Here is a 461,373-nt window from a genome sequence, read left to right on the forward strand (position 1 = left end):
TTGCCGAGAGGCACCCGACGCGGACCTGCGCTAATGGCAGGCCCGCTGGGATAGATGCCCCGCCTGTGCCGTCAAGGCCGGCATCTCGAACCCTGAGGTTCAAGGTGGTCGCGTTCCGAAGAGCATCGGGTTCGTCTGCAAGAGACAATCACTCCAGCTCTGCACTCCCGCAACCAATATGCCAAAAAGACATAGGTTCAGAGAATGTATGGCCTAGTCACGAACACGGCAGGGACAAACTGAAAAATCTTGAATGCTGCTTATGAACGTTAGAGCAGTTTTTCCTGACCCGACAAGGCGTCATCGAGTACTGCGTTCATGTCCTCAATTCTACGCTTGAAGTCGCCGACCGCCAAACCGCCCAGCGGACCATCGGGCGCTTTCATTGCAAGCAGCTCGCCAGCGACCTGCAATGCGGCCATCACGGCGATGCGTTCATTGCTGGAAACCTTGCCCGTGCCCTGGATGCGCAGCATGAGCTGATCGACATGACGCACGGCTGCCAGCAACGTGGGCTTTTCTTCGGCGGAGCATGCAAGCGAGTACTCGCGGCCGAGGATCGATACGTCTACACGTTCCATTAGTGTTGCTCTCCGGACGGCGCACCCGGCAAGCGGGCCAGGACGGCGTCGATGCGCTCGCGGGCCGACGCGGCGGCCACGCGCAAGCGCTGTAGTTCTGTGTCGCGCGATTGCAGGCTACCCTGCAGTTCGCTTTCGCGTGCGGCGAACCGCGACTCGAGCGCGTGGCGCTCGGCGGTCTCGCGCGCGAGTTGTTCGCGCAGCGCGGCTTCCGCCCGCTTGGCTTCTTCGAGCATGGCCGAGACGGCGCCGTCGTTATCTTGAAGCTTGCTTTGCAGCGTGACGACTTCGGCTTCGCGGTCAGCGGCGCGCTGCTTGAGCACGCGCTGCTCGGCTTCGAATTCGTTCACGCGTAGACGCAACGCGTCACGCTCGGCGTGGAGTTGGCGGGTGCGTTGCACCAGTTGCCCGATTCGGGCGGCGAGTTGGTCTAGATCTTGCAGCATGGGCGCTATCGTAAACCATCCTGGGATGGACCGGGCCTCTTCACGCAAGGTGAGAAACCCGGCAATATTCAGTAGGAAATACGGTTGGGTTTTGGCGCGCGAAGGTTACCGGCTCTTGCCTGCCATGAAAAGTCCCATCCGTCGAAATTGCCGCATCCGGCCGATCCGGCTTTCGCGATTCTTTCTATAAACTTTCACTTAGCTTTCAAAAAGCCCTCAAACTTTCGACCGCGTTACAAACGGGGATCGGGAGTTCCCCAATTCTAGGGAAAACCCCAGGCTTTCACCGACCTTACAGGGTTTGCAGCGTGGCAGGCGTCCATTACCATTCGGCCTTTCAAGAAACCACGTCGTCGCTTTCAGAATAATTAATGGCACCCCGAAGTGCCTTTTTTGTGCCTGTCACTCGCCTTTCGGCGGGTGTCCCATCCGGCTACAAACCTCTTTTATCTACATGCTGTAAACAGGAGCCAACCAATCATGCAGCTACGCAATCGACAGGACTTCTGGTCGGGGGTGATGTTCATCGCCCTTGGGCTAGGATTCGCCTGGCAGGCCAGCAGCTACCAAATGGGTACTGCTGCCCGAATGGGACCCGGATACTTTCCTTTCTGGCTGGGCATTGTTCTCGCACTGCTCGGCGCCATCGTGCTGCTTGGCTCGCTGTCCAAGAAAGCCCATGAAACGCATGTCGACAAGTTCGACTGGCGCATCGTCTTCCTGGTGGTGGGCTCGGTCGTTCTATATGGCCTGATCCTCAAACTTCTGGGCGTCTACATCTCGGTGTTCGTGCTGGTGGTCGTCAGCAGCCTTGCCAGCCATGAATTCAACCTGAAGGTCGCCGTGGCCAACGGCATCTTCCTGGTGCTGTTCACCTACCTGGCATTCATCAAGGGGCTGGGGCTGATTTTCCCGCTGTGGCCGTCGTTTCTGGGCATGAACTGAGGAGCAATCGGCCATGGAATTGTTTGACAACCTCATGATGGGTTTCTCGGTGGCGTTCACGCCCGAGAACCTCCTGTACGCACTGCTGGGCTGCATCCTGGGTACGCTGATCGGCGTGCTTCCGGGCATCGGCCCCGTTCCGACCATCGCCATGCTGCTGCCGATCACGTACGTGCTGCCCCCGGTGGCCGGCCTGATCATGCTGGCGGGTATTTACTACGGCGCCCAGTACGGCGGATCCACGACGGCCATTCTTGTGGCGCTGCCAGGGGAAACGTCTGCGGTGGTGACCGTGCTGGACGGTCACCAGATGGCCCGTAACGGCCGGGCGGGCGCTGCGCTGGCAATTGCCGCACTGGGCTCGTTCTTTGCCGGTTGCGTTGCCACGCTGCTGCTGGCTGCCTTTGCGCCCCCGCTGGCTGAAGTCGCGTTCAAGTTCGGCCCCGCCGAGTACTTCTCGCTGATGTGCCTGGGCCTGGTCGGCGCCGTGGTGCTGGCTTCGGGTTCGCTGCCCAAGGCCATCGCGATGATCATCCTGGGCCTGCTGCTCGGCATGGTCGGCACCGACGTCAACTCGGGCGTTGCCCGCTTCGACTTCGGCGTGCCGGAACTGCAGGACGGCATCGACTTCGCCATCGTTGCCATGGGCGTGTTCGGCTTTGCCGAAATCATGACCAACCTCGAGCAGAAGGAAAACCGCGTCGACATCACCGACAAGATCGGCACGCTGTATCCGAACAAGCAGGAATTCAAGGAAGCCGCCCCGGCCGTGCTGCGCGGCACGGCGCTGGGTTCGGCCCTGGGCATCCTGCCGGGCGGTGGCGCGGTGCTGTCGTCGTTCGCGTCGTACACGCTGGAAAAGAAGATCTCGAAGAATCCGGAACGCTTCGGCAAGGGCCACCCGGCCGGCCTGGCGGGCCCGGAATCGGCGAACAACGCCGCAGCCCAGACTTCGTTCATCCCGCTGCTGACGCTTGGTATCCCCGGCAACGCCGTGATGGCGCTGATGGTGGGCGCCATGACCATCCACAACATCCAGCCCGGCCCGCAAGTCATGTCGAGCCACCCGGAGCTGTTCTGGGGCCTGATCGCCTCGATGTGGATCGGCAACCTGATGCTGGTGGTGCTGAACCTGCCGCTGATCGGCCTGTGGGTCAAGCTGCTGAAGGTGCCCTACCGCATTCTGTTCCCGGCGATTCTGGTGTTCTGCACGATCGGTGTGTACTCGCTTAACTACAACCCGTTCGACATCTTCACCACAGCCATGTTCGGCATCATCGGGTATGTGTGGTCGAAGCTGAAGTGCGAAGGCGCCCCGCTGCTGCTGGGCCTGGTGCTGGGCCCCATGATGGAAGAGAACTTCCGCCGTGCCCTGCTGCTGTCGCGCGGCGACTTCTCCACCTTCGTGACGCGTCCGCTGTCCGCTACCCTGCTGGCCGTCGCCGTGTTCCTGGTGATCCTGGTGGCCCTGCCGGCCATCCGCAAGAAGCGCGAAGAGACCTTCGTCGAAGAAGACTAAGGCCCAGCGCGCCGCCCTTGATGCGGCGCCCCAGCCTTCAAAACCCCCGGGCTTGTCCGGGGGTTTTTCTTTGGGCACTCCCCGCAGTGAAGGCTACAAATACTTACGCCAAGCAACCAATCGTACAGGGGCGGATTCATCTACGTTAAGCTACGGGTTTACCCCACGCGATGATTCGGACATGAATTTCGACTGGAAGAATCCCTACACGACCACCCGCACGCCTGTCTTCGCCCGCAATGTCGTCGCCACGTCCCACCCCTTGGCCGCTCAGGCAGGGTTGCGGATCCTGGCGCAAGGCGGCAACGCGGTGGACGCGGCCATCGCGGCGGCCTCTACGCTCGCATTGACCGAGCCGGTCAGCAACGGGCTGGGCTCGGACTGCTTTGCGATCGTCTGGGATGGGGCGAAGCTGCATGGCCTGAACGCTTCCGGACCAGCGCCGGCGGCCTGGAACGTGGACTACTTCCGGCGCAAGCATCAAGGCGCGATCCCCGCGCGCGGCTGGGACAGCGTGACCGTGCCGGGCTGCGTGGCCGGCTGGGGCGCGTTGCATGAGAAGCTGGGCCGCCTGTCTTTCGCCGATATCCTGGCGCCCGCCATCGAATACGCCGAACGCGGTTTCGCGATCACGCCCATGGTGCACCAGAAGTGGGCCGCGCAAGCCGACGTGCTGCAGCCGCAGCCGGGCTTTGCCGATCATTTCCTGCCGCGCGGGCGCGCGCCGCACATTGGCGAACACTTCGTGCTGCAAGGCGCGGCAGCCACACTCAAGCGCATCGCCGCGACCAGCGGACGCGATTTCTACGAAGGCGAGACCGCCCACAAGCTGGTGGCGCACGCGCAGGCGCACGATGCAGCCCTGACGCTAAAGGATCTGCGCGAATTCGCGCCCGAATGGGTGACCCCGATCAGCCAGTCATACCGCGGCCATACGCTGCACCAGATTCCGCCCAATGGCCAAGGCATCGCCGCGCTGATCGCGCTGGGGATCCTGCAGAATTTCGATCTGGCTGCTCGCCCGATCGATCATCCCGAGACGCAGCACTTGCTGATCGAGGCGATGAAGCTCGCCTTTGCCGATGTCTATGCGCACGTGGCCGATGCACGCCACATGCAGGTCGCGCCCGAGCAGATGCTGCGCGCGGACTACCTGGCCGAACGGGCGCGCCTGATCGATCCGCGGTCGGCGCAAACCTTCGCCACCGGCCACGCGCCGCAAGGCGGCACGGTCTACCTGACCGCCGCCGACCGCAACGGGATGATGGTCAGCTTCATCCAGTCGAACTACATGGGGTTTGGATCCGGCGTCGTGGCGCCAGGCACCGGCGTCAGCCTGCAGAACCGCGGATACGGCTTCAGCACCGATCCCGATCATGCGAATGTGGTCGCGGGCGGGAAGCGGCCGTTTCACACGATCATTCCGGGTTTCCTGATGCGTGACGGCGCCCCGGTGATGAGCTTTGGCGTCATGGGCGGCAACATGCAGCCGCAGGGCCAGATGCAGGCGCTGGTGCGCATGCTGGACTACGGCCAGCAGCCGCAGGCCGCGTGCGACGCGCCGCGCTGGAAGTGGAACCGCGGCCTTGAGGTGGACCTGGAGGCGACGGTCTCGCCCGCTGTTGTCCAGGGGCTGCGCGAGCGCGGCCATGTGCTGCAGGGCATGGAAGATCCCTACATGGACTTCGGATCGGGCCAGTTCATCTGGCGGCTGGGCGATCCGGCCGTCGATGGCTACGTCAGCGCCAGCGACAGCCGCCGAGATGGACTCGCCGCCGGCTTTTGATTGCGTTAAGGTTAGTGTCCTGAAACAGACCTACCCTTATTCAGCGGAGTCCACTGCATGGCAACGATCGGTACCAAGAGCTACGACGCAGCCGTAGCCCAGAAAGTCGCTTTCCTCGGATTGGGCGTGATGGGCTTGCCCATGGCCGGTCACCTGGCCCGCGCCGGGCACGACGTCACCGTCTACAACCGCACGCCCGCCAAGGCGCAGGCCTGGGTTGCCGAGTTTGGCGGCCACAGCGCCGCCACGCCGCGCGAAGCCGTTGCCGGCGCACAGATCGTCTTTGCCTGCGTGGGCAACGATGACGACCTGCGCAGCGTCGTGCTGGGTCCGGACGGCGCGTTTGCGGGCATGGCGCCCGGCGCCGTGTTCGTCGACCATACGACGGCTTCCGCCGACGTGGCGCGTGAGCTCCATGCGCACGCCAAGGAACTGGGCCTGAACTTCATCGACGCCCCCGTGTCGGGCGGCCAGGCGGGCGCCGTCAACGGCGTGCTGACGGTCATGTGCGGCGGCGAGCAGGCGGTGTTCGACGCGGTCAAGCCGGTGGCCCAGTGCTTTGGCCGCGCGGTCACGCTGGTGGGCCCCCCGGGCGCCGGCCAACTTGCCAAGATGGTCAACCAGATCTGCATCGCCGGCATCGTGCAGGGCCTGTCGGAGGCGATCGCGTTCGGCCAGGCGGCAGACCTGGACATGAAGCAGGTGCTGGACGTGATCAGCAAGGGCGCGGCGCAGAGCTGGCAGATGGAGAACCGCGGCGGGACCATGGTCGACGACAAGTTCGACTTCGGCTTTGCGGTGGACTGGATGCGCAAGGACCTAGGCCTGGTGCTGGCAGAAGCGCGCAACAACGGCGCGCGCCTGCCCTTGACCGCGCTGGTGGACCAGTTCTACGGCGACGTCCAGAAGCTGGGCGGCGGCCGCTGGGACACGTCCAGCCTCATCAAGCGGCTGCGCGACTAAAGATCTGGTTTTTCGCGCCTACGAAAAAGGCGAGCCTCGCGGCTCGCCTTTTTTCATGCCGGGTGCGCGCGGTCAGGCGGCAAGCGAGGCTTGGCCGGCGGCCGGCAGCAGCGCATCGATGCGTTGCTTGGCCAGGGCCAGCCCTTCCAGCGCGGCCACTTCGCCCATCGCCATGCCTTCGGCGGCAATGAAGGTCACGTCAGTCATGCCCAGGAAGGCGAGCATCTGGCGCAGGTACGGCGTCATCGTGTCCGAAGGCGTGCCCTCGGCCTTGCCGCCACGCGCGGTCAGCACGACCACCTGCTTATCCTTGACGAGCCCCTCGGGCACGCCTTCCGGCGTATAACGGAACGTGACCCCGGCGCGCGCCAGGTGGTCCAGATAGGACTTGAATTGCGCCGGCAGGTTGAAGTTGTACACGGGCACGGCGAACACGATGCGATCGGCGTCCATCAGTTCAGCGATGAGCGAGTCGCTCAGCTCGACCAGCCGCTGCTGCTCGACGGTGCGGGCCTCGGCGGGCGTAAACAGGGCGCCGGCGGTGTTGCCATCGAAGTAAGGAATGGGTTGCGCGCCGATGTCGCGGACCTTGATGGCCGAGGCCGGGTTGGCAGCCTTGACACGGGCAATCAGGTGATCGGCCAATTGCTTGCTGTTGGAACGTTCGCCGAGAATCGAGGAAAGGATGACCAGGGTCTTCATTGCAGTATCTCCAGTGGGTTCCCCCGGGCGGGGGTCTGGATCTGTCAGCGCCGCACCCGTCAGGATGATCGGGCGGGGCCTTGCCGCTTGGGCGGCGTTGGCAGATCCGTTGTGCATGCCGTCACTGTAGATGGACCGATTGAACACATAAATACGGGTATGATGAACTGTTCGTTCCAAACATAGAACAATCATGCAAGATCTCAATGACCTCTACTACTTTTCGCAAGTCGTCGAGCAAGGAGGCTTCAGCGCGGCGGCACGCGCGCTGGACATCCCGAAATCCCGTCTCTCCCGCCGAATTTCACACCTGGAAGAAAGCCTGGGCGTGCGCCTCTTGCAGCGCACCACCCGCCGGCTGCGGCTGACGTCCGCCGGCGAACGCTATCTGCATTACTGTCGCGAGATGGCCGCCTCGGCTCGGGCTGCGGACGACGCCATGCGGCAGTTGCAGGCCGAGCCCACCGGTCCGGTCATCGTGAGTTGCCCGGTGTCGATCGCGCAGGACGTGCTGGCGCCGCTGCTGCCGGAATTCCTGGACGCGTGGCCGGCGATCTCGGTGCAATTGCTGGTCACCAACCGGCGCGTGGACCTGATCCGCGAGGGCGTGGACCTGGCGCTGCGGGTCCGCACGAAGCTGGACACGGACGCGGAACTGGTCGTGCGGCATCTGGGCACGGCGCGCGGCACGCTGGTGGCCAGCCCCGGCTATCTGCAACGCCACGGCGCGCCCGACACGCCGCAGGATCTGGCGTCCCACGTCACGTTGAGCTTCAGCGATCCGCAAAATGAAGTGCGCTGGCCCCTGCGCAACGACAAGGGCGAAGAGGTGCACATCGAACTGAAGCCGCAACTGTCATGCAACGATTTCATCGTGCTGACGGAGGCGGCCGTGCGCGGACGCGGCATTGCCCTGCTGCCGTCGATTGCCACGCAGGAGGAACTGCGCCGCGGGCAGCTAGTGCCGGTGCTGCCGCAATGGCAATCGCCCGAGGGCATCGTGCACTGCATCTATCCGTCACGGCGGGGCATGATGCCCGCCGTGCGAACGCTGCTGGATTTCCTGTCGCAGCGCCTGCCCTCGATGTACGAGCGTCTGGATAAAGCCGCGTCTCCCGCGCCTCAGTAGCCGCGCGAGCGCTCGACCACGCCGGTGATGGCTTCGCCGCGCTTCAGTTGCGCGACCTTGCCCGCGATCTGCGCGATGCTTTCGTCGCGCAGCGTGCGCGCCGCGATATGCGGCGTGACGTGGACCCGCGGGTCGTGCCAGAACGGGTGATCCTTGGGCAGCGGCTCGGTGTGAAAGACGTCGAGCGTGGCGCCCGCGATCTCGCCCTCTTCAAGCATCTGCACCAGATCGTCCTCGACCAGATGCTCGCCGCGTCCGACGTTGACCAGATGCGCGCCGGGCAGCAGCCGCGACAGGGTCTCGCGATTCAGGATGCCCTGCGTGTCGGGCGTGAGCGGCAGCACATTGACCAGAAAGCGCGTGCGGCCAAGGAATTCGGGCAAGGCGGCTTCGCCTGCGAAGGATTCCACACCGGGAATCTGGCGCGGCGACCGCGACCAGCCCGCGACGGGGTAGCCGAACTCGGCCAGCGTCTGCGCCACGCGCGCGCCGACCTGTCCCAGCCCCAGAACCCCCACGGGCCAGTCGGCTTGCCGGGTGCCTTCGCGGGTGTCCCAATGCTGCCGTGCCTGCGCCTGGTCGAAGGCTTCGAAATCGCGCGAGACGCGCAGCAATGCATACAGCGCGTATTCGGCCATCTGCACCGCCATGCCGGCGTCTTCGAGGCGAACGATGCGCACGTGATCGGGAATCTCGGGCATCTTCAACAAGGCATCGACGCCCGCGCCCAGATTGAAGAGCGTCTTCAAACCGGTTTCGTGCTGGAAGAGCTGGACGGGCGGACGCCAGACCAACGCGACTTCGGCGCCGGAGGGCGGACCGTCCGGGTTCCAGACCGAAATACGGCAGCCGGGCATCGCGGCCTCGAGGCGAGGCACCCAGGCGTCGGGATCGTGATGGGGACAAGCAAAGAGAATGTGCATGGTGGCAGCGGGCAGGCGATGAAAACCCCAAGCATGAGGGATGCCGCCGCACAAATCAAACGGCCCGGGCGCAAGCCGGGCCTGCACAAGTAAAACGGCCCGGCGTGAGCCGGGCCTGCACAAGTAGAACGGCCCGGCCTAAGCCGGGCCGCGTGTGCCGGATGCCGGGGCCGGGGATCAGGCCGTCTGCGGCACTTCGGGCTTGTTCTTGTGCTTGTTGCGGCGCAGGAAGGCCCAGACCTGCATCGTGATCAGCAATGCGCTCGCGCCGATGAACCATGCGCTGATCGGACGTTCGACGAACACGGCCAGGTCACCGCGCGAGAGCAGCAGCGCGCGGCGGAAGTTCTCTTCGACCATGGGGCCGAGCACGAAGCCCAGCAGGATGGGCGCGACCGAGAATTCCAGCGTCATGAGCACCGCGCCAATCACGCCGAAGGCCAGCACTTCCCAGATCTGGAAGAGACTGTTCTGCGTGCTGTACACGCCCACTGCGATGAAGAACAGCGCCGACGGGAAGAGGTAGCGGTAAGGCACCTGCAGCAGCTTGACCCACACGCCGATGAGCGGCACGTTCAGCACCATGAGCAGCACGTTGCCCACCCAGAAGCTGGCGATCAGGCCCCAGAAGATGTCCGGATGCTCGGTGATGAGCTGCGGGCCGGGCTGGATGCCCTGGATCAGCAGCGCGCCCAGAATCAGCGCCATCACCGCGTCGCCGGGAATGCCCAGGCTCATCGTCGGGATGAAGTCGACCTGCGTCTTCGAGTGCGACGACGCTTCTGGCGAGGCCACGCCGGCGATCATGCCGGTGCCGAACTTCTCGGGCGTCTTGGAGATCTTGCGTTCCAGCGCGTAAGCAACGAACGTGGTGATCGTCGGGCCGGTACCGGGCATGGCGCCGAACAGCGTGCCGACGGCCGTGCCGCGCACCATGGGCCAGAAGGCGGTCTTCAGTTCCTGCTTGCTGGGCCGCATGTCGCGCAGGCGCAGCTTGGCGCCGCTGCCGATGATGGTCATGCGGTTCACGCTCATCAGGAAGTCGGCAACGCCGAACAGACCCATCGAGATCGCGACCAGTTCCAGGCCGTCGGACAGGTCGAGCAAGCCGAACGAAAACCGGATGGTGCCCGTGTTCACGTCGGTGCCCACCACGCCGCACATCAGGCCGAACAGCGTCATCGCCACGCCCTTGAGCGGCGAGCCGCGCGACATGGTGGCGCCTGCCAGGAGGCCCAGCAGCATGATCGAGAAGATCTCGGTCGGGCCGAACTTGAACGCGACTTCAACCAGCAGCGGCGAGGCAAAGATCATGACGATGATGCCGACCGATGCCGCGAAGAACGAGCAGATCATCGTGATGCCGAGCGCTGTCCCGCCCTTGCCCTGTTTGGTCAGTGGATAACCGTCCAGGCAGGTAACCGCGTGCGGCGGATGCGAAGGCAGGTTGAGCAGGATCGCGCCGATGGCGCCGCCGTATTGCGAGCCATAGAAAATGCCGGCCAGCATCAGGATGGCGGGCACGGGCTGCATGACGTAGGTGAGCGGCAAGAGGATCGAGATCGCGGACAGCGCGCCCATGCCGGGCAGCACGCCGATGAGGTTGCCCACCAGCACGCCGAAGAACGACCACATCAGGTTGTGCCATTGGAACGCGACGCCGAAGCCGTACCAAAGGTCTACCAAAGCTTGAGAAATCATGGCGCTTCAACCCCAACGGAACAGCGGAAGCTGCAGTTGCAGCGCCCACCAGAAAACGACGACCGCGATCGCGGACATGGCGATGGACAGCAGGACGGCCTGCTTGATCGTGTTGGTGCGGTCGCCCAGCGCGGAGATGAAGACGATGGCGAATGTGGCGGGCAACAGGCCGCCGTAATGGCCCAGCAGCAGGAAGGCCAGGATGCCGAGCAGGATGCAGACACTGCCGCGGATGTCCGGCATGCCGGTGGGATGGCCTTCAGCGGGCGCGGGAGCCGAAGGTTCGGCCGAGCGCGCCGACATCGCGATCAGCAGGCCGGTGAGCGCCAGCAGGCCGCCCAGCGCCGCGGGAAAGAATCCCGGACCCATGTGGCTGAGCGAGCCGATGTGATAGTCCGTGCCACCGTAAATCGCGGCCAGACCGATCAGGACCATCAGCGCACCGCCGTAATAGTCCTTTCTGTTGATTGTCTTTTTCACTTCCGTCCTCCTTCCTTGTGCCGGACAGCGCCGGCCTTTCATGCGCTGCTCGAAGCGGGCAGCGCCCGGCCCCTGACGACAGGCCGGATCGCAGATTACGGAAGGAAGCTGCTAATCCGCTTTCTATGCGCTGTCGCATTCCTGAATCCGGGGGTTATCCCTGATCGGCAGGCGCGCCAGGCGCAAGAAAGTAGCGGACAGTGAAGAAACGGGCGCTATTGATCGCCCTTGAGCTGGACCTCTGCGGGTCTCGGATACTGCGATACGGTGGGCGCCAGCGGCAGCCACAGCACCGACGCAAGACCAACGCCGCCCTGGTCGTTGGGCTCGCCGTCGCGCAGTTCGATATCGCCTTCGTTGCGGCGTGCGTAGGCGCGCGCAATGCCCAACCCCAAGCCCGAACCGGAGGAAGTCATGGGCTTGTCGGTGCCCACGCGCTCGAACCGCGTGAAGGCGCGCGTGCGCATGACCGGATCCAGGCCGGGGCCGTTGTCGGACACGGCAACTTCGACGCGGTTGTCGGCGCGGCACACGGACACCGTGATGCGCGCGCCCGCCGGGGCGTAATGGATGGCGTTGTGCACAAGGTTGGACAGCGCTTCGTGCAGCTCGGCTTCGTTGCCCGACACCGGCACCGGCGTGTCCTGACCGTCTTCGGCATCGGCCTGCACCCAACCCAGGTCCTGCTGTTTTTCGTGCGCGAGCGGCAGGTACTGCAACACGACTTCGCGCGACACCGCGTTCATGTCGAGCAACTGACGCGGGGTCTGACCGGCCTGGTTGGCGTGCGCCAGCGACAGCAACTGCTCGGTCAGGCGGCGCGTGCGGCCCAACTGGTCGACGATGGCGCGCAGCCCTTCGCGCACGCGTGCCGGGTCGCGTTCGCGCAGCGTGTATTGGGCCTGCGTCAGCATAATGGCAAGCGGCGTGCGCAACTGGTGCGAGGCGTCGGCAAGGAAGCTGGATTGCTCGTCCAGCACCCGCCGGTAACGGGCGATGTGGTGATTGACGGCCTCCACCAGTGGAGCGACCTCACTGGGCACGCGCGAGGCGTCCAGCGGCGTCAGATCGTCGGGGCGGCGGCTGCGGATGTCGGCCTGCAGCCGGCGCAGCGGCTTCAATGCCCAGGACACGCCCCACCACACCAGCAGCACGACCAGCGCCAGCATCCGCGAATCGCGCAGGATCTCCTGGCGCCGCGCGCTGTTCTCGGCCTCTATGCGCTTGCCAGTGCTTTCGGCCACGACCACCAGCACCTGGCGGTGCTGGCCCTGGTAATAGAGATCGCGCACGACGGACACGACCCGCACGGGGTCGTTGCGATACACGCCGTCGTAGAAGATGGGTTGGCCGTTCGAGCGGGGCCAGGAAGGCGGACGCGGCATTTCCGGCATGCCGAGCAGCGTCTTGCCCTGTGTCTGGGGCACGGGCGCCCCATCCGGCAAGGGCGGATCGATTTCCTCGATGCGGAAATACTTGCGCAGGCCCGCCCGGGATTCGAGCATGACCTGCGCATACAGCGGCGTGGCCACCTGCAGGTTGCCGTCGGGCGTGAATTCCAGGCTGCTTTCAAGCACCCGCGCCGGCTCCACCAAGGCGCTGTCGTAGGCCTCGTTGGTGATTTCGGAGAGGGTGCGGTAGTCGTTCAGGCTGTCGATGACCAGCAGCACCACCACGCCGGGCAAGAGCAGGATGATGAGAAGCGCGCGGATGCCGACGCGCGGCAAACCGGGAATCCGCAGGCTCACTTAGGGTTCCGCGGACTCGCTGGCCACGCTTTCGAGCATGTAGCCCAGCCCGCGCACGGTCACGATGCGCACGTCGCTGCCGGCCAGCTTCTTGCGCAGGCGGTGCAGCACGACTTCGATGGCGTCCGGATTGGCTTCGCTGTCGTGGGTGAAAACCTTGCCGAACAATTGCGACTTGTCCACCGGGTAGCCGCTGCGCGTCAGGAGCGCCGCCAGGGCGGCGTGTTCACGCGGCGTCAGGAACAGCAGCGATCCGTCCAGCGTGAACGCACGGCTTTCGCTGTCGTAGGACAGCGAACCGCACTGCAGGCGCGGGTGCTGGCGGCCACGGCTGCGGCGCACGAGCGCCGTCAGGCGGGCTTCCAGTTCTTCCAGTGCGAAGGGCTTGGTCAGGAAGTCGTCCGCGCCCAGGTTCAGGCCGCGGACGCGATCCTGCAGCGCGCCCTGCGCGGTCAGCAGGAGGACGGGGGTGCGGTCGTCGCGGTTGCGCATTTCGCGCAGGACGACGAGCCCGTGCTTGTCGGGCAGGCGCAAGTCCATGACGATGGCATCGTATTCCGTGCCCGCCATGAAGGCTTCGGCCGTGCGCGCATCCGCCGCGTGATCGGGTACGAACCCGCTTTGGGCGAGCGCGCGCATCAGCCAGGACGCCATGTCCCGTTCGTCTTCAACCAACAATATGCGCATGACCGTCCGTTCCTTCGGGCAAATTCTCTGCTGCCCGCTGACCATGCACACGCTGGCGCAGGTAGCGGGTTTCGTGATGGCGCCGAAAGAGGATAGCCGACAACTCGTTCAACGCCTGGGTATAGACGTCTCGCTTGAACTCGATGACGGCATCCAGCGGAACCCAGTACTGGCTCCAGCGCCAGGCGTCGAATTCCGGATGCTGCGTCGCGCGCAAGCAAACATCACTGTCACGTCCCACCAGGCGCAACAAGAACCAAATCTGTTTTTGTCCTTTATAGTGGCCGCGCCACTCACGCCGGACAAAGTGATCGGGCACGTTATAACGTAACCAATCGCGTGTACGCCCCAAAATACGGACATGCTCGGGCTTCAGGCCCACCTCTTCATGGAGTTCGCGATACATGGCCTGCACCGGGCTTTCGCCATACTTGATGCCGCCCTGAGGGAACTGCCATGCATGTTCCCTGATACGCTTGCCCCAAAAGACCTCGTTTCTAGTGTTGACGAGAATGATGCCGACATTGGGGCGGTAGCCTTCGCGGTCAAGCATGGGCCACCCCCACCGAATTCAATACAATTACGGTCGATTATACGTATCTGCTGCCACCTTTAAACATGCGCGCATCCAACTACCATATCAACACCCTCAAAGAAGCCCCTTCCGAAGCGGAAGTCGCCAGCCACCAGCTGATGACCCGCGCCGGGATGATCCGCAAGCTCGCGGGCGGCATCTACACCTACATGCCGCTGGGCCTGAAGGTCATCCGCAAGGTCGAGGCGATCATCCGCGAAGAAATGAACGCGGCGGGCGCCATCGAGTTGCTGATGCCCGTGGTGCAGCCGGCCGAGCTCTGGCAGGAATCCGGCCGCTGGGAGCAGTACGGCGCGGAACTGCTGCGCATCAAGGACCGGCACCAGCGCGATTTCGTGCTGCAGCCGACGTCCGAGGAAGTCATCACGGACATCGCCCGCAATGAAATCCACAGCTACCGCCAGCTGCCGCTGAACTTCTATCACATTCAGACCAAGTTCCGGGACGAGCGCCGTCCCCGCTTCGGCCTGATGCGCGGCCGCGAATTCACGATGAAGGACGCCTACTCCTTCGACCGCGACGAAGCCGGCGCCCAGCGCAGCTACGACACCATGTTTGCCGCCTACATGCGCATCTTTGGCCGCCTGGGCCTGGAATTCCGCGCGGTGGCGGCCGACACGGGCTCCATCGGCGGCACGCGCAGCCATGAATTCCAGGTGATCGCCGACACGGGCGAAGACCTGCTGGTCTACAACGCGGAATCGGACTACGCGGCCAACATCGAACTGGCGGAAGCGCCCAGCCTGTATGCCACCCGTGCCGCCGCCGCCCAGGCGATGGCGGACGTCGCAACGCCCGGCGCCGCCAAATGCGAGGACGTGGCCAAGCTGCTGGGCATTCCCCTGGAGCGCACGATCAAGTCGATCGTCCTGGCCACCGACGGCGAAAAGGGCAAGGTCGACGTCTGGCTGCTGCTCCTGCGCGGCGACCACGAACTGAACGAGATCAAGGCGGGCAAGCTGCCGGGCCTGGCGGGCTTCCGGTTCGCCACCGAAGCCGAGATCGTCGAGTACTTCGGCTGCAAGCCCGGCTACCTTGGCCCGGTCAAGACGGCCAAGCCGGTCCACGTGATTGCCGACCGCACCGTCGCCAACATGGCCGATTTCGTCTGCGGCGCCAACCGCGAAGACTTCCACATCCAGGGCGTGAACTGGGGCCGCGACTTGCCCGAGCCTGAACTGGTGGCCGACCTGCGCAACGTCGTGGCGGGCGACCCCTCGCCGGATGGCAAGGGCACGCTATCGATCCAGCGCGGCATCGAAGTGGGCCACGTCTTCTATCTGGGCAAGAAGTACTCCGAAGCCCTGAAGGCCACCTTCCTGGACGAAACCGGCAAGCCGGCCGTTCTGGAAATGGGCTGCTACGGCATCGGCGTGACCCGCATCGTGGGCGCCGCCATCGAGCAGAACCACGACGCCCGCGGCATCATTTGGCCCCGCGCGCTCGCCCCCTTCGAAGTGGTCATCTGCCCCGTGGGCTGGGGCAAAAGTGAAACGGTGCGTGACACCGCGCAAAAGCTCTATGAATCCTTGCTCGCGCGCGGCGTGGACGTCATGCTGGACGACCGCGATGCGCGCCCCGGCGTCATGTTTGCCGAGTGGGAACTGATCGGTGCGCCGCTGCGTGTAACAGTTGGAGAACGCGGTCTGAACGACGGTGTGGTGGAATTGCAGGCCCGTCGGGAAACCGAAGCGGCCAAGATTCCGGTAGAGTCCGCGCTGGAAGCGGTGCTGACGAAGCTCGACACGCTTTAACCCTGTAGCTGCTACGGACTTGCCGCGTCCCGACCCGCACCATCATTTCCTGAGTATCGTGACCGATCAGAAGTCCGCCGAATCCACCCTGCAAGTCCGCGTCTACTACGAAGACACGGATGCCGGCGGGGTGGTCTTCTATGCTAACTACTTGAAATTCCTGGAGCGGGCACGCACCGAATGGCTGCGCGATCTGGGCGTCAACCAATCCGGGTTGGCCGCCAGCGAGCAACGGCTGTTCGTTGTCCGCGCCCTGGACATGTCCTACCGCAAACCGGCCAGACTGGACGATTTGCTTACCATACGCAGCCGAGTCACCAAACTGGGCCGCGCTTCGATACACTTCGCGCAGCGCGCGGAGCGCAACGGGGAACTGCTTGCCGAAGGCAACATCCAAGTCTGTTGCGTCGATGCCGTTCACATGCGGCCGGCAGAATTGCCGGCCGACATTCGCGAAAAACTGGAATTCATTCAGGAATAACCATGCAAGTCACCAACGACATGTCGTTGCTTTCGCTGATTTCGCACGCCAGCGTGCCGGTCCAGCTGATCATGCTGATGCTGTTGGGCATCTCGATCATGTCCTGGACCTACATCTTCGCCAAGCGCATGGCCATCAAGCGGGCCCATGACCAGACGCGCCGCTTCGAAGACGACTTCTGGTCGGGCGGCGACCTGTCGATGCTGCAGCAGGCCGTTGCCTCGCGCCGCGACGAGCAAGGCGCCCTCGCCCGCATCTTCGATGCCGGCATGACCGAATTCCTGAAGGCCCGCCGCGGCAATGCCAGCGGCGACGCCACGGCAGTGCTGGACGGCCCGCGCCGCGCCATGCGCGCCGCCTACCAGCGCGAAATGGACGCGCTGGAATCGCACCTGAACTTCCTGGCCTCCGCCGGTTCGGTGTCCCCGTACATCGGCCTCCTGGGCACGGTCTGGGGCATCATGCACGCCTTCATCGGCCTGTCGAACATGCAGCAGGCCACGCTGGCCTCGGTGGCTCCCGGCATTGCCGAGGCGCTGATCGCCACCGCCATCGGCCTGTTCGCCGCCATTCCCGCCGTGGTTGCCTACAACCGTTTCACGAATGATATCGACCGCATCTCGATCCGCTTTGACAGCTTCGTCGATGAATTCCTGAACATTCTGCAACGGCAGGTGCGCTAATGCCCTCGGTAAGCTCGCGCGGCAGGTCCGGCCGCCGCATGAAGGCCGACATCAACGTGGTGCCGTACATCGACGTGATGCTGGTGCTGCTGGTCATCTTCATGGTGACCGCGCCCCTCATCACGCCCGGGCTGATCCAACTGCCGTCGGTGGGCGCCGCCTCCGACGTGCCCGTCAAGCCGCTGGAAGTCCAGATTTCGGAAGACGGCAAGATCGCGCTGCGCATGCGCGAAGCCGGCGCCACCATGCAGGACATCGCGCGCACCGAACTGGTGGCGCAAGTGCGTTCGCGCATTACCGCGGAAACGCCGGTGGTCATCGCCGCCGACGGCAAGGTGCCCTACGAGACGGTTGTGAAGGTCATGGACGAGCTGCGCACCAACGGCATCACCCGCCTGGGTCTGCTGGTGGACCAGTCCGCCGCAGGCGCCCAACAGCCCGCACCCGCCAAGAAACGCTAACGCGCCGCCATCCGCCGGCCCGGCCGGCATGCACCGCACATGACGCCACCCATAATTCGACACCGCAGCGGCCCGCCGGCCACCCCGCCCAACAACGACAACCGGAATTCGCTGATTCTGGCTGTGGCGGTGCACCTGCTGCTGCTGGTTGCCCTGATCTTTGGCGTGAACTGGCATACCGAGAACCCTGGCCCCGTCCAGGTGGAACTCTGGGCAGACGGCAATTCGCCCGTCTCGCCGCCGCCCACGCCGCAGCCTGAACCGCCCAAACCCCAACCCAAGCCGCAGCCCGAGCCGGAGCCTGAAAAGACGCCGGAGCCGCCGCCTCCGCCCCCTCCTCCTCCGCCGCCGCCTGAGCCCCAACCGCAGGTCCAGGCCAAGACCGAGGAAGTCGATCCCGAGATCGCCATCCAGGAGGCGAAGAAAAAGCGCGAGCAGGAAGAGAAGGCCCGCGAAGCCGCCGAGGCCGCCAAGGAAAAGGCGCGCCTGGAAGAAGAGCGCAAGCAGGCCGAGCTGAAGGAAAAGAAGCGCCTGGAGCAGGAACGCCAGGCCGCCGAGAAGGCCGCTGCTGAAAAGGCCGCTGCCGAGAAGGCTGCCGCCCAGAAGGCCGCGGCGGAGAAGGCTGCCGCCGAAAAGGCTGCTGCTGAAAAGGCCGCTGAAAAGGCTGCCGCCGAAAAGGCCGCCGCCGAGAAGAAGGCCAAGGAAGAAGCCGCCAAGAAGGCAGCAGCTGAAAAGGCTGCCGCCGAGAAAGCCGCTGCCGAGAAGGCTGCGGCCGAGAAGGCGGCTGCGGAAAAGGCTGCCGCCGAGAAGGCCGCCGCTGCCAAGAAGGCCGCCGCCGACAAGGCGTTGAAGGACGCGTTCCGCAACGACGCCCTGGGCGCCGCCGGCATTCCCGGCGGCACCGCTGACCGCAACCAGGCGGGCGGCGGACGCGACAGCGGCTATGGCGCCAAGGTCCGGGCCTGCGTGCAGCCCGGCGTGGCGTATCCGCCTCCGCCCCGCAGCGGCTCGGGAAATCCGACCGCGCAATACCGGGTACAGTTAGGTTCTGACGGGAAGGTGAATGGCGTCACGTTGACCAGTTCTTCTGGCAACCCGGGCTTTGACCGCGCGGTCGAAACCGGCATCCGCCGTTGCAACCCGTTCCCGAAGCCCTCGACGGGCCGCTACGAACCCATTATTGACGTTGTCTACAGAATGTATGACTGACAGGAGATTGACGAACATGACTCCCGCTTATAGTCGACGAGTACCCACTCTCGCGCTCTGGAGAGCGTATGGAATCGGATTGCTGATGGTGGCGCTTGCCTGCCTGATGGCCATGAAGCCCGCCCACGCGCAGCTGCGTGTCGACATCTCCGGCACCGGCGCCACGCAATACCCCGTGGCCATCGCCGACTTCGCGGTCGATGACACCCACGGCCGCGCACTGGCCGAAGTCATTCGCGCCGACCTGACCCGCACCGGCCAGTTCCGCCTGATCAACGCCGCGGGCTCCGGCCTGAACGTGGATTCCCCGATCGCCCACGACGACTGGCGCGGCAAGGGTGCGGACTTCATCGCCTACGGCAGCATCACGCGGGGCGCCGATGGCCGCTACGACGTGCGCTACCGCCTGGCCGACACGGTCAAGAAGTCGCAGCTGGACGGCGTGGCCTTCTCGGGCACCGAGCAGGAACTGCGCCGCGTGGCCCACCAGATCGCCGATCGCATCTACGAAAAGATCACCGGCGTTCGCGGCGTGTTCTCGACGCGTATCGCGTACGTGCTGAAGAAGGGTTCCACCTACGAACTGCAGGTGGCTGACGCCGACGGCCAGAATCCCCAGGTCGCCCTGCGCTCGCGCGAGCCGATCATTTCGCCGTCCTGGTCGCCCGATGGCAGCAAGCTTGCTTACGTGAGCTTCGAGTCCGGCAAGCCCGTCGTCTACGTGCACACCCTGGCCACCAGCGCGCGTGCACCGGTCGCCAACTTCAAGGGCAACAACAGCGCCCCCGGTTGGTCGCCTGACGGCAGCAAGCTCGCGGTCGCTCTGACGCGTGACGGTTTGTCGCAAATTTACGTCGTTAATGCGGCCGATGGCTCGAATCCGACCCGAGTTACGCGTTCTCCCGGGATTGACACCGAGCCGAGCTTTACGCCTGACGGTGCTTCCATTATCTTTACGAGTGACCGCAGCGGCGGGCCGCAAATCTATCAGACCGGCTCGACAGGCGGCGAAGCCCGCCGTCTCACGTTTAATGGTGGTTACAACATATCACCCCGAATTTCCCCCGACGGATCGACGCTGCTGTACGTTGCAAGACGAGACGGCGCGTTTCGAATCGCATCCTTGAACCTGTCCACTGGCGCCGAAGCCTTGCTGACTGATGGTCGTGACGATCAGTCGCCCAGCTTTGCGCCAAACGGCATGCAAGTGCTCTACGCAGCCATCCAGAATGGCCGTAGCGTGCTTGCAGGTGTCTCGAGCGATGGACGCGTACGACAGACGCTTTCGGTACTGAACGGGGAAATACGTGAACCGACTTGGGGCCCATTTACCCGATAACACGTGTGACTCTCTTTGCAAAGGAACTATCATGAAGTCGCGCATTGCCAAAAGCCTAACCATCGCCGCTCTGGCTGCCGCCCTGGCAGCTTGCAGCTCCGTCCCTCTCGACGATAAAGCGGGTCAGGGTGGAGGCGCTGGCCAAGGATCTTCGGCCTCTGGCCAAATCCTTGATCCTTTCAACCCCCAAAGCATCCTGGCGCAACAGCGCTCGGTGTACTTTGATTTCGACAGCTACACCGTGTCGGACCAATACCGTGGCCTGGTCGAAACCCATGCCAAGTACCTGGCCTCGCACCAACAGCAAAAGGTCAAGATCGAAGGCAATACCGACGAACGCGGCGGTGCTGAGTACAACCTGGCCCTCGGCCAGCGTCGTGCCGACGCCGTGCGTCGCATGATGACCCTGCTGGGCGTCAGCGACAACCAGATCGAAACCATCAGCTTCGGCAAAGAAAAGCCGCGCTCGACGGGTACGACTGAAGCCGACTTTGCCGAAAACCGCCGCGCCGATATCAATTATCTGCGTTAAGCTTTTCGCTTAGTCTGGAGCCCTACCTCGCGTCGGGACGGCCAGCCGGCCGTCCCGACGTTTGTTTTTATCCCCGGGAATATTCATGCGCGATCAAGTTCTGTCCCTGCGTCCCCTGATTGTGGCCACTGGCCTGGCGCTAGCCGCCCTCACGGCCCCCGCTCACGCTTTTTCCGACGATGAAGCCCGCAAGGCCATCCTGGATTTGCGCCAGCAGGTGCAGCAGCAGAACGAGCAAAGCCAGCGCGCCAAGCTGCAACTGGCCGACCAGATTCAATCCCTGCAGCAGGAAATTGCCCAGCTGCGCGACCAGCTCGAACTGGTATCGCGCCAGCAACCGAGCGCCAAGCCGGGCGGCGCCGCGCCGGGTAGCGCAAATCCCCCGGGCGCCTCTGCAGGCGATCCCCAGGAACAGACCGCCTATGACGGCGCGATGGACCTGTTCCGCAAGGGCCAATACAAGGAAGCCGCCGAATCGCTGGCCGCCTTCACCGCGCTCTACCCCAACAGCCAGCTCGCGCCCAGCGCCCAGTTCTACCAGGGCAGCAGCCGCTATGCGCTCAAGGACTTCAAGGGCACCATCGAGCAGCTGAACGCCATGGTGCAGAAGTCGCCGGACAACGCCCGCGCGCCGGATGCCCTGCTGATCATCGCGGGCAGCCAGATCGAACTGAACAACCGCGCCGGCGCCAAGGCCACCTTGCAACGCATCGTGCGCGACTACCCCACCACGCCGGCCGCCACCACGGCCAAGAGCCGGCTGCAACTGCTGCAGTAATGCCGCACGCCGCCAGCGCGGCAGGCGCTTACCGCCAGATTCTTCGCCGCCGGGCGGGGCTGATTGCCCTGCTGCTGGCGGCGATTCTGTTTGCGCTGCTGATCGACTTCACCGTGGGCCCATCCGGCCTGCCCTGGCGCGCGCTCTGGCAAACGCTTGCCGCGCCCGCCGATGCTGATCCGACCTATCGCGTGATTGTCTGGGACATCCGCCTGCCGTCAGCCCTGATGGCGGCGCTGGTAGGCATGGCGCTCGGCTTGGCGGGCGCCGAGATGCAGACCATCCTGAACAATCCCCTTGCCAGCCCGTTCACCCTGGGCGTGTCGTCGGCGGCGGCCTTTGGCGCCTCGCTGGCGATCGTGCTCCAGTTCGGGCTGCCGGGCGTTCCCGCCGGCTGGCTGATTGCCGCCAACGCCTTTCTGTTCGCCCTGCTGGCGGCGCTGCTGCTGGATGCGGTGGCCCGGTGGGGCGGCATGAACACATCGGGCGTCGTGCTGTTCGGCATCGCGATGGTGTTCACCTTCAATGCGCTGGTGTCGCTGGTGCAATTTACCGCCAGCGCCGAAGCCTTGCAGAACCTGGTGTTCTGGACGATGGGCAGCCTGGCGCGTTCCAGCTGGACGACCGTGGGCGTGCTGGCGCTGGCGTTCGCGGTGGCCTTGCCGCTGGCCATGCGGCAATCATGGAAGCTGACCGCGCTGCGGCTGGGCGAGGACCGCGCCGCCAGCTTTGGCGTGGATGTGCGCCGCGTGCGCGTTGCGGCGCTGGCGCGCGTTAGCCTGCTGTCCGCGCTGGCGGTCGCCTTTGTCGGGACGATCGGGTTCATCGGACTGGTGGCGCCGCACATTGCGCGCCGGCTCTTCGGCGAAGACCACCGCTTCTATCTGCCGGGCAGCGCCCTGGTGGGCGCGGTGATCCTGTCGCTGGCGTCGATCGCATCCAAGAATCTCATGCCGGGCGTGGTGGTGCCCGTGGGCATCGTGACCGCGCTGGTGGGCATTCCCTTCTTCGTTTCCGTCGTGCTGCGCAGGCAATTGCCATGACAAGGCCCACTCCCGCTCCACACCCCGCCGGCCTGGCGGTCCAGGCGCTTTCGGCCGGTTACGGGCGCGAAGACGTGCTGCACGACCTGACGATCCCCGCGCTTGCCGCGGGCGAAGTGACGGCGCTGCTGGGTCCGAACGGCAGCGGCAAGTCCACGTTGCTCAAGGCGCTGGCCGGCTTGGTGCGGCCCCGCGCGGGCGGCGCGGTGCTGGACGGGCTGGACCTCACGCGCCTTGACCACGCCGAGCGTGCCCGCCACGTCGTGTACCTGCCTCAAAGCCTGCCCGCGGCCGTGCACCTGCGCGTATTCGAGTCCGTGCTGGTCGCGGCCCGCGCCAGCGGCGTGGCGGCGCGCCCCGTGGACCTTCAAGCCATCGACCAGCTGCTGGCGCGGCTGGGCATCGCGCATCTGGCCCTTCACTATCTGGACGCGCTATCTGGCGGGCAAAAACAATTGGTGGGGCTGGCGCAGGCGCTGATCCGCCACCCGCGCGTGCTGCTGCTGGACGAGCCGCTATCGGCCCTGGATCTGAACTACCAATTCCACGTCATGCGCCTGCTGCAGCAGGAAACGCGCGAGCATGGCCTGATCAGCCTCATCGTGCTGCACGACCTGAACGTGGCGCTTCAGCATGCGGACCAGGCCGTGATGATCCATGAAGGGCGGCTGCACGCCGCAGGCAGCCCGGCAGACGTCATCACGCCCGACGCGCTGGCTGCCGTCTATGGCGTGCAGGCGCGCGTGGAGGCGTGCTCGAAAGGCCGCCGGCAGGTGCTGATCGACGGGTTGCAGGCGCACCCGGGCTGAACCGCGCAGCCCGGCACGGGCAAGCTCAGGCGCGCTGCGCCACGTCCGCGACGGGCGCGCCCGTCATGTCCGCCAGCTGGGCCGGCGTCAGGTTGAACACGGTGTGCGGATGGCCGGCGGCGGCCCACAGGCTTTCGTAATTGAAGAGGTCCGCGTCCAGCAGCATGACCGGCTTGACGGCGTGGCCGATGGGGCAGACGCCACCGATGGCATAACCTGTCATGTCGCGCACGAAGCGCGCATCGGCCTTGGCCAGTTCGCCGACCTGCGCCGCGACCTTGGCTTCATCCACACGGTTGGCGCCGCTGGCGATGACGAGCACCGGCGCGTTGTCGGTGGCGCGCCGGAAGATGATGGACTTGGCGATCTGGGCGACTTCGCAGCCCAGCCCCGCGGCCGCCTCGGCCGAGGTCTTGCCCGTCTGGGGCAGCACCACCACGGGCTTGTCATGCCCCAATTCCACGAGCAGACGCGCAACGCGCTGAGCGGATTCCGGCAAGGCGGCGATGGATTCTGGCGACATCGTTGAAAACTCCGTTCAAGAAAACTGGCCCGCGCGCGGACGGCGCAGGCGGGCCGCAGACGAGTGTATCAGCGTCCGGCCGGGCCGCCGCGCCCTGATGCCGGGCTAGAATGCGGACCTGGCTACACGTCCCGATCCCCATGCGTTCCGAACCCGTTTTGCCCTTGCAGACCGCGCCCATCGGCGGTTATGCCATGTCCTACACCGAGTACGGCAGCGGCACGCCGCTGGTGCTGGTGCACGGCTCCCTGTCCGACAGCCGCTACTGGAAGTCGCAGATGGCGCCGCTGGGGCGTTCGTTCCGGGTGCTGGCCGTGTGCCTGCGCCGCTATTGGCCCGAGACCTGGGACGGCGAAGGCGGCGGCTTTTCGGTCGAGCAGCACGCCAGCGATGTGCTGGAATTCATCGACACGGTGGCAGGCGGCCCGGCCCATCTGGTGGGCCATTCCCGCGGCGGGCGTGTCGCATTGGAAGCCGCGCTGCGTCAGCCGCAATCGCTGCGCAGTCTTACGCTGGCGGATCCCGGCCTGCAGTTGCCCGGTTGCGTCGATGAACGCGGGGGCTTTCGCCAACGCGCCCTGACGCTGATCCGGCAAGGCGACATCGAGGAAGGGTTGGCGCTGTTCGTGGACACGGTGACCGGCCCCAACACCTGGCAGCGCATGGTGCCGTGGTTCAAGGAGATGGTCCGCGACAACGTGGGCACGCTCTTCGGACAGGTGGACGAACGGCCGGACACCCTGACGCCCGAGCAGATCGGCGGCGTGACGATGCCGGTGCTGCTGATCGGCGGCGCGCTGAGCCCGGCGCCCTATCCCGCGGTGCTCGATGCGCTGGCGCAATGGCTGCCGCAATCCCGCCGCATCGACATCGTGGGCTCTTCGCACGGCATGAACCTGGGCAATCCCCGCGCCTTCAATGGCGCCATCCAGGAATTCATCGGCGGTTGATCCGCGCGGTCAGGGCTCGACCGACGGCGTGTGCTTCAGGCGCCGCAGTACAAACGTGGAACGGCTGTGCCGCACGCCGCGTAGCTTGTACAGCCGCTTGCGCAGGAATTCCTCGTAGCCTTCCGTGCCCGCCACGGCAACCTTGATCAGGTAGTCGTATTCGCCCGTGACCAGAAATGCCTCGACCACTTCGGGCAGGCGGCTGATTTCCTCGCCAAAGCGCGCCAGCGTGTCGTCGTCGTGGTGCTCAAGCGTGACTTCGATCATTACCGTGTCCGGCAGCCCCAGCGCCTTCTGGTTCAGCAAGGCCGCATAACCTTCGATCACCCCCGCCTCTTCCAGCGCCTTGACGCGGTTCCAGCAGGGCGTGGGCGACAGGCCGACCGTTTCGGCCAGCTTCAGGTTCGTCAGGCGGCCATCCGCGCGCAGAGCACGCAGGATCTTGCGGTCGGTATCATCGAGTTTGGGCAATGTGGGCATGGTTGACGGACTATTGAAGGAAGAATCCCTATAGCAGCGGATTCTACAGAAATTAGATTCTTCAAAGCGTCGCAAACCGGCGTGAATCAAGAAACCTATTTTGCGCATGACGCCGTAGACTTTCCTCAAGGCGCGCACCTATCCCGCGCGTCCCGATTCGGCGCTCACGCTGCGGCACAACCCGGCAGGTGCGCCGGCAGTTTTCACGCAGCAAGCCCGCGCGCCGATCCGCGCGGCTGGAAATCATGCCTCACGCAGCAGCACCCGCGAAATCCGGTCTCGGCCTATCCGGCGCCGTCATGCTTTTCGTCGCCCCCGCGCTCTTCGCCTCAAACATGGTTGCGGCCCGCTGGGCGCACGACGCCAACCTTCCCCCCGTCTTTCTCGCCTTCGGCCGCTGGCTGATTGCCCTGCTGATCCTGTTGCCGTTTGCCGCCCCCGCCTTGCGCGCCCATCGCCGGGCCTTGTGGCGCGGCCTGCCGGCGCTGTTGCCGCTGGCCGTGCTGGGCATGGGCGTGGCGGTGGCGCCGCAGTACATCGGTGCGCAGACCACCAGCGCCACCAACATTGCGCTGATCTTTTCGTGCAGCCCGCTGCTGGTGACGCTGCTGGAAGCGGTGATCTGGCGCAAGCCGCTGTCAGCGCCTCGCGCGGCCGGCCTGGCGCTGGCGTTGACCGGCGTGCTGGTGGTGCTGACGCGCGGCGACGCCCACGCGCTGGTGCGGCTGGCGTTCGGACAAGGAGATCTGTGGGTGCTGCTGGCCGCCACCGGCTGGGCGTTGTACACGGTGCTGCAAAAGCGCCTGACGCTGCCTGCGGTGCCCGACAGTGCGCGGCTCGCGACGATGATGCTGGGCGGCGCGGTGGCGCTGGCGCCCTTTGCCGGCATTGAAGCGGCAGCCGGCATGGCGCCTGCGTGGACGGACCCGCGCCTGGCGGCGGTGCTGCTGTTCCTGGCGGTGGTGCCGAGCCTGGGCGCCTATTACGTCTATGGCCGGCTTATCAGCGTGGCCGGTCCCGCAACCGCGGGCCTGTCGATGTTTCTGGTGCCGGTCTACGCGGCGCTGCTGGCCTGGCCGCTGCTGGGCGAGGCGCCGCAGCTCTTTCATGCTTACGGCTTTGCCATGATCCTGCTGGGCGTGAAGCTGGCCTCGTCGCGGCTGCGCCCGGCGGCGGCCGCAGCCGCCGCCTGAGGGCGCGGCACGAAAGTCAGCGGCCCGCGCCCTGCGCCGCCATGACTTCCTGCGCCACCTGGCGGGGCGCTTCGGCGTAGTGCTTGAACTCCATCGTGTAGGTCGCGCGGCCCTGTGTCAGCGAGCGCAGCGACGTGGAGTAGCCAAACATCTCGGCCAAGGGCACCTCGGCGCGCACGACCTTGCCGCCGCCGCCCGCGATGTCTTCCATGCCCTGCACCATGCCGCGGCGCGACGACAGATCGCCCATGACATTGCCGGTGAAGTCTTCGGGCGTCTCGACCTCGACCTGCATCATGGGTTCCAGCAGCACGGGATCGGCGCGCCGCATGCCTTCCTTGAACGCCATCGAGCCGGCCATCTTGAACGCGTTTTCGTTCGAGTCGACGTCGTGGTACGACCCGAAGAACAGCGTCACTTTCACGTCCACAACCGGATACCCGGCCAGCACGCCGGCGTTAAGGGCCTCGCGAATGCCCTTGTCCACCGCGGGGATGAACTCGCGCGGCACCACGCCGCCCTTGATCGCGTCGACGAATTCGTAGCCCTTGCCCGCCTCTTGCGGCTCAAGCTTGAGCACCACGTGGCCGTACTGGCCGCGGCCCCCCGACTGCTTGACGAACTTGCCTTCGACCTCGTTGCAGGTCTTGCGGATGGTCTCGCGGTACGCCACCTGCGGCTTGCCCACCGTGGCTTCCACGTTGAATTCGCGTTTCATGCGATCGACCAGGATTTCCAGGTGCAGCTCGCCCATGCCGGAAATGATGGTCTGCCCGGATTCTTCGTCGGTGCGCACGCGGAACGACGGATCTTCCTGCGCCAGGCGGCCCAGCGCGATGCCCATCTTTTCCTGGTCGGCCTTGGTCTTGGGTTCCACGGCCTGCGAAATGACGGGCTCGGGGAACACCATACGTTCTAGGATGATGATGTGCGACGGATCGGTCAGCGTGTCGCCGGTGGTGACGTCCTTGATGCCGACAGCCGCGGCGATGTCGCCCGCATAGACTTCGGTGATCTCGCGCCGTTCGTTGGCGTGCATCTGCAGAATGCGGCCCAGGCGCTCTTTCTTTTCCTTGATGGGGTTGTAGACCGAGTCGCCCGACTTCACCACGCCCGAATACACGCGGAAGAACACGAGCTGCCCGACGAAGGGATCGGTCATGATCTTGAAGGCAAGCGCGGAGAACGGCTCGTTGTCGGTCGGATGACGCTCGATTTCGTGGTCACGCTGGTCATGGCCCTTGATGGCGGGCACATCCACCGGCGAGGGCATGTAGTCGATGACCGCATCCAGCATCGCCTGCACGCCCTTGTTCTTGAAGGCGCTGCCGCACAGCATCGGCACGATCTCGTTGGCGATCGTGCGGGCGCGCAGCCCTTCCTTGATTTCCGCTTCGGTCAGCGGCTCGCCGGACAGGTATTTTTCGAGCAGGGTTTCGTTGGCCTCGGCGGCCTTTTCCACCATCTTCTCGTGCCATTCCTGCGCCTGGTCCTGCATCGCCGCGGGGATGTCCACGTACTGGAACTTCACACCCTGGCTGGCGTCGTCCCAGATGATGGCCTTCATCTTGACCAGATCGATCACGCCCTCGAAGTGGTCTTCGGCGCCCACCGGCAACTGGATGGGCACGGCGTCGCCCTTCAGGCGCTCGGCGATCTGGCGCTGCACGCGCAGGAAGTCCGCGCCGACTCGATCCATCTTATTGACGAAGGCAAGCCGCGGCACCTTGTATTTGTTGGCCTGGCGCCAGACGGTCTCGGACTGCGGCTGCACGCCGCCCACGGCGTCATAGACCATGACGGCGCCGTCCAGCACGCGCATGGAGCGTTCGACCTCGATGGTGAAGTCGACGTGGCCCGGCGTGTCGATGATGTTGATGCGGTGCTCGGGATAGTTGCCCGCCATGCCCTTCCAGAAGGCGGTGGTGGCGGCCGACGTGATGGTGATGCCGCGTTCCTGCTCCTGCTCCATCCAGTCCATCACCGCCGCGCCGTCATGGACCTCACCGATCTTGTGGGTGATGCCGGTGTAGAAGAGGATGCGCTCGGTGGTCGTCGTTTTGCCTGCGTCAATATGGGCGCTGATGCCAATATTGCGATAAAGCTCGATGCGCGTCTTGCGGGTCATGGCCTCTTCCTACGGTTGGATGAAGATGCGTAAATATTACGCGCCGTGCGGCAAGATACAAGCCTGAATCGGCCTGCTGACGCGAGTTTGGCGGGTCCATGAGTTTGGCCCCGCCATACCAACGTATAAGCGCATGCGCCGGGCATGAAAAAGCCCCTCTGGCAGAGGGGCCTTGGCGCATGCGGTGGCGCGCTACGCGCACCAAGTTGGCGCGCAATTACTTCTTGTCTTCCTTGACGCGATAGACCAGCACGGCAGTGGTGGCCAGCGAGAGCACCTTGGCGGTGACGCTGCCCAGCAGCAGGCGCGACAGGCCGCTGCGGCCGTGGCTGCCGATGAAGATCAGATCGCAGCCCGCATCGGTGGCGGCCTGGACGATGCCGTCAGCCACGTTGAAGTTGGACACGGCGCGCGCTTCGACCTTGACGCCAGCGGTGTCGGCGCGGTCGCTGATCTGCTTGAGGTACTTGTCGGCTTGCTCGGCGGAGGCCTTTTCGTAGTCTTCGTCGGTGATGGCATAGGCCGCGGCCATGCCGTCAAAACCGATGGTGGCCGCGAAGGGCTGCGTCACGTAGAGGGCGACGACTTCGGCGCCGACTTCGCGCGCGAAGCAGATACCTGCGTTGGCGGCTTGGGCCGAGAGCGGGGAACCGTCGGTGGGAATCAGGATCTTCTTGAACATCTTGCCTGCTCCTGTGTTGGAGGAATCTTTATGCTACCGGAAAGCCGCCGGGCCGACATCAGCCGAACTGGCGGCCTTGACGAGGGTCAAGGCGGGGTTTATCCCAACTGCTGGGCAGCCGCAAACAGGTTGGTGCAGCGGGTGCCGGTGCGGCAGTATGCCAGGACCGGGCCCGGCAGGGTGCGCAGCAGTTCCGCAAAGCGGGCGACGTCGGCGGCCGTCATGGCGCTGCCCACGACGGGCTGATATTCGATCTGCAGGCCGGCTTGCTGCGCGGCGCGCGACACGTCGGCGGCGGTGGGCTGGTCCGGACCGCCTTCAAAATCGGGGCGGTTGATGATGACGCTCTTGTACCCGGCGGCGGCCACGTCGGCCATGTCGTCGGGGCCCAGTTGCGGGGCGACGGCAAAGTTCTGGGTAAGGGGCTTGATGGGTGCGGACATGACGGTTCCTTCGGTGACTGGGCGATCTGGCTCGGAATTATTGATTGTAGGACCCGTTTTGCGCGAAAAGTTTTTCCAGTTCGGCCCAGATGCCCCGGTGGTCGGCAATCGATACCGAAAAGCGCAGCATGGTCGATGGCGCCTGCGTCGGCGAGAACAGCGTCCCCGGCGCGAGCAGCATGCCGCGGTCCGCGGCCTCGCGCGCCAGCACCTCGGAATCCCGGCCGCAATCGGCCCAGACGAACATGCCAGCGTGCGCCTCGTGCGGGATGGTCAGGCCCAGTTTCAGCAAGCCCTTCATGCAGCGCTGGCGCGCGTCGTCGACCCGCTGTCGCACGCGTTCGATATGGCGCCGGTACTGCCCTTCCATGAGGACGCGGTGCACGACGCGCTCACCCAATTCGGGTGAAGTCAGACCCGCCAGCATCTTCAGGTCGGCCAGCTTCTGCAGCAGGTCGGCATTGGCCGCCACATAGCCCACGCGCAGGCTGGCAGCCAGCATCTTGGAGTATCCCCCCACGAAGATGACGCGGTTCAGCCGGTCCAGGGCCGCGAGCTTGATGGCGCCGCCCGGATGCAGCTCGCCGTAGGTGTCGTCTTCGACAACCATGAAATCGTGGCGTTCGGCGATGCGCAGGATGCCGTAGGCGGCCCCGGCGGACAGCGTGTGGCCGGTGGGGTTGTGAACCGATCCGTTGATGATGAAAAGCTTGGGCTTGTGCTGCGCGGCCAGTTGCTCAAGCAGGTCGAGGTCCGGGCCGTTGGGGCCGCGCGGCACGCCGATCAGGCGGGCGCCAAAGGCGGCAAGGCGGCCGAAGATCACGAACCAGGCCGGGTCCTCGACCAGGACGGTATCGCCCGCCTTGACCAGGTGGCGCGCGATGAGATCCAGCCCGTGGGTGACACCGTTGGTCGTGAGCAGGTTGAGCTCTGGATGGGCCGGCACGCCCTCGTTCTGCAGCACCGCGGCGATCTGCTGGCGCAGGGGCGCAAAACCCTGGGGGCTGCCGTAGCTGACGAGGTTGGCGCGCACTGAACGACCCACCGCGCGCACGGCGCCAGCCACCATGTCGGGATCCAGCCAATCGGCCGGCAGGAGGCCCGCCCCGCCCGGCATGCCCGGCGCGTTGGATTCCCGGAACATGCTGCGCAACAGCCAGGCGATGTCCACCCGCGCGGGCGGCGCGAGCGTGCTGGGCGCGGCGGCGGCCACCGCCGTCAGCGGGCCGCTGCGGGCCTTTACGAAAAACCCCGCGCCCCGGCGCGATTGCACCAGCCCGCGGGCCACGAGGCGGTCGTAGGCCTCGACCACGGTGAAACGGCTGACGCCCGACTGTTCGGCCATCTTGCGGATGGACGGCAGGCGCGTGCCGGGCCGCAAGCCTTGCTCGTCGATGCGGCGGGCCAGGCCATCGGCCAGTTGCGCCACCAGGGTGGCATCGGCCTGGCGCACGGGCTGCCAGGGCATGGAAGGAGAGGACGGAGCAACTGTCATGGAGATTTGACCAGGCCAGTGATTAAAGTGACACGCCATTGTGTACCGGTACTGTACTGATGGCTGTGCGTAGAGTGACAGCAATGCCGAAAGCCTGCAACCGCAGGCGCGGCCATTGAGACATTTTTCCGGTGCTGTCATGACCCGTCCCGCGCTCTTCCCCTCGCCTTCGGCCGTTCCCGCCCCCTCGTCTTCCCTCTGGGAGGGATACGGCTACGGTTTCCTGGGCGTGCTGGTGTTTTCGCTAACGTTGCCCATGACTCGCGTGGCGGTGGCCGAACTGGCGCCGCTGCTGGTGGGACTGGGCCGCGCGCTGATCGCCGCGCTGCCCGCGGTCGCCCTGTTGTGGCTGACGCGCAGCCGCCGGCCCAATCGCGCGGAGTGGCCGGGCGTGATCCTGGCGGCGCTGGGCATCGTCGTGGGCTGGCCGCTGGCCTCGTCGATCGCGATGCAGACGGTGCCTTCGTCGCAAGGCGCGGTATTCAACGGCCTGCTGCCGCTGTCCACCGCCGCCTTTGCCGCGCTGCGCAGCGGTGAAAGGCCTTCGGCCGCCTTCTGGGGCTGGGCCGTCGCGGGCGCCGCGCTGGTTACCGCTTATGCGCTGCGCCAGGGCGAAGGCACGCTGACTGCGGGCTACCTGTGGCTGCTGGTGGCCGTGGTGCTGGGCGGCATGGGCTACGCCGAGGGCGCGCGCGCCTCGCGCACGCTGGGCGGTTGGCGCACAATATGTTGGGCGCTTGCCATCAGCGCACCCGTGGTGGCCCTGCCGGTCGGCTGGATGGCGGCGCAGCAGCCCCACTGGCCCAGCCCGGACGTCATCGCTGCCTGCGCCTACCTGGCCTTCGGCTCGATGTTCCTGGGATTTTTCGCCTGGTACCGCGGCCTGGCCGCCGGCGGAATTGCCCGGGTCGGACAAGTGCAATTGCTGCAACCCTTCCTTACCGTCGTGGCCGCTGCTTTGCTGTTTGGCGAAACCGTGGAGGCGACGACGTTCGTGTTTGCCGCCGCCGTGATCGCCGTTATTGCCGGCGGACGCCGCGCCATCGTGAGGACCCCGAAATGAACCTGCTTCCCGCCAATTGGGCCGACGTCCCGCTGGCCTCGCTTTCCCTGCTGGGCCCGCTGGCGTTGTTTGCGCTGGTCAGCTCGATCACGCCCGGCCCCAATAACGTCATGCTGGCCTCGTCGGGGCTGAACTTCGGGTTCCGGCGCAGCGTGCCGCATCTGCTGGGCGTGAACCTGGGCTTCACGCTGATGATCTTTCTGGTGGGCGTCGGCCTGGGTTCGGTCTTTCAGCAGACGCCCGCCCTCTACACCGTCCTGAAGTACGCCGGCGCAGCCTATCTGCTGTATCTGGCGTGGAAGATCGCCAACTCCGGCCCGCTGGACGAGGGCGAGGCGCGCGGCAAGCCGTTCACGTTCCTGCAGGCCGCCGCGTTCCAGTGGGTCAATCCCAAGGCCTGGGTGATGGCGGTGGGCGTGGTGGCGACCTACACGCCGCAGAACGGCTTCTTCGCCAACCTGGTGATCGCGACGCTGGTCAGCGGCATCGTCAACCTGCCCAGCATCGGCATCTGGGTGACCTTCGGCACGGCCCTGCGCCGCGTGCTGCACCGGCCTGCCGCCATCCGCGCCTTCAATGTGGGCATGGCCCTGCTGCTGGTGGCCTCGCTGTATCCCGTCGCGCTGGAACTGCTCCACTGACCCGCCGTTCAGGCCAGCAGCCCCACCACCACGGCCGGCGTGACCAGCACGTTGAACAGGCCCGCCATCACCATCACCAGGCCCGCGACTGCGCCCTCTTCGGCGGCCAGCTCGCGGGCCTTGGCCGTGCCCGCCCCGTGCGCCCCCATGCCGAATAACGCGCCGCGCGCCAATGCCGAGCGCAGCGGCAGCCACCTGCACATGAGCTGGCCGATGGCCGCGCCAAACACGCCCGTCACGATGACGAAAACGGCCGTCAGGTCGGGCACGCCGCCCACGTGGGACGACACCGCCACGGCAAACGGCGTGGCGACCGAACGCGGCAACAAGCTGAGCCGCAGGTCCGGCGGCAAATCCAGCAGGCTGCCCAGCAGCCATGCGCTGGCGCCCGCGATGCCACTGCCCACCGCCACCCCGGCGGCCAGCACCGGCCAGTAGCGCCGGATCAGCGCGCGCTGCTGATACAGCGGCAAGGCGAACGCGACGATGACCGGGCCCAGCATGGCCATCAGCCAGTGCGAGCCGGACATGTATTCGCGATAGCCGGTATGCAGCAGGATGGCCAGCGTCAGCAGGAGCGCGGGCGCAACGACCAGCGTGGACGTCCACCAGTAGGCGTAGCGGCGGTAGAACAGACGCGCGCAGACGTAGGCGGCGACCGTCGCGGCCGGCCAGAAAAGCAGGTTGAATTCAGGCCGCATGGCGGTTCATCCAGCGGTAGCAAAGATCGATGGTCAGCGCCGTCCCTGCCATGACGAGCGCCGTGCCCAGCAGGATGACCGCCAGCAGCTTGACGCCCAGCAGCCCCAGGAATTCACGGTGGTCCAGCAGCGACATGACCGCTGGCACGAAGAAGAGCAGCATTTCGCCCAGCAGCCAGCTTGCGCCGCGCTGCACATTGCGCACGCGCAACCGGCGCGTCGCCAGCAGCAGGAGCACCAGCGCCATCCCGATGACGCCGCCGGGCACCGGCAGGCCCGAGGCCTGCGCCACCGCCTGCCCCGCCAGGGAAAAAAGAACGATCAACGCGATCTGGAGCAGACGGCTGCGGCGCAGCGCGCTGCGCAAAAGGATGGAATGGCGAAAGCGGGTCATGAGACGAACTCCAGCGGCAAGGTTCCGTTGTACGCCTGCGGCGGGCATAGATAAAATGAATTCGATGAATCCCTTCTATTCCAATCAGGCATAGCCATGGAACTGCGTACGTTGCGCGCCCTGGTCGAAGTCGTCCGGCAAGGCGGTTTTTCCCAGGCGGCGAAGGTCATCCATGCCACCCAACCCACGGTCAGCAAGGCCGTGCGGCAACTGGAGGATGAACTGGGCATGCCGCTTCTGGACCGGCAGGCGCAGCCGTTAAGGCTGACGGCGGCTGGCGAGATCGTGTACCGGCGCGCCATCGCCATGTTGGCCGAACGCGACGATCTGCGGGCCGAGCTGGACGATCTGAAGGGCTTGAAGCGCGGCGTGCTGCGCCTGGGTCTGCCACCGCTGGGCAGCAGTTCTTTGTTCGCGCCGATGTTCGCGCGCTTTCGCAGCCGCTATCCCCGCATCGAGATCAGTCTGGTGGAACATGGCAGCCGCCGCCTCGAAGAGATGGTGATGGCCGGCGAAATCGAGCTGGCCGGGTCGCTCAAGCCGGTGCCCGACCATTTCGAATGGCAGCCGGTGGCGCGTGAACCGCTGGTCGCCCTGATGCCCGCCGACCATCCGCAGGCGCATGCGGCCTCCGTGGGGCTGCACGACCTGCGCGACTCGCCCTTCATCCTGTTCGAGAGCGGCTTCGCCTTGAATCGCATCATCCACGACGCGTGTCAGCGGGCGGGCTTCGTGCCGGCCATCGCCGCGCGCAGCGGCCAGATCGATTTCATCGTGGCGCTGGTGGCCGCGGGGCTGGGCGTCGCCTTCCTGCCGCGCATCACGGCAGACGTGGCGCTGCACGCAGGCGTGGCGCGCGCGCCCTTGCGCGATACGGGGACGGACTGGGAAATGGTGCTGGTGTGGCGCCGCGGCGGCTACCTGTCCTACGCCGCGCAGGCATGGCTGGCGTTGACGCGCGAGGTGCATCCCGGCACCCCGTGACGGCGCCGGGCCGGCCGCGCCGGAGTATGCTGATGCCGGAACCCAACCCGACTTGCCGGGTCAGACCCTTCATGCCCGCCTTGCCCCGCTTCTCTGCCCGCCGACTGTTTGCCGCCGCCGTGCTCACCGCCGCCGGCGTGGTCGGTTGCACGCAACTGGATTCCTGGCAACGCCAGACCATTTTTTCGCCGCAATCCGAGCCGCAATCGTGGTGGCGGGATCCCGCCGCCGGGACGCAGGTCTACGACCTGACGCTGGAAAACGGCGACAAGGTGCGCGCCTGGTATCTGGCAAGCCCCAAGCCGGGCGCCCCCACGGTCCTGTATCTGCATGGCGCGCGCTGGAACCTGAATGGCAGCGCGTTCCGTATCGACGGCTGGAGCCGCATGGGATATTCCATGCTGGCGATCGACTATCGCGGTTTTGGCGCGTCCACGCCGCGTCTGCCGTCCGAGGAAAGCGCGCTGCAGGACGCCATGGCGGGCCTGAAGGAACTGGCGCGGCTGCAGCCCGATCCGGCGCGCCGCTTCGTCTACGGGCATAGCCTGGGCGGCGCAATCGCCATCGACCTGGCCTCGCGTCCCGAGCAGCCGGACTTTGCCGGCCTGATCGTGGAATCCAGCTTCACCAGCATCGGCGCGATGCTGGCCACCCTGCGCTGGGGCAACGTGCCCGGCGCCAGTCTGCTGGTCACGCAGCCGTTTGCCTCCGTGGACAAGCTGGCCCAGCTGCACACGCCGATGCTGTTCATGCACGGCACCGCGGACCGCGTGGTGCCGCACACCATGAGCGACGAGCTCTTTGCGGCCGCCCGAAACGTAGCGCCGGATTTGAAGCGACTGGTCAAGATTGAAGGCGCCTCGCATTCGGGCGCCTTCCGCAGCGGCACTCAGTACGAAACCGCCGTCAAGACCTTCATGCAGGACGCCCGCCAGGCCTACCAGCGCAAGAAGGGTTGAGCCTCTATGCCCCGGCGGCGGCAGCGCCGCGGCGCGACAGCCAGGCGATCACGCGGGGACGCGCGCGGTCGTAGGCCAGGTTGTAGAAGAAGGCATAGGGCAGATAGAACAGCACCAGTGCGATATCCAGCACGAAGGCTTCCCACAAGCTGATGCTGAGCCACCAGGCCGCCAGCGGGATCACGATGAGGATCAGGCCAAACTCAAAGCCGAATGCATGCGCCACCCGCACCCGAAAAGTGCGCGTCCAGCCAAAACGGTTTTCGATGCGGTCAAAGCCCGCGTTGTAGATCATGTTCCACACCAGCGCGATCCAGGCGATCACCGCGGTCAGCACGCCCATTTCAAACAGGGATTTGCCCATGGCCCAGGCCGCCACGGGGGCACACAGCCCGATCGCGATGATTTCGAACAGGAAGGCGTGGAGGAATCGTTCTTTGAGGGTTTTCTTGGCTTGCGTCATGACCCACCTGCGGTCGGTTTGCTTCGGAGTGACGGCATTTTCCACGCCTATTCCGTTACGATAAAGATCATATCCATCGGAAAATCCGATACTCCGACCGATCACCGCCATGCGTCATTCCCTTGAATCCCTGGCTGCCTTCGCCCAGGTAGCCGCCGAAGGCTCTTTCTCGGCCGCGGCCCGCAAGCTGGGCAAAAGCCAATCCACCATCAGCGAAACCATCGCCAACCTGGAGGTGGATCTGAACGTCACGCTGTTCGACCGCAGCCAGCGCCAGCCCGCGCTGACCGCCGCGGGCAAGGTGCTGCTGGGACAGGCCATGCAGGTGCTGGCCGCCAACGACCGGCTGAACCGCAGCGCCAGCCAGTTGTCCGAAGGCCTGGAACCCCGGCTTACGGTCGTGCTGTCCGACACCTTCCAGTCGCGCACGTTCGAAACCATGCTGAGCCAGATCGACAAGCGCTACCCGGCCCTGCGCTTCGAATGCCTGATCGCGGAATACGAGGACGTGGTGGCGCTGGTGCAGCAGGGCCGTGCCCACGTCGGCCTGATGGCCGCGCAGGAAACCTACCCGCCGGACGTGGCGCATGCGTGCCTGGCCGAGGGCTCGGAAATCGTCCTGTGCGTGGGGCGTTCGCATCCGCTGGCCAGCCTGCCGTCGGTCACGTCCGACCACCTGAAAACCGAACGCGAACTGCGCCTGAGCACGTACGAGCTGGATGACAAGGACGCCACGCCCGCGCATGCGACGTGGTCGGCGCCCGGCTACCTGATGCTGCTGGAAATGGCCAGTCTGGGATTCGGCTGGACTGAACTGCCGCGCTGGATGATCCAGCGCTTCGGCGGCGATCAGCTCGTGGAACTGAAGGTGCCGGGATGGCCGCGCCGGATCCATGTCGACGCGGTCTGGTCGACCCGGCGCGCGCTGGGGCCGGCGGGCGCATGGCTGCTGGAAAGCCTCACGCGGGGATAGCGCGTCCCACTACCGGCAATTCGTGATCGGCGCGTGTCAACGCCAGGCGCGTGATGCGCACGCCGTTGGCGTCCAGCCAGTCACCCAGCTTGGGGCTGGCCAGCACGTCGAATTCGGCACGGCGCTGGCGCGCCATCGCGCTGTCCTGCTCGTTGCTTCTAGCAAATCCCAATGCCGGATGACACATGACGAGATCGCCCTCGCGCGCATTGAACAGCCAGGTCTGCAAGAGCTGCGCGTAGCGGCGCTGGCCGCCGTCGAACGCATACACACCCAACAGGCGCCGGTTGGTCCGCAAGCCGCTTGAACGGGCCTCGCGCGCAAGCGCCGCCGCCCCCAACGCGCCGATCACATGCGCCTTGAACGATTCCTTAAGCGGAATGCCGCATTGCATGCCGGGCGCCGTCTGGCGCAACCAGGGCCTTTGCGTCCCGTAACGCTGCGCGAGCCGCGCCAGGACGCGCTTGCGGATGCCGGGCAATTGATGCACGTGCTGATGCCCGTCGACATAGTCCGGCGCGCGGCCGAACGCGGCTTCGAAAGCGTCGAACTGTTCATCAAGCCGCGCATCGATCCAGGCGGCATCGAGCCGGCCCGCATAGGCCTTCAGGATCAACGCGCCGAGCGAAGGCAGCGGTTCGGCGTCCGCGCCCAGCGTTTCCGAGAAGTTCAGATGCAGGCCGATGTCCACATCCTGCGCCGCCAGCCTGGGGGCATTGGCGGCGAACGTGGGGCCCAAGGAGAGACAGCTGACCGCGCTGACCCGCCGCATGCCGGCCAGCGCAATCATGCCCTCATCGACGTCCGCATTCATGCCAAAATCATCACCGCACACCACGACGCGCTTGCTCATCAACGTCTCTCCATTCAGCTCTTCGACACATTCCCCATGCGCACCCTCATCCGGCAGATCAGTCTTTTCGTCGCCGTCGGCTGCGCTGCCGCCGCAACGCATTGGGCCGTTGCCGTGGGCTGCGTCGAAGCGTTCGGCGCACCGCCGCTGGCGGCCAACCTGATCGGCTGGCTGAGCGCCTTCGTGGTGTCCTTCAGCGGCCATTACCGGCTCACGTTTCGACATTCGCCCATACCCTGGACCGTAGCGGCCCGTCGTTTCTTTTTTATTTCAGCGATCGGCTTTGCGATCAACGAATCTGCCTATGCCTGGTTGCTGCACGCCACCGACGTACCCTACGACACGTTGCTGGCGCTGATCCTCATCGGCCTGGCGTTCGGCACCTTCATCGCTAGCCGGCTGTGGGCGTTCCGGCACAAACCCGCTGCCTGAGCGCCGCGCCCGCGTCCACGCGCCACATCGCATGCCGGGCGCTCGTCACGACGGGCGCCAGCCCTTGCAGCGGCAGGTAGATGGCGCCATCGCCATGACCGCCCCACACCCAGAACCGCGCCCCGTCCGCCGCCGCGCACAGCGTGGCGTTGAACTGCTCGGCGCTGATCAGCACCTGTTTGCCGGTGACCGGATCGAACTTCGCGGCGTCGTACAGCTCCTTGCGCCAGTTGTCGCGCACCGGCACCTCGGGATTGAGCCAGTCATCCACGACCCAGGTGGGCCGCGGGGCGCGCGCGTAAAGCGCCAGGTCGAAGGGATAGGCGTGCAGCGACACGAAGGTATCGTCCGGCCGCGCTTCCTGCCGCACGACCTGGGCCAGCGGTGCGGCGCTGCCCTTCGCATTGAATGCGGCGATGCCCACGGCGATGACGCAGATCCCGGCGCCGACCGCGGCGCTGATGCGCACCAGCCGCGGCGTCGTCAAACCGTTCTCGCTGCGCCACGCTGCCAGGATGACCTCCGCCAGCAGAAACGCGAGCGGCGCCAGCGCAGGCAGCACATAGCCAATCAGCTTGGAATGCGGCAACGAAAAGAACACCACCACCACGGCGAACCACACCGCGGCCAGGCGCCGCAGGCTGCGCGCCGGACCCGCGATCCAGAACGCGCGGCGCAGGATGCCGCCGCCCCATAGCGACCACGGCAGGCTCAATCCGGCCAGCACGGGCAGGTAGAACCAGAACGGCTGGGCATTGTTGAAACCGGCGGCCGCGAAGCGCTGGAAATGCTGGTAGACGAAGAAGTAGTCGTAAAAGCCCGGAAACCGCACCTGCATCAGCACGAACCACGGCGCCGCCACCGCCAGGAACACCAGCAGCGCCGGCGGCCAGACCAGCGCCCCAAGCCCGCGCCAGCGCCGCTCCCAGACCAGCCACAGCAACAGGATGGCGCCGGGCAGCACCAGGCCGATCAGCCCCTTGGCCAGCACCGCCAGCGCGGCCAGCGCCCCGGCCGCCACGGACATCGCGCGCCACCGATCGCCACGCTCGACGCGCAACACGGTTTCCGCGGCGGCCAGCACGCACAGCGTAATGAGGCCCGCGACCAGCATGTCCAGGTTGGCAAACTGCGCGCCGCCGTAGAAGAACGGCACGGTGCAAAGCACCAGCACCGTCAGCGAGGCGGCCGCCGCGTCGCGATGCCGGCGCACGAATACGTACAACCCGGCGGCCGCGCTCCACGCGGCCAGCCACGACGGCACGCGCGCCGCCCACGGATGCACGCCGAATACCGAAAACGATAGTTCGGTCAGCCAGTAATACAGCGGCGGCTTGTGAAAGTACGGCATGCCGTCCAGCAGCGGCACGGCGTGCGAGCCGCTGCGCAGCATGTCCCAGGCGACGCCGGCGTAACGCCCTTCGTCGGGCAGCGTCAGCGGACGCATCCACGCCAACCAGGCCAGCCAGATTCCCGCGGCCAGCAGCAGCCATCCTGCCGGCGGGGTCCATTCGGAGCGCGCCGGCTTGTTAAGGTTGGCCATCATCAGCCCTGCGCCTTGCCGGCGGGACCGCCTCGGGTGCGTCGCACGACAAACAGCGGTCGGCCCTTCACTTCGTCGAAGATGCGGGCGACATATTCGCCCACGACGCCCAGCGAGATCAGGTTGACGCCCGCAAAGAACAGCACCGCCGTGACGATGGTCGTCCACCCGGATACGGCGTTGCCGGACATCAGGTAGTCCACCACCAGGAATCCCGCATAGGCCAACGCCAGGACGGCAAACGCCACGCCCACCAGGCTGACCATGCGCAGCGGCCAGGTCGTAAAGGCAGTCAGTCCGTCCAGCGCCAGACGGAACAGGCGCAGACCGCTATAGGTGCTGGTGCCGTGCATGCGCTCGTCGGGCGTGTACGGCAGGGCCTCGCCCTTGAACCCGACCCAGGCATACAGGCCTTTCATGAAGCGGGTGCGCTCGGGCAGCGCGATCAGCGCGTCGACCACGCTGCGGTCCATCAGCCGGAAGTCGCCGGCGTGCGCGGGCACCTGCACGCCCCGCGCATTGCTGAGCAACTGATAGAACCAGCGCGCGCCCGAGCGCTTGAGCCAAGACTCGTCGGCGCGGTCGCGCCGCACGGCGTACACCATTTCAGCGCCGGCAGACCAGCGCGCGAGCATCAGCTCGATCAGCGCGGGCGGATGCTGCAGATCGGCGTCGAGGCAGATCACCACGTTGCCGGTGGAGGCCTCCAGGCCCGCGCTCAGCGCGGCTTCCTTGCCGAAATTGCGCGACAGCTGCACATGGCGAAAGCCCTCGTGCTCGGTCCATTCCGACATCAGCGCTTCGGTGCCGTCGGTACTGCCGTCGTCGGCTACGATGATTTCCCAGCTGGTGCACAACGCCGACAGCCGGTTGCGCAGAAGCGGCAGCAGCACGCGCAGGTTCTCGCACTCGTTCAAGCACGGAATGACGCAGGTAACACGGGTGTCATACGGCACGTCGGCCGTCTGCGGCGGCCACACGGAACGCAGGGGCAGAGGCTTACCCAACACCTGCGGCGCTGGGGGGTCGGACCGGAACTGGATGTGCATGGGACTTTGAGTGGACGGAATGCGGGGCACGATGCGGTGCAGTATGCGCAGGGGCTCGTCGAATTTTCATGAAATGCCGGCGCGCCCCCGATCGTTACAATGGCGGGCAGTTTTCAGGCTTCGACACGTCATGCAATACCAAGTCCGTCCCATGCTGGCCAGCGATGTGGACGCCATCCTCCAGGCCCAGGCCCTCGCCTATCCGCAGTTCCTGCTGGAAGGCGCCGGCTTTTTCCTGAACCGCCTCGCGCTCGCTCCCCAATATTGCTGGGTTGCCCAGCCGGATGCGCCACGCAGATCCGGCGCGGTGCTGGGCTATCTGATTTCCTACCCCTGGGACGCGGGCCTGCCGCCCGCCCTGGATGTGCCGCTTTCCGCGCTGCCGCCGCGGGCCGATCACTGGTTCCTGCATGACTGCGCGGTCGTGCCGGCGGCGCAGGGCTTGGGCGTGGGCCAGGCGCTGGTGGGCGCCGCCGCCGCGCGCGCCGTGGACAACGGCCTGACGCGCGCCAGCCTGGTGTCCCTGGCGTCGGCGGCCGGCTACTGGCTGCGGCATGGGTATGCGCCGCTTGCCCCGCAGCCCGCCGGCCTGGCCGAGAAACTCGCCGGCTATGGCGCAGGCGCCAGTTACATGTCGCGCGCCTTTCCCTCCCCGGCCTCAACCCCCTCACGCGCCTGACCGAGCCGTCTTTCAAAACGTGTACAGCCACGCTTTGCCGGACGTAAGATAGGTCCGCAGTCCGCCAACGATGCGGCGGCAAAACGGTCTGAAAACGCGGTTTGATTACGGCTTGAAATCGGTTTGAACAGTCTGGCTTGCTGCGCCCCGGCGGGGCGCGAAGGTTCATATGATCTCCCTTTCGCCCGTCCAATCCCTTCTCGCCTGCTGCCTCGTGCTCGTCATCGGACGCGTCATGACCACGCGCATCGGCGTCCTGGCGCGCTACAGCATTCCGGACCCCATCGTGGGCGGGCTGCTGTTCGCCGTGCTGGCCTACCTGCTGTCCACCTGGGGCGGCGTCGCCGTTTCGCTGGAAACCAGCATCAAGCCCACGCTGCTCCTGCTGTTCTTCGGCTGCATCGGGCTCACCGCCAACCTGAAGCTGCTGGCCCGCGGCGGCCCCCGCCTCATTGCCTTCCTGCTGGCGCTGATCCCGTTTCTCGTCTTGCAGAATGCCGTCGGCCTGGGCATGGCCTGGCTGCTGGACATGCACCCGCTCATGGGACTGCTGGGCGGCACGATCACGCTCGTGGGCGGACATGGCACCGGCGCGGCCTACGCGACACGCTTTGCCGACTTCAACAACATCCAGGACGTCATGCCGCTGGCCATGACGGCTGCGACGCTGGGCCTGGTGCTGGGCGGCGTCGTGGGCGGGCCCGTGGCGGAATGGATCATGCGCCGCCACAAGGTGTCGGGCAGCCTTGACCATACCGCGGCTCAAGGCGACCAGCCCGCCGACCTGAATGAAGATAATCAGCCGCCCACGGCCGGGACGTTCATCCTGTCCATGACCGCGGCGTTCGTCTGCCTGGTGGTCGGCGGCGTCCTGGCGGCGCTGGTTGAAGACGCTCCCGTCAGCCTGCCCAACTTCCTGTGGTGCCTGGCCACCGGCGTGCTCATCCGCAACGCCGGTCCGCTGGTCGGCATCCGGCTCGACGACCGGGCCACCGACATCATCGGCACGATCTCGCTGTCGCTGTTCCTGGGCATGACGATGATGACGCTGGACCTGTCCAGCGTCGCGCGCCTTGCCGGCCCGCTGGCGCTGATGCTGGCGGTGCAGACGCTGGTGTGCGCGATGTACGCCGGCTGGGTGGTGTTCCGGCTGCTCAAGCGGGACTACGAGGCGGCGATCATGTCCGCCGCGTTCTGCGGCTTCGCGCTGGGTGCGACGGCCACCGCCATCGCCAACATGCAGGCCCTCACGCGCCGCCACGGCCCGGCGCCGGAAGCGTTCATCGTGGTCCCCGTCACCGGGGCCTTCCTGGTGGACATCCTGAACGTGATCGTCCTGAGCTCGCTGATCTCCTTGCCATTCGTGGGAGGGATGTAGTCATGTTCAAGAAACTACTGATGGTCCTGCTGTGCGCGATGCTGGCCGCCTGCGGCCGCGCGCCCGACGTGGACGCCCTGCGCGCCGACGTCACGCGCAGCCTGGAGGCCACCTATGGACAGGACCTGTTTCGCATAAGCGATCTCAGGCGCATGGGCTCGGCCACGGACAGCACCGCCCCGGCCGGCGAAACCCGCCGCGTCGTGTATTACGACGTCGACCTGGAACTGACCCGCGACATTTCACTGGGCGCATGGGACCAGCCCGGCGCGGCGTCGCTGGTGACGCTGCTGGGCGCGGGCCCGCGCAGCATCAGCGGCGTGAAGTCCGGCGGCAACAAGGCCGGCGATCGCATCGTCGCCCATGCCAGCGCCATCTACCGCGAAGAAGGCGGGACGTGGAAGCTGGTGACGCCGGCAGGCTTCAAGGCGGCCGAAGCGCCGTCGCTGGACACCGGCGCGCCGCCCCCGGTCACGCGCCAGTTGCTGGACACGCTGGACCAGATCACGCATTCGGTGACCTACAGCGCGTCCAGCACGGCCCAGCACGTCGTGCAGCAGGAACTGGAACGCTCGGTGGCGCGCATCAACGGCCGCCTGTCCCGGCTGCAGCAGGGTTACCCGCTGGCTGGCGGCCCGGACCGCGGCGAGTACCTGGCGTTTGCGCGCGCCCTGAGCGACGTCGCCCGAAAACGCCAGATCCGGGTGTCGCCGCTCATCACCGGCGGCGGCGCCGACAACATCGCGCTCCTGCGCAGCGGCGACGCCGTGGTCGGTTTGGCTCAGGCCGACACGGCGCGGCTGGCCTACGAGGGCGCGGGCCCCTTCGCGGGGCAAGGCCCCTTCCCCGGCCTGCGTGCCCTGGGCAGCCTGTACCCGGAACTGGTCCATATCGTCGTGCGTGACGACCCCGCGCTGCGCGGCGTGCGGGATCTCAAGGGCAAGACGATCGCGCTGGGGCCGGAAGGATCGGCCGTACGCGAGACGCTGCAAACCGTGCTGGCGGCGCATGGCCTGCAGGCGGGCCGCGATTACAAGGTGTCCGACTCGCCTTTCGTCGCCGCCCTGCCGCTCCTGCATGCTGGCACGGTCGACGCCGCGGCCCAGGTGATCGGCGTGCCGGCCACGCCGCTGCGCGATGCGCTGATTCCGGCGCAGCTCAAGCTGCTGCCGCTGGACCCGGACGCCATCAAGACCCTCACGTCCGGGGACAGCGTGCTGATGCCGCTGGACATCGCGGCCGGCACCTACCCCAATCAGGCACAGCGCATTCCGACGGTGGGGGTGGCGGCGCTGATGCTGACCACCACCGACCTCACGCGCGACGAAGCGCTTGTCGTGGTGCGCGCCGTCTACCAGGCCGGGCAGGACCTGCTGGCGGCCGGTTCGGCACAGGGCTCGCAGGTGTCTGCGGCTACCGCCCGGCTTGGCCTGAGCGTGCCGCTGCACGACGGCGCCGAGGAAGGCATCGCCCAACTGGAGCATGCCAAACCGCGCTGAGCCGGGTTGCGTCTATGATGGCGCTCCCTATCAGGAAATCCGATGAACAAATTCGACCTCCAAAAGAACCAGGCCCTGAAGCTGGCCGGCCAACTCAAGCAATCGGCCACGCCGGACCGCTTCGGCGCCGCTTCCCAGATGCCCGACCGCCGCGAACAGCGCAAGCTGGATCAGGCCGCCGGCCTGGTCCCCTTCCCCCTGAAACTGTCGCAGGCGCAGGCCGACAAGCTGCGCGCCGCCGCCGCCGAACGCGGCGTGTCGACCAATGACCTCGTGGCCGAGGCGCTTGAGAAAGCGCTGGGCGCGTAAGCGCGATGCACATCTGGGTCGACGCGGACGCCTGTCCCGCCGTCATCAAGGACATCCTCTTTCGCGCCGCGCAGCGCTGGCAGATGCCGCTGACGCTGGTGGCCAACCAGGCGCTCTACACCCCGCCATCGCCGCTGATCCGTGCCGTGCAGGTGCCGCGCGGCTTTGACGTGGCTGACGCGCACATCGTGGAGCGGGCGGAAACGGGCGATCTCGTCATCACCGGCGACATTCCGCTGGCCGCGCAGGTGCTTGAGAAAGGCGCCATGGCGATCAATCCCCGCGGCGAACGCTATTCGACGGAGACCATCCGCGAACGGCTGGCGCTGCGGGACATGATGGAGGAACTGCGCGCCAGCGGCGTGGACACGGGCGGGCCGTCGTCCTTCAGCCAGTCCGACCGCAAGGCGTTTGCAAACCAGCTGGACACGCTGCTTGCGCGCGTGGCCCGGCAGCAGGCGCAAAAAAGCTGAAGCCGCCGGCGGCGGGGTCAAGAAAAGGTGATGTAGGCCTTGTAGATAATCGCGCCGATGGCGGTGACCAGGCCAAGGCCCATCAGGGTCATGCCAAGATTGCGGTCACGAAACCCGAAGCCGATCAACATGAGCGCCACGCCCGTGCAAATGATGATGAGCATGGTATTGGTGTGCGGACTCATGGCCTTCTCCTGTTTGCTTGGCAGTCAATCGCCGATTTATTGATGATAGACAGGCGTGGAACAGGCTTGGCGCAACCGGGGTACTGCCGGGTTGCGCCAGATCAGAGAAAGAGTAATGAATCAAAAACAAAAAAGCCAACCGATGAAGGTTGGCTTTTTGTTTGCTGCCCGACGAACAAGACCGGCATCGCGAAAAACCTGCTGCGAACTGGCCGTTGTCTTTTGGGGCACTTCAAAGGCTTAAGCGCCTTGGAAGGTCTTTGGTGGGTAGTACTGGGTTCGAACCAGTGACCCCTGCCGTGTGAAGGCAGTGCTCTACCACTGAGCTAACCACCCCGAAAGAGGCGAAATAATAGCACGAATTTTTAAACGTGCGCAAGTCGCCTCTGATAACTTCTTATGCGGCTGCCGCGACGGGCGCATCGACCTTGCGCCACACGCACTCGCCACCCACGCTCTTGTCCAGCGCGGCTAGGTAAGCCTCGTGTTCGGCAAGTTCTTCGGCGCTGGCCGTGATGACCGGCAGACCCGAGGCGTCGAACCGCGCAAGCACCATGCCGCCGCCGCTGGCGCCGGCGCTGTCGTCCACATCGATCAGCAGCGCATCCTGGCCACGCGTCATCGCCAGCCAGACTTCAGCCAGAAGCTGCGAGTCCAGCAAGGCGCCGTGCAGCGTGCGGTGCGCGTTGGAGATGCCGAAGCGGTCGCACAGCGCATCCAGCGAATTGCGCTTGCCCGGGAACAGCGACCGGGCGTGCAGCAGCGAGTCGGTGACGGTCTCGCAGAATTCGGTGATGGGACCGCGGCCGATCTTTGCGAGTTCGGCGTTGAAGAACTTCACGTCGAACGCGGCGTTGTGCGCGATCAGTTCGGCGCCCTGGATGAACTTGACGAATTCGTCCGCGACTTCGGCAAAGCGCGGCTTGTCCGACAGGAACTCGGTGGTCAGCCCGTGCACCGCCAGCGCCTCGGGATCGCTGTCGCGGTCCGGGTTCAGGTAGATGTGCAGGTTGTTGCCGGTCGGCGTGCGGTTGACGATTTCCACGCAGCCGATTTCGACGATGCGATGACCCTGTGCAGGGTCCAATCCGGTGGTTTCCGTGTCAAAGATGATCTGGCGCATAACTATTCCGACGCTTGGGGCTGCGAGGCGGGCGGCGTGGGCGCGGAATGCGCCTGGCTGCCGGAGGTGCCTGGCTTCTTGCGTGCGGTGGCAATCAGCGTGTAGGCCACCGGCACGACGAACAAGGTCAGTAGTGTACCCAGCAACAGCCCGCCAACCAGAACCCAGCCGATCTGCTGGCGCGATTCCGCCCCCGCGCCCGTGGACAGCGCCAGGGGAACGGTACCCAGCACCATGGCGCCGGTCGTCATCAGAATGGGGCGCAGCCGCAGCACGCTGGCTTCGACCACGGCCTCGAACAGTTCCCTGCCCTCGTCGCGCAGCTGGTTCGTGAACTCCACGATCAGGATGCCGTGCTTGGTGATCAGGCCGACCAGCGTGATGAGCCCGATCTGGCTGTAGATGGACAGCGTGCCGCCCGTCAGCCACAGGGCAAGCAAGGCGCCCGTCATGGACAGCGGCACCGACAGCATGATGATGAACGGGTTGCGCCAGCTTTCGAACTGCGCGGCGAGCACCAGGTAGATGAAGGCCAGCGCCATCGCAAAGACCAGGTAGATGCTGCCCGACGAATCGCGGAATTCGCGCGACTGGCCGTCCAGGTCCGTGATGATCGTGTTGGGCAGGACCTCTCGCGCCACCTGGTGCATGTGGTCCAGCACCTCGCCCAGCGCATAGCCGGGCGCCACCGCCGCGTCGATCTTCACTGCCCGCAGGCGGTTGAAGTGGTTCAGCGACTGCGGCGACACGCCTTCGTGCACGCCCAGCAGGTTGTCCAGCTGAACCATGCTGCCGTCGCGCGCCCGCACGTAGATGCCCGAGATGTCGGTGGGATTGGCGCGGTCGCGCGGCGTCACCTGCACGATCACGTCGTACTGCTCGCCCTCGTCCTTGTAGCGCGTGACCTGGCGGCCGCCCAGCATCGACTCGAGCGTGCGGCCCACCACGTCCACGTTGGCGCCCACGTCGGCCATCTTGTCGCGGTCCACGCGAACGCGCAGCTCCGGCGTGTTCAGGCGCAGGTCGGTGTCCAGATTCAGCAGGCCCGGATACTTGCGCAGCTCCGCCAGGAAGATCTCGGTCAGCCGCGACAGCTCCTGGTACGAGGCCTGGCTCATGATGATGAATTCCACCGGTTTGGATCGGGCCGACTGGCCCAGCGACGGCGGATTGGTCGGGAAGGCGCGCACGCCCGGCAGCGACGCGAACTGCGGCTGCAACTGCTGGGTGATGGCCTGCTGCTTGCGCTCGCGTTCTTCCCAGGGCTTCAAGCGCAGGATCGCGGTGCCGTCCGTGACCGTGGGAAAGCCCACCGTGACCTGGCTGCCGCTGGCTTCCGGGATGTCGGCATAGAACTTTTCAATGCCCAGCATGCTGTCCAGGGTGTAATTCAGCGTGGCGCCTTCGGGCGAGCTGACAAGGCCAAAGACCACGCCGCGGTCCTCGACCGGCGCCAGTTCGCTCTTGACCACCTTGAACAGCACGCCGCTGCCTGCCGCCACGGCCAGCCCGATCACCACGACGATCCAGCGATGCCGCAGCGAGGCGCCCAGCATGCGGCGATAGCCGTTGCTCAGGCCGTTCAGCCAGCCTTCGATCAGGTTGTACCAGCGGTTGTGGCGGGTCTGGTGGCGCAGCAGCACCGAACACATCATGGGCGTGAGGGTCAGCGCCACGAAGCCCGACACCAGCACCGCCCCCGCCAGCGCCAGCGCGAACTCGATGAACAGGCGCCCCGTGCGCCCGGTGGCGAACGCCAGCGGCGCATACACGGTGACCAGCGTCATGGTCATGGCGACCACCGCGAAGCCGATCTCCCTGGAGCCGCGCAGCGCGGCTTCCTTGCGCGGCATGCCGTCCTCGATGTGCCGGTAGATGTTCTCCAGGACCACGATGGCGTCGTCCACCACAAGCCCGATCGCCAGCACCATGGCAAGCAACGTCAGCGTGTTGATCGAAAAGCCGAACAGATACATCAGCGCGCAGGCGCCCACCAGCGACACCGGGATGGTGACGATGGGAATGATGCTGGCGCGCAGGTTGCGCAGGAAAAAGAAGATCACCAGCACCACCAGAACGATGGCTTCAATGATGGTGTGGAACACGGAATCGATGGAGCGTTCGATGAACACCGACGAGTCGTACGCGATGTTCAGCTTCATGCCGGCCGGCAGGGTCTCGTTCAGCCGCTCGACCTCCTGGCGGGCGGCCTTGGAAAGCTCCAGGGGATTGGCGGTGGATTGGCGCGTGATGCCGATGTTGATGGCGGGCTTGCCGTTGAAGCGGGAAAGGATCCGGTCGTTGGCGGCCGCGATCTCGACCTTGGCGACGTCGCGCATCCGCACCGGATAGCCCTTCACGTTGGCAACGATCACGTCCTCGAACTGGGCGGGCGTCTGCAGGTCGGTGGCCGACACCACCGAAAATTCCCGTGCCCGCGACTCGATCCGGCCCGCCGGAATTTCGACGTTCTGGCTGCGCAGCGCGGCCTCCACGTCCTGTACCGTCAATCCGTACGCCGCCAGCTTGTCGCGGTCGACGTAGATGCGCATGGACGGCAGGCGCTCGCCAAAGACGCGCACTTCGGCCGCGCCGGGCAGCACCGACAGGCGGGTCTTGATGTAGCGGTTGATGTAGTCGGAGGTCTGGATCGCCGAGAACGATCCCGACTCCACGGCGATGTAGATGATGGGCTGGGAATCGGCCTCGACCTTGCCAATGATCGGCTCGTCGATCTCGTCGGGCAGGAAACGCCGCGCGCGCGAAACCTTGTCGCGCACTTCGGCCGCCGCCGCGTCGGGGTCGCGCGAGAGGTTGAACTTGATGTTGATGAGACTGCGCTCGGAGCGGCTGCGCGAGGTCATCACGTTGACCCCTTCGATGCCGGCCAGCTGGTCTTCCAACGGCTTGGTCACCTGCGACTCGATCACCTCCGGCGAGGCGCCCTTGTACGTGGTGTCCACCGACACGATCGGCTCGTCGATCTTCGGGTACTCGCGCACCGTCAGGCGCGAATACGAGATCAGGCCGATCAGCACGATGATCAGCGACAGGACCGACGCAAACACCGGGCGCTTGATACAGGTTTCCGAGATACGCATGGCGCTATCGCTGAAAAGGTGAAGGGCCGGCTATGGGCCGTTGCCCACGATGGTCACGCGCGCGCCATCGGTCACGCGCTGCAGGCCCGAGACCACCAGCATGTCGTTCAGGGCGACGCCGGTCAGGATTTCGACGCGGCCCTCGCGGCGTTCGCCGATGGTCACTTCGCGCCGATGCGCCACGCCGTTCTCGACCCGGTAAACGTACTGCGTTTCGCCCGACGGCGATAGCGCGGCCTCGGGCGCGACCAGCGCTTTGTCCTCGTTAAAGAGCAGTTGCACCCGGGCGAACATGCCGGGGCGCTGCACGCCGTCCTGGTTGGCAACCGTGGCGCGCAGCAGGATGGACCGGCCGCCCGCGTCGACCAGCGGGCTGACCGCGTAGACCAGTCCGCGCCGCTCCTGGCCGGGCAGCGCATCCAGGCGCAGCGTCAGTTGCTGTCCGACGCGCACCTTGCTCAGGTACATCTCGGGCACGCGGAAATCCACCTTGAGCGGATCGATGGCCTCAAGGGGCGCCAGGTCCTGCCCCTGGTTGACGTAATCGCCCACGGACACGCTGCGCAGGCCGACGATGCCGGCAAAGGGCGCGGTAATGGTCATCTTGTCCAGGCGGGCCTGCGCCAGCGCCACGGCGGCTTCCTGCACCTTCAGCGTGCTGGCCGACTCGTCGCGCGCCTGCTGGCTGACGAAGCCCTTGCCCTGCAGTTCGACGGCGCGGCGGTAATGGCTTTGCGCCAGCGTCAGGTTGGCGCGCGCCTGCGCCAATTCAGCGCGCGGCACGGAGTCGTCCAGGCGGATGAGAAGCTGGCCCTGCTTGACGGGCTGGCCTTCCTTGAAATCTATGGCTTGGATGCGTCCGGCCACTTCGGGGCGCAGGACGACGGACTCATCGGAGCGCAGGCTGCCCACGGCCGACAGACCGCGCGCGAACGGCACTTCCTGGACGGCGGCCACGGCGACACGGGCCGGCGCGGCGGGAGCGGATTGAGGTTTGGCGGAAGCCTGGGCAGGGGTTGCGGCCGGCGCCAGCCAGCGCGGCACAAATACGCCGAGCGCGGCCCCCGCGGCCAACCCTGCCGCGACGGCGGCCAGCAGTACAGCTTTTTTCATGCGCGAAAGTGGCGGTGTTGCGGCGCGGACCGGGCATGCCCCACTCGGACGTCGCCGCAGGAACTGGAGGGAAGGGTTGGCACTTTAGCACCCGGATTTACATACTGGAACAATCCTGAAGCGCGATGAAAGAACTAATCTGCCCTGGACGGCGAATTCGAGGGTATATCCGGATGCCGCGCGGGACGCTGAGCCACCTTAGGGCCGATTTGTTGAGTGCCCGTTGTGACAGTGCCCGCCCGACGCCGCCCGCGAGCCAGACGGCCAGGCCAGGCGCTTTCACGCGCGGCGCGCGACGTCCACGCCCATGTTGGCCAGTTGGTCGGCGCGCTCGTTGCCGGGGTCGCCCGCGTGCCCGCGGACCCAGCGCCAGGACACCGTGTGGCGCTGCACCTGTTCATCCAGCGCCTGCCAGAGCTCGGCGTTCTTGACCGGCTTTTTCTCGGCGGTGATCCAGCCGCGCCGTTTCCAGTTGGCCAGCCACTCGGTCATGCCCTTCATGACATATTGCGAGTCGGTGTGGATCGTGACGACGCAGGGGCGCTTGAGCGCGCGCAGGCCTTCGATGACCGCCAGCAATTCCATCCGGTTGTTCGTGGTCTGGAGCTCGCCGCCATGCAGCGTCTTTTCGTGCGTGCCGGCGCGCATCAGCACGCCCCAGCCGCCGGGCCCCGGATTGCCCTTGCAGGCGCCGTCGGTCCACATTTCCACTTTCTGGTCGTTCGTTTTGTTGTCCTGCATGGTGCTGCGTGCGTGTCCTTGTGCTTGCAATGTGAGGCGGGCCCGGCGGCTCAGGAGGGGTCAAAGCCATCGTCCGCCTGGCGGTTGACCACCACCGAGGCCGCGCGGGCGCGCTTGGGTTTGGTCTTCCAGGCAGGCCCGATGATACGCATGCCGGTCACGCGCTTGACCGCCGAGACCATGTACACCGCGCCGCCCAGGCTCCACCAGCGGGCGCCGGCCGATTCCAGGAAGCTCCAGCGCTCAAGCCATTTTTCGCTGCGGCAGGCCGGCGCGTAGCAACCGAACTGGCTTTCATCGACCTCCAGCGACAGCAGCTTGAACCAGTCCTTGAGCCGCGCCAGCGACACCTGCGACGACGGCGGCTGCGGCAGCCAGGGCTCCATGCCCGGCATGCGGGTGCGGGCGCCCCACATGCTCCAGGGGTTGAACCCCGAAATGACGACGCGGCCCTCGGGGACGAGGACGCGCTCGACCTCGCGCAGCACGTTGTGGGGTTCGGGCGTGAGTTCAAAGGTGTGCGGCAGGATCAGGAGGTCCACGCTCTGGGATTCGAACGGCAGGGCCTCCGGCTGCGCGACGACCACGCGCGACTGCCAGCCCGGCAGGCTTTCCGGCGCCGGGGTCTCGGTGCCCACGTAGCCCTTGAACGGCATCCGGTTGGCCCCCAAGAGGTTCAGGTCGGCAAGGCCGACCTGCCAGGCGTAATATCCGAAGACATCCGCGACGGCCGCGTCGAACTGGGCGCGCTCCCAGGCCAGCACGTACTGGCCCGGCGGCGTCTGGAACCATTCGGCCAGTTCTACAATCGGCGGAGTTTCTTCTGCCACGTTTTTTCCTTCGAATCCCATGCAAGCCTTGACCGCCCCCGCAGGCGGCCGCGATCGCAACGCCGCGGTCTTGCCTTTGCCAGCCTTTTCCGACAACTACATCTGGGCAATCGTCCGCGACGGCCAGGTGGCGGTCGTGGACCCCGGCGAAGCCGGGCCCGTCTTGCGGTTTCTGGATCAGCAAGGCTTGAAGCTGCGCGCCATTCTACTCACGCACCACCACGGCGACCATGTGGGAGGCGTGCTGGAATTGTCCCGCATCGAGGGCATCACCGTATATGGTCCTGCGCGCGAAAAGCTGCCGCGCTGCGATGTCCGGCTGGCCGAAGGCGACCGCGTGACGCTGCCGGAACTGGATCTGGACCTGTCGGTGCTGGACGTTCCGGGCCACACGGCGGGCCACATCGCCTACGCGGGCCGCGCGGCCGGCGTCGACCACGCGCTTTTCTGTGGCGACACGCTTTTCGCGGGGGGCTGTGGCCGGCTTTTCGAGGGCACGCCCGCGCAAATGTTTGATTCCTTGGAAAAATTTTCCGCTTTACCGCCAGATACAAAAGTTTTTTGCGCACACGAGTACACTCTAGCGAACCTTCGCTGGGCATTGGCCGTCGAACCGGCCAACCGCGACCTGCAAACGTGGCATCTGCGGGCCCAGCAATTACGCGCGGAAGGACTCCCCACGCTTCCTTCGACCATCGGTCAGGAACGCGCGACCAATCCGTTCTTGCGCACACAGCAGCCCGACGTCGTCCAGGCCGCAGCAAGTTGGGCCGGACGCAGCCAGACTACGCCGGTAGAGGTCTTTGCCTCCCTTCGTGAATGGAAGAACGATTTCAAGTGACCACCTGATGAATCTATCCCGACTCCTTCTGCCGCTCATGCTGGCAGTCCTCGCCGGTTGCGCAGGAACCAAAGCCCCCGATAGCAAGAACCTCACCACCAATTCCCAAGGCCGATACATCGCCCGGGACACCTCCCGCACGATCGACCTGACCAACCCGCCGGCTGACGCGTGGGACCGCATCCGCCGCGGTTTCGCCATCCCCAACCTGAACACCGACCTCTCCAAGCAGTGGACCGACTACTACGCGTCCCACCCCGAGGCGGTGCAGCGCATGGCCGAGCGCGCCGGCAAATATCTGTACTTCATCGTTGACGAGATCAACCGCCGCGGCCTGCCGACCGAGCTGGCGCTGCTGCCCTTCGTGGAAAGCGCGTACAACCCGACCGCACTGTCGCGCGCGCAGGCCTCGGGCCTATGGCAGTTCGTGCCGGCCACGGGCCAGCACTTCAACCTGAAGCAGGACTGGTGGCGCGACGAGCGCCGCGATCCCATCGCCTCGACCAACGCGGCGCTGGACTACCTGGAAAAGCTGTTTGAAATGCAGGGCGACTGGTACCTCGCCCTGGCCTCGTACAACTGGGGCGAAGGCTCGGTGCAGCGCGCCATGGCCAAGAACGAGGCCGCCGGCCAGAACACCGACTACCTGTCGCTGAACATGCCGGACGAGACCCGCAACTACGTGCCCAAGCTGCAGGCCATCAAGAACATCATTGCCGATCCGCAGCGCTATGCGGTGGCGCTGCCGCCCGTCGGCAACACGCCGTACTTCGTGACGGTGCAGAAGAACAGCGACATCGACCTGGAAATCGCCGCCAAGCTGGCTGAAATGCCGCTGGACGAGTTCAAGGCCCTGAACCCCTCGTTCAACCGCCCGGTCATCCGCGGCGATCACGGCCCCACGCTGCTGCTGCCGGCCGACCGCGTCGAGATCTTCAACGCGAACCTCACCAACTACAAGGGCGACCTGTCCGCCTGGAAGGTCTACCACTCGCGCCGCGGTGAATCCTACGCGTCCATCGCCAAGCGGTTTGGCGTGTCCGAAGCCACCCTGCGCGAAACCAACGACATCAGCCGCCGCCAGAAGGCCGCTGACGGCCAGGCGCTGCTGGTGCCGGGCGACCCCGGCACGGGCGGCGTGCAGATCGCGTCGCTGGCGCCCCCGGTGGGCGCGCTGGACTCGGCCCCGCAAGACAACAAGGCCGCCGCACCGCGTGGCCGCGCCGCGCAGGCGCCCGCCGTGCGCGTCTCCAGCGCCCGCCCCAACGTGCGCAGCCACAAGGTCCGCCAGGGCGACACCCTGTTCTCGCTGGCCAAACAGTACGGCACCACCGTCGACGCGCTGCGCGCGCTCAACAACATCAAGGGCAGCGCCCTGAAGATCGGCACGCAGCTGCGCGTGCCCGGCACGAACGCGCGCGGCTGACAGCCGCCACGCACGGCGCGGCGCCCCGGCACGGGAGCCGCGCCGCTCGCCCGCTGGTCCGCCAAATTCCCTAAAATAGGCGGTCTCCAGAAGGGAAAAAATCAAAGGACACATCTATGGGCTTTCTTGCCGGCAAACGCATCCTGGTCACCGGGGTGCTTTCCAACCGTTCCATCGCCTACGGCATCGCGCGCGCCTGTCATCAGCAAGGCGCCGAACTGGCGTTCACTTACGTCGGCGACCGCTTCAAGGACCGCGTGAGCGAGTTTGCCGCCGAATTCAACAGCAACATCGTGCTGCCCTGCGACGTGGCCGAAGACAGCCAGATCGACGGCGCCTTTGCTGAACTGGCCCAGCACTGGGACGGCCTGGACGGCCTGGTTCATTCGATCGGCTTTGCGCCGCGCGAAGCCATCGCCGGCAATTTCCTGGATGGGCTGTCGCGCGAAGGCTTTCGCATCGCCCATGACATCTCGGCCTACAGCTTCGCCGCCATGGCCAAGGCCGCCCTGCCCCTGATGGAAGGCCGCAACGGCTCGGTGCTGACACTGACCTACCTGGGCGCCGAGCGCGTGGTCCCGAACTACAACACGATGGGTCTGGCCAAGGCGTCGCTCGAAGCCAGCGTGCGCTACCTGGCCTCGGCGCTGGGCCCGCGCGGCATCCGCGCCAACGGCATCTCCGCCGGCCCGATCAAGACCCTGGCCGCCAGCGGCATCAAGGACTTCTCGGCCATCCTGAAGTTCGTCGAAAACCAGGCTCCGCTGCGCCGCAATATCACCATCGAAGACGTCGGCAATGTCGCGGCCTTCATGCTGTCGGATCTGGCTGCCGGCGTGACCGGCGAAATCACCCACGTGGACGGCGGTTTCTCGACCGTCGTCCCGGGCATGGAAGAGTAAGAATTCCCTGGGCGGGGCGCGGCGCCCCGCCTTGCACAGGCGGCCCCGCCGCCTGTGCCGCTATTCCTCAGTCCGGCCGCACGATCAGCGTGGACACCTGCACGTCCACCGCCGTCATCAGCTTGTGGATCGGGCACTTCTCGACCACCGCCAGCAATTCGTCGATCTGCGCATCAGACAGCTCGCCGTGCAGCGTCAGCTTGGCGGTCAGCCGATAGATGCCGCGGCGTTCCTCGCTGGCATCGCGCACCACTTCCACCCCCACCGATTCCAGCGGCAGCCCCTTGCGCTGCGCGTAGACCATCAGGGTCATCGCCTTGCAGCCGCCCAGCGCCGTATCGAAGTAATCATGCGGATCCGGGCCCTCCCCCTGCGGCTTGGGCATGTCCAGCGGCAGGTCGTGGCCTTCGGCCGTCGCGGTGAACTGCAGGGACTGGGGCGCATTCTGGCGCACGCGGATGCTCATGGGTCGATTCTCCTGGTTGGGATTGCCGGGGACTGCCGAATGGCCGGCTTCAGGACGGTTTTAGCACTTGCTGAACGCTTGCGGGGCCGGATGGCGCGACTGACGGAAAGCTGAACTTCCTGCCGCGGCCATGGTCCGATATCCCTGACCGTCAGATTCACAGGAGGCCGCATGAGCGCCCGGCAATTACTCGATCAACTGTTGCAGTCCGGACAAGGGCTGCTTTCCGACACCACGAACCGCGTGCAGAACGCCACCGGCGGCAAGGGCTCGTCCCTGCTTTCTGGCCTTGGCGGCGGCGCCCTGGGGGCAGGCGCCCTCGGCCTCTTGATGGGCAGCAAGAAGGCCCGCAAGATCGGCGGCAAGGTCGCCATGTACGGCGGCATGGCCGCGCTGGGCGCGCTGGCCTATCGCGCCTACGGCGACTGGCAGCGCAAGCAGGCTGGCGCGCCCACCGCGCCGCCCCAGACGCTGGACCGCCTGCCGGCCCCGGAAGCCGAACAGCACAGCAATGCGGTCCTCACCGCCATGATCGGCGCGGCCAAGGCCGACGGCCACATCGGCCCCGAGGAAAAATCCCTGCTGGAAACGGAACTGGCCAAGCTGTCGTCCGACGCCCAGGACCGCCGCTGGCTGGAGGCCGAACTGTCGCGCCCCCTGGATCCCAGCGTGATCGCCCAGTCGGCCAAGACGCCCGAAATGGCGGCCGAGATGTATCTGGCCAGCCTGCTCGTCGTGGACGAGGAAAGCTTCATGGAGCGTGCCTACCTGGACGAATTGGCGCGCCAGCTCAAGCTGGAACCGGGCCTGAAGGAACAGCTGGAGCAGCACGCCAAGGCGGCCGTCTGACCGCCGCGCCGGCGTTGCAGCTCAATCCGCGCGTAGCCCGATCGCCTCGGTCAGCGCCGTGTAGCGGTCGATATCCGCGCCGATCATTCGCTGGAATTCTTCCGGCGTGCTGCTGGCAGGCGTGAAACCCTGCTCGCGCAGCGCGGCCTGCACGTCCGGCCGCCGCACGATCTTCGCCACCGCGGCATTCAGCTTGTCGACCACGGCGGGCGGCGTGGCCGCCGGGGTCAAGAGGCCATGCCACTGATCCAGCGCGTAGCCGGACACGCCCTGCTCGGCCACGGTCGGCACCGTGGGCATCAGCGGCGAACGCGCCGGCGACGTCACGGCCAGCGCGCGCAGCTTGCCGGCCGCAATGAGCGGCGCAGCGCTGGATGCCGTCACCACGCCGAAGCCCACCTGATCCGCCGTCACGTCCGTGAGCGCCGGGCCGCAGCCCTTGTACGGCACCTGCTGCATCACCGCGCCCGTCTTGCGAGAGAGCAGCTCGCCCGCCAGATGTTGCGGCGTGCCGTTGCCGCAGGTGGCAAAGGGCAGCGGCTTGTCCGGCACGGCGGCAGCGATCACGTCGTCCAGGTTGCGCAGGGGCGAGGCGGCCGGCACGACGAACACCGAAGGCACGAAGGCCACGTTGATGACTGCCGCAAAATCCCGCTTCGGCGAGAAGCCCAGGTTGCGGTAGACACCGGGGTTGATCGCAAACGAACTATTCACCATCAGCAGCGTGTAGCCGTCGGGCGGCGCTTCGGCCACGATGCGCGCGCCAATGTTGCCGCTTGCGCCCGGCCGGTTTTCCACCACGACCGGCTGCCCCAACGACTCCTGCAGGCTGGCGCCGAGGCGGCGCGCAAGCAGGTCGGTGCCGCCGCCCGGCGGAAACGTCACGACAATCGTGATCGGATGCGATGGGTATGATGCGTCTGCCGGCGCTTCGCCCGACGGCGGATTGCCGCAGGCAGTCAGGGTCAGGGTCAGCAGCGAGATCGACGAAAGCAGCAGGCGTTTCATTTTGCGGGCCGATAAAAGTTCAGGCGTCCAGACCGATGTCGAGCACCTTGGCGCTGTGCGTCAGCCAGCCCACGGCGATCTGGTCCACGCCGGTGGCGGCCACGGCCGCCGCGGTGTCGGGCGTGATGCGGCCCGAGGCCTCGGTGATGGCACGGCCCCGCGCCATGGCGACGGCGCGGCGCAGGTCGTCCAGGCTCATGTTGTCCAGCAGCACCACGTCCACGCCCAGCGCCAGCGCAACCTCAAGCTGCTCCAGCGTGTCGACCTCCAGTTCGATCTTGACCATGTGGCCGACGCCGGCGCGTGCGCGCTCGACGGCCGTCGCCACGCTGCCGGCCAGCGCGATGTGGTTGTCCTTGATCAGCACCGCATCATCCAGCCCGTGACGGTGATTGCTGCCGCCCCCCACGCGCACGGCGTACTTCTGGACCGCCCGCAGTCCCGGCATAGTCTTGCGCGTGCACGTGACGCGCGCGCCGTAACCCGCAATCGCACGCGCAATCGACGCCGTGGCGGTCGCCACGCCGCTCAGGTGGCACAGGAAATTGAGCGCGACCCGCTCCGCGCTGAGCATCGCGCGGGCATTGCCCTGAATGCGTGCGATCTCCATCCCCGGCGCCAGATCAGTGCCGTCGCGGTGAGACACCGTGAATGCAAGACTGGGATCCATCAGCCGGAACGCCAGGCGGGCCAGATCCAGCCCCGCCAGCACGCCCTCCTGCCGCGCCACCAGCCGCGTTTCGGCGGTGGCGTCGGCCGGCACGATGGCGTCGGTGGTCAGGTCGCCAGCGCGGCCCAGGTCTTCCAGCAGCGCCGCGCGCACAAGCGGCTCCAGCATGACGTCCGGCAAGGGAGGAACGGGCAGGCGATCAGCGGCGGCGGGCACAGCGGCTTTAATGCTCATTTTGAGTATTTGTAGCGTAAAAAAAGGCGCGCGAGATTTGCGCAACACTTATGCTAAATATGAGTATAAGCCTTGTCAAGCGTCAAACGACACGCGAGACCGGCAGCTTGCTGCCTGCAATGGCGCGCTCCAGCAGGACATCCCGGCGGAACCGGAAAAGCTTGGCAGGCCGTCCGGCCGTCCCGGTCGCCATCGCGCCGGTCTCTTCCACCAAGTCCTGCTGCTCGATGAAGCGGCGAAAGTTCTGCTTGTGCAGACCCCGCCCCGCCAGCGCCTCGACCGCCATCTGCAACTGCAACAGCGTGAATTCGTCCGGCATCAGTTCGAACACCACTGGCCGGTACTTGATCTTGGCGCGCAAGCGCGCGATGCCAGTGGCCAGGATGCGCCGGTGGTCGTGACGCATCGGCTGCCCCGGCGCTGCGGCCTGGCCCCCGGTGCGCCGCGCCGCCTCGGGCACCAGCCCGGCTTCGAACAGCAGTTCGTAGCGTTGCAGCACCATGTCTTCGTTCCACGCGGCGCCGTCCAGGCCGAACGTAATGGCTGCGCGTTGATGGCGGCGCGCGCGGACCGAGGCGTCCGCACTGTCCTCGCACCAGGCCGACAGGCGCGGCACGATCACCTCATCCACCAGCGCGGGAGTGCCGGCGCGCCGGTCCTCCCACGGAAAATAGCGATACCAGTCCTGCCATCCGACCTGCGCAACGCCCGTTTCGCCCGCCTCGCGCGTCAGGCCCAGATAGCTGACCGAAATGACGCGCCCGCCCGACTCATCGGAGCGGTCGCCGTCCGCGAACGTATAAAGCTGCTCGACATAGCCCAGCGGATGGTGCGTCTGCGCTTCCACCCAGTCTCGCAAACCTGCCTGCAGCGAGCGATGCGACAGCTCGAACGGTCCGGCCGGCAACGCGCGCGCATCGTCCGTGGTCAGCACGCGCGGCTCGCCGTTGGTGACGGCCACCAGCACGGCAACGAGTTCAGCATGAACGGAGCGTTCGACGGATTCGGTCAAGGCAGGCGAGGAAAAGGAAGTGTGGGTGTCGGCGCGCGCAAGGCGGGCGGGAAGGTGAGGATTATAAGGATGCAGTGTGGCAAGTTTGGGGGCCGTTGTCCTGCAACAGCCCCTTGCAATCGTGACATCCAGAACGCAGCCTGCCCGCGGCGGCGGTTCTAAGATAGATCCATGTCCAGGCGCATCGCCATCCTGGCATGCGCGCAGTCGGAGCAATCGCCATGTTGAAAACCTCTCCCGATCCGAACGCCGCGTCCAAGGCCGCTGACGAACAAAAACCTCACACCGACCCGCGCAAGGGCACCGAAACCCTGCCCATGCCCGATGAAAGCAAGGTCGTGGCCGGCATGCCGCGGCGCGGACGCGCCATTGCCGAACCCGGCGAGCCCGGCGTCATCACGCCAGAAGACGACGTGCTGGATACGTCGTACGACACGCCCAAGCCTTGACGCGCAGCCGTCACCCGACCACCGCCGGCATCCAGCCGGCGGTTTTACTTACGGTGAGAGCAAATTCGTGATCTTGGAAGCCGGGCTTTCGATGAATCCCCATGGGAGAGCCTAAGCGCGGCATGCTTGCCGCGCCCAGCTTCCAGCCCTCAATCCAGCTTGACTTTCGCGCCCTCGATCACAGGCTTCCACTTCTGGTAATCCTGCTTGATGGTCGCGGCGAACTGCTCCGGCGTCGTGGGCATGGCCTGCGCGCCCTGAGCGGCCAAGGCCTCCTGCATCGCCGGCAACGCCAGCACCTTGTTCAGTTCCGTGTTCAGCGTCTGGATGATGGGCTTGGGCGTCTTGGCCGGCGCCAGCAAGCCATACCAGACCCGCACGTCGAAGTTCGGATACCCCAGTTCCGCCACCGTCGGCACGTCGGGCAGCACCGGGCTGCGCTGCGGCGAGGTCACGGCCAGCGCGACGGCGCTGCCGGCCTTGAGCTGCGGCGCTGCCGACGGGATCGACGTGAAGATCACCGGCACCTGTCCGCCCAGCAGGTCGGCCATGGCCGGCCCCGACCCCTTGTACGGCACATGCAACAGCTTGATGTCCGCCCGCTGCTGAAGCAGTTCGGCAGCCAGGTGCGTGATGGTGCCGGCGCCGGGCGACCCGTAGTTGACCGCGCCGGGCGCCTTGCGGGCCGCTTCGATCAGCGCCTGCAAGGTCTGATAGGGACTGGATTTTCCGGCCACGATGACCAGCGGCGCTTCGCCCACGATGCCGATCGGCGCAAAGTCCTTGACCGGGTCGTACGAAAGCTTGCTGTAGATGGAAGGCGCAACCGCCAGGTTGTCGACCTGCCCCATGACGATCTCGTAGCCGTCCGGCTTGGCGCGCGCGGCCGCGCCGATGCCGATGGTGCCGCCCGCGCCCGGCCGGTTCTCGGCCACCACGTTCCATTTGGTGGTCTCGCCCAGTTTGGCGGCCACTGTGCGGGACAGGAAGTCCGTGCCGCCGCCCGGCGTGAACGGAACGATGATGCGGATGGGCTGATTCGGGTAGGACTCCTGGGCGTGGGCGCCTGCCGCGACGCCCAGCACGCAAGCTGAAAGCAGAAGATTGCGTAGCATGTGATGTGTCTCCGTCGTTATTGCTTTATAGGCAGGCGGTGTCGCCTTGGTGGTCCTGCCGCGGCGCGTTCAGATGACGCCGCGTTCCTGCAATCCAAGAATGTCGTCCTGCGCAAAACCCAACTGCAGCAGCACATCGCGTGTATCGGCGCCCAGCGCGGGCGCCGGTTGCACGGGCCGGGCTTCGGCCTGCGCAAACTTGATCGGGAAACCCAGCATACGCACGTCGCCGTGGCCGCCGTGCGGCACGTCGATGGCCATGCGCTGGTCCTGCACCTGGGGATCCTCGAACACTTCCTGCAGGTTCAGCACCTGGCCGCATGGCACGCCGAACCGGTTCAGCCGTTCGATCCAGTGGGCGCTGGTGTGCTGACGCGTGCGCGTCTGGATGGCCTCGGTGATCGCGCCACGGTTGCGCATGCGATCCGCGTTCGTCGCATAGCGCGGGTCGGCGCGCAGCTCGGACAGCTCCAGCGCGTCCAGCAGCTTGTGATAAACGACGTCGTTGCTGGGCGCGATGGCGACCTGCCCGTCGGCCGTCTCGAACAGCCCGTAGGGCGACGCGATGCCGTGATCGTTGCCCGTGCGCGCCGGCAGCCGGCCGTCGGCAAAATAGTTCGACGCCTGAAAGCTCAAGAGGCCGATCATGCTGCCCAGGAGGCTCACGCTGACGCTGTCGCCCTGGCCGGTGCGCTCGCGGCGCAGCAGCGCCGCCACGATGCCAAGCGCGCCATTCATGCCGGCCACCAGATCGCTGATGGGCGGACCCGCGCGCATGGGCGGCTGGTTTTCCGCGCCATTCAGGCTCATGAACCCGCTCATCGCCTGCGCGATGAAATCGAAGGCCGGCCGGTCGCGATAAGGCCCCGTCGTGCCAAAGCCGTTGATGCTGCAATGGATGATGTCGGGCTTGAGCGCCTTGAGCGCCTCGTCGCCCAGGCCCATCTTCTGCATGACGCCCGGGCGGTAGTTCTCGACGATCACATCGCATTCGGCGATCAGGCGCCGCAGCACTGCCTTGCCCTCCTCGCTGTACAGGTCGAGCGTGACGGATTTCTTGTTGCGGTTGTAGTTGGCGAAGTACCAGCTCAGGCCGTCGCGTATCACGCCCTGGGCGCGCACCGGGTCGCCTTCGCCCGGCGTCTCGATCTTGATGACCTCTGCGCCCATGTCGGCAAGCAGAGACGTGCAGAACGGGCCCGAGATGATGCGGGTCAGGTCCAGAATGCGGAATCCGGATAAAGGCATGGGTTATTTTGAATCTAGGATTTCTGAAATCAGCCGACGGCGGCCACGGCGCCGTCGTAATCGTGCAAGGCAAGACGCGGCCCGGCCTTCATCACCTGGCCGGACAACGGGCGCTTCATCACCGCTTCAAGATGCCGCGACGCCTGGATCAGCGCCGCCAGGTCAATGCCCGTCTCGATGTCCATCTCGTGCAGCAGATTGACCGTATCTTCGGTACAGACATTTCCCGTCGCCCCCGGCGCAAACGGGCAGCCGCCCAAGCCGCCCAGCGACGATTCAAAGGACGTGATGCCCGCGTGCAGGCCCTCGACCACATTCACCAGCCCGAGGCCGCGCGTGTTGTGAAAGTGCAGGGAAAAATCCATGGCCGGAAACGCGGCGCGCAGCGCGTCGACCGTCTCGCGCACGAGCCGCGGCGTCGCCATGCCCGTCGTGTCGCCCAGCGTGACTGCGTCGAAATCCAGGCGGGCAAACTCGGCCACGATGGTCTTTAACGTGGCGATATCGATATCGCCTTCGAATGGACAACCGAAGGCCACCGCGATGGCGCCCTTGCGCCGCATCGGTTGGCCCTTTAACAGCGCCGCCACGTCCTCGATGTCGCGCAGCGATTGCTCCACGGACCGGTTCAGGTTCTTTCTGTTGTGGCTTTCGCTGGCCGACAGGAACACCACGACTTCATCGGCACGCGATGCCAGCGCGCGTTCAACGCCGCGCGGGTTCGGCGCCAGCGCGCTCAACACCACGCCAGGCCGCTTGTCCGCCAGCGCCAGCAGTTCCGCGGCGTCGCGCATCTGCGGCACGGCACGGGGCGACACGAACGAGGTCGCCTCGATGTGCCGCACGCCGGCGGCAATCAATTCGTTCAGGATGGCAGCCTTGGTGTCGGTGGGCACGAACTCGGGCTCGCTTTGCAGCCCGTCCCGCAGGCCCACCTCCACGATCTGCACTCGGCTTGGAAGGCTCACTTCTGTCTCCTCGCGCCCGCGCGGCGGGCGGTCCATGGGCTTGAGGCGTCATCTTCCGAGGTCATCCGCCACGGCACAAATCGCGAATCTTCAGCGGGGCATCGCCATTGGCGATGGCTGCTCGCGGCGGCGCCTGCGTTGGCCGTCCGGATTTTGCTGCGCAACATCCGGGTCCTAATCCGCAAAGACCTGCCTCAATTGCCGGAGGCGGCGGCCTCTTGCAGCAGGTGTTCCACCAGCAGCCGGGCGGCGCCGGACAGGGGTTCATTGCTGCGCACGCACAATTTGAGCTGGCGACGCGCCCACACGTCCGTCAAAGGGATAATCCTAAGATCGCCGCAATCGAAGAGGGACAGGGCCTCCACGGGCACGATGCCGATGCCCAGTTCCCGGCGCACCATCGACACCAGCGCATCGTACGAGGTGACCTGGAACCGCAGCCGCACCGTCCGATTGATGGCCGCCGCCTCGCGCGTGAACAGGTAGTTCGCGGCGCTGCCCCGGTGCATGCCAACATGGTCGTATTCCAACGTGTCGGCAAACGCCACGCGCTCGCGCGCGGCAAGCGGATGAGACCGGTTGACCACCAGCGTCATCACATCGCGCCGGTACGGAAAACTCTGCAGCCCGCTGTCGTCGTCGGTCTGGGTGTAGATGCCGATGTCGCTCACGTTCTCCTGCACCGCGCGCGTCACCGCCGAACTGACGTTTTCCTCAAGATCGATCTGCACGCCGGGATGCAGAGCCAGAAAGCGCTGCAGATCTTCCGGCAGAAACTGCGTGATGGAAGACAGGTTGGCCGCAATGCGCACGTGCCCGCGCACGCCCGACGAAAAATCCCGGATCTCGTCCGTGAGGCCGCGTGCCTGATGCAGCAGCGCCCGCGCATGCCGCGCCAACGCGTGCCCCGCGCCCGTCGCTTCCACCCCGCGAGCATGCCGAGTGATCAGCGCCACATCCAGGATGCGTTCCAATTCAGATAACCGCTTGCTCAGCGCCGAAGGCGCAATGTGCTCACGCGTGGCGGCCGCCGCAATGCTGCCTTCTTCGACCACGGCCACAAAGACCTGCAGGCTGTAGAGATCCAGGCGAGGCGCGGATGATCGAATCGGCGAGTCGAAAGTCATGGCAGGAGCGTACCGTAACGATTCCCGGAAATGCAAAAAGCCCCGATTTCTGGGAAATCGGGGCTTTTATTGGCTGGCCGGTGAGGCCTTGCCGGTATTCGCAGAGGGGCATTCCTATTGTTGCTGGAAAGCAGCAAAAAGCCTGGCTCTCCTCACTTGCGCCAACGAGGAATACCCCCAATAACTACCCCCAACAGCCTTAGCTTCCGCTGGATGAGGCTGGACGGTGATCCCACATTTTTAACGATTTCCAGAAGTAGGAACGCTGCGCGGCCATGGACAGCCGCTGTTTGGAGGTAAATTTACCCAGGACGGTATTCGAGCGCCCATAATTTAAGACCGTACCCAATGCGTAGCGACACGTTTAACGTGATACAGGCAATCCTAATGATACTAGGTCATTACTGAATTATCGTGCTGCGCCGGATTCTTCGGAATAGATGTTTACGATGGTAAGTCGTTCAGGGGATACATCTGGCACCACCCAGATTCCTTCAGCGACGACCTCCTCATCTTCACGAATATCGATTCCTAGAACTATAGCCTCCCCTTTTCTTCCTCCCACGGAGGACGCTTCTGCAGTCGTGTTTGTAAGATGCACCATGCGCCGCTCCATCGGTTTTAATCCGTTCTTTACGATCAAGTCTAAAGCTGACCAAGTGGACCCGTGGAACAGCGCAGAAGGCGTTCCGATGTGAATGCCATCGTCGACAACCACATCCAGAGAGTGCCCGTAAAGGGCTCGGATATTGCCCTCACGAATTTCGAATCTCGGTTCGCCGGGATGTTCCGCAACTGCCAATATTTGGCTAGAATCAGCATTTAGCCCAAGTGCCAGAGCTTCGATAGTTGCAAATCCTGCTTTATCAATGGTAATGCCATGTGAGGGACCTTTATGGCGTAGCAAATACGCCATTGACTTGCTCAGGCGTCGATGGTCGTGACTGGGACCGTATGTCGTAGCATCCGGCTGCTCAATCCTAGACAGTGCAAAGAGGAGTTCCTTGGCAGCTGTTTTAAATTGCAAGTTGCCTACCTCCACTAACAAAGCACACAAATCGCGGGCATGACGGCGCAATTGCTTGCTTGCTTCTCTCTCCGTTCCTAGGCGAAGCGCCCGAGTGAGAGCAAACCACTGATACGCTGCACTTGCGTCAATAGTGCTAATGTCGACCGACATCAGACTTAGATATCGCTCGAAAACCGCCATTCGTGTGAACCAACCGTCAGTGTTGGCAGTAATTAGAGCGTTGTCCTCTATCAGCTGAGCGACATCAAATCCAATTGGGACGAATTCACTGGACTCAAGATCGATAGCTACGATTCGTCCTGCAGGATCAACTAGCCAATTTGACGCGTGACCGTCTCTCTTCCGTACAAGCGGGAGGTTGGCTGGAAAGAGTTGTCGCAATGAATTTAGAAAATCAATTGAACGCTCTGGTTCGAATAATGTTTTTAACCAAAGCTTAAGATGCTCTTTAATTGTTTTCCAAGCTGACTTACCCGCAGGAGGCGTGCCGGCAACACGATGAAAGACGGCAAGCAACTCCACAATTGGCTTCAGAAATTGGGACGCCTCTTCCTCCGACAATTCGCTAACTAGTCTTCCCGCAGCTCTTTGGGAAACATGAACCCACTGTCGTTCGTCTCCCGAAGCAACTTCAACGATTGCTAGTGATCTCGGCACCTCGAATTTGCTACCGCAGTCGAGTTGAGAAATTTCTTCTCTCAGCAGCCTGAGCATCGCCGCCTCATGCTCTGCTTTGGCTCTGGTAGTTCGTTTAAAGACGAACGTCTCCGAAAGAAAACCCTTTGCATCCGCTACAGCGAACACCTCATTCCGGCCTCCCAAATTCGACCTGCCATAAGCGGACGTTTTCAAGGCGAGCGTTGCAGCCTCACGCCAGCTATCCGTACTCGGAGAAACCGCGCTATTTGGAAGTGAGGCAAGGTAGTCATTAACTCGCGCAATGCCGATGCGAGGAAGCGGCCAGGCCGAGTGATCAACTGCAAGGGCATGAAATTTTTTCTGGGCTAAGAGTGCCAACTCTAAGTTTCCAGTTCGTTTTGCTGCTGATAGCGCTGAAGCACCTGCTTCCCATTGGGAATGTCTATTCCATGTTGATCGCTCGGATAGCCAATGAGTAACGTCCACATACAAAGATATATCTTCTTGGCGAAGCAGTTCAGCAGGCCCATTAACCATTTGGCGCAGCAACCGGGCGCTAAGTACAGCTGATGGCGCAGTGTGTCGCGTCGCCCGAAGCCTCTCGAGATCGCCAACGGCTGTTCTAATATAGCGCCATAGGTCTACGGATGGCTCTTTAGCCATCAGAATCAGTAACCCTCTAGGTATTGCGGCCGATCTAGCAGGAACAATATACGGCCCTTGCTCACTTAGTGTAATTAAGGTCGAAAGAGCCTGCTGCCGAGTCTCCTCAGCGGAGCTTCTGAAATTTATCTCCGCAAGCTTTCTTTTTGCGCTATTAAAATAACGTCTAGCTACTCTTGTCCCCGGATCAGCTAGCAATGCTAGCCGAAAACGAGCCTCTGCTTCAGCTAGTTCTGACCCTTTAGCGATATTTTTGTGAGCCGCTACCAAACCAAGCGCTTCCATCAGCAAATCAGAATTTCCTGTCTGATCGAACTGTAAAACCAGCAACTCCATTCGATAGTTGAAGGTTTCAGGCTCCAGATTGCCAAGCCCCATTGATTCATGTGAATAGGTTAACGCTCTTGTGATAGCCTCAGGCGCTACGCTAACCCATCGACCAATCATTGCAACCGCTGTTGCGTACATGCCTGTTGCTATACGCCTTGTACTATCGGAAATTTGCTTGCTTTCGATAGAAAATCTAAATTCAGAAAGAGCAGACCTGAATCTCGAAATTGCCACGTCGATTTCATCGTCTGCGTAGCTATACCTCGCATCTTTATGCAATGATTCAGCTGCTCGAAACGCAATATTGGCAAGCGATTTTGAGAATGTTAGTTTGAAGCGCAGCAACGACTCGGCAGCAACACAGGGGTGTTTTCTTAGGTGCTCTAGCATGAGAAGCAGGCAAGGGGCTGGGGCGACGACTTTTCTGTCAAGCACCTGTTTCCAAAGATGAGCTACCACTTTATGCCCGTCAGCGAAAAAAAGTTTCTCAAAGTCTACTTTTTCGGCAGAGTTAGCTAGCCACTTCGTTGCGGATTCGGAGCCAAGATATGCCAGAGAACTGAGCGACTCTGCTAGTGATGGCGACCATTCTTGCAATGCTTTGGTTAAGTCATCCGAATAAATCATTTTTTTCTGCGCTTGTAGAAAGGGCCACCAATTGAGAGGCCACCTCATTATCGATAAATAAACATTGCCGCCAACTAGTCAATCACCGGTTTAGACCCGAATGCGATAAGCACGACATCTATCATCTTTTGCTTATTTTGCAGCCCCATTCTTAACGATTGCCAGAAGTAGGACCGCTACGCGCGGCCATTGACAGCCGCTGTTTTGGAATAAATCCACCCAGGGCCATATTCAGGCGCTCATGATTGCAGGACCACATCCACTGCGTAGCGACACCTGAACGTGATCCAGATCGTTCCAATGATGCCGGGACAGCATTCGTAGCGAACGGTCCTGTTGAACCGCTCGACGCAAGCATTCTGCTGCGGCTTGCCGGGCTGGATCTATTCGAGCCTGATGCCCCAGGCCACAGTCCACAGTCCACTCGACGATAGCCGTGCTCAGATACTCCCGACCTATATCGCACCGATGGGTAAAAGCCTGCCCCCGCCATCCGACACCCTGCTCCAACATAGGTTTATATCACCACCTCTAGCCAAGATTCACTTATAGTTACACTCATCTTGCTGAGGAGAAATCGTGGCATCAAAACCGTTCATACAGCAGACAGTACTTTTGTCGCGCTTGCACCTTGACTCGCACAACCCTCGGCACGACGTGACTGAAGACGAACCCTTGATCATCGAGCAACTTGTAAGAGGCGAACAAATCCTGCCGCTTGCAACCGATATCTGCGAACGAGGCTTGAGCCCGCTAGAGCGCCTAGCTGCGATCCGTCACCCCGTCCTAGATGGCCATTTCGTGATGGTTGAGGGCAATCGCCGCCTATGCTCCCTGAAACTGCTCCGGGATCCAGCGAAAGCCCCTACGACTGACCGGAAAGCTTTTAAGAAGCTTGCTGACCGTAAGCCCACGTTACCTCGAAGCCTCGAGGTAGCTGTCTTCCCCAGCCGTGACCTCGCCAACCAGTGGATTGCTCTCAAGCACGGTGGCCAACAAAACGGCATTGGCACAAAAAGCTGGAACTCATCTCAGTCCAGTCGATTTAAGAACAGTCTTACCAACATCGCCAGACCCAACTCATTAGCGCTGGCTGTTCTGGACTACTCGGTAGACACGGGAATCATCACCAACGAACAGCGAGCCAGCATCGCGCTAACAACCGTTACTCGATACCTTACTAACCCGGTCGTTAGAAGTGCCCTTGGCTTGACCAGTCCGAGCGAATTTCTTGTTAACGTAGAGAAATCCGAGTTCGATCTCGCTCTATCCCGCTTCCTGGAGGATGTTCTGTCTGGCGAAGTACATTCACGCTCGAAAGCCCCTGAACGCGCGGATTACGGGCGAAGCCTCATTGCCTCGGGCCACTCACCAGCCAGTAAGCTGCCTGACGCTTACTCCCCATCGGACAAGATCGCCTCACCCGCGAAAACGACGCCAGACTCAAACGCGGCGACTGACGGCAACCCCACGCCTAGACGGAACAACAGAAGCCCTGATCTAGGCACGCGGGTCGTTCGTACTGGTTATGCAGTCCACGTCAGCGATCATACGACCAAGCGAGTCTTCGACGAGCTGCGTGACATAGACGCTTCGAAGTACACATTCGCGGCTGCTGCCCTCTTGCGTCTGCTCATGGAGCGTGTGTGCAGGGCGTATGCAAAGAAGCACGGCCTTGGTGACATCGGAGATCTGGCTCCCGTTATCGGACGCTGTGCGACTCACATGGAACAGAAGGCGGGTGCTTCAAAAAGCGTCTTCCAGATTTGGCGTACCCTATCGAGCAACGCTCAGCACTACTTATCACCAGGCACGCTCGGCACCTACATCCATGGTGGCACGACACCTGTTCTAACCGAATTGCGCAGAGGCTGGACGGATCTGGAAGAAGGTTTCACACTGATGCTGGACGCCATCCGCTGACAAGCTGGCCAAGCGCGTACGTTTTGGCTAAAGTCTCTGCCTCTCACAGATCCTGTTCATATGCCTGTCAACCATACCCCTCTCCGCTACCCGGGAGGCAAGTCCCAGCTTGCACCGTTCGTGATCGAGCTCATGCGGGCCAACGATCTGTTGGGAGGCACTTATGTGGAGCCCTTTGCTGGTGGGGCTGGTGTCGCCTGGAAGCTGCTATTTGATGGATATGCGTCAGAAGTGTGGATCAACGACATCGACCCGGCGATCCACGCCTTCTGGCATTGCGTATTGAACCGCACGGACGAGTTGTGCGACAAAATTGTGACCACTGACGTCACGATTGACGAGTGGCATAGGCAGCGCAGCTTACAGACATCTGCGAGTGAAAAATCTCTCAAATTAGGATTCTCCACATTCTTTCTGAACCGCACCAACCGCTCGGGCATTTTGAAAGCGGGTGTAATCGGTGGACTAGCGCAGGCTGGCGACTGGAAGCTCGACTGCCGTTTCAAGAAACAGGATTTGATAGACAAGATTCGCCGTATCGCGCTCTACAAAGACCAGATTACTTTGACTCGAGAGGATGCCAATAGCTACCTTTCCTCGACTGTTAAAACGTTACCCAAGCGATCGCTCATCAACATCGATCCGCCATACTACCAAAAGGGCCCAGAACTGTACTGCAGCTTTTATCAACATGAAGATCACAAGTGTCTTGCGCAGACGATTCGCAAGCTCCGGCGGCCTTGGATGTTGACGTATGACAACGCACCAGAGATAAGAGCCCTTTACGCTGGGCTCCCGACGACAACGAAACGTTTAACCTACTACGCCCAAGTTAAACGAACTGGCGTAGAGTTGCTGGTACTTAAACCAAGCCTGTTTGCCCCAGAAGCAGCCGATGTTCTGGCAGCTTGACCAAGAGTCTGATTACATGCGCGAACCGCGACTGTAAATCAAGGCACAATTCGACGGGCTGTCATCGTCACCGCGGCCTCGAAAGCAGCGATGAATGCGGCTGTCTCGTCAGAGTGACAGATGGCCCACTCACGTAATACCCCCATTTTTTGAGCTTGTTCCAATGGGCATCCCACCACCCTTTGTTTGGGTAATCCCCCCCATTTTTAGCGATTGCCAGAAATAGGAAGGCTACGCGGCCATGGCTAACCGCTGTTTTGGGGTAAATCCACCCAGAGCCATATTTGGGCGTTCGTGATTGTAGGACCACATCCACTGCGTGGCGATGCGCTGTACGTGGTCCAGATCCTCCCAGTGATATTGGGACAGCCATTCGTAGCGCACGGTCCTGTTGAACCGTTCGACGTAGGCATTCTGTTGTGGCTTGCCCGGCTGGATATATTCGAGCTTTATGCCCCATGCCCTGGCCCACTCGACAATTGCCGCGCTCAGGTATTCGGGTCCGTTATCGCACCGAATGGCTAAGGGCTTTCCCCGCCAGCCGATGATCTGCTTGAGCGTGCGGATCACGCGCTCGGACGGCAGCGAGAAGTCCACCTCAATGCCCAGTGCCTCGCGGTTGAAGTCGTCGATCACGTTGAATACGCGAATGCTGCGCCCATCGGCAAGCTGGTCATGCATGAAGTCCATCGACCAGACCTGGTTCACGTTGGTCGGCACGGTCAGTGGCTCAGGCGTCTGCCGAACGAGCCGTTTGCGCGGCTTGATCCGCAGGTTCAGTTCGAGCTCTCGATAGATCCGGTACACACGCTTATGGTTCCAGCCGAAGCCTCGAACATTGCGCAGATACAGGAAGCACAGACCAAAGCCCCAGTTGCGGTGGTTGTCGGTCAGACGTAGTAGCCAGTTGGCGATCTCCTCGTTCTCGGCGTCCTTCTTGGCGACGTACCGATAACAAGTCTGGCTGACACTAAACGCCTCGCAGGCCATCCGAATCGATACGCCGCGATCCTGCACGGCACGTTGGGCCATCTCGCGGCGGCGAGATGGCCTCACCACTTTTTTTCTAGCGCCTCCGTCACGATCTCGGCCTTGAGCTTCTCCTCGACGTACATCTTGCGCAGCCGAGCGTTCTCGGCCTCCAGTTCCTTCATGCGCGCCATCAGCGATACGTCCATGCCGCCGTACTTGGAACGCCATTTGTAGAACGTGGCCGAGCTGATGCCCAGATCCCGGCACAACTCAGGAACGGCAAGACCAGCCTCCACGCGCTTGATGGCTTCGATGATCTGGCTATCCGTAAATCTCGACTTCTTCATGCGGTAGATCTCCTCAACGAGAAAATTCTACTTCTGACCTCATCGCTTTTTCGGGGGGATTACCGCTTGGCGATCAGCCCGCCCGTGGTTGGGCGAATTTCCATTGGCCGTATTGTCGAGAAGAACGGCAAGCGGCTTCCCGAGAAAGACGATCAATTCACCATCACCACCCAAGTGCAGACCCGCGACGGCTGGCTGCTCCACCCGCAAGACGAAGCCCAGCGCAAGCAACATGGCGGCGACAAGCTTCGTTCCATTGACATCCTGCTCCCCTTCAACGACCCCGACCTGAACCTGCGCGCCGAGTACTCGTACTTCGACCGGGGAGACGGTCGCCCGATCTGCATTGGCGACGGCGAAACCTGCCGGCGAGACACCGACGAAGGAATGCAGACCATGCCCTGCTACACGCCGGACAACTGCGGCTTTCACAACCGGGAGTGCAAACCCTACGGGCGTTTGTACGTCGTCATTGGCGATCAGGACGAACTGGGCACCTTCGTACTCAGAACGACTTCGTACAACTCGATCAGGACACTAGCAGCCCGCATGCGCTATTTCCACGCTGTCTCGGGCGGCCTGCTGGCCTGCATGCCCCTCGAACTGCGCCTGCGCGGTAAGTCCACCACCCAGAGCCTTCGCACTGCCATCTATTACGTTGATCTGGTCATCGGCTATGGCATGACGTTGGCAGAAGCTATCCGGGACGCACAGCGGCTTGACGCCCAGCGGCGGGAAGCTGGTTTCGATCAGGACGCACTGGACAAGAAGGCAGCTCGGCTCGGGTTGCGTGGCTTGTCTGTGGGCTTTTCCTTGCGGATCTGGAGGTCGGTGAGCGGAATTGGGGGTACCTGGATCTGAGGCTTCGGGCTATACCCCCAAACCTACCCCCATTTCGCCTGGATGGCAATGGACCCCGCTGGACCCGCCCGGAAAGAAAAAACCCCGTAGACGCTTGATTCTACGGGGTTTCTGGACTTTCCTGGACTTGCTCGGAAGTATTCCTGGCGGACAGAGGGGGATTCGAACCCCCGATACGCTTTTGACGTATACACGCTTTCCAGGCGTGCGCCTTCAACCGCTCGGCCACCTGTCCTACTGCATCTTCAGGGGCCTTTTGGTGCTGCTAAAAGACGCTGCTGAAAATGCGAATCCGCGATTCTAGCAGAATGCGCGGCCACACAGCAAGCGGCCATATAAAAAGGGACGCACTACGCGCGTCCCTTCCCCTGCCAACGGCTTTACTTCGACGCCGGTGGGTCCTGCTCCCGGTAGGAGCTGATCGTGCCGTCCGGTTCGGTCTCTTCCAGCCGGACGCGGAATCCCCACAGGCGGGCCAGGTGCTTCATGACCTGTTCGGCGTCTTCGCCCGCCAGCGGTCGGCCGCGGCTTTTCAGGTGGCGCAGCACCAGCGAGCGGTCGGTGTCGCGGTTGAAGCGGATGACCTGGATGTCGGGCACCTGGTTGTCGCGGTTGTGCTGCGCGGCAAGCAGGCGGCGAATGTCGCGGTAGCCTTCGTCGTCGTGGATCGCGGCCACTTCCAGCTTGGGGTTGGCCTGATGGTCCGAGATGGCGAAGAAGCGGAACTCGCGGATCAGACGCGGCGACAGGTACTGCGAGATGAAGGATTCGTCCTTGAAGTTGCGCATGGCGAAGTCCAGCGTCTTCAGCCAGTCGCCGCCCGCAATGTCCGGGAACCAGCGGCGATCCTCGGGCGTGGGCGCTTCGCAGATGCGGCGGATGTCCGACATCATCGCAAAGCCCAGCGCATAGGGGTTGATGCCGCCATAGCCGCGCTCGTCAAAGCCGCGCTGGCTGACGACGTTGGTGTGGCTTTGCAGGAACTCCATCATGAAGCCATCGTTCACCAACCCCTTGTCATGCAGGCGGTTCAGGATGGTGTAGTGCCAGAACGTGGCCCAGCCTTCGTTCATGACCTTGGTCTGGGTCTGCGGATAGAAGTACTGCGCGACCTTGCGCACGATGCGCACCAATTCCTTCTGCCACGGCGCCAGCTTGGGCGAGTACTTCTCGATGAAGTACAGCAGGTTTTCCTCGGGCTCGGGCGGAAACACGGTTGCCGCAACGCGGGTGTCCTTGTCCGCCTCGATCCGCGGCAGCGTGCGCCACAGGTCGTTGTATTGCAGGCGCGCGTGTTCTTCGCGCTCGGCCTGGCGGGTCGCCTCTTCCTTGTACGAGACCGGCGCCGGCCGCTTGTAGCGGTCCACCCCGTGGTGCGACAGCGCATGGCAGGAGTCCAGCAAAGACTCCACGGCGTCGATGCCGTAGCGGTCTTCGCAGTCCATCACGTACTTGCGCGCGAAGACCAGGTAGTCCAGCACACCATCGGCGTCCGTCCATTGCCGGAACAGGTAGTTGCCCTTGAAGAAGGAATTGTGCCCGTAGCAGGCGTGCGCAATCACGAGCGCCTGCATCGGCATGGAATTCTCTTCCATCAGATAGGAGATGCACGGGTTGGAATTGATGACGATTTCGTACGCCAGCCCTTGCATGCCGCGGCGATAGAACTGCTCGTTGCGGATGAACTCCTTGCCGTAGGACCAGTGGGGATAGCCGATGGGCAAGCCCGCCGATGCGTAGGCATCCAGCATCTGTTCCGAGGTGATGACCTCGATCTGGTTCGGATAGGTGTCCAGGCCGTATTCGCGGGCGATCTGCGAGATCGCGTCGTCATAGGTCTGGATCAGTTCGAACGTCCATTCGGAACCCTGCGAGATCGGCACGGTGGCACCGCCCGACCCCGGCTCCGCGAGAGCACCCATGTTGGCGTTCATGCGGTCTCCTTCTTGAACAGGTCGTGGAACACGGGAAAGATCTCGCCGCGGTCGCAGATGCGCCGCATGACGAAATGCGGTTCCAGTTTCTGTTCGTACTCGGCCCACAGGCTGCTCTTGCGAGCCTCTTGCGAGTCGGGAATTTCAATGTAGGCGAAGTAGCGCGTCGAGGGCAGCAGATGCTCGGCCAGGAATCGCGCGCTCTTGCCCGCGTCGGCGCCAAACGAGTCGCCGTCGCTGGCCTGCGCCGCATAGACGTTCCATGCGGCCGGCGGATAGCGCTTTTCCAGGATCTCGCGCATCAGCTCCAGCGCCGACAGCACGATCGTGCCGCCGCTCTTGGGGTCGTAGAAGAAGGTGTGTTCGTCGACTTCCTCGGCGTTGTCGGTATGACGGATGAAAACCAGGTCGACGTGTTCGTACTTGCGCGACAGGAAGAGATAAAGCAGCGTGAAGAAACGCTTGGCGAGATCCTTCTTGCCCTCGTCCATGGAGCCGGACACGTCCATCAGGCAGAACATGACCGCGCGCGCCATGGGGATGGCGACCGACACGCGATTGCGATAGCGCAGGTCCAGGTCGTCCAGGAACGGTACACGCGCCAGGCGCTCACGGCAGTCCTCGACGTCCTGTTCCAGTTCGCGCAGGCGCGCCGCGGGCGCGCCCGCCGCCTTGGCCTCTTCCAGCGCCTTTTCCGCGTCTTCGAGGTCGGCGCGCGCCTTCACGCCGAGCGACACGCGCCGCGCCAGCGACGACTTCAGCGTGCGGCTGATGCTGAGCGTGCTGGGCGAGCCCGTGGTCGTGTAGCCGGCGCGCTGCCACTTCTTCTGGCTGACCTCGCCAAGCTGGTTGCGCGCCAGGTGCGGCAATTCCAGATCCTCGAAAAAGAGGTTCAGGAATTCGGCGCGCGACAGGCTGAAGGTGAACTGGTCCACCGACTCGCCTTCACCCGGCTCGGACCCGCCCTCGCCCTGCCCGCCCTGCGGCCGGTCGAAGGTGTCGCCCTTGGCGAATTCGCGATTGCCCGGATGCACCATCTCGCGGTCGCCGCCCGCGCCGTGCCGGAACGTCGGCTCGGAGATATCGCGAGCGGGCAGGTTGATCTCACCGCCTTGATCCATATCCTGGATCGAGCGGTCACGGATCATCCCGTGCACCGCCTTGCGGATCTGATCCTTGTAACGCCGAAGAAAGCGCTCCCGGTTAACGGCGCTCTTGTTGCGACCGTTAAGACGGCGATCGATCAGTGAATTCATGATTCACCTCGCTCAGGAAGACTTCCTCACACGGAGATACCACTCGCACAGCAGCCTGACCTGCTTTTCCGTGTAGCCCTTCTCCACCATCCGGTCGACGAAGCTCTGGTGTTTCGACTTGTCCTCGGCCGAGGCCTTGGCGTTGAACGAAATCACCGGCAGCAGGTCTTCCGTGTTCGAGAACATCTTCTTCTCGATCACTTCGCGCAGCTTTTCATAGCTGGTCCAGTTCGGATTGCGGCCGCTGTTGTTGGCGCGCGCCCGCAGCACGAAGTTAACGATCTCGTTACGGAAGTCCTTCGGATTGGCGATGCCCGCCGGCTTCTCGATCTTTTCCAGCTCATCGTTCAGCGCGCTGCGGTCGAAGCTTTCGCCGGTTTCAGGATCGCGGAATTCCTCGTCCTGGATCCAGCAGTCGGCAAACGTCACGTAGCGGTCGAAGATGTTCTGGCCGTACTCGGAGTAGGACTCCAGGTAGGCGGTCTGGATCTCCTTGCCGATGAACTCCGCGTAGCGCGGCGCGAGGAAGCCCTTGATGAACTCCAGGTAGCGCCGGCGGATCTCGTCGGGATAGTCTTCGCGGCCGATGCGTTGCTCCAGCACGTACATCAGATGCACCGGATTGGCGGCCACTTCGGTCTGGTCGTAATTGAAGACGCTGGACAGGATCTTGTACGCGAAACGCGTTGAGACCCCGGTCATGCCTTCGTCTGTGCCCGCATAGTCCTTGTATTCCTGCAGCGCCTTGGCCTTGGGATCGACATCCTTCAGGCTTTCGCCGTCGTAGACCCGCAGCTTGGAATAGATGCTGGAATTCTCGGGCTCCTTCAGGCGCGTCAGCACCGAGAACTGCGCCATCATGTCCAGCGTTCCGGGCGCGCACGGCGCTTCGGACAGCGAGCTGTGATGCAGCAGCTTCTCGTAGATGCGGACCTCTTCGGAAACCTGCAGGCAGTAAGGCACCTTGACGATATAGATACGGTCAAGGAACGCCTCGTTGTGCTTGTTGTTGCGGAAGGTCTGCCACTCGGATTCGTTCGAGTGCGCCAGGATCGTGCCGTTGAACGGGATGGCCGAGAAGCCTTCCGTGCCCTTGAAGTTGCCTTCCTGGGTGGCCGTCAACAGCGGATGCAGCATCTTGATCGGCGCCTTGAACATTTCCACGAACTCGAGCAGCCCCTGGTTCGCCAGGCACAACCCGCCCGAGTAACTGTAGGCGTCGGGGTCGTCCTGCGAATGGCGATCGAGCTTGCGGATATCCACCTTGCCCACCAGCGACGAAATGTCCTGGTTGTTCTCGTCGCCCGGCTCGGTCTTGGCGATGGCGATCTGGCGCAGCACCGAAGGGTTCAGGCGCACGACGCGAAACTTCGAGATGTCGCCGTCGAATTCCTTCAGGCGCTTGACTGCCCACGGCGACATGATGCCGGTCAGGTAGCGCTTCGGAATGCCGTATTCCTTTTCGAGCATGTCGCCGAACCGTTCGGGATGAAACAACCCGAGCGGCGATTCGTTGACCGGCGATCCCTTCAGGGCGTAGATCGGAAAACTTTCCATCAACGCCTTGAGCCGTTCCGCGATGGACGACTTGCCGCCGCCCACCGGCCCGAGCAGATAGAGGATTTGCTTGCGCTCCTCCAGTCCCTGCGCGGCATGCTTGAAGAACGCGACGATCTGTCCGATCACGTCCTCCATGCCGTAGAACTCCTGGAACGCCGGATAGCGTCGGATGGTCCGGTTGGAAAACAAACGGGAAAGACGTGGGTCGTTGCGCGTATCCACGATCTCAGGTTCGCCGATCGCGGCCAACATGCGCTCAGCGGGGCTGGCGTAGGCCATGGGATCGCGCTTGGCGAGGTTCAGATACTCCTCGAGCGAGAGCTCCGATTCCTGCTCTCTTGCATACTGCGACTTGAAGCCTTCGACGATGTTTTGCACGGAAACCTCCTACAACACGCGAAAAATTCAATACGTCCCTACATGCCCATTGTGCATCAGCGCCTGCGAATTACTAAACAACTTCGCTGTCGGCGTTTTCGGCAGGTCGTTATGTTGCTTTCGCCACACATCAACCATAAGCACGATCGGACCCTTTCTGTTTAGGCTGCACCCCTCGGATACAAGTTCCGTCAGGGATTGCAACGTTGGTGAGCAAGTTCGCTCAGTCGTTTTCAGCATAGAGCCGCATATAGCGTGCCCGACGCAGCCGCACATGAAATGCTCGGCAATGAAATGACGGAATGAGCGATATCCAATGGATTCTTATGAGCCGGGGATAAACCCGAAGCGTCCGCCATGCGATCGCAGCGAACGTGCTGAACGGCGCTTTGCGTCTTCGTTCAGTGTCGTGCCGGTCGGTGTTGAACTGCGCCGATTCGCGGCACGGGAATCCGTGGTGACGAGGGCGCGCGGCGGCTGTGCGGGGGGTCCGTGAGCGCGTAGCGCCAAGTCATGCGTCTTATGCTAAGCCTGTGACCGTCTCGTGGCAATTCATTTTGTGCGAATTGCGCGTGAGCGTAATCACGCGAAACACGATTGACGCCGCGCATGTCGATGCCGGTCATGCAATACGGCACTTCACATCGGCAGCGCCGCGCCGCCGAGACGCAGGCAGCGCGCGGCTCTACGAGGATTGGCAGCCGAACGCCCGGAGTGCTAGCAGCGGTTTTGCTACGACAGCGCGGGCAGCGCCACGCTTTCCATCAATTGGCGCCACGTGCCGGCGACACGCGCGCGAACGCGTAGATCCGCACCCACGCGCACGGCATCGGTGAATTCATAACGCCGCGCGGCGTCCAGATGTTCCAGCATCGGCAGGCGCACCATGCCGGCCGCGTCGCCCAGCAGCACCGGCGCCAGATACAGCAGCAGTTCGTCGACGCAGCCGGCGGAAACCAGCGCGCCGCTCAGGCCCGCGCCAGCCTCGACGTGGACCTCGTTGAACTGCTCGGCAGCCATCCAGCGCATCATCGCGGGCAGATCGACGCGGCCCGGTTCCGTCCCGGGCAAGCACACGACACGCGCGTTCTTGTCCGCCAGGCGCGCGGCCTTTGCGGCGTCCTCGCGCGCGGTGAACACGATGACTTGCGCACCGTCGAAAAGCCGCGCGGTTTCGGGGATCTCGAAACGGCCGTCCACGACGGCCTTGCGCGGCTGGCGCGGCGTCTGGACGTCGCGCACGTTCAGTTGCGGATCGTCCTTCTGCACCGTGCCCATGCCCGTCAGGACGACACAACTGCGCGCGCGCCAGCGGTGCCCGTCGGCGCGCGCCTCAGGACCCGTGATCCATTGCGACATGCCGTTATGCAGCGCGCTGCGGCCGTCCAGCGACGCCGCCATCTTCATCCACACCCACGGCAGGCTGCGGCTCATGCGCGAGATGAAGCCGGCGTTCACCGCCAGCGCCTCTTCGCGGCATACGCCCGTCGTCACCGCGATGCCGGCGTCGCGCAGGCGCGCCAGCCCCTGGCCGTTCACCAGCGGATTCGGATCGCCCATTGCGACCACCACGCGCGCCGGCCGCGCCGCCAGTACCGCATCCACGCAAGGCGGCGTGCGGCCGAAATGGCTGCAGGGCTCCAGCGTGACGTACAACGTGGAACCTGCCACCGACTCGCCACGCGACTGCGCATCGCGCAGCGCGCAGATTTCGGCATGCGGGCCGCCTGGCGGCTGCGTCGCGCCCTCGCCCAGCACGCGGCCGTCACGCACGATGACGCAGCCGACCCGGGGGTTGGGCGCGGTGGTCGTCATGACGGTCTGCGCCAGCGCCAGCGCGCGTCGCATCCAGAAGAGGTCGTCGGAGTCGCGGGAAATGTCCATGCCGGCGATTGTATGTCCGCCGGCGCCGTCCCGCCCGGCTTTGCCCCCGTGCCGCCGCGCCAAGAAGCGGATGTCCGTTTTGGGCCGTACGTAGTCTCGGATCGCGCTCGCCGCCGAGCCGGTTCGGAGTAAAAATAGCGCCGTACCCCTTGAATCCTTGGCCAGGAGGCCCGGAAATGAAACAGGCACTTATCGTTATCGACGTACAAGACTCTTTCCGCCAACGTCCGTTTTGGGACGAATCGGAGTATCCGGCGTTCATTTCGCAGATTCAGGCCCTGATCGACGGCGCCCAGGCCCAGGACATTCCAGTGCTGCAGGTGTTTCACACCAGCCCGTCCGATGATCCCGCGAACCCCTTTTCGCTCGCCTCCGGACACGTCAAGACGTTGAAGGAACTGCGTATTGCTCCGACCGCGGTGTTCCACAAGACGGTCCATTCGTCGCTCTACGCGAAGGATGAAACCGGCGCCACGTTGCACGACTGGCTGCTCAAGCACGGCATCGAAGGCATCATCGTGGCTGGTATCCGCACCGAACAATGCTGCGAAACCACGTCGCGCCATGCCAGCGATGCCGGCTTCAAGGTGGTCTTTCCGACTGACGCCACGCTGACCTTCGCGATGCAAAGCCCGTCGGGCAGGACCTACACGCCGGCCGAGATCCGCGATCGGACCGAGCTGGTGCTGCAAGGCCGTTTTGCCCGCATCGTCCGCGCCGCCGACGCGCTGGCCGTGTAACGCGCAGGCGGGAGGCGCAGATGGTTCCGGTGTACTTCGTGGTGCCGCGCGGCATCGTCCTCCTGGACCTCGCCGGTCCGGCGGAGGCCTTCCGCGTGGCCAACAAGCTGTGCCCGGGCACATTCACCCAGCATTTCTGCAGCCCCTCCCGCGACGTCGAAAGCGGCATTCCCGGCCTGCACCTGGCGCGCTTGCAGCCCCTGCCGGCCGTGCTGCCGGCAAACGCGCTGGTCATCGTCTCGGGCGTGGTGGGCAAGCACACGCGCCTGGACGATGAGGACGCGCGCGCCATCGTGGCGTGGCTGGCTGCCCGGCATCCGGCCGACGGCTTCACCTTGATGACGGTCTGCGCGGGCGCGCTGTTCGCGGCCGCGGCGGGGCTGACGCGGCAGCGCGAATGCACCACCCACCACACCTGCCTGGAAGAGCTCGCCGCCCTTGATCCCACCGCGCGCCTGCTGGACAACCGCATCTTCGTCGAAGACGGAAACCTCGTCAGCAGCGCTGGCATCACGGCGGGGATCGATCTGGCGCTGCACATGGTGGCGCGCCATTGCGGCCCGCGCGTGGCCAGCGAGGCGGCGCGCGACATGGTTGTCTACCAGCGCCGCGCCGGCTCGGACTCGGCCTTGTCGCCGTGGCTGGACCATCGCAGCCATATGCATCCGGGCGTACACCGGGTGCAGGATGCCGTCATCCGCGATCCCGCCGCCCCCTGGTCGGCCCAGTCGCTGGCGGACCAGGCGCACACCAGTGCCCGGCACCTGACGCGCCTGTTTCGCGAGCACGCGGGGTGCACGCCGATGGATTACCTGTATCAGATCCGCGTGGCGCTGGCTCGCGACCTGCTGCGCGACACCCGGCTGGACCTGGAACGCGTGGCGGAGAAGTCGGGATTTGGATCGGCGCAGCACATGCGCCGCGTGTGGCGCAAATTCCAGCCGCTGACGCCCAGCCTGATGCGCGGGGCGCCTGGCTAGTCCTTGCGCAACTTGCCCGGCAGCAGCGGGCCCTGCATCTCGCGGATGGCTTCGACGAATTCACCGATGTCCTCGAAGCTTTTGTAGACCGAGGCGAAACGCACGTAGGCCACCTTGTCCAGCTTGCGCAGCTCGTTCATGACGAGCTCGCCGATGTGTTCGGACGGCACCTCGCGCTGGCCGCTGGCCAGCAATTGCTCTTCGATCCGGGCGACGGCGGCATCCACGTCCTCCGTGCTGACGGGGCGTTTGCGCAGCGCAAGGCTCAGGCTTGCGCGCAGCTTGACGGGATCGTATTCGCTGCGGCTGCCATTGCGCTTGACGATCGACGGCATGGCAAGCTCCACCCGTTCGTAGGTGGTGAACCGCTTGTCACAGGACAGGCAGCGGCGGCGACGGCGGATGGCGTCGCCCTCTTCGGAGACCCGGCTGTCGACAACCTGCGTTTCGGCATTGCCGCAAAATGGACACCGCATGTGTGATCCCTAAAGGCGCTGGTGGCAATAATTGAGCATATTGTAACGACGGGCATGATGCAAAGCGTCAATTCGGACGACTGCCCTGCCGCGGCCGCTTGGCCGATTGCCAGGCAGGACGCCGCCTGCATGCCCAAAAAGAACAAGGGACGGCGTCTTGCGAAACCGTCCCTTTGCCCGATTCCCGTTCGCGGCGTGGCCGCGCCCGGGTCGCCCGCTTACTTCTTGCCGTAAACCGGCAGGCGCGAGGTCAGTTCATTGACCTTGGCGCGCACGGCGGCGATGTTGGCTTCGTCGCGCGGGTTGTCCAGCACGTCGGCGATCAGGTTGGCCGTCAGCTCGGCGTCGGCTTCGGTGAAGCCGCGGGTCGTCATGGCCGGCGTGCCCAGGCGGATGCCGCTGGTCACGAAGGGCTTTTCCGGATCGTTCGGGATGGCGTTCTTGTTGACCGTGATGTGGGCCTGGCCCAGCACCGCTTCGGCTTCCTTGCCCGTGATGCCCTTGGAACGCAGGTCCACCAGCATGACGTGGCTCTCGGTACGGCCCGAGACGATACGCAGGCCGCGCTTGACCAGCGTGTCGGCCAGCACCTTGGCGTTCTTGACGACTTGCTGCGCGTAGTCCTTGAACCCGGGTTCCAGCGCTTCCTTGAAGGCCACGGCCTTGCCGGCGATGACATGCATCAGCGGACCGCCCTGGATGCCGGGGAAAATCGCCGAGTTGATGATCTTCTCGTGCTCGGCCTTCATCATGATGACGCCGCCGCGCGGGCCGCGCAGCGACTTGTGCGTGGTCGAGGTGACGAAGTCGGCGTGCGGGACCGGGTTGGGGTAGGCGCCGCCAGCAACCAGGCCGGCGTAGTGGGCGATGTCGACCATGAACAGCGCGCCGTTTTCACGGGCGATGCGGGCCATGCGCTCGAAATCGATGTGCAGGGCGTAGGCCGACGCGCCAGCCACGATCAGCTTGGGCTTGTGTTCCTTGGCCAGCTGCTCGACCTGGTCGTAGTTCAGGACTTCGTTTTCGTCCAGGCCATAGGAGATGAAGTTGTACAGCTTGCCCGAGGCGTTGACCGACGCGCCGTGCGTCAGGTGGCCGCCTTCGGCCAGGCTCATGCCCAGCACGGTGTCGCCCGGCTTGAGGACCGCCATGTACACGCCCTGGTTTGCCTGCGAACCCGAGTTGGGCTGCACGTTGGCGGCTTCGGCGCCAAAGATCTGCTTCAGGCGGTCGATGGCCAGCTGTTCGACCACGTCCACGTATTCGCAACCACCGTAGTAGCGCTTGCCCGGGTAGCCTTCGGCGTACTTGTTCGTGAGCTGCGTGCCCTGCGCTTCCATGACGGCGGGGCTGGCGTAGTTCTCCGAAGCGATCAGCTCGATGTGCTGCTCTTGGCGCTGGTCTTCCTTCTGGATGGCGGCCCAAACGTCCGGGTCAGCCTTGGACAAGGTGAGGTTGCGGTCAAACATGACGGGGGTTTCCTGAGGCGGTAATGGAAAAGAAACGGCAGATAAGAAAACGGCGTCGGGCGGGTAAACCCGGAGAATGCTGAGTAGTTTACCCCGTCGCGCGGGATCATTTGCGCTTAAAACCACCGGAACCGCGCCAAATTCCGGCGCACGGGCGCGAAAACCACGGCTTGCCCACGCGGCCGGAAACGGCACTCATGCCGACTTGAGAAAGTTTCATGCAAGGGTGTTCACGCCACGGCCAACGGTGTGACCGGCCGCGCCGCGGCCTGCCGCCATGAAAAAGGGCCGCACTGGGCGGCCCTGCGTACATCTGGCTGAGCGTCAGGCCGACGTGGCCCCGATTTGCTTGGGCGCGAGCCGGGGGTTCAGCGTATAGGTCCCGGTCAGCGACGCCTTCGCCAGCACGTGCTTCTGGATCGCCCGCAGCGCGTCTTCGCCCGTGAACGAGCCCTGCAGGTTCAGGCTGGGCACGTCCAATGCATACAGGGTGAAGATGTAGCGATGCACCAGGGCATCGTTCCAGGGCGGGCACGGACCGTCGTAGCCGAAGTACTCGCCGCTCATGTCGTGGTCATTGGCGAACCACGACGAGTAGGAGTTGATGCCCTGGCGCGCGTCCATGGGCGCCAGCGGGCCACCCTTGCCGCGCGGCGTGATGCCGTTGGAGAACGCGCCTTCGTCGATCTCGCGTAGGTCGGCCGGCAGGTCCACCAGCACCCAGTGGAAGAAATCCACGCGGGCCAGGTCGGCGGGCACTTCGCGGCCTTCCTGGTTGACGTCGTCTGGGCGCGAGGGCACATCCGGATCGTGGCAGATCAGTGCAAACGACTGTGTGCCCGCGGGGACGTCGTCCCAGGAAAACTGCGGGTTGAAGTTATCTGCCAGCGCGACGTGCGATTGCGCATCGATCTTGCCGAATGCGTAGCGCTCGGGAATCGACTCGTGATCGGAAAATGACAAACTCGAAAGTTCCATGTCGTGCTCCTGTAAATGCCGCAAAGGCGCTCTGCCCCTGTCTGTACCCTGAGCGTATCAAAACTTCGCAATTACGGGTTCAAGTTAACACGGGCAAACTTTCGCTTGCCCACCTGAACGACGTAAGTCCCGGCCGGCAATTGCAACGATTTGTCTTCCACGCGATCGCCATTGACGCGCACCCCGCCCTGCTCGACGTTGCGCTGCGCTTCCGACCCGGAGGCGACCAGACCCGCTTCGCGCAACAGCTTCAGGATGCCCACCGGCGCGCCGCCGATATTGACCTCGGGCATGTCGTCGGGAATCGCGCCGTCGCGGAAACGCGCCTCAAACGAGGCCAGCGCATCGTCGGCGGCCTTGGCGGAATGAAAGCGCGCGATGATTTCCTGCGCCAGCATCACCTTGGCATCGCGCGGATTGCGCCCGCCATCGATCTCTTGCTTGAGCGCCGCGATCTCCTCCAGCGAGCGGAATGACAGCAGTTCGAAGTAGCGCCACATCAGCGTGTCGGAGATCGACATCAGCTTGCCGAACATGGAATCGGGCGACTCCGAAATGCCGATGTAGTTGCCCTTGGACTTGGACATCTTCTCTACGCCGTCCGTCCCGACCAGCAGCGGCATCGTCAGGATGCACTGCGGCTCCTGTCCATACTCTTTTTGCAGTTCGCGCCCGACCAGCAGGTTGAACTTCTGATCGGTGCCCCCCAGCTCCAGATCTGACTTCAGCGCGACCGAGTCGTAGCCCTGCATCAGCGGATACAGGAATTCATGGACCGAGATCGGGATACCGCCCTTGAAGCGCTTGGTGAAGTCTTCGCGCTCCATCATGCGCGCCACCGTGTAACGCGACGCGAGCTGGATCATGCCGCGCGCGCCGAGCGGGTCGCACCATTCGGAGTTGTAGCGGATCTCGGTGCGGGCCGGATCCAGCACCAGGCTGGCCTGCGCGTAATAGGTCTTGGCGTTGGCCTCGATCTGTTCGCGCGTGAGCGGCGGGCGGGTGCTGTTGCGGCCGCTGGGGTCGCCGATGGTGGAGGTGAAGTCGCCGATCAGGAAGATGACGTTGTGCCCCAGGTCCTGGAGCTGGCGCATCTTGTTCAGCACCACCGTGTGGCCCAGGTGGATGTCCGGTGCGGTCGGATCCAGGCCAAGCTTGATGCGCAGCGGCACGCCGGTGGCGCGGCTCTTGGCCAGCTTGCGGGCGAATTCGGATTCGACCAGCAGCTCATCGCAGCCGCGCTTGGCTATACGCAGATCGGCTTCGACTTCAGGTGTAATGGGGGCTTCGGTGGGTGACATGACAGGGGGGCCAATGCGGCTTCAGCCGACAAAAAGGTGTAAAAAGTGACGAAAACTATCGTAAATTCTAGCCGAATCAGCTAGGATACCGGCCTAATCATACGCAACTGCCATATGTACGCAGTTGCGTTCGCTCTACATCCCTTGTTCACAAGATGCGCCCCCGCGCCAGCCCTTGCCCCGGAAACGGTGCGCGCGAGGGCCGTTCGTGTACCGCACCCTGCGAGTTCAAGCCACCTGAGAGGGTATTTTCACGATGAATCGTGGCCTCCACGAACTGGCGAGTGGCCTCAAGCGCAAAGTCGCTGCCGTATTTGCGCCCGTTGAGCCCAAGCCCCATCGCTCGGGACTTTTCCGCCGCACGCTTCTCGTCACCGCAATTGGTCTGTTCGCAGGCGCCGCCGCTCTCGGCATGGTGCAGCAACCCGACCGCACCGAACTCCCCCCCTCGCGCGTCATCCAGAGCATTCTGCCGCTGACCGCCGAGCAAGTCGAAGTCAGCACGCCCAGCGCCGCCCCCTACATCAGCGAAACCCGGATCCGTCCGGGCGACACGCTGTCGGCGGTGCTGCAGCGCCTGGAACTCGACGCCCCCAATCTCCAGTCGTTCCTGACCCACGACGCCAGCGCCCGCAGCATCTACAAGCTGTACCCGGGCCGCTCGGTGCAAGCCGCCACGGACGAAGCGGGCAATCTGGTGTGGCTGCGCTACATCCACACGCCCGGCAACGAGACCGACGGCCAGGTCGTGACGCGCATGCTGCACGTGGCCCCGTCCGGCGACGGCTACAAGGCCGAGGAAGTCACCGAAAGCACGGAACGCCAGACCCGCGTCGCGGTCGGCACCATCAAGTCCTCGCTCTTCGGCGCCACGGACTCGGCCGGCATTCCCGACTCGGTCACCATGCAGATGGCCGACATCCTCAGCGCCAAGATCGACTTCCTGCGCGACCTGCGCCAGGGCGATCAATTCCGCGTGGTCTACGAAGTGCGCTCGCACGACGGCCGCTACGCCGGCGCCGGCCGCGTGCTGGCCCTGGAATTCATCAACGGCGGCAAGACCTACAACGCCGTCTGGTTCAGCCCCGACGAAAAGACCGGCTCCTATTACGACTTTGACGGCACCAGCCTGCGCGGCGCCTTCCTGCGCACCGCCCTGAAGTTCAGCCGAATCAGCTCGACCTTCGGCATGCGCATGCACCCCATCCACAAGACCTGGACGGGACACAAGGGCGTGGACTACGCCGCGCCGTCGGGCACGCCGATCCACTCCACCGCGGACGGCACGGTCGAATTCTCGGGCTGGCAGAATGGCTATGGCAACGTGGTCATCGTCAAGCACCACGGCAAGTACTCGACCCTCTACGCGCACCAGAGCCGCATCGCCGAAGGCGTCACCAAGGGCTCGAAGGTGTCGCAGGGCCAACTGCTGGGCTACGTCGGTTCCACCGGCTGGGCCACCGGTCCGCACCTGCACTACGAGTTCCGCGTCGACAACCAGCCCATCGATCCGCTGTCGGTGGACCTGCCCGTGGCCCGCGCCCTCGAACCCGCGGAAGTGCGCGCGTTCAACCAGGCGGTTGGCCCCTACAAGCAGCAGATCCAATTGCTGACGCAGTTCCAGCAGACGCTGCCCGACGCGCTGACCAACGTGGCCAGCCGCTAAGGCAGGTCCGAAAAAACAGGCCCGCGCGCAGCGGGTGCGGCGGCGGGGCATCAAGCCCCAGCCGCCTTTTTCTTTGGAGGCGCCAGTGAATGCCACCCAGCCCATCCAGCAGGACCGCCGCACGCTCTACATTGGCCTGATGTCCGGCACCAGCGTCGACGGCGTCGACGGCGTGCTGACCCGCCTGGACGACGGCCAGGCGCCTCAGGTGCTGGCCAACGCCAGCCTCCCCATGCCAGAAAATCTGCGGCACGAGCTGCTGGCGCTGAACGAATCGGGCGGCGACGAACTTGCCCGCGCGGCGCTCGCGGCCAACGCGTTGGCGCGTGTCTATGCCCAAGCCGTGTCGGCATTGCTAGCGGATGCCGGCGTGGCCGCCAGCGACGTCAGCGCCATCGGCGCGCACGGCCAGACCGTGCGTCACCGCCCGGACCTTGGGTACACCCTGCAACTGAACGCACCCGCCCTGCTGGCGGAACTGACGGGCATTGCCGTCGTGGCCGACTTCCGTTCGCGCGACGTTGCCGCTGGCGGCCAGGGCGCACCGCTGGTGCCGCCGTTTCACGCCGCCATCTTCGGCGCCAGCCACGGGCGCGCCGTGCTGAACCTGGGCGGCATCGCCAACGTGACGCTGCTTGTGCCCGGGCAGCCGGCGCGCGGCTTTGACACCGGCCCGGCCAACGTGCTTCTGGACGGTTGGTGCCAACGGCACCTGGGCCGCCCTTACGACGCCGGGGGCCGCTGGGCGGCCTCGGGACAGGTGCTGGCGCCCTTGCTTGAACAACTCATCGGCAGCGAGCCGTGGTTCGGCCTGCCGCCGCCCAAATCCACGGGCCGCGATCTTTTCAACATGCAGTGGCTCGACGCCCGCCTGGCGGAATTCGACGGCGCCGCGCCCGCGCCGGAGGATGTTCAGGCCACGCTGCAGCGGCTGACGGCCAGAACCGTGGCGGACGCCATCGACCGGGCGGCCGCGGGCACGCAAGAAGTCTTTGTCTGCGGCGGCGGCGCCCACAACGCCGGCCTGATGCAGGAACTGGCGTATTGCCTGCAACGCCCCGTCCGCGCGACCGACGCCCTGGGCGTGCCTGCGCAACAGGTGGAGGCCCTGGCTTTCGCCTGGCTGGCGCACGCGTTCATGACCGGCAAGCCGGCCGGCCTGCCCAGCGTGACGGGCGCGCGCGGCGCGAGGATTCTTGGGGCGCTATATCCGGCCTGAGCGCGATCCATCACGCGCCCATGCAAAAAGCCCTTCGGCAAACCGAAGGGCTTTTTATCTTTCCTGCCTGGGTGATTACACCGAGAACGAGGAGCCGCAGCCGCAGGTGGTGCTGGCGTTGGGATTGCGGATGACGAACTGCGCGCCTTCCAGGTCTTCCTTGTAGTCGATCTCGGCGCCGACCAGATACTGGAAGCTCATCGGATCGACGAGCAATTGCACGCCGGCCTTGTCCAGCACGGTGTCGTCTTCGTTGACGACTTCATCAAACGTGAAACCGTACTGGAAGCCGGAACAGCCGCCGCCCTGCACGAAAACGCGCAGCTTCAGTTCGGGGTTGCCTTCTTCGGCCAACAGGTCTTTCACTTTGGCGGCAGCCGAGTCGGTGAAAACCAGGGGAACAGGCGGGGGGGCCTGAAGGTCGACGGTTTCGGTCACTGCATTCATGGTTCACTCCTGGCCGGTACGGCCAAAATTCAGTGAGCGGCGTCGCCGCTCGTATGGTGTCACTATAGCGCAGGGCTTGACCAGACTCAAAGTTCAAGCTTGACACTGCGCGAAGCGCGGACGGTTTCCCCCTCGAGCACGCTGACGGTCACGCTTTCGGGGACAAATCCGTCAGGCACGGCCAGGATGCCCTGACTGCGCTGATACTGGTCGAACTGCAGGGCGAGCGACGCGGCGGTCAGGTTTTCTCCGGTGGCCGTGACGGGACCGGTCTCGGCCTTGAGCTGCATGGGTGCCAGATCCACCGTGACGGTTTCGCCCTTGAGCACGCCGGTGGCCTGAAAGCGCAGCGCGCCCGCAAATGGCGTGCCGCCATTGCGGCCACTGCGCATCAGCAGGACCTTGTACCGCAAGCCGCCGCCCTCGCGGTCGATCTGCATGCTGCGAATGTCCACGGAGCCCTCAGGGCCGGGCGGCAGCAGCTGTTCATAGAAGGCAAGCTGGTCACGCACGCGGCCGAGTTCGGCTTGGGCGGCGTGAAGCTGGGTTTCGAGTTCTTGGCGGGCCGATCGCTCGATGACGAGTTCGCCATCGGCCTTATCGAGCTGGCCGCGAATGTAGCGCAGTTGCGTGGCCTGCTGACGCATGGCCTCGTCCTGCGCCTCGGCCTGCTGGACGCTGATGACCACGGCGTCCTGCGGACGATAGAGCTGGCGCGCGTGGAAGAACCCGGCAATCCCGCCCACCAGCACGCCCAGCAGCAGCATCGCGCACAGGCGCACGACTGCGCCGTGACTTCGCGATGGGGAACGGGCGGCGGGATCTGCGGGCATAAAGAGCAATATTGGCGGCCCGACAAACGGGCCGCCGTGGCGTTACGGCAGGATGGCGACCTGGTCCAGGCCCATCGTTTCGGGGATGCCGAACATGAGGTTCATGTTCTGCACGGCCTGACCGGCGGCGCCCTTGACCAGATTGTCCTGCACCACCATGACGATCAGCAGGTCGCCGTTGCCCGGGCGGCTGAGCGCGATGCGCAGGTTGTTGGACCCGCGCACCGAGCGCGTTTCGGGATGGCTGCCGGCAGGCATGACGTCGACGAAGGGTTCATCGGCGTAGCGCGCTTCGAACAGGGCTTGGAAGTCGGTGTCGCGCGCCTCGGGTTGGATGCGGGCGTAAATGGTGGAGAACATGCCGCGGATCATCGGCACCAGATGCGGCACGAACGTCAGGCCCACCTTGCCGCCGGCCAGCTTTTCCAGCTGGGCGGTGATTTCGGGGTGGTGGCGATGGCCGGCCACGCCGTAGGCCTTGAAGTTGTCGGACGCTTCCGAGAACAGCGAGCCCACCTCTGCCTTGCGGCCGGCGCCGGACACACCCGACTTGCAGTCGGCGATCAGCGTTTGCGTATCGACCAGCGCCTTGCCGCCTTCAAGCAGCGGCGCCAGGCCCAGCAGCACCGTGGTGGGGTAGCAGCCGGGGTTGCCGATGACGCGCGCCTTGGAGATGGCTTCGCGGTTCAGTTCAACCAGGCCGTATTGCGACTCGGCCAGGATGTCCGGGCAGGTGTGGGGAATCTTGTACCAGCGTTCGAACGTGGGGATGTCCTGCAGGCGGAAATCGGCGGCCAGGTCGATGACGCGGGTGCCGGCGGCGATGAGCTCTTGCGCCTGCGCCATGGCCACGCCGTGGGGCGTGGCGAAGAAGACGACGTCGCAGTCAGTCAGCGAAGCCTTTTCCGGGGCCGAGAATGCAAGCTTCACACGGCCGCGCAGGTTCGGGTACATGTCGGCGACGGGCAGGCCGTCTTCCTTGCGGGACGTGATGGCAGTCAATTCCACGTTCGGATGCTGCGAAAGCAAGCGCAGCAGTTCGACACCGGTGTATCCGGTGCCGCCGACGATACCAACCTTGATGCGGGTGTTCGATGCTTGGGCCATGATAAATGCTCTTCGGAGAACGAATAACGATTGTATCGCTCGGGAATACCGGTAATGCGGCAGGCGTGCTGGAATTGCCACTGCAAACCTTTTTCCGACCGAACGCGTGGCGCGGAGTTCCGCGCGCGGGGCCAGCGATGACATTGCATTGCCGGCCCAAAAACAAAAAGCCCGCCGAAGCGGGCTTTTTGCAGGGCATTAACGCTTGCTGAACTGCTTGCGACGACGCGCCTTGCGGAAGCCGACCTTCTTACGTTCGACTTCACGGGCATCGCGGGTCACGAAGCCAGCTTGCGACAGCGAGGGCTTCAGCGTGGCGTCGTAATCGATCAGGGCACGCGTGATGCCGTGACGGATGGCGCCGGCTTGGCCGGTTTCGCCGCCGCCGTGCACGTTGACCTTGATGTCAAACGATTCCAGGTGGCCGGTCAGTTCCAGCGGCTGGCGCACGACCATGCGGCCGGTTTCACGAGCGAAGAACTCGTCGACGGGCTTGCCGTTGACGACGATCTTGCCAGTGCCCTTCTTGATGAAAACGCGAGCCACCGAAGTTTTGCGACGGCCGGTTCCGTAATTCCAGTTACCGATCATGGCGTTTCCTTAGATATCCAGCGTCTTGGGCTGCTGGGCGGTGTGCGGGTGCTCGGCACCAGCATAGACCTTCAGCTTCTTGATCATGGCGTAGCCCAGAGGACCCTTGGGCAGCATGCCCTTGACGGCCTTCTGAATGGCACGGCCGGGAAAACGCTCTTGCATTTTCTCGAAGTTCGTTTCACGGATACCGCCCGGGTACGTAGTGTGGCGGAAGTACTTCTTGTCTTTCGCCTTGGCGCCGGTAACAACGATATCGGACGCGTTGATGATGACGATGTAGTCACCGGTATCAACGTGAGGCGTGAATTCAGGTTTGTGCTTGCCACGCAGACGACGTGCGACTTCGCTGGCCACACGACCGAGGACTTTGCCCTTGGCGTCGATCACAAACCAGTCACGTTGGACTTCATGCGGCTTGGCCACAAAGGTCTTCATGATGGTTCCTAAGAATAAAAAATTTGCTCTGACCGGAACATCCAGCCAGTGTTCTTTCCCAGACTAGGCCAAAATTTGCAGCCCTTCGGGTTGCAGCCCTTCGGGTTGCAGCCATTCAGGTCCAAATTCCAGCCCTTATCGCCCCCCGCCTAAGCGTTATGAATCCGCCCGTGCAAAGGTCAAAATGAGGGAAAGCCTGAAATTCTAACACGGCTGCTCAAAAAATGGGCAAGCGGACAGAATTCGGGCGATTCGCAGCGGCCATCCCAGGACGGCCGCCGCAAAATTCATCAGGGGACGCATGCCGCCCCCTGCCCGTCAGGCACCCAGGTAGGCTTCCAGGACGCGCGGGTGGCCGAGCAGTTCGCGGCCCGTGCCCGTCAGCGCCATGGCGCCGTTTTCAAGCACGTAGCCTTGCTGGGCAATCTTGAGCGCCTGGCGCACGTTCTGTTCGACCAGGAACAGCGTGAGGCCGTCGGCATTGATGGCGCGCAGCGACCGGAAGATTTCCTGCACGACGATCGGCGCCAAGCCCATCGAGGGCTCGTCCAGCAGCAGCAGGCGCGGCTTGGCCATCAGGGCGCGGCCGATGGCCAGCATCTGCTGCTCGCCGCCGGACAGGTTGCCAGCCATGCCGCTGATCCGCTCTTTCAGGCGCGGAAACAGGTTGAACACGTATTCCAGATCGGACGCGACGTTCTTCAGGCCGCGGCGATAGGCGCCGAGTTCCAGGTTTTCCAGCACCGTCATGGTGGTCAGGATGGCCCGGCCTTCGGGCACCTGCACGATGCCGCGCGCGACCAGCTGGTTCGGCGCAAGGTTGGTGACGTCTTCGCCCTCGAAGAGGATGCGGCCGCGCGCCTTGGGCAACAGGCCCGACAGCGCAAGCAGCGTCGTCGACTTGCCGGCGCCGTTGGCGCCGACCAGGGCGGTGATTTCGTTGGCGTTCAGGTCCAGGTCGATGCCGCGCACGGCTTCGATGTGGCCGTAGTTGACCTCGAGCCCGCGGACTTCCAGCATGGCGCTCATTGTGTAGCCTCCGCGCGTCGCGCTGCGGTATTCGTCTTGGGAGCGGCCCGGCGACTCATCGGGCGGCCTCCGCTTGTTCGGTGTCTTCGTCGTCTTCGCGGCCCAGGTAGGCCTCGATGACCTGTTCGTTGTTGCGGATGTCCTCGGGACCGCCGCACGCGATGATCTTGCCGAAGTTCAGCACCGCGATGCGTTCGCACAGGCCCATGACGAAGCGCATGTCGTGCTCGATCATGAGGATGGTGTAGCCGCGGTCGCGAATGGCCAGGATCTCGCGCATCAGTTCGGCGCGTTCGCCGGTGTTCATGCCGGCGACGGGCTCGTCCAGGAGCAGCAGCTTGGGCTCGGTGGCCAGCGCGCGCGCCAGCTCCAGGCGGCGCTGCTCGCCGTAGGACAGGTTGTCGGCCAGATCGTTGGCCTTGTGGTCCAGGCGCATCCACGTCAGCAGCTCGTGCGCGCGTTCGCGGGCGCGCTGCTCGTGTTCGCGGTAACCCGGCAGACCCAGCAGCAGGCTGGGGAAACCGTAGTTCATGTGGCGGTAGGCGCCCACGACGACGTTTTCCAGCAGCGTCATCTCCTTGAAGAGACGGATGTTCTGAAACGTGCGGGCGATGCCCATGCGCGTGATGCTGTGCGGCTTCTTGCGCAGCACGCTCTCGCCCTGGAAGGTGATGGAGCCGCCGCTCGGCGGGAGCAGTCCGGTGATCAGGTTGAACACCGTGGTCTTGCCGGCGCCGTTCGGGCCGATCAGGCCGAAGATGGCGCCTTCGGGCACCGACAGGCTGACGTCATGCAGCACATGCAGGCCGCCAAAGCTCTTGGAGACGGAGGAGAGCTCAAGCATGGCGCTTTCCTCCCTGGCGGCTTTGACGCATCCAGCGCTTGAAGCGCGCCGGATCCCAGATGCCTTGCGGCAGGAACAACACAATCACCACCAGGATCACTCCATTCGCGATCAGGCGCAGATCCGCAAATCCGCGCAGCAATTCGGGCAGCGTCGTAATGATGAAGCTGCCCAGCACGGGGCCGGCCAGGCCGCCGATGCCGCCCAGGATCGCCATCGTCAGGATTTCGACGCCGCGGTCGAAGCCGTATTCGTTGGGACCGATGAAGAACGTCAGGTGCGCGTTCAGCGCGCCGGCAAGACCGGCGATCACCGCGCCGGCCACGAAGGCCAGCATCTTGTTGGCGCGCACGTCGATGCCCATCATGCCGGCCGCGGTCTCGTCGCCACGAATGGCGTCGAAGGAACGGCCGATCTTGGAGGCCCGCACGCGCCACAGCACGAACAGCACGATGATCACGGCCAGCAGCACATGCCACCACTGCGTGAGCTGGGGAATGCCGTTCAGGCCCAGCGCGCCGCCGGTGATGGACTCGGTGTTCAGGACGGTCACGCGGACCACTTCACCGAAGCCCAGCGTGGCCATCGCCAGATAGACCCCCGACAACCGCAGCGTCGGCAGGCCGATCAGGGCCGCGACCAGCGCCGGGGCGGCCATGCCGCCCGCCAGTGCGACCGCGAAGGGCGCGTCGTAATTCATGGTGAGCAGCGCGGCCGTGTAGGCCCCGATGCCCATGAAGGCGGCGTTGGCCATGGCAAGCATGCCGCAGGCCAGCGTCAGCCAGATGGAGAGGGCCAGGAGTGCATTGGTGCCAAGCGTCAGCACCAGGTTGCCGTAGATGGCCCAGAAATTTTCGAATCCGCTCATACCTTAAGCCTTGCGTTGAACCACTTTGCCGAACAGACCTTGCGGGCGGACCAGCAGGATCAGGAACAGCAGGCCGAAAGCCACCGCGTCGCGCATGGTGGAGCCGATGTAAGCGACGGACAGCACCTCGGCGAAGCCCAGGAAGAGACCGCCCAGCATGGCGCCGCGGATGTCGCCCATGCCGCCCAGGATGATGACCGCGATGCCCTTGTGCAGCATCGGCTGGCCCATCAGCGGGAACAGCGCGTTCGAGTACAGGCCGATCAGCACGCCGGCCACGCCGCCCAGGGCGGCCGCGGCGAACGAGGTGGTGATGAACAGCTTTTCGACGTTGATGCCCAGCAGCCAGGCGGCCTTGGGCGATTCGGCGATGGCGCGCAGCGCGCGGCCGAACTGCGTGCGGCGCATCACGAACATCAGCACGGCCATCAGCGCGAACGACAGGAAGATGATCCCCAGTTCGATGACGGTCAGGTGCAGGCCGGCGACTTCGATGACTTCCTCGGGCACGGTGCCGTGCGGGAAGCGCAGATTGCTGGCGCCAAAGATGCTTTGGGCGCCGTTGTTCAGGATGATGCCGACACCGATGGTGGCGATCATGGGAATCAGGTGGGGTGCGTTGCGCTTGCGCAGCGGCTTGAGCACCAGGTAGTCGATGATGACCCCGGTAAAGCCGGCGACGAAGAACGCAACCATCAGCGCGGCCCACAAGGGCAGGCTGAATTGCTCGACCACGACCAATGCTGCGTAGGCGCCAACCATGAAGACGGCGCCATGCGCCAGGTTGATCACCCCGAGCACGCCGAAGATCAGCGTGAAGCCCAGCGCGAACAGTGCATACACACAGCCCAGCGACAAGGCATTGACGAATTGTTGTTCGAACATGATGGGACTTTCCAAATCTGATAGGGCCGCCTCGCCGTGCCCACAGCGAGGTCTGGTGTGCTTCCGGGGAAGCTTTCTACTTGGTGAGGCCCTGCGATAAAAAGCGCCTTGCGGACGGCCGGGAGGCCATCCGCAAGGCGCATCCCCCCGCGCGGGGATGCGTACTGCTTACTTCTCGATGACGTACTTGCCGTCCTTGGTCACGCTGACGATCGGTGCCTGGTCGGCGTCGTAACCGGCCGGCTTGCCGGCGCGATCGTTGGCCTGACGGAACTTGAACGGGCCGGTGGCGCCGGTCCAGGTCACGGACGGCAGGGCATCGCGCAGGGCAGCGCGATCCTTGGGCAGTTCGCCGGTGAGCTTGGTGTTCTTCAGGGCCTGGGCGACGATGTACATGGCGTCATACGACTGGGCCGCGAACTGGTCGGGGGCATTCGTGAACTTGGCCTTGTAGGCGTCGATGAACTTGGTGTTCTCGGGGGACTTGTTTTCGATCGACCACGGGCTGCCGATCCACAGGTTGTTCGACGCGCCGCCGGGGGCCAGGTCGAAAATCTTGACCGAGTTCATGCCGTTGCCGCCGATGACGGGCACGTTCAGGCCGAGCTGGCGGGCCTGGACCATGATCGGGGCGCCTTCGGCCAGCAGTGCGGACAGCACGATGGCGTCGGGGTTGGTGCCCTTGATCTTGGTGAGCTGGGCCTTGAAGTCCACGTCGCCCTTGGCGAACGTTTCGGTCGTCGTGACCGGGATCTTCTGGTCTTCCAGGGCCTTCTTGAAGTTGTCGTAGCCGCTCTTGGTGAAGACGTCGTCGTTGCCGTAGAGCACCGCCACGTTCTTCAGGCCGGTCTTGGCCTTGACGGTGGAGATGGTGGCGGGCAGCACGTCGGCTTCGGTGACCGAGTTGCGGAACACGTAGTTGCCGATGGAGGTGATGCCGTCGGCGGTGTTGGAGGTGCCGAAGACGACCGTCTTGGCGGCCTGGGCGACCGGGTCGGCGGCCTGGGCGGAATTCGACAGGGTGGGACCGAAGACCATCAGGACGTTGTCCTTGAAGATCAGCTTCTTGAAGACGTTGATGGCTTCTTCTTTCTTGCCTTGCTCGTCTTCGATCACCAGCACGATCTTGTTGCCGTTGATGCCACCGGCCGCGTTGATTTGGTCAGCCGCGAGCTGGAAACCGTTGCGGATCGACACGCCGTACTGGGCGGCGCCGCCGGACAGGGCTTCAGCCACGCCCAGCTTGATGTCGGCTGCGTGGGCGGCCGGGACGATACCGGCGGCGATCAGCGCGGCCAGCAGCTTTTTGGTCTTGGATTGCATGGTTGTTACCACCTTAAAGTCTGTCTCGGAATATTGGTAATCCGGGCTGATGTAATCCTGCCGGATTGACGTCGATGCCGCCTAAAGGCCGCATGTATGCGCGTCAAGACCCGGGATATTACTCCTTTGTATCAGGCCGAAACTCGAATGCCGTTCAACAAAAGCCTCAAAACCGCCCATTTTTTTGTAAAAAACGTGTGGTTACTAGCACAAACCCTGAAACTCGCCGAATGCCATTCGGCACCGGCTTCCCTCCTAACTCCTGCCCGACAGCGCCACGCCCAGATACTGGCCGAACGCGCCCTCGGTCAGGCGAAACCACGGCATCTCGCTGTCGCGAAAGCCCATGTAACTATCGTGCAATGCCTTGAATCTGGGGTCTTTGGCGCTTAAGTCCTTGTAGACCTGTTGCGAGGCCTCGAACGCGGCGTCCATGATGGACCGGGGAAAAGCCCGCACTTGCGCTCCGTTGGCCGTCAGTTGAGCCAGCGCCTGCGGATTGAGCGCGTCATAACGCGCCGTCGCGGCGGTGTGCGCGGCCAGCGCCGCGGACTGCACCACCGATTGATAATGCTTGGGCAGCTGGTTCCAGGCTTCGTCGTTGATGTAGAGCGAGAGCTGTTCGCCGCCCGCCCACCAGCCGGGTGCGTAGTAATACTTAGCTACTTTATTCAATCCGAGCTTGGCGTCCTCGTAGGCGCCCGCCCCGGCCACCGCCTGCAGCCCCTCTTTTTCAAAGGCCTGCGCCAAGGCGGCGAGCTCAACCTGCTGGGGCGCCACGCCAAGCCTGGACAGCACCTCCCCCGCCAGGCCGTCCACCCGCATCTTCAGGTCTTTCAGGTCGCCTTCGCGCTTGATTTCCTTGATATACCAGCCGCCCATCTGGGCGCCGGTATTGCCCAAGGGAAAGTTGATGATCTTTTCGGGCTTGAAGAGTTCGCGCGTCAGGCGCAGGCCCTCGCCCTCGCTCATCCAGGCATTCATCTGGCGCGCGTTCAGGCCGAACGGCACGGCCGCATCGAAGCTGAACGCGGGATTCCTGGCGTGGTAGCGGCGCGAGGACACGTGGCCGCATTCCACCTTTTTGGTGGAGACCGCTTCCATCAGGTCGGCGGCGGCAACGACTTCGCCGTCCGGGAAGTGGCGGATGTTGAACTTGCCCGCGGTGGATTCGGCGACGAACTTGCAGAAGCTCTCGGCCGCGCCAACGCGCAGGTCCAGCGCGCTGGGAAAGCCCGAGGACAGGCGCCAGCTGATCGAGGGCATGTCCTGGGCGAACGCGGGCGAGCTGACGGCGGCGCCGGCGACGGCGCCCAGACTGGCGCGCTTCAGGAATGAACGTCGTTGCATCACTTTGCTCCTATACAGCAACACCCGGGACTTCGAGCAATACCCGCCGGATATTACACGCTGGCGAACACAGGAACGGCTAGAGGAAATCCCGGAAAGGCAAGGGATTGCAAAGCGGGCAAAACAGGAGCCGGCGGCGCACGGCGCGCCGCCGGCGGGCGCGATCAGGTGCCGGCAATGGCCATCTGCTCGATGAGGATGGAGCCGGTGGTCTTGGTGCCGCGCGAGATCGTGTCGGCGCCCACCGCGACGATCTGCTGGAACATGTCGGCCAGGTTGCCGGCGATGGTGACTTCCTGAACCGCGTGCTGGATCTGGCCGTTTTCGACCCAATAGCCGAAAGCGCCGCGCGAGTAATCGCCCGTCACGTAGTTGACGCCCTGCCCGATCAGCTCGGTGACGAGAAAGCCCGTGCCCAGCTTTTTGAGCATGGCTTCGAAATCGTCGCCGCGCTGGGTCTGCGTGGAGCTGAAGACCAGGTTGTGCGAACCGCCGGCGTTGCCGGTGGTGGTCATGCCCAGCTTGCGCGCGGTGTAGGACGACAGGAAATAGCCTTCCAGCACGCCGGCCGAGACCACGTTGCGGCGGCGCGTGCGCACGCCTTCGTCGTCGAACGGCGAGCTGCCCATGGCGCCGCGGATGTGCGGATCCTCGACCAGGTTGATGTGCTTGGGAAAGAGCGGCTTGCCCAGCGAGTCGACCAGGAAGCTCGCCTTGCGGTACAGCGCCCCGCCGTTGACGGCCTGCGTCAGCGCGCCGACCAGTCCCAGCGCCAGCGGCGCCTCGAACAGGACCGGGAATTTGCCGGTGCGCACGCGGCGGGCCGACAGGCGCGACAGCGTGCGTTCGGCGGCATAGCGGCCGATGGCCTCGGGCGAGGCCAGCTTGGCCGGGTCGCGTTCGGACGAATACCAGTAGTCGCGCTGCATGCCATTGCCGCGACCCGCGATGGGCGCCACGGACAGGCTGTGGCGCGAATACGGGTAGCCGCCCAGAAAGCCGCGCGTGTTGCCCATCACGAACTGGCCTTCATACGTGCCGACGGTGGCGCCGTCGGTATTGGTGATGCGCGAATCGACCTCGCGGGCGGCGCGCTCGGCGCGCAGCGCCAGTTCGGCCGCTTCCTCGGTGGAAACGGTCCAGGCGCGATGCAGGTCCAGGTCGGGGAATTCGGTGGCCAGCTGGTCGGCGTCGGGCAGGCCAGCGGCCGGGTCGGCGGCGGTGTGGCGAGCAATGTGCCAGGCGGCTTCGACCGTCTGGCGCAGCGCGGCCTCGGAGAAGTCGGACGTCGAGGCCGAACCGCGGCTCTGGCCGGCGTAGACCGTCAGGTCCAGCGCCCGGTCGCGGGTTTGCTCAACGGTTTCGATGTCGTTCTTGCGTACCGAGACGGACAGTCCCAGGCTTTCCGAGACTTCCGCGGCGGCGTCGGAAGCGCCGATTTGGCGCGCGTAGGCCAGGGTTTGCTCGACAAGTTCGGAAAAACGCGCGTGATTCGCCGCCAGCGGCAAGGATGAGGAGGTTTTAACCATTGCAGTCCAATTTGCAGAGACGGTTATCATAGCCAAGTCTGTCATTGCGCAGTTTTCCATGAATTCCCATCCCCAAGAAGATTCCGTCGACGACGGTTACGACGAGAACGGCTACGACCGTCCCAGCAAGTCCCAGGTCAAGCGTGAAATGCACGCCCTGCTGGACCTGGGCAAGCAATTGATTGCGCTGTCGCCCGAACGTCTGAAGCAGCTGCCGCTCGAAGAGCGCCTGTACGAAGCCATCCGCATGGCGCAACGCACCACCGGCCGCGAAGGCCTGCGGCGCCAGGTCCACTTCGTCGGCAAGCTGATGCGCGACGCGCCGGCCGACGTCATTCGCAAGCAACTCGACGTCTGGGAGAACGGCTCCCGCGAGGAAACGGCCGCCATGCACCGGCTGGAAACGCTGCGCGACCGGCTGCTCGAGGACGATGACGCCTTCACGCGCCTGCTGAACAACAATCCGCAGGCCGACGTGCAGCAACTGCGCACGCTGATCCGGGCCGCCCGCAAGGAAAAGCTGGCCAACGCCTCGCTGTTGCAGGGCCAGGAGCCGCAAAAGAAGCATTACCGCGCGCTGTTCCAGGCCCTCAAGACGCTCACCCTCTAATTGCCTACTGCCCATCCATGACCGCAACCGACCTGCTCGACTGCATCGAGATCGAAACCGCCCCCAACCCCACGCACGCCGTGATCTGGCTGCACGGACTGGGCGCCGACGGCAACGATTTCGCGCCCATCGTGCCGGAGCTGCAGTTGCCCGCCGGACTCGGCGTGCGCTTCGTGTTCCCGAACGCGCCCGTGCAGCGCGTGACGATCAACAACGGCATGGCGATGCGGTCCTGGTACGACATTCTGGTGATGGACCTGGTGCGGGTGGAAGACGGCCGCGGCATCCGCGCCTCGGAAGCGGCCATCCACAAGCTGATCGCGCGCGAAAACGCGCGTGGCATTCCCACGTCCAACATCGTGCTGGCGGGTTTTTCACAGGGCAGCGCCATGACCCTGCACACCGGCCTGCGGCTGAAAGAAAAGCTGGCGGGCATGATGGCGTTGTCGGGTTATCTGCCGCTGGTGGACAGCGCCGAGGCCGAGCGCCAGCCCGCCAACGACGCCACGCCCATCTTCATGGCCCACGGCCAGTACGACCCGGTCGTGTCGCTGGCGCGCGCCGAAGCGTCGTTGGCCGAACTCAAGCGGCTGGGTTACGACGTGCGCTGGCATACGTATCCGATGCCGCACTCGGTCTGCGCCGAGGAAGTGGCCGATATTTCGGCCTTCCTGAACGAAGTCCTGGTGTGATGCGACGGGCAGCCTAGGGACGATGGCGGGCGGCGCCGCGCGCGGCCCGTGTCCCTGGCCGATGGGCGCCAAGCGCGTCCCCGCCTACGATGGAATGAGCCCGCCTCAGCGGCTCAAAATCTTATTCTGTATACCAACTGGTATTCCAGCCCCGAATTTTCGGGCCAGCGACAGCGCACGTCCATAGAGAAAAACGCCAATCGCAAAACGCTTGTCGCCTGCTTGTCTTGAATATAGTATTCGATCCAAGCCTCACCGGCCCGGGCGTGCACTGTTCGGGCTTCCCTGTTGTTGTAGTCGATCCATCCCATTGGCCGTGCTGCGCCGATTGTCGGCGTGGCATTCAAGACGCAGGAGAAAGTCCCGTGAAGACCTCGCCCTTGCCCCGCCTGGCAGGCGCGGCGCTGCTCGCGCTGCTTGCCCCTTTGGCCGCTCAGGCCGAAGCCCTGAATCCCCCCGTGAAGGTGCGATACGAAGAGGTGGTGCGATCCATCCTGTACGTGCCCAAATACGTCGCGCTGTCGCAGGGCTACTTCAAGGACGCCGGCCTGGACGTGTCCATGAAGACGTCGCAAGGCACCGACAAGGGCATGACCGCCCTGTTGTCGGGCAGCGCGGACATCGTGCTGATCGGGCCCGAGGCCTCCATCTATGTGCAGAACAGCGAATCGCCGGTCAAACCGAAGATCTTCGCCGGCCTGACCGCCACCGACGGCTTCTTCCTGCTGGCGCGCAAGCCGGTCGACAAGTTCGACTGGTCCATGCTCAAGGGCAAGGAGGTCATCGGCTTTCGCCCCGGATCGAATCCCATCGTGTTCCTGGAAACCGCGCTGCGCAAGCACGGCCTGGATCCGCAGAAGGACGTGAAGCTGCTCAACAACATCGGCATCCCCGCGCGCGCCGGCGCCTGGATGGCGGGCCAGGGCGAATACGGCATCTTCCTGGAGCCCGAGGCCGGAGAGCTGGTGCGCAACGGCAAGGGGCACATCGTCGCGTCCGTGGGACATGAGGTGGGCCAGGTGGACTACACGGTGTTCACCGCCACCGACAAATACATCCGCGACAACCCCAAGGTCATCCAGGCCTGGACCGACGTGGTGGCGCGCGCCGAGAAGTACGTGAAGGACACGCCCGCGGCCACGCTGGCCCCGCAGATCATGACCTTCTTTCCCGGCATGGATCAGGCCGCGGTGACCGAGGCGATCGAGCGCTACAAGCAATATCAGATCTGGAAGACCACGCCGCTCGTGACGGCGCAGGCGATGACGCAGCTTCAGGACATGCTGATCGCCAGCGCGGTCATGAAGGACAGCGCCCGCGTGAAGTACGAGGACGTGGTGATCGCCGACTTTGCCAAGAAGGCCCAATGATGGGAGCCGCCATCCACAACCTCAAGCCGGCGCCCGCCACGGCCAAGATCGAACTGCGCGACGTCTGTCTGTCGTACTTCACGCCGGAAGGCGAGACCGAAGCGCTGTCCAACGTGTCGTTCAGCCTGGCGCCGGGCGAGTTCGTCAGCCTGATCGGCCAAAGCGGCTGTGGCAAGAGCACGCTGCTGTCGTTGATCGCGGGCCTGATTCCCCCGACCTCGGGCGCGGTGCTGGTCGACGGGCAGGCGGTGTCCAAACCGAACGCCCGCATCGGCTACATGCTGCAGCAGGACTACCTGTTCGAGTGGCGCACCATCCTGGACAACGTGATGCTGGGCGCCGAGATTCAGGGGCGGCGCGATGCGCGCAGCGAGGCGCGCGCCGTGCACCTGCTTGAAAAATGCGGCCTGGGCGCGTTCCTGTCGCACACGCCGCGGCAGCTCTCGGGCGGGATGTGCCAGCGCGCGGCGCTGGCGCGCACGCTGGTTACCGAGCCCGACGTGATCCTCTTGGACGAACCGTTCTCGGCGCTGGACTCGCAGACCCGTCTGGCCATCTCCGACGAAGTCGTGGACATCCTGCGCCGCGAGGGCAAGACGGTGGTGCTGGTGACGCACGACATCGGCGAAGCCATCGCCATGACCGATCGGGTGATCGTGCTGTCGCGCCGGCCCGGGCGGCTCAAGAGCCAGTACCGCATCCACTACGGCGACGGCCAGGTCCGCCCCACCCCGTTCCAGGCGCGCTCGCGGCCGGAATTCAACACCTACTTCAAACAGCTCTGGGACGAGCTGGACGTCCATGTGGAGGGCTGAGCCATGAACGCGCCGATTGCCAATACCGTCCCGCTGCGCGCCGTGCCCGGCCCCAGCGAAAAGTACCTGAACTACCTGCGCCGCGACCGCGCGCGCCGCCGAAACATCCGTGTGGCCCAGGCGCTGCTCCTGCTCGTTTTCTTATGCGCATGGGAAATCCTGCCGCGCATGCACATCGTCAATCCGCTGCTCACCAGCTATCCCAGCGCGCTGTGGCCCACCTTCATCGAACTATGGAATCATGGCAGCCTGGGCAAGCACATCATGACGACGCTGTCGGCCACGCTGGTGGGCTTTGTGCTGAGCATGGTCATCGGGATCGTGGTGGCGGCCGCGCTGTGGTGGTCCGAGTTTCTCTACAAGGTGCTCGACCCCTTCCTGGTGGTGGCCAACGCCATGCCCAAGATCGCGTTCGTGCCCATCTTCTACCTGTGGCTGGGGTCAGACTATGCGGTGTACGGCATGGCGGTCGCCATTGCGGTGTTCGTGACCATCATGGTGGTGTATGCGGGGTTCCGCGGCATCGACCTGAACAAGGTCAAGCTTGCCCACACCTTTGGCGCCAGCCGCTGGCAGGTGCTGACCAAGGTCGTGCTGCCAGGCAGCGTGCCGACGCTGATCGCGGCGGTGAAGATGAACATCGGTCTTGCGCTGGTGGGTGTCATCGTGGGCGAATTCCAGTCGGCGGATTCGGGGCTGGGCTTTCTCATCATGAACGGCAGCCAGGTGTTCAAGCTGAACATCGTCATGACCGCCATCGTGATGCTGGCGCTGATCTCCAGCGTCATGTACCTCATCATCTACCGCGTCGAGTCCGCCGTGGCGCGGCGCTACGGCTAAGGAGGCAGCATGCAATTCCCCCAATGGGTGAAGGATCGCGTCGTGGCCCGCCAGGGCTGCCTGCATCCGTATGACGAGCTGCCGGCCGCGCGCACGGCGGTGGTCGTGATCGACATGCAGCAGTACTTCCTGCTGCCCGGCTACCAGGGCGAATGCGCCCCGGCGCGGGAAATCATCGGCCCCATCAACCGCCTTTGCAGCGCGGTGCGCGACGCGGGTGGCGCGGTGGTGTGGGTGCAGACGGCCTCCGACAACGCGGATGTGTTCTGGTCGCATCATCACGGCGTGATGCTGACGCCCGAGCGCAGCGCCCGCCGCCTGGAGACGCTGCGCCGCGACTCGCCCGGCTTTGCGCTGCATCCGGACCTGCATGCGCAGGCCAGCGACCTGCGGGTCGTCAAGCGCTTCTATAGTGCGATGGCCCCTGGCTCGTCGGAGCTGGAGCCGCTGCTGCGCGGCCTGGGCGTGGACACGCTGCTGATCGCCGGCACGGTCACCAACGTCTGCTGCGAATCCACCGCGCGCGACGCGATGATGCGAGACTTCCGGACCATCATGGTGGACGACGCGCTGGCCGCCGTGACGCCGGCCGAGCACGAGAACGCCCTGCACGGGTGGATGCTGTTCTTTGGCGACGTGCTGTCGGTGGACGAGGCGGCCGCGCGGTTGACGCCCGCGCAGCCGTCCCGCAAGACCGCCTGAACCGTTCCTGCGGCCCCGGGCCTTAAGCCAGGTTCAGCCAGACCCGGCGCATGGTCGGGTCTTCGGGGTCGGGATCGTTGGTAAAGCCCAGGCTGGTCATCAGCGCCAGCATGGGCCGGTTCGTCGACAGCACCAGGCCGTCGATGTATTCCAGCCCCTGCTCGCGCGCGGCGTCGATCAGCGCCGTCATGAGCTGACGCCCCAATCCGCGCCGCTGCCAGTCGTCGCCGATCACCAGCGCATATTCCGCGCCCCGGCCGTCGGGATTGCGCAGGTAATGCGCAAAGCCCACCAGCACCTCGCGCGGATGGCCGCGATTGGCGGGATTGGGCACCTGCGTGGCCGCCACCAGCGCGAGTTCGCGGTGGTAGTCCACCTGGGTGTAGCGCGACACCATGCGCGGCGTCAGTTCACGCATCATCGACACGAACCGCATGTAGCGCGAGCGCTCCGACAGGCCGCGGATGAATTCCTGCAACGCCTCGCCGTCTTCGGGGCGAATCGGGCGCAGCACCCACGGAATGCCGTCAGCAAAACGGCGCACCTGCACCAGCCGGGCCGGATACGGGTGGATCGCCATGTGCGGATAGCCGGTGGTCTGCGGCGAGGCGCAGCCGGGCGTCTCGGTCAGCGTCATGCGCAGGCCGCCCGCGCGCAGGTGGGTTTCGCCTGCGTAGAGGGGATCGATGTCGAGCGTTTCGATATCGGGAAGTTCGGACACCAGCTCGGACACCAGCACCAGCGCCTGCTGCAGCGCCTCGGCAGCCATGTGGCCGACCCGCGGCGCCAGCACGCGGCGCCACAGCCGGCTGCGCTCGATGAGCTGGCGCGCCAGGTAACCGTTGAGCGGCGGCAGGTCCATGCCGCGATCGGCCAGCGATAGCACCGCGTCCGGCCCGCCCGCGCCAAACCGGATGACGGGGCCGAACTTCGGATCGCGCCGCACCCGGATCGCCATGGGGCGGGATTCCGCTTCGCCGCGCGCCGCATCGGCAGAGAATTCGCTGAGCGGCACGTAGAACAGCGCCAGCAGTGTGCGGATCTCAGACGTGTTCAGCTCGCGCCGGCATTCGGCGCGCACACGCGCAAGGATCTCGCGGGCGGCCGTCAGGTCGGGCACGTGGCTCGCGGGTTCGGGCGGCTGCGTCTGCAGCAGCAGCTGCTGGTTGTAGTGGTGCGAGGCCAGCACGCCGAAGGCATCGGCGGCCGATTCGGGCGTACGGAATGCCGACGTGCCGGCGTCGTCCAGCATGCGCCGCAAGGGCCGCATGCCCGCATCGCCCATGAAACAGGTCACCACCGGCTTCTTGGCCGACGGGGCAATCTGCGCCAGCTCGCGCGCGACGGCGGGCATGTCGGCCAGGGCGTCGGGCGCCAGCAGCACCAGCACGCCGTCCACGCCCGTGTCGTCCAGGACAACGTCGAGCATGGCGCGAATGCGCTCGGGCGTCATGGGCAGGTAGGTGATGACGGGGTTGGCGATGGCGGCGTCGGGCTCCAGCATGTCGGCCAGCGCGCGCTGCGTGGCGGGCGCGAGGTCCGCGCGCAGCACGGCGGCGTCCGGGCCGATCAGGTCCATGGCGAGCTGCGGAGGCCCGCTGCCGTTGGAGATCAGTGCAACGCGGCGGCCCTTGGGGCGGCGCGTGTAGCCCAGCACCTTCACGGCCGAGAACAGCTGCACGAAGTAGCGCACGCGCACGGCGCCGGCCCGGCGCAGGGCCGCGTCGAAGATGGCATCGCTGCTGTCGGCGTCCGAGCGCCCTGCCTTGAGCACGATGACCGGCTTGATGCTGGCCGCGGCCCGCAGCGTGCTCATGAATTCGCGCGCGGGTCCGACGTCTTCAAGGTAGAGAACGATGCTGTCGGTGCGCGGATCGCTGGCCAGGTAGTCCAGCAGCTTGGGCAGGCCCACCACGGCCTCGTCGCCCAGCGACACGGCGGTGGAAAAACCGATGTGCACGTCCTCGGCCCAATCCATGACGGCGGCCATGATCGAGCGCGACTGCGCCACCAGCGCCACGCGGCCGGCGCGCGCCAGCACCGGGTGCTGGCTGAAATTCAGGCCCGCGTGCGGCCGCTGCGCGCCGAAGGACCGCGGCCCGAGGAGTTCGCAGTGGTTTTCCTCGGCCCAGGCGCGGCACAGCGCCAGCGTGCCGCGCGGGTACGGGTCGGGCAGTTCGTGGGGCAGCAGGATGACCGCGCGGGGCGACAGCGGCGCCAGCCGGCGCAGGGTTTCCGGCAGCACGGCGGGCGAGACGCAAACCAGGGCCAGATCAGGACGGTCGCCCGCAGCCAGGCCTTCCAGCCTGTCCGGCAGGTCGGGCGCCGCGCCGGGTTCGACCGTGACGACCGTGGTCTTCGCCTTCAGGACGGGAGACAGGGAACTTGCCGCGGGCAGCGGCCGGTCGGCCACGATCACCAGCGAGCCGGGTTCGAACATGGGCGCAAGAGCGTGTCTCAACATGGGGAGGTCGGGCCAGGGCCTGTTCACACTAATCTAAAATAGCGTTCATCGTATCAAGACAAGCCCGCTGTCCGCTTGATGAGGACACTGCCCGACGCCGCTTTGTGGCGCCGCAGCCGCTAACACTGCCACCTATGACTTCCAACGCCTCTACTCCCATTCGCACCCGCTTCGCGCCTTCGCCCACCGGTTTCCTGCATTTGGGCGGCGCGCGCACCGCGCTGTTCTCCTGGGCCTTCGCGCGCCATCACAAGGGCACGTTCGTGCTGCGCATCGAGGACACGGACGTCGAGCGGTCCACGCCGGAAGCCGTGCAGGCCATCCTGGACAGCATGGAATGGCTGGGCATGCAGCCGGACGAGGGCCCGTTCTACCAGATGCAGCGCATGGACCGGTACCGCGAAGTCGTGGCCCAGATGCTGGCCGCCGGCACTGCCTACCACTGCTACAGCTCGCCCGAGGAAGTCGAAGCCATGCGCGAGGCCGCGCGCGCCCGCGGCGACAAGCCGCGCTATGACGGCACCTGGCGCCCGGAACCCGGCAAGACGCTGCCCGCCATCCCCGAAGGCCGCAAGCCGGTGGTGCGCTTCAAGAACCCCCAGGACGGCGCCACGTCCTGGAACGACATGGTCAAGGGCACGATCAGCTTCGACAACACCGAGCTCGACGACCTGATCATCGCGCGCCCCGACGGCACGCCCACCTACAATTTCTGCGTCGTGGTCGACGACTGGGACATGGGCATCACGCACGTGCTGCGCGGCGATGACCACGTCAACAACACGCCCCGCCAGATCAACATCCTGCGCGCGCTGGGCGCCACGCTGCCCGAATACGGCCACGTGCCGATGATCCTGGGCCCGGACGGCGAAAAGCTGTCCAAGCGCCACGGCGCGGTCAACGTCATGGAGTACGACAACGAGGGCTACCTGCCCGAGGCCATGATCAACTACCTGGCCCGCCTGGGCTGGAGCCACGGCGACGACGAACTCTTCTCGCGCGACCAGCTGGTGTCCTGGTTCGACACCAAGCACCTGTCCAAGTCCGCGTCGCAGTGGGATCCCAAGAAGCTGAACTGGGTCAACGCCCACTACATCAAGCAGATGGACAACGCCGAACTGGCCGAGCGCGTGGCCACGCGCGTCGCGGCCCGCGGCGGCTACCCCGAAAAGATCGACCTGCCGGGCGTCATGGGTCTCTTGAAGGACCGCGCCGAAACGCTGGAGCAGCTGGCCGACGGCGCCATGCTGTTCTGCGGCGAATTCAAGGGCGCGCCGGCCGACCTGGCCGAGCAGCACCTGACCGCCCCCGCCCGCGAAGCGCTGGCCGACTTCGTGCAGCGCGCCAAGGATGCGGATTGGACGCGCGAAGCGCTGTCCGCGCTCATCAAGGGCGTGCTGGCCGACCGCGGCCTGAAGATGCCGCAACTGGCCATCCCGCTGCGCGTGGCCGTCACCGGCCAGACGCAGACGCCTGCGGTGGATGCGGTGCTGGCGCTGCTGGGCAAGGAAACGGTGCTCAAGCGGCTGTCGGCGATTTAAACCCGGGTGTCTGACACCTGCATAAGAAGGGCCTTTTCCTCCAATGATGAAAAGGCCCTTGTGTTTTCAATCCGGCATGACGCCAACGCCGTTCACGCCCGCTGCATCGCGGCCCTCGCCTTCAGCGCCCGGGCAAAGAACGCCCCCAGCAACGGCAGCAGCACGGCCGAACCGCCGAACAGCGCGGCCGCGCCGATCTCGTCCACCACGGCCCCCGCCAGCGCCACGCCCGCCGCCTGTCCCATGAAGAGGCACGAGGCAAACCACGCCACCGCCGTACCGCGCGCGGACGGCACCATCTGCGTGGCGTTCGTCTGCAGCGTCGCGTGCAGGAGGTAATAGCCGAAGCCCGCCAGCACACTGGCCGCCAGGCTCCATATCCAGACCGGTCCCAGCCAGTACGACAGGAACGCCACGCCCAGCACCAGCCCGCCCGCGACGGCCAGGCCGCGCTCGCCGAGCCGTTTCAGGATGCGGCCCGCGACAACCGTATAGATCAGTCCGCCCACCGCGTACACGGCGACCAGCGCGCCTGCGGCCGTCAGCGAGATATCGAATCGCTCATGCAGGTACGAGGGAGCAAAGGCCAGCGCGCCGAACACCAGCAGGCCTTCGATGAACACTGTCGCCAGCACCACGCGCGCCCACGACGCGCCCAGCACCAGCCGCGCCTGCGCGATGAAGCCTTGCCGAGGCGCGCTGGGATCGACCTGCGCAAAGCCGGCCGCCCGCTGACGCCGCACTTCCAGATGCAGCAGCACCCCCACGATCAGATATCCCGCCACGAGCGCGGCAAAGGCCCAGCGCCAGCCGACGGTATCGGCAAAAAGCCCGCCCGCAAGCTGGCCGGCCGACATGCCGAGGATGGTGCCGGTCAGAAAGCGCGCCAGCGTCGCCTGCCGGCGTTCATAGGGAACGTTGTCGCCGATCCATGCCATGGACAGGGGCACGATGCCCGCGCCGGCCGCGCCGGACAAGGCGCGGCAAAAGACCAGCATGTCGAGCGATCCGGCCATGACGGCGCCAGCGCTGCCCAGCGCGCACGCCACGGTCGCCACGCTGACGACACGGTATTTGCCGTAGCGGTCGCCCACCGGACCGAAGAACATCTGCAGCACGCCATAGGCCACGGCAAAGGCCGTGACGGCGCGCGCGGCCTGGCCGGTGGTGGTGCCGAATTCCGCCGCCAGTTGCGGCAGCATGGGATCACAGATTCGGAAGGCGCTGGCGCTGACGAAGGCGGCCAACGCGAGCAGCGCGATCGCGCGTGCTTCGGAGGACAGGGCGGGCATGGGAAACCGGCTGCGGGGCGAAAGTCGAAGCCCGCACCTTACCGCAGCCTGGCCCGCTTGGCTTGACCGCCGGGCGAAATGTCCGCCCGGCGCAACGGTCAGTAGGCCAGCCGGTAGCCCGCGGGCATGCGGCGCGCGGTCAGCAGCATGCCGCCCGACTTCAGTTCGCGCAGCGACAGCTTGGACTGCTCGACCTTCTCGACGCGGTAGCGGTTCAGATAGATCGGATCGGTGGGATCCACCGGCTCGCCCGCCGACTTCGTGGTGCGCATCGTGTAGACGCCGTCCGCCACGCTCCAGCAGCCCGTCTCGCGCAGCGCGGGGCGAGTCTTGCGGCCGATCTTGAGCAGGGATTCGTAGGACATGGTGCCGTCGGCGGACAGCACGATCAGCGACTGCATGTCGCCCGCGACATCGCGCGGACGCGAATTGGACAACCAGGTGCCGATCATCGGGTCGCCGGTCTTGGCGGGCGTGCAGGCCACCGGCTTGGGCGGTTCAGCGGGTTGGGCCTCGGTGATGGCGGCTGGCTTCCTGGCGGCGCAACCGGCCAGGATCACGATGGCGCAGGCAATGCCTGCCGTACGCAAAAACACACTGCTCATGACTTCCTCAAGACGTCCGCCGACGCGCCGCGCCGATCACACCGGCCCGTCCCAGGCGCAGCGGACTTCACGCACTCTAAATAGGCGTCAGGGAAGAATCAACGACGATCCGCGCCGTGTGCAAATGCGCAACAGTGCGGGTGCGGACGCGCCCGGAATCCGCGCGGAAACCGCAAAAATGCGTTGGTTTCTAGCGACAGCGGCTCACCCGCGACGCGCTTTCTCGCGCAGCATTTCCTCCATGCGCGCGGCGGCCGGAGACAGGCTTCTGCCGGCCAGACGGGCAATGCCCAGCTCGCGTTCGATGCGCGGCCGCGACAAGGGCACAAACGCCAGTCCCGGCGAATCCGGCGGCACGCCCAGGCGGGCCAGCACCGTCACGCCCACGCCGCGCTCCAGCATGGCCAGCAGCGACATCATGTTGGAGACGAACACCTGCCGGTCCAGCATGAACGCCGCTTGCGGATGACCGGCAAGCTGGCGGTGCGCAATGGTGCCCACCAAAGGCAGGTCGGCGATCTCGCGCCACGTCACGGACTTGCGGCCAGCCAGCGGATGGCCGCGATGGCAGACCAGGCCGAAGGCGTCGCGCATCAGCGGTTCGAACGACAGGCGGCGGTCGCGCGACACGGTGCTGCACACGCCCAGTTCGACCTCGCCCGCCAGCACCATGCGCTCGACCCCCTCGGAGTTGTCGTCGAACAGGCGCAGCGACACCGCGGGATACTGCGCCCGGTAGGCGGCCACCAGTTCGGGCAGCCAGTGCGTGGCGGCGGACGCAACGGACGCCATCGTCAAGCTGCCGGCGCCATTGTTGGCAAGCCCCGACAAGGCGCCCGCGACCCGGTCGTGGTGGTCAACCAGTTCACGCGCCAGCGGCAGGCAGTCTTGCCCGAAGCGCGTCAGCGTGCCGCGGTTGCCGGGCTCGAACAGCGGCTGTCCCAGGCGTTGTTCCATTTCCCGGATCGACAGGGACAACGCGGGTTGGGATCGGAAAGCCCGGACGGCTGCGGCGCGAAAGCTGCCCAGCTCGGCGACCAGCAAAAAATGCCGGTAATGGGAAATGGAGAGATCGGGAAGCGGGCGCATGGGGCGGCGGATTAGTAGAACTTATCAATCCATATGAAAAATAAAGTTTTCTCATCATAGGCGGCCTCTTAAGATGGCCGCAATATGCCTACCGCCAACCTTATCTCTCCCTCCGCCACGGACCCGCTGGACTTTGGCGTGGCCGATCGGCTGCCCGTGCGCGATGCGGGGCATGGCCGCCTGCGCATCGGCGCCGTCCCGCAAGACGGCCGGCCCGGCCTGTTGTTCGTGCCGGGCGCCTACCACGGCGCCTGGTGCTACGCGCACTATCTGGATTACTTCGCAGCCGCCGGTCTGGCGTGCGCGGCGCTGGACATGCGCGGCCACGGCGACCTGCCGCAAGACGCCAGATTTCCGAACGTCACCATTGAGGACCTGGGCCAGGACGTCGTCAGCGCACTGGATGCGCTGGATGCGCCGACCGTTGTCGTGGGCCACAGCATGGGCGCGTTGCCGGCGCTGCTGGCCGCCAGCCGGCGGCCCGTGGCTGGCGTCGTGCTGCTGGCGCCCTCGCCGCCAGGCGATCTGCCCGGTGCGCTGGCCTTGCCTGCCGTGCCCGAGGACGTGCCGCGCACCGCCCCCGGCGAGGCGGAAATCCGCTCACGTTTCCTGGCGACCACGCCGGACCGGGACGTTCGCGCGGTGGCGCGGCGGCTGTGCGCGGAAAGCCCCCAGGTCCTGAACGACCGATACCTGCTGCGCGTGGCCATCGGCGCGGCATCGATCCGCGCGCCCGGCCTCTGCCTGGAGGCGGGCCTGGACACGCATGACCGGCATCCACCGGGGCAGGACGAAGCCATTGCGCGCCGCTACGGCTTTTCGCATGCCCTGCTTGCCGGACAACCGCACTGCATGATGTACGCAGACCATTGGCAGATCAGCGCCGGCGCCATCCTGGACTGGCATCGCAAGCAATTTGGCTGAGCCCCCGCAAGACAACGACGACCACAACGATAACGACGCGCCCAGGCGCACTCAGGAGACAGAGACATGACCATTTCCCGCTTGCTGCGTCCGGCGCTCGCCGGCGCCTGCCTGCTGTGGGCCGCGGCCTCGCACGCCGCCGGCTGGCCCGATAAGCCCGTGACGATCATCGTGCCCTCCGCGGCGGGCGGCGCGGCCGACCTGACCGCCCGCACCTTCGCCCAGTACTTGGGCGAGAAGACCGGGCAGACAGTGATCGTGGAGGATCGCCCCGGCGCCGGCGGCATCGTGGGCACCAACGCCAGCAAAAGCGCCGCGCCCGACGGCTACACATTCCTCTTGTCCACGAACTCCACGCATTCGGCCAACCAGTTCCTGTACAAGACGCTGCCGTACGACGCGCAAAAGGACTTCGAGCAGGTCGGCATGCTGGGCACGTTCGGCACGGTGGGCGTCGTCTCGCCGGACAGCCCGTACCGGACCGTGCCCGAACTGGTCGAATACGCCAAGAAACATCCGGGCGACGTCTTCTTCGGCTATTACAGTTCGTCCTCCCAGGTGCCGTCCGAACTCTTCAAGCAGCGGGCCGGCATCAACATCACCGGGGCGGCGTACAAGAACATCACGCAGATCATCACCGACCTGCGCGGCAAGCAGATCGGCTTCGCGTTCGTGGATTACCTGACCGCCATGGGCCAAATCGACGGCAAGGGCCTCGTCCCCATCGCCGTGACGGGCGCCCGCCAGCATGATGCCTGGCCCAGCGTGCCGACCATGGCCACCTACTATCCCGACTTCGTCGTGGCGGGTTGGCTGGGCCTGTCGGCGCCCGCCCGCACGCCGCCGGAGATCGTCGCCAAAATGAACGCCTACCTGCAGGCCGCGGTGCAGGACGACGCCACGGCGCGCAAGCTGCGCGCCTTGGGATTGACGCCGGAAGCGATGGACGTGGCGCGCTTTGACGCATTCGTGAAGGAAGACACGGCCCGCTGGAAGGAATGGATACGGATCGCCGGCATCCAGCCCCAATAAACCTGGCCCTTGCGCACGGCGGCGCGCCCTTTCTCTCTATCTATATAGAGAAGGCGCGCCTTTCTACAGCGGCAGCCGCTGCTCGTGCTTGATTTCACGCAGCGCCACAATGGTGCGCGTCTGCCGGATGCCCGGCATGTTGAACAGGAACCGGTGCAGGAAGCGGTCGTAGGCTTCCGGACTTTCCACCAGGATCTTCAACAGGAAGTCCGAATCGCCGGTCACGGCATAACACTCCAGGATTTCCGGGGCGTCGCGCACCGACCGCTCGAAGTTCTCGACCGTGTTGGCCGAATGCCGCTCCAGGCTGATCTGCGCAAACATGCAGCCCAGCCCCACCTTGCTGCGGTCGACCTGGGCGCTGTAGCCCTGGATCACCCCGCTCGCCTCCATCGCCTTCACGCGCCGCCATACCGGCGCGGCGGACAGCCCCACCTTCTCGGAAAGCTGCTGCGCAGAGGCCCGGCCATCTTCCTGCAGCGCCTTGAGGATGCCGATATCGGTCTTGTCCATTCGTTTGTCTCCTGGTTTTCTTGGACTACGAAATGTTCATTGCGAATTATAGGGATAGCACGATCCAAAAACGCAATAAACCTGATCCCTCGCGAACCTATCATGGTGCCAAATACCAGGAGCATTGACTATGGACGGTACCCCCGCCGCCGCACCCGAGCTGGACCTTGATTACCAGCTTGCCGACAACCTGACCCGCGAGTCCGGACGCATCTTCCTGACCGGGACGCAGGCCCTGGTGCGCCTGATGCTCACGCAGCGCCGGGTGGACCGTGAACGCGGCCTGAACACCGCCGGCTTCGTATCGGGGTACCGCGGATCGCCGCTGGGCGGCGTGGACATGGCCATGTGGAAGGCGCAGAAGGCGCTGGACGCCAACCAGATCACCTTCCTGCCGGGCATCAACGAAGACATGGCCGCCACGGCGGTCATGGGCACGCAGCAGGCCGGCGTGCGCGCTGACCGCAATGTCGATGGCGTGTTCGCCATGTGGTACGGCAAGGGTCCCGGCGTGGACCGCGCCGGCGACGCGCTGCATCACGGCAATGCCGCGGGCGCCTCGCGCCACGGCGGCGTGCTGGTGGTGGTGGGCGACGACCACACCGCGGTGTCGTCCTCGATCCCGCACGCCAGCGAAGCGTCGCTGATCGGCTGGCAGATGCCCATCGTGCATCCGACGTCCATCGACGAATACGAGACCTTCGCGCTCTGGGGCTGGGCGCTCTCGCGTTATGCGGGCACGTGGGTCGCCTTCAAGGCCGTGTCCGAAACCATCGAAAGCGGCCATTCGTTCACGCCAGCCGCCATCCAGACCTACGACATGCCCGATGATCCGGACATGCCGGCCGGATCGCTGGAATACTCCGCGCGCGAATTCCTGTCGCTGGCGGTGGAGACGCGCATGAACCAGCGCATGAAGGCCGTCGCCGCCTTCGCGCGCCGGCACAGCATCGACAAGCTGACCTGTCCGGCGCCCAAGGCGACGGTGGGCATCGTCACCGTCGGCAAGGCGCACCTGGACACCATGGAAGCGTTGGCGCGCCTGGGCGTGGACACGGTCACGGCGAATGCGCCGGTGCGGATCTACAAGCCCGGCCTGACCTGGCCGATGGACGAAGGCCGGTTGCTCGACTTCGCGCGCGGCCTGTCGCACATTTTCGTCATCGAGGAAAAAGGCGCAGTGGTCGAAAGCCAGATCAAGGACATGCTGTTCAACCTGCCCGAGCGGCCGACGGTCGTGGGCAAGAAGGGACTGGACGGCGAGCCGATGGTGCCGTCGGCCGGCCAGCTACGCCCGTCGCTACTGGCCGCGCCGCTGGCCGGTTGGCTGTCGCGCGCCGCGGGGCTGCCCGTGAACCGCGACCTGTCGGCCTTCGAATGCCAGGCGCCGCTATCCAACGACGCGGACGGCATGCGCCGCCGCCCTTACTTCTGTTCGGGCTGTCCGCATAGCACGTCGACCAAGGTGCCCGAGGGCAGCCAGGCGCTGTCCGGCGTGGGCTGCCACTACATGGCCGCGTGGATGGACCGCGACACCGGCGGCCTCACGCAGATGGGCGGCGAAGGCGTCGACTGGATCGGCCTGTCCCGCTATACGAAGATGCCGCATATCTTCCAGAACATGGGAGAAGGCACGTATTACCACTCGGGCTACCTGGCCATCCGCCAGGCCGTCGCGGCGCGCGCCAACATCACCTACAAGATCCTGTTCAACGACGCCGTCGCCATGACCGGCGGGCAACCGGTGGACGGCCCGATCTCGGTGCCCCAGATCTGCCAGCAACTGCGCGGCGAAAACGTGGCGCGCATCGTCGTCACGACCGACGAGCCCGAGAAATACCAGGGCGTGGACCTGGGCCCCGGCATCAAGGTCCACCACCGCCGCGAGCTGGACGCGCTGCAGCGCGAGCTGCGCGAGATTCCGGGCGTGACGGTCCTGATCCATGACCAGACCTGCGCGGCCGAAAAGCGCCGCCGCCGCAAGAAGAACCAGTTCCCGGACCCGGCGCGCCGCATGCTGATCAATAGCGCCGTGTGCGAAGGCTGCGGCGACTGCGGCGTGAAGTCCAACTGCCTGTCGGTCGTTCCGCTGGAAACGCCGTACGGCCGCAAGCGCGCGATCGACCAGTCCAGCTGCAACAAGGACTACTCGTGCGCGGAAGGCTTCTGCCCGAGCTTCGTGTCCGTCATGGGCGGCAAGCCCAGAAAGAGCGCGGCGCCCAAGGCCGACCAGGAACGCCTGCAGGGCATGATCGCCGGCCTGCCGCAGCCGGCCCTTCCTGCCTTGGACCATCCCTATCGTCTGCTGGTCGCCGGCATGGGCGGCACCGGCGTCATCACCATCGGCGCCATCGTGTCGATGGCCGCGCACCTGGAAGGCCTGTCGGCCGCGGTGCTGGACCTGACCGGGCTGGCGCAGAAAGGCGGCACCGTCGTGAGCCACATTCGCCTTGCCCCGGCGGGCTCGGCCGCTGGCCCCGTGCGACTGGACTGGCAGCAAGCCGACGCGGCCATCCTGTGCGATCCGGTTGCCGCGGTCGCGCCGGACTCGCTGGGCGCCTTGCGCCACGGCCACACTCAGGTCACGGTGAACACGTACGTGGCGCCCGTGTCCGAATTCACGCGCAATCCCGACGCCGCGATGCGCCCCGAGGCGCTGCTGGCCAAGATCCGTCACGCGGCGGGCGACGCGCACACGGCCGCGATCGACGCGCATGAAGCGGCGCTGGCGCTGTTTGGCGACAGCATCCTGTCGAACATGTTCATGCTGGGCTACGCCTGGCAGCGCGGCGGCGTGCCGCTTTCGCAGGCCGCCATCTACCGCGCGATCGAACTGAACGGCGTGGCGGTGGCGGCCAACCGCGCCGCCTTCGATAGCGGCCGGCTTGCCGCGCATCGCCCCGACGCCCTGGAAGGCGCGCTGCGCCCGCGGGCCCAGGTCATGCAGCTGCATATCCCCGAAACCTTCGAGCGCGCCGTGGCGCGCCGTGTCGAAGACCTGACGGCCTATCAGGATGCGGCCTACGCGCAGGCGTATCGGGACGTCGTCGACGCCGTCGCGGCCCGCGAACGAGCCCTGGCGCCCGATGCCAAGACGCCCCGCCTGGCGATGGCCGTGGCGCGCGGCCTGTACCAGCTCATGGCGTACAAGGACGAATACGAAGTGGCGCGCCTCTATACCGGCGACACCTTCAAGGCGCAGCTGGAAGGCCAGTTCGAGGGCGACTACAGCCTGCGCTTTCACATGGCCCCGCCCATCTTCGCCCGCAAGGATCCGCGCACCGGCGTTCCGCGCAAGATGACGCTGGGTCCGCGCACGATGTCGGCACTGAAATTGCTGACGCGGCTCAAGGGCCTGCGCGGCACCTGGTTCGATCCCTTCGGCCATACCGCCGAGCGCAAGATGGAACGGGCGCTGGTCACGGAGTACCGCCAGACCATCGATCAACTGCTTGCAGGGCTGACTGCGGACAACCTCGCGCAAGCGGCTACAATCGCCGCCCTGGCTGAAAACATTCGCGGCTTTGGCCACGTGAAGGCCGCCAATGTCGAGAAGTACCGGACCGATTTGGCCCGGCTCATGCAGAGCTATACAGCACCGGCCCCGCACGCCAGCGCCTTGCGGAAAACCGCATAAACAGCCGGTCTGAGTGGTCACTGACCTGGGCGCGCCTTGCGGGGCGCGCCTAGTGCATTTGGTTACAATCTTTTGTGGGATTCGTCTTATCTTCTTCTTGTCCCTGTAAACCTCGATCACTAGAATTAGTGGCCAACGAGGGGTGCTACACTACATCTTGTGGTCGCCTAAGCGCTGATTCCCGCCGGCCACGCCTTACGGACTAGCCTGTCCGGACGTTGCGACCCCCATTACAAGATCCAATTTTGACCAGACATGACGTCGTCATGTCTTCATCTACGCGCTTTTTCGCACAGGAGCTTCCATGCAGACTACGATCGCCTCTGTGACCCGGCCTTCGGCCGTGCCGCCCTCCCAAACCGATTCCCCCGCCGACGCCAACAGCGGCAAATGGGCCAGCTACAACATCATCCGCCGCAATGGCTCGGTGGTTGGTTTTGAGCCCAGCAAGATCGCCATCGCCATGACCAAGGCCTTCCTGGCCGTCAATGGCGGCCAAGGCGCCGCGTCCGCGCGTGTGCGCGAACTGGTCGAAACGCTGACCGGCCAGGCCGTCAACGCGCTGGTTCGCAACCGCCCCAACGGCGGCACCTTCCATATTGAAGACATCCAGGACCAGGTCGAACTGGCGCTGATGCGCTCGGGCGAGCATGACGTCGCGCGCGCCTATGTGCTGTACCGCGAAAAGCGCACGCAGGAACGCGCCGCCGCCGCTGCCGCCGAAGGCCAGCAGAAGGCTGACGCCGCGCCGCAGGAACACGTGCTGAACGTCACCGATGCCGGCGTGCGCCGCCCGCTGGACGTGGCCGAACTGCGCGCCACCATCGTCGCCGCCGGCGAAGGCCTGTCCGAGTTCATCGACGCCGAAGCCATCCTGAAGGAAACGGTCAAGAACCTGTACGACGGCATCCCCGTCGACGAAGTGTTCAAGTCCGCCATCCTCTCCGCGCGCGCGCTGGTCGAAAAGGATCCGGCCTACAGCCAGGTCACCGCCCGTCTGCTGCTGCACACGATCCGCAAGGAAGTGCTGGGCGAGGAAGTCTCGCAAGACGGCATGGCCACGCGCTACGCTGAATACTTCCCCACGTTCATCGCCCGCGGCATCGAAGGCGGCCTGCTGTCGCCCGAACTGGCCAGCTATGACCTGACCAAGCTGGGCAAGGCACTGAACGCCAAGCGCGATCTGCAATTCGGCTACCTCGGCCTGCAGACCCTGTACGACCGCTACTTCCTGCACATCCGCGGCACCCGCATCGAACTGCCGCAGGTCTTCTTCATGCGCGTGGCCATGGGCCTGGCGCTGCGCGAGAGCGACCGCGAAGCGCGCGCCATCGAGTTCTACGAGATCCTGTCCTCGTTCGACTTCATGAGCTCCACGCCCACGCTGTTCAACTCGGGCACGCTGCACTCGCAGCTGTCGTCGTGCTACCTGACCACCGTCTCGGACGACCTGGAAGGCATCTACGACGCCATCAAGGAAAACGCGCTGCTGGCCAAGTACGCCGGCGGCCTGGGCAACGACTGGACCCCGGTGCGCGCGCTGCGCAGCCACATCAAGGGCACCAACGGCGAAAGCCAGGGCGTCGTTCCGTTCCTGAAGGTTGTTAACGACACGGCCGTCGCCGTGAACCAGGGCGGCAAGCGCAAGGGTGCGGTCTGCACGTACCTCGAAACGTGGCACCTGGACATCGAAGAATTCCTGGAACTGCGCAAGAACACCGGCGACGAGCGCCGCCGCACGCACGACATGAACACGGCGAACTGGATTCCCGACCTGTTCATGAAGCGCGTCATGGAAGGCGGTGAATGGACGCTGTTCTCGCCGTCCGACTGCCCCGACCTGCACGACAAGTATGGCCGCGCGTTCGAAGAAGCCTACGTGGGCTACGAAGCGCGCGTCGCCAGCGGCGAACTGAAGCTCTTCAAGAAGATGCCGGCGCTGACGCTGTGGCGCAAGATGCTGTCGATGCTGTTCGAAACCGGCCACCCGTGGATCACGTTCAAGGATCCGTGCAACATCCGTTCGCCGCAGCAGCACGTGGGCGTCGTCCACAGCTCGAACCTGTGCACCGAGATCACGCTGAACACCAACGAATCCGAAATCGCAGTTTGCAATCTGGGTTCCGTGAACCTGGTCGCACACATGAAGCCGGCTGCCGGCGGCGGTTTCGAACTGGACCACGACAAGATCAAGCGCACCGTCAGCATCGCGATGCGCATGCTCGACAACGTGATCGACATCAACTACTACGCCGTCGACAAGGCCCGCAATTCGAACGCGCGCCATCGTCCGGTGGGCATGGGCATCATGGGCTTCCAGGATTGCCTGCAGATGATGCGCGTGCCGTACGCATCGCAAGCCGCTGTTGAATTCGCGGATCGTTCGATGGAAGCGGTGTGCTATCACGCCTACTTCGCGTCGAGCCTGCTCGCCGAAGAACGTGGCCGCTATCAATCGTATGAAGGTTCGCTGTGGTCGCGTGGCATCTTGCCGCAAGACACGTTGAAGATGCTGCGTGATGAACGTGGTGGTCACGTTGACGTTGATGAATCGAGCACGCTCGATTGGGATACGTTGCGTACGCGCATCAAAGAACACGGCATGCGCAACTCCAATTGCATCGCAATCGCCCCAACCGCCACTATTTCCAATATCATTGGCGTATCTGCGTGCATCGAACCCACTTTCCAGAACTTGTACGTCAAATCGAATCTCTCCGGCGAGTTCACGGTCGTTAACGATTACCTCGTGCGTGACCTGAAGAAACTCGGTCTCTGGGACGAAGTCATGGTCGCCGACCTCAAGTACTTCGACGGCAGCCTGTCCCGCATCGATCGCGTACCTTCCGAACTCCGCGAACTCTACGCCACCGCGTTCGAAGTCGAACCGCGCTGGCTGGTTGAATGCGCGTCGCGCCGCCAGAAGTGGATCGATCAAGCCCAGTCGTTGAACATCTACATGGCTGGCGCATCGGGCAAGAAGCTGGACGACACCTACAAGCTGGCATGGACGCGTGGCCTGAAGACCACGTACTACCTGCGCACCCTTGGCGCCACCAGCGCCGAGAAGTCCACGGGACGCGGCGGCGAACTGAACGCCGTCAGCGCGGGTAATCCGTCCACCGCCAACGCCGTTGCCGCAGCACCTGTTTTGCCGGAACCCGAAGTTCTCGGGGCGGTTTGCACCATGCGGCCGGGCGACCCCGGCTTCGAAGAGTGCGAAGCCTGCCAATAACCGCCTCCGGAGAATGAATCATGATTAATTGGGACGACGACACCACCGCCACGCAACCTGCACAACCTGCCGCGCCCGCGGCGGGCGGTCAGGCTGCCCCGGAAGTCCGGGCGGCGACCGGTGTGTTCGGCGACACCGCCATGCCCACGCCGGCCGCGCCTCAGCACGCAGCCGGTCTGGCTGCCAGCGGCGCGGCAACCTCGCAGCGCGTCAAGGTTGCCGACAAGCGCATCATCAATGGCCAGACCGACGTCAACCAGCTTGTGCCTTTCAAGTACAAGTGGGCGTGGGAAAAGTACCTGGCCACTTGCGCCAACCACTGGATGCCGCAAGAGATCAACATGTCGCGCGACATCGCCCTCTGGAAGAACCCGAACGGGCTCACCGAGGACGAGCGCCGCATCGTCAAGCGCAACCTCGGCTTCTTCGTGACCGCCGACTCGCTGGCCGCCAACAACATCGTGCTGGGCACCTACCGCCACATCACGGCCCCCGAATGCCGCCAGTTCCTGCTGCGCCAGGCATTCGAGGAAGCCATTCACACGCACGCCTATCAATACATCGTCGAAAGCCTGGACCTGGACGAAGCCGAGATCTTCAACGCTTACAACGAAGTGCCGTCCATCCGGGCCAAAGACGAGTTCCTGATCCCGTTCATCGACGCGATCGCTGATCCCAACTTCAAGACGGGCACGCCCGAAGCCGACCAGACGCTGCTCAAGTCCCTGATCGTCTTCGCTTGCCTCATGGAAGGCCTGTTCTTCTACGTTGGCTTCACGCAGATCCTGGCGCTTGGCCGCCAGAACAAGATGACCGGCGCTGCCGAGCAGTACATGTACATCCTTCGCGATGAATCCATGCACTGCAACTTCGGCATCGATCTGATCAACACCGTCAAACTGGAAAATCCGCATCTCTGGACGCCGGAATTCCGCGAAGAAATTCGAGAACTCTTCCGCAAAGCGGTCGAACTCGAATACGCTTACGCCGAAGACACGATGCCGCGCGGCGTGTTGGGCTTGAACGCACCCATGTTCAAATCCTACCTGCGCTTCATCGCCAACCGTCGTTGCCAGCAGATCGGTATCGAACCTCTGTACCCTCAGGAAGAAAACCCCTTCCCGTGGATGGCGGAAATGATCGACCTTAAGAAGGAACGCAACTTTTTTGAAACTCGCGTGATCGAATACCAAACCGGTGGCACGCTGAGCTGGGAGTAACGCAGTACGCCATCGAGCCCGGCGCGGGCACGCCCTTCTCTTTTCGATGGGCGTCGCGTTCGCGACAGGCTTGATGGCAAGCTCCTTGGTCAGGGTGTCTTCGAACACGTAGAACAAGCGGTCGGCGGCCTGTGAACAGGCCGCCTGCCGGCGCCATTTGAAATGGCTCGCGCCAAAGGGGCGGGGGCCATATCAAATGGCTGTGCCGAATTCATTAGCGCAAACCGTAGTAGCTGTTGCTCGCACAGAACAGCGGCATGCGCCGATGAATAGCCCGGGCACGGTCCGCCGATTGGCGGGTCGGGGCACGGGTTTAAGTTCTGGGACCCCTGAACCTAAGGAGCATGACCATGGCAACAGCCAAGAAAGCCGTCAAGAAAGCAGCGGTGAAAAAACCCGCCGCCAAGAAGGCAGCAGCAAAGAAGGCCGCTCCGGCCAAGAAAGCTGCCGTCAAGAAAGTTGCAGTGAAGAAAGTCGCAGCCGCCAAGAAGCCGGCCGTGAAGAAGGTTGCCGCCAAGAAGGCTCCCGCCGCCAAGAAAGCGGTTGCCAAGAAGGCCGTAGCCAAGAAGGCCGTCGCGAAGAAGGCTCCGGCCGCTAAGAAGGCTGTCGCCAAGAAGGCCGTTGCCAAGAAGGCAGTCGCCAAGAAGGCAGTCGCCAAGAAAGCCGTAGCCAAGAAGGCCGTTGCGAAGAAGGCCGTTGCCAAGAAGGCTGTTGCCAAGAAGGCAGTCGCCAAGAAGGCCGTAGCCAAGAAGGCTCCCGCCGCCAAGAAGGCTGTTGCCAAGAAGGCTGCCGCCAAGAAGGCCCCGGCCGCCAAAAAGGCTGTTGCCAAGAAGGCCGTAGCCAAGAAGGCTCCGGCTGCCAAGAAGGCGCCCGCCGCCAAGAAGGCTCCCGCTTCCAAGCCGGCTGTTGCCGCCAAGAAGCCTGCCTCCGCGAAGAAGCCCGCTGCGAAGAAAGCCGCTCCGAAGAAGCCCGCCACGCCGCCCACCACGGCTGCTGCCCCGGGCGCGAAGACCGCGCTGAACCCCGCCGCGTCGTGGCCCTTCCCGACGGGTGGCCGTCCTTAATCCGGACGCGCCGAAGCGTTAGCTTCATCAGAGCCGCCTGGTTTGCACCGGGCGGCTTTTTTAATGTCTGCGCGTCATGCCATCCAAATGGCTGACCCCCGCACCGGGCCCGATGCACTAGGACCGTACGCAATTTTTACGTCTGGCCGTGCGACAATTGATTCCTCTTTTTTGGGGTGATCGCGTCCATGCTCGGTGAAATCTTCCGCTTCCTTCTCGAAATCGTGTTCACGCTGTTTGGCGCGGCGCTGATTGCCCGCGCCTGGATGCACGCGATACGACTGCACCCCTTCAACCCGTTGGCGCGCGCGATCTACGGAGCCACCAACTGGCTGGTGCTGCCGCTGCGCAAGATCATTCCCGCAGGCAACAAGATCGATTGGACCAGCCTGGTGTGCGCGTGGTTGTCGGCACTGGTCTATCTGGTCCTGTTGTGGCTGGTGGCCATCGGCGCGCTGATCCCCGCCGCGCTGCTGCCCGCCGCGATGGGCTCGGCCCTCATCATGACGGCAAAGTGGGCGCTGAACCTGGTGGTCTGGCTGACGCTGATCCAGGCCGTGCTGTCGTGGGTCAACCCGATGGCGCCGATGATGCCGCTGCTGCAATCGCTGACCGCGCCGCTGCTCGATCCCATCCGCCGCATCCTGCCGCGCACCTCGATCGACTTCTCGCCGCTGATCCTCTTGATCGCGGCCCAGATCCTGCTGATGGTCCTGGCTCGCCTGAGCTACGGCATGATGGGCGTGTGATCGCCTACACGGGAATCGCGCTGTAGATCTCGATCAGCTTCTTGCGGTCGATCTTGTGGTTGTTCGACATGGGCAACGCCGGGCAGGCGACCAGTTCGGACGGCACCATGTAGGGCGGCAGGCGCTCGGCCAGCCGCTCCTTCCAGCCGGACAGGGCCTGCGGCGCCAGCAGCGCGGCTTGCTCGCCCGCTGCTTCCGAGCCCGTCACGAAACCAATCAGCCGCACCGCCGTGCCATCGGGACGGCGCAGCACGGCGCAGGCGCTAGCCTCCACGCCCGGTAGCCCATGTAGGGCTTCGTCGATTTCCGCCAGCTCGATGCGGTAGCCGTTGAGCTTGATCTGGTCGTCCATGCGGCCGCGGCAGAACAGCAGCCCGCCCTCTTCCATCAGCCCCAGGTCGCCGGTGCGGAACGCGCGGCGGCCATCGTCGTAGGTGTAGAGCTTGGCCGCGTTCAGGTCGGCGCGGTTCAGGTAGCCGCGCATCACGTGGTCGCCCACGATGCAGATCTCGCCCTCGTCCACCAGCAGCACGCTGTCCGGTTTGGCGTGGCCGACCGGCAGCGGGTCATGCGCCGCCAGCACGGCGTCGGTGACTTCGATCCAGGTGGTGGCCACCGTGGCTTCGGTCGGACCGTAGGTGTTCAGGATGGACGCATCCGGAAAGCGCTGGCGCAGCTTTTTCGCCAGCGCCGCCGGCAGGGGCTCGCCGCAGAAGAGGAACGTGCGCAGCGTGGGCTGCGTCGCCGGAGAGAATTCGCGGTTGGCCAGCTGCTGATGCGCGAACGACGGCGTGGACACCCACACCGTGATGCCGTGGGCGGCCAGCCGGGCCATCCACGGACCGGGCGCGGCAATCTGGTCGCGCGCGTTGAGCACGCAGCTTCCGCCCGACGCCAGGGTGGCAAAGACCTCGTACATGGACAGGTCGAAACTGAAGGGCGCCTGGTTCATGAACACGGGCGCTTCGCCCAGGCCAAAGCTGCCGAGCATCCAATCGCCAAGCAGGCCGACGCTTTCGCGGCCGATCTGCACGCCCTTGGGGTCGCCCGTGCTGCCCGAGGTGAACATCACGTAGGCCAGGCCGCGTTCTTCCAGCATGGCGCCCTCGCCCGCCGTGAAGCTGCCGGCCGCGGCGTCGAACACGGCGGCCGCTTGCACGATCTCCACGATGCGGCGCAGGCGCTCAGGCGGATAGATGGTGTCCACCGGCACGAACGGCGCGCCGATGAGCAGCGCGCCGACCATGGCGACGAAAAAGGCGGCTTCCTTGTGGCCGTAGATCGCCACCGGCACATCGGGCGCCACGCCGTGCGTGCGCGCGGCGTCGGCCCAGGCGTGCGCCTCGGTGCGCAACTGGGCCCACGTCAGGCTGCGGTCGGCGGCGGCAACCGCCAGCGCGTCGGGCGCGCGCCCTTCGTCGGCGAACTGGAAGGACTTCAGATCGAAACGCATGCCGTGACTCCCGGCGTCAGATAGGGCTGCGGCCGCTGAACACGTACAGCGCCAGCGCGGCCAGAATCAGGGTGAGGACTCGCCCCAGAAAGCGCATGACGGGCTTGGCCAGCGCGGCTTGCAGGGCAGGCCGGGTGCGCGCCGCATTGATCAGCAGGTTGTGCCCCACCGAATACAGGCCGAACATCAGGCCGCTGACGATGTAATGCAGCGACAGTCCGTTCCACACCCCCATCGCCAGCAGGGTCGCGAAAATGCCGATATTCTGCGCCGCCAGGCGATGACGGCCAAAGAAGCTGGTCTTGCTCAGCGCCTTGTAGATCGGCATGAACACGACATCGCGCAGCCATTCGGACAGGCTGATGTGCCAGCGCCGCCAGAAATCCTGCGGGTTGAGCGTGGCCAGCGGATTGCGGAAGTTGATCGGCAGCGTGAAGCCGAACAGCATCCCGATCCCGATCGCCATCGTCGAATAGCCGGCAAAGTCGAAGAACAGGTAAGCGCTGTAGAGCGAGGCATTGAGCGCCACGCCCGTGAACGAATAATCGTGCGCGTCGAGCGTGGCCAGTCCATAACGCCAGATCAGCTCGGCCAGGCCGAATTTCTGAATGACGCCCACCATGATGAGTTCCAGCCCGATCAGCCACGTGTTCAGGTTGACCCCTTCGTAGCCGCGCTTCAGATCGGCCTGGAAGGCGCGCCAGCGGTACATGGGCCCCGCCAGCAGCGTCAGCGGGAAGAACAGGTAGATGAAATAGTCGAGCGGCGAGACCCGTTCGTTGCGCGGCGCGAACAGCAGCACGTCGATGGCGCGGAACGTGGCAAAGGACAGCCCGAGCATCGCGCCCAGGTGCGAGACCCCGGTCTTGACCAGCAGCAACGGCGTCATCGTGATGATGACGGCGAGCCAGGTGGGGATGTAGTTGCGGCGCATTGCCCACAGCGCGCCGCCGGAAATGGCCAGGAGCGCAATGGGTTGATAGGGCCGCGCCCAGAACACCGCCATCCAGACGCCCAGGCAGATGACGCCGATGATGTGGCGGTACCCGATGTGCAGCGGCATGCCGGACGAGCGGTATGCGACGAGGCCAAGGCCGCCAAACAGCGCGCCGCCAAAGAAGCTCAAGCTAGCAAAGAGTTCCATGGTGCGCTCAGAACTGCTGGTATTGGAATTCGACCTTGATCGGTCCGCCGCTGCCCGTCGTGGGCTGCGCCTGCAGCACGAACACGAGGATCACGCCCACGTACAGGCAAAGATGCCAGAAGAAGCGGCGCGCCCAGGGCGCGCCCGCGTTGCGGGCTTCGTCTTTACGAAAGAATTTCATCGGGAAAAATACTCCGCAATGCCTTGATCGGCCATGGCCCAGCCGAGTTCGGCCAGGTGCATGTCGTCGCGCAGCATCCCCGGCTCGAAGGGAATGCTGTAGAGATCCAGGCACCCCATCTGATAGCGGGTGCACATGCCGGTGATGGCGGCCACCACGGGGTCGAACCGTTCGACGTCCAGGATGAGCTTGGGGTTGAACGGCTGGATGACGAAGTACGCCTTGACCTTGCGCTTTTGCAACAAGGCCATCACACGCGACAGGTCGCCCAGCTCGGTGCGCGTGATCGGATCGACATCCGCGAACTCGTTGCGCGCCGGCGAATACAGCGGCGCCAGATATTGCTGGTAGTAGTCGTCGCGCACATCGTAGGGATTGTTGCCGCCCAGGGTGTGTTCGACTTCGCGCGCTTCGTGCGTGATCCGGGACCACTGCCCGGCATTCAGGCGTGCGGACATCGGCCACGACACGTACCGGTGCGCGGGCACCGACAACTTGCTGCGCGGCTTGTCGGGCGCCGGTTCCTTGCGGGCTTGCCACCACAACGCCAGCTTGTCCTTCAGCTCGGAGACCTGGCCGTTGGCGATGAGCCACAGCAGGCCCCAGTTCGCGTTGTCGCTGATCCAGTTCTGCATCTGCTCGCGCGTGCTGGGCTGGTCCCACAGACGATCCCAGACCGGGCCGGTGACGTGCTCGGCAAATGCGCTGCGCGGCAATTGGCCGCCGGAGGCGAACCACGCCGGCGACAGCATGATGACCAGCCGCGTGTTGGGCGTAAGCGAATCGGACACCGATTCCAGCACGCTGACGATGCCATACGACTGGAACATCGCATGGCCGTAAGCGAGCGTCGGCACCTTCAGCTCTTCCGGGAAAAAGCGGTAGGGGACGAAACGCAGGTCGTGGCTGGAGAGCTCCGAGGATCCCAGCACCACCAGCGTGCCGTCGCTCAGGGCATTGCCCAGACGGTTCAGGTTGACGTGCTGGGTGCCCCAGTCGGGGCCCAGGTTGGGCAGGTAATTGCTCTTGTTGGCCGCCAGGGCCGAAGGCGAGGACGCCGGGTTGACGACGCGGCTGAGCAGGTCATCCGCGCCGCAATACGTGCCTACCGCCAACGCCACCGCCGTCGCTGCCGCAGCGACGTGCGACAGGAACCGGGTATTACGAAGTATGGGCAGCGACATAGCCGGCAAGCACGCGGACCGACTGAAGGTGCTCTGCGATTTCGGGAGCCGGAATGCTGCAGCCGTACTCGGACTCGACCGCGAGCGTGATGTCCACGGCGGCGAGCGAATCGACCAGGCCGGTGGCAATCAGTTGCGTGTCGGGGGTGACTTTCTTCATGACGATCGACTCGACGATCTCGCCGATCTTGGTGTGGAGTTCTTGCTCGGTGTGCATAGATCTTGCAGCGTTACGTTGCCTGTTCGGCAAACCATCCCCCGCCCCGGGATTTCAGGCGCTGAGGATACAGAAAACAGCTGAAACCAAACTGAAAAATTCCAGCCAGCCAGAACGGCCGCCGGATGCACGTGGTTACATTAAATCCGGACTGCCGCGCCGTCGCAATCATTGCACTTCGGCCGTCGAATCGCCATGAAACTTATGGTGGAAATGGCGAGAAAAGGCTGGGAAAGGTAACGTTCGCGGGTAAATCCGGGGGGCCGCGTTGTGGGCGAGCGACATATTTTTACGTGTCGGCCTCCTGCTGCATTTGACCCTGATTCCAGGCGGCGGCCGCCGCCATAAAAAAAAAGCCCGCTTGCGCGGGCTTTTCGTACTGCGAGCTTTCTAAACGGTCGCGCGGATTACATCGGCGTGACGCGGGTCGGACCGGCGCCGCTGATGACCTGGACACGCTGGCCCACGCTGACGGGCACGTCGGCTTCCTGGGCGACGACACGCGTTTCACCGTTGTCCAGGCGCACCGTGATCTCCAGGCCGGAGTTCGTCTGCGCGCGGTTTTCGACGGCGTTGCCGGCCAGGGCGCCGAGGATGACGCCGCCCACCGTGGCGATCGTGCGGCCCGTGCCGCCACCGATTGCGTTACCGGCCACACCGCCCAGCGCGCCGCCGGCCACCATGCCGACGCCGCTGGACTTGTCGTTCTGAATGACGATGGGACGCACGCCAGTGACCGTACCGGTGCGGACGATCTGTTCGCGCTGTGCTTGATCGTAGCTATAGACACCGCTGGATGCGCTGCGATTGGCGCAACCGCCAAGCACGGCCATCGACGTCACCACGGCCGCGACAGCCAACCAGCGGCCAGTGCGCGGCGTCACCAGGGAAATAGACTTTATATGATTCATTTGGACTCCTCATTCGGGCACGGCCGACGGTAACTGATGATACTCCGAGCGCAACGCCCGGCAAGTGCGCCAGCAACAGACTGAAACCCTCCGCCAGAAGCTGCAAAACGGGCCGGGAAACAACGGGCTACAGCCCGTTGCCATTGCGCATGGATTGGCCTTCGACTCGTGCTGCGTACGGCGGTTCCCGGGAGTCCTTTTACGGTCAGGCGGGCAGATGGATGCCGTACGTGGCGTGCAGCACGGCGTCGATCTCGGCACGCGTAGGCGCGTGGTTTTGCGGGCCGCGCGAGGCGATCTTGATGGCGCCCATCACGTTGCCCAGGCGGCAGCTGTCTTCCCAGTTCCAGCCGCTGGTCAGGCCATACAGCAGGCCGCCGCGCTGTGCGTCGCCGCAGCCCGTGGGATCGACCACCTGCGATGCGCGAACGGGTTCGATCTGGATGGTCTTGCCTTCGGTGTGCAGGGTGGCGCCCTCGGCGCCGCGCGTCACGACGACGGCCTGCAGCGAACGTGCGATGTCCGCGACGCTGCGGCCGGTGCGCTGCTCGACCACGCCGGCTTCATAGTCGTTGACCGTGAGCGCCTGGGTCAGCTTGAGCATGCGTTCCAGGTCCGCGCCGTCAAAGAGCGGCATGGCCTGACCCAGGTCGAAAATGAAGGGGATGCCGCGCTTGTTCAGCCGCTCGGCATGGGCAAACATGCCTTCCTTCGCATCCGGCGCGACGATAGCCCAGGCGGCGTCGGCATCGCTCAGGTCGTTCTGCGCGGCAAAGGACATGGCGCCCGGGTGGAACGCGGTGATCTGGTTGTCGTCCAGGTCGGTCGTGATGAAGCACTGCGCGGTGAAGGTGTCGGGGATGACCTTGACGCGGCTGACGTCGACGCCCAGGTCCGACAGGCGCTGCATGTACTCGCCGGCGTCTTCGCCAACGGTGGCGACCGGCACGGGTTTGCCGCCCAGCAAGTTCATGTTGTAGGCGATGTTTCCCGAGCAGCCGCCGAACTCCTTGCGCATGCTGGGCACCAGGAACGACACGCTGAGCGACTGAATGCGGTCGGCAAGAATGTGTTCCTTGAAGCGTCCTTCGAACACCGCGATGGTGTCGAACGCCATCGAACCGCAGACCAGAACAGGGGTTGCCATGCTTGTCATCCTTTACGGAAAAAACTTGTCGAGTTGGTAGCCATTGACCTGAACGCCGGTCACTTCAATGGGGACGGAAATCTTCAGGGCGCCTTGCGGGCCGAACGGGCCGGCCAGCTGCTGCGGCGTGAGGTAGTCTTCGGGCATCAGCACCTTGCGCACGACCACCGTGTCCGACAGGTCATTCAGTTCCAGCACCAGCGCCGGCCAATACTGCGGCTTGTCGTAGCGGTTGTGCAGCATCACGGTCAGCACCAGGCGGGTACGGCCATCGTCGATGGCGGCGGCGCCCGTTGGCGGCTGCAGCGACGACGAGGAAATGCTGATGAGATCGCGCCGGCGCGCGTAGCCAACGGTGCAGTCCAGCGGCTTGCAGACGGCTTCCAGGACCGGGCGCAGCGCCGGCACGGAGTTGGCGATGTCGGTGCGATACGCGTACAGCAGTTGCAGCGCCAGTGCGATCAGGCCCACGAGGCAGGCGTAGCCCCACAGCTTGCGCACCAGGCCGCTGCGCTCGATGCGGTCCTGGTCCAGGAATTCGGGCGGCGCCCGGCCCACGTCCGTGGCGCTGGAGTAACGCGTGCGGGTGTCGCCCAGCACCGGCTCGTGCGCGCCGGCATCCCGGTCGTCGTCTTGATCGTATTCGTCGTCGCGCTCGAGGTCCCGCACGTCGTCGTACGCGTCGTCGTAAGTGTCGTCGTGCTGGTCGTCGTGCTGGTCGTCGCGCAGGTCGTCGCGCAGATCTTCGCGAGGATCGTTGTACAGGTTGTTGCGCTCGCCGGTTGACGCGCGGCCGGCGCGCCAATCCAGCGTCGGCTCGTCCGATCGGCGGGCAACGATGGGTTCCTGGCGATACGCCGGAAGCGGGTGCGCGGGCGCGGCGCGAGGTGGCTCGGGCGCGCGCAGGAACGGCTCGCCGTCATCGTCGGCGTAATCGTCGTCTTCGATGTCGTCGTCGGCAGCGGCTTGCGGCTCGGTGCGCTTGCGAATGTCATCACGGCCACGCAGCACGGCGGGCGGAACCGCCGGTGCGGACGGCATCGTGGGTGCGGACCGGACCATGGGCGCGGGCGGCGCCTCGGGTTCGTCTTCCCAAGGCAGGACGATACGTGGTTCTTGGGGCGCGGGCGGCTTGGGCGGCGCGACCGGCGCGACTACTGGCGCGGGCGGCTTGGGCGGCGCGACTGCTGGCGCTCGCGCCGGGATGGCGGGCGGCGCGTAGGCGGGTTCAGGAATCGGGGCGGCGGGCGGGTGCGGCTCGGGCGCGGCCAGCACCGGCGCGGCGACGGCCGCGGCGGAAGACGGCAGCGGCGCACTGGCCGGCGCTGTCGCTACAACAGGCGCGCCCGGCGCGGATACCAGACACGCACGGCCGTCGAACACGGTGGAGCAGGCGCCGCAACGCACCAACCCATTGCGGACCCGAAGCTGGTCGGGCACCACCTTGAAAGACGTGCCGCACTGCGGGCAGCGGGTGGTCAGAGCCATGAGGCGTGCTCCTGCTGCCGCAGCTTAAGGCTTGCGGCCGTGCAGGCACACCCAGCCGTCGCGCGCACGCCAGACCGACATGGCAAGCCATGGCGCGTAAGCGGCGGCGACCTCCTCGGCCTGACGTTCTAGCACGCCCGACAGCACCAGATGGCCGCCCGCGGCGACGCGGCCGGCCAACATCGGCGCCAGCACCTTCAACGGATTGGACAGGATGTTGGCGACAACCACTTCGAACGTGCCGTCGGCCAGCGCATCGGGCAGCATGGCCTGCAGTTCAACCTTGTTGACCTCGGCGTTGAAGACCGTGCTTTGCACCGCCTGCGCGTCGATGTCGACCGCCTGCGTGGGGCCAGCGCCCAGCTTGCGCGCGGCGATGGCCAGAATGCCCGATCCGCAGCCATAGTCCAGCAAGGTCGCGCCGGCAGGCAGCTCGGCTTCCAGCCAGGCCAGGCACAGGTGCGTGGTCGGATGGCTGCCGGTGCCAAAGGCCAGACCCGGGTCCAGTTCGATATGGATGGCGCCGTCCTGGTCGGGCGCGGCCGCGGCGTCCAGGCCCGGCACGTCGGGATTGTCGCGATGCCAGCTGGGGACGATCCAGAGCCGCTCGGCAATGTGGATCGGGCCGAACTGCGATTGCGTCAGGCGCACCCAGTCGGCGTCCGGCACGTCGCGCAGGCTCCAGCCGTCAAAGACCGACGCTTCGAGCTCTCCGGATTGCGCGGCTTCTTCCATGATCTGCGCGGGATCGGCTCCGTCCGGCAGCAAGGCGACGACGCGGTTGCGGTCCCAGGCCTGGACGTCGGGCTCGGTGCCGGGCTCGCCGAACAGGGGACGTTCGACGTCGGTGCCGAAGTCGGCGTCTTCGACCGAGACCGACAGCACGCCGGCTTCGAGCAACGCATCCGACAACGCTTCGGCCTGCGCCTCCGAGCAATGGAGCACGAGTTCACGCATGATAATTTCTCTTCCATCTGGTCAACGGGCCGCGGCATGCGCCGCGGCCCGATCAACCTTAAAACATCTACAAGGCAAAACGCAAAAGGGGCCGTGAGGCCCCAAAGTCGGTCAGGGACGCTGCGCCAACTTGTGTTCCAGATAATGGATGCTGGTGCCACCTTCGATGAAGCGGGCGTCCTGCAGCATTTCGCGATGCAGCGGGATGTTGGTGGAAATGCCTTCCACCACCATTTCCGACAGCGCGATGCGCATGCGGGCCAGCGCCTGGTCACGCGTGTCGCCGTAAGTAATGACCTTGGCAATCATCGAATCGTAGTTCGGCGGCACGAAGTAGCCGTTGAACGCGTGCGAATCGATGCGAACGCCAGGACCGCCCGGCGTGTGCCAGTTCGTGATGCGGCCGGGGCTGGGCACGAAACGGAACGGATCTTCCGCGTTGATGCGGCATTCGATCGCATGGCCCTTGAACGCGATGTCGCGCTGGCGCAGCGTGAACTTTTCGCCGGCGGCGATCAGGATCTGCTGCTGCACCAAGTCGATGCCCGTGATCAGTTCGGTGACCGGGTGTTCGACCTGGATGCGGGTGTTCATTTCAATGAAATAGAACTCGCCGTTTTCATACAGGAATTCGAACGTGCCCGCGCCGCGATAGCCCATCTTGCGGCAGGCGTCGGCACAGCGATCGCCAATGCGCTCGATCAGGCGGCGGGCAATGCCGGGCGCCGGCGCTTCTTCGATCACTTTCTGGTGGCGGCGCTGCATGGAGCAGTCGCGCTCGCCCAGCCAGACCGCATTGCGGCCGCCGTCGGCCAGCACCTGGATTTCGATATGGCGCGGGTTCTCGAGGAACTTCTCCATATAGACTTCCGGGTTGTTGAACGCGGCGCCTGCCTCGGAACGCGTCATCGTGACGGCGTTGAGCAGCGCGGCCTCGGTGTACACCACGCGCATGCCGCGGCCACCGCCGCCGCCTGCGGCCTTGATGATGACCGGATAGCCGACTTCGCGCGCAGTGCGCAGGATTTCCTGCGGATCTTCGGGCAACGCGCCTTCCGAACCCGGCACCACCGGCACGCCGGCCTCGATCATGGCGCGCTTGGCGCTGACCTTGTCGCCCATCAGGCGGATCGTGTCCGGACGCGGGCCGATGAACACGAAGCCGCTCTTCTCGACGCGATCGGCGAAGTCGGCATTTTCGGACAAGAACCCGTAACCCGGGTGGATTGCCTCGGAATCCGTGACTTCGGCGGCCGAGATGATGGCCGGCATGTTCAGGTAGCTTTCACGCGACGGCGCGGGCCCGATGCACACGGATTCATCGGCAAGGCGCACGTACTTGGCTTCGCGGTCGGCCTCGGAGTGGACGACCACGGTCTTGATGCCCAGCTCGCGGCAGGCGCGCTGAATGCGCAGGGCGATTTCGCCCCGATTGGCGATCAGGATTTTTTCGAACATGTTCAGCTATCAGCCAATGACGAAGAGGGGTTGACCGTACTCGACGGGCTCACCGTTTTCGACCAGGATTTCTTTGATGACGCCGGCCTTGTCGGCTTCGATTTCATTGAGCAGCTTCATGGCTTCAATGATGCACAGCGGGTCGCCTTCCTTGACGGTAGCGCCGACGTCGACGAACGGAGCGGCGCCCGGGTTCGGCGAGCGGTAGAACGTGCCGACCATCGGGGCCTTCACGACGTGGCCTTGAATGACCGGGGCAGCGGGCGCGGCCGGTGCGGCGGCGGGCGCGGCGGCAGCCACGGGCGCGGCGGGCACGCCGGCTTCGGGCTGGTGGTAGGCCACCGGCTGCAGGGTCTGCGAGAACTTGACGATTCTGACCTTGCCTTCGCCTTCGGTGATTTCCAGCTCGGCGATGCCCGATTCAGCCACCAGGTCGATCAGGGTTTTGAGTTTTCGAAGATCCATAGAAGCTGCTTCCCGAGATAGTGTCGGCGTCGCCCCAGCGTCGGGTTCGCGCCGTATAAGATGTAAAAGCGTTGAATTTGATGCGAGATCAGTGCCGCACTGCGTAACGCAACGCGGCCTCGTAGCCGTCCGCGCCCAGGCCGCTGATCAGGCCCTGCGCCAAGTCGGACAGATAAGAGTGATGCCTGAACGGCTCTCGCTTATACAGATTGGACAAATGTACTTCAATAAATGGGATCGCGACCCCGGCCAGCGCATCGCGAATTGCGACGCTGGTGTGCGTGTAGGCCGCTGCGTTGATGATGATGAAGTCCGTGCCGTCCTGCCGTGCCGCCTGAATGCGGTCAACCAGCGCACCTTCGTGATTGCTTTGCCACGCAGTCAGCGTGGCGCCCAATTCGCCCGCGAGCAACTCGAGACGCTCATTGATCTGGGCCAGGGTAAGACTGCCGTAGATATGAGGTTCCCGGGTGCCAAGCAGGTTCAGGTTCGGGCCATGCAATACCAGTATGTTTTGCGCCATGCGCGTGCCAAATTGTGGATTGCCAATTGTTGGCAAAACAGCCGATAAACCAGCTTTTTACGCCAATTCCTACTATTTGTCCAACAGACTTACGCCTTCAGCGCCGCCAGGGTGCGATCCAGGTCATCGGGCTGGACTTCACCCAATATCTTCCGGTTAATGCTGCCATCTGCGTTGAAAACGATAGTAAAAGGCAGGCCTCCGCTAGGATTTCCCAATTTTCGCAGGGTATCGATGGCGCCAGCGCCGATCACCCATAGCGGGTACGAAACCTGTACTTTCTCGACAAATTTTTGCATGTTGGCTGCAGTATCGACACCGAAGCCAACAAAGCGCACATTCGGGTATTTTTTCTGCAAGGCATCCAGCGCCGGCATTTCCTTTACGCACGGCGCGCACCACGTGGCCCAGAAATTGACCACGATGGGCTGGCCCTTCCAGCCTTCCAGCGAATGCGAAGCGCCGGCCAGGTCGGGCAGCTTCATCTGCTTCAGGGCGGCCACCGGATCGCCGGCGTCGGCTGGCGCCGCGGCTTCCTGCGACTTGCGTCCCATCAGCGTGTAGCCGCCCGCGACAGTCGCGGCCACGGCCACGGCGGCGGAAAGAAGTAGGCGTCGATTCATGGCGCGATGATAACCGTTGCGGCCGTTTTACGCCGCACCGGCGCGGCGCCGGCTTGTCGCGGCGCTATATATACAATGCAGGGCAGGAGATTTATCAATGCACCTGCACATTCTTGGCATCTGCGGCACCTTCATGGGCGGGCTGGCGCTGATCGCGCGCGCCGCCGGCCACAAAGTCACGGGTTGCGACGCGGGCGTGTACCCGCCGATGAGCACCCAGCTTTCCGAACAGGGGATCGAACTGATCGAAGGCTTCGGCGCGGAACAATTGGCGCTCAAGCCGGACCTCTACGTCATCGGCAACGTGGTCAGCCGGGGCAATCCGCTGATGGAAGCCATTCTGGAATCCGGGGCGCGCTACGTGTCGGGTCCGCAATGGCTGGGCGACAACATCCTGCCGGGCGCGCATGTGCTGGCTGTGGCCGGCACGCATGGCAAGACCACCACCAGTTCGATGCTGGCCTGGGTGCTGGAAGCCGCGGGCCTGGCGCCCAACTTCCTGATCGGCGGCGTGGCGCAGGACCTGCACGTTTCCGCCCGCTACGATCCGGCGCGCCGCCCCTTCGTGATCGAAGCCGACGAATACGACACGGCATTCTTCGACAAGCGGTCCAAGTTCGTCCACTACCGACCCCGGACCGCCATCCTGAACAACCTGGAATACGATCACGCCGACATCTTCCCCGATCTGGCTGCCATCGAAACCCAGTTTCACCACCTGGTGCGCACGATCCCCGGGTCCGGCCGCATCGTCCGGCCGACGCACTCGGACGCCCTGGACCGCGTGATTGCGCGAGGATGCTGGTCCGATACCGTCACGTTCGGGCCCGACGGCCATTGGCAGGCCTCGCCGCCCGACGCGGACGGCGCCTTTGAAGTCACCCGCGCCGGCGAGCGTGCCGGCACGGTGCGCTGGACGCTGACGGGCGAACATAACCGCATGAACGCGCTGGCCGCCCTGGCCGCCGCCGAACACGTCGGCGTGCCGGCCGAACAGGGCATCGACGCCCTCACCCGTTTCGGCGGGGTCAAGCGCCGCATGGAACTGCGCGGGACGGTCAACGGCATCAAGGTCTATGACGACTTTGCCCACCACCCCACCGCCATCGCCACCACCCTTGAAGGTTTGCGCCGCCAGATTGGCGCCGCGCGCATCCTGGCCGTGCTGGAGCCGCGTTCCAACACCATGAAGCTGGGCACCATGGCCGCCCGTCTGCCCGAGGCCCTGGCAGACGCCGATCTGGTGTTCTGCTTTGGCGCCAACGAGGGCAAGCATGCGCTCGGCTGGAACCCGGACGAGGTGCTCGCGCCCCTGGGCGGCCGGGCTTCCAGTTACGATGACATCGGCGCGCTCGTGGCCGCGGTCGCCGGCGCCGCCCGCCCGGGCGACCAGGTGCTGGTCATGAGCAATGGCGGCTTTGGCGGCATTCATGGCAAGCTGCTGGACGCGCTGCAGGCCCGCGGCTGATTCCGCCGCCGGCCGATCGCGCGGGCCCAGCCGGAACTGGCAGGCCCGCCCGACCGGCCTCAAGGCCAGCTCCAGCCGGCCTCCCGCAACGCAGACGGAAACAGCAAGCAATGATTCTCTATCTACACGGTTTCCGGTCGTCGCCTGATTCCTTCAAGGCGCGCATGATGGCGGACGCCATGGCCGAGCGCGGCCTGAACGAGGCCTGGGCCTGCCCGCAACTGCCCGCCAGCCCGCGGGAAGCGATCGACCTGGCCATGGGCATGGCTCGCGACCGGCTGGCGAATGCCGACTCGCCGCGCGAACTGACCGTCATCGGCTCGTCGCTGGGCGGTTTTTACGCCACCTGGATCGCCGAACAGCTGGGCTGCAAGGCCGTGCTGCTGAACCCCGCCGTCAACGCCGCGCGCGACCTTGCCACCCAGGTCGGCGAGCACCACATGTATCATTCCGGCGCGCCGTTCGTTTTTTTGCCCGAGTATGTGGCTGAACTGGCCGCCATCCACGCGCCGCGCATCACGCAGCCCGACCGGTATTTTCTGGTCGCCGCAACGGGCGACGAAGTGCTGGACTGGCGCGAAATGCGCGACCGGTACGCAGGCTGCCGCCAGCGTATCGTGCAAGGCAGCGACCACGGCCTGTCCGATTTCGCGGACTGGATGCCGGAAGTGCTTGAGTTCGCCCTAGGCGGCAAGCCGGTACGCCCTTGATAATCAATATCGACTTTCAACACCCCTAAAGCTGCGCAAGGCGGCGCAAGGCCGCCGCCCAGGACGATTCCCACCATGTATGTGTTTTACGAAGACGACGGCAGCTTCAAGGCCGGCCATATCCTGTCCGAGACCGACGCCAGCCTGCAGGTGGAGTCGGAATCGGGCAAGCGCAGCAAAATCAAGCGCGCCAACACCCTGTTCAACTTCGCCTCGCCGGACCCGTCGACCCTGATGAGCCAGGCGGCCGCCACGGCCGAGACGCTGGACCTGCAATTCCTGTGGGAATGCGCGCCGCAGGAAGAATTCGACTCGCCCGCCCTGGCAGCCGATTACTTCGGCCACGCCCCCACGCCCGTCGAACAGGCCGCGCTGCTGATGCGCCTGCACGGCGCGCCGGCTTACTTCCATCGCCGCGGCAAGGGCCGCTACCGCCCTGCTCCGCCCGACATCCTGGCCGCCGCACTGGCCGCGCTGGAAAAGAAGCAGCGTCAGGCCGAGCAGCAGCAGGAATGGGTCGACGAAATGGCCGCCGGCCGTCTGCCCGAGCCGATCGCGCAGGCCGCCGAATCGCTGCTGATCCGCCCGGACAAGAACTCGCAGCAATGGAAGGCGCTGGACGCCGCATGCGCCAAGCTGGGCAAGACCCCGGACCGCCTGCTGCTCGAACTGGGCGCCTGGCCGCACGCGCTCGCGCTGCACAAGCGCCGCTTCCTGGCCGTCAACTTCCCGCGCGGATTGGCCTTCCCCGACGTTGAACTGCCCCCCATCGACCGCGAACTGCCGCTGGCCGATGCCGAGATCTACTCCGTGGACGACGTCACCACCACGGAAATCGACGATGCGCTGTCGGTCTCGACCCTGCCGGACGGACGCGTGCGCGTCGGCATCCACGTCGCCGCGCCGGGCCTGTCCGTCACCCGCGACAGCGAACTGGACAAGCTGGCCCGCGCCCGCCTGTCCACCGTCTACATGCCCGGCGACAAGATCCCGATGCAGCCGGACAGCGTCATCCAGGCGTTCTCCCTGGACGCCGGCCGCGAAGTGCCCGCGTTGTCGCTGTACGTCATCGCCAATTCCGAAACCGGCGAAGTCATCGAATCGGAAACCCGCCTGGAACGCATCGTCGTGCGCGAGAACCTTCGCCACAACATGCTGGACACCCAGGTCACCGAGGCAAGCCTCGCGGATCCGGCAGCCGATCTGCCCTACGGGCACTGGCTGCGTCCGCTCTGGAAGCTGGCCCAGGCCCTGTCGGCGCAACGTGAAAATGTGCGCGGCAAGCCGGAAAACAACTCCCGGGTCGAATACAGCTTCTATCTGGACGGCAACCCCGACGATCCCGACACGCCCGTGCGCCTGGTCCCGCGCCAGCGCAACGCGCCGCTGGACCGCATGGTGGCCGAGTACATGATCCTGGCCAACAACCTGTGGGGCGGCCTGCTGAACCAGCACGGCGTGCCCGGCATCTACCGCTCGCAACAAGCGGGCCGCGTGCGCATGAGCACGCAGGCGCTGCCGCACGAAGCCATCGGCGTCCCGCAATACGCGTGGAGCACGTCGCCGCTGCGCCGCTATGTCGACCTGGTCAACCAGTGGCAGCTGATCGCCGCGGTGGAACACGGCGTCTCCGCCCGCCTGATCGCCCCCTTCAAGCCGCGCGACGCAGACCTGTTCGCCATCATCGGCGCCTTCGACGCGCAATACGCCGCCTGGGCCGAGTTCCAGAGCGCAATGGAACGCTACTGGTGCCTGCGCTGGCTGAAACAGAACGGCGTGACGCGGACGGTGGCGCATGTGCTGCGCGAGGATCTCGTGCGGTTTGCGAATGCGCCGCTGGTGACTCGGGTGGGTGGGATGCCTGAGTTTGAGCGGGGGACGGCTGTTGAAGTGGATATTCTGGGGATGGATGAGTTGTCTCTGGAGTTGGATTGTCGGTTTGTGGGTGAAGTTAAAGGGGAATCTGCGTAGGTCGCGGTTGGTTTTCGTCGGTCGCGTAACGTCTTCGTAGGCCGCATACCGTCTTCGTCGGTCACACGATACGGCGGATCTTCGTCGGTCGCGTACCGTCTTCGTAGGTCGCCCGACGCCGCGGTCACCGTGGGCACGATCGCCCACGATTGCGGTCCGGAGCCTTCGCTCCGGACTGCCCCGTCGTCATCTTCGTCCGCCTTCGGCTCCCTTCAGATTCCCTCGGGCGCATCGACGGCGCTCGCACCCACGGTGCCCGCGACGCCGTGCTGCCAGGGTCTTTGGTTTGCGCGCTACAAGACCTGTGTTCAGGGAAGGGAATTTGCGGGGCCGCCGAATTGCTGCCGCCCGGGCGGCGGCAATCGGCATCGGGGCGGTGGGACGTCGCGAGGGGGTGCGCTTCGCGCTGGCGGTGATTGGTTTGCTAATGGTCCGCCTCACGTTGGGGGTGGGCGGTGATGGGCGGCGCGGCGACGGGTCGCTACAGCTTGCCGATCTGTTCGCGCCGCCCATCGGGCACTTGAGTTCAAGGGACGATTAGCGGCGACTGGTGACGTTATCGCGCGCGTGCTGATCTCTCTCGCAAAGGTGTCTGACACCCTTGAAGCGCTCCTTCAAGCTTGAAGACCATTTATACGGGTGTCAGACACCTGGTGAGGCGCACGTACCTACGCGCGAAGCGTCATCATCCAAACGCAAGACGCCGCGTAAGTCTCGCAAAGGTGTCTGACACCCCTGAAACGCTCCTTCAAGCTTGAAGACCATCTATACGGGTGTCAGACACCTAGTGAGACGCACGCACCTACGCGCGAAGCGTCATCACCACGCCGCAAGACGCCGCGTAAGTCTCCGGAGGCCGCCCGCGCGGCCGAACGGAGACGGGCTACGCAAGATGTTTCTGGCCCGAGACAATCCGCGCTAAAACGCCAAGCACACCGACCGCCCCGCCGCCCATCAGATTTCTATTGCCAGAGTCCGGTGCGGTGGCGGCCCGGGGTGCGCGGGGCGTCGATAAGCCCGAGGGAATCTGAAGGGAGCCGAAGGCGGACGAAGATGACGAAGGGGCAGTCCGGAGCGAAGGCTCCGGACCGCAATCGTGGCCCCGCGCGCCCCGGGTCGCCGCCGTGCCGGACGCCTCAAGAACTCAATCTTCACCGCCCAAAGGCTTCCAAGCACCATCAACACCCCCGCGCATCAACGCCCCCCGTTAAACTCCCCAGAAAAAAGCACAACCAAGGAGGAGCAAACATGCGCATTCTGCTGGTCGAGGACAATCTCGATCTTGGCGATGCCGTTGAGAGCAAGCTGCGATCGGCGGGTCATAGTGTGCAGTGGGTGCGTGATGGCGTGCAGGCGTTGCGTTGGGGGTTGGATGAGACCTGGGACGCACTCGTGCTGGATATCAATTTGCCCGGCAAGGATGGATTCACGCTTATCCGAGAGTTGCGGGCGGCGGGTCTTGAGGCGCCTGTGCTCGTCATGACGGCACGCGCCGAGATCGAAGACAAGATCGACATGCTGGATCTGGGCGCTGATGACTACCTGGTCAAACCGTTCGATCTGCGCGAACTGGAGGCCCGGCTGCGCGCCCTGTTGCGGCGGCCTGCGGGGCAGACCACCAGTGTGGCGCATTACGGCAATCTCAGTCTGGATCTGGCGAATCGGCATGTCGAACTGGCCGGCACGCCCCTGGAGCTGGGGCGGCGGGAATTCCGGTTGCTTGAGATCCTGGTCGGCAAGCTGGGCCAGACCGTTGCCAAGGAACGCCTCATGAACCAGATCTTCGACCTGGACGACGGCTCGCTCAATGCGCTTGAGCTGCTTATCTCGCGGCTTCGCAAAAAGCTTGCGGGTGCGTCCGTGGATATCGTCACCGTGCGGGGCGTCGGGTATCAGGCCCGCAGCCATGAACATCCCTGAAAGCTTTTCCATCCGGCAGCGCGTCTTCACGTTGGGCGCCGTGCTGCTCGCCTGCGCGCTCATCGGGCTCGTGTTCTTTTTGCGCGGTTATGCCCAGCGCGCCGCCGAGCAGGCGTTTGACCGGCTGCTCGCGGCCTCGGCGCTGACCATTGCCGGGTCCGTCCAGATCGAAGACAACGAAGTCACCGTCGAGCCGCCCGTGTCCTCGCTGGCCATGCTGTCCGGCGGCGAACGTGTGTTCTACGAAGCGCGCACCTCCAACGGCAGGCTCATCACCGGGTACGGCGACCTTGCGCCCGGCCTGCCCCTCGCGCAGTCGGCCACGCCCGTTTTCACCTATCTCAGCTATCACGACGAACCCATCCGCGTCGCGACCGTTGGCCGCCTGGTCTCGGCCAGCCAGCATGCCGGCTGGGTCACCTTGCGTGTCGCCGAGACGCTGGGCTCGCGCGAGGCGCTGGCCGGCGAAATTCTTGGCCGCAGCGTGCTGCCGCTGGTCGTCGTGTCCCTGGTCGCGCTGGGCCTGTTGTGGTTTGGCGTGCAGCGCGCCTTCGCGCCGCTTGCCGTCGTCGAGCGCGAACTGCGGCGGCGAGCGCCGGATGACCTGGAGCCGCTCGTCAAACCCGTCCCGCGCGAAGTGCGGCGGTTGATCGAAGCGCTCAACGGCTTCATGCAGCGGTTGTCTGGCGCCATGGACACGCTTAACACCCTGGTCGCCGACGCCGCGCATCAGGTCCGCACGCCCCTTGCCTCGCTGCGCGCGCAAGCCGAGGTAGCGCTGGACGAGACCGATCCCCAGCGCTTGCACGCCCGGCTCGAACGCATCCATCTGAACGCCACCCACGCCAGCCAGCTCATCAACCAGCTGCTCATGGACGCCACCATCACCCACCGGCTCGGCAAGGGCGCCCGCGCGATGGTCGGCGTGGCTGAAACCGTCAACGAAACGCGCCGCCGCATTGGTCCGCTGGACGCGCAGCGGCTGCGCATCGCCATTGCGCCCGAAGTGCGCCGCGCGCGCATCGCCGGCGATCGCATCGCGCTGCGCGAAATGCTGCGCAACCTGGTCGACAATGCCCTGCGCTACGCGCCGGACGGGCCGGTTGAGATCCAGGCCACGCCCGTTGCCGGCTATCGCGTCGCGCTCACTGTCTCGGACCGCGGCCCCGGCGTGGCCGACGACGAAAAGGAATCCGTGCAGCAACGTTTCTCGCGCGGCCGCGCCGGGGAAACGCTGCCCGGATCCGGGCTGGGACTGGCGATCGTGCGGTCCGTCGCTGTCGCCCACGGCGGGTCGCTGTGGCTGCTGGACCGGCCCGGCGGCGGCCTGACGGCCCGCGTCGTCCTGCCGCTGGCGCGCGCCGGGGCGAACCGCACGCTGATGGCAGCCGCCGCCGCGGTCTGCGCCGCCTGCCTGCTGCTGGCCGCGCCGTCCGCCGACGTACGGGCCGCGGGCGTCGAGGTGACCGGCGCGGCTGCTCCGCCCGCCGCACCGCAGGTTGCCGGCATCCCCGAGATCATCACCCGCTATCCCGCGCCCCAACCGTCCTCCCGCGTCCTCACCATCGCCGGCCCCACGGACACGCCCGTAGTCGCCCCGCTGATCCAGGGGTTCCAGTCGCATCGCCCCGACGTCAGCGTCGTGTACCGCGAAATGGGCAGCCGCGAACTCTACGAAGCCGCCATCGAAGGGCGATTGAAGGATGTGGACGTCCTCATGAGTTCCGCGTCGGACCTGCAGATCCGGCTTGCCAACGATGGCTACGCGCTGAGCTATGCCTCGCCCTACGCCGCGCGGCTTCCGTCGTGGGCCATATGGCGGCACGAGGTCTACGGCTTCACGTTCGAGCCCGCCGTCATCGTCTACAACCCCAAGCGTTTCGCGGAAGCTGAAGTGCCGCGCTCGCGCCAGGACCTGCTGCGCCTGCTGGAGCAGGATCCGTTGCGCCTGCGCGGTCGCATCGGCACCTACGACATTGCCGCCAGCAGCCTGGGCTATCTGCTGGCCGAACAGGATGAGCTTGTCTCGTCCAACTTCTGGGGGCTGGCCAACGCCATGGGCCAGGCCGGCGTGCGGCTGGCGGCCACCAGCGCCGAGATCCTGGACGCCATCGAGCGCGACGAACTCGACATCGGCTACAACATCCTTGGCTCTTACGCGCTGTCGCGCCAGGCTGCGGGCCGGCCCATCGGCGTGGTGTTTCCGCAGGACTACGTGCTGGTGCTGGCGCGCTCGGTCCTCATCGCGCGCACCGCCCCCAACCCCGACCTCGGCCGCGCGCTGGTCGACTGGCTGCTGTCGCCCGCCGGCCAGCAGGTGGCATCCAGCCATGCCGCGCTGGGATCCATCATGGAAGACACGCCGGGACGGTGGACCTCGGAAGCCGTGCTGGCGCGGTCGCAGGGCATCGTGCAGCCCGTGGTGCTGAGCCCCGCGCTGCTCGTCGGCCTGGACCAGCGCCGCCATTCCCGGTTCGTGCAGAACTGGATCCGGCTCGTCACCGACACGCCGCAGCGTCCGTAACCCGGCGCGCAGGCGTGGCCCAGGGATTTCCCCTAGCCACCGCGTGCCGCCATGACAGGACGACGACAGACGCGCACTCCTAAGATGGCTGCACGCGGGCCCCAGAGCCCGCATCAAGCCAAATCCAATCGGAGACAACACCCATGCTTGCCAAGTCCAAACTGGCGGCCGCCTGCGCCGCCGCATTCGCCATCGCCTCGGGCAGCGCCTTCGCGCAGGCTGTGCCGGCGGGCTATCCGGCCGACTACCAGAAGGTCCTGGACGGCGCCAAGAAGGAAGGCAAGGTCGTCATCTATTCGACCACCGACACCAAGGCCGCCGGCCCCATCATCAAGGGCTTCGAAGCGATGTATCCGGGCGTCAAGGTCGAATACAACGACATGAACAGCACCGAGCTCTACAACCGCTACATCAGCGAACAGGCGGCGGGCGGCGGCAGCGGCGACATCGTCTGGAGCTCGTCGATGGACTCGGCCCTGAAGCTGGCCACCGACTACGCGCTGAAGTACAAATCGCCCGAGGCCGGCAAGCTGCCGTCGTGGGCCGTATGGAAGGATTCCGCCTACGGCACGACCTACGAGCCGGCCGTCTTCATCTACAACAAGCGGCTCATTCCCGCCAATGAAGTGCCCACCACGCACGGCGCGCTGGCCAAGCTGATCGCCAGCCAGCCCGACAAGTTCAAGAACAAGGTCACCACCTACGACATCGAGAAGTCCGCGGTCGGCTTCATGCTGGCGGTGCAGGACAAGGCCAACGATCCCAAGTATTTCGAGACCCTCAAGGACATCGCCAAGGGCGGCCTGGTCGTGCAGTCGTCCACCGGCACCATGATGGAACGCGTGTCCTCGGGCGAAAACCTGATCGGCTACAACATCCTGGGTTCCTACGCGGAGACGCGCGCCAAGAACGATCCGTCGCTGGGCGTGGCCTACCCCACCGACTACGCGCTGGTGCTGTCGCGCGTGGCGTTCATCAGCAAGAAGGCGAAGAACCGCAACGCCGCCAAGCTGTGGATGGACTACCTGCTGTCGCAGAAGGGCCAGGAAATCATGGCCAACCAGGCCGACCTGGCGTCCGTGCGCGACGACATCGAAGGCGACAACGACGTAGACGGCATGACCAAGAAGCTGGGCGCCTCGCTCAAGCCGATTCCGGTCGACGAAACGCTGCTGGACTACCTGGAGCAGAACAAGCGCCTGGAATTCATCAAGCAATGGCGGGCCGCGGCGGGCAAGTGATGCCCGGGCTCCGGGCGGCCTTGCTGCCCGGAGCCGCCGCAAACGCGGCGGACGGCGCGCCGTCCGCCTGACCCTGCCCCGGGGCCATCGCCCCCGGCGGCGCGGCCACCGCGTCCTTCAAGACCACAGGATTTCCCATGCAGTCATTGCGCAGAAAATGGCAGTCCCTGCCACGCGGCGTGGTGGTGCTGATCACGGCGCTCGCCATCTACGTGCCGCTGTCGTTCATCATCATCCAGAGTTTTCTCTCGGCGCCCTTCTTTGCCCCGTCCAAGACCTGGAGTCTGGACGCCTTCCGCTTCATCTTCGCGGACCCCGATTTCTACAAGGCGCTACGCAGCGGCTTCATTCTCGCGTTCGGGCTGGCCGCCATCGCCATTCCGCTGGGCGGCATGCTGGCGTTTCTGATGATCCGCACCGACCTGCCGGGCCGCCGCTGGATCGAGCCGCTGATCCTGGTGCCGGTGTTCGTGTCGCCCATGGTGCTGGGCTTCGGCTACGTGGTCGCCGCCGGCCCCGTGGGCTTTTTCTCGACCTGGACGCAGAACATTTTGGGCTTCGTGCCCTGGAACGTCTACTCGCTGACCAGCATCGTCATCATCGCCGGCCTGACGCACGTGCCGCACGCCTACCTGTACATCTCGTCGGCGCTGCGCAGCATGGGGTCCGACGTGGAAGAGGCCGCACGAGTGACCGGCGCCTCGCCGCTGCGGGTGATGGTGTCCGTCAGCCTGCCCATGGTGCGGCCGGCCATGCTGTACGCCACCGTGCTCCTCTTTTTCCTGGGCCTGGAAGTGTTCGGCCTGGTGCTGGTGCTGGGCGACCCGGAAGGCAACCTGGTGCTGGCCACCTACCTGTACAAGCTCACCAACAAGCTGGGCATCCCGTCCTATCACCTGATGGCCGCGGTGGCCGTGGTGCTGATCTGCATGACGATCCCGCTGGTGATGCTGCAACGCCGCCTGATGCGCACCGCCAACCGCTTCGTCACCGTCAAGGGCAAGGCCTCGCGCGCGCGGCCGCTGCCGCTGGGCAAGTGGCGCTGGGTCGCGGGCGGGGTCGTGGCGTTCTGGCTGTTCGTCACCATCATCGTGCCGCTGACGGGCGTGCTGCTGCGCGCGTTCGTGTCCAACTGGGGCCTGGGCGTGTCGCTCTTTGACGTGCTGTCGCTGGACGCCTTCCGTACCGTGTTCTCGCAGCCCAACCTGATGCGCGCCATCGTCAACTCGGTCGCCATCGGCGTCTTCGGCGGCGCGCTTGCGGTCATGTGCTACATGTTCGTGGGCCTGGCCATGCACCGCAAGCCGGACAACGTCACGCGCTTCATGGACTACAGCGTGCTGGTGCCGCGCGCCGTGCCGGGCCTGCTGGCCGGCCTGGCGTTCTTGTGGGTGTTCCTGTTCGTGCCGATGTGGCTGGACAACGCGCTGGACGTGGACGAAGGCGGCTGGCTGTCGGCCCTGCCCTTCGCCGAATGGCTGCGCGAGAACTTCGTCGAATGGCTGCGCGCCCTGCGCAGCACCATCTTCAGCGTGTGGCTTGCGTACACCGTCGTGTGGATGGCCTATGGCTTGCGGCTCATCTCGTCGACCCTGCTGCAGGTGGGGCCCGAACTGGAAGAGGCCGCCCGCAGCGCCGGCGCGCGCCGCGGCCAGGTCACCCGCCACGTCACGGTGCCGCTGGCCAAGTACGGCCTGATCGGCTCGTGGCTGCTGATGTTCCTGATCTTCGAGCGCGAATACTCCACCGGCGTCTACCTGCTGTCGCCCGGCACCGAGACCATCGGGTCCATGCTGGTGTCGCTGTGGGCCTCGGGCGCCATCGACATCGTGGCCGCGCTTTCCTTCATCAATATCGTTCTGGTCGTGATCGGCCTGGGCATCGCCCTGCGATTCGGAGTCAAACTTCATGATTGAGCTTTCTGTAGAAGACCTGCACCTGGACTACGGCGACAACCCGGTGCTCAAGGGCGTGTCGATGCAGCTGCGCCAGGGCGAAGTGGTGTCCCTGCTGGGGCCCTCGGGCAGCGGCAAGACCACGTTGCTGCGCGCCGTGGCCGGCCTGGAAGGCCCCAAGCGCGGCCGCATCACCATCGGCAACCGCGTCGTGTACGACGGCGCGGCCCGCCAGGAGATCCCGGCCGAAGAGCGCAACCTGGGACTGGTGTTCCAGTCGTATGCGCTGTGGCCGCACAAGACCGTGTTCGAGAACGTTGCCTATCCGCTCAAGCTGCGCAAGACGCCGGGCGCCGAGGTGCGCGAACGCGTGCAGGCCGTGCTGGACCAGCTGGGCCTGGGCAAGCTTGGCCGGCGCCACCCGCACGCGCTATCCGGCGGCCAGCAGCAGCGCGTGGCCATCGGCCGGGCGCTGGTGTACAGCCCGCCCGTCATCCTGCTGGATGAACCCCTGTCCAACCTGGACGCCAAGCTGCGCGAGGAAGCGCGCGCCTTCCTGCGCGAACTCATCATCCGCCTGGGCCTGTCCGCACTGATGGTGACGCATGACCAGAGCGAAGCCATGGCGATCTCCGACCGCATCCTGCTGCTGAACAACGGCAAGATCGAGCAGCAGGGCACGCCGCAGGAAATGTACGGCGCACCGTCCACCCTGTTCACGGCCGAATTCATGGGCAGCAACAACCGGCTGGACGGCAAGGTCACCGAGCTGCGCGACGGGCAAGCCCGCATCGAAGGCCCCGGCTGGTCGCTGTGGGGCAAGGCCGGCGCGGACGTCGCGGCGGGCCAGGATGCCACCGCGGTCATCCGGGTCGAGCAGGTGCGCCTGGCCGACGACCCGGACGGCAACCACGTCGACATGCCGCTGCTGACCAGCATGTACCTGGGCGACCGCTGGGAATACCTGTTCCGCACGCCGGACGCCGATCCGGCCCGCAGCCTCGCCCTGCGCGCCTACGGTCCGGAAGGCCGCGAGCCCGGCCCCTGCCGGCTTGCGCTGCCCGCCAGCAAGGTCTGGATCTTTCCCCGGCCGACCGCCTGATCCGGTCTAGACCGTCCGTCCGAGGGCTGTTACAGCCGTCGGACGGAGCGCACCGCGCCGCTGGACTCGCCTTACAATGCGCTGGTGCAACACGCAGATTCCCCCTCGATGCTGAGCCGTTACCTGTGGTGGCTGGGCCAACCCGCCCAGCACTACCTGCGTATCGGCATCGCGATATCGCTGTTGGTGCACGCCGGCGCGCTGGCGTGGCGGTTCAGCGCGCCCGCGCAGACGCGGCCGCCGGTGACCAGCCTGGAAGTCGTGCTGCTGAACGCCCGCAGCGAGACCCCGCCTGAAACCCCGCGCACCGTGGCGCAGAACCAGATGACCGGCGGCGGCAACGCCGACCGCGGCGTGTCCACCACCCCGCTCCCCCAGACCGGCAGCTCGGCCGAGACCATCGTGCTGGAAGCCATGCGCCAGCGCCAGGTGCAGCTCGAAGCTGAACAGGCCCGTCTGATGACCCAGTTGCAATCGCCGCACAACGCCGGCCCCGAGCGCCAGGCGGTCAATCCGTGGCCCGATGGCGCCGATGTCGGCCAGGACGCCCAGGACCAGGCCAGCGTCATCCAGAACGCCCAGGTGGCGGCGCTGGCGGCGCGGGTCCAGCAATACAGCGCCGAACCGCGCAAACAGTTCATCGCGCCCTCCGCCGACGCGTCCCGCTACGCCGCGTATCTGGATGCCTGGCGCACGCGCATCGAGACGGTCGGCACCCAGCATTACCCCGACGAGGCCCGCGGCCGCATCTACGGATCGCTGCGCATCACGGTGTCGGTCCGTGCCGACGGCAGCATCGCCGAGGTCGAGATCGACCAGCCTTCGCCGCATGCGGTCCTGAACCAGGCGGCGCGCCGCATCGTCCAGCTGGCCGCGCCCTTCCCTCCCTTCCCGCCCGATATCGCCCGCGATACGGACGTGCTGGTCATCACCCGCACCTGGCATTTCGTCAACGACACTCTGGAAACACAGGCCCCATGACCGAGGCGATTCCTCAAGCCCGCTACGCCGTCATCGGCAATCCCATCGCGCATAGCCGCTCGCCTCAGATCCACGCCATGTTTTCGCAGCAGACCGGCAAGCCGTTGCGCTACGAGCGCCTGCTTGCCCCGGTGGATGGCTTTGCCGGCGCGGTCGCCGAATTCGTGGCGGATGGCGGGCTGGGCCTGAATGTCACCGTGCCGTTCAAGCTTGAGGCCTATGCCCTCGCGGCGGACCACCTGTCGGCCCGCGCGCGGCTGGCAGGCGCCGTCAACACCCTGTCGTGGCGCGATGGCGTCTGGCACGGCTGCAACACCGACGGCGTGGGCCTGGTCAACGACCTGCTGCGCCTGGGCGTGCGCCTGGCGGGCGCCAACGTGCTGCTGGTCGGCGCCGGCGGCGCGGCGCGCGGCGTCCTGCAGCCGCTGGCCGAGGCCGGCTGCGCCCGCATCCACATCGTGAACCGCACGGCCGCCCGCGCCGAGGAACTGGCCGCGGCCTGGCGCGCCAGCGGCGTATCACCGCAGACCCAAGTCACCGCCGGCGCCCTGGCGAGCGCCGCCCTGCCCGGCGGCTGGAATCTTGTCATCAACGCCACCGCCAGCGGGCTGCAGAACGCCGCCCCCGACCTGCCGCCGGGACTGTACGCCGACGGCGCCGCCGCCTACGACATGATGTACGGCGCGCAGCCCACCGCCTTCATGCAGCAGGCCAAGGCCGACGGCGCCGCGCTGACCGCCGACGGGCTGGGCATGCTGGTCGGCCAGGCGGCCGAGAGCTTTTTCATCTGGCACGGCGTGCGCCCGGATGCGGCGCCCGTCCTGACGGCGCTGCGCGAGGCGCTGGCCGCCGGTAGCTGAACGGCATGGCGACCCGAACTGGCCGCAGCGGCGGCCGAAACTGGTTCCGTATCACCACCGGCTTGCTCATGGCGCTGGTGTGCGCCGTCCTGCTGTACCAATTCTGGCTGTTCGCCCAGGTGGTCTGGTACAACTACCGCGACCCGGGCAGCAGCGCAATGATGCGCGAAGAGCTGTCGCGTCTGCGCAAGGAAGACCCGGGGATCGAGCTCAAGCACGAATGGGTGCCCTACGACAAGATCAACCGTTCGCTCAAGCGCGCGGTGATCGCGTCCGAGGACGCGAATTTCACGGACCACGACGGGATCGAATGGGACGCCATCCGCAAGGCCTGGCAATACAACCAGAAACAGGAAGAGGCCGGGCGCTCCAAGCGGCGCGGCGGCTCCACCATCACCCAGCAGCTGGCCAAGAACCTGTTTCTGTCCGGCTCGCGAAGTTACCTGCGCAAGGGCCAGGAACTGGTCCTTGCCTACATGATCGAACACGTCATGAGCAAGGAACGTATCCTTGAGCTCTACCTGAACGTCGCCGAGTGGGGCGTGGGCGTATTCGGCGCCCAGGCCGCCGCCAAGCATTATTTCAATACCACCGCCGCCAACCTGGGCAACGCCCAGTCCGCCCGGCTGGCGGCCATGCTGCCCAATCCGCGCTTCTACGACAGCCATCGCAAGTCCAATTACCTGAACTCCCGCGTCGGCATCCTGACGCGCCGGATGCAGCTGGTCGACATCCCCTGAAAGGGGAATGGGACGATTCGATCCTCCCGGCCGTCTTCGGGCTGCGGGATTTGTTAAGCTTTCACGTTTACGCGCTCCACTCCTTTTTCCTCCATGCGTACTGCACGTCGCTACCTGGCCCGCGAGGTCTATCGCTCTTGCGCAGTGGTCCTTCTGGCCCTGCTGGGCCTCTTCACGTTCTTCGCTTTGGTGGACGACCTGGACAACGTGGGCGACAAGTTCTCCATGATGGCCCTGCTGTACATGCAGGCGCTGGCGATCCCCACCCGTCTCTATGATCTTCTGCCCATCGGGCTCCTGATCGGCGCCATCCTGGCGCTGGCGGGCCTGGCCCAGCGCAACGAACTCGTCATCCTGCGGGTCTCCGGCGTCAGCGGCATGCGGCTTCTGCGTATGCTCTGGATCGTCACCATCCCGCTGATGATCGGCGCGGGCCTGCTGTCCGAATACGTCACGCCCTGGGCCGAGGTCAAGACCGGCGAGGCCAACCTGATGTTCCGCGGCAAGGCCGGCGGCGATCGCTTGAAGAGCGGCTACTGGTTCAAGGAACCCACCGCCAACGGCGGCACCCGCATCATCAACATCGCCGAACTGAAGGGCGACGGCCAGGTGGCGGGCGTCACGCTCTACGAATTCAAGAAAGACCTGACGATGACGGCGCTGTCCACCGCCCCCACGGGCACGTTCACGCGGGGCGACCTGGTGCTCAAGGACGTCTCCGAGACGCGCCTGGACGCCGAGGCCGCCGAGGCGCTGGCCAACGCCCGGCCGCCCAAGAATCCGCCCGCCACCGTCGTCACCCTGCCCGAACGCTCCATCGACACCACCCTCAGCGCCGAACGCCTGCTGGCCCGCGTGCTGACCCCCGAACGCATGTCGATCGTCACGCTCCTCGACTACGTGGAATACCTGCGGGACAACCAGCTTCAATATGGCCGCCAGGTCGTCGCCCTGTGGCGCAAACTGGCCTACCCCTTCACCCTGATCGTGATGATCACCATCGCTGCCCCCATCGGCCTCATGCAGACCCGCCGCGGCGGCGTCGGCGCCAAGGTGTTCGTGGGCATCCTGCTGGGCGTGGCCTTCTTCATGCTGAACCAGCTTGCGCTGAACGTGGGTATGCTGGGCAAGTGGCCGCCCTGGCTGACCGCCCTGGGCCCGAACCTGGGCGCCATGGCGCTGGCGCTGGGCGCCATGAGCTACATGGAATACCGCCACACCATTACCCGTCTCGTCCAGCAACGTTGGCCTTGGAGCAAGAGTCCCGCATGAACGGCAGTATCTGGATGATCGGCGACGTGCAGGGCTGCTGCTCGCCGCTGGATCGCTTGCTGTCCCACCCCGAACTCGTCGGCGACCCCAAGTCGCGCTTCTGGTTCGCTGGCGACCTGGTCAACCGTGGCCCGCAGTCGCTCGAAACCTTGCGCCGCATCATCGACCTGGGCGACCGCGCCACGGTGGTCCTGGGCAACCACGACCTGCACCTCTTGGCCGCGGCCGCGGGCGTACGCAAGCCGTCCAAGTCCGACACGCTGGAATCCATCCTGCGCGCGCCGGACGCCACGGACCTGCTCAACTGGCTGCGCTCCCGCCCGTTGGCGCACTTCGAACAGAACCACCTGCTGGTCCACGCAGGCACGCTGGCCAAGTGGGACGTCGCCAAGACGCTGGCCCTGGCCGGCGAAGTCCAGGACGCGCTGCGCGGCCCCAACTGGCAGAAGGCGCTTCAAAAGATGTACGGCAACGAGCCGGCCACCTGGAAGGAAGACCACAAGGGCGGCAAACGGTTGCGGGTGATCATCAACGCGCTGACGCGGATCCGCCTATGCACGCCCAACGGACACATGGAGTTCGCAACGAAGGTGACGCCGGGGGCTTGGCCGCCCGGATTGGTGCCTTGGTTCGATGTGCCTAACCGGGCGACCCGTAACGTGACGACGGTGTTCGGGCATTGGTCGACGCTGGGGTTGTTGCAGCGGCCGGATGTGATTTGCCTGGACACCGGATGCGTGTGGGGCGGGTCGTTGACGGCTTTGCGATTGCAGGATCGGAAGGTCGTGCAGGTTAAGTGTTCTCAGTTTCAGGATCCGATGGCGGAGTGAGTGCTGGCGGGTGTTTTGGCGGGGTTTTTTCGTTTTTCTGTTTTTCTGTTCTTCTGTTCTTCTTAGGCCGTTCCCGGTTGGATCTTCGTAGGTCGCGTACCGTCTTCGTCGGTCACACGACACGGCGGATCTTCGTCGGTCGCGTACCGTCTTCGTAGGTCGCCCGACGCCGCGGTCACCGTGGGCACGATCGCCCACGATTGCGGTCCGGAGCCTTCGCTCCGGACTGCCCCTTCGTCATCTTCGTCCAGGCCTTCGGCCTTCCCTTCAGATTCCCTCGGGCGCATCGACGGCGCTCGCACCCACGGTGACCGCGACGCCGTGCTGCCAGGGTCTTTGGCTTGGGGCGCTACAAGACCTGTGTTCAGGGAAGGGAATTTGCGGGGCCGCCGAATTGCTGCCGCCCGGGCGGCGGCAATCGGCATCGGGGCGGTGGGACGTCGTGAGGGGGTGCGCTTCGCGCTGGCGGTGATTGGTTTGCTAATGCCGCCGTCACGATGGGGGTGGGCGGTGATGGGCGGCGCGGCGACGGGTCGCCACAGCTTGCCGATCTGTTCGCGCCGCCCATCGGGCACTTGAGTTCAAGGGACGATTAGCGGCGACTGGGGACGTTATCGCGAAGGTGCTGATCTCTCTCGCAAAGGTGTCTGACACCCCTGAAACGCTCTTTCAAGCTTAAAGGCCGTCTATACGGGTGTCAGACACCTTGTATCTTGGCCACTGTAGTGATTAGCTATCGCTACAAGCGGACCGATGAGCGTGTTCAGACACCTAGAGCCTGGACTTTGTGGTTCAGATTACGCCTCGGTTCCGCACCTCTGAGCCGGCTGGACACTGGACGGTAGCCTAGGGCATTGGACCCTGTATGTACAAGGCAAGTGGGCGCAGCGGGCTTCTTTGGTATTGGCAAGGGAGCTTAGGTTTATGTTTTTTCTCGGAATTGACGTTTCTAAGGCGAAGCTGGATTGCGCGCTGCTTGGCAGCGATGCCAACAAACGCAAGACCAAGGTCGTACCCAACTCGATAGCGGGCGTGCAGACGCTGCTGCAGTGGTGCGCCAAGCAGGGAGCCGAGCCGGCGCAGTTGCATGCCGTGCTCGAGCCCACAGGGCAATACCATGAGCAGGCTGCCACGGCCCTGCATGACGCTTCGGTCAGTGTCTCGTTGGTCAACCCTGCCCAGGTGCGCGACTTCGCCGGTGCGCTGGCGGTGCGCTCCAAAACCGATGGGATCGATAGCTACGTGCTGGCCCGCTACGGTCAGGCGCTCAAGCCTGGGCTGTGGCGCCCCGCACCGCTGCATGCCCGTCAACTACGGGCCTTGTTGGCTCGGCGCGACGCGCTGGCCAAGGATCTGCAGCGCGAACTCAATCGCCAGGAGAAGACGCAGTTCAGTGATCCACCCGTGCTGGTCGAGGGATCCATCGCCAAAACGATCGCGTTCCTGCGCGAAGAGATCAAACGCCTGGATCATGCGATCAATGACCACATCGACCGCCACCCGGACCTGAAGGAGGATCGGGAACTGCTGACCAGCATCCCCGGCATCGGGGATCGAGCGGGGAACTCGATCCTGTCGATCATGCATAACCGACACATCGAGTCAGCCGAGGGCTTGGCCTCCTACTTGGGGGTGGTACCGGTGCAACGCCAGTCCGGCACCAGTCTGAACAGCCGGCCGCGGCTATCTAAAACGGGTCCCAGCACGGTACGTGCCACCCTCTACATGGCCGCTATCGTCAGCAAGCGCTTCAACCCACACGTTGGTGCGCTTTACGCGCGGCTCTTAGCAGCTGGAAAGAGCAAGATGGCCGCGCTAGGCGCGGCCATGAGAAAGCTGGTGCATCTATGCTTCGGCGTGCTTAAAACTCGGACACCGTATCGGCCCGACTACGCCTGAACGCTTGACGGTCAAGACGGTATCTGGTGAGACGCACGTACCTACGCGCGAAGCGTCATCACCACGCCGCAAGACGCCGCGTAAGTCTCCGGAGGCCGCCCGCGCGGCCGAACGGAGACGGGCAACGCAAGATGCTTCTAGCCAGAAAGTCTCTGCACAAAAATGCCAAGCACACCGACCACCCCGCCGGCCGTCAGATTTCTATTTCTCGAGTCCGGTGCGGTGGCGGCCCGGGGTGCGCGGGGCGTCGATAAGCCCGAGGGAATCTGAAGGCAGTCGCCGAAGGCGACAACGAAGATGACGACGGGGCAGTCCGGAGCGAAGGCTCCGGACCGCAATCGTGGCCCCGCGCGCCCCGGGTCGCCGCCGTGCCGGACGCCTTAAGAACCCAATCCGCCAACCGAAAATACCAAGCTAGCCTTCAGCCCCAGCTCACTAGAGGCCGTTCAAAAAAGACGCCCCTCCGATTCGAGCGATTGCCGAAAGCCTCTGACGTCCTAACCGCTGGCGCCCCAAACCAAGCCCGCCCTCACCCAGCCACCCTCAAAGCACCCGCAAAATCGCCTCTCTAGCCTGATGCGACAGTTCCAATCGCGTCGGCAGCGACCCATCCGGATGCCGCGCCGCCAGCGGGGGCAGGAACACCACTTCGACTGCCAATCCTGTAACGCCCAGCACGCGCCAGAGGTTCGCCACCAGCGACTCCTCGCCCACGAAGGCCGCGTAGCCGCTGCGTTTGCCGTGCTGCATGAAGCGCAGCGCCACGGGTTGGATTTCCACCGCGGCTGCTCGAGCCGGTTCGAACAGGCTGGCGTGGAAATGGAGCAGTTCAAAGCCTTCGCTCGTGGTGCCTTCGGGAAACAGGCCGACCGCGTCGCCCTGTTTGAAGCGGTCCTGCATCGACTCGCCCATCGCGTGGACCGCGTGGCGTTGGCCGCGTTCGATGAAGAGCGTGCCGGCGCCGGCGACCAGCCAGCCGATCACCGGCCAGGAGCGGATCTCGCTCTTGGCCACGAATGACGTCGCTCGCGCCGAGTTCAGTACGAAGATGTCGATCCAGGACACGTGGTTCGCCACCAGCAGCACCGGGCCTTCCAGGCGCGGCTCGCCTTTAAGGATCACCTGCAGGCCACAGGCTGCCATCAGCCAGCGCGACCAGCGGCGGTTCAGCCGCGCGCGGGCGGCGGGGCGCATCAGGGGGAAGACCAGGCCCACGCAAAGCAGGCCGAAAATGATCAGGGGCAGGACAAGGCTCAGCCGTAGGACAAAGCGCAGCAGCTTCAAACTGGAGTCTCCCAGGCCGGTTGGCCACCAACCATGGTGGCTCGTACTCGACCGGGCAGCATCATACCTGCGAAAGGTGTATGGACGCCGCGGCTTTGCAGCGCCGCGGGCATCACCATCCATTCCGCGTCCAGGTCCGCCAGACACAGGTCCGCCGGCGCATCCACGCCCAGATGGCCGCACGGGCCGAGCTGCGGGGCGACGGCGGCGAGCACCGCGGCCGGGCCGGACGTCACGCGCGCCAGGGCGTCGCCGATGGGGCGGCGGCTGTCGCGCGCCCATTTCAATGCCAGCGACAAGAGCAGTTCGAGCCCCGTCGCGCCCGGCGTGGACGCCGCGAATGGTTCTGCCTTGCCTCGGGCGTCAACCGGCGTGTGATCCGAGCACAGCGCGTCGATCACGCCGTCAGCCAGCGCCGACTGGATCGCGTCGCGGTCGCGCTGGCCCCGCAGCGGCGGCGTCAGATGGTGATTCGTGTCGAAGAAGCCGATGTCCACGTCGGTCAGCAGCAGGCTGTTCACCGACACGTCTGCCGTGACCGGCAAGCCTTCGCGGCGGGCCTTGCGCAGCAGGTCGATACCGGCGGCGCTCGACAGGCGCGCCAGGTGAATCCGCGCGCCCGTTGCGCGCTGCAATTCGAAGATCGTGTGCAGCGCCACGGCTTCCGCCTGGGCGGGCATCCCTTCCAGGCCCAGACGCTCCGCGTACGGACCGCCTGCCACCGACGTGCCGCGCGCCAGCCACGGATCCTGCGCTCGCAACCACAAGGTCTGGCCCAGTCCGCTTGCGTATCGCATCGCTCCCCACAGCACGCGCGTGTCGGCCATGATGGACTCGCCTTGCGAAAAGGCGATGCAGCCCGCGCGCGCCAGCAGCGCCATTTCCGTCAACGTTTCGCCCGCCAGACCCACGGTCATCGCGCCCAGCGGGTGGACGGCGCACTGCCCGGCCTGCGCGTGACGCATCAGCGCCTCGACCTTCGTGGGCTCATCCAGCGGGCTTTCCGCGTCGGGCGGCAGCACCAGGCGTGTCACGCCACCGGCCAGCGCCGCGCGCAACTCGGCGGGCGCGAATCCGGTGTGGCCTGCCTGCGCGACGCGCGCGGACAGGTCGATCAGGCCCGGCAGCACCGCCAGACCATTGGCATCGATGCGGCGATCGGCCTGGAATCCGTCCGGCGCCGCGCCGACCGCAATGATGCGGCCCGATGCGATGTAGAGATCGTGCTGACCGTCCACGCCATTTGCGGGATCGATCAATCGGCCATTGGCAATGTGCAGTCTCATGGCGCCGCTCCGGCCAGCACGCGCAACACCGCCGTGCGCAGCGGTTGTTCAAGCGCCGCGACACCCGCCTCGGTGGGCTCAAGGCCGGCGGCGATGTCGCCGTCAACCTCCACGCCGGGCACCAGCCCGCCGGCAGGCAACAGCAGCACGTCCGGCTTGGCGGCCGCCATCGTCGCGGCCGTCAGGCCATGCGTATGGGCGTACTCGCGCGCCGACGGAAGCTGCGCGCCGCTGAGGTCTTCGACATTCAAGGGAAACACGATCACCACGTCGGCGTCGCTCAGGCCTTCGAGGAGGGTGGCGCAGGCGCGCACGCCCAGTTGCGCAAGACCGTCGGGCAGCAGCGTGCGCGGCGCGGCGGCACGTACCTCGGGTACGCCCAGCGTCGTCAGAAGGTGGATGATCGAACGCGCCACGCGCGAATGGCGGATGTCGCCGACCAGCGTGACGACAAGGCTCGTGAGGTCGGGCTTGGCATCGCCGATGGCCTGCATCAGCGCCAGCGCCGGCACCGGATCGGCATGCCGGCCGTCGCCCGCGTTCAGGACGCGCAGGCCCGGCGCGGCATGGGCGGCTGCGCAATGCGCCGCGCCGCTTTGGGGATGACGCAGGACCAGCACGCCCGGCGCAAGGCCCGCCACGGTTTCGGCCAGCGCCTGCCCGGCTTGCGCGTCCAGCGGCACCGGCAGCATGGACAGGCTGGCCGCGGCCACGGCGTAGGCTTCGCGGTCGGCGGCATCCGTGTCGGGCAGGCAAAGAAATACCGGCATTCCCGGCGCGGCGGATGGCGGCGCATCGCCGGCGGCCGCGTGTCCGCGCGCCATCTCGAGCAGCCGCTCGACATGACGGCGGGGCAACCCTTCCGTGGTGAGCAGATGCGCGAGTTCGCCGCGGCGATCGAGTTGCGGATTGAGCATGGGCAAGACAAGCCGCGGCCGTCAGGCCGCGGGCAAGGCGTCAAGGTAGCGTTGCAGGATAACAGCCGCGGCCATTGCGTCGTCCGCGGCATGCGTGCCGAGCAGGCGCTGGGCCTCCATGCTGGAGCCGCGTTCGTCGACCAGTTCGACGGCGATGCCGAAGCGGCCGTGCAACTGGTTGGCAAAGCGCCGGCAGCGCGCCGTGGCAGGTTGTTCGCCACCCTCGGCGTCCAGCGCCAGTCCGACGACAACGCGGTGCGGCTGCCATTCCTGCAAAAGCGCCGCGATGCGGCCAAAGCGCGCGTCGCGGACCTCGCTGGAAATGATTTCAAGCGGACGCGCCTGGCGCGTCAGCGTATTGCCGATGGCAATGCCGATCTTCTTTTCGCCGAAATCGAAGGCAAGCAGGGTTTCTTCAGGCATGTCCAGCGTCGCCGGCCAGCATCACGGGATCGATGCCCAGCAGCTTGAGCGCGGCGGGATAGCGTTCCTCGGGCGGCACGTCGAAGATGATGTGCGCGTCCGCGCCCACGCTCAACCAGGCATTCTGGCCCATCTCGCTTTCCAGCTGGCCCGCGCCCCAACCGGCGTAGCCCAGCGTCACAAGCATGCGCGCGGGGCCGTTGCCGTCGGCCACGGCCTGCAGCACGTCGCGCGACGTGGTCAGCGCCATGTCGCCCAGCTTGATGCTGGAACTGTAGTCGCCGGCCGGCGCGTGCAGCACGAAGCCGCGATCGGTCTGGACCGGTCCGCCAAAAAAGACGAACGTGTCCTTGACCGGTCCGATCTCGAGCGTCAGGTCGATGCGCTCGAACAGCGTGCCCAGCGTCAGGTCGGTGGGGCGGTTGATGACCAGCCCCAGCGCGCCGCGGTCCGTGTGTTCGCACACGTAGATGACGGAACCCGCCAAGCTGCCCTCGACCATGCCCGGCATGGCGATCAGGAACTGGTTGGCGAAGTTGGCCGCCTGCGCCGCAGCGCTTTCGGTATGTTTTTCCGTCATGGCAACCCCTTCATGGGTAGTCTGTGAAAACCGTTCGGAGTGACTGCGCAGACGCAAACATCATGCCTGGCGGCCCTGCGGCGGTTACTAGGGATGGGGTATGCCCCATCTTACGAGCCTTGGCGGAATATGTGGGCGTGACGGCTTCAGATTTCCATCAGTTCGAAGTCTTCTTTGCGCGCGCCGCATTCGGGACAGACCCAGTTGGGCGGCACGTCTTCCCAGCGGGTGCCGGGAGCGATGCCTTCGTCGGGCAGGCCGGCCTCTTCGTCATAGACCCAGCCGCAAATCAAACACATCCAAGTACGCATAGTTCTCTCTTACATCAATTCCCCACCGGCATCCCCGCGGTGGGGCAAAGGTGAGGGGCTTCCATTAGAATGGGGACAATCTTACCGAAACCCAATAGGGGTTCCCCTGATTCATGCCAAATGAGCCGGGGCGCCCTCAATCAAGCGTTGTCACGTGGCCTCCGTAACTCCCCCTCTCGTTTTGGTCTTCGGCCCGTTCGATCCCTCCGGCTCGGACGGGTTGCCCGCGGACGCCGTCACCTGCGCCCGCCTGGGCTGTCATGGCCTGGCGGCCGTGACCGCGCTGACCGTGCAGGACACCGCCGGCATCGAAGAAATCCACCCCGTTTCGCCCGACCTGCTGGACGACCAGGCGCGTTGCCTGCTCGAAGACATGCCGGTGCAGGCCATCAAGGTGGGCGGACTATACACCGCGGAAACGGCCAGCGTGGCGGCGCAGGTTGCCGCCGACTATAGCCAGGTGCCGCTCGTTCTGCACCTGGGCCAGCGCGCGCAGGTGCCCGCAAGCGCCGCCGACGAGGACGAAGCCGACGACCTCCTGGCCGCGACGCTGGAACTGGTGCTGCCGCAGACGGACCTGCTGGTCATCGAACACCTGCGCCTTGCGCAGTGGCACGCCGACGGCGATATCGATATCGGGGACGCACCTACGCCCATGCACGCCCTGGTGGCAGCCGGCGCGGCCTGGGTCCTGGTGCTGGGCAGCCCCCAGCGTCCCGGTCACTTTGCCAACGTGCTGCTCGGCCCCGGCGGCCAGACGCACACCTGGCCCTGGCAGGCGCCGCCCGACCGCAACGGCGACGCCGGCGGCGTGGCGGCCACCGCCATCACCGCCATGCTGGCGCAGGGCCTGGAAATGCCCGAGGCCGTGCGCCAGGGTCTGGTCCACGCGGACGCGGCCGTGGCCGCCAGCTTCCTGCCGGGCATGGGCCGGCGCATTCCCAACCGGATCCTGCCCCAATGAAATCCTTGCGCTTCCCCACCGGCCTGTATGGCGTGACGCCTGAATGGGACGACACCGACCGCCTGCTGCAGGCCGTGCGCGATGCGGCCGCGGGCGGCATGCGCTCGCTGCAGTTGCGCCGCAAGAATGTGCCGGACGCAGTGCGCGCGACGCAGGCCCGCGCCCTGGCGCCGCTGTGCCGCGAACTGGGTGTGGTGTTCCTCATCAATGACGACTGGCGCCTTGCACTGGATGTCGGCGCCGACGGCGCCCACGTGGGCCGCGACGACGAAAGCCTGGCGCACATCCGCCGCGAGGCCGGCCCCGACCTGATCCTTGGCGGCTCCAGCTACGATGACCTGACGCGGGCACGTGAATTGCTCGACGCCGGCGCCGACTACATCGCCTTCGGCGCCATGTTCGCCTCCACGGTCAAACCCGACACGGTGCGCGCGCCGCTGTCCGTCCTGACCGAGGCCCGCCGCCTGGCCGATGAGCGCGATGCGCCCCGTCCCGCAGTGGTGGCCATCGGCGGCATCACCCCCGCCAACGCCCCGCTCGTGGCGCAGGCCGGCGCCGACGCCATCGCCGTCATCACGAGCCTGTTCGAGGCGCCCAGCATCCGGGCCGCGGCCGTGGCCTGCTCGGCGCCCTATTCCGCCAACTTCAACCGCAAGTCTTGATACCCATGTCCAGTAACGCTCAGCTTTTCGACCGCGCCTGCCGCAGCATCCCCGGCGGCGTCAACTCGCCGGTGCGCGCCTTCCGCTCCGTGGGCGGCACGCCGCGCTTCATCAAGCGTGCGCAGGGTCCGTACGTGTGGGACGCGGAAGACAAGCAGTACATCGATTACGTGGGCTCCTGGGGCCCGGCCATCCTGGGCCACTCGCACCCGGAAGTGGTGCGCGCGGTGCAGGAAGCGGCCGTCAACGGCCTGTCGTTCGGCGCGCCGACCGAAGCGGAAATCGAACTGGCCGAAGTGCTGATCTCGCGCCTGCCGTCGCTGGAACAGGTGCGCCTGGTCAGCTCGGGCACCGAAGCCACCATGACGGCCATCCGTCTGGCACGGGGCGCCACCGGCCGCGCCAAGATCGTCAAGTTCGAAGGCTGCTATCACGGCCATTCGGACAGCCTGCTGGTCAAGGCGGGATCGGGGCTGCTGACTTTCGGCAATCCCAGCTCGGCCGGCGTGCCGCCTGAGTTCGTCTCGCACACGCTGACCCTGGAATACAACAACCTGGATGCCGTGCGCGAAGCCTTCGCGCAGCACGGCGCCGACATCGCCTGCATCATCGTGGAGCCGGTCGCCGGAAACATGAACCTCATCAAGCCGGCGCCCGGCTTCCTGGAAGGTCTGCGCGAAGTCTGCTCGCAGCACGGCGCGCTGTTGATCTTCGACGAAGTCATGACGGGCTTTCGCGTCGGACCGCAAGGCGTGCAGGGCCTGACCGGCGTCAAGCCCGACATCACCACGCTGGCCAAGGTGATCGGCGGCGGCATGCCGGTGGGGGCCTTTGGCGGCAGCGCCGAAGTCATGAAGCACATCGCGCCGCTGGGCGGCGTCTACCAGGCCGGCACGCTGTCGGGCAACCCGGTGGCCGTGGCCGCGGGTCTGGCCACGCTGCGCCTGATCGGCGCCCCGGGCTTCTACGAGAACCTGTCGGCCCAGACCGCCAAGCTGGCGCAGGGCCTGCAAGAACGCGCCCGCAAGGCCGGCCTGCCGTTCTCTGCGGATTCGGTGGGCGGCATGTTCGGCATCTATTTCAGCGACAGCATCCCGGCCTCGTTCGCGCAGGTCTCCGCGTGCGACACGGCGGCATTCAACCGCTTCTTCCATGCCATGCTGGACCACGGCGTGCATTTTGCGCCGTCCGCCTTCGAAGCGGGCTTCGTGTCGGCCACCCACGACGACGCCGTGATCCAGGCCACGCTGGATATCGCGGAAAAGGTTTTCGCGGGGCTGTAAGCGTCTGCGGAGCGGGCCTGCCGCCCGCTCCCTTCAAGGCGCCTTGTACTGCTCGTACAGGGCCGTCACATTCTTCACATAAGCCTGGGTTTCCGCGTAGGGCGGCACGGCGTCGTACTTGCGCACGGCGCCCTCGCCCGCGTTGTACGCGGCCAGCGCCAGATCCAGGCGGCCCGGATACCGGTCGATCAGCCGGCGCAAATGGCGCGATCCGGCCTGCACGTTGGTCGCCGGATCCACCAGCGCGCGTTCCACGTCGTCCACCGACAGCAACGGCGCGGCCGTCGCCGGCATCAACTGCATCAGCCCCAGCGCGCCCTTGGGCGAGCGGGCATCGCTGCGAAACCCCGATTCGATGGCAATGACCGCAGTCAGCAACGCCTGGTCGACGCCGGAATCCAGCGCGGCGCGGGCGATCAGGTTGTCGTGCTTGGTCGTGGGTTTGACCGTGCTCCAGCGCAAGGGCGGTTCGGCCGCGGCCCGCGTCACCCGGCGCGCACCGTCGCCCACCTCGGGCTCACAGGTCAGGCACAGGGCTTCGACGCTGCCGCGCCCCGCCGTCCGCGCCTGCGCCCGCTTGTAGTATTTACCGGTGCCGGTGGGCACTTTCATCGTGCGCCACACCCCGAACGGGTCCTTGTAGCGGTAGGTGTCGGCGGCCTGGACCGGCGCTGCGGCCGCCAGCGCCAGAGCACCCGTCGCCAGCGCCGCCATCCCGCCGGCGCGCGCCAGGATGGCGCGCGTGGCCGAAAGAATGGAAGTGGGCGGTTGGGACATGGGACGGGGCTCCGGCGGCGTCCTGAGACGCGTTGGCGAGCCCTAATGCTGCTTGCACCATCCCGGTCCTGTCTTTCCTGCCGATGATCTACATCGCGGCAAGCCGCTGGTTTCCCAGGGAAAATCGGGGACATGACTAGGCCATGCGGACGATAAATTTTGCGTGTTACAGGCCGGTAAAGATCGTCCTTGCAATGAATATGACGTAATATTTCGTTCAATTACCAAATGATTGAACCGGCCGTTCGTGCCGGAACCGGAGAGAGGGTGAAATGGGCGCAGAAAACATGCTCCAGCTGGTGCTGGATGCCGACACCAACGTCCTGACGGCGGTCTACACGCCGCCACCCCGTCCGGAACCTTCCGAGGCCGCGCCCGCGCCTGCCGCGGCGCCCGCCCCTCAGGAGGGCGGCGAACAGCCCGACGACCAGGACACCAGCGTCGCCCTCGCCGATGAAGCCGACGCCCCGCTCATCAACACGGACCTGCCGACCTGGGACGCCCTGGTCGCCGCCGCTGCCGCGCAGGGTTGGGGCGCCGAGGCGCTCGACAACCACGCCATCCTCGCCTTCATCGACCTGTGCCGCACGGCCGCCGAACCCGTGCAGAGCCCCGTCGGCCAGGTGGTTGACGGCAGCTTCGACATCGAACTGAACGCAACCCGCATGGCGGCAACTCTGACGCTGCATCCGCCCAAGGGCGGCAAGCCCGTCACGCTGGAAGCGGTCCGCCAGGCGCTGGCCGACCAGGGCATCGTGCACGGCGTGCTGGACAGCGCGCTGGCCGAGGCCGTGGCGCTTGGGCGTGCCGAGACCATCCTGGCCGCGCAAGGCACGCCGCCCACGCGCGGCACCCCCACCCGCTTCGAGAGCCTGCTCGACCGCCTGAAGCCGCGCGCCGAAGACATCGACGAACTGGCCCAGGTGGATTACCGGGACCTGGGCAGCCTCTTGCTCGTGTCGCCGGGCACGCCGCTCATGCGCCGCATTCCGCCGCTGCCGGGCGTGGACGGCACCAACGTGCTCGGCGAGCCGGTGATGCCCGAAGAGCTGCACGACACGCCGTTCTCCAAGGAGTTGTCCGGCGTCGAAGTCGATCCCGAGAATCCCCTGCTGCTGCGCGCGGCCATCGCCGGCACGCCGACAATCATCACCCATGGCGTGCAGGTCAATCCGATGGTGGAGGTGGACGCCGTCAACCTGTCCACCGGCAACATCAACTTCGAAGGCTCCCTGCAAGTGCGCGGCGACATTGCCGCCACGATGGAAGTGCGCGTCACCGGCGACGTGGTCGTCAACGGCACCATCGAGGCCGCGCTGGTCGAGGCCGGCGGCAGCGTCACCGTCAAGGGCGGCATCATCGGCATGGCCGAAACCGTGCACGACGCCACGGCCGCGGCGCGCACCGCGCACATCGTCTGCGGCGGCACGCTGCGCGCCAAATTCATCGAGAACGCCGTCATCAGCGCGGGCCAGGACATCGACGTCGAACGCGAGATCCGTCAATGCAGCATTGCCGCCGGCGGCAGCGTGAACGTCGGCCCGCCCAACACGCAGCAAAGCGCCATCACGGGCGGCGAAACCCGCGCCCTGCTGGCGGTGCGCGCCGGCACCATCGGCTCGCCGGCAGGCATTCCGACGCTGGTGCAGGCAGGCCTGGATCCGCACGCGGACATCAAGCGCTCGGCGCTCACGCGCAAGCGCCTGAAGATGAACGAGGAAAAGGCCAAGCTGGAGCAGCTGCTGATGTTCCTGCAGGCCAATCCGCAACGGGCCTCTGGCGACGTGGTCGAGCGCGCGCGCAACACGCACACCAAGCTCATTGGCGATCTGGCCGGGTTGGAAACCGAAGAAGCCCAGCTGGCGCGCGACCTGCTGCCCCAACAGAACGCCACCATCGCCGCCACGCGCCGCTTCTGTAGCGGTACGAAGATCCAGCTGGGCAACAAGATGCAGGAGTTCCTGGAAGACCAGGTGGGCGGCAAGGCCGGCCTGGAAGAAGGCGAGATCGTTATTCGCTAGGCGCCGTCTTCCGGCATCAGTTCCTTGAACCATACGCGCGGCGAGATGCCGCGGTCGGGGCCCAGGACCGAGAAGCCGCCGTCCACCGGAATGTCGACGCCGGTCATCCAAGATGCCGCGTCCGAACACGCAAAGCACACCGCCGCGGCAATCTCTTCGCCGGAGCCCACCCGGCCCAGCGGGTGAAAATGCGCGCCAACCGCGTCCGCAGCCTGGCGGGATCCGCCTGACAACTGTTCCACCGACGGCGACCACGTCCAGGCCGGTGACACCGCCAGCACGCGCACGCCCGACGGCGCCAGTTCCACCGCGAAATTCTTGGTGATCTGCAGCAGCGCGGCCTTGGACGCCGGGTACAGCGCCCGCCCGGCCGCACCGAACTTTCCGCCCGTGCTGCCCAGGTTCACCACCACGCCGCCGCGCGGCAGATGCGCCGCCGCCATCTGCGTGAAGATGGCCGCCGACACCAGGTTCGTGTCCAGCGTGCGATGCCACTCTTCGCGGGTCGACGCCAGCCCGCGGTCCGCATATTGGCAGGCATTGTTGACCAGGAAATCGAGCCGGCCAAAGCGCGCCAGCGCGGCATCGATGCACGCCTGGATCTGCGCGTCCTGTCCGATGTCGGTTTCGCAGAACAGCGCGCGTTCGCCCAGCGCATGTGCCAGCGCCCGGCCCGCGTCGGCATTGCGGCCGACCAGCACGACGTTGGCGCCCGCCGCGGCAAAGCCGCGCGCAATGTCCGCGCCCAGCCCCTGCGTGCTGCCGGTGACGATGGCGGTCTTGCCCGCCAGGCCCGGGAAACTTGAAAAGTCCATGTGTGTTCCTTGTCAGTTGGGCGCGGCGGCCCAGCGCACCGCGTCGGCCACCGGCGCCGTCTGCGCGATCAGCCGCATGCTGGCCAGCGACGCCGCGTGCACCGCCGGGTCGGCCGATGCGCAGGCATCTTCGGCCACCATGACCGAAAAGCCGATATCGGCGGCATGGCGCACCGTGCCTTCCACCACCGAATGCGTCGCCACGCCGGCCACCACCAGCCGCCGCGCACCCAGCAGCCGCAGGGTTTCCTCCAGCGGCGTGCCATAGAACGCGCTGATGCGCGTGTGCTTGACCACGAATTCGCGCGTGCTGCCCGCCAGCGGCTGCAGCCCGTCATAGAACGCGCTGCCCCATTGCCCTTCCGGCACCGCCCCGATCCTGGCCACGTTGCGGAAGATATCGCAGTTGGGCAGCAGGTCCGCGTAGTCGGGCCGGAACGCGATGCGCACGTGCACGATGGGCAGCGCATGCGACCGCGCGCCTTCCAGCAAGGCGGCGGCGTTGTCCAGCAGGCGCTGGCGCGCCCCGCTGTCGGCATCCAGCCCGACGCGGATCTTGCCATCCGCATGCAGCACATCGTTCTGATAGTGCAGCGCCAGCACCGCCACGTCCGCGCTCATCACACGAACACCTCGAACGCATCATGCGCATCGTCGCAATTGACGAGGTCCACGCGCTTCATGCGGATGCGCCAGCCGTCGCCCTCGGCGGCCAGCTTGTGGGTGTAGCGGCCTGCCAGCTGCCGCGGCTGGCGCTTGCGCCATTCGGTCATCTGAAAGACCGAATGAACGACCAGGTTGCCGCCGGCATCCACGCCCTCGACCTGCACGCCGCCCACCAGCCGCACAGTGCGCGTGGGCGGCTGCTGGGACCAGTTGCGCGGATGTTCCAGGCGCCGGATGCGCACATCGCGCAGCATGCGGTCTTCCCAGAACAGCGAGATGTAGTCGTACGGGCTTTCCTGGCCCGGCTTGCGCGGCATCCAGTACATGCCGTCTTCGGTCCACAGCGCCTGCCAGTCGTCATAGCGCCGCTCGTCCAGCAGCCGCGCCTCGCGGTACAGGAACTGGGCGATGCGGTGGTAGGCATCGGCGGGCACGTCGGCGGGCGCAAGGTTCGCGGTGCCGACGTCGAAATCCAGATCTAGCAGCATGCGCCGTCTCCCTTGGCCGGGGCAGCGGCGCCATTAACTGCGCCGGCCTCCATGTAGGCTTTCCACGCGCGGAACTGGTTGCGCATGGGCAATTCGCTGGTGCCGTTCACGGACACCATGCCGTCGGCGTCGACGCGGTCGGTGCCGTGATAGCGGTGCATGCTGACCCAGTCGCCGCCCCGCGTCGCGTTGCCTTCCTGGCAGCGGTTGTAGAGCTCGATGTCGTCCGGCATGACGTTGGACGACGGCGAATTGATCACGTTGGCATACAGCATTGCGCGCTTGAACACGCCCTCCGGCGCACCCTTGCAGCGGAATGTCTGAATCTCGATCAGCGTGCGGTCCACGGCAACCGGCCGGATCACGCGGAACTGCTGGAACACCGTGTGAGGCGAGCCGCTGCCGTAGATCACCGTGTTGTGGCGGTTCATGCCCAGGATCTCGCGGGCGCGTTGTTCGCCATAGGCGGCGGTCAGCGACTCGAAGTGCGCGCGCGACACGGGATCGCGCTCGGCCGCGCCCGGATTGAAGATGCCCTCCATGTAGCCGTGGCCGTTGTCGTAGGCGCGCAGCTCCAGCTTTTCCCAGAATTCGTAGGGCTCGCCGTTGCCGTCCATGATGTGCAGTTCCAGCGGCATCTCGCCGATTTCCTTGGCCTCGTCGCGCGCCGCGGCATACGACGATTCATGCGTCACCCGCGCGTGCATCGTGTCGTGCAGGTTCTCGTAGAAGACCTTCCAGTTCGACCGCTGCATCACGCGGAAGACGCCGCCCGCCACTTCCACTTCGCCCACGGGCGAACGGTCGCACAGGTTGTCGATCGACGAGCGCACGCCCCCCAGGAAGTCCACCAGCGCCTGCCCCTCGGCCGCCTGGCTGGCGAACACGAAGCCGCGGTAGCTCTCCACCCGCGGCAGGCGCCGCATCGAGAACGACGGATCCGCCGGATCGTACGAGGTGCCTTCCAGGCCCTGCTTGAGCGGCACGCCCAGATGGCTGCCGTCCAGCTTGAACGTCCAGGCGTGATACGGACAGCGGAAGAACTTGCCCGCACAACCCTCGCCGTCGGCCACCACCTTCGCGCCCTTGTGCGGGCAACGGTTGTACAGCACATGCACGCGGCCGTCGGCGGCGCGCACCATCAGCACGTCCTGATCGCCCAGCCGCGTGGTGTGATAGTCGCCCGTCTTGGGCACCTGGCTTTCGTGGCCCACGTAAATCCAGGCGCGGCCGTAGATGCGCTGCATCTCCAGATCGAAGATGGCCGGATCCGTGTACAGGTCCCGATGCACGCTGTCGCCGCGCACCAGGTCCGCAAGTTGTTCGTCGGTATAAGGCATGTCGTCTCCCTACTTGTTCTCGCTGTCCTTCCAGCGCGCCATCAGCGTGTTGGAAGGCAGCGTCTCGTCCAGCAGCTTGGCCGCCGTCTCGCGCCCGGCCGTCGGCAGGCCCTTGGGGTCCAGAAGGCCCACCTGAACCAGCACGCTGGCCTGATCCCAATAGATGTGCTCGTGATAGAGCTTGTCGCCGCGGAACTTCACGATGGCCACCAGCGGGATCTCCACGTACTTACCCGTGGGTGCGACGCCCGGCAGCATCCAGTCGATCTCGGTCGTGTGGGTAAAGCAGAACAGCAGTTCATCCACGATCTGCGTGGCGCCCACCGTGCGCGACAGCGGCACCAGCCGCGTGTCCGGCGGGTTGCTGTTCACGAAATGATGCTGGTAGAAGCGCGACAGCTCCTTGTGGCCCACGCCGCCCGTCATCGTCGGAATGTGGTTCACGTAGGGTTCGGCCACCATCGTCGCCATCGTCGCGGCCACGTCGCGCGTGCCGAATTCATATTCGCAATGCTTGTCCCACAGATACGAATAATCGAATTCCGGCCCGATCGTGCGCTGCAGCGCCGCCATGCTGCGCTGGTGCGCCATCAACGCCGACGGCTTGTCGTAGTGGTCGCCGCCCGTGCGCGCAAAGGCATGATCCACGCCGGGGTACACGTACAGCTCCACACCCGGCTTGCCGCCCAGCGCCTCCAGGATGCGCGCGCGCGCCTCGGGCGGACAGAAGCCGTCCTGCTCGGCAATGTGCAGCACCAGACGGCCACGCAGATTGGCGGCCTCTTGCAGGCTGTCTTCGATGCCCACGCCGTAGTAACCCACCGCCACATCCGCGTCCGTGCGGCAGGCGGCAAGATAGGCCAGTTTGCCGCCCAGGCAATAGCCCAGCACGCCCGCCCCGCCCTCCTGCTCAGGCAAATCGCGCAGCGCCGCGAGCGTCGACGCGATGTCCTTGATGCCCTCATCCACGTCAAAGCCCTTGTACAGCTCGAAGGCACGCGGCATGTCGGCCGGGCCGTCCGTCAACTGGATGCCGGGCTGCTGACGCCAGAACAGATCCGGCACCAGCACCACATACCCTTCCTCGGCCAGCAGCTGCGCGCTGCGCCGCATGAAATCGTTGACCCCGAAAATCTCCTGGCACAACACCAGGCCCGGCCCGCGGCCCGAAGCCGGCACCGCCAGATAGGCGCCAAAGGACTTGCCATCGTGCGAGGCGATCGTCACCTCGCGCGTCGAAATGCGTTCTGTCATGCGTATCTCCTGTGTTGCGATGCGCGGCGGCCTACTTCATCTGGCAGGCGGCGGCAAAGGGATCCTGGTATTGGGTCAGCACCGTGCCCGACAGCTTGTTCGACAGCTTGCCGCTGGCGTCCGCCTCGACCACGCGCAGGTAATAGTTCTGCACCGGATACTGGTTGCGGTTGAACTTGAAATCGCCCCGCACCGACTTGAAGTCCGCGCGGCGCAGCGCCGGACGCAGCGACTCGGCATCCAGCTTGCCGCCCGTCTGGCGCACCGCGCTGTCCAGCAGCATTGCCGCGTCATAGCCCTGCGATGCATACAGCGACGGGCTGCGGTTGTATGTCTTCTTGAAATCCTCGACGAACTTGCGGTTGGCGGGGTTGTCCAGCTCTGCCGCCCACTGCGCCGTGTTGCGCAGGCCCTTGATCGGCGCGCCCACCGCCGCGATCGTGTCCTCGTCACCCGAAAAGCCCGGCGCCAGCAGCGCGATGTCCTTGGACAGGCCCGCCCCGTTGAACTGCTTGATGAAATTCACGCCCATGCCGCCCGGCAAAAAGAAGAACACCGCATCCGGCTTGCTGGCGCGCAGCTGCGTGATCTCCACGCCATAGTCCAGCTGACCAAGCTGCGTATAGATTTCCTCTGCCACGCCGCCCTTGTACAGGCGCTTGAATCCGTTCAGCGACTCGCGTCCGCCCGGATAGTCCGGCGCGATCAGCGCCACGCGCTTGTAGCCCTGGTCGGCCGCGTACTTGCCCATCGCCGCCGGGATGTCCTCGTTCTGCCAGGCCACCGCGAAGAAATTCGGATTACAGCCCGCGCCCGCGTAATTCTCAGGCCCAGTGTTCGTGCTCAGATAGATCGTGTCCGACTGCAGGATCGCCGGCATCACCGGCAGCAGCACATTCGAGAACACGATGCCCGTCATCACGTTCACCCGGTCGCGCTTGAGCAGCCGTTCCACCGCCTGACGCCCCGTATCCGCCTTCTGCTGGTCATCGGCCACCACCACTTCCGCCGTCAACCCGCCCAGCTTGCCGCCCGTATGCTGCAGCGCCAGATTGAAGCCGTCCCGGATCTCGTTGCCCAACGCCGCGCCCGGCCCCGACAGCGTGGTCAGCAGCCCCACCTTCACCTTGTCCGCTGCCGACGCCACACCCGTCGCGCCCGCCACCGCCCCCAGACAAACCAGCGCCGCCAGCGCGCGCCGGCTCCATCGATTTCGATTCATGTGCCACCCCGTATTCGCCGCCAGCCGCGCTGGCGGAAAGCTGACAGAACCCGTCTGCCGTCGGTACACGCATGCCGCCGATCCAAGTCGCCCAGCTTACGCGCCGCGGCGTCTGCAATCCAACAGGCGCCAACCATCCTGCACGGCGCCTCCCGGCAAGATTAGGGCCGCGTCCACCCCAGCTCTATCCGAATACCGCCACCCTTATCCGGGATTCACTTAATTCCCAATGCGGCCCGATTACATTACGCTGCCTCCAGATACGGGATCGGTCCCGTCCCGGAGGCTTCCATGCACGGCTGGTCCCGAATCGAGCTGGCGCCCTTGTTGCAACGGCGCGTCTTCAGCTCCACGCAACAGGATGAGACCCGCGCGCGCGTGTCCGAAGCCCTGAAGGACCACCGCCTCACCTGGAAAGGCGGACGCGTCGACGCGGAGCTGAACCGGGGCCGATTCGGCTCGCTGACCGTCTGTACGTTGCGCTACGGCGCCGAAGTCCACATCGAACCCGACCGCCTGCAGGACTTCATGCTAGTCCAGGTGCCGCTGCGCGGCCGCGCCCGCATCGAATGCGGCGACGAAGGCGTCAACGCCGACCCCGACTGCGCCGCCGTCATCGCCCCCAACCGCCGCCTGCGCCTGCACTGGGAGGCCGGCTGCGAACAACTGCTGCTCAAGATCCCAAGAGGCAAACTGGAAGCCATGGGCCAACGCGCCTTCGGCGACGCCGCCGCAGGCCCCCTGGACTTCAGTCCCGCCCTGCGCCTGGACACTCCCATCGGCGCCGCCTGGCGCAGCATGATGACCAGCCTCATCCACCTGCTTCCCACCCTGGACGACGGCGCCCGCCGCCCACCCGCCGCGTGGCTGGAGCACCTGGAAGACACCCTGGTCCTGCACCTGCTCTACAACCAGCCCAACACCTGGCAAACCCAAGCCGGCCAGCCCAACACCGTCCCGCGCCGCCTCAGCATCGCCGAGACCTACATGCGCGAACGCCTGGGCGCCCCCCTGACCCTGAACGACATCGCCCGCCACGCCGGCGCCAGCGCCACCGCGCTCACGCGCCTGTTCCAGGAACACCGGAACACCACGCCGATGAATGCGCTGCGCGCATTCCGGCTGGACGCGGCGAGGACACGGTTGAAGACCCAGCCGGACGCGAGCGTCACGGAGGTGGCGCTGAGCGTGGGGTTCGGGCATTTGGGCCGGTTTTCTGAGTATTACCGGGAGCGTTTTGGAGAACTCCCGAGAGAGACGCGGCGCGCAGCGGGATGATGGAACGCGGTGTCTGACACCCGAATCAGTCCTACGCCCAGGCACGGGTGTCAGACACCCGATTCAGTCTTACGTGGCAAAAACAACGCCCACCGCGAGCGCGCAGCGCACCTGTCAGCCGCAAGACACCGCGTAAGCCCCACCAGGCCGCCCGCGCGGCCGCAGTGGGGCGGGCAACGCAAGATGCTTTGAACCCGAGCAACCGCAGGCACGAACCTCAAGAACTCAATTCGCCCCAACGCGCGACAAGCTGAAACCGCCAGAGCCCGGCGTGGCGGCGGCCTGGGGTGCGCGGGGCGTGTAGATGCGCCCGAGGGAATCTGAAGGGAAGGCCGAAGGCCTGGACGAAGATGACGAAGGGGGAGTCCGGAGCGAAGGCTCCGGACCGCAATCGTAGCCCCGCGCGCCCCAGGCCGACGACGCGCCGGGCGTCTTAAGAACGGCACCGGGGCATCATGAAGGTGTCAGACACCCGGCCATGACCGCCGTGCGATGACGATTATCTCCTGCGGGTGTCAGACACCTTGTATCTTGGCCACTGTAGTGATTAGCTATCGCTACAAGCGGACCGATGAGCGTGTTCAGACACCTAGAGCCTGGACTTTGTGGTTCAGATTACGCCTCGGTTCCGCACCTCTGAGCCGGCTGGACACTGGACGGTAGCCTAGGGCATTGGACCCTGTATGTACAAGGCAAGTGGGCGCAGCGGGCTTCTTTGGTATTGGCAAGGGAGCTTAGGTTTATGTTTTTTCTCGGAATTGACGTTTCTAAGGCGAAGCTGGATTGCGCGCTGCTTGGCAGCGATGCCAACAAACGCAAGACCAAGGTCGTACCCAACTCGATAGCGGGCGTGCAGACGCTGCTGCAGTGGTGCGCCAAGCAGGGAGCCGAGCCGGCGCAGTTGCATGCCGTGCTCGAGCCCACAGGGCAATACCATGAGCAGGCTGCCACGGCCCTGCATGACGCTTCGGTCAGTGTCTCGTTGGTCAACCCTGCCCAGGTGCGCGACTTCGCTGGGGCGCTGGCGGTGCGCTCCAAAACCGATGGAATCGATAGCTACGTGCTGGCCCGCTACGGTCAGGCGCTCAAGCCTGGGCTGTGGCGCCCCGCACCGCTGCATGCCCGTCAACTACGGGCCTTGTTGGCTCGGCGCGACGCGCTGGCCAAGGATCTGCAGCGCGAACTCAATCGCCAGGAGAAGACGCAGTTCAGTGATCCACCCGTGCTGGTCGAGGGATCCATAGCCAAAACGATCGCGTTCCTGCGCGAAGAGATCAAACGCCTGGATCATGCGATCAATGACCACATCGACCGCCACCCGGACCTGAAGGAGGATCGGGAACTGCTGACCAGCATCCCCGGCATCGGGGATCGAGCGGGGAACTCGATCCTGTCGATCATGCATAACCGACACATCGAGTCAGCCGAGGGCTTGGCCTCCTACTTGGGGGTGGTACCGGTGCAACGCCAGTCCGGCACCAGTCTGAACAGCCGGCCGCGGCTATCTAAAACGGGTCCCAGCACGGTACGTGCCACCCTCTACATGGCCGCTATCGTCAGCAAGCGCTTCAACCCACACGTTGGTGCGCTTTATGCGCGACTCTTAGCAGCTGGAAAGAGCAAAATGGCCGCGCTAGGCGCGGCCATGAGAAAGCTGGTGCATCTGTGCTTCGGCGTGCTTAAAACTCGGACACCGTATCGGCCCGACTACGTCTGAACGCTTGACGGTCAAGACGGTATCTGACGATCTGAGGATCCTGAGAGCGCCAGTAAACCACTTCAGCAAAACCCGCCAACAAACCAAACAAAAGCGCGGCCAAAAGCACCAAAGGCCCGCCGCTCCAGCCCCCCGGTGCCGGCCGGGCAGCAAAAGCGGCGAACCTTCGGTACACCGTCAAGCCGAATAACGCGTTACTGCGCAGGCACCACCGCAGTCACTTCAATCTCGACCTTCGCGCGATCCTCCACCAGATCGGCAACCTCCACCGCCGTCATCGCCGGGAAATGCCGGCCGATCAACTCACGGTAGTGCTTGCCGATGCCCGGATAAGCCGCCACGTATTCATTCTTGTCCGTCACATACCACGTCATCCGCACGATATGTTCCGGCTTCGCCCCGCCCTCGGCCAGGATCTGCACGATGTTCAGCAGCGCCTGACGCACCTGGTCCGCGAAGTCATCGGACTCGAACTGCTGCTGCCCGTTCCAGCCCACCTGTCCGCCTACGAACACCAGCTTGCTGCCCACCTGCATCTCGGTCAGCACACCATTCGAATAGCCCCGGGGCGCCATCCAATCCGGCGGTTGCAGAATCTTCATAACGTCTCATCCTATTGATCAAATAAACAAACCACAGGGTGGCGCCCGCTTATGCCGCGGTTGCCAGATAATCCTGCATGCGTTCCCGCAGATCCGCGGGCAGCGGCATCGACTTCATCGTCCGCAGGTCCACCGTCACGATCGTCAGCGTTGCCGACAACCGCAACTGCCCGTCAGGCCCTTCAAAACGCACCAGCGCCTTGAATGACGCCCCGCCGATGCGTTGCACCGAAAGCGTCTGACGAAGCTTTTCGTGCCAGCGGCTTGGCGCGCTGAAATCGCACGTCACCGACGCCATCGGCGTGCCGATGTGCCGCTCCACGTGCAGCGCATGAAATGGCAGCCCCATTCCCTTGTCGAACCACTCCTCGACGAAATCATTGATCATCTCGAAATAGCGCGGATAGAACACGATGCCCGCCGGGTCGCAATGCCGGAAGCGGACTTCTACCTGACTCACGAAGGGTGCTGCCATGATGTTTCCTTGTTGCCGATTGCCTGCTTATGCCATCTTGCGCAGCGCAAAGCGCTGCAGCTTGCCGGTTTCCGTGCGCGGCAACGCGTCCACGAACTCGATCGCCCGCGGATACTTGTAGGGCGCAATGTTCGCCTTCACGAACGTCTGCATCGCCGTCACCAGTTCCGCGCTCGGCGCAAAGCCCGGCTTGAGCACCACGAACGCCTTCACCACCTGCCCGCGCTCGTCATCCATCGCGCCCACCACCCCGCACTCCGCCACCGCCTCATGGCGCAGCAGCGCGTCCTCGACTTCCGGGCCCGCGATGTTGTAGCCCGCCGACACGATCATGTCGTCGTTGCGCGCCTGATAGAACAGATAGCCGTCGTCGTCCTGCACGAACGTATCGCCCGGCAGATTCCAGCCGTTCTGCACAAAGCGGCGCTGGCGATCATCCGCCAGATAACGGCAGCCGGTCGGCCCCTTGATCGCCAGGCGGCCCACCGTGCCATTGGGCACCGGCTTCATCTCGTCGTCCACGATCTGCGCCACATAGCCCGGCACCACGCGGCCGATTGCGCCGCGGCGCACCGACTCCGGCGGGCTCGACACGAACACGTGGATCATCTCCGTGCCCCCGATCCCGTCGATCATCTCGATCCCCGTCGCATCCTTCCAGAGCTGGCGCGTCGCATCCGGCAGCGCCTCGCCCGCCGACACGCTCTTCTTCAGCGACGACAGATCGAATTTTCCCACCAGCGCCGCCATCTGCCGGTAGAAGGTCGGCGCCGTGAACACGATCGTCGCGCGGAATTCCTGGATCAGTTCCAGAAGGCTCTCCGGCGACAGCTTCTCGGCCAGCACCGTGCTGGCGCCTACCCGCAGCGGAAAGCACAGCAGCCCGCCCAGACCGAACGTGAACGCCAGCGGCGGCGTGCCGCAGAAAATGTCGTCCGGCCCCGGCTTGATCACATGCTTGGGGAACAAATCGCACATCGCCAGCACGTCGCGATGAAAATGCATGCAGCCCTTGGGCGCGCCCGTCGTGCCGCTGGTGAACGCAATCAGGCACACATCGTCCGCCGCCGTATCGCAAGCCTCGAACGTATCCGGCTTGCCGGCGGCCAGCGTATCCAGCGCATCGGCTGCCGCGTCATTGAAATACATGACCTGCGCCAGGCCCGGGCAATGGTTCTCGTGGTCCGGCTGCGCGCAGAACTGCGCCTCGTCCTTCAGGCGCACGTCGCACAGCACCGCCTGGATCTGCGCCTTCTCGATGATCTGCTTCAGTTCCTTCGAACGCAGCAGCGGCATCGTCGGCACCGTCACCAGGCCCGCCTTGATCGCGGCCAGCCACGACGCCGCCATCATCGGATTGTTCGGCCCGCGCAACAGCAGGCGGTTGCCCGGCACCAGCTTCATGTCCTCGGTCAGCACATGCGCGATGCGGTTGGTCAGCGCCGCCAGTTCGCGATAGGTCATCGACGCCTGCTTGCCGTCCTGGCGCCAGCGCAAGGCCACGCGGTCGCCGTGGCCGCGCCCGACCATGGCGTCCACCAATTCCACCGCGCAATTGAAACGCTTCGGATAGGCCACGTCGGGGCCGTCCAGCAGGAACTCAGGCCATTGTTCGCCCGGGGGCAGGTTGTCCCGGGCGAAGGTGTCGATGTGGGCGGATACTTCCATGAAAATTCCCCTTGGCTAGTGCGATGCGGTTTACGTTGCAAAAGGCAGGCGCTCGATGGCCCCTTTACGCCTTCAGCAGTTCACGGGCGATGATCAACTTTTGAACTTCCGTGGCGCCTTCGTAGATACGCAGCGCTCTGATTTCCCTGTAAAGCTTCTCCACCGGCATCCCCGACACCACGCCCGCGCCGCCGAACATCTGCAAGGCCCGGTCGATCACGGTCTGCGCCGACTCGGTGGCCGTCATCTTGGCCATCGCGGCTTCGCGCGTGGTGCGCAGCTTCTGCACGTCGCGCATCCACGCGGCGCGGTACGTCAGCAGCGCCGAGGCATCGATGGCGGTCGCCATGTCGCCCAGCGCGGCTTGCGTCAGTTGCAGGTCGGCCAGCGTCTGGCCGAACATGCGGCGCGTCTTGGCGCGCGCCAATCCTTCATCCAGCGCCCGGCGCGCAAAGCCCAGCGCCGCCGCCGCCACCGATGCGCGGAAGATATCCAGCGTCATCATGGCCAGCTTGAATCCCTGCCCCGCGTCGCCCAACCGGTGCGTGGCCGGCACGCGGCAGTTGTCGAACGTGATCGTCGCCAGCGGGTGCGGCGCAATCAGATCGATGCGCTCCGACACCTCGAACCCCGGCGTATCCGCATCCACCACGAACGCGCTGATGCCGCGCGCCCCCGGCGCTTCGCCCGTGCGCGCAAAGACGCAGTAGAAGTCCGCGATGCCGCCGTTGGAGATCCACGTCTTGGCGCCGTTCAGCACGTAATGGTCGCCGTCCAGCTTGGCCTCGCACGCCAGCGCCGCCACGTCCGAGCCCGCGTCGGGTTCGGACAGCGCGAAGGCCGCAATCGCCTCGCCGCGCGCCACGCGCGGCAAGTAATGCTGACGCAGCGCATCCGAGCCCATCAGCGAAATGGCACCGCTGCCCAGCCCCTGCATCGCAAACGCAAAGTCCGCCAGCCCTTCATGGCGGGCAAAGGTTTCGCGCAGGATGCACACGGCGCGCGAATCGACCTCGGGCAGCGCGCCGCCCCAGGCCCCGCCCGGACCGCCCGCCACCGCATACCGCAGCCACCCGGCCTGGCCCATGGCCTTGACCAGCTTCCGGCACGCCGCGTCCGCATCGTGATGGTCCACGTCGCCCAGCGATTGCTCGCACCAGGCGTCGACCTCATGCGCCAGCTTGCGATGCGCGTCGTCGAAAAAGGGCCAGTCCAGCCAGCTTGCGTCGCGCATCGTCAATTCCCCTCGAAGACAGGCTTTTGCTTGGCCACGAAGGCCTCGTAGGCGCGATGGAAATCGCGCGTCTGCATGCAGATGGCCTGCGCCTCGGCTTCGGCCTCGATGGCTTCGTCCACGCCCATGTTCCATTCCTGATGCAGCAGCTTCTTGGTCACGCCGTGCGCGAAGGTCGGACCCGCGGCCAGCTGCGCGGCCAGCGTCTGCGCCGCTTCCAGCAGCTTGCCGGACTCGTGCAGCGCATTGAAAAAGCCCCAGCTTGCGCCCTCGTCCGCCGTCATCGCGCGGCCCGTGTACAGCAGCTCGGAAGCGCGGCCTTGGCCGATCATGCGCGGCAGCAGCGTGCAGGCGCCCATGTCGGCGCCCGCCAGACCCACACGGGTGAAGAGGAACGCGGTGCGCGCCGCCGGCGTGCCCAACCGCATGTCCGAGGCCAGCGCCACCATCGCGCCCGCGCCGGCGCACACGCCGTCCACCGCCGCCACGATGGGCTGCGGGCACGCCCGCATCGCCTTGACCAGATCACCCGTCATGCGCGTGAAGTCCAGCAGTTCCGGCATGCTCATCTTCGTGAGCGGGCCGATGATCTCGTGCACGTCGCCGCCCGAGCAGAAATTGCCGCCCGCGCCCGTCACCACCACCACCTTGACGTCGGTGGCATACACCAGCGACCGGAAGAAATCGCGCAGTTCCGCGTACGAATCGAACGTCAGCGGGTTCTTGCGCTCGGGACGGTTCAGCGTGATGGTGCCGACCTTGCCGTCGTCCGACACCTGCCACAGAAACGTCTTCGCCTGGTAACCGGCGATGGGACGCTTGTGATGCTTCATGGTGTGTTCTTCGGGCTGGGTGCTCATGGTGTCTCCGTTCGTGAATGCTGGATGGTTGGGGCGCCGGACTCAGCCGGTCATCACTTCGCCGCCGTCGACGGCGATCGCCTGGCCGTTGATGGAGGCGGAAGCCGGCAACGCCAGCCACGCGACCGTCTCGGCCACTTCCTCGGGCTGCACCAGGCGGCCCTGCGGGTTGCGCTCGGCCAGCTTCAGGCGAGCGGCGTCCGGCGTCATGCCGGTCTTCTCAACGATGTTGGCCACCGCGCCCCGAACGATGTCGGTCTCGGTATAGCCGGGGCAGACCGCGTTGACCGTCACGCCCTTCTGCGCCGTTTCCAACGCCAGCGACCGGGTCAGGCCTATGACACCGTGCTTTGCGGCGCAGTAGGCACTTACATACCCGTAGCCGATCAGCCCGGCGGTGCTGGCCACGTTGATCACGCGGCCCCATTTTTCCTGCAGCATGCCGGGCAATGCAGCCTGGATGCAGTGAAAGGTGCCCGTCAAATTGACGGCCAGCATCTGGTTCCACAGCGCCGCATCCGTCCGGTCAAAACGCTGGCTGACCGCCTGCCCCGCGTTGTTCACCAGGATCAGCACCGGACCGAATTCGGCCTCGGCCTGCGCGAAGGCCGCGCGCACCGAAGCTTCGTCGGCGATGTCCGCACTGACGGCCTGCACCTGACCCAGCCGGGCCAGCTCGTCGGTCGCGGCATCCAGCGCGCCGCCGTCGCGGCCCAGCAGCGTGACGCGCGCGCCGCGCTGCAGCAGCGACCGGGCGGCGGCCAGGCCGATGCCGCGGGCGCCGCCCGTCACCAGGGCGTGACGCCCGGCGAGCGGTAGCGGTTGTGCATTCATTTGATATCCAGTTGCGCCATGGCGGCGGCGCGTTCGAAGTTGGTTTCCAGCTGGCGCTTGCCCGCGAAATACTGGCTCGGCCACGCCACATCAACATAGCCCACCCGAGCCGCTTCGCGCAGCGTCCAGGAGGCGTCAGCCAAATGGGGACGTGCCAGCGCGCACAGGTCCGCGCGGCCCGAGGCGATGATGCCGTTGGCGTGATCGGCCTCGAAGATGGCACCCACGGCAATCGTGGGGATGCCCGCTTCGTTGCGGACGCGGTCGGCAAACGGCGTCTGGAACATGCGGCCGTACACCGGCTTTTCTTCCTTGCTGACCTGACCGGACGAGCAATCGATCATGTCGGCGCCCGCCGCCTTGAAGTGACGCGCGATCTCGACCGCGTCGTCCGCGGTGATGCCGCCTTCCACCCAATCGCTGGCCGAGATCCGCACCGACATCGGCTTGTCTTCGGGCCACACGGCGCGCACCGCATGGAACACTTCCAGCGGGAAGCGCAGCCGGTTCTCCAGGCTGCCGCCGTACTCGTCGTCGCGCCGGTTGGTCAGCGGCGAAATGAAGCTGGACAACAGATAACCGTGCGCGCAGTGCAGTTCCAGCCAGTCGAACCCGGCCGCCGCCGCGCGGCGTGCGGCCGCCACGAAGTTGTCGCGCACCTGATCCATGTCCTCGCGCGTCATGGCGCGCGGCGTCTGCGACACGCCTTCGATGTACGGCAGCGCCGACGCCGAGACCAGCGGCCAGTTGCCTTCGGCCAGCGGATGATCGATCTTCTGCCAGCCCAGCTGCGTCGACCCCTTGCGGCCCGCGTGACCCAGCTGCATGCCGATACGCGCATCGCTGTTGCTGTGCACGAAATTCACGATGCGGGAAAACGCCTGCTGCTGCTCGTCGTTCCACAGCCCCGGGCACCCCGGCGTGATGCGGCCATCGGGCGACACGCAGGTCATTTCCACCATCACCAGCCCCGCCCCGCCCATGGCGCGCGCGCCCAGGTGAACCAGGTGGAAATCACCCGGCACGCCATCCGTGCACGAGTACATGGCCATCGGCGACACCAGGATGCGGTTCTTCAGCCGCACGCCACGCACCTGATACGGCGTCAGCATCGGAATGGCCGGACGACGGCCCTCGGGCGTGGCGGCCCCGGCGCGTTCGGCGATCCAGCGTTCAAAACCTTCCAGCCAGGCCGGGTCGCGCAGACGCAGGTTCTCGTGCGAGATGCGCTGCGAACGGGTCAACAGCGAATAGGCGAATTGCTCGGGTTCCAGCTCGGCGTAACGCTCGACGTTTTCAAACCATTCAGTGGAATTGCGCGCCGCGTTCTGGATCTTCAACACCTCGACGCTGCGCACTTCCTCGTAGTGATGCAGGCCCGCTTCCACGCTGCCTTCCGCGCCGCTCAGGCAGCGCGCCAGCTCAATCGCGTCTTCCAGCGCCAGCTTGGTGCCGGAGCCGATGGAAAAGTGCGCGGTATGCGCCGCATCGCCCATCAGCACGACCGGCACCCGGCGCGTGCCACGCGCGGTTTCCAGATCGTTCCAATGGACCCACGTATTGCAGATGACCCGCGGGAAGCGGATCCAGATCGCCGAGCCGCGCAGGTGCGAGGCGTTGCTGATGAGCTTGTTGCCATCCAGCCAGGGCGCGAACAGCTTCTCGCAGTACGCGATGCCCTCTTCCTGGCTCATCTGCTCGATGCCGGCGGCTTGCCAGGTTTCCTCGGGCGTTTCCACGATGAACGTGGACATCCCGTCCTCGTAGCGGTAAGCGTGCGCCTGAAACCAGCCGTGTTCGGTCTGCACGAAGGCAAAGGTGAACGCGTCGAACACCTTTTTCGTGCCCAGCCACACGAAGCGGCAGCGGCGCTGGTCGATATCGGGATGGAACGTGTCCGCGTAGCGGGTGCGGATCTGGCTGTTGATGCCGTCCGAGGCAATGACGAGGTCGGCATCGTACTCGCGGGCGATGGCCTGATCATCCTGAACGAAGTTCTCGAACACGAGCTTGACGCCAACATCCTCGCAACGCGCCTGCAGGATGTTCAGGAGCTTCTTGCGGCCAATGCCGATGAAGCCGTGACCGCTGGTGCGGATGCTGCGTCCCTTGAAATGGATGTCGATGTCATCCCAATGGTTGAACGCATCGCCAATGGTTTGCGCCGAGACCGGATCGGCCTCACGCAGGTTCTGCATGGTGGCGTCGGAGAACACCACGCCCCAGCCAAAAGTGTCATACGGACGGTTGCGTTCGATGACGGTGACTTCGTTGGCGGGATTCTGCAGTTTCATGAGCAGACCGAAATACAGGCCGGCGGGACCGCCGCCGATGCAGACTATCTTCATTGCCGTATACGCTCCAAGTACGCGACAGTCGCTCTTGGTGCCGGAGCGGAAGCCGCAGATATTTAGGTCTGGATAGTTTAGGCTTGAAATATATATCGGAAGTGGTGGGTGTGCAAATGAGGGAAAGTATTTAGGGATGCTGGATTGGGAGGGGAAATGGGGACGGCTGATGGAGGATGGGGAGTTGAGCTGGGTTTGACGTTGGCTCTGGTTTGGCGGTGGGTCGAAGCTCGTGGGGATGGCGTTCTGCTTCCGCCCCTCGGCGCGGTCGGCAGGGGCACGATCGCCCACGATTGCGGTCCGGAGCCTTCGCTCCGGACTGCCCCGTCGTCATCTTCGTCCGCCTTCGGCTCCCTTCAGATTCCCTCGGGCGCATCGACGGCGCTCGCGCCCCTGCCGCCCGCACCGAGGAGCTGCGCTGTGCATGTCTCGGGACGCTGCTAGAGCCGTGGTCAGGGAAGATTCTTGCGGGGCCCGCCGAATCGCGGCCGTGCGGGCGGCCACGATCGGCATACGCGGTGTGGGGCGTCGAGGCGGTGGTCGCTTGCGCGCTGGCGGGGATTGGGGTGCTAAGGCTCCAGCATCACTTGGGGGGAGGCGGTGATGGGCGGCGCGCGGCGACGGGCTGCTACAGCTTGACGGTCGGGTCGCGCGCCGCCCATCGGAGACTTGAGTTCAATTGATGATTAGTGACGGACCGCTTGGTGGTGTCTGACAGCCGGGGAGTGTCATAAATTTTGTGTTTGGGGCCTAACATGTTGCTCAAGGAGCATGTATGGCTACCAAGAAAAAAACGCCGCTGAGGGAACTGCCGGCGATTCCAGCAGAGTTGGTTGATCAATTCGTCAAAGGCCCTATGACCGCCGAGGCGGTGCAGGACCTGTCGATGGCGTTCAAGAAGGCGCTGATCGAACGGGCCCTGGGAGCGGAATTGGGCCACCACCTGGGCTATCCGGCGGGCGGCGAGCGCCCCGAGCAGGCCACCAATCAACGCAACGGCAAGAGTTCCAAGACAGTCCTGACCGATGACGGGCCGCTGCGGGTGGAGATCCCACGCGACCGCGATGGCAGCTTCGCTCCGATCCTGATCCCCAAGCACGAGCGCCGCTTTACCGGGTTCGACGACAAGATCATCGCCATGTACGCCCGCGGCATGACGGTGCGCGAGATCCAAGGGTTTCTGCTCGAGCAGTACGGCACGGAAGTCTCGCCGGAGTTCGTCAGCTCGGTGACCGACGCGGTGATGGACGAGGTCACGGCCTGGCAAACGCGGCCTCTGGAGACGATGTATCCGGTGGTGTTCTTCGACGCGCTGCGGGTCAAGATCCGCGAGGACGGCGTGGTGCGCAACAAGGCCGTGTACTTGGCGCTGGCGGTGTTGCCAGACGGCACGCGCGACATCCTGGGCCTGTGGATCGAGCAGACCGAAGGTGCCAAGTTCTGGATGAAGGTGTTCAACGAGCTCAAGACCCGCGGCACGCAGGACATCCTGATCGCTGTCACTGACGGTCTAAAGGGCATGGAGCAGGCGCTGAATGCGGTGTTCCCGGCCACGACGCTGCAGACTTGCATCGTGCACCTGATCCGCTCCAGCCTGGAATACGCCAGCTGGAAGGAGCGCCGCACGGTGGCTGCGGCGCTAAGGCCGATCTACACGGCAGCGACCGTGGAGGCAGCGCTGGCCGCGCTCGTGCAGTTCGAGCAAGGCCCTTGGGGCCAGCGCTACGCCCCGATCGCTGACGCATGGCGCCGGGCCTGGGACCGTGTGATCCCGTTCTTTACGTTCCCACCGGCGATCCGCAAGGTGATTTACACCACCAATGCGATCGAGAGCATTAATGCCCAACTGCGCCGCGCGGTGAAAACGCGAGGTCACTTCCCAAGCGACGAAGCGGCCACCAAGCTACTGTGGCTGGTCTTGCGCAACATCACCGGGGCCTGGGGCAGCGCCACGCACGACTGGAAGGCCGCTATGAACCAGTTCGCCGTGATTTATGCAGAACGCTTCACTGACCCGTATCGCTGAGATAGCATCCATAAGCCTGATCGAAACAACTATCAGGCTTCTAACGCCTCAAACACAAAAATACTGACACTCCCGACAGCCGAGTCTGTCTTACAAATTCGCCGGTGTCTGACACCTGCTCAGAACGAGCGCCTTCGCCAGGACGGGTGTCTGACACCCAAGAAGCACCCTTCAAGCCTGTAGCCTATCTATGTGGGTGTCAGACACCTTGTATCTTGGCCACTGTAGTGATTAGCTATCGCTACAAGCGGACCGATGAGCGTGTTCAGACACCTAGAGCCTGGACTTTGTGGTTCAGATTACGCCTCGGTTCCGCACCTCTGAGCCGGCTGGACACTGGACGGTAGCCTAGGGCATTGGACCCTGTATGTACAAGGCAAGTGGGCGCAGCGGGCTTCTTTGGTATTGGCAAGGGAGCTTAGGTTTATGTTTTTTCTCGGAATTGACGTTTCTAAGGCGAAGCTGGATTGCGCGCTGCTTGGCAGCGATGCCAACAAACGCAAGACCAAGGTCGTACCCAACTCGATAGCGGGCGTGCAGACGCTGCTGCAGTGGTGCGCCAAGCAGGGAGCCGAGCCGGCGCAGTTGCATGCCGTGCTCGAGCCCACAGGGCAATACCATGAGCAGGCTGCCACGGCCCTGCATGACGCTTCGGTCAGTGTCTCGTTGGTCAACCCTGCCCAGGTGCGCGACTTCGCTGGGGCGCTGGCGGTGCGCTCCAAAACCGATGGAATCGATAGCTACGTGCTGGCCCGCTACGGTCAGGCGCTCAAGCCTGGGCTGTGGCGCCCCGCACCGCTGCATGCCCGTCAACTACGGGCCTTGTTGGCTCGGCGCGACGCGCTGGCCAAGGATCTGCAGCGCGAACTCAATCGCCAGGAGAAGACGCAGTTCAGTGATCCACCCGTGCTGGTCGAGGGATCCATAGCCAAAACGATCGCGTTCCTGCGCGAAGAGATCAAACGCCTGGATCATGCGATCAATGACCACATCGACCGCCACCCGGACCTGAAGGAGGATCGGGAACTGCTGACCAGCATCCCCGGCATCGGGGATCGAGCGGGGAACTCGATCCTGTCGATCATGCATAACCGACCTATCGAGTCAGCCGAGGGCTTGGCCTCCTACCTGGGGGTGGTGCCGGTGCAACGCCAGTCCGGCACCAGTCTGAACAGCCGGCCGCGGCTATCTAAAACGGGTCCCAGCACGGTACGTGCCACCCTCTACATGGCCGCTATCGTCAGCAAGCGCTTCAACCCACACGTTGGTGCGCTTTACGCGCGGCTCTTAGCAGCTGGAAAGAGCAAAATGGCCGCGCTAGGCGCGGCCATGAGAAAGCTGGTGCATCTATGCTTCGGCGTGCTTAAAACTCGGACACCGTATCGGCCCGACTACGCCTGAACGCTTGACGGTCAAGACGGTATCTGGTGAGACGCGCGCACCTACGCGCAAAGCGTCATCATCCAATCGCAAGACGCCGCGTAAGTCTCCGGAGGCCGCCCGCGCGGCCGAACGGAGACGGGCAACGCAAGATGCTTCTGGCCCGGAAAAGACGGCAACAGAATGCCAAGCACACCGACCGCCCCAGCGACCATCAGATTTCAATTGCCAGAGTCCGGTGCGGTGGCGGCCCGGGGTGCGCGGGGCGTCGATAAGCCCGAGGGAATCTGAAGGGAGCCGAAGGCGGACGAAGATGACGACGGGGCAGTCCGGAGCGAAGGCTCCGGACCGCAATCGTGGCCCCGCGCGCCCCGGGCCGCCGCCGTGCCGGACGCATCAAGAACTCAACCCGACAACCAAAGCAATCCGCCCCAGGATCGCCACAGTGTCAGATGCCCTGAGGGCTCAATCCAGCAACCAAAGCAAACTGATCACCCCCGAGCCCGCAACCACTCCTCAAGATCCCCCGCAGGCAACGGCGGTGAAAACAGAAACCCCTGCCCCGCCGCACACCCCTGCTCGATCAGGAACCGCCGCTGCTCTTCGTTTTCAACGCCCTCTGCCACCACCGGCAGACTCAGGCTCTCCCCGATCCGGATCACCGCGCTGGTCAGCGCCCGCGCTGCGTCGTCGCTCTCCAATCCCTGAACGAAACTGCGGTCCAGCTTCAGTTCATCAACGATCAGCCGGCGCAAGTGGCCCAAGCTGGAATACCCCGTCCCGAAGTCGTCCATCGACAGCCGCACGCCCAGGCGATGCAGTTCGGCAATCGTGCGCAGCGTGCCTGCCGTCGCGTCCAGCACCACGCCCTCGGTGATCTCCAGCATCAGATCCGCCGGCGCCAGCCCGAATTCGGCCAGCGTCGCAGCAATCATGCGCGGCAGATTCAGGTTGTGGAAATTGGTTGCCGACAGGTTCACCGACACCGACGGCACGCGCAGGCCGTTGTGGCGCCAGATCGACAGTTGCGAGCAGGCTTCTCGGAGTGCCCAGTCGCCCAGGTCACCGATCAGCCCGCACTCCTCGGCCAGCGGCACAAAGCGTGCCGGAGAGATGTCGCCCAGCGTCGGGTGACGCCAGCGGGCCAGCGCCTCCACCCCGTACAGGCTGCCGTTCTTCAAGCCCACCTGCGGCTGGTAATGCAAGCGCAATGCCTTGGCTTCCAGCGCGTCTCGCAACGCCGCTTCCAGCGCCAGTCTTTCCTGCGCCTGGCGGTTCATCTCCGCGCTGAAGAATGAAATGCGGTTGCGGCCCGCCGTCTTGGCCTGGTACATCGCCATGTCCGCATGGCGCAGCAGCGTATCCATGTCGCGGCCGTTTTCCGGGAACACGCTGATGCCGATGCTCACCGACGGGTTCAGCGTGATGCCGCCCACCGAGAACGGCTGCGCCAGCGCCACCAGGATGTGTTCCGCGGCGGCGGTCAGGCGGCCGTGTTCGAACTCCGGCATCAGCATCACGAACTCGTCGCCCGACAGGCGGCCCACGATGTCCGTCGCGCGCGCCAGGCGGCGCAGGCGCTGCGCCACGTCGCGCAGCAGCGCGTCGCCGATCGGATGGCCCAGCGTATCGTTCACCTGCTTGAAGCGGTCCAGGTCCAGGAACAGCACCGCCACGCGCTTGCGTTCCGGTTCGGCGCGCGCGATCGCCTGTTCGGCCTGCGCCAGCAGCAGATTTCGGTTAGGCAGGCCCGTCAGCTCGTCGTAGAACGCCAGTTGGCGGATCCGGGCGCGGGCTTCCTCGCGTTCCAGCGCCAGCGCGCACAGGTACACGCACACGTCCACCAGACGATGATGGAAATCGTCCGGCAGGCGGCGTTCGCGGAAATAGAAGCCGAACGTGCCGATCACCCGGCCGTCGCTCGACTTGATCGGCGACGACCAGCAGGCCTTGTATTCCTCGGGCAGCGGCAGATGGCGGTAATCGTCCCACAGCGGGTCCGTGGCGATGTCCGGCACGATGACCGGCCGGCCCAGAAACGCCGCCGTGCCGCAGGCGCCCACCTGCGGACCGATCGGCACGCCTTCCAGCGCGTCCGAATAGCCCTGCGGCAGGCTGGGCGCGGCCAGCGGACGCAATAGACCCGCATCGTCCACCCGCACCACCGAGGCCGCCACTTCCGGCGCCAGGCGCTCGACCTCGCGGCAGACCATGTTCATGACCTCGACCACCGAGGCCTCGTTCACCATCGCCTGCAGCACCCGGCGCTGCAGCACCTCGTGCACCTTCGTCGGCGTGATGTCCGTCAGCACGTCCACGATGTTGACCAACGTCCCGCGCTCGTCGAACACCGAATTGGCCATGACCGACACCCACAACGGCTTGCCGCCCCGGTCGTAGACCAGCACGTCCTTGTGATAGCCCTCGCGGCAGGCGATGCGGCGATGCAGTTCCTCGCGCGTGCCGCCGTCGGCGCGGCCGCCGGACAGCAGTTCGCCCAGGTCCTGGTTGACCGCGTCGCCGCGCGAGAAGCCCAGCATGCGCTGAAAGCCGTCGTTCACATAGACGATGCGCCCATCACAGCCCGACACCGCCACCGCATTGCCGGTCTCGTTGATGCCCAGCATCAGGAGGCGGATTTCCTCCTGGCGCTCGGCGTCCGCGATCGACTTGCGCGAGATGACCGACACGCGGCCGACCTCGCCCGCTTCGTTCAGCTGCGGCAGATAGGTCGCTTCGATCCACAGCGAAGCGCCTGCCTTCGTGCGATAGCGGCAGGTGCCCGAAAAGTGCTGGCCGCGGCGCAGCCGGGCCCACACCTGCTCGCCGCTGCCGGTGCCCTTGCCTTCGTCCATGCTGTCGCACAGCACGTCGTGGCGCAGCGTCAGGGCCTCTTCGCGGGTGTAACCCACAGCGGCCAGGAAATTGGGATTGCCGTTCAACAAGGAGCCGCTGGCGTCAAAATCGAACAGCAGCAAAGCGCGGTCCATCGACGTCAGATAAGTGCCCACATGCCAAGCGGCGCCTTGGGGGTTCGTCTCCGAACCGCCAAGATGAGAATCAAGCATAAGGGGCTCCAACCCGGATAACAGCTGTTCCGGTTTCATTCAGCGCCTCGGAAAACCAAGGGCGACGCGATCGCGTCCGTCCTGCTTGGCCAGATACAACGCCTGATCCGCCCGGCTGAGCGTCTCTGAGAACGTTTCGCCCAACTGGTGATGCGCCATGCCGATACTGACCGTCAGCCGCAGGACTTCGTCCCCGGCCGGCATCGCCATCGCCCGCACGTCGCCCACCAGGCGGTCCATGACCACCTGCGCGGCTTCCGGCTGCGTCTGCGGCAGCAGCACGAGGAATTCTTCCCCGCCCCAGCGGCCGCAGAGATCGTATTCGCGCAGGCTTTCGCCCAGCACGGCGGCCAGTTCCACCAGGGCGCGGTCGCCGGTTTCGTGGCCAAAACGGTCGTTCACGGCCTTGAAGTGATCCACGTCCAGCATCGCCACGACGAAGCTGTCGCCCGTGCGCGCGGCGCGCTGGACTTCCTGCTTGATCGTCTCCATCAGCGCGCGGCGGTTCAAGAGGCCGGTCAGGGGATCGCGGCTGGACGTTTCCTCGAGCGCGCGGTTCAGGTCGCGCATCATGTTCTGGTAGTGATCCGAGATCCGCGCAATGCGGGTCAACCGGCGCAACTGCCGATCGAACTGGTCGCACAGGCCCAGTTCACGTTCGTGCGCCATGCTTTGGTAGGCGTCCGAAAGCTGGGTCACGCGCTGGATGCGCGTCATCTGTTCCTCGGTGTGCCGCCAAAGCGCTTCCAGCGCGTCGCGCAGCGGATGGCCGGCATGCGCCGGATCCGCCAGCAGTGCGGCGATGCGCTTATCCAGTTCGGCGGCGCCCGGCTTCATTGGCGGCCGACCACCGAGAACGGGAACGTGCAGTCTTCCTTGAACTCTTCGGCCAGTTCGCCCACGCGCTCGTTGCGCATGTCGTAGAACCAGGTCACGCCGACCTCGCGGCCCTTGCGGTGCGCGGCCTCGAGCACATCGAAGATGTCCATCACGGACTTGATGCTGCTGGTGTTCAGGTACAGCAGTTCCAGCTCAAGCTTGAGCGGCGCGTCGTGGTCCTGCAGGTACGTCTCGACCCATTCAATGACCGGGCCGAACAGTTCGAAGGAATTCTCGGGATAGGAGTCGCCGCGCATCGCCAGCACGCCGGCGGCAGCGTCGGCGGCGATGGCGGGCGTGGACTGGGTCCCGGGAATGTTCAGGTCTTTCATCAAATACTCCGAAAATAATCCTTTGAACGCGCGTTCTCAGACCACCACGCTCAGGCTGAAGAAGGCCTTGCCCGGCTGTGCGGCGGGGGTCAGGCTGGCTTCCAGCGGAGCGCCGGCGCGGCGCGCGATGTCGATGAGGCCCAGGCCTGCGCCCGACGCCACGCCCTGTGTGCGCGGCTTGTGCAGTTGTGCCTTGTATTCGGCCTTCAGGGCCGCCTTGTCCAGCGCGGCCAGTTCCTGGATGCGGGCGACCAGGCTGTGGCCGTCCTCTGCGTTGACCAGATTGCCCGCCGACACCACGTAGCGGCTTTCGTCGCGGCGGCCGATGACCACCGTGGCCGAGGCGTCCGCGTCGCCGTTCTGCGCGGCGTACTGGCGGATGTTCTGGATCATTTCGATGTAGACCGAGAACACATCCATCGCTTCGGCGGGGCGGACGTGCTCGGCGTTCAGGTAGTTCTTCAGCGCATTGCCGATTTCCTCGATCAGGCTGCGCGAGATCGGCCCGTTAAAGCACAGCAGCGTGCGGTTCTGGTCGAAGCGCGCGCCCAACGCGTATAGATCGGAGGCATTCATGAGGGTACCGCCTTGATAACGATTATTCGAAACGGAAAGACAGCAAGGTAATGTCGTCGCGCTGGGGCCGGCCACCTTGGTATTCGGCAAGCGCCTGGCTGAAAGCCGCCGCCTGTTCGGTTAACGGCCTGCGGGCGTGCGTCTTGAGCATTTCCGCGAACCGCGTGTTGCCAAAGCCGAAACCATGCTCGCCGCCCGCCTGGTCCAGGAACCCGTCGGTAGCCAGGTAGTACGTCCAGCCCGGCTCCATCTGCAGCACGATGTTCTCGTAAACCCCCATACGCTTGTCACCCAGTGCGCGCCGGGCGCCGGGCACTTCGCGCAGGGTTTCACCGTCGCTTGCGTACAGGCTGATCTTGGCGCCTGCGTACAGCAACCTGCCGGATTGCCGGTCAATATATACCAGCCCCGCATCGGTGTTGGTGGCCAGGGCACGCGGCAGTTGCGCGTCGGCCAGCATCGCCCGGATGGCGTTGTCGGTGCGCGTCAGAATGCCGGCGGGATCGCCCGGGCCGACCTCGGTGATCGCCAGATCGATGGCGGCGCGCGCCAGCATCGTCATCAGCGCGCCGGGCACGCCGTGGCCCGCGCAGTCCATGATGCCCAGCAGGCAGTTGGCGCCGTCCGAGCGGAACACGTAGAAATCGCCGCCGACCACGTCGCGCGGCTTCCACAGCACGAAATGGTGGGCGCCGAGCGACTGGGTCAGCTGGCGGTCCGGCAGGATCGCGCGCTGGATCAGGCTGGCGTAATCGATCGAGTCGCCGATCTTCTTGTGCGCCGCGGCCATGGCGCGGTTGGCGTTTTCCAGTTCCGAGGTGCGTTCACGCACCTTGGTTTCCAGTTCGGCCGTGTGCTTGCGCACCTTGTCGGCCATCACGCCGAAGGCCCGGCTCAGGTCGCCGATCTCGTCCTGGCCGCCCGGCGGCAGGCGCACGTCGTAGCTGCCGTCGGCGATTGCCCGGGCGGACTGCTGCAGGCGGCGCAAGGGGCGCAGCATCAGGCGTTCGATGGCATAGCCAAAGCACAGCAGCATCGCCGCAAACAGCACCACCAGGCCGATCGCGGCCGGCCACAGCCAGCCCGTGTCCAGCACCCGGGCGGCGCCCAGGTCGACCACGGTCAGCACGTGCCAGTGCAGCTCCGGCATGTACGCCACCGACACCAGCTGGCGCACGCCGTCCATCTTGACCCAGGCCGATTGCACCGACTGCGGGTCCGCCTGGGCCGCGTGCATGGCGGACAGCAGCTCGGCGCGGCCCGCGCCCTCGTCCAGCAGGCTGAAGACCATGCCTTCGCCGCTGGCCCCGCCCGCGCCCGAGTTGTAGGCGATCAGCGCGGGGTTCATGTGCGCCTGGATCGCGCCTTCCTCGTCCACGATGATGGGCGTGACGCCCGGCTGGCCGCTGTTCACGAATTCCTTCAGGAACCCGCCCACATCCAGCCCGGCGCCCGTCAGGCCCATGACCTTCTCGCCGTCGCGGATCTGCACGTTGATCCAGACCTTGGTCGTCTGCAGCTTCAGGTCGGGATTGACGTTGATGTTGTAGCGGGCGGAAGACTTGATCGTGGCGTAGAACCAGCCGTCGTCGGCCGCGCTGGGGCTGAGCGTGTAGCGCGGCGTCTCGGACAGCGGCTTGTCGTCGTTGAAGTAGTAATTGCCCGAGGCGGCGCTGGCGATGAAATAGGCGCCGCCCAGCAGGTCGCGGCGGTAGCCGTCGGCCTCGCGGAAGAACAGCTCGCGCGCGGCGGGATCGTTTTCATTGCGAAGCCAGCGGCGCGTGACCTCGCTGTCGGCCAGGCGCTGCGACAGCGCGAGTTCGCGCGACACCGGGGCCAGGATCCGTTGGCGGTTCAGCTGCGTGAAGTTGTCGGCAAAGGCGCGGCCGAAGTGCTCGCGCACGCCGTCCAGCACCTGCCAGCCGATCAGCGCCGCTGGCGCCAGGGCGACCAGACACGCCAACAGCAGCGCCATTAGTGATTTCCTGCGCAATCCCCATTTCGCCATGCGAAGTCTTCCTGACAGCCTGATGCGATGTCACGCGCGAAAACGGGGATGCAGGTCGGGTGCTTAGGCCGTACGAGGCGCCCTGCCATGCTGATGCCCCGCCTTTTGAGCCATGAGCCTGAACGCCGGCGCCCCATGCGGGCGAACCGGCGCGGCTAGTGTAGATGGCGGTGGGGTTTATTGATACAGGTGCAAACGTCTGGATGCGTTCGAGACACCCTAAGTTTCACGCGAGCAATATATATCTTGATTTATTGCGTTTTATATCAGCGCCTGTTACCACTCGTCGTCCCGATTTGCAGCTTTATTGCGACAGGCCGGCTACACGCCGAGATAGCGTTCCCATAGGCCCCGGTCCGAATCCAGGGCTTGGGAATCGCCCGTCCAGACCACTTTGCCGCGTTCCAGGATGACATGCTGGTCGGCAAGGCTAAGTAACCTTTCGACATACTTGTCGATCACCAGAATGGTCTGCCCGGCTTGCCGCAGGCGCGCCAGGCAGTTCCAGATTTCTTCCCGGATCTTTGGCGCCAGCCCCTCGGTGGCTTCGTCCAGGATCAGGAGCCGCGGGTTCGTGACCAGTGCACGGCCGATGGCCAGCATCTGCTGCTCGCCGCCCGACAGCTGGTTGCCCATGTTGCGGGCGCGCTCGGCCAGCCGGGGAAACAGTTCGAACACGCGATCGGGCGTCCAGGGCTCGCCGATGTCCGGGTTGCGCCCGGCGACGAATGCCGTCAGATGCTCGCGCACTGTCAGGTTGGGAAAGCACTGGCGGCCTTCCGGGACAATTGCCACCCCGGCCCGCGCGATGCGGTCCGGACTCCAGCCGCTGATGTCCTGCCCCGCGAAATGGATCTTGCCCCCGCGCAGCGGCAGCTGCCCGAACAGGGTTCGCAGCAGCGTGGTCTTGCCCATGCCATTGCGGCCCAGCAGGGTGACGACCTGGCCCGCGCCGATTTCCAGGTCCACGCCGAACAGCACCTGACTGGCGCCGTAGCCGCTCTTTACCGATTCGATGGCCAGCATCACACGGTCTCCTCGTCGCCCAGGTAGGCCTGGCGCACTTCCGGGTTGGCGCGGATCTCGTCCGGCGTGCCCGAGGCGATGACCCGGCCGTAGACCAGCACGGACAGGCGGTCGGCAAGACGGAAGACCGCCTGCATGTCATGTTCAACCAGCAGCATCGCGGCGCGTCCCCGCATGGATTCGATCAGTTCGGTCAGCCGGACGGTCTCGTCCGGCCCCATGCCCGCCATGGGCTCGTCCAGCAGCAGCACCTTGGGCCGGGCGGCCAGGGCCAGCGCAAATTCCACCTTGCGCTGTTCGCCGTGCGGCAGCGTGCCCGCGGCGCGGCCTAGCAGGCTGGCGTCGATGGCGCACTCGCGCGCCAGTTCCCGCGCCTGCTCGTACAGCGCCGACTCCGCGGCGCGCGGCTTCCAGAAGCGGAAGCTGCTGCCGGCGTGGGCCTGCACGGCCAGTACCAGGTTATCCAGCACGCTGGACTGCTTGAAGATGTTGGTGATCTGGTAGGACCGCGACAGCCCCGCCGCCACGCGCTGGTGCGCGTTCATCGCGGTAACGTCGCGGCCGTCCACCTCCAGCGTGCCGGCATCGGCGGACAGCGTGCCCGACAGCAGGTGGATCAGCGTGGACTTGCCGGCGCCGTTGGGGCCGATCAGGGCGTGGATTTCGCCCGGCTCCAGCGACAGCGACACGTTGTCGGTGGCCACCAGGGCGCCAAAGCGGCGGACCAGTCCACGCGCCTGCAAGGCGTGCGTGCCGGTCGCGCGGGTCGTGGGATTCATCGGAGTGCTCATGAGCCCACCTTGCCGGATTGCGGGGCAGCGCGCCCGCTGAACAGCGGCCCGAACAGGCCGACCAGGCCGCGCGGCGCGCCAAACACCACGCAGAGCAGCAGCACGCCCAGGGGCAGGTGCCAGTATTCGGTCCACAGACGCAGCACTTCTTCCAGCGTCAGCATCACGATCGCGCCGGCCACGCCGCCGTAGCGCAGGCCGATGCCGCCCACCAGGACCATGATCAGCAGGTTGGCCGATTGGGTCCAGTGCATGAGGCTGGGCGAAATGAACAGGTTGTGGTTGGCGAGCAGCGCGCCCGCCAGCCCTGCGGCCGCGCCGCTCAGCGTGAAGGCCACGAGCTTGATGCGGTAGACGGGGTAACCCATCGATTCCATGCGCGATTCGTTCTCGCGGATGCCCTGTAGCGCCATGCCGAAGCGCGAGGCGACCACGCGGCCGAAGGCCCACATCAGCAGCGCGAACAGCACCAGCACCAGGTAGTAGAAGCTGACGTCGTGGGCGAGATCGAGGCCCGGCAAGGTGGAATAGCCCGGCAGGTTCAACCCGTCTTCACCGCCGTACTGGCGCAGCGAGATGAAGATATAGAACAGCATCTGCGCGAACGCGAGCGTGATCATGATGAAGTACACGCCGCGCGTGCGCAGCGAGATCGCGCCCGTGATGCAGGCCAGCACGCCCGCCAGCAGCATCGCCACCGGCCACGACACCAGCGCGGACGTGACGCCCGACATCGCCAGGATGCCCACCGCGTAGGCGCCCGCGCCGAAAAACGCGGCGTGGCCCAGCGCCACCATGCCGCCGTACCCCAGGATGAGGTTCAGGCTGGTCGCCGCCAACGCGTAGATCAGCACGCGCCGCACGAACGAAATGTAGAAGTCCAGGCCCAGCATGGGCGCCACCAGCGGGAAAACCGCCAGCGCCGCCAGAAGGACCACGGTCCAGATCTTGGTTTTCATGGTCAGCCCCGCGCCGGAAAGAGGCCAGAGGGCCGGAACACCAGCACTGCCGCCATCAATACATAAATGGCGATGGCCGCGAGCGTCGGGCCGACGCTGGAGGCCACGGCCGGAGAAAACACCTGGCGCAACAGCATCGGCAGAAACGCCCGGCCGGCGGTATCGACCATGCCGACCAGCAGCGCGCCCACGAAGGCGCCCCGGATCGAGCCGATGCCGCCGATGACGATGCACACCAGCACCAGGATCAGGATCTCTTCGCCCATGCCCACCTGCACCGAGGTGATCGGGCCCAGCAGCGCGCCGGCCACCGCGGCCAGCATGGCGCCCAGCACGAACACGCCCAGGAACAGCAGCGGCACGCGCACGCCCATCAGCGTGGCCATCTGGCGGTTGGAAGCGCCGGCCCGGACCAGCACGCCGGCGCGGGTCCGCGTCACGAACCAGTACAGCCCGGCAGCCGCCGCCACGCCGAAGACGATGATCATCAGGCGGTAGGCGGGGTACAGCAGGTCAGGCAAGAGGCGCACGGGACCGGACAGCATCGCGGGCATGTTCAGCATGACCGGCGCCGGGCCCCAGATCATCTTGACCAGGTCATTGGCGATGAGGATGACGGCGTAGGTGCCCAGCACCTGCGCAAGGTGATCGCGCAGCGCAAGGCGGCGGATGAGCGACAGTTCCAGCACGATGCCGACGATGCCCGTGGCGACCGCCGCCACGAGGACCGCGGCGGTGAACGAGCCGGTGCGTTGCATGGTTTCGGCGGCGACATAGGCGCCAGCCATGTAGAGCGAGCCGTGAGCCAGATTCATGATGTCCATGATCCCGAACACCAGGGTCAGCCCGGCCGCAATCAGAAACAACATCAACCCAAACTGCAGACCGTTCAGCAATTGCTCGACGATCAGCGTAAACGTCATGAAAACTTCCCCCTTGCCGCGCGCCGCCGAAGGCAAGCGCCGATCACCAAATCCATCTCAATCTGCATCAGCCGCGCATCACCCCCGCGCACGCCGCCGCCCCCAAGCGGGGTCGCGCGGATCCGGCTTTGCCGGTCCGCTGCGACGCCCCCTGGGGGGAAGCGCGCAGCGCCTCGGGGGGGGTCACATCTTGCAGTCGCCGACGTAGACGTCCTGGTACTTGTCGAACACCTTGCCCACCAGCTTGTTGGTGATGCGGCCGCTGCCGTCCTTGTCGACGACGCGCAGGTAGTACGCCTGGATCGGGTAGTGGTTCTTGCCGTAGGTGAAGCTGCCGCGCACCGAGGGGTAGTCGGCCTTTTCCAGCGCCTTCACGATGGCTTCCCGGTCGGTGGCCTTGCCGCCGGCCTGCTTGACGGCGGCGTCCATGGCCATGATGACGTCATACGCCTGGGCGGCGTAGACCGAGGGGTAGCGGCCGTTGTATTCCTTGCGGAAGGCGTCGACGAAGGCCTTGTTCTGCGGCACGTCCAGGTCATGCGCCCATTGCGCCGTGTTGTACATGCCCAGCATGGGGTCGCCCACCGCCTGGATCACGTCCTCGTCGGCCGAAAAGCCCGGGCCGATCAGCTTGACGTTCTGGGACAGGCCGGCCGAGACGAACTGCTTGACGAAGTTGATGCCCATGCCGCCCGGCAGGAAGATGTAGACGGCGTCCGGCTTGGCGGCGCGGATCTGCGCGATCTCAGCGGCGTAGTCGATCTGGCCGAGCTTGGTGTAGACCTCGTCGCCCGGGGCGGTCTTGTAGCCGCGCTTGAAGCCGGTCAGTGCATCCTTGCCGGCCGGGTAGTCCGGGGCCATGATGAACATCTTCTTGAAGCCGCGGTCCGCCGCGACCTTGCCGGCCGCCTCGTGGAACGCGTCGTTCTGGTACGACGTGCCGAACCAGTAGTTGTTGCACTGCGCGCCGGCGAACTGGCTGGGGCCGGGGTTGTTGGACAGGTAGGGGATCTTGGCGGCGAACAGCGCGGGGCCGACGGCCAGCGCCACGTTCGAGCCGATGGGACCCGTGAAGAAGTCGACTTTTTCGCGCTGGATGTAGCGCGTGACGAGCTGGCGGGCCTGGTCCGGATTGCCGCCCATGTCGGTTTGCAGGAATTCCGCGGGCTGTCCGCCCAACTTGCCGCCCAGTTGCTTGATGGCCAGATTGAAGCCGTCGCGGGCCTCGGCGCCCAGCGCCGAGAACGGGCCCGAGATGTCGTTGGCGATGCCGACCTTGACGGTGTCGGCGTAGGCCATGGCGGGGACCAGGGCGGCGGCAGCCAGGAAGGAAGTGATCAAACGCATGGTGGTGTGCTCCGTGCGCGAGCCCGCGCAGAGGGTGTTCTTTTTGAAGGTGCGATGCGAAAGACTTCTGTGCCCGGCCCGCCGGCGCGATGGTCGCCGCCGTCAGGCCGTGCCGGCAGGAGGTATGCCTGCCACGCCGCAATCCCCTCAAGCAGCACAGGGAAAACTGGCGTGGTTCATAGTTTAGGTTTAAAGTATTCGGCAAAACAAGTCTAGGGTTTTTACCACCTGCCGCCATGGACACCCTCTACCGCAACTACGATCGCGCTCAGCTGGACGTCCAGTACAACGCTCGCGCGACAGTACCCGACATCCAGCCGATACTCAAGAAATACGCCGAGGACAGCGCTACTGCCCGGCGCACGCTGGACTGCGCGCTGGACGTGCCTTTTGGCGACCATCCCGACGAATTGCTGGACATATTTCCAGCCGCCGGCGCCGCGCCCGGCAAACCCGGCGCGCCCGTCTTCGTGTTCATCCACGGCGGCTACTGGCGCCTGTTGTCCAAGAACGAGTCCAGCAACATGGCGCCCGCGTTCACCCGGGCGGGCGCGGTGGTCGTGGCCGTGAACTATTCGCTGGCCCCGGCCGTGACGCTGGACCGCATCGTCGACCAGAACCGGCGCGCGCTGGCCTGGATCCATCGCCATATCGCCCAGTACGGCGGCGACCCGGCACGCATTCACATTTGCGGCAGCTCGGCCGGCGGCCACCTGGTCGGCGCCCTGCTGGCCAGCGGCTGGCACGCCAGTTACGACGTGCCGCCCAGCGTAGTCCGGGGCGCTGCGCCGCTGTCGGGCCTGTTCGACCTGCGCCCGCTGGTGCACACGCACATCAACGAATGGATGCGCATGAGCGAGGCCGACGCCATCCGCAACAGCCCCGCGCTGCAACTGCCGCAGACGGGCTGCCCGCTGGTGGTCAGCTACGGCGAATCCGAAACCGACGAATTCAAGCGCCAGAGCAATGATTACCTGGCCGCCTGGCGCGAACGCGGGTTTCCCGGCAGGTATGTCCCGATGCCGGGCACCAATCACTTTGATATCGTCCTGACGCTCAACGATCCGAACAGCCCGCTGACCCAAGCCATCTTCGAACAGATGGGTCTGGCGCCCTCATCACCACCGCATTCCCGGTAATCTTCCGAGCCATGACCGACACTCCCGACCTGGAATCCCGCGCCGCGCCCGACGACCATCACGCGCTGCGCCTGTGGCTGCGCATGTTGACCTGCGCCAATCTCATCGAAGGAGAGATCCGCAGCCGCCTGCGCAACGAATTCGACACCACCCTGCCCCGCTTCGACCTGATGGCGCAATTGCAGCGCGCGCCCAAGGGCATGAAGATGGGCGAGCTCTCGCGTCACATGATGGTGACCAACGGCAATATCACGGGCATCACCGACCAGCTCGAAAAGGAAGGCCTGGTGGTGCGGACCAAGGTTGAATCGGACCGCCGCAGCTCGCTCATCAAGCTGACCCCGCAAGGCAAGAAAAGCTTCTCGCGCATGGCGCGGGCGCACGAAAACTGGGTCAAGTCGATGTTCGCCGACCTGCCCGAATCCAGCCGCAACGCCTTGTTCCAGGCGCTGGGCGAACTGAAGCTGCAGGTGGTGGCCACCCGCTCGGCGGCCAACCGCGATTAAGCGTTCTTGCGCGCCGGATCCGGGGGCCGGATTGGCGCATAATTGCCGCCATGATTCCGGTATCTCTTCCTGGCGGTAATTTCTACGTGTTGATGGCGGCCTCGCTGGCCTGCCTGTCCACGTTGCTGACCTGGCTCGCCGTCCTGGCCACCTCGCGCGGCGCCCGCGAATGGCTGGCCGTCCACCGGCGCGCCGGCACCGTGCTCATGACCTTGCTGGCGGTCGTCGGCGCCATCTTTCCGTACCAGCAATTCAGCCAGTGGTTCGTGGCCCAGCGCGATGCGCAGGCCGACGACGCGCGCAAGACCGTGCTGGCCCAGCCCACGCAGCTGGCCGGGGTGCAGATGCCCGCCGGCACCACCCTGCGGCTGGCCACGCCGGGCGACCTGGCCTCGTTTGACCGCGCCACCTTTCCCGAAGCCCATCCCGCCGAGATCCTGGGCGTCGCAGCGACCCAGCTGTTCCGCTACCCCGCGACCAGCAAGCAACCCGAAACGCTCTCCGCCGAAATCGCGCGCGACCAGGCGCTGGAGGGCTGGCTGTGCGCCCACGGCCACCGCATCGAATTCGTCGTGCAGGGCGGGCATCCGCAGTTCTCGAGTTGCCACCTGGCCATCGGCAACACGCTGGACCAGCAGCCCGTGCCCGCCGGCGCCTGGCTCAAGGTCGATCCCGCCCTGCGCGGCACGCCGCTGGACAAGAGCGGATCCGGCCCGCGCTGGCTGCTGCGCACCGAGGGCAGCGATTCCCTGACTGTGGCCAGGATTCCCTTGCTGAAGGTTGACCTGCAACTGGACGCGCAGCGCCGGATGCTGGGCTTCGAGGGTCTGGCGGCGCGCGACACCGTGCTGGGCGACATGACTTACCCGCCAGGCACGCGCGTGCTGGCCGCCAACCCGCGCCTGCAGGGCGCGCAGCCGGGGGACCTGCTGTTCTCGCCCTCGCGCGGGCGCTCGGCGCGCCGGGCCGGCGGCGAAGACGTCCCCGCGGGCAAGTCGGTGCTGCAGGCGCCCGACGGCACCGTGCGCAGCGTGCTGAGCAACCGCGAGGCGGGCGTGCTGGACGTGGCCGCCATGCGCATCGGTCCCTGACGCGGACGCCCCGCCCCTCGGCTTGCCGAGGGGGCCGGACACCGCCCCCGGATCCGGTGGGATAATACGAAGCTTTCCCGCACGCCGCCGTGCCTGGCGGCGGTTCCGTCCCGCTCACTCCAAGAGACGAAGTCATGGCCGTTAATCTGCAGATCCCCTCCGAGTCCGAAATTTTCCCTGTTGCCGGCGTAGGAATCGGCGTCACCGAGGCTGGCATCCGCAAGACCAACCGGCGCGACCTGACGGTGTTCCGCCTGGCCGAAGGCACCAGCGTGGCGGGCGTCTTCACCCGCAACCGCTTTTGCGCCGCCCCGGTGCAGGTCTGCCAGGCCCACCTGGCCGCCGGCGGCCCGATCAGCGCCCTGGTCATCAATACGGGCAACGCCAACGCGGGCACCGGCGAAGAAGGCCTGAAAAAAGCCAAGGACACCTGCGACGCGCTGGGCAAGCTGCTGGGCGTGCCCGCCTCGCAGATCCTGCCGTTCTCCACCGGCGTCATCCTGGAGCCCCTGCCCCTGGACCGCCTGGTCGCCGGGCTGCCCGCCGCCATCGCCGACCTGGCCGCCGACCACTGGTCCAGCGCCGCCCACGGCATCATGACCACGGACACCCTGCCCAAGATTTCGTCCGCCAAGGTGCAGATCGACGGCAAGACGGTCACCTTCACCGGCATCAGCAAGGGCGCCGGCATGATCCGTCCCAACATGGCCACCATGCTCAGCTTCCTGGCCACCGACGCCGGCATCGCCCAGCCGCTCCTGCGCAAGCTGGCCGTGGAAATCGCCGACGCCTCGTTCAACCGCATCACGGTCGACGGCGACACCTCCACCAATGACTCCTTCATCATCGCCGCCACCGGCAAGTCGGGCGTCAACGTCAATAGCGAGTCCGACGCCGCCTACGCCGCCGTGCGCGAGGCCCTGACCGCCGCCGCCCTTGATCTGGCCACCAAGATCGTGCGCGACGCCGAAGGCGCCACCAAGTTCATGACGATCCGCGTCGAAGAAGCCGGCACCACCGAGGAAGCCCTGAAGGTCGCCTATGCCGTGGCGCATTCGCCGCTGGTCAAGACCGCGTTCTTCGCGTCGGACCCCAACCTGGGCCGCATCCTGGCAGCCGTCGGCTACGCCGGCATCGACGACCTGGATGTCTCCAACATCCGCCTGTGGCTGGACGACGTGCTGGTTGCCAAGAACGGCGGCCGCAACCCCGACTATCAGGAAGCCGACGGCCAGCGCGTCATGAAGCAGGCCGAAATCTCGGTGCGCATCGCGCTGGGCCGCGGCAAGGTCAGCGACACCGTCTACACCTGCGACTTCTCGCACGAGTACGTGTCGATCAACGCCGACTACCGCTCCTGATCGACCATGACGGCAAACGAGTTCACCACCCTGATCCAGCGCGCCGAACGCGTGCTGGCGCAGCTGGAGGCCTTCCTGCCTCCAGCCCCGCCCGAGATCGACTGGTCGGCCCACGCGTTCCGCTGGCGCAAGCGCGGCGCGCGCGGCTGGCTGGACGCCGTGCGCCACGTGGCGCGCATCGACATGCAGGACCTGCAGCACATCGAGCGCCAGAAGGCCACCATCGACCGCAACACGCTGCAGTTCCTTGAAAAGAAGCCCGCCAACAACGTGCTCATGACCGGCGCGCGCGGCACCGGCAAGAGCTCGCTGGTCAAGGCCATGCTGGCCGCCTACGGCGACCGCGGCCTGCGGCTGATCGAAGTCGACAAGTCCGACCTCGGCGACCTGGCCGATATCGTCGAACTGGTGGCGGCGCGGCCCGAACGCTTCATCGTGTTCTGCGACGACCTGTCCTTCGAGGAAGGCGAAGCCGGCTACAAGGCGCTGAAATCGGTGCTGGACGGCTCGGTGTCGGCCTCGGGCGACAACGTCCTGATCTACGCCACGTCCAACCGGCGCCACCTGATGCCGGAATACATGAGCGAGAACCTGCAGGCCAAGCACCAGCCCGACGGCGAAATCCACCCCGGCGAAACCGTCGAGGAAAAGATTTCGCTGTCCGAGCGATTCGGGCTGTGGCTGTCGTTCTATCCGTTCAAGCAGGACGACTACCTGGACATCGTGTACCACTGGCTGCGCGAACTGGGCTGCCCCGAACAGCACATCGAACCGTCGCGCACCGAGGCCCTGCAATGGACCATCGAGCGCGGCTCGCGTTCGGGCCGCGTGGCCTATCAGTTCGCACGCGACTGGGCGGCCCGCCATGTCTGAAAAGATCGTCGACGTCGCCGCCGGCCTGATCCTGCGTCCGGACGGCAAGCTGCTTCTGGGCCAGCGCCCCGAGGGCAAGCCGTGGTCGGGGTGGTGGGAACTGCCCGGCGGCAAGCTCGAACCCGGCGAGACCGTGCTACAGGCGCTGGCGCGCGAACTGCAAGAAGAAATCGGCATCCGTGTCACGCAGTCGCGCCCGTGGGTCACCTATGTGCACGCCTATCCCCACACCACGGTCCGCCTGGCGTTCTGCCACGTCACCGGCTGGGAAGGCGAACCGCAAAGCCTTGAAAACCAGCGCCTGGAATGGGTGGATCCGGCCAACGCGGCCGCGGTGGGCGACCTGCTGCCCGCCACCTTGCCGCCGCTGCGCTGGCTGCAGCTGCCCACCACCTATGGCATCAGCGGCATCGGGTCGCGCGCGGGCATTGCGCCGTTCCTCGGCCGGCTGGACGCGGCGCTGGCGCGCGGCGTGAAGCTGGTGCAGTTCCGTGAACCGCAATGGCCCGACGGCGTGGGCGCCAGTTCGCTGCACGAGGTGCTGCAACAGGTGGTCAAGCGTTGCCGCGCCGCCGGTGCGCGCGTGCTGGTCAACAGCATCCATCCCGTTGCCTGGTGGAAGGAAGCCGACGGCGTGCACCTGCGCACGGCCGACGCGCTGCGTCTGACCGCCCGTCCGGAATTGCCGCGCAACGCGCTGGTCGGCGTGTCCGCGCATGACAACGCGCAGGTGGTCCACGCCCGCGAACTGGGCGCGGACTTTGCCGTGCTGGGTCCTGTGCTGGACACGCCCAGTCATCCCGGCGCGCAGACGCTGGGCTGGGAAGGCTTCGTGCAAGGCAACCGCGACGCGGGCATTCCGGTGTTTGCATTGGGCGGACAATCCACCCAGACGGTCTCGCAAGCCTTGCGGCACGGCGCGCACGGCATCGCCGGCATTCGCGGCATTCTGTGACCGCCTGAGTTGCTCGCGCCTCGCCCCGCCGCGCCGCGCGCGCAATCCAACGGCCCATGCCATTCGCATGGGCCGTTTTGCATTCCGCCCGGGCGGGAAAGCGCGCATAGACCAAACGTGCGCGCCGTTGCACGCTACATCCCGAGGCCCGGCCGCCACCCGCGGCCCGGCAGGCAATCGGCATTACATCGAGGAACGCATGTCTGAAATCGCATTTGCCACGATGAGCGATCTGGCGGACGGCCTGGCGAAGGGCCGCTACAGTTCGGTGGAAGTGACGCGCCACTTCCTGGACCGCATCGACCGGGCCAATCCGGCGTTGGGCGCATTCGTCAGCGTCGACAGCGCAGGCGCGCTACGGCTTGCCGAGGCCTCCGACGCACGCCGGCGAGCCGGCTATGGGATGCTCAGCGCCTTGGACGGCATTCCCGTGGCGATCAAGGACCTGTGCGACATCCAGGGGCAGATCACCACGGCGGGCTCCGAGGCCTGGCGCGAGCGGCGCAGCGGCGTCACCGCCACCGCGGTGGCGCGGCTGCTGAACGCGGGCATGGTGCTGCTGGGCAAGACGCACATGGTCGAATTCGCCTTTGGCGGCTGGGGCACCAATCCGGTGATGGGCACGCCCCGCAATCCGTGGGACCTGAATCGCGCACGGGTGCCCGGCGGCTCGTCCAGCGGGTCCGGCGTCGCCGTCGCGGCCGGGCTGGCGCCCGCGGCGCTGGGGTCGGACACGGGCGGCTCGGTCCGGATTCCAGCGGCGCTGAACGGCATCACCGGCCTGAAGACCACGCGCGGACTGATCAGCCTGCACGGCGCGGTGGCGCTATCGCCGACGCTGGACACCTTGGGCCCGCTGACGCGCGACGCCCGCGACGCAATGCTGCTGACCGCGCTGATGGCCGGATCCGACACCCATGACCCCCTGACGTTCGGCATACCCGCCTTCGAATACCGCGAGCCCTACTCCGGCCCGCAACCGCTGCGCGGCAAGCGGATCGCGCTGATGCCGGTTGCACAGCACCCCATTGCCGTGGAAGCCGATGCGCTGTCAGCCCTGGACGACGCGCGCCGCGTGTTGGCCGCGCTGGGCGCCGACGTGCAGGAAACGCCCCTGCCCTTCGATTTTCACGAGATGATGCAGCGCAACGGCCAGATCATCGCCGCGGAAGCCTATGCGCTGCACCGCGGCCACATCGAGGACACGGCGCAGCCCATCGGCCAGTACGTGCGCGCCCGCGTGCTGTCGGGCAAGGGGATCTCGGCGGCCGACTACATCGGCGCGTTGCAGGCGCATGCGCAGGCGCGCCGCGACTGGCTGGACTGGATGCAGGAGTTCGACGCGGTGCTGACGCCTTGCGTGCCGTTCGGCGCGCGGCAGCTGGCCGACGTCGATGAAACCGCCACGCCGCTTGCGTCGTTTACCCGCGCCGGCAACTACGTCAACGCCGCAGGACTGGCGCTGCCCGCGGGCTTTACCAGCGACGGCCTGCCGCTGGGCGTGCAGTTGCTGGGCAAGCCGAACGCGGAGGCCGTGCTGGGCCGGATTGGCATCGCGTTCCAGGCGGTCACCGACTGGCACCGCCAGCGCCCAGATCTAAAGGCGGTGGGTTTGTAGGGCAGGCTAGCGCGAGGGCGCCGGCGGCGTTTGTTGCGCCGGCGTTTGCGGCGTTTGCTGCGCCGGGGCTTGCGGCGCAGCGGTTTGCGACGCTGGCACCGATGCAGGCGCCACCGCCGGCGAAGTCGCGGCGTCCGCCCGCGCCGTTTCCATGGGCGGCAGACCTTCCCACCCGCCGCCCAACGCGACGATCAGGTTGACGCTGGCCACGAGCCGGTTGCCAAGCAGGCTCAGGGCGTTGCGCTCGCTGTTGAGCGCGGTGGCGTCGACCACGGCCACGCTCAGGTAGTCGACAAGGCCAGCCTTGTACTGGTTCTGGATGAGGCGCAGCGATTCCCGCGCGGATTCCAGCGCGCGCCGCTGCACGATCTGCTCTTGCTCCATCACCCGCAGCTGGATCAGGTAATCCTCGACCTCGCGCAGCCCGGTCAACGCCGCCTGCCGGTAGGCCGCGGCCTGCGAGTCATACGACGCGCGTGCCTGCTCGACCTGGGCCTCGCGCGCGCCGCCGTCGAAGATCGTCAGCGCCAGCGCCGGTCCCAGCGACCAGAAGCGCGCGGGCGCCGTCAGCAGCTCGGCAAACTCGCCATTGCGAAAACCGCCGTCGGCCGACAGGGTCAGGCTGGGAAACCACGCTGCCTGCGCCACGCCGATTTGCGCGTTGGCGGCGGCGGCGCGGCGTTCGGCGGCCGCCACGTCGGGCCGGCGTTCGAGCAGTTCGGACGGCAGGCCCACGGGAATCTGCGGCAGCCGCAGCGCGAAGACGGCGGGCGGCAGGCTGAATTGGGACGGCGCCAGGCCCATCAGGACGGCGATCGCGTGCTCGTACTGGCCGCGCTGCCAGTCCAGGTCGATGGACTGCGCGCGCGTGCTTTCCAGCTGCGTGCGCGCCACCGCCACGTCGGCTTGGCCGGCCACGCCGACCTCATAGCGGTTCTGCGTGAGCTGCAGGGATTTCTCATAGGCGGCCACGGTGGCGTCGAGCAGACGCTTCTGCTCGTCCAGCACGCGCAGTTGCAGATAGGTCTGCACCAACGCGGCCTGCGCGCTCAGCCGGGTCGCGCCCAGGTCGGCAAGGCTGGCGGCGGCGCTGGCTTCCGAGGACTCGACGCTGCGGCGCACGCGCCCCCAGACGTCCAGCTCCCAGCTGACGCTGCCGGTCAGCGAATACTGGTTGGATACGTTGCCGCCGGAACCGGTGGACGAACCGCTTTGCCCGCCGTTGCCGCTGCGGCTCATGCCCGCGCCCGCGCCCACGGTCGGATAAAAGCCCGAGCGCGCGCCGCGCACCAGGCCAAGCGCCTGCCGGTAGTTTGCCTCGGCCTGCGCAATGGTCTGGTTCGAGGTGTTCAGACGGTCCACCAGGCCGTTCAGCGTGGTGTCGTCGTAAACCGTCCACCACGCGCCGCGATCGGCTTCGTCGCGCGGTTGCGCGGGCTTCCAGCCGGGCACCTCGACCTGGCCTTCCTTGTAGGCGGCGCCCACGTCGAGCGCCGGACGCTGGTAGTCGGGCCCGACCGCGCACGCGCCCAGCAGCGCGCACAGCGCAAGCGTGACCGCGGCGCGGGGAAATGAGGCGAAAGCAGACGGCGTGGTACGGATCATGTGTGTTTGATGGAAGCGGAATCGCCGGCCCGCCCCGCGCGCCGGCGTGCGGCCCACAGGCGGAAGCGATCCAGATAAAGATAGACCACCGGGGTGGTGTACAGCGTGAGGATCTGGCTCAGCACCAGGCCGCCCACGATGGTAATGCCCAGCGGCTGGCGCATCTCGACGCCGGCGCCCGTGGCCAGCACCAGCGGCAGCGCGCCGAAGATGGCCGCCATCGTGGTCATCATGATGGGCCGGAAGCGCGTCAGGCAGGCCTGGAAGATGGCGTCGCGCGGCGTCATGCCGTGGTGGCGCTCGGCGTCCAGCGCAAAGTCCACCATCATGATGGCGTTCTTCTTGACGATGCCGATGAGCAGGAACACCCCGATCAACGCGATCAATGTGAAATCGTAGCGAACCAGCAGCAGCGCAAGCAGCGCGCCCAGACCCGCCGACGGCAGCGTGGACAGGATGGTGAGCGGGTGGACGAAGCTTTCGTACAGGATGCCCAGCACGATGTACATGGTGACCAGCGCGGCCAGGATCAGCCAGGGCTGTTGCGACAGCGTCTGCTGCAACGCGGCGGCGGTACCCTGAAAGCCCGCCTGGATCTGGTCGGACGGCAGGCCGATGCGGGCCACCGCGTTGTCGATCGCGGTGGTCGCCTGCCCCAGCGACACGCCGGGCGCAAGGCTGAACGAGATGGTGTCCGCCACGAACAGCCCCTGGTGACTCACGCTGAGCGGCGCATTGGCGTTTTCAAGCTTGGTGAACGCCGACAGCGGCACACGCGCGCCGTCCGCGGTGATGACTTCGACCTGGCGCAGCGACTCGATGTCTTGCGCGAACTTCGGGTCCACGCCCAGCACCACGTGATACTGGTTGAGCGGCCCGTACATGACCGACACCTGGCGCTGGCTGAACGAATTGTTCAGCACCGTGGAGATGGTGGCCATGCTGATGCCCAGCCGCGTCGCGGCTTCCCGGTCGATGACCAGGTTGATCTCGCGGCCCCGGTCCTCGACGTCGGCATCCACGTCGGTGATCTCCGGAATCTTGGCCATCGCCTGCTGCACCTTGGGCATCCACGTGCGAAGCAGCTGCAGGTCGCCAGACATCAGGGTGTAGTCGTACGAACCCTGGCTTTGGCGCCCGCCAATGCGGATGTCCTGCTGCGACACCAGGAACATGCGCGCCCCCGGCATGTTCTGCAGCTTGGCGCGCAGGCGGTTGATGACCACGTCGGCAGAGACCTTGCGCTCGTCCAGCGGCTTTAACTGGATCTGCATGAAGCTGCTGTTGCTGCCGCCGCGCCCGCCGGCGTATCCGGTCATGCTTTGGACTGCCGGATCGGCCAGCACCACCTTGCGCAGCGCCTCGAGCTTGGGCAGCGTGGCCTGGAACGACGTGCCCTGGTCCACCCGGAAAAAGCCCAGCAGCTGGCCCGTGTCCTGCTGCGGGAAAAACCCCTTGGGCACCACCGTATACAGATAGACGTTCAGGCCCACGGCGATCGCCAGCGTCAGCATCATCAGCCGGCCGTGCGCCAGCGCCCAGCCGAGCGACACGCGGTAGCCGTTCTGCATCGATTCGAAGGCGCGTTCGGACCAGCGGGCCAGCCAGCCCGGCGGCTTCTGTTCCTTGGGTTCGGGCCGCAGCAGGCGCGCGCACATCATGGGCGTGAGCGTCAGCGACACCACCAGCGACACCAGGATCGACGCCGACAAGGTGACCGCGAACTCGCGGAACAGGCGCCCGACCACGCCGCCCATCAGCAGGATGGGGATGAACACCGCCACCAGCGACAGGCTCATCGACAGCACCGTGAAGCCGACTTCGCGCGAGCCGCGCAACGCGGCGCGCATTGGCGACATGCCGCGTTCGACGTGACGCATGATGTTCTCGAGCACCACGATCGCGTCGTCCACGACAAAGCCGGTCGCGACGATCAACGCCATCAGTGAGATGGTGTTCAGCGTGTAGCCGCACAGGTACATGATGCAGAACGTGCCGATCAGCGACACCGGCACCGCCACGCTGGGAATGATCGCAGCCCGCCAGCGCCGCAGGAACAGCAGCACCACCAGCACCACCAGGCCCACGGCGATGATGAGCGTCAGCTCGGCCTCGTGCAGCGACGCCCGGATGCTGGGCGTGCGGTCCTGCGCAACCCTCATGTTGACGTCGGCGGGCATCAGCGCCTGCAACACGGGAAGCTGGGCGCGCACGGCGTCCACGGCTTCGATGATGTTGGCGTCGGCCTGCCGCCGCACGATCATCAGGATGGCGTTGCGATCGTTGTAGAAGCCGGTCTGGTAAAGGTCTTCGACCGAATCCTCGACGCGGGCCACATCGGACACGCGCACCGGCCGGCCATCGCGCCAGGCCACGATCAGCGGCCGGTATTCTTCGGCGCGGCTGAGCTGGTCGCTGACCATGATCTGCCAGTGGTAGCGGTTGTTTTCCAGCACGCCCTTGGGCCGGTTGGCGTTGGCGTTGGCCAGCGTGGCGCGCAATTCGTCCAGCGACACGCCCTGATTGGCCAGCGCCCCGGGCAGCACGGTCACGCGCACGGCCGGCAGCGAGCTGCCGCCCACCGTGACCTCGCCCACCCCGTCCACCTGCGACAGCTTCTGCGCCACGATGGTGGACGCCAGATCGTAGAGCTGGCCCTGGCTGAGCGTGTCGGAAGTCAGCGCCAGCGTCAGGATGGGCGCGTCCGACGGATTGGACTTGTGATACGTGGGATTGCTGCGCAGGCCCGTGGGCAGCAGCGAGCGCGCCGCGTTGATGGCGGCCTGCACGTCGCGCGCGGCGCCGTTGATGTCGCGCGACAGGTCGAACTGCAACGTGATGCGGGTAGAGCCCTGCGAGCTGCGCGAGGTCATTTCGGTGACCCCCGCGATGCTGCCCAGCGACCGCTCCAGCGGCGTGGCGACGCTGGAGGCCATGGTCTCGGGACTGGCCCCCGGCAGGCTGGCCGACACCGAAATGGTCGGAATGTCCACCTGCGGCAAGGGCGCGACCGGCAAGAGGAAGAACGCAAGCATGCCGGCCAGCACGACCGCCAGGCTCAGCAGCGTGGTCGCCACCGGCCGGACGATGAAGGGCGCCGACAGGATCATCGGGCCGCTCCGGCCGATTGCGCGCCCGCTCCGCGCCAGCGGCGCGACATGCGGTCGAACATCAGATAGATGACGGGCGTGGTGAACAGCGTCAGCACCTGCGACAGCAGCAGGCCGCCGACCATGACCAGACCGAGCGGCTGGCGCAGTTCAGCGCCCGTGCCCGTCGACAGCATCAGCGGCAAGGCGCCGAACAGCGCCGCCAGCGTGGTCATCAGGATGGGCCGAAAGCGCAGCAGCGCGGCCTCGTGGATGGCCTCGCGCGGCGACAGTCCGCGCTTGCGTTCGGCATCCAGCGCAAAGTCGATCATCATGATGGCGTTCTTCTTGACGATGCCGATCAGCAGGATGATCCCGATGATGCCGATCATGTCCAGCTCGGTGCCGCTGATGAGCAGCGCCAGCAGCGCCCCCACGCCCGCCGACGGCAGCGTGGACAGGATGGTGATGGGATGGATGTAGCTTTCGTACAGGACGCCAAGCACGATGTACATCGTGACCACGGCCGCCAGGATCAGCCACAGCGTGCTGGACAGCGAATTCTGGAACGCCAGCGCCGCGCCCTGGAAGCGGGTCTCGACGCCGGCCGGCATGCCGATCTCGGCTTCGGCCGCCTTGATGTTCTCGACCGCGTCGGACAGCGAGGCGCCGGGGGCCAGATTGAACGACACCGTCACCATCGGGAACTGGTCGAGCCGGTTGACGGCCAGCACGGTCCTGCCTTCGCTGATGTGCGCGACCGACGACAGGGGCACCTGCGCGCCCGAGGACGTGGGCACGTGAATCTGCCCGAGCGCGCTGGGCGACATCTGGAACTGCGGCAGCACTTCGAGCACCACGCGGTACTGGTTGGACTGCGTGAAGATCGTGGAGATCAGCCGCTGGCCAAAGGCGTTGTACAGCGCCTCGTCGATGATGGCGGCGGTGATGCCCAGGCGCGAGGCGGCGTCGCGGTCGATTTCCACCCAGGTCTGCAAGCCGTCGTCCTGCAGGTCGTCGGCCACATCCATCAGGCCGGGCACGGCGCGCAGGCGGTCGACCAGCTTGGGCGTCCATTCGCTCAGCACCTTCAGGTCGGGATTGGACAGCGTCATCTGATACTGCGTGCGGCTGACGCGGTCTTCGATGGTCAGGTCCTGCACCGGCTGCATGTAGACGGTCAGGCCGTCCTGCTTGTTCAGGTTTTCCTGCAGGCGCGCCATCACCGTGCGCAGATCGCCGGTGCGCTCGGCCTGGGGTTTGAGCGAAATCTGCATGCGGCCGGCGCTGAGCGTGGCGTTGCTGCCATCCACGCCGATGAAGGACGACACGGCGGCCACGTCGGGATCCTGCAGCACCAGGCGGGCGGCGGCCTGCTGGCGCTCGGACATGGCGGCAAACGAAATGGACTGAGGCGCCTGCGTGATGGCCTGGATGAGGCCGGTGTCCTGCTGCGGAAAGAACCCCTTGGGCACCACCATGTACAGCAGCACGGTCAGCGCAAAAGTGGCCACCGCCACCACCAGCGTCAGCGTCTGGTGGCGCAGCACCACCTGCAGCATGCGGTCGTACGCGGCGATGACGCGGTCGATGAATGCGCCCGTGGCCCGATGAAAGCGCCCATGCTTCGTTTCGGATTCCGAGCGCAAGAGGCGCGCGCACATCATGGGCGTGAGCGTCAGCGACACCAACAGCGAAATCAGGATGGCCACCGCCAGCGTGATCGCGAATTCCCGGAACAGCCGGCCCACGACTTCGGTCATGAAGAGCAGCGGGATCAGCACGGCGATCAGCGACAGGGTCAGCGAGATCAGCGTGAAGCCGATCTGCGACGCGCCTTTAAGCGCGGCCTGCATCGGCTTTTCGCCTTCCTCGATGTGGCGGGCGATGTTCTCGATCATCACGATCGCGTCGTCCACCACGAAGCCCGTGGCGATGGTCAGCGCCATCAGCGTCAGGTTGTTGATGGAGAACCCGGACAGATACATGATGCCGAACGTGCCCACCAGCGACAGCGGCACGACGACGCTGGGAATCAGCGTAGCCGTCAGGCTGCGCAGGAACACGAACGTGACCATGACCACCAGCCCCACGGCCAGCAGCATTTCAAACTGCACGTCGGCGACCGAGTCGCGGATGGTCTGCGTGCGGTCCGACACCACCGTCACGTCCAGCGTGGCGGGCAGCGCGGCGCGCAGTTGCGGCATCAGTGCCTGGATCCGGTCGACCACGTCGATCACGTTGGCGCCGGGCTGGCGCTGGATGTTCAGCAGGATGGCGGGCTTGTCGCCGGCCCATGCGGCCTGGCGCGTGTCCTCGGCCCCTTCGACCGCGCGCGCCACGTCGGCCAGCCGCAGCGGCGCGCCGTTCTTGTACGCGATGATCAGGCTGTTGTAGTCGGTGGGCGACTTGAGCTGGTCGTTGGCGTTGATGGTGGTGGAGCGCTGCGGGCCGTCCAGGTTGCCCTTGGGCTGATTGACGTTGGCGCCGACGATCGCGGTGCGCAGGTCGGTCAGCGACAGGCCGTTGGCCGCCAGCGCCTGCGGGTTCACCTGGACCCGCACCGCGGGCCGCTGCCCGCCCGCCACGCTGGCCAGACCCACGCCGGGGATCTGCGACAGCTTCTGCGCCACGCGCGTATCGACCAGGTCGCGCACCTGCGGCAGCGGCATGGTGGGAGACGTGATCGCCAGCGTCAGCACGGCCGCGTCCGCGGGATTGACCTTGTTGTAGGTGGGCGGCACCGGCAGGTCGGACGGCAGCAGGTTCGAGGCAGCATTGATGGCCGCCTGCACCTGCTGCTCGGCCACGTCCAGCGGCAGCGTCAGATTGAATTGCAGCGTGATGACCGAGGCGCCGCCCGAACTGGTGGACGACATCTGGTTCAGGCCGGGCATCTGGCCGAACTGCCGCTCCAGTGGCGAGGTGACCAGCGAGGTCATGACGTCGGGGCTGGCCCCGGGGTACAGCGTCACGACCTGGATCGTGGGGTAGTCGACCTCGGGCAGCGCCGAGACGGGCAGGAAGCGGTAGGCGATGAGGCCCGCGATCAGGATGGCCACCATCGACAGGGTGGTGGCCACGGGGCGCAGGATGAATAGGCGCGACGGGCTCACGGCGTTCTCTGCTTACTTGGCCGCGGGCGTGGTGCCGGCCGGCGCGCCCGCGCCGAGCGACTTGTCGCGAGCCGCGGGAATGACTTCGGCGCCACCCACGATTTCCACCTTGGCGCCGGCGCGCAGGCGGTCGGTGCCTTCGGTGACGACCCGATCCCCGGGCTTGAGACCTTCGTTGACGGCGACCATGCCGGCGTTGATGGCGCCCAGCTTCACCGGGCGAACCGCGATCGTGTTGTCGTCCTGCACCAGGAAGACAAACGCGCCGGCCGAGCCCTGCTGGACCGCGGCCGTCGGAATGGCCGTCACGTCCTTGCGGGTCAGCACGTGCAGCCGCACGTTGACGAACTGGTTGGGGAAAAGCGCATCGTCGGTGTTGTCGAAGCGGGCCTTGAGCTTGAGCGTGCCGGTCGCCACGTCGATCTGGTTGTCCAGCGTCTCGAGCGTGCCCGAGGCGATGCGGCGGGTGTCGGCGCGGTCATAGGCGTCGACGGTCAGCGTCTTGCCGGCCGCCAACTCGGCGCGCACTTCCGGCAGCTGCGTTTCGGGCAGGGTGAAGACGACAGAGATGGGCTGGGTCTGGGTGATGACGACCAGGCCGTTGGTGTCCGAGCTGGACACCAGATTGCCGCGGTCGACCTGGCGCAGGCCCAGGCGGCCGCTGATCGGCGCGGTGATGCGGGCGTAATCCAGTTGCAGCTTGGCATTGTCGACATTGGCCTGGTCGCTCTTGACCGTGCCTTCGTACTGGCGCACCAGCGCGGCCTGCGTGTCGACCTGCTGGCGGGCGATGGAGTCCTGCTTGAAAAGGGCCTGGTAGCGTTGCAGGTCGCGGCGGGCGTTTTCCAACTGCGCGAGGTTCTGCATCTGCGTGCCGCGCGCCTGGTCAAGCGCCACCTGGAAGGCGCGCGGATCGACCTGGGCGAGCAAGTCGCCGGCCTTGACCTGCTGGCCTTCCTGGAACGCAACGTCCACAAGTTCGCCACTGACGCGGCTTCGGACGGTGACGGTGTTGTAAGCGGTGACGGTGCCCAGCGAGCGCAGGAAGATGTCGATGTCCTGCTGCGCGGCGGTGGCGATACGGACCGGGACAGGCATGTTGGCCATGGCGGCCGCGGGCGGCCTGCCGCCTGTCCGCCCTCCGGGGCCCGCCTGCTTGGCCGACGGCCGCAGCACCACCCAGGCAATCGCCGCGACGGCAAGCAGCAGCAAGACCAGACCGACGACGCGGCGGCGGCTCCAGCGGGAGGGTGGGGATACGGGACGGCTATCGGACATGGACTCGGTTCCGGCACACTCGGAAGGAAAGCCGTATTGTCTACTAGACCGTCCCGGTTTCGGCCCTGGTCGCCGTCAGCCTGAAACTACCCGCAACAGGAATCCGGGCCGCGAAACCGTACGTAACTTGCGCCTAGGAACTGCACAAGGTCATCTGGAATGCCACGTCGCGGGCCACCTGCTGAGGCTTGAACTCCCCGTCCTGCGTGGAAAAACGTATCCAGATCATGTACTTATTGGCGCTGATCTCAGGAAAGACGCCCTGGGCGGGATCCACCCAGACGCGCAGAAGCTGGAACTGCTTGCCGCCCAGCATCTGCTGATAGGCGCCCTGCTCGGCCACGATGTCGGTCTTGCGGCCGGACTCGCGCAACAGGCGCAGCGCCAGCGTCAGACCGTCGTAGAGGGGAATGAAGGGCGACACCCAGGCCTGCAGGTCCGCGCAGCGCGCGGCTTCGGGCTTGTTCTGCCAGGCATAGTAGGACGGCATGTCGACCTGCGTGGCGCTGCCGGGCATCGACAACCGGCCGCGCAGGCTGGTCAGCCATTCGTTCTCGCGCAGCGACTGGCCGGTCTTGCCGGGTGCAGCCAGCGCGCTGGCCACCTTTTCCATTTCGCGCAGCATGCTTTCCAGCGCGTCCTGAGCAACGCCAGGATGGTCGCGCAGTCCGACCAGCGCCAGGCGCTGGCGTTCAAGGTCCTGGAGGATCGCCCCCTTTACGTCGGTGCGTTCGCAGGCATCGAGCAGATCGAACAATGAGGAGACGGCAACCTGATGCTGGCGTGAGTCGCCCTCGCGAGCAAAGAAGAAGAGCCTGTCGAACAGGTATTCCAGCCGCAGATAAGCACGGATGCGCTCATTGAAGGGGTATTCGTAAACGATCACGCTTTTTTACAGGCCCTATCAGTGGTTGGCCGGCGGGCCAAGAATTTTCAGGGGTGCCGGCAGCCGCTGGCTTACCGGCCCGTGGTGGTCGCCAGCGCCAGCCAGCGGTCATGCAGGGTCAACGCCCGCGCGCGCAATTGATCCGGCGTGGTCGTTGCGTCGTTGAGTATGACGTCGTCCGCGACCTCCAACCGGCGTGCCCGCGCAGCCTGTGCCGCCATGATACGCCGGATGTCCTGCTCCGTCAGCCCGCTGCGCTGCTGCACGCGGGCCACCTGCGTCTCGGGGTCGCAGTCCACCACGCAGATACGATCCACGCGATCGCGCCAACGGTCCAGGGACTCGACCAATAGGGGCACCACAAAGACCAGATACGATCCTTTAGCGGTCGCCGCCTGACGTTCCGTTTCGCGGCCGATGACCGGATGCAGCACGGCCTCAAGCCGCAGGCGGACCTGCGGATCGGCGAATGCCTGCGCGCGCATCCATGCGCGATCCAGCGCGCCGTCGGGCGTCAAGGCCTCGCGGCCGAATTCGCGTTCGATCGCCGGCATGGCGGCGCCGCCCGCGGCGGTCAGCGCGCGCGCGATCTCGTCGGTGTCGACCAGGGCCGCGCCCCACTCGGCCAGCATGTCCGCCACGCGGGACTTGCCCGAACCGATGCCGCCCGTCAGACCAATCTTGAACATGCGCCTTTCCTCATGTGCTCATGAATTGCAATACGCCATGCTCGCCGCCCAATAGCAGCATGACCAGCCCGGCCAGCGCCAGATAGGGTCCGAAGGGCAAGGGCTGGCCGCGCCGGGCACGGCCGGTCAACGTCAATGCGCCGCCAATCAGCACGCCCACCAGCGATGCGCTCAAAAGCAGCATCGGCAAGGCTTCGATGCCGAACCACGCGCCCAGCGCGGCCAGCAACTTGAAGTCGCCCTGCCCCATGCCTTCGCGCCCGGTCAGCAGGCGGAACACATGAAAGATAACCCACAGGAACAGATATCCCGCCACGGCGCCGACCACTGCCATCTGCACGCTGGCGAACGCATCGAAGAGGTTCACCAGCAGACCCGCCCACACCAGCGGCTGGGTCAGCACATCGGGCAGCAGCGTCGTTTCGAAATCGATCCAGGCCAGCGCCACCAGCGTGGCCGACAGGCCCATGGCGGCAAGCGCGATCGGCGTCGCGCCAAAGCGCAGCGCGCAGCCGGCAAAAAGCGCGCAGGTCAGCAGTTCGATGACGGGATAGCGCCAGCCGATGGGCGCATGGCAGGCGGCACACCGGCCGCGCAGCAACAGCCAGCCGAGCAGGGGAATCCGCGCCATGCGGTCCAGGGGCGCCTCGCAGGCGGGGCAATGCGAGGCCGGCGACCACAGGCCATAGTGGCCCGGCGGCCGCGGCTTGCCGGCCGCGTCCATGCACTGCGCCTGCCACTCGCGCTCCATCATGCGCGGCAGCCGATGGGTCAGCACCGTCAGCCAGTTGCCCACGAACAAGCCGGCCAGCGCCGCCGCGCCGATGAAGACGCCCAGGGGCAGATCAAGGATTTGCCACATCGCCGTCAACGCCCCGCGTGGCCCGGACACGGCTGCCCATCCGACAGGCCGGGGATGGCGCAAGGGATGAGGGGCCGCGCGCGGCCATGTCGTAATTTGTGCATAAAGTGCGGCAGATGCCCGGGAACGGCTAAGGGGAACGTATCGAATCTTCGCATAAGTGCGTAAAATCGGAGACAGACTCAATTCACGGATAAGCTGCCATGGCCGCGCGCGTCGATATCGTTTCCCGCTCCCCCAAACTCGGCGTCATGGGGCTGCTGTTAGCGGGCGCCGTGATAGGCGCTACCGGCTGCGCCAAGCAGAAGGCCGAAGGCTACTACGACCTGCCGGCGGAAAGCACCGTGACCGACGCGCAGTACCAGGGCTCGGGCGCCGGCTACCGCAACATCATCCGCGCGCCGTCGCAAGTGCAGATCGAGCTCAAGCCCGACGCGCGCCGCCAGCAGAACCAGAACCAGCAGGCCGTTGCCGCGGGCCAGACCACCGAAGACGGCCAAGCCGTGCCCGAAGGCGCCGAAGGCGGCTCGGGCGGATCGGGCAAATCGGCGCCTGCTCCCGCCGCGGCGCCTGCCGCCGCGCCCAGCGGCATCACCCACAGCCTGGTGCCGCAGCCTCAGACCTACATGGGCACGCTGCCGTGTTTCTCGCCCGCCATGCAATGCACGGCCCAGCGCGTGACGCTGACGCTGGCCCCCAATGGCCGGTGGCGCGGCCGCACCGCCTACCTGGACAACGATCCCAAGAAGGGTCCGCCCGTGTCCGAGCAAGGCTGCTGGGACGCCACCGACGAACGTCCGCCGCGCGTCATCCTGATGGACGGCCAGGGCAACGTCCGGGTGGAATTCCTGGTTGCGGCCAACAACGTGCTGCGCGTGCGCTCGATTGGCGGCCAGACGCCCAACCTGAACTACAACCTGACCCGCCAGCCGGATCTGGACCCCATCGACGAGCTGGCAAACGCCGCCGCGCCCAAGTGCCCCTGATCGCAAGGCTGTCCGCCCCCGGCGCCTGAACGCCGCCGGACACCGCGCCCCCGCACCCCTTCCCGGGCCTGACGAACACCCTGTTCGTCAGGCCCGAATTCATTGGGCGACGGCATTGAGGCGGCGCGGCAAGCACGCCGAGCACGACAGGCGCGACAGACGCGACGGACGCGACGGACGCGACAGGCCCGACAGGCGCGGCAAGCATGGCGGTAACGTCAGGGAGGCACGGGTTTCGATGGGCATGCGCCATACGCGCCGGCGGGTTCGTGCAGCACCTGGGCGGGCGCGCTGGCACCGCCCGGAGGCGGCATCGGGCTGGGGCGCCACTGCGCGCCCGGGACGGGCGAGGCGCCTGACTGCCCGTGCGCACACAACCGGCACGCAAGCTGCATGGCGTTTCGGGCGCCTAATTTGGCGAAGATGCGGGCGCGATGGGCCTCGACCGTGCGCAGGGAGATGCCCAGGTCGATGGCGATGACCTTGTTGGCCCGCCCGGCCGCCACGTAATCGACGATCTGGCGTTCGCGGGCGGTCAGGGAGGACAGGACGGCGTCGAGTTCGGGGTGAGGAAAAGACATGGGGCAGCTCGCTTGCAATGTAGGATTGCAAACAGTCTGCCCCGGTGTCACAGCCGGCGTAAGCTGACAATTCTGATAGGGGGTGACCAAAACACCCCGCAGCCCGCCTTCCGCCTGCCTCAGGCGGTGTAGTCCAGTTCCAGGTTGTCGATCAGCCGCGTGGCGCCCAGCTTGGCGGCAGCCAGCACCACGACGGGTTCGCCGGCCTGCAGGTCCGCGGCCTCGGGGCGCTTCAGATCGCGCTGGCGGCGCAGGGCCACGTAATCCACCTTCCAGCCGCGCTGCGTCAGACGCTGGACGGCGTCGTTCTCCAGGGCGGCGGCGTCGCGCTCACCCCGGGCCAGGCGGCGGCCGATCTCTTGCAGTTCGGCGTACAGCGCCGGCGCTTCGGCACGTTCGGCCTCGCTCAGGTAGCGGTTGCGCGAGGACAGCGCCAGCCCGTCGTCCGCGCGCACGGTTTCATGCGCCAGCACCTCGACGGGCAACTGGAACTGGCGGCACATGTTGCGCACCACCATCAGCTGCTGGTAGTCCTTCTTGCCGAACACGGCCACACGCGGCTGCACGCACGAGAACAGCTTGAGCACGACCGTGCTGACCCCGGCGAAAAACCCCGGACGGAACTCGCCTTCCAGGATGTCGCCCAGGTCGTCGGGCGGCTGGATGCGGAAATTCTGCGGTTCGGGGTACATCTCGCGCTCGTTCGGCGCGAACAGCACGTAGACGTCGCGCGCCGCTTCAAGCTTTTCGATGTCGGCGGCCAGGGTGCGCGGATACTGGTCGAAGTCCTCGTTCGGGCCGAATTGCAGGCGGTTCACGAAGATGCTGGCCACGACGGGATCACCGTGCTGGCGCGCCAGCTTCATGAGCGCGAGGTGGCCTTCGTGCAGGTTGCCCATGGTGGGCACGAACGACACGCGGTTCTGTCCGCGCAGGTGATCGCGCAATTCCTGGATGGTGTGTACGACTTTCAAGGGAAATCTCCGGGGGAGTGGCGCCCGGTCAGGATCAGGCCGCGACCGCTGCCACGCTGGTATACGCCAGGCGCACGTAGATGGGAGCATAAGGCTCCGCCTGCGTGATCTCCAGCAGCGATTCGCGCGCCAGCTCGAGCATGGCGATGAAATGCACGACAACGACCGCGGCGGGCGCGCCCTCGCGGACACGCTCCATGAACAGGTCGCCGAATTCCATGAAACGCACGTCGTTCAGGCGGCGCAGGATGTGCGTCATGTGATCGCGCACCGACAGCTGCTCGCGCGTGATGTGGTGATGCTGGTTCAGCTTGGCCCGCTTCATGATGTCGGCCCACGCGGCGCGCAGGTCGTCCACGCTGACGTCCGGCAGCGCGCGCTCGACGCTCAGGTCGGCCACGGCCTGGCTGCTGACGAAATCGCGGCCCAGTTGCGGCAGCTTGTCCAGCTTCTGGGCGGCCAGCTTCATCTGCTCGTATTCGAGCAGGCGGCGCACCAGTTCCGCGCGCGGATCCTCGGGCTCTTCGCCGGTGTCGGTCTTTTTGACCGGCAGCAGCATGCGCGACTTGATCTCGATGAGCATGGCCGCCATCAAGAGATATTCGGCGGCCAGTTCGAGGTTGGTGATGCGGATCTGATCCACGTACGACAGGTACTGCCGCGTGACATCCGCCATGGGGATGTCCAGAACGTTGAAGTTCTGCTTGCGGATCAGGTAAAGCAACAGGTCCAGCGGCCCTTCGAAGGCTTCGAGAAAGACTTCCAGCGCATCGGGCGGAATGTACAGATCCGTCGGCATCTGGAACAGCGGCTCGCCGTACAGACGCGCAAACGCCACGCTATCGATGGTGTCGGGCGTGCTGTCGACGGACGGTTCCACTAGCTTGGCCAGGGCGTCGCCCGGCACCGAGGGGTTCTGGACCATGTGTGCCGCAAAAGTATCAGTCGGCCTGATACACGTACGGCTTTTGCGCCACGCGGGCCGCGCGGAAGCCTTCAAGCAGTTCCTGGTCCTGCTGCTTGTCCCAGAGACGGGCGCGTCCCTCGCGCTGGCGCTCTTCCGTGCCAGGGTGGGATTTCTTGTAGTCCTTCAGGAACTGGGTGATCTCGGATTCGTAGTTGGTCGCCATGGCACCAATTTCATTAGGTTGCAGATGTCGCGAGTTTACTTCACGGCGGCCGGATCCCCGGCGTTACAATCGTCAGGCTCTCATTGCAGCCTTCCGACATGTCCGCAGAATCCGCAGCCGCAGCCAATCCCGCTCCGCCCTCAACGCCGGACGCGGTGCGCGCGGCGCGCATGATCCCCTTCATCGTGGGGTGCGCGCTCTTCATGCAGATGCTGGACGCCACGGTCGTGGCGACCGCCCTGCCCGCCATGGCCCGGGCCCTGGGGTCCACCCCCGTGCGGCTCAACGTGGCCATCACCTCCTACCTGCTGGCCGTCGCCGTCTTCGTGCCCATCAGCGGCTGGGCGGCCGACCGCTACGGCGCCCGGCGCGTCTTCATCACCGCGATCGGTCTGTTCACGCTCAGTTCCGTCGCCTGCGCCCTGTCGCAGGACCTGCAACAGCTCGTGCTGGCGCGGATCGTGCAGGGCATGGCGGGCGCCATGATGGTGCCCGTGGGGCGGATCATCCTCTTGCGCACCGTGCCCAAGCAGGATCTGCTCAAGGCCATGTCCTTCCTGTCCATTCCGGCGCTGCTGGGACCGGTGATCGGGCCCCCGCTGGGCGGCTTCATGGTCACGTACATGTCGTGGCACTGGATCTTCCTGATCAACATCCCGATCGGCATCCTGGGCATCTTCCTGGTCCTGCGCTTTGTCGCTGAAATCCGCGAAACCGGCACGCCCCGCCTGGACTGGATCGGCTTCCTGCTTAGCTCGGTGTGCCTGGCCACGCTGGTCAGCGGCTTCGAGGCCATCGGCCGCGACGTCATGCCGCTGCCCATCCTGCTCAGCCTCATCGGCGTGGGCATCGTCTGCGGGCTGCTGTACGGCGTGCACGCGCGGCGCACCGAACATCCCATCATCGACCTGTCCCTGATGCGGATTCCCACCTTCGCCATCTCCACGCTGGGCGGCAACCTGTGCCGGTTCGCCGTCGGCGCCACGCCCTTCCTCCTGGCCATGCTGCTGCAGGTGGGCTTTGGGCTGTCGCCGTTCTCGGCCGGCCTCATCACTTTCGCCAGCGCCGCCGGCGCCCTGCTGATGAAATTTGTCGCCACGCCCATCGTGCAGCGCTTCGGCTTTCGCCGCGTGCTGACCCTGAACGCCATCCTGACCGGCGGCTTCATCATCGTCTGCGGCGCCTTCAACCCGGCCACGCCCGTCTGGCTGATGATCGCCATCCTGCTGGTGGGCGGCTTCTTCCGGTCGCTGCAGTTCACCGGGGTAAATACGCTAACCTATGCCGACATCCCGCCCGCCAAGATGAGCCGCGCCAGCAGCTTCTCGGCCATGGCGCAGCAACTGGGCATCACGCTGGGCGTCGGGGTGGCCGCGGTCACGCTGAACATCAGCATGTCGCTGCGCGGCGCCGAAACGCTGGCCATCAGCGACGTGGTCGCCGGCTTCGTCGTCATCGGCCTGCTGTGCATGGCATCGACCTTCTCCTTTAGACGCCTCGACCCGCTGGCCGGGGCACACCTGAACGGCGCGAAAAACAGTGACGACGAATGAATTTGTCCTAGCCCTGGACCAGGGCACGACCAGCTCCCGAGCCATCGTCTTTGACCGCGAAGGCGTCGTGCGCGGCGTTGGCCAACGCGAATTCCGCCAGCACTATCCGCGTCCGGGCTGGGTCGAGCACGATGCCAACGAGATCTGGCACAGCCAGCTCGACGTCGCCCGCGAAGCCCTGCGCAACGCCGGCGCGGCCGCCGCCGACATCGCCGCCATCGGCATCACCAACCAGCGCGAAACCACCCTCATCTGGGAACGCGCCACCGGCCGTCCGCTTGCCCGCGCCATCGTCTGGCAAGACCGCCGCACCGCGCCCCTGTGCGACAAGCTCCGCCAGGACGGCCATGGCGACTTCCTGCAGGCGCGCACCGGCCTGGTCGTCGACGCCTACTTCTCCGGCACCAAGCTCGCCTGGCTACTGGACCACGTGCCCGGCGCGCGCAGCATGGCCGAACGCGGCGAACTGGCCTTCGGCACCGTCGACACCTGGCTCATCTGGCAACTGACCGGCGGCGCCGTCCACAGCACAGACCCCAGCAACGCCTCGCGCACCATGCTGTTCGACCTGCACACGCAGGACTGGAACGATGACATCCTGGCGCTGCTCAACCTCCCGCGCAGCGTGCTGCCCCAGATCGCGCCCAGCAGCGCCATCGTCGGCGACGCCCTGCCCGAATGGCTGGGCGGCTCCGTGCCCATCGCCGGCGTCGCCGGCGACCAGCAGGCCGCCACCTTCGGCCAGGCCTGCTTCACGCCCGGCATGGCCAAGAACACCTACGGCACCGGCTGCTTCATGCTCATGAACGTCGGCGACAAACCCGTCGAATCGCGCAACAACCTCTTGTCCACCGTCGGCTGGGGCCTGCCCCAACCCGGCCACGACAAATGGAAGCCCGCCTACATGCTAGAAGGCGGCGTCTTCGTCGCCGGCGCAGCCGTCCAATGGCTGCGCGACGGCCTGGGCATCATCCAGCGCTCCGAAGACATCGAATCCCTGGCCGCCAGCGTCTCCGACACCGACGACGTCTTCATGGTCCCCGCCTTCGCCGGCCTGGGCGCCCCCCACTGGGACCCCTACGCCCGAGGCACCCTCGTCGGCCTGACCCGCGGCACCACCCGCGCCCACATCGCCCGCGCCACGCTGGAATCCATCGCCCTGCAAAGCGCGGAACTTCTCACCTGCATGAACGCCGACAGCGGCATCGCCCTGACGGAACTGCGCGTCGACGGCGGCGCCGCCCGCAATGACTTGCTGATGCAGATGCAGGCTGACATCCTGGGCGTTCCGGTCGTGCGTCCGCGGGTCCCTGAATCCACCGCCCTCGGTGCAGCGGGCCTGGCAGGCTTGGCCGTGGGATTCTGGTCCAGCCAGGATGAATTTGCCTCCAAGTGGCAAGCCGAACGCACCTTCAGCCCGACTTGGCCGGAATCTGTCCGAGAAGCGCGAATGAAGCGGTGGCGGCAGGCGGTGGAGTTGTCGAAAGGCTGGTCGGCTGGGGCCGGCAAGTAAGGGCGATTTGAGAACCCGGTGTCAGACACCCAGTGACACCGCGGCAAGTTGGGCCGTCATTTCAAGGGTGTCAGACACCTACGCAGAGACACCTACGCAGACACCTACGCTGCGGCAAGAACTCAAAAACCAAGCCGCCACACGCGAAGCGTCATCGCCACGACGCAAGACACCGCGTAAGTCACCGGAGGCCGCCCGCGCGGCCGAACGGTGACGGGCAGCGCAAACTGCTTCAAAACCACGCTGCCGTCGAAAAGCACCTCAAAAACTCCACCCGACCCAGCGCCCGCCAAGCTCAGGCCACTCGAGCCCGGTGCGGCGTCGGCCTGGGGTGCGCGGGGCGTGTAGATGCGCCCGAGGGAATCGGAAGGCAGTCGCCGCAGGCGACAACGACGATGACGACGGGGCAGTCCGGAGCGAAGGCTCCGGACCGCAATCGTAGCCCCGCGCGCCCCAGGCCGACGACGCGCCGGGCGTCTAAAGAACCGTACCCACCGCCGGCAGCTCCCGGCCATCAGCATTCAAGCGCAAATCCCATTCGAACCCAGCCACGTCGTAGGTCCCTGTCAAAGACAATCAAAGCCCTACCATTCAAGCCGCCCGAACCCCAATCGCCACCACCCTCGCGGTAAACCCCTTCAACAACTCCTCCCGCGTCGCCTCAGCCCGCGCCATCGACGCCTCCTTCACATGCCCGTACCCGCGAATCTCCTCGGGTACGCTAGCCAGCGCCACGGCCTTATCCAGATTCCCGCGGTTCAACTTCCCCAAGATCGCCGTCATCGTCTCCCGATACTCCTGGATCAACGCCCGCTCCGCCCGCCGCTCCTTCGTATATCCGAACGGATCGAACCGCGACCCGCGCAGGAACCGCATCCGCGCCAGCACGCCAAATACCTTCAGCATCCCCGGCCCGTAAGCCCGCTTCACCAGATGCCCGTCCTTGTCCCGCCGCGCAAACACCGGCGGCGCCAGGTGAAAGCGCAGCTTCCAATCCCCCTCGAACTGCTCACCCACCCGCTTCACAAACTCCCCGTCCGAGTACAGCCGCGCGACTTCGTACTCGTCCTTGTAGGCCATCAGCTTGAAGTAATAGCGCGCCACTGCCAGTGCCAATCGGTTCGTGCCCGTCGCCTCCCGCTCCGCCCGCGCCACCTTGTTCACCAGGTCCGTGTAGTGCTTTGCATACGCCGCGTCCTGGTACTGCGTCAGGAACGCCTCGCGCACCGCCACCATTCGCGCCAGTTCGCCCGCCGGCTGCTTCAAGTCCGCCACGGGAGTCGGCGCCCGCGGCCGCGTGATCTCGATGATGTCGTCCGGCTGCGCGGGCGACACGCCGCCGTTGGCCATCAGACGCGCCACCGCCGCCGGCTCGTGCGCCGCGCGGCGTCCCCATGCGAATGCCGCAAGATTGTTCGCCACCTGCTGGCCGTTCAGTTCAATCGCCCGCAACAGCGCCTCGCGCGACAGCGGTATCCAGCCCTTCTGGAATGCGTAGCCCATCATCAGCGGATTTGAGTAGATCGCATCGCCCAGCAGCACCACCGCCATCGCGGCTGCGTCCATAGCGGCCAGGTTGTCCTTGCCGCACGCGCTTTGCAGATCCGACGTCAAGTTCGCGCCCGGCAGCGTCCACGAAGGGTTCGACACGAACGCCGCCGTCGGCGCCGTATCGCTATTGAGCAACACATGCGTGCGCCCTGGCGTCACCCGGGCCATCGCCTCCGGACTCGTCGCCACCACCAGATCGCCCGCCAGCAGCAGGTCTGCCTCGCCCATCGCCACCCGCGTGTTCAGCAAATGATCCGGCGAGCCTGCCAGCACCACATGGGAAAACACCGCGCCGCCCTTCTGCGCCAGCCCCGCCATGTCCAGCACCGAACAGCCCTTGCCCTCCAGGTGCGCCGCCATGCCCAGCAACTGGCCGATCGTCACCACGCCCGTCCCGCCCACCCCCGCGATGAACACCCCATAAGGCGCATCCAGTCCGTGCGGGCGCGGCAAGGGCACACCCTCGTCCGGCGCGCCGCCCGACTGCGCCAGCGCTTGCGGCTTTCTCAGCTTGCCGCCTTCCACCGTCACCAGGCTGGGGCAAAAGCCCTTCAGACAGGAAAAGTCCTTGTTGCAGATTGACTGGTTGATCTTGCGCTTGCGCCCGAACTCGGTCTCCAGCGGCTCCACCGACAGACAGTTCGACTTCGCCGAGCAGTCGCCACACCCCTCGCACACCCGTTCATTGATGACCACGCGGCGCGCCGGATCCGGATAGGCATTGCGCTTGCGGCGGCGGCGCTTTTCCGTGGCGCAGGTCTGGTCGTAGATCAGCACCGACACCCCCGGATGCTCGCGCAGCTCGCGCATCACCGCGTCCAGCTCGTCGCGGTGGCGCACCGGCACACCCGGCGCCAGGTCCGACACCTCCACGTACTTGCGCGGATCGTCCGTCACCACCACGATCTTCTCGATGCCCTCGGCCGCCACTTGGCGCGTAATCATCGGCACGCTGATCGGGCCGTCCACCGGCTGCCCGCCCGTCATCGCGACCGCGTCGTTGAACAGGATCTTGTATGTGATCGGCGCCTTGGCCGCCACCGCTGCCCGAATCGCCAGCAGCCCCGAATGAAAGTAGGTGCCGTCGCCCAGGTTCGCAAACACGTGCTTTTCCTCGGTGAACGGCGCCTGCCCCAGCCACGGCACGCCCTCGCCGCCCATCTGCGTGAAAACGTCCGTGCCGCGGTCCATCCATCGCACCATGTAGTGGCAGCCGATGCCCGCCATGCCGCGAGACCCCTCCGGCAGGCGCGTCGACGTGTTGTGCGGACAGCCCGAACAGAACCAGGGCTTGCGCTCCTCGACCACGCGCGGACGCGCCAGCGCCGCTTCGCGGGCTCGAATGAATTCCAGCCGCGCCTCGATGCCCGCGCGCACGTCGTCCGGCAACGCGAAACGCAACAGGCGCGCCCCGATCGCCTTGGCAACCATCGCGGGCGAAAACTCGTAATGCGCCGGCAGCAGCCAGTTGCCCTGCGGCACCGACCACTCGCCGCCATCCTTGTCGTCGAACTTGCCCACCACCCGAGGAATCTTCTTGCCGCTGCCGATCCAGCTGAACAGCTCCTCCTTCAGCTGGTACTCCAGCACCTGGCGCTTTTCCTCCACGACCAGGATCTCGTCCAGCCCTTCCGCGAAACGCTGCGTGCCCGCGGACTCCAGCGGCCACACCATGCCCACCTTGAACAGCCGCACGCCGATGCGCCGGCACACGTCTTCGGACAGCCCCAGGTCCGACAGCGCCTGGCGCGTGTCCAGATAGGCCTTGCCCGAAGTCATGATGCCGAAGCGCGCCGCCTGCTGCGGCACCTCCCAGAGCTCCCGGTTTAACCCGTTGGCGCGCGCATAGGCCAGCGCCGCGTACAGCTTGTAGTCCAAGAGCCGCGCTTCCTGCTGCAACGGCGTGTCCGGCAGCCGGATGTTCAGGCCGTCCGGCGGCAACTGGAAATCCTCGGGCAGCACGATGCGCACCCGGTGCGGATCCACGTCCACCGACGCCGATACCTCCACGATGTCGGTGATGCACTTCATGCCGACCCACACCCCCGCGTACCGGCTCATCGCCCAGCCGTGCAGGCCGTAGTCCAGCACCTCCTGCACGCTGGACGGGAACAGCACCGGGATCATGCAGGCCTTCAGGATGTGGTCGCTCTGATGCGGCAGGGTCGACGACTTGGCGGGGTGGTCATCGCCCGCCACCACCAGCACGCCGCCATGGCGCGCCGTGCCCGCCGCGTTGGCATGCTTGAAGACGTCGCCGCAGCGGTCCACGCCCGGCCCCTTGCCGTACCACATGCCGAACACGCCGTCGTACTTGGCGCCGGGAAAAAGGTTCACCTGCTGCGTGCCCCACACCGCCGTCGCGGCCAGGTCTTCATTGATGCCCGGCTGGAACTCGACGTGGTGCGCCTTCAGATGCGCGGCGGCCTTCCACATGTTCTGATCGACGCCGCCCAGCGGCGAGCCCCGGTACCCCGACACGAATCCCGCCGTGTTCAACCCTGCCTGCGCATCGCGAACGCGCTGCATCATGGGCAGCCGCACCAGCGCGTGGATGCCGCTCATCCAGGCGCGGCCGGATTGCAGGGTGTATTTGTCGTCGAGCTGAACGGATTCGAGCGCCGCGCGGACGGCGGGCGTGAGGGGGGCATTCATGTCTACTCCAACATCGGATGCCCCGGCAAGCGGCGCGCAGCTCCACAGAACGCACGCGGGCCAGCAAGGGCCGTGAAAGTGAAGTCCTGATGCGTTCACGCCTTCTGCGGGCCGAATCGCGCTTGCCGCGCCGGCTGGCCAAAAAATAGGGCCAGCTGACGCTAGTCCTTTCGGTTGTACCCCCTGGCCCACAGGCGGGCAATAGGGCGATGCGATAATTGCCGGCATGGACTTCGCCCCTCGCATCGTCGCCTGGCAGCGCCAGCACGGCCGCCACGATCTCCCCTGGCAGAACACCCGGGATCCCTACCGGATCTGGCTATCCGAAATCATGCTGCAGCAGACCCAGGTAGCCACCGTCATCCCCTACTACGAGCGCTTTCTGCAACGCTTTCCGGACGTCGCGGCGCTGGCCGCCGCCTCGCAGGAAGACGTGATGCCGTTCTGGGCCGGCCTGGGCTATTACGCCCGCGCCCGCAACCTGCACCGCTGCGCCCAGGAAATCATGCGCGACTGGGACGGCCGCTTTCCGCCCACCGCCGAGGCCATCGCCACCCTGCCCGGCATCGGCCGGTCCACCGCCGCGGCCATTGCCGCGTTCTCGAACGGCGAGCGTTCACCCATCCTGGACGGCAACGTCAAGCGCGTGTTCACCCGTCACTTCGGCATTGCGGGCGACCCGGCCAAGCGCGAGGTCGAGCAGCGTCTCTGGGCGCTGGCGCATGCGCAGGTGGACGCCGCGCCCGGGCTGGACATGGCGGCGTACACGCAGGGGCTGATGGACCTGGGCGCCACGCTCTGCACACGCGGCAAGCCCGCCTGCGACAGATGCCCCGTCGCGGACACTTGCGTCGCGCGCCGAGAAGGCCGCCAGGCCGAGTTGCCCACGCCCAAAGTGCGCAAGGCCATCCCCGAGCGCGAGACCTGTATGTTGGTGCTGCGGCACCAGGGCGCTTTCCTGCTGCAGCAGCGCCCCGAACCGGGCATCTGGGGCGGGCTGTGGAGCCTGCCGGAGTTCGACGCGGCAGGCGACCCCGACAGCGCGTCACGCGCGTTGGGGCTGGAGCCGGAGCAGCGCTTCGAACTTGCCGCTTTCGCCCACACGTTCACGCACTACCGGCTGCACATCCGTCCGTGGCTCGTGCCCGTGCGCGCGGTCGCGCTGCGGGAACCGGCCCTGCCCGAGCGCTGGGTGCCGGCGGACAAGCTGGGGACGATGGCGCTGCCCGCGCCGGTCAAGAAGCTGCTGCAAGGACTGGTGGATGCCGGGATGCAGGACAGCCTGTTTGACGAGGAAAACGCGGCGTAGAGACCGGACGGGTTGGCCGGTGTGGGCTTGAGCGGTGTCAGACCCCCGCCCCGCTCAGCAGCATCACCAGCTTCAGATCCGGGTGCGTCGCCAGGCGGAAGGTGATCTGCTGATACGCCAGTTTGCCGCGGCGCGGGTGCAGGAATTCGCGTAGCCCGCCTTCGCGTTCGACCACCGCGTGGCGGGTCCACCAGTGTGAGAAGACAACGCTCTGGCGGCTCAGGCTGTCCAGCAGCGCCAGCACGGCCGGTTCGTCCAGGTGCGCGCCCGCGTCGGCGCGAAATTCGGCCACCACGCGGCGGGCGCGCTGGTCCCAATCCACCACCAGCTCGCGCGCGGCGGGGTCCAGGAAGATGTATCGCAGCAGGTTCGGGGCGGGGTCGCGTTCGGGCCAGTGGTCGAACAGGTCGACCAGCGGCGCATTGCACGCCAGCACGTTCCAGGCGCGGTCCAGCACATACGCCGGCGCATTGATCGCGTTCACGCATTCCTGCAGCGGGCCCGGCGCGCCGCCGGCGTCGTCGCGGGCGTGCTGCGGGTCGGCGCAATCGGCCAGGTCGAAGAGGTAGGCGCGTTCCGCCCGCGCCAGTTGCAGCACGCCGGCGATGCGCGACCACACCGACGGCGACACCGACACCTCGCGCCCCTGCTCGATCCACGTGTACCAGGTGACGCTGATGCCGCAAAGCTGCGCCACCTCTTCGCGCCGCAGCCCCGGCGTTCGCCGCCGGGATCCCTCGGGCAGGCCGGCCATCTGCGGCGTGATGCGCGACCGGGCGCTGCGCACGAACTCGCCCAGCGCGTGGCGGCGCAGATGAGAGCCTTCGTGGCCGGGCGAGACGGGCTGGGGGGAAGTATTCATACCAGGATGAGCAATGGGCTTGTACGTGTATACGGGCCCGCCTATCTTAGCGCCTGCACCCTTTCCCAATCCCGAAAGGATTCCCGGCAACAATCCGCGCCGCGTTCCCGACACAAGGACCCCTCATGACCGCCAGCACCCACGACGCCGCCGTCGACCGCCAATTCAGCCCCCGCGCCGCTGCCTACCTGACCAGCGCCGTCCACGCGCAAGGCGAAGACCTGGTTCAGATGGCCGCCATTGCCGGCCAGCACCCCGCCGCGCGCGTTTTGGATCTGGGCTGTGGCGGCGGCCACGTGAGCTTTCACGTGGCCCCGCAAGTCGCGCAGGTGACCGCCTACGACCTGTCGCAGCAGATGCTGGATGTCGTCGCCGCCGAAGCCGCCAAGCGTGGCCTTGCAAATCTGGTCACCCGACAAGGCAAGGCCGAGTACCTGCCCTTTGGCGACGGCGAATTCGACCTGGTGATGTCGCGCTACTCCACCCACCACTGGCAGGACGCCGGGCGCGGGCTGCGCGAAGCCTTCCGCGTGCTCAAGCCGGGCGGCATTGCCGTGTTCGCTGACGTGGTGTCGCCGGGCGAACCGCTGCTGGACACCTGGCTGCAAACCATCGAGGTGCTGCGCGACACCTCGCACGTGCGCGACTACTCGGTGGCCGAATGGACCCGCATGCTTACCGAGGCCGGCTTCACGCTGCAGGAACTGGCGCCGCGCCGCCTGCCGCTGGAATTCCAGTCGTGGGTCACGCGCATGCGCACGCCCGACACGCTGGTGGCCGCGCTGCGCCACATGTTCGGCATCGCGCCGGACGTCGTGCGCGCGCACTTCGACGTGCGCGACGATGCCTCGTTCACCAGCGACACGGCGACCATCGTCGTGCGCAAGCCGGGCTGAACGGTAAGCCAGAAGCATCCCGCCGGGGCCGGCGCCGCCGCGTCAGCCCGCCGACGCGCGATGCATCGCGGACAAGGCGCCCGCGACACCCAGGCTGCGCAGCAACTGCGCAGCCGCGCCTACCGCCCGCACGAATCGCGGCTCCTGCCCCAGGTCTCCGAACACCGGTTCAAAGCCCGTCATCACGCCCGCCCAGGCCAACATCGCCGCCGGTCCCTCGCCCGCCTGCCGCGCCGCCTGTTCGGCCACCTCACGACGATGCGCCAGCGCTTGGGCCATCGGATCCTGGATCTCGTAGACGCGCCCCGCCTCATCCGCCCCGCGCAGGAAATGCAGCCATCCCGCCACCGCCAGCGCCAACCCGGGGATCGGCGCATCCACCGCCAGCCGGTCGCGCACGGTGCCGAGCAGCCGCTGCGGCAATTTCTGCGAACCGTCCATCGCGATCTGCCGCGTCTGGTGCCTGAGCGCCGGATTGGCAAACCGATGCAGCAGCCCTGCGCGATACGCAGCCAGATCCAGCCCCGGCAGCGGCGGTAGCGTCGGCTCGATCTCCTGGCCCATCAGCGCGCGCAGATACCGCCGCATGCCCGGCTGCGCCATCGCCTCGTCCACGGTGGCCCACCCCGCCATCACCGACAGATACGCCAGCGCCGAATGCGCACCGTTGACCATGCGAAGCTTCAGCGTTTCAAACGGCGCCGCGTCCGCCACGAAGCGCGCGCCGCCCGCGGTCCAGTCCGGCCGGCCCGCCGCAAACCGGTCTTCGACGACCCATTCCAGATAGGGCTCGGCCACCACCGGCCAAGCGTCTCGTACGCCCAGCGCCGCGGCGATCGCCTGCCGGTCCGCGTCCGTCGTGCGCGGCACGATGCGGTCGACCATCGAGCACGGAAACGTGCACGCCGACGCGATCGATTCGGCCAATCCGGCATCGACGCGCGCCGCGAACGTCAGCACCAGCGCGCGCAGCAGGTGGCCATTGGCGGGCAGGTTGTCCAGCGACATCACCGTGACCGGCGCCAGGCCCGCCGCGCGGCGCAACTGCAGGCCGTGCACGAGAAACCCGATTACGCCCCGCGGCGTCGCGGGGTGCGCAAGGTCGTGCACGATGTCGGGATGGTCCGGATTCAGGCGGCCGCTGGCCGGATCGTGGCAATAGCCCTTCTCGGTGACCGTGATGCTGACGATGCGCGTGCCGGGCGCCGCAATGCGGTCCAGCACGGCTTGCGGATCCTCGGGCGCGACCAGCGCCTCGCGCAGGCAGCCGATCACGCCAAGGCGTTGCCGGGGCGCGCCGCTGGCGTCGGCATCGCGCAGCGCCAGCGCATAAAGGCCGTCCTGCGGCGCCAATGCGTCGCGCGTATCGGTCTGGCGCAACGACACGCCGCAGATGCCCCAATCCGCATTCGCCCCCGCGCGCAGCGCGGCGTCGTTCACTGCGGCCAGATGCGCCCGCGCAAAAGCGCCCAGACCCAGATGCACGATGCCGATGCCCAGCGCGGCCCGGTCAAAACCAGGACGCGCCACGTGCGCGGGCAAGGCGTCCAGCGTCCCCGCGTTCAGCCGGCTGCCCTCGCCTACCAGTTCCATAGCGTGCCGTCGTGCTGCAACCGGTTCACGGGCAGGTACGCGCGCTGATAGGGGTACCGCGCCGCCAGCTTCTCGTCGATGTCGACGCCGTGGCCCGGGGCCTCGCCCGGATACAGCATGCCCTGCTCGAACGTGTAGGCGTGCGGGAAGACGGCATCCGTTTCGTCGGTATGCCGCATGTACTCCTGGATGCCGAAATTCGGCACCCACAGGTCAAAGTGCAGCGCCGCGCCCATGCACACCGGCGACAGGTCCGTGGCGCCGTGACAGCCGGTGCGCACCTGGTAGAGCGAGGCCATGTCGGCAATGCGACGCAGATGCGTGATGCCGCCCGCGTGGACGACCGTGGTGCGGATGTAGTCGATAAGCTGGTTCTGCACCAGATCCTTGCAGTCCCAGATCGTGTTGAAGACTTCGCCCACCGCCAGCGGCGTGGTGGTGTGCTGACGGATCAGCCGGAACGCCTCCTGGTTCTCGGCGGGCGTGGCGTCCTCCATCCAGAAGAGGTTGTAGGGTTCCAGCGACTTGCCCAGGCGCGCGGCCTCGATGGGGGTCAGCCGGTGATGCACGTCGTGCAGCAGATGGTGCTCGAAGCCCAGCTTCTCGCGGATGCGTTCAAACAGCTGCGGCGCGTGGCGCAGATACTTTTCGGTGGACCAATCATGCTCGCTGGGCAGGTCCGCGTCGGCGGGCTCGTAGAACAACGTGCCCCGGCCCACGCCGTACACCTTCTCCAACCCCGGCACGCCGCTTTGCGCGCGGATGGCGCGATAACCCATGTCGGCGTAGCGCAGCACTTCGTCCACGGTGTGCTCGATGTCCGAACCGTTGGCGTGGCCGTAGACCATCACGCCGCTGCGGCTCTTGCCGCCAAGAAGCTGATACAGCGGCATGCCGGCAGCCTTGGCCTTCAGGTCCCACAGCGCCGTGTCCACGCCCGCGATGGCGGTCATGGTGACCGGCCCGCGCCGCCAATATGCGCCCTTGTACAGGTACTGCCAGATGTCCTCGATCTGATGCGCGTCACGCCCGATCAGGCACGGGATGACATGCTCGGTCAGGTAGGCCGCCACCGCCAGCTCGCGCCCGTTCAGCGTCGCGTCGCCGATGCCGGTCAGGCCCTGGTCGGTTTCGATCTTCAGGGTCACGAAGTTGCGGCCCGGACAACAGACAATCACGCGTGCATTCGTAATCTTCATCTTGGCTTCCGGCTACAGGAAAGAGGAACGGCCGCGCGAGGCGGCCGCGGAGTCAGAACGTCACCATCACTTTCATCGCCTGGTTGCGATCGCCCGCCAGCGCGAAGGCGTCGTGCACGCGCGCAACCGGCACGGCCGCCGTCAGCAGCGGCGACACATCGATCAGGCCGCGCGCCAGGCAATCCACGGCCATCGCGTATTCGTTCACAAATCGGAAGCTGCCGACGCACGTCAGGCTCTTGACCATGATCTGGTTGAACGGGCACGCCTCGCTGCTGCCGGACAGCGTACCCACCGTCACGACAACGCCGCGCGGACGCGCGGCGCGCAGGCAGCTTGCCAGCCCCGCGTAGCTGCCCGATGCCTCGAAGCACACGTCGACGGATCCCTTGCCCGCCGCCAGCGCGTCCAGCGCGCCCGGGTCCGTGGCCGCGTTGATGGTTTGCGACGCGCCCACGCGCGCGCACGCCGCCAGCGTCAGGTCCACGATGTCCACCACGATGACCCGGCTGGCGCCTGCCAGCCGCGCCGCCATCAGAATCAGCGCGCCGATGGGGCCCGCGCCCACCACCATCGCCGTCTTGCCCAGCAGCGATCCCGCGCTGCGCACCGCGTGCAACGCCACCGCCAGCGGCTCGCCAAAAGCGGCCAGTTCGAAGGACAGCGAATCCGGCACCGGCACGCATTGCCCCTCTTGCACCACCACCTCTTCGCGCATCGCGCCCTGCATGTGCGGATAGCGGCTGGCGCTGCCGAAGAAATGCACGGCCTCGCAATGATTGGAATCGCCCTGCCGGCAATAGCGGCACACGCCGCAGGTGCGCGCCGGATCCAGCGCAACGCGGTCGCCCGGCTTGACGGCCGTCACGTCCGCGCCCACCTCCAGCACCTGCCCGGACGCCTCGTGCCCCGGCGTCAGCGGTTCGCGGATGACAAAATCCCCCACCCGCCCGTGCCGGAAGTAATGCAGGTCCGACCCGCAGATGCCGACGGCCTTGACGCCGACGCGCACCTGCGACGGCCCCAAGGACTGCGAATCGGAGGTGTCCAGGCGCAGGTCTTGCGCCCCGTGGATCATGCAATTGAGCATCAGCGCCACCCTTGTGCAAATTCGCCGATCACCCGTTCCAGGTGATCGTGCATCGCCTCGCGCGCCTGCCGCGCGTCGCGGGCCACCAGCGCGCCGAAGATGCGCTGGTGATCGGCCTGCGACGCCTGGCGCAACGCCTGCGTATGGAAATGCTGTTCCATCTTTTCCCAGACCGGACCCCGGGCCTGGTCCCACATCGACGTCACCGTCGCCAGCAGCACGCTGTTGCCCGTGGATTGGGCGATGCACAGGTGAAAGCGGCGGTCGGCCTCGGCGTTGGCGTCCTTGTCCGTCATCCGGTCGCGCATGGCGGTCAGCGCCTCGAAGATGCGGTCCAGGTCCCCGTCGGTGCGGGTGGTGGCCGCCAGCGCGGCGATCTCGGATTCGATCAGGCAGCGCGCGCGCAGCAGCTCGAAGGGGCCGGCGCCCGCCTCCGGCATCGTGGGCGGCCGGCTCGCATCCGGCTCGCAGACGTAGATGCCCGAGCCGCCCCGCACCTCCACCACGCCCTGCAGTTCCAACGCAATGATGGCCTCGCGCACGGACGTGCGGCTGACGTCAAAGCGCTCGGCCAGCGCGCGTTCAGCCGGCAGCCGCTGGCCGGCGGCGAATTCACCCTGCGCCACCAGCGCATGGATCTGCGCGGCCAGCCGCAGGTAACCGCGGTCGGGCGCGGAGCGGCTGGGGGCAACCTCGGGTTTGGCTAGCGAGTGCAACGTCATGGCGTCCTGAATTGGTCTGACCAAATCGTATTTGGTCCACCAATTTTCGCCATCGTGGTTTTCCACTACGCGCGGCGCGGCAGACCTCTCGACAGCCCCCGTGCCACCCCTGTATAGATACGGATCGACCGACAGCCAAGGAATAAGCGCCATGCCCAGCCCGACCGACCAGCCCTTGCCCGCCGACCTGGCGGACCTGACCGTCATCGAGGCGGCAACCCGCATCCGCGAGGGCCGCCTCACCAGCGTTGCCCTGACCGAGGCCTGCCTGGACCGCATCGACGCCCGCCAGGACCTGAACGCATTCATCACCGTCGACCGCGACGGCGCCCTGGCGCAGGCGCGCGCCTACGATGCGGCGCCCGGCAACGGCCCGCTGGGCGGCGTGCCCATCGCCATCAAGGACAACATCCACGTCGCCGGCCTGCCGAACACGGCCGGCACGCCCGCGCTCAAGGACTTCCGTCCCGCCGAGGACGCGCCCGTCGTGCAGCGGCTGCGTGAAGCCGGCGCGGTCATCCTGGGCAAGACCAACATGCATGAACTGGCGTTCGGGGTGTCCGGCTACAACACCGCCTTTGCGGGACCGGACGGCGATGGCACGCGCAACGCCTATGACGCGCGTCTGATCGCCGGCGGCTCGTCGTCGGGCAGCGGCGCGGCGGTGGGTGCGCGGCTGGCGCCCGCCGCGCTGGGCACCGATACCGGCGCCTCGGTGCGTCTGCCCGCCTCGGTGAATGGATCGGCAGGCTTTCGCCCGACGGTGGGCCGCTACGACGGCGCGGGCATCACGCCGATCTCGCATACGCGCGACACGGCAGGCCCCATCGCCAAGAGCATGGCAGACATCGTGCTGCTGGATTCGATTATGACGGGCCAGACCGAGCCGCTAGCGCCATTGCCGCCGGCCAGCATCCGCCTGGGCGTGGCCGCCTATTTCTGGGCCGAGCTTGATCCCGAGGTGCAGGCAATTTCCGAAGCCGCATTGAACGCGCTGCGCGCGGCCGGCGTGACGCTGGTAAACCTGGACATGCCCGACTTACCCGCCGCCAACGCCGCAGTGGGCATGCCGCTATGCCTGTTCGAACAGAAGCCCGACCTGACGGCCTATCTGGCGCGATATCACGTGGGCGTGAGCTTTGACGAGGTGGTCGCGCAGATTTCCAGCCCGGACGTGAAAGGCATCTTCGACAACCTGATCGTGCCGGGCGTGCTGCCCACGCCGGACGGCCAGGTCCTGCCGCTGCAACCGCTGTACGAACATGCCATCGCAAGCGGCCGCCGAGAACTCATCGACGTCTACCGCCGCGCTTTCAAGGAACACGCGCTGGACGGCCTGCTGTTTCCGACCGTGCCCGTTCCGCCGCCCGCCGCCACGCCCGAGGCCAGCAGCTTCGAGACCTTCGCCCGCCTGGCCCGCAACGTGGACCCGGGCAGCAACGCAGGCCTTCCCGGCTTGAGCGTGCCGGCCGGGTTGTCGAATCAAGGTCTGCCGGTGGGACTGGAGATCGATGGCCTGCCGGGCGAGGACAGCAAGGTGCTCGCCATCGGCGTGGCCGTCGAAAAGATTCTGGGGCGCCTCGCGGCGCCCCAGTTCCGGCCTTAGCCCCAGCCAGCTCCCGCCTCGGCCGCAGCGGTAGACCGGCGCGTCAGCCCAGGTTGGGCGCCAGCGTTCGCTTCAGGTCTTCGATGCTGCGGCCGCTGCGGCGGGCGTAGTCCAGAAGCTGGTCTTCACCGATGACGCCCACGTTGAAGTACTGCGACTGCGGGTGGCTGAAGTAAAAGCCCGACACGCTGGAGGCCGGGTACATCGCATAGCTGTCCGTCAGCATCATGCCGATGTCCTCGCCGTCCAGCACGCGGAACATATCCGTCTTGACCACGTGTTCCGGGCAGGCCGGATAGCCTGGCGCGGGACGGATGCCGACGTATTTCTCGGCAATCATGTCCTCGTTGGACAGGGCCTCGTCGGGCGCGTAGCCCCACAGGTCCTGGCGCACGCGCGCGTGCAGGCATTCGGCAAAGGCCTCGGCCAGGCGGTCGGCCAGCGACTTGAGCATGATGCTGGAATAGTCGTCCAGCGCCTTTTCGAATTCGGCTTCCTTCTTCTCGATGCCCAGGCCGGCCGTGACGGCGAACATGCCGATGTAGTCGAGCTTGCCGCTGGACTTGGGCGCAATGAAGTCGGACAGCGACTTGTTGCTGACCCCTTCGCGCTTGGCGCCCTGCTGGCGCAGGTTGCGGTACGTGAACAGCACCTCGCTGCGGGTCTCGTCCTTGTAGACCTCGATGTCCTCGTCGTTGACGCTATTGGCCGGATAGAAGCCCACGACGCCATTGGCGGTCAGCCAGCGGCCCTCGACGATGCGCTTCATCATGGCCTGGCCGTCGGCAAAGACCTTGCGCGCCTGCTCGCCCACCACCTTGTCCTGCAGGATGGCCGGGTATGGGCCGAACAGGCTCCAGGTCTGAAAGAACGGGCCCCAGTCCACGTACTTCGCGATTTCCGCCAGGTCATAGCTCTTGAAGGTGCGCCGGCCGATGAACTTGGGGCGCGGCGGCGTGTAGCTGTCCCAGTCGATCGCCGGCCGCGAGGCGCGCGCCTCGGCCAGCGGCAGGATGGGCGTCGCCTTGCGGTTGGCATGGCGGCGGCGCACGTCTTCGTATTCCTCGGCCAGTTCCGCCAGATAGGCTTCCGACTGGTCGGACATCAGGTTGGTGGCCACGCCCACGGAACGGCTGGCGTCGGGCACGTAGATGACCGGGCCTTCGTAGTTGGGCGCGATCTTGACGGCGGTGTGCACGCGGCTGGTGGTCGCCCCGCCGATCATCAGCGGGACCTTGCGGCTGCGGAAGTACTCGTCGCGCTGCATCTCCGAGGCCACGTACGCCATCTCTTCGAGGCTGGGCGTGATGAGACCGGACAGGCCGACGATGTCGGCGTTCTCTTCCTTGGCTTTTTCAAGGATCTGCGCGCAGGGCACCATCACGCCCATGTTCACGACTTCGAAGTTGTTGCACTGCAGGACCACCGACACGATGTTCTTGCCGATGTCATGCACGTCGCCCTTGACGGTGGCGATGACGATCTTGCCCTTGGCGCGCACGTCGCCACCCGCGGCGGCGATCTGCCGCTTTTCTTCCTCGATGAACGGAATCAGGTGCGCCACGGCCTGCTTCATCACGCGCGCGGATTTCACGACTTGCGGCAGGAACATCTTGCCTTCGCCGAACAGGTCGCCGACGACGTTCATGCCGTCCATCAGCGGGCCTTCGATCACTTCGATGGGGCGGCCGCCGCGCGCGGCGATCTTCTGGCGCACCTCTTCGGTGTCTTCCACGATGAAGGCGGTGATGCCGTGCACCAGCGCGTGCGACAGGCGCTGCTCGACCTCGGCATTGCGCCAGGCCAGGTCTTCTTCCTTCTTCGCGCCCGAGCCTTTCACGGTGTCGGCAAACTGCACCAGGCGCTCGGTGGGCGTGCGCTCGTCGGCGGGGTCGGTCTTGCCCACGGGCTCGGGGCGGTCCAACACCACGTCTTCGACCAGGTCGCGCAGCGTGGCGTCCAGATCGGCGTACACGCCCAGCTGGCCGGCGTTGACGATGCCCATCGTCATGCCTTCCTTGACCGCGTAGTACAGGAACACGGTGTGGATGGCCTCGCGCATCGGCTCATTGCCGCGGAACGAGAAGCTGACGTTGGACACGCCGCCCGAGATGCGGGCATGCGGCAGGTTCTCGCGGATCCAGCGCGTGCCTTCGATGAAGTCCACGGCGTAGTGGTTGTGCTCGTCGATGCCGGTGGCGACCGCGAAGACGTTCGGGTCAAAGATGATGTCTTCCGGCGGAAAGCCTTCTTCCTCGACCAGGATCTTGTAGGCGCGCCCGCAGATTTCCTTGCGGCGCTCCAGCGTGTCGGCCTGGCCAAGTTCATCGAACGCCATCACCACCACCGCGGCGCCGTAGCGGCGGCACAGTCGCGCGTGGTGGCGGAAGGGCTCCAGCCCTTCCTTCATGGAGATCGAGTTCACCACGGCCTTGCCCTGCACGCACTTCAGGCCGGTCTCGATGACTTCCCACTTCGAGCTGTCGATCATGACCGGCACGCGCGCGATGTCGGGCTCGGAGGCGATCAGGTTCAGGAAGCGGTGCATGCAGGCCACCGAATCCAGCATGGCCTCGTCCATGTTGATGTCGATGATCTGCGCGCCGTTCTCGACCTGCTGGCGGGCCACGGCCAGCGCCTCGTCGTATTTTTCTTCGCGGATCAGGCGGGCGAACATCTTGCTGCCCGTCACGTTGGTGCGTTCGCCCACGTTGACGAACAGCGTGTCCTCGTCGATGTTCAGGGGTTCCAGGCCCGACAGGCGGGTCTTGACCGCAATCTCGGGCACGACGCGCGGCGTCAGCGCCGTGACCTTGTCGGCGATCGCGCGGATGTGATCCGGCGTGGTGCCGCAGCAGCCGCCCGACATGTTCACCAGCCCCGCGCGCGCAAATTCCTCGAGCAGCGCCGAGGTGTCGGCGGGGGTCTCGTCAAAGCCGGTCTCGGCCATGGGGTTGGGCAGGCCGGCGTTGGGATACACGCAGACGTAGGTGTCGCAGATCTTGGACAGTTCGGCCACGTAGGGGCGCATCAGCGCCGCGCCCAGCGCGCAATTCAGGCCGATGGTGACGGGGCGCGCGTGGCGCACCGAGTTCCAGAAGGCCTCGACCGTCTGGCCCGACAGGATGCGGCCGGACGCGTCGGTCACCGTGCCGGAGATCATCACCGGCAGGCGGATGCCGCGTTCCTCGAAGACTTCCTCGGTGGCGAAGATGGCCGCCTTGGCGTTCAGCGTGTCGAAAATGGTTTCGATCAGGACGATGTCGATGCCGCCATCGAGCAGGCCATTGAGCTGCTCGATGTACGCCACGCGCAGCTCGTCGAACGTGACGTTGCGCGCGCCCGGGTCGTTCACGTCCGGCGAGATGGATGCCGTCTTGGGCTGCGGGCCCAGCGCGCCGGCCACGAAGCGCGGCTTGTCGGGCGTGCTGTACGCGTCACAGGCCTCGCGCGCCAGCTGCGCCGACACCAGGTTCAGCTCGTAAGCCAGTTCCGGCAGGTCGTAATCGCCTTGCGCGATCGTGGTGGCGCCGAAGGTGTTGGTCTCGATGACGTCGGCGCCCGCTTCCAGGTACTGGCGGTGGATCTCCGAGATGACGTCGGGCCGCACCAGCGACAACAGCTCGTTGTTGCCCTTGACGTCCTTGCCGTGATCGGCAAAGCGCTCGCCGCGAAAATCCGCTTCGCCCAGCTTGTAGCGCTGGATCATGGTGCCCATGGCGCCGTCCAGGATCAGGATGCGCTTGCCCAGCAGGCGGGCAAAGTCGCCGCCGCGGGTATAGGCTTCGGGAGGGTACGGCAGGCGGGGATACGACACGATCAGGTCCAAATTGAGTTGGCCACGGCAGCGCGGTTGTGGCTAAAAAGCGAAAAACGCTGAAAAAACAAGCCCTGATCGTAACAAAATGGGCCTTCGCGCGCCTCGCGGTGATACAGTTTCGGCCCCGAACCGGTGCTTTCGGCGCAACAGGCTGGGCAAGGACGCAACACTTGCCCGCCGCGTGCGAAAGGTAAACGGGAAACAGGAAGACGCCGCCAACGGGCGCCGCGCCGCCCACAAGGCCGCCGCAGTTGCCCAGCAAGTCCAGCCTGTGCTGCCCCCGCAACGGTCCCCATGCGCGCATCCGCGCCCATGGCAGCCCGATACCGGCCTGTTCGCTCGCCAGGATGCCTGTTCCCCGCCCCGCGGCCTTTCGGCCCGCCCGGCGCGCGGGCATTCTCCCCATCGTGAATGGCCTGCGGGGTCGCGGGTCGCTTCGAGGTTATGTAGATGAAAGCCCGCTCCATCCGGCGCTACGCCGGCGCCTTGCTCTGTACCGCTCCGGCCATTGCCGCCGCCCAGCAGACCGCTTCCCCCGCCCCCGAACTGGACAGCATCACCGTCACGGCGCAACGCGTGCCCACCGACGGCCGCACGCTGCCGGTGTCGATCTCGGTCATCACCGCCGAGGACATCGCGGCCAGCAGCGCCCGCACCATGCAGGACCTGCTGTCCACGCAGTCCGGCATCAACCTGATCAACACCACCAGCTCCAGCGACAACGCCATCGTGGACCTGCGCGGCTTCGGCATCACTGGCGCAAGCAACACGCTGATCCTGATCGACGGCGTCAAGCAGAACACCAACGACCTGTCGGCGCCCAGCCTGGGCGTGGTGCCGCTCGACCAGGTCGAACGCATCGAAATCGTGCGCGGCAGCGGCTCCGTGCAATACGGCGGCGGCACGACCGGCGGCGTGATCAACATCATCACCAAGTCCGATTTCACGAAGGAGCCGGTAAGCGCCCGCGCCACCGCCACCTTCGGCAGCTACGGCCTGCGCCAGTACGACGCTGCCGTCTCGATGAACAACGAGAAGGTGGGCGTGGACGCCTACATGCAGTCGCTGCACAGCGACGGCTACCGCGACCACAGCGGCGAGCGCCGCGAGGGCGGCGGCGGCGGCATCACGTTCCGCCACGACGACGGCTCGATCCGCCTGTACGGCCGCACGACCACGCAGAAGCTGGAACTGCCCGGCCCGCGCACGATCAACCCGTTCACTGGCGTGAACGAATTCCAGGACGATCCGCGCGGCGCCAAGAACGACGTCGACTACGTCAAGACCACCACCACCACGTTCGGCCTGCAGCTTGAACAGGCCATCGGCGCCGGCGTGCTGTACTCGGACCTGTCGACCCGCGAAAAGAAGCTCAGCGGCGTGACCTATGACGGTTTCGGCGACACGCTGCGCGACCAGAAGCTCGAAGAGAACATCGCCAGCGTGCGCTACCGCCTGCCGATCAACGGCGGCCACAGCGTCGTCTTCGGCGCGGACGCGCAGGAAGCCAAGACCACCGCCGACCAGAACGCCTACTACGACTTCGAACCCTCGAAGTGGCAATCGCGCCAGCACCAGTACGGCCTCTTTGCCGAAGGCCAGATCCGCGCCACCGACACCACCTACATCACGGCGGGCGTGCGCCGCCAGTACGCGTCCGACGACCTGGAAGTGATTTCGGGTTCCGGCACGGCGTCTGATCGCAGCAACCACCTGACCGCCTGGCAGCTGGGCGTGCGCCAGGACCTGGCCAGCGGCTTCGGCGTGTACGGCAAGATCGGCCGCAGCTTCCGCCTGCCGAACGCCGACGAACTGCTGTCGGTCCAGTCGCCGCTGGCGCCGCAGACCTCCACCGACAAGGAAATCGGCGTCACGTGGCAGTCGGCATCCAGCAGCGCGCGCCTGTCGTACTTCCGTTATGACCTGACCAACGAGATCCAGTACAACCCGCTGGCCGATGGTCTGTGGGGTCCGGGCACCGGCGCCAACACCAACCTGGATCCGACCCGCCGCCAAGGCGTCGAGCTGGAAGGCCACACCGCCCTGTCCAGCAGCGTGAGCCTGGACGCCAACGTGACGTGGATGCAGGCGCAGTTCCGCTCCGGCACCTACGCGGGCGTGGACCTGGCCGGCAAGACCGTGCCGCTCGCCCCGAAGTGGCTGGCCAACGCTGCCGTCACCTGGCGCCCCACCGACGCATTCCTGTGGAACGTGTCGGCGCAATACGTGGGCAAGTCGCGCATGGACAACGACCAGGCCAACCAGTTCGACAAGCAGCTGGATGCGTACGTGCTCTTTAACACCAAGCTCGCGTACAAGTTCACCCGCAACATCGAAGGCGCCGTGGGCGTGAACAACATCTTCGACCGCCAGTACGCCACGTACGGCATCCGTGGCGGCAACGCTTCGTTCGAAATGCTGGGTCCCGTCGCCAACTACAGCCTGTACCCCGCTCCCGGCCGCAACTTCTACGCGTCGCTCACGCTACGCTACTGATTGCCGCCTGACGGCCCGGGCCTGCCGGCATTGCGCCTTTCTTGAGGCGCAGATTCCGCGCAGGCCCTGCCCCGCGTTTATGCCCACCCGACGGAGCCGCCGCATGACCTCCCATCGCGTCCTGACGACCGCCGGACTGGCGCAACACCGGGTACTGAAACTTGCGCCGAAGCGGGGTGCGAAGCCGGCCTGGATGTTGGCGCTGGTGTTGGCGCCAACGATGGTGCTGTCTCCGTTGCCGGCCCTCGGCGCGCCAGCCATCCAGGTGCAGGACGACCGCGGCCGCGCCGTCGCGCTGCAGGCGCCCGCCCGGCGCGCGGTCACGCTGGCGCCCCACGCCACCGAACTCGTCTACGCCGCGGGCGCCGGCGGGTTCATCGTGGGCACGGTGCTGGGCAGCGACTACCCGCCCGCCGCCCGCGCGCTGCCCATCATCGGCGACGGCACGCAGCCCGATGCCGAGCGCGTGGCCTCCGCCCGGCCGGACCTTCTGATCGCCTGGCAACCGTCTGCCGCCGAACCGCTGGCGCGCGTGATGGACAAGCTGGGCGTGCCCGTGTTCTACAGCGATCCGCTGACGCTGGACGCCATCCCCGGCGCGGTCGAGCGCATGGGCAGGCTGTTCGGCACCGAGTCCGTGGCGAACGCCGCTGCCGCGGACATGCGCGCGCGGCTGGCGGCCCTGCAGGCCCGCTATGCCGGCCGGCGTCCGGTGCGGGTCTTCGTGCAGGCCGGCCTGGATCCGATCTACACCCTGAACAACGCCAGCATCGTCAGCGATGCGCTGCGGCTGTGCGGCGGCGTCAACGTCTTCGGCCAGGCGCCCATCGTGGCGCCGCAGGTCACGCTGGAAGGCGTGCTGGCGGCCCGGCCCGAGGCCGTGCTGGCCGGCGTCTCGCGCCGCGGGGACACGCAGGCAAACCTGGCCGCCTGGCAGGCGATGGGCCTGCCGGCCGCGCGCCAGGGCCACGTCTACGGTGTCGACGCCGACGCGCTGTACCGGCCCGGCCCGCGGCTGATCGACGCGGCCGAGACCCTCTGCGCCGACCTGGACCGGGTGCGCTGACGCGCGCATTCCGCAATTAGTGGAACGCGCCGGCCAGCGCCCCCGCCCTGCCATCCGGCGTCCTGCTTTATCATTCGGCATCAGTCAGCCAGTCCCCGCGGGCCTCGCATCGTGCGCGCCCGCCCTTTGAAGCACCGCCATGACCACACAAGACACGCTCACCATCGCCGGCCGCGCCTATTCGTCGCGCCTGCTCGTCGGAACCGGCAAGTACAAGGACTTCGAACAGACCCGCGCGGCCCTGGACGCCAGCGGCACGGAAATCGTCACCGTCGCCATCCGCCGCACCAACATCGGCCAGAACGCCGGTGAACCGAACCTGCTGGACTACGTCCCCACCTCCAAGTTCACGCTGCTGCCCAACACCGCCGGCTGCTACACCGCCGACGACGCCGTGCGCACGCTGCGCCTGGCCCGCGAACTGCTGGACGGCCACGACCTCGTGAAGCTCGAAGTACTGGGCGACCCGCACACCCTGTTCCCCAACATGCCCGAAACGCTCAAGGCCACCAAGACGCTGGTCGATGAGGGCTTCAAGGTCATGGTCTATTGCACGGACGATCCCATCCAGTGCCGCATGCTTGAAGACATGGGCGCCGTGGCCGTCATGCCGCTCGCCTCGCTGATCGGCTCGGGCATGGGCATCCTGAATCCCTGGAACCTGCGCCTCATCATCGACCAGGCCCGCGTGCCGGTCGTGGTCGATGCCGGCGTGGGCACCGCGTCCGACGCCGCCATCGCCATGGAACTGGGCTGCGACGCCGTGCTGATGAACACCGCCATCGCCGCCGCGCGCGACCCCGTCCTGATGGCCAGCGCCATGAAAAAGGGCGTGGAAAGCGGCCGCGAAGCCTTCCTGGCCGGCCGCATGCCCAAGAAGCTGTACAGCGGCGCGCCCAGCTCGCCCACCGAAGGCCTGATCACCGGCGGTCCCGCCAAATGAACTCGCGCCAGCCGGCCGCCAGCGGCCGTCCCATCCCCAACGCGCTGACCATCGCCGGCGTCGACCCGTCCGGCGGCGCCGGCATCCTGGCCGACGTCAAGGCCATGAGCGCGCTGGGCGCGTATGGCTGCGCCATCATTGCCGCGCTCACCGCGCAGAACACGCAGGGCGTCACGGGCATCTCGCCGGTGCCGCCCGCCTTCGTCGGCCTGCAGATCGACACCCTGTTCAGCGACGTGCGCATCGACGCGGTCAAGATCGGCATGCTGGGCCAGCGTCCGGTCATCGAAGTCGTGGCGGAAAAGCTCGCCAAATGGACGCCGGCGCACATCGTGCTGGATCCGGTCATGGTCGCCAAGAGCGGCGACCTGCTGCTGGAGAACGATGCCGTCGGCGCCATGCGCGAAGCCATGCTGCCCCTGACCACCCTGCTCACGCCCAACCTGCCCGAGGCCGGCGTGCTGCTCGAAGAGCGCCCCGTCGAGACCGTCAAGGAAATGCGGCGCGTGGCCGAGCGCCTGCGCAACAAGCTGGCGCATTCGGGCGAGCGCTGGGTGCTGGTCAAGGGCGGCCACCTGCCCGGCAGCGAAACCATCGACCTGCTGCACGACGGCGACCGCATGATCGAACTGCCCGGCCATCGCATCGACACCGCCAACACCCACGGCACCGGCTGCACGCTGTCGGCCGCGCTGGCGGCGCTGCTGCCGCAAATCGGGGACGTACCGGAATCGGCCAAGCGCGCCAAGGCCTATCTGACTGAGGCCATCCGCCACGCCGAGCGCCTGTCGGTCGGCTCGGGCCACGGCCCGGTCCACCACTTCCACGGCTGGTGGTAAGCACGCCCGCCCCATCATCAGACGGCGCCCCGCGAGGCGCCGTCTGCTTTTCCGGGGTACGGGCCGCGCCTGAAACATCTACCGCGCGGGCACGCCGTCACAGGACGCTACGAATCGGTACAATGGCCCGTTGATTCCTCCGTTTTTTCTGACCGTCATGAACGCTTCGACCCTGCCCGACGTAGAACAAGCCCGCTTCAACATGGTGGAACAGCAGATCCGCCCGTGGGACGTCCTGGACGCCAACGTGCTGCAAGCGCTGTTCGATGTGCGCCGCGAACAATTCGTTCCGCCGGCCCTGCGCGGCCTGGCGTTTTCAGACCTGGAGCTGCCGCTCGAGATCAACGCGGTCAACACCCGCGAGAACATGCTCGCCCCCAAGGTCGAAGCACGCCTCGCGCAAGAACTGCTGCTGACCAAGTCCGACTGCGTGCTGGAAATCGGCACGGGTTCCGGCTACCAGGCCGCCCTCCTGGGCTACCTGGCGCAACAAGTCACCTCCGTCGAGATCGACAGCCGCCTGGTGACCTTCGCGCAGCAGAACCTGCAGATGAACAACGTCACCAACGTCAAGGTCGAAACCGGCGATGCCCGCAATGGCTGGGGCTCCACCGAATACGACGCCATCCTGGTCACCGGTTCCGTGCCGGTCGTGCCGGACGCGCTGAAGTACCAGCTGCGCGTGGGCGGCCGCCTTGTCGTGGTCGTGGGCCAGGCGCCCATCATGACTGCCTGTCGCATCACCCGCACCACTGCCGCCAGCTTCGAGACCGTCAAACTCTTCGAAACGGTCATCAAGCCGTTGCGCGGCGTCACGGTGTCGCAGTTCAAGTTCTAACTCCGCAAACCTGCCGCCTGCCGCCCGGCCCCCATGGGGCCGGCGTCGCGTCCGGCGGCCCGGCGTATCGTTGAAAAATCATGCGCGTCCGATCACTGACGGCTTTACTGGTTTTCACCTGCGCCGCAAGTGCCGGCCCGCTGACTGCGTCCGCCCAGAACCTCGTCCAGGTCTGGCAGGCCGCGCTGGGCAACGACCCCACCTATGCCGCAGCCCGCGCCAACTACCGCGCCGGCCTTGAAAAAGAACCCCAGGCCCGCGCCCTGCTGCTGCCCCTGATCACCGCCGAAGCCGGCGGCGCCTACCAGGAAACCCGCAGCACCCGTGGCCTGTCCTACGCCTACAGCGGCGGTCGCGGCGTGTGGGACCTGGCGCTCACCCAGCCCCTCTTTGACTGGGGCCGCTGGCAGAACTTCGAACAGTCCAAGCTCATCGTCGCCGACGTCGAAGTCCAGCTGCAGCAGGCCTACCAGGACCTCCTGCTACGCGTCGCCGACGCCTACTTCAACGTCCTGTACGCCCAGGACACCCTGACCGCCACCGAAGCCGAAAAAGCCGCCGTCGCCGGCCAACTGGAATCGGCCAAGCGCAACTTCGAACTCGGCAACGCCACCATCACCGACACGTACGAAGCGCAGTCGCGCTACGACCTCGTCGTCGCCCAAGAGTTGCGCCTGCAGAACGACCTGGAAGTGCGCCGCGACGAACTGGCCAAGATCATCGGCACGCAGCCCGGCGCCCTGTCCGAACTGCCCTACGGCGTGCAACTGCCCGCCCCCCAGCCCGCCCGCATCGCCGACTGGAGCAACCAGGCCGAAACCTCCAGCCTCGAAGTCCTGCGCGCGCAACTCCTGACCCGCATCGCCGGCCGCGAAATCCAGATCGCCAAGAGCGGCCACTACCCCACCCTGAACCTGCGCGCCACCAGCGGCAGCGCCAGCGACGCCGTCATGCGCAACGCCGCCCCCGGCAAGCCCATCGACAACACCATCGGCGTGGTCCTGTCCATCCCCCTGTACTCCGGCGGCGGCGTGTCCTCGCAAGTCACGGAAAAGGTCGAACTGGAACAAAAAGCCCGCTACGACTACGAAACCGCCCGCCGCCAGGCCGTCCAAGCCACCCGCCAGTACTACACCGGCGTCACCAGCGGCCTGGCCCGCATCCAGGCCCTGGAAGCCGGCGAAAAATCCAGCCGCGCCGCCGTCGAAGCCAACCGCACCGGCTACGAGGTCGGCGTCCGCATCAACCTGGACGTCCTGAACGCCCAGCAACAGCTCTACGCCACCCAACGCGACCTCGCCCTCGCCCGCTACAGCACGGTGCTCTCCGGCCTGCGCCTGAAGGCCACCAGCGGCATCCTGGCGGAATCAGACCTGGAAGCCATCAACCGCCTGCTGCGCACGCCGCGCTGAGCGAGCAAGTGGCAGCACGGGTGAACACCCGCGCCCGGGGGTCGCGCCACCGGTGTCTGACACCCCTGAAGCACTGTCTCCAACCCAAGATCATCTCCGCGGGTGGCAGACACCTAATCACCAGCCCCCCACCAGCGCGCGAGCGCACACCGCCACGACGCCCCACCGCCCCGATGCCGATTGCCGCCGCCCGGGCGGCAGCAATTCGGCGGCCCCGCAAATCCCCTTCCCCGACCACAGGTCTTGAAGCGCCACATACCAAAGACCCTGGCAGCACGGCGTCGCGGTCACCGTGGGTGCGAGCGCCGTCGATGCGCCGGAGGGAATCTGAAGGGAGCCGAAGGCGGACGAAGATGACGAGGGGGAAGTCCGGAGCGAAGGCTCCGGACCGCAATCGTGGGCGATCGTGCCCACGGTGACCGCGGCGCCGGGCGACCTACGAAGATCTGCGGCACCGACCCACGAAGCCGTGCAGCACCGACTTACAAAGCCCGGCATCACCGGCCTACGAAGCCCTGCAGCACCATCCTACGAAGCCCAAGGCACCAACCTACCAAGCCCAAAGCACAAAAGAAAAAGGCGGCCACCCAGGCCGCCTCACATTCATCCAGCACATCAAATTCAAAGCCTTCAACCGCCCTGAATCTTCTTCACCAACGCCGTCGTAGACCGCTGGAACTCAAAGGGAATCGCAACCGCACGCCCCCCCCAAGTCTTCACCAACGCCGTCTCCGGCAACGTCTCCATGTCGTAATCACCACCCTTGACGATCAGATCCGGCCTCAGTTCCCCGATCAACGCCTCAGGCGTATCCTCGGAAAACGACGTCACCGCCGACACAAACCCCAACGCCGCCAGCAACGCCGCCCGATCTTCCATGCGATTGAGCGGGCGCTCCGCCCCCTTGCCAAGCCGCCGCACCGATTCATCGGTATTCACGGCGACAATCAGCGTCGCGCCCAACTGCGCCGCCTGGTCCAGATACGTCGCGTGCCCCCGATGCAGGATGTCGAACACCCCGTTCGTGAACACCAGCGGCCGCGGAAAGCGGCCAGCGGCGACGGCGGCGACGAGTTCGTCGCGGGACAGGACCTTGGATTCGAAACGGGCGGCAGGCATGCGGCGATTATAGGAGGGATCAGCTACCGGCCAGGATGATCTCTTTGTCCTTCGGGACGATCAGCGCCGTCATTTCCTTGCGGTAGCGGTTCAGATCCTTCACCGTCTCGAAGCTGCGATCCATCAGCTTGGACAGGATGTGCAGGATGCGGCTGGCCACCTTCTGCTCCCACACGCCGTCAAAGCGGATCTGCGTGTCCAGCCAGTGTTCCAGCCAGCCCGGCTCCGGCAGGCGCGACTGCACCGTGTCGTTCGGGAACAGATCCTTGTTCACGTGCAGATTCGTCGGATGCAGCGCCTGCTGCGTGCGTCCCGCCGAAGCCATCAGCACCCCGATCTTCGAGAACGCCAGACGGGCTTGCTCGCTCGTTTCCTGCCCGCGGTCGTGCAGCGCACGGCGCATGTATTGCAGGTAGGCGCCCGCGTGACGGGCCTCGTCCTGCGCCACCGTCTTGTAGATCGCCTTGATGACAGGCTCCGTGTGCCAGTCGGCCGCGCGGCGGTACCAGTGGTTCAGGCGGATCTCGCCGCAGAAATGCAGCATCAGCGTTTCGAGTTCCGGGGCCTGATCGAATTCAAAGCGCACGTTGTGCAGCTCTTCTTCGGTGGGCACCAGATCCGGCCGGAAGCGGCGCAGATACTCGATCAGCACCAGGGAATGCTTTTGTTCTTCAAAGAACCAGACCGACATGAACGCGCAGAAATCACTGTCGCCGCGGTTGTCGCGCAGGAACATCTCGGTGGCCGGCAGCGCCGCCCACTCCGTGATGGCGTTCATCTTGATCGTGTGGGCCTGCTCGTCCGAGAGCTTGCTGCGGTCGAAATCGCCCCAGGGAATATCGTGCGCCATGTTCCAGCGCACGGCTTCCATGGTCTTGAAGAGTTCAGGATAAAGCATGTTCTGCCCTTGTATTCGTCCCGCTAGTGGGGCTATGGAAATTGATGAATGGCGCGCGCGTTCTTATAGGCGTCGGCGCTGCATGCCACCTCTCGCAGCGCTATTTTTCGCCGTCTCCCGCGAAGCTATGATGACCGTTTCATGAATGAAACATGACAGTAAGGTCTAGATCATCGCGCCGCCTATCGGGTCAGCGCCCATATCGCGACCCCCACCGCCAGCGCCAGCACGCCAACCAGCGCTGCAACCAGCCGGTTGTTCTGCTCTTGTGCGCGACGTAGCTGCATCATCTCGGCCAGCATCGCCGGCGAGACATTGGGGCGGCTCAGATGGTCATGGACCAGCCTGGGCAGGGCCGGCAGCATCTGCGACCACTGCGCTGCCTCTTTTTCCAGGCTTTGCCGCAGGCCCTTGAATCCGACACGCTGGCGCATCCAGCGTTCCAGATAGGGCTTGGCGGTCTTCCAGAGATCGAGGTTGGGATCGAGCTGACGCCCCAGTCCCTCGACGTTCAGCAGGGTCTTCTGCAACAGGACCAGCTGCGGCTGGATCTCGACGTTGAACCGGCGCGAGGTCTGGAAGAGCCGCAGCAGCACTTGCCCCAGCGAGATCTCCGACAACGGCCGGTCAAAATAGGGTTCGCAGACGGCGCGCACCGCGCCTTCCAGTTCTTCCTCGCGCGTATCCGGCGGCACCCAGCCCGATTCGATATGCAGTTGCGCCACGCGGCGGTAGTCGCGGTGAAAGAACGCCAGGAAATTCTGCGCCAGGTAGTTCTTGTCGAACTCGGACAGCGAGCCCACGATGCCGAAATCCAGCGCGATGTAGCTGCCCAGCGTGTCCGGGCGGTCCGACACGTAGATGTTGCCCGGGTGCATGTCGGCGTGGAAAAAGCCGTCGGTAAAGACCTGCGTGAAGAAGATCTCGACGCCCGTGCGCGCCAGCGTCGGAATGTCGATGCCGGCCTCGCGCATGCGCTCGACCTGGCCCACCGGCATGCCGTACATGCGCTGCATCGTGAACACGGTGGAAGCCGTGTATTCCCAGATCACCTCGGGCACGATCAGCATGTCGCCACGCCCCGATTCCGGACCGAAGTTGCGGCGCAGCTGGCTGCAATTGGAGGCCTCGCGCACCAGGTCCAGTTCGTCGTGCAGGTACTTGTCGAATTCGGCCACGACCTCGCGCGGCTTCAGGCGGCGGCCGTCCGGGCCCAGGCGCTCGATGATGCGCGCCACCACCTTCAGCAGCGACATGTCTTTTTCGATGATGCTGAGCATGCCCGGACGCAGCACCTTCACGGCGACTTCACGGCCGTCGTGCAGCACCGCGAAGTGCACCTGCGCGATCGACGCCGACGCCACCGGGTCCACATCGAACTGCGCGAACAGCTTTTCGGGCGGCGCGCCCAGCGCCGCCTCGATGCAGGCCGCTGCCTGCGCCGACGGGAACGGCGGCACGCGGTCCTGCAGCAGCGCCAGTTCGTTGGCGATGTCGGCGGGGATCAGGTCTCGGCGGGTGGACAGCACCTGCCCGAACTTCACGAAGATCGGGCCCAGCGATTCCAGGGCAAGTCGCAGCCGTTGCCCGCGCGGCGAACGCGGGCGCGTGCCCAGGCGCATGACGCGCAGCAGGCAGGTGGCCAGCGGATGATTCAGGCTGGACAGCACCAGCTCGTCCAGGCCGTAGCGCAGCGAGACGACGATGATGCGAAACAGGCGCAGCAAGGGGAACATGGATCAGGCGCCCCGCTTTGCGCCGGCCGTGGCCAGGCGGGTTTGCAGCGCAGCCGCGGAACGCGCCAGCGCGTCGGTGCGGGTGTTCAGGTCGGCCAGGTCCAGGCGCCATTGCTCCAGGGCCGGACGGCCCGCCAGCACACCGCTTTCCTCGGACAGGTATTCGGATACGTTTTCGGCCAGGCGCTTGCCCGCCGTGCGCGCGCCATCCGACACGGCACGCGCGCCGCCCACGATGCGCAGCGCGGCGATGTCGCCCACCACGCGGGCCAACGCGTCCTCCGGATCCCAGCGCAACTGCTTGGACAAGTCGGCAACCACCTGGGCCAGCGCCGCGTCGCCTGAAATATGCGTGGCCTCGGCAAAATCCGGCTTCTCGTGCCCGGCGCCCAGGCGCGGCAGCGGCAGCTTCTCGGGCGACACTGTCAGCGTCACGTCGGGCACCACGGCCGGATCAGCCTGATCCGCCAGCCCTTCGCTATCGATGGACAGGCCCAGCGTGAAGCCGCCCATGGCAAACCGCACGGTCTTGCCGGCATGCCGAGCCAGGCGTTCGCGCGCCCAGTCCTCGCGCCGCAGCAAGGCATTGAGGGCGCTGATGGCCAGACGCTTCGGTGTGGGCAGGAACGAAAAAGGCAGCATGGCGGTTGCAAGGACCCTGAGAGGGCTTGCCGAAGTTGATGGGTAAATCGGGAGTGTAACGGGTTAGATGGGAGCCTGTTTTGCGTAGGCACATTGAAAAACCGGCCCTCTGGGGGCCGGTTCAGGCGGACGCCTTGCGGCGCCCGCGGCAGATGGCCGGTCGAGCCGGACCGCCAGGATTAGCTGGCGTGTTCCACCGGGATCTGCTGGATGCCGGCCAGCAACCAGCCGCCATTGGCCGGCTTGAACAGGTTCCAGACTTCTTCGAAGCGGAACGCTTCGGCGCCCGGCGCCTCGCGCAGCATGCCCGAGAAGCGCACGCTGGCCAGGTGGCCGTCGGAGACGGTTTCGATGCCCAGCATCTCGGCGTTCAGCAGGACCACTTCGGTCTTGTTGGGCGCCGCGCCGCGCTCGGCCAGCTGCGGCTTGAGCTCGGTGATCAGGTCGTCGGTCAGGAATTCGCGCAGACCGTCGGTGCTGCCGCTGTCCCAGACCGCCTGGATGCGGACGAACTGTTCCTTGGCTTGCTTCAGGAAGTTCGGCGTGTCGAAATCGCCCGGCACGAACCAGTTGTTGTCGTCGCCCGCCTTGGGCAGGACGGCCGGCGGCTCGACCGGCGCGGCGGCCACCGTAGCGGCAGCGGCGGCAGGCGCGGCGGCGCCCGGCTTCAGCGATTCACGCCACATGGGCTGCTGTTGCTGGCCCGAGGCGTTGTTGGCCCCGCCGAACGCACCTTGCGTGGCAGTGCGCGGACCGGCGCCGCGCAGGCGGCGGATGATGAACATGACGGCGAAGACCACGGCGGCGATCAGCAGCGCGGACGACAGGAACTCCAGGAACGCGCCGGACAGGCCCATGCTGGAGAGCAGCGCGGCGATACCGAGGCCGGCGGCGATGCCGGCGATGGGACCCAGCCAACGCGAGGCGCCGCTCTTGGCGGCGGCGCCTGCCGCGCCAGCCGTGGCAGCGCCGGCAGCTGCCGGTGCGGCGGTGGCGCCCGCGGTGTTGTTGGTGGCAGCCGGCGGCGTGGTGGCCTGGCGCTGCGTCGTGACGTTGGAAGACTGGCGGCCGACACTGGCGCCGCCGCCTGCGCGGCGAGCTTCGGCGTCAAACGACGCCGTCACCAGCGCCGCGCCCGAAACGGCGATGAGCGCCGCGGCGACAAAGCGCGAAAGACTGAATTTAGACATGAGTTTGCTCCCTCGTACTCGCGCCCCCGCTGCCCCGAGCAACGGGAGGGCCCCGCAATGCGCGGGGCCATCTGCGCGACTTTTCTTACAGTAATCTGAATGGCGTAAGAATAACGGACAAGCTGCCGCCCCACAAGTTCCCCGCGGGGTGGCGAAATCCGCCGTGGTCGCCGGGCGTCAGCCCAGGCGCACACCTTCGTGCAACGCGGCGATGCCCGCCGTCAGGTTGAAGTACTGCACCCGCTCCAGGCCGGCGGTGCGCAGCATGTCGGCCAGGGTTTCCTGGTCCGGGTGCATGCGGATCGATTCGGCCAGGTAACGATAGCTGGCCTCGTCCTTGGCGATCTTCTTGCCCAGCCACGGCAGCACGTTGAAGGAATACCAGTCGTAGGCCGGGGACAGGGGCTTGGCGATGCGCGAGAACTCCAGCACGAGCAGCTTGCCGCCCGGCTTGAGCACGCGGGTCATTTCGGCCAGCGCGCGATCCTTGTGAGTCATGTTGCGCAGGCCGAAGGCCACGCTGACGCGGTCGAAGTAACCGGAGGGGAACGGCAGGCGCTCGGCGTCGCACACGGCGGCGGGCACCAGCAGGCCGGCGTCGGTCAGCCGGTCGCGGCCCACGCGCAGCATGGAATCATTGATGTCGGTCAGCCAGACCTCGCCCGTGGGGCCGGCGCGCTTGGCGAACGCTCGCGCCAGGTCGCCCGTGCCGCCGGCAATGTCCAGCACCTTCATGCCGGGGCGGATGGCCGCGCGGCCAATCGTGAACGCCTTCCAGACGCGGTGCAGGCCCGCCGACATGAAATCGTTCATGACGTCGTAGCGCTGGGCGACCGAATGGAACACTTCGGCAACCTTGCGGGCCTTTTCGCTTTCGGGGACCGATTGGAAGCCGAAGTGCGTGGAGGTCGAGCCGGCGCCGGCGGATTGTTGCGATTCGGAGGGGTTTTGCATGGTGTATTCCCGATATATCGTTCAATGGTAGCCTATCGGGCGCGCGCCTGCGGCGGGCGAGCCCGCCAGATGGCGCGCCGCGGTCACATACCTGAAATATTGCGGCCATACTATCGCAATGTTCGCGCCGCGCCGGCGCTCCGAAGTGTGCCCAATTCGATATGTCCAGCACTATCCTCGTCGTCGAAGACGAACCCGCCATCCAGGAATTGATCGCCGTCAACCTGTCCTTCGCCGGCCACAAGGTGCTGCGCGCCTTCGACGCCGACCAGGCCCAGACGCTGATCCGTGCCGAGCTTCCCGACCTGATCCTGCTGGACTGGATGCTGCCCGGCACCTCTGGCCTGGCCATGGCCCGCAAGCTGCGCAACGACGAGCGCACCCGCGCCGTCCCGGTCATCATGCTGACCGCCAAGGGCTCCGAGCAGGACAAGGTCGACGGCCTGGAAGCCGGCGCCGACGACTACATCACCAAGCCCTTCTCGCCCAAGGAGCTGATGGCCCGCATCAAGGCCGTGCTGCGCCGCCGCGCGCCCCAGCTCACGGACGACGTCATCGACGTCGGCGGCCTGAAGCTGGATCCGGTGACGCATCGCCTGTCGGGCAACAGCCAGTCCCTGCAGATCGGCCCCACCGAATTCCGCCTGCTCCACTTCTTCATGACGCACCCCGAGCGCGTGTTCTCCCGCTCGCAGCTCCTGGACCAGGTGTGGGGCGACCACGTCTTTGTCGAAGAGCGCACGGTCGACGTGCACATCCGCCGCCTGCGCAAGGCCCTGGAACCCAGCGGCCATGACGCGCACGTCGAAACGGTCCGCGGCAGCGGCTATCGGTTTACGGCACAGCTCCCGACGCGGTAAAACGTGCGCACGATGATCTGGCTGCGCACCCTTATTCTGGTCGTCCTGTGGGCGGCATTTGCCTTGTTGGCGCAATGGCTCATTGGAGACCCCGCGGGCTGGATCGTGTTTTCGGTGTCGCTGACCGCCATGCTGCTCTGGCGCAGCTGGCGCCTGTCGCTGGTGTCCAAATGGGCCAATCACCCGGATTCCGCCCCGCCGGCCTCCGTGGGCCCGTGGGATGACATTCTTGCCCCGCTCTATCGTTACACCCGCGCCCGCGCGCGCGAGCTGGCTGAAACCCGCGACACCATGCAAGGGATGCTGGCGGCTGCCCAGGCCCTGCCCGACGGCGCCGTCACGCTGAACGAGGATTTCCAGATCGACTGGTGCAACCGCATGGCGCGCCAGCATCTGGGCCTGCGCTTGCCCGCCGACCGCGGCCACAATCTGCTGAACCTGCTGCGGGCCCCGGAATTCGTGGAATACGCGCATCGTCCGTCCTGGCCCGAGCCCATTCTGGTGCGGCTGGGCCAGCAAGGCCAGGAACGGCTGATGATGATGCAGCTCACTGCATACGCGAGCAACCAGCGCCTGCTCATCACCCGCGACGTGACCCAGATCGAACGCCTGGAAACGACGCGCCGCGACTTCGTCGCCAACGTGTCGCACGAATTGCGCACGCCGCTGACGGTGCTGGCGGGTTTTCTGGAAACGCTGCGCGACATGCCCGACGAGGCGCTGCCCAAAGAGCAGCGCGAACAATACATCGACATGATGTACGAGCAGGCCCACCGCATGCAGGCCATCGTGGAAGACCTGCTGACGCTGTCCACATTGGAATCGTCGCCGGGCAGCGATCCGCGCGCCGTCAACATGGGCGCACTGCTGCAAAAGGCGCGCCAGCAGATCGAGGCCTTGTCGGGCGGCCGTCATCAACTGGTCTGGCACATCGATGAAACCCTGGACGTGCTGGGCGCCGAAAACGAACTGACCTCGGCGCTTTCCAACCTGCTGACCAACGCCGTGCGCTACACGCCGGACGGCGGCACCATCACCGTCCGCTGGGAACGCGACCCCGAAGGCGGCGCATGCTACAGCGTGCAGGACACCGGCATCGGCATCCCGGCGCGCCACCTGCCGCGCCTGACCGAACGCTTTTACCGCGTGGACCGGGGCCGCTCGCGCGCCGTCGGCGGCACCGGGCTGGGGCTGGCGATCACCAAGCACATCGCCATGCGGCACGACGCCGAACTGCTCATCACCAGCGAACCCGGCAAGGGCAGCGTCTTCTCGCTGCGCTTTCCCGCCGACCGCATCGCCATCGCCGAAACGGCATGATTCCGCCCGCCTGCCCGCCTGACGGCGGCGCGCGGGTGGTAAATTTTTGGCCATGCGCATCCTGGTCATCGAAGACGAACCCAAACTGGCCGACTACCTGAAGAAGGGACTGTCGGAGCAAAGCCACGTCGTGGACGTGGCGCGCGACGGCGTAGACGGCCGCCACCTCGCGCTTGAAGGCGCGTACGACCTCATCGTGCTGGACGTGATGCTGCCCGGCGTGGATGGATTCGAGATCCTGGCCTCGGTGCGCGCGCAAAAAGACACCCCCATCCTGATGCTGACCGCTCGCGATGCGGTGGAAGACCGGGTCCGCGGCCTGGAAGGCGGCGCCGACGACTACCTGGTCAAACCCTTTGCGTTCTCGGAACTCTTGGCGCGAGTGCACGCGCTGCTGCGCCGCGGCCGCTCGCAGGAGCCCACGCTGCTGCGCCTGGCGGACCTGGAGCTGGATCTGGCGCGCCGGCGCGCCCAGCGCGGCGGCCAGCGGCTGGACCTGACCGCCAAGGAATTCAGCCTGCTGGCGCTTCTGCTGCGCCGCCAGGGGCAGGTGCTGTCGCGCACCACCCTGGCCGAACAGGTCTGGGACATGAACTTCGACAGCGACACCAACGTCATCGACGTCGCGGTGCGGCGCCTGCGCGGCAAGCTGGACGATCCCTACGCCACGAAACTGCTGCACACCGTGCGCGGCATGGGATACGTGCTGGAATCGCGCCCTGCTGACGGCCACGCCCGATGAGCAGCCCCCGCGTGCGCTCCATGCAGGCGCGGCTGACGCTGCTGCTGGGCGCCATCGCGCTATTTGTTTCCAGCGTGGCGGGAGCCACCCTTTTCTGGGCGCTCAAGCGCGAAGTCGAGCGCCAGGAGATCACCGAAGTCAGCGGCAAGCTCGAGCTCATCGACCACTTGATCGACATGCAGAACAGCGCAAGCGGCTTGCACGACCTGGCGGCCACCTTCGATCAGATGCGCGCGGGCCAGGGGCAGCTTGGCATCTGGATCGTGGACGCGCAGGGCCAGGCCGTCTATGGCGGCGCCGCGCCCGAAACGCTGGAAACCACGGATGGCCGGCAGGTCCTCTTGCAGACGCCGGATGGCGGGCGCATGCGCGGCCTGCGCGTTGCCATGAACGATCGCATCCTGCCCGGCGCGCAGCTGACCGTGGCGGTCAGCACGCGCACCAGCGCGCAATTCCTCTATGCCTACGGCACGGCGCTGGCGCTGATCTGCGCGTTGTGGGTGGGCGCGACGGTCGTCCTGGCCGCGTGGGCCGTGCGGCGCAGCATGGCGCCCGCGCGGCGGCTGTCCGGGCAGGCCGCGGCCATCCAGCCCGACAATCTGGCGCGCCGCCTGCCGCTGCAAGACACCGACCGCGAGCTGCATGAACTGGTGCGGTCCTTCAACCGCACGCTGGACCGGCTGCAAGCCGCCTACCAGCAGATGGAGGGCTTTAACGCCGATGTGGCGCACGAACTGCGCACGCCGCTGGCGACCCTCATCAATGGCACGCAGGTCATGCTGTCGTCGCCGCGCGATGCGGCCGAGCTGCGAGATGCGCTGGAATCCAACCTGGAAGAACTGGAAGACCTGAAGACGCTGGTCAACGACATGCTGTTCCTGGCGCGGGCCGACCGCGGCGAGCGCGCCGCCGACCTGGCGCCGGTGTCGCTGGCCGCCGAAGCCCGGCGGGTGGCCGAATATTACGAGGCCACGCTGGAAGAACACGCCGTGCGCCTGCGCTGTGTGGGCGACGCCACCGTGGCCGCCAACCGGGGGCTGGCGCGCCGCGCGCTGGCCAACCTGATTTCCAACGCCATCAAGGCGACGCCCCCGGGCGGCGAGATCGTGCTGACGAGCACCCCCACCGCGCGCGGGGCGCGGGTCACGGTCCACAACCCCGGCACGCCTATCCCGCCCGCGGACCTGCCCCGGATCTTCGACCGCTTTTTCCGCTCCGGCCAGACGCGCGCGCCACGCAGCGAAGGTCACGGCCTGGGCCTGGCCATCGTCCGCGCCATTGCGCGCATGCATGGCGGCGACGTGGATGCGGCGTCCGGCGCCGCCGGCACCGTGGTCGGCATCACCTTCAACAACCCGGCGCCGGCCGCGAACATTACAAAAACGTAATCTGCGCGACAGGATCGGGTCACCCCGGTCTTCCTACAGTGTCATCACGCCCATTCCCATTGCAAGGATTCCCGTGAAAGGCACCCTGTTACGCACTTGCGCCGCCGCATTGGCGCTGATGATGTCCGGCGCCGCGTTCGCCGCAGGCGAGCATGCACACGGCGGCCACGCGCCGTCCGCGGCGGCCGCGCCCATCGGCGCGCCGGGCGATCCCGCCCGCGTCACGCGCACCATTGACGTCGACATGACCGACGCCATGCGCTTCACGCCCGCCAGCATCGACGTCAAGGCCGGCGAGACCGTGCGGCTGAACGTGCGCAATTCCGGGAAGATCCGGCACGAACTCGTGCTGGGCACCGACGCCGACCTGAAGGCGCATTACGCCATGATGATGAAGGACCCCGGCATGCGTCACGATGAACCCAACGCGGTGTCGCTGGACGCCGGCAAAAGCGGCGAGATCGTCTGGCGCTTCGGCAAGGCCGGCACGGTGTCCTTCGGCTGCCTGGAGCCAGGCCATTACGGCGCCGGCATGAAGGGCGCCGTCTCGGTGCTGTGACATGACGGCGCACACGCTCACGACCCGCCGCCGCTTCGTGCAGGGCCTGGCCGCCGGCGGCGCGCTCGCCGCCCTGGGCGGCTGGCGCCAGGCATCGGCCCAGTCCGGCGCAGCCGCGGCCGCCGAACTGCGCGGCACCGAGTTTCACCTGGACATCGGCGAGACGCCCGTGAACTTCACGGGGGCCGCGCGCGTGGCCACCACGGTCAACGGCCGCCTGCCCGCGCCGCTGCTGCGCTGGCGCGAGGGCGATACGGTGACGCTGCACGTCACCAACCGGCTGCGCGAGCAGACCTCCATCCATTGGCACGGCATCCTGCTGCCCACCGGCATGGATGGCGTGCCCGGCCTGAGCTTTGCCGGCATCGACCCCGGCCAGACGTTCACGTACCGATTCGACGTACGCCAAAGCGGCACCTACTGGTATCACAGCCACTCGGGATTCCAGGAACAGACGGGCCTGTACGGCGCCATCGTCATCGACCCGCGCCACCGCGATCCCATCGCCTCCGACCGCGACTACACGGTGCTGCTGTCGGACTGGACGGACGAAGACCCGATGCGCGTGTTCGACAAGCTGAAGGTGATGCCGGATTACTACAACCGCATCCAGCCCAGCATGCAAAGCCTGGCGGACAATGCCGGGGACAAGGGATGGCGCGCGGCGCTTGCCGACCGGCTGATGTGGGAACGCATGCGCATGAATCCGACGGATCTGGCCGACGTGTCCGGCGCAACCTACACCTACCTCACCAACGGCGCCACGCCCGCGGCCAACTGGACGGGCCTTTTCAAGCCGGGCGAGCGGGTGCGGCTGCGGTTCATCAACGGCTCGGCCACGACGTACTTCGACGTCCGGATACCGGGCCTGACGATGACTGTCGTGGCCGCCGATGGCCAGGATGTCCGCCCAGTCGATATCGAGGAATTTCGCATCGGCGTCGCGGAAACCTATGACGTGATCGTGGAACCTTCACAGGACCGCGCCTACACGATCTTCTCGCAAGCCATGGATAGATCGGGCTATGCGCGCGCCACGCTGGCGCCCCGCGCCGGCATGCAGGCAAGCGTGCCCGAGATGGACCGTGTGCAGGTGCTGGGCATGATGGACATGGGCATGGCCCACGACATGAGCGGGTCGCAGCCGATGCCGGCCGGACACGCCGGGCACGGCGCGGGCGCGGACCAGGGCGGCATGGTCGAGGTCAGGCACCCCTATCCCGCCGAGCGCGCCGTGGGCAATTCCATGCAGCCTGACGTGGTGTCGACGCGCCTGGACGATCCCGGCCCCGGACTGCGCGACAACGGCCGCCGCGTGCTGACGTATGCGGACTTGCGGTCGGTGCGGGAGCCCGACGACAACCGCGCGCCCTCGCGCGAGATCGAGCTGCACCTGACGGGCAACATGGAGCGCTACATGTGGTCGTTCAACGGCGTGAAGTTCTCGGACGCGCGGCCCATCGTGCTGCGCCACGGCGAGCGCGTGCGCTTCGTGCTGGTCAACGACACGATGATGACGCATCCCATCCATCTGCACGGCCTGTGGAGCGACCTGGAATCCCCGGACGGCGCGTTCCAGGTCCGCAAGCACACGATCTCATTGAACCCGGCGCAGCGCATCAGCTATCGCGTCAGCGCCGACACGCGTGGGAACTGGGCCTACCACTGCCATCTGCTGTATCACATGGAGGCCGGCATGTTCAGGGCGGTCGTGGTGGAGTAAACGATGAAGCCGATCAGTTTCCAGAAACACGCGCCGGCCCTTTGCGCCATCGCCCTCGCGCTGGCGCCCCCCCTGGCCGCGGCTCAAGCAGCGCAAATGGATCATGCCGGCATGACCGGGATGGACCACGGCTCGATGGACCATGGCCAGGCGCCGTCACCGGACAGCCCGGAAAGCCCGGAAAGCCACCAGGGAATGGACCATGCAGAGGCGAACCATGACGCGCCCGCCGCAGACGCCCCGCCCGTCGGCAGCCTGCCCGCAAGCGATGGCGAAGGCCCGCGCGGCTACGACAGCTACGGCATCCATCCGCACATGATGGACAACGCGCCCACGTGGCAGGTGCTGTTCGACAAATTCGGCGCATCGCGCAATCGCGACGGGCAGAACGCGCTCGAATGGGATGGCCGCTTCTGGTTCGGCACCGCCACGGACCGCCTGCTCGTCAAGAGCGAGGGCGAGCGCGAAAGCGGCGGCGGATCGGACGGCAAGGTCGAGGCCTTCTGGAGCCACGCCATCTCGCCCTTCTGGGATCTGCAACTGGGTGCGCGCCGGGACATCGGCGCAGGCCCCAAGCGCAACTGGGCCGCGGTCGGCGTCGAGGGCTTGCTGCCCTACAACATCGAACTGACGGCCACCGCCTATGCCGGCCCGTCAGGCCGCAGCGCCCTGGCGCTGAAGGCCGAGTACGATCTGCTGCTGACCCAGCGCCTGATATTCACGCCCGAACTGCAAGCCAGCGTCTACGGCAAGAACGACCCGCAACGCGGCATCGGTTCCGGTCTGTCGCAGGGATCCCTGTCCCTGCGCCTGCGTTACGAGGTCACGCGCGAATTCGCCCCCTACGTTGGCGTATCCTTTGAACGGAAGTTCGGCCAGACGGCGAGCTATGCCTCGGACGCCGGCGAAAGCCGATCGCAGGCTGCTGTCATCGCGGGCGTGCGGTTCTGGTTCTGACCGGCCCGCGCCTGAACATCCCCCTTTATCCCCCGGAGCATCATGAACGTTTCCCGTCTTACGCGCCGCCTCGTCCTTGCCGCGGCCCTCAGCATTCCCGCGATTGCCGCCGCGCAGGCGCCCGTGAAAGTCGAGGTCTGGAAGACGCCCACCTGCGGCTGCTGCGAGGATTGGGTCAAGCACATGCGCGACAACGGCTTTGCCGTGACCACGCATGACGTCGAGGACACCGGGCCCATCCGCCGCAACGCCGGCATGTCCAACTACGGTTCCTGCCACACCGCGATGGTCGATGGCTATGCGGTCGAAGGTCACGTGCCCGCCAGCGACGTGCGCCGCCTGTTGCTGGAAAAGCCCGACGCAGCGGGTCTGGCCGCCCCGGGCATGCCGCTGGGATCGCCCGGCATGGACGGGCCGGAATACGGCGGACGCAAGACGCCGCACGACGTGGTGCTGGTCGACAAACGTGGCGGCGCCCAGGTTTTTCAGGCCTATCGCTAAGGCTGGCCTGAAACAATTCATCCACAACGCTTCAATGGCTACTCCTTGCACCGCAGCAAAAATGGTCCACAATAAATAAAAGCGTTTCTCACCCACCCCCTTGGCAGTCATGGCACAAATCGTCCTGTTCGAGAACATCCACCCGAGCGCCCGCGCCGTCTTCGAGGCCGCCGGCTATACCGATATCGTCACGCATGCCGCGGCTCTGCCGCCGGCGCAATTGCACGACGCCCTGCGCGGCGTGCAAGTGGCGGGGATCCGTTCTCGCACGCACCTGGATGCCGCCCTGCTGTCCGGCAACCCCGACCTGCGCGTGGTGGGATGCTTTTGCATCGGCACCAACCAGGTCGACCTGGACACCGCCATGCAGCGCGGCATTCCGGTCTTCAATGCGCCGTTCTCGAACACGCGCTCGGTGGCCGAACTGGTGTTGGGCGAGGCCATCCTGCTGCTGCGCCGGATTCCCGAAAAGAATGCCCGCGTCCATCTGGGCCACTGGGATAAAAGCGCCGCGGGCGCTTTTGAGACCCGCGGCAAGACGCTGGGCATCGTCGGCTACGGCAACATCGGCTCGCAGATCAGCACGCTGGCCGAAAGCCTGGGCATGCGCGTCATCTATCACGACGTGGAAGCCAAGCTGCCGCTGGGCAACGCCCGGCCGGCCGGCACGCTGAACGAACTGCTGGAGCAGGCCGACGTGGTGACGTTGCACGTGCCCGGCGGCAAGTCCACCGAAAACATCATGAACGCCGAGACCATCGGCCGCATGCGCCGTGGCGCGATCCTGATCAACGCTTCGCGTGGCACCGTGGTGGATATCGCCGCGCTGCACACGGCGCTGAAATCCGGTCATCTGGCCGGGGCCGCGCTGGACGTGTTCCCCACCGAACCCAAGAGCGCCGATGAACCGCTGGCCAGCCCGCTGATCGGCATGCCCAACGTCATCCTGACCCCGCACATCGGCGGCAGCACGCAAGAGTCCCAGGAGAACATCGGCCGCGAAGTGGCCGAAAAACTCGTGCGCTTCCTGCAGGCCGGCACCACCAAGGGCGCCGTCAACTTCCCCGAGCTGCCTTTCCTGGAGCAGGCCGGCGGCACGCGCATCCTGCATGTGCACCGCAACGCGCCGGGCGCGCTGGGCACGCTGGACAACCTGATGGCGCAGCACGGCCTGAACATCGTCAGCCAGACCTTGCAGACACGCGGCCAGATCGGCTACGTGATCACCGACGTGGAAGGCCAGGTCGACGATATCGTCATGACCGCCTTGCGCGATCACCCGATCACGGTCCGCTGCGACCGGCTGTAAAGCAGCAAGCGCCAGGCAGCAAGGGCCCCTTCGGGGGCCTTTTTATTGCCCGGCAGTTGCCTGGAACGGTGTCAGACACCGGCCCAATCCACTGGGGTCATGCCCCATCCGGCTCAGCCGCCGCCCGGTGCAGGCACTGCGCGATCTTCTCGCGCACGCTGCCCGCATCGAACGGCAGCCGGCCGATGATGCCGATCTCGCGATGAAACGCGTGTTCGCCCAGCGGCAGCAGCCGCAGATCCGTCATGTCCAGCCGCCGCAGGCGCGGCAGCAGCGCCACGCCAAGGCCATGCCGCACCATCCCCGCGATCGCCTCGATCTCGTCGAGCTCCACGGCCTCGTTCACGGTGATGCGGTGCTTTTTCAGGAACACGTCGACCACCCGGCCGCCGAATGAGGCGCGGTCGTAGCGAATGAAGGGCTGGGTCGCCAGCAGCTCCCGCCACGGGGCGACCGGCATGGATTCGGGCAGGGCCAGCATGACGGGCTCGGTCATCAGCGGCTGCCAGCCCAGTTCGGGCGGCAGGGCGAAGGGCGGGCGGATCAGCACGGCCAGGTCCACTTCGCCGGCGTCCACCTGGCCCAGCAGCGACAGCGAGACGCCGGGCACGATGCGCACGCGCACATCGGGATAGACCGCGCGGAACTCGCCCACGGCATGGACCAGCAGATCCTGCTGCACGGAGGCGATGGCCCCGATGCGGAGCAGCCCGCTGACGTGCGCGGCGCCCGCCGAGGCCGCCATGCGCTCGGCCATGGCGACCAGCTCCTCGGCCTGCGGCAGCATGTCCCGCCCGTGGGCGTTGAGCGCCGCCGCGCGCGGACCGCGGTCGAACAGCTCGACGCCCAGGTATTCCTCCAGCCGCCGGATCTGGGCGCTGACCGCGGATTGCGTCAGGCCAAGCTGGACACCGGCCCCGGTAAAGGTTCCGTCCCGCGCCACGGCAATAAAGGTCTTGAATTCCTTGAGCACAATCAATTTTTTCGATGCTAAGACTCGAAAAATATCGTTTTGCTATAAAAAAAACAATACCTAAACTATGCCCTGGTGATAACGCCGACACATTGCGGCGTTCGCTGAACTGAATAACCCTCTTTTGCCTGACCCGGAGCCTTGCATGTCCGCTCAAACCAACCTGCCGCCGTTCCACCTGGCCTTCCCCGTGCGGGACCTGGCCGAAGCCCGCGCCTTCTACGGCGAAAAGCTGGGCTGTCCGGAGGGCCGCAGCTCGTCCGAATGGATCGACTTCAATTTCTACGGCCACCAGATCGTGGCGCACCTGGCGCCCAGCGAATGCGGCCACAAGGCAACCAGCGCGGTCGATTCGCACAATGTGCCCGTGCGCCATTTCGGCGCCGTGCTTTCCATGGAACAATGGGAAGCCATGGCCAAGCGACTGACCGACGCCGGCACCGAGTTCGTCATCGAACCCTACATCCGTTTCAAGGGCGAGGTCGGCGAACAGGCCACCATGTTCTTCCTGGATCCGTCGGGCAATGCGCTTGAATTCAAGGCGTTCAAGAACATGGATTCGTTGTTCGCCAAGTAACCCGTCACTACAGGTTTCGTGCCGTTGAACGTCAATTCCAATTCGCTTTCTCCGGCCGAAACCCGCTGGCGCATCCTGCCCCAGGGTGACCGCTGCCTGATCGTCTCCTTCGGCGAGCGCATCGATGCCGCCATTGGCCGGACCTGTCTGGCGGCGGCCCGCAAGCTGCGCGACGCGCGGCTGCCGGGCGTCACCGACGTGGTGCCCTCCTTCGTCGCCGTAGCCGTGCACTACCGGCCGGGCGGACATGGCGAAGGGCCCACGTACGCGGCGCTCTCCGAGCACATCCAGGCCCTGCTTGCCGAAGGCATCCCAACCGCCGACGCGGGGGGACGCGAGGTCGACATCCCCGTCTGCTATGGCGGCGAACACGGCCCCGACCTGGAAGAGGTCGCGCGCGCGGCGCGCATCAAACCCGAAGACGTCATCCGGTTGCACAGCGAACCGCGCAGCATGGTGTTCATGCTGGGGTTTGCGCCCGGCCACGCCTATCTCGGCGTGCACGACGAAAAACTGAACATTCCCCGCCGTCCGTCGCCGCGCACCGCCGTGCCCGCCGGCGCGGTGGCCATCGCCAACCGGCAAACCGTGATCTACCCGAACCGGCTGCCGGGCGGCTGGAACATCATCGGCGCCACGCCGCTCGTCATGTTCGACCCCGCGCGGGAACCGGCGGCCCTCCTGCAGCCCGGCGACACGGTGCGGTTCGTGCCAATTACGCCCAACGAATTCGACCGCATCCGGGGGAGCCGGCCATGAGCGTGACGGTGATCAAGCCCGGCATGCTGTCCAGCTTCCAGGACCACGGGCGCGAAGGCTACCAGCATCAGGGCATTCCGGCGGCCGGCGCCATGGACGAACGCGCCCATCGGCTGGCCAATGCCCTGGCGGGCAACGAAGGCGACCCGGCCACGTTGGAGATCACGCTGACCGGCCCCACGCTGCGCTTTGACGCGCCGGCCTGTTTTGCGCTGGCCGGTGCCGACCTGGGCGCCACGCTGAACGGTCAGGACGTTGCCCTGTTGCGCCCGCTTATCGCGCGGCCCGGCGACGTGCTGGCCTTCGGGGCACGGCCCGCAACGGGCGTGCGCGCGTATCTGGCCGTGCATGGCGGTTTTGCGCTGACGTCCGTCATGGGCAGCGAGACCACGTACCTGCGCAGCGGATTCGGCGGTTTTCAGGGGCGCGCACTGGCGAAGGGCGACGTCGTTCCGCTGCGCCGTCCGCTGGCGCCGGACTGCGATACCGCCGCCTTGCAGAAGGCGCTGTGGCAGGTGCGCGTGTACCTGCCCGCGGCGCTGGGCAACAAGCAGCGCGAGTTCATCCGCTTCCTGCCCGGCGTGCACTGGCCCGAATTCTCGCAATCCAGCCGCCGCGCCTTTTTGGAATCCGAATTTCGTATCAGTCCGCAGTCCGACCGCATGGGCTACCGCCTGCTTGGCCGGCCGCTGACCATGAATCAGCCGCGGCAGATGCTGTCCGAGGCCGCCTGCTTTGGCACGGTGCAGGTGCCCTCGGGCGGCGAAGCCATCATTCTCATGGCCGACCGGCAGACCACCGGCGGCTATCCCAAGATCGCGCAGATCGCCACCGTGGACCTGCCCGCGCTGGCCCAGTCCGCGCCCGGCCAGGTGCTGCGTTTCCAGCGGATCGAGCTGGACGAGGCGCAGCGCCTGGACGGCGAGCGCGAACGCGCGTTTGCGCAGTTGCACGATGCGCTTGCGCCGCTGCGCGCGCTGCTGAACTAGAAAGGAAACCGCCATGACCACCCGCATCGACTTGAACTGCGACATGGGCGAAAGCTATGGCGCCTGGACCATGGGCAACGACGCGGCCGTGCTGCAGTACGTCAGCTCGGCCAACATTGCCTGTGGTTTCCATGGCGGCGATCCGGCCACCATGCGCAAGACGGTGGCCGCCGCGCTGGCCCGGGGCGTTGCGCTGGGGGCCCATCCCAGCTTGCAGGACCTGGCCGGTTTCGGCCGCCGCGTCATCCAGATCAGCCCGGACGAGGCCTACGACATCGTCGTCTATCAGATCGGCGCGCTGGCGGGTGTCGCGGCCTCGCAAGGCGCCCGCCTGCATCACGTGAAGGCGCACGGCGCGCTCTACAACATGGCGGCCAAGGATGAGCCGCTGGCAAAGGCGATCTGCCAGGCGGTCAAGGATGTGGATGCATCGCTGATCCTGTACGGACTGGCCGGCAGCAAGCTGATCGACGCGGCCCGCGCCATCGGCCTGGCGTGCGCCAGCGAAGTCTTCGCGGACCGTTCCTATCAGGACGATGGCTCGCTGACGCCGCGCACGCGCGCGGGCGCCATGATCGAGGACGTGGACGTCGCGGTCGCACAGGTCGTGCGCATGGCGCGCGAAGGCCTGGTGCGGTCGGTTGACGGCAAGGATGTGCCGGTGCAGGCCGACACCCTGTGCATTCACGGCGACCAGCCCAATGCGCTGGTCTTTGCCGACGGCATCCGCCGCGCCTTGACGCAGGCCGGCATCGAGGTGCGCACGCCGCCCCGGGCTTGAAGGCCCGGGCGCAGGCCTCTTCCTACGCGGCGTCCAGCGACGCCTCGCGGTAAGCGCCCAGGATCTCCGGCAGCACTTCCACCACGTACTTGCGGGTCAGTCCGGCCGCGCGGTCGAAATCGCGGCTGCCGAGCGCCTGGATGATGCCTTCCGTGTAGGACGGGATCGTGTTGGCTTCGAGCGATTGCCGGGCCAGCATGTAGCCCAGCGGTTCGATCTGTTCGTACAGTTTGCTGAGCATGCTGGTCAACGGCGCGTTGCCGGTGTAGCGCGCCGCGGCCAGATAGAAGTCGCGCGAGGCCGAGATGAAACCGCGCGCGTCCTGACGGCCCATCGCGGCGACGATGGCCTCGTGCAACGTGCCAAGTTCGGCCACCAGCGGCCCGACATCGGGCATCTCGGCGACCTGCCGGATGCAATACGCCTCCAGCTCCGCACGCAGCATGTACAGATGGCGGATCTGGGTTTCGGTATAGAGCGTGACCCGGAAGCCCTTGCGCTGGATGTGCGTGACCAGGCCGCTCAGCTCCAGCAGACGCAGCGCCTCCCGGATGGGGCTGCGGCTGGTGCCGAAGCGCTGCTCCAGTTCCTGTTCCCGTAACGGCTGTCCTGGCCGGATAGTGCCGTTCACTATCAACTCACGAATCTGTTCCTGTAGGAAATACGGAATCGTGGCGGGCGCTTTGACGTCCAATCGGCTCCCCTTTTACTGCGACTACGCATGACATGAGACCGTGACAAGATACTCGAAATCTCTTGAAACACAAGTAGAAATAATGTTTCACTCTCAAAAGACGGCCGTGTGCCTGCCCGCGACGGACGGCGTTGTCTGAGGATGCGGGGAATCAGTGCCAGTCGTCGCGGTAGACGAACTTGGGCATTTGCCAATTGAAGCGCAGGGCCATCAGGCGCATGGTCAGGCCCGCCGCCAGCGCGATGGGCACCGACGCATTGGCCGACAGCCCGAGCGCCATCGAGCCCAGATAGAGCGCGCCGGTCACCAGGGACACGCTGGCGTACAGCTCCTTGCGGAACAGCAGCGGAACCTCGTTGCAGAGCACATCGCGCAGCACCCCGCCGGCGCACCCGGTGATCATGCCGCTGATCAGCACCACTGTGATCGGCAGCTGCATCATCTGCGCGACCTGGCAGCCAATCACCGTGAAAGCCACCAGCCCCAGCGCATCGGCCAAGAGGAACACGCTACGCAGCCGGCGCATGACCGGCGCGATCAGCGCGGTCAGGATCGCCGCACCGCCCGTCATCCACAGATATTCGGGATGCACGACCCACGTCAGCGGATAGTGCCCCAGCAGCACGTCGCGCAACGAACCGCCGCCCAGCGCCGTCACGCACGCGATGATGCAGACGCCCATCCAGTCCATGTCGCGCCGCCCCGCCGAAAGGGCCGCCGTCATGGCTTCGGCGACGATGGCGACCAGGTACAGCGTGTGCAGCAGGGCGGGCGAAAGATCGGTGAACATGGGTTGGGCGGTAGCGTTGGCAGGCCTCATTGTATTGAGCCTTGCCGGCGGGCGCGCCATTGCCTGCGCGCGCATCATCCCGTACCCTCGGAGCTGTGTTGATTGCGATCAAGCCCCATCTCGTTTCGCGGCGAGACAATGGAGACGTGCCCGACCGGGCGCTATTGGGCCAGGCAGCGCGGACGCGGGAGCCGCCTCTCTGGCCGTAACCGGGAGATTAGGTATGACACAGCAAGTTGGCCCCATCCTTCTGGCCACCGACCTCAGTGCGCGCGGCGACCGAGCCCTCGACCGCGCCTTGCAGTTGACCAAGGAACTGAACACCAAGCTGATCATGCTGCATGTCATGGAATCCCATGCCACGCCGCTCACCACGCCGGTATGGCGCCGCCTGTCGCCCGACCACAAGGCCCTCGTCGAACGTGAACTGGCCGAAGACGTGGCCGCCGCCAACGTGCCCGCCGAAGTCGTCGTCACCAAGGGCGATCCCGTCGCCAGCATCATGGAAACCGCCGACGCCTTCGGCTGCTCGCTGATCGTGGCCGGCATTGCCCGCCAGGAAACGCTGGGCCGGCTGCTGCTGGGCACCACCGTCGAAAAACTGGCCCGCCAGGCGCGCCAACCCGTGCTGGTCGTCAAGAACCGTCCGCGCCGCCCCTACCGCGACGTGCTGGTCGCCACCGATTTCTCGGACGGCTCGCGCCAGGCGCTGCGCGCCGCGTTGCAACTGGTGCCCAATGCCGACATCACCTTGTTCAACGCCTACGAAGTGCCGTTCCAGGGCGTGACCAAGCCTGACGACGCGGTTGTGGACAACCTGTACCGAACCGCCGAACAGTGCGCCGAGCGCTTCATCGCCGAAACGCCCGAACTGCCCAAGGGCCGCCCGACCAAGGTGGTGCTGGAAGCCGGCCAGCCCGAAACCGTGCTGGCCGATTACTCCTTCAACCATCGCTCCGACCTGGTCGTCACGGGCACCCATGGCCGCACCGGCATCCTGCGCACCGCCATCGGCAGCGTGGCCGAACGGCTGCTGGAATCCCTGCCCAGCGACGTGCTGATCGTGCGGCTGAGCGGCGAAGAGTAATCCTGGCCAAGCAAAAGGCGGCGCTCATGCGCCGCCTTTTTTTGGCCTGCCTTCAACTTACGCGCTACGCGTCGCCCTGCTTTTCCATGGTGTCGATCGTGCCGCGCAGGACCTTCAGCAGCACCAGCCCCGGGATGGCGATCACCACCGTCAGCAGGAAGAACCCCGGCCACCCCAGGTGATTGACCAGCGGCGGCGTCAGCGGCCCGGCCAGGTAGGTGCGCCCCACGGCTGACAACGCCGACAGCAGCGCGAATTGCGTGGCCGAGAACCGCTGGCGGCACAGGGCCATCAACAGGCCCACGAAAGACGCCGTGCCCAGTCCGCCGCACAGGTTTTCAATGCCCACGCCGGTGGCCATCAGCCACAGGTTCTTCGGACTGACGGCGATCAGCCAGTACGCCAGGTTCGACACCGCCTGCAAGAGTCCGAAGGCCATCAGCGACCGGTACAGCCCCCACCGCGCCATCAGGGATCCGCCCGCCAGCGCGCCGATGATCGTCGCCGCCAGTCCCAGCACCTTGTTCACCGTACCCACTTCGGTGGGCGTGAAGCCCGCGCCGCGGATGAGGAAGGTGGTGGACAACGCGCCGGCGAACGCGTCGCCCAGCTTGTACAGCACGATCAGCAGCAGCACCGACAGCGCGCCGCGGCGCGTGAAGAATTCATGCAGGGGTTCGGCGACCGCCTCGCGCAGGCTGCGGGGCGCGCGCGCGACGTGTTCGGGTTCGGGCGCCCACAGCGTGGCAAGCGCGCATAGCAGCATCAGCCCGCCCATCACCATGTAGGTGTTGCCCCACCCGATCCATTGGTCCGCCATGATGAGCGCCAGGCCGCCCGACACGATCATGGCCAGCCGGTAGCCCATGACCTTGATGGCCGCGCCCGCCCCGCGTTCTTCCTTGCGCAGCACGTCCGTGCAATACGCATCGAAGGCAATGTCCTGCGTGGCGGAAAGAAAGGCGACCAGCACGGCCAAGAGCGCCAGCGGCATCAGCGCCGACGACGGCGACAGCGCGCCCATCGCCAGGATCGCCGCCGCCAGCAGCACCTGCGTGACCAGCATCCAGCCGCGTCGCCGGCCCAGCAGCGGCGGCGCGAAACGGTCCACCAGCGGCGCCCAGAGAAATTTGATGGTGTAGGCCGTGCCTACCAGGGTGAGGAAACCGATTTCCTGCAGCGGCACGCCTTCGACGGTGGCCCAGGCCTGCAATGTGCCGCTGGTCAGGGCCAGCGGCAGCCCGCTGGCAAAGCCCAGGACCAGCAAGGGGGCAACGCGCGGGCTGGTGTAGACGTTGGATACAGCGGTGATGACGGTCTCCTGAGACTAGGCCGGCGGCGTCGCAGGTGCTGGCCGCGGGCGTGCCGGCATTTTAGGGCCTGTTGCCCCGTGCCGTCAGGAGGATGCGTGTCGGAATGTCAGGGGGATGCGAAGCGGTACACCGCCAGCGTGCTGCGCCAGCTGGGAAACGCCTTCACTTCCTTGCCTTCGTTGAACGTGGCGCGCTCCAGGATGCGCAGGCCCACTTCGCCGGCCAGCTGTTCGAAGTCGCGCAGCGTGCACAGGTGGATGTTGGGCGTGTTGTACCACTGGTAGGGCATCTGCCCCGTCACGGGCATGCGGCCGCGCAGGATGGCCCAGCCGTGCGGCCAGTAGCCGAAGTTGGGAAACGACACCACGCCGTAACGCGCCACCCGCGCCATTTCGCGCAGGATGTGTTCGGTGCGGTGCATGGACTGCAACGTCTGCGACAGCACGACAGTGTCGAACTGCTTGTCGTCAAAGAGCGCCAGGCCGTCTTCCAGGTTCTGCTGGATGACCTCGACGCCGCGGCGCACGCAGGCGATCACGCAGGTGTCGTCGAGCTCGACGCCGGCGCCCTTGACCTGGCGATGATCGCGCAGATGCGCCAGGAGGGCGCCGTCGCCGCAGCCCAGGTCCAGGACGCGGCTGCCCGGTTCGATCCAGCTGGCGATGCGCGCCAGGTCGGGCCGCAGCGCGCCGTGGGCATAGCGAGGGGTCACGGGAGTCATTCGGAAGATCCTTCGGTCAACTGAGCCTCCAGGCCCAGCTCGCGTGCGATGCGTTCGTAGTAGCCGCGCACGACCGCGTGGTAGCGGGCGTCTTCGAGCAGGAAGGCGTCGTGGCCGTGCGGCGCGTCGATTTCGGCGTACGTGACGGGGCTGGCGTTCTTGAGCAGCGCGCGCACGATCTCGCGCGACCGTTCCGGCGGAAAGCGCCAATCGGTCGAGAACGACACCAGCAGGAAGTTGGACTTGGCGGGCGCCAGCGCACGGGCCAGGTCACCGCCCGTGGTGCGCGCCGGATCGAAGTAGTCCAGCGCGCGCGTGATCAGCAGGTAGGTGTTGGCGTCGAAATAACGCGTGAACTTTTCGCCCTGGTAGCGCAGGTACGACTCCACCTCGAATTCGACGTCGTAGCCGTAGCGGTAGGCGCCGTTCTCGGCGGGCGCGCGCTGGGCGCGGCCGAATTTCTCGGCCATGTCGTCGTCGGACAGGTACGTGATGTGGCCGATCATGCGAGCGACCGACAGGCCGCGGCGCGGCACGGTGTCCTGCGCGTAGTAGTCGCCGCCGTGGAAATCCGGGTCGGTGATGATGGCGCGCCGGGCCACTTCGTTAAAGCCGATGTTCTGCGCCGACAGGCGCGGCGTGCTGGCGATGACGATGCAGTTGGCCACGCGCTCGGGCAAGGTGATCGACCAGCTCAGGGCCTGCATGCCGCCCAGCGATCCGCCCATCACGGCCGCGAAGCGCTCGATGCCGAAGTGGTCCGCCACCCGCGCCTGCGCCCGCACCCAGTCTTCGACCGTCAGCACCGGGAACGCGGCGCCCCAGGGCTTGCCGGTCTCGGGATTGATGCTGGCCGGCCCGGTCGAGCCGAAGCACGAGCCCAGGTTGTTGACCCCGATCACGAAGAAGATGTTGGTGTCCACCGGCTTGCCGGGTCCCACCATGTTGTCCCACCAGCCCAGGTCGCTGGGATTGTCGGCGGCCTGCCCCGCCACGTGGTGCGAGGCATTGAGCGCGTGGCAGATGAGCACGGCATTGGTGCGCTGCGCATTGAGCGTGCCGTAGGTTTCGACCGCAAGCTCGTACGACGCCAGCGACTGGCCGCTCAGCAAGGGCAGCGGCTCATCGAAACGGATGAAGGTGGGGGAGACGAGGCCGACCGAACCGGGATCAACGGTATCGGACGTCGTGACGGTTGCGGGAACAAACCCGCTGGCCGAATCACCGGCCAAATTCTGGGCAGGAGTGGTCATACGGACCTCTTTAGCTGGATTTATTGGAAGGCGCCCGCAAGCGGATCAGGCAAATCGGCGCCGAAAATTGGATAGTGCGGCAGGAATTCTAGCACTGCTTGGCGCACGGGCAGCAAGCCCCACGGGCCGCGACAACTGCGCATTGCCCCGGCGCGCAAGACGGCAATCCCCTCGCGGCTGGCTCAGGCGCCGGCCTCCCAGGGTTCCTGTCCCAGGTACTCGTAGCGTTCGGTGTTCACGCGCGACACGCGCCATTCCACCGGCTGGCGGTTATAGGAAAACGCGATGCGGCGGATTTCCAGGAGCGCGCTGCCTTCGGCCACGCCCAGGCAGCGCGCGTGCGTGCGCTCGGCCAGGCAGGTCCGCAGCCGCTCGTCGGTGGCGATGACGTTGACGCCGAACAGGTCCTGGTACAGCGCGTAGAGCGTGCTGGTGCGCTCGCGCAGGTGCGCTTCCAGCAGCCCCGGAAAGCGCGATTCGGGCAGGCACACGTCGTCAACCATTACCACGTCGCCGTTGAGCGACAGCACATTCAGGAACTCGAAAACGTACGCGCCTGCGGGCAGCGCCAGCTTTTCGCGCGCCACCGCAGAGGCCTTCACGCGGCGAAAGCGCAGCAGTTCCGTGGTGGGATAGGACTTGCTGCCGTCCTGCCCGACGATGCGGAAGAACTTGAAGAAGTGATGGTTGCGCGTATGCACCGCAACGTAGGTGCCGCGCCCCTGATGCCGCACCAGGATGTTCTCGGCGGCCAGCTCGTCGATGGCCTTGCGCAGCGTGCCGATCGACACGCCGAACCGCTCGGCCAGATGCTTTTCCGGAGGAATCGCCTCGCCCTGCTTCCACTCGCCTTGCGCCAGCGCGGCAAGCACGGCCTGCTTGACCTGTTCGTACAAGGGACTGCCCAAAGGCACAGTCGGTGACAGGCTGGTGTTCATGGGTGCATCGCAAAAATCAAGGACCTCCAGTGTAGCGGCGCAACGGCCGCCCGCTCAAGTCATCTAATTCATATAGATGATTTAGTTGACTTTGAAAAAAGCCGGGCCTAAGATTTCCTGGCCGTTGTGATCCGCGCCGCAAGCAGCACCCGGGCGGCGCCCTGACCCCAGAGAGGAAGACAATGATTCACGCCGTATTGCACGATGCGAAGGACACGGTGGCGGTCGCCGTGGTGGAGGGCCTGACCGCCGGAACGGAGCTGAACGCCTGGATCATGGATGAGGACAAGATCATCCATGTGCGCGCGTCGCAGGACATTCCCATCGGCCACAAGGTCGCGATGAAGGACATGGCCGTGGGGGACACCGTCTTCAAGTACGGCGTCGACATCGGCCGCGTGGTGGCGCCCATCAAGGCCGGCCAGCACGCCCACGTGCACAACATCAAGACCAAGCGCTGGTAAGCGCCCGTCCATCGCACAGGAACCCACCATGTCCATCATCACTGCCCAGACCACCTTCCAAGGCTACCGCCGCGACAATGGCCGCGTCGGCGTGCGCAACCACGTCATCGTCCTGCCCGTGGACGACATCTCCAACGCCGCGGCCGAGGCCGTTGCCAACAATATCAAGGGCACCCTTGCCCTGCCTCATCCTTACGGCCGGCTGCAATTCGGCGAGGATCTTGAACTGCACTTTCGCACGCTGATCGGCACCGGCTGTAACCCCAACGTGGCCGCCGTGGTCGTGATCGGCATCGAGGAAGGCTGGACCAAGCGCGTCGTCGACGGCATTGCCGCCACCGGCAAGCCGGTCATGGGCTTTTCCATCGAACTGCACGGCGACCACGACACCATCATGCGCGCCTCCCGCTGCGCCAAGGAATACGTGCATTACGCCACCGCGCTCACGCGCAGCGAATGCCCCATCTCCGATCTGTGGGTCTCCACCAAGTGCGGCGAATCCGACACCACGTCCGGCTGCGGCGCCAATCCCACGGTGGGCAATGCGTTCGACAAGCTCTATGAACTGGGCTCCACGCTGGTCTTTGGCGAAACCTCGGAACTGACCGGCGGCGAGCACATCGTCGCCGAGCGCTGCGCGAACGACGCCGTGCGCGAGCGCTTCATGTTCATGTTCGACCGCTACCAGGCCATGATCGACCGCTGGAAGACCAGCGACCTGTCCGAATCCCAGCCCACCAAGGGCAACATCGCCGGGGGCCTGACCACCATCGAGGAAAAGGCGCTGGGCAACATCCAGAAGATCGGCAAGAAATGCCGCGTTGACGGCGTGATCGACAAGGCCGAGATCCCCGACGGCCCCGGCTTGTGGTTCATGGACTCGTCCTCGGCCGCGGCGGAAATGGTCACGCTGTGCGCCGCCTCCGGCTACGCCGTGCACTTCTTCCCCACCGGCCAGGGCAACGTCATCGGCAACCCGATTCTGCCGGTCATCAAGATCTGCGCCAATCCGCGCACGGTGCGCACGATGTCCGAACACATCGACGTGGACACCAGCGGCCTCTTGCAGCGCGAGATCGACCTGAACCAGGCCGGCGACAAGCTGCTCGAGTGCATGCTGGCCACCGCCAATGGCCGGTGGACCGCGGCCGAAGCCCTGGGCCACCGCGAATTCGTCCTCACGCGGATCTTCGAAAGCGCCTGACAAGGCCTTCCGGGCGCCGGCGCGACCAGGAGAACGCGCCGGCCGTCCCTCGCGGCATCATCGCAACATCAACGACAAGAACCTGCAGACCCGGGCGCAGTCCGCGGCAGCAAAGGCGTACGCATTCCTACCCGGGCGTTATCCCCAAGGAGGAAGACAGATGAGTAGCGAACCGCATTACCCCCTGCAAGATGCGCAGCGCCGTCGCCTGCTGGGCGCCCTGGGCGCCGCCGGCCTCTGTGCGCTGGCCCCGTGGGAACGGGCGCTGGCGCAGAAAGGCGCATGGCCCGAGCGTCCCATCAACTACGTGGTGCCTTTTCCGCCGGGCGGCCTGACCGACGTGGCCGCGCGCCAGGTGGGCAAGGCGCTGGCGGATGCCGAACGCTGGAACGTGGTGATCGAGAACAAGCCGGGCGGCAGCGCCAACATCGGCGCGGCGCATGTGTCGCACGCCGCGCCCGATGGCTACACGTGGCTGGCCATCACCCTGTCGCACGCGGCCAACGCCACGCTGTTCGCGGGCAAGGCCGGCTACGACCTGACCCGCGACCTGACGCCGCTCGCCGGGCTGGCGTCCTCGCCCATCATGGTGGTCGTCAACGCCAAGAGCAACATCAAGTCCATGGACGACCTGGCGCGCGCCGCCAAGGCCAAGGCCCTGTCGGCCGGCTCCAGCGGCAACGGCACGCCGCCGCACCTGACGCTGGCGCTGTATCAGAAGCTCACCGGCGTGCCGCTGATGCACGTGCCCTACAAGGGCGGCGCGCCATCGCTGACGGACCTGATCGGCGGTCACCTGGATGTGGTGTTCTCGAACTATCCCGAGTCGCTGGCGCATGTGAAGAACGGGTCGCTGCGCGCCCTGGCGATCACCACGCGCGAACGCAGCAAGGACCTGCCCGATCTGCCCACCACGGCCGAAGCCGGCCTGCCGGACCTGATCGTCGAGAACTTCACCGGCGTGCTCGCGCCCGCTGGCACCCCGCCCGAACTGGTCCAGCGGATCGGCGACGCCATCGTCAAGCAGGTCTCGCAGCCCGCCATGCAGCAGGCCCTGCTGCAATTGGGTTTCGTGCCCCAGCCGCGCGGCCCCAAGGAGTTCGGTGCGTACCTGAAGTCCGAGGTCGACCGCTGGGCCAAGATCATCCGCGACGCCAACATCCAGGTCGCCTGAGGCGGCCGCCCTGCCCACCACAAAGAGGAGTCCGGCAGATGCGAGTATTGATTTCGGAGTTCATGGACGCGCCCGCCGTCGATGCCTTGCGGCAGCGGTTCGACGTGCGCTACGCCCCCGAGCTGGTGGAGCAGCGCGCCGCGCTGCTTGAAGCCGCCGCGGATGCCGACGCCCTCATCGTGCGCAACCGCAGCCAGGTGAACGCCGAACTGCTGGCGGCGGCGCCGCGCCTGGTGGCGGTGGGCAGGCTGGGCGTGGGGCTGGACAACATTGACCTCGCGGGCTGCGAGGCGCGCGGCATCAAGGTCATTCCGGCCACGGGCGCCAATGCCCGCGCCGTGGCCGAGTACGTTATCGGCACCATGCTGTCGCTGTTGCGCGGCGCCTATGCGTCCACGGCGGACGTCGCGGCCGGCGCCTGGCCGCGCACCGCGCTGTCGCAGGGGCTGGAGGCGCACGGCCGCACGCTGGGCGTGGTGGGATTCGGGGGCATCGGCCGGCTGGCCGCCCAGCTTGCCCGCGGGCTGGGCATGCGCATCGTGGGCAGCGATGCGGCCCTGCCGGCCGCGCATCCCGCGTGGCAGGAAGCCGGCGCCGAGCCGCTGGCCCTGGACGAGCTGCTGGGCCAGGCGGACGTCGTGACGCTGCATGTGCCGCTCACGTCCGAGACCCGTCACCTGCTGGACGCGGCGCGCATCGCGCGCATGCGCCCCGGCGCCATCCTCATCAACACGTCGCGCGGCGGCATCGTGGACGAGGCTGCGCTGGCGGCCGCGCTGCGCGCCGGGCGGCTGCGCGGCGCCGCGCTGGACGTCTTCGAGCAGGAACCCCTGCCCGCGGGCGGCCCGCTGGCCGACGCGCCGAACCTGATCCTCACGCCGCACATCGCCGGCCTCACGCAAGAGGCCAACACGCGCGTTTCCGACATGGTGGCCGCCGGTGTGACAATGGCGCTTGACGCCCGCGCACGCTGACGAGGCGCGGCGCGCCTCACACGACAGGAAGGATATGGCTCACATCTATCTGGACGAACTTCAACACCTGGCCGCGGCGGGTCTTGCCGCCGCCGGCGCCAACCCGGTCATGGCGGACAGCACCGCCCGCGCGCTGGTCTTCGCGGAAAGCCAGGGGCTCAGCTCCCACGGCCTGTCGCGCGTGCCGTTCTACGCCGGCCACCTGCGCACCGGCCGCGCCATCGGCTCGGCCGTGCCGCGCATCCTGAACGAACGCGGCGGGGCGGCGCTGATCGATGCCGGCTCGGGCCTGGCCTTCCCCGCCTGCGGCATGGCGGTCGAGCAGGCCACCGTGCGCGCCCGCGAACATGGCGTGGCGTTCGTCGGCGTGGCCAACAGCCATCATTTCGGCGAGGCCGCTTACCACCTGGAAGCCCTGGCCGACGCCGGCATGGTGGGGCTGGCGCTCAGCAATTCGCCCGCCGCCATGCCCGCATGGGGCGGCAAGCGCCCGCTGTTCGGCACCAACCCCATCGCGGCGATCTTCCCGCGCCGTGGCGGCGCGCGGCTGGTCATCGACCTGTCGCTGTCGCAGGTGGCGCGCGGCAAGCTCATGATCGCGGCGCGCGACAACCAGCCGATCCCGCTGGGCTGGGCGCTGGACGCGGACGGCCAGCCGACCACCGATCCGAAGGCGGGCCTGGCCGGCAGCATGCTGCCAGCGGGCGGCGTCAAGGGCGCGATGCTGGCCCTCATCGTGGAACTCATGGCCTGCGCTTTGACCGGCGCGCGCTTCGGCTACGAGAACGAGTCGTTCTTCGTGGACGAAGGCGGCCCGGCGCGGCTGGGACAGGCGTTCATGGCGATCGACCCCAATGCACTGGCGGGCAACGACGTGTACCTGGAGCGCGTGGAGACGCTGGTCGACGCGATGCTCGAAGACGAGGATGTGCGCCTGCCGGGCGAGCGCCGCCGCAAGCTGCGCGACGAGGCCGTCAAGCACGGACTGGATTTGCCCGATGCGCTGATGACGCAATTGCGCACGCTGGCCGGCGCGGGCTGACCCGTCGCCGGGGCGCCCTGGTGCCGGTGCTTAATGCCCGCGCTTAGTGCCCGTGGGTGAACCACAACATCAGCGGCGCCAGCAGCAGAAACACCACGGTGGACACCAGCACGGCGCCCGCCGCGGTGTCGCCCAGCGGCGTGTAGCGCCGCGCGTACATGTAGCTGACCACCGCGCACGGCATGGCCATCTGCAGCGTCAGCGCCCCGGCCAGCACCGGCTCCAGGTTCAGCGCCCACACCACCGCCCCCCCCGTCGCCAGCCCCACCACCAGCCGGATCGCGGCAACCTTGGCGCCGTCGCGCACGCCGTTCGACGGAATGAGCGCCAGCGCATGGCCCAGGCTCAACAGCATCAGCGGCACGGTCACCGCGCCTAGCATGCGCGCCGTCTCGATGATCCACGCGGGCACCGGAATGTTCAGCAGGCGCAGCGCCACCGCCACCACGGAGGCCAGCAGGATCGGACTCTTCCAGCTTCCCTTGGTGTTCACGCCGGGCAGCATGCGCACCGCGATCGTGTGCATCACAAAGGAATTCACGGCAAAGAACGCCACCGCCACCGACAGCCCCGCATCGCCGAAGGCCAGTTGCGAAATGGGCAGCCCCAGGTTGCCGGCATTGGGCAAGAACGCCGTGGGCAGCAGGCTCAGCACGGGCAGCTTCCAGGCCTTGAGCAGCGCCGCGCTGATCAGCGCGCACAGCAGCAGGGCGATCAGCGTTGCGGCGGCCACGTCGGCCAGCGCCCGGTCGTCCAGATGGGTGGTGACGAAGGTATGAAACACCAGCGCGGGCGTGGTGACGGACGTCACCAGCGTGGTGATGAAGTTGCCGCCGAAGGGGAGATCGCGCTTGCCCCAGAAAAGCCCGATTCCCACGCAGGAAAGCAGGGGCAGCATCAGCACAATGGCTGACAGGTAGAACTGCGCGATGGCCAACATGGACTATTCCGTCAGAGATAAAAAGATTGATGCGTCACGGCATCATTGCTTGCCCCCGCTGGGGCGGTCGCAGCAGCATGGGCGCATTGTTCACAAAAGGGCCATCCCGTCCTCGCCGCCATGTCCGCCACACCGATGCGCAGTCTTGCCCACTCATCGCGTTGCGCCGATCGCAGCGCCGACCGCAGTCCGGTCCGAAGCGCCGCCTTGCATCTGTCCGACAGGCAGGCCGCCTGCCTGAAATGGTCGGCCGCGGGCAAGACCAGCTGGGAAACCTCCCGCATATTGGGCGTCAGCGAAAGCACGGTGAATTTCCACCTGCGCAACGCGTGCAACCGGCTTGGCGTGCGGGGCCGGCGCGCTGCCGTGGTGGCGGCGCTGCGGCTGGGGCTGCTCGAGTTCAAGGCTTGATGACGACGGACCGCAGGAATTCGCGCGCACGCTCGGCGGGCAGGCTTTCCTCGGTGCCGGCGGCCACGGCCTCGATCAGCATGGTGTCGGTCACCCACACCCTGGCCTGTAGCCAGCCGGGCTTGCCCACCGCCTTGCCGCGCACCTCGATCGTCTCGCCGTAGGGCGGCCATTCCGAGGGCGGCGGGGCCTGCATGTTGGTGTACAGCGATCGCATCAGGGCCATGCCCAGCGCCTGCCGGGCCGCGGGGCTGGCCGCGATCTCCGGCGGCAGGGGCGCCGATCCCACGGCGAACACGGCTTCGCCAACGGTCGCGCTGGCCAGCGTGAACTGCAAGGCGTGCGTGTCCAGCTTCAGATCGCGCGTTTCGGTCGAGACCCGGGCAGGAAACGCCGCGCGGACGTGGCCGTCGGCCACATCCATCTCGCGCCAGTTGTAACTAGGCGAGCAAGCCGCCAACGCCAGCGCCAGCGCCAAAAAAACGCCCGCTTTCTTGAACATGAAACGAAACAGCGATGAAATCGTCATTACCCGAGAACCCACAGGGTCCAGTCATTTCGAGGAATTCAGAAATTGTCGCCGATTTCCATGGCCCCCGCGCCCGACGGCACCCCGCTCGCCAATTATTCCTGGCCCGCCGCCCCCAACGTGCCGCCCCCGATAGCCGGATTGGAGGACTCCGGGGCCCGCCCCAGCATCTACCTGCTGCACGGTTTGAGCGAGCATGCCGGGCGCTACGACCGGCTGGCGCGCTGGCTGACCGCCCGGGGCTGGGACGTGGGTGCGCACGACCACCGCGGCCACGGCCGCTCGGGCGGGCATGCCGCCACCCTGCGCGACCAGGAAGACCTGGTCACCGATGCCGTGGACCGGCTGCGCGCCTGGACACAGCGCTGCGGCCGCCCGCCCATCCTGCTGGGCCACAGCCTGGGCGCCCTGGTCGCCGTGCGCATCGCGCAGCGCCGTCTGGCCGACCTGGACGGCCTGGTGCTCAGTTCGCCGCCCTTTGCCGTCAACGTGCCGCTGTGGGTGCGCCGCACCCTCACATGGATGTCCCTGCACGCGCCCGACCTGCGCGTGCCGCACGGCCTGGCGCCCGCCCGCATCTCGCACGACCGGGCCGTGGTGAAGGCCTACCGCGCCGATCCCCTGGTGCGGCGCCGCATGACCGGCCGCCTGGCGCGCTTTGTCGACGAAGCCGGCCAGCAAGCCCTGCGCGAGGCCAGTCTGCTGCCTTGCCGCACCCTGCTGATGGTGGCCGGCGACGATGCCATCGTGGCGGCCGAAGGCAGCCGCCAATTTGCCCAGCGGGCCCCCGCCGAACTCCTTACCCTGCGCTGGTACGACACGGCCTGGCACGAGATCTTCAACGAAGCCGCCCCCATCGCCGATCCGGTCTATGCTGACCTGGACGAATGGCTGGCGCGCACCGCCCAGGCATTGTCCCTGTCCCCAGTACTGGTTCCCGAAGCACAGGAGGCCAGCACCCCGTAAAATCCGGCGACAGCCCCCAACGAGAACAATCCGTGACCGATACTGCCGCCAACCGCCTCGCCCGCCTAGAGGCCAACCGCTCGCTGCTGACCCAGGCCCTGCGGGGCATCGAGAAAGAAGGCCTGCGCGTGGACGAACAGGGCATCCTGGCCCGCACGCCGCACCCCGCCGGGCTCGGCTCGGCACTGACCAACGAACACGTCACCACCGATTATTCCGAATCGCTGCTCGAACTCATCACGGGCACGCACCAGGACGTGGACGCGTTGCTGGCCGAGCTTGCCGATACGCACCGCCACGTCTACGGCGTGCTGGACCACGAGCTGATCTGGAACCAGTCCATGCCGGCCACGCTGCCGCCGGAGCCTGAGATCCCCATCGCCTGGTACGGCACGTCCAACACCGGCATGCTCAAGCACGTGTACCGCCGCGGTCTTGCCGAACGCTACGGCAAGACGATGCAGTGCATCGCCGGCGTGCACTACAACTTCTCGCTGCCCGAAGACCTGTGGTCCGTGCTGGACACGCAGCCCGGCTCCGCGCAAGACCGCCGCTCGCGCGGCTATATTGGCCTGATCCGCAACTTCACGCGCTATTCGTGGCTGCTGATGTACCTGTTCGGCTCGGCCCCGGCGCTGGCCAGCGATTTCCTGCAAGGTCAGGACCATCAACTGGAAAAGCTGGGCGACCACACGCTGTACCTGCCCTACGCCACCAGCCTGCGCATGAGCGACCTGGGTTACCAGAACAAGGCGCAGTCGCAGCTCAAGCTCTGCTACAACGACCTGGACACCTTCCTTGGCCGCCTGTACGGCGCCGTGACGCAGCCTTGGCCCGAATACCAGAAGATCGGCACGCATCGCAACGGTGAATGGATCCAGCTCAACACCAACGTGCTGCAGATCGAAAACGAGTACTACTCCAGCATCCGTCCCAAGCGCGCCACCGGCCGCTGCGAGCGCCCCATCACCGCGCTGGCCGAGCGCGGCGTGCAATACGTCGAAGTGCGCTGCCTGGACATCGATCCGTATTCGCCGGTGGGCATCGACGCGGCCACCGCGCGCTTCGTCGACGCCTTTCTCCTGTTCTGCACCGCCTCGGACAGCCCCTTCTTCCCGGCCAATGGCTACTGTCAGCGCAGCGCTGACAACTTCTCGGTGGTCGTCAAGGAAGGCCGCAAGCCCGGCCTCATGCTGGACCGCGAAGGCCAGTCGATCGGCCTTGCGCAATGGGGCCACGAACTGCTCGACCAGATCGCGCCGTACGCCGCGCTGTACGACAGCGCGCTGGGCGGCACCGCCTATGCCGATGCGCTGGCCGCGCAACGCGCCAAGCTCGACCAGCCGGACACGACGCCGTCGGCGCGCCTGCTGGCCGACCTGAAGGACAGCGGTCTATCGTTCCACGATTACTCGCTGGCGCTGAGCCGCAAGCAGGCCGATGCCCTGCGCGCCGAACCGCTGCCGGCCGACGTGGCCGCGGCCTACGAGCAAGCCGCGGCGCAGTCCACCGCCGAACAGCTACGGCTGGAGCAGTCGGACACTGAAGATTTCGACACCTACGTCGTGCGCTATCACGCCGCGCTGAAAGCGCCGCGCAAATAAAGCGTATCGTTAGGGCTCGGGTTGCGCCGCGCGCCATACGGCGGCCGGCGCCAGCCTTACCAGTCACATCAGGAGGTTTTCTTCATGCGCCGCACCGCAACATTCCTGCTGGCCCTGGCGGCCAGTGTGGCGGGCATTGCCCACGCCGCGCCGCCCCCCATGCAGACCGTGGAATCCGTAGACCTGAAACGCTACGTCGGGATGTGGTACGAAATCGCCAACTTCCCCATGTTCTTCCAGCGCAATTGCGTGGGAGACACCACGGCGGAATACACCGCGCATCCGGACGGCACGATCGGCGTGAACAACCGCTGCCGCACCAAGGACGGCGATATCGATTCCGCCTCGGGCACGGCCACCGTGGTTGAAGGCAGCAACAACGCCAAGCTTGAAGTCACGTTCTTCAAGCCGTTCAAGGGCGACTACTGGGTGATCGGCCTGGATCCGGAGTACCGCTGGGCGGTCGTCGGCACGCCCGACCGCAAGTACCTGTGGATCCTGTCGCGCTCGCCGCAACTGCCCAAGGAAGAACTGGACAAGGCGTTGGCCGCCGCCACGGCGCAAGGCTACCAGCTCGACGAGCTGCGCTACACGCCGCAGAAGTAAAGAACCTGGAAGTTAAGGACCGCGGAAGTCTGCGGTCCGCTCAGCCCGCGTAATCGCGGGCCAGCCTGACCACCGTCACGCCGGGCTTCAACTGCCGCAGCGACGGCATGATCAGCGTGCAGTTGTCGTAGGGCGTGACAATCGGCTGCTCGTCAGCCCAGCCGATGGGCGATCCAGCCTTCTCGAACGTCTCCAGTCCCGACCAGGGACCCGCAAAACGCACGTTCATGGACGGCGCCACCACGGCGTCCGTCACCTCCAGCACGCGCTGCTGCGCCGGGTCCGGCAGCAGCCAGCCTTCGGGCAGGTCGGACCGATCCGCCACGCCCGACTCCACCAGCATCCGCGCCACCATGTCGCGCGCCACCTCGCGCGAAGACAGGTCGCCATGAAAGCCGCATTCGATCAGCAGCGCGCAGGCGTCTTCCCGGGCCGGATCGCCGAAATGCTCGAAGTCGCGCATGCGCACGCCGTCCTTGTGGCCGGCATCCACGATCACGTGCTGCGGCGCCTTCAGGCGGCGGGCCAGCGCGATATTGCGCGGCAACACCCCCGTCAACAGCAGCGGCGCTCCCGGCTCGTGCATCGAATGCAGATCCAGCAGCCAGTCGGCGCGCCGCACCCATGGACGCAGCGCCGCGCCGCGCTGGCGGTCGGGCGTGGTGGGATTGTCCAGGCGCTCGGCGCTCCAGACGCGGTTCATGTCTTCCTGCACGAATCGCGAGGCATCGTGATTCGCCGCGTCGAAGCGGTCGAACGCATCCAGATTGCAGAAGGCCAGCGTCAGGCTGCCGCGGCGCGGCCGCAGGCCCGACGCCAGCAGGTCCTTTAGCGCCCAGGCGCCGCACAGCTCGTTGCCATGCACCAGCGCGCTCACCATGAGCGCCCGTCCCGGAACGCCCGAATCAAAGTGCCACACGCCGGGCGTGTCGGTATTGCCTGCGCGCTCGGCGGCGATGTCGGGAACGGGAAGCTTGAAATGCATGGTGATATCCGTGTGCTGCGAGGGTCTTTCGATGTCGTGATGTGCCGTGCGGCCTTATTGCGCCTCGATCTTGGCGGCCTTGACCAGCGCGGCGTACTTCTTGGTCTCTTCCGCCTGGAAGGCCACCGGATCCACGCCCGGCTTGGCGACTTCGCCGCCCGCGTCCTGCATCTTGGCGCGGAAGGTGTCGGACTTCAGCGACTCATCCAGCGCGGCGCGCAGCTTGGTCACCACCGGCTCGGGCAGGCCCGCCGGGCCGTACAGTGCAAACCACAGGTTGATGTCGACGGACTCGAAACCCTTGGTGGCGGCCAGCGGCGCGATCTCGGGCGCGGCGGGCGAACGCTTGTTCTCGGTCAGGCCCAGCGCGACGATGTTGCCGCTGCGGACCTGCGGCAGGCCCGAGGACAGCACCAGCATGCCGAAATCCAGCTGGCCGCTCATCAGGTCCGTGACCAGCGGCGACACGCCGCGGTAAGGCACGTGTTCGGCGCGGGTGCCGGTGGCCTGGTTGATCATCTCGCCCGCCAGGTGCAGGGTCGTGCCCACGCCCGAAGAACCGTAGTTGAACGTGCCGGGCGCGGCGCCCTTGAGCTTTTCCAGGTATTCGGCGGCGGTCTTCACGCCGGAGTTCTTGCTGGCGGCCAGCAGCATCGGCTGCGAGGCCACGATGCCCAGCGCCGTGAAGTCCTTGGCGCTGTCGTACTTGACCGCGGTGTTGATCATGCGGGCGATCACCATTTCGTTGGTGGAGCCCAAAAAGATGGTGTAGCCGTCCGGCGCGGCGCGGGCCACGCGCTGCGCGCCGATCGTGCCGCCGGCGCCGCCGACGTTCTCGACCACGACCGTCTGGCCCAGGCGCTTGCCCAGTTCTTCGCCCAGCAGGCGCGCGGTCAGGTCCAGGCTGCCGCCTGCGGGATAGCCGACGATCAGCGAAATGCTGCGGGCCGGATAGTCGGCCGCGCTGGCAACGGGTGCCACGGCAAGGGCCGAGGCGGCGCACAACGAGACTAGCGCTGCGCGCAACGGATGCAAGATGGACTTCATGAATTTCTCCCTGGGGTGCTGTGGGTGGACGGCGGAGCCGCCTCTTTTGAGTTTCGGGGGCTATTTTCAAGCGCGGCCCACGGACATACCGTGCCGAAGAGGCACATCGTTGTGCTAATCCGGTTTGGTGCCCGCCAATCAGGCCTTGCGGCTGGCCGTCGCTTCCCAGGCAGCTTCGGCCAGGTCGGTCAGCCGGGCGCGCGGGCGGTACAGGCGGACCTCGAAGGCGATCTCGTCGCTACGCCCGCCCAGCTCGGCCAATGCGCCGCGGCGGCAATCCGCCGCCACCATGGACCAGGGCAGCCACGCCACGCCCACGCCCTTGGCGACCGCGCCATGTGCCGCGTCCAGCGAATCGCTGCGCACGAAGGGCGTCAGCGCGTACGGCGTGGCCTCCAGCCGGTCTCCCACGATGCGCTCCATCGCCAGACCGCCGGTATAGGTGATCAGCGGCACCGGCGCGCCGCCCACCTGCAGCTGATAGCGTGGCCGGCCGCGGGCGTCCATCTGGCTGACCGGCACCAGCTTGTCGGTCGCCAGCGTCATGTAGCGGTAGCGCGAGGGGCTGAGCGGCACGGACAGCGCGGGGTGCTCGTAACAGCACAGGAGGTCCACCTTGCCCTGCTCCAGCCGGACCACCAGGTCCTGCGCCTTGCCGGTGGACAGCTCCACCTGCGTGCCGTCGGTCAGCACCCGGGGCGCGCGGTGCCGCAGCCGCGCAATCCAGTCGGCCACCAGCGTGCGCGCCAGGCTGCGCCCCGTGGCGATCCGCAGCACGGCCTCGCCGCCCGCGCCGGAACTGCGGATGCGATGGCGTACCAGTCCCATCTGCTCGACCACCTGCGTGGCGGTTTTCAGCAGCGTCTCGCCTTCGGGCGTCAGCGTCACCGGCAGGCGCTGGCGCTCCACCAGCGGGGTGCCTGCCCACGCCTCCAGGGAGCGGATGCGCCGGCCAAAGGCGGGATGCGTGACGTGGCGCAGTTCCGCGGCGCGCACGAAGCTGCCGGTCTGCGCCAGCGCGATCAGGTCTTCCAGGAGTTTCAGGTCTGCCATGGACGACAAGCTTACGGCATCGCGGCGCTAGGCCGCGGCTTGTCCCTCGGGCAGGGCAAGGATGCGCTCGATGACCTGCGCCGTCTCGCGGTAGTGCGCCGCCAGCAGCGCGGCCGCGCGGCCGGCGTCGCGCGCGACCGCGGCATCGAGCAGCGCGCGGTGCTCGTCGTCGACGTCGCGTTCATGGCCATACGCCACGGCCTGGGCGCGCGCCGGCCGGCGATAGCGTTCCGTCTGCGCGTATAGCTGCGCGGACAGGTCCAGCAGCCAGGGCGAGCGGCAGGCGCCGATGAGTGCCTGATGAAACTCCTGGTGCCGGGCCTCCAGCGCGTCCTCGCGATCCGGGTCCAGGCCGGGCGCGGCGTCCGCCCGGCGGGCCGCCAGCGCCAGCGCATGAAACGCCCCCACCAGCCGCGCCTCCCAGGCGTCGTCGGCGTTGGCCAGCGACCGCCGCAGCGCATCGCAATCGATCAGGACGCGGGTTTCGCAAGCATCGCGCATTTCTTCCACGGACAGCGGCGCGATCCGAAAGCCGCGCGACGTGGTGGTAAGCACCATGCGTTCGCTGCGCAACCGGTTCAGCGCCTCGCGGATCGGCGAAAAACTGCCACCGTAGCGCTGGCGCAGCAGTTCCAGCCGCAGCGACTGGCCCGGCGCAAACGCGCCGCGCATGATGTCGCGGCGCAACTGCCGGTAGATGTGTTCGGACAGCGTGATGTCTTCGACCCCGGCGCCGCCGTCAGCGGCCGCATCCTCGCGCGGGGCCTTGATTCTGGGTTTCAAGCGTTGTGCTCCTAGACGGCCACCACCGGATGGCGCAGCGTGCCGATGCCTTCCACGCAGGCCACGACCACGTCGCCCGGCCACAGGAATTCCTGCGGCTTGCGCCCGGCGCCCACGCCCTCCGGCGTGCCGGTGGCGATGATGTCGCCCGGCTCCAGCGTGATGCCGGCGCTGATATCGGAAATCAAAAACGTCACCTTGAACAGCATGTGGCGCGTGTTCGAGCCCTGCTTCTTTTCGCCGTTGACCGTCAGCCACAGGTCCAGCACCTGCGGATCGGGGATTTCGTCGGCGGTCACGATGCACGGGCCGAACGGCGCGTACGTGTCCTGTCCCTTGGAATAGATCCACTGCCCTGCCCGGCGGCAATCGCGCGCGCTCATGTCCAGCATCACGCTGTAGCCGAACACATAGGACAGCGCGTCGGCCTCGGCCACGCGCGACGCGCGCCGCCCGATGATGACGGCCAGTTCCACTTCCCAGTCCAGTTGCTGCGTGATCCTGGCGTTGTGCTCGATGGCATCGCCCGGCCCGATCACGGTGGTGGGCGGCTTGGAAAAGATCACCGGCTGCTTGGGCAGGTCGGCCGACGTGTCCAGCGTGCGGCTGGATTCGGCCACGTGCTCCACATAGTTCAGCCCGATGCCAAAGATGTTCTTGCGCGGACGCGGGATGGGCGCCAGCAGCTTCACGTTCTCCTGCGGCAGGGCCGTGCCCACCGGCCAGTTGCCGCGAAACGTGTCCAACAGGCGCGTCGCCTGCGCGACCGCCACCGGCCCCAGGTCGATGAATTCCAGCATGTCGCCGGGCAGGTCCACCCCGCCTTCCTGGCCCAGCAAGAAAAGGTCGATCACATAGCCGTCCGCGAGCGCACCCAGGCGGGCGGCGGCGGTGGGATGAGCGCGAAAAGTCACGAGGCGCATCGGGAACTCCAGAAGGTCAAAGGGGGGTGGAACCGGCCGGCGCGGCGCGGCGTCGTGCGTTCAGAAACTAGATCAGTTGTTGATGGCCGCCGTTGTCCTGCACCGCTTCCTCGCGGTACAGCGCAAGCGCGCGCATGACGGGCAGGTCGTTGAAACAGAAGAGGCACGCGTCATCGTTGGACGACAGGTTCGCGTGTTCGTGAATGGCCCACGAAGGCACGCAGAAAATGTCGCGCTCGGTCCAGTCGTAACGCTTGCCGTCGATCACGGAAAACCCGCTGCCCTTGGCCACCTGATAAATGAAGCTGCCGGTGTGCCGGTGCGCCTGGGTGTGTTCGCCCGGGCGCAGCAATTGCATGCTGGCGCCGATGGTGGGCATGACCGCGCCGCCCGTTGCCGGATTCACGTATTCCAGCAGGATGCCATCGTACGGACTGCCCGGTGCGGTGCGCGCATAGCGGCGCAGGGCCTCATACGTAGGCTCCCATTCGTACTTGAAGAGGGGGGAATAGGGCTTGGTCCACCCGGACACCTGCGGCCGCAGCGCCACGCCGCCCCACGCGCCGCTGGTGTCGTCCACCGGGTGCGTGATGGTCTGGTTAAGGTCGGGATGCACGGCATAGAACCCGGCTTCCAGCGCATTGACCAGCGGAATGTCCAGGCCGTCCTGCCAGATGCAGGTCGTGCCGTCCTCGGCCACGCCATGCTCGTGCCACGTGCCGTTGGGCGTCAGCACGAAATCGTTCGCGCCCAGCGTCATCTTGTGGCCGTCCACCACCGTGTACGCGCCTTGCCCTTCCATGATGAAGCGCAGCGCCGAATGCGTGTGCGCGTGCGCACTGGCCAGCTCGCCCGGCTTCATCACCTGCAATCCGGAATACAGCCAGCCCACCGCCGCGGCAACGTCCTGCCGGCCGGGGTTGTTCAGGTAGATCACGCGCCGGCCCGCCTCTTCGGGGGACACCAGCTCGGCGGAGCGCAACACATGACCGCGCAGGTCCCGGTACCGCCAGACCACGGGCACCGACGCCGACCGCGGCGCCCACGGCTCGATCTTGTTCGCCACCGTCCACAACGCGCCCGTCTCAAGCCGCGCCAGTTCCTGGTAGTAGGCCACCCGCTCCGGCGAGTCGGCCACATTGGCGCGGCCCGCGGTGTCCTCGCGGTAAGCGTCGTAGCGGTTCGCTTCCATGTCGTGCCCCTGGTTTTATAAAACGCCGAGGATTTTCGAAAATACTAAGCGCGCCACGAAGGGTGGGCAATGGGCAAGCGCTAGGGGTTTTCCTGCAATGCCGTAAAGGCGTTCAACGCCACGCCGCGAAAATATCTGGACGACCTGCGCAAAAATACTGTACAAAAACACAGTGCGACGTGATACATTTCGCTCGCCCGAAAAACTGTCGTCCAGGGGAGAATTCCTGTGTCAGAAGCTGCTCATCTCGTTCAGTACATCGTCGTTCCCTATCGCGCCGCCGCCAATGGCGTCGCCCCCGGGGAAATCCGTCCGGCCAGCAGCGAATTCGGAGCCATCCGCATCGCGAATTCCATGGCTTCCAAATTTGCAGGCGTTGCCGCCTACGAAGTGATGATCGACAAGGAAACCGGCGACATGGAATCGCCGCGCATCCTGATGCAGATCGGCACCGTGCCTTCACTGGACGACTAGCCAACGCAAATCGCCCGCCCCGCATGCACGCGGGGCGGGCGATTCAATGGCATGGCGCGCCTTGCCAGCGCACCTTCCGTGGGATCGGTCATCCGCTGTATCCTGATCTGCGTGCGCTAGAACAGATACTTGATCCCCAACGAGCCCCCCACCGCGCGCATGCCCGACGCGCCGCCCAATCCCTGCTCGGCGTTCAACTGCACATTGACGAAGGTGTTCTTGCCGGCCCGCCGGTCATAGCCTGCCGACAGTCCCACACGCGATCCGTCCAGTTTGTTGTCAAAAGCAATGTCGCCTTGCGTCAGCGTCTGGTATTCGCTGGACGACTCCCCCAGCGTGTGCCGGTAACTCAGCATCAGCCAACCGTGGTTCCGCACGTCATCCTGTTCGCCCCAGGCTTTTGACAGCTTCAGACTCACGCGCGAATGCAGCGCATGCGATGCCGGCAGCGCCACTTGGCCAATGTCGTCATCGCCGTCGCGCAACTTGACATGCTGAACCATCACCTGCGCCTGCGGTTCGAGTCGAAGCCCGCTGGACGCATCGCCAATGTCGAACGCCTTGCCGGCTTCCGCGGAAAGCGCCGCGCCCCATCCCGACGTCTGCATGGACATGCCTTCCCTACCGTTCGATTCGGTCTTTACGCCATAGCGGCTGATCTGCGTGACGAAGTCCACATACCCGCCCTTGCCGTCCATCATCGTGTAATACGCGCCCAGGCCATACATCGTCTGATCGCTGCGGCCGGCATGGATCGTCGATCGCGTGGAGGCCTGATAGTGATCCACGTCGGAGCGGGAAACCAATGCGGTGCCGAACACGCCCAGGCTGTCGCGGCGGATGCCCTTGCTGGTCACGAACAGGTCCGTGCCCACCTGCAGGCCACCCAGCGTCGTGCGGCTTCCGACTTGCGACTGCAGGATGCCGCGCGAAGCGCCATCGCGGTCTTCCCAGCCCCCCAGCGTTCTGGCCCAGACGTAGGGGTAGACCTTACGGGCCAGCGTTTCGGTCGCGCCCATGCGCTCATTGAAGGTGCCCACCGCCAACTCAGACTGCCTTAGGGCTTGGCCGCCCAGCTGCGAATAAAGCGAGACCTCGGGGCGGACCTCGCTGATCAAGTACCAGTTGTTGGCAAGGTCAGGCGAGCCATCCTGCGCGCCATGCGTCAGCACATAGTGAAACGCGCCGGCCCGCGGGGCTTGTCCGGGCGTTTGCTGGAACGCATTGTCCGTGCTGGCGCCGGCCTTGACGACCAGAAAGCCGTTGCCGGCATAGGGATCCCCGAAGCCGCTGTCGGTGTTGAGCGTCAGGTTCGTCAGCCCCGTCGCCCCTGCATTCAAGGTCAGGTAATCCACGGTGCCGGCCGAGGTCGGGATCATGTGCAACTTCACTTCGCCGCCGCTGCCCACCAGGTTGTTGGCGGTGAACGTTCGTCCGATCGACGCGTTGGTCCCGTCCGCGGGCGGCGCAAACGCGACGCTGCCTTCAAGCCGAAGCTCGTTGACGGTGCTGAGGTTGTTGGCTTGCGAGGGGTTGGAAGCGGAGTTGGAATCATCCGTCAGGACGTTCCATTTGCTGGTCGCGTCGATGGAAAGATTCGGTCCATCCACCCAGCCATCCAGCGTGGCGCCGTGGGTCAGATGCAGATCGGCGCCGCCCGACCCCACGACCCGGGCCACCGCATGATCGGCCTGGCCCAGCGACGTGCCATTGATGACCAGCGTGCCATTGTCCACCCGCGTCATGCCGGTATAGGAGAGCGGTCCGGTCAGTGTGGTGGTGCCGCCCAATTGATGCAGCTCACCGGTGCCCGATATGGCATTGGAGAACCAACCGTCGCGTTGAGATATCGCCAGGATGGCGTTGTTCTCGATCGCGCTCGCGCCCAGGGATCCGCCGTCGTAGAGCCCCCCAATGCCAAGGTGCAGCACGCCCTCTTCGATCACGACGGGACCGGAAAATGCATGGTTGTCTTCGCTGATGAACAGGGTGCCAGCGCCCGTCTTGGTGAGCGTGCCCGAGCCCGTGATATTCCCCCTCATATGCAGGTCCGGCTGCAACCCGGCAGGCAGATCGGGGCCTGCCGTGTGGATCGCGCCGTCTCCCGCGAAATGCACGTCGCGATACATCTGCATGTGGCTATCGATTTGCAGCCCGCCGCCGTTGAAGGTGAGCAGGCCTTGCGGGTTGCCAAGGCTTTTATCGTGATCGATCGCGAGCCACCCGCCCGAGAGGGTCCAGGACGTCTGAACCGCCGGGTCGGTCCAGTCTGTCAGCTTCCACGTCCCGGCAGAGGTTTTCTCGAAGGCATTGAAGCCCAGATACTGCGCCGACCCGGTCGCGCTGTTTCCGATCAGACGGACATCAAAGGCGTTGCTCTCGACATCCAGACGGGAGTTCCAGCCGCCATCCAGGACAAGCGTATTCTTGCCGCCGGATTCCGTGGCATCGACCAGGCCAATGATCTGGCTGTCCGGGTTGTCCCAGCCGCCCTGCCCTTTGATCACCAGCGTGGAATCGCGGGCGGTCGCGGCATATTTGATGGCGGTGTCCTGGTTCTCCGGCCCGTGCGATATCGTTCCCGTATTGATGATCACGGAGTTGGCGCCCGTGACGTAGACGCCGTGACCGCTCCTGCCGCCGGCGCCGCCCGCCGGGCCGCCCTCGTTGTAGCTGCCAGGCCCGCCGTTGCCGCCCGATCCGCCGGCCGCGCCGCCACCACCGCCGCCACCGCCGTAGCCGTCCAGGACGGCATCTATTTCATCCCGACTCAGCCCCAGCGCCAGCGCTTCGGCCGCTTCAGGGTTGGCGATGCCGCCGTCCACCCCGGGCTCTCCGCCAGCAATGCCACCCACGCCGCCCACGCCCGAAACCTCGCTTTCGCGTAATGCCTGGCCCGGCGTGCCTCCATGGGTGTATGTGCCGCCGCCCCCGCCGCCGCCCCCTGCAAATTTGCTGGCCCCCGGGCTCTGCAAGTTGCCGCCGCCGGGCGAACCATTGAATCCCCCGTGGCCGCCATCGCCCCCAAAACCCGCCCCGATCACGCCGCCAAAGGTGAGGTCCGCGCCGCCGCCGCCCCCGCCGCCCGCGCCGCCGCCCGCGCCCCCACTTCCGTCACCGCCGCGGCCGCCATTACTGGACACGGTCACATGAAACGCGCCCCCGCCGCCGCCCCCGCCGCCGCCGCCCTTGCCGCCGCTGATCGAGTAGCCGTCGTTATGCAAGACCACGCCGTCGCCCGAGATCACGATGCCGTGCCCGCCATTGCCACCCGTGCCTCCCGCGCCGCCCACGACGCCGCCGCGTCCACCGCCCCCGCCGCCGCCACCTCCGCCGCCGGGCGCCCCTTCGATGTCGTCATAAGTCGTGTAGGACGTTGTGATGTCCAGGGCGGTAACGCCATCCCCGCCGTCCCCGCCCCTGCCGCCATTGGCAGCCCCGCCCACGCCGCCCGTCCCCGCCTCACCGATGATCAAGGCGTGTGCAGTGGGATGGGACAGGCCCAGAGAGATCAAAGACAGGCCAAAACAGAGCTTGAGCGCCATGCCGCGCGCCTTGTCGATTCGATTCGAGATCGAATCCGCACGTCGCAACGCCAAGCAAGAATCCGTGTGCATCATTGGTTCATCCTGGATGTGGATTCACGCGCGGCTTCACGAGTTCGATTACACCCGGCGCGTAGCCGCGCCAGGCGAAATCATCTGCTTGAGGTTTCAAGAACGTGGAAGACCGGGCTTGCCGGCTACGCGCGGAATAATCCGATTAATCACATCGCGCGACGTGGACTGCGGGTATTGAGCGCTTGCTGGAACCCTCTCGTCGGCGTGATCAGTGTTCCGTACGCGCCTCGGATTCGCCGAGAGTACGTTTACTCAGTTGGCTCGCAAGCGTCCAAAATCATCACCGGCCCTCGTAGAATCCGACTGATCTGAGAGCGGCCGACGCCAGCACATCGGCCGCTACAGGATGGGTCGTGCAAGACGCGGACCCGCGAACGTTAGAACAGGTGCTTGATCCCCAACGAGCCCCCCACCGCGCGCAAGCCCGACGCGCCGCCCAAGCCCTGCTCGGCGTTCAACTGCACATTGACGAACGTGTTCTTGCCCGCCCGCCGGTCATAGCCTGCCGACAGTCCCACACGCGATCCGTCCAGTTTGTTGTCAAAAGCAATGTCGCCCTGAGTGAGCGTCTGGTATTCGCTGGACGACTCCCCCAGCGTGTGCCGGTAACTCAGCATCAGCCAGCCGTGGTTGCGCGCATCGTCCTGCTCGCCCCAGGCTTTTGACAGCTTCAGGCTCACGCGCGAATGCAGCGCACGCGATGCTGGCAGCGCAACCTGACCGAGGTCATCATCGCCGTCGCGCAGCTTGACGTGCTGGACCATCACCTGCGCTTGCGGTTCGAGTCGAAGCCCCCTAGACGCGTCGCCAATGTCGAACGCCTTGCCGGCTTCGGCCGACAGCGCCGCGCCCCAGCCCGACGTTCGCATCGACATGCCGTCGGCGCCGCTCGATTGGGTCTTCACGCCATACCGGCTGAATTGCGTGACGACGTCGACGTACCCGCCCTTGCCATCCATCATCGTGTAATACGCGCCCAAGCCATACATCGTCTGGTCGCTGCGGCCGGCATTGATGGTTGAACGCGTGGAGGCCTGGTAATGATCCACGTCCGCGCGGGAAACCAATGCGGTGCCGAACACGCCCAGACTGTTGCGGCGGATGCCCTTGTTGGTCACAAAGAGGTCCGTGCCCACCTGGAGGCCCCCCAGCGTCGTGCGGCTTCCCACTTGCGACTGCAGAATGCCACGCGCCGCACCATCGCGGTTCTCCCAACCGCCCAGCGATCTGGCCCAGGCATACGGGTACACCTTCCGAGCCAGCGTTTCGGTCGCGCCCATGCGCTCGTTGAAGGTGCCCACCGCCAATTCGGACTGCCGCAGCGCTTGCCCGCCCAGCTGCGAGTAAATGGAGACCTCGGGGCGGACCTCGCTGATGAGGTACCAGTTGTTGGCAAGTGCCGGCGAGCCATCCTGCGCGCCATGCGACAGCACATAGCGAAACGCCCCGCCCCGAGGCGCCTGGCCGGGCGTCAGCTGGAACGCGTTGTCCGTGCTGGCGCCCGCCTTGACCACCAGAAAGCCGTTTCCGTGTAGCGGATCGCCGAAGCCGCTGTCGGTGTTGAGCGTCAGATTCGTCAGCCCCGTCGCCCCCGCATTCAAGGTCAGGTAATCCACCGTGCCGGCCGAGGTCGGAATCATGTGCAGCTGCACTTCCCCGCCGCCGCCCGCCAGATTGTTGGCGGTGAACGTGCGGCCGATGGCATCGTGGGTCCACTCGGCGGGCGGCGCAAACGCGACGCTGCCGGCAAGCCGAAGTTCGTTGACAGTGCTGAGGTTGTTTGCTTGCGCGGGGTTGGACCCATCGGTCAGGATGTTCCAACGGCTGGCCGCGTCGATGGAAAGATTCGGTCCATCCACCCAGCCGTCCAGCCGTGCGCCGTTGGCCAGTCCGAGGCCGGCATCGCCTGCCCCAACGACCTGGGCAACCGCGTGATCGGCCTGCCCCAACGAGGTGCCATCGATGACCAGCGTGCCGTTGTCCACCCGCGTGAAGCCGGTGTAGGTAAGCGGCCCGGTCAGCGTGGTCGTGCCCGAACCCGCCTGCAGCAGATCGCCCGTTCCCGATATGGCGTTGGACAGGATGACTGCATCGGTGCGGTCGATGGCCAGAACGGCGTTGTTCTCGATCACGCCCTCCCCCAACGATCCGACGGCCTGGCCCGCGCCCAGTTGCAGCACGCCGTCGTCGATCAGCGTTGCGCCGGCGAAGGCATTGTCGCTGCCGATGATCCACGTCCCCGCGCCGGTCTTGGTAAGCGAGCCCGATCCGGTGATCGCGCCCTCCATCACGGAGACCGTGCCATCCGCCGTGCGGATCGCGCCGTCACTGACGAACTGCATGTCGCGCTGCGAGGTCACGCTGGCGTCCAACTGTAAGCCGCCGCCGTTGAATGTGAGTGCGCCGCTCGCGTCACCCAGGCTGGCGTCGTCGGCAATCGCGAGCCACCCGCCCGACAGCGTCCACGGCGTGAGGGCCTGGGTGGGCGTACCCGTCAGCGTCCAGGTTCCTTCCGAGGTCTTTTCGAAGGCATTGAAGCCCAGGTATTGGGCCTGCGGGCCGCTTCCAATCAGGCTGACATCAAAGGCCAGCGCCGCGCCGCCATCCAACCTGAACGTGTTCTTGCCGCCCGACTCCGTGGCGTCGACCAGGCCGATGATTTCACTGCCGGCCTGCAGGACCAGCGTGGAATCATGGGCGGTCGCCGCATACTTGATGGCGATGTTCTGGTTCGCCGGCCCCTGCGAGATCGTGCCCGAATTGATGATCACGGAGTTGGCGCCTGTGACGTGGACGCCGTGACCACTGTTGCCGCCGGCACCGCCCGGGGGGCCACCGGCGAATGTGGTGCCCGCCCCGCCGGCGCCGCCCGATCCGCCAGCCGCCCCGCCGCCTCCACCGCCCCCGGCCCAAATTGCTGTGTCCGCTATGCCACCATCGACGCCGGCCTCACCGCCAGCGATACCGCCTGATCCGCCTACACCCGGAATTGGGCTGGATAATCCATCGCCCTGCGACCCGCCGTTGGTGTAGGTGCCGCCGCCACCCCCACCGCCACCTGCATACCCCGGATTACCGCCACCCGGCATACCATCTTCTCCCCCATTGCCGCCATTGCCGCCGTAGCCCGTTCCATCGATCCTGTAGTGGTCTAATTTTGGTAGACACCCATTTAGGTTGAACCTAGGAGGTGAGTCATGACCAAGATAAAGCGGCGTGCCTTTACGGCTGAGTTCAAGCTTCAGGCGGTTCACATGGTTATGGACAAAGACCTTAGCGTGGCCGAGGTCTGCAAATCGTTGGGGATAGGCGAGACAGCACTGCGGCGGTGGCTGGTCCAGTACAAGGCAGATCGACTGGGCGATCCTGGTCCAGGCTTGCCGATCACGCCCGAGCAACGACGTATCCGCGAGTTGGAGATGGAGTTGCGCCAAGCGAAGGTGGACATGGAGCTGTTAAAAAAAGCCTCGGCCTTCTTTGCCCGCGAGCTCAAGTGAGCTTTGCCCTGGTGGCGCATATGCAACAGAAGGCCTATCACGTCAGCCACATCTGCCGGGTGTTGGGTGTTAGCCGATCCGGTTATTACGCTCAGCGTAGCCGACGGATACGTCCTAAGGCGTTGCGCGAACAGGTGCATGTAGCCGCGGCATTTAACGCAAGTGGATCGACGTACGGTAGCCGCCGTATCTCTCACGCGTTGCGAGCTGAAGGCATTGTCATTGGCCGCTATCGTGCGCGCACTCTGATGCGGCAGGCCTTTCTAAGACCCGTTTGGAAGCGTCGGTTCGTTCGCAACCCGATCACCGATTTAGGGCAGCCGACGTTCAAGAACGTGCTCGATCGGCAGTTCGATGTGAGCCAGCCCAACCGAGCTTGGGTGACGGATGTCACTTGCATCAATACGGCTCAGGGATGGCTTCATCTGGCCGCCGTGTTGGATCTGTACTCGCGACGTCTGATTGGCTGGGCGACATCGCCAACGACGCATACGCCCGTCGTTCGCCAAGCACTGGAGATGGCAATTCGGCAGCGCCGACCTCGACCTGGGCTCGTGCTTCACTCCGATCGAGGCTTCCAGTACGGAAGCGCGGAATACCAGGCAATTCTTGCTGCGCACGGCATCGTGTGCAGCATGAGTCGCAGAGCAAACTGTTGGGACAACGCAGTCATGGAGAGATTCTTCCTGAGCCTGAAGGTCGAACGCCTATGGAAGGCGTCCTACGCCACCCGTGCCGAGGCCCATCGGGACATCCAGGACTACATCGAGAACTTCTACAACACCCGGCGGTTGCACTCTACGTTAGGGTATCTGGCTCCGGCCACCTATGAGGCCCGCCGGCCGCGAAAACAACCGACCTAAGTGTCCACTAAAACTTGACCACGACATCCCGCCGGGGTTGATATCCGCCGCGCCGCCGCCGCCGCCCCCACCGCCGCCACCAGTCCCCCCCGCGCCGTCACCACCGCGGCCGCCGTCGCTGACAATGTTCTCACTGAAACTACCGCCGCCCCCGCCTCCACCGCCCCCCCCCTTGCCGCCGCTAATACAGTAGCCGTCGTTATGCAGAACCACGCCATCACCCGAGATCACGATGCCGTGCCCGCCATTGCCGCCCGCGCCCCCTGCGCCGCCTACATAGCCCCCTTGCCCGCCTCCGCCCCCCCCGCCCCCGCCACCGCCGGGCGCCCCTTCAATGTCGTCATAGGTGGTGTAGGACGTCGTGAGATCGAGGGCGGCAAAACCATCCCCGCCGTCGCTCCCATTGCCCCCGTTGGCAGCCCCGCCTGCACCGCCCACCCCCGCCTCGCCGACGATCAAGGCGCGTGCGGCCGGATGCGGGGACATGCCAAGAGAGATCAGAGACAGGCCAAAACAAAGCTTGAGCGCAATACCGCGCGCCTTGTCGATTCGATTTCGAGTCGAGTGTTCATGTTGCAACGCCAAGCAAGAATCCGTGTGCATCGTTGGTTCATCCTGGGTATGGATTCACGCGCGGCTTCGCGAATTCGATTGCACCGGGAGCACAGGGGACGCTCCAGGCAGAATCGTGAACTTGATCTCGCAAGAACGTGGAACACCGGGGTCGCCGGTCGCGCGTTTGAGTAATCCGGTTAATCACGTCGAGCGACGGCTGCGAGCTGAAAAGCGTTAAAGCCCGTGTCGTCGGTGTCTCAGATTCTCTTTATGCGTCCCGGCTTCACCCAGAGTAGGATTACTCGGAATGCGCGACAGTCTTTATAAGAATCAGTTGCCGTGGAAAATCAGACGATCGCTATGGCGCATGTTCCAAGACCGTGCCAGCGATCCGGCGGGCCTCTTCATGCAAGGTCGCTAGAACAGATACTTCACCCCCACCGAGCCGGCCACCGCCCGCAATCCTGACGAGCTGCCCAAGCCCTGTTCGGCCTGCACCCGCACATTGACGAAGATGTTCCTGCCCGCGCGCCGGTCATATCCCGCCGCCAGACCGATGCGCGATCCATCCAGATCGTTGTCGAATGCGATGTCGCCCTGCGTGGCGGAGGGATACGAACTGGAGGACTTTCCGTGCGTATGCAGGTAGCTCAGCATCAGCCAGCCGTGGCTTTGCGTCTGGGCTTGCTCGCCCCAGACTTTCGATAGCTTCAGACTCACACGCGAATGCAGCGCGTTCAGTCCCGGCAGGGCAACCCGGCCCACGCTGTCTTCAGCGTCACGCAATTTGACGTGCTGGACCATCACCTGGGCTTGCGGCTCAACGCGCAGACCGCGGCCGTCGCGAATATCGAAGGCCTTTCCGGCTTCGGCGGAAAGCGCGGCGCCCCATCCGGATGTCTGCAGGGACGTGCCATGCGCACCGCGCGATTGCGTCCTCACGCCATACCGGCTGACCTGTCCGACGAAATCGGCGTAACCGCCCTTGCCGTCCATCAACGTGTAGTAAGCGCCCAGGCCATACAGGGTTTGATCGCTGCGGCCGGCATCCACCGTCGATCGCGTGGATGCCTGATAGTGCGACACGTCGTTACGGGAAGCCATTGCCGTACCAAACACGCCCACGCTCTGGCGGCCGATACCTTTGCTGGCCACGAACAGGTCCGTTCCCACCTGCAGCCCGCCCAACCGCGAATCCACGGCGACATTCGCTTGCCGGATCCCTTGAGGCGCGCCATCCCGGCGTTCCAGGACGCCCAGCGACCGCGCCCAGACATAGGGGTAGACCGTTCGCGCCAGCGTTTCGGTCGCTCCCATCCGTTCGTTGAACGACCCCACCGCCACCTCGGACTGCCGCAAGGCCTGATTGCCCAACTGCGAGTAGATGGACACCTCGGGACGGATATCGCTGAACAGATACCAGTTGTTGGCCAGATCCGCTGCGCCGTTTCTCGCGCCTTGCACCAGCCCGTAATTGAATGCGCCCGCCTGCGTGGGTTGTCCGGGGGTTTGTAGAAACGCGTGGTCGGTGCTGGCGCCGGCCTTGACCACCAGCAACCCGTCGCCGGCCAACGGATCTCCGAAGCCGCCCGGCGTGATGAGCTTCAGGTAGGTCAACCCCGTGGCGCCCTGGGTCAGCGTCAGGTGATCCGCGGCGCCGGTCGGGTTCACGTGCAGTTGCACTTCGCCACCGGCGCCCACCAGGTTGTTGGCGGTGACTGTGCGGCCGGCTTGATTGTTCGCCGCATCGGAGGGCGGCGAAAAGGCGATGCTGCCAGCAAGCTGAAGTGCGTTGACGCTGCTGAGGTTGAGGCCCTGCGCGGCGGTAGCGGCATCGGCCAGGACGTTCCATCGGCTAGTTGCATCGATGATGAGGTTCGGTCCGTCCATCTGGCCGTCGAGCCTGGCGCCGTTCGCAAGGCTCAATGTCGCATTGCTGGCGCCGGCGACGCTGGCGGCCGCTTGATGGGCCTGGCCCAGGGCCGTGCCATGGATGACCAGCATGCCCTCGTCGACACGCGTCACGCCGGTATGGGTGAGCGGCCCCGCCGGCGTGGTGTTGGCCGATCCGGTATCGCTGCCCAGGATGATCCATGTGCCGGAACCGGTCTTGGTGAGGTTGCCTGCGCCACTGATCGTTCCCTGCATCACGGACACCGTGCCGACGGCCGTGTGGACCGCGCCATCACCGCGCAACTGAAAATCGCGCTGCGACGACATGCTGGCGTTCAGTTGCAACCCGCCGCCGTCGAAGACGAGGCCACCAGCCGGATCACCCAGCGCGCCGTCGTCCGTAATGGCAAGCCATCCCCCGAGTAGTGTCCAAGGCGTGAGCGCCAGTGCGGGCGCCCCTGTCAGCGCCCACATGCCGTCAGACGTCTTCTCGAATGCGTTGAAGCCCAGATACTGGCCTTGTGCGCCGTCGCCAATCTTGCCGACGTCAAAGGCCAGCGCGGCCCCGCCATCAAGGACCAGTGTGTTTCTGCCGGCCGATTCGGTCGCGTCGACGAGGCCTTGAATCACGCTGCCCTCCCGGAGCATCAAGGTCGCGTTGCTGGCGGTCCCCGCATACTTGATTGCGGTGTCCTGGTTGACGGGCCCCGCCATGATGGAGCCCGCGTTGATGATGACGGAATCGGCTCCCGTGACGTAGACGCCGTGATTGCTGCTGCCCTCGCCGCCGCCGCCGTTCGTATCGAAGCGCGTGTACTGTCCGCCGTTGCCACCCGCGCCGCCTGGCGCGCCTCCGCCCCCTCCACCGGCTGCAAAACCTTCATAATGCATGGCATTGGTTCCCGCGACGCCGGATGCCCCGCCGGCAATACCCCCCGCTCCGCCCAACCCCTCAGTTATCACCGGCCACACGTCCTGGCCTGCAGCCCCACCGTTGGCGGACGTGCCGCCGCCACCGCCACCTCCGCCAGCCCACGAAATACCTGGGGGACCACTGCCCCCCGCCAGACCATCTTCTCCACCATTGCCGCCGTCTCCCCCGAAGCCCGTCCGGATATGCGCCCCGCCTCCCCCGCCCCCGCCCGCGGCACCGCCTACGCCCGTCGAGCCGTCGCCACCGCGACCACCATCTGCTTCCACAGAGAAATGGAAGGTGGAGCCGCCTCCTCCGCCGCCGCCACCGCCCTTGCCGCCGCGGATTGACCAGCCGTCGTTGTGCAATACCACCGCGTCGCCTGAGATGACGATGCCGGCCCCGCCGTTCCCCCCGGCACCGCCAGCGCCGCCCATGGAATGGCCATGCCCGCCGCCACCGCCACCCCCACCGCCGCCGCCGGCCCCGCCTTCGACGTTGCCTGCCGTGGTGTACGACGTCGAAAGCTCCAGGGCGGCCTGGCCATCTCCACCGTCGCCGCCGCGCCCTCCATTGGATGCGCCTCCCTGGCCGCCTGCCCCCGACGCGCCAACGATCCCGCCAGAGGCAACGGCAGGGTGCGACACGTCGACGGAAAGCAGCAGCAGGCCAAAGCAGAGCCTGTTCGCGGTTGTTCGGGCCTTGAGAAACAGCGTTGAATCGGCACGTTGGTGCGCCGCGCGGGAATCCACGTCCATCAATCGATCATCCTGAGTTTCGGATTCACGCGCGGCGACTTCTCGTTCCGCCCGGCGCGCAGCTGACGGCGACGGCAAGTGACCGCGTGCGCGTGAATAGCCGTTTGTTCACGTTGAAAGACGGAGCCGGGCCGCAGATCGTTGGCGCCCACTTCGTCGGTGTGATCGATTGTGTTCAGAGCCGGCGGATTCACCGAGAGCACTATTACTCCGATGGCGCGACCGCTTTCTCAAACATCAACGTAGGCATCGAAATCCGACGGATCGCCATTGCGTTCGGATCGTTGCCGTGCCAGTCATCCGGACAGGTGACCGTCGACCGAGCAGGCGTTATCCGGGCGCGTGACGAAGTGCAAATTTGCGCCGCACCGGCGCAATAATGCGCTCTCGTATTTCCATTGCGCAGTTACGCTGGAGCCTTCTGATCACCGAACTTCATTTCCCCAATATCCCAGGAGAAAGCCATGACGACGCACTCGAATCCGCTCGAAAAGAAAACCGCCTATTGGGGCGTGCCGTGGGAAGACGCTTATGGCTATGCGCAGGCGGTGCAGGTGGGTAACGATATCTACGTGTCGGGCCAGCTCAATCACGACCAGGATGGCAACCTGATCGCGCCGGCCGAACTTGACGACCAAGGCAAGCCGCGTGACTTCTCCACCATGGAAGCGCAGATGCGCGCGACCTACGAGAACCTGGCGGCCTTGCTGGGCAAGTTCGGCGCCACGCTGGATAACGTCGTGGAAGAAACGCTGTACGTCTTGGACGTCGATGCCGCCTTTGCGGCTGCAGGCAAGGTGCGCAAGGCCGCCTATGGCACCGATCGTCCCCAGGTCGCCAGCAACCTGATCGGTGTCTCCCGGTTGGCGATGCCCGCGCAGTTGATCGAGATCGCCTGCAAGGCGGTGCTGCGTCCTCGCACTGCCATTTGAGGAACCATCAGATCTTTGACGGGGGCCGCGCCTGGCGGCCCTCGATCAAGGCCTTGTGCTTGGCCACGGCCGCGGCGCAAAAACGCATGAAGATCTGAACGCGCCGTGAGCGCCGGATGTCGGGGTGGGTGAGCAGCCAGAGGTCATCCGCAAGCTCGGGCACGACAGGACCCACGCGCACCAGGTCGGCCATCGTGTCTCCCAGCATGCAGGGCAGATAGCCCACCCCGAGCCCCGCAACGATGCCCGCGCCGACGGCGGCGACCGAATCGGATCGGTACGCGATATTCGCCGGTGCAACCCGGCCTTCAAGAACGCGAGCGGCCTTCAATCCAGCCAGTCCGCCCGCGTAGGACACCCAACTCAGGTCGTGAATGCGGTCCGCCGCAGGCGCCTTGCGCCGAAACTGTTGCGCGTTTCCGTAGGGCGCCCACGCGATGCCTGCCAGCTTGCGCCCGACCCAGCTCTGCGGCGGCCGCTGGGTGGCTCGTAGCGCGATGTCCGACTCGTCGCGGGCAAGGTCCAGGGTGTCGTTCCCGACCAGGACCTCAATCGACAGCGAGGGGTGGGTTGCCCTGAATTCGGCAATGATGGGCGTCAGGAAATACAGCAGCAGCGAGTCGCTGGTGGCAACCCGAAGCGTGCCGTGCGGGTCATGCGTGGAACCGGAAATGCGGCGGGCCACACTGACGACATCGAGTTCGACACGCTCGCTCAGCGCGCGAAGCTCCATCCCTTCGGCGGTCAGCTTGTAGCCTGCGCGCCGCCGGTCAAACAAGGCAACGCCCAGCGCAGCCTCGGCCTGCGCCACGCGGCGCGACACCGTCGAGGCATTGATGCCGAGCTTTTCGGCCGCCAAGGACCGATTGCCGCAATCGCTCAACACTTTGACGATGCGTAGGTCATCCCATGACAACGTGTTCGGCGCGGCGGCGTTGTCCAAGGCGAGGCTGGTCGCGGACGCGGGAAGGGCTTTGGCAGGTTTTGGCGGCGCCATGATCGGCAGATGTTCTTACGTGGACGTGAGACGTAAGCGTAAAACGTAAGCGCCCGTCGCAGGCGTCGAATCAAAGCGCTGAACGGAAAGGATGCTTGACGCCATGAAAAGCGCTTAGGCACAGAGAATGCGCATAACCGAATCCGCATAACCGTATCCGCATAACCGAACGGCGCATAAACAAAAGGCCCCTATGAAGGGGCCCTGGAAAACGCACAGCTTGTCTGGATTGGCGCGCCCGACAGGAATCGAACCTGTATCAAGAGCTTCGGAAACTCTCATTCTATCCATTGAACTACGGGCGCAGCGCAAGGAGGCGGTATTGTACCCAGTTTTGCGCGATCTGCATGAACTGGATCAAATCTTCCGGCAAACTCATCGAAAACCCGTCCTGACACATTGGACGATCGTCCCTGACACCGTTATATAATCCAGCGTTTGCTTGCAGGCGGGCATGGGTTGCCGCCGACTTGTGCAGTACTGATTTTCTGTTGCCGCCGCCAAGGCGCCCCCGGTACCCGTTAGCAGGATTTGGTCATGAGCAACGAGCAGGAACACATAGAAGAGCACTCCTCCCCCATCAAGACCCCGAAGCAACTGATCGTCACGGTCGTCCTGGCTTTCGTGGTTCCCATCGCCATCATCATCCTTCTGGTGAACATGGTGGTCACGGGCACCAAGACCGGCGCCGGGTCGGACGCCCTGTCCGGCGAAGCGGTCGCCCGGCGGATCGCCCCCGTGGCAGGTTTCGAACTGGTTGATGCCAACGCGCCCAAGGTCTTCAAGACCGGCGAGCAGGTCTTTGCCGCTGTCTGTACGGCCTGTCACACCGCTGGCGTGGCGGGCGCTCCCAAGATGGGCGACAACGCCGCGTGGGCGCCGTTCATCAAGGCAGGCTACGACGAGATGCTGAAGGTCGCGCTGCACGGCAAGGGCGGCATGCCCGCCAAGGGCGGCAACCCGGCCCTGTCCGACTACGAAGTCGCGCGCGCCGTGGTGTACATGGCCAACAAGTCCGGCGCCTCGCTGGAAGAACCCGCCGCTCCCGCCGAAGAAGGCGCCAAGAAGGAAGGCGAGGCCGCAGCCGCGCCCGCCGCCCAAGCCGGTGCACCGGCCGCAGCAGCACCGGCCGCAGCAGCGCCGGCAGCCGCTGCACCGGCTGCCGCAGCACCCGCCGCAGCCGCACCCGCTGCTGCCCCGGCCCCCGCCCAACAGGCTGCCGCGGTCAATCCGGCCGGCGAAAAGCTCTACAAGACGGCCTGTTTCGCGTGCCACGCCACGGGTGTCGCCAATGCGCCCAAGTTCGGCGACAAGGCTGCCTGGGAGCCCTACATCAAGACCGGCATGGACACCATGGTGAAGGTCGCCATAACGGGCAAGGGCGCAATGCCTCCCAAGGGCGGCGCCGCCAACGCCTCCGAAGAAGACATCCGCGCCGCCGTCCAATACATGGTGGATGCCGCCAAGTAATACCCCGCCGGCACGTCAGGCAACAAAAAGCCCCTTGATGATTCAAGGGGCTTTTTTCATGGCCGCAACATCTTCATGCGTTGAAAAGGTGTCAGGCACCTGTTGCGCTGAGAAAAGGTGTCTGACACCCGTTGAGACACCGCCGCACATTGACGACCATCTCGCCTGGGTGTCAGACACCTTGCCGACCTTGCCGCGCAGCGATCAGTCCGCCGTCGACTTCAGCAGCGACATGCCCAGCTGCACGCGGCGTTGCAGCCACAGGCTCGGGCGGTAACGGGTGTCGCCCGTGACGCGCTGCATGCTCTTCAAGATTTCCAGGATGCGGTCGGCGCCCAGCTTGTCGCCCAGGGCCAGCGGGCCCACGGGATAGCCCAGTCCCAGCGTCACGGCCAGGTCGATGTCTTCGGGCGTGGCGATCTTTTGCTGCGCGATGTCGCAGGCGATGTTCACGATGTGCGCCACGATGCGCTGCGCGATGAAGCCGGGCGAATCCTCGATCACCGTGACGGGCACGCCGTCCGCGGCCAGCAGCGCATGCGCGGCGTCGCGCCACTTGGCTTCGGTGGCCGGCGACACCATGATCGTGCGGCGCTTGGCGCCGTCGAACGCATACAGCGTGTCCAGGCCGACCGTGCGGCCCGCGTTCAAGCCTTGCGCGGAGACGGTGGTGGACACGTCTTCACCGAAGGGCGTGACCAGAATCAGCGCATCGGCGTCGGGCGTGGAACCCGTGACCAGCGTGCCTCCCAGCTTTTCCACCAGCGCGGACGCGCGGGCGTAGCCTTCGCCATGCTTGGGGCTGACCCAGACCTTCAAGCCGTCGGGCAGCGCGGGCGCGGCCGCTTCGGCGGGCACCTGCTTCTGACCGTCGGCGTAGACGTAGAAGCCTTCGCCGGCCTTGCGGCCGATCAGGCCACCGGCCAGGCGCACCGTCGTGATGGGCGACGGGCGGAAGCGCGGCTCGTCGAAGAACTGGCGGTAGATGGATTCCATCACCGGATGCGAGACGTCGAGCGCGGTCAGGTCCAGCAGCTCGAACGGGCCCATGCGAAAGCCCGCCTGCTCGCGCATGACGGCGTCGACCTGGGCGAAGGTGGCCACCGCCTCCTGCGCCACGCGCAGCCCTTCGGTGTTCATGCCGCGGCCAGCGTGGTTGACGATGAAGCCGGGCATGTCCTTGGCGCGCACGGGGGTGTGCCCCATGCGGCGCGCCAGGTCGGCCAGGGCGTCGCCGACTTCCGGCGCGCTGCGCAGGCCGTCGATGACCTCGACCACCTTCATCAGCGCGACCGGATTGAAGAAGTGATAGCCCGCCACGCGCTGCGGCCGCTTGCAGGCGGCCGCAATCGCCGTGATGGACAGCGACGAGGTGTTGGACGCCAGGATGCAGTCGTCGGACACCACGCCTTCCAGCGCCGCGAACAGATCGCGCTTGACGTCCAGGCGCTCGACGATGGCCTCGACCACAAGCTGGCAGTTCGCCATGTCGGTCAGCGCGGTGGCCGATTCGACGCGCTCGAGCGCGGCTTGCGCGTCGGCAGCGGTCAGCTTGCCCTTCTGGGCCAGCTTCTCCCAGGTCTGGCGCAAGGACTCGCGCGCGGCCGCGATGGCGTCGGCGCTGGTATCGTACAGGCGCACACGCAAGCCGGCCTGCGCCGCGATCTGCGCGATGCCGCGCCCCATGGCCCCGGCGCCCACGACGCCGATGGTTTGAATGTCCGTCATCAACTATCTCCTGCCTGTATTGGAATGGATCGTGCGCCTGGCGCGGCGCGGCATGCGCAAAAGGCGGCCAGGCCGCCTTCTCGCGCGCGTCAGGCGCGGCTCTGGGCCAGCGCCTGGATTTCTTCGGCCGACAGTCCCAGCTTTTCGGACAGGACCTGCTCGGTGTGCTCGCCCAGCATGGGCGGCGCGCGGCGGTACTCGACCGGACTGCCGGAGAACTTCAGCGGGCTGGCCGCCACGGGCACGGTGCCTGCGGCCGGATGGGGCAGCTCGCGCTTCATGTTGCGGGCCAGCACGTGCGGGTCTTCGTAGACCTGGTCCAGCGTGTTGATGGGACCGGCCGGAACACCCACGCCTTCCAGCGCGGCGAGCCAGTGGTCGCGCTCGCCAGTGGCCATGCGCTCGGCCAGCAGCGGCACCAGTTCCTCGCGGTTCTTCACGCGCTGCGGGTTGGTGGCAAAACGCGGGTCGGCCGACAGCTCGGGCAGGCCGATCGCGCCGCAATAGTTGCGGAACTGGCTGTCGTTGCCCACCGCCACGATGAGGTGGCCGTCGCTGGCCGCGAACACCTGGTAGGGCACCAGGTTCTGGTGCGCGTTGCCGGCGCGGCGCGGCGCCACGCCCGAGGTCATGAAGTTCAGGTTCTGGTTGGCCAGCATGGCGACCTGGCAATCCAGCAGCGCCATGTCGATGTGTTGGCCCAGGCCGCTGCGGGCCCGTTCGTGCAGCGCCGCCAGGATGCCCACGGTGGAATACATGCCGGTCATCAGGTCGGCCACGGCAACGCCTGCCTTCTGCGGACCGCCGCCGGGCAGATCGTCGCGCTCGCCGGTGATGCTCATCAGGCCGCCCATGCCCTGGATCATGAAGTCATAGCCGGGACGGCTGGCGTAGGGGCCGGTCTGGCCGAAGCCCGTGATCGAGCAGTAGATCAGGCGCGGATTCAGTTCCTTCAGGCTCTCGTAGTCCAGGCCGTATTTGGAAAGCCCGCCGACCTTGAAGTTTTCCACCAGGATGTCGCTTTGCAAGGCCAGTTCGCGCACGAGCTCGGCGCCACGCGGCGAGGCGATGTCCAGCGCCACCGACATCTTGTTGCGGTTGGCCGACAGGTAATACGCGGCCTCGGTGGTGTCGTGGCCCGCTTCGTCCTTCAGGTACGGAGGGCCCCAGGCGCGCGTGTCGTCGCCCGAGCCGGGCCGTTCGATCTTGATGACCTCGGCGCCAAGGTCAGCGAGGTTCTGGGTGCACCAGGGACCCGCCAGCACGCGGGTCAGATCCAGCACACGTATGCCGGTTAGGGGAGCGGGACGTTGCGACATCGGTAATCTTTTCGCTAGAAGGGAAATGAGAACTTCCCGCCCGCGCCGGAGCGCAAGGCGGACTGGGATTCCGTCATGCCAGAAGGCGGCCCGCCGGGGGCCGCCTTCCGATCAACATTCGTCAGACTGGATATTAGCCTCTCGAACGCGTTGGCCGGACCGCTGGCGGCGGAAAGATCAGGAATGGGCCTTGATGGTCTCGCGCGCAATGACCAGCTGCTGGATCTGCGACGTGCCTTCAAAGATGCGGAACAGGCGCACGTCGCGGTAGAACCGCTCCACCGCGTACTCGGACATGTAGCCCGCGCCCCCGTGGATCTGCACCGCGCGGTCGGCCACGCGGCCCACCATTTCCGTGGAGAAGAGCTTGCAGCAGGCGGCCTGCATGGTGGTGTTCTCGCCGCGGTCGCGCATGCGGGCGGCGTCCAGCACCATGCAGCGGGCCGCGTAGAGTTCGGCCTGGCTGTCGGCGATCATCGCCTGGATGAGCTGGAATTCGGCGATGGGCTGGCCGAACTGCTTGCGCTCGGTGGCGTACTTGACGGCGTCGCGCAGCAGGCGGTCGGCAATGCCCACGCACAACGCGGAAATGTGCAGGCGCCCCTTGTCCAGCACGCGCATGGAGGTCCGGAAGCCATTGCCTTCCTCGCCGCCAAGCAAGGCGCTGGCCGGCACGCGGCAGTTGTCGAACACGACGTCGCTGGTCAGCGCGCCGGCCTGGCCCATCTTCTTGTCCGGCTTGCCGATGATGAGGCCCGGCGTGCCGGCCTCGACGAGGAAGCACGAGATGGAGTTGGCCCGGCGCTCGGGCGCCGTGCGGGCCATGACCGAAAACAGGCCGGCGATGGGCGCATTGGTGATGTAGCGCTTGGTGCCGTTCAGCACGTAGCAATCGCCGTCACGCTCGGCGGACACGCGCAGCGACATGGCGTCGGAGCCCGCATCGGGCTCGGTCAGCGCAAACGACCCGATCAGTTCGCCGCTGGCAAGCTTGGGCAGGTATCGGGCGCGCTGCTCGTCGGTGCCGGCCAGGACGATGGCCTGCGAGCCGATGCCGATGTTGGTGCCGGCCAGCGACCGGAACGCGGGCGAGGTCTGGCCCAGTTCGAACACGACGCGGACCTCTTCTTCCATCGTCAGGCCCAGGCCGCCGAAGTCCGGCGAGATGGACAGGCCGAACAGGCCCAGGTCGCGCATTTCATTGACGATGTCCGGCGGCACTTCGCCGCTGGCGGCCAGTTCGTCCTCGGCGGGAATCAGCCGTTCGTGCACGAAGCGGCGGACGGCGTCGATCAAAAGGTTCAGGGTTTCGGTGTCCAGGGCCATGAGGAAAGTCTCTTAGAGCGAATGCAGGTCGGGGGTTTGGTATGACGGCACGTTCAGGGACGCATGCCGCCCACCAGCAGATCGAAATAGCCGTCGGCGATGGATTCGGCGCTGTCGCCCTGCCCGGGCTTGTACCAGCGCACCATCCAATTCAGCATCGACAGCACGGCACGGCCCGTGGCCGCTACGTCCAGCGCGCGGAACGCGCCGTCGGCCACGCCTTGCGCGATCACGTCGCGCAACAGCTTTTCGTAGCTGTCTCGCAGGCGGGCGGCATCTTCGCGTTCGGACAGCGCCATGCCCGAATAGCCGATCAGCATGGTCACGAATTGGGCGTGGTGCTGCTCGAAATAACGGGCATGTCCCACCATGAACGCGCGCAGGCGGGCCACGCCGCCCACGGCGCTGGCCACCTCGCGGCCGACGGTTTGCGTCAGGCCTTCCAGCACCTCAAGGATGATGGCGTCGTAGATGTCCTGCTTGGTGGGGTAATAGTGATAGATGGCCGCCTTGGACACCCCGATGGCGGCGGCCAGGTCGGAAATGGAGCTGCCGTCATAGCCGCTGCGGGCGAACAGCTTGGCGGCTTCTTCCAGGATGCGTTCGCGCGGGGCAGCCAGCGTGGGCGGCCTGCCGGCGCGGGCGCGTTTCTGTACGGGTGGGGCGGTAAGCGCCATGTCGGCCTTTTACAGGGGCCGCGCGGGACCGAAAAGGTTCTGGCGAACCTCCATTGACAGCCCTTCCGCGCATGCCGTTAAATAAAGATTAATTAATTACCGGACGGTCGGTAGGTAATTAATATACTCCAAAACCAACAACGAGACGACGCCCCATGCCCCATCCCCTCGTGACTGATTTGTATGGCCAGATGTCCCTGCCGGTCATCAGCGCCCCGATGTTCATCGTCTCCAACCCCAAGCTGGTCATCGCCCAGTGCACGAGCGGCATCGTGGGGTCGTTTCCCGCGCTGAACGCGCGGCCGCAGACGCTCTTGACCGACTGGCTCGACGAAGTCCAGGCGGGGCTCGCGTCCCACCGGGAAGCCCACCCCGGCGACCGCGTCGCGCCGTTTGCCGTCAACCAGATCATCCACCAGTCCAATGACCGGCTGGAGGCGGACCTGGCCGTGTGTGCCAGCCACCGCGTGCCCCTCATCATCACCAGCCTGCGCGCCCCCGGCGACCTAGTGAAGGGCGTTCACGACTGGGGCGGCAAGGTTTTCCATGACGTCACCACCATCCGCCACGCCGAAAAGGCGCTGGAAGCGGGGGTGGATGGCCTGATCCTGGTGTGCGCGGGCGCGGGCGGCCACGCCGGCACGCTGAGCCCCTTCGCGCTGATCTCCGAGGTTCGCCGCTTTTACGACGGCCCGCTGATCCTGTCGGGCGCCATCACCTCGGGCGCGCATGTGCTCGCGGCGCAGGCCATGGGCGCGGACTTTGCCTACATGGGTACGCGCTTCATCGCCAGCGTGGAAGCCAACGCCAGCGAGGGCTACAAGGCCGCCATCGTCGAGGCCAGCGCGTCGGACATCCTGTACACGCCGTTCTTCACGGGCATCCCGGGCAACTACCTGAAGGCCAGCATTGCGGCCGCCGGCCTGGACCCTGCCAACCTGCCCGCACCCGATAGCGGCGCGTCCAATTTCGGCTCGACGCGCGTCAAGCCCTGGAAGGACATCTGGGGCGCCGGCCAGGGCGTGGGCGGCATCGCCAGCGTCGAACCCACGCGCAAGATCGTCGACACGCTGCGGCGCGAGTACGCCGAGGCGAAAGCCCGCCTGGCCGCGGCCCCGCACGCATGAGCGCCGGCCTGAAGGTCCAGCGCGACGGCGCCGTCCTGACGCTGACGATAGACCGGCAGGACCGCCGCAACGCGCTCGACACCGCCACCTACGCGGCGCTGACGGAGCAGATTTCGCTGGCAAGCGCCGACGTGACGCTGTCTGCGGTCATCCTGACCGGCGCGGGCGATCACTTCACGGCGGGTAACGACTTGCGCGACTTCCAGGCCGAGCGTGGCGCGGGCGACAGCGCGGGCCTGACCTTCCTGCGCGCGCTGACCACGGCCGACGTGCCGGTCATCGCCGCCGTCGAGGGCTACGCCATCGGCATCGGCGTGACGCTGCTGCAGCATTGCGACTTTGTCCACATCGGCGAAGGCGCCACCCTGCGCATGCCGTTCGTCGCCCTGGGCCTGTGCCCGGAAGGCGCATCCAGCCTGCTGATGCCGCGCCTGGCCGGCCGCCGGGCAGCGCAATGGCTGATGCAGGGCAAGGCCTTCACGGCGGACGACGCGGTGCAGGCCGGGCTGGCCACGTCGGCCACTCCCAAGGGCCAGGCGCTGGCCGAGGCGCAGGCCACCGCCGCGGATCTGGCGCGCCAGCCGCGCGCCGCGCTACGGCTCACCAAGGCGATGATGAAGCGGGCGGACCGGCAGGCCATCCAGGAGACGCTGGACTACGAAGCCCAGCAGTTTCGCGCGCGCCTGCAGACCGAAGAAGCGCAGGCGGCGTTCGCGAAGTTCTTCAAGAAGTAGGTCAGAACGGCGAATCGGGCCGGAAATTCGGCGCCCGGCGCTCGCGCAGGGAATTGATGCCCTCGCGCACGTCCGGGCCGCCAAAGCCCATGAATTCAAGCGCCAGCGAGGTGTCGAAGGTCGGCCCCGCCATCCGCAGCCAGTTGTTCAGCGAGTACTTGGTCCAGCGGATCGCCGTCTGCGACCCGGCCGCCAGCTTGTTGGCCACCTCGAACGCCTTGCCGATCAGCTCGGCCTCGTCCACGCAGAGCGACACCAGGCCGATGCGCTCGGCTTCCTCACCCGAGACCGTCTCGCACAGCATCAGGTAGTACTTGGCCTTGGCCATGCCGCACAGCAGCGGCCAGACAATGGCGGCGTGGTCGCCCGCCGTCACGCCCAGGCGGGTGTGCCCGTCGATGATGCGGGCGTCGCGCGCCGCGATGGAAATGTCGGCCAACAGCCCGGCCACCAGACCCGCCCCCACCGCCGCGCCGTGCATGGCGGACACGATCGGCTTGCTGCAATTGATGATGTTGTAGACCAGGTCGCGCGCCTCGCGCCAGACGCGGGTGCGCACGTGGAAGTCGTCGGCCATCTGCTGCACCAGCTCCAGGTCGCCGCCACCCGAGAACCCCTTGCCCTCGCCGCGGATCACCACCACCCGCGTGTCCGGATCGGTGTCGATGTCGCGCCAGATGTCGGCCAGTTCGCGGTGCATGCGGTCGTCGGCCGTGGACAATTTGCCCGGCACGCCGCCCTTGGTCCCCATGATCAATTCCAGCACGCCGCCGGGGTGGCGGCGCAGCTTCAGGGATTCGTAGGCCGAATAGTGTTCCAGCGTAATGTCGGTCATTGTCTGCTCCGGGTCGTCTCTTGGTTGTTCGCGCCCCGCCCGAGGCGGCCGCGTTTTTGCGCACTATAGTGGATACGGCCGACCCGCCATGACGATTTCCCCCCGGAGCCTCACCCCATGAACACCCCCGCCATCCCCATCGACCGCGCCGCGCTGCCTGCCCTGTTCGCCCCCCGCGCGCAGGATACGCACAAGGGCAGCTTCGGCACCGTGGGGGTGGTGGGCGGCGGCGCCGGCATGACGGGCGCGGCGCTGCTCGCCGCCCGCGCCGCCTTGAAGACCGGCGCCGGCAAGGTGCTGGTGGGCTTTGTCCAGGACACGCTGCCTTTGCCCTGCGACCCCCTGCAACCCGAACTGATGCTGCGCGACTTCCGCTCGCTGCTGGAAGAAGACTGGGGTGTGACCGCCTGGGTCGCCGGCTGCGGAATCGGCACGAGCCAGCTGGCCGCAAATGCGTTGTCGGAGTTGTTCGTCCTGCGGCGCGAGGCCCCGCTGGTGCTGGACGCCGACGGCCTGAACCTGCTGGCCCGGGGCGAAATCCATCCCAACTGGGGCGCCGGCCCCATCGTGCTGACCCCCCACCCCGCCGAGGCCGCCCGCTTGCTGGGTATCGGCACGCCCGAGATCCAGCGCGACCGCCCCGCCGCCGCCCGGCAGTTGGCGCAGCGCTTCCAGGCCTGGATCGTCCTCAAGGGCGCCGGCACCGTCGTATGCGCGCCCGGCGGCAGTCTGCACATCAACACCAGCGGCAACCCGGGCCTGGCCACCGCGGGAACGGGGGACGTATTGGCCGGCATGTTGGGTTCCCTGCTTGCCCAGAAACTGCCGCTGGACCAGGCCGTGCACGGGGCGGTCTGGCTGCACGGCGCCGCCGCCGACGCGCTGGTCGCCCAGGGTGTCGGCCCCATCGGCCTGACGGCCGGAGAGCTTGCGGACGCGGCCCGCGCCCTGCGCAACGGGCGCTAAGTCCATGTCCCACAAACATTTTTACAACATACTAGGGTTTTCCCTTAAAATGACATTGCTATTTGCCTAGGGTTATCCCTATAATGGTTTACCCCATGACGAAACGGACTGGAGCCAAACCATGAGCGAACTGACCCTGAACAACACTGCCCGCCTGACCGACGCGCTGGAGCGTGACCTGCTCCGCGGCGCTCTCGAAAACCAACCGAATTCTCACCCGCTGACCAGCCTGAAGAAGGCTGGCCAATCCGTAGCAGCCGCTGTTGCCGCCGTCTTTGCCTTCATCGACGAAGTGAACGAATCGATGAACAAGGCTCGCGCCGCCAGCTCGCGCTTCTCCGGATCGCAGTGGTAATAACAGCCGCGCCAGGCTGATTCGCGACAGATCTCCCGCGAATCAGCCTGGCGCGCTGACGTTGCAGCGCCCGCCGGGTAAGCCCCGGCGCCCGCCGCAACGCATCGGCGCTGATCCCTCACCGGCGCCATCGCGCCGCGGGTGGCCCCTAAGGGCCCCGCGACGCCCTCTTTCCCTCCCCCTCTCGGCGTTTTCCCTAGCGCCTCGATCGCCGCTGCGCATTGACAGCGCGCGAACCCCCTACCGATAATCGGCCCCTTGCCGTCGTGCCCTGGCGACAATTTCCCCGCACGCCTTCGGCCGACGCAGTCGTCCCCTGGCACGCGAGGCCGCCCGCACGATCCGGTTCGTTCCCAATCCGGAGTTGTCACCATGAAGTTGCGCACTACCCTGGCCCTTGTGGCCGCCGCCATCCCCCTGGCAGCCGCCCAAGCCCAGACGCTGAAGATCGGCCTGTCGGCCGAACCCACCTCGGCGGACCCCCACTATCACAAGATGACGCAGAACGACGCGTTCTCCGCGCACGTCTACAACTCGCTGGTGGGCCGCAGCGCCGACATGAAGCTGATTCCCCAGCTTGCGACTTCCTGGAAGAACCTGGACGACCTGACCTGGGAATTCAAGCTGCGCGACGACGTCAAGTTCTCCAACGGCAAGCCGTTCACCTCCGAAGACGTGCTGTTCACGATCTGCCGGACGCTGAACAACGAAACCAACGTGTCGCAGTCCTACATGGACATGACCAAGCGCATCACCGACGTCCAGACGCCGGACGCGCACACCGTCATCATCAAGACGGGTGAACCGTTCCCCCTGATGCCGGCCGAACTGGCCCGCTCGCTGCCGATCATCTGGAACGGCATCGTCGAGCACGGCAAGCTCACGTACGACCCCAAGAAGGGTTGCGGCGTGACGGGCGCCTGGCCCACGGTGGTCGACTTCAACAACGGCAAGGACGCCATCGGCACCGGCCCCTACATGCTGAAGTCCTACGTCAAGGGCACCGGCATCGAGCTGGTGCGCAACGAAAACTACTGGGGCGAGAAGCCGCACTGGAAGGAAGTGAAGTTCGTGCCGGTGCCCTCGGCCGGCCCGCGCCTGACCGGCCTGCTGTCCGGCGACTTCGACATGATCGAAAACCCCGCCGCCCGCGACCTGCCGCGCCTGAAGGACAATCCGAAGTTCGGCTTCGTGGCCACGCCGTCCACCCGCCTGGTGTTCTTCCAGCCGGACGTGGGCCGCAACCCGAGCCCGTTCGTCAAGAGCGCCGACGGCAAGAACCCGCTGCAGGACCTGCGCGTGCGCAAGGCCATCAACATGGCCATCGACCGCAAGACCATCACGGCCCGCATCATGGACGGCATGGCCACCCCGGCCTTCCAGTACATGCCCGACGGCATGTTCGGCGCGCTGCCCAAGGCCCCGGAAATCAAGTACGACCCGGAAGGCGCCAAGAAGCTGCTGGCCGAAGCCGGCTATCCGAACGGCTTTGAACTGACGCTGTCGTCCACCAACGACCGTTACGTCAACGACGGCCAGATTGCCCAGGCCGTGGCCCAGTACCTGTCGCGCGTCGGCATCAAGACCAACGTGGATGCGATGACCGCCTCCATCTACTTCCCCAAGCGCGCCAAGCGCGAGTTCAGCTTCTCGATGGGCGGCTGGCCGGCGGAAACGGGTGAGGCCTCGGCGCTGTTCCAGCTGTGGGTCGCCACGCTGGATTCGCCCGTCAGCCTGGGCACCAGCAACTACGGCGGCTTCTCGAATGCGGACTTCGACAAGGTCTACAAGCAGGCCATCGTGACGGTCGATCCCGCCAAGCGCGAAAAGCTGCTGCAGGAATCCACCCAGATCGCCCTGGACAACGTGCCGCTGATCCCGCTGCACTTCGAGAGCAGCATCTGGGCGTACCGCAAGGGCATTTCGTACGAAGGCCGCCGCGACCAGTACACCCTGGCCACGTCGGTCAAGCCCGACGCGAAGTGAGCAGGCAGGGCTGAGTAAAGAAGAAACGGCTGCCTCGTGCAGCCGTTTTGCCTTGGGGCGGCGCAGTTGCCGCACCCGGGCCCGCAGCCCCCCGCCTCATCCCCTATACAATCGTCTGGCTTCATCGGAACTGCCATGCCCACGTCTTTGCCCCCGTCCTCGTCCGCGCCCCCGTCTCCCCTGCGTCCTTTCCTGCTGGCCTGTCCGGACCTGTCGGCCGAGCGCGTGGGCAACACCGACACGCCCGGCGTCTGGCATTTCGATTCCGGCGCGCCCGGCAAACGCGTGCTCCTGAGCGCGCTGATCCACGGCAACGAGCTCTGTGGCGCCTGGGCGCTGAAGGACCTGCTTGCCGCCGGCCTGCGCCCGCGCCGCGGCACGCTGACGCTGGCGTTCTGCAACCTGGCCGCGTTCGACCGGTTCGACGCGCGCAACTACGCCCCCGCGCGCTTCGTGGACGAAGACATGAACCGCGTCTGGAGCGACGACAAGCTTTCCGTGCCCACCTCGCAGGAGCGCCGCCGCGCTGCAGCCCTGCGCCCGTGGGTGGAACAGGCCGACTGGCTGCTGGACTTTCACTCGATGAGCAATTCCGACGTGCCGCTGCAGCTGACCGGCCTGGAACAGCGCAACATCGATCTGGCCCTCGCCCTGGGCAATCCCGCCACCATCATTGCCGACGCAGGCCACGCCGCCGGCGTGCGCATGCGCGATTTCGGCCGCTTCGGCGAAGCCGGCGACAACGGCACGCGGTCCCTTCTGATCGAATGCGGCTTTCACGGCGCCCCCGAGGCGCGTGGCGTGGCCGCCGACCAGATGGCGCGCTTTCTGGTGCAGGCCGGCACGGTGGACCGCGGCGACATCCCCGCCGCCTGGTTCGCCCCCGGCGCGCCGCTGCAGCGCGCGCTGCGCGTCACGCACGCCGTCGCCGCCAAGAGCGCCGACTTCCGTTTCGCCGAGCCCTGGAAGGGGCTGGAAACGCTGCCCCGCGCGGGCACCGTCATCGGCTGGTCGGAAGGCGAGCCCGTCACCACGCCCTACGACAACTGCGTGCTCATCATGCCGTCCACCGCCAACCTGCGGCCCGGCGTGACCGTCGTGCGCCTGGCGCAGCCGATCACCTAGCGTGCAGGCTGGCCTGACTTGAATATCCGGGCCCTGTACGCCAGGCCCGCCCGATAACCCCGGCTTTTCCCCAACCCCGAGCCCACCAAGGAAATCATCACGTGGCCTTGTTCATCCTACGCAGACTGATACAGAGTCTGTTCGTGCTGCTGGCCGTTTCGGTCGTGGTCTTCTTCGCGGTGTATGCCGTGGGCGACCCGATCGAGCTGCTGGTCAGCCCCGAAGCCAGCCAGGCCGCGCGCGAGGCGATGATCGCCCGCCTGGGCCTGGACCTGCCCGTGTGGCAGCAGTACACCGGGTTCCTGTGGCGCGCGCTGCATGGCGACCTGGGCACCTCCTTCGTGCACGGCATTCCCGCGATCGAACTGATCGTGCAGCGCATTCCGGCCACGTTCGAACTGGTGTTCGTCGCGATCATGCTGACCTGTGTGATCGGCATTCCGCTGGGCCTGGTCGCGGGCCTGTACCGCGACGAGTACGTGGGCCGCGGCATCATGGCCTCGTCGGTGCTGGGCTTTTCGCTGCCGAACTTCTGGCAGGGCATGATGCTGATCCTGCTGTTCGCCGTCTGGCTGGGTTGGCTGCCCGCCACTGGCCGCGGCGACACGGTCGACGTGCTGGGCGTGCGCCTGTCCATCCTGACCGCCGACGGCTGGTCGCACCTGATCATGCCGGCGATCAACCTGGCGCTGGCCAACATCGCGCTGGTGCTGCGCATGACCGCCTCGGGCGTCGTCGAGGCCCGCAGCCAGGACTACGTGAAGTTCGCGCGCGCCAAGGGCGTCAAGCCGGGCCGCATCGTGCGCCGCCACATCCTGCGCAACATCCTGATCCCCGTGGTCACGGTGATCGGCATGGAATTCGGCACGCTCATCGCCTACTCCACCATCACCGAAACCGTGTTCGCGTGGCCCGGCATGGGCAAGCTGCTGATCGACAGCGTCTACCAGCTCGACCGTCCCGTGGTCGTTGCCTACGTGATGCTGGTCACGCTGATCTTCGTCGTCATCAACCTGGTTGTGGACATCCTGTACGCGGCGCTCGACCCGCGCGTGCAGCTCGTGGCCCCCGCTCAATAAACCGCCATGGCTAATACTCCGAATCCTGGCCGCACCCGCACCGTCCAGCCCCTGGCCGAGACGCCGCGGCGCGCCGCCATTCTGAAAAAACTGCACGCGCGCCCGACGGTGCGCGGCTCCGTCATCGCGCTGGCCGTCCTGGTGATCCTGGTGGTCTTCGCGCCGTTCTTCGCACCGCAGAACCCTTACGACCTTGCCAACCTGTCGCTCATGGACGGCCGGCTTGCGCCGCGCCAGGCGCTGATGGACGGCAGCATCGCCTGGCTGGGCACCGACGACCAGGGCCGCGACATGCTCAGCGCCATTTTGTATGGCCTGCGCATCAGCCTGATGGTGGGCCTGACCGCCGTCGTGCTGGCCACCGCCATCGGCGGCGCGATCGGCCTGGTTGCCGCCTACGTGGGCGGCTGGGTCGACACCGTGCTGATGCGCATCGTCGACTTCATCCTGGGCTTTCCGACCATTCTGGTGGCGCTGGTGCTGCTGGTGGTGCTGGGCCGCGGGGTCGACAAGGTGATTCTTGCGCTGGTCCTTGTGCAATGGGGGCACTACGCGCGCATCATGCGCAGCCGCGCCCTGCAGGAACGCCGCAAGGAATACGTCGAGGCGGCCGCCAACCTGGGCTTTCCGGCCTGGCGCATCATGCTGTATCACCTGCTGCCCAACTGCCTGGGGCCGGTGATGGTGTTTGCCACCATCCAGATCGCCACCGCGATCGCGCTGGAAGCGACGCTGTCGTTCCTGGGCGTGGGCGTGCCGATCACCGAACCGTCGCTGGGCCTGTTGATCTCCAACGGCTTCCAGTACCTGCTGTCGGGCGACTACTGGATCAGCCTGTTCCCGGGCATTGCGCTCCTGGTGCTGATCCTTTCCATCAACATCGTGGGCGACCGCCTGCGTGAAGCCCTGGACCCTCGCCGAGCATGAGCGACATTCTTCTTGATGTGCGCGGCCTGCGCACTGCATTCCATACCGAGGCCGGCGCGTGGCTGGCGGTCGACGGTGTCGACCTGACCGTGCGCCGTGGCGAGATCGTGGGCCTGGTGGGCGAATCCGGTTCCGGCAAGTCCGTGACGGGCTTTTCGCTGCTGGGGCTTATCGACCCGCCGGGCGAAGTCGTCGACGGCGAGGTGAAGTTCAAGGGCACGGACCTGCGCAAGCTGTCCGAAGAGCAGATGCGCCAGTTGCGCGGCAACCGCATCGCCATGATCTTCCAGGATCCGCTGATGACGCTGAACCCGGTGCTGCGCATCGGCGAGCAGATGATGGAAGCGATCCTGACGCACGAGGACGTGCCGCGCGCCCAGGCCGAGGAGCGCTGCCGCGAGGCGCTGGCCATGGTCGGCATCCCGTCGCCGGAGAAGCGCCTGAAGAGCTACCCGCACGAGTTCTCGGGCGGCATGCGCCAGCGCGTGGCGATTGCCATCGCGATGCTGAACAAGCCCGACCTCATCATCTGCGACGAGCCCACCACGGCGCTGGACGTGACCATCCAGGGCCAGATCCTCTACCGCATGCAGCAGATCTGCCGCGAGCACAACACGGCGCTGATCTGGATCACCCACGATCTGGGCGTGGTGGCCGAGCTGGCCGACCGCGTGGCCGTGATGTATGCCGGCCGCATCGTCGAGAGCGGCCCGGTCGAGCAGGTGCTGGATGCGCCGCGCCACCCCTACACCCGCGGCCTGTTGGACTCGATGCCCGGCGCCACGCAACCGGGCGCGCGCCTGCACCAGATCAACGGCATGGCGCCGAGCCTTGCCGCCCGTCCGGCGGGCTGTGCGTTCCGGCCGCGCTGCACCCACGCGGTCACGCGCTGCACCGAGCAAGCCCCCTCCGTCACCACCGAAGGTTCGCGCAGCTATCGCTGTTACGTGCCGATCGCCCGCGAGGCACAGTAAGCAATGAGCCAAGCCGATACCCCCGTCATCGAGCTCAAGAACGTCCACAAGCGCTTCGAGCAGCGGCCTGACCTGGCCCAACGCATTCTCGCCCTGACCGGCCGTCCCATCGACCGCCGCACCGTGTACGCGGTCAACGGCGTGGACCTGTCCATCAAGCGCGGCGAAGTCGTGGGCCTGGTGGGCGAGTCCGGTTGCGGCAAGTCCACGCTGGGCCGCGTCGTGGCCGGCCTGCACCGCCAGACCGAAGGCGAGCTGCTGTACCAGGGCATGGACGCAAACCGTCTGCGCGGCGCCGACAAGCTGGCGTACACGCTGGGCGTGCAGATGATCTTCCAGGACCCGCAGGCGTCGCTGAACCCGCGCCAGCGGCTGCGGCAGATCCTGGGCGAATCGCTGAAGGTGCACAAGCTGGCGCCTCCCAACGAGATCCCCGCCCGCATCGACCAGGCGCTGACCGAAGTGGGCCTCGCCACGGAATACCGCGACCGCTTCCCGCATCAGATCTCGGGCGGCCAGCGCCAGCGCATCGGCATCGCCCGCGCGCTGATGGTGGCGCCCAAGTTCCTGGTCTGCGACGAGCCCGTTGCCGCCTTGGACGTGTCGATCCAGGCGCAGGTGATCAACCTGTTCATGGACCTGCGCGAGCAGCACGGCTTCACGTACCTGTTCATCAGCCACGATCTGGGCGTGGTCAAGCACATCTCGGACCGCGTCGCGATCATGTACCTGGGCAAGATCGTCGAGATCTCGACGTCGGCCGAGATCTTCGCCCGCGCCAACCACCCGTACACGCAAGCGTTGATGGCCGAAGTGCCGGACGTGGCGCGCCGCGGCCGCAAGTTCACGCCGATCAAGGGCGAGATTCCGTCGCCGCTGAATCCGCCTTCCGGCTGCACGTTCAATCCCCGTTGTCCCCACGCGATGCCGCGTTGCCGCGAAGTCGCGCCGGCCCTGAAAGAAATCTCGGCTGGCCACTGGTCGGCCTGCCACCTGAACGAAGCGAGCGCCTGATGAAACCTTCCGACATGTCCAATGTGGACCGCATCGCCATCGAAATGGGCCATGCGGGCCGCAACGCCATCCTGTACGTGGATGAGGACCGCAACTACGACCGTCCGTTCAAGCTGCAGACCTACCGCCCCTACGGCTACACGCCGGACCGCCCCGTGGTGATCGTGCAGCACGGCGTGCTGCGCAACGGCGACGAATACCGCGACTTCTGGGTCGAAGCCGCCGACAAGCACAAGCTGCTGATCGTGGCGCTGACGTTCTCGAACGAGATCTGGCCGGGCGTCGAAAGCTACAACAACGGCCGCGTGTTTTCGGCGGGCGGCAATCCGCGCCACATCGATGGCTGGACGTACGCGCTGGTGGGCAACGTCATCAGGGACATGATTGCCGGCGAGATCACCGACGGGCAGAACGTCTACCTGTTCGGCCACAGCGCGGGCGGCCAATTCGTCCACCGCCTGATGAGCAGCCAGCCGCATGCGCCCTTCAAGGCGGTGACGGCGGGCAATCCCGGCTGGTATACGCTGCCGACGTTCGACTATCCCTATCCGGAGGGCATGGACGGCGTGGGTCTGACCGAGGACCACCTGGTCAAGCTGCTGGCCTACCCGATGACCATCCTGGCAGGCGACAAGGACATCGAGACCAACGACCCGAACCTGCCATCCGAACCCGCCGCCATGCGCCAAGGCCCGCACCGCTTCGCGCGCGCGCAGAATTACTTCGAATTCGGCCGCAAGGAAGCCGAGCGCCGCGGCGTGCCGTTCGGCTGGAAGCTGCAGGTGGTGCCCGGCATCGGCCACGACGGCCGCGCCATGTCGGCCGTCTGCGCGAGCCTCTGGTTCGACGGCAAGATGCCCGACGACGCCGAACTCGCCCGCCTGGCCGGCCAGCAGGTCGCCTGAACCCTTTTCCCATCGCTGAAACCCGATATCGCCATGTCCAATACCCAGAGCACTGAACAGATCGTCGCCGGCATCCAGAGCTGGCTGCAATGCGAGTCGCCGTCGAACTTCCCCGAAGGCATCGCCGCGATGGCGCGCATCATCGCCGATTACGCGGCCGCCGCCGGCCTGACCGTTGAACTGTCGTCGCTGGGCCCCACGACGGGACCGCTGCTGTACGCCACCAACCGCGCCCCCGGCGACACGCGTCCGGGCATCCTGATCCTGGCGCACATGGACACGGTGCATCCGGTGGGCACGCTGCTGGAAAACCCCGTGCGCATCGACGGCGACCGTCTCTACGGCCCGGGCAGCTATGACATGAAGGCGGGCATCTACCTGGCGCTGACGGCCCTGGCCGGCGTGGCGCGTCCGGGGGCTACGCAACTGCCGGTGGACTTCCTGGTGGTTCCCGACGAAGAAACGGGCAGCCACGCCTCGCGCCCGCACATCGAACGCTTCGCCGCGAATGCCAAGTACGCGCTGGTCTGCGAGCCTGCCCGCCCCAACGGCGGCAAGTGCGTGACGGCGCGCAAGGGCACGGGCATGCTGAACCTGAACGTCAAGGGCCGCCCCGCCCACGCAGGCATGCAGCACGAGAAGGGCCGCAGCGCGATCCGCGAAATGGCCCACCAGGTGCTGGCGCTGGAAGCCATGACCGACTACGACCGCGGCATCACAGTCAGCGTGGGCACGATCGCCGGCGGCACGGTCACCAACACGGTGCCGGCCCTGTGCCGCTGCGTCGTCGACTTCCGCGTCCCCGACATGGGCGCCGCCGAAGACGTGCTGCGCCGCATGCGCGAACTGTGCGCGGTGGGTCCGGACGTTGAACTGGACATCGACGTCGAACTGAACCGGCCCCCGATGGTCAAGACGGAAGAAGCCGCCGCATTGCTGGCATTGGTGCAAGGTTTCGCGGACCGCGCGGGCTTCCTGCTTGAAGACGCGCCGATGACGGGCGGCGGCAGCGACGCCAACTTCACGTCGGCTATGGGTATTCCGACGCTGGACGGTCTCGGCGCGGATGGAGATGGGGCGCATACGCTGAACGAGTATGTGCTGGTGTCTACGTTGGAGCAGCGGTTGAAGTTTTGGGAATTGCTGCTGCAGGATTTGGCTTGAAGGTTTGGTTTTTTGGATGTTGTTGGTGGGGTTGGTGGGGGTTGATGTCGCGCGGGGGGGGAGTTCTTTTGACGCCCGGTGCGGCGTGGGCCTGGGGCGGGCGGGGCTCCGATTGCGGTCCGGAGCCTTCGCTCCGGACTTGCCTAGGCGGCCCCCCCCGTGCACAACCTCGTCCGCCTTCGGCTCCCTTCGGTTTCCGCCGGGCGCATCTAAACGCCCCGCCCACCCCAGGCCCACGCCACACCGGGCTCTGCGGTTGAATCTTTACGGGCGGCGGGGCGAGTCGGGTTCTTGAGGTTCTTGCACGCAGTCGTTTGGAAGAGAAGCGTCTTGCGGTGCCCGTCCCCGTTCGGCTGTCGTGGTCAAGTTTTAGTGGACACTTAGGTCGGTTGTTTTCGCGGCCGGCGGGCCTCATAGGTGGCCGGAGCCAGATACCCTAACGTAGAGTGCAACCGCCGGGTGTTGTAGAAGTTCTCGATGTAGTCCTGGATGTCCCGATGGGCCTCGGCACGGGTGGCGTAGGACGCCTTCCATAGGCGTTCGACCTTCAGGCTCAGGAAGAATCTCTCCATGACTGCGTTGTCCCAACAGTTTGCTCTGCGACTCATGCTGCACACGATGCCGTGCGCAGCAAGAATTGCCTGGTATTCCGCGCTTCCGTACTGGAAGCCTCGATCGGAGTGAAGCACGAGCCCAGGTCGAGGTCGGCGCTGCCGAATTGCCATCTCCAGTGCTTGGCGAACGACGGGCGTATGCGTCGTTGGCGATGTCGCCCAGCCAATCAGACGTCGCGAGTACAGATCCAACACGGCGGCCAGATGAAGCCATCCCTGAGCCGTATTGATGCAAGTGACATCCGTCACCCAAGCTCGGTTGGGCTGGCTCACATCGAACTGCCGATCGAGCACGTTCTTGAACGTCGGCTGCCCTAAATCGGTGATCGGGTTGCGAACGAACCGACGCTTCCAAACGGGTCTTAGAAAGGCCTGCCGCATCAGAGTGCGCGCACGATAGCGGCCAATGACAATGCCTTCAGCTCGCAACGCGTGAGAGATACGGCGGCTACCGTACGTCGATCCACTTGCGTTAAATGCCGCGGCTACATGCACCTGTTCGCGCAACGCCTTAGGACGTATCCGTCGGCTACGCTGAGCGTAATAACCGGATCGGCTAACACCCAACACCCGGCAGATGTGGCTGACGTGATAGGCCTTCTGTTGCATATGCGCCACCAGGGCAAAGCTCACTTGAGCTCGCGGGCAAAGAAGGCCGAGGCTTTTTTTAACAGCTCCATGTCCACCTTCGCTTGGCGCAACTCCATCTCCAACTCGCGGATACGTCGTTGCTCGGGCGTGATCGGCAAGCCTGGACCAGGATCGCCCAGTCGATCTGCCTTGTACTGGACCAGCCACCGCCGCAGTGCTGTCTCGCCTATCCCCAACGATTTGCAGACCTCGGCCACGCTAAGGTCTTTGTCCATAACCATGTGAACCGCCTGAAGCTTGAACTCAGCCGTAAAGGCACGCCGCTTTATCTTGGTCATGACTCACCTCCTAGGTTCAACCTAAATGGGTGTCTACCAAAATTAGACCACTACAGGCCGCGCGGGCGGCCTCCGGGGACTTACGCGGCGTCTTGCGTCGTGGCGATGACGCTTCGCGCGTGGCTGCGCCTGCCCCTGGTGTCTGACACCCAGGGGAGACTCCCGTCAGACCAAGAGCGTCTCCCTAGGGTGTCAGACACCGGCAGCAGCAAACGCTCTAGGCAGGTTCAGGCAGCGACGCCAATAATCCTCCTAAGGTGTCTGACACCCTGGTGAGATTCCCGTCATACCAAGTGCGTCTCCCTAGGGTGTCAGACACCGGCAGCAGCAAACGCGCTGCGCAGGTTCAGGCAGAGACGCCAATAATCGTCACTTGAACCCCAGTGCCCGATGGGCGGCGCGTACGGGTCGGCAAGCTGTGGCTACCCGTCGACGCGCCGCCCATCACCGCCCCTCCCCCCGTGACGGCGGCCCATTAGCTAACAACCCTCTGCCAGCGCGCAAGCGCACACCGCCACGACGTCCCACAGCCCAGATGCCGATTGCCGCCGCCCGGGCGGCAGCAAGTCGGCGGCCCCGCAGATCCCCTGCCCTGACCACAGGTCTTACAGCGCCCCAAACCAAAGACCCTGGCAGCACGGCGTCGCGGGCACCGTGGGTGCGAGCGCCGTCGATGCGCCCGAGGGAATCTGAAGGGAGCCGAAGGCGGACGAAGATGACGAAGGGGCAGTCCGGAGCGAAGGCTCCGGACCGCAATCGTGGGCGATCGTGCCCACGGTGACCGCGGCGTCGGGCGACCTACGAAGACGGTCGCAACGAGGACCAATGTCAGACACCCAGGAAATGCGCTCCTCAACGCGAAATACCGTCTCCGAGGGTCGTCTCCGCGCACGTCAGACACCTAGGTAAAGCCAGATCCGTAGTAGACAAAACCGCCCCCCCCAAATACCACCAACATCCACCCCCATTCGCCTAGAATGTCGCCCACCAAAATCGCCATCAATCGCCCCCCGTCATGTCCGCCCCCCCCACAAGCGCCATCGCCTACGGCCTGGCAACGTTAGCCGCCGACGGCACCATCCTAGACACCTGGTATCCGCGGCCCTCGCTCGCCGATAACGCCCCGCCCACGGGAACGCGTCACCTGACGCCAGAAGAAGCGCGCGCCGCCCTCGGCGAGCACGTCGCCACCGCGCTCGTCCGGGACACCCGCCGCAAGGTGGATATCGTCGCCGTGCGGACCGCGATTTCGTCGCTGGATGAGCCGCCCGTCGATGCGCACGATGCCTATCTGCGGCTGCATCTGCTCAGCCACCGGCTCATCCGGCCGCACGGCGCCAATCTGGATGGGTTGTTTGGGGTGCTGGCCAACGTCGCGTGGACCTCGGTGGGGCCTTGTGCGGTGGAACAGGTGGACGCGCTGCGCTGGCATCTGCGCGCCACCGGGCAGGTGCTGGAAATTCGCAGCGTGGACAAGATCCCGCGCATGACCGATTACGTCGTGGCGAGCGGCGTGCGCATCGCGGACACGGCGCGTGTGCGGCTGGGCGCGCACCTGTCGCCGGGCACCACCGTGCTGCATGAAGGGTTCTGCAATTTCAACGCTGGCACGCTGGGTGCGTCCATGGTCGAAGGCCGCATCAGCGCGGGCGTGATCGTGGACGATGGCACCGATATCGGCGGCGGCGCGTCGATCATGGGCACCATGTCGGGCGGCGGCAAGCAGGTGGTGTCGATCGGCAAGCGTTGCCTGCTGGGCGCCAATTCCGGCCTGGGCATTTCGCTGGGCGATGACTGCGTGGTCGAAGCCGGCTGCTACATCACGGCCGGCACGCGGGTGCTGACGCCGGAGGGGGCCGTCGTGAAGGCGGTGTCGCTGGCGGGCCAGCATGGGCTGCTGTTCCGCCGCAACTCGCAGACGGGCGCGGTGGAGGCGCTGGTGCGCACCGCGGCGTGGGGCACGTTGAATCCTGCCCTGCATTCGGGGCATTGAATGAAACATGGCCGCCCCCCGGCGGCCATATCTTGCGAAGCGTGGCGCGATCGGCTTGCTGGGCCGGTGCCCGGCGTCAGGCGTATTGCGCCGTCTGACCCAACCGGTCGTAGACCAGGTTTACAAAGAGGTCGGAACTCAGGATGTTCGCGACACGGCACGTGAAGACCGTCTCGCCGTTGTCGTCCTGCAGGGTGACCGCGTCGGTCCAATCGTCCAGATCGATGGGCTGCAGCGACTCGTATGGCCACGTGGCGCCGTCGATATGCAGGCCTTGCGCGGACAGGGACAGCTCGCGCGTCTTGAGGTCGGGGAAGCCGCCGCCCGCGATATAGCGGAACGCGACGCGCGCGCCTTGCGCCTGCAGCGCTTCCAGCACCGGCAGGCGCTGCGCCACGTACTGCGCGCGAAAGGCATCCATGAAGGCGGGGAAATCGTCGACGCCGTCGGCGGTGGTCCAAGCGCCTTGCGGGGCGCTGCGAAACGCCAGGCTGTCGGCGGGAGCCGCGGCCGTGTCCGGGCGGCTGGCGTACAGGCAGAGGTCGTGGATGTCCGCGAACGCGGTGTAGCAGCGGGCGCGGCCTTCCTGAGCGACTACGCCTTTTTCGTGCAATTCAAAGCAATCCGGGGCGCGCCCCGTGCGCGTAAACACCGCGAATGCGTCTATGGCCTGCGGGGTTTGGCTATCTGTCATGCAACTTCCTGATTGGATTGGGGTGCTCTCGCGGCCCAGGACGTCGCAATGTCTTGCGAGCCGTATTCTCGCCCATATGCGAAATACGTGCTTGATGACCCCAATTCCCGCACTTTCGACGCAGATCACTCGCCCGGCGGAATCGGCGCAAACCGGAAGTGCTGCACGTTGCCGCGTCCCGCGATGATTGCCGTGGATTCGGGCACTTCTTCCCAGACGCCCGCCATGTCCGACAGGGGCTCGGACAGCAGCAGGAAGGCGTCGTCGTCCATGGCGGCGATCTGCGCGTTGTCGGGATAAAGTTCGCGCAGGTGGCGCACGCAGGTGTTGTGAAACAGCGTGCGCGAGTCGCTTTCGCTGGAATAGCGCACGGCGATGAGACGTTCGCCGTCCAACGCGCACACCGTCATGTTGATGGGATGCGCCACCCCGTGACGCCGGCCGGCTTCCTCCACGGCGCCGACCATGCGGGCGATGGCCGCGATGGGATCCTCGTCCAGGCCGAACGTAAGGGCCAAGAGAAACATCACCTCGGAATCCGTGGAGCCTTCCAGCGACCCGAAATACCCGGGCGCGATCATCAGCATCAGGTCGCGCCGCAACAGCGGATAGTCGCGGATGAGGCCGTTGTGCACGAACAGCCAGTGCCCGTGGCGGAAGGGGTGGCAATTGGTTTCCTGCGCGGGGGTGTCGGTGGCGGCGCGGATGTGTGCGACGAATAGCGGCGCATGGATGGCGCGCGCCGCCTCGCGCAGGTTGCGGTCGTTCCAGGCGGGGTGCACGCTGCGGTAGCGAAAGGGCGGCTCGGCGGGCCGGCCTTCGATGGCGCGGCTGTACCACCCCAGCCCGAACCCGTCCCCGTTCGTGGTGGTGGCGCCCAGGCGCGAATGCAGGCTCTGCTCGATGAGCGAGTGCTTGGCCTTGAACAGCACGCTCTCCATCTGCAGGGGACTACCGGTATAAGCCAGCCAACGGCACATGATGCGCTCCTTCGATCCGGACAGGCCAGTGTAGGAGCGAGGCAGGACTTTCTCCAAGCCCGCGCCGCCGGCCCTATTTGTTCAGCAGCGCCTTCAGCATGGCCATGCGCTCCTTGGGGCTCATGGCGGCCGTCGCGTCGTCTTCCTGGATGCGCACGTCGCCCAGTCCCATCTCCTCGATGAAGCGTGAGGGCTCGCGGACCAGGTCTTCGCGCGCACGGCGGCGGCGCTTGCACCAGCTCAGGTGCAGGCTGCGCTGCGCGCGCGTGATGCCGACATACATCAGTCGCCGTTCTTCCTGGATGCGGGTGGCCAGGTTTTCGGCCGCACGCGCCGGGTCGCCGACTTCGTCGTCCTTGCCCAGGTGAGGCAGCAGGCCTTCTTCGACGCCCGCCAGGTACACGTGCGGATATTCCAGACCCTTTGAGGCATGCAGCGTCGACATCTTCACGGCATCGGGCTCGTCTTCCTCGCCACGCTCCAGCATGGTGACCAAGGCGACGTGCTGCACCAGGTCAAAGAGCGTCATGTTGTCTTCCTCGGCCTTGCGCTTGAGCCAGCCGGTCAGCTCCAGCACGTTCTGCCAGCGCGTCTGCGCGGGCCGTTCCTCGAAGAGTTCGAACAGGTGGCGCTCGTACTGAATGGCTTCAAGCAGGTCGTCGAGAATCGCGCCGGCCGGTTCCGCGGGCGCCGCGTCCTTGCCCGAAGCCGCACCGCGACCGGCGCGCCACTGCATGCGGCGGATGAATTCAGCAAACGTGCGCAGCTGTTCAAGCTGGCGGGGCGCGAGCACGCTTTCGAGGCCGGTCTCGGCCACGGCGGCAAGCAGCGACAGTTCTCGGCTGGCCGCATACTGGCCCAGCGCCTGCAGCGTGGCCTGGCCGATGCCGCGCTTGGGCGTGGTTGCCGCGCGGATGAAGGCGGGATCGTCGTCGTCGTTGGCCAGCACGCGCAGATACGCCAGGATGTCGCGCACTTCCGCCTTGTCGAAAAAGCTCTGCCCGCCGGAAATCGTGTACGGGATCTTCAGGTTGCGCAGCGCCTGTTCCAGGATGCGCGACTGATGATTGCTGCGGTACAGGATGGCGAAATCCTTCCACTGGGCCTGGCGCTCAAAGCGCGCCGCCGACACCTTCATGGCGATGGACTCGGCCTCCTGTTCCTCGCCGTCCATGGCCGCCACCGTGATGGGTTCGCCCACGCCCAGCTCGGACCACAGTTTTTTCTCGAAGAGCTTGGGGTTCTTTTCGATGACCTGGTTGGCCGCCGCCAGGATGCGCTGCACCGAGCGGTAGTTCTGCTCGAGCTTGATGAGCTTGATGTTGGGGTAGTCGGTGGTCAGCTTGGCCAGGTTCTCGATGGTGGCGCCGCGCCAGGCATAGATGGCCTGGTCATCGTCGCCCACCGCGGTGAACATGGCGCGCGAGCCCGTCAGCAATTGCACCAGCCGGTACTGGCATACGTTGGTGTCCTGGTACTCATCGACCAGCAGGTAGCGCACGCGGTTCTGCCAGCGGGTGCGCACTTCTTCGTTGCTGGCCAGCAGCTGCGCGGGAATGCGGATCAGGTCGTCGAAGTCGACCGCCTGATAGGCGGCCAGCGTGGCGGCGTAGCTGCGATAGACGTTGGCGGCTTCGACGTCGCCCGGGGTGATGGCTTCACGCGCGGCGTCGTCCGGTTCCATCAGCGCGTTTTTCCACAGCGAGATGATGCCCTGCACGTGGCGCAGGCGGGCCTTGTCGGTGGTCGCCAGCAGTTCCTGGATGATCGACATGGCGTCGTCGGCATCCAGGATGGAGAACGTGGGCTTCAGGCCCGCGTTGCGCGCTTCTTCGCGCAGCATCTTCACGCCCAGCGAGTGAAAGGTGCTGATGATCAGGCCCTTGGACAGCTTGCGGTCCACCAGCGTCTTCACGCGCTCGTCCATTTCGCGCGCGGCCTTGTTGGTGAAGGTCAGCGCCACCACGTTGCGGCCCATGTAGCCGCATTCGCGCAGCAGATACGCGATCTTCTGCGTGATGACGCGCGTCTTGCCGCTGCCGGCGCCCGCCAGGACCAGGCAGGGGCCGTCCAGGTAAAGCGTCGCCTCCCGCTGCGCGGGATTCATGCCGTGGCCAATCGGTTCGCTTGCGGACATTGGAGATTCAGATCGTCATGCGTTGCGGCGGCCATGCCAGGACAGCCGGCAAGCAAGGGGCCTGCCGCTGCCCGTCAATGGGCCGGAAAAACGCGAGAAAAAGGGGACGGGCGCAGCCGCCGCAGCGGGTCTGCCGCGCCGGTGCGATAGAGGAAGACGATCATAGAACAATCGGGTCGATGGCGCATCGGCGGGTGGCCGCAGAGGCGCCCCACGTGGCCGCAGGTTCGCGGCTCCGGAGCAATGCAGCGGCGAACTGTTGCCGCAGCGCCCCGTCGCACGCGCGTCCCGCTTCACCGCCGATCAGATTTCCAGCGGATCGACTTCCAGTTGCCAGCGCACGCGCGCCTCGTTGGCCAGATAAGGCAGGTGGTGGGACCACGAAGCCAGAAACGCTTGCAGGGCCGGCCGGCTGCTGCTTTCGGCCAGCAGTTGGGCGCGCTCGATGTTGGCCACGCGGACCACGCGCAGCGGCACGGGGTCATACAGCATGATCGCGTCCATGCCCGGAAAATCGGCGGCCCACTCGCCCTCGGGCAGCACGCGCGCCTGCTCCAGGAACGCCTGGGCCACCTTGAGCTCGCGCGCTTCGGCGGTGAGCAGCGCCTGGTAAACGAAGGGCGGAAGCCCGGTGCTTTCGCGCTCGTGCAGCGCATGGCGCGCGAATCCGGCGTAATCGTGGCGCAGCAGGGCCTGGTACACCGGCTGCTCGGGGTAGCCGGTCTGGATCAGGACTTCTCCGTTGCCCTGGTGGCGGCCCGCGCGGCCGGCCACCTGCATCAGTTGCGCAAAGAGGCGCTCGGGCGCGCGGAAATCATGGGCGAACAGCATCGAATCCGCGTTCAGCACGCCCACCAGTCCCAGCCGCGCAAAGTCGTGGCCCTTGGCCACCATCTGCGTGCCCACCAGAATGTCGACCTCGCCGGCGTGCACGGACGCGAACAACGCCTCGGCACTGCCCTTCTTGCGCGTGCTGTCGGCGTCGATGCGCAGGATGCGCGCCTCGGGAAAGAGTTCGGCCAGGTGTTCCTCGACACGCTGGGTGCCGCGGCCCATCGGCGCCAAGTCCTGGTCGCCGCATTCGGGGCAGGCGCGCGGCACGGGGGCCTGGTATCCGCAGTGATGGCACTGCAGGCGATGGCCGCGGCCATCGGTGCGATGCAGCACGGTAAAGGCCGTGCACCGCGGGCAGTTGCTGACCCAGGCGCAGGACTGGCAGTGCAGGACGGGCGAATAGCCGCGCCGGTTCAGGAAGATCAGCACCTGTTCCTTGCGCTCGAGCCGCTGGCCGATGGCCTCGACGAGCTGCGGCGACAGGCCTTGCTTCATTTGCAGGCGGCGCGTGTCCACCAGCCGGATCTTGGGCAGTTCGCTGGAGCGGGCGCGGCCCGGCAGCGTCAGGCGCAGGTAGCGGCCGCGCTCGGCGTGCTGCCAGGTCTCCAGCGACGGCGTGGCCGAGCCCAGCACGACCGGGATGTTCAGATCGTGAGCGCGCCACACGGCCAGGTCGCGCGCCGAATAACGCAGTCCGTCCTGCTGCTTGTAGGACGCATCGTGTTCTTCGTCGACCACGATCAGCCCCAGCTGCGTCAGCGGCGCGAAGATCGACATGCGCGTGCCCAGCAGCATGCGGGCTTGTCCGCGATGGGCGCGGGTCCAGGCCTGCAGCCGCTCGCCGTCGGACAGGCCGCTGTGCATGACCGCCAGCCCCTCGGGCCCGACCAGCGACTCCAGGCGGGCCCGCAGCGCGGCTTCAAGCTGCGGCGTCAGGTTGATTTCCGGGACAAGCAACAGCACCTGCCGCCCCGCCGCCAGGACCTTTTCGGCGGCACGCAGGTAGACCTCGGTCTTGCCGCTTCCCGTCACGCCATGCAGCAGCACCGGCTTGAATCCGTCCAGCGCGCCAATGGCTTGCACCGCGGCTTCCTGCGCTTCGTTCAGCGCGGGCGGCTGGTCGGGCGTGGCCGGCGCGCGCACGGTCTTGCGCTTGCGCGCATCCATGCGCGCCACGGGCCCTTCCCCGGACCGCTTGCCCTGATAGGACGTGGGCTTGCGCAGCGGCGGCGGCAGCGTGGGCAGCATCACCTCGCCCAGGGGCCGCTGATAGTAGTCGGCGGCAAAGCGCGCCATGCGCAACCACGCCTCGTCGAACGGCGGCAGATCGTCCAGCACCGCCTCGATGGGCCGGATCTGTTTGGGCTCAAAAGAAGGTTCGGCGGGATTGTCGACGACCACCCCGATCATCTTGCGCCGGCCGAACGGAACGATCACCCGCAGGCCGACGGCGATCGGCGCATCGCTGCGGTAATCGAACGGGCCGGGCAACGGCACGTCCAGCGCGACGCGCACCCAGCACACCGCTGAGGAGTCGGGCTTTACTTGCGCGTCAGGCAGGGAATCGGGGGACATTCATCTACAGAAATAGGACTAGCCGAAAGTATGAGAAGCGCCAGGCGCGGCATGGGACGATTGTCGCCTGCCCGGACGCCATTGATCCACCGACGCCTGTGGATAACTTTGGGGAAAAGGCAAGAGCAACATCGGAAAATGGAATATGGCAAGAATGCACAAACTATTGCATCCCTGTTGATAAGCGACATTTTCCGATATAAAACAGGCACTTGAGGCCGGTTTCAAGAATGTAAGCCAGCTTGGGAAGGGTTTTCCCCGAGGCTGAATTTATTGTGCACAAGTCGCCTTCGCGGCCTGCTTGCTTCGGCCCTTGGGGCCGAAGCGTTCACTTACTTACGCGTGCAGGGCGCGGCTGTGTTGGTGGACTTCATCGACCAATTCAGCTACCGCTTCTGGCGGAGTAAAGCGAGAAATGCCATGTCCCAGATTGAACACATGGCCGCCCTTGCCCACCGGTCCGAACGCGTCCAGCACCCGACGCGCCTCTTTGCGGATGGCGCTGGCGCCACCAAAGAGCGCCATCGGATCCAGGTTGCCCTGGAACGCGACCGAATCCCCGGTGCGCCGGCGGGCCGCCGCCAGATCCACCGTCCAGTCCAGGCCCACGGCATCGCTGCCACAGGCTGCGATATCTTCAAGCCATTGACCGCCGCCCTTCGTGAAAACGATGACCGGCACGCGCCGGCCTTCGTGCTCGCGGGTCAGGCCCGCCACGACCTTCTTCGTGTAGGCCAGCGAGAACTGCTGAAAGAGGCCATCGGCCAGCACACCGCCCCAGCTGTCGAACAGCATCACGGCCTGAGCGCCCGCGGCGATCTGGCCATTCAGGTATTGCAGGGTGGCTTCGGCGTTGATCTCAAGGATGCGATGAAGCAGATCCGGGCGCGAGTACAGCAGCGTCTTGATGAGGCGGTAGTCGTCGCTGCCCTTGCCTTCAACCATGTAGCAGGCGATGGTCCAGGGGCTGCCAGCAAAGCCGATCAGCGGCACCTTGCCGTCAAGATCGCGCCGGATGGTGCTGACCGCGTCGAACACGTAGCGCAGCTTGTCCATGTCGGGCACCGCCAGGCGCGCCACGTCCTCTTCGGTGCGGATGGGATGCGCAAACCGCGGGCCCTCGCCTTCGGCGAAGTCCAGCCCCAGACCCATCGCGTGCGGCACGGTCAGGATGTCCGAGAACAGGATGGCCGCGTCCAGGTCATAGCGTTCCAACGGCTGCAGCGTGACTTCCGAGGCAAAGTCCGGATTCTGCGCCAGGCCCATGAACGAGCCCGCACGCGCGCGCGTCTCGCGGTACTCAGGCAGATAGCGGCCCGCCTGGCGCATCAGCCAGATGGGGGTATAAGGCACGGGTTCGCGCATCAGGGCGCGCAAGAACACATCGTTCTTCAAACGGGGAGCGGACACGGCTAACCTCGATGATCGGAAGCCGTGAGTTTACTTCCCCTGGCCAGCAAGGCGCGCGGCGGCTGTATCCGGGCGATTGCGCACGCGCAAGGGGCAGCGCAGGGGACGGGTTGGCGCCTTTGCGCCTTAGCCGCCTTCGTGCTGCAGGGCGGCCGCCTGCGCGGCCTGGCGGTAGGGTGCGGCTTCTATGCCGTGCTTGCGCATCAGGGCCCAGAACGCCCGGCGGTGCTTGGCGCACGCGCGCGCTGCCTGCGCCACGTTGCCCCCGTGGCGCGACAGCGCGTGGCGGATGTATTCGCGCTCGAATCCGTTTACCACCTGCGCCTTTGCGGCGCGAAAGGTCTCTGGCGCGCCCCGCTTGTATTGGTGGCGCATGCTGCTCAAGGCGTGTTCGATGACATCGACGGCCACCCTGGGACGCGCGGACGCCGCGTGGGGACCGATAGACGGGTGGTGCGCATGAGGCGCATGACGCCCGAGCAATGAGTGGGACGCGTGATGCAAGAGCGGCGCGCGCTCAAGCTCGCCGGCGTCGGAGAAGCGTTGCCCGGCGAGCGCATGCCCGGCGCCGCCCGTCGGCGCGTCGGCGCTCAGATAGCTGGCCCGGCGCTCATGGACCCCGCCCGTCGCGCCGGCGCCCGGCAAGGCGCTGCGGCGGGCGAGGCGAACCAGCCGTACGCGCAGGCTTTCCAGGCACACCGGCTGGCCGATGAAATCGGCCGCGCCCAAGCTGAGCAGATCGAGAATCGCAGGCGCCTTCACGTCGTGGATCATCAGCAGAATGGGGGTGGAGAGCGCGCTGCTGGCTTGCTGCAGTGCCATCCGGGCCCACGCCAGCGAACCCGGCGCCACGGGCAGGATGCAGGCGTCGTAACGCCGCAGCGACAGCGACTGCCGGGCAAGGGAGCCCGGCGGCGGCGCCAGGGACACCGCATGCAGCCGCACGCGCGTCACCCTGCCCTGATGGCCTTCGACCCAGGCGCCCATCGTCGTTTCATGATCGGGCGCCATCAGCACCCCGCAATCCAGCACGTCTCGCATGCCTTCCTCGTTTGCATCGCAAAACTGAAGGCTACTGTTGCAACACCTCCGCGACTATTCGTAGTGAACGCATTGCGGCTGACCGTGACGGGGCGTCCGCATGGGTTTCGAAGTTTCGCACCCGCATGAAAAAAGCGGCCCGGGGGCCGCTTCTTTCGTGTCCGGGGCAAGCCCGGAGAACCGCGTTGCCGCTTAGTGCGAGCGGCCGCCTTGGCGCAGCTTGCGCGCCGCGATTGCTTGTGCAGCCAGCATGGCGAGCTCGGCTTCGACGACAGCGATGTCAGCCTTGTCCTTGGCGTTGGCCAGGGCCAGTTCGGCCTTCTGGCGCGCTTCCAGGGCGCGGGCTTCGTCGAGGTCGGCGGCACGGATAGCCGTGTCGGCCAGAACCGTCACGCTGCCCGGCTGAACTTCCAGGATACCCCCGGCGACGAAGATGTTTTCCTCGCCTTGGTCGGCACGAACGATCTTGACCGTTCCGGGGCGTATGCGCGAGATCAGCGGGGTGTGGCCGGGCAGAATGCCCAGTTCACCCGACTCGCCAGGCAGAACCACGAACTTCGCCTCACCGGTGAAGATCGCTTCCTCTGCGCTGACCACATCCACATGCAGGGTAGCCATATCGGTTCCTTATTGCAGTTTCTTGGCCTTCTCGAAGGCCTCGTCGATCGAACCGACCATGTAGAACGCCTGTTCCGGCAGGGCATCGCACTCGCCGTTGACGATCATCTTGAAACCACGGATGGTTTCGGCCAGCGGAACGTACTTGCCGGGTGAACCGGTGAACACTTCGGCGACGTGGAACGGCTGCGACAGGAAGCGCTGGATCTTACGTGCGCGGGCCACGGCCTGCTTGTCTTCCGGCGACAGTTCGTCCATGCCCAGAATCGCGATGATGTCGCGCAGTTCCTTGTAGCGCTGCAGCGTCTGCTGCACGCCACGGGCCACGGCGTAGTGCTCTTCGCCGACGACTTGCGGGTCGAGCTGACGGCTGGACGAATCCAGCGGGTCGACGGCCGGGTAGATACCCAGGGCGGCGATGTCACGCGACAGCACGACGGTCGAGTCCAAATGCTGGAAGGTCGTGGCAGGCGACGGGTCGGTCAAGTCGTCCGCAGGGACGTACACGGCCTGGATCGAGGTGATCGAGCCGGTCTTGGTCGAGGTGATGCGCTCTTGCAGCTTGCCCATTTCCTCGGCCAGCGTGGGCTGGTAACCCACGGCGGACGGCATACGGCCCAGCAGTGCGGACACTTCGGTACCGGCCAGCGTGTAGCGGTAGATGTTGTCCACGAAGAACAGGATGTCGCGGCCTTCGTCACGGAACTTCTCGGCCATCGTCAGGCCGGTCAGCGCCACGCGCAGACGGTTGCCGGGGGGTTCGTTCATCTGACCGAACACCATCGCGACCTTGTCCAGAACGTTCGACTCTTCCATTTCGTGGTAGAAGTCGTTGCCTTCACGGGTACGCTCACCCACGCCGGCAAACACCGACAAACCGCTGTGCTGCTTGGCGATGTTGTTGATGAGTTCCATCATGTTCACGGTCTTGCCCACGCCGGCGCCGCCGAACAGGCCGACCTTGCCGCCCTTGGCGAAAGGGCACACCAGGTCAATAACCTTGATGCCGGTTTCCAGCAGTTCCACCGACGGCGACAGTTCGTCGAAACGGGGAGCGGCTTGGTGGATACCACGCTTTTCTTCGTGCTGGATCGGGCCGGCTTCGTCGATGGGACGACCCAGCACGTCCATGATGCGGCCCAGCGTGCCGGTGCCGACGGGCACCGAGATCGGGGCGCCCGTGCCGGTGACCTTCATGCCGCGGCGCAGGCCGTCGCTGGAGCCCAGCGCAATGGTACGCACCACGCCGTCGCCCAGCTGTTGCTGCACTTCCAGCGTCAGACCCTTTTCGGCGAACGAGGAACCCTCGTCGGCCAGAGTAAGCGCTTCATAGATCTTGGGCATTTGATCGCGGGGGAACTGAATATCCACCACGGCGCCGATGCACTGAACGATGGTTCCGTTGCTCATGTCGATTCCTTGCTTGATAGCTTTTGACGGGATGCTGCCTGCCTCAAACGGCGGCAGCGCCCCCTACGATTTCCGAAATTTCTTTGGTGATCGCGGCCTGACGGGTCTTGTTGTAGACCAGTTGCAGATCGCCGATGACCTTCTTGGCGTTGTCCGACGCCGCCTTCATGGCGACCATCCGGGCCGACTGCTCCGAAGCCATGTTCTCGGCCACGGCTTGGTACAGCAGGCCTTCAACGTAACGCTGCAGCAGGTCGTCGATCACGCTACGGGCGTCGGGTTCGTAGATGTAATCCCAGCTGTATTCCGACTTCACTTCCGAGGTCTTGGCCAGGCTTTCGGCGCCCGTCTGGTACGGATCTTCCAAACCGCTGGCCAGCGGCAGCAGACGCAGGAACAGGGGCTCTTGCTTCATCGTGTTGACGAAGCGGGTCGAGGCCACGTACAGCGCGTCGATACGGCCTTCCAGGTAGGCGTCCAGCTGCACCTTGATCGCGCCCAGCAGGCGGTCCAGTTGCGGCTTGTCGCCCAGTTGCACTTCCTGGGAAACCAGTTTGGCGCCGATACGGGTCAGCACACCCACGCCCTTGTTGCCGAAAGCGGTCGCTTGCACGGCGATGCCGTTTTTCTCGAACTCTTTCAGCTTGGCCAACGTCACGCGGGTGATGTTGGTGTTCAAGCCGCCGCACAAACCCTTGTCGGTCGTCACCATGACCACGCCGACCGCCTTGATTTCGCGTTCGACCAGGTACGGGTGGCTGTACTCGGGATTGGCCTGCATCAGGTGCGCAGCAATCTCGCGCACCTTGGTGGCGTACGGACGGCCAGCACGCATCCGTTCCTGCGCCTTGCGCATCTTGGATGCGGCGACCATTTCCATCGCCTTGGTGATCTTGCGCGTGTTTTGCACGCTCTTGATCTTGGTTCGGATTTCCTTAATTCCGGGCATTGCGCTTTCCTGTGAAGACTGGCCGATGGGTTCCGCTCGCGCCTCAACCATCCGGGAAGGATGGGTGAGGCGCCTTGGACGCCTAACCCATCACTTTCTTAAAAAGCACCGTGCTTCTTGAATTCCTGAACGGCGGCGGCCAGTTCGGCCTCGTCGTCCTTGGACAGTTCCTTGGTGTCTTCGATGCGCTGGATCAGGGCCGCGTGCTTGGCCTTGAGCTGATCCTTCAGCGACTTCTCGAACGACAGCACTTGGGCCACGTCCACGTCATCCAGGTAGCCGTTGTTGACCGTGTACAGCGTGACGGCCAGTTCCCACACCTGCAGCGGCTGGTATTGCGGCTGCTTGAGCAGTTCCACGACGCGCTTGCCGCGCTCGAGCTGGCGGCGGGTCGCGTCGTCCAGGTCGGAGGCGAACTGCGCGAAAGCGGCCAGTTCACGGTACTGCGCCAGGTCGGTACGGATACCGCCGGACAGCTTCTTGACGACCTTGGTCTGGGCAGCGCCACCGACGCGGGACACCGAGATACCGGCGTTGATTGCGGGGCGGACACCGGCGTTGAACAGGTCGGTTTCCAGGAAGATCTGGCCGTCGGTGATCGAGATCACGTTGGTCGGAACGAAGGCCGACACGTCGCCTGCCTGGGTTTCGATGATCGGCAGCGCGGTCAGCGAGCCGGTCTTGCCCTTGACGGCGCCTTCGGTGAACTTCTCGACGTACTCTTCGTTGACGCGAGCGGCACGCTCGAGCAGACGCGAGTGCAGGTAGAACACGTCGCCCGGGTAGGCTTCGCGGCCCGGCGGACGGCGCAGCAGCAGCGAGACCTGGCGGTAGGCCCAGGCTTGCTTGGTCAGGTCGTCATAGACGATCAGGGCGTCTTCGCCGCGATCGCGGAAGTATTCGCCCATCGTGCAGCCGGCGTAGGCGGCCAGGTACTGCATGGCGGCGGAGTCGGAAGCCGAGGCGGCCACGACGATGGTGTATTCCATCGCGCCGTGCTCTTCGAGCTTGCGGACCACGTTGTTGATCGTCGACGCCTTCTGGCCGATAGCGACGTACACGCAGGTGACGCCCTTGCCCTTCTGGCTGATGATCGTGTCGACGGCCACGGCGGTCTTGCCGGTCTGGCGGTCGCCAATGATCAGTTCGCGCTGGCCGCGGCCGATGGGAACCATCGAGTCGATAGCCTTGATGCCGGTTTGCAGCGGCTGCGACACCGAGCGGCGGGCGATAACGCCAGGCGCCACTTTTTCGATGATGTCGGTGGCCTTGGCGTTGACCGGGCCCTTGCCGTCGATCGGCTCGCCCAGCGTGTTGACCACGCGGCCTTTCAGTTCCGGACCAACCGGAACTTCCAGAATGCGGCCGGTCGTCTTGACCTGGTCGCCTTCGGAAACGCCGGTGTAGTCGCCGAGAATAACGGCGCCGACGGAATCACGCTCGAGGTTGAGCGCCAGACCGAAAACGTTGTTGGGGAATTCGAGCATTTCGCCCTGCATCACGTCCGACAGGCCGTGGATGCGGGTAATACCGTCGGTCACGGACACGACGGTGCCCTGAGTACGGACATCAGCCGAAGCGCCCAGGCCCTCGATGCGGCTCTTGAGCAGTTCGCTGATCTCGGAGGGATTGAGTTGCATATTGACTCCTGGAATCCTGTTAGTAGCCTTAAGCGGCGAGCTGATCGCGCATGCGGACCAATTGGGCTTGTACGGAAGTATCGAGCACCTGGTCGCCGACGGCCACGCGCACGCCGCCGATCAACGACGGGTCGACGGTAACGCTGGGCTTGAGCTTGAGGCCGAATTTTTGTTCGAGCGCGGCGACCAGATCCTTGACCTGGGCATCGCTCAGCTCGAACGCGCTGGTGATTTCCGCCTGCGCCGTGCCTTCGTGACGATTCCGCAGCGCGACGAATTGCGAGGCGATCTCGGGCAGCAGCAGCAGCCGGTCGTTTTCGACCAGCAGCTCGATGAAATTACGGGCGGCTTGCGGCAAATCGGCCTTGATCAGGCCGGTAAACAGTTCGACGCGCTGCTTGTCGCCCAGACGCGGATCGGCCATGGCCTCGCGCACGTCGGGGTTGGAGGCGACCTGCGACATTTCGCTGACCAGGTCGGCCCACGCCGGCAGACCGGCCTTGTCGTCGCGCGCTGCACTGAAGAGCGCTTCAGCGTAGGGCCGGGCAACAGTGGAAAGTTCAGCCATGACGGTCCCGGATTAGAGCTGCGCGCGGAGCTGGTTCAGCAGCTCGGCGTGTGCGCGGGCGTCAACCTCGCGCTTGAGGATCTGTTCAGCACCCTTGACGGCCAGCGCGGCGACGTCGTCGCGCAACGCTTCGCGGGCGCGCTGGACTTCCTGCGCGGCATCCTGGGCAGCCTGCGCCACGATGCGGGCACGTTCGGCTTCCGCTTCGCGGCGGGCCTGCTCGATCAGGGAGGCGGCTTGCTTCTCGGCCTCGATGATGCGTGCGTGGTTTTCGGACTTGGCAGAAGCCTCGATCAGACTGACGCGCGCCTGGGCTTGAGCCAGGTCGGCTTTGCCCTTCTCGGCGGCGGCCAGGCCGTCGGCGATTTTTTGGCGGCGCTCGTCCATCGCCTTCGTCAGGGGAGGCCACACGAATTTCATCGTGAACCAGCCCAGAACGAAGAACACGAGCATCTGGAAAATGATCGTCGCGTTCAGATTCACGGTCGTTCCTTTAACACCTTTCGGCTCCGACCGCACCCGGAAAGGGGCGTCGCGGAGCACTCGATACTTTGCTGACCGGCGATGGAGCCGTTGCTCTCATCGCCGCCAGCGTCATGACCCACCTATTTGCCGGCGGGCGGTGCCTTAGCCGACGAACGGGTTGGCGAAGGCGAACAGCATGGCGATACCCACGCCGATCAGGAATGCCGCGTCGATCAGGCCAGCCAGCAGGAACATCTTCGTTTGCAGAGCGTTCATCAGTTCAGGCTGACGAGCCGAAGCTTCCAGATACTTGCCGCCCATCAGTGCGATGCCGATGCAAGCGCCGATAGCGCCCAGACCGATGATAAGACCGCAAGCGAGGGCAACGAAAGCGACGTTGGTCATGACAACTCCTTGGTTAGAAATCTGAAGTCAAAAATTGAAAAATAAGAGGTACAGCTCAATGCAAGATAATCTTGCTATCCGGTGCCGGCCGGGTGGCCGACGCCGGAAATTCGGGGGATCAATGGCCTTCGTGAGCCTGGCCGAGATACACCAGCGTCAGCATCATGAAGATGAAGGCCTGGAGCAGAACGATCAGGATGTGGAAGATTGCCCAGATCGAGCCGGCCAGGATGTGGCCGATGCCCAAGCCGATGCTGGCGCCGTTGAAGCCGGTCCAGGCGCCGCCCAGGAGGGCGATCAGCATGAAGATCAGTTCGCCGGCGAACATGTTGCCGAACAACCGCATGCCCAGCGACACGGACTTGGCGGCGTATTCGATCAGGTTCAGCAGCAGGTTGAACGGGGCCAGCACGATGGCGCCCAGGCCATGCGCATGGAACGGCGCGGTGAACAGTTCTTTGACGAAACCGCCCGGCTTCTTGATCTTGATGCCGTAGTAGAACATCAGGAGCAGCACGCCCAGCGACATGCCCATCGGCACGTTCAGGTCGGCGGTCGGGAGGATGCGGTGGTAATAGAGGGGATCGCCGTGCTCAGCACCCAGGCCGGTCAGGCGCCAGATGGAGGGCAGCAGGTCGACGGGCAGCAAGTCCAGCGCGTTCATCAGGATGATCCAGAGGAACACGGTCAGGGCCAGCGGGGCGATGAAAAGACGGCTCTTGGCGTTGTGGACGATGCCCTTGGCCTGGTCGTCGACCATGTCGACGATCATTTCCACGAAGGCCTGGAAGCGGGAAGGAACACCGCTGGTCGCACGGCGGGCAGCGCGCCACAGGAAGAAAATGACGATCAGGCCCATCAGGCCGGACCAGAACAACGAGTCGTAATTGATGATGTCGAACTGAGCAATAGCGCTCTGTTTCTCACCGGTATTGTTCAGATGCACCAAGTGATGCTGAATATACGCGGATTGAGGCGACACGTCGCTGGCAGCAGCCATTTGAACCTATCCTATTTGCTGTATGCCCGGTCCTTGCGAACCGGACGATTCCACGATTTCGTTTGCCGCAACTTACTCGGCGCTAAGACAGCCTGCGGAACATCAGAAGCAGGAGATAGCCTTTCAGGGTGAGTATCAGGCCGAGCAACGCGGCAGGCCACACAAGCCAGTCATGCGTCACACGCGAAAGCAGCCACAACAGCAATGCCGTTGCGAACAACTTGATCAACTCACCAGAGAGAAAGGTAAAGGGACTGGCCTTGCCGGCCCGAACGCTGACAGCCAGGCGCAATGCGAACAACGCATTGGGTATGAAATACGCTCCTGCCCCCGCCAGCGCCGACCAACCTGCCGCCGCCCCTCCGACAACCCCCGCAATTACTGCTGCTGCGAGCCCCATGGCGCCTTGCGCCGCCAATGCCAACAAGAGCCCGCGGCTGGCTTGAGCGTTCAGCGCCGCGCGATCCGCGTCACTGAGCACCAGAACTTCCACCACGTCCGGATCGATCGAATCCTGATCCAGACTGGGCTTCAGACTTTCCGCCCCTAGACTTTGTCCAGGACCTTGCCCTAAACCCTGCCGTTGCTGCATGGAGTTCTGCCGCATCAAACTTCCCCGCTTAACCTGGCCCTGTGGGAACCGGCGCGCTTTTTGAAGCGCATGTTTCTTATCCCGCAAGCGTCAAACCCGCAGAGTATAGCTTGGTTTTTTGCACCCTAGCAAATGAACTTTCGGCCGTTTGTAAGGAGGCAACAACGCCTGCTTGCGGCGGAAAAATTGGGGACGAGCGAGCGCTCTGCCGGGGCGTGGCCGCCGGTCCCGCCTCTGCAAGAAAAGGCGCGCGGCCCCTTGTCGGAGACCGCGCGCCTTGTGCGTTCTGGCAGATGCGCGTCGGCAGCGATGCGTTCAGCAGATTCGGGCTTGCCCGGGATTAGTCTTCCTTGACAGGCGGCGGCGCCCACTGCCCGTCCAGGGCGGTGTTCTGCGGCGAGTACAGGCGCATGCTGAGGACGAACGGACCGTCGGCGGCAGGCGTGCTGACCCAGTTGGCGCGCTTGGATTCGCCCGGATCGCGGCGCTGCACGTAGATGTCGAGCGAACCGTCGGCGTTGTACTTCAGACCGTCGGTGCTGCGGATCACGTAGCGGTTGGCCGGATTCTCGGCAAAGCCGTACTTGCTGTTGTAGACGTGCAGCGACCAGAGCTGGGCCGGCGGCAGCTGGCCCTTGTCGAAATGCAGGACGTAGTCTTCGCTGGAATCCAGCGGACGTCCCTTGGAATCGGACACGGTCACCGGGTACAGCACGTCTTCCGGCGTGGGCGCCCCCAGACCGGCATAGGCGATGGCAGCACGGCGCGTGTAGTCGGTGCCGTAGGTGCCGATGCCCGTCAGCACCGTGTTCCAGCCGTTGATCGGGGTGGCCAGGCGCGAGACGTTGTCGGCGATGCGGCGGCCGGCCAGGGGTTGCGCGTCGGTCAACGCCTGCTGCACTGCCGGGCTCAGGCGGCCATACGAGAACGGCTGGCGGTCATCCAGGCCGATGCGGCGCATGCGGTCCAGCATGGGCGTGTCGTTGGCGTGCGGCGGGTTGTTGCGCAGCGCGTCGAAGAACACGGCAAAGTACGAAGCGGCATCCATGCCCGCGACCTGCTCGGCCGGGGTGCCGTCGGGCACCGTGACGGCCGGCGCCGGCATGGGCAGGTTGCTGCCGATGGGCGCGGTGCCGATGCCCGAGCCGGTCTGCGGGTATGCGTTGCCGGCGTTGCGGCCGCGCGGCGCGGTGGCGGGCGTCACGGGGACCAGCAGCGGACGCGCGGTCATGCCGGACTGGATCTGGTTGACCGCGGCGTAGTCCTGCGGACCGCCCGCCTGCGTCCAGCCGATCAGCCAGCCCATCGAGGTCGGGCTGCGGATCACGTCGACGCCGGCCGGCACGGTGCCGTTCCAGTTCGGGCCGACGATGGCGAAGGACTGCGCGCCGTTGCCATTGGTGCGCGTGCCGCGCGAGGCAAAGACGTCGCTCCACATGTCCAGCGCCGACAGCACGGTGTAGCGGCCGCCGGTGTCGGGCAGATTGATGATGAGCGGCGCGCGCGAGACGTCGAACCACAGGCTGGAGTACAGCGCGTCGGCGCTGGGCCAGGGCGTGTCAGCCGCGCGCGGATCCGGGAAGGCGGCCTTGTGGCCGAACTGGTTCATCGGCGCCTTGCCGTCCAGCGGGCTTTGCACCGCCGTGGCCTGGCGGCGTGCCAGTTCCATAAGCACCATGGGATACGCGTAGACGTAGGCATCGATGGCCGTATCGCGCAATTCCGCCTCGCTCATCCGCGGGGCGTCCTGCGGGGCGGCGTACGGCGTCTCGGAAACCAGGCGCAGCGTGGATTGCGGCGATTGAGCCTGGGCGACATTGATGAAGCAGACGCTGAGCGCGCCGGCGAGCGCAGCCGTGGTCAGCCGGCGGGTAGCGATGGGTTTACGCATGCAAGGCTCCTTCTTGATTTTGTTTGCAATCGAGCCGCCGCGCGGGATTTGCCAGTGACAGCAAACCGCTCTGGCGCGGCACCTCGGGATGACGCTCATTCAGGATAGGGCCGAAGTCTGCAACAAGGTGCTAGCCAGACGTTTCAAGGCGAAACCTGCACTTTGCGTGCAGATGGCCATGAAAAAGCGCGCCTTCATAGGGCGCGCCTGGCAATGCGTGGCCTGCGATTCACGCAGGCACAGCCGTAACAAGGATTAACGGTGTTTGAAGTCGGGTTTGCGCTTTTCGGTGAACGCGGCCATGCCTTCCTTCTGGTCTTCGGTGGCAAAGAGCGAATGAAACACGCGGCGTTCGAACAGCAGCCCTTCGTTGAGCGAACCTTCGAAGGCGCGGTTGACGCATTCTTTGGCCATCATGACCGACGGCAGCGACATGGAGGCGATGACGGTGGCGGCGTCCATGGCTTCCTCAAGCAGCTTGTCCGCGGCAACCACGCGCGACACGAGGCCGGCGCGCTCGGCTTCCTCGGCGCCCATCATGCGGGCGGTCAGCGCCAGGTCCATGGCCTTGGCCTTGCCGACGGCGCGCGGCAGACGCTGCGTGCCGCCGGCGCCGGGAATCACGCCCAGCTTGATTTCGGGCTGGCCGAACTTGGCGGTGTCGGCCGCGATGATGATGTCGCACATCATGGCAAGTTCGCAGCCGCCGCCCAGCGCGTAGCCGGCCACGGCGGCGATCACGGGCTTGCGGATGCGCTTGAGCGTTTCCCAGTTGCGCGTGATGTATTCGCTGCCGTACACGTCCATGTACGACCAGTCTTTCATGGCGCCGATGTCAGCCCCCGCCGCGAAGGCCTTTTCGCTACCGGTGATGACGACGCAGCCGACGTCGGGATCGGCCTCGAACGCCAGCAGCGCGGCGCCCAGTTCGTCCATGAGCTGATCGTTCAGCGCGTTGAGCGCCTTGGGACGATTCAGCGTCAGCAGGCCGACTCGGCCCCGGGTTTCGACCAGTACAAACGACTCGCTCATGAATGTCTCCGGTAATAAGATATGAGCATGAAAAAAAATGATGACGTACCTCCCATACTTTACCGCCTTGCGCCGCACGATCCCGCCGGCCACCGCTACCGGATAACCCTTACGATCGCATCGCCCTCGCCCGCCGGGCAGCGCCTGTCGCTGCCCGCCTGGATCCCGGGCAGCTACCTGATCCGCGATTTCTCGCGCCAGATCGAAACCGTGTCGGCCCGTGCCGGCACGCGGCGCGTGACTGTCGACAAGATCGACAACCACACCTGGCAGGCCGCGCCGTGCGAGGGCCCGTTGCAGGTCGAGTACACGGTCTACGCGTGGGATCTGTCGGTGCGCGGCGCGCATCTGGACGAGACGCACGGTTTCTTCAATGGCACCAGCGTGTTCCTGCGCGTGCACTGCCAGGACCACGAGCCCTGCCTGGTGGACCTGGCGCCGCCGCGCGGCATCGACGGCTGGAAGGTCTACACGAGCCTGCCCGAAGCCGCAGGCCACAAGGGCGCGGCGCGCCGTCACGGTTTCGGGCTATACCTGGCGCCGGACTATGACGCGCTGATCGATCACCCGGTCGAGATGGGCACGCCGCAGGTGTCGCGCTTTGTGGCGCACGGCGCGGAGCACGAGCTTGTGTTCACGGGCGTGGCGCCGAATCTGGATCTGGCGCGCATCACGGACGACGTGAAGAAGATCTGCGAGACGCAGATCGCTTTCTTCGAACCCCGCACGAAGCGCGCGCCGTTCCTGGACAGCGCGGACCGCTATGTCTTCATGACGATGGTGACGGGCGACGGCTACGGCGGCCTGGAGCATCGCGCCAGCACGGCGCTGATGACGGCGCGCAAGGACCTGCCGGTGCTGGGCCAGCAAGGCCAGGGCGAAGGCTACCGGGGATTCCTGGGGCTCGTGAGCCACGAGTATTTCCACACCTGGAACGTCAAGCGCATCAAGCCGGATGTCTTCGCGCCGTACGATCTGTCGCAACCGGACCTGACGCGCCTGTTGTGGGTGTTCGAAGGCTTTACGTCCTACTACGACGATCTGCTGCTGCTGCGCTCGGGCGCGATCACGCGCGCGGATTACCTGCGCCTGCTGGCCAAGACGATCACCAGCGTGGCCCGCACGCCGGGCCGCCACAAGCAGTCGGTGGCAGAGAGCTCTTTCGATGCGTGGACGCGCTATTACAAGCAGGATGAGAATTCGCCGAATGCGCTGGTGAGCTACTACACGAAGGGTGCGCTGGTGGCGCTTGGGCTGGATCTGCTGATCCGCGAGGAATCGTCGGGCGCGTATTCGCTGGACGATGTGATGCGGTTGCTGTGGGATCGCTATGGCCGGGACTTCTATCGGGGCAAGCCGCACGGTTTGCCGGAAGACGGACTGCCGGCGCTGATCGAGGAAGCGACGGGGGTGGACACGCGGCGCTTCATCGCTCGGCATGCGTATGGGACGGCGGATGTGCCGCTGGCTTCGTTGCTGGAAACACAGGGCGTGAAGCTGCAATGGAAGACGTCGGCCAATATTCCGTCATTGGATGTGCGCACGCGCAAGCAAGGCGACTCGCTGACGCTGGCGACGGTTCTTGAAGGCGGGGCGGGGCACAAGGGAGGCTTGTCGGCGGGTGATGTGCTGGTGGCTATCGATGGACTACGGGTGGATGCGCCGGCGGGATTGGATCTGCTGCTGGCACAGTACCGGGTTGGGGATCGGGTGACCGTGCATGTGTTTCGGCGGGATGAGCTGCGGGAGTTTCGGGTGAAGTTGAGTGGGCCTGAGGCTGCGGAGTGTGTGTTGGTTTAAGCGTTTTGACTTGCGGAGGGTTGCCGCAAAAAAACTATCCCAGACAGCGAAAACTGGAAGCAAGAACCGCAGCAGTCGGCTGGTGAACGGTTCCTTCTGGAATGCGAATCCAGTGTTCGGCCTCGACCGTATTCATGGCGCGGTTCGTGATTCAAGATCCATCTCCGCGGGCCACTGGACCTTCGGCGCCAGGCGCAGGGCGATGTTGTAGGGAGCGACGTCGTTGGCATCACGAAGTTCGGCACGATCGGGGTCGAGGCCGCTGATGCCGTTCTGCATATAGGCGCACACGTACGCCCAGAAGTTGGAGGTGTTCGCAGCGTCGGTGTTCAATTGGAAGCGCGCCACGACGTTGTTCGTGCCGGGCGTCACCACCGCGATGGAGACACCTTCCTTGATGATGAGCCCGCCGCCAGGCGTCGCGCCACGGACTTTCCACTTCTCTGCTCGCAAGTCATCCCAGTCGTAACTCGTCGTGGTGACGCATCCGCGATCGAAGGGATTCCACCAAACTGATTGGAAGTCGTAGACGTATACCTTGCGACGTAGGCGATTGAAGCGGAGCGGAAGATCGCGGGGCGGGGAAACGTCGGCACGATAGAAAATGCATGCTGCGTAAGCGCACAGGGCAAGTGTCATTACGTCTAGAAAGACAATTCCAACAATCTCACCTACGGAGCTGAAAGCCGCCGCAGTCGCATAAGAATGCGCTGCGGAAAAAATTACATACTTGAGACCCACCCATGCCATAACCAGTGAGAAGTAAAAGATCCCACCGCGAAGGCTCGAAGTGTTCCGGGCGAACTGGACATACGTTCCATCCATATGCGTCGGTGCCTGCCATAGCAGCATTGGGGGCTCGTCGAGCGGGTCGTTGGGGCCGGGAAGATCCCGTTGCCAACCGAGGCTGGGGCGATTCAGTTGAGGTTTCGCCAACAGAGTTCCTTAGAAATGTCGATGGCGGCGAAGTGGGCGTTCGCCAATCGAATGTACCGGGGCTGTGGGGCTGCAGTGGCGGGGTGGCGAGCGGGCCCTTCCGGCAAGCGAATCCAGTCCTAGGCCTCGACCGCCTTCACGGTGCAGTTCGTGATTCAAGATCCATATCCGCGGGCCACTGGACCTTCGGCGCCAGGCGCAAGGCGATGTTGTAGGGAGCGACGTCGTTGGCATCACGTGGTTCGGCGTGATCGGGATCGAGCCCTTTAATGCCGTTTTGCATGTAGGCGCACACGTATGCCCAGAAGTTGGAGGTGTTCGCAGAGTCGGTGTTCAATTGGAAGCGCGCCACGACGTTGTTCGTGCCGGGCGTCACCACCGCGATGGAGACACCTTCCTTGATGATGAGCCCGCCGCCAGGCGTCGCGCCACGGACTTTCCATTTTTCCGCGCGCAAGTTGTCCCAGTCGTAACTCGCTTTAGTTACGCATCCGCGGTCAAACGGGTTCCACCAGGTTGAATGGAAGTCATAGACGTAGGCTTTGCGGCGTAGACGGTTGAAGCGAAGCGGGAGATTGCGGGGTGGGGACACCTCGGAACGGTAGATAACACAAGCCACCCAGGCGTTGACGGTAAGTGTGCTTACATGCAGCAGAAAAATACCTGCGACTTCAAGCATGCCCCTCCCTGCCGCCGCACTTGCTGAAAAAATATCCCATACCGCGAAAAGTAGAAGCAGGACGCACATCAATCCGAGCAGTAGTGAAAGGAAAAAGCAGACACCCCGGATACTCGACGTATTTCGAGCGAACTCGACATATGTCTCATCCATATGCGTCGGTGCCTGCCATAGCAGCATGGGGGGCTCTTTGATAGGTGCATTAGGGCCAGGCAGATCGCGTTGCCAGCCGGCGCAGGATGGGTTCAGTTGAGGTCTTGCCATCAGAGGACCTCCGTAATTTCGATGGCAGCAAAGCCTAAGCTGTCGCTCTTATCCGGCCAGAATGCCACGACAAATGTTGCCGACTTGATCTTGTTGATGGGATCCAGCCAATATCGGCCGCTAAGAGTGGGCTGCGAAGATGTCGGTTTCGTCTCGCCGGCCAGTGTGTAATCGGGACTACCCAAGGCGGAAACCTGTGTGGTGTGCGTTGTATCGTTGACTTGTCCAGATGTCATGACGTGGGAAGACAAATTGGGAGCACGTTTGCCGTCTTGAGCAAGGCCATAGCGCTCGGTGGTGAGCGTGAAGCGGTAGCGTGACTGTTCGGCATCGAATCCCGGCAGGGTTGCGCCGTAAACGAGCATCTGAGATCTCTCAACTGGTCCGTGGTTCTTGAGTACTTCGATGTCTTCGCTGTAGAGTTCATCGGTCGATCTCGCTCGATATTCATAAGAAAAACGGAGGTCGACCTCCATGCCGAGCACCGCTGCATTGAGTGCAGCAATTGCGACGTCCAAGTCTTCCGGATCGCGCCAGCGGTTGTTCGCGCCTGTTCGGCCGAAGTAGCAGCGCTGAGCCCACTTTTCCATGGCGTCAGATTCGAGGCTTTTCGCAATTTTCGATATCGCGAAGGCGGCGAGTCCGATAACTATGCCGACACCCAACCCCCCTAACAGAGACAGGGATCGCACAGCTCCCCAAAAAATCACAAATGCCCCAGTAATTGACAAGCCACCGGAGAATATGTGGTAAGGGGTGACATTTGCGTCACCAGCTTTAGAAACGCGAGCGGCAGCACGAAAACTAGCACCAGCATCCGCAATCCCCGCCAAAGCCGAAATCGCTCCACCCACCATCACCATCTTCGAACTCAACCCGACAACGCGCGTGAGGACAGGAGTTTTCTCCACACCCCAGCGCAGCGCGAACCCCCGGGCAGCGTCCGCCGGAACCTTGATCGCCAGCCCGGCCGCCTCAACACTCGCTCCCATGAAGCCCAGCGCCACGCTGTAAAACGCCGCCACGGCCTCCGGATGCTTTGCCCCGACTTTCGCATCCAGGTCAGCTAACGTGCTTTTCAAGCTGTCCTGCAGAAAATACAGGCCGATGAAAGACAAGCCGCCATCCACGCTACCGACGGCCAGGCTCTTCAGGCTTGCAAAGGTGCTGCCGGCGACACGACGAGCCCCCGCCGCGCCAACTTGCAGGCCCTCGAGCACCGCGGCCGCAGCGGGTTCCAGATTCTTCAGGCCGGCGTTGACCTGGCGTAGCGCAAACTTGGCTTCTCTGTTGATCTCTTGCCCAAGCGCGCCAGCAGCCTGCCTGATGTCTTGCGCGCCCTCCTTGGCTTCGCGGCTGAAATCCAGGATGCGCTTCTTGACCTCTTCTGCAGTTCCATGCGCCCATAGCGTGACGTCGATGAGCACATTGCGGACATTGGCATTCGGGATGGTGATCAGACTGCCCAGCAACATCGCACGTGCCCGTTTGCCGGCGGCCTTTTGGGCGGAGTTGGCGTGCTCGCGAATCTCGCTCGACAGCAGCTCGAAGCACTCCCCCACGGTGAGCTGGATGGTGACCTGGGTGAACTTGGCCTTACCGTACAGCCAGGCGGCGCCGGACTGGAGGTTGTCTAAAGCCGCCCTGGCGCCGCTGCTCAGGGTGTTTTCGAGGCGATTACTCGCATCGTGAATGGCCGCCAACAACTGATCGGCAGATTCGACAACGAGCGTCCGGCGCCAATCGCTTCCCTCCTTGCTTGTGGCGACCATTTTTATCGCGTCATAGTATTTCTTGCCTGCCTCCGAGGGCATCGCGTTGGAGAACAAGGGTTCGAACGCCTGCTGCAAGTCGGTGTAATGCCCATTGAGCGCGATGTAGGCTGGACTACCTGCGTCGGACAGCAGGTCTTTCCATGCCTTGCTGCTAGGCCCCAACGCTTGCGGCGTGGGCTTTTCGCCTGGTTGGCTCTCGTCCGCCGGCGTTGTCTGCTGTGGCGGGGCATCCGTGATGCCGCCCGCGAGACAAGCCGCGGTGGTGCTCAGGCGGCATTGCTGCGAACGCGCATCGGCGTCCGCATAGTCCAAAGCCATGATCCGTCGCCAACTGGCGCCAGCCACCAGGTCGGCCCAGTCGGTTGCATAAGCGTCGATCTGCTTTTGAAAGCGGTCGTCTTCCTTGTCGTACGCATCCTGAAAAGTCTTTCGCCCTGCAGGGCCGGTTTCCCAGTAACGATCTTCTAGCCGGGCCATGCGACGCCCGGTCTCGCGATTGACCACGCCAGCACGTTGTTGCGCGGGGTCATGGAATACGGGCGGGACGCCGGATTCGCTGGACGTCCAGTAGTCGCTGGGTGGTGGCGCCGGCGGCTGTGCAGCCTCTACTTGCTGGGCGATGTAAGCTTTGATTCCGAGCAGGCACTGCGAGGTGAGGTAGGCATACCGCCGTGTTGGCGCTTCACGCCACCGCTGGCGCATCGTGTTGACAGAAAGACGCAGGCTGTTGAGCTCTGCGGCCATGCCCACCGGATCGGGCAGGATGAGTCCTGCCACCCCCTTCGCAAGCCCATGCTGCTTTTCGAGCATGCGCAATTGCGCCTGCATGGCTTCAAGGCGGGCATGACGGGGATGCCAGTCATGAACGCTACCGAAGTCGTGCGTGCCGATGGCGTACTCGGCGACATGCTGAGCAAGATCATCACCGTGCTCAAGGGCAAGCGCCTGGTCGCCACCTGTCGGATCCTGCTTGAGCGTGATCAGATTGATCGCCCTGAACCGCTGCCGATAATCAGCGGGCAGTGCCTTTCCATCAGCGTGCTTGCCGGTGCGGTAGGCATCGAGTGTCGCCTTGGGCCAAGGGTCCTGTGAAAACGCGATCCAGGCCTGCTTGTGCGCTGCGGTGTCGATGTTGATGAATGCCGAGCGCAGATCGTGTCCGGCGTCCAGGCAAGCTTTGGCTAGGGGCTCGGGCGCCGCCCGTGGCATGGAGAATGGATTGAACTGGCGCAGATAGCCTTCCGGGGTGACCTGATAGGCATGCCAGATTTCTTTGTCCAGCAGCACATAGACGTACCCCTGCCTCAGTACACGCAAAGCAGTCTGAATGGATTCGTTACTGAGTGCGCCATGTTGCTTGAGTCCGCCTGTGACCGGCATGATGGCAAGCCGTAGCGGCAGGATCGGTAAGCCGGTACGTTCACACGCGCTGCACGTGCCGGTGGGATTGGGCGCCGCCTGGCGCCGGGCCTGGGTCAGGGTCTTGCTGATGCTCATGTGTAGTTCGCGGCGGGAGGTAATGACGCAACGATGCGCTGCCACGCAAAGTCGTCGTAGTTGTCAAAAACGCGCACGGGTTGTCCTTGGTGCCAAGTGGCACTACCGCTTTTAGAAGCTGCCGATACTGCGTGTAAATCAAAGGAGTCTTATTAGTGAACCGAATTGATCTGGTGTTAGCAGATGCTTGAAACGATCCGATTTATCTGCCGCAGTATCCTGAGCGACAGCACGTGACTAACGCCGACAGCGCTAAAAGGTTGGGCGACGGCGGTCACGTCCAGGCACAGCGCGGCGGCCGATACGACGGCCAGGGTTGTGAAACGTAGCTTCTTTGCCTGGCGCCGGGCGCTCGACGTTTACGCGTAGCGCGGCACGCCCTCACCGTCCAGGACGATCGTGCGCGGCGCTTGCGTGAAGTGCAGCGGCGCGCCGGTGACGGTGCGCAGGAAGGCTTCGCTGACGCCCGCCTTCATGGCGTGCACCTGCAGGCCGATGGGCATGACGTCGATGACGGCGAGGTCGGGGTAGATGCGGGACACGTGCCGTCGCGGCTGCGGTGTTCCATGGTGACGAGCACCTGCTTGGCGCCGACGGTCAGGTCCATCGCGGCGCCGGCCCGATTCTCCACGATGACCTGCTGCCCCAGCCTGGCCGACAGCTTGTCGGCGATGAGGCGCGCCGAGATGTCGGTGGTGCCGCCGGGCGCGGCGCGGTCAAATGCCTATTCTGGAATCCGGAGGTGTGGGTTCGCCTGGGCTGAAGAGCGCATCGTGGCCCGCCGCCCGTTCACGCCCCCGCGCGCTCCCAGCGCCGCTGGATGGCCTTGGCGGCCACCACGCCGTCGGCCATCGAGGTCACCACGCACGGGTGCATGCGGTGCGCGACTTCGCCAATGGCGTAGATGTCCGGCACACTGGTCTCGGCGGTGGCGAAGTCGGTGCGGATGTAGCCGCGCTCGTCGCGCGCCAGGTGCAGCGTGTCGGCAAACGCGGCCTGCGGTTCCCAGCCGTAGAAGACCAGGATCAGGTCGTACTGGCGGCCGTCCACGCTGCGCGCGGCGGGATCGACCTGGTAGGGGCCGATGTGCACGCCTTCGGACCCGGCGCGCGTGACCCACTGCTGCTGGGCACGCACGCTGCGGGCATACAGATGAACCGTTCGCGCGCCGCGGTTGCGCACGTAGACGAAGTTTTCAAAGGCGTTGTCGCCCCCGCCCAGCACGGCGACCGACAAACCCGAATAGTCCTGCGCCACGATGGGCGAGCCGGGGCCGATCAGCACGCCCGGCCAGGACGCGCCCGGCGGATGGCCGGGCAGGCCCTTGGCGCGCACGCCCGAGGCGACGACCAGGGTGCGGGCGCGGGCCAGGGTCTCCGTGCCATCGGGACCAGAGAGCGCGGCCTCGATGCCGCCCTTGCACGGCCGCACGCCGGCGACGCGGGTTTCCAGCCGCAGGGGCACGTTGGCGGCGCGCACGCTGGCGTCGATATTGGCCGCGACCTGCTGGCCGGTGACGCCGGGCAGGACCGCGATCCAGTCGTCGGCAAACGGGTTGTCATTGCCCAGGCCGCCCAGGCGGGCGCTGGCCTCGACCAGCAACGGCGACAGGCCCAGGCGGGCCAGCCAGAGGGCGCAGGAGGCGCCGGCCGGGCCGCCGCCTACAATGACCGAATCGTGCATCTGTTGCATTTCACCCCTTATTGACTGCGCCGGCGCCTCGCGGGCGCCCGGACATGGCCGGATTGTAGCCAGCGCGTCACCCCATCCGCCGTCGCCTTACAATTCGGGCTATTCCACCCAGGTTTTCATCATGCCCACTCGCCGCATCATTCTTTCCGGGCTTGCGCTCGACGCCCGCATCGGCATCCTCGAGCACGAGCGCCGCGCCACCCAGCCCCTGCACGTCGATGCCGAATTCGACGTCGACATCCAGCGCTCGGTGGACGACCACGATATCCACAGCGTGCTGGACTACCGCCGGCTGCGCGAGGCCATCGTCGAGGAATGCACGCAGGCGCACGTGAACCTGATCGAAACCCTGTCCGAACAGGTCGCGGCGCGCCTGCTTGCCGACTTCCAGGAAATCCGCGCGCTGCGCCTGCGCATCAGCAAGCCCATGGCCTTCTCCGACTGCGCGGCGGTGGGCGTGGAAATCCAGATCACCCGCTGACATGAACGATATCGCTCCCCCCGGCGTGCAATTTCGCACGCCCGCCGACGAAAAAGCCCGGCACGAAGGCAACAAGCTGACCAAGCGGCTGGCGCGCGAGACCACGCGCGCCCTGTCCGACTACAACATGATCGAGGAAGGCGACCGCGTGATGGTCTGCCTGTCCGGCGGCAAGGACTCCTATGCCATGCTGGACATCCTGCTGCAGCTCCAGAAGCGCGCGCCGTTCAAGTTTGAACTGATCGCCGTGAACCTGGACCAGAAGCAGCCGGGCTTTCCCGATCACATCCTGCCGCAGTACCTGAAGGAACTGGGCGTTCCCTTCCACATCGAGACGCAGGATACGTATTCCATCGTCACGCGCGTGCTGGAAGAGGGCAAGACGATGTGCTCGCTCTGTTCGCGGCTGCGCCGCGGCATCCTGTACCGCGTCGCCTCGGAACTGGGCGCCACCAAGATCGCGCTGGGCCATCACCGCGACGACATCCTGGCCACGTTCTTCCTGAACCTGTTCTACGGCGGCAAGGCCAAGGGCATGCCGCCCAAGCTGGTGTCCGACGACGGCCGCCACACGGTGATCCGCCCGCTGGCCTACGTGGTCGAGTCCGACCTGATCGCCTACGCCGAGCTCAAGCAATTCCCCATCATTCCGTGCAATCTTTGCGGTTCGCAAGAGAACCTGAAGCGCAAGGAAGTGGGCCGCATGATCAAGGAATGGGACAAGCAGCACCCGGGCCGGTCGTGGAACGTCTTCAACGCGCTGTCGCGCGTCGTTCCCTCGCACCTGATGGACCGGGACCTGTTCGACTTCGTGGGCCTGAAGCCCACGGGCGTGCCGGACGCCAACGGCGACACGGCGTTCGATACGGTCGACCCCACGGAAGAGGCGGACGAAGCGTGCGGCGATACGCCGACGGCGTTGGAGCCGGGCGCGATCATCGAAAAAAAGGTGATGTTCTCGCGCGGGTGATGCGGCGCAGGACAAACAAACAAGGGGCTGCGATTGCAGCCCCTTGTTTTTGCAGCCTTGCGCTTGCGCTGCAGAATCAGGCGTTCAGCACGCGGATCGGCGCGCCCGCCGCCCAGGCCTTCACGGCTTGCAGGCAGTTCTGGTAGAACGCCTCGAAGTTTTCGCGGCTGACATAGCCCAGGTGCGGCGTGAGGATTACGTTGTCCAGGTCGCGCACGGTATCGGTGGGCGACAGGGGCTCCTCGGGGAAGACGTCCAGGCCGGCGCCGGCGATGCGGAATTTCACCAGGGCGTCCATCAGCGCTTCCTGGTCGACAAGACCCGCGCGCGACGTGTTCACGAGGTACGCGGTGGGCTTCATGGCGGCCAGCGCGGTGGCGTCCACGATGTGTCGGCTGCGATCGGACAGGATCAGATGCAGGCTGACCACGTCGGACGTGGAAAAGAGTTCGTGCTTGTCCACGCGCGTGACGCCGGCGGCCTGGGCGCGCTCATCGGTCAGGTTGGGGCTCCAGGCCACGACGTCCATGCCAAAGGCCAGTCCCACCTTGGCGACCGCGGCGCCCAGCTTGCCCAGGCCCACCACGCCCAGGCGCTTGCCGGCCAGCGGCTCGGGCATGCCGGTCTGCCACATGCCGCGGCGCATGGCGGCGTCTTCGGCGGGAAGGTGCTTGAAGAGCCCCAGGATGTGCGCCCACGCGAGTTCCGCAGTGGCGGTGTTGGCATCGGCGCTGCCGGGCGCGCCGGACACGACGATGCCCTGCTCGGCGCAGGCCTGCATGTCGATGGCGTTGTTGCGCATGCCGGTGGTGACCAGAAGCCGCAGCTTGGGCAGCGCGCGGATGCGTTCGGCGGGAAACGGCGTGCGTTCGCGCATGGCGACGATCACGTCGAAGGGCGCGAGCGCGGTTTCGACCTGGTCGTCGGGAATGAAGTTGTTGAAGATCTGCACCTCGGCGTCGCCGCCCAGCGAGGTCCAATCCGCATAGCGCCGGGCTACGTCGTGGTAATCGTCGAGAATTGCGATTTTCAAGTCTTGTCTCCGGGAGGGATGGCGCTTGCCGCGCCCCCCTTTCCCGGGCCGGCGCGACGCGCGCCGGTCAGTTCAAACGGGCCTTGAGCTGGTCCAGCGGCAGCGCGCCGCTGATGCGCGAGCCGTCGGCGAAGAACAGCGTCGGCGTGCCGCGCACCATCAGTTGCTGGCCAAGCGCCAGCAGCTTGTCTTCGGGCACGTCGCAGTTGGCGGTGGCCGGCGTCTTGCCGCGCAGCATCCAGTCGTCCCAGGTCTTGCCCTGGTCCTTGGCGCACCAGACGTTGCGCACCTTGACCTTGGAGTCGGGCGACAGGATGGGATAGAGGAAGGTGTAGACGGTCAGGTTGTCCACGTCTTCGAGCGTCTTGCGCAGCTGCTTGCAGTAACCGCAGTTGGGATCTTCAAAGATCGCGACCTTGCGCGAGCCATCGCCCTTGACCTGCTTGATCGCCAGATCCAGCGGCAGTTGGTCGAAGGTGACGGCGCTGAGCTTTTCCTGCGATTCGCGGGTGACGTCGCGGCGCGTGGCGGCGTCGATCAGCGGTCCTTCCATGACCCAGGTGACGCCTTCGTCGGTGTAGATCAGGTCCATGCCGAGCTGCACTTCGAACAGGCCATAGGGCGTACGGCGCACGGTCGTGACATTCATGCCCGAGAAACGCTGCTGAAAGCGCTCTTTGACGGCGGCCGACTGCGGATCGAGTTCGGTGGTGGAAACACTTTTCTCGCCTTTGGCCGCCTGACCCACGGACTGCGTGGAAACGGATTTGGCGCCCTGCGCTTGGGCCGTGGCGGACAAACCGATGCCCGCGGCGAGGAAACAGGCCGCCAACGTGGCGGGAATGCGGAATTTCATCGGTACTCCTGGTCTTGTCAGTCGTGTGTCTTGCCGGAAAGCGTAACCGATCCGGGAGGGACAGCCGCGGCAGGCGGCGGGTGTGCGTATCCGTATCAGACGGCCGCCGGCCGCCGCAGGTTCCGCCCGGCGCCGCCGCCGGGCCTGGCTGGCCTAGTTGGCGGACGCCCCCGCGATCAGGCGGCGCTTGATCAGCGGCGCGCGCTCGACCCAATGCATGCCGGCGTTGCGCAGCCAGACAAGCGGCGTCGCCTTCGATCCGAAGAGCTTGTGCAACCCGTCCGTGGCCAGCCGCATGGCCAGTACCGGCTCGGCGCGCGCCCGCTGGTAGCGGTGCAGCACGCGCAGGTCGCCGGCCTGGCGGTAGGGTTCACGCCCGGCGACGATGCGGGCCAGCGCCTCGACGTCGCCCAGCCCCAGGTTCAGGCCCTGCCCTGCCAGCGGGTGCAGGCGGTGCGCCGCGTCTCCGGCCAGTGCAATGCCGGGCGCGACCATCTGGGCGCGCTCCAGCGTCAGCGGAAAACCGTGCAGCTTGCTGCGGACCTTCAGGCGGCCAAGCCGCCCTTCGGCGGCCTCGGCCAGCAGGGCTTCCAGGCGGGCGGTTTGCACTTCCTGCGGCAGTTCCAGCAATTGCTGCGCCAATTCGCTGCGCATGGACCAGACCATGGACACCTGCGGACCGTCCGCGGTATCGGGCAGCGGCAGCAGCGCCAGCACGCCGTCGTCGCGAAACCATTGGAACGCGGTGCCCTGGTGCGGCAGTTCGGCGTCCAGATGCACGACGAGTCCGGTGTCGTTGTAGGACTGGGCTTCGTGCTTCAGCCCGGCAGCCTCGCGCAGCGGCGAGGCCGCGCCGTCGGCGCCGACGAAGAGCTCGGCCTGAATGCGTGCGCCGCTCTCAGTCTGGACCGCGCCATCCTGGTAGCCGGTGCAGCGGTCTTCCAGCCAGGAGATGCCGAACATGCGCACGGCCTGGATCAGGACGCGCTCGATCTCGCCGGATTCGACGATCCAGGCCAGCTGCGGCAGCGCCGCCTGCCAGGCGTTCAGGTTCACCTGGCCGTCCGCGTCGCCGTGGATCTCCATGGCCTGCACGGGCATCAGGCGGGACGCGGGCATGGCGTCCCACACGCCGATGTCGGCCAGAAAGCGCTGGCTGGCGGGCGAGATGGCGTAGACGCGCGGGTGATAGTGGTTGGGATCGGCCGGCGGCACGGCGGCGCGCGGCGCCAGCACGGCCACGCGCTGGCCGCGGCGGGCCAGCGCCAGGGCGGTGGACAGGCCGACGATGCCGGCCCCGCAAACTACGATCTGATGGCTCATCGTGCGGAGGGCTCCCCGGCCTGTTTGGGCCACAGCAGCCACATCTGGCCGCGTTGCTTCATGCGGCCGGCCTGCTGCCCGGCTTCTTCGCCGTAACCCCAGTAGAAGTCGGCGCGCGCCGCCCCGCGGATGGCGGTACCGGTGTCCTGCGCGAACACCAGGCGCTGCAGGGGCCGGTCCGACGCGGGATAGGTGGTGGACAGGAAGAGCGGCGTGCCCAGCGGCACGAAGGTCGCATCCACCGCCACCGAGCGCCGCGGCGCCAGCGGAATGGCGTAGGCGCCCTTGGGGCCTTGCTCGGGATCGATCACTGCCTCTTCGCGGAAGAACACCACCGCCGGGTTGGCGTTGAGCATTTCAGGCACGCGCTTGGGATTGCGCTGCGCCCACGCCCGGATGTTCTGCATCGACGCCTGGTCGGCGGTAAGTTCGCCGCGGTCGATCAGCCAGCGGCCGATGGACACGTAGGGCTGGCCGTTGTGGTCGGCGTAGGCGACGCGGATGGTCTTGCCGGCATCCGGGCCGTCCGTCAGCTGCACGCGGCCGGAGCCCTGGACCTGCAGGAAGAAGTTGTCCACGGGGTCGTCGACCCACACCACGACGGGCGGGCGGCGGCCGGAAGACGATTCGATGGCGGCGCGGGTGTCGTAGGGCACGACGCGCTTGCCGTCGAGCTTGCCGCGTACGCGCTTGCCGGCCAGGTCCGGGTAGACCGACCCCAGGTCGATCGTCAGCAGGTCGGCGGGCACCGCATACAGCGGCCACTGGTAGACGCCGCCCTGGCGGCGCGATCCGCGCACCAGCGGCTCGTAGTAACCCGTCACCGTGTTGGTGGCGGGCTTGCCGTCGGCGGCGTTCAAACGCCAGGGTTGCAGGTAGGTCTGCAGAAAGCGGCGCACGCCTTCGCCATCGCCCGCAGCGGGCGCGCGGGCCGGATCGATGGCAGCGGCGCAAACCGGCTGCCAGGCGCGCGGCGTGGCGCGCGCGGGCGCGGCCAGGTTGCCGCTGGTGGGCCGCATCAGGCCCTTGCAGTTGCGCAGGAAAAGGGGCCAGAACTGGTTCAGGTCGTCGGCGCTCCAACCGGGCAGCTCGGACCAGTTGGCCGGTTTGAGCTTGCCGGCCAGCGCGCGCGGCGGGGAATCGGGCAGCGAGGCCAGCGGCGGCACCACGAGCGGGCCGTCGGTCACCGCCGGAACGCGCGCGCCGGGGGTGGCGGGCTGGCCGGATTCAGGGGGGATATCCGAGGGGGTGGAACATGCCGCCAGAAGGACCGACAGCACGGACAGGCTAAGAATGCGCTTCATGAGCTAATGGAAAGACGTGCAACGGATGGCCGGACCATGCTCAGTGCAAGGTGCGCGGCATGGCCAGGACGAATTCGGAGATCGGCACTTCGAACGGGATGCCGTTCTCGCCGACGCAGTGGTAGATGCCGCGCATCGTGCCCACCGGCGTGGGCAGGGGACAGCCGCTGGTGTACTCGAAGGTCTCGCCCGGGGCCAGGAGGGGCTGCTGCCCCACGATGCCCAGGCCGCGCACTTCCTGCACGCGCTGGTTGCCGTCGGTGATGATCCAGTGGCGGCTGATCACCTGCGCGGGGTGTTCGCCGGTATTGGTGATGCGGACGGTGTAGGCAAACACGAATTGCTGTTCGCCGGGGTCGGACTGTTCGGGCACGAAGCGCGGAGAGACAGAGACGCTCAGGTCGTAAGGTTTCACAGTCCTTCCCTGTGTGGCTGCACGCGGGCGGCGCAACGTCGGCGCCCACGCTTGAAAGACGGAATTTCAGACGCGCCGGACCGGGGCATACCCGCTGCGGCGCCTCAAACTGCAATAATGGCACATTATGCCCTCCCCGACCCCGAACATCATGTCCAAGCAAACGGCCTGCACCCGCATTACTCCCAGCATCCTGTCGGCTGACTTCGCCCGGCTGGGCGAAGAAGTCCGCAACGTCGTCGCCGCCGGCGCCGACTGGATCCACGTGGACGTGATGGACAACCACTATGTCCCCAACCTGACGATCGGCCCGATGGTCTGTGCTGCCATCCGCCCCCATGTCCAGGTGCCGATCGACGTGCACCTCATGGTCGAACCGGTGGACGCGCTGGTGCCGCAATTTGCCAAGGCCGGCGCCGACTACATCAGCTTTCACCCCGACGCGAGCGCCCACGTGGACCGGACGCTGTCGCTGATCCGCGAAAGCGGCTGCAAGGCGGGCCTGGTCTTCAACCCGGCCACACCGCTGTCCTACATGGACTACGTGATGGACAAGATCGACCTGGTCCTGATCATGTCGGTGAACCCGGGCTTTGGCGGCCAGAGCTTCATTCCGGCGGCGCTGACCAAGCTGCGCGAGGCCCGCGCCCGCATTGACGCCTGGATGCAGGCCGGCGGCCAGGAGATCGTTCTGCAGGTGGACGGCGGCGTCAAGATCGACAACATCGCCGAGATCCGCGCCGCGGGCGCCGACACCTTCGTGGCGGGCTCGGCAATCTTCGGCAAGCCGGATTACGCCGGCATCATCAAGGCCATGCGCGAGCAGATCGCCATCGGCGAAACCACCGCCGTCTAAGGAAATCGACATGACCGCTTTTCGCGCCGCGCTGCTGGACCTGGACGGCACCCTGCTCGACTCCATTCCCGATCTGGCCTTCGCCGCCAACGCCATGCGCGTCGAACTTGGCATGATCGCGCTGCGCGAGGACGTGGTGGCCACGTTCGTCGGCAAGGGCGTGGACAACCTGGTGCGGCGCAGTTTGGCCGGTTCGCTCGATGCCGCCGACCCGGCGCCCGACGAATTCCAGCGCGCCCGCGAGGCCTTCTACCGCCATTACCACCTGGTCAACGGCGAGCGCGCGCAGGTCTACCCGGGCGTGATCGAAGGGCTGAAACTCATGCGCGATCAGGGCCTGAAGCTGGCCGTCGTCACCAACAAGCCCACGGAATTCACCTTGCCGCTCCTGCAGCGCACGGGGTTGGCGGGCTTTTTCGAGGCCGTGGTGTGCGGCGACACCTGCGAGCGCCGCAAGCCCGACCCCGACCAGATCCACCATGCGTGCGACCTGATGGGCGTGGGCGTGAACGAAGCCGTGACGATCGGCGATTCGATCAACGACGCGCAGGCGGGCCGTAGCGCGGGCACGCAGGTGCTGGTGGTGCCGTACGGCTACAACGAAGGACGTGACGTGCGCGAGTTGGATGTCGATGGTATAGTTGACACGCTTGTTGACGCCGCCCAGTGGGTCGCGCTCTGGAATCAGAACCAGAACGCCGCTAAAGTCCCAGCCTGAAGCGTGTCGCAACCCAAGCACGAATTCACTACCGCGTACTCATACCGAACCGCTAAATGAACGTCTCCATCCAGAACCAAATGCTCGGCGCCTCGTGGCGTTGGTGGCGTTTGTCTTCCGGGTGGCGATGATTCCCTTCCCGGCCCTAGACGCGACCTTGCCGCCTAGCGCCGACACTGTGTAAACAGAGCCCAACCCGGAACCAGTCAACTGGACCGGGTTTTTTGTTGCGTGCCCGGTCCGAAAGCAGACACCGCTTACGAGACCCGACATGACCGAAATCGAATTCAAGGCCCTTGCGGCACAAGGCTACAACCGCATTCCGCTGGTGGCCGAGACCTACGCCGACCTGGACACGCCGCTCGGCATCTACCTGAAGCTGGCGCACGCCGGCCCCCTGGCCGGCCGCATGACCTGCCTGATGGAATCCGTGGTGGGCGGCGAGCGCTTCGGGCGCTATTCGTTCATCGGCCTGCCGGCGCGCACCGTGATCCGCGCCAGCGGCACGCGCACCGAAGTGCTGCACGACGGCAAGGTCGCCGAAACCCACGATGGCGATCCGCTGGCGTTCATCGAGCAATACCAGAGCCGCTTCAAGGTTGCGCTGCGCCCCGGCATGCCGCGCTTTTGCGGCGGCCTGGCCGGTTACTTCGGCTACGACACCGTGCGTCACATCGAGCCCTGCCTGGGCCCCGCGGTCAAGCCGTTCCCGGCGGGCATGGAAGGCGGCACGCCCGACCTGATGCTGATGCACGTGGACGAACTGGTCATCGTCGACAACCTGGCCGGCCGCATCTACCTGATGGTCTATGCCGACCCAAGCCAGCCCGAGGCCTACAGCCGCGCGCAGCAGCGCCTGACCGACCTGCGCGCGCGCCTGCGGCGTCCCGTGGAAATTCCGTACAGCCACGCCAGCATGCAGACCGAGGAACGGCGCGACTTCAAGAAAGAGGACTACCTGGCGGCCGTCCTGCGCGCCAAGGAACATATCGCCGCCGGCGACCTGATGCAGGTCCAGATCGGCCAGGTCATCGCCAAGCCCTTCCGCGACTCCCCGCTTTCCCTCTACCGCGCCCTGCGGTCGCTCAACCCCTCCCCCTACATGTACTTCTGGAACTTCGGCGACTTCCAGGTCGTGGGCGCATCGCCCGAGATCCTGGTGCGCCAGGAGCGCACGGTGGAGAACGGCGAACCGAAGTCGCAGATCACGATTCGTCCGCTGGCGGGCACGCGCAAGCGCGGCGGCACCCCGGAAGAAGATGCGGCGCTGGCGGCCGAACTGCGCGCCGACCCGAAGGAGATCGCCGAACACGTCATGCTGATCGACCTGGCGCGCAACGACGTGGGCCGCGTCGCGCAGGTGGGTTCGGTGAAGGTCAGCGACACGATGGTGATCGAGCGTTACTCGCACGTGATGCACCTGGTGTCCAACGTGACCGGCACCCTGAACCCCGGCATGAGCAGCATGGACGTGCTGCGCGCCTCGTTCCCGGCCGGCACCCTGACCGGCGCGCCGAAGGTCGAGGCCATGAAGATCATCGACGAACTGGAACCCGTGCGCCGCGGCATCTACGGCGGCGCGGCCGGCTACCTGAGCTACGGCGGCGAGATGGACGTGGCGATTGCCATCCGCACCGGCGTCATCAAGGACGGCACGCTGTACGTGCAGGCGGCTGCGGGCATCGTGGCCGATTCGAACCCCGAAGCCGAATGGGCCGAGACGGAAGCCAAGGCGCGCGCGGTGCTGCGCGCCGCCGAGCAGGTGCAGCACGGCCTGGACGAACCCATCTGAGCCCCCCGGCCGAACCGAATCACCGCCCGGGCCACCGAACGGCCCCGAGGAGAAAAAAATGCTGTTGATGATCGACAACTACGATTCCTTTACCTACAACCTGGTGCAGTACTTTGGCGAACTGGGCGTGGACGTGCGCGTGGCGCGCAACGACCAGATCACGCTGGAGGAGGTCGCCGCGCTGAACCCCGACCAGATCTGCGTGTCGCCCGGCCCCTGCTCGCCGGCCGAAGCGGGTATCTCGGTGCCGCTGATCCAGGCCTATGCCGGCAAGAAGCCCATTCTGGGCGTGTGCCTGGGCCACCAGGCCATCGGCGCGGCCTTCGGCGGCAATATCGTGCGCGCGCAGCAGATCATGCACGGCAAGACGATTCAGCTTTCGCACACCGGCACTGACATCTTTGAAGGCCTGCCGACGCCGTACACTGTCATCCGCTACAACTCGCTGACCATTGACCCGGCCACGCTGCCGAACTGCCTGGCTGTCACCGCCACGGCGCCGGACGGCGACATCATGGGCGTGCGGCACAAGACGCTGCCGCTGTACGGGGTACAGTTCCACCCCGAATCCGTACTGAGCGAGCACGGCCACGCCCTGCTGCGCAATTTCCTGAACCTCGCCTAAGAAGGACGCACCGTGACGATTTCCCCCACCGAAGCGCTGACGCGCTGCATCGAACACCGCGAAATTTTCCACGACGAAATGCTGCATCTGATGCGCATGCTGATGCGCGGCGAGATGTCGCCGCAGATCGCCAGCGCGCTGCTGATGGGCCTGCGCGTCAAGAAGGAAACCATTGGCGAGATCACCGCGGCGGCGCAGGTCATGCGCGAATTTGCCACGCCCGTGGTCACGCCCAATCCGAACGACCTGCTGGACATGTGCGGCACGGGCGGCGACGGCAGCCACACGTTCAACATTTCCACGACCGCGATGTTCGTGGCGGCCGCGGCCGGCGTGCCGATTGCCAAGCACGGCAACCGCAGCGCCTCGTCGTCCAGCGGCAGCGCCGACGTGCTGGAAGCCCTGGGCGCCAACCTGGTGCTGACCCCGGAACAAGTGGCCGAATGCATCCAGCAGACCGGCATCGGTTTCATGTTTGCCCCCGCCCACCACGGTGCGATGAAGAACGTGGCCGCCGTCCGCAAGGAACTGGGCGTGCGCACGATCTTCAACATCCTGGGCCCGCTGACCAACCCGGCCGGCGCCGCCAACCAGCTGATGGGCGTGTTCCACCCCGACCTCGTGGGCATCCAGGTCCGCGTGCTGGAACGCCTGGGCTCGCGTCATGTGCTGGTCGTGCACGGCAAGGACGGCATGGACGAGGCCTCGCTGGGCGGGGCCACGATGGTCGGCGAACTGAAGGACGGCGTGGTCCGTGAATACGAGATCCACCCCGAGGACTACGGGCTATCCATGATGTCCAACCGGAGCATCAAGGTGTCCAATCGCGAGCAGTCGCGCGAGCTTGTCATAGAGGCGCTGGAAAATGTCGAGGGCGCGGCCCGCGACATCGTGGCCCTAAACGCCGGGCTCGCCATCTATGCCGGCAACAAAGCCGATTCCATTCCCGAAGCCTTAGCGCTAGCATTTGAACTAATTTCCACCGGCGCGGCGCGAGCCAAGCTGGAAGAATTCTGCGCATACACCCGGACATTCCAGAAATGAACGATATTCTTGCGAAGATCCTCGCCGTCAAGGCCGAGGAAGTCGCCGCCGCCCGCCAGATGCGCAGCGAAGCCGAAGTCCTGCGCGAAGCGCAGGCGCGCCAGGACGTGCGCGGTTTCGCCCAAGCCATCGAAGACAAGATTTCGCAGGGCAAGGCCGGCGTCATCGCTGAAATCAAGAAAGCCTCGCCCTCCAAGGGCGTCATCCGCGAGGGCTTTGCGCCCGCCGAGATCGCGGCCACCTATGCCGTGCACGGCGCGGCCTGCCTGTCCGTGCTGACGGACGTGCAGTTCTTCCAGGGTTCGCACGACCACCTGCGCCAGGCGCGGGCCGCGTGCGCGCTGCCGGTGCTGCGCAAGGACTTCGTAATCGACCCCTACCAGATCGTCGCCGCGCGCGCGATGGGCGCCGACTGCGTGCTGCTGATCGTGGCCGCCCTTACGCCCGCGCAGTTGCGCGATTACGAAACGCTGGCCATCGAGCTGGGCATGGACGTGCTGGTTGAAGTGCACGACGCGCAGGAACTGGACGTTGCGCTCACGCTAAAGACGCCGCTCCTGGGCATCAACAACCGCAACCTGCGCACGTTCGAGACCAGCCTGCAGACCACGCTGGACCTGTTGCCGCGCATCCCCGCGGGCAAGCGCGTCGTGACCGAAAGCGGCATCCTCAAGCCGGAAGACGTGAAGCTGATGCGCGACCACAAGGTCGATGCCTTTTTGGTGGGCGAAGCGTTCATGCGCGCCAAGGATCCGGGCGCCGAGCTGGCGCGGCTGATCGGGTAAAGACAGGGCGCTGGCAGCGGTTATTTCGGCCGCGACAGCCCCAATGCGGAAGCGCGCCGGTACACCGTGCTGCGGTGCACGCCCAGCGCGCGCGCCGCGCGGCTGACGCTGCCGCCGTGCGCCTCAAGGGCGCTGCGGATGGCGGCATCGGTCATGGCGTGCAGGTCGGCGGCCGCACCGGCCGGCGCGGGCGTTGACGTTGCGGCGCCCGGCGCGGGTATCTCCTGTTTCGCGACGCTCGCTGCACCGCGCAATTCCGCTGGCAGCATGTCGGAATCCACCCTGCCCGCCGGCCCGGCCAGCACATGCAGGGTGCGCAGCACCGACGCCAGCTGACGATAATTGCCCGGCCACGAATACGCCGCGAGGACGGCTTCGATGGCAGGCGGCAGCGCCGGACCGGCGCCCTGCGCCGCCCACAGGTCGCGCAGCAATTCCAGGCGGTCGGCCCGCGCGCGCAAGGGCTCCAGCGTGACGGTGTATTCGGCGATGCGAAAGTACAGGTCGGGGCGAACCGGGGCGTCCGGCCCTTCATGGGCAAGCGGCCGATGCGTCGCGCACACCAGCGTGAAATCCACCTGGACGGGCCGCGCCGCGCCCAAGGGCGAGACCTCGCGCGTCTGCAGCACACGCAACAGGCGCGATTGCAACAGGAGCGGCATGTCGCCGATCTCGTCCAGAAACAGCACGCCGCCGTGCGCCTGCCGCAACAGGCCCTTGCTGCCCTGGCGGCGCGCACCGGTGAAGGCGCCTTCCTCGTAGCCGAAGAGTTCCGATTCGATCAGGCTCTCGGGCAGCGCGGCGCAGTTCACCGCCACGAATGGGCCGGCCGCGCGTTGGCCACGCGCGTGGATTTGCCGCGCGAACACTTCCTTGCCCACTCCGGTTTCGCCCTGCAGCAGAATCGACACGCCCGCGTCCGCCAGGTGCACGGCGCGTGCCAGGGCCCCTAGCGTGGCGGCGTCAAAGCTGGGCGCGGGCGTCTTGGCGGCGGCGCCGGGCGCACGCAGCGCCGGGGTGGCGGGGGGTTGCGGCGGGCGCGTGCGCGGCATGCGCAGGCGCGCGTGATAGACCGCGCCGGTCCGCGTGTGCACGCGGCCCGCGGCATCCGGGCCACGTCCGATATCGCCGTCGAACACGTCCGCGTAGCGGTACACGCCCAGCGCGGTGGCCGCCAGCCCCAGCGCATGCAGCGCACGGCGGTTGGCGCCGACCAGCAGGTCGCCCTGGAATGCGAGCAGCGCTTCGCCAGGCTGACCCAGTCCCGCGAGGTCGGCATGCAGGCGCAGCACCGTGCATTGTTCATAGGCGCCTTCGAACAGCTGATGCTCGATGCGGTCCACCGCCCCGCGCACCAGCGCCAGCACATCCGGACGCACGTCGCGGGCCTGGCTGGACAGATCCAGCACGCCCACGGTGCGGCCTTCGCTGTCCGTGATGGGCACGGCCGCGCACGTCAGGATGCGATTGGGTTCGAAATAGTGTTCCGCGCCATGCACGGCAATGGGACGGCCTTCGACGAGCGCGGTGCCGATGGCGTTGGTGCCGGCGGCGGCCTCGTCCCAGGGCGCGCCCGGCATCAGGGCCACGCGCGAGGCGCGATGCGCAAAGCCCGTGTCGCCGTCCGAGTCCAGCACCAGGCCCTGCGCGTCCGACAGGATGACCAGGTTGCCGCTGCCGCCCGCCTGGTGGCGCAGATAGGCGATGGCGGGTTCGGACATGCGGCGCAGCGCTTCGTTTCGCTGCTGCGCTTCGCGCAGCTCGCCCTGCGTCATGAGTTCGGCGCGGCGCACGCCGCGCATGTCAAAGCCCAGGTCGGCGCAGCGGCGCCAGGAACGCAGGATCGGTTCGGCAACCATGCCGCCCGGCACCGCGCCCTGCTGGTTAAAAAGCAGCCGTGCCTGCGTCAGCGTCTGCCGACGGGAGTAAGAGGCCATGTATGTCTCCTGGGAGCGGCGTTCTGCGACGCCTGTGCTGCGACACCTGTTTCGCGACAACGTCGCAGATTGCGACATTGAAGGCGGAAAAACTACTTTCGCACGCGTGGGACGGGCTGTCCAGCCGGGATGCCCCGACTGGCATGCGTTTTGCTTGATGCAGGACAGGCAGCCCACTGCCGCCATCCCAACGATACGGAGACAAGCATGGACATCGCGACCCGCGTTACCCCGCAGACCTATGGCACCCGCCTGGACCTCAGGACGCAGTACGACAATTTCATCGACGGCAAATGGCAGTCGCCCGCGGATGGCGAATACTTCGACAACGTCACCCCGGTCACGGGCGAGACGCTGACCCGCCACGCGCGCTCGAAAGAGCGCGACATCGAACTGGCGCTGGACGCCGCGCACCGCGCCGCGCCCAAATGGGGTGCGACCCCGGCCGCCGAGCGCGCCCGCATGCTCATGAAGATCGCGGACGTGATGGAAGCCAATCTGGAACGCCTGGCCACGGCGGAAACCTGGGACAACGGCAAGCCCATCCGCGAGGCCCGCGCCGCCGACATTCCCCTGGCCATCGACCACTTCCGCTACTTTGCCTCGTGCATCCGCAGCCAGGAAGGCGGGCTGTCCGAGATCGATCAAGACACGGTGGCGTACCACTTCAACGAACCGCTGGGCGTGGTCGGACAGATCATCCCGTGGAACTTCCCCATCCTGATGGCCGCCTGGAAGCTTGCACCCGCGCTGGCGGCGGGCAATTGCGTGGTGTTGAAGCCCGCCGAACAGACGCCGCTGGGCATCCTGCTGCTGATGGAACTGATCGGCGACATCCTGCCCCCGGGCGTCGTGAACGTGGTGACCGGCTTCGGCCTGGAAGCCGGCAAGCCGCTTGCCTCAAGCAAGCGCATCGCCAAGATCGCCTTCACCGGCGAAACCACCACCGGCCGACTCATCATGCAGTACGCGTCGCAGAACATCATTCCGGTCACGCTGGAACTGGGCGGCAAATCGCCCAACATCTTCTTTGCCGACGTGGCCGCGCAGGACGATGACTTCCTGGACAAGGCGATCGAGGGCTTCGTCATGTTCGCGCTGAACCAGGGCGAAGTGTGCACGTGCCCCAGCCGCGCGCTGATCCAGGAATCGCTCTACGACAAGTTCATGGAACGCGCGCTGAAACGCGTGGCCGAGATCAAGCAGGGCAACCCGCTGGACGCCGACACCATGATCGGCGCGCAGGCCTCCACCGAACAGCTTGAGAAGATCCTTTCATACCTGGACATCGGCAAGCAGGAAGGCGCGGACGTGCTGGCCGGGGGCTCGCGGGCGCAGATGCAAGGCGCGCTGGAAAGCGGCTACTACGTGCAGCCCACGGTGTTCAAGGGACACAACAAGATGCGCGTGTTCCAGGAAGAAATCTTCGGGCCGGTCGTGGCAGTCACCACATTCAAGGATGCGGACGACGCGCTGGCGCTGGCGAACGACACGCTCTATGGCCTGGGCGCCGGCGTATGGTCGCGCGACGCCAACACGTGCTACCGCATGGGCCGCGCGATCAAGGCGGGCCGGGTGTGGACCAACTGCTATCACGCCTATCCGGCGCACGCGGCATTTGGCGGCTACAAGCAATCGGGCATCGGACGCGAGAACCACAAGATGATGCTCAACCACTACCAGCAGACGAAGAACCTGCTGGTGAGCTATTCGCCCAAGAAGCTGGGGTTCTTCTGATCCGCCAAGCTTGATTCGCCAACCCGGGCCGCTTGCGGCGGCCTGTCCTGCGCGCCGGGCCTGCCCCGGCGCGCCTGCAAGGAATCCAGCCATGGCAGAGCACACGCCACGCGTGGTGGCGACCGACGAGGCGCGCCACCTGATCGACACCCTGCGGGCCAAGCACGGCCCGCTGATGTTCCACCAGTCCGGCGGCTGCTGCGACGGCAGCTCGCCCATGTGCTATCCGCAAGGCGAGTTCATGGTCGGCGGCTCGGACGTCCTGTTGGGCGACCTGGAAGGTTGCCCGTTCTGGATCGGCGAGGACCAGTTCGCGTACTGGGAGCACACCCAGCTGGTCATCGATGCCGTGCCGGGACGCGGCGGCGCCTTTTCGCTGGACAGCGCCGAGGGCAAGCGCTTTCTCTTGCGCTCACGGCTCTATTCCGATGAAGAGTGGGCGAACGTCGGACCGGTGACCAAGGGCTAGCGCAGGTTGCCACGGCCACGGCCGCTGCCGCTGGGCACGGTGTCGTCCTGCACCGCGGCCCGGTCGGCCTGTTTCCACTGAAAGGACACCCGCCGGATGCGGGCGGCGCGAAATTGCGTGAACGAGCGGCCGCCCGGCATGGGCGCGCCGCGATAGGCGCTGCTTGCGTTTTTCATTGCTGATGAAGCGTTGACGAGAAATCTTGCGGTGCGTGGGTGATAGCCGTGGCGGAACGGAGAGCCTGCCCTAGCGAGGCGGCCGCGGCGACCAGGCGCTGGCGGGCGCGGTGCGGCGGGTCCATTCCAGCGCGTCTTCCAGACGGTCGTTGCCCCAGAACATTTCGCCCTCCACGAAGAACGTGGGCGCGCCGAACAGTCCCAGGTTGCGCGCGCGGTCCACGCGCTTGCGCAGCGCCTCCTTGGCGCCTTCGGTCTTGGCGCGGGCGATGAGCGCGTCGGCATCCAGCGACAGGCCGGTGAGCAGCTCGTGCACCACGTCCTCGGCCTGGATATCCAGGTCGTGCTGGAAGTTCGCCCGGAACACCGCCACGCAGAAATCGCGGCCCCACGGCTCGTCCTCGCCCAAGAGCGCGATGCGCGCGGGCAGCACGCTCATGCGCGGGAACATGCGCGGGCGGTTGTAGACCACGCCGTACTTGTCGGCCAGCCGCGCAATGTCGCGCATCATGTACGCGCCCTTGCCGGGGAACAACCGGAACGGCGTGTCGTTCCAGCCCTGCGCCTGAAAGATCGGCCCCAAGAGGAAAGGCCGCAGATCGACCTGCACGCCCGCTCCCCGCGCCAGCGCATCGATGCGCTCGATTGCCAGATAGCTGTAGGGGCTGGCGAAATCGAACCACATTTCGATCCGGGGCGTATCGGGCAAGGACGCAGTCATCACAGGAACTCCAGTTGGCCTGCATGGCAAGGCGAAGCGGCGGCACACTGCACCTGCCGCCCCCCCAGGGAAAGTAGCGCGACCTGCGCATCCGGCAGGCCGCTGATGACGACGTCGCGATCGCTATCCACGGTCAGGGTCTGGCCCGCTTGAAGCACGCTGTCGTCGAAGCGGCGGTATTCGGATATCCACAAGGCGCCGGCGTGACACACGATGCGAACGCCCGAGGCGCGCTTGAGCAGCATAGTCGAGCCGCCGGCCAAACGGAATGACATTCCCGCAGTGCAACATAACTGGATCATGGCGTACCTCCTGGCCGCGGCAGCGGCTATCGCGGCGGGCGGCCGGGATTTTGTCCCGGTCACCCAACGTCTGAGTCATATTGGACGCCCCGGCGTACTATTGCTCAAGCGACATTTCCGCCCGATACGCATGAGTTTTACGAATGCCATACCCCTTAGCGAAACTGCCTCCGCTTGATCTCGTCCGCGGCTTCGTCGCCGTGGGCCGGCGCATGAGCATCACGCTCGCCGCCCAAGACCTGCACGTCACGCAATCGGCCGTCAGCCGCCAGATTCGCGCGCTGGAAGCGCACCTGGGCGTGCCGCTGCTGGTGCGGGGGTTTCGCAGCGTCACCTTCACCGCCGAGGGCGCGCAGCTCTTTCGCATGGCGGACGTCTGGCTGAGCCAGCTGGGCGATCTGACCGAGCAACTGCGCGCGCCCGAGCGGCGCACGCCCGTCACGGTCACCACCACCATCGGCGTGGCCTCGTTGTGGCTGCTCCCCCGGCTGGGCGACTTTCAGGCGGCGCATCCGGACATCGATGTGCGCGTGGCCGCCGACAACCGGCTGATCGATATCGACCGCGAAGCCGTCGACATCGCCATCCGCTACAGCGAGCGCAACACGGTGCCTGACGGCGCCCTGTGGCTCTTTGGGGAATCGGTGGTGCCCGTGGCGCATCCTTCGCTCAAGGCGCGCGAACTGGACGCCCGCGAACTGGCGCGCCACGTCCTGCTGGAGTTCGACGATCCCACGCGTCCGTGGCTGCAATGGCCGGAATGGCTGAGCGCGCGCGGGCTGGGGCGCGTGCGCGCCAAGGGCATGCTGCGCTTCAATCAGTACGATCAGATCGTGCACGCGGCGCTGGCGGGACACGGCATCGCGCTGGGACGGCTGGCGTTGATCGCGCCCATGCTGGCGGACAGGCGGCTGGAGGTTGTAGGCAGCCCGAAGGCCTGCGCCACCGAACACGCCTACTGGCTGGTGCGCAATGCGCGCCGCAGCACGCCCGACGCGGACGTCGTCACGCAATGGCTGGTGGAACAGGCAGCCGCGACCGCGCGCGATCTGCCCGATTGAAATCACGCGCCGCCACGGCCGCGCGTTGCAGCAAACCAAGCGGCGCGGCCGCGCATGCGAGGCGGCCGCGCGACTCGCCGGTCAGTCCACCACGACCTGCGGTTCGCCGGCGGTCATCTCGCCGATCACGGCAGCCTGATCGAAGCCCTGCTCATGAAAGATCTTGAGCACCGCATCGGCCGCGTCCGGTGCGCACGCCACCAGCAGGCCACCCGAGGTCTGCGGATCGGTCAGCAACGCCCGCTGCGTGTCCGACACCCCGGCGCCCAGACGCACCGATTCGCCATACGACGCCCAGTTCCGGCCCGAGGCCCCCGTGATCACGCCATCGGCGGCAAATTCCTGCACGCCCGGCAGCCACGGCAGCGCCGCCAGCCGCACGCGGGCGGTGAGCTTGGCGCCGCGCGCCATCTCCAGCGCATGGCCCAACAACCCAAACCCCGTCACGTCGGTGATCGCATGCACACCGTCCAGCGCGGCGAGCGCGGGGCCGGGGCGATTGAGCCGCGTCGTCGTGTCGATCATCACGCGATAGCCGTCCACGTCGAGCCGGTTTTTCTTCAACGCCGCCGACAGGATGCCCACGCCCAGGCCCTTGCCCAGGATCAGCACATCGCCCGCGCGCGCGTCGGCGTTGCGCTTGATCTTGTCCGGGTGCACCAATCCCATCGCGGCCAGGCCATAGATGGGTTCGACCGAATCAATGCTGTGCCCCCCGGCCACCGGAATGCCCGCATCCGCGCACACCGATTCGCCGCCCTTCAGGATTTCAGCGATGACGCTGTGCGGCAGCACGTTGATCGGCATGCCCACGATCGCCAGCGCCATGATCGGCGTGCCGCCCATCGCGTACACATCCGACAGCGCGTTGGTGGCGGCGATACGGCCAAAGTCGAAGGGATCGTCCACGATCGGCATGAAGAAGTCCGTCGTGGCGATAAGCGCCTGCGCATCGTTCAGCCGATACACCGCCGCATCGTCGGCGGTTTCGGTGCCCACCAGCAGGTTCGGATAACTGGCCGCGGGACCGAACCGCGCCAGCAGCGCCGACAGCACGCCCGGCGCGATCTTGCAGCCACAGCCGCCGCCATGCGACAACGAGGTCAGGCGCGGCACGTTCGAGGACGCAACATCCTGGGTCATCTCTATCTCCGTGGAAACAATCGAAAAAGGATAGCACCGCCCCCGCGATTGGCCCTATGATCGATCGCATGCAGCAACGGACGGCCGCCCGGCCACGGGCGCACCGATAGCCAATCTTCACCGTGCGTGGGGGCTTCATGGATCGCCGACACTTTCTCCGTTTCTCGGGCGCCGCGTGCGCCGCCACTGCCACCACCGCCGTGCTGCCGCACGCCGCGCGCGCCCAGCAAACCCCAGTCGCCACCGCGTGGCGCACCTACGAACTGACCACCGCCGTCAGCATCACCGACCCCGCCGCCCACACCCGAATCTGGCTGCCCGTGCCCTATGCCACCGACACGTCCTACCAGCGCGGCGTGCAGAACACCTGGCAGGCCAGCGGCGGCGGCGTCGCCACGCTGACCCGCGCGCCCGGCTACGACGTCCAGATGCTCGCCGTCCAATGGCCCGACGCACAGTCGCCCCGCACCATCACGCTGACCAGCCGCTTCCAGACCCGCAACCGCCGCGTCGATCTGACCCAGCCCCCTCCCGCCGACGCCGCGCGCGAGAACGCAGCCGCGCTGCGCGAATACCTGCAACCGACCGCCCTCTTGCCCACCGACGGCATCGTCAAGACCACCGCCGACCGCATCACCCAAGGCCACCAGGGCGACCTGGCGCGCGCCCGCGCCATCTACGACTGGGTGGTCGAAAACACCTGCCGCACTGCGTCCACGCGCGGCTGCGGCACCGGCGACGTGCGCTACATGCTCACCGCCAACGACCTGAACGGCAAATGCGCCGATATCAACGCGCTGTTCGTCGCACTGGCCCGCGCCGCCGGCATCCCCGCGCGCGACGCCTATGGCCTGCGCGTGGACAACTCGCAACTCGGCTACAAGAGCCTCGGCAAGGCCGGCGACGTCACCCGCGCTCAACACTGCCGCGCCGAGTTCTACGCCGCCGGCTACGGCTGGATTCCCGTCGACCCAGCCGACGTGCGCAAGGTCATGCTGGAGGAACCGCCGGGCGAACTTCCGCTTACCGACGCCAAGGTCCGCGCCGCGCGCGTCATGCTGTTCGGCGCATGGGAAATGAACTGGGTCGCCTACAACCACGGCCACGACGTCGTCCTGCCCGGCACCGCGCACGGCCCCATCCCCTTCCTCATGTATCCCAACGGCGAAACCGCCGCCGGCCGCCTGGACAGCCTCGATCCCGACAGCTTCAGCTACCGCATCACCGCCAGACCCATCGCCATCTGACCGCCACTTCCTTGCGGGAGTCCGCCTTGATCAGCCGCCGCCGTCTCCTGCAAACCAGCCTGTCGCTAGCGGCCCTGCCCGCCTGGGCCCGCGCCGCCAGCGACTCCGCGTTTAAAACCGCCACCGGTCCCGATTGGGCCCCGTGGACCGCTCCCACGCCGCAGCTCGTCCTGCCGGACCTGTCCGGCCGCGAACAGAAGCTCTCTTCCTGGCGCGGCAACGTGGTCATCGTCAGCTTCTGGGCCACCTGGTGCGACCCCTGCCGCGACGAGATTCCCATCATGTCCACCATGGCCAAACGCCACCGCGAAGAAGGCCTGCGCCTCATCGCCGTCAACGTCGGCGAATCCCCCGCCAAGATCACCGCCTTCCTGAAAAAATGGCCCGTCGCCGGCGCGGTCCTGCACGACCGCAACAGCACCGCCTCCAAAAAATGGGACGCCGCCGGCCTGCCCGCCAACTACCTGGTCGACCGCGGCGGCACGATCCGCTACTGGCACCTGGGCGAACTGGACTGGGCGTCGCACAGCGTAAGTGGCGTGGTGACGCGCATGCTGCGCAGTTGAAGGAGGGTGCAGCGACCTCCCGATCACTCACCGACCCAGCACGTGGTGGCGCGGGGTCCGTGTTGCGGGCCGTTTAGATGGCGCCCGGCGGAATCCGAAGGGAGCCGAAGGCGGACGAGGATGAGCACGGGAGCGTCCGGAGCGAAGGCTCCGGACCGCCATCGGAGGCCCGCAACGCGGACCCCGCGACGCCGCGGGCGGCAGAAGAACCACCACAGCGCGGGCAAGATAAGAAACGTTGGAACCCGCATGCGCAGAAGAACACCAACGCCGCACAAAAAAACTGGCGGAAGGCAGCAGGAGTCGAACCTACCTGGGAACGTCTGACGCCCCCAACCGGGTTTGAAGCCCGGCCGTGCCGCCGGGCACGAATGCCTTCCGTCGCGGACCGCCTATGATACCGGCTCGGCGCGCTGCTGCATGGCTGCATAGGCGCTTTCGCCCCGCAGCACATGCGTATCCCGCACGCGCCGCGTATAGCCCACCCGATTGAAGAACTCCAGGATCTGGATCGCCCGCTTGCGCCCCAGCCCTGTCGCGTCCCGGAACACCGCCGCATTCAGTCCTTGCGGCTGCCCCGCCAGGTCCGCCGCCAGCGCCGCCAGCTTGCCCACCTGATCGCGGTGATAGAAAAGATCCTTCACCACCTGCGCCACTTCCCCCCGCCGCAACAGCTTGCGCAGCAACTGGCGCACCGCGTCCTCGGATACGTTCTGCATCCGGGCCAGATCGCGCACCCACGGCGGATCGAATGCGCCTTCATCCAGCAGCGGCAGCAGCCGCGCCGCCAGCGCCGATTCGGCCTGTCCCAGCGTCGCCGTATGCGATGGCAGATGCAGCCACGGACCATTGCGCGCGATGCGGCCGTCGCCTTGCAGTTCTTCCAGCAGCGACGTCCAGAGCGTGTCCGGCATCGCCGGCATTGCCATGCGCCGCAGCCGCGCGCTGTCCGGACCCGGTTCGTCCGGCGCGCCCTGGTGAAACGCCGCCAGCGCCGCTTCGGCCCGCTCGCGCAGCGCCGCCCAATGCGGCGCCAGGATCAGCGTGCGGGATCCCTGCGCATTGCGAGGCTCGATCCACCGCGCGCCCGCCGGCGTCGTGATCTCGCTGACCGGCCGGCCCGTCAGCCGCTGCAGCGCGGCCTCATCCAGGCCCTGCGGCGCGTGCGCCAGCACCGGCTGCAAACCGCCGCCATCCAGCATCTCGGACAACGCCTGCAACCCCGCCAGCCGCGACGCCGCGCGGCGCTTCCGGTCCGGCGCATTCGGATCCAGCACCCGGCCGCCGCCCACCGTGCGCGTCGCCTGCGCATTGCGCACGATGAAGCGGTCACCCGGCATCGCGCAGACCGGCTCGTCAAACACCAGTTGCACCCACCCCGACTGCCCCGGCTGCAGCGACTCCGCACTGATCGGCACCACATGCGCCACGTGGCGCGCCGCGCCCATATGCACGTGCAGCGGCGCCCAGGCCCGCACCGGCGCATCCGCCGACGGCAGTAGCGTCAGCGCCACATCCACGTGCTTCGAGGGCAGAAAGCCGCGCGCGTCCGCAATCCAGTCGCCGCGTGAGATGGCGCTCTTGTCGATGCCCGCCAGGTTCAAGGCGCAACGCTGCCCCGCCGAGCCCGTCTCGCTGGGCCGATTCTGCGCATGGATGCCACGCACCCGCACCCGCGTGCCGGCCGGCATCAGCCGCAGATCGACAGTGTCGTCGTCCGCCCGGACCTGGCCGGCATGCGCCGTGCCGGTCACCACCGTGCCGTGGCCGGACAAGGTGAACACGCGATCCACCGCCAGCCGGAAGAGACCGGTGGCTTCGCGCCGCGCCACCGCCTCGGCCTGCGCGTGCAGATAATCTTTCAGCGCCGCTACCCCCGGGTCACCGGACGTCGCCGCAGAATCCGATTGAGCCGAATGCACCGCTTGCGCCGGCCGAGCCGCCTGCGTCGTCTGGCCCGCCTGGACCGCGCTCGTGCCAAACACCGGCGCGCCTTGCAGGAACGTGCCTTGCACCAGCGCCTCGATCTCGCCGCGCACGCGGTCCAGTTGTGCGGCGTCCGCGCGATCCGTCTTGGTCAGCGCCACCGCGCCGCGTCCCACGCCCAGCATCGACAGAATCGCCAGATGCTCGCGCGTCTGCGGCATGACGCCGTCGTCCGCCGCGACCACCAGCAGCCCGAAATCGATGCCGCTGGCGCCGGCCGCCATCGTGTGCACAAGCTTTTCGTGGCCGGGCACGTCGATGAAACCCAGCACCTCGCCATTGGCGAGCGGCGTGTAGGCGTAGCCCAGTTCAATGGAAATGCCGCGCGCCTTCTCTTCCTTCAGCCGGTCCGTGTCCACGCCCGTCAGCGCCCGCACAAGCGTCGTCTTGCCGTGGTCGATATGCCCCGCGGTGCCGACGATCATGCCAGCGGCTCCGCCAGTTGCGCCGTGAAGGCCGCTTCGTCGCGGTCTTCCAGGCAGCGCAGGTCCAGCCACAACGCGTCATCCGCGATGCGGCCGATGACGGGCACCGGCAGCCGCCGCAGCTGCGTCTCAAGCCGGTCCAGATGCCGCCCGGGACGGCCGCTGCCCGCGTAGCGCACCGCCAGTCCGTAACTGGGAAGCTGGTCGATCGGCAGCGCACCGCTGCCGATCTGGCTGAACATCGGCACTGCCTCCACCGCATAGCTAGGCCCCGCCGCATGCGCCAGCACGCCGCGCAGCCGTTCGGCCTGCGGCTGGATATCGCGCATGGGGCGGGTCAGCAGGCGCAGCGTCGTCAGCCGCTGCGCCAGGAACTCGGGCGCGCGGTACAGCTGCAACACCGGTTCCAGCGCGGCCAGCGTCAGCTTACCCACGCGCAGCGCGCGCTTGAGGGGATTCTTCTTGATCTTGCGGATGAGGTCGGCGCGGCCTACCAAGAGGCCCGCCTGCGGGCCGCCCAGCAGCTTGTCGCCGCTGAACGTAACCAGATCGGCGCCCGCCGCGATGGTCTCGCGCACGGTGTCTTCCTTGGGCAATCCGAACTGCGTCAGGTCCACCAGCGTGCCGCTGCCCAGGTCCACGGTGGCGGGCAGCCCGCGCGCGTGCGCCAGCGCGGCCACGTCGGCCACATCCACGCTTTTCGTGAAGCCGGTCACCGCGTAGTTGCTGCAATGCACCTTCATCAGCATCGCGGTCCGCGGGCCGATGGCGTTCTCGTAGTCAGCCGCGTGCGTGCGGTTGGTGGTGCCCACTTCGACCAGCTTGGCGCCCGCGCGCTTCATGATGTCCGGGATGCGGAACGCGCCGCCGATCTCGACCAGCTCGCCGCGCGACACCACCACTTCGCGGCGGTCCGCCAGCGCGTTCAGCATCAGCAGCACCGCGGCCGCATTGTTGTTGACCACCGTGGCCGCCTCGGCCCCGGTCAGCTCGCACAGCAGGTCGTCGATGAGGTCGTCGCGATCGCCGCGCCCGCCCGTGTCCAGGTCGAACTCCAGGTTGGCCGGCGAAGTCAGCGCGCGCAGCACCGAGGCCACCGCTTCGTCAGGCAGCAGCGCGCGGCCCAGGTTGGTGTGCAGCACGGTGCCGGTCAGGTTGTAGACCGCGCGCAGGCGCGGCCGCGCGGCCTCGTCCAGCGCCGCCGACGTGCGGGCCGCCACGGCGGCCGCGTCAAGCTCGTGGCGCGGCACGCCGCCGTCCAGCGCGCGTTTGCGCAACGCCTCCAGGTCGCGGCGCAAGGCGGCCACCACCTGCGTGCGGCCGTGGGTGGCCAGCGCCGGCCGCAGCGCCTCGGCGTTCAACAGGCGGTCCAGCGAAGGAATGTCGGATGCCGCGGCCAGGCCGGCCCCGGACAGTTGATCGGCCATGCGAGACTCCGTCATCGAGAGGCGCTAGTCCTGCGCGCCATGCCACAGCAGCGGATTGCCGCTGGACCGCGAATACCCTGCCTCGCCCACCAGCACATCCAGCATCAGGCTGGCAAGGTCGTCGGCCACCGGCTCCACGTACAGGTCCTTGTCCTGATAGAAGATCTTGCGATACGTGTGGCAGTTGTCGCAGGTTTCGGCCTTGATGGCGGGCGTGCGGCCCTCGATGGCCTGGTAGGCGACCTTCTCGACGTCCTCGCAATGCGAGCACTTCACGCGCACCATGTGCCATTGCGTGGCGCACAGGCTGCAGCACAGGTAGCGGTAGCCCTCGTACTGGCCGCCCACGCGGACGATGCTGGCCACGGGCAGGCTGGCGCAGACCGGACAGACCCCAAACGGGCTGGCGACAGGCAACTGCCTGGGATCGAAGCGGTTGGCGAGGTCCGTCCAGTAGACCTGCAACGCGGCCATGACGAAGGGCGCGGCGGCGCTGTCCACGCCCTCGTCCTGTTCGGACAGCACGGCCTGGGCCAGGTCTTCGAGCGATTCGGGGTCGTCGTCCAGCGCGCGGCGCAGCGCGGCGCAGACATCGATGGCCTCGGCAGGCACGCCGGGCGCGCGCGACACGTCGTCCAGCAATTGGCTCAGGATGCGGCGCCACAGCGGGTCGCGGGGCCAGCCCACAGCCTGCAGCGGCGGCATGCCGTGCGTCTGCGCCAGCGAAATGCGGTCTTCGGTGGCGGGCGGCGCGGCGCAGTCCTGCAGCGCGCGGTGCTGGGCGTCGACCAGATGCGCCATCAGCAGCAGGTAGTCGCCCACCGGATTGCCCTCTGCCAACTGGCGCAGTCGCGCGGCCCGCGCGGCAAAGACGGTTTGCCGCTCCGGCAGGGTGATGCGGGGAATGGCGTTATGGTCTAGCGCTTCGATCTCGCCGCGCGGAAGGATTCGCTGCAATTCTCGTCTCCAGAAAAACAAACACGGCTGCCAGCCTGCGAAGAGGATAACAGCCGTGCGATCACGACATGCCGGGCCAAAAAACTATTTCTTCACCTGCTCCCGGAACCAGGCGCGATGGTGTTTCCACGCCCAGCCGGCGGTGACATAGCCGCGCAGCATTGCCGTGAGCGACCCCTTTACCCAGATCGCCGCGTAAATATGCACAATGATCGCGCAAATCAGCACCAGCGCACAAACCGCGTGCAGCACCGAAGCGGCGCGGACCACCCAGATCGGGAAGTAGAACGCGAAATATTCGCGCCAGATCACGATGCCGCTGACCATCAGCCCCAGCATGCACAGGATCAGCACGAAGAACAGCAGCTTCTGGCCGGCGTTGTACTTGCCGACCTCGGGCAGCTTTTCCTCGCGGTTCTCGACCACGTCGTTGAGCTGCCTGAGCCACTGGCGGTCCGCGCGGGTCAGCAGGTTGTGGCGCCACATGTGTCCGGCGAACACGGCAAAGCACACGAACATCACCACCCCGATGAACGGATGCAGGATGCGTGTCCAGGGCCCGCCCCCAAACAGATTGGTCAGCCAGTACATCGACGGATGAAAGAGCGCCAGGCCGGACAGCGCGAGCAAGATGAACGTGAGCGCGATGATCCAGTGGTTGGTGCGCTCGCCCGGCGTGTAGCGCTTGATGCGGCGATAGTGGTGTTCTTCACTCATGGCGCACCTCCTCTTCGGCTCGGCGTTCGTCTTCCTCGGTCACTTCGTTGCGGCCGACACGCGCATAGTGGAAGAAGCCCGCCAGCGCGGTCAGCGCCATCGTGGCCAGGCCAAGCGGCTTGGCCAGCCCCTTCCAGAGCGACACCATCGGACTGATCTGCGGATCGGCGGGCAAACCGTGGTACAGCCCCGGCTGGTCGGCGTGATGCAGCACGTACATGACGTGCGTGCCGCCCACGCCCGGCGGATCGTAGACGCCGGCCTGCGCGAAGCCCCGCGATTTCAGGTCCTCGACGCGTTCGGCCGCATGCTGGTGCATGTCGTCCTTGGTGCCGAAGACGATGGCGCCGGTGGGACAGGCCTTGACGCATGCGGGCTCCATGCCGACGGCCACGCGATCGGAACACAGCGTGCACTTGTACGCCTTGTGATCCTTCTTGGAGATGCGCGGAACGTTGAACGGACAGCCGGTGATGCAGTAGCCGCAGCCGATGCAGTTTTCCTCGTGGAAATCCACGATGCCGTTGTTGTACTGGATGATGGCGCCCGGCGAGGGACAGGCTTTCAGGCAGCCCGGATCCTCGCAGTGCATGCAGCCGTCCTTGCGAATCAGCCATTCCAGGTCGCCGGCAGGGTTCTCGAATTCCGAGAAGCGCATGACGGTCCAGGAATGCTCGGTGAGGTCGGCCGGATTGTCGTAGACGCCCACGTTGACGCCGATTTCGTCGCGCAGGTCGTTCCACTCCATGCAGGCGCTCTGGCAGGCCTTGCAGCCGATGCACTTGGAGACGTCGATCAGCTTGGCGACCGAGCCCGTGACGGGTTCACGGATGCCCGGCGGCGGCGTGGTGGTGGCGGAGCGCCGCTTGATGTCCAGGGATTGCATTGACATGTCGGTTCTCCTATACCTTTTCGACCTTCACCAGGAACGACTTGAACTCCGGTGTCTGGGAGTTGCCGTCGCCCACGAATGGCGTCAGGGTGTTGGTGAGGAAGCCCGGCCTGGCGATGCCCACGAAACCCCAGTGGATCGGAATCCCGACCTGGTGCACCGTCTTGCCCTCGATGACGAGCGGACGGATGCGCTTGGTGACGAGCGCCACCGCCTTGATGTAGCCGCGGTTGGACGACACCTTCACGCGAGAGCCGTTGGGGATGCCCAGCTCCTTGGCCAGCGCCTCGCCGATCTCCACGAACTGCTCGGGCTGCAGAATCGCGTTGATGCGGACGTTCTTGGTCCAGTAGTGGAAGTGTTCCGTCAGCCGGTACGTGGTGGCCACATACGGGAAGTTCTCCACCGTGCCCATCGCCGCCAGGTCATCCTTGAAGATGCGCGCGGCCGGGTTGCTGGTGACGCCCTTGGCCTTCGGATGCAGCGGGTTGTAGCCCAGCGGGTTTTCGAAGGGTTCATAGTGTTCCGGGAACGGCCCTTCGGCCAGGCCCGCCCGCGCAAAGAAGCGCGCCACGCCTTCCGGGTTCATGATGAACGGCCCCATGCCGCCTGCGGGGTTCTCGTCGCCCTTGAAGTCGGGGATGTCGGCGCCCACCCAGGCGCGGCCATTCCAGGACACGACGCTGCGCCGCGGATCGAACGGCTTGCCTTCGAGGTCGCACGAAGCGCGGTTGTACAGGATGCGGCGGTTGGCCGGCCACGCCCAGGCCCAGTTCAGGGTCTGGCCGATGCCGGTGGGGTCGCTGTTGTCGCGGCGGGCCATGAGGTTGCCGCTGGGGCTCCAGGCGCCCGCGAAGATCCAGCAGCCGCTGGCGGTGGAGCCGTCGTCGCGCAGCTCGGCAAAGCCTGCAAGCTGCTCGCCGCCGCGACGCATGATCTTCGCCGGATCCTTGGGATCCGCAAGGTCGACCAGCGCGCGGCCCGTGTATTCCTTGGCCAGTTCCTCGGCCGTCGGGTTCTGCGGATTGGAATACGGCCACGACAGGTTGACGATGGGATCGGGATACTTGCCGCCCTCGTCCTGGTACAGCTTGCGCAGGCGCGTGAAGATGAGCGCCATGATCTCGATGTCGCTCTTGGCCTCGCCCGGGGGTTCGGCGCCCTTCCAGTGCCATTGCAGCCAGCGGCCGGAGTTGACCAGCGCGCCGTCCTCTTCGGCGAAACAGGTGGTGGGCAGGCGGAAGACCTCGGTCTGGATCTTGGACGGATCCACGTCATTGGCCTCGCCGGCGTTGCGCCAGAACTCGGACGTTTCCGTGACCAGGGGGTCCATGATGACCAGGAACTTGAGCTTGGCAAAGCCGTCGTTCAGCTTGGCCTTGTTGGGCGCCGCGGCCAGCGGGTTGAAGCCCTGGGCGATGTAGCCGTTCATCTTGCCCTGGACCATCAGCTCGTAGACTTGCAGCATGTCGTACAGCTTGTCCAGCTTGGGCAGGTAGTCGAACGCCCAGTTGTTCTCGGCGGTGGCCGCGCCGCCCCACCAGGCCTTCATGAGGCTGACGTGGAACTTGGGATAGTTCTGCCAGTAGCTCAGCTGGTTGGGACGCAGCGGCTTGAGCGTGCGCGTGTCGATGTACCTTGCGTAGTCCTGCTCCGGCTCGTTGGGCAGCGTCATGTAGCCCGGCAGCAGGTTCGACATCAGGCCCAGGTCGGTCAGGCCCTGGATGTTCGAGTGCCCGCGCAGCGCGTTCATGCCGCCGCCGGCGATGCCGATGTTGCCCAGCAGCAGCTGCACCATCGCACCGGTGCGGATGATCTGCGAGCCGATGGAGTGCTGCGTCCAGCCCAGCGCGTACAGGATCGTGGCGGCCCGGTTGGTGGTGGCCGTGGACGCGAGCATGTCGCACACCGTCAGGAACTTGTCCTTGGGCGTGCCGCAGACCCGCTCGACCATTTCGGGCGTGTAGCGCGAATAGTGCTTCTTGAGCAGCTGGTACACCGAACGCGGATGCTGCAGCGTGGGATCGGTCTTGACGTAACCGTCGTCGCCGCGCTCGTAGTCCCAGCTTTGCTTGTCGTAGGTGCGCTTTTCGGCGTTGTAGCCCGAGTACAGGCCCGCGTCGAACGCGAAGTCCTCGCGCACGATGAACGAAAAGTCGGTGTAGTTGCGCACGTACTCGTGCTGGATCTTGTCGTTATCCAACAGGTACTTGATGACGCCACCCAGGAAGATGATGTCAGTGCCGGTACGTATGGGCGCGTAGAAGTCCGCCACGGATGCCGAACGCGTAAAGCGCGGATCCACGACGATCAACTTGGCCTTGTTGTGGGCCTTGGCTTCAGTGACCCATTTGAACCCGCAAGGGTGGGCCTCGGCGGCATTGCCGCCCATGATCAAAACTATGTCCGCGTTCTTGATGTCGACCCAATGGTTCGTCATCGCTCCACGGCCAAACGTCGGGGCAAGACCTGCCACCGTCGGGCCATGTCAGACACGGGCTTGATTGTCGAACGCCAGCATCCCCATGCTGCGCACAGTCTTGTGCGTGATGTAACCGACCTCGTTGCTGCTTGCCGAGGCGGCCAGCATGCCGGTGGTCAGCCACCGGTTCACCGTCTTGCCGTCCGCGGTCTTCTCGACGAAGTTCGCGTCGCGGTCGGCCTTCATGAGCTTGGTGATGCGGGTCAGGACTTCGTCCCACGACATCCGGACCCATTTGTCCGAGCCGGGCGCCCGGTATTCCGGGTACTTCAGGCGGTTCGGGCTATGGATGAAGTCGATCAGGGCCGCGCCCTTCGGACAGAGGGTGCCGCGATTGACGGGATGGTCGGGGTCGCCTTCGATGTGCATGATGCTGGCGCGGGCGTTCTTCGAGCCATCGCCCAGGCCGTACATCAGCAAACCGCAGGCGACCGAACAGTAGGGACAGGTGTTGCGCGTTTCGGTCATGCGCGCAAGCTTGAACTGGCGCACCTCGGCCATGGCCGTGCCGGGGGCAGCCCCCAGCATGGCCAGGCTGGAGCCCGCCAGCGTCGCACCGGTCACCTTGAAGAACTGGCGGCGATTCATGTTGACCATGAAGCACTCCTCTCCTGGTGAATGAAGGAAGCGAAAACGACTAGGACAAAAAGCCCTACAACTTCCAAGGGAATGTGAGGAAGTATAGGCCTTGAATATGGGGTACGCCATGCCTGCCGGCGCGTCAGACCGGCGCTCTGGTCTGAATTTGACGGCAAAAGGCGTTTACTTCGCGGATTTTGTCGCAGTGCAGCACTGCTACGATGCCCGGCATTGCATGACTTGGAGCGCCGATGCGCCGCCTTGCCCCCTTGGCCCGAACCCTTGCCCTGTCGCTGGCCATCGCGCCCTGCGTGCTGGCGCCGCAGGCGTCCGTCCACGCGGCGCCCGCATCCCAGTCGCCCGCCGCCGCCGCCACCGAGGCGGCGCAGCAGGCGGCGATGGAAGGCTATCTGTATCTCTATCCGCTGGTCGTCATGGACCTGACGCGCCGCCAGTTCACCCATCCGGCGCAAGGGTCGCAAGGCGCGCCGTCCAACACCTTCGCGCACGTGCGCACGCTGCCCCGCGCGGGCGAGGCCACGCCGTGGTCGAACTTCGATGTGCTGCGCAGCACGGCTTGGCTGGACCTGACCGACGGCCCCGTCGTGCTGTCCGCGCCCGACATGTCGGGCCGCCGGTACACGCTGACGCTGCTGGACATGTGGACCGACGTCTTCGCGACGCTGGGCACGCGCACCACCGGCACGGCGAAGGGCAACACCGCCATCGTGCCGCCCGGCTGGACCGGCACGCTGCCCTCTGGCATGGCCCGCATCGATGCGCCCACCGCCCACGTCTGGGCAAAGGTCCTGATCGACACGCGCGGCGGCGCCGACCAGGCGACGGTCAACGCATTGCAGGATGGATTCGCCGTGACGCCGCTGGCGCAATGGAACCTGCCCGCGCAGGCGCCGCGCCCGAAGCCGGACCCGTCCCTCGATCTGAAGATTCCGGCAAGCGAACAGGTGGACGCCATGCCGACCGACGCGTTCTTCACCTATGCGGCCGAGTTGCTGCGCAAGCATCCGCCACACGCGACGGACCAGCCGGTCCTCGTTCTGCTGCGGCGCGTGGGCCTGGCGCCGGGCCGTCCGTTCGACTTCGACAAGCTCGACCATTCCGCCAAGCAGGGCATGCGCCGCGGCGTGCGCGCGGCGCGCGACCGCATGGCGGCGGCGGCAGGCCACTCGCTGCGCGCCACGAACGGCTGGCTGCAGGAAACCGCCAGCATCGGCGTGTACGGCAATGACTGGCTGCGCCGCGCGCTGGCCGCGCAGGCGCAGCCGGGCAGCGGGTTGCCCGAGGACCTGACCGTGCAAGTGCTGGCCACCGACAGCGAAGGCGCGCTGCTGGACGGCGCCCACGCGTATGCGCTGCACATCGGCAGCGACCAGTTGCCCGACACGGGCGCGTTCTGGTCGCTGGCCGCCTACGACGGCCAGGGCATGCCCGTGCCCAACCCGGTCAACCGCCACGCGCTCGGCAGCCGCGATCCGCTGCGCTACAACGCGGACGGCTCGCTGGACCTGATTTTCAGCAACACCGCGCCGGCGCCCGAGGACCAGTCCAACTGGCTGCCGATCCCGGCAGCCGGCCCGGTCGGCATGCTGCTGCGCGTCTACAGCCCGGGTCCGGCAGTGCGCGATGGGCTGTGGACGCCCCCCGCCGTGAGCCGGATCGCAACGGAAGGTGAGGAAGGTGCGGCCGGCGAACCGGGGGCCGGCCATCCGGCGGCTGGGGATTCGGGGGCCGGCCATCCGGCGGCCGCCGCAGAGACGCCGTCCGCGCCGCCCCCCAAGAAACCCTGATCCGCCGCGGAAATACGGCGCGATGTCATGCGCCTGCCGCTACCATTAGCCTTTTATTGATGAATGAGCCGCCCGCCATGGACGACGCCTTTAGCCACCAATTGTCGATGACCATCCTGATGACGCCAGACATGGCGAATTTCTCAGGAAACGTACACGGCGGAACCATCCTCAAGTATCTGGACCAGGTGGCCTACGCCTGTGCCAGCCGGTACGCCGGCCAATACGTCGTGACGCTGTCCGTGGACCAGGTGGTGTTCCGCGAACCGATCCACGTGGGCGAGCTGGTGACGTTCCTGGCCGCCGTGAACTACACGGGCCGCACGTCGATGGAGATCGGCATCAAGGTCGTGACCGAGGACATCCGCAAGAAGCTGGTGCGTCACACCAACAGCTGCTATTTCACGATGGTTGCGGTGGACGACAAGGGCGCCCCGACGGCGGTGCCGCCGCTGGAGCCGCGCACGCACGAGGAAAAGCAGCGCTTCAAGGCGGCCGGCCTGCGCCGCGAACTGCGTCAGGAAATGGAACGCCGCCACGGCGAGATCAAGCGCGAAACCACGCACGACACGCCGGGCGCCTGATTGCCGCGTGGCGGCCTGGCAGTTGTCCGGCCGCTACCCGATTCGCCCCCGCCGCTGGACAGCCAGCCGCGGGGGTTTTTCATGCGCGTTCCGCGCCGGCGGGCGGCACCGGCGGGGCGGCAGGTTCGCGGTCGCGGCCGATCATGCGCTTGATGCCCAGCCATTGCTGCGACCAGAAGCTCCGGCCGTAATCGCGTCCGCCCAGTTCGGCCTGCTGGTCGTGGATGCCGGTGGGGCCGTACCCGACGCCGAATCGCGCGGTGCGAAACACGACGTCCCAGATAGGAAACAGCGCGGCAAAGTTGTAGCCGCCGGCCGGCCCTGGCGAGGAGGCGTCGTAGGCGATGGAATGGTGATGGCGATGAAAGCGCGGGCTGACCAGAAGGCGCTCGCCCAGCGCGCCGAAATGCATGCGCAGGTTGGCGTGCGAAAAACTCTGCGCAAGCTGGGTGATTGCCACCACCATCACGAACTGCGCGGGCGGCACGCCCACCAGTTGCGACACGAACACGATGAGCACGTCGCGCAGCATGTCGTCCAGCAGGTGGTTGCGGTCGTCGCTCCAGATGGTCATCTGGCGCTGGCTGTGATGCACGGCATGCAGCGCCCACAGCCAGCCGAAGCGGTGCTGGGCGCGATGATAGAAGTAATCCACCGCATCGAACAGCAGCAGGTAGATGATGAGGCTGACCCACGCCTTGTCCGTCACGCCGGGCCAGTACTGATCCAGCTGGAAGGGCGCGAAGCCCCACACGTGAAGCTGCCCGAAAACGCTGTCCCAGAAGGGATCGATGGTGAAGAACAGCACGAGCCGGAATGCGCCCAGGCGGTGGATCAGCGTGTACAGCACGTCGATGCCGATCTGGCGGCGGTCGGTGACCGGTTCCACGGGACGCAGGCGCTGCAGGGGCCCGAAGACCAGCACCAGCACCGCGATTTGAAGCAGGCCCACCAGCAGCCACATGGTGGCATCGTAGCCGTCTTCGATGAAGTTGCTCAGGCCCAGGTGGAACAGCGCGGGCTGAATCGCCGTCTCGAAGAGCCATTGCTGGCATGCCCCGAAGAGTTGGCTAAGCGTATCCATGATCAGTGATGCGTGGCGATCCAGTCGCGATAGGCCGGATGGGTGTTCAAGGTAGCGAAACAATAGCCCTTGCGCTGCAAACCTTCAATCAGCGGTTCCAGCACGGCGGGCGCCCAGGGATCCTGACGCGACCAGATGCCCAGGTGAGCCAGCAGGATGTCGCCGGGCTTGATGGTGCGCAGCGCCTGGTCCAGCAGCTTGGCGTTGGGGTATTTGTCGCTGGGCAGCTCGTCGCCCAGGAAGCCGGCCGGAGACCAGCCCACGTGCTCGAAACCGCAGGCCTTGGCCGCCTTGAGCAGCGCGGGCGAGGTCTTGCCGCCGGGCGCGCGGTACAACGGCAGCATGGCCTTGCCCGTCATCTGGCGGAACCGCTCGGCGGGGCGGCGGATCTCGGCGCAATACTGCTCGGCCGTCCACTCGGCGCGCTTGCCCGCGTCGGGACCGGCGCTGGGTTTGACGCGGAACTTGCCGCCCGGCAGGTCGCCCTGCCAATAGACGTGGTCGTAGGTGTGCGAGCCGAATGCATGGCCTTCGGCCGCGCGCGCCTTCCACCAGGGCGCCCAGACGTCGTCCAGGCTGGCGCCGTCGGTCAGCGTGCGCTCGTTGGCCAGGAAGAAGGTGACCTTGACCTGATGGCGGGCCAGCACGTCGGCCACCAGCGGGGCGACGCCCATGTGACCGGTGTCGAACGTCAGGTACACGGGCTTGTCGCAGGTGGCCTGCGGTGCCGCGCCGGCCGCCGCGGTCGTCATCGCCAGAAACAGGGCCGCGAAGCGGACCGCTCCCTTAGCGGGTCGGCGCATGGTTCAACGTCCAGACGCCGTGCGGCGACTTGCCCACGGGCACCTGATTGACGACCTTCTTCTGTTCAAGGTCCACCACCGTGAGCTTGCGCGCCCAGCGCGAGGTGACCAGCAGCGTCTTGCCGTCGGCCAGCACGTCCATGCAGTCCGGGCCGCCCGGCACCGGGAAGGTGTCCACGACCGTCAGCGTCTGCATGTCGATGCGGCTGATGGAGTTGGCGGTGCGGTTGCTGACGAACAGGTGGCGGTGGTCGCCCTGCGCCCGGAAGGCGTGCGCGCCCGGCGCGGTCTGGATGCGCTTGACCAGCTTGGCCGGGCCATTGCTGACGTCATATGCCTCCACGTAAGAGTCGCCGGTCAACGCCACCAGCAGCGTCTTCTGGTCGGGCGTCAGGAACACGTCGGCAGGCGTCTTGCCGACGGACACCGTCCACTTGGGGGTCTGCGTGGCCAGGTCGATGGCGATGAGCTGATCGCTGTCCTGCAGCGAGACGTAGGCCGTCGTGCTGTGCTTGTCGATCATGATGTGGCTGGGCGTCTTGCCCGCCTGGATGCGCTTGACCAGCGTCAGGTCAAAGCCCTTCTCCAGCGGCTTCCAGGCATAGATGTCGATGTGGTCCAGGCGGTTGGCCGCCGTGACGAACCACTTCATGTCCGGCGAGAACTGCAACTGGTAGGGATCGACGATGCCGGTCAGCGTGCGCTGCACCTCGCCCGTCTTGGGATCCATCAACGTGATGGTGTCGCCCGTGGCGTTGGCCACCATGAGCGACTTCTCATCGGGCGTCAGATACAGGTGATGCGGCTCTTTGCCCGTGGGCACGCGGCGCAGTTCCTTGTAGGTGGCCGGGTCGATGATGCTGACGTTGGCGTCCAGGGAGTTCAGGACAAAGATCGGGGCCGAAGCCGCCGCGGCGCTAAGCGCCATCCCCACGCCGAAAACGGCGTAGCGGAGGAAAGACATGGGGTTCAATTTGGAGATCCGGCAAAGGGAAATCGGGCAGTCACCCGGTGCTCGCCATTGTAGGCACAGCCGCCTGACAAAAGGGCCACAAGGAAGCTTGTGAATGCGGCGCGGCAAGCGCTTGAGAGGCAAACCCGCACGCCTGTTGCGACCCCGCAACAGGCCCGTGAAATGGGCGCCATATGGCCCCGAAAAACCTATCTGACGGGCGTGGCCTGGCCGTTCGCGTCGACCCAGTTTCCGGTGCGGATGTCGGCCTCCCGCAAGGCCGCCGCGCGCGCCGCCGACGACGGCCCCAGATCGCTTTCCAGGACGCCGCCTTCCGGGCCGACGACGAACGTGCCGATCCCGGTCTGCCCGTAACGCGCGGGCCACGCCACGATGCGATACGCGTTGTCCGGCCCGCCCGGCAGCACCTTGTAGCGATAGCCGAAATAGGCGTCGTCCACGGGCACGTCGGGGCCCATCGCCAGCGCGTCCGGTCCGAACGCCTGCTGGGGCGCGCCCGGCACGTCCGGCCAGTAAAGGCCGTCGCGCTCGCCGGCGCGGCTGACCAGCCGCATCGCATACCGGCCCTGACCCACTCCTTGCGCATAGCGCGTCTGCGCGGCCTGCAATTCCTGCAGGGTTTCGATGGCGGTCAGCTCGTTGCGGTCGATGGCGCGGCGCTGGATCTCCGCCTTGCCCGCCACCGGGTCAAAGCGCCATCCCTGGCCGGCGCGCACCAGCGGCACCGGCAGCGTCCAGCCCGACTCGCCCACCGTCACCCATGCCCGGCCGCCGTCGGCAACGATGTCGTGCTTACGCGCCCATGCCGCCAGGTAGCGATAGATGTTCTCCTGGTCGACGCCGCCCGGCACGAGCTGCCGGTGGTTCGGGCCCAGCACTTTTCTCAGGGCATCGACGTCGTTCAGGGCCAGCGAATCGGTGAACGCCTGCGCGGCCGCCTGGGCGCTGGGATATACGGCCTGCGACATGGCGGGCGCCGATGCGCCGAGCGCGAGGGCCAAGGCAAGACACAGCGCACGCAAACGGGCGATCGTCATAGGTAGTCCCTTGTCCATGATGCTTATCTCCGGCCGCCGCCACCGCCACGGCCGCCTCCGCCGCCACGAGAGGCGCCTGCGCCGCCGCCGCGATTGGGCGCGCTGGCGCCGGTGCTGCGTTGTCCGCCGCCGCCACGGCTCATCTCGCCGCGCTGGTTCTGCTGCCGCATGCGGTCGCCGTCGCCCGCCCCCGAGAGGGCGTTCTGGCTGTTCGATGCCCGCGCCCGGTCGCGCGCGGCCGCTTCGTCGGCGCGCTGGCGCTGTGCCGCCGCCTGCCGGTCCTGCGTGGAGACGCCGCCGGTCGATACGCTGGCGCCTCGGTCTTGCGGGCGGTTCTGGGTCGACACGCTGGCGCCGCGATCCTGCGGACGGTTCTGGGTCGACACGCTGGCGCCGCGATCCTGCGGACGGTTCTGGGTCGACACGCTGGCGCCGCGATCCTGCGGGCGGTTCTGGGTAGAGACGCTGGAGCTGCGATCCCGCGCGCCCTGCCCCGTTTGCGACCCCTGCCCCCGGCCCGCCGCGCCATCGCCCCGCGCCGCGCCCTGGCCGCGCGCCCCGTCGGCCCCGGCATGCCCCGCAATGGGCTGCCCGGTGCGGCCTTCGAAGGACTGCGCCGCCCGCTGCCGCGCGGCGTCGCGAGACCCCGCGGCGGACGCCGTGCCCGTCGTCCGGGCCCCTGCGCCGCCCGGCTGGGCCCGGCTCTGCAGCCCCGCCTGCCGCTGGCTGTCAAACCGCTGGCGGCTGGCCGGGTCCGCATACGGCGCGTTGCCCCGGTTGGCGGCGTTGTGCTGCCAGGTGGCCCGGTTGCTGTTCACGTTGTTGCGGTCGATGCGATTGTTGACGTTGATGTTGTTGTAGCGGTCCACGTCGATATCGACGTCGCCGTGCCCCCAGTTGGCGTCGCCCCACAACGAATTGATCGCCGCCACGCCCACGCCGAAGCCAATGCCCGCCACGAGCGCGCTCCCGAACACCGAGCCCGGCGGCGGCGGATAGTAATAAGGGGGGTATGACGGATAAGCCCACGTGCCGTAGACCACCGTGGGGTTGTAACTGGGCACATAGACCACCTGCGGATCGGCCGGTTCGATCACCACCACGGTCTTCTCGTTGGCGGTGGTGGTCTTGACCGTCTGCTGCGGCGTGCTTTTCAGATTGCCTGCCTTTTGCGCCTGCGTGCGCAACCGCTGGACGGCGTCCATCACGGCCTCGGGTTGCGCCAGGAAAGCGTCGCCCACGGACTTCACCCAGCCGGGCTCGCGGCCCATCATGTCCATGACCGAGGGAAAGGCGACCAGCGACTTGACGCTGGGATCCCAGGTTTCGGCGTCGACGGCGCGCACGGCGTCATCGCCGGACTGATCGGTGTGCGCGGCCGACCATTTGGCGGCGGCCGCGATGTCGTCCGGGTACGTGGACCCCATTAGGATTTGCGACAGCAGCGCGTCCGGGTACAGCGCCACGGGCGCCATGAGCTGATCGAGCTGCGCGTTGCTGAGCTTGGTCTGCGCCAAGGCGGGAAAACAGAGGGACAGCCCCAGGCACATCAGGCCGATGAACCACTTTTGCAGTCGCCGCATTTCCGTTCTCCGCACACAGCAAGACGCCACAAGCCAGGAGGGAACCGCCGGATATCGCCCGGTCAATATATGCCTAACGCCGACGGTTTGGAAGCGCTGCGGGAAGATGAACGGTGCCCGACACCGGCGCGCACGCGGCTCGTCCTTTTGCACGCTGGTTTGCGTTCGCCCAGGGGCCTATACTGGATTCGCCGTTGCTGGACATTCCTTTTCCTAAAGGAGAGGCAACATGTACAGGCACTTGCTCATCGCCGTGGACGGTTCGCTGCTGTCCGAGTCGGCATTCAAGCGCGCGCTCGTTTTCGCCAAGGAAATGGGCGCCACCATCACCCTGTTGCGCGCCATTCCGGAAGACCATCTGCTGGTCTATCAGGCCGAGATGCTGGGCACAACCGAAGGGCACCACACCGACCAGGCGCGCCGGAATGCGCAAGCGTATCTGGACGGACTTGAGACCGAGGCGCGGCACGCGCTCGTGCCTTGCGAAGCGATCGTCATGGTGAACGACCATCCGCACGAGGCCATTGTCGAGACCGCGCAGAAGACCGGGTGCGACCTGATTGTGATGGGCTCGCACGGGCGGCACGGGATGACGGGTTTTCTGCTGGGCAGCGAGACGCAGCGCGTGCTGGCGCGCACGCGGCTGCCGGTGCTGGTGTATCGCTAGCCCGGCGCTCAGACGGCAGCCAACGCGTGCTGGAAGGTGAAGCTGTCGGCGTACAGGTGTTCCAGGCTGGCGCCCCGTTCGGCCAGCAGGCTTTTGGCCTGGCGGATCATTTCGGGCGCGCCGCACAGGTAAAAGGCATGCTCGGACAGGTCGGCGTGGTCGGCCAGGACCGCCTCCTGCACATAGCCGCGGCGCCCCTGCCAATCGGCCCCCGCGCGCGACAGCACGGGCACGAAGTTGAATTCGTACAGGCGGGACGCCCAGCTTTCGATCTCGTCGCGCAGGTACAGGTCGGCTTCGGTGCGCATGCCCCAATACAGCGTCACGGGCGGGCAGTCTTCGTTGTCCAGCAGCGATTCGAGGATCGCCTTGATCGGCGCAATGCCGGTTCCCGTGGCCATCATGATGAGCGGGCGCCAATCTTCCTCGTGGTAGCTGAAGACGCCAAGCGGCGCCTCGATCTCCACGGGCGCGCCCGCCGCTGCCTGCCCCAGCCACTGGTCCGTGTAGCGGCCGCCGGGAATGCGCCGCACGTGAAAGTCGACCAGGTTGCCCGCGGGCGCCGAGGCCATGGAGAAACTGCGCGTCTCGCCGTCGGGCAGCACCACGTTCATGTACTGGCCGGGCACGTAGTCCAGCGCCTCAGGCAGCGCCAGCGTCAGGTGCACGACATCGTCGCAGAAGCGATGGATGCGGTGGATCGTGGCGGGGATGCGGCGGGGATCGGGAAAAACCTGCCGGCTGCTGGCCACGCTGATGCACAGGTCGCCGGCCGGACGCGCCTGGCAGGCCAGGGCAAAACCCTGTTCGGCCTCCTCGGGGGTCAGCGCCATGGGGAATTCGTCGTAGCGCACCGCGCCCGATTCCAGCTTGATGCGGCAGGTGCCGCAGCCGCCGAACGTGCATTCATGCGGCAGCTTCACCGATGACCGCTCCGCGGCCTGCAGCACGGTTTCGCCTTCTTCGACCTCGAAGGCGGTCTCGGTTTCCAGAATGTGCACGCGGTATGCCATGGCGCCCTCGCCTATTTCTTGATGTCCGCCTCGACCAGCACCTTCATGCCGCGCGGCTCCAGCAGTTCGCCCAGCGCGGCCAGCGCCGCCAGGCCGGCTTTGGTGTCCTGCTCGCCGTTGCCGCCGCTCAGGCCCACGCCGCCGATCACCTCGCCGTTCACGACGATGGGAAAACCGCCGACGAACACCGCGAACTTGCCGTCAAAGCTCCACTGGATGCCGAAGGCTTCGTTGCCGGGCAGCGCCGGGCCGTTCGGCGGGGTGTTGAACAGGTGGGTCGAACGCTTGTGGCCGGCGGCGGTGAAGGCCTTGTTCCAGGCGATCTGCGGACCGGTGATGCGCGCGCCGTCCATGCGCTCCAGCGCGATCGGATAGCCGCCATCGTCCACGATGCAGATCGATTCCAGGACGCCGATCTCCTGCGACTTGGCGATGGCGGCGCGCACCATGACGCGCGCTTCTTCGAGTTCCAGGCGATAGATCTGTTTCATGTGCAAAACCTCGAGTGGGGGATGGGCCGTCAGCCTGCGCGGTAGACGGTCTTGATCTGGGTGTAGAACTCCAGACCCACGCGGCCCGACTCGCGGAACGTGGACGTGCTGGAATGCTTCAGGCCGCCAAACGGCGCGTTGATCAGGTTGCCGGTGGTGGTGCGGTTGATCTTGACGGTGCCCGCCTGGATGTCGCGCGCAAAGCGGTGCGCGTAGCGCGCGTCGGTGGTGGCGATGGCGGCCGACAGGCCATATTCCGTGTCGTTGGCCTGGGCGATGGCGTCTTCATAGCCGTCGACCTCGATCAGCGCGATTACGGGCCCGAAGATTTCCTCGCGGGCGATGCGCATCTGCTGGGTCACGCCGGCAAAGAGCGCGGGCGTCACGTAGTACCCGCGGTCAAAGCCGGGACCGGTCAGGCGGTCGCCGCCATGCAGGTGTGTGGCTTCCTCCTTGCCCAATTCGATGTAGCCCAGCACGTTGTCCAGCTGCCGCGCGGTGGCCAGCGGGCCCAGGTCGAAGTTGCCTTCCAGGCCGTTGCCGATGGTCAGCGTGCGGATCTTGGCCAGCAGCTTTTCCGTATAGGCCTGGCTGACCTTGCGATCGACCAGCACGCGGCTGGTGCCCGTGCAGGCCTGGCCGCTCAGCGAGAAGCCGCCCTTGACCGCCAGGTCCACCGCCCGGTCCAGGTCGGCATCGGCCAGCACGATCAACGGATTCTTGCCGCCCAGTTCCATCTGCGTGCGGGTGGTCAGCCCCGCGGTCCGGTGAATCTGCTCGCCGGCGGCTGTCGAGCCGGTGAACGAAATGGCGCGCACCTGGGGCGCCCCCGTGATGGCTTCGCCCACCGCGCCCGCCGGGCCGGTCAGGAAGTTCAGCACCCCGGCGGGCAGCCCGGCGCGGACGAATGCTTCGGTCAGGCGGTAGCCCGACATCGGCGCGTCGGAAGACGGCTTGAACACCACCGTGTTTCCCATGATGAGCGCGGGCGCAATCTTGCGCGCCGGGATCGAGATGGGGAAATTCCACGGCGAGATCACGGTCACCACGCCCAGCGGCTCGCGCTGGCTGTAGACGATCATGTCCGGGTCGTCGTTGACGAAGGTCTCGCCCGTGAAAGACTGGCCCTCGACGGCGTAGAAGCGGATCGTCTGCGCCGAGCGCAGCACCTCGTCCTTGGCCAGGTTCACGCCCTTGCCCTCTTCGCGGGTCAGTTCGCGCGCAATGGAATCGGCGTTGTCTTCCAGATGCTGCGCGGCCCGGAACAGGATGGCCGCGCGCTTGGAGATCGGCGTGTCGCGCCACGCGGCGAAGGCGGCCTCGGCGGCCTGCACGGCCTGCCGGGCGTCGTCGGCGCCGGACACCTGAAAGTGGCCCACGACGTCGTCGGTGTCGGCCGGATTGCCGTTGGGCGCGGTCTTGCCCGTGACGCTGGGCGTCCACTGGCCGCCGATGTAGTTCAAAAAGGCTTGCTGCGAGAGATCGTCCACGGGAGCGCTTCCTTGAGTTGGGTCCGGCGTAGCCGGGCGTGAGGCGGCCGGGCTAATCTCAGAACATTGTATACTTTAATCACTATGCGACGATCAGTGGAAACCCCACCCGATCCGGCAGCAAAAAGGCTCCCTCGCGGGAGCCTTTTCCCATGCGTGCGTTGAACATCAACGCCAGATCAGCACCGCGCAGGTGGTCGAAACGAACAGCGCAAGCAGCACCGGCAGCAACAGCGCGCGAACGAGCGACAACACGTTGACCCGCGCGAACCCCGCCACGGCGATCAACGACGACCAGGCAATCAGCGTGCCCCCGCCCGTCCACACCGCGCCCATCTGCCCCACCGCCGCCAACGTGGCGGGGTCCACGCCCACCACCGGACCCAGCGCGCCGGATAGCGTGCCGGTGAGCGGCAGCCCGGCAAAGCCGGAGCCGTCGATGCCGGTGATCATGCCGACCAGGAGCACGCCGAAGGCGACCAGGAAGTGGTTCTCGGGGATCAGGTGCTGGGCCGCCGAAATGACTTCGAACAGCAGGCCGGGGGCCTGCGCCGGCGGCACGCCCAGGATCTGGGCGGCCGTCTCGTGGGCGCCCACGAAGAAGAAGCCGGCAATCGGCAGGACCGAGCCCATTGCCTTGAAGGCGAACACGAAGCCGTCGGTCACGTGCTCGGGACAGACGTCCAGCATCTTGCGCGGGCCCTCGGCCGCCAGGGTCACCAGCATCATGACCACGAACGCCACGCCGCCCACCAGCGCCGCCGCATCGCCGCCGCGCAGCGCGGGCAGCGACGGAAAGAGGCGGGGCAGCACCATTACCCCGATCACGGCCAGGAACGCCAGCGGCGTCACCACGGCAAACACCTTGGACCAGCGCACGCGGCGGCGCTCTTCTTCGCTCAGCACCGGGCCGCTGGGCAAGGCCGGATCGGCGCCCATCGTGCCGCGCGCGAGTTCCGCCTTGTCGAACGAGCCGGCCTGTTCGATCTTCGCCAGGCTGCCGTCCTGAGCGCGAGCCTGCCAGGCCGACAACAGGGCCGGATCGGCCGGCACGATCTGGCGGCGCACCAGCAGATAGGCCGCCACCAGCGCGATCCCGCCGGTGATCAGCGACAGCACGAGCGCGCGGTCTGCCACCACCGCCGCGCTGACGGCCGCCCCCGCCGCCTTGGCGCTGATGCTGGGCGCCACGCCGATCACGTAATCGGAAGACAGGGCCATGCCCTGGCCCGCGATGGCGATGGCCATGGCGCCGGCCAGCGGCGGCAACCCGGCAGCGATGGCCGCGGGCAGCAGGATGGCGGACACCAGCGGCACGGCGGGCGTGGGCCAGAAGAACAGCGAGATCACGTAGGTACAGAGGGCGATGATCACGAAGGAGGAATGCCCGCCCCGCATGACCCGCCGGAACGGCTGCACCATCCGCACGTCCGCCTGAAGCGTCTTGAGCGCGTTGAGCAGCGCCGTCATGAACGTGATGACCAGAAAGATGTTGAAGAGCTCTTTGGCGGCGACAAAGCTGGCCGAAAAGATGCCGATCAGCGCGCTGATCGGATTGCCCGTGATCGCCAGCACCACCAGAAACGTGCCAATGACCGATGGCACCACGACATTGGCGCGCAGGATCATCGTCAGGATGATGGCGGCCACGCTGATCAGGTAAATCCAATGAGCCGCAGTGAGCACGACGTCGGATTGCATGCGTATTCCCCTTGTATGCGTGGCTGTTGGGTCGCCACACTCGGTATACTATATTTCGTTGAGAACCCTACCAATCGAAATATGCGCCGCCTAGGGAAATCGATAGTGCCGTTTTAGGACACCTTTTAGACGAAAAATCAAGGGATTACCCTTAATTTTTTGGATTTGTCTGTCGGTGCGCGATTTCCTGGATAGACTATCGTATACATAAATTACAAAGTCTGACGCATGCTGTCTTACCTGTCGTTCCCGGATGCGTGGCATTACGCCGCCATGGCTGCCGTGGTGTTTGGCGCCGCCGTGGCGCAGGGCGTGGGCGGGGTGGGATTTGCGATGTTCGCCGCGCCCGTTGCGGCGATGTTCTTTCCGCAGCTCGCGCCCGGACCGCTTCTGACGCTGGGCGGCTTCATCTCGCTGTTGACCGCCCTGCGCGAGCGCGCCGCCATCGATTGGCCCGCCGTCTCGTATGCATTGGCGGGGCGGGCCGTCGGCACCCTGATCGCCATCTATGCCATGGCGCGCTTCGCCCCGCAGGCGCTGGGCGTGCTCTTTGCCTGCATGATCCTCGCCGCCGTGGCGCTGAGCGTGGCGGGCCTGCGGTTTTCCGCGACGCCCGGACGGGTGTCGGGCGCGGGCGTCGCCTCCGGCATCATGGGCACGATGACCTCGGTGGGCGCGCCGCCCATTGCGATCGTGCTGCAGCATGCCGCCCCGCCGAGGCTGCGCGCCACACTGGGAATGGTGCTTTTTCTGGGATCCATTTTTTCGCTGGCCATGCTGGCGCTGGCCAAGCGCTACACGGGTTATCACGCGGGCCTGGCGCTTAGCCTGGCGCCATTTCTGCTGGCCGGTTTTGCGGTCTCCAACCGGCTGCGCACCCTGCTGCCACCGCGCGCCGTCCGCGGCGTGCTGCTCGCGGCCTGCGCCATGGGCGCGGTGGGGGTGCTGGTCAAGACATTCTGGGTGCATTGATGCGGCACGCCACCGGCGACGGCCGGCGACACCCGGTAATACAATGGAGACTGTATCCATTACGCCAAACCTGCTCGCCATGACAACCTCCCCCGTCAGTCCGCAAGCCGCAGAGACGCAGCACTCCTCCCCGCTGAAGATCGGCGAGCAGCATCCGCAGTTGTTTGCCGTCATCCGCGACAAGCTGCGCGAACGCATCCTGAGCGGCGAATTCACCCCCGGCGACCGCCTGGTCGAAGGCCGCCTGTCCGAGGAAATGGGCGTGTCCCGCATCCCGGTGCGCGAGGCGCTGCGCGCGCTCGCCGCCGAAGGCCTGGTCACGATCGAGCCGCGCCGCGGCGCGTCCGTGTCGGTGCTGTCGGACGCCGTGGCCTACGACATGGTGGAAGTGCGCGCCACACTGGAAGGCTTGAACGCCAAGCTGGCCGCGCAGCGCCGCGACGAGAAAACGGTCGAGCGCCTGCAGGCCTTCCTGCGCGAGGGCACCGAGGCCGCGCGCGAAGAGAAGCTGGACAAGTTCCTGGCGCTGAATTCGCAGTTTCATGAAATGCTGGCCACGATCGGCGGCAACGTGGTGCTGACCGACCTGATGCGTTCTCTGCGCGACCGCACCGCGCTGCTGTTCGCGCCCAGCAACATGCGCCGGGCAAAACAGAACTGGGACGACCATTCGCAGATCCTGAACGCCGTCATCGCCGGCAATGGCGATCTGGCAGCGCTCTTGGCCAGCCAGCATGTGCACAATGCCGCCAAGGCCTACGCCGAGGCCCAGCAGCCGCCGCAGCAGGCCTCCGTGGCCTGATTGCCGGGCGCCGGCGCACTCAGGCGCCGGCCTCATTCATGCCGGAGACGCTTCTACCGGGCCGGACGCCGCGTCCACCACGATGCCCTTGCCGTTCTGCACCACCCACGACACCTTGACGTCGCCATTCACGAAGGTCTGGCAGGCCATGCGGTAGCCGGCCTCGAAGTCCTCGGGCCGCAGGTGCTTGCGCTCCTTGGGCTTGATGGCGTCGGTGTTTTCCAGCCCTTCCTCGATCCGGCACTTGCAGGTGCCGCACAGGCCGCCCCCGCACTTGAACGGGATGCCGCCCTTTTCCTTGAGCGACACGCGCAGAAGGTTGCTGTTCTCCGGCGCGGTGGCGACCTTGCCGCCGTTGGATATGAACGTGATCTGAACCATGTCGTCAGTGCTCCGTGGCGCGCACGCCGGACCGCAGCGTCAGCGTCGACGCCATGCTGCCAAAACGCGTCAGGTGCGCGAGCTCCTTGCGGGCCGCGTCCACCGACGAGAACTTCTCCAGAAATTTGGACGGCACGTGGTTGACCACGTAGGGCGGCGTTTCCTCGGTGACGACCAGCTTGATCTCGCGATCCAGGCGGGCGATGCTGAACACGGCCAGCGCGCGTCCGTAGAACACGTAGTCATAGGTCTCGATGATGTCCGCGCCCTCGCCCGCCTCGGTGCGGAAGATGCCGGGCTTGGAGGTCAGGATCACATAGGTCGAATCCTGCGCCATCACGCCTCCACGTCCTGGGTCAACTCGATGTCGCTGTTCAGCCACAGCTGGCACGCCAACCGGTAGCCTTGCTCGACGCGTTCGCCCAGCTGCTTCTTTTCCTTCCAGTTCACCGGCGGCAGATGCTCGGCCCCGGCGATGATGCGGCAGGCGCATTTGGCGCATTTGCCCATGCCGCATTCGTATCGCAGATGCGGAAACGGAAACTGCTTGATGCCGGCCCGCACCACCAGGTTGGTGTTGTCCTTCACCACATCGGTGTAGGTCTGGCCGCCTTTATGAAACACAACGGTAGGCATGAGGTCTTCGTCCAGGTTCTGCGGTGCGGCGCCCGCCCGGGCGTGCCGGGCGGGCAAGAGCACGATCAGGCGGCAAGGCCCAGTTCGGGCAGCTTGATCTCGTCCTGCACGTAGTCGGTATAGAGCGCCGTCGTGTAGAGCAACCGCATCTGCGCCCCGATCTCGCAGATCTTCAGGCAGCGCTGTTGCAGGTCCACCGTGTTGGCGTGCTCCAGCACGATCTGGTAGCCGCGTTCGCCATGGATCTCGTCGGAGACGATATGCAGGTCGAAGAATTCGACTTCCTCGTCGGTGAAGCCATACTTTTCACGCAGGGTCGGCGTCTGCTTGCGGTAGATGGACGGCACCTGCGATTCCAGTCCCACCACCAGGCCGGCCACCGCCACGATCGGATCCTCGCGCATGGCCACGGCATAACACCAGCTCTGCAGCGCGCGGGTCGTGGGCGACATGTTGTCCGGATTGGTGACCCGTTCGCGCGTGGTGCCGCAGGCTTCGGCAAAGCGGATCAGCAGGTCGGTGTGGCGGTCGCCGCCGATTTCCTCTTCGTACATGTTGGCCAAGAGGAAATCCTTGGCCTCGGTGTAGGTGTCCGGCGTACGGGCGTACAGGTAGCCCAGGTAATCGGCGAACGGGCCGACGTAGTGATAGTGGTTTTCGGCCCAGCGCGAAAGGTGCTCGCGGCTCAGCTTGCCTTCGGCCCAGGCGATCGAAAAGGGCGACGCGTTTGCGCTCTTGCCCTTGATTGCGTTTTCCAGCGCCGTGCGGAATTCATCTCGGTTCATCAGTTCTGCCATGACTCGCTCCAGGTCCAGTGGGAGAAATTCCAGGCCTGTCTAAGCCCGGGTATGATGCACATTGTATACCGTCTACTCTTTGGGGCTGCTAGGGCAATCCCGAAGTCAACCCATTAATCAGGGACAGTTTCAGACATATCAAGCACTTGTGCCATCCCGGGCCCGCTGGACCACAAGGCACGAACGACGTACAATGAATACAATTTCAACGCAATACGGAAATACCATGAACACCCCGCACCCTCTGGGAGACGCCCCGATCGGCCAGCAGCTGCTCACCCATTACGCCCGCCGCGATGCCGTGCGCCACGCGACGCCGCTGTTTCCTTCTTCCTGGTCGGAGTTGCTGGCGCCGTTCCGCACTGCCCGCCTGCAACCGCTGCGCGCAGCCGCGCCCGCCGTGCGCGCGCAACGCGACGACACGGTCTGCCAAGCCGGTTAAGAATCAGGTCGTGCCCGTGGGGCCGGCATCCAGCCGGCCCCGCCCCGTTCAGCGTCTTGCGCGCAGGCTGGCCTGCATCCGGGCATTTTGCAGCGCGGCGCGCCGCTGCCGTCGCGCAAGGCCGCCGGCAAGCGCCAGCACCACGACAAAGCCCACGGTATAGGCCAGCACGTCCCACCAGTCCGGCACGCTGCCGAACACGACGCGCAGCACCGGCTGCTCGATGCGCCATCCGAATTGGCGGCCCAGGTATTGCGCGAACTCCACCGCATACCCGGTGAACAGCGCCGCCAGGGCCAGCGGCAACACGCGCGCACGGATAAAACTGCGATACAGCAGGTAGGCCCAGCCCACCGCCACCACGTCGCCCACGAACCCCCGCAGGAAGGGATAAGGCGCGCCCAAGGTGGCGATCAGCGCCAGCACGGCGGTCACGGCAAGCAGGGCGGCGAACGCGCGCCCGTTGAAAGTCAGGGTCATTGAATCAGCAAACGTAAATAGTGAAACAGGGGCAGCCGGGAGGTTACCGGAAACGGGCCTGCCGCCTCCCCCGACGCATGGCTTGGGCGTACCATTGAGCGCCCCCCCATTCACGATGACGCGCGAGGCTCGATCATGCTGACTTCTTTGTGGCGCAATTGGCGGGCTTCCCGGGGCGGGGCGCAGCTCGACGTCATCCTGGCCAATGCCGATCCGCAGTCGCCGCTGGCCGAACGCAATCTGTGGCTCATCGACCTGGGCCGCTGGCTGAACCGGCCGGGCGGCGCACCGTCGCGGCAGGATGGGGGGGATCCCCGCCACGCGCGGCTGCGCTACCTGCTGCAGGTGCTGGAAAACAATCCCGACGTGGCCGCGCGCACGGCAGCCACGTTGCGGTCGGTGCTGGTGGACAACGATCCCACCACACTGCTGTGCGACACCGGCGTCGCATCGCAGCCCGGCTTCTGGGGCGAATTGTGGCGCCGCATCGTGGACTGGATGCTGCCCCCGCCCGCCAACCGCGGCGACATGGACGGGTTGTTCACCCTGCTGTTTCGCCGCGCCGGCGACGCGCAATGGATCGAGTCGCTGGACGACGCGACACTGGCCCGCGTGCGCGCGCTGATGCACCGGGACGAAGGCGCCCCGGCGCGCATAGCGGATGCGTCCGCCGCCCCCACGCCCGACGCGCTTGCCCGGCGCTTGGCGCATGCACTGACCAGCAGCATGCAGGTGCTCATCAGCCAGGTGCGCGCGGCCGGTCTCAGCCAGGACATCCGCTCGCGCCTGCCGGGCCGCGTGGAAGACACCCCGTTCTTTGCGCTGTCCGATGCGGCCGCCGAGCTCTTTGCCAGCACGCCGGACACGCCGCCCGAGGCCGTGGGCCAGCGCCTTAATGTGCTGCGCGCGCTGCTGGATGAATGCCGCGCGGCCGGAGATGCGGTTTACGAAGAACTCAAGCGCAATGGCGTGGCGGTGGACGTGGTCTACCAGATCGAGTGCATGAAGCTGCGCCTGGCGCGTATCGAGCTGCTGCTGAGCGTCTGGATCGACCCCACGCAGCGCCATCGCTACGTGCACCTGATGGCCGAGCTGATCCGTTGCACGCTGGCGCGCAGCAGCATCCGCCATCTGGCGGCCTCATCGCTCGCCCAGCTGGCGCGCCGCGTGATGGACCGCAGCGCGGAAACCGGCGAACACTACATCGCCCGCGACACGCTGGAATACATGGACATGCTCAAGGCCTCCATGGGCGGCGGCTTTGTCGTCGCGTTCACGGTCTACGTCAAGTTCATCATCACGTCGGCGCATCTGGAGAAGTGGCTGGAAGGCCTGTTGAACGCGTTGAACTACGCGGGCAGCTTTCTGGTGATCCAGTTCGCGCATTTCACGCTGGCCACCAAGCAGCCGGCCATGACGGGACCGGCGCTGGCCCGCCGCCTTGACGCGGCCTACACGCCCGACGGCCGCGACGCCTTCGTCGACGACACGCTGGCGATGGTGCGTTCGAACGCGGCCGCGATTGCGGGCAACCTGGCCGTCGTGTTTCCGCTGGCCTGGGCAATCCAATGGCTGGCCATGCGGATGCTGGAACAGCCGCTCATTGACGCCGACAAGGCGCAAGCCACGCTGCAGTCACTGTCGTTCTGGGGACCGACGCCCCTTTACGCCGCGGTGACCGGCGCGCTGATCTGGCTGTCCAGCCTGATCGCCGGCTGGGCCGACAACTGGTTTGCGCTGCACCGCGTGCAGGACGTGATGGCGTATGGCCGCCGCACCCGGCAGTTGCTTGGCGCGCGGGGCGCGGTGCGCTGGGCCGGCTTCTGGCAGCGCAACGTGTCCCTGATCGCCGCCAACGTCTCGCTGGGGCTGATGCTGGGCCTGCTGCCCGTCTTCGTCAGCGCGCTGGGATCGACACTGGAGGTGCGCCACGTGTCGCTCAGCGCCGGCCAGATCGCCGCCTCGCTCGCCACGCTGGGTTGGGATGTGGTGCACACGCAGGTGTTCTGGATGGCCGTGGCCGGCACGGTGGCGACCGGCGCCCTGAACGTCATCGTCAGCTTTGCGCTGGCCTTCAACGTGGCGATGGCCTCGCGCGACATGCGCCGCGACGATCGGACCTCCCTCACGGCCGGCGTGCGACGCCGCATCCTGCGGCGGCCCGCGGCGCTGTTCTGGCCGGTCAAGCCGCGCCCGGCGCCGGTGGAGTCCTGACGGCGGCGCGGCGGTTATGCCGCCCGGTCAGAACGCACCCCGCATTAGAATCTGTCCCTACGACTCCAGGCGCTCCGCCCGGACGCCCTCGCAGCGCAGCCCATCCATGCTCTCGTTCTCCCGCAGCACCGTCTATCCGGCCGGCGTCGGCCTGCCCGCCGCCGAACGCCTGGGCGCCCTCGTGGCCGTCATGCTGGCGGTCTGCATGGCCAGCCTGGACACGGCCATCGCCAATACCGCGTTGCCCACCATCGCGCGAGACCTGCAGGCCAGCGAGGCGGGTTCCATCTGGGTCATCAGCGGCTACCAGCTTGCGATGGTGGCCGGCCTGCTGCCGGCGGCCGCGCTGGGCGAGATCCTGGGGCACCGGCGCGTCTACATCGTCGGCCTCGCGGTCTTCACGCTGGCCTCTTTGGCGAGCGGCCTGGCGCCATCGCTGCCCGTGCTGGTGGCCACCCGCATCCTGCAAGGCCTGGGCGCGGCGGGGGTGATGAGCGTGAACGGCGCGCTGCTGCGCTTTATCTACCCCTCGCACATGCTGGGCCGCGGACTGGGCCTGAACGCCATGGTCGTCGGCCTGTCGTTTGCGGGCGGGCCGACCGTGGCGTCGGCCATCCTGCTGCTCGGCTCGTGGCACTGGCTGTTCCTGGTCAATTTCCCCATCGGCATCCTGGCCGGTGCGCTGGCCCTGCGCGGGCTGCCGGACACCACGCGATCCAATCACGGGTTCGATGGCATGGCCGCGGTGCTGTGCGCCATGACGCTGGGCCTGCTTGTCCTGGCGACGAACGAACTTGCCCACGGCGCGCCGTGGCCGCGCGTGGCGCTGGAAGGCGCCGTGGCGGCGGCCAGCCTGTGGCTGCTGATGCGGCGTCAGGCCGGCCATCCCGCGCCCATCCTGGCCGTGGACCTGCTGCGCCGTCCCCTTTTTGCCCTGTCCGCCGCCACGGCCGTGTGCGCGTTCGCCGCGCAGGCGCTGGCCTTCGTGTCGTTGCCGTTCCTGTTCCAGACGGTGCTGGGCTACAGCCAGGTCGAGACCGGCTTTCTGATCACGCCGTGGCCCGTGGTGGTGGCTTTCATGGCGCCCATCGCGGGCCGGCTTTCGGATAGCTACCCGGCCGGCATGCTGGGTGGCGTGGGACTGGCGATGCTGGCGCTGGGCATGGCGTTGCTGGCGCTGATGCCGGCCGACCCGTCCGTGCTGGACATCTCGTGGCGCATGGCGATCTGCGGCGCGGGCTTTGGCTTTTTCCAGTCGCCCAACCTGCGGGCCATCATGACCTCCGCACCCGCGTCGCGCGCCGGCGGCGCCAGCGGCATGATCGGAACCGTGCGCCTGCTGGGCCAGGCGTCCGGCGCGGCGATGGTGGCCGCGTGTTTCAACGTATCCACCACGCACGGCGCCATCGCGGCGCTGTGGCTGGGCGCCCTGTGCGCCGGGCTCGCCTGCATCGCCAGCTTTGCCCGGCTGCGGTTCGACGCAAGCGAGCCGGCGCAGACGCCCGCTTCCCGCTGACGGGCCCACGCGGGCCGTCCGGCGCACGCGCCTGCTCCAAGACGCAACACTGTTGCCGTTCGTGTCGATATATTCGTCCATCGCGCCGACATATTCGTAAGATGTGCAACATCCGGCTAAATAAGGCCCGGGCTACGTCGTTGTCCTTAAGCAGGCTTGCTGCACCTTTGGGACGACGCGCATGACACAGTTTCTGAAAGACATCACCATCCGCCGCATGATCCTGGGCACCTTGCTCGTGATCAGCCTTTTCATCGCCGGCCTGTCGGCCATCAGCGTCAATGGGCTGCGCAGCGCCGGCGAAGCGCTCGCAGCCAGCAACGATCTTCTGAATGAGGTATCCGCGCTTTCCCGCGTCAACGACCAGATCATGCGCGCCCGGCTGCGGCTGTCGCGCCAGCTGGAGTACGTTGCCGGCGGCCAGAAGGACCTGGCGGCCGCGGAAGGCCGCAGCATCGACACGGCACTGACCGAAGCGAAAAAGCATCAGGCGCAGTTCATTGAACTGGCCCGCCGGGACGCGCCCACGGCGCTGCTGGACGCGATGCGCTCGGGCTTTGACGCCCTGGTCAACGGCATTGACCTGCAACGCCAGCAGCTGGACGCCGGCGCGGTGGACAAGGCGCGCGCGCAGGCGGCAGGACCGGTCGTTACCGCCAGCCGCAGCTTCGGCAAGGGCATGGAGGATTACGAGGCCTACGCCAAGGCCCGCGAAGTCCAGTTGTGGGCAGACGCCAACGCCAACCGCCGCCAGGCCTATATCGGCATGGGCGTGGTTCTTGGCATCTGTCTGCTGCTGCTGATCCTGGGCGACCGCTATGTCGTGAACTTCGTGAAGCGTCCGCTGGATTCGCTCAAGGGTCATTTCCAGCGCATCGCGGGCGGCGACCTGACCACGCCGATTCCGTCGTTCGGCAAGAACTGCGTGGGCCAGATCATTCCTTTCCTTCAGGACATGCAGGCAAGCCTGGTGCGCACCGTGCATGCCGTGCGCGATGGCGTGGTCGAGATCAACACGGGCTCCAGCGAAATCGCGGCCGGCAACCAGGACCTGTCTAGCCGCACCGAGCAGCAGGCGGCGTCGCTGGAGGAAACCGCGGCCAGCATGGAGCAGTTGCTGTCCACCGTGACCAGCAACGCTGAAAATGCCCGCATGGCCAACGAGATGGCCGCCACCGCTTCCGAGGTGGTGCAGCGCGGCGGCAACGCCGTGCAGGCGGCGGTCACCACGATGCGCAAGATCGCGCAGGATTCGAGCCGCATCGAAGACATCGTCGGCGTGATCGACGGCATCGCGTTCCAGACCAACATCCTGGCCCTGAACGCGGCGGTGGAAGCGGCGCGAGCCGGCGAGGAAGGCAAGGGCTTTGCCGTGGTGGCCGCCGAGGTCCGGTCGCTGGCGCAGCGCAGCGCCGGCGCCGCCAAGGAGATCAAGCAACTGCTGGACGCCTCGGGCGCGACCGTGCAGGCCGGCTCGGCGCAGGTCGAGGCGGCGGGCCTGACGATGACGGAAATCCTGGAGACCATCGAACAGCTGACGATGCTGGTGAACGACATCGCCACCGCATCCAACGAGCAGGTGACCGGCATCGACCAGGTCAACACCGCCGTCACGCAGATGGACCAGGTGACGCAGCAGAACGCCGCGTTGGTCGAAGAAGCCGCGGCGGCGGCCTCGTCGCTGGAAACGCAGGCGCAGCGGTTGCAGGCGGCGGTCAGCACATTCCGCCTGCCCGCGCAGGGGCAGGACGCCGTCCAAGCCCCGGCCCATTCCTACGGCCAGCCGGCGCTGTTGCCGGCGTAGTGTCCCGCCTGACCGCCGGCAGGCCCTAATTCCTCACATCGCAGGGAGACGGCGCCTGCTGCGGGCGGGGCCTTACGAGGCCCGCGCGGAAAGCCTCAACGTCCGCCCGCGCGCGGCGACAGTTCGATCACGCAGGCGTCAAGGCCCGCCTGCGCGGTCAGGCAATATCGTGCCAGCCCCTCCTGCCCTTCGACGTGCAGGCAGTCATAACGCGACGCCAGCCGATGCTGCGCGCCGTCCAGTTCAACCGCCAGGACGCCGCCGGCATTCAGGATCAGCACGCTGCGCGCGCTGCTGTGAAACACCCAGGGATCCGCGCCCCGCACCCATTGCAGGCGGGCGTGCCACCGGTCGGGCGCATAGATCAGGTTGAAGTCGCGGATCGGGCCGTCCAGCAGGCGGCAGTCCACCTGCGCATCGCCCGAAAACGCATACGCCGTGCGCGGGCCCAGCGGCGCCTGGCGATTGCCGTCCACCGTCAGTTCGATGCCGCGCCCTTCCAGCACGGTGATGATGCGCTGGAAACCGCCAAAGGCGGAAAAGCCGCCGTCCTGCGCCACGTCGGCCAGCGACAGCCGCCAGTCGAACGACGCCGCATGGCCCCCGGGGTTGCAGGCGACCTCCTGGGTCGTGCCCCCGCCATTGCGCCACGGCATGCGGGGATGGTCCTCGGCCCGGTACAGCCGCACATCAGGGGAATTCATGGCCTTGGATAAGTCCTGTAGGGGTCCGGTGGAAAAAGGCGAAATGAAACACGCGAAATGAATCACGCGAAATTATAGGTCGCACGCCCCTGCCGGCTGCCCGCCCGGCTGCGCGGGCCTGGACGCGCCCCGCCGGAATCCGTATACTCCCCCCCTGTATCGAATCGGAGCTTGCCGTGCCGCACTCCCCAGAAGAAAAGAAACGCGTTGTCACCCGCCTGCGCCGCATCCAGGGGCAGGCGTTAGCATTGGAACGCGCGGTGAACGAAGGCACGGAATGCGGCGCGCTGCTGCAACAGCTGGCGGCGCTGCGCGGCGCCACGAACGGCCTGATGGCCGAAGTGCTGGAGAGTCATCTGCGGGAAACGTTCCTGCAGTCTGCTCAGGGAAGTCCAACGGACCCCAGGCCCGAGACCGAATCGCAGATCGATGACCTTATGCGCATCGTCCGTTCCTATCTGAAATAACCCCCTCTACGTGGAGCATCGTTATGAAATCACGCGCAGCAGTCGCATTCGGCCCCGGCAAGCCGCTGGAAATCGTTGAGATCGATGTCGCGCCCCCGCAGCGCGGCGAGGTGCTGGTCCAGATCACGCACACCGGCGTCTGCCATACCGACGCCTTCACGCTGAGCGGCGACGATCCCGAAGGCCTGTTCCCCGCCGTGCTGGGCCATGAAGGCGCGGGCGTGGTGGTGGAAGTGGGCGAAGGCGTGACCTCGCTGAAACCCGGCGACCACGTCATTCCGCTCTACACAGCCGAATGCCGCGAATGCAAATTCTGCCTGTCGGGCAAGACCAACCTGTGCCAGAAGGTGCGCGCCACGCAGGGCAAGGGCGTCATGCCGGACGGCACCTCGCGCTTCAGCTACGAAGGCAAGCCGCTTTATCACTACATGGGCTGCTCGACGTTCAGCGAATACACCGTCGTCAATGAGATCTCGCTGGCCAAGATCAACCCGGCCGCGCCGCATGAAAAGGTCTGCCTGCTGGGCTGCGGCGTGACGACCGGCATCGGTGCGGTGCACAACACCGCCAAGGTCAAGGAAGGCGACACGGTCGCCGTGTTCGGACTGGGCGGCATCGGCCTGGCGGTCATTCAGGGCGCGGTCCAGGCCAAGGCCGGCCGCATCATCGCGGTGGACACCAACCCGAACAAGTTCGTGCTGGCCAGCGCCATGGGCGCCACCGACTGCATCAACCCCAAGGACTACGACAAGCCCATCCAGGAAGTCATCGTCGAACTGACCGACGGCGGCGTGGACTTCTCGTTCGAGTGCATCGGCAACGTGCACGTGATGCGCGCCGCGCTGGAATGCTGCCACAAGGGCTGGGGCGAAAGCATCATCATCGGCGTGGCCGGCGCGGGCCAGGAAATCAGCACCCGCCCGTTCCAGCTGGTGACGGGCCGCGTGTGGCGCGGTTCAGCGTTCGGCGGCGTCAAGGGCCGCACGCAACTGCCCGGCATGGTGGAAGACGCCATGAGCGGCAAGATCGATCTGGACCCGTTCGTCACCCACACGCTGCCCCTGGACCGGATCAACGAAGCGTTCGATCTGATGCACGAAGGAAAGTCGATCCGGACGGTGATCCACTACTGACGTAGGCGTTCTCGCGGTAGACGCGTTCGGTATTGCCGACGAAGGTCGCCAGCGAGAACTCCTTGAGCGCCGTGCTGCGCGCATCCACGCCCATGGCGTGCAGCACGCCGCGGTTGGCCATGATGTCCGACAGCGTCCGGGCCACCGATTCCGGAGACCCGGGCGGCACCACCCAGCCGTTGCGGCCCTCGGTCACGTTTTCCGGCAGACCGCCAACGCGGGTCACAATGACCGGCTTGCCTGCGGCCATCATCTCGCGGCAGGCAAATGAAATCGTCTCCAGCCGGGACGACAGCACAAAGCCCACGTCCAGCGCCGCCAGCACCGGCTCCACATTGTCGAGCAGTCCGGTGAAGACCACCTGATCCTGCATGCCCAGCGCGGCCACCTGGTCGAGCATGTCGTCGCCCGGCATCGCGCCGGCAATCAGGATGGCGACCTGCTCGCGCTGCGCGGCGGGCAGCAAGGACACGGCAGCCACCATGTCGATCCAGCCTTTGTAGTCCGCGGTGCCGGCGTTGCTGCCGAGGACCAGCCGATTGCGCAGCGCGGGCGGCAGAAAGCGCGCGCGCGCCTCGGCCTTTTCGGTGCGGCAGGCGGGGCGGTACTTCGCGGTGTCCACCCCGTTATGCACCACGCGCAGATCTTCATTGCGAAACACCGACTGCTTCATGCGCCGGAACGTGTGGCTGCACACGCAGATGACGCGATTGGTGGCCCACTTGGCGCGCAGGCGCACGCCCAGGCTGCTGGCGCTGCGGTCATTGTGCTGCGTGTAGACGATGAAGGGGCGTTTTCTTCCCATCCCCAACGTCGCCAGCATGCACAAGCGGTGATCGGCCGAGCCATTGACGTGGATGACGTCGAACTGTTCCTGGCGCACCAGGTTGCGCAGGCGGCGCAGCGCGGACAGCTGTTCGGCAAGCGTGCCCTTGAATTCGAGATCGATGGTGCGCAGGCCCGGCAGGGCCTCGGCCTCGGCCAGCAGGCGGCTCTTGCGCGGCGCACCGACCATGACTTGCGATTTCTGGCACAGGATGCGCGCCAGCGACATGACGTACGTCGTGTGCCCGCCGCCATCGCCCTGGTGGAAATTGGTATAGAGGATCTTCATGATTCGGGTCTCGTCGGCGGTTGCGTGGCGGGGTCGAGCAGACAGCTCCAATGCCGCTTTTCAAAAATGTCGTCGCCCAACCGGCTGAGCAGCGACAGGTTGTAGACCTGGATGCCGCGCGCGCGCAGCAGCTTGCCGGCCTGCCGGAACGCCGGCTCGATGTGGCCGGCAAACTGGCGGTCCAGCGCCGTGGGCAGTTGCGCGCCGGCTTGTTCGTAGAAGCGCGGGCCTGCGGTGGCCGTCAGGTCCAGCCCATGCAAAAACACCGTCCGGGCACCCAGCCACGCCAGCAATTGCAGGGACGTGTAGGCCACCGTGCCGCCGCCGAACAGGCCGCGCGCCGCATTCAGGCTGAAGCCGTGGGCGTGCATCGGATGATGCGCATCGAACAGCACCAGTTCCGGGTCGCCGGCCAACTGCGCCTGCAGCGCCTGCGGCTCGGCGCGCGGCTGCTGGGCGCGCTGATGCACTTCCTCGAAAAGCGCGATGCGGCAGCGAACAGCCCGATGGTCGAACAGCAATGCGATCCAGCGGTACACCTCCGGCGTCACGAAAAGCACCAGATCCTGGTCCAGCACCTGCGCCACGAGGTCGCGGCGCTTCTTCACAAATCCGGCGTCCAGCATGGCGTAGTAATGAAAGCGCAGCGCCGGATGCCGGGCGCGCAGGGCGATCGAGCCGTTCACGCCCATCACGGTGCGCATGCGGCATTGCGCGTAATCGATCTGCGCGACCGATGGGCCGCTGAGAATCAGGTGGGCATCGCCGCCGATGCCGCGTGGCAATTGATCCAGTGAAACGGTTGCCGGCCCGCGCACCCCATGCAGGTTGCAGCCGGTCAGGCGGTCGGGGCCATCGCGCCGCACCGTGACAAACGGCCAGAGCGTCTCGTTGTGGCGATGCGCCTTGGACCGCGTGACGCGATACAGGTAGCGCAGGCCCTTGGTGAGGGGTCGAGAGCGCAGCAAGCGGGGAACGAGCGCAAGACGGGGCATGTGGATTGCGCGGGTACCGCGGCGTAGCCTGACAACGGCCTGATTCTACGAAGCCCCTCGTCCGAAATCGCGAGGGGATTATGTGAGATGTAACCCTTTGAAGAGGCGAACAATCTGCCCCCGAATTTGCGTGATCCTTCGGGGGCCGGTTCCTGACTTTCATCATATGGAAAACCGCGCGTCCGTCCGTGAGGACACGCCCTCCGGCACCTCTCGCGGCGTCGTGCCAACGGTGTCCCCCAGACGGACGAGGCGTTTTCACCCAATTACGTTTTGCGCCAAAGAAGTCATCCTCTGATATCGTTCCGGCATCTTCCCTTGCCCGCCACGCCCCCTTGATGAGCGCCATCCGCCCCGACCACCCCGACCTGCAAGACGCCATCGCCGATGCCATCAGCACCGCCACGCGCGGCGCCGGGCGCGTCAACATCCTGGTCGCCGGCAAGACGGGCGTCGGCAAGAGCACGCTGATCAACGCCGTGTTCCGCGGCGATCTGGCCAGGACGGGCGCGGGCAAGCCGGTCACCCAGACCATTCAGGAATTCACCCGGCCGGGGCATCCGCTCACCATCATCGATACCCGCGGGCTGGAAGTCGCCGACTACGCGCGCTCGCGCGAACAGCTTGCCGAACTGATCGAAGAGCGGTCGGCGTCGGACGACCAGGACCGGCACCTGCATGTCGCCTGGCTCTGCATCCAGGACAGCAGCCACCGCGTCGAGGACGCGGAAATCGAACTGTGCGACATGCTGGACAAGGCAGGCATCCCCGTCGTGGCGGTGCTGACCAAGGCGCGCAAGAACAGTCCCTTCCTGGAAGAGGCCCGCAAGCTGCTGCCGCGCGCCCGGCAGGTTGTGGCGGTGCGCGCGCTGCCCGAATGGATCGAGGAACTGGACGCCGAATTGCCGCCCATGGGGCTGGACCGGCTGATCGAGGTGACGGCCGAGCACGTGCCCGAGGCCCAGCAGCGCGCCTATGCCAACGCGCTATCCACGCGCAACAAGAAGGCCCTGGAAGTAAAAAAAAAGCGGGCTGAGATCGAGGTGAACGTGGCCGCGGGCCTGGCCGCATCGGCCGCCGCCGCGCCCATTCCGTTCTCGGACGCCTTTGCCCTGGTGCCTATCCAGGTCGGCATGATCGCCAAGATCGGCATCACCTTCGGCATGGAACTGAACACCACCGCGATCACCACGCTGGTCACGTCCACGCTGGGCGCGTCGGCCGCCACGCTTATCGGGCGCTCCGTCGTCTCGGGCATGCTGAAGTTCATCCCGGGTGCAGGCAGCGCGGTGGGCGGCACCATCGCGGCCACCACGGCCGGCGCCATCACCAAGCTGCTGGGCAATGCCTACATCGCGGTGCTGCACGACTTTTGCCTGAAGCATCCGGGCAAGGACATCGACGTCCCGATGATCGCGCAGGCGCTCAAGCAACGCGTCAAATTCTGATCGCGCGGCGATGCAATGAAATGAGATTGAGCGCCAAGATTCGATAGATTGTTCTTTTTGGTGACAGCGCGGTTAATACTGGCGCACTCACGACGTAAATCTAGTCACCACTCCCATTCTTTCAGGGCAGATCCGCCCACGCGCGTTGCCGCAACGCGGCCCGTGTGCGCAAAGCCCGCCGCCTCCCATGATCCTCGCCAATTCCGACGTCCTGTACCGCCACCTGGTGCAAGGCGTCGTCGACTACGCCATCTACATGCTCAACCCTGATGGCACGGTCGCCAACTGGAACGCTGGCGCGCAACGCGCCAAGGGCTACACCGCCGACGAAATCGTCGGCCGGCATTTCTCCTGCTTCTATACCGAGGAAGACCGGGCGCGTGGCGTGCCGCAGGGCGGCCTGGCCACCGCGCGGGAATCCGGCAAGTTCGAAGCCGAGGGCTGGCGCGTGCGCAAGGACGGCACGCTGTTCTGGGCGCACGTCGTCATCGACGCCATCCATGACGATACGGGCACGCTGATCGGCTTTGCGAAGGTCACGCGCGACAACACCGAGCGGCGCGAACGCGAACAGCAGCTGCTCAAAGCCAAGCAGCTGGCCGAGCACTACAACAGCGAGCTCACGTCCATGTCGACGTTCCTGCAGGCGGTGGTGTCGCACATCCCCTCCTGCGTGCTGGTGCTGGATGCGGTGTCGCGCCAGTTCCTGCTGGCGAACCGGCAGGCCGAAGAGACCTTTGGCGGCAGCCCGGGCGGCCTGAAAGGCAAAACCGCGCAGCAATGCCTGCCCGAGCTGGTGTGCGCATTCTTCGACCGCCTGACCAACGACGCGCTGCGTTCGGACGGCGCCATGCGCGAAGAGGAAGAGGAACTGGCCACGGCGCGCGGGCCGCGCACGTTGCACACCAAGACCCTGGCCTTTCACAGCACGGACCCGCGTTCCCGCTACGTCCTGCTCATCGCGGACGACGTCACCGACGAGAACGCCGCCCACGCGCAGGTGCGCTACATGGCGCACCACGACACGCTGACGGGCATGCCCAACCGCCGGCTGTTCCGCGACCGGCTGCTGAGCGCGCTGGGGTCGAGCCGCGACCGGTCGACCGCCGTGCTGTGCCTGGACCTGGACAACTTCAAGAGCGTGAACGACACGCTGGGCCATCAATCCGGCGACGAACTGCTGCGCCTGCTGGCCAAGCGCCTGCCCCGGCACCTGCGCGAACAGGACACGCTGGCGCGCCTGGGCGGCGACGAATTCGCCATCGTGCTGCCCAACATCGCGGAACAGGACGACGTGCGCAAGCTGGCCGAGCGTCTGATCGAAGCCGTGCGCCAACCCTTCGAGATTGCCGGCCACACCGTTCCCGTCAGCGTCAGCATCGGCATCGCGATCTCGGAGTCGCAGTCGCTGTCGGCCGACCACCTGCTGCGCTACGCGGACATGGCGCTGTACGAGGCCAAGCGCAATGGCCGCAACTGCCTTGCGTTCTTCGAGCCCGACATGGAAGCGGCCGCGCTGCGGCGCCACGAGGTCGAGATGGACCTGCGCCAGGCGATCATCTCGCAACAGCTGCAGTTGTATTACCAGCCCATCATGGACGTGAGCCACGTGCGCATCGTGGGCCGCGAGGCGCTGATGCGCTGGCAGCACCCGAAAAAGGGCCTCATCATGCCGCAGGACTTCATCCCCATCGCGGAAGAAACCGGGCTCATCCACGAACTGGGCGCGTTCACGCTGCACGAGGCGTGTCTGGAAGCCATGCGCTGGGACGACCACGAAACCGTGGCGGTCAATTTGTCTGCCAGCCAGTTCACCAACGGCGCGCTGGTGTCGCTGGTGGAATCGGCGCTCGCCAAATCCGGCTTGCCCGCCCGCCGCCTGGAACTGGAGATCACCGAATCGGTGCTGCTCACCAATTCCTCCGGCAACCTGGATACGTTGCACCGCCTGAAGGAACTGGGCGTCAAGGTGGCGCTGGACGACTTTGGAACCGGCTATTCGTCGCTGGGCTACCTGCGCACCTTCGAGTTCGACAAGATCAAGATCGACAAGTCGTTCACGCAGGACGTCGGGTCCAGCCGCGAGGCGCTGGCCATCATCCGCGCCATCAATGGCATCGGCCGCAGCCTGGACATCCCCACGACGGCCGAGGGTGTGGAAACACCGGAGCAGTTGCAACGGCTGACGGCGGAAGGCTGCTCGCACTTTCAGGGATATCTGCTGGGCCGTCCCGTGTCGCACGGCGACACGCACACCGGCCCGGCACAGACCTATACTTCCTAGACACCGGCCGCGATGCGACGCGCCATCGCGCCGGCGCAGTGCGCCTGGCGCGTCTGCTGTTCCAACACGCACCCCCTTTGCGGGACATGCGAGAAGGAGAGCCTCATGACACGCAAGTACATCGATTGCCGCGAGTATCCGAGCGAGATGAACTGCTCGGTGGCCTTGTCCGCGGACTCGGACGAGGAACTGCTCGAAGCCGCGGTGCAGCACGCCACCACGGTGCACAAGCACGCTGACTCGCCTGAACTGCGCACGCAGCTCAAGTCTCTTTTCCACCACGGCACGCCGCCTGTCGAAGCGCCCCGCCGGGGCTGACGTCGCGCGCTGTTCGGGCCTTGCCGGCTGGGCGGTTTGCCTTGCCGTCAAGGCCCGCCCTTCCCAGGCAAGCCCCGACACTTGGACCGGCGCGTTACCCCGCCTGACCGGCCTCGGCGACCCAGCACAGCGTGTTGACCAGCGCCATCTGCTCGGGCGTCTGGCATCGCACGGACAGCAAGGCGGGGCTGGCGACCAGGATCGCCAGCGACTTGGCCCGCGATACCGCCACATTCAGCCGGTTCCTGCTGAACAGGAATTCCATGTCGCGCGGCATGGTCTCGCCGCTGGAGGTGGCCATGGAAATGATCACCACCTGCGCCTCCTGGCCCTGGAACTTGTCGACCGTGCCCACCCGCGCGCCCTCGGGCAGCGCCTGCCGCAACGTATTGACCTGCACGTTGTACGGCGCCACCACCAGCACGTCGTCGGGCGTGATGGGCACCGCGCGGCCCGTGTTGTCCAGATAGCGCTGGCGCATCAGGCTGCCATACAGCGCGGCGACTTCGCGCGCTTCCTCGTCGCTGGACTGCGCATTGCCCTCGTGCACGACCGGCACGTACCGGATACCGCTGGCGGCCAGTGCGTCCGCAGCGTCCGCGCCCAGCACCAGGCCCTGCCCGGCCGCCGATTCCGCGGCGCGCAGCCGGCCGTCGTAGATGGCGTCCGAAATGAAACCGCAGATCGCCGGGTGCATGCGGTACGAGGTGTCCAGGAAGATGCCGCGATCGGCCGCGATGGTGGCATGGCCGTTCAGCAGATATTCCAGCGTGGATTCGCCCGAGCGGCCGGGATGCGTGCCCTTGGTCGGCTGGCCCAGCTGCATCTGGTCGCCCAGCAGCACGATGTTGCGCGCGCATTGGCCCAGCGCCACCAGGTTCGCCAGACTGACCTGGCCTGCCTCGTCCACGAACAGGTAATCGAACTGCTGCTGAAAATCGGCCCGGCTAAAGAGCCACGCCGTGCCTGCCACCAGTTGATGGCGCGACAGGTCGATCTTGTCGTTGGCAAAGACGTCTTCGATGAATTCGCCGTTGAAACAGGAATCGTCGCCTTCCTTACCCGACTTCTTGGCGCCTGTGAACGCCAGGCCCGCCTCGCGCGCCGCCTTTTCCAGGCCGGCGAGCAGGTTGTTGATGGCATGGTGGCTGTTGGACGTGACGGCGATGCGCTTGCCCTGGCGCAGCAGGTGCACCAGCACGCGCGACCCGGTGTAGGTCTTGCCCGCCCCCGGCGGCCCCTGCAGGAACAGCGTGGACTCGTCCATGCGGCCGACGATGTCCACGACCTGGTCGAGCAGGTTCGCGCCCGGATCGGCCAGCGGGGTGCCGGGCGCCACGCCGGCGATGCGCGGCGGTTCATGCCGCAGCAGCGCGTCCACCGCCCGGAACGGCGTGCTGGCGCCATCGGCCGACGCCAGCAGCGCATCGCCGTAGCGGAACATGGCATTGGCCAGTTCGTCGATGCTGACCGGCCTGCCCGGCCCGAGCGACAGGCGCTGCGGCGGCGCGGCCTTGCGCGACATGGTGAAGGTGGCCACGCCGGCCCCCGGACGGCCGGCCCCCATGTCGACCGTCAGCCGGCTGATGGCCGGTCCGCCGCGCACGTCCGTACAGGCCGATCCGGTGCGCAGCTTGGTCTGCTGCGCCGGGAAGCGGTAGGTGTAGCGCAGCGATTGCGCCACGGGCTCGGGGGCCACGCTGTCGTCGCGCACCAGCCCGCCCAGGCATTCGTTGTCTTCCACCAGCTCGGCCTCGGTCGCCTCCATCCGGGCGAACATCGCCCACCACTCGGGCTTCTGCTCGCGGCGGTGAAAGTCCAGCAACTGGTAGACCAGCGCGCGGTAGCGGTCGAAGCCGGACCAGTCCGCTTCGTCGACCGGCAATGGCCCGAGCAGCGCGGCGCGATACGGCTCCAGACGCAGTTCGGCCTGAGTCTTTTCGCCGACCTGGAACCGGGCGGCATCGATCGCTTCCTGCGCGTCGCGGCGGTTCGCCCAGGGCATGCCGTCAGGACGCAGCGCGCACAGCCAGTCGCGCAGCTTGTACGTGGACAGCACATCGTCACGGTTGTAGTCCGCAATGTCCTGCAGCAATTGCGCCTCGCCCGTGCGCTTCCAGCGTTCGTAATAGACGATGCTGGCGCCGGCATTGGTCACGCCGCCCTCGCGCTGCGGCAGGTAGAAGTGCTCGATGTTCTTGATCGAATAGCCCGGCTCGGACACGCGCACGCCTTCGCGCACGACCTGGTACAGATCCACCAGCTTGTTCATGCGCAGCAGGTTGTCGACTTCGGCCTCGCGGGTGGCGTGAACCGACATCAGCCGCTTGATTGCCGTCGCCTCGTAGGGCGCGTAGTGGTAGATGTGCGCCTCGGGATGGCGGTGCAGGCGCGCCACCACGAAGTCGATGAAGGCTTCGAACGCCTGCTTTTCTTCGCTGCGGTTGTGCGCCCAGAACGGAACGAAGCGCTCCTGCCCGTCGTCAATGACGTACAGCCCAAACAGATACTCCAGCCCGCCTTCCTCGAGCGGATCGCCTTCCATGTCGAAGAACATGTCTCCCGGGTCCGGCTGCGGCATGCGTTCGAAACCGCGCGGCGCGGCATCGTCCGGGTCCTTGGCGATGCGGTCCCAGTGACGCCCCCCGTCGGTCCGGGCGCGCAACTGCAGCGCCGCCTGCGCCCGCAGCTTGTGCAGGATGGCGGGCTCCATGCGCGCCACGGCGGCGTCCGGCGCCAGCCTGCCCAGTTGCGCCAGCGTGCGGATGCCCTGGGCGTTCAGCTTGCGGATCTGCTGCCGCGTGATGTTGGCGACCAACGACAGGTGATCGTCTTGCACGCGGCGCGCCTTGCACAGCGGGTCCCACCGGCACTGGGCGCATTTCTCGCAAGGGTCGGGATAGGTGGCCGCATCGCCGCGCTTGTCCACGTGCGCCTCGAAGCGGCGCATGACCTGGCGAAAATAATGCGCGTAGTCGGCCACGCGCAGGGATACCTCGCGGCCGCTGCCCAGCACCACGTGCATGTACAGCGGCGCCGCGCCCTGCTCCAGGCCCAGCAGCCACGAATAGAACGAGAGCTGAATGGCGAATTTGGCGCGCGCCGAACGCGCCAGCTTGGTGTCGCTGGCCTCGTAGCTGTAGGCGCCCAGCCGCGACGGGCGCGCGGTCTTGAGCAAGAAATCGGCATGGCCGATATACCGGTCGTGACGAAACGCCGCTTGGTAGATCACGTCGGCGCCGTCCGCCATCGCCTCGCGCGTGCGGGCCAGACGCGCGGCCAGTCCGTCGCCCGCCTCGCTCACATCGACGATCCGCCGTCCGCTGGCGCGCAGGCGTTCCAGATACGCGCGTTCGTGGTCCAACCCTTTTTGCTGGATCAGTTCGAGCTGTTCGTCCTCTTCTGCTTGCGGCAACGGGTCGTCCAGATTGATCAGATCCAGCGTGGTGAGGTGCTCGCATTCCAGAAACGCCACCAGATCGGAAGCGGAAAACAAAAGGCGGTCGCCGTTTTTTTGCATGGTGCGGGAAGGAGCCGGTGCGATGGCGGGGGCCAAGAATAGCAAATGAAGCTGCGGCCATTATGCAGCCGGATAATCAAGTAATCGGCTGAAATACCGTCCCGAGTGATTCAACCCCTTTTTGTCCAAATACGCTCTCATAATCCGTTGTGTTTCAGAGAATGGAAGCGACATGCCTGGTTTGTTCGATACGATTATCTTCAGCCTTGATCGCGCGGCATATAACGGGCGGCTCGCATGAAACTTCGCACACTCGATATTCCCGATTCGCTCGTGCAACTGCTGCGCGACGCGCGCCTTGTCGTCGTGCTGACGGGATCGGGACTGAACCCCGCCAGCCGCCTGCCGCAAAGCCGGGATGGCATGCGCGGGCTGTGGGCCCGCTACGACGCTGCGGCGCTCGCCACCGACGAGGGATTCCGCAGGGATCCGGCGCTGGTGTGGGCCTGGCACGAGGAACGGCGGCGCCGGGCGCTCGCCGCCACGCCCAACGCGGCGCACCGCGCGATTGCCGCGCTGGCCGAGCGCGTGCCCGGCACATTCGTGGTGACGCAGAACGGCGACACGTTGCACGAACGCGCGGGCAGCCCGCGCATCCTGCACCTGCAAGGCCGGTTCGACCAGCCGCGATGTTCGGCCTGCGCCATGCCCCATACGCTGACGGCGCCGCCGGACGCGCCCGCGCGGCATGGCCCGTATCCCCCCGCGCCCGCCTGCCGCATCTGCGGCGGCCTGGTGCGCCCGGGCCGGCTGTGGCACGGCGAGGCCCCCGCGCCCGCGGTGTGGCGGGTGGCCAAGGGACTGGCGGCCAACGCCGATCTGGTCCTGACGGCTGGCACGTCATGCCAGACGTCCGCGGCGGCCGAACTCTGCTACGAGGCGATGGGATACGGCGCGCAGCTTGTGCAGGTCAATCCCAACCCCACGATGCTCGATCGCGTGGCCAGCCACAGCATCAGGGGTCCGGCCGAAAAGGTGCTGCCGCTGCTGCTGGCGCGCGCCTGGCCCGGATGATGCGGGGCGGGCTAGAGGTAGCGGCGCGCCAGTTCGCGCGCCTCGTGGGCAAAGCGGTTGCGAATGGCCTCGGGTTCCAGCACCTCGATCGACGACGCGTGGCCGTGCAGCAATTGCCACAGCATGACGGATGGGCGCACGGTGGCCGTCAGCATGAAACCGTGCTCGTCCTCTTCGATCTGCTGATCGCCCGACAGCCAGAACTCGCGCAGCGGATGGCGGCGCCGGCGGCCGTCGTCCATCATGGGTTCGGCGGCGTGCAGCCGGATCCGGGTTTCCTCGCCCGGATCGAAGTTCAAGGCTTCCTCGCGGCGCACGAAGTCCTGCAGGTCGAACGTGGGGTCCGGATCGGCCGGCTCGTCCAGCAGCCGCACCTCGGACAGCCTGTCCATGCGGAACAGGAATCGCCTGCCCGGCTGGCTCGGCCCCCACGCCACCATGTACAGCACGCCCGCGCGGTCGACCATCGCCAACGGCGTCATCACGTAAAGGCGCTCGGCAGGCGTCTTCTCGCCAAAGGGCGTGTTGCGAAATGACAGTTTGCGGTTGTAGTACAGCGCGCCGCTGACCTGGCGGTAGACCTCGGCGGACACCGTGGGCAGCACGATGGGATGCGTGCCGTCGATACGCAGGATCTTGCGCGCCCAATCATGCGCCGGTCCGATCGCAGGCTGGGAGCGATGCGTCTGCAGATATCGCCACGCGCTGTCGAAGGTGCCTTCCAGGTCGTCCAGCACGACGGCCGGCAGGTGGCGGTCGGCCACCTGCTTGAGCGCGCACATGGCCATCGCCATGTTGGCGTTCATGTTCTGGATGTGGAAATCGGTGCGCCGCAGGGTGCGGTACCAGAGCTTGCCGCGGGTGGCGCCCGCACTGCCGACGCAATCGAGCTTGAGCAGCGTGCGGCGGATCTGCTTGTCGCCCGGCGCGGGGTTCAGCAGCATCGCGAGCCGGTTGCGGATTTCCGCCATGCCCATGCCCCTCTCCATCGCTTCGGCCTCTTCATCCTCGACATACGGCAGGATGCGCAGCAGGTTATCGACAAGCGTATGGTCCAGTCCCATGGCAGATACAACAAATTAACCCGTTAAACAACGCAGGCATTCTATCTGTAAAACCGGCCAATAATAATTTCGGGCGGGAAAGATAATGCGGGCAGCGCGCCCGGACTGAGCCTTTGGATTATGTCGGTTGTGCCGAAAATAAATTAGACATACGACAACCTGCACACTGCAAATCAGTCGGCGACGATCTCGCTCAAGGGAACCGGCCGGCCGAATAGCCAGCCCTGGCCGACCGCGGCGGGCTGGCGCGCAAGCAGATAACTGGCCTGTTCCTCGGTTTCGATGCCTTCGATGATGAGGTTGATGCCCAGCTCGCGCGAGATGGCAATCACGTGGTCCACAATCAGGGTGCCTGCGTCTTCCGCGCCGATGGCGCTGGTGAAGCTGCGGTCCAGCTTGATCGCGTCGGCCTGCAGTTCGGCCAGGTAGTTCAGGTTCGAATGGCCCGTGCCGAAATCGTCGATGAATACCTTGAAGCCCTTGCCGCGCAATGCCTTGACCATCGCCAGCACGTGGCCGTCGGACAACGGCGTGCCCTCGGTAATCTCCAGCGCCACATTGGCGGGCATCAGGCCGCGCTCGCTGACCGCGTCCATCAGGAAGTTCCGGTAGCCCGCGTCCTTCAGGTCAGCCGCCGACACGTTGATGCTGACGTAGAGCGCCGGGTTGCTCCGAAGGCGTTCGTGCAGATCGCGCAGCGCCTGCGACGTCACCAGCCGCGACAACGCGCGGCCCAGTCCCATCGCCTCGGCCAGCGGTACGAACAGGATCGGCGAGACGTCGCGGCCGCGGGCGCGCCAACGGGCAAGCGCCTCGAAGCCGGCCAGTTGCCGCGTGGCGAGCTGGCGCAGCGGCTGGTAGTGGACCTGGATGTCGCCGGCCAGGATGGCCTTGCGCAGCTCGGTCCGGGCGCTGCCCGCGTGCAGGCGCCACATGACGCAAAGGCCGGCCAGGAAGGCAAGCGCCAGGGCGCCGACGACCGACATCACCATCGCGGGAAGCTGGAACCAGGCGTCGGACCGCAGCCGGGACACGACGCAGATATCCGGGCCGCCATCCGGCGCGCACAGCCAGGCGCGGCGCTCGGGCGCGAAGCCAAGACCGTGGCCGGCATCGCCATCGGCGGGCACGTCCAGATCGTGCGCGCGGCCAAAGCGCCGGTACACGTGGCTGCCGTCACGCGTCACGATCTTGGCGTCGATGCCCGAGCCCGGTTCGGGAAAGCCGTCGAACGCGCCCGGCGCCGTGAACACGATGACGTCGCGCAGTGACGCCATGTCGCCGATGATGCGGCGGTCGACGATGTTGGCCGCGCCCACCCAGAGCTGCAGTCCGCTGGACACCGTGAACGCCGGCGGCGGCAAGGCCAGCGGCTCGGGCAGCTTGCCCCAGGCGGCCGAGCAACGCAGCATGCCGCCCAGCGTGCGGCCGATGTCGCGGATGTAGGTGGAATTGAAGAGCAGCACACGCAGGGTCGCCACGTCCGACTCCGAACACAGGGCGCCGCCCTGCGTGGCCGCGGCCATGAGGCGATGGCTTTCCTGCGCCACGCGCAGCGCGTGCGCCAGCAGCCGGGCGTTATGCCCGGCAAGCCTGTCGTCGGCCTGGTTCAGCTCGATCTGGCGTCCAGCCAGCACCCCCGCGAGGAATCCAAGCGCCGACAACAACAACACGAAAGCCGCAATTCTGGGACGTGACATGGGGACCGGTGACCATGGGCGGCGCGTGGTAAGTCATTCTGCGCGTAAGGCAATGTAACCGAAGATTCACATCCTTAAACGGGAAATTCACCCCTGCGGACCCGTCAATTGTGGCTTTCGAAACGGGGCCCCGCCCCACACGCCGCCCTCGCCAGAATCCCGGTCTGCGTAGCCTGGCCGCCCGTTCTACGGGGAAACCCGATATCAGAATTTGCGCGACGCCCATGATCCCGCGTTATGCACAGGTACGGACCGGCCCGAGGCCATGCCGAAATTTTCCAGGCAGATCAACGGGTTGCATCGACGCCCGCCGCCCGCTGCGCGCGCCCCGCGCGCGATTGGGCGCGGTATCGGATCGGCTCGGACCCGGGCATGCTTGCGGCCTTCGGCCATTCTTCTGGAGATTCCTGTGACCCCCTCTTCCCCGTCCCGCAAAATGGGCCTGGCCGTCGCTCAGATGGGCGCCGTCAATCTTGCCGATTCCCGCGCGGCGGTCGTGCGCCGTCTCGTCGAGATGATGCGCGAAGCTGCCGCCCGCCAGGCGGAATTCGTCGTGTTTCCCGAGCTGGCGCTGACGACGTTCTTTCCCCGCTACTGGATGGACGACGCCGAGGCGGTGGAGCGCTACTTCGAGAAGAGCATGCCCAACGCCGACGTGCAGCCGCTGTTCGACACGGCGCGCGAGCTGGGCATCGGCTTTTACCTGGGCTATGCCGAGCTGACGCCGCAAGGCCGCCAGTTCAACACCGCGATCCTCGTGGACCGCAGCGCCAAAATCATCGGCAAGTACCGCAAGATCCACCTGCCGGGCCACTCGGACCACAAGCCCGACGCCCCCTTCCAGCATCTGGAAAAGAAATTCTTCGAAATCGGCGACCTGGGCTTTGGCGTTTGGGAAACCAACGACGTGAAGATCGGCATGTGCCTGTGCAATGACCGGCGCTGGCCCGAGACCTACCGCGTCATGTCGCTGCAAAGCGCCGAGCTGATCGTGCTGGGCTACAACACGCCGTCGTTGAACATTCACTGGAACGAGCCCGCGCACCTGCGCACCACCACGCACGAGATCGTGCTGCAGGCCAGCGCCTACCAGAACGCGGTGTGGATCGGCGCGGCCGCCAAGTGCGGCTTCGAAGACGGTCATCACATGATCGGCAGCTCGATGATCGTGGCGCCGTCCGGCGAGATCGTGGCCCGCGCAAGCGGCGAGGAAGACGAGGTGATCTCCGCCCGCATCGACCTCGCGCTGGGCCAGACGTTCCGCGACCACGTCTTCAATTTCGCCAAGCATCGCAGCCCGCATCACTACAAGCTCATCGTCGAGCGCACCGGCGCGGGCGACCCGCTGCCGCGTCCCGACGCCGACTGAGGCCGAGAGCGGCTTGCCCTACCCGAGATTGCCCGCGCCACCGCGGGCAATTTCTTTTGGGTGCCGCCGCCTTCGCGCTGCTAGACTGCCCGGTGGCCCCTTGATTGACCGACCATGCAGGCAACGATCCGATGCGCTTAATCGACACCGAGCAGACCCGCAACGCCCTGTCCTTCGACACCGTCATTCCCGCCCTGCGGGACGCCTTCCGCGAAGGCGCCACGGTGCCCGCCCGCCACGTCCACGCCATCCAGTCCGGCAATGCGCACGGCACCTCGCTCATCATGCCCGCGTGGAGCGAACGCGGGTATTTCGGCGTGAAGATCATCAACATCTTCCCTGACAACACGCATCAGGGGCTGCCCGGCCTGCACGCCACCTACAACCTGTACAGCGCCAGGACGGGCGTGCCGGTCGCGCACGTGGACGGCGACATCGTCACCGTGTACCGCACCGCCGGCGCCGCCGCGCTGGGCGCGGACTACCTTGCCCGCGCCAATGCCCGCACGCTGCTCATCGTGGGTTCCGGACGCATCGCGGGACTGGTGGCGCAGGCCATGCGCACCGTGCGCCCGATCGAGCGTGTGCTGGTCTGGAACGTGCGGGCGGCGGGCGCCGAGGCGCTGGCGGCCCGCCTGCGCGGCGAAGGCTTCGATGCGCAAGCCGTGACCGACCTTCAGGCCGCCACCGGCCAGGCCGACATCGTCAGCTGCGCCACGCTGTCCACCGAACCGCTCATCCGCGGCGCGTGGCTGCGGCCCGGCACGCACCTGGACCTGATCGGCAGCTTCAAGCCCGAGATGCGCGAGAGCGACCCGGCCTGCTTTGACGGCACGACAGTCTACGTGGACACCGACGAAGCGCCCACCAAGTCCGGCGACCTGCTGTCGGCGTTCGAGGCCGGCGTGCTGACGCGCGAGGGCATCGCCGGCAATCTGCACCAGCTGGCGGCCGGCGAACGTCCGGGCCGAACCAACGATCAGGAAATCACGGTGTTCAAGGCCGTGGGCAGCGCGCTGGAAGACCTGACGCTGGCGACGCTGGTGTACGAATCCGTGAAGGACTGAAAGCCGGGCCCGCCGGCCCGCCAAAAAACCCCTGAAGGAGACAACGCATGACGCAGGCACGTTCCATCCAGTTGACCGAATTTGGCGGCCCGGAAGTCATGCGGTTCGCCGACACCGCGCTGCCGGCCCCCGGGTCCGGCGAGGCGCAGTTGCGGCAGACGGCCATCGGCTTCAATTACATCGACATCTACCAGCGCGCGGGCAAGTATCCGCTGCCCACGCCCACGGGGCTGGGCCATGAAGCGGCCGGCGTGATCGAGGCGGTGGGCGAAGGCGTGACCGACCTGCGCGTGGGCGACCATGTGGTCTACATGAACGCCGGCGTGGGCGCGTACGCCGACCGGCGCAACGTGCCGGCCGCGAAACTGGTGAAGATTCCCGCGGGCATCTCCGACGAGGACGCCGCGGCCGTCTTCTTCAAGGCCATGACGGCGCAATACCTGGTCAAGAAGACCTACGCGGTCCAGCCCGGCGACATCGTGCTGGTGCATGCCGCCGCCGTCGGGGTGGGTCAGATCCTGAGCGGCTGGGCGCATGCGCTGGGCGCCACCGTCATCGGCACGGCCGGCTCCGCCGCCAAATGCGACGTGGCCCGCGCGGCCGGCTGCGATGCCGCCATCGACTACTCGCAGGACGACTGGGTCCAGCAGGTGATCGCGGCCACAGGCGGCAGGAAGGCGCGCGTCGTCTATGACTCGGTGGCCCGCCACACGTTCATGGGATCGCTGGACTGCGCGGCGCCGTTCGGCATGGTCGTGCTGTTCGGCGCGGCCTCCGGCCCGGCGCCGGCCATCGACCCCGAACTGCTGAACAAGAAAGGGTGCCTGTTCCTGACGCGTCCATCCGTGTTTCCGCACAACGCGGATACGCAGACGTTCCGCGCCAATGCGGCGGACGTCTTTGACGCAATGCGAAGCGGCGCGGTCCGCGCGGCCATCGGTGCGCGCTACGACCTGACGCAGATCCAGGACGCGCATCGCGCCGCCGAGCGCCGCGCCGTCACCGGCGCCATCGTCATCACGCCCTGACCGGCAGGCGCGCGGACCGGCGTCAGTGTCCGGCCAGCTCCATCGGCAGATGCTCGCGCATGATCTCGATGAAGCGCCGCAGCCGCGCCGGCTGAAAGCGCGACGGCGCGTAGACCAGAAACACGGGCAGTGCGTCGGCGCGCCATTGCGGCGCCAGGTGCACGAGGCGGCCGGCAGCCAGATCGTCCTGCATGGCCCACGCGGACCCCAACGCGACGCCCAGCCCCTGGATGGCCGAATTGCGCAGCGCGTGCAGGCCGTCGGTGGACAGGCGCGGCTGGATATCGAAGCTTTGCCTGTCGCCGCTGCCGCAATGCGTCAGGGTCACCTCGGTGCGATAGAAGGTGCGCAGCGCCAGCCACGGCAGTCGCGCCAGTTCCGGCGGATCCTGCGGCACGGGCCCGCCGGCAAGCAGGTCCGGGGAGGCCACGACGATGCGCGGCACCTCGCCCAGCTTCACGGCGATCACCGACGGATCCGTCACGGCCCCGACCCGGATCGCGCAATCGACGTTTTCGGCGATCAGGTCCGGCATGCGGTCGTGCAGCAGCCATTCCACCCGCATGTTCGGATAGCGCTTCAGGTACTTGGCCAGCGGTTCGATGAACTGATCCTGGCCGAACACGTGCGGCGCTACCACGCGCAGCATGCCGGCGGGCTCGTCGCCCGCGCCGCGCACCTCGCTTTCGAATGAATGAAAGGTGGCGAGCAGCTCCTTGCCGCGTTCATAGCAGCGCTGCCCGTCTTCGGTCAGGCGGATGGCGTGGGTGGAGCGCTTGAGCAGCCGCACGCCCATCGTGCGTTCCAGCAATTGCAGGCGGCGGCTGACGGTGGGTTGCGTGCCGCCCATCTGGGCGGCGGCCGCCGACAAGCTGCCGGCCTCGACGATGCGCACGAAGGTTTCGATGAGCAGCATGCGGTCGGTGCCGGCGGCAACGGGGAGAGCGGGGGTGGTCATACGCCTATCGTATAACGGATGTACCCGAAGGTCGGCTACCAAAACCAGGGGTGAAAGCCCAGAATTTGCCCCGTACCAATGCCACCGGACACCACCATGTCATCCCCCATTTCCCACCCCTCCCTATCGCGCGGCCTGGTTTTCCTGCTGGCCGTGGGCGCCGGCCTGGGCGTCGCTTCCCTTTACTACAGCCAGCCGATGCTCGGCGTGCTGGGCGCGGACATCCACGCCAGCGCCGAGACGCTGGGCTGGATTCCGACGCTGACGCAGCTGGGCTACGCGTTCGGCATCCTGATGCTGGCGCCGTTGGGCGACCGGTATGACCGCAAGCGCATCATCCTGGTCAAGGCCGCCGTGCTGAGCCTGGCGCTGCTTCTGGCCGGCGCGTCGCCCACGATCGGACTGCTGCTGGCCGCCAGCTTCGCCATCGGCCTGTCGGCCACGCTGGCCCAGGACATCGTGCCGGCCGGCGCCCACCTGGCGCCGGCCGAGCAGCGCGGCAAGATCGTCGGCACCGTCATGACCGGCCTCTTGCTGGGCATCCTGCTCTCGCGGGTGGTCAGCGGATTCGTGGCCGAGCAATTCGGCTGGCGCATGATGTTCGCGGCCGCCGCCGTCAGCATCGTGGCGCTGGGCGCAGCCCTGTGGCGCGGCCTGCCGCGTTTCGAACCGTCGACGCGGCTGGCCTACAGTGCGTTGCTGGGCTCGCTGCTGACGCTGTGGCGCCAGCATCCCGGCCTGCGCCGCACCGCAACCGCGCAGGGCCTCTTGTCGCTGGGGTTCAGCGCCTTCTGGTCGACGCTGGCCGTGATGCTGCATGACGCGCCGTTCCACCTGGGCGCGGGCGCCGCGGGCGCGTTCGGCCTGGCTGGCGCCGCGGGCGCCCTGGCCGCGCCGCTGGCGGGCCGCGTGGCCGACACGCGGGGCCCGCTGGCCGTGGCCAGCCTGGGCGCCGGCCTGACGATGGTGTCGTTTGCCGCCATGATCTTCCTGCCTTTCCTGCCCCCGCACGCCGCGTTGTGGCTGATCGGCGGCGCCGCCGTCGGCTTCGACCTGGGCATCCAGACCTCGCTGATCGCGCACCAAAGCATCGTCTACGGCATCGACCCGGCCGCCCGCAGCCGCCTGAACGCCATCCTGATGACGGGCGTCTTCATCGGCATGGCCGCCGGCGGCGCACTGGGCAGCCTGGCGCTGGCCCACTGGGGCTGGACCGGCGTGACGCTGACCGCCGCCGGCGCCGCAGCCGCCGCCCTGGCCCTGCGCCTGTGGCCCGCCAATAACCGCAACGGCGAGGCCAGCCGCTACGCGGCGTAAGGATCCCGGGCTGGCGCCGCTTCGCGGTGCTTAACCTGGCGTATTGATCTGGTCGGCCGAGATGATCTCGGCCACCAGCACCTGCCCCGGGCCGTCCAGGAAATACTCTTCCTTGGCCGGCTCGCGCAGCTTCATGTAGGCGTCCTCGCCGATCTGCATGGTGTGGCCGGCGGCCAGTTCGGCGCCGCTTTCCAGCATGTAGCTCATGATGTTGTTGAACGTCGTCGAGTAGACCTCGCCTTCGTCATGCCCTGCCGCCAGCGCGGCGAAGTCCGGCAGGCCGAAGGCATCGCCGCCATACGTGCGCATCCATACGCCCTGCACGCCTTCGACTTCATACTTCACGAAACCGCAATACAGCATGTTCAGCGGCAGCGTGCGCAAGAGGTCCATGGTTTCCTCGCCCAGCGACTCGGCGGCGAACACGCCGGCTGGAAGTGACGTGTGCGCATGCTCGTTCAGGACCGCCAGCGCCTTGAAACCGGTCAATGCGCCCGCCACCGCCGCCAGCGCCACGTACTGCTCCAAGGGATCGGTTTCGAATCCCGCGTAGTACAGGATGATGTGGCTGGCGTGGGCGCGGACCTCGTCCTTCATCGCGGCGGGATAGTGCGATGGCGCGACGCAGGTCTCGAGCGCATCCTTTGGATAGGGCGCATTGAAGCCCACCAGCCGCACGACGTGCTTGTCCCAGCCGGCCATGCCCAGGAATTCCGGCATGTCGGGCGCGATTTCCGCGCGCGCCTTGGCCATCGTCGGATGGTAGGCGCGCAGCGCATCGGCCAGCGCCTCCTCGGTGATCGCGAGCGGTTCGGCGAACAGGACCTGCAGGCTCAACGGCTGCGCAATGTCCGGGTTGGCCAACAGGGCGGCGGAATCGGCGGATTCCTCGTTGCGGCCGAAGAAGCGGGAGAATATGCTCATACGTATCCAGGGTTCATCACAAAACGGGGACAGTATAAGGACGCGCCCCGCGCGCCTGCCGCCGGGGTCGCCATTGGATACATCTTCGTTGGTCCGCTATTCCTCGAAGCCGCGCGTACCCACCGTTTCGACCACGAAGTCGATGAAGGACTTGATGCGCGAGGAGATCGCCGTGTTCCGGTAGTACACCGCGTTGATCGGCTGCCTGACTTCAAGCAGCTGCTTCACGAAGAGCGGCTGCAGCGCGCCGCTTTTGCGGTCCGCGCGCGTCATGAAGTCGGACAGGCACACGATGCCGCCGTCGTTCAGCGCCAGCTGGCGCAGCGTCTCGCCGCTATAGGCGCGCACCTGCGGCTTGACGTGCACCGGCTGCCCGTCGGCATCGAGCAGCGGCCATTCGTTCAGCGCTTCCAGTTGCGCAAAGCCCAGCAACACGTGCGAGGCCAGGTCCGCCGCGCGGCGGGGCGTGCCGTGCCGCGCCAGATAACCCGGACTGGCCAGCACACGCACCCGGCTCGTGCCCAAGGCCACCGCGTGCAGCGACGAGTCCTTCAATCGCCCGATCCGAAAGGCCAGGTCGGTGCGCCGCTCCAAGAGGTCGATGTTGCCTTCGTTGCTGGTCAGTTCCAGCTCCACCTGCGGATAGCGCGTGCGATAGGCCGGCGCCAGCGGCGCGATGACATGCAGCATGAAGGGCGAGGCCGCATCCACGCGCAAGAGGCCGGCGGGCTGGTTGCGCCGCAGGTTCATCAGCTCTTCGGCTTCCTCGACCGACGCAATGATGCGGCGCGCCTGCTCCAGGTAGGCCTTGCCTTCTTCGGTCAGCGCCAGACGCCGGGTCGTGCGCCGCATCAGCGTGGTCTGCAGCTTTTCTTCAAGCCGGCTCATGGTGCGGCTGGTGGCCGAGACGGTCTGGCCCAGCACCTCGGCGGCAGCGGTGATCGAGCCGCTGTCCACGATGGCGATGAAGACCTGCATTTCGTCGAGGGTGGTTTTCATAGTTGACGTTTTATCAAAAGTCTTTCGCCGATACCGGTATTTTTTTGCAAGGGTAGGGCGGGCACACTACCGCCATCCCCGGACCTCGCCGGCCCGGCCCCGTACCCCCCCAGGAGTTTTCCATGCCCATTCCCGCCTTTGGCGTCGGCACCTTCCGCCTGCAAGGCCAGACCGTCATCGATTCCGTGCGCAACGCGCTGGACGTCGGCTATCGCGCGATCGACACGGCCCAGATCTACGAGAACGAGGCCGACGTCGGCCAGGCCATCGCGGAATCGAACGTGGCCCGCGCGGACCTCTACATCACCACCAAGATCTGGGTGCCCAACTACGCCAAGGACAAGCTCGTCCCCAGCCTGAAGGACAGCCTGGCCAAGCTGCGGACTGACTATGTGGACCTGACGCTGATCCATTGGCCCGCACCGGACAACGGTGTGTCCGTCGACGAATTCATGACGGCGCTGGCCGAGGCCAAGGCGCAGGGCCTGACGCGACAGATCGGGATTTCCAACTTTCCCATCGCCGAGACGCGGGCAGCCATCGCCGCCGTGGGCCGCGACCAGATCGCCACCAACCAGATCGAGCTCAGCCCCTACCTGCAGAACCGCAAGCTCACCGCGTTCCTGCAGGAAGCGGGCATCCCCGTGACCTCGTACATGACGCTGGCCTACGGCAAGGTGCTCAAGGATCCGGTCATCGGCCAGATCGCGCAGCGCCACGCGGCCACGCCCGCGCAGGTCGCGCTGGCCTGGGCCTTGCAACTGGGTTATGCCGTGATCCCGTCGTCCACCAAGCGCGAAAACCTGGCCAGCAACCTGCTCGCCCAGGACCTGCGCCTGACGGACGAAGACATGGCGCAGATCGCCGCGCTGGAACGCAACGGCCGCGAAGTCAGCCCGGAAGGTCTGGCGGCGGACTGGGACTGAACTCTCAGCACCGGTAACGGCGCGCGCAGCGCGCACCATGCACAGGCGTCATCACGGCGCCTTCTGGCGTGGCTGCTGCTTGGTGTCCCGCATGATCGCCACGAAGGCATCCACCGCGGGATTGCGATGATCCGGGTGGCGCGCGGCCGCCAGCTCGGCGCGGAACGCGCCGCGCCCCCGGATGCCGACGTAGGCAAGGATGTCCATGCGCATCCGCGCCAGCGACGCCGGCACCACGGCCGCGCCAAATCCCGCTTCCACCAGCGTCAGGATCGTCGGGATCATGCTTTCCTGCACGATGTTCGCGGGCTTGCCGGCGGCTTCGATCATCTGCCGCAGCACCTGGCTGAAGTAACGCGACCGGTCGCGCGCATACCCCACGATCGGCAGATCCAGCACCTGCTCCATGGTCACCCAGCGTTTCGCCGCTAGCGGATGGCCGCGGCGCAGCGCCAGCACCATGGGCTCGGAGTACAGGGGCACGGGCGACAGGTCCGCATCCGCAAAAGGCGGACGCAAGAGAGCCAGATCCAGCCGCCGCTGATGCAGCGCCTCCGGCATCTCGCTCGAATTCATTTCCTGCAGGTCCAGCACCACGCCCGGATAGCGCTGTCGGAACGCGAACAGCGCCTGCGGCACGTTCGAATAGGCGGCGCTGGGCGTGAGCCCAATCGTGAGTTGTCCGGCTTCGCCGCTGGCCGCCTGCCGCACGTGCCGCACCGTGGCCTCGTGTTCGGCGGCCATCTGCCGCACGCGGCGTTGCAGCTCGGCGCCGGCCGCCGTAAGTTTGACCGTGCGCGTGGTGCGTTCCAGAAGCTGCACGCCCAATTCCTCTTCAAGCTTGCGCACGCTTTGGCTCAGCGGAGGCTGGCTCAGATGCAGACGCTGCGCCGCGCGGCCGAAATGCAGCTCTTCGGCCACCACGGCAAACACCTGAAGCAGACGGCTGTCGATCAGCATTTATTTTCCTGGCGAATCAATAACGGGAGAATAAGGTATTAGACATCCTAATGGCAGCTTCCTACCATGCAGGCACAATCCACGGGCCCGTACTGCGGCCCTCATGACAAGGGAAATGCCATGCCTGCTGCGTCCTTCACCCTCAAGCTTCTGGCCGGCGCCTTCGCGGCCGGTCTCTGCCTTGCCTCGCCCGGCGCGCTGGCGCAAGCCGCCTATCCGGCGCAGGCAATCAAGTTCATCGTGCCGTACGCGGCCGGCGGCAGTTCCGACACGCGCTCGCGCCAGTTGGCGCAGAAGCTCAGCGATTCGCTGGGCGTGCCCGTTGGGGTCGACAACAAGCCCGGCGCCAGCGGCAACATCGGCACCGCGCAGATCGCGTCCGCCAAGCCAGACGGCTACACGATCGGCCTGGGCAACTTCGCGCCCATGTCAGTGAACAAAGCGCTCTACACGATGCCTTTCGATCCGGCCAAGGACATCGCGCCCGTGGCCCTGATCGAGCGGGGCCCGATGGCGCTGGGCGTCAGCAGCAAATCGCCTTATGCCGACCCCGCCGCGCTCATCCGCGATGCCAAGGCCAATCCGGAAAAGCTCAACTACGCCTCCACCGGCGCGGGCAGCGCATCGCACTTGAGCACGGAGCTGTTCAAGGAGCAGGCGGGCGTCAACGCGACCCACGTGCCGTACCGCGGCGGCGCGCCGGCCGTGAACGACCTGATCGCCGGCAACGTGGATTTCTACATCGAACTGCCTAGCCTGTTCCTGCCGCACGCGGCCGGCGCCGACGCCCGCATCAGGATGCTGGCCGTCGCCGCGGACAAGCGCGCACCCGGCCTGCCGGACGTTCCCACCTTCAAGGAACTGGGAATGCCGGACATGGTGGTCTCGAACTGGTTCGGCGTGATCGCCCCCGCCGGCACGCCGCCCGAGGTAATCAAGACGCTAAACGAGCACATCAACCGCGCCCTGCAGGACAAGCAGTACCGCGCCGTGGTGGAGTCGCAGGGCGGCGAGGTTGCCGGGGGCACGCCGGAGCAGTTCGGCGACTTCATCGCCAGCGAAAACGCGCGGTGGACGCAGTTGATCCAGCAAAAGCAGATCAAGGTTCAATGATGCGGGCAGCGCACGAAGCCCTTGCGCTCAGCAAGGCGGGGGATGCGCAGGTCCAGGCCTGGGTCTGCCTGGCCGACGAGGCCTCGGTCGCGGTGCCAGCCGGCCAGGGTCCGCTGGCCGGCGCTGCCTTCGGGGTCAAGGATGTGATCGACGTCGCCGGCCTGCCGACGCGCTCGGGCTCCGCTGCGGAATCGGCGGAACCGGCGCGGCTCGACGCAAGCTGCGTCACGCAGTTGCGCGATGCCGGCGCGGTGCCGATCGGCAAGACGGTCACCGCCGAATACGCCTACGTCACGCCGGGCCCGACCCGCAATCCGCGCCACCTGGCGCATACACCGGGCGGCTCATCAAGCGGCTCGGCGGCGGCCGTCGCGGCGGGCATGGTCGACCTGGCGCTGGGCACGCAGACGGGCGGGTCCATGATCCGCCCCGCCGCGTTCTGCGGCGTGGTGGGGTTCAAGCCGACCTTCGGGAGGGTGCATCGGCAGGGCATGCACGTGCTATGCGATTCGCTGGACACCATCGGCTGGTTTACGCGCGACGTGAAACAGTCGCAAGCGGTGGCGTCCGTGCTGCTTCCCGGGTTGGCCGCGCATCGCCCGGACCGACCGCCCCGTGTTGCGTTGCTGACCTGCAGCGCCATCGGCGACCTGAGCGGTGCCGCGCGGCGAGCGCTAAACGATTGCGCGGCCACGCTGCGCGAGCACGGCGCCCACATCGACGCGCCGGACGTGGACGCGGACCTGCAGGCGCTCCTGGCTATCCACGCGCAAACCATGCTCGCTGAACTGGCGCGCGGCCTGCTGCCGGTGGTTCGCGGGCCGCACGGCCATCTGCTGTCGCCGGCGCTGCGCACGGCGATAGACCGGGGATTGGCCATTACCCATGCCGAGTACGCAGCGCTGCAGCGACGCCGCGCGCGGCTGGGCGGCGAATGGCTCGAGCGCTTTGGCGCCGTGGACTTCATCGTCACCCCCAGCGCCCCGTCCGAGGCGCCCGAAGGCACGCGATCGACAGGCTCGTCGCTGTTCAACCGCGTATGGTCGCTGTTGGGCTGGCCGGCGTTGCACCTGCCCACCGCGCATGCGGACAACGGTTTGCCGGTGGGCGTGCAGTGGGTGGCGCGAACCGACGAGGATCAGGCCCTGCTTGGCTGGGCCCGGAAACTGCACCCGCTCGTGCAGCGCACTTGATCACCCAGGCGTCGAAACAAAATCGCCCGCGCGCCGAAACTGGCGCGCGGGCGTAAGCCGTCATCCGGCGGGTTTACTGTGCTTCGTAACGCGGCGAGCGCGGTCCGTACAGGATGCCGCCGGGGGTGCCGGCGCTGAGCAGCAGGTTGTTCGTCATGCCGGCCACGCTGTAGCTGCGGTCCGTCAGATTGTTGATCACCTGATCCACCACGGCCTGCACCAGCATGCCGATCAGGCCGCCGTTGCTGTTGTTGTTGGCGTGCACCACCTGCTTCGTGCCGCTCCACAGCTTGGCGCCGTTGCGCAGGTCGAGCAGTTCCGCGTCGATCGAGACCGTGACCGTGCTGGACAGGACCGCGTAGCTGGACCCGTACTGCTTGACGGTCATGTACAGCGCCGCATCGGCGCCGAAGATCTCGCGCAGCTTGACGGCCGGCAGTTCATGGATGTCGTCGGGCGAAGTCAGGCCGTTCTGTTTGAACGTCTCTTCCATGACGCCGACCGGAATCACGTAATAGCCGGATTCAGCGAGCGGGCGCGTGGCCTGCGAGAGCACGGCCGAGGTGGCCGCCACATCCACCGACGTGTTCAGCGGCGGCAACACCAGGATCGACGCCGGCTTGCTTTCGCGAAACGCGGTGTAGTCGACATGCTTCTGCGGCGGCGCCACGCAACCCGTCAACAGCGCCGCGAGGGCCACGAGGCCGGCGCGCATGAGTGTGTGCATCATCACGATCCTTTCTTCAACGTGCCAGCTTCGGCGGGCGCGGCGGGGCTGGCGGCGGCGGGGCTGGCGGTAGTGGGCGCCCCCGGGGCGGACGCCCCCGCTGGCAAGCCTTCGCCCGTTGCGGCGACGGTCTGCGGCTTGCCCGCGTTGCGCAGCAGGAAGTCCATGAACGGCGCGGCTTCCGGGAAGGCGGCCTTCTCGCCCTGCATTTGCTCGACGCCCTTGTCGCCTTCGCCCATCTTCAGGTAGAGCATGCCCAGATGCGCGCGAAAGCCGGGCGGCAGCTCGGCGTTGGCCGCGCGCGCCGTCTCGATGTTCTTCTCCATGGCGAGCGTCTGCGTCGCGTAATCGCCGCCGTCGTCCTTCAGGTAGGCGTAGACCGAGCCCTCGTAGGACTGCCAGCTATACAGGGACTTGGGCTGCTGCACGCAGGCCGACAGCACGCCGGCCAGGCCCACGATCACCAGTGCGCGGACGACGCGCGCGCAGGTGGCGCCGCCGCGGAGATTGAAATGGTTTGCCATGCGCGCCTCTCTTAGTTGCGTGCGGGCTGCCAGGCGCCCTGCTCGATGCCGTCGACCAGACGGTCCACGGCTTCACGGATGGCCAGGTCCAGCACCTTGCCGTTCAGGGTGGAGTCGTAGCCGGCCGTGCCGCCAAAACCGACGACTTCGCGGTTGGACAGGCTGTATTCGCCGGCGCCCGAGGCGGAATAGACCACTTCCGAGGTCGTCGCATCCACCACGTTCAGGTCGACCTTCGCGTAAGCCACCTGCTCCTTGCCGCGGCCCAGGATGCCGAACAGTTGCTGGTCGCCGGTGACCTTGCGGCCGAAGGCCGTCACATCGCCCGTGACGACGTAGCGCGCGCCCTTGATCTGCGCGGCCTTCTTGTTGAACGCGGCTTCCTGGGCGATTTCGGACAGGTTGTCACGGTCCATCACCTGGAATCGGCCGCTGCGCTGCAGGTGGCTGACCAGAATCGTCTTGGCTTGGCCGCCCAGCCGGTCCACGCCATCCGAGAACACGCCGCGCAGGTAGTTGGTGCGGTTGTCGAACTTGCCGACCGAAATGGGGCTGCGCACGCCCGCGTAGGGCTTGCTGGCGGCGGCGACGGCCGGCACGGCCAAGGCTTGCGAACGCTCGGTCGCGCAGCCGGCCATCACACCCGACAACAGCGCCAGCGCGCCGATCTTCATCGCCTTGTTCAACATCGTTCTCTGGTAAAGCGCCACTTCTTCACTCCCGTTACGCGTGGGTCATCGAGGACGCGACGGTAGCAATGCCTCGAATCGGTTGAAATCGGACTGGGACTAAATGCTCCGCGTTGCTCTGCGTGGCGCCCGTCCATCGAATGGAACGGGAAGTATAAGTACTGAATTACTTGGATACTATTTGAAATAAAGCCGAAGTTTGGGCGGTATTTGACGGCAAGCAAGAGAATTCGGGATTAATGCCTAACCAATTGGTATGGGTTTCCGGCTGGTAATGGCCGCTTTTAAAGGAACGGCCCCTACACTGCCTCATCGCAATGCGCGCCTCGATGCGTCGGCGCGCCAAACGACAGGAGCCCATCCTGGTATGAACGACCTGAAGCCCGATGATCCGTCCTGGCTGCGCCCGCGTTTCCTGCTCGCGGTGATCCTGACCGGCCTGTTCGCGGGGCTGGGCGGCATGTTGCTCGGAATGCTGCTCCATGCCGTGCAGCATCTGGCATATGGCTACGCCGAGGGCCAGATCGTCAACCACGAGACCTTCCTGGAAGGCGTGCAAGCCGCCAGCGGCGCGCGCCGCGTGATGGCGCTGGTGCTGTGCGGCGTGGCGGCCGGTGGCGGATGGTGGCTGATCTATCGCTATGGCCGTCCTCTGGTCAGCGTGAAGGCGGCGGTATCCGACGCCACGCGCGGGATGCCTGCGCTGACGACGATGGCGCATGCCATCCTGCAGATCGTGACGGTGGGGCTGGGCTCGCCGCTGGGGCGCGAGGTGGCGCCGCGCGAGGTCGGCGCGTTGGCAGGCGGCCGATTGGCCGCGCTGCTGCGCCTGCCGCCCGCGCAGCACAGTCTCGTCATTGCCTGCGGCGCGGGCGCGGGGCTGGCCGCCGTGTACAACGTGCCGCTCGGCGCGACGCTCTTTGTCCTGGAGGTGCTGGTGGGGTCGTTCGCCTGGCCCGCCGTGGCCGCGGCGCTGGCGGCTTGCTGCATCGGCGCGGTGGTGGCCTGGGCGGGCTTGGGCAACGTGATCCAGTACGCCGTTCCCCCCATGCAGATCAGTTCCAGCCTGGTCGTCTGGGCCATCGTCGCCGGGCCTGTCTTCGGCGGCGCGGCCCACGTCTGGCAGCGGCTGACCGACGCCGCGCGCCGCAATGCGGCACGGGGCTGGCGGCTGCCCGTGGCGTGCCTGATCAATTTCACCCTGCTCGGGCTGCTTGCGATCTACCTGCCCGCGCTGCTGGGCAATGGCAGGGGCCCGGCGCAACTGAGCTTTGACAATGACCTGACCCTCGCCCTGGCGGCCACGCTGGCGCTGATGAAAGTGGCCGTCGTCGTCTTCACGCTGCGCGCCGGCGCGGCGGGCGGTCTGCTTACCCCCGCCGTTGCCGTGGGCGCGTCGATGGCGGTCGTGCTGGGCGGCCTGTGGAGCATCGCCTGGCCCGACTCGCCGCCCGGCGCGTTTGCCGTCGTGGGCGCCGCCGCCTTTCTGGCCTCGTCGATGCGCATGCCGCTCACGGCGGTGGTGCTGATCCTGGAGTTCACCCGGGTCGACCAGGCCTTTCTCGTTCCCGTCATCGTGGCCGTGGCCGGCTCGGTGCTGGCAAGCCGTTACTGCGACGCTCGCGGCGCGCGGCTTGCCCCCGCCTCCGACGCCGCCGCGCGCAACGCACCCTGAGTTCCGGAGATTCGCATGACCCAAGGCAAACCCGCTGGCATCCGCCCCTACGACGCTCCCGCAGGCGGTTGGGGCGCCCTGAAGGCGACCGCGCAGGCTGTGGCCAACCAGATGCGCATCGCCGAGGCGCCCGCGCTGCTGTTGCGCACCAACAAGCCGGACGGCTTCGATTGCCCGGGCTGCGCATGGCCCGACAAGGCGCATACGTCGACGTTCCAGTTCTGTGAAAACGGCGCGAAGGCCGTGACGTGGGAAGCCACCCGCAAGCGCGTGACGCCCGAGTTCTTCGCCGCGCATCCGGTGGCCGAGCTGCTGACCTGGAGCGACCACGACCTGGAGAACGCGGGCCGCCTGACGCATCCGCTGGCCTACGATGCGGCCAGCGACACCTACCAGCCCATCGCATGGGACGACGCGTTCGCGCGCATCGGCCAGACGCTGGCCAGCCTGCCCGACCCGGACATGGCCGAGTTCTATACCTCGGGCCGCGCCTCCAACGAAGCGGCGTTCCTGTTCAGCCTGTATGCCCGCGAATTCGGCACCAACAATTTTCCCGACTGCTCCAACATGTGCCACGAGGCCACCAGCGTCGGGCTGCCCCAGGCCATCGGCATCGGCAAGGGCACGGTCTCGCTGGACGACTTCGATGTGTGCGACCTCATCATCTCGATGGGACACAACCCCGGCACGAACCATCCGCGCATGATGGGAACGCTGCACGACTGCGCGCGCCGCGGCGTGCCCATCATTGTTTTCAACCCGCTGCGCGAACGCTCGCTGGAGCGCTTTGCCGATCCGCAGGATCCGATCGAGATGGGCACGCTGGGCTCCACGCCCATCGCGTCCACGTACTTCCAGGTCAAGGTCGGCGGTGACGCCGCCGCGCTAAAAGGCATCATGAAAGCGCTGATGAACGCGGACCGCGACGGGCGCAACACGCTGGACCACGAATTCATTTCCCGACACACCAACGGCTACGAAGCCTTCGCCGAGGACCTGGACGCCACGAGCTGGGCCGACATCGAACAGGCAAGCGGCCTGCGTCAGCGCGACCTGGAGCAGGTGGCCGACGCCTATGCGCGATCCAACGCCACCATCGTCACGTATGGCATGGGCATCACGCAGCACGAAAAGGGCACGAGCAACGTGCAGCAGATTGCGGCGCTGCTCTTGATGCGCGGCAACTTCGGCAAGCCGGGCGCGGGCATCTGCCCCTTGCGCGGGCACTCGAACGTGCAGGGCAACCGCACGGTCGGCATCACCGAAAAGATCGATCACACCATGTTCGACCACGTCGAACAGACCTTTGGTTTCCGGCCCCCGGAGCGGCCCGGCCATGATGCGGTGGAGGCCATGAAGGCCATGGCCGCGGGCCGCGCCAAGGCGCTGATCTGCCTGGGCGGCAATTTCGCGATCGCGCTGCCCGACACCGACGCCTGCGAGCGCGGCATGCGGCAGCTGGACCTGGCGGTGCATCTGAACACCAAGCTGAACCGCTCGCACCTGTTGATCGGCAAGCAGTCGATCATCCTGCCGGTGCTGGGCCGCACGGAAAGCGACGTGCAGGCGGGCGGCGCGCAATCGGTCACGGTGGAGGATTCGATGTCGATGGTGCATGCCTCGCGCGGCAAGCTGCTGCCGGCATCGACGCACCTGCGGTCGGAACCGGCCATCATTGCCGGCATGGCGCAGGCGACGCTGCCGCGCAGCCGCGTCAACTGGGCGCATCTGATCGAGGACTACGACCGCATCCGCGACCTGATCGAAAAAATCTACCCGGACTTCCGCGACTACAACGCGCGCATCCGCATCCCCGGCGGCTTTCGCCTGCCGCTGCCCCCCACCGAGCGCATCTGGAAGACGGCCTCGGGCAAGGCCGAATTCATTCCGTTCGCCGGCCTGCGCGAAGATCCCGACATCGTGGAAGGCAACATCCTCAGGCTCACCACGCTACGCAGCCACGATCAATACAACACCACCATCTACGGCCTGGACGACCGCTATCGCGGTGTGTTTGGCCGGCGCGACGTGCTATTCATGAACGCGGCCGATCTGGCGCGCCATGGCATCGCGCACGGCGACGAGGTTGAAATCGTCACCAGCCTGCCGGGGCAGACGCACCGTCGCCTGCGGTTGACAGCCATCAAGCACGACATTGCGGCCGGCTCGGTGGGCGCGTACTACCCTGAAGCGAACAACCTGTGCCCGCTGGATTACCAGGACACGGCGAGCGGCACGCCCAGCTACAAATCGATTCCGGTGCGCATCCGCAAGGCAGCGTGAACGCCACGCCTCATCCGTCTGGACGAGCGCAACCGGGGCCGGATGGTGCATAAGCACCATTGCACATTCAAGGATTAATACTTTCGGCTACTAGCAAGGCGGATGAGGTCCGCATATATATCCCTGCAATGGGCGCCGCATCATCGTCGTCATGTCGTCTTGCCAAGAACACCCGCGCCCGTTCCGAGGAGACCATCGATGGCACGATGTCCATTCGCGACGTGGCGGCCCATATCGGGATCGTCCGGGCCTCACCTTGGCGGCCCTTTCAAGATCGTCCATCACACCACGGAAGGCAGCACCGCGCAGGGCGCGATGGACGCGTTCCGCCGCAACCGATCCGACCCCCACTTCACGGTCGATGCCACGACGATCTTCCAGCACGTCGACACCGCCGAAGGCGCGCGGGCGCTGCGCAACGATGCGGGCGGCGTCCAGACCAACCGCGATTCGGCCGTGCAGATCGAGCTGGTGGGCTTTGCGCACCTGCCCAAGGACAGCCGGGCGCTGACCAACCTGGCGCGTCTGTGCCGCTGGATCGAAGCGCAGCACGGCATCCCCCGCAAGTGGCCCTCGGGCCGCCCGTTGCCGGCCAAGAACGGCAAGGACCCCGGCGGCCATAACCGCAATGCCGCCATCTGGGACTCGCAGAGCGGGCACTACGGCCATTGCCATGTCCCCGAAAACACGCACTGGGACCCGGCCTATTCCGCCGCGGAAGCCGACTTCATCCTGGCCGCCACGTTCTCGGAGGACGGCGCGCTGGTATCGCCGGCCCCGCCGCCGCGCCCCGCGGGCCGCGCATCCAAACGCGCCGCGCCTACCTCGACCATGCCGGACCACGGCGTCAACGCGGTTGGTATCCACGGCTATCTGAATGACCTGCCAGTGCAGATGCTGGAGCCGCCCGGCATGCCCGTCGCGCGGCGGCGCACGCCCGCCAAACGTTCGGGCGCCGTGCTGCGTGCCGGCGCCGGGGGCAAGAACGCGCGGCAGGCGCCGCAGGCCAGCATCAACGCCGGCAGCGTGCTGTCGTTTGCAGCGGGCCTGCAGGAACAGGACCGCGGCGACGTGCTGTATTCGCTGCAGCTGGCGCAACGCGCCGCCAGCGCCGCCCACGACCGATTCACCCAATCGCAGGCCTGGTATCAGACCTACGTGGAAGTGCTGGAGAACCTGGGGTGGACCAGCGGGCAAATGCACTTTACCCATCACGAGGAAGACGAGTGCGAGTTCCGCATGGACCAGGTGGCCGTCGACCTGCTGCTGGCCGTCGCGCGGCGCGATCAGCTGGCGGTGCTGGACCAGGCGGTGTCCGCGCTGGGCCAGCTGGCCGAAGACGACGACACCGTAAAGCTCTTCGACTTTCACGCCTCTTCGCAGTCGGGAGGCAACTTCCAGCTGGGCGCCGTGCAGCGCGATCGCGGCGGCGGGCTGTCGATGGCGCTGGGCGCCTACTACTTTCGCGCCGTGGACAGCCGCAAGCGTTTCCTGTTTGCGCAGTGGGGCGCGCGGCAGGTGAACTTTTGGGCCTGCGCGCAGCGCCTGACGCTGAACGCCGCCCTGTTTGAACAGCTGCGCGACGACGTGCAGGCCAAGCTGGCCGCCGACGCGCCGCGCTACATCGCCAGCTTGAAGCTGGCGTCCTAGCCGGCGGCCGGCATTGGGAGAACGACATGGCGACCCGAAAGGCGGCAGCGCGCACGACGGCCAAGCCCGCGGCCAAGAAGAAGGGCACGCGCGTGGCGCAAGCGTCCGCCGCGGCGCCGGAAGATCCGGCCCCGAAGGCCCGCAAGCGCCGCAAGCAGGATGACGCCCCGGCCGCGCGGCTCTTCGAGCGGTCCGCCAAGCCCGATGCCTTCGACGCGCGCGACATCCTGTTCCGGCCCAACATTTCCGTCACGCCCAAGGCAGAGATGATCCCCGTAATGGGGCTGACCGTGAAGCACCAAGGCGAAACGTCGGCCTGCACGGGATTTGCGCTGTCCACGGTGGTCGAATACCTGCTGCGCAAATCCGAGCGCGACACGCGCCCCGCGATCTCGCCATTCATGCTGTATTCCATGGCCCGGCGCTATGACGAGTTTCCGGGATCGGTCGACGACAGCGGCTCCAGCCTGCGCGGCGCCCTGAAGGGCTGGTTCCGGCACGGCGCCTGCGCGCAGGCGCTATTTCCCACGCTCGACATGCCGCCGGCGGCCAAGCGTCCCGAAGACGACTGGTGGCTGGACGCGGTCAAGCGCCCGCTCGGGGCCTACTACCGCATCGACACGCGCAGCATCGTCGAGATGCACGCCGCGCTGAACGAGGTCGGCATCCTGTACGCCAGCGCGGGCTGCCACGACGGCTGGGACGACGGTCACGGCGTCACGCCGCACGACGATGAACCTACGCCCGTCACGCGGCCGTTCTGGGTGATTCCGGCCACCGGCCAGGAAACGGCGATGCAGGGCCACGCCTTCGTCATCGTGGGCTACACGCAGGACGGTTTCCTGATCCAGAACTCCTGGGGCGAGGAATGGGGCACGCACGGCATGGCCGTGCTGACCTACGACGATTGGCTGCGCAATGCGATGGACTGCTGGGTCGTGCAACTGGGCGTGGTCACGCACGAACACGAGCGGATCTCGAACAGCATCAGCCTGCGCACCGAAGGGCGGAAGGTGACGCTGGCCGCCGGCAAGGTGCTGCGCGACCGGGAACTCACGCCGTTCATCGTCAACGTGGGCAACAACGGCAAGCTCAGCAACAGCGGCGCGTTTCGCACCACGCCCGACGACCTGCGCGCCATCGTGGACGTGCACATGAGCGCCGCGCGCGAGCGCTGGAACCTGAAGGACAAGCCGATGGACGTGTGCGTGTACGCGCACGGCGGGCTGGTCGGCGAGAACGATGCGGCCGAAGCCGCTGCCGAATGGATCCCGCTGCTCTACGACAGCCAGATCTTTCCGGTTTTCCTGATGTGGGAAACGGATTTCATCACCACCGTCAGGAACATCATCCGGGACGCCGCGAGCAACGTGCCGCGCACCACCGGCGGCATCGGCGAGCGGCTGGAACGCTGGTGGAACCAGCGGCTTGAACGCTGGCTGGCGCGGCCCGGCACGGTGGTCTGGGGCGAGATGAAGCAGAACGCCGAAGCCATGAGCGAACCGGTCCGCGACGGCGGGGAAGAAGCCGCGATGATCCTGCTGTACAAGCACTTCAAGGCGCACGTCGCGCGCGGCCGCGTGCGTCTGCACATCGTGGGGCATTCGGCCGGCGCGATCGTCGCCAGCCACTTCGTCAAGCGCCTGACCGCCGACGGCGGAGAGCTGGAGTCGCTGAGCCTGATGGCGCCCGCCGTCAGGCTGCGGACCTTCAAGGACCTGGTCGTGCCGCACCTGGGCAGCCGCGTGAAGCGCTACCAGCAGTTCCACCTGTCGGACCGCGCCGAAGAGGACGATCCCACCTGCGGCCCGTACCGGCGCTCGCTGCTGTATCTGGTCAGCGAATCCTTCGAGGGCGGCACGACGACACCGCTGCTGGGCATGGAGCGCTATTTCCGGGATGCCGGCATTGCCTGCGACGCGCTTCACGTATCGCCCGAGGGCAGCGCGCCGGCCAACGCCCGTGTCCTGCCCGTGGCGTCCAGCACGCACGGCGGATTCGACAACGACAAGGGCACGCAACAGCAGGTCATCGCGTTCATCAAGCGGTGACCGCGGGTGAAGAGGGCTTGTCATGACAGAGATGGAGCCGAAACCCTATCGCGACGCGCCGGCGCTTGCCCAGGGCGCGGCGCTGCCCGAATTTTCCCTTTTTGGCGAGCCTGCCGAGGTGGCGCGCGTGCTGTCCCAGGTCGGCGTGCCCTGTCTGGTGCTGGCCCGATCGGGCGAGATCGTCGCGGCCAGCGCCGTCCTGCCGCTGGCGCGCGAGTCGCTCGTTAACCGGCACGTGAGCCAGGTCTACGGGCTTGGAAAGCCGCTGCGCATGGGCGATGGCGCCGTCGACGTCGTGTACCGGAGCCCCGGCGGTGCACGCGTGCCCGCGCAGCTCATCCCGCTGTGCACGCTGGACAGCGGCGAACTCATCGTGCTGGTCAACGACGGCGCGCCGTTTCGTGAGGCCGAATCGCATCGTTTCGAGCGCACTCCGTACGCCGTGTTCCGGCTGGACATGCAGGGCGTGATCCGCTTTGCCAACCCCGAGGCGGCGCGCACGCTGGGCCTGCCGCGCGAGGCCCTGTGCGGCACCCGGCTCGCGGCGCGCTTCCGGCCGTCCGACGGCGGCCCCGTGCAGCGCGCCATCCTGCGCTGCGTGCAAGACACGGAAGGCGATGCGATGGTCGCGGTGACTATCGCCATCCCGGTTCCAGATGACGCCGACCGGCAGTTCGAGCTGGTCATGACGCCCGATCCCGCCCCCAATGGCGAACTGCTGGGCGTCATTGCCGTCATCCAGTCGCGCACGCTGGAGTCCGCCCGCGATGAGATCCGGCGCATTGCCCTGGATCCCGCGATCGCCGGCTGGCGGCTGAAGCTGGACCGCATCCTGGAGCAGATACGGCGCCTCATCCCGTTCGAGCACGCGGTCTTCGGCATCTATGGCAACGACGTGTCGCTGTTTCGCGCGATCGCCGTGCGCCCGGAGGGCGTGGAGCTATGGCCCGCGCGCTGGATGGACCTGCCGCCCACGATCCGCACGTTCCTGGATTCCGGCCGGACCTGGGTCGAAGAGATCGGCGCCTTCGTCCAGAAGAACATGCCGCAGCCCGGCAACGAGGTCGTGCGGTGCTATCAGGACCTGGGCATCGAGGCCTCCGTCACGCTGCCCGTCACACGCCCGGACGGCTACAGTTCGGCGCTCAGCCTGTGCTCGCGCCAACCGGGCGCTTACGGCGAGCGGCACCTGGAGATGCTGCGCGCGCTGGACCTGGAACCCGTGCTGATGCGCTTTGAAAAAGAGCGCGACGACGAGCGCGCCGAATTTGCCGATTCGCTGCGGCGCAAGGTGATGGCCGCCGCGTCGCTGCGCCAGGCCGCCGAAGAGATCATCGTCCAGCTTGCGCAGCATTTTTCGTGGGACCACGTAGCGCTGTATCGCGTCAACCGCCAGGACAAGCGCTTCGAGGTCGTCACCCAGCACAGCCTGGCGCCGGCCTACGCGCTGCCGCCCGCATACCAGCAGCCCACCTCGCAAGGCATGCTGGGCGCCACGCTGGCGCAGGGCTGCCTGCTGGCGGTGGACGACATTGGCAACCCGGCCTACGCGCAACACGGCTACGGGGGACCAAAGCGGCCGCTGCGCTCGGCCATGACCGTGCCCATTCACCTGAACGGCCGGATACGGTGGCTGCTTGACGTGGAATCGTCGGTCTCGCACGCCTTCAAGGGGCCGGACATCGACGACCTGCTCCAGATCATCGCGTCGCTGGAAGAAGGCCTGGCGCAGCATCTGCTCAACCAGACCAAGCAAAGCCTGATGGCGGAAACCGAACAGGCGGTGGTGTTCGTGGGCCGCGAGGGCGCCGTCATCGAGATGAACCGCGTGGCAACCGACATGCTGGGCGCCGAACCGCGGCGCGGGCGCAGCCTGGACGAGGCCCCGGCGATCACGGACTACGCGATTGCGGGCGACGAAGCCACGCAGGGCATCCTGACCGCTCCCTTTACCGTCAAGCGCGAACGCATCGAACTGCTGGACAGCACCGGCCAGCCCCGATCCGTGCTGGCCACGCGCACCGACCTGGATCCCAGCCTGGACATGTCGATCTGGTTCTTCACCGACATCGCGGACCTGGGGTGGGCGCGAGACCGTGGCCGAGGTGGCGCGGCAGACGCGCACCTCGTTGTCGCTGGCGTGCAGCCTCACATCGCAGACCGTGCTGCTGCACGAGGACGCCCGCCAGGGCATGTCCGCCGAGGAGGTCGCGGCCCAGGCGCAGGACCTGAGCCAACGCATCGTGGCCGAGATCGGCAAGGCCGACATCACCTTCGAGCGCCTGGCGGGCGCCAGCGAATCGCGGCGGCGCACCCGCGCCATGCACAGCGACGTCGAACTGGGCGCGCGCCTGCAGGACGTGGTGACCGCCTTGCCCGCGCGCGACCAGCGCCGGATTGCGCTGACGAATCGCACGGCCTCGCGCGACGGCCCGACCGTGTCCGGCGATGCACAGGCGCTCTCGGCGGCGTTCCGGTCGATGACCGATTACCTCCTGCGCTGCCGCAATGCGGACGACGCCCGCGTGACGATCGACCTGGATGCCGGCCCGGACGGCTGCACGATCCGCTTCGGCCTGAGCAAGGAGCAGCAGTGGGAGGCCGATCCGCCCGCCCACGCCGTGCCCGACGACGCCTTGCTCAGCGCCGAACGCGCCGCGCACGACGGCGCCAGCATCGCCATCACCCAAATACAGGAAACCGTGATCGACCACGGCGGCGCGCTGGTCGCCGACCCGCCGCTGTCGGCTGCGCCGCTGCACCCGGCCGACGCCTACGCGACCGTCACGCCGCCGTGGCGCGCGTTCACGCTGATCCTGCCGCTGCGGTCGGGCTAGGCCATCCGGAACCTGGGACAGCCATCATGGAACACGACCCCGCCGGACCCAACTTCATCCTGCTGGCCAGCATGAACGACGAGCACGAGGACGATTGGGCCAACAACATCGCCCAGCTGCACCGCCACGTCCAGCAGTACCCGGCGATCGCGCCGTTCGTGGGCGCGGAACTGCGCCGCCGCACCTCGCTGGAAAGCGCCAAGACGCAGATCGAATCCTGGGATCTGTCGACGCCCCGCATCGAACCGCGGCTCGTCATCATCGACGCCCGGCTGGGCTCGACCGCCAGCAAGCGCGGCAAGCCCGGCGCGGCGGCGGTGGAACTGCTGGAATGGATAGCGCGGCGGTCTTCGGTGCCCTTGCTGGTCCTGGCGGTGGACCCGCCCGAGCTCGTGCAGCGCTACGTGCTGGAGCGCCCGGAAGTCTTCATGTGGACCAACGACGCGAAGACCGCCGTCAACAGCGGCGCGGAGGTCGCCACCGTGCTCACGTGCCTGACGCCGCTGGCGCCGAAGCGCCGGCGGCGGCTCATCATCCGCGTGGGCGAGCATTCGATCACCTACCGCATCCAGATGGGGCGGCACGAATATTCCTCGCAGGACATGCCCTACAAGGAGCGCGACCGGATCTCCGCGCTGGTGGGCCGCATCGAGACCTTCAGCCCGTATCTGGGCGAGACCAAGGCGCCGCAATGGCTCAAGGACCTGAGCGGGGTGGGCGAAGACGTCTTCAGCGCCATGGTCACGCACAGCCTGGGCGCGCCCGTCGCCAAGCTGATCCAGCGGGCGCGCGACGAGGAAGTATCGCCAGGGGCCGGCGCCTTCGCGGGGCTGGACCTGCGCTTTGAATTCAACCTGGCCAGCCAGGAAGTCTCGCGTCTGTTTAACCTGCCCTTCGAGATGGGACGCGAGTTCGGCGCCGACAGCGGCCGCTACCTGTGCCTGGAGCTGCCGATGGCGCGGCGCCTGCATCTGGAAGGCACGGCGCCCGCGCCGCGCTGGGAGCCGGACGCCCGCGCGCCCGGCCAGCCGGTGCGGATGCTGTTCATGGACGCCAGTTCGGTGTTCGGCACCGTCACCTTCCGGCGCGAGGACGGCGGCCCGCCGCTGCCCGCCATGGAGTTCGGGCCGCTGCAGTCCGTCGCGAAGGAACGCGAGCACCTGGCCGAGCTGGCGGCGCGCGCACCCGGTCACCTCATCATCGATCACGTGCGCGCCGCCGACGAAACGGGCCTGGTGGGCGCGGACCTGCAACGCCGCATCGAGGAACGGTTGCGCACGGGCAACTACGACATCTTCCATTTCGCCGGCCATTCGGTGTCCGAGGGCGAAAGCACGATGCTGGTGCTGCCCGGCGAGGACGGCGAAGCGTGGCAGTTGTCGATCCGGCTGATCGGCCAGTGGATGGAAGCGGGCAAATGCAAGCTGCTGGTGCTGTCCTCGTGCAGCGGCGCGTCGGTGCGCACGGCGCTGGAAGTCATGCGCGCCGGCGCGGCCGGCGTGCTGGCGTTTCGCTGGCAGGTCGAAGAGGAATCCTGCGCGCGCTACATCCAGCGTTTCTACGACGTGTACCTGGACGCGGCGCAGCCCAAGGACCTGGCGGAAGCCTACCGCTACGCGTGCAAGGCCGCGCAGGGCGACGCGGGCGACCTGCCGACCTGGGCGTCGGCCGTGGCCATCGTGCGCGACTGAGCGCAAAGCCGCTGCGCGCGGCCCAGAACAAGGAGCTGACATGGATGGGTTATTCGGCATGCTGCGCGGCATCGGCGGCAAGGCGGCAGGCGGCGACGGCGCGGGCGCCCTCCTGCCCACCGTCCCCGCGGGACGCAACTTCTATGCGCAGATCGAGCCTCCTGCCGGCAACACCGCGCTGGCCGCGGGACTGGACGGCGCCGCCTTCGTGCCCGGCCAGTGCTACTTCAGCGTCCGGCTGGTCGAAATGCGCCTGTGCGAGGCGGGCAATTACCTCAGCCAGTTCCTGCCGCTCTGCACGTTCTTCCTGCGATACGGCGCGGACGGCGTCCGGCGCGAGATTCCGTACATCGTCGGCTACGACCTCATCCAGCAGGCGCTGGGCGCGGCCGCGCCGGACGCCGGCGCCCGCCGCGTGGCGTTTCGCGACGTCTATGTGGCGCGCAACGTTCCTTACGCCAGCGACGGGCTGGAGATGTATGCGGCGCTGTGCCGGTTCGCCGACAGCAGCCTTTCCCGCGGCATCCTGGATTTCGTCTCCACGGCGGTCACGATGCTGGGCGGCCCGGTGGGCGGCGCCATCGTCAAGACGGGCGAAAGCCTGCTCACCCCGCTTGCCAAGCTGTTCGGCACCGATGGCGTCAGCGTGCGCTTCGGCGTCTACGACGGCGATGCGCTGCGGCGCAGCGGCTATCGCGTCCTGGCGGGCGCGGACTCGCAGGACAAGCTGGCGGGGTTGCAACTGGTGGACGGCGTGCTGCACCGTCAGCAAGGCGCGGGCAAGCCCGAACCCGTGAACGACGTCGACTATCTTGTCCTGGCCTTCGAGCAGCGCGCGACGCTGGGCACGGACATGTTCGCCGCGGCCACCACGCTGCCGTTTCATCATCTGTGGAAAGATGTGTCCAAAGCCCTGATCGGCAACGATGCCACGGCCGCAAGCGCCGCCTACCAGTCCCTGCTGATCGCGGTGGCCGAATCGCCGCTGCTCATCGACGCCGACCGCTTCGCGCTGCTTACCGCCTACGCCGCGCAGCGCGGCGCCTGGGAGGCCGCCAGCGAGCGGTCCGGCCTGCGGACCCGCGGCGGCGGCAAGAGCCTGGCCACCGCCATGACCGACCGCGTCAACGCGCGCGGCAAGACCGATCCGGTGGCGGCCCTGCTCAAGGCGGCCAGAAAACACATCACGCCGCCGCCCGTGCCGGCCGCGGACGCCGGCCCTGCGCCCACAATGCTGGACGACCAAGCCATCGCGCAGACGGTGTCCAGCCTGACGAAAACGCTGGGAGAAAAGGGCGAGGCGCCGGCGTCCCGCGACCTGTCGCGCGCCACCCGCGAACTGCTGTCGATCATGCTGAGCGATCCGGCGTAGCAGCCGCCCCGCCTACCGCAATTCCAACGTCGCGCCGATCACGCGCATCGTCGGCATGAGCTGGCGCCACGCATCCTTGGGCATCGATGCCGGGCGCTTCACCTGCGCCGCGGCGGGGTCGTTCAGCAGATCGCCCTTGCAGGCGAACACGATGCTGTTGGTCATGTCGTCGTCCACCACCTCGAACATCGACGAGCCGAACGACGCGCGCACGCGGTCCAGGTATTCGTGGTGCATCGGGTGGTTGACGTGGAAATTGATCACCAGGATGCCGTCATCGCGCAAGGCGCGGTGGCAGTCGGCGTAGAAGCCGGCGCTGCACAGCGGGCCGGGGATGCCCCCGGCCACGAATCCATCCAGGAAGATCACATCGGCCTGTTCGGTCAGACCCGCGAGGTGCCGGGCCGCGTCGGCCTCGATCACCTGAAAGCGCTCGCCGTCCGGCGGCACCATGAACGCGTCGCGCAGCGCGATGACGGCCGGATCGATCTCCACCACCGTGATGCGCGCCCCCGTCAGATAGCGATGGCAGAACTTGGGCAGCGATCCGCCCCCCAAGCCCACCATCAGGATGTCCGCCGGCTCCGGCTTGAACAGCACGAAGCCCATCATCATCCGCGTGTACTCGATCTCCAGCGCGTCCGGGTTGAGCAGCGACATGCTGCTCTGGATCTCCTGCTGCGTGAAATGCAGGGTGCGCCGGGTGCCGGCATTCTGGATGAAAGGCCGGTGCGGCGCCGCCGGCGCGTCGGTAACGGGCGAATCGGCGGGAGCGGGAACGTCGGACATGGGCGCGGGTTTGAGGCGAAAGATCCGCAGAAGATACCACTGCCCGCACCCACGCGGCCCGAACGGCGCCGCCGCCACGTCAGACGAGCATCACCGGACAGGGCGAATGCGCCAGAATCCGCCCGCACACCGAGCCGCGAATGGCGTTGAGCAGCGGGCTGTGATGGTGCGACCCCAGCACGATGGCCGCCGCGTCGACCTGCTTCGCATACTCGACGATCTTCTCTGGCGTGAAACCCACGAGCTCGTGGCATTCGTGGCTGACATTGGCGGCGGTCAGAATGCCGACCACCGATTGCATCGCCTTGCCGCTTTCCTCGTGGTGCCAGGCTTCGATGTCCGCCTTGCCGATGAAGGACTTCACGTCCCCGCCCACGTCGGGTTCGCAGTGCACCACATGCACGACGAAATCCCGGTTCAGCAAGGGACTATCCACCAGAAATCGGGCCGCCGCGTCGCTGTGCAGCGACCCATCGGTAGCAAGAATGATCGTGTTCATGGCAGACCTCCGGGTCATGACTTCCTGGTTTCGGAGCGCGCGGGCTTTTGCGCGTCCCTTCCCGGCATCACCCAGCTTGCGCCCACCGACGCCAGCAGGATCACGCCAACCACCCCAAGCGACCAGTGCACCGGCACGTGGACCCATTGTTCGGCAAGCATCTTGCCGCCGATGATGACCAGCACCGTTGCCAGGCCATACTTGAGATAGTGAAACCGCGCCACCATGTCCGCCAGCAGGAAGTACAGCGCCCGCAGCCCCATGATGGCGAAAATGTTGGACGTGAAGACGATGAACGGATCGGTCGTCACGGCAAAGATGGCGGGGATGCTATCCACGGCAAAAACGACGTCGGTCGCCTCGATCATCACCAGCACCACGAACATCGGCGTCGCGTAGCGCAACCCGTCGATGCGCACAAAGAATGACTGCCCGTGATAATCCTTGGTGATCCGCATCGCCGACCGCAGGAAGCGCACCAGCGGATTGCGCGAGATGTCCGGCTGTCGGCCTGCGGTGAACAGCATCTTGAGCCCCGTGAAGACCAGGAACGCGCCCAGCACGTAAAACAGCCACGTAAATTGCGACAGCAGCCACACGCCGGCCAGGATCATGCTGACCCGCATGACGATGGCGCCCAGCACTCCGTACAGCAGCACTCGCCGCTGCAGCTCCAGCGGCACCGCGAAGTACGTGAAGATCAGCGAGAAGACGAACATGTTGTCCACGGACAGGGACAGTTCAATGAGGTAGCCGGTAAAGAACTCCAGCGTCTTCTGATGTGCCACCGCCCGCCCCAGCGCAACGTCCAGATACCACCACATCAGGCCGCCAAACAGCGTGGCAAGCGTCATCCACGCCAGCACCCAGCACAGCGCTTCGCGCGAGGACACTCGGTGCGCGCGGCGCCCGCCGAACGCATACAGGTCCAGCGCCAACACGAGCAGCACGAAACCCACGAATCCCGCCCACATCGGCAGCGTCGCAAAGGTTTCGACCCGGTTCATGAAAGGCGCCTCCTTCCCTCGCGCCACGCGAGCCGCGCAAGGGGCGCACAGGGACTGCATTCGCACGAGGCCAGTCTAGTGCGGCGCGATTGCTCCAACAATTCGCATTAAGATGACCCGATAGTCAGATTTTTTGGAGCGATCAGCCATGGTCACGCTCAACTACAAGCATCTGCGCTATTTCTGGACGGTGGCCAAGGCGGGCAGCATCGCCCGCGCGGCGCAGCAATTGCAGCGCACGCCCCAATCCATCAGCGGCCAGATCCAGGATCTGGAATCCGCGCTGGGCACCGAGCTTTTCCGGCGCGCGGGCCGAGGCCTTGAACTGACCGACGTGGGGCGCCATGCGCTGCTTTACGCGGACCGCATCTTTACCTTGGGCGACGAATTGCTGGATGACCTGCGTGAGCGTCCCGCGCGGCGCGCACTGGAGTTCAAGGTGGGGGTGGCCGAAGGCATGCCCAAGGCGATGGTGTACCGGATGATCGAACCCGCATTGCAGCTGGCCGAGGACGTGCGGCTCATCTGCCGCGAAGGGCGTCTTCCCTTCCTTCTAGCTGATCTGGCGGTGCATCGCTTCGACATGGTGATCGCCGACCGCCCGATGCCCGGCAACCTGAACGTGCGCGGCTTCAGCCATCTGCTGGGCGAGTGCGGACTGACATTCTTTGGATCGCCGCAACTGCTGGACACCCTGCCGGGCACGTTTCCGGCGCTGCTGGATCAGGCGCCGTTCCTGCTTCCCGGCGAAGACGCCGCCATCCGGCCGCGGCTGCTGCGCTGGTTCGACGAACAGGACATCCGCCCACGCATCGTGGGCGAGTTCGACGACAGCGCGCTGATGAACTCCTTTGGGCAGACCGGGACAGGCCTCTTCGTCGCGCCCACGGCGACCGCCGCGTACCTGTGCAAGCAGTACCGTGTGCGCGCCATCGGACACGCACCGGCGGTGAAGGAGCAGTTCTACGCCATCACCACCGAACAGCGGCTGGAGCACCCGGCGGTGGTGGCGCTGAGCCGCGCGGCGCGGGAAGATATTTTCGGGGCGGCGAAGTAGCGATGGGGCGCCGCTACAGAAACGACTTCGCGTGCTTGAGCACCTGATCGCACGCCTTGCGGGTCAGTTCCTCTTTCAGCCCGCCGCCGCTCAGGTCCACCGATTTGCCGTCGCTGCCGTTGAGCAGCCCTTGCAGGCCGGCAAGGTATCCCGAATCCGACTTGGCCTTCTGCGTCGAGCCGACACCGATCTTGCCCAGCAGCTTGTCCTTCATGGCCTGCGCGTCGCCGCCGGCGAGGTAATTGTTCTTCATGCAGAACTCCAGCACGCCGGCCGCGTTGCCGGCCGTGGCCGGGGTAAGCGAAGACAGCGGCAGGCTGTTGCCCAAGCCCTGCAGGATGCCGCCTTGGCCGGCATTGCTTGGGGCGGCGCCGCCTTGGGTTGCACTACCTTGGCCCGCGCCTTCCATCTGTCCCTTTACGGCATCGAGCCACTGCGCGCTGGCGGTGCCTGCGTAGCACTGCGCCGCGATGAGCGCGGCGGCGCCGGCGAGGTGGCGGAAAGGGATCTTCATGACTTGCTCCTGGTGCGATAAATAACTGCGGCCATCGTAGTGGCGCGCCGGCGAAAATCGGCGCGCGGGCAGGGCATGTAATGCGACAAATGATGTGCGTGCGGACACGGTCCGCCGTGGTGCAGTAGCAATTGCATTCGTAACGTCACGCCTTTGATACCGGCGCGCCACGCCAGCAAGCGCCTGGGCGCGCCTACGCTACTATTTCGAACTGTCCCCGGGAGGCGGCTGTGGTGCTGCCGCGCCCCAGAGGCGTCCCGTGCCATCTGATCTGTGAGAACCCGTGATGTCGTCCGTCGAATTCCAAGATGTATTCGTCCCCGCAGCCAGCGGCCAGCTTTTCGTGCGGCGTTGGACGCCCGCCGCATCCGCCACCTCTGCCGGCAGCGGCGCGCCCATCGTGCTAATGCACGATTCGCTGGGCTGCGTGGAGCTGTGGCGAGACTTTCCGGAACGGCTGGCCGGCGCGACGAGGCGCGAGGTCATCGCCTACGACCGCCTGGGATTTGGCCGGTCCGACCCGTACAAGGGCGCGCTGGGTGTGGACTTCGTGGTGCGCGAAGCCATCGAGGGATTTCGCGCCGTGCGCGAAGCGCTGGAGCTGGACCAGTTCGCGGCGTTTGGCCACAGCGTGGGCGGCGGCATGGCCATTGCCAGCGCCGCGGCATATCCGCAGTCGTGCCGCGCGCTCATCACCGAATCCGCGCAGGTCTACGCAGAGGAACGCACCCTGGAAGGCATCCGCCAGGCGCGCGAGGCTTTCGCGCAGCCCGGACAGCTTGACCGCCTGAAGAAGTACCACGGCGACAAGGCGGCCTGGGTGCTAAGCGCCTGGATCGACACCTGGCTGTCGCCGGACTTCGCGGACTGGACGCTGGACCCGCAGCTGGCGCAGGTGAAATGCCCCGCGCTGGCGCTGCACGGCGACAACGACGAATACGGCTCCACGGTGCACGCCGAGCGCATTGCGCAGCTGGCAGGCGCGCAGCCGGTCATCTTCGAGAACTGCGGCCACGTGCCGCACCGCGAGATGCCCGAGCAGGTCCTCGCGACCGTCTCGGACTGGCTGCCGCGCGCCGGCTGAACGGCGCGTTGCGTCGCGGCCTGACGCGTTTGCGCGCTACAGGCGGGTGACGCGAAGCACCGCGTCGGCAAACGCCTTCGGCGCCTCTTGCGGCAGATTGTGGCCGATGCCGACACCCACGTCGATGTGCTGATATTTGCCGGTGAACTGGCCGGCGTAGGCCGCGGGTGGCGGATGCGGCGCGCCATTGGCGTCGCCTTCCATCGTGATCGACGGAATGCCGATCCTGGGCAATTGCGCCAGCCGCGCCTCCAGCTCGTCGTACTGTGACTCGCCCTGCGCCAGTCCCAGCCGCCAGCGGTAGTTGTGCACCACGATCTCGACATGGTCGGGGTTGTCGAAGGCGCGCGCCGATCGCGCAAACGTTGCGTCGTCAAAGCGCCATTGCGGCGAGGCCAGTTGCCAGATCAGCATGTTGAAGCTGTTTACGTTGGCAGCGTAGCCGGCCGCGCCGCGCTCCGTTGCGAAGTAGAACTGGTACCACCATTGCAGCTCGGCCTGCGGCGGCAGCGGCTTGCGGTTGCCTTCCTGGCTGCCGATCAGGTAGCCGCTGACCGACACCAGCGCCTCGCAGCGCTGCGGCCACAGCGCCGCCATGATGCATGCGGTGCGTGCGCCCCAATCGAAGCCGGCGACGACCGCCTTGCGGATCTTCAACGCGTCCATCAGCGCAATCATGTCCACGGCCACGACGGCCTGTTCGCCATTGCGCGGGGTGTCCGGCGATACGATCCGCGTGGTGCCGTAGCCGCGCAAATGGGGGACGATCACGCGGTAACCTGCGGCCGTCAGGCGCGGCACGACGTCGATGAAACTGTGGATGTCATAGGGCCAGCCGTGCAGCAGGATGGCGACGGGGCCATCGGCCGGGCCGGCGTCCACGTAGCCCACGTCCAGCGTGCCGGCGCGGATCTGCCGGATGCGGTCGAACGTGGGGACGGGGCCTTGCGGGGCCTTCGCCACGGAGTTGGCGATCGCGTTGCCGCCGAGCCCGAGGTCCAGCAGGCTGGCGCCCGCCAGCGAAGAAGTCGTACCCAGCAGGCGGCGCCGCTGAACGTTTACCGGTTCCGGCATGGTGATACTCCAGAAAGTCTTGTTGAAGGGGACGTGACTGCTGGACGTCACTGTGGACCAGGGCGCGGGGCACTGGGTGTCGGCGTGTACGCGCCGCGCGCGCGGATACACAACGACATAAAAATCCTGCGAAACCCGCAGCGCCGGGGCTGGAGACGGGCGGGCGCCGCCTTTACTATCAGCATTAGCCGGCACACCCGCCTGCCGGGGAAGAACCGCATGAGCACACTACCTGCTGCAACGCCCCCCGGCCTGAACACGCGCCGCTTGCTTCCGTGGACAGTGGTGATCCTGGTCGCCGTGGGCCTCGCGCTGCACGGGCCGATCGCCCAGCTCGAGCACTATCACGACTTTGCCGACAAGCGC

Annotated in this window: 405 protein-coding genes, 4 tRNA genes, 1 other RNA gene, 2 pseudogenes and 1 riboswitch (1 of these 413 running past the window's edge); of the genes and pseudogenes, 181 read left to right on the forward strand and 231 right to left on the reverse strand. The window is 66.1% G+C overall.

Going from position 1 to position 461,373, the window contains the following annotated elements; genetic code table 11:
• Positions 1-52 precede the first annotated feature (52 nt).
• The 3 genes from ssrS to FBY20_RS07570 all read right to left on the reverse strand — a co-directional run bounded on the left by ssrS (position 53) and on the right by FBY20_RS07570 (position 1,027).
• Positions 53-238, reverse strand: a non-coding RNA gene (gene ssrS, locus FBY20_RS07560) — 6S RNA.
• A gap of 31 nt (positions 239-269) precedes the next feature.
• Positions 270-581 (reverse strand): cell division protein ZapA, encoded by a 312-nt coding sequence (locus FBY20_RS07565; protein WP_056327920.1) that lies wholly within the window; start codon positions 579-581, stop codon positions 270-272.
• The gene (locus FBY20_RS07570) at positions 581-1,027 is read right to left on the reverse strand and encodes a hypothetical protein (protein WP_056327919.1); all 447 of its coding nucleotides are present in this window, start codon (positions 1,025-1,027) and stop codon (positions 581-583) included. The genes FBY20_RS07565 and FBY20_RS07570 overlap by 1 nt, the downstream gene beginning before the upstream one ends.
• 480 nt (positions 1,028-1,507) lie before the next feature.
• Here FBY20_RS07570 and FBY20_RS07575 point away from each other — a divergent pair, with 480 nt between their 5' ends.
• From FBY20_RS07575 to FBY20_RS07590, 4 genes are all read left to right on the forward strand, one after another.
• Complete coding sequence (locus FBY20_RS07575) at positions 1,508-1,972, forward strand: tripartite tricarboxylate transporter TctB family protein (RefSeq protein ID WP_056327918.1); 465 nt, start codon at positions 1,508-1,510, stop codon at positions 1,970-1,972.
• A 13-nt stretch (positions 1,973-1,985) separates the two neighbouring features.
• Positions 1,986-3,491 (forward strand): tripartite tricarboxylate transporter permease, encoded by a 1,506-nt coding sequence (locus FBY20_RS07580; RefSeq protein ID WP_056327917.1) that lies wholly within the window; start codon positions 1,986-1,988, stop codon positions 3,489-3,491.
• Between the two features lie 181 nt (positions 3,492-3,672).
• Positions 3,673-5,277 (forward strand): gamma-glutamyltransferase family protein, encoded by a 1,605-nt coding sequence (locus FBY20_RS07585; protein WP_128829945.1) that lies wholly within the window; start codon positions 3,673-3,675, stop codon positions 5,275-5,277.
• Between the two features lie 57 nt (positions 5,278-5,334).
• Positions 5,335-6,240, forward strand: a complete 906-nt coding sequence (locus FBY20_RS07590; protein WP_062840955.1) for an NAD(P)-dependent oxidoreductase — start codon at positions 5,335-5,337, stop codon at positions 6,238-6,240.
• 72 nt (positions 6,241-6,312) lie between these two features.
• Here the strand turns inward: FBY20_RS07590 and FBY20_RS07595 are convergent, their stop codons facing one another.
• Complete coding sequence (locus FBY20_RS07595) at positions 6,313-6,942, reverse strand: FMN-dependent NADH-azoreductase (RefSeq protein WP_142051212.1); 630 nt, start codon at positions 6,940-6,942, stop codon at positions 6,313-6,315.
• 193 nt (positions 6,943-7,135) lie between these two features.
• On the opposite strand from FBY20_RS07595, the gene FBY20_RS07600 reads away from it, so the two are divergent.
• On the forward strand, positions 7,136-8,071 hold the full coding sequence (locus tag FBY20_RS07600) for a LysR family transcriptional regulator (RefSeq protein ID WP_056327913.1): 936 nt from the start codon (positions 7,136-7,138) through the stop codon (positions 8,069-8,071).
• Here the strand turns inward: FBY20_RS07600 and FBY20_RS07605 are convergent.
• The 6 genes from FBY20_RS07605 to FBY20_RS07630 form a co-directional block, all read right to left on the reverse strand.
• The gene (locus tag FBY20_RS07605; protein ID WP_056327912.1) at positions 8,065-8,994 is read right to left on the reverse strand and encodes a glyoxylate/hydroxypyruvate reductase A; all 930 of its coding nucleotides are present in this window, start codon (positions 8,992-8,994) and stop codon (positions 8,065-8,067) included. The genes FBY20_RS07600 and FBY20_RS07605 overlap by 7 nt on opposite strands.
• 177 nt (positions 8,995-9,171) lie before the next feature.
• Positions 9,172-10,695 carry a tripartite tricarboxylate transporter permease gene (locus FBY20_RS07610; protein ID WP_142051215.1) on the reverse strand — a complete coding sequence of 508 codons (1,524 nt, stop codon included), beginning with the start codon at positions 10,693-10,695 and terminating at the stop codon, positions 9,172-9,174.
• A 6-nt stretch (positions 10,696-10,701) separates the two neighbouring features.
• Positions 10,702-11,130: a tripartite tricarboxylate transporter TctB family protein gene (locus tag FBY20_RS07615; protein WP_056327938.1), complete on the reverse strand. Its 429-nt coding sequence runs from the start codon at positions 11,128-11,130 to the stop codon at positions 10,702-10,704.
• A 260-nt stretch (positions 11,131-11,390) separates the two neighbouring features.
• Positions 11,391-12,923, reverse strand: coding sequence for a sensor histidine kinase (locus FBY20_RS07620; RefSeq protein WP_235512828.1), 1,533 nt, complete (start codon positions 12,921-12,923; stop codon positions 11,391-11,393).
• A complete protein-coding gene (locus FBY20_RS07625; RefSeq protein ID WP_056327910.1) occupies positions 12,924-13,610 on the reverse strand; it encodes a response regulator in 687 nt (228 codons plus the stop codon).
• Positions 13,591-14,163 carry an RNA pyrophosphohydrolase gene (locus FBY20_RS07630; RefSeq protein ID WP_056327909.1) on the reverse strand — a complete coding sequence of 191 codons (573 nt, stop codon included), beginning with the start codon at positions 14,161-14,163 and terminating at the stop codon, positions 13,591-13,593. Before FBY20_RS07630 ends, FBY20_RS07625 begins: the two co-directional genes overlap by 20 nt.
• Before the next feature lie 65 nt (positions 14,164-14,228).
• Here FBY20_RS07630 and FBY20_RS07635 point away from each other — a divergent pair, with 65 nt between their 5' ends.
• The 10 genes from FBY20_RS07635 (at position 14,229) to FBY20_RS07680 (ending at position 23,294) form a co-directional block, all read left to right on the forward strand.
• Complete coding sequence (locus FBY20_RS07635; protein ID WP_142051220.1) at positions 14,229-15,959, forward strand: proline--tRNA ligase; 1,731 nt, start codon at positions 14,229-14,231, stop codon at positions 15,957-15,959.
• A gap of 58 nt (positions 15,960-16,017) precedes the next feature.
• Positions 16,018-16,440, forward strand: coding sequence for a tol-pal system-associated acyl-CoA thioesterase (ybgC, locus tag FBY20_RS07640; protein WP_142051223.1), 423 nt, complete (start codon positions 16,018-16,020; stop codon positions 16,438-16,440).
• Between the two features lie 2 nt (positions 16,441-16,442).
• Positions 16,443-17,123, forward strand: a complete 681-nt coding sequence (gene tolQ / locus FBY20_RS07645; RefSeq protein WP_056327907.1) for a protein TolQ — start codon at positions 16,443-16,445, stop codon at positions 17,121-17,123.
• Positions 17,123-17,584, forward strand: coding sequence for a protein TolR (gene tolR / locus FBY20_RS07650; protein ID WP_056327906.1), 462 nt, complete (start codon positions 17,123-17,125; stop codon positions 17,582-17,584). Before tolQ ends, tolR begins: the two co-directional genes overlap by 1 nt.
• A gap of 39 nt (positions 17,585-17,623) precedes the next feature.
• On the forward strand, positions 17,624-18,793 hold the full coding sequence (gene tolA / locus FBY20_RS07655; RefSeq protein WP_142051226.1) for a cell envelope integrity protein TolA: 1,170 nt from the start codon (positions 17,624-17,626) through the stop codon (positions 18,791-18,793).
• Positions 18,794-18,809: 16 nt separating this feature from the next.
• A complete protein-coding gene (gene tolB / locus FBY20_RS07660) occupies positions 18,810-20,132 on the forward strand; it encodes a Tol-Pal system beta propeller repeat protein TolB (RefSeq protein WP_056327904.1) in 1,323 nt (440 codons plus the stop codon).
• A 31-nt stretch (positions 20,133-20,163) separates the two neighbouring features.
• Entirely contained in the window at positions 20,164-20,664 is a 501-nt protein-coding gene (gene pal, locus FBY20_RS07665) for a peptidoglycan-associated lipoprotein Pal (RefSeq protein WP_056327903.1), read from the forward strand.
• A gap of 85 nt (positions 20,665-20,749) precedes the next feature.
• Positions 20,750-21,442, forward strand: a complete 693-nt coding sequence (gene ybgF, locus FBY20_RS07670) for a tol-pal system protein YbgF (RefSeq protein ID WP_056327902.1) — start codon at positions 20,750-20,752, stop codon at positions 21,440-21,442.
• Positions 21,442-22,485, forward strand: a complete 1,044-nt coding sequence (locus tag FBY20_RS07675) for an iron ABC transporter permease (protein ID WP_062838533.1) — start codon at positions 21,442-21,444, stop codon at positions 22,483-22,485. The genes ybgF and FBY20_RS07675 overlap by 1 nt, the downstream gene beginning before the upstream one ends.
• Positions 22,482-23,294, forward strand: coding sequence for an ABC transporter ATP-binding protein (locus FBY20_RS07680; protein WP_142051229.1), 813 nt, complete (start codon positions 22,482-22,484; stop codon positions 23,292-23,294). The genes FBY20_RS07675 and FBY20_RS07680 overlap by 4 nt, the downstream gene beginning before the upstream one ends.
• Before the next feature lie 25 nt (positions 23,295-23,319).
• On the opposite strand, the gene FBY20_RS07685 is transcribed toward FBY20_RS07680, so the two are convergent.
• Positions 23,320-23,817 carry a YbaK/EbsC family protein gene (locus FBY20_RS07685; protein WP_056327899.1) on the reverse strand — a complete coding sequence of 166 codons (498 nt, stop codon included), beginning with the start codon at positions 23,815-23,817 and terminating at the stop codon, positions 23,320-23,322.
• 140 nt (positions 23,818-23,957) lie between these two features.
• Between FBY20_RS07685 and FBY20_RS07690 the strand changes: the two genes are divergently transcribed.
• Positions 23,958-24,767: an alpha/beta fold hydrolase gene (locus tag FBY20_RS07690; protein WP_142051233.1), complete on the forward strand. Its 810-nt coding sequence runs from the start codon at positions 23,958-23,960 to the stop codon at positions 24,765-24,767.
• Between the two features lie 9 nt (positions 24,768-24,776).
• On the opposite strand, the gene FBY20_RS07695 is transcribed toward FBY20_RS07690, so the two are convergent.
• Positions 24,777-25,247: an Lrp/AsnC family transcriptional regulator gene (locus FBY20_RS07695; protein ID WP_056327897.1), complete on the reverse strand. Its 471-nt coding sequence runs from the start codon at positions 25,245-25,247 to the stop codon at positions 24,777-24,779.
• 299 nt (positions 25,248-25,546) lie between these two features.
• On the opposite strand from FBY20_RS07695, the gene FBY20_RS07700 reads away from it, so the two are divergent.
• Positions 25,547-26,440 carry a DMT family transporter gene (locus FBY20_RS07700; protein ID WP_056327896.1) on the forward strand — a complete coding sequence of 298 codons (894 nt, stop codon included), beginning with the start codon at positions 25,547-25,549 and terminating at the stop codon, positions 26,438-26,440.
• A gap of 16 nt (positions 26,441-26,456) precedes the next feature.
• Here the strand turns inward: FBY20_RS07700 and fusA are convergent, their stop codons facing one another.
• The 4 genes from fusA to FBY20_RS07720 form a co-directional block, all read right to left on the reverse strand.
• On the reverse strand, positions 26,457-28,568 hold the full coding sequence (gene fusA, locus FBY20_RS07705) for an elongation factor G (protein ID WP_056327895.1): 2,112 nt from the start codon (positions 28,566-28,568) through the stop codon (positions 26,457-26,459).
• Positions 28,569-28,785: 217 nt separating this feature from the next.
• Complete coding sequence (locus tag FBY20_RS07710) at positions 28,786-29,250, reverse strand: universal stress protein (RefSeq protein ID WP_056327894.1); 465 nt, start codon at positions 29,248-29,250, stop codon at positions 28,786-28,788.
• 98 nt (positions 29,251-29,348) lie between these two features.
• Positions 29,349-29,693: a TIGR01244 family sulfur transferase gene (locus FBY20_RS07715; RefSeq protein ID WP_056327893.1), complete on the reverse strand. Its 345-nt coding sequence runs from the start codon at positions 29,691-29,693 to the stop codon at positions 29,349-29,351.
• A gap of 37 nt (positions 29,694-29,730) precedes the next feature.
• Positions 29,731-31,146 carry a PLP-dependent aminotransferase family protein gene (locus tag FBY20_RS07720; protein ID WP_142055842.1) on the reverse strand — a complete coding sequence of 472 codons (1,416 nt, stop codon included), beginning with the start codon at positions 31,144-31,146 and terminating at the stop codon, positions 29,731-29,733.
• Positions 31,147-31,327: 181 nt separating this feature from the next.
• Here FBY20_RS07720 and FBY20_RS07725 point away from each other — a divergent pair, with 181 nt between their 5' ends.
• Both FBY20_RS07725 and FBY20_RS07730 read left to right on the forward strand, forming a co-directional pair.
• A complete protein-coding gene (locus FBY20_RS07725) occupies positions 31,328-32,251 on the forward strand; it encodes a DMT family transporter (protein ID WP_056327891.1) in 924 nt (307 codons plus the stop codon).
• Positions 32,248-32,892, forward strand: a complete 645-nt coding sequence (locus FBY20_RS07730; protein WP_056327890.1) for a LysE family translocator — start codon at positions 32,248-32,250, stop codon at positions 32,890-32,892. Before FBY20_RS07725 ends, FBY20_RS07730 begins: the two co-directional genes overlap by 4 nt.
• 8 nt (positions 32,893-32,900) lie before the next feature.
• On the opposite strand, the gene FBY20_RS07735 is transcribed toward FBY20_RS07730, so the two are convergent.
• Together FBY20_RS07735 and FBY20_RS07740 are read right to left on the reverse strand one after the other, a co-directional pair.
• Positions 32,901-33,593: an LrgB family protein gene (locus FBY20_RS07735; RefSeq protein WP_056327889.1), complete on the reverse strand. Its 693-nt coding sequence runs from the start codon at positions 33,591-33,593 to the stop codon at positions 32,901-32,903.
• Positions 33,583-33,987 carry a CidA/LrgA family protein gene (locus FBY20_RS07740; RefSeq protein WP_056327888.1) on the reverse strand — a complete coding sequence of 135 codons (405 nt, stop codon included), beginning with the start codon at positions 33,985-33,987 and terminating at the stop codon, positions 33,583-33,585. The genes FBY20_RS07735 and FBY20_RS07740 overlap by 11 nt, the downstream gene beginning before the upstream one ends.
• Positions 33,988-34,083: 96 nt before the next feature.
• On the opposite strand from FBY20_RS07740, the gene FBY20_RS07745 reads away from it, so the two are divergent.
• Both FBY20_RS07745 and FBY20_RS07750 read left to right on the forward strand, forming a co-directional pair.
• Positions 34,084-34,971: a LysR family transcriptional regulator gene (locus FBY20_RS07745; protein ID WP_056327887.1), complete on the forward strand. Its 888-nt coding sequence runs from the start codon at positions 34,084-34,086 to the stop codon at positions 34,969-34,971.
• Between the two features lie 71 nt (positions 34,972-35,042).
• Entirely contained in the window at positions 35,043-35,930 is an 888-nt protein-coding gene (locus FBY20_RS07750; RefSeq protein ID WP_062838523.1) for an alpha/beta hydrolase, read from the forward strand.
• A 4-nt stretch (positions 35,931-35,934) separates the two neighbouring features.
• Here FBY20_RS07750 and FBY20_RS07755 read toward each other — a convergent pair whose 3' ends face one another.
• On the reverse strand, positions 35,935-36,393 hold the full coding sequence (locus FBY20_RS07755) for a multidrug/biocide efflux PACE transporter (protein ID WP_142055844.1): 459 nt from the start codon (positions 36,391-36,393) through the stop codon (positions 35,935-35,937).
• Between the two features lie 109 nt (positions 36,394-36,502).
• Between FBY20_RS07755 and FBY20_RS07760 the strand changes: the two genes are divergently transcribed.
• Complete coding sequence (locus FBY20_RS07760) at positions 36,503-37,366, forward strand: LysR family transcriptional regulator (protein WP_142051236.1); 864 nt, start codon at positions 36,503-36,505, stop codon at positions 37,364-37,366.
• On the opposite strand, the gene FBY20_RS07765 is transcribed toward FBY20_RS07760, so the two are convergent.
• Complete coding sequence (locus FBY20_RS07765) at positions 37,353-38,219, reverse strand: ChbG/HpnK family deacetylase (protein WP_056327935.1); 867 nt, start codon at positions 38,217-38,219, stop codon at positions 37,353-37,355. The genes FBY20_RS07760 and FBY20_RS07765 overlap by 14 nt on opposite strands.
• A 36-nt stretch (positions 38,220-38,255) precedes the next feature.
• Here FBY20_RS07765 and FBY20_RS07770 point away from each other — a divergent pair, with 36 nt between their 5' ends.
• Positions 38,256-38,651, forward strand: a complete 396-nt coding sequence (locus FBY20_RS07770) for a GtrA family protein (RefSeq protein ID WP_082586437.1) — start codon at positions 38,256-38,258, stop codon at positions 38,649-38,651.
• Here FBY20_RS07770 and FBY20_RS07775 read toward each other — a convergent pair.
• Together FBY20_RS07775 and FBY20_RS07780 are read right to left on the reverse strand one after the other, a co-directional pair.
• Positions 38,611-40,194, reverse strand: coding sequence for an ArnT family glycosyltransferase (locus FBY20_RS07775; protein WP_370458364.1), 1,584 nt, complete (start codon positions 40,192-40,194; stop codon positions 38,611-38,613). The two genes, FBY20_RS07770 and FBY20_RS07775, sit on opposite strands and share 41 nt — an antisense overlap.
• Positions 40,195-40,196: 2 nt before the next feature.
• Positions 40,197-41,243 carry a glycosyltransferase family 2 protein gene (locus FBY20_RS07780; RefSeq protein ID WP_056327883.1) on the reverse strand — a complete coding sequence of 349 codons (1,047 nt, stop codon included), beginning with the start codon at positions 41,241-41,243 and terminating at the stop codon, positions 40,197-40,199.
• Positions 41,244-41,394: 151 nt separating this feature from the next.
• Between FBY20_RS07780 and FBY20_RS07785 the strand changes: the two genes are divergently transcribed.
• The 5 genes from FBY20_RS07785 to FBY20_RS07805 all read left to right on the forward strand — a co-directional run bounded on the left by FBY20_RS07785 (position 41,395) and on the right by FBY20_RS07805 (position 45,581).
• Positions 41,395-41,922, forward strand: a complete 528-nt coding sequence (locus tag FBY20_RS07785; protein ID WP_142055846.1) for a GNAT family N-acetyltransferase — start codon at positions 41,395-41,397, stop codon at positions 41,920-41,922.
• A gap of 169 nt (positions 41,923-42,091) precedes the next feature.
• A complete protein-coding gene (gene gltS, locus FBY20_RS07790) occupies positions 42,092-43,300 on the forward strand; it encodes a sodium/glutamate symporter (protein ID WP_056327881.1) in 1,209 nt (402 codons plus the stop codon).
• A gap of 2 nt (positions 43,301-43,302) precedes the next feature.
• Positions 43,303-44,799, forward strand: a complete 1,497-nt coding sequence (locus tag FBY20_RS07795; protein WP_142051242.1) for a TAXI family TRAP transporter solute-binding subunit — start codon at positions 43,303-43,305, stop codon at positions 44,797-44,799.
• A 42-nt stretch (positions 44,800-44,841) separates the two neighbouring features.
• Positions 44,842-45,108 carry a hypothetical protein gene (locus tag FBY20_RS07800; RefSeq protein ID WP_056327879.1) on the forward strand — a complete coding sequence of 89 codons (267 nt, stop codon included), beginning with the start codon at positions 44,842-44,844 and terminating at the stop codon, positions 45,106-45,108.
• Between the two features lie 5 nt (positions 45,109-45,113).
• Positions 45,114-45,581 carry a YaiI/YqxD family protein gene (locus tag FBY20_RS07805; protein WP_056327878.1) on the forward strand — a complete coding sequence of 156 codons (468 nt, stop codon included), beginning with the start codon at positions 45,114-45,116 and terminating at the stop codon, positions 45,579-45,581.
• A 17-nt stretch (positions 45,582-45,598) separates the two neighbouring features.
• Here FBY20_RS07805 and FBY20_RS27755 read toward each other — a convergent pair whose 3' ends face one another.
• From FBY20_RS27755 to FBY20_RS07835, 7 genes are all read right to left on the reverse strand, one after another.
• Positions 45,599-45,766 carry a hypothetical protein gene (locus FBY20_RS27755; RefSeq protein WP_167427935.1) on the reverse strand — a complete coding sequence of 56 codons (168 nt, stop codon included), beginning with the start codon at positions 45,764-45,766 and terminating at the stop codon, positions 45,599-45,601.
• A 261-nt stretch (positions 45,767-46,027) separates the two neighbouring features.
• Positions 46,028-46,102: transfer RNA gene (locus FBY20_RS07810), tRNA-Val, on the reverse strand.
• A gap of 61 nt (positions 46,103-46,163) precedes the next feature.
• On the reverse strand, positions 46,164-46,889 hold the full coding sequence (dnaQ, locus tag FBY20_RS07815; RefSeq protein ID WP_056327877.1) for a DNA polymerase III subunit epsilon: 726 nt from the start codon (positions 46,887-46,889) through the stop codon (positions 46,164-46,166).
• A 2-nt stretch (positions 46,890-46,891) separates the two neighbouring features.
• A complete protein-coding gene (locus FBY20_RS07820; protein WP_056327876.1) occupies positions 46,892-49,990 on the reverse strand; it encodes an efflux RND transporter permease subunit in 3,099 nt (1,032 codons plus the stop codon).
• A 30-nt stretch (positions 49,991-50,020) separates the two neighbouring features.
• A complete protein-coding gene (locus FBY20_RS07825) occupies positions 50,021-51,103 on the reverse strand; it encodes an efflux RND transporter periplasmic adaptor subunit (protein ID WP_142051246.1) in 1,083 nt (360 codons plus the stop codon).
• Between the two features lie 279 nt (positions 51,104-51,382).
• The gene (gene rnhA, locus FBY20_RS07830) at positions 51,383-51,844 is read right to left on the reverse strand and encodes a ribonuclease HI (RefSeq protein WP_056327874.1); all 462 of its coding nucleotides are present in this window, start codon (positions 51,842-51,844) and stop codon (positions 51,383-51,385) included.
• A gap of 50 nt (positions 51,845-51,894) precedes the next feature.
• Complete coding sequence (locus FBY20_RS07835; protein WP_056327932.1) at positions 51,895-52,674, reverse strand: class I SAM-dependent methyltransferase; 780 nt, start codon at positions 52,672-52,674, stop codon at positions 51,895-51,897.
• Between the two features lie 19 nt (positions 52,675-52,693).
• Here FBY20_RS07835 and gloB point away from each other — a divergent pair, with 19 nt between their 5' ends.
• The 3 genes from gloB to fabI all read left to right on the forward strand — a co-directional run bounded on the left by gloB (position 52,694) and on the right by fabI (position 55,843).
• Positions 52,694-53,515, forward strand: coding sequence for a hydroxyacylglutathione hydrolase (gene gloB / locus FBY20_RS07840; RefSeq protein ID WP_056327873.1), 822 nt, complete (start codon positions 52,694-52,696; stop codon positions 53,513-53,515).
• Between the two features lie 7 nt (positions 53,516-53,522).
• Positions 53,523-54,941, forward strand: a complete 1,419-nt coding sequence (locus FBY20_RS07845) for a transglycosylase SLT domain-containing protein (protein WP_142051249.1) — start codon at positions 53,523-53,525, stop codon at positions 54,939-54,941.
• Between the two features lie 116 nt (positions 54,942-55,057).
• Positions 55,058-55,843: an enoyl-ACP reductase FabI gene (gene fabI, locus FBY20_RS07850; RefSeq protein ID WP_056327871.1), complete on the forward strand. Its 786-nt coding sequence runs from the start codon at positions 55,058-55,060 to the stop codon at positions 55,841-55,843.
• A 67-nt stretch (positions 55,844-55,910) separates the two neighbouring features.
• On the opposite strand, the gene FBY20_RS07855 is transcribed toward fabI, so the two are convergent.
• A complete protein-coding gene (locus FBY20_RS07855) occupies positions 55,911-56,309 on the reverse strand; it encodes an OsmC family protein (protein ID WP_142051252.1) in 399 nt (132 codons plus the stop codon).
• Positions 56,310-56,480: 171 nt separating this feature from the next.
• Here FBY20_RS07855 and FBY20_RS07860 point away from each other — a divergent pair, with 171 nt between their 5' ends.
• The gene (locus FBY20_RS07860; RefSeq protein ID WP_142051255.1) at positions 56,481-57,158 is read left to right on the forward strand and encodes a tellurite resistance TerB family protein; all 678 of its coding nucleotides are present in this window, start codon (positions 56,481-56,483) and stop codon (positions 57,156-57,158) included.
• Positions 57,159-57,179: 21 nt separating this feature from the next.
• Here FBY20_RS07860 and FBY20_RS07865 read toward each other — a convergent pair whose 3' ends face one another.
• From FBY20_RS07865 to FBY20_RS07875, 3 genes are all read right to left on the reverse strand, one after another.
• A complete protein-coding gene (locus FBY20_RS07865) occupies positions 57,180-58,166 on the reverse strand; it encodes a tripartite tricarboxylate transporter substrate binding protein (protein ID WP_142051258.1) in 987 nt (328 codons plus the stop codon).
• 19 nt (positions 58,167-58,185) lie between these two features.
• The gene (gene nadC, locus FBY20_RS07870; RefSeq protein WP_062838512.1) at positions 58,186-59,070 is read right to left on the reverse strand and encodes a carboxylating nicotinate-nucleotide diphosphorylase; all 885 of its coding nucleotides are present in this window, start codon (positions 59,068-59,070) and stop codon (positions 58,186-58,188) included.
• An 82-nt stretch (positions 59,071-59,152) separates the two neighbouring features.
• A complete protein-coding gene (locus FBY20_RS07875; RefSeq protein WP_142051260.1) occupies positions 59,153-60,082 on the reverse strand; it encodes a hypothetical protein in 930 nt (309 codons plus the stop codon).
• A gap of 221 nt (positions 60,083-60,303) precedes the next feature.
• On the opposite strand from FBY20_RS07875, the gene FBY20_RS07880 reads away from it, so the two are divergent.
• Positions 60,304-60,531, forward strand: a complete 228-nt coding sequence (locus FBY20_RS07880) for a hypothetical protein (RefSeq protein ID WP_056327865.1) — start codon at positions 60,304-60,306, stop codon at positions 60,529-60,531.
• Positions 60,532-60,680: 149 nt separating this feature from the next.
• Here FBY20_RS07880 and FBY20_RS07885 read toward each other — a convergent pair whose 3' ends face one another.
• The 6 genes from FBY20_RS07885 to FBY20_RS28095 form a co-directional block, all read right to left on the reverse strand.
• Complete coding sequence (locus FBY20_RS07885) at positions 60,681-61,646, reverse strand: tripartite tricarboxylate transporter substrate binding protein (RefSeq protein ID WP_142051263.1); 966 nt, start codon at positions 61,644-61,646, stop codon at positions 60,681-60,683.
• Between the two features lie 69 nt (positions 61,647-61,715).
• The gene (locus FBY20_RS07890; RefSeq protein ID WP_142051266.1) at positions 61,716-62,894 is read right to left on the reverse strand and encodes a CaiB/BaiF CoA-transferase family protein; all 1,179 of its coding nucleotides are present in this window, start codon (positions 62,892-62,894) and stop codon (positions 61,716-61,718) included.
• A gap of 29 nt (positions 62,895-62,923) precedes the next feature.
• Positions 62,924-63,862, reverse strand: coding sequence for a hydroxymethylglutaryl-CoA lyase (locus FBY20_RS07895; protein WP_142051269.1), 939 nt, complete (start codon positions 63,860-63,862; stop codon positions 62,924-62,926).
• Between the two features lie 194 nt (positions 63,863-64,056).
• Positions 64,057-64,989: a LysR substrate-binding domain-containing protein gene (locus FBY20_RS07900; protein ID WP_142051272.1), complete on the reverse strand. Its 933-nt coding sequence runs from the start codon at positions 64,987-64,989 to the stop codon at positions 64,057-64,059.
• Positions 64,990-65,398: 409 nt separating this feature from the next.
• Complete coding sequence (locus tag FBY20_RS07905; protein WP_160144395.1) at positions 65,399-68,278, reverse strand: RNA 2'-phosphotransferase; 2,880 nt, start codon at positions 68,276-68,278, stop codon at positions 65,399-65,401.
• 239 nt (positions 68,279-68,517) lie between these two features.
• Entirely contained in the window at positions 68,518-68,661 is a 144-nt protein-coding gene (locus FBY20_RS28095; protein ID WP_142055848.1) for an integrase core domain-containing protein, read from the reverse strand.
• Between the two features lie 292 nt (positions 68,662-68,953).
• On the opposite strand from FBY20_RS28095, the gene FBY20_RS07915 reads away from it, so the two are divergent.
• Both FBY20_RS07915 and FBY20_RS07920 read left to right on the forward strand, forming a co-directional pair.
• Positions 68,954-70,201 (forward strand): hypothetical protein, encoded by a 1,248-nt coding sequence (locus FBY20_RS07915; RefSeq protein ID WP_142051277.1) that lies wholly within the window; start codon positions 68,954-68,956, stop codon positions 70,199-70,201.
• Positions 70,202-70,261: 60 nt separating this feature from the next.
• Positions 70,262-71,113 carry a DNA adenine methylase gene (locus FBY20_RS07920; protein ID WP_142051280.1) on the forward strand — a complete coding sequence of 284 codons (852 nt, stop codon included), beginning with the start codon at positions 70,262-70,264 and terminating at the stop codon, positions 71,111-71,113.
• 231 nt (positions 71,114-71,344) lie between these two features.
• Here the strand turns inward: FBY20_RS07920 and FBY20_RS07925 are convergent.
• A protein-coding gene (locus tag FBY20_RS07925; RefSeq protein ID WP_142051284.1) for an IS3 family transposase occupies positions 71,345-72,432 on the reverse strand; the annotation gives its coding sequence in 2 pieces (ribosomal slippage) (positions 71,345-72,180 and positions 72,180-72,432; 1,089 coding nt in all).
• Positions 72,433-72,498: 66 nt separating this feature from the next.
• Between FBY20_RS07925 and FBY20_RS07930 the strand changes: the two genes are divergently transcribed.
• Positions 72,499-73,293, forward strand: coding sequence for a hydrolase or metal-binding protein (locus FBY20_RS07930; protein WP_186350993.1), 795 nt, complete (start codon positions 72,499-72,501; stop codon positions 73,291-73,293).
• Positions 73,294-73,437: 144 nt separating this feature from the next.
• Here the strand turns inward: FBY20_RS07930 and FBY20_RS07935 are convergent.
• The 5 genes from FBY20_RS07935 to ribD form a co-directional block, all read right to left on the reverse strand.
• Positions 73,438-73,528: transfer RNA gene (locus FBY20_RS07935), tRNA-Ser, on the reverse strand.
• Positions 73,529-73,673: 145 nt separating this feature from the next.
• A complete protein-coding gene (locus tag FBY20_RS07940) occupies positions 73,674-75,227 on the reverse strand; it encodes a SpoVR family protein (protein WP_162256811.1) in 1,554 nt (517 codons plus the stop codon).
• A complete protein-coding gene (locus FBY20_RS07945; RefSeq protein WP_142051287.1) occupies positions 75,224-76,483 on the reverse strand; it encodes a YeaH/YhbH family protein in 1,260 nt (419 codons plus the stop codon). The genes FBY20_RS07940 and FBY20_RS07945 overlap by 4 nt, the downstream gene beginning before the upstream one ends.
• Positions 76,484-76,495: 12 nt before the next feature.
• A complete protein-coding gene (locus FBY20_RS07950; RefSeq protein WP_370458365.1) occupies positions 76,496-78,412 on the reverse strand; it encodes a PrkA family serine protein kinase in 1,917 nt (638 codons plus the stop codon).
• A gap of 741 nt (positions 78,413-79,153) precedes the next feature.
• Complete coding sequence (ribD, locus tag FBY20_RS07955) at positions 79,154-80,305, reverse strand: bifunctional diaminohydroxyphosphoribosylaminopyrimidine deaminase/5-amino-6-(5-phosphoribosylamino)uracil reductase RibD (RefSeq protein ID WP_174245393.1); 1,152 nt, start codon at positions 80,303-80,305, stop codon at positions 79,154-79,156.
• Positions 80,306-80,481: 176 nt separating this feature from the next.
• Between ribD and FBY20_RS07960 the strand changes: the two genes are divergently transcribed.
• Positions 80,482-81,045 carry a cysteine hydrolase family protein gene (locus FBY20_RS07960; protein WP_142051290.1) on the forward strand — a complete coding sequence of 188 codons (564 nt, stop codon included), beginning with the start codon at positions 80,482-80,484 and terminating at the stop codon, positions 81,043-81,045.
• 20 nt (positions 81,046-81,065) lie between these two features.
• A complete protein-coding gene (locus tag FBY20_RS07965) occupies positions 81,066-82,025 on the forward strand; it encodes a GlxA family transcriptional regulator (protein WP_056327846.1) in 960 nt (319 codons plus the stop codon).
• On the opposite strand, the gene nrdR is transcribed toward FBY20_RS07965, so the two are convergent.
• The 4 genes from nrdR to tyrS form a co-directional block, all read right to left on the reverse strand.
• Positions 82,022-82,501 carry a transcriptional regulator NrdR gene (gene nrdR / locus FBY20_RS07970; RefSeq protein ID WP_056327845.1) on the reverse strand — a complete coding sequence of 160 codons (480 nt, stop codon included), beginning with the start codon at positions 82,499-82,501 and terminating at the stop codon, positions 82,022-82,024. The genes FBY20_RS07965 and nrdR overlap by 4 nt on opposite strands.
• 218 nt (positions 82,502-82,719) lie before the next feature.
• Complete coding sequence (gene glyA, locus FBY20_RS07975; protein WP_056327844.1) at positions 82,720-83,970, reverse strand: serine hydroxymethyltransferase; 1,251 nt, start codon at positions 83,968-83,970, stop codon at positions 82,720-82,722.
• Positions 83,971-84,294: 324 nt separating this feature from the next.
• A complete protein-coding gene (locus FBY20_RS07980) occupies positions 84,295-84,948 on the reverse strand; it encodes a YbhB/YbcL family Raf kinase inhibitor-like protein (RefSeq protein ID WP_056327843.1) in 654 nt (217 codons plus the stop codon).
• A 71-nt stretch (positions 84,949-85,019) separates the two neighbouring features.
• A complete protein-coding gene (gene tyrS / locus FBY20_RS07985) occupies positions 85,020-86,249 on the reverse strand; it encodes a tyrosine--tRNA ligase (RefSeq protein WP_056327842.1) in 1,230 nt (409 codons plus the stop codon).
• Between the two features lie 256 nt (positions 86,250-86,505).
• Here tyrS and FBY20_RS07990 point away from each other — a divergent pair, with 256 nt between their 5' ends.
• Both FBY20_RS07990 and FBY20_RS07995 read left to right on the forward strand, forming a co-directional pair.
• Entirely contained in the window at positions 86,506-87,915 is a 1,410-nt protein-coding gene (locus FBY20_RS07990; protein ID WP_056327841.1) for a peptidoglycan DD-metalloendopeptidase family protein, read from the forward strand.
• An 85-nt stretch (positions 87,916-88,000) separates the two neighbouring features.
• A complete protein-coding gene (locus FBY20_RS07995; RefSeq protein WP_142051293.1) occupies positions 88,001-89,134 on the forward strand; it encodes an anhydro-N-acetylmuramic acid kinase in 1,134 nt (377 codons plus the stop codon).
• 75 nt (positions 89,135-89,209) lie between these two features.
• Here FBY20_RS07995 and erpA read toward each other — a convergent pair whose 3' ends face one another.
• From erpA to pmbA, 12 genes are all read right to left on the reverse strand, one after another.
• A complete protein-coding gene (gene erpA, locus FBY20_RS08000; protein ID WP_056327840.1) occupies positions 89,210-89,581 on the reverse strand; it encodes an iron-sulfur cluster insertion protein ErpA in 372 nt (123 codons plus the stop codon).
• An 86-nt stretch (positions 89,582-89,667) separates the two neighbouring features.
• Positions 89,668-90,414, reverse strand: coding sequence for a DUF6776 family protein (locus tag FBY20_RS08005; RefSeq protein ID WP_056327839.1), 747 nt, complete (start codon positions 90,412-90,414; stop codon positions 89,668-89,670).
• Positions 90,415-90,456: 42 nt separating this feature from the next.
• Positions 90,457-91,521, reverse strand: a complete 1,065-nt coding sequence (argC, locus tag FBY20_RS08010; protein WP_056327838.1) for an N-acetyl-gamma-glutamyl-phosphate reductase — start codon at positions 91,519-91,521, stop codon at positions 90,457-90,459.
• A gap of 198 nt (positions 91,522-91,719) precedes the next feature.
• On the reverse strand, positions 91,720-92,112 hold the full coding sequence (gene rpsI / locus FBY20_RS08015; RefSeq protein ID WP_008163098.1) for a 30S ribosomal protein S9: 393 nt from the start codon (positions 92,110-92,112) through the stop codon (positions 91,720-91,722).
• A gap of 9 nt (positions 92,113-92,121) precedes the next feature.
• Entirely contained in the window at positions 92,122-92,550 is a 429-nt protein-coding gene (gene rplM, locus FBY20_RS08020; protein WP_008163100.1) for a 50S ribosomal protein L13, read from the reverse strand.
• Between the two features lie 318 nt (positions 92,551-92,868).
• Complete coding sequence (locus tag FBY20_RS08025; protein WP_056327837.1) at positions 92,869-93,579, reverse strand: ABC transporter ATP-binding protein; 711 nt, start codon at positions 93,577-93,579, stop codon at positions 92,869-92,871.
• Between the two features lie 55 nt (positions 93,580-93,634).
• On the reverse strand, positions 93,635-94,423 hold the full coding sequence (locus FBY20_RS08030; RefSeq protein WP_056327836.1) for an ABC transporter ATP-binding protein: 789 nt from the start codon (positions 94,421-94,423) through the stop codon (positions 93,635-93,637).
• The gene (locus FBY20_RS08035; RefSeq protein WP_142051296.1) at positions 94,416-95,291 is read right to left on the reverse strand and encodes a branched-chain amino acid ABC transporter permease; all 876 of its coding nucleotides are present in this window, start codon (positions 95,289-95,291) and stop codon (positions 94,416-94,418) included. Before FBY20_RS08035 ends, FBY20_RS08030 begins: the two co-directional genes overlap by 8 nt.
• A gap of 3 nt (positions 95,292-95,294) precedes the next feature.
• Positions 95,295-96,176, reverse strand: coding sequence for a branched-chain amino acid ABC transporter permease (locus tag FBY20_RS08040; RefSeq protein WP_056327834.1), 882 nt, complete (start codon positions 96,174-96,176; stop codon positions 95,295-95,297).
• Between the two features lie 168 nt (positions 96,177-96,344).
• A complete protein-coding gene (locus tag FBY20_RS08045; protein ID WP_056327833.1) occupies positions 96,345-97,499 on the reverse strand; it encodes an ABC transporter substrate-binding protein in 1,155 nt (384 codons plus the stop codon).
• Positions 97,500-97,754: 255 nt separating this feature from the next.
• Positions 97,755-98,849, reverse strand: coding sequence for a TRAP transporter substrate-binding protein (locus FBY20_RS08050; RefSeq protein WP_142051299.1), 1,095 nt, complete (start codon positions 98,847-98,849; stop codon positions 97,755-97,757).
• Positions 98,850-99,013: 164 nt separating this feature from the next.
• Positions 99,014-100,378 (reverse strand): metalloprotease PmbA, encoded by a 1,365-nt coding sequence (pmbA, locus tag FBY20_RS08055; RefSeq protein ID WP_056327831.1) that lies wholly within the window; start codon positions 100,376-100,378, stop codon positions 99,014-99,016.
• A gap of 58 nt (positions 100,379-100,436) precedes the next feature.
• Between pmbA and yjgA the strand changes: the two genes are divergently transcribed.
• The 6 genes from yjgA to FBY20_RS08085 all read left to right on the forward strand — a co-directional run bounded on the left by yjgA (position 100,437) and on the right by FBY20_RS08085 (position 105,407).
• Positions 100,437-100,988 carry a ribosome biogenesis factor YjgA gene (yjgA, locus tag FBY20_RS08060; protein ID WP_062841595.1) on the forward strand — a complete coding sequence of 184 codons (552 nt, stop codon included), beginning with the start codon at positions 100,437-100,439 and terminating at the stop codon, positions 100,986-100,988.
• Between the two features lie 17 nt (positions 100,989-101,005).
• The gene (locus tag FBY20_RS08065) at positions 101,006-101,680 is read left to right on the forward strand and encodes an alpha/beta hydrolase (protein ID WP_056327829.1); all 675 of its coding nucleotides are present in this window, start codon (positions 101,006-101,008) and stop codon (positions 101,678-101,680) included.
• A gap of 365 nt (positions 101,681-102,045) precedes the next feature.
• On the forward strand, positions 102,046-103,050 hold the full coding sequence (locus tag FBY20_RS08070; protein WP_056327828.1) for an ABC transporter substrate-binding protein: 1,005 nt from the start codon (positions 102,046-102,048) through the stop codon (positions 103,048-103,050).
• Positions 103,050-103,865, forward strand: a complete 816-nt coding sequence (locus FBY20_RS08075; RefSeq protein ID WP_142055852.1) for an ABC transporter ATP-binding protein — start codon at positions 103,050-103,052, stop codon at positions 103,863-103,865. Before FBY20_RS08070 ends, FBY20_RS08075 begins: the two co-directional genes overlap by 1 nt.
• Before the next feature lie 3 nt (positions 103,866-103,868).
• A complete protein-coding gene (locus tag FBY20_RS08080) occupies positions 103,869-104,705 on the forward strand; it encodes an ABC transporter permease (RefSeq protein WP_142051302.1) in 837 nt (278 codons plus the stop codon).
• Between the two features lie 9 nt (positions 104,706-104,714).
• On the forward strand, positions 104,715-105,407 hold the full coding sequence (locus FBY20_RS08085; RefSeq protein WP_142051305.1) for an isochorismatase family cysteine hydrolase: 693 nt from the start codon (positions 104,715-104,717) through the stop codon (positions 105,405-105,407).
• Positions 105,408-105,429: 22 nt separating this feature from the next.
• On the opposite strand, the gene FBY20_RS08090 is transcribed toward FBY20_RS08085, so the two are convergent.
• The gene (locus FBY20_RS08090) at positions 105,430-107,871 is read right to left on the reverse strand and encodes a GNAT family N-acetyltransferase (RefSeq protein WP_142051308.1); all 2,442 of its coding nucleotides are present in this window, start codon (positions 107,869-107,871) and stop codon (positions 105,430-105,432) included.
• Between the two features lie 134 nt (positions 107,872-108,005).
• Here FBY20_RS08090 and gltX point away from each other — a divergent pair, with 134 nt between their 5' ends.
• Positions 108,006-109,412, forward strand: a complete 1,407-nt coding sequence (gene gltX, locus FBY20_RS08095; RefSeq protein ID WP_142051311.1) for a glutamate--tRNA ligase — start codon at positions 108,006-108,008, stop codon at positions 109,410-109,412.
• A 92-nt stretch (positions 109,413-109,504) separates the two neighbouring features.
• Here the strand turns inward: gltX and FBY20_RS08100 are convergent, their stop codons facing one another.
• The 3 genes from FBY20_RS08100 to FBY20_RS08110 form a co-directional block, all read right to left on the reverse strand.
• A complete protein-coding gene (locus FBY20_RS08100) occupies positions 109,505-110,704 on the reverse strand; it encodes an MFS transporter (RefSeq protein ID WP_142051314.1) in 1,200 nt (399 codons plus the stop codon).
• Positions 110,705-110,802: 98 nt separating this feature from the next.
• Entirely contained in the window at positions 110,803-111,309 is a 507-nt protein-coding gene (locus tag FBY20_RS08105; protein ID WP_056327822.1) for a hypothetical protein, read from the reverse strand.
• Positions 111,310-111,513: 204 nt separating this feature from the next.
• Complete coding sequence (locus tag FBY20_RS08110; protein ID WP_056327821.1) at positions 111,514-112,398, reverse strand: LysR family transcriptional regulator; 885 nt, start codon at positions 112,396-112,398, stop codon at positions 111,514-111,516.
• Between the two features lie 84 nt (positions 112,399-112,482).
• On the opposite strand from FBY20_RS08110, the gene FBY20_RS08115 reads away from it, so the two are divergent.
• Together FBY20_RS08115 and FBY20_RS08120 are read left to right on the forward strand one after the other, a co-directional pair.
• A complete protein-coding gene (locus FBY20_RS08115; RefSeq protein ID WP_142051317.1) occupies positions 112,483-113,322 on the forward strand; it encodes an alpha/beta fold hydrolase in 840 nt (279 codons plus the stop codon).
• A 66-nt stretch (positions 113,323-113,388) separates the two neighbouring features.
• On the forward strand, positions 113,389-114,354 hold the full coding sequence (locus tag FBY20_RS08120; RefSeq protein WP_142051320.1) for a tripartite tricarboxylate transporter substrate binding protein: 966 nt from the start codon (positions 113,389-113,391) through the stop codon (positions 114,352-114,354).
• 63 nt (positions 114,355-114,417) lie between these two features.
• On the opposite strand, the gene FBY20_RS08125 is transcribed toward FBY20_RS08120, so the two are convergent.
• A complete protein-coding gene (locus tag FBY20_RS08125) occupies positions 114,418-114,867 on the reverse strand; it encodes an Lrp/AsnC family transcriptional regulator (protein ID WP_008159001.1) in 450 nt (149 codons plus the stop codon).
• Between the two features lie 130 nt (positions 114,868-114,997).
• On the opposite strand from FBY20_RS08125, the gene FBY20_RS08130 reads away from it, so the two are divergent.
• From FBY20_RS08130 to FBY20_RS08150, 5 genes are all read left to right on the forward strand, one after another.
• Positions 114,998-118,504: an indolepyruvate ferredoxin oxidoreductase family protein gene (locus FBY20_RS08130; RefSeq protein WP_142051323.1), complete on the forward strand. Its 3,507-nt coding sequence runs from the start codon at positions 114,998-115,000 to the stop codon at positions 118,502-118,504.
• A 304-nt stretch (positions 118,505-118,808) separates the two neighbouring features.
• Positions 118,809-121,739 (forward strand): ribonucleoside-diphosphate reductase subunit alpha, encoded by a 2,931-nt coding sequence (locus FBY20_RS08135; protein WP_062841585.1) that lies wholly within the window; start codon positions 118,809-118,811, stop codon positions 121,737-121,739.
• A gap of 20 nt (positions 121,740-121,759) precedes the next feature.
• A complete protein-coding gene (locus tag FBY20_RS08140; protein WP_056327816.1) occupies positions 121,760-122,959 on the forward strand; it encodes a ribonucleotide-diphosphate reductase subunit beta in 1,200 nt (399 codons plus the stop codon).
• A gap of 350 nt (positions 122,960-123,309) precedes the next feature.
• Entirely contained in the window at positions 123,310-124,023 is a 714-nt protein-coding gene (locus FBY20_RS08145; RefSeq protein ID WP_142051326.1) for a histone H1-like DNA-binding protein, read from the forward strand.
• Between the two features lie 188 nt (positions 124,024-124,211).
• Positions 124,212-124,772 carry a YggT family protein gene (locus FBY20_RS08150; RefSeq protein ID WP_056327927.1) on the forward strand — a complete coding sequence of 187 codons (561 nt, stop codon included), beginning with the start codon at positions 124,212-124,214 and terminating at the stop codon, positions 124,770-124,772.
• 4 nt (positions 124,773-124,776) lie between these two features.
• Here FBY20_RS08150 and FBY20_RS08155 read toward each other — a convergent pair whose 3' ends face one another.
• The 13 genes from FBY20_RS08155 to FBY20_RS08215 all read right to left on the reverse strand — a co-directional run bounded on the left by FBY20_RS08155 (position 124,777) and on the right by FBY20_RS08215 (position 136,523).
• Positions 124,777-126,225: a D-alanine--poly(phosphoribitol) ligase gene (locus FBY20_RS08155; RefSeq protein WP_142051329.1), complete on the reverse strand. Its 1,449-nt coding sequence runs from the start codon at positions 126,223-126,225 to the stop codon at positions 124,777-124,779.
• Between the two features lie 16 nt (positions 126,226-126,241).
• Complete coding sequence (locus FBY20_RS08160) at positions 126,242-127,369, reverse strand: MBOAT family O-acyltransferase (protein WP_056327813.1); 1,128 nt, start codon at positions 127,367-127,369, stop codon at positions 126,242-126,244.
• Between the two features lie 7 nt (positions 127,370-127,376).
• On the reverse strand, positions 127,377-127,550 hold the full coding sequence (locus FBY20_RS08165; protein WP_128829895.1) for a hypothetical protein: 174 nt from the start codon (positions 127,548-127,550) through the stop codon (positions 127,377-127,379).
• Positions 127,547-128,734 (reverse strand): D-alanyl-lipoteichoic acid biosynthesis protein DltD, encoded by a 1,188-nt coding sequence (locus FBY20_RS08170; protein WP_056327812.1) that lies wholly within the window; start codon positions 128,732-128,734, stop codon positions 127,547-127,549. Before FBY20_RS08170 ends, FBY20_RS08165 begins: the two co-directional genes overlap by 4 nt.
• The gene (locus FBY20_RS08175; RefSeq protein WP_008159625.1) at positions 128,712-128,951 is read right to left on the reverse strand and encodes an acyl carrier protein; all 240 of its coding nucleotides are present in this window, start codon (positions 128,949-128,951) and stop codon (positions 128,712-128,714) included. Before FBY20_RS08175 ends, FBY20_RS08170 begins: the two co-directional genes overlap by 23 nt.
• A gap of 407 nt (positions 128,952-129,358) precedes the next feature.
• The gene (locus FBY20_RS08180) at positions 129,359-129,862 is read right to left on the reverse strand and encodes a glycine zipper 2TM domain-containing protein (RefSeq protein ID WP_056327811.1); all 504 of its coding nucleotides are present in this window, start codon (positions 129,860-129,862) and stop codon (positions 129,359-129,361) included.
• Between the two features lie 205 nt (positions 129,863-130,067).
• Positions 130,068-131,009 carry a carbohydrate kinase family protein gene (locus FBY20_RS08185; RefSeq protein WP_056327810.1) on the reverse strand — a complete coding sequence of 314 codons (942 nt, stop codon included), beginning with the start codon at positions 131,007-131,009 and terminating at the stop codon, positions 130,068-130,070.
• Between the two features lie 12 nt (positions 131,010-131,021).
• Positions 131,022-132,497, reverse strand: a complete 1,476-nt coding sequence (locus FBY20_RS08190; protein ID WP_142051332.1) for a DUF3426 domain-containing protein — start codon at positions 132,495-132,497, stop codon at positions 131,022-131,024.
• 24 nt (positions 132,498-132,521) lie between these two features.
• Positions 132,522-133,454, reverse strand: a complete 933-nt coding sequence (gene prmA / locus FBY20_RS08195) for a 50S ribosomal protein L11 methyltransferase (RefSeq protein ID WP_056327808.1) — start codon at positions 133,452-133,454, stop codon at positions 132,522-132,524.
• 111 nt (positions 133,455-133,565) lie between these two features.
• Positions 133,566-134,912 (reverse strand): acetyl-CoA carboxylase biotin carboxylase subunit, encoded by a 1,347-nt coding sequence (gene accC, locus FBY20_RS08200; protein WP_056327807.1) that lies wholly within the window; start codon positions 134,910-134,912, stop codon positions 133,566-133,568.
• 9 nt (positions 134,913-134,921) lie between these two features.
• A complete protein-coding gene (gene accB / locus FBY20_RS08205; protein WP_063951929.1) occupies positions 134,922-135,377 on the reverse strand; it encodes an acetyl-CoA carboxylase biotin carboxyl carrier protein in 456 nt (151 codons plus the stop codon).
• 88 nt (positions 135,378-135,465) lie between these two features.
• On the reverse strand, positions 135,466-135,900 hold the full coding sequence (gene aroQ, locus FBY20_RS08210; protein ID WP_056327805.1) for a type II 3-dehydroquinate dehydratase: 435 nt from the start codon (positions 135,898-135,900) through the stop codon (positions 135,466-135,468).
• Positions 135,901-135,989: 89 nt separating this feature from the next.
• A complete protein-coding gene (locus FBY20_RS08215) occupies positions 135,990-136,523 on the reverse strand; it encodes a TlpA disulfide reductase family protein (RefSeq protein ID WP_142051335.1) in 534 nt (177 codons plus the stop codon).
• A 97-nt stretch (positions 136,524-136,620) separates the two neighbouring features.
• On the opposite strand from FBY20_RS08215, the gene mpl reads away from it, so the two are divergent.
• The 14 genes from mpl (at position 136,621) to FBY20_RS08285 (ending at position 155,936) form a co-directional block, all read left to right on the forward strand.
• Positions 136,621-137,991: a UDP-N-acetylmuramate:L-alanyl-gamma-D-glutamyl-meso-diaminopimelate ligase gene (gene mpl / locus FBY20_RS08220; protein ID WP_142051338.1), complete on the forward strand. Its 1,371-nt coding sequence runs from the start codon at positions 136,621-136,623 to the stop codon at positions 137,989-137,991.
• Between the two features lie 110 nt (positions 137,992-138,101).
• Positions 138,102-138,701 (forward strand): YqiA/YcfP family alpha/beta fold hydrolase, encoded by a 600-nt coding sequence (locus FBY20_RS08225; RefSeq protein ID WP_142051340.1) that lies wholly within the window; start codon positions 138,102-138,104, stop codon positions 138,699-138,701.
• A gap of 75 nt (positions 138,702-138,776) precedes the next feature.
• The gene (locus FBY20_RS08230; RefSeq protein WP_142051343.1) at positions 138,777-140,672 is read left to right on the forward strand and encodes a ribonuclease catalytic domain-containing protein; all 1,896 of its coding nucleotides are present in this window, start codon (positions 138,777-138,779) and stop codon (positions 140,670-140,672) included.
• Between the two features lie 1,248 nt (positions 140,673-141,920).
• On the forward strand, positions 141,921-142,592 hold the full coding sequence (locus FBY20_RS08235) for a response regulator transcription factor (RefSeq protein WP_056327800.1): 672 nt from the start codon (positions 141,921-141,923) through the stop codon (positions 142,590-142,592).
• A complete protein-coding gene (locus tag FBY20_RS08240; protein WP_142051346.1) occupies positions 142,579-145,116 on the forward strand; it encodes an extracellular solute-binding protein in 2,538 nt (845 codons plus the stop codon). The genes FBY20_RS08235 and FBY20_RS08240 overlap by 14 nt, the downstream gene beginning before the upstream one ends.
• 143 nt (positions 145,117-145,259) lie before the next feature.
• Positions 145,260-146,357, forward strand: coding sequence for an ABC transporter substrate-binding protein (locus tag FBY20_RS08245; protein ID WP_056327798.1), 1,098 nt, complete (start codon positions 145,260-145,262; stop codon positions 146,355-146,357).
• A 137-nt stretch (positions 146,358-146,494) separates the two neighbouring features.
• Complete coding sequence (locus FBY20_RS08250; protein WP_056327797.1) at positions 146,495-148,273, forward strand: iron ABC transporter permease; 1,779 nt, start codon at positions 146,495-146,497, stop codon at positions 148,271-148,273.
• Positions 148,266-149,354 (forward strand): ABC transporter ATP-binding protein, encoded by a 1,089-nt coding sequence (locus FBY20_RS08255; protein ID WP_142051350.1) that lies wholly within the window; start codon positions 148,266-148,268, stop codon positions 149,352-149,354. Before FBY20_RS08250 ends, FBY20_RS08255 begins: the two co-directional genes overlap by 8 nt.
• Positions 149,355-149,462: 108 nt before the next feature.
• The gene (locus FBY20_RS08260; RefSeq protein ID WP_056327795.1) at positions 149,463-150,335 is read left to right on the forward strand and encodes a TonB family protein; all 873 of its coding nucleotides are present in this window, start codon (positions 149,463-149,465) and stop codon (positions 150,333-150,335) included.
• On the forward strand, positions 150,332-151,195 hold the full coding sequence (gene aroE, locus FBY20_RS08265) for a shikimate dehydrogenase (protein ID WP_056327794.1): 864 nt from the start codon (positions 150,332-150,334) through the stop codon (positions 151,193-151,195). Before FBY20_RS08260 ends, aroE begins: the two co-directional genes overlap by 4 nt.
• 5 nt (positions 151,196-151,200) lie before the next feature.
• Positions 151,201-151,935 carry a monofunctional biosynthetic peptidoglycan transglycosylase gene (gene mtgA / locus FBY20_RS08270; protein ID WP_056327793.1) on the forward strand — a complete coding sequence of 245 codons (735 nt, stop codon included), beginning with the start codon at positions 151,201-151,203 and terminating at the stop codon, positions 151,933-151,935.
• 93 nt (positions 151,936-152,028) lie between these two features.
• Complete coding sequence (gene lptG / locus FBY20_RS08275) at positions 152,029-153,207, forward strand: LPS export ABC transporter permease LptG (RefSeq protein ID WP_142051353.1); 1,179 nt, start codon at positions 152,029-152,031, stop codon at positions 153,205-153,207.
• Complete coding sequence (locus tag FBY20_RS08280) at positions 153,204-154,037, forward strand: symmetrical bis(5'-nucleosyl)-tetraphosphatase (protein ID WP_056327791.1); 834 nt, start codon at positions 153,204-153,206, stop codon at positions 154,035-154,037. The genes lptG and FBY20_RS08280 overlap by 4 nt, the downstream gene beginning before the upstream one ends.
• A gap of 924 nt (positions 154,038-154,961) precedes the next feature.
• The gene (locus FBY20_RS08285) at positions 154,962-155,936 is read left to right on the forward strand and encodes an IS110 family transposase (RefSeq protein WP_142051355.1); all 975 of its coding nucleotides are present in this window, start codon (positions 154,962-154,964) and stop codon (positions 155,934-155,936) included.
• A gap of 543 nt (positions 155,937-156,479) precedes the next feature.
• Here the strand turns inward: FBY20_RS08285 and FBY20_RS08290 are convergent.
• From FBY20_RS08290 to FBY20_RS08315, 6 genes are all read right to left on the reverse strand, one after another.
• Positions 156,480-157,220 carry a 1-acyl-sn-glycerol-3-phosphate acyltransferase gene (locus FBY20_RS08290; RefSeq protein ID WP_062841602.1) on the reverse strand — a complete coding sequence of 247 codons (741 nt, stop codon included), beginning with the start codon at positions 157,218-157,220 and terminating at the stop codon, positions 156,480-156,482.
• Positions 157,217-158,506, reverse strand: a complete 1,290-nt coding sequence (locus FBY20_RS08295) for a dihydroorotase (protein ID WP_142051358.1) — start codon at positions 158,504-158,506, stop codon at positions 157,217-157,219. The genes FBY20_RS08290 and FBY20_RS08295 overlap by 4 nt, the downstream gene beginning before the upstream one ends.
• Complete coding sequence (locus FBY20_RS08300) at positions 158,503-159,423, reverse strand: aspartate carbamoyltransferase (protein ID WP_142051361.1); 921 nt, start codon at positions 159,421-159,423, stop codon at positions 158,503-158,505. Before FBY20_RS08300 ends, FBY20_RS08295 begins: the two co-directional genes overlap by 4 nt.
• Positions 159,424-159,444: 21 nt before the next feature.
• Positions 159,445-159,846, reverse strand: coding sequence for a Holliday junction resolvase RuvX (gene ruvX / locus FBY20_RS08305; RefSeq protein ID WP_142051364.1), 402 nt, complete (start codon positions 159,844-159,846; stop codon positions 159,445-159,447).
• Positions 159,839-160,426, reverse strand: a complete 588-nt coding sequence (locus FBY20_RS08310) for a YqgE/AlgH family protein (RefSeq protein ID WP_056327419.1) — start codon at positions 160,424-160,426, stop codon at positions 159,839-159,841. The genes ruvX and FBY20_RS08310 overlap by 8 nt, the downstream gene beginning before the upstream one ends.
• A gap of 146 nt (positions 160,427-160,572) precedes the next feature.
• Entirely contained in the window at positions 160,573-160,737 is a 165-nt protein-coding gene (locus FBY20_RS08315) for a rubredoxin (protein WP_003814980.1), read from the reverse strand.
• A gap of 154 nt (positions 160,738-160,891) precedes the next feature.
• Between FBY20_RS08315 and FBY20_RS08320 the strand changes: the two genes are divergently transcribed.
• From FBY20_RS08320 to hemL, 3 genes are read left to right on the forward strand one after another with little or no spacing between them, the layout of a single operon-like run.
• On the forward strand, positions 160,892-161,701 hold the full coding sequence (locus FBY20_RS08320; protein WP_174245394.1) for a hydroxymethylpyrimidine/phosphomethylpyrimidine kinase: 810 nt from the start codon (positions 160,892-160,894) through the stop codon (positions 161,699-161,701).
• Positions 161,698-162,363 (forward strand): thiamine phosphate synthase, encoded by a 666-nt coding sequence (gene thiE / locus FBY20_RS08325; RefSeq protein ID WP_142051370.1) that lies wholly within the window; start codon positions 161,698-161,700, stop codon positions 162,361-162,363. The genes FBY20_RS08320 and thiE overlap by 4 nt, the downstream gene beginning before the upstream one ends.
• Positions 162,364-162,368: 5 nt before the next feature.
• Positions 162,369-163,646, forward strand: a complete 1,278-nt coding sequence (gene hemL, locus FBY20_RS08330) for a glutamate-1-semialdehyde 2,1-aminomutase (protein WP_056327425.1) — start codon at positions 162,369-162,371, stop codon at positions 163,644-163,646.
• A 33-nt stretch (positions 163,647-163,679) separates the two neighbouring features.
• Here hemL and FBY20_RS08335 read toward each other — a convergent pair whose 3' ends face one another.
• Positions 163,680-164,423, reverse strand: coding sequence for a lytic transglycosylase domain-containing protein (locus tag FBY20_RS08335; protein ID WP_142051373.1), 744 nt, complete (start codon positions 164,421-164,423; stop codon positions 163,680-163,682).
• A 272-nt stretch (positions 164,424-164,695) separates the two neighbouring features.
• Here FBY20_RS08335 and FBY20_RS08340 point away from each other — a divergent pair, with 272 nt between their 5' ends.
• Positions 164,696-166,444, forward strand: a complete 1,749-nt coding sequence (locus FBY20_RS08340; protein WP_142051376.1) for a DUF342 domain-containing protein — start codon at positions 164,696-164,698, stop codon at positions 166,442-166,444.
• On the opposite strand, the gene FBY20_RS08345 is transcribed toward FBY20_RS08340, so the two are convergent.
• From FBY20_RS08345 to FBY20_RS08370, 6 genes are read right to left on the reverse strand one after another with little or no spacing between them, the layout of a single operon-like run.
• Complete coding sequence (locus FBY20_RS08345; protein WP_142051379.1) at positions 166,441-167,259, reverse strand: SDR family oxidoreductase; 819 nt, start codon at positions 167,257-167,259, stop codon at positions 166,441-166,443. The genes FBY20_RS08340 and FBY20_RS08345 overlap by 4 nt on opposite strands.
• A 12-nt stretch (positions 167,260-167,271) precedes the next feature.
• Positions 167,272-167,880, reverse strand: coding sequence for a cysteine hydrolase family protein (locus FBY20_RS08350; RefSeq protein WP_062841609.1), 609 nt, complete (start codon positions 167,878-167,880; stop codon positions 167,272-167,274).
• Complete coding sequence (locus FBY20_RS08355; RefSeq protein WP_128829871.1) at positions 167,880-168,413, reverse strand: aromatic-ring-hydroxylating dioxygenase subunit beta; 534 nt, start codon at positions 168,411-168,413, stop codon at positions 167,880-167,882. The genes FBY20_RS08350 and FBY20_RS08355 overlap by 1 nt, the downstream gene beginning before the upstream one ends.
• Positions 168,404-169,753 (reverse strand): aromatic ring-hydroxylating dioxygenase subunit alpha, encoded by a 1,350-nt coding sequence (locus FBY20_RS08360; RefSeq protein WP_142051382.1) that lies wholly within the window; start codon positions 169,751-169,753, stop codon positions 168,404-168,406. The genes FBY20_RS08355 and FBY20_RS08360 overlap by 10 nt, the downstream gene beginning before the upstream one ends.
• Before the next feature lie 9 nt (positions 169,754-169,762).
• Entirely contained in the window at positions 169,763-171,007 is a 1,245-nt protein-coding gene (locus FBY20_RS08365) for a dienelactone hydrolase family protein (protein ID WP_142051384.1), read from the reverse strand.
• Between the two features lie 31 nt (positions 171,008-171,038).
• Complete coding sequence (locus FBY20_RS08370; protein WP_142051387.1) at positions 171,039-172,229, reverse strand: ABC transporter substrate-binding protein; 1,191 nt, start codon at positions 172,227-172,229, stop codon at positions 171,039-171,041.
• Between the two features lie 291 nt (positions 172,230-172,520).
• On the opposite strand from FBY20_RS08370, the gene FBY20_RS08375 reads away from it, so the two are divergent.
• Positions 172,521-173,507: an AraC family transcriptional regulator gene (locus FBY20_RS08375; protein WP_142051390.1), complete on the forward strand. Its 987-nt coding sequence runs from the start codon at positions 172,521-172,523 to the stop codon at positions 173,505-173,507.
• Positions 173,508-174,249: 742 nt separating this feature from the next.
• A complete protein-coding gene (locus FBY20_RS08380) occupies positions 174,250-175,224 on the forward strand; it encodes an IS110 family transposase (protein ID WP_142051393.1) in 975 nt (324 codons plus the stop codon).
• A 194-nt stretch (positions 175,225-175,418) separates the two neighbouring features.
• On the opposite strand, the gene FBY20_RS08385 is transcribed toward FBY20_RS08380, so the two are convergent.
• The 7 genes from FBY20_RS08385 to FBY20_RS08415 form a co-directional block, all read right to left on the reverse strand.
• Positions 175,419-175,826, reverse strand: coding sequence for a RidA family protein (locus FBY20_RS08385; protein ID WP_056327445.1), 408 nt, complete (start codon positions 175,824-175,826; stop codon positions 175,419-175,421).
• Between the two features lie 49 nt (positions 175,827-175,875).
• On the reverse strand, positions 175,876-176,301 hold the full coding sequence (locus tag FBY20_RS08390; protein ID WP_062841615.1) for a thioesterase family protein: 426 nt from the start codon (positions 176,299-176,301) through the stop codon (positions 175,876-175,878).
• Positions 176,302-176,328: 27 nt separating this feature from the next.
• Positions 176,329-177,969 (reverse strand): AMP-binding protein, encoded by a 1,641-nt coding sequence (locus tag FBY20_RS08395; RefSeq protein WP_142051395.1) that lies wholly within the window; start codon positions 177,967-177,969, stop codon positions 176,329-176,331.
• 64 nt (positions 177,970-178,033) lie between these two features.
• The gene (locus tag FBY20_RS08400) at positions 178,034-179,203 is read right to left on the reverse strand and encodes an acyl-CoA dehydrogenase family protein (protein WP_056327452.1); all 1,170 of its coding nucleotides are present in this window, start codon (positions 179,201-179,203) and stop codon (positions 178,034-178,036) included.
• A 2-nt stretch (positions 179,204-179,205) separates the two neighbouring features.
• A complete protein-coding gene (locus FBY20_RS08405; RefSeq protein WP_062841618.1) occupies positions 179,206-180,063 on the reverse strand; it encodes an enoyl-CoA hydratase family protein in 858 nt (285 codons plus the stop codon).
• A gap of 42 nt (positions 180,064-180,105) precedes the next feature.
• Positions 180,106-180,897: an SDR family NAD(P)-dependent oxidoreductase gene (locus tag FBY20_RS08410; protein ID WP_056327456.1), complete on the reverse strand. Its 792-nt coding sequence runs from the start codon at positions 180,895-180,897 to the stop codon at positions 180,106-180,108.
• The gene (locus tag FBY20_RS08415) at positions 180,894-183,245 is read right to left on the reverse strand and encodes a bifunctional salicylyl-CoA 5-hydroxylase/oxidoreductase (RefSeq protein WP_142051398.1); all 2,352 of its coding nucleotides are present in this window, start codon (positions 183,243-183,245) and stop codon (positions 180,894-180,896) included. Before FBY20_RS08415 ends, FBY20_RS08410 begins: the two co-directional genes overlap by 4 nt.
• Positions 183,246-184,020: 775 nt before the next feature.
• Between FBY20_RS08415 and FBY20_RS08420 the strand changes: the two genes are divergently transcribed.
• A complete protein-coding gene (locus FBY20_RS08420; protein ID WP_142051401.1) occupies positions 184,021-185,271 on the forward strand; it encodes an IS256 family transposase in 1,251 nt (416 codons plus the stop codon).
• A 426-nt stretch (positions 185,272-185,697) separates the two neighbouring features.
• Positions 185,698-186,672, forward strand: coding sequence for an IS110 family transposase (locus FBY20_RS08425; protein WP_142051405.1), 975 nt, complete (start codon positions 185,698-185,700; stop codon positions 186,670-186,672).
• Between the two features lie 470 nt (positions 186,673-187,142).
• Here the strand turns inward: FBY20_RS08425 and FBY20_RS08430 are convergent, their stop codons facing one another.
• From FBY20_RS08430 to FBY20_RS08475, 10 genes are all read right to left on the reverse strand, one after another.
• A complete protein-coding gene (locus FBY20_RS08430) occupies positions 187,143-189,719 on the reverse strand; it encodes an EAL domain-containing protein (RefSeq protein WP_223574149.1) in 2,577 nt (858 codons plus the stop codon).
• 39 nt (positions 189,720-189,758) lie between these two features.
• Positions 189,759-190,556 (reverse strand): biofilm regulation diguanylate cyclase SiaD, encoded by a 798-nt coding sequence (gene siaD, locus FBY20_RS08435; protein WP_142051408.1) that lies wholly within the window; start codon positions 190,554-190,556, stop codon positions 189,759-189,761.
• Positions 190,553-190,930 (reverse strand): biofilm regulation phosphoprotein SiaC, encoded by a 378-nt coding sequence (siaC, locus tag FBY20_RS08440; RefSeq protein ID WP_056327464.1) that lies wholly within the window; start codon positions 190,928-190,930, stop codon positions 190,553-190,555. The genes siaD and siaC overlap by 4 nt, the downstream gene beginning before the upstream one ends.
• Positions 190,931-190,966: 36 nt before the next feature.
• Positions 190,967-191,506, reverse strand: coding sequence for a biofilm regulation protein kinase SiaB (gene siaB, locus FBY20_RS08445; RefSeq protein WP_056327466.1), 540 nt, complete (start codon positions 191,504-191,506; stop codon positions 190,967-190,969).
• A 22-nt stretch (positions 191,507-191,528) separates the two neighbouring features.
• A complete protein-coding gene (gene siaA, locus FBY20_RS08450; RefSeq protein WP_200952233.1) occupies positions 191,529-193,514 on the reverse strand; it encodes a biofilm regulation protein phosphatase SiaA in 1,986 nt (661 codons plus the stop codon).
• A gap of 321 nt (positions 193,515-193,835) precedes the next feature.
• Positions 193,836-194,540: an ABC transporter ATP-binding protein gene (locus FBY20_RS08455; protein WP_056327469.1), complete on the reverse strand. Its 705-nt coding sequence runs from the start codon at positions 194,538-194,540 to the stop codon at positions 193,836-193,838.
• On the reverse strand, positions 194,540-195,331 hold the full coding sequence (locus FBY20_RS08460) for an ABC transporter ATP-binding protein (RefSeq protein ID WP_369818591.1): 792 nt from the start codon (positions 195,329-195,331) through the stop codon (positions 194,540-194,542). The genes FBY20_RS08455 and FBY20_RS08460 overlap by 1 nt, the downstream gene beginning before the upstream one ends.
• Entirely contained in the window at positions 195,328-196,290 is a 963-nt protein-coding gene (locus tag FBY20_RS08465; protein ID WP_142051411.1) for a branched-chain amino acid ABC transporter permease, read from the reverse strand. Before FBY20_RS08465 ends, FBY20_RS08460 begins: the two co-directional genes overlap by 4 nt.
• Positions 196,291-196,292: 2 nt before the next feature.
• Positions 196,293-197,213 (reverse strand): branched-chain amino acid ABC transporter permease, encoded by a 921-nt coding sequence (locus tag FBY20_RS08470; protein WP_056327617.1) that lies wholly within the window; start codon positions 197,211-197,213, stop codon positions 196,293-196,295.
• A gap of 183 nt (positions 197,214-197,396) precedes the next feature.
• Entirely contained in the window at positions 197,397-198,560 is a 1,164-nt protein-coding gene (locus FBY20_RS08475) for an ABC transporter substrate-binding protein (protein WP_056327475.1), read from the reverse strand.
• A gap of 236 nt (positions 198,561-198,796) precedes the next feature.
• Here FBY20_RS08475 and FBY20_RS08480 point away from each other — a divergent pair, with 236 nt between their 5' ends.
• From FBY20_RS08480 to FBY20_RS08510, 7 genes are all read left to right on the forward strand, one after another.
• Positions 198,797-199,699 carry an alpha/beta hydrolase gene (locus FBY20_RS08480; RefSeq protein ID WP_142051414.1) on the forward strand — a complete coding sequence of 301 codons (903 nt, stop codon included), beginning with the start codon at positions 198,797-198,799 and terminating at the stop codon, positions 199,697-199,699.
• A gap of 11 nt (positions 199,700-199,710) precedes the next feature.
• A complete protein-coding gene (locus tag FBY20_RS08485; protein ID WP_056327479.1) occupies positions 199,711-200,205 on the forward strand; it encodes a MarR family winged helix-turn-helix transcriptional regulator in 495 nt (164 codons plus the stop codon).
• Positions 200,206-200,255: 50 nt separating this feature from the next.
• Entirely contained in the window at positions 200,256-201,296 is a 1,041-nt protein-coding gene (locus FBY20_RS08490) for a hypothetical protein (RefSeq protein WP_142051417.1), read from the forward strand.
• A gap of 134 nt (positions 201,297-201,430) precedes the next feature.
• Entirely contained in the window at positions 201,431-202,657 is a 1,227-nt protein-coding gene (gene argJ / locus FBY20_RS08495; RefSeq protein WP_142051420.1) for a bifunctional glutamate N-acetyltransferase/amino-acid acetyltransferase ArgJ, read from the forward strand.
• A 6-nt stretch (positions 202,658-202,663) separates the two neighbouring features.
• Entirely contained in the window at positions 202,664-203,530 is an 867-nt protein-coding gene (locus FBY20_RS08500) for an ATP-binding protein (RefSeq protein ID WP_056327484.1), read from the forward strand.
• Positions 203,523-204,485 carry a Nudix family hydrolase gene (locus FBY20_RS08505; RefSeq protein ID WP_063953926.1) on the forward strand — a complete coding sequence of 321 codons (963 nt, stop codon included), beginning with the start codon at positions 203,523-203,525 and terminating at the stop codon, positions 204,483-204,485. The genes FBY20_RS08500 and FBY20_RS08505 overlap by 8 nt, the downstream gene beginning before the upstream one ends.
• Positions 204,486-204,684: 199 nt before the next feature.
• On the forward strand, positions 204,685-206,103 hold the full coding sequence (locus FBY20_RS08510) for an amidase (protein ID WP_142051423.1): 1,419 nt from the start codon (positions 204,685-204,687) through the stop codon (positions 206,101-206,103).
• A 6-nt stretch (positions 206,104-206,109) separates the two neighbouring features.
• Here FBY20_RS08510 and FBY20_RS08515 read toward each other — a convergent pair whose 3' ends face one another.
• From FBY20_RS08515 to FBY20_RS08545, 7 genes and pseudogenes are all read right to left on the reverse strand, one after another.
• Positions 206,110-207,708, reverse strand: a complete 1,599-nt coding sequence (locus tag FBY20_RS08515) for an efflux transporter outer membrane subunit (RefSeq protein ID WP_174245395.1) — start codon at positions 207,706-207,708, stop codon at positions 206,110-206,112.
• Entirely contained in the window at positions 207,705-210,818 is a 3,114-nt protein-coding gene (locus tag FBY20_RS08520; protein WP_142051426.1) for a multidrug efflux RND transporter permease subunit, read from the reverse strand. The genes FBY20_RS08515 and FBY20_RS08520 overlap by 4 nt, the downstream gene beginning before the upstream one ends.
• Positions 210,815-213,913 (reverse strand): MdtB/MuxB family multidrug efflux RND transporter permease subunit, encoded by a 3,099-nt coding sequence (locus FBY20_RS08525; protein WP_142051429.1) that lies wholly within the window; start codon positions 213,911-213,913, stop codon positions 210,815-210,817. The genes FBY20_RS08520 and FBY20_RS08525 overlap by 4 nt, the downstream gene beginning before the upstream one ends.
• A gap of 12 nt (positions 213,914-213,925) precedes the next feature.
• Positions 213,926-215,191 (reverse strand): MdtA/MuxA family multidrug efflux RND transporter periplasmic adaptor subunit, encoded by a 1,266-nt coding sequence (locus FBY20_RS08530; RefSeq protein ID WP_142051432.1) that lies wholly within the window; start codon positions 215,189-215,191, stop codon positions 213,926-213,928.
• Between the two features lie 133 nt (positions 215,192-215,324).
• Complete coding sequence (gene zapD, locus FBY20_RS08535) at positions 215,325-216,077, reverse strand: cell division protein ZapD (RefSeq protein ID WP_056327494.1); 753 nt, start codon at positions 216,075-216,077, stop codon at positions 215,325-215,327.
• Between the two features lie 46 nt (positions 216,078-216,123).
• Positions 216,124-216,766: pseudogene (gene coaE / locus FBY20_RS08540) on the reverse strand (dephospho-CoA kinase); the annotation flags it as partial.
• Positions 216,767-216,776: 10 nt separating this feature from the next.
• Positions 216,777-217,628, reverse strand: a complete 852-nt coding sequence (locus FBY20_RS08545; protein WP_056327498.1) for an A24 family peptidase — start codon at positions 217,626-217,628, stop codon at positions 216,777-216,779.
• A 203-nt stretch (positions 217,629-217,831) separates the two neighbouring features.
• On the opposite strand from FBY20_RS08545, the gene FBY20_RS08550 reads away from it, so the two are divergent.
• Positions 217,832-218,614, forward strand: a complete 783-nt coding sequence (locus FBY20_RS08550; RefSeq protein WP_056327500.1) for a copper resistance protein NlpE N-terminal domain-containing protein — start codon at positions 217,832-217,834, stop codon at positions 218,612-218,614.
• Between the two features lie 218 nt (positions 218,615-218,832).
• On the opposite strand, the gene FBY20_RS08555 is transcribed toward FBY20_RS08550, so the two are convergent.
• The 4 genes from FBY20_RS08555 to FBY20_RS08570 all read right to left on the reverse strand — a co-directional run bounded on the left by FBY20_RS08555 (position 218,833) and on the right by FBY20_RS08570 (position 221,299).
• Entirely contained in the window at positions 218,833-219,195 is a 363-nt protein-coding gene (locus tag FBY20_RS08555) for a response regulator transcription factor (protein WP_056327502.1), read from the reverse strand.
• 119 nt (positions 219,196-219,314) lie between these two features.
• Positions 219,315-220,169 (reverse strand): pantoate--beta-alanine ligase, encoded by an 855-nt coding sequence (gene panC, locus FBY20_RS08560; protein WP_056327503.1) that lies wholly within the window; start codon positions 220,167-220,169, stop codon positions 219,315-219,317.
• A gap of 34 nt (positions 220,170-220,203) precedes the next feature.
• Positions 220,204-221,094, reverse strand: a complete 891-nt coding sequence (locus tag FBY20_RS08565; protein ID WP_056327505.1) for a ScpA family protein — start codon at positions 221,092-221,094, stop codon at positions 220,204-220,206.
• A gap of 16 nt (positions 221,095-221,110) precedes the next feature.
• Entirely contained in the window at positions 221,111-221,299 is a 189-nt protein-coding gene (locus FBY20_RS08570; RefSeq protein WP_056327507.1) for a DUF3460 family protein, read from the reverse strand.
• Between the two features lie 98 nt (positions 221,300-221,397).
• On the opposite strand from FBY20_RS08570, the gene FBY20_RS08575 reads away from it, so the two are divergent.
• Both FBY20_RS08575 and glpK read left to right on the forward strand, forming a co-directional pair.
• Complete coding sequence (locus FBY20_RS08575) at positions 221,398-222,852, forward strand: DHA2 family efflux MFS transporter permease subunit (protein ID WP_062840234.1); 1,455 nt, start codon at positions 221,398-221,400, stop codon at positions 222,850-222,852.
• The gene (gene glpK, locus FBY20_RS08580) at positions 222,839-224,365 is read left to right on the forward strand and encodes a glycerol kinase GlpK (RefSeq protein ID WP_142051438.1); all 1,527 of its coding nucleotides are present in this window, start codon (positions 222,839-222,841) and stop codon (positions 224,363-224,365) included. Before FBY20_RS08575 ends, glpK begins: the two co-directional genes overlap by 14 nt.
• A 591-nt stretch (positions 224,366-224,956) precedes the next feature.
• On the opposite strand, the gene FBY20_RS08585 is transcribed toward glpK, so the two are convergent.
• A complete protein-coding gene (locus FBY20_RS08585) occupies positions 224,957-228,571 on the reverse strand; it encodes an indolepyruvate ferredoxin oxidoreductase family protein (RefSeq protein WP_142051441.1) in 3,615 nt (1,204 codons plus the stop codon).
• A 226-nt stretch (positions 228,572-228,797) separates the two neighbouring features.
• Between FBY20_RS08585 and mutY the strand changes: the two genes are divergently transcribed.
• Positions 228,798-229,880, forward strand: coding sequence for an A/G-specific adenine glycosylase (gene mutY, locus FBY20_RS08590; RefSeq protein ID WP_056327515.1), 1,083 nt, complete (start codon positions 228,798-228,800; stop codon positions 229,878-229,880).
• 37 nt (positions 229,881-229,917) lie between these two features.
• On the opposite strand, the gene FBY20_RS08595 is transcribed toward mutY, so the two are convergent.
• The gene (locus FBY20_RS08595) at positions 229,918-230,742 is read right to left on the reverse strand and encodes a helix-turn-helix transcriptional regulator (protein ID WP_142051447.1); all 825 of its coding nucleotides are present in this window, start codon (positions 230,740-230,742) and stop codon (positions 229,918-229,920) included.
• Between the two features lie 125 nt (positions 230,743-230,867).
• On the opposite strand from FBY20_RS08595, the gene FBY20_RS08600 reads away from it, so the two are divergent.
• Positions 230,868-231,638, forward strand: coding sequence for a class I SAM-dependent methyltransferase (locus tag FBY20_RS08600; RefSeq protein WP_142051450.1), 771 nt, complete (start codon positions 230,868-230,870; stop codon positions 231,636-231,638).
• Positions 231,639-231,680: 42 nt separating this feature from the next.
• Here the strand turns inward: FBY20_RS08600 and FBY20_RS08605 are convergent, their stop codons facing one another.
• Genes FBY20_RS08605 through FBY20_RS08620 form a run of 4 tightly spaced genes read right to left on the reverse strand, consistent with a single transcriptional unit; the run spans position 231,681 to position 236,242 of the window.
• On the reverse strand, positions 231,681-233,231 hold the full coding sequence (locus tag FBY20_RS08605) for a mannitol dehydrogenase family protein (RefSeq protein ID WP_142051453.1): 1,551 nt from the start codon (positions 233,229-233,231) through the stop codon (positions 231,681-231,683).
• A complete protein-coding gene (manD, locus tag FBY20_RS08610; protein ID WP_142051456.1) occupies positions 233,219-234,430 on the reverse strand; it encodes a D-mannonate dehydratase ManD in 1,212 nt (403 codons plus the stop codon). Before manD ends, FBY20_RS08605 begins: the two co-directional genes overlap by 13 nt.
• A gap of 52 nt (positions 234,431-234,482) precedes the next feature.
• Complete coding sequence (locus FBY20_RS08615; protein WP_142051459.1) at positions 234,483-235,520, reverse strand: L-idonate 5-dehydrogenase; 1,038 nt, start codon at positions 235,518-235,520, stop codon at positions 234,483-234,485.
• Positions 235,520-236,242: a FadR/GntR family transcriptional regulator gene (locus FBY20_RS08620; RefSeq protein ID WP_056327619.1), complete on the reverse strand. Its 723-nt coding sequence runs from the start codon at positions 236,240-236,242 to the stop codon at positions 235,520-235,522. The genes FBY20_RS08615 and FBY20_RS08620 overlap by 1 nt, the downstream gene beginning before the upstream one ends.
• 151 nt (positions 236,243-236,393) lie before the next feature.
• On the opposite strand from FBY20_RS08620, the gene iaaH reads away from it, so the two are divergent.
• Positions 236,394-237,848 (forward strand): indoleacetamide hydrolase, encoded by a 1,455-nt coding sequence (gene iaaH, locus FBY20_RS08625; protein WP_142051462.1) that lies wholly within the window; start codon positions 236,394-236,396, stop codon positions 237,846-237,848.
• A gap of 43 nt (positions 237,849-237,891) precedes the next feature.
• Here the strand turns inward: iaaH and metH are convergent, their stop codons facing one another.
• Positions 237,892-241,665: a methionine synthase gene (gene metH, locus FBY20_RS08630; RefSeq protein ID WP_142051465.1), complete on the reverse strand. Its 3,774-nt coding sequence runs from the start codon at positions 241,663-241,665 to the stop codon at positions 237,892-237,894.
• 453 nt (positions 241,666-242,118) lie between these two features.
• On the opposite strand from metH, the gene FBY20_RS08635 reads away from it, so the two are divergent.
• The 6 genes from FBY20_RS08635 to FBY20_RS08660 all read left to right on the forward strand — a co-directional run bounded on the left by FBY20_RS08635 (position 242,119) and on the right by FBY20_RS08660 (position 249,262).
• Positions 242,119-244,164 (forward strand): TonB-dependent receptor, encoded by a 2,046-nt coding sequence (locus tag FBY20_RS08635; protein WP_142051468.1) that lies wholly within the window; start codon positions 242,119-242,121, stop codon positions 244,162-244,164.
• Between the two features lie 193 nt (positions 244,165-244,357).
• Positions 244,358-245,230: a cobalamin-binding protein gene (locus FBY20_RS08640; protein ID WP_174245466.1), complete on the forward strand. Its 873-nt coding sequence runs from the start codon at positions 244,358-244,360 to the stop codon at positions 245,228-245,230.
• 139 nt (positions 245,231-245,369) lie between these two features.
• Entirely contained in the window at positions 245,370-246,173 is an 804-nt protein-coding gene (locus FBY20_RS08645) for a thiazole synthase (RefSeq protein ID WP_062840242.1), read from the forward strand.
• Positions 246,170-247,012, forward strand: a complete 843-nt coding sequence (gene thiD / locus FBY20_RS08650) for a bifunctional hydroxymethylpyrimidine kinase/phosphomethylpyrimidine kinase (RefSeq protein ID WP_142051473.1) — start codon at positions 246,170-246,172, stop codon at positions 247,010-247,012. The genes FBY20_RS08645 and thiD overlap by 4 nt, the downstream gene beginning before the upstream one ends.
• A gap of 157 nt (positions 247,013-247,169) precedes the next feature.
• The gene (locus tag FBY20_RS08655) at positions 247,170-247,850 is read left to right on the forward strand and encodes a protein-L-isoaspartate O-methyltransferase (protein WP_056327622.1); all 681 of its coding nucleotides are present in this window, start codon (positions 247,170-247,172) and stop codon (positions 247,848-247,850) included.
• A gap of 80 nt (positions 247,851-247,930) precedes the next feature.
• Entirely contained in the window at positions 247,931-249,262 is a 1,332-nt protein-coding gene (locus FBY20_RS08660) for a TolC family outer membrane protein (protein WP_056327531.1), read from the forward strand.
• 630 nt (positions 249,263-249,892) lie between these two features.
• Here the strand turns inward: FBY20_RS08660 and FBY20_RS08665 are convergent.
• The 6 genes from FBY20_RS08665 to ubiE form a co-directional block, all read right to left on the reverse strand.
• Positions 249,893-250,381: an adenylyltransferase/cytidyltransferase family protein gene (locus FBY20_RS08665; protein ID WP_056327533.1), complete on the reverse strand. Its 489-nt coding sequence runs from the start codon at positions 250,379-250,381 to the stop codon at positions 249,893-249,895.
• Positions 250,382-250,400: 19 nt separating this feature from the next.
• Positions 250,401-251,279: a ferritin-like domain-containing protein gene (locus tag FBY20_RS08670; protein WP_056327535.1), complete on the reverse strand. Its 879-nt coding sequence runs from the start codon at positions 251,277-251,279 to the stop codon at positions 250,401-250,403.
• A gap of 182 nt (positions 251,280-251,461) precedes the next feature.
• Positions 251,462-253,015, reverse strand: a complete 1,554-nt coding sequence (gene ubiB / locus FBY20_RS08675) for a ubiquinone biosynthesis regulatory protein kinase UbiB (RefSeq protein ID WP_056327537.1) — start codon at positions 253,013-253,015, stop codon at positions 251,462-251,464.
• 3 nt (positions 253,016-253,018) lie between these two features.
• Entirely contained in the window at positions 253,019-253,657 is a 639-nt protein-coding gene (locus FBY20_RS08680; protein WP_142051476.1) for an SCP2 domain-containing protein, read from the reverse strand.
• Between the two features lie 179 nt (positions 253,658-253,836).
• Complete coding sequence (locus FBY20_RS08685; RefSeq protein ID WP_142051479.1) at positions 253,837-254,847, reverse strand: Tim44 domain-containing protein; 1,011 nt, start codon at positions 254,845-254,847, stop codon at positions 253,837-253,839.
• Positions 254,848-255,024: 177 nt separating this feature from the next.
• Positions 255,025-255,801 carry a bifunctional demethylmenaquinone methyltransferase/2-methoxy-6-polyprenyl-1,4-benzoquinol methylase UbiE gene (ubiE, locus tag FBY20_RS08690; RefSeq protein WP_062840246.1) on the reverse strand — a complete coding sequence of 259 codons (777 nt, stop codon included), beginning with the start codon at positions 255,799-255,801 and terminating at the stop codon, positions 255,025-255,027.
• 161 nt (positions 255,802-255,962) lie between these two features.
• Between ubiE and phoB the strand changes: the two genes are divergently transcribed.
• From phoB to serA, 9 genes are all read left to right on the forward strand, one after another.
• Entirely contained in the window at positions 255,963-256,661 is a 699-nt protein-coding gene (gene phoB / locus FBY20_RS08695) for a phosphate regulon transcriptional regulator PhoB (RefSeq protein ID WP_006227196.1), read from the forward strand.
• A gap of 12 nt (positions 256,662-256,673) precedes the next feature.
• Positions 256,674-257,981 (forward strand): phosphate regulon sensor histidine kinase PhoR, encoded by a 1,308-nt coding sequence (gene phoR / locus FBY20_RS08700; RefSeq protein ID WP_142055854.1) that lies wholly within the window; start codon positions 256,674-256,676, stop codon positions 257,979-257,981.
• A gap of 52 nt (positions 257,982-258,033) precedes the next feature.
• Positions 258,034-258,723, forward strand: coding sequence for a heavy metal response regulator transcription factor (locus FBY20_RS08705; RefSeq protein ID WP_142051482.1), 690 nt, complete (start codon positions 258,034-258,036; stop codon positions 258,721-258,723).
• Entirely contained in the window at positions 258,720-260,111 is a 1,392-nt protein-coding gene (locus tag FBY20_RS08710; protein ID WP_142051485.1) for a heavy metal sensor histidine kinase, read from the forward strand. Before FBY20_RS08705 ends, FBY20_RS08710 begins: the two co-directional genes overlap by 4 nt.
• A 118-nt stretch (positions 260,112-260,229) precedes the next feature.
• Positions 260,230-260,670, forward strand: coding sequence for a cupredoxin family protein (locus tag FBY20_RS08715; RefSeq protein WP_142055856.1), 441 nt, complete (start codon positions 260,230-260,232; stop codon positions 260,668-260,670).
• Between the two features lies 1 nt (position 260,671).
• Entirely contained in the window at positions 260,672-262,393 is a 1,722-nt protein-coding gene (locus tag FBY20_RS08720) for a copper resistance system multicopper oxidase (RefSeq protein ID WP_142051488.1), read from the forward strand.
• Positions 262,394-262,396: 3 nt separating this feature from the next.
• Positions 262,397-263,350 (forward strand): copper resistance protein B, encoded by a 954-nt coding sequence (locus FBY20_RS08725; protein ID WP_142051491.1) that lies wholly within the window; start codon positions 262,397-262,399, stop codon positions 263,348-263,350.
• 42 nt (positions 263,351-263,392) lie between these two features.
• On the forward strand, positions 263,393-263,851 hold the full coding sequence (locus FBY20_RS08730; protein WP_142051494.1) for a DUF411 domain-containing protein: 459 nt from the start codon (positions 263,393-263,395) through the stop codon (positions 263,849-263,851).
• 109 nt (positions 263,852-263,960) lie between these two features.
• A complete protein-coding gene (gene serA, locus FBY20_RS08735; RefSeq protein ID WP_142051497.1) occupies positions 263,961-265,160 on the forward strand; it encodes a phosphoglycerate dehydrogenase in 1,200 nt (399 codons plus the stop codon).
• A gap of 97 nt (positions 265,161-265,257) precedes the next feature.
• On the opposite strand, the gene FBY20_RS08740 is transcribed toward serA, so the two are convergent.
• Positions 265,258-266,133 (reverse strand): LysR family transcriptional regulator, encoded by an 876-nt coding sequence (locus tag FBY20_RS08740; RefSeq protein ID WP_142055858.1) that lies wholly within the window; start codon positions 266,131-266,133, stop codon positions 265,258-265,260.
• Between the two features lie 145 nt (positions 266,134-266,278).
• Between FBY20_RS08740 and FBY20_RS08745 the strand changes: the two genes are divergently transcribed.
• From FBY20_RS08745 to FBY20_RS08760, 4 genes are read left to right on the forward strand one after another with little or no spacing between them, the layout of a single operon-like run.
• Positions 266,279-266,710 carry a VOC family protein gene (locus FBY20_RS08745; RefSeq protein WP_056327555.1) on the forward strand — a complete coding sequence of 144 codons (432 nt, stop codon included), beginning with the start codon at positions 266,279-266,281 and terminating at the stop codon, positions 266,708-266,710.
• Positions 266,711-266,734: 24 nt separating this feature from the next.
• Complete coding sequence (pxpB, locus tag FBY20_RS08750; RefSeq protein WP_142051501.1) at positions 266,735-267,469, forward strand: 5-oxoprolinase subunit PxpB; 735 nt, start codon at positions 266,735-266,737, stop codon at positions 267,467-267,469.
• Positions 267,466-268,458: a biotin-dependent carboxyltransferase family protein gene (locus FBY20_RS08755; protein WP_142051504.1), complete on the forward strand. Its 993-nt coding sequence runs from the start codon at positions 267,466-267,468 to the stop codon at positions 268,456-268,458. Before pxpB ends, FBY20_RS08755 begins: the two co-directional genes overlap by 4 nt.
• Positions 268,459-268,471: 13 nt before the next feature.
• Positions 268,472-269,239, forward strand: a complete 768-nt coding sequence (locus FBY20_RS08760) for a LamB/YcsF family protein (RefSeq protein ID WP_056327558.1) — start codon at positions 268,472-268,474, stop codon at positions 269,237-269,239.
• Positions 269,240-269,261: 22 nt separating this feature from the next.
• On the opposite strand, the gene FBY20_RS08765 is transcribed toward FBY20_RS08760, so the two are convergent.
• Together FBY20_RS08765 and FBY20_RS08770 are read right to left on the reverse strand one after the other, a co-directional pair.
• Complete coding sequence (locus tag FBY20_RS08765) at positions 269,262-269,933, reverse strand: GntR family transcriptional regulator (protein ID WP_056327559.1); 672 nt, start codon at positions 269,931-269,933, stop codon at positions 269,262-269,264.
• A gap of 151 nt (positions 269,934-270,084) precedes the next feature.
• Entirely contained in the window at positions 270,085-270,723 is a 639-nt protein-coding gene (locus FBY20_RS08770) for a trimeric intracellular cation channel family protein (RefSeq protein WP_056327560.1), read from the reverse strand.
• A 223-nt stretch (positions 270,724-270,946) separates the two neighbouring features.
• Here FBY20_RS08770 and FBY20_RS08775 point away from each other — a divergent pair, with 223 nt between their 5' ends.
• Complete coding sequence (locus tag FBY20_RS08775; protein WP_142051509.1) at positions 270,947-271,810, forward strand: universal stress protein; 864 nt, start codon at positions 270,947-270,949, stop codon at positions 271,808-271,810.
• Positions 271,811-271,874: 64 nt separating this feature from the next.
• On the opposite strand, the gene FBY20_RS08780 is transcribed toward FBY20_RS08775, so the two are convergent.
• From FBY20_RS08780 to FBY20_RS08795, 4 genes are all read right to left on the reverse strand, one after another.
• Entirely contained in the window at positions 271,875-273,122 is a 1,248-nt protein-coding gene (locus FBY20_RS08780; RefSeq protein ID WP_142051512.1) for a muropeptide transporter, read from the reverse strand.
• Positions 273,123-273,229: 107 nt separating this feature from the next.
• Positions 273,230-273,844: a methionine biosynthesis protein MetW gene (gene metW / locus FBY20_RS08785; protein ID WP_056327562.1), complete on the reverse strand. Its 615-nt coding sequence runs from the start codon at positions 273,842-273,844 to the stop codon at positions 273,230-273,232.
• Positions 273,841-275,097, reverse strand: a complete 1,257-nt coding sequence (locus tag FBY20_RS08790; RefSeq protein ID WP_172802147.1) for a homoserine O-acetyltransferase — start codon at positions 275,095-275,097, stop codon at positions 273,841-273,843. The genes metW and FBY20_RS08790 overlap by 4 nt, the downstream gene beginning before the upstream one ends.
• A riboswitch (SAM riboswitch) is annotated at positions 275,087-275,168 on the reverse strand. Its footprint overlaps the gene before it by 11 nt.
• Positions 275,169-275,279: 111 nt before the next feature.
• Complete coding sequence (locus FBY20_RS08795) at positions 275,280-276,035, reverse strand: GntR family transcriptional regulator (RefSeq protein WP_142051515.1); 756 nt, start codon at positions 276,033-276,035, stop codon at positions 275,280-275,282.
• Positions 276,036-276,217: 182 nt separating this feature from the next.
• On the opposite strand from FBY20_RS08795, the gene FBY20_RS08800 reads away from it, so the two are divergent.
• The 5 genes from FBY20_RS08800 (at position 276,218) to FBY20_RS08820 (ending at position 280,893) form a co-directional block, all read left to right on the forward strand.
• The gene (locus FBY20_RS08800; protein ID WP_056327564.1) at positions 276,218-276,499 is read left to right on the forward strand and encodes a UxaA family hydrolase; all 282 of its coding nucleotides are present in this window, start codon (positions 276,218-276,220) and stop codon (positions 276,497-276,499) included.
• Positions 276,500-276,527: 28 nt separating this feature from the next.
• Positions 276,528-277,703, forward strand: a complete 1,176-nt coding sequence (locus FBY20_RS08805; RefSeq protein WP_056327565.1) for a UxaA family hydrolase — start codon at positions 276,528-276,530, stop codon at positions 277,701-277,703.
• Positions 277,704-277,863: 160 nt separating this feature from the next.
• Positions 277,864-278,877: a tripartite tricarboxylate transporter substrate binding protein gene (locus tag FBY20_RS08810; RefSeq protein ID WP_056327566.1), complete on the forward strand. Its 1,014-nt coding sequence runs from the start codon at positions 277,864-277,866 to the stop codon at positions 278,875-278,877.
• A 38-nt stretch (positions 278,878-278,915) separates the two neighbouring features.
• Positions 278,916-279,851 (forward strand): hydroxyacid dehydrogenase, encoded by a 936-nt coding sequence (locus FBY20_RS08815; RefSeq protein ID WP_142051518.1) that lies wholly within the window; start codon positions 278,916-278,918, stop codon positions 279,849-279,851.
• A gap of 34 nt (positions 279,852-279,885) precedes the next feature.
• Positions 279,886-280,893, forward strand: coding sequence for an Ldh family oxidoreductase (locus FBY20_RS08820; RefSeq protein WP_062840256.1), 1,008 nt, complete (start codon positions 279,886-279,888; stop codon positions 280,891-280,893).
• Positions 280,894-280,936: 43 nt separating this feature from the next.
• Here the strand turns inward: FBY20_RS08820 and FBY20_RS08825 are convergent, their stop codons facing one another.
• Positions 280,937-281,833 (reverse strand): AEC family transporter, encoded by an 897-nt coding sequence (locus FBY20_RS08825; RefSeq protein ID WP_056327569.1) that lies wholly within the window; start codon positions 281,831-281,833, stop codon positions 280,937-280,939.
• Positions 281,834-282,040: 207 nt separating this feature from the next.
• On the opposite strand from FBY20_RS08825, the gene FBY20_RS08830 reads away from it, so the two are divergent.
• Positions 282,041-282,244, forward strand: a complete 204-nt coding sequence (locus FBY20_RS08830) for a helix-turn-helix domain-containing protein (RefSeq protein ID WP_056327570.1) — start codon at positions 282,041-282,043, stop codon at positions 282,242-282,244.
• On the opposite strand, the gene FBY20_RS08835 is transcribed toward FBY20_RS08830, so the two are convergent.
• Positions 282,234-282,773: a hypothetical protein gene (locus FBY20_RS08835; protein WP_056327571.1), complete on the reverse strand. Its 540-nt coding sequence runs from the start codon at positions 282,771-282,773 to the stop codon at positions 282,234-282,236. The two genes, FBY20_RS08830 and FBY20_RS08835, sit on opposite strands and share 11 nt — an antisense overlap.
• A 45-nt stretch (positions 282,774-282,818) precedes the next feature.
• Between FBY20_RS08835 and FBY20_RS08840 the strand changes: the two genes are divergently transcribed.
• The 3 genes from FBY20_RS08840 (at position 282,819) to FBY20_RS08850 (ending at position 285,949) form a co-directional block, all read left to right on the forward strand.
• Positions 282,819-283,739, forward strand: a complete 921-nt coding sequence (locus FBY20_RS08840; RefSeq protein WP_142051521.1) for an alpha/beta hydrolase — start codon at positions 282,819-282,821, stop codon at positions 283,737-283,739.
• A gap of 32 nt (positions 283,740-283,771) precedes the next feature.
• Positions 283,772-285,343, forward strand: a complete 1,572-nt coding sequence (gene gshA, locus FBY20_RS08845) for a glutamate--cysteine ligase (protein ID WP_142051524.1) — start codon at positions 283,772-283,774, stop codon at positions 285,341-285,343.
• A gap of 84 nt (positions 285,344-285,427) precedes the next feature.
• Entirely contained in the window at positions 285,428-285,949 is a 522-nt protein-coding gene (locus FBY20_RS08850) for a lipocalin family protein (protein ID WP_056327573.1), read from the forward strand.
• 40 nt (positions 285,950-285,989) lie between these two features.
• Here the strand turns inward: FBY20_RS08850 and FBY20_RS08855 are convergent, their stop codons facing one another.
• From FBY20_RS08855 to FBY20_RS08880, 6 genes are all read right to left on the reverse strand, one after another.
• A complete protein-coding gene (locus FBY20_RS08855; protein ID WP_056327574.1) occupies positions 285,990-286,934 on the reverse strand; it encodes a succinylglutamate desuccinylase/aspartoacylase family protein in 945 nt (314 codons plus the stop codon).
• 54 nt (positions 286,935-286,988) lie between these two features.
• Positions 286,989-287,981, reverse strand: a complete 993-nt coding sequence (locus tag FBY20_RS08860) for a tripartite tricarboxylate transporter substrate binding protein (protein WP_056327575.1) — start codon at positions 287,979-287,981, stop codon at positions 286,989-286,991.
• A 138-nt stretch (positions 287,982-288,119) separates the two neighbouring features.
• A complete protein-coding gene (locus tag FBY20_RS08865) occupies positions 288,120-289,034 on the reverse strand; it encodes a LysR family transcriptional regulator (protein WP_142051527.1) in 915 nt (304 codons plus the stop codon).
• A 27-nt stretch (positions 289,035-289,061) separates the two neighbouring features.
• Positions 289,062-289,817 carry an FCD domain-containing protein gene (locus FBY20_RS08870; RefSeq protein ID WP_142051530.1) on the reverse strand — a complete coding sequence of 252 codons (756 nt, stop codon included), beginning with the start codon at positions 289,815-289,817 and terminating at the stop codon, positions 289,062-289,064.
• A gap of 11 nt (positions 289,818-289,828) precedes the next feature.
• Complete coding sequence (locus tag FBY20_RS08875; protein WP_142051533.1) at positions 289,829-290,740, reverse strand: fumarylacetoacetate hydrolase family protein; 912 nt, start codon at positions 290,738-290,740, stop codon at positions 289,829-289,831.
• A gap of 67 nt (positions 290,741-290,807) precedes the next feature.
• Positions 290,808-291,932 (reverse strand): cupin domain-containing protein, encoded by a 1,125-nt coding sequence (locus FBY20_RS08880; RefSeq protein ID WP_142051536.1) that lies wholly within the window; start codon positions 291,930-291,932, stop codon positions 290,808-290,810.
• Between the two features lie 228 nt (positions 291,933-292,160).
• Here FBY20_RS08880 and FBY20_RS08885 point away from each other — a divergent pair, with 228 nt between their 5' ends.
• Positions 292,161-292,406 carry a hypothetical protein gene (locus FBY20_RS08885; protein WP_056327580.1) on the forward strand — a complete coding sequence of 82 codons (246 nt, stop codon included), beginning with the start codon at positions 292,161-292,163 and terminating at the stop codon, positions 292,404-292,406.
• A 116-nt stretch (positions 292,407-292,522) separates the two neighbouring features.
• Here the strand turns inward: FBY20_RS08885 and FBY20_RS08890 are convergent, their stop codons facing one another.
• Together FBY20_RS08890 and FBY20_RS08895 are read right to left on the reverse strand one after the other, a co-directional pair.
• Positions 292,523-296,005, reverse strand: coding sequence for an autotransporter outer membrane beta-barrel domain-containing protein (locus FBY20_RS08890; RefSeq protein WP_160144396.1), 3,483 nt, complete (start codon positions 296,003-296,005; stop codon positions 292,523-292,525).
• Positions 296,006-296,403: 398 nt separating this feature from the next.
• Positions 296,404-298,797 carry an autotransporter outer membrane beta-barrel domain-containing protein gene (locus tag FBY20_RS08895; RefSeq protein ID WP_160144397.1) on the reverse strand — a complete coding sequence of 798 codons (2,394 nt, stop codon included), beginning with the start codon at positions 298,795-298,797 and terminating at the stop codon, positions 296,404-296,406.
• Between the two features lie 426 nt (positions 298,798-299,223).
• On the opposite strand from FBY20_RS08895, the gene FBY20_RS08905 reads away from it, so the two are divergent.
• A protein-coding gene (locus FBY20_RS08905; protein ID WP_174245396.1) for an IS3 family transposase occupies positions 299,224-300,386 on the forward strand; the annotation gives its coding sequence in 2 pieces (ribosomal slippage) (positions 299,224-299,494 and positions 299,494-300,386; 1,164 coding nt in all).
• Positions 300,387-301,358: 972 nt separating this feature from the next.
• Here the strand turns inward: FBY20_RS08905 and FBY20_RS28060 are convergent.
• Positions 301,359-304,505 (reverse strand): autotransporter outer membrane beta-barrel domain-containing protein, encoded by a 3,147-nt coding sequence (locus FBY20_RS28060; protein WP_160144399.1) that lies wholly within the window; start codon positions 304,503-304,505, stop codon positions 301,359-301,361.
• A 104-nt stretch (positions 304,506-304,609) separates the two neighbouring features.
• Between FBY20_RS28060 and FBY20_RS08925 the strand changes: the two genes are divergently transcribed.
• Together FBY20_RS08925 and FBY20_RS08930 are read left to right on the forward strand one after the other, a co-directional pair.
• A complete protein-coding gene (locus tag FBY20_RS08925; RefSeq protein ID WP_142051545.1) occupies positions 304,610-304,885 on the forward strand; it encodes a hypothetical protein in 276 nt (91 codons plus the stop codon).
• An 84-nt stretch (positions 304,886-304,969) separates the two neighbouring features.
• Positions 304,970-305,437, forward strand: coding sequence for a Rid family hydrolase (locus FBY20_RS08930; RefSeq protein WP_142051548.1), 468 nt, complete (start codon positions 304,970-304,972; stop codon positions 305,435-305,437).
• Positions 305,438-305,444: 7 nt separating this feature from the next.
• Here FBY20_RS08930 and FBY20_RS08935 read toward each other — a convergent pair whose 3' ends face one another.
• Positions 305,445-306,380 (reverse strand): LysR family transcriptional regulator, encoded by a 936-nt coding sequence (locus FBY20_RS08935; RefSeq protein WP_222119266.1) that lies wholly within the window; start codon positions 306,378-306,380, stop codon positions 305,445-305,447.
• A 284-nt stretch (positions 306,381-306,664) separates the two neighbouring features.
• A tRNA-Arg gene (locus FBY20_RS08940) sits at positions 306,665-306,739 on the reverse strand.
• Positions 306,740-306,971: 232 nt separating this feature from the next.
• Here FBY20_RS08940 and FBY20_RS08945 point away from each other — a divergent pair.
• Positions 306,972-307,904, forward strand: coding sequence for a cytochrome c5 family protein (locus FBY20_RS08945; protein ID WP_142051553.1), 933 nt, complete (start codon positions 306,972-306,974; stop codon positions 307,902-307,904).
• 204 nt (positions 307,905-308,108) lie between these two features.
• Here the strand turns inward: FBY20_RS08945 and FBY20_RS08950 are convergent, their stop codons facing one another.
• The 4 genes from FBY20_RS08950 to FBY20_RS08965 all read right to left on the reverse strand — a co-directional run bounded on the left by FBY20_RS08950 (position 308,109) and on the right by FBY20_RS08965 (position 312,954).
• The gene (locus tag FBY20_RS08950; RefSeq protein WP_142051556.1) at positions 308,109-309,632 is read right to left on the reverse strand and encodes a 3-hydroxyacyl-CoA dehydrogenase; all 1,524 of its coding nucleotides are present in this window, start codon (positions 309,630-309,632) and stop codon (positions 308,109-308,111) included.
• Positions 309,633-309,721: 89 nt separating this feature from the next.
• The gene (locus FBY20_RS08955; protein ID WP_056327589.1) at positions 309,722-310,951 is read right to left on the reverse strand and encodes a CaiB/BaiF CoA-transferase family protein; all 1,230 of its coding nucleotides are present in this window, start codon (positions 310,949-310,951) and stop codon (positions 309,722-309,724) included.
• A 177-nt stretch (positions 310,952-311,128) separates the two neighbouring features.
• Positions 311,129-312,277: an acyl-CoA dehydrogenase family protein gene (locus FBY20_RS08960; RefSeq protein WP_063956629.1), complete on the reverse strand. Its 1,149-nt coding sequence runs from the start codon at positions 312,275-312,277 to the stop codon at positions 311,129-311,131.
• 53 nt (positions 312,278-312,330) lie between these two features.
• Positions 312,331-312,954, reverse strand: a complete 624-nt coding sequence (locus FBY20_RS08965; protein WP_142051559.1) for a TetR/AcrR family transcriptional regulator — start codon at positions 312,952-312,954, stop codon at positions 312,331-312,333.
• Positions 312,955-313,109: 155 nt separating this feature from the next.
• On the opposite strand from FBY20_RS08965, the gene FBY20_RS08970 reads away from it, so the two are divergent.
• Both FBY20_RS08970 and FBY20_RS08975 read left to right on the forward strand, forming a co-directional pair.
• The gene (locus tag FBY20_RS08970; RefSeq protein ID WP_142051562.1) at positions 313,110-314,081 is read left to right on the forward strand and encodes a nitronate monooxygenase family protein; all 972 of its coding nucleotides are present in this window, start codon (positions 313,110-313,112) and stop codon (positions 314,079-314,081) included.
• The gene (locus tag FBY20_RS08975) at positions 314,078-314,815 is read left to right on the forward strand and encodes an enoyl-CoA hydratase-related protein (RefSeq protein WP_142051565.1); all 738 of its coding nucleotides are present in this window, start codon (positions 314,078-314,080) and stop codon (positions 314,813-314,815) included. The genes FBY20_RS08970 and FBY20_RS08975 overlap by 4 nt, the downstream gene beginning before the upstream one ends.
• Before the next feature lies 1 nt (position 314,816).
• On the opposite strand, the gene FBY20_RS08980 is transcribed toward FBY20_RS08975, so the two are convergent.
• Complete coding sequence (locus tag FBY20_RS08980) at positions 314,817-315,650, reverse strand: enoyl-CoA hydratase/isomerase family protein (RefSeq protein WP_056327593.1); 834 nt, start codon at positions 315,648-315,650, stop codon at positions 314,817-314,819.
• 117 nt (positions 315,651-315,767) lie between these two features.
• Between FBY20_RS08980 and FBY20_RS08985 the strand changes: the two genes are divergently transcribed.
• From FBY20_RS08985 to FBY20_RS09030, 10 genes are all read left to right on the forward strand, one after another.
• Positions 315,768-316,616: an NAD(P)H-hydrate dehydratase gene (locus tag FBY20_RS08985; protein WP_142051568.1), complete on the forward strand. Its 849-nt coding sequence runs from the start codon at positions 315,768-315,770 to the stop codon at positions 316,614-316,616.
• 121 nt (positions 316,617-316,737) lie between these two features.
• Positions 316,738-316,971: a hypothetical protein gene (locus FBY20_RS08990; RefSeq protein ID WP_008161006.1), complete on the forward strand. Its 234-nt coding sequence runs from the start codon at positions 316,738-316,740 to the stop codon at positions 316,969-316,971.
• 372 nt (positions 316,972-317,343) lie between these two features.
• The gene (locus FBY20_RS08995) at positions 317,344-318,957 is read left to right on the forward strand and encodes an ABC transporter substrate-binding protein (RefSeq protein ID WP_056327595.1); all 1,614 of its coding nucleotides are present in this window, start codon (positions 317,344-317,346) and stop codon (positions 318,955-318,957) included.
• A 135-nt stretch (positions 318,958-319,092) separates the two neighbouring features.
• Entirely contained in the window at positions 319,093-320,082 is a 990-nt protein-coding gene (locus tag FBY20_RS09000; RefSeq protein WP_056327596.1) for a succinylglutamate desuccinylase/aspartoacylase family protein, read from the forward strand.
• A 101-nt stretch (positions 320,083-320,183) separates the two neighbouring features.
• Positions 320,184-321,161: an ABC transporter permease gene (locus tag FBY20_RS09005; protein WP_062839574.1), complete on the forward strand. Its 978-nt coding sequence runs from the start codon at positions 320,184-320,186 to the stop codon at positions 321,159-321,161.
• A gap of 6 nt (positions 321,162-321,167) precedes the next feature.
• Positions 321,168-322,088 (forward strand): ABC transporter permease, encoded by a 921-nt coding sequence (locus FBY20_RS09010; RefSeq protein WP_056327598.1) that lies wholly within the window; start codon positions 321,168-321,170, stop codon positions 322,086-322,088.
• Entirely contained in the window at positions 322,085-323,062 is a 978-nt protein-coding gene (locus FBY20_RS09015) for an ABC transporter ATP-binding protein (protein ID WP_056327599.1), read from the forward strand. The genes FBY20_RS09010 and FBY20_RS09015 overlap by 4 nt, the downstream gene beginning before the upstream one ends.
• Positions 323,063-323,065: 3 nt before the next feature.
• Positions 323,066-324,076, forward strand: coding sequence for an ABC transporter ATP-binding protein (locus FBY20_RS09020; protein ID WP_062839575.1), 1,011 nt, complete (start codon positions 323,066-323,068; stop codon positions 324,074-324,076).
• Positions 324,076-324,981 (forward strand): hydrolase, encoded by a 906-nt coding sequence (locus FBY20_RS09025; protein WP_056327601.1) that lies wholly within the window; start codon positions 324,076-324,078, stop codon positions 324,979-324,981. Before FBY20_RS09020 ends, FBY20_RS09025 begins: the two co-directional genes overlap by 1 nt.
• A 33-nt stretch (positions 324,982-325,014) precedes the next feature.
• Complete coding sequence (locus FBY20_RS09030) at positions 325,015-326,145, forward strand: M20 family metallopeptidase (protein ID WP_142051571.1); 1,131 nt, start codon at positions 325,015-325,017, stop codon at positions 326,143-326,145.
• Positions 326,146-326,525: 380 nt separating this feature from the next.
• On the opposite strand, the gene FBY20_RS09035 is transcribed toward FBY20_RS09030, so the two are convergent.
• Positions 326,526-327,688 (reverse strand): IS3 family transposase gene (locus tag FBY20_RS09035; RefSeq protein ID WP_174245396.1). Its coding sequence is split into 2 segments (ribosomal slippage): positions 326,526-327,418 and positions 327,418-327,688, totalling 1,164 coding nucleotides; the frame shifts between segments, so codons are not numbered across the junction.
• Positions 327,689-328,703: 1,015 nt separating this feature from the next.
• Here FBY20_RS09035 and dapD point away from each other — a divergent pair.
• On the forward strand, positions 328,704-329,681 hold the full coding sequence (dapD, locus tag FBY20_RS09040; RefSeq protein ID WP_056327603.1) for a 2,3,4,5-tetrahydropyridine-2,6-dicarboxylate N-succinyltransferase: 978 nt from the start codon (positions 328,704-328,706) through the stop codon (positions 329,679-329,681).
• 76 nt (positions 329,682-329,757) lie between these two features.
• Here dapD and FBY20_RS09045 read toward each other — a convergent pair whose 3' ends face one another.
• The 17 genes from FBY20_RS09045 to FBY20_RS09125 form a co-directional block, all read right to left on the reverse strand.
• On the reverse strand, positions 329,758-330,375 hold the full coding sequence (locus FBY20_RS09045; RefSeq protein WP_142051574.1) for a hypothetical protein: 618 nt from the start codon (positions 330,373-330,375) through the stop codon (positions 329,758-329,760).
• A gap of 125 nt (positions 330,376-330,500) precedes the next feature.
• Positions 330,501-331,355 carry a class II glutamine amidotransferase gene (locus FBY20_RS09050; protein ID WP_056327605.1) on the reverse strand — a complete coding sequence of 285 codons (855 nt, stop codon included), beginning with the start codon at positions 331,353-331,355 and terminating at the stop codon, positions 330,501-330,503.
• A gap of 73 nt (positions 331,356-331,428) precedes the next feature.
• Positions 331,429-333,492: a UvrD-helicase domain-containing protein gene (locus FBY20_RS09055; protein WP_142051576.1), complete on the reverse strand. Its 2,064-nt coding sequence runs from the start codon at positions 333,490-333,492 to the stop codon at positions 331,429-331,431.
• Between the two features lie 303 nt (positions 333,493-333,795).
• Complete coding sequence (locus tag FBY20_RS09060; protein ID WP_062840109.1) at positions 333,796-335,901, reverse strand: primosomal protein N'; 2,106 nt, start codon at positions 335,899-335,901, stop codon at positions 333,796-333,798.
• A 336-nt stretch (positions 335,902-336,237) separates the two neighbouring features.
• A complete protein-coding gene (hemE, locus tag FBY20_RS09065) occupies positions 336,238-337,311 on the reverse strand; it encodes a uroporphyrinogen decarboxylase (protein ID WP_108697056.1) in 1,074 nt (357 codons plus the stop codon).
• Between the two features lie 126 nt (positions 337,312-337,437).
• Positions 337,438-338,352, reverse strand: coding sequence for a helix-turn-helix domain-containing protein (locus FBY20_RS09070; protein WP_142051579.1), 915 nt, complete (start codon positions 338,350-338,352; stop codon positions 337,438-337,440).
• Between the two features lie 192 nt (positions 338,353-338,544).
• On the reverse strand, positions 338,545-338,970 hold the full coding sequence (locus FBY20_RS09075) for a F0F1 ATP synthase subunit epsilon (RefSeq protein ID WP_056327609.1): 426 nt from the start codon (positions 338,968-338,970) through the stop codon (positions 338,545-338,547).
• A gap of 9 nt (positions 338,971-338,979) precedes the next feature.
• Positions 338,980-340,380, reverse strand: a complete 1,401-nt coding sequence (gene atpD / locus FBY20_RS09080) for a F0F1 ATP synthase subunit beta (RefSeq protein WP_056327610.1) — start codon at positions 340,378-340,380, stop codon at positions 338,980-338,982.
• 43 nt (positions 340,381-340,423) lie between these two features.
• Entirely contained in the window at positions 340,424-341,329 is a 906-nt protein-coding gene (gene atpG / locus FBY20_RS09085) for a F0F1 ATP synthase subunit gamma (protein WP_008167500.1), read from the reverse strand.
• Between the two features lie 98 nt (positions 341,330-341,427).
• A complete protein-coding gene (atpA, locus tag FBY20_RS09090; RefSeq protein WP_056327611.1) occupies positions 341,428-342,969 on the reverse strand; it encodes a F0F1 ATP synthase subunit alpha in 1,542 nt (513 codons plus the stop codon).
• Between the two features lie 28 nt (positions 342,970-342,997).
• A complete protein-coding gene (locus FBY20_RS09095) occupies positions 342,998-343,537 on the reverse strand; it encodes a F0F1 ATP synthase subunit delta (RefSeq protein ID WP_056327612.1) in 540 nt (179 codons plus the stop codon).
• Positions 343,538-343,549: 12 nt separating this feature from the next.
• A complete protein-coding gene (locus FBY20_RS09100; protein ID WP_008167494.1) occupies positions 343,550-344,020 on the reverse strand; it encodes a F0F1 ATP synthase subunit B in 471 nt (156 codons plus the stop codon).
• Positions 344,021-344,164: 144 nt separating this feature from the next.
• Positions 344,165-344,407: a F0F1 ATP synthase subunit C gene (gene atpE, locus FBY20_RS09105; protein WP_003815363.1), complete on the reverse strand. Its 243-nt coding sequence runs from the start codon at positions 344,405-344,407 to the stop codon at positions 344,165-344,167.
• A 118-nt stretch (positions 344,408-344,525) separates the two neighbouring features.
• Positions 344,526-345,407 (reverse strand): F0F1 ATP synthase subunit A, encoded by an 882-nt coding sequence (gene atpB, locus FBY20_RS09110; protein WP_056327613.1) that lies wholly within the window; start codon positions 345,405-345,407, stop codon positions 344,526-344,528.
• Positions 345,408-345,489: 82 nt separating this feature from the next.
• Positions 345,490-345,903, reverse strand: a complete 414-nt coding sequence (locus FBY20_RS09115; protein ID WP_063955419.1) for an ATP synthase subunit I — start codon at positions 345,901-345,903, stop codon at positions 345,490-345,492.
• Between the two features lie 436 nt (positions 345,904-346,339).
• Positions 346,340-347,890, reverse strand: a complete 1,551-nt coding sequence (locus tag FBY20_RS09120; RefSeq protein WP_142051584.1) for a DUF1254 domain-containing protein — start codon at positions 347,888-347,890, stop codon at positions 346,340-346,342.
• 255 nt (positions 347,891-348,145) lie between these two features.
• Positions 348,146-348,922, reverse strand: a complete 777-nt coding sequence (locus tag FBY20_RS09125; protein ID WP_056327615.1) for an enoyl-CoA hydratase — start codon at positions 348,920-348,922, stop codon at positions 348,146-348,148.
• A gap of 21 nt (positions 348,923-348,943) precedes the next feature.
• On the opposite strand from FBY20_RS09125, the gene FBY20_RS09130 reads away from it, so the two are divergent.
• On the forward strand, positions 348,944-350,722 hold the full coding sequence (locus tag FBY20_RS09130) for a M61 family metallopeptidase (protein ID WP_370458330.1): 1,779 nt from the start codon (positions 348,944-348,946) through the stop codon (positions 350,720-350,722).
• Between the two features lie 132 nt (positions 350,723-350,854).
• Here the strand turns inward: FBY20_RS09130 and FBY20_RS27960 are convergent, their stop codons facing one another.
• The 6 genes and pseudogenes from FBY20_RS27960 to FBY20_RS09155 form a co-directional block, all read right to left on the reverse strand.
• Complete coding sequence (locus tag FBY20_RS27960) at positions 350,855-351,658, reverse strand: DUF6708 domain-containing protein (protein ID WP_254595406.1); 804 nt, start codon at positions 351,656-351,658, stop codon at positions 350,855-350,857.
• A 136-nt stretch (positions 351,659-351,794) separates the two neighbouring features.
• Positions 351,795-352,517 (reverse strand): DUF6708 domain-containing protein, encoded by a 723-nt coding sequence (locus tag FBY20_RS09140; RefSeq protein WP_255452301.1) that lies wholly within the window; start codon positions 352,515-352,517, stop codon positions 351,795-351,797.
• Between the two features lie 83 nt (positions 352,518-352,600).
• Positions 352,601-355,873 (reverse strand): T6SS effector BTH_I2691 family protein, encoded by a 3,273-nt coding sequence (locus tag FBY20_RS09145; RefSeq protein ID WP_142051590.1) that lies wholly within the window; start codon positions 355,871-355,873, stop codon positions 352,601-352,603.
• A gap of 359 nt (positions 355,874-356,232) precedes the next feature.
• Positions 356,233-356,415: a hypothetical protein gene (locus tag FBY20_RS09150; RefSeq protein WP_056319250.1), complete on the reverse strand. Its 183-nt coding sequence runs from the start codon at positions 356,413-356,415 to the stop codon at positions 356,233-356,235.
• 65 nt (positions 356,416-356,480) lie between these two features.
• Positions 356,481-356,585 (reverse strand): annotated as a pseudogene (locus tag FBY20_RS27760) (tripartite tricarboxylate transporter substrate binding protein); the annotation flags it as partial.
• 77 nt (positions 356,586-356,662) lie between these two features.
• On the reverse strand, positions 356,663-357,565 hold the full coding sequence (locus FBY20_RS09155; RefSeq protein WP_142051593.1) for an NAD(P)/FAD-dependent oxidoreductase: 903 nt from the start codon (positions 357,563-357,565) through the stop codon (positions 356,663-356,665).
• Between the two features lie 121 nt (positions 357,566-357,686).
• Here FBY20_RS09155 and folB point away from each other — a divergent pair, with 121 nt between their 5' ends.
• Together folB and ttcA are read left to right on the forward strand one after the other, a co-directional pair.
• Positions 357,687-358,046: a dihydroneopterin aldolase gene (folB, locus tag FBY20_RS09160; RefSeq protein ID WP_013391106.1), complete on the forward strand. Its 360-nt coding sequence runs from the start codon at positions 357,687-357,689 to the stop codon at positions 358,044-358,046.
• Position 358,047: 1 nt separating this feature from the next.
• The gene (ttcA, locus tag FBY20_RS09165) at positions 358,048-359,016 is read left to right on the forward strand and encodes a tRNA 2-thiocytidine(32) synthetase TtcA (protein ID WP_056319255.1); all 969 of its coding nucleotides are present in this window, start codon (positions 358,048-358,050) and stop codon (positions 359,014-359,016) included.
• 76 nt (positions 359,017-359,092) lie between these two features.
• Here ttcA and FBY20_RS09170 read toward each other — a convergent pair whose 3' ends face one another.
• From FBY20_RS09170 to apaG, 5 genes are all read right to left on the reverse strand, one after another.
• The gene (locus tag FBY20_RS09170) at positions 359,093-360,049 is read right to left on the reverse strand and encodes a D-2-hydroxyacid dehydrogenase family protein (RefSeq protein WP_056319258.1); all 957 of its coding nucleotides are present in this window, start codon (positions 360,047-360,049) and stop codon (positions 359,093-359,095) included.
• A 67-nt stretch (positions 360,050-360,116) separates the two neighbouring features.
• Positions 360,117-360,905, reverse strand: coding sequence for a DsbC family protein (locus FBY20_RS09175; protein WP_056319260.1), 789 nt, complete (start codon positions 360,903-360,905; stop codon positions 360,117-360,119).
• Positions 360,906-361,058: 153 nt separating this feature from the next.
• Complete coding sequence (locus tag FBY20_RS09180; RefSeq protein WP_142051596.1) at positions 361,059-362,228, reverse strand: UbiH/UbiF family hydroxylase; 1,170 nt, start codon at positions 362,226-362,228, stop codon at positions 361,059-361,061.
• On the reverse strand, positions 362,225-363,532 hold the full coding sequence (locus FBY20_RS09185) for a murein transglycosylase A (RefSeq protein WP_056319263.1): 1,308 nt from the start codon (positions 363,530-363,532) through the stop codon (positions 362,225-362,227). The genes FBY20_RS09180 and FBY20_RS09185 overlap by 4 nt, the downstream gene beginning before the upstream one ends.
• Positions 363,533-363,572: 40 nt before the next feature.
• Entirely contained in the window at positions 363,573-363,947 is a 375-nt protein-coding gene (apaG, locus tag FBY20_RS09190) for a Co2+/Mg2+ efflux protein ApaG (RefSeq protein WP_056319266.1), read from the reverse strand.
• Positions 363,948-364,074: 127 nt separating this feature from the next.
• Here apaG and rpe point away from each other — a divergent pair, with 127 nt between their 5' ends.
• The 6 genes from rpe to trpC all read left to right on the forward strand — a co-directional run bounded on the left by rpe (position 364,075) and on the right by trpC (position 369,767).
• Complete coding sequence (gene rpe, locus FBY20_RS09195; RefSeq protein ID WP_056319268.1) at positions 364,075-364,803, forward strand: ribulose-phosphate 3-epimerase; 729 nt, start codon at positions 364,075-364,077, stop codon at positions 364,801-364,803.
• A 10-nt stretch (positions 364,804-364,813) separates the two neighbouring features.
• Positions 364,814-365,521, forward strand: coding sequence for a phosphoglycolate phosphatase (locus FBY20_RS09200; protein WP_056319270.1), 708 nt, complete (start codon positions 364,814-364,816; stop codon positions 365,519-365,521).
• A gap of 271 nt (positions 365,522-365,792) precedes the next feature.
• Complete coding sequence (trpE, locus tag FBY20_RS09205; RefSeq protein WP_056319273.1) at positions 365,793-367,313, forward strand: anthranilate synthase component I; 1,521 nt, start codon at positions 365,793-365,795, stop codon at positions 367,311-367,313.
• Positions 367,314-367,371: 58 nt separating this feature from the next.
• Positions 367,372-367,938: an aminodeoxychorismate/anthranilate synthase component II gene (locus FBY20_RS09210; protein WP_056319275.1), complete on the forward strand. Its 567-nt coding sequence runs from the start codon at positions 367,372-367,374 to the stop codon at positions 367,936-367,938.
• Positions 367,939-367,950: 12 nt separating this feature from the next.
• A complete protein-coding gene (gene trpD / locus FBY20_RS09215; RefSeq protein ID WP_056319277.1) occupies positions 367,951-368,982 on the forward strand; it encodes an anthranilate phosphoribosyltransferase in 1,032 nt (343 codons plus the stop codon).
• Positions 368,979-369,767, forward strand: a complete 789-nt coding sequence (trpC, locus tag FBY20_RS09220) for an indole-3-glycerol phosphate synthase TrpC (protein ID WP_056319280.1) — start codon at positions 368,979-368,981, stop codon at positions 369,765-369,767. Before trpD ends, trpC begins: the two co-directional genes overlap by 4 nt.
• A 20-nt stretch (positions 369,768-369,787) precedes the next feature.
• Here the strand turns inward: trpC and FBY20_RS09225 are convergent, their stop codons facing one another.
• Positions 369,788-371,704, reverse strand: a complete 1,917-nt coding sequence (locus FBY20_RS09225; protein WP_142051599.1) for a sigma-54-dependent Fis family transcriptional regulator — start codon at positions 371,702-371,704, stop codon at positions 369,788-369,790.
• Positions 371,705-371,911: 207 nt separating this feature from the next.
• On the opposite strand from FBY20_RS09225, the gene adh reads away from it, so the two are divergent.
• Together adh and FBY20_RS09235 are read left to right on the forward strand one after the other, a co-directional pair.
• Positions 371,912-373,441 (forward strand): aldehyde dehydrogenase, encoded by a 1,530-nt coding sequence (adh, locus tag FBY20_RS09230; RefSeq protein ID WP_062840095.1) that lies wholly within the window; start codon positions 371,912-371,914, stop codon positions 373,439-373,441.
• A 91-nt stretch (positions 373,442-373,532) separates the two neighbouring features.
• Entirely contained in the window at positions 373,533-373,910 is a 378-nt protein-coding gene (locus FBY20_RS09235; RefSeq protein WP_056319287.1) for a DUF779 domain-containing protein, read from the forward strand.
• Here the strand turns inward: FBY20_RS09235 and FBY20_RS09240 are convergent.
• From FBY20_RS09240 to FBY20_RS09250, 3 genes are all read right to left on the reverse strand, one after another.
• Positions 373,907-374,086 (reverse strand): hypothetical protein, encoded by a 180-nt coding sequence (locus FBY20_RS09240; RefSeq protein WP_056319289.1) that lies wholly within the window; start codon positions 374,084-374,086, stop codon positions 373,907-373,909. The two genes, FBY20_RS09235 and FBY20_RS09240, sit on opposite strands and share 4 nt — an antisense overlap.
• A 70-nt stretch (positions 374,087-374,156) precedes the next feature.
• Positions 374,157-374,807 (reverse strand): 2-hydroxychromene-2-carboxylate isomerase, encoded by a 651-nt coding sequence (locus tag FBY20_RS09245; protein ID WP_056319291.1) that lies wholly within the window; start codon positions 374,805-374,807, stop codon positions 374,157-374,159.
• On the reverse strand, positions 374,807-375,082 hold the full coding sequence (locus FBY20_RS09250; protein ID WP_056319478.1) for a DUF2917 domain-containing protein: 276 nt from the start codon (positions 375,080-375,082) through the stop codon (positions 374,807-374,809). The genes FBY20_RS09245 and FBY20_RS09250 overlap by 1 nt, the downstream gene beginning before the upstream one ends.
• Before the next feature lie 170 nt (positions 375,083-375,252).
• On the opposite strand from FBY20_RS09250, the gene FBY20_RS09255 reads away from it, so the two are divergent.
• Positions 375,253-376,170, forward strand: a complete 918-nt coding sequence (locus FBY20_RS09255; RefSeq protein WP_056319294.1) for a LysR substrate-binding domain-containing protein — start codon at positions 375,253-375,255, stop codon at positions 376,168-376,170.
• An 81-nt stretch (positions 376,171-376,251) separates the two neighbouring features.
• Here FBY20_RS09255 and selD read toward each other — a convergent pair whose 3' ends face one another.
• On the reverse strand, positions 376,252-377,313 hold the full coding sequence (gene selD / locus FBY20_RS09260; protein ID WP_142051602.1) for a selenide, water dikinase SelD: 1,062 nt from the start codon (positions 377,311-377,313) through the stop codon (positions 376,252-376,254).
• Positions 377,314-377,450: 137 nt separating this feature from the next.
• Between selD and FBY20_RS09265 the strand changes: the two genes are divergently transcribed.
• Positions 377,451-378,560 (forward strand): transglutaminase-like domain-containing protein, encoded by a 1,110-nt coding sequence (locus FBY20_RS09265; RefSeq protein WP_142051605.1) that lies wholly within the window; start codon positions 377,451-377,453, stop codon positions 378,558-378,560.
• Between the two features lie 26 nt (positions 378,561-378,586).
• Positions 378,587-379,126 (forward strand): TlpA disulfide reductase family protein, encoded by a 540-nt coding sequence (locus FBY20_RS09270; RefSeq protein ID WP_142051608.1) that lies wholly within the window; start codon positions 378,587-378,589, stop codon positions 379,124-379,126.
• A 284-nt stretch (positions 379,127-379,410) separates the two neighbouring features.
• Here the strand turns inward: FBY20_RS09270 and FBY20_RS09275 are convergent.
• The 7 genes from FBY20_RS09275 to fdnG form a co-directional block, all read right to left on the reverse strand.
• A tRNA-Sec gene (locus FBY20_RS09275) sits at positions 379,411-379,506 on the reverse strand.
• Positions 379,507-379,518: 12 nt separating this feature from the next.
• Positions 379,519-381,537 (reverse strand): SelB C-terminal domain-containing protein, encoded by a 2,019-nt coding sequence (locus tag FBY20_RS09280; RefSeq protein ID WP_142051611.1) that lies wholly within the window; start codon positions 381,535-381,537, stop codon positions 379,519-379,521.
• Positions 381,534-382,964 (reverse strand): L-seryl-tRNA(Sec) selenium transferase, encoded by a 1,431-nt coding sequence (gene selA, locus FBY20_RS09285; RefSeq protein ID WP_142051614.1) that lies wholly within the window; start codon positions 382,962-382,964, stop codon positions 381,534-381,536. Before selA ends, FBY20_RS09280 begins: the two co-directional genes overlap by 4 nt.
• A 24-nt stretch (positions 382,965-382,988) precedes the next feature.
• Positions 382,989-383,921 carry a formate dehydrogenase accessory protein FdhE gene (gene fdhE / locus FBY20_RS09290; protein WP_056319308.1) on the reverse strand — a complete coding sequence of 311 codons (933 nt, stop codon included), beginning with the start codon at positions 383,919-383,921 and terminating at the stop codon, positions 382,989-382,991.
• 84 nt (positions 383,922-384,005) lie between these two features.
• Complete coding sequence (locus FBY20_RS09295; RefSeq protein ID WP_062840087.1) at positions 384,006-384,638, reverse strand: formate dehydrogenase subunit gamma; 633 nt, start codon at positions 384,636-384,638, stop codon at positions 384,006-384,008.
• The gene (gene fdxH / locus FBY20_RS09300) at positions 384,631-385,530 is read right to left on the reverse strand and encodes a formate dehydrogenase subunit beta (protein WP_056319313.1); all 900 of its coding nucleotides are present in this window, start codon (positions 385,528-385,530) and stop codon (positions 384,631-384,633) included. Before fdxH ends, FBY20_RS09295 begins: the two co-directional genes overlap by 8 nt.
• A gap of 10 nt (positions 385,531-385,540) precedes the next feature.
• Positions 385,541-388,609 carry a formate dehydrogenase-N subunit alpha gene (gene fdnG, locus FBY20_RS09305; RefSeq protein WP_142051617.1) on the reverse strand — a complete coding sequence of 1,023 codons (3,069 nt, stop codon included), beginning with the start codon at positions 388,607-388,609 and terminating at the stop codon, positions 385,541-385,543.
• Positions 388,610-388,842: 233 nt separating this feature from the next.
• Here fdnG and FBY20_RS09310 point away from each other — a divergent pair, with 233 nt between their 5' ends.
• Together FBY20_RS09310 and FBY20_RS09315 are read left to right on the forward strand one after the other, a co-directional pair.
• On the forward strand, positions 388,843-390,399 hold the full coding sequence (locus FBY20_RS09310) for a DUF1254 domain-containing protein (protein WP_142051620.1): 1,557 nt from the start codon (positions 388,843-388,845) through the stop codon (positions 390,397-390,399).
• A 77-nt stretch (positions 390,400-390,476) separates the two neighbouring features.
• Positions 390,477-390,983 (forward strand): acyl-CoA thioesterase, encoded by a 507-nt coding sequence (locus tag FBY20_RS09315; RefSeq protein WP_056319320.1) that lies wholly within the window; start codon positions 390,477-390,479, stop codon positions 390,981-390,983.
• Positions 390,984-391,062: 79 nt separating this feature from the next.
• Here the strand turns inward: FBY20_RS09315 and FBY20_RS09320 are convergent, their stop codons facing one another.
• The 5 genes from FBY20_RS09320 to FBY20_RS09340 all read right to left on the reverse strand — a co-directional run bounded on the left by FBY20_RS09320 (position 391,063) and on the right by FBY20_RS09340 (position 396,463).
• Positions 391,063-392,067, reverse strand: a complete 1,005-nt coding sequence (locus FBY20_RS09320; protein ID WP_142051623.1) for a sterol desaturase family protein — start codon at positions 392,065-392,067, stop codon at positions 391,063-391,065.
• A gap of 2 nt (positions 392,068-392,069) precedes the next feature.
• The gene (locus FBY20_RS09325) at positions 392,070-392,819 is read right to left on the reverse strand and encodes a polysaccharide deacetylase family protein (protein ID WP_370458366.1); all 750 of its coding nucleotides are present in this window, start codon (positions 392,817-392,819) and stop codon (positions 392,070-392,072) included.
• 34 nt (positions 392,820-392,853) lie between these two features.
• Positions 392,854-393,834: a YncE family protein gene (locus FBY20_RS09330; RefSeq protein ID WP_174245397.1), complete on the reverse strand. Its 981-nt coding sequence runs from the start codon at positions 393,832-393,834 to the stop codon at positions 392,854-392,856.
• Between the two features lie 197 nt (positions 393,835-394,031).
• On the reverse strand, positions 394,032-394,880 hold the full coding sequence (locus FBY20_RS09335) for a DUF2950 family protein (RefSeq protein WP_142051631.1): 849 nt from the start codon (positions 394,878-394,880) through the stop codon (positions 394,032-394,034).
• 23 nt (positions 394,881-394,903) lie between these two features.
• Positions 394,904-396,463 (reverse strand): DUF3300 domain-containing protein, encoded by a 1,560-nt coding sequence (locus FBY20_RS09340; RefSeq protein ID WP_142051633.1) that lies wholly within the window; start codon positions 396,461-396,463, stop codon positions 394,904-394,906.
• Positions 396,464-396,692: 229 nt separating this feature from the next.
• Here FBY20_RS09340 and FBY20_RS09345 point away from each other — a divergent pair, with 229 nt between their 5' ends.
• On the forward strand, positions 396,693-397,130 hold the full coding sequence (locus tag FBY20_RS09345) for a universal stress protein (protein ID WP_056319334.1): 438 nt from the start codon (positions 396,693-396,695) through the stop codon (positions 397,128-397,130).
• Between the two features lie 8 nt (positions 397,131-397,138).
• Here FBY20_RS09345 and FBY20_RS09350 read toward each other — a convergent pair whose 3' ends face one another.
• From FBY20_RS09350 to FBY20_RS09365, 4 genes are all read right to left on the reverse strand, one after another.
• Complete coding sequence (locus FBY20_RS09350; RefSeq protein ID WP_142051636.1) at positions 397,139-398,143, reverse strand: 2Fe-2S iron-sulfur cluster-binding protein; 1,005 nt, start codon at positions 398,141-398,143, stop codon at positions 397,139-397,141.
• Between the two features lie 11 nt (positions 398,144-398,154).
• Complete coding sequence (locus FBY20_RS09355) at positions 398,155-398,634, reverse strand: heme-binding protein (protein ID WP_056319338.1); 480 nt, start codon at positions 398,632-398,634, stop codon at positions 398,155-398,157.
• A gap of 29 nt (positions 398,635-398,663) precedes the next feature.
• Entirely contained in the window at positions 398,664-400,124 is a 1,461-nt protein-coding gene (locus FBY20_RS09360) for an aldehyde dehydrogenase family protein (RefSeq protein WP_056319340.1), read from the reverse strand.
• A gap of 168 nt (positions 400,125-400,292) precedes the next feature.
• On the reverse strand, positions 400,293-401,825 hold the full coding sequence (locus tag FBY20_RS09365) for a hypothetical protein (protein ID WP_056319341.1): 1,533 nt from the start codon (positions 401,823-401,825) through the stop codon (positions 400,293-400,295).
• Between the two features lie 228 nt (positions 401,826-402,053).
• On the opposite strand from FBY20_RS09365, the gene FBY20_RS09370 reads away from it, so the two are divergent.
• Together FBY20_RS09370 and FBY20_RS09375 are read left to right on the forward strand one after the other, a co-directional pair.
• On the forward strand, positions 402,054-402,797 hold the full coding sequence (locus FBY20_RS09370) for a sulfite exporter TauE/SafE family protein (protein WP_142051639.1): 744 nt from the start codon (positions 402,054-402,056) through the stop codon (positions 402,795-402,797).
• Positions 402,798-402,876: 79 nt separating this feature from the next.
• Positions 402,877-403,599 carry a GntR family transcriptional regulator gene (locus FBY20_RS09375; protein WP_056319346.1) on the forward strand — a complete coding sequence of 241 codons (723 nt, stop codon included), beginning with the start codon at positions 402,877-402,879 and terminating at the stop codon, positions 403,597-403,599.
• A 36-nt stretch (positions 403,600-403,635) separates the two neighbouring features.
• Here the strand turns inward: FBY20_RS09375 and FBY20_RS09380 are convergent, their stop codons facing one another.
• From FBY20_RS09380 to FBY20_RS09395, 4 genes are all read right to left on the reverse strand, one after another.
• Entirely contained in the window at positions 403,636-403,980 is a 345-nt protein-coding gene (locus FBY20_RS09380; protein WP_056319348.1) for a 2Fe-2S iron-sulfur cluster-binding protein, read from the reverse strand.
• Positions 403,981-403,984: 4 nt separating this feature from the next.
• Positions 403,985-404,317 (reverse strand): hypothetical protein, encoded by a 333-nt coding sequence (locus tag FBY20_RS09385; protein ID WP_056319351.1) that lies wholly within the window; start codon positions 404,315-404,317, stop codon positions 403,985-403,987.
• Positions 404,317-404,616: a 2Fe-2S iron-sulfur cluster-binding protein gene (locus FBY20_RS09390; protein WP_056319481.1), complete on the reverse strand. Its 300-nt coding sequence runs from the start codon at positions 404,614-404,616 to the stop codon at positions 404,317-404,319. Before FBY20_RS09390 ends, FBY20_RS09385 begins: the two co-directional genes overlap by 1 nt.
• A 65-nt stretch (positions 404,617-404,681) precedes the next feature.
• A complete protein-coding gene (locus tag FBY20_RS09395; protein ID WP_056319353.1) occupies positions 404,682-405,413 on the reverse strand; it encodes a TenA family transcriptional regulator in 732 nt (243 codons plus the stop codon).
• Between the two features lie 226 nt (positions 405,414-405,639).
• Between FBY20_RS09395 and FBY20_RS09400 the strand changes: the two genes are divergently transcribed.
• Positions 405,640-405,855: a hypothetical protein gene (locus FBY20_RS09400; RefSeq protein WP_056319356.1), complete on the forward strand. Its 216-nt coding sequence runs from the start codon at positions 405,640-405,642 to the stop codon at positions 405,853-405,855.
• 48 nt (positions 405,856-405,903) lie between these two features.
• Here FBY20_RS09400 and FBY20_RS09405 read toward each other — a convergent pair whose 3' ends face one another.
• On the reverse strand, positions 405,904-406,335 hold the full coding sequence (locus tag FBY20_RS09405) for a DUF2809 domain-containing protein (RefSeq protein WP_142051642.1): 432 nt from the start codon (positions 406,333-406,335) through the stop codon (positions 405,904-405,906).
• 135 nt (positions 406,336-406,470) lie between these two features.
• Between FBY20_RS09405 and FBY20_RS09410 the strand changes: the two genes are divergently transcribed.
• From FBY20_RS09410 to FBY20_RS09420, 3 genes are all read left to right on the forward strand, one after another.
• Entirely contained in the window at positions 406,471-408,549 is a 2,079-nt protein-coding gene (locus FBY20_RS09410) for a site-specific recombinase (protein WP_142051645.1), read from the forward strand.
• Positions 408,550-408,655: 106 nt separating this feature from the next.
• Positions 408,656-410,065 carry an MFS transporter gene (locus tag FBY20_RS09415; RefSeq protein ID WP_142051648.1) on the forward strand — a complete coding sequence of 470 codons (1,410 nt, stop codon included), beginning with the start codon at positions 408,656-408,658 and terminating at the stop codon, positions 410,063-410,065.
• 181 nt (positions 410,066-410,246) lie between these two features.
• On the forward strand, positions 410,247-411,869 hold the full coding sequence (locus tag FBY20_RS09420) for a methyl-accepting chemotaxis protein (RefSeq protein WP_142051651.1): 1,623 nt from the start codon (positions 410,247-410,249) through the stop codon (positions 411,867-411,869).
• Positions 411,870-411,964: 95 nt separating this feature from the next.
• On the opposite strand, the gene FBY20_RS09425 is transcribed toward FBY20_RS09420, so the two are convergent.
• Entirely contained in the window at positions 411,965-412,573 is a 609-nt protein-coding gene (locus FBY20_RS09425; protein ID WP_142051654.1) for a HutD family protein, read from the reverse strand.
• Positions 412,574-412,749: 176 nt separating this feature from the next.
• Between FBY20_RS09425 and FBY20_RS09430 the strand changes: the two genes are divergently transcribed.
• Positions 412,750-413,040 carry a metal-sensing transcriptional repressor gene (locus tag FBY20_RS09430; protein WP_056319375.1) on the forward strand — a complete coding sequence of 97 codons (291 nt, stop codon included), beginning with the start codon at positions 412,750-412,752 and terminating at the stop codon, positions 413,038-413,040.
• Between the two features lie 23 nt (positions 413,041-413,063).
• The gene (locus FBY20_RS09435) at positions 413,064-414,173 is read left to right on the forward strand and encodes an S-(hydroxymethyl)glutathione dehydrogenase/class III alcohol dehydrogenase (RefSeq protein ID WP_056319378.1); all 1,110 of its coding nucleotides are present in this window, start codon (positions 413,064-413,066) and stop codon (positions 414,171-414,173) included.
• On the opposite strand, the gene FBY20_RS09440 is transcribed toward FBY20_RS09435, so the two are convergent.
• Positions 414,112-415,287, reverse strand: coding sequence for a glycosyltransferase family 4 protein (locus FBY20_RS09440; RefSeq protein ID WP_142051657.1), 1,176 nt, complete (start codon positions 415,285-415,287; stop codon positions 414,112-414,114). The two genes, FBY20_RS09435 and FBY20_RS09440, sit on opposite strands and share 62 nt — an antisense overlap.
• A complete protein-coding gene (locus FBY20_RS09445; RefSeq protein WP_142051660.1) occupies positions 415,284-416,282 on the reverse strand; it encodes a hypothetical protein in 999 nt (332 codons plus the stop codon). Before FBY20_RS09445 ends, FBY20_RS09440 begins: the two co-directional genes overlap by 4 nt.
• 338 nt (positions 416,283-416,620) lie before the next feature.
• On the opposite strand from FBY20_RS09445, the gene FBY20_RS09450 reads away from it, so the two are divergent.
• The 3 genes from FBY20_RS09450 to FBY20_RS09460 all read left to right on the forward strand — a co-directional run bounded on the left by FBY20_RS09450 (position 416,621) and on the right by FBY20_RS09460 (position 420,332).
• Positions 416,621-417,730: a YcjF family protein gene (locus FBY20_RS09450; RefSeq protein WP_056319383.1), complete on the forward strand. Its 1,110-nt coding sequence runs from the start codon at positions 416,621-416,623 to the stop codon at positions 417,728-417,730.
• Positions 417,731-417,917: 187 nt separating this feature from the next.
• A complete protein-coding gene (locus tag FBY20_RS09455; protein WP_142051664.1) occupies positions 417,918-420,014 on the forward strand; it encodes a bifunctional diguanylate cyclase/phosphodiesterase in 2,097 nt (698 codons plus the stop codon).
• Between the two features lie 105 nt (positions 420,015-420,119).
• Complete coding sequence (locus FBY20_RS09460; protein ID WP_056319388.1) at positions 420,120-420,332, forward strand: DUF1059 domain-containing protein; 213 nt, start codon at positions 420,120-420,122, stop codon at positions 420,330-420,332.
• 94 nt (positions 420,333-420,426) lie between these two features.
• On the opposite strand, the gene FBY20_RS09465 is transcribed toward FBY20_RS09460, so the two are convergent.
• Complete coding sequence (locus FBY20_RS09465) at positions 420,427-423,828, reverse strand: TM0106 family RecB-like putative nuclease (RefSeq protein ID WP_255452304.1); 3,402 nt, start codon at positions 423,826-423,828, stop codon at positions 420,427-420,429.
• Between the two features lie 261 nt (positions 423,829-424,089).
• On the opposite strand from FBY20_RS09465, the gene FBY20_RS09470 reads away from it, so the two are divergent.
• Positions 424,090-424,866, forward strand: a complete 777-nt coding sequence (locus FBY20_RS09470; RefSeq protein ID WP_142051670.1) for a Sir2 family NAD-dependent protein deacetylase — start codon at positions 424,090-424,092, stop codon at positions 424,864-424,866.
• Positions 424,867-424,877: 11 nt separating this feature from the next.
• Here the strand turns inward: FBY20_RS09470 and FBY20_RS09475 are convergent, their stop codons facing one another.
• Entirely contained in the window at positions 424,878-425,930 is a 1,053-nt protein-coding gene (locus FBY20_RS09475) for a YafY family protein (protein ID WP_142051673.1), read from the reverse strand.
• Between the two features lie 173 nt (positions 425,931-426,103).
• Positions 426,104-427,630, reverse strand: coding sequence for an EAL domain-containing protein (locus FBY20_RS09480; protein ID WP_255452305.1), 1,527 nt, complete (start codon positions 427,628-427,630; stop codon positions 426,104-426,106).
• Between the two features lie 436 nt (positions 427,631-428,066).
• On the opposite strand from FBY20_RS09480, the gene FBY20_RS09485 reads away from it, so the two are divergent.
• The 3 genes from FBY20_RS09485 to FBY20_RS09495 all read left to right on the forward strand — a co-directional run bounded on the left by FBY20_RS09485 (position 428,067) and on the right by FBY20_RS09495 (position 431,094).
• Positions 428,067-428,999, forward strand: coding sequence for an N-carbamoyl-D-amino-acid hydrolase (locus tag FBY20_RS09485; RefSeq protein WP_142055868.1), 933 nt, complete (start codon positions 428,067-428,069; stop codon positions 428,997-428,999).
• A gap of 131 nt (positions 429,000-429,130) precedes the next feature.
• Positions 429,131-430,066, forward strand: coding sequence for an ornithine cyclodeaminase family protein (locus tag FBY20_RS09490; protein WP_142051676.1), 936 nt, complete (start codon positions 429,131-429,133; stop codon positions 430,064-430,066).
• Between the two features lie 47 nt (positions 430,067-430,113).
• Positions 430,114-431,094, forward strand: a complete 981-nt coding sequence (locus FBY20_RS09495; protein ID WP_142051679.1) for a quinone oxidoreductase — start codon at positions 430,114-430,116, stop codon at positions 431,092-431,094.
• A gap of 22 nt (positions 431,095-431,116) precedes the next feature.
• Here FBY20_RS09495 and FBY20_RS09500 read toward each other — a convergent pair whose 3' ends face one another.
• Entirely contained in the window at positions 431,117-432,052 is a 936-nt protein-coding gene (locus tag FBY20_RS09500; RefSeq protein WP_142051682.1) for a LysR family transcriptional regulator, read from the reverse strand.
• 96 nt (positions 432,053-432,148) lie between these two features.
• Between FBY20_RS09500 and FBY20_RS09505 the strand changes: the two genes are divergently transcribed.
• Positions 432,149-433,369, forward strand: a complete 1,221-nt coding sequence (locus FBY20_RS09505) for an MFS transporter (RefSeq protein WP_142051685.1) — start codon at positions 432,149-432,151, stop codon at positions 433,367-433,369.
• Between the two features lie 30 nt (positions 433,370-433,399).
• Here the strand turns inward: FBY20_RS09505 and FBY20_RS09510 are convergent, their stop codons facing one another.
• A complete protein-coding gene (locus FBY20_RS09510; RefSeq protein ID WP_142051688.1) occupies positions 433,400-434,293 on the reverse strand; it encodes a DUF4261 domain-containing protein in 894 nt (297 codons plus the stop codon).
• A 96-nt stretch (positions 434,294-434,389) separates the two neighbouring features.
• Positions 434,390-435,292 (reverse strand): LysR substrate-binding domain-containing protein, encoded by a 903-nt coding sequence (locus tag FBY20_RS09515; protein ID WP_056319409.1) that lies wholly within the window; start codon positions 435,290-435,292, stop codon positions 434,390-434,392.
• Between the two features lie 122 nt (positions 435,293-435,414).
• On the opposite strand from FBY20_RS09515, the gene dkgB reads away from it, so the two are divergent.
• On the forward strand, positions 435,415-436,218 hold the full coding sequence (gene dkgB / locus FBY20_RS09520) for a 2,5-didehydrogluconate reductase DkgB (RefSeq protein WP_056319412.1): 804 nt from the start codon (positions 435,415-435,417) through the stop codon (positions 436,216-436,218).
• 51 nt (positions 436,219-436,269) lie between these two features.
• Here the strand turns inward: dkgB and FBY20_RS09525 are convergent, their stop codons facing one another.
• Positions 436,270-437,178, reverse strand: coding sequence for a LysR family transcriptional regulator (locus FBY20_RS09525; protein WP_056319414.1), 909 nt, complete (start codon positions 437,176-437,178; stop codon positions 436,270-436,272).
• Between the two features lie 120 nt (positions 437,179-437,298).
• On the opposite strand from FBY20_RS09525, the gene FBY20_RS09530 reads away from it, so the two are divergent.
• Both FBY20_RS09530 and FBY20_RS09535 read left to right on the forward strand, forming a co-directional pair.
• On the forward strand, positions 437,299-438,291 hold the full coding sequence (locus tag FBY20_RS09530; protein WP_142051691.1) for a tripartite tricarboxylate transporter substrate binding protein: 993 nt from the start codon (positions 437,299-437,301) through the stop codon (positions 438,289-438,291).
• Positions 438,288-439,484, forward strand: a complete 1,197-nt coding sequence (locus FBY20_RS09535) for an amidase (protein ID WP_142051693.1) — start codon at positions 438,288-438,290, stop codon at positions 439,482-439,484. Before FBY20_RS09530 ends, FBY20_RS09535 begins: the two co-directional genes overlap by 4 nt.
• 73 nt (positions 439,485-439,557) lie before the next feature.
• Here the strand turns inward: FBY20_RS09535 and FBY20_RS09540 are convergent, their stop codons facing one another.
• From FBY20_RS09540 to FBY20_RS09550, 3 genes are read right to left on the reverse strand one after another with little or no spacing between them, the layout of a single operon-like run.
• Positions 439,558-440,214, reverse strand: a complete 657-nt coding sequence (locus tag FBY20_RS09540) for a DUF799 domain-containing protein (RefSeq protein WP_062840052.1) — start codon at positions 440,212-440,214, stop codon at positions 439,558-439,560.
• Positions 440,214-440,735: a DUF4810 domain-containing protein gene (locus tag FBY20_RS09545; RefSeq protein WP_142051696.1), complete on the reverse strand. Its 522-nt coding sequence runs from the start codon at positions 440,733-440,735 to the stop codon at positions 440,214-440,216. Before FBY20_RS09545 ends, FBY20_RS09540 begins: the two co-directional genes overlap by 1 nt.
• Positions 440,736-440,746: 11 nt before the next feature.
• Positions 440,747-441,424: a CsgG/HfaB family protein gene (locus tag FBY20_RS09550; RefSeq protein ID WP_142051699.1), complete on the reverse strand. Its 678-nt coding sequence runs from the start codon at positions 441,422-441,424 to the stop codon at positions 440,747-440,749.
• A gap of 367 nt (positions 441,425-441,791) precedes the next feature.
• Here FBY20_RS09550 and FBY20_RS09555 point away from each other — a divergent pair, with 367 nt between their 5' ends.
• The 6 genes from FBY20_RS09555 to FBY20_RS09585 all read left to right on the forward strand — a co-directional run bounded on the left by FBY20_RS09555 (position 441,792) and on the right by FBY20_RS09585 (position 454,983).
• On the forward strand, positions 441,792-443,099 hold the full coding sequence (locus FBY20_RS09555; RefSeq protein WP_142051702.1) for a chloride channel protein: 1,308 nt from the start codon (positions 441,792-441,794) through the stop codon (positions 443,097-443,099).
• A 15-nt stretch (positions 443,100-443,114) separates the two neighbouring features.
• Positions 443,115-445,382: an FdhF/YdeP family oxidoreductase gene (locus FBY20_RS09560; RefSeq protein ID WP_142051705.1), complete on the forward strand. Its 2,268-nt coding sequence runs from the start codon at positions 443,115-443,117 to the stop codon at positions 445,380-445,382.
• Positions 445,383-445,580: 198 nt separating this feature from the next.
• Positions 445,581-447,032: a peptidoglycan recognition family protein gene (locus FBY20_RS09565; protein WP_142051708.1), complete on the forward strand. Its 1,452-nt coding sequence runs from the start codon at positions 445,581-445,583 to the stop codon at positions 447,030-447,032.
• A 26-nt stretch (positions 447,033-447,058) separates the two neighbouring features.
• Positions 447,059-449,083: a C1 family peptidase gene (locus tag FBY20_RS09570; RefSeq protein WP_142051711.1), complete on the forward strand. Its 2,025-nt coding sequence runs from the start codon at positions 447,059-447,061 to the stop codon at positions 449,081-449,083.
• 22 nt (positions 449,084-449,105) lie between these two features.
• A complete protein-coding gene (locus tag FBY20_RS27965) occupies positions 449,106-453,611 on the forward strand; it encodes a CHAT domain-containing protein (protein WP_255452306.1) in 4,506 nt (1,501 codons plus the stop codon).
• A gap of 40 nt (positions 453,612-453,651) precedes the next feature.
• A complete protein-coding gene (locus FBY20_RS09585) occupies positions 453,652-454,983 on the forward strand; it encodes a hypothetical protein (protein ID WP_142051717.1) in 1,332 nt (443 codons plus the stop codon).
• A 12-nt stretch (positions 454,984-454,995) separates the two neighbouring features.
• Here FBY20_RS09585 and FBY20_RS09590 read toward each other — a convergent pair whose 3' ends face one another.
• The 3 genes from FBY20_RS09590 to FBY20_RS09600 all read right to left on the reverse strand — a co-directional run bounded on the left by FBY20_RS09590 (position 454,996) and on the right by FBY20_RS09600 (position 457,278).
• Positions 454,996-455,772, reverse strand: a complete 777-nt coding sequence (locus FBY20_RS09590; RefSeq protein ID WP_142051720.1) for a fused MFS/spermidine synthase — start codon at positions 455,770-455,772, stop codon at positions 454,996-454,998.
• A gap of 79 nt (positions 455,773-455,851) precedes the next feature.
• Positions 455,852-456,271 (reverse strand): universal stress protein, encoded by a 420-nt coding sequence (locus FBY20_RS09595; RefSeq protein WP_056319443.1) that lies wholly within the window; start codon positions 456,269-456,271, stop codon positions 455,852-455,854.
• Positions 456,272-456,285: 14 nt separating this feature from the next.
• A complete protein-coding gene (locus FBY20_RS09600; protein WP_142051723.1) occupies positions 456,286-457,278 on the reverse strand; it encodes a TerC family protein in 993 nt (330 codons plus the stop codon).
• A 148-nt stretch (positions 457,279-457,426) separates the two neighbouring features.
• Between FBY20_RS09600 and nhaR the strand changes: the two genes are divergently transcribed.
• Complete coding sequence (nhaR, locus tag FBY20_RS09605; RefSeq protein ID WP_142051726.1) at positions 457,427-458,335, forward strand: transcriptional activator NhaR; 909 nt, start codon at positions 457,427-457,429, stop codon at positions 458,333-458,335.
• A 13-nt stretch (positions 458,336-458,348) separates the two neighbouring features.
• On the opposite strand, the gene FBY20_RS09610 is transcribed toward nhaR, so the two are convergent.
• A complete protein-coding gene (locus tag FBY20_RS09610; RefSeq protein WP_142051729.1) occupies positions 458,349-458,849 on the reverse strand; it encodes a DUF2501 domain-containing protein in 501 nt (166 codons plus the stop codon).
• A gap of 286 nt (positions 458,850-459,135) precedes the next feature.
• Here FBY20_RS09610 and FBY20_RS09615 point away from each other — a divergent pair, with 286 nt between their 5' ends.
• Entirely contained in the window at positions 459,136-459,933 is a 798-nt protein-coding gene (locus tag FBY20_RS09615) for an alpha/beta fold hydrolase (protein ID WP_142051731.1), read from the forward strand.
• Positions 459,934-459,969: 36 nt separating this feature from the next.
• Here the strand turns inward: FBY20_RS09615 and FBY20_RS09620 are convergent, their stop codons facing one another.
• A complete protein-coding gene (locus tag FBY20_RS09620; RefSeq protein WP_142051733.1) occupies positions 459,970-461,007 on the reverse strand; it encodes an alpha/beta fold hydrolase in 1,038 nt (345 codons plus the stop codon).
• 219 nt (positions 461,008-461,226) lie between these two features.
• Between FBY20_RS09620 and FBY20_RS09625 the strand changes: the two genes are divergently transcribed.
• On the forward strand, positions 461,227-461,373 hold the 5' end (the start) of the coding sequence (locus FBY20_RS09625; RefSeq protein ID WP_142051735.1) for an alkaline phytoceramidase. Its footprint extends 666 nt past the window's final position; only the first 147 of its 813 coding nucleotides appear in the window; it begins with the start codon at positions 461,227-461,229; its stop codon lies off the right edge, out of view.

This window comes from Achromobacter sp. SLBN-14 (assembly GCF_006715415.1).
Taxonomy (GTDB): Bacteria; Pseudomonadota; Gammaproteobacteria; order Burkholderiales; family Burkholderiaceae_B; genus Achromobacter; species Achromobacter mucicolens.

Coding starts and splice junctions, on each gene's coding strand:
- FBY20_RS09280 (WP_142051611.1), bottom strand. CDS start 381,537: ATGATCGTCGGCACCGCGGGGCATATCGACCACGGCAAGACGACGCTT.
- FBY20_RS08500 (WP_056327484.1), top strand. CDS start 202,664: ATGACGGCAAACGAGTTCACCACCCTGATCCAGCGCGCCGAACGCGTG.
- argJ (WP_142051420.1), top strand. CDS start 201,431: ATGGCCGTTAATCTGCAGATCCCCTCCGAGTCCGAAATTTTCCCTGTT.
- FBY20_RS08825 (WP_056327569.1), bottom strand. CDS start 281,833: ATGTTGGCCATCGCGCAGTTCTACCTGTCAGCCATTGTGCTGATGCTG.
- FBY20_RS07795 (WP_142051242.1), top strand. CDS start 43,303: ATGTTCAAGAAACTACTGATGGTCCTGCTGTGCGCGATGCTGGCCGCC.
- FBY20_RS08185 (WP_056327810.1), bottom strand. CDS start 131,009: ATGGCAACCCCTGTTCTGGTCTGCGGTTCGATGGCGTTCGACACCATC.
- FBY20_RS07880 (WP_056327865.1), top strand. CDS start 60,304: ATGTTGAAAACCTCTCCCGATCCGAACGCCGCGTCCAAGGCCGCTGAC.
- FBY20_RS07750 (WP_062838523.1), top strand. CDS start 35,043: ATGCCCGCCTTGCCCCGCTTCTCTGCCCGCCGACTGTTTGCCGCCGCC.
- FBY20_RS09485 (WP_142055868.1), top strand. CDS start 428,067: ATGGGCCTGGCCGTCGCTCAGATGGGCGCCGTCAATCTTGCCGATTCC.
- siaB (WP_056327466.1), bottom strand. CDS start 191,506: ATGAATGCCTCCGATCTATACGCGTTGGGCGCGCGCTTCGACCAGAAC.
- FBY20_RS07945 (WP_142051287.1), bottom strand. CDS start 76,483: ATGAATTCACTGATCGATCGCCGTCTTAACGGTCGCAACAAGAGCGCC.
- FBY20_RS08365 (WP_142051384.1), bottom strand. CDS start 171,007: ATGACAGAACGCATTTCGACGCGCGAGGTGACGATCGCCTCGCACGAT.
- FBY20_RS08235 (WP_056327800.1), top strand. CDS start 141,921: ATGCGCATTCTGCTGGTCGAGGACAATCTCGATCTTGGCGATGCCGTT.
- FBY20_RS07885 (WP_142051263.1), bottom strand. CDS start 61,646: ATGCTACGCAATCTTCTGCTTTCAGCTTGCGTGCTGGGCGTCGCGGCA.
- FBY20_RS09185 (WP_056319263.1), bottom strand. CDS start 363,532: ATGAAGCGCATTCTTAGCCTGTCCGTGCTGTCGGTCCTTCTGGCGGCA.
- rnhA (WP_056327874.1), bottom strand. CDS start 51,844: ATGCAGGACAACAAAACGAACGACCAGAAAGTGGAAATGTGGACCGAC.
- adh (WP_062840095.1), top strand. CDS start 371,912: ATGGACATCGCGACCCGCGTTACCCCGCAGACCTATGGCACCCGCCTG.
- FBY20_RS08420 (WP_142051401.1), top strand. CDS start 184,021: ATGGCTACCAAGAAAAAAACGCCGCTGAGGGAACTGCCGGCGATTCCA.
- tolA (WP_142051226.1), top strand. CDS start 17,624: ATGACGCCACCCATAATTCGACACCGCAGCGGCCCGCCGGCCACCCCG.
- FBY20_RS08470 (WP_056327617.1), bottom strand. CDS start 197,213: ATGACGTTTACGCTGATCGTCGAGCAATTGCTGAACGGTCTGCAGTTT.
- FBY20_RS08565 (WP_056327505.1), bottom strand. CDS start 221,094: ATGGTCCAGAACCCCTCGGTGCCGGGCGACGCCCTGGCCAAGCTAGTG.
- FBY20_RS09055 (WP_142051576.1), bottom strand. CDS start 333,492: ATGTCCGCAAGCGAACCGATTGGCCACGGCATGAATCCCGCGCAGCGG.
- FBY20_RS09405 (WP_142051642.1), bottom strand. CDS start 406,335: ATGACCCTGACTTTCAACGGGCGCGCGTTCGCCGCCCTGCTTGCCGTG.
- FBY20_RS07575 (WP_056327918.1), top strand. CDS start 1,508: ATGCAGCTACGCAATCGACAGGACTTCTGGTCGGGGGTGATGTTCATC.
- FBY20_RS09075 (WP_056327609.1), bottom strand. CDS start 338,970: ATGGCTACCCTGCATGTGGATGTGGTCAGCGCAGAGGAAGCGATCTTC.
- FBY20_RS09560 (WP_142051705.1), top strand. CDS start 443,115: ATGACCCAAGGCAAACCCGCTGGCATCCGCCCCTACGACGCTCCCGCA.
- FBY20_RS09015 (WP_056327599.1), top strand. CDS start 322,085: ATGAGCGACATTCTTCTTGATGTGCGCGGCCTGCGCACTGCATTCCAT.
- phoB (WP_006227196.1), top strand. CDS start 255,963: ATGTCCAGCACTATCCTCGTCGTCGAAGACGAACCCGCCATCCAGGAA.
- FBY20_RS08175 (WP_008159625.1), bottom strand. CDS start 128,951: ATGCACACCGAGCAAGAACTCCACACCAAGATCGGCGAGATCGTCGAG.
- FBY20_RS09500 (WP_142051682.1), bottom strand. CDS start 432,052: ATGACCACCCCCGCTCTCCCCGTTGCCGCCGGCACCGACCGCATGCTG.
- FBY20_RS09020 (WP_062839575.1), top strand. CDS start 323,066: ATGAGCCAAGCCGATACCCCCGTCATCGAGCTCAAGAACGTCCACAAG.
- nadC (WP_062838512.1), bottom strand. CDS start 59,070: ATGAGCATTAAAGCCGCTGTGCCCGCCGCCGCTGATCGCCTGCCCGTT.
- FBY20_RS09385 (WP_056319351.1), bottom strand. CDS start 404,317: ATGGCGCAGGATTCGACCTATGTGATCCTGACCTCCAAGCCCGGCATC.
- FBY20_RS08115 (WP_142051317.1), top strand. CDS start 112,483: ATGCCTACCGCCAACCTTATCTCTCCCTCCGCCACGGACCCGCTGGAC.
- FBY20_RS09395 (WP_056319353.1), bottom strand. CDS start 405,413: ATGGCAGAACTGATGAACCGAGATGAATTCCGCACGGCGCTGGAAAAC.
- FBY20_RS09350 (WP_142051636.1), bottom strand. CDS start 398,143: ATGGCATACCGCGTGCACATTCTGGAAACCGAGACCGCCTTCGAGGTC.
- FBY20_RS08345 (WP_142051379.1), bottom strand. CDS start 167,259: ATGGACTTTTCAAGTTTCCCGGGCCTGGCGGGCAAGACCGCCATCGTC.
- argC (WP_056327838.1), bottom strand. CDS start 91,521: ATGGCCCAAGCATCGAACACCCGCATCAAGGTTGGTATCGTCGGCGGC.
- FBY20_RS07675 (WP_062838533.1), top strand. CDS start 21,442: ATGCCGCACGCCGCCAGCGCGGCAGGCGCTTACCGCCAGATTCTTCGC.
- FBY20_RS08160 (WP_056327813.1), bottom strand. CDS start 127,369: ATGGAACTCTTTGCTAGCTTGAGCTTCTTTGGCGGCGCGCTGTTTGGC.
- FBY20_RS07740 (WP_056327888.1), bottom strand. CDS start 33,987: ATGACCCGCTTTCGCCATTCCATCCTTTTGCGCAGCGCGCTGCGCCGC.
- thiD (WP_142051473.1), top strand. CDS start 246,170: ATGAACTCGCGCCAGCCGGCCGCCAGCGGCCGTCCCATCCCCAACGCG.
- FBY20_RS07565 (WP_056327920.1), bottom strand. CDS start 581: ATGGAACGTGTAGACGTATCGATCCTCGGCCGCGAGTACTCGCTTGCA.
- FBY20_RS08125 (WP_008159001.1), bottom strand. CDS start 114,867: ATGGACAAGACCGATATCGGCATCCTCAAGGCGCTGCAGGAAGATGGC.
- FBY20_RS08950 (WP_142051556.1), bottom strand. CDS start 309,632: ATGACGGACATTCAAACCATCGGCGTCGTGGGCGCCGGGGCCATGGGG.
- ubiE (WP_062840246.1), bottom strand. CDS start 255,801: ATGCAAAACCCCTCCGAATCGCAACAATCCGCCGGCGCCGGCTCGACC.
- FBY20_RS07610 (WP_142051215.1), bottom strand. CDS start 10,695: ATGATTTCTCAAGCTTTGGTAGACCTTTGGTACGGCTTCGGCGTCGCG.
- FBY20_RS08170 (WP_056327812.1), bottom strand. CDS start 128,734: ATGTCGCTGCCCATACTTCGTAATACCCGGTTCCTGTCGCACGTCGCT.
- FBY20_RS07700 (WP_056327896.1), top strand. CDS start 25,547: ATGCTTTTCGTCGCCCCCGCGCTCTTCGCCTCAAACATGGTTGCGGCC.
- FBY20_RS08860 (WP_056327575.1), bottom strand. CDS start 287,981: ATGAAGTCCATCTTGCATCCGTTGCGCGCAGCGCTAGTCTCGTTGTGC.
- FBY20_RS08710 (WP_142051485.1), top strand. CDS start 258,720: ATGAGCAGCCCCCGCGTGCGCTCCATGCAGGCGCGGCTGACGCTGCTG.
- FBY20_RS07890 (WP_142051266.1), bottom strand. CDS start 62,894: ATGCCTTTATCCGGATTCCGCATTCTGGACCTGACCCGCATCATCTCG.
- FBY20_RS08005 (WP_056327839.1), bottom strand. CDS start 90,414: ATGCCCGCAGATCCCGCCGCCCGTTCCCCATCGCGAAGTCACGGCGCA.
- rpsI (WP_008163098.1), bottom strand. CDS start 92,112: ATGATCGGTAACTGGAATTACGGAACCGGCCGTCGCAAAACTTCGGTG.
- FBY20_RS09370 (WP_142051639.1), top strand. CDS start 402,054: ATGCTGTCTTACCTGTCGTTCCCGGATGCGTGGCATTACGCCGCCATG.
- FBY20_RS08725 (WP_142051491.1), top strand. CDS start 262,397: ATGAAGCCGATCAGTTTCCAGAAACACGCGCCGGCCCTTTGCGCCATC.
- FBY20_RS08640 (WP_174245466.1), top strand. CDS start 244,358: ATGTTGGCGCTGGTGTTGGCGCCAACGATGGTGCTGTCTCCGTTGCCG.
- FBY20_RS09330 (WP_174245397.1), bottom strand. CDS start 393,834: ATGTCTTTCCTCCGCTACGCCGTTTTCGGCGTGGGGATGGCGCTTAGC.
- FBY20_RS09250 (WP_056319478.1), bottom strand. CDS start 375,082: ATGTCATTCCGTTTGGCCGGCGGCTCGACTATGCTGCTCAAGCGCGCC.
- nrdR (WP_056327845.1), bottom strand. CDS start 82,501: ATGCGGTGTCCATTTTGCGGCAATGCCGAAACGCAGGTTGTCGACAGC.
- FBY20_RS08865 (WP_142051527.1), bottom strand. CDS start 289,034: ATGGCAGACCTGAAACTCCTGGAAGACCTGATCGCGCTGGCGCAGACC.
- serA (WP_142051497.1), top strand. CDS start 263,961: ATGGCACAAATCGTCCTGTTCGAGAACATCCACCCGAGCGCCCGCGCC.
- FBY20_RS08475 (WP_056327475.1), bottom strand. CDS start 198,560: ATGCGTTTGATCACTTCCTTCCTGGCTGCCGCCGCCCTGGTCCCCGCC.
- FBY20_RS09535 (WP_142051693.1), top strand. CDS start 438,288: ATGATGCGGGCAGCGCACGAAGCCCTTGCGCTCAGCAAGGCGGGGGAT.
- FBY20_RS09240 (WP_056319289.1), bottom strand. CDS start 374,086: ATGAAAAACGCAAGCAGCGCCTATCGCGGCGCGCCCATGCCGGGCGGC.
- FBY20_RS08600 (WP_142051450.1), top strand. CDS start 230,868: ATGACCGCCAGCACCCACGACGCCGCCGTCGACCGCCAATTCAGCCCC.
- FBY20_RS07845 (WP_142051249.1), top strand. CDS start 53,523: ATGAATCTATCCCGACTCCTTCTGCCGCTCATGCTGGCAGTCCTCGCC.
- FBY20_RS07570 (WP_056327919.1), bottom strand. CDS start 1,027: ATGCTGCAAGATCTAGACCAACTCGCCGCCCGAATCGGGCAACTGGTG.
- dnaQ (WP_056327877.1), bottom strand. CDS start 46,889: ATGCGCCAGATCATCTTTGACACGGAAACCACCGGATTGGACCCTGCA.
- ttcA (WP_056319255.1), top strand. CDS start 358,048: ATGAACGATATCGCTCCCCCCGGCGTGCAATTTCGCACGCCCGCCGAC.
- tolR (WP_056327906.1), top strand. CDS start 17,123: ATGCCCTCGGTAAGCTCGCGCGGCAGGTCCGGCCGCCGCATGAAGGCC.
- FBY20_RS09555 (WP_142051702.1), top strand. CDS start 441,792: ATGAACGACCTGAAGCCCGATGATCCGTCCTGGCTGCGCCCGCGTTTC.
- dkgB (WP_056319412.1), top strand. CDS start 435,415: ATGCCCATTCCCGCCTTTGGCGTCGGCACCTTCCGCCTGCAAGGCCAG.
- FBY20_RS08970 (WP_142051562.1), top strand. CDS start 313,110: ATGCCCCATCCCCTCGTGACTGATTTGTATGGCCAGATGTCCCTGCCG.
- FBY20_RS08415 (WP_142051398.1), bottom strand. CDS start 183,245: ATGAAGATAGTCTGCATCGGCGGCGGTCCCGCCGGCCTGTATTTCGGT.
- FBY20_RS08255 (WP_142051350.1), top strand. CDS start 148,266: ATGATTGAGCTTTCTGTAGAAGACCTGCACCTGGACTACGGCGACAAC.
- FBY20_RS08875 (WP_142051533.1), bottom strand. CDS start 290,740: ATGCGCCTCGTGACTTTTCGCGCTCATCCCACCGCCGCCGCCCGCCTG.
- FBY20_RS08855 (WP_056327574.1), bottom strand. CDS start 286,934: ATGCATTTCAAGCTTCCCGTTCCCGACATCGCCGCCGAGCGCGCAGGC.
- FBY20_RS08660 (WP_056327531.1), top strand. CDS start 247,931: ATGCGCGTCCGATCACTGACGGCTTTACTGGTTTTCACCTGCGCCGCA.
- FBY20_RS09480 (WP_255452305.1), bottom strand. CDS start 427,630: ATGTCACGTCCCAGAATTGCGGCTTTCGTGTTGTTGTTGTCGGCGCTT.
- FBY20_RS09120 (WP_142051584.1), bottom strand. CDS start 347,890: ATGCGTAAACCCATCGCTACCCGCCGGCTGACCACGGCTGCGCTCGCC.
- nhaR (WP_142051726.1), top strand. CDS start 457,427: ATGGTCACGCTCAACTACAAGCATCTGCGCTATTTCTGGACGGTGGCC.
- FBY20_RS09420 (WP_142051651.1), top strand. CDS start 410,247: ATGACACAGTTTCTGAAAGACATCACCATCCGCCGCATGATCCTGGGC.
- FBY20_RS08960 (WP_063956629.1), bottom strand. CDS start 312,277: ATGGCCCTGGACACCGAAACCCTGAACCTTTTGATCGACGCCGTCCGC.
- FBY20_RS09505 (WP_142051685.1), top strand. CDS start 432,149: ATGTCATCCCCCATTTCCCACCCCTCCCTATCGCGCGGCCTGGTTTTC.
- rplM (WP_008163100.1), bottom strand. CDS start 92,550: ATGAAGACCTTTGTGGCCAAGCCGCATGAAGTCCAACGTGACTGGTTT.
- FBY20_RS09445 (WP_142051660.1), bottom strand. CDS start 416,282: ATGCCCCGTCTTGCGCTCGTTCCCCGCTTGCTGCGCTCTCGACCCCTC.
- FBY20_RS09155 (WP_142051593.1), bottom strand. CDS start 357,565: ATGCAACAGATGCACGATTCGGTCATTGTAGGCGGCGGCCCGGCCGGC.
- FBY20_RS07825 (WP_142051246.1), bottom strand. CDS start 51,103: ATGAAAAAAGCTGTACTGCTGGCCGCCGTCGCGGCAGGGTTGGCCGCG.
- atpD (WP_056327610.1), bottom strand. CDS start 340,380: ATGAGCAACGGAACCATCGTTCAGTGCATCGGCGCCGTGGTGGATATT.
- FBY20_RS07735 (WP_056327889.1), bottom strand. CDS start 33,593: ATGCGGCCTGAATTCAACCTGCTTTTCTGGCCGGCCGCGACGGTCGCC.
- FBY20_RS08045 (WP_056327833.1), bottom strand. CDS start 97,499: ATGCAATCCAAGACCAAAAAGCTGCTGGCCGCGCTGATCGCCGCCGGT.
- FBY20_RS09515 (WP_056319409.1), bottom strand. CDS start 435,292: ATGAAAACCACCCTCGACGAAATGCAGGTCTTCATCGCCATCGTGGAC.
- erpA (WP_056327840.1), bottom strand. CDS start 89,581: ATGAATGCAGTGACCGAAACCGTCGACCTTCAGGCCCCCCCGCCTGTT.
- FBY20_RS08280 (WP_056327791.1), top strand. CDS start 153,204: ATGAACGGCAGTATCTGGATGATCGGCGACGTGCAGGGCTGCTGCTCG.
- FBY20_RS09390 (WP_056319481.1), bottom strand. CDS start 404,616: ATGCCTACCGTTGTGTTTCATAAAGGCGGCCAGACCTACACCGATGTG.
- FBY20_RS08300 (WP_142051361.1), bottom strand. CDS start 159,423: ATGCTCAATCCGCAACTCGATCGCCGCGGCGAACTCGCGCATCTGCTC.
- FBY20_RS09325 (WP_370458366.1), bottom strand. CDS start 392,819: ATGACGACCGCGGCGGCCGGCGCGGCACCGCAGGCCACCTGCGACAAG.
- FBY20_RS08760 (WP_056327558.1), top strand. CDS start 268,472: ATGACCACCCGCATCGACTTGAACTGCGACATGGGCGAAAGCTATGGC.
- FBY20_RS09380 (WP_056319348.1), bottom strand. CDS start 403,980: ATGGTTCAGATCACGTTCATATCCAACGGCGGCAAGGTCGCCACCGCG.
- FBY20_RS08040 (WP_056327834.1), bottom strand. CDS start 96,176: ATGTTCGAACAACAATTCGTCAATGCCTTGTCGCTGGGCTGTGTGTAT.
- FBY20_RS07725 (WP_056327891.1), top strand. CDS start 31,328: ATGACCCGTCCCGCGCTCTTCCCCTCGCCTTCGGCCGTTCCCGCCCCC.
- atpG (WP_008167500.1), bottom strand. CDS start 341,329: ATGCCCGGAATTAAGGAAATCCGAACCAAGATCAAGAGCGTGCAAAAC.
- FBY20_RS09415 (WP_142051648.1), top strand. CDS start 408,656: ATGCTCTCGTTCTCCCGCAGCACCGTCTATCCGGCCGGCGTCGGCCTG.
- FBY20_RS08130 (WP_142051323.1), top strand. CDS start 114,998: ATGGACGGTACCCCCGCCGCCGCACCCGAGCTGGACCTTGATTACCAG.
- dapD (WP_056327603.1), top strand. CDS start 328,704: ATGTCCGCCCCCCCCACAAGCGCCATCGCCTACGGCCTGGCAACGTTA.
- FBY20_RS08485 (WP_056327479.1), top strand. CDS start 199,711: ATGACCGACACTCCCGACCTGGAATCCCGCGCCGCGCCCGACGACCAT.
- FBY20_RS08570 (WP_056327507.1), bottom strand. CDS start 221,299: ATGGCGACCAACTACGAATCCGAGATCACCCAGTTCCTGAAGGACTAC.
- FBY20_RS08250 (WP_056327797.1), top strand. CDS start 146,495: ATGCAGTCATTGCGCAGAAAATGGCAGTCCCTGCCACGCGGCGTGGTG.
- FBY20_RS08645 (WP_062840242.1), top strand. CDS start 245,370: ATGACCACACAAGACACGCTCACCATCGCCGGCCGCGCCTATTCGTCG.
- FBY20_RS09345 (WP_056319334.1), top strand. CDS start 396,693: ATGTACAGGCACTTGCTCATCGCCGTGGACGGTTCGCTGCTGTCCGAG.
- FBY20_RS08260 (WP_056327795.1), top strand. CDS start 149,463: ATGCTGAGCCGTTACCTGTGGTGGCTGGGCCAACCCGCCCAGCACTAC.
- FBY20_RS08105 (WP_056327822.1), bottom strand. CDS start 111,309: ATGAGCAGTGTGTTTTTGCGTACGGCAGGCATTGCCTGCGCCATCGTG.
- FBY20_RS08795 (WP_142051515.1), bottom strand. CDS start 276,035: ATGAACACCAGCCTGTCACCGACTGTGCCTTTGGGCAGTCCCTTGTAC.
- FBY20_RS08850 (WP_056327573.1), top strand. CDS start 285,428: ATGCGCCGCACCGCAACATTCCTGCTGGCCCTGGCGGCCAGTGTGGCG.
- yjgA (WP_062841595.1), top strand. CDS start 100,437: ATGAATTCCCATCCCCAAGAAGATTCCGTCGACGACGGTTACGACGAG.
- FBY20_RS09550 (WP_142051699.1), bottom strand. CDS start 441,424: ATGTTGAACAAGGCGATGAAGATCGGCGCGCTGGCGCTGTTGTCGGGT.
- FBY20_RS27965 (WP_255452306.1), top strand. CDS start 449,106: ATGACAGAGATGGAGCCGAAACCCTATCGCGACGCGCCGGCGCTTGCC.
- rpe (WP_056319268.1), top strand. CDS start 364,075: ATGCCCTCCCCGACCCCGAACATCATGTCCAAGCAAACGGCCTGCACC.
- FBY20_RS09025 (WP_056327601.1), top strand. CDS start 324,076: ATGAAACCTTCCGACATGTCCAATGTGGACCGCATCGCCATCGAAATG.
- manD (WP_142051456.1), bottom strand. CDS start 234,430: ATGAAGATTACGAATGCACGCGTGATTGTCTGTTGTCCGGGCCGCAAC.
- FBY20_RS08395 (WP_142051395.1), bottom strand. CDS start 177,969: ATGGAAGTATCCGCCCACATCGACACCTTCGCCCGGGACAACCTGCCC.
- FBY20_RS07600 (WP_056327913.1), top strand. CDS start 7,136: ATGCAAGATCTCAATGACCTCTACTACTTTTCGCAAGTCGTCGAGCAA.
- FBY20_RS08350 (WP_062841609.1), bottom strand. CDS start 167,880: ATGAGCGCGGACGTGGCGGTGCTGGCGCTGCACTATCAGAACGATGTG.
- FBY20_RS27755 (WP_167427935.1), bottom strand. CDS start 45,766: ATGAGTCCGCACACCAATACCATGCTCATCATCATTTGCACGGGCGTG.
- FBY20_RS08140 (WP_056327816.1), top strand. CDS start 121,760: ATGATTAATTGGGACGACGACACCACCGCCACGCAACCTGCACAACCT.
- FBY20_RS08955 (WP_056327589.1), bottom strand. CDS start 310,951: ATGTCGCAACGTCCCGCTCCCCTAACCGGCATACGTGTGCTGGATCTG.
- FBY20_RS09490 (WP_142051676.1), top strand. CDS start 429,131: ATGCGCTTAATCGACACCGAGCAGACCCGCAACGCCCTGTCCTTCGAC.
- FBY20_RS09410 (WP_142051645.1), top strand. CDS start 406,471: ATGCTGACTTCTTTGTGGCGCAATTGGCGGGCTTCCCGGGGCGGGGCG.
- FBY20_RS09050 (WP_056327605.1), bottom strand. CDS start 331,355: ATGTGCCGTTGGCTGGCTTATACCGGTAGTCCCCTGCAGATGGAGAGC.
- FBY20_RS09315 (WP_056319320.1), top strand. CDS start 390,477: ATGGACGACGCCTTTAGCCACCAATTGTCGATGACCATCCTGATGACG.
- FBY20_RS08665 (WP_056327533.1), bottom strand. CDS start 250,381: ATGCCTGCCGCCCGTTTCGAATCCAAGGTCCTGTCCCGCGACGAACTC.
- FBY20_RS07770 (WP_082586437.1), top strand. CDS start 38,256: ATGCGCACCCTCATCCGGCAGATCAGTCTTTTCGTCGCCGTCGGCTGC.
- FBY20_RS08295 (WP_142051358.1), bottom strand. CDS start 158,506: ATGAGACTGCACATTGCCAATGGCCGATTGATCGATCCCGCAAATGGC.
- lptG (WP_142051353.1), top strand. CDS start 152,029: ATGCGTACTGCACGTCGCTACCTGGCCCGCGAGGTCTATCGCTCTTGC.
- FBY20_RS07860 (WP_142051255.1), top strand. CDS start 56,481: ATGAGCGCCCGGCAATTACTCGATCAACTGTTGCAGTCCGGACAAGGG.
- gltS (WP_056327881.1), top strand. CDS start 42,092: ATGATCTCCCTTTCGCCCGTCCAATCCCTTCTCGCCTGCTGCCTCGTG.
- FBY20_RS07745 (WP_056327887.1), top strand. CDS start 34,084: ATGGAACTGCGTACGTTGCGCGCCCTGGTCGAAGTCGTCCGGCAAGGC.
- FBY20_RS08230 (WP_142051343.1), top strand. CDS start 138,777: ATGTATGTGTTTTACGAAGACGACGGCAGCTTCAAGGCCGGCCATATC.
- prmA (WP_056327808.1), bottom strand. CDS start 133,454: ATGCGTGAACTCGTGCTCCATTGCTCGGAGGCGCAGGCCGAAGCGTTG.
- FBY20_RS08180 (WP_056327811.1), bottom strand. CDS start 129,862: ATGAATCATATAAAGTCTATTTCCCTGGTGACGCCGCGCACTGGCCGC.
- FBY20_RS08370 (WP_142051387.1), bottom strand. CDS start 172,229: ATGAATCGAAATCGATGGAGCCGGCGCGCGCTGGCGGCGCTGGTTTGT.
- FBY20_RS08530 (WP_142051432.1), bottom strand. CDS start 215,191: ATGTCCGATAGCCGTCCCGTATCCCCACCCTCCCGCTGGAGCCGCCGC.
- fusA (WP_056327895.1), bottom strand. CDS start 28,568: ATGACCCGCAAGACGCGCATCGAGCTTTATCGCAATATTGGCATCAGC.
- FBY20_RS08790 (WP_172802147.1), bottom strand. CDS start 275,097: ATGACCACTCCTGCCCAGAATTTGGCCGGTGATTCGGCCAGCGGGTTT.
- FBY20_RS08490 (WP_142051417.1), top strand. CDS start 200,256: ATGATTCCGGTATCTCTTCCTGGCGGTAATTTCTACGTGTTGATGGCG.
- FBY20_RS08360 (WP_142051382.1), bottom strand. CDS start 169,753: ATGCCTTATACCGACGAACAACTTGCGGACCTGGTGCGCGGCGACAGC.
- FBY20_RS07785 (WP_142055846.1), top strand. CDS start 41,395: ATGCTGGCCAGCGATGTGGACGCCATCCTCCAGGCCCAGGCCCTCGCC.
- FBY20_RS08775 (WP_142051509.1), top strand. CDS start 270,947: ATGACACAGCAAGTTGGCCCCATCCTTCTGGCCACCGACCTCAGTGCG.
- selA (WP_142051614.1), bottom strand. CDS start 382,964: ATGGCCGATCAACTGTCCGGGGCCGGCCTGGCCGCGGCATCCGACATT.
- FBY20_RS08085 (WP_142051305.1), top strand. CDS start 104,715: ATGCAATTCCCCCAATGGGTGAAGGATCGCGTCGTGGCCCGCCAGGGC.
- FBY20_RS07605 (WP_056327912.1), bottom strand. CDS start 8,994: ATGCACATTCTCTTTGCTTGTCCCCATCACGATCCCGACGCCTGGGTG.
- FBY20_RS07630 (WP_056327909.1), bottom strand. CDS start 14,163: ATGCTTGACCGCGAAGGCTACCGCCCCAATGTCGGCATCATTCTCGTC.
- FBY20_RS09455 (WP_142051664.1), top strand. CDS start 417,918: ATGATCCTCGCCAATTCCGACGTCCTGTACCGCCACCTGGTGCAAGGC.
- FBY20_RS08800 (WP_056327564.1), top strand. CDS start 276,218: ATGATTCACGCCGTATTGCACGATGCGAAGGACACGGTGGCGGTCGCC.
- FBY20_RS07760 (WP_142051236.1), top strand. CDS start 36,503: ATGCGTCATTCCCTTGAATCCCTGGCTGCCTTCGCCCAGGTAGCCGCC.
- FBY20_RS08155 (WP_142051329.1), bottom strand. CDS start 126,225: ATGCGTTTCGATCTGAAGTCCTTCCAGTTCGCCGACGAAGGGCGCGCG.
- mutY (WP_056327515.1), top strand. CDS start 228,798: ATGGACTTCGCCCCTCGCATCGTCGCCTGGCAGCGCCAGCACGGCCGC.
- FBY20_RS07805 (WP_056327878.1), top strand. CDS start 45,114: ATGCACATCTGGGTCGACGCGGACGCCTGTCCCGCCGTCATCAAGGAC.
- FBY20_RS09375 (WP_056319346.1), top strand. CDS start 402,877: ATGACAACCTCCCCCGTCAGTCCGCAAGCCGCAGAGACGCAGCACTCC.
- FBY20_RS08615 (WP_142051459.1), bottom strand. CDS start 235,520: ATGCTCAATTGCATGATCCACGGGGCGCAAGACCTGCGCCTGGACACC.
- FBY20_RS09495 (WP_142051679.1), top strand. CDS start 430,114: ATGACGCAGGCACGTTCCATCCAGTTGACCGAATTTGGCGGCCCGGAA.
- hemL (WP_056327425.1), top strand. CDS start 162,369: ATGTCCAGTAACGCTCAGCTTTTCGACCGCGCCTGCCGCAGCATCCCC.
- FBY20_RS07900 (WP_142051272.1), bottom strand. CDS start 64,989: ATGACTTTCGACTCGCCGATTCGATCATCCGCGCCTCGCCTGGATCTC.
- FBY20_RS08705 (WP_142051482.1), top strand. CDS start 258,034: ATGCGCATCCTGGTCATCGAAGACGAACCCAAACTGGCCGACTACCTG.
- FBY20_RS09530 (WP_142051691.1), top strand. CDS start 437,299: ATGCCTGCTGCGTCCTTCACCCTCAAGCTTCTGGCCGGCGCCTTCGCG.
- FBY20_RS07615 (WP_056327938.1), bottom strand. CDS start 11,130: ATGGTCCTGATCGGTCTGGCCGCGATTTACGGTGGCACGGACTATCAC.
- FBY20_RS07980 (WP_056327843.1), bottom strand. CDS start 84,948: ATGGAACTTTCGAGTTTGTCATTTTCCGATCACGAGTCGATTCCCGAG.
- FBY20_RS08965 (WP_142051559.1), bottom strand. CDS start 312,954: ATGGCGCTTACCGCCCCACCCGTACAGAAACGCGCCCGCGCCGGCAGG.
- fdxH (WP_056319313.1), bottom strand. CDS start 385,530: ATGTCAATGCAATCCCTGGACATCAAGCGGCGCTCCGCCACCACCACG.
- FBY20_RS08425 (WP_142051405.1), top strand. CDS start 185,698: ATGTTTTTTCTCGGAATTGACGTTTCTAAGGCGAAGCTGGATTGCGCG.
- thiE (WP_142051370.1), top strand. CDS start 161,698: ATGAAATCCTTGCGCTTCCCCACCGGCCTGTATGGCGTGACGCCTGAA.
- FBY20_RS09340 (WP_142051633.1), bottom strand. CDS start 396,463: ATGCGGCGACTGCAAAAGTGGTTCATCGGCCTGATGTGCCTGGGGCTG.
- FBY20_RS08165 (WP_128829895.1), bottom strand. CDS start 127,550: ATGAAATTCTTTCGTAAAGACGAAGCCCGCAACGCGGGCGCGCCCTGG.
- FBY20_RS09010 (WP_056327598.1), top strand. CDS start 321,168: ATGGCTAATACTCCGAATCCTGGCCGCACCCGCACCGTCCAGCCCCTG.
- ubiB (WP_056327537.1), bottom strand. CDS start 253,015: ATGTTCCCCTTGCTGCGCCTGTTTCGCATCATCGTCGTCTCGCTGCGC.
- FBY20_RS09570 (WP_142051711.1), top strand. CDS start 447,059: ATGGCGACCCGAAAGGCGGCAGCGCGCACGACGGCCAAGCCCGCGGCC.
- FBY20_RS09600 (WP_142051723.1), bottom strand. CDS start 457,278: ATGAACCGGGTCGAAACCTTTGCGACGCTGCCGATGTGGGCGGGATTC.
- FBY20_RS08110 (WP_056327821.1), bottom strand. CDS start 112,398: ATGCGCCCGCTTCCCGATCTCTCCATTTCCCATTACCGGCATTTTTTG.
- FBY20_RS07755 (WP_142055844.1), bottom strand. CDS start 36,393: ATGACGCAAGCCAAGAAAACCCTCAAAGAACGATTCCTCCACGCCTTC.
- FBY20_RS09400 (WP_056319356.1), top strand. CDS start 405,640: ATGAACACCCCGCACCCTCTGGGAGACGCCCCGATCGGCCAGCAGCTG.
- FBY20_RS08065 (WP_056327829.1), top strand. CDS start 101,006: ATGACCGCAACCGACCTGCTCGACTGCATCGAGATCGAAACCGCCCCC.
- FBY20_RS08430 (WP_223574149.1), bottom strand. CDS start 189,719: ATGCTTGATTCTCATCTTGGCGGTTCGGAGACGAACCCCCAAGGCGCC.
- accC (WP_056327807.1), bottom strand. CDS start 134,912: ATGTTCGAAAAAATCCTGATCGCCAATCGGGGCGAAATCGCCCTGCGC.
- FBY20_RS07590 (WP_062840955.1), top strand. CDS start 5,335: ATGGCAACGATCGGTACCAAGAGCTACGACGCAGCCGTAGCCCAGAAA.
- FBY20_RS08335 (WP_142051373.1), bottom strand. CDS start 164,423: ATGTCCCAACCGCCCACTTCCATTCTTTCGGCCACGCGCGCCATCCTG.
- glyA (WP_056327844.1), bottom strand. CDS start 83,970: ATGTTTGACCGCAACCTCACCTTGTCCAAGGCTGACCCGGACGTTTGG.
- mpl (WP_142051338.1), top strand. CDS start 136,621: ATGCACCTGCACATTCTTGGCATCTGCGGCACCTTCATGGGCGGGCTG.
- FBY20_RS09030 (WP_142051571.1), top strand. CDS start 325,015: ATGTCCAATACCCAGAGCACTGAACAGATCGTCGCCGGCATCCAGAGC.
- atpA (WP_056327611.1), bottom strand. CDS start 342,969: ATGCAACTCAATCCCTCCGAGATCAGCGAACTGCTCAAGAGCCGCATC.
- FBY20_RS09210 (WP_056319275.1), top strand. CDS start 367,372: ATGCTGTTGATGATCGACAACTACGATTCCTTTACCTACAACCTGGTG.
- FBY20_RS08605 (WP_142051453.1), bottom strand. CDS start 233,231: ATGGAACTGGTAGGCGAGGGCAGCCGGCTGAACGCGGGGACGCTGGAC.
- FBY20_RS08480 (WP_142051414.1), top strand. CDS start 198,797: ATGGACACCCTCTACCGCAACTACGATCGCGCTCAGCTGGACGTCCAG.
- FBY20_RS08620 (WP_056327619.1), bottom strand. CDS start 236,242: ATGACGTTGCACTCGCTAGCCAAACCCGAGGTTGCCCCCAGCCGCTCC.
- FBY20_RS08975 (WP_142051565.1), top strand. CDS start 314,078: ATGAGCGCCGGCCTGAAGGTCCAGCGCGACGGCGCCGTCCTGACGCTG.
- FBY20_RS07580 (WP_056327917.1), top strand. CDS start 1,986: ATGGAATTGTTTGACAACCTCATGATGGGTTTCTCGGTGGCGTTCACG.
- FBY20_RS08520 (WP_142051426.1), bottom strand. CDS start 210,818: ATGATCCTGTCGGCGCCCTTCATCGTCCGGCCGGTGGCGACCACGCTG.
- FBY20_RS07625 (WP_056327910.1), bottom strand. CDS start 13,610: ATGCGCATATTGTTGGTTGAAGACGAACGGGACATGGCGTCCTGGCTG.
- FBY20_RS08805 (WP_056327565.1), top strand. CDS start 276,528: ATGTCCATCATCACTGCCCAGACCACCTTCCAAGGCTACCGCCGCGAC.
- FBY20_RS09175 (WP_056319260.1), bottom strand. CDS start 360,905: ATGAAATTCCGCATTCCCGCCACGTTGGCGGCCTGTTTCCTCGCCGCG.
- FBY20_RS08050 (WP_142051299.1), bottom strand. CDS start 98,849: ATGCAACGACGTTCATTCCTGAAGCGCGCCAGTCTGGGCGCCGTCGCC.
- FBY20_RS08730 (WP_142051494.1), top strand. CDS start 263,393: ATGAACGTTTCCCGTCTTACGCGCCGCCTCGTCCTTGCCGCGGCCCTC.
- FBY20_RS08550 (WP_056327500.1), top strand. CDS start 217,832: ATGGCCGCGCGCGTCGATATCGTTTCCCGCTCCCCCAAACTCGGCGTC.
- FBY20_RS08595 (WP_142051447.1), bottom strand. CDS start 230,742: ATGAATACTTCCCCCCAGCCCGTCTCGCCCGGCCACGAAGGCTCTCAT.
- tolB (WP_056327904.1), top strand. CDS start 18,810: ATGACTCCCGCTTATAGTCGACGAGTACCCACTCTCGCGCTCTGGAGA.
- FBY20_RS09245 (WP_056319291.1), bottom strand. CDS start 374,807: ATGACTGCGTCCTTGCCCGATACGCCCCGGATCGAAATGTGGTTCGAT.
- ribD (WP_174245393.1), bottom strand. CDS start 80,305: ATGGACATTTCCCGCGACTCCGACGACCTCTTCTGGATGCGACGCGCG.
- fabI (WP_056327871.1), top strand. CDS start 55,058: ATGGGCTTTCTTGCCGGCAAACGCATCCTGGTCACCGGGGTGCTTTCC.
- FBY20_RS08545 (WP_056327498.1), bottom strand. CDS start 217,628: ATGTGGCAAATCCTTGATCTGCCCCTGGGCGTCTTCATCGGCGCGGCG.
- FBY20_RS08215 (WP_142051335.1), bottom strand. CDS start 136,523: ATGAATCGACGCCTACTTCTTTCCGCCGCCGTGGCCGTGGCCGCGACT.
- FBY20_RS09130 (WP_370458330.1), top strand. CDS start 348,944: ATGAGCATGAAAAAAAATGATGACGTACCTCCCATACTTTACCGCCTT.
- FBY20_RS09045 (WP_142051574.1), bottom strand. CDS start 330,375: ATGACAGATAGCCAAACCCCGCAGGCCATAGACGCATTCGCGGTGTTT.
- FBY20_RS09590 (WP_142051720.1), bottom strand. CDS start 455,772: ATGTCCGACGTTCCCGCTCCCGCCGATTCGCCCGTTACCGACGCGCCG.
- FBY20_RS09235 (WP_056319287.1), top strand. CDS start 373,533: ATGGCAGAGCACACGCCACGCGTGGTGGCGACCGACGAGGCGCGCCAC.
- FBY20_RS09470 (WP_142051670.1), top strand. CDS start 424,090: ATGAAACTTCGCACACTCGATATTCCCGATTCGCTCGTGCAACTGCTG.
- FBY20_RS08455 (WP_056327469.1), bottom strand. CDS start 194,540: ATGCTGGCCATCGAATCGGTAAAGAGCGGCTACGGCGCCAGTCAGGTG.
- FBY20_RS07960 (WP_142051290.1), top strand. CDS start 80,482: ATGAAACAGGCACTTATCGTTATCGACGTACAAGACTCTTTCCGCCAA.
- FBY20_RS08075 (WP_142055852.1), top strand. CDS start 103,050: ATGGGAGCCGCCATCCACAACCTCAAGCCGGCGCCCGCCACGGCCAAG.
- FBY20_RS08685 (WP_142051479.1), bottom strand. CDS start 254,847: ATGTCTAAATTCAGTCTTTCGCGCTTTGTCGCCGCGGCGCTCATCGCC.
- FBY20_RS09525 (WP_056319414.1), bottom strand. CDS start 437,178: ATGCTGATCGACAGCCGTCTGCTTCAGGTGTTTGCCGTGGTGGCCGAA.
- FBY20_RS08030 (WP_056327836.1), bottom strand. CDS start 94,423: ATGCTTGAGCTCTCCTCCGTCTCCAAGAGCTTTGGCGGCCTGCATGTG.
- tyrS (WP_056327842.1), bottom strand. CDS start 86,249: ATGTCACCCACCGAAGCCCCCATTACACCTGAAGTCGAAGCCGATCTG.
- FBY20_RS07905 (WP_160144395.1), bottom strand. CDS start 68,278: ATGATTTATTCGGATGACTTAACCAAAGCATTGCAAGAATGGTCGCCA.
- FBY20_RS09320 (WP_142051623.1), bottom strand. CDS start 392,067: ATGGATACGCTTAGCCAACTCTTCGGGGCATGCCAGCAATGGCTCTTC.
- FBY20_RS09125 (WP_056327615.1), bottom strand. CDS start 348,922: ATGAGCGAGTCGTTTGTACTGGTCGAAACCCGGGGCCGAGTCGGCCTG.
- ruvX (WP_142051364.1), bottom strand. CDS start 159,846: ATGCCTGAAGAAACCCTGCTTGCCTTCGATTTCGGCGAAAAGAAGATC.
- FBY20_RS07820 (WP_056327876.1), bottom strand. CDS start 49,990: ATGCGTATCTCGGAAACCTGTATCAAGCGCCCGGTGTTTGCGTCGGTC.
- FBY20_RS09475 (WP_142051673.1), bottom strand. CDS start 425,930: ATGGGACTGGACCATACGCTTGTCGATAACCTGCTGCGCATCCTGCCG.
- FBY20_RS09180 (WP_142051596.1), bottom strand. CDS start 362,228: ATGAGCCATCAGATCGTAGTTTGCGGGGCCGGCATCGTCGGCCTGTCC.
- FBY20_RS07680 (WP_142051229.1), top strand. CDS start 22,482: ATGACAAGGCCCACTCCCGCTCCACACCCCGCCGGCCTGGCGGTCCAG.
- FBY20_RS09450 (WP_056319383.1), top strand. CDS start 416,621: ATGAGCGCCATCCGCCCCGACCACCCCGACCTGCAAGACGCCATCGCC.
- FBY20_RS08510 (WP_142051423.1), top strand. CDS start 204,685: ATGTCTGAAATCGCATTTGCCACGATGAGCGATCTGGCGGACGGCCTG.
- FBY20_RS09435 (WP_056319378.1), top strand. CDS start 413,064: ATGAAATCACGCGCAGCAGTCGCATTCGGCCCCGGCAAGCCGCTGGAA.
- FBY20_RS07800 (WP_056327879.1), top strand. CDS start 44,842: ATGAACAAATTCGACCTCCAAAAGAACCAGGCCCTGAAGCTGGCCGGC.
- FBY20_RS08340 (WP_142051376.1), top strand. CDS start 164,696: ATGGGCGCAGAAAACATGCTCCAGCTGGTGCTGGATGCCGACACCAAC.
- trpE (WP_056319273.1), top strand. CDS start 365,793: ATGACCGAAATCGAATTCAAGGCCCTTGCGGCACAAGGCTACAACCGC.
- FBY20_RS08755 (WP_142051504.1), top strand. CDS start 267,466: ATGAGCGTGACGGTGATCAAGCCCGGCATGCTGTCCAGCTTCCAGGAC.
- mtgA (WP_056327793.1), top strand. CDS start 151,201: ATGGCGACCCGAACTGGCCGCAGCGGCGGCCGAAACTGGTTCCGTATC.
- FBY20_RS08980 (WP_056327593.1), bottom strand. CDS start 315,650: ATGACCGACATTACGCTGGAACACTATTCGGCCTACGAATCCCTGAAG.
- FBY20_RS07990 (WP_056327841.1), top strand. CDS start 86,506: ATGAATCGTGGCCTCCACGAACTGGCGAGTGGCCTCAAGCGCAAAGTC.
- FBY20_RS07855 (WP_142051252.1), bottom strand. CDS start 56,309: ATGAGCATCCGCGTGCGCCAGAATGCGCCCCAGTCCCTGCAGTTCACC.
- FBY20_RS09140 (WP_255452301.1), bottom strand. CDS start 352,517: ATGCTGCTATGGCAGGCACCGACGCATATGGATGAGACATATGTCGAG.
- FBY20_RS08190 (WP_142051332.1), bottom strand. CDS start 132,497: ATGGCTCTGACCACCCGCTGCCCGCAGTGCGGCACGTCTTTCAAGGTG.
- FBY20_RS08285 (WP_142051355.1), top strand. CDS start 154,962: ATGTTTTTTCTCGGAATTGACGTTTCTAAGGCGAAGCTGGATTGCGCG.
- FBY20_RS09595 (WP_056319443.1), bottom strand. CDS start 456,271: ATGAACACGATCATTCTTGCTACCGATGGGTCGCTGCACAGCGACGCG.
- FBY20_RS08635 (WP_142051468.1), top strand. CDS start 242,119: ATGAAAGCCCGCTCCATCCGGCGCTACGCCGGCGCCTTGCTCTGTACC.
- FBY20_RS09225 (WP_142051599.1), bottom strand. CDS start 371,704: ATGGCCTCTTACTCCCGTCGGCAGACGCTGACGCAGGCACGGCTGCTT.
- FBY20_RS09295 (WP_062840087.1), bottom strand. CDS start 384,638: ATGAGTGAAGAACACCACTATCGCCGCATCAAGCGCTACACGCCGGGC.
- atpE (WP_003815363.1), bottom strand. CDS start 344,407: ATGACCAACGTCGCTTTCGTTGCCCTCGCTTGCGGTCTTATCATCGGT.
- FBY20_RS08715 (WP_142055856.1), top strand. CDS start 260,230: ATGATGTCCGGCGCCGCGTTCGCCGCAGGCGAGCATGCACACGGCGGC.
- FBY20_RS09060 (WP_062840109.1), bottom strand. CDS start 335,901: ATGTCCCCCGATTCCCTGCCTGACGCGCAAGTAAAGCCCGACTCCTCA.
- FBY20_RS09265 (WP_142051605.1), top strand. CDS start 377,451: ATGGATCGCCGACACTTTCTCCGTTTCTCGGGCGCCGCGTGCGCCGCC.
- metW (WP_056327562.1), bottom strand. CDS start 273,844: ATGACTCCCGTGACCCCTCGCTATGCCCACGGCGCGCTGCGGCCCGAC.
- FBY20_RS09070 (WP_142051579.1), bottom strand. CDS start 338,352: ATGCGAGACGTGCTGGATTGCGGGGTGCTGATGGCGCCCGATCATGAA.
- FBY20_RS08515 (WP_174245395.1), bottom strand. CDS start 207,708: ATGATCCGTACCACGCCGTCTGCTTTCGCCTCATTTCCCCGCGCCGCG.
- FBY20_RS08315 (WP_003814980.1), bottom strand. CDS start 160,737: ATGCGTACTTGGATGTGTTTGATTTGCGGCTGGGTCTATGACGAAGAG.
- aroE (WP_056327794.1), top strand. CDS start 150,332: ATGACCGAGGCGATTCCTCAAGCCCGCTACGCCGTCATCGGCAATCCC.
- FBY20_RS09145 (WP_142051590.1), bottom strand. CDS start 355,873: ATGAGCATCAGCAAGACCCTGACCCAGGCCCGGCGCCAGGCGGCGCCC.
- siaA (WP_200952233.1), bottom strand. CDS start 193,514: ATGGCGAAATGGGGATTGCGCAGGAAATCACTAATGGCGCTGCTGTTG.
- FBY20_RS08680 (WP_142051476.1), bottom strand. CDS start 253,657: ATGCTGCCTTTTTCGTTCCTGCCCACACCGAAGCGTCTGGCCATCAGC.
- phoR (WP_142055854.1), top strand. CDS start 256,674: ATGATCTGGCTGCGCACCCTTATTCTGGTCGTCCTGTGGGCGGCATTT.
- FBY20_RS09335 (WP_142051631.1), bottom strand. CDS start 394,880: ATGACGATCGCCCGTTTGCGTGCGCTGTGTCTTGCCTTGGCCCTCGCG.
- folB (WP_013391106.1), top strand. CDS start 357,687: ATGCCCACTCGCCGCATCATTCTTTCCGGGCTTGCGCTCGACGCCCGC.
- FBY20_RS09310 (WP_142051620.1), top strand. CDS start 388,843: ATGCGCCGCCTTGCCCCCTTGGCCCGAACCCTTGCCCTGTCGCTGGCC.
- FBY20_RS08390 (WP_062841615.1), bottom strand. CDS start 176,301: ATGGCAGCACCCTTCGTGAGTCAGGTAGAAGTCCGCTTCCGGCATTGC.
- FBY20_RS08135 (WP_062841585.1), top strand. CDS start 118,809: ATGCAGACTACGATCGCCTCTGTGACCCGGCCTTCGGCCGTGCCGCCC.
- FBY20_RS08745 (WP_056327555.1), top strand. CDS start 266,279: ATGTCCGCTCAAACCAACCTGCCGCCGTTCCACCTGGCCTTCCCCGTG.
- FBY20_RS08930 (WP_142051548.1), top strand. CDS start 304,970: ATGACGACGCACTCGAATCCGCTCGAAAAGAAAACCGCCTATTGGGGC.
- FBY20_RS08945 (WP_142051553.1), top strand. CDS start 306,972: ATGAGCAACGAGCAGGAACACATAGAAGAGCACTCCTCCCCCATCAAG.
- FBY20_RS08080 (WP_142051302.1), top strand. CDS start 103,869: ATGAACGCGCCGATTGCCAATACCGTCCCGCTGCGCGCCGTGCCCGGC.
- FBY20_RS09425 (WP_142051654.1), bottom strand. CDS start 412,573: ATGAATTCCCCTGATGTGCGGCTGTACCGGGCCGAGGACCATCCCCGC.
- FBY20_RS09000 (WP_056327596.1), top strand. CDS start 319,093: ATGCCCACGTCTTTGCCCCCGTCCTCGTCCGCGCCCCCGTCTCCCCTG.
- FBY20_RS08835 (WP_056327571.1), bottom strand. CDS start 282,773: ATGACGATTTCATCGCTGTTTCGTTTCATGTTCAAGAAAGCGGGCGTT.
- FBY20_RS08670 (WP_056327535.1), bottom strand. CDS start 251,279: ATGCTTTATCCTGAACTCTTCAAGACCATGGAAGCCGTGCGCTGGAAC.
- FBY20_RS07920 (WP_142051280.1), top strand. CDS start 70,262: ATGCCTGTCAACCATACCCCTCTCCGCTACCCGGGAGGCAAGTCCCAG.
- FBY20_RS09355 (WP_056319338.1), bottom strand. CDS start 398,634: ATGAAACAGATCTATCGCCTGGAACTCGAAGAAGCGCGCGTCATGGTG.
- FBY20_RS08995 (WP_056327595.1), top strand. CDS start 317,344: ATGAAGTTGCGCACTACCCTGGCCCTTGTGGCCGCCGCCATCCCCCTG.
- gloB (WP_056327873.1), top strand. CDS start 52,694: ATGCAAGCCTTGACCGCCCCCGCAGGCGGCCGCGATCGCAACGCCGCG.
- gltX (WP_142051311.1), top strand. CDS start 108,006: ATGACTTCCAACGCCTCTACTCCCATTCGCACCCGCTTCGCGCCTTCG.
- FBY20_RS09460 (WP_056319388.1), top strand. CDS start 420,120: ATGACACGCAAGTACATCGATTGCCGCGAGTATCCGAGCGAGATGAAC.
- FBY20_RS08555 (WP_056327502.1), bottom strand. CDS start 219,195: ATGTCTTTTCCTCACCCCGAACTCGACGCCGTCCTGTCCTCCCTGACC.
- FBY20_RS09620 (WP_142051733.1), bottom strand. CDS start 461,007: ATGCCGGAACCGGTAAACGTTCAGCGGCGCCGCCTGCTGGGTACGACT.
- FBY20_RS08820 (WP_062840256.1), top strand. CDS start 279,886: ATGGCTCACATCTATCTGGACGAACTTCAACACCTGGCCGCGGCGGGT.
- FBY20_RS08025 (WP_056327837.1), bottom strand. CDS start 93,579: ATGAGCGCCATGCTGGAAGTCCGCGGGCTCGAGGTCAACTACGGCCAC.
- FBY20_RS08815 (WP_142051518.1), top strand. CDS start 278,916: ATGCGAGTATTGATTTCGGAGTTCATGGACGCGCCCGCCGTCGATGCC.
- FBY20_RS08245 (WP_056327798.1), top strand. CDS start 145,260: ATGCTTGCCAAGTCCAAACTGGCGGCCGCCTGCGCCGCCGCATTCGCC.
- FBY20_RS08100 (WP_142051314.1), bottom strand. CDS start 110,704: ATGCCCGCCCTGTCCTCCGAAGCACGCGCGATCGCGCTGCTCGCGTTG.
- FBY20_RS08400 (WP_056327452.1), bottom strand. CDS start 179,203: ATGCGCGACGCAAGCTGGCTGGACTGGCCCTTTTTCGACGACGCGCAT.
- FBY20_RS08720 (WP_142051488.1), top strand. CDS start 260,672: ATGACGGCGCACACGCTCACGACCCGCCGCCGCTTCGTGCAGGGCCTG.
- FBY20_RS09585 (WP_142051717.1), top strand. CDS start 453,652: ATGGATGGGTTATTCGGCATGCTGCGCGGCATCGGCGGCAAGGCGGCA.
- FBY20_RS08575 (WP_062840234.1), top strand. CDS start 221,398: ATGTCCGCAGAATCCGCAGCCGCAGCCAATCCCGCTCCGCCCTCAACG.
- FBY20_RS08810 (WP_056327566.1), top strand. CDS start 277,864: ATGAGTAGCGAACCGCATTACCCCCTGCAAGATGCGCAGCGCCGTCGC.
- FBY20_RS28060 (WP_160144399.1), bottom strand. CDS start 304,505: ATGGACGTGGATTCCCGCGCGGCGCACCAACGTGCCGATTCAACGCTG.
- FBY20_RS07635 (WP_142051220.1), top strand. CDS start 14,229: ATGCGCGCATCCAACTACCATATCAACACCCTCAAAGAAGCCCCTTCC.
- aroQ (WP_056327805.1), bottom strand. CDS start 135,900: ATGGCGCAAAACATACTGGTATTGCATGGCCCGAACCTGAACCTGCTT.
- FBY20_RS07695 (WP_056327897.1), bottom strand. CDS start 25,247: ATGCCCACATTGCCCAAACTCGATGATACCGACCGCAAGATCCTGCGT.
- FBY20_RS08150 (WP_056327927.1), top strand. CDS start 124,212: ATGCTCGGTGAAATCTTCCGCTTCCTTCTCGAAATCGTGTTCACGCTG.
- pal (WP_056327903.1), top strand. CDS start 20,164: ATGAAGTCGCGCATTGCCAAAAGCCTAACCATCGCCGCTCTGGCTGCC.
- FBY20_RS08355 (WP_128829871.1), bottom strand. CDS start 168,413: ATGCTGCTAGATCTGGATTTCGACGTCGGCACCGCGAACCTTGCGCCC.
- siaD (WP_142051408.1), bottom strand. CDS start 190,556: ATGAAGCCGGGCGCCGCCGAACTGGATAAGCGCATCGCCGCACTGCTG.
- FBY20_RS09365 (WP_056319341.1), bottom strand. CDS start 401,825: ATGCAATCCGACGTCGTGCTCACTGCGGCTCATTGGATTTACCTGATC.
- FBY20_RS07865 (WP_142051258.1), bottom strand. CDS start 58,166: ATGAAACGCCTGCTGCTTTCGTCGATCTCGCTGCTGACCCTGACCCTG.
- FBY20_RS09255 (WP_056319294.1), top strand. CDS start 375,253: ATGCCATACCCCTTAGCGAAACTGCCTCCGCTTGATCTCGTCCGCGGC.
- FBY20_RS09440 (WP_142051657.1), bottom strand. CDS start 415,287: ATGAAGATCCTCTATACCAATTTCCACCAGGGCGATGGCGGCGGGCAC.
- FBY20_RS07940 (WP_162256811.1), bottom strand. CDS start 75,227: ATGAACGCCAACATGGGTGCTCTCGCGGAGCCGGGGTCGGGCGGTGCC.
- FBY20_RS08375 (WP_142051390.1), top strand. CDS start 172,521: ATGCACGGCTGGTCCCGAATCGAGCTGGCGCCCTTGTTGCAACGGCGC.
- FBY20_RS09565 (WP_142051708.1), top strand. CDS start 445,581: ATGGCACGATGTCCATTCGCGACGTGGCGGCCCATATCGGGATCGTCC.
- FBY20_RS09095 (WP_056327612.1), bottom strand. CDS start 343,537: ATGGCTGAACTTTCCACTGTTGCCCGGCCCTACGCTGAAGCGCTCTTC.
- pmbA (WP_056327831.1), bottom strand. CDS start 100,378: ATGGTTAAAACCTCCTCATCCTTGCCGCTGGCGGCGAATCACGCGCGT.
- FBY20_RS08770 (WP_056327560.1), bottom strand. CDS start 270,723: ATGTTCACCGATCTTTCGCCCGCCCTGCTGCACACGCTGTACCTGGTC.
- accB (WP_063951929.1), bottom strand. CDS start 135,377: ATGGATCTTCGAAAACTCAAAACCCTGATCGACCTGGTGGCTGAATCG.
- FBY20_RS08145 (WP_142051326.1), top strand. CDS start 123,310: ATGGCAACAGCCAAGAAAGCCGTCAAGAAAGCAGCGGTGAAAAAACCC.
- FBY20_RS08120 (WP_142051320.1), top strand. CDS start 113,389: ATGACCATTTCCCGCTTGCTGCGTCCGGCGCTCGCCGGCGCCTGCCTG.
- FBY20_RS07595 (WP_142051212.1), bottom strand. CDS start 6,942: ATGAAGACCCTGGTCATCCTTTCCTCGATTCTCGGCGAACGTTCCAAC.
- FBY20_RS09610 (WP_142051729.1), bottom strand. CDS start 458,849: ATGAAGATCCCTTTCCGCCACCTCGCCGGCGCCGCCGCGCTCATCGCG.
- FBY20_RS08385 (WP_056327445.1), bottom strand. CDS start 175,826: ATGAAGATTCTGCAACCGCCGGATTGGATGGCGCCCCGGGGCTATTCG.
- FBY20_RS09540 (WP_062840052.1), bottom strand. CDS start 440,214: ATGATGCACACACTCATGCGCGCCGGCCTCGTGGCCCTCGCGGCGCTG.
- FBY20_RS08990 (WP_008161006.1), top strand. CDS start 316,738: ATGAGCGAACTGACCCTGAACAACACTGCCCGCCTGACCGACGCGCTG.
- FBY20_RS07765 (WP_056327935.1), bottom strand. CDS start 38,219: ATGAGCAAGCGCGTCGTGGTGTGCGGTGATGATTTTGGCATGAATGCG.
- FBY20_RS08090 (WP_142051308.1), bottom strand. CDS start 107,871: ATGTTGAGACACGCTCTTGCGCCCATGTTCGAACCCGGCTCGCTGGTG.
- ybgF (WP_056327902.1), top strand. CDS start 20,750: ATGCGCGATCAAGTTCTGTCCCTGCGTCCCCTGATTGTGGCCACTGGC.
- FBY20_RS08035 (WP_142051296.1), bottom strand. CDS start 95,291: ATGAGCGGATTCGAAAATTTCTGGGCCATCTACGGCAACCTGGTGCTG.
- siaC (WP_056327464.1), bottom strand. CDS start 190,930: ATGAAAGACCTGAACATTCCCGGGACCCAGTCCACGCCCGCCATCGCC.
- FBY20_RS07965 (WP_056327846.1), top strand. CDS start 81,066: ATGGTTCCGGTGTACTTCGTGGTGCCGCGCGGCATCGTCCTCCTGGAC.
- FBY20_RS09545 (WP_142051696.1), bottom strand. CDS start 440,735: ATGGCAAACCATTTCAATCTCCGCGGCGGCGCCACCTGCGCGCGCGTC.
- FBY20_RS08310 (WP_056327419.1), bottom strand. CDS start 160,426: ATGACGGAAAAACATACCGAAAGCGCTGCGGCGCAGGCGGCCAACTTC.
- FBY20_RS08405 (WP_062841618.1), bottom strand. CDS start 180,063: ATGAGCACCCAGCCCGAAGAACACACCATGAAGCATCACAAGCGTCCC.
- trpC (WP_056319280.1), top strand. CDS start 368,979: ATGAACGATATTCTTGCGAAGATCCTCGCCGTCAAGGCCGAGGAAGTC.
- FBY20_RS08880 (WP_142051536.1), bottom strand. CDS start 291,932: ATGGAAGCGAACCGCTACGACGCTTACCGCGAGGACACCGCGGGCCGC.
- FBY20_RS09200 (WP_056319270.1), top strand. CDS start 364,814: ATGACCGCTTTTCGCGCCGCGCTGCTGGACCTGGACGGCACCCTGCTC.
- FBY20_RS08380 (WP_142051393.1), top strand. CDS start 174,250: ATGTTTTTTCTCGGAATTGACGTTTCTAAGGCGAAGCTGGATTGCGCG.
- FBY20_RS08410 (WP_056327456.1), bottom strand. CDS start 180,897: ATGAATGCACAACCGCTACCGCTCGCCGGGCGTCACGCCCTGGTGACG.
- atpB (WP_056327613.1), bottom strand. CDS start 345,407: ATGGCTGCTGCCAGCGACGTGTCGCCTCAATCCGCGTATATTCAGCAT.
- FBY20_RS07710 (WP_056327894.1), bottom strand. CDS start 29,250: ATGTTCAAGAAGATCCTGATTCCCACCGACGGTTCCCCGCTCTCGGCC.
- FBY20_RS07715 (WP_056327893.1), bottom strand. CDS start 29,693: ATGTCCGCACCCATCAAGCCCCTTACCCAGAACTTTGCCGTCGCCCCG.
- FBY20_RS08240 (WP_142051346.1), top strand. CDS start 142,579: ATGAACATCCCTGAAAGCTTTTCCATCCGGCAGCGCGTCTTCACGTTG.
- FBY20_RS07730 (WP_056327890.1), top strand. CDS start 32,248: ATGAACCTGCTTCCCGCCAATTGGGCCGACGTCCCGCTGGCCTCGCTT.
- tolQ (WP_056327907.1), top strand. CDS start 16,443: ATGCAAGTCACCAACGACATGTCGTTGCTTTCGCTGATTTCGCACGCC.
- FBY20_RS08225 (WP_142051340.1), top strand. CDS start 138,102: ATGATTCTCTATCTACACGGTTTCCGGTCGTCGCCTGATTCCTTCAAG.
- FBY20_RS09615 (WP_142051731.1), top strand. CDS start 459,136: ATGTCGTCCGTCGAATTCCAAGATGTATTCGTCCCCGCAGCCAGCGGC.
- FBY20_RS08585 (WP_142051441.1), bottom strand. CDS start 228,571: ATGAATGCCCCCCTCACGCCCGCCGTCCGCGCGGCGCTCGAATCCGTT.
- FBY20_RS07780 (WP_056327883.1), bottom strand. CDS start 41,243: ATGCACATCCAGTTCCGGTCCGACCCCCCAGCGCCGCAGGTGTTGGGT.
- FBY20_RS08985 (WP_142051568.1), top strand. CDS start 315,768: ATGAACACCCCCGCCATCCCCATCGACCGCGCCGCGCTGCCTGCCCTG.
- FBY20_RS07685 (WP_056327899.1), bottom strand. CDS start 23,817: ATGTCGCCAGAATCCATCGCCGCCTTGCCGGAATCCGCTCAGCGCGTT.
- FBY20_RS07775 (WP_370458364.1), bottom strand. CDS start 40,194: ATGGCCAACCTTAACAAGCCGGCGCGCTCCGAATGGACCCCGCCGGCA.
- iaaH (WP_142051462.1), top strand. CDS start 236,394: ATGCCCAGCCCGACCGACCAGCCCTTGCCCGCCGACCTGGCGGACCTG.
- FBY20_RS07585 (WP_128829945.1), top strand. CDS start 3,673: ATGAATTTCGACTGGAAGAATCCCTACACGACCACCCGCACGCCTGTC.
- FBY20_RS08655 (WP_056327622.1), top strand. CDS start 247,170: ATGAACGCTTCGACCCTGCCCGACGTAGAACAAGCCCGCTTCAACATG.
- FBY20_RS08465 (WP_142051411.1), bottom strand. CDS start 196,290: ATGAAAACCAAGATCTGGACCGTGGTCCTTCTGGCGGCGCTGGCGGTT.
- FBY20_RS08505 (WP_063953926.1), top strand. CDS start 203,523: ATGTCTGAAAAGATCGTCGACGTCGCCGCCGGCCTGATCCTGCGTCCG.
- selD (WP_142051602.1), bottom strand. CDS start 377,313: ATGACCCAGGATGTTGCGTCCTCGAACGTGCCGCGCCTGACCTCGTTG.
- FBY20_RS08460 (WP_369818591.1), bottom strand. CDS start 195,331: ATGAGCACTCCGATGAATCCCACGACCCGCGCGACCGGCACGCACGCC.
- FBY20_RS09510 (WP_142051688.1), bottom strand. CDS start 434,293: ATGAGCATATTCTCCCGCTTCTTCGGCCGCAACGAGGAATCCGCCGAT.
- FBY20_RS07690 (WP_142051233.1), top strand. CDS start 23,958: ATGCGTTCCGAACCCGTTTTGCCCTTGCAGACCGCGCCCATCGGCGGT.